Genomic DNA, 461,373 nt, shown 5'->3' with positions numbered 1-461,373 from the left:
TAGCCGTAGGCGCGTTCGAGCATGCGGCGGATGATCTGCCCGCCGGACAGGTCGCCCATATAGCGCAGGTAGTGGTGCGCCAGGAAGGCTTCCGGGGATGCGGCCGCGACCTGCTCGAGTCGTTCGACGTACGCGATGGTCGCAGGGAGTGGCGCGAGAGACTCACGCCACTGCGGTCCCAGTAGGAACGTCAGGTCGGCCTCGAGAGCCGGGGTGCGCAGCAGGTCGTCGGACAGGAACGGGCCGACGATCGGATCGGCGGCGTAGGTGCGCCCGATCCGTTCGAGTGCTTCGTATACGAACCAGGTCTGGGCGATCAGCGCGGCGTGCGCTGCGGCGTCGAGTTTCCCGTCGAGCAGTTCGGTGACGAACACCGAATTCTCGGTGTTCGTATGCGCCTGCTGTGTCTCGATGCGGATCCGCTCGGCGAATCCGGCGATCTCGGTCGCGGTCATCGACCCACCTCTCTGTGCTGCTCGGCTACCAGACCTCTTGGCAGGACAGCCTAACCTTTGCGTGGTGGACCGGCGAGGTGCGGTTCCGTCTCACGCGCTGACGTCGTCGAGTGCGGCCGAGATCGCAGGCGGCAACGCCAACTCCTCTGCGACCAGCACCCCTGTCAACTGTGCCAGATCTCGCGCCCCGACCAGGGCCGAGGCGACATGCGGACGATCACGCACCCACGCCAGCGCCACGGCGAGCGGTGAGGTGCCGAGCCCGTCCGCGGCGGTCGCGACCGCGTCGACCACCCGGATTGCGGACTTCGTCAGATACCGCTGCACTTCCTCGGTGTGCACATCATCGGCGCCCCGCGAGTCGACGGGCGTTCCGGTGCGGTATTTCCCGGTGAGGACGCCACCGGCGAGCGGGACCGCAGCGAATACACCGACACCGTGATGCGCGGCTGCGGGGATCAGTTCGTCCTCGACCCCCCGGGCGAGCAGCGAGTACTCGACCTGCGTGGACACCAGCGGAGCAGGTCGGCCGGTGTGCGCCGCCGCGGTCGCGAGCTGCCACCCGAGGTAACCGCGCACCCCCACATAGCGGACCCGACCGCTGGACACCGCGAACTCGAGCGCCGAGGCGACTTCGTCGATCGGGGTGTGCGGGTCCCACGTCGCGACCTGCCAGATATCCAGGTGGTCGGTGCCCAGTTCGCGCAGCGAGTGATCGAGCTGAGTGAGCAGACCACCGCGCGAGCAGTCGACCCGTCCGGCACCGAGCTTGGTGGTGTCGATTCCCGAACTGCCCGAGAGAACCAGTTCGTCGCGGGGGACCACATCGTCGAGAAGTTCGGCGAGGATGCGCTGGGCTACCCCGTCACCGTAGGCAGGGGAGGTGTCCACGAGGGTGCCTCCCGCATCGACGAACGCCGACAGTTGAGCGGCCGCCTCGTCGCCGTCGGTGCCGCGTCCCCATGTGAGCGTTCCGAGTCCGAGCCGCGACACGCGCAGCCCGCTCGACCCGACTGTCCTGTGTTCCATACCGCGTGTGATCCTCCCGAGCGAAGGGAACCGGTCGATCGATGCACGACCATTCCCGCTAGTGGCACCCTAATGTCGGAGACGCGACAGGTGATGGTTCGCCGCGCCGCGTACTGTTTCGCGGGTGAATCGGAATTTGCGCTCATCTGCTGCGTGCACATCGACCCACCGCCCTTCCTCATCTCGCGATCGTGCCGAGGTCGCGAGATGACCGAATCGATGACCTGGCTGCAGACGATCATCCTCGGACTCGTGCAGGGTCTGACCGAATTTCTGCCGATTTCTTCGTCCGGTCACATGCGGATCGTGTCCGAGTTGTTCTTCGGAGCAGACGCCGGTGCATCGTTCACCGCCGTGACACAGCTCGGTACCGAAGCCGCCGTTCTGTTGTTCTTCGCCGGTGACATCTGGCGGATCCTGTGCGCGTGGTTCCGTGGCGTGTTCCACAAGGAGCATCGCGAGAATCACGACTACAAGATGGGGTGGTACGTGATTCTCGGCACCATCCCCATCGGCATCCTCGGGCTGGTGTTCAAGGACGAGATCCGCACCGGCGCGCGCAACCTGTGGCTCGTCGCGACCATGCTCATCGTGTTCTCGTTCGTCATCGCCGCCGCCGAGTACTACGGACGCCAGCGCCGCACCGTCGACCAGCTCACGCTCAAGGACGGTCTGGTCATGGGCTCCGCGCAGGCACTCGCGCTGATCCCCGGTGTCTCCCGCTCGGGCGGCACCATCTCCGCAGGCCTGTTCCTCGGCCTGACCCGTGAGGCCGCGGCCCGTTACTCCTTCCTGCTGGCCATCCCCGCAGTTCTCGCCTCCGGCCTGTTCAGTCTCCCCGATGCATTCGAACCCGTCGGTGAAGGACTCGAGGCTTCGGGTGCGCAGCTGGCCGTTGCGACGATCATCGCGTTCGGTGTCGGCTACGCGGCGATCGCCTGGCTGCTCAAGTTCGTGGTGAGCCACTCGATGTACTGGTTCGTCGGATACCGCATCATCGTCGGCCTGCTCTTGTTCGGACTCCTCGGTACCGGCGTGATCTCGGCCACGTAGCATCGCGTCGTCCGTGCGTCTCCGCCGCGGCGCAGCCGGACCTCTAGGCTGGATTACATGACGGTCATCCTGCTGCGCCACGGACGGTCGACGGCCAACACCTCTCACATGCTGGCCGGTCGCGCCCCCGGAGTGGAACTCGACGAGGTCGGCCACGTCCAGGCGAAGAACCTCCTCACCCGACTGACAGGTCTCGAGATCACCGAGATCGTCCGGTCACCCCTGCTGCGTTGCCGACAGACAGTGCATCCACTGGCCACCGACCGAGGTCTGACACCCACCATCGACGAACGGCTCGCCGAGGTCGACTACGGACAGTGGACCGGCCGCAAGATCAGCGAACTCGTCAGCGAACCGCTGTGGAAGGTCGTGCAGCAGCACGCCTCCGGCGCGGTGTTTCCCGGAGGGGAAGGTCTCGCGCAAGTACAGTCCCGCGCGGTCGCCGCGATCCGCGAGCACGACCGCCGCCTCGCCGCCGCCCACGGCAAGGACGTCGTGTGGGTCGCGTGCAGCCACGGCGACGTCATCAAATCGATCCTCGCCGACGCGCTCGGGACCCACCTCGACGGATTCCAGCGCATCGTCGCGGAACCCGCGTCGATCAGCGTCGTGCGCTACACCGACACCCGGCCCTTCGTGCTGCGCGTCAACGACACCGGCGGCGATCTCTCCGGTCTCGCCGTCGCCGAGGCTCCGAAATCCGTTCCCGGGGGCGAAGTACCCGGCAGCGGGTCCGACGAATCCTCGACCGACGAGGCCGGAGAGGGACTCGGCACCCGGGGCGGATAATGACAGTGACCGACATGGCACAGTGAACGGACTCGAGGAGGTGCAATGGCCCGCGCGATACACGTCTTCCGGACTCCGGACCGGTTCGTTGCCGGCACCGTCGGTGAACCCGGCGACCGGGTGTTCTACCTGCAGGCTGTACACGACTCCCGGGTGGTGAGCGTGATCCTGGAGAAGCAGCAAGTACAGATCCTCGCCGACCGGATGGGTCTGCTGCTCGAAGAGGTGCACCGACGCTTCGGCACCACATTGCCGGAGGATGCCGACGTCGACACCAGCCCCCTCGAAACCCCCATCGACGCGGAATTCCGGGTCGGCACCATGGGGCTGGGCTGGGACGCCGATTCCGGCGCCGTCGTCGTCGAACTGCTCGCGGTCACCGAGACCGAACTCGACGAGTCCGTCGTCCTGGACGACACGGAGGAAGGCCCCGACGCAGTCCGAGTGTTCCTCACCCCGATCCAGGCCCGTGGCTTCGCGACCCGCTCCGAGATGGTCGTCTCCGCCGGTCGTGCCCCGTGCCCGCTGTGCGGCGAACCTATCGACGGTGAGGGGCACATCTGCGTGCGCACCAACGGTTACCTGCGCACCACTGGGTTCGATCCCAGCTCGTGGTTCGACGAGGAGAACTGACGTCGTGTCCGTACCCGACGTGCGCAACGTGCTGTCCGACGGGGAACTGACCGTCGTCGGACAGGTCGTGCATGCCAGCAACGCCACGCTCGTCTGCGACGCGCGCCTCGACTCGCAGACCGTGCGCTGCGTGTACAAACCCGTCCGCGGCGAGCGACCCCTGTGGGACTTCCCGGACGGCACGCTTGCCGGTCGTGAGGTCGCCTCCTACCTCGTTTCCGAAGCGCTCGGCTGGGGTGTGATCCCCCTGACCATCCTGCGTGACGGCCCGTTCGGGCCCGGCATGGTCCAACGCTGGATCGACACCCGCGAGGACTCCACCGACCGTCTCGACTTCGTCGACATCTGTCCCGTCGACGAAGTCCCCGACGGATGGCTACCCGTGCTCCGCGCCCGCGACATGGACGGAAGCGATGTCGCTCTCGTCCACGCCGACGACCCGCAACTGCAGCGCATGGCCGTCCTCGATATCGTCCTCAACAACGCCGATCGGAAGGGCGGGCACGTCCTCGAAGATCTCGACGGTCACGTCTATGGCATCGACCACGGCATCTGCCTGCACTCTCAGAACAAGCTGCGCACCGTGCTGTGGGGATGGGCCGACTCCACCGTGGATCAGGCACTGCTCACCGACCTCGACAAACTCGCCCGCCGCTTCGACGGCGACTTCGCCGACGTGCTGCGCGAACACATCACCGGCGCGGAGGTCGCCGCGCTGCACCACCGCATCACGGCACTGCTCGAGCAGCCCGTGATGCCCCGACCCATCGGGGAGCGGCGCATCCCGTGGCCGGCGTTCTGAACCTGCCCGCGAACTGATCGGGTCAGTGCGCGGCGGCGCTCTTCTTCCGCTTCGGAATCATGTGCACGACCAGGACGACGATCGCACCGAGGATGAGCCCGACGACGGCAGACGTCACGGTCCCTGCAGTCCAGGACAGCACCCCGTCGAACCCGCCGTGCACGAGCTCACCGAACCAGTGCTCGAGATCGTGGAGGCGATCGGCAGGCCAATGGAACCCGGCTTCACCGACATTGACGATCAGAATGTGTCCGCCGACCCACAACATCGCCGCGATACCGACCACGGTGAGCACTGTCATCACCTTCGGCATCGCCGACACCAGACTCCGCCCGATCCGCTGAGCGAAGGAGGACTGTCGACGCGCCATCGCCAGACCCAGGTCGTCCATCTTCACGATCAACGCCACCACCCCGTACACCAGGACGGTGATGAGGATCGCGACGACGATCAGCACCAACAGCCGGGTCACGAACGGTTCGCTCTCGACCGACGACAGTGAGATCACCATGATCTCGGCCGACAGGATCAGATCGGTACGGATCGCGCCGCTGACCATGGTTTTCTCGAACTCGGGTCCCCGCTCGGCGGCCGGCACGTCGTCGTCGGCATGATGACCGCCGAAGAGAGCTTCGTAAACCTTCTCGGCACCCTCGAAGCACAGGAACAGGCCACCGGCGATCAGCAGATACGGCAGCGCCTGCGGAAGGAACTGACTGAGCAGCATGGCCACCGGCAAGATGATCAGCAGCTTGTTGCGGATCGATCCGATCGCGATCTTGCGGATGATCGGCAGTTCGCGGTCGGGGGAGAACCCGTGCACATAGCGCGGGGTGACGGCGGTGTCGTCGACGACCACCCCCGCCGCCTTGATGCTGGCCTTACCGGCAGCAGCACCGATGTCGTCGATCGACGCCGCCGCAGCTTTCGCGAGCACCGCAACGTCGTCCAACAGGGCGACGAGACCACCAGCCACGGGAACCTCCCACAATTGTTCTTGTGCAGAGCCGAACGCACATGGTCGTGGTCGACACCGAACCGTACCGAATCCATGGTGACGCACGACGGCGGTGCCCTCGGTGGGATCCGACTGCAGCAGGGGCCCGGGCGCCACGTTTGCCGATTCCATTAGGCTCGGGTGCATGCTGTCTTGGTCCGATGTCGCGATTCCGTCCGTGCCCGGTGAAGGCCCCCCGCTGCGGTTGTTCGACACCGCCGACCGAGCGGTGCGACCCGTCACCCCGGGCGAGACCGCCACGATGTATGTCTGCGGCATCACCCCCTACGACGCCACCCACCTCGGTCACGCGGCGACCTACCTGGCCTTCGATCTCGTCAACCGCATCTGGCGCGACAACGGGCACGACGTCCACTACGTGCAGAACGTCACCGACGTCGACGACCCGCTGTTCGAACGCGCCGACCGAGATGGTGAGGACTGGGTCGTGCTCGGTATGCGCGAGACCGCGCTGTTCCGCGAAGACATGGAGGCACTGCGGGTCCTGCCGCCGCGCGACTACATCGGCGCCGTCGAATCCGTGGGTGAGGTCGTCGAGCTCGTCGAGAAGCTCGTCGCGTCGGGCGCCGCCTATGTCGTCGACGACGCCGAATACCCCGATGTGTACTTCCGCGTCGACGCGACCGAACAGTTCGGATACGAGTCCGGGTACGACCACGCCACGATGATGAAGTTCTTCGGCGAGCGTGGCGGCGACCCCGACCGCCCAGGTAAGCGCAACCCGCTCGACGCCCTGCTGTGGCGTGCGCAGCGTCCCGGTGAACCGTCCTGGCCGTCCCCGTTCGGCGATGGTCGCCCCGGCTGGCACATCGAATGCGCCGCAATCGCGCTCAACCGAATCGGCAGCGGCTTCGACGTCCAGGGCGGTGGCAGCGACCTGATCTTCCCGCACCACGAGTTCTCCGCCGCGCATGCCGAGGCCGTCACCGGCGACCGCCGCTTCGCGCGGCACTACGTGCACACCGGCATGATCGGCCTCGACGGCGAGAAGATGTCCAAGTCGCGCGGCAACCTGGTGTTCGTCTCGAAGATGCGCGGTGAAGGCGTCGACCCCGCCGCGATCCGGCTCGGCCTGATGTCCGGCCACTACCGCGTCGATCGGCCGTGGACCGCTGATGTCCTTGCGTCCGCAGAGGCGCGGCTGGAGTTGTGGCGGCAAGCGGCGGCATTGACGTCGGCGTCGTCGGTCGACGACACGATCGCGCGGTTGCGTCAGCACCTTGCCGACGACCTCGACACCCCCAAGGCCCTCGCTGCCCTCGATGCGTGGGCGCAGTTCGCGGTCGACCGCGGCGGCGACGACGCCTCGGCGCCGGGACTGTTCGCCGACGCCGTCGACGCACTGCTGGGAGTTCCGCTGCGGTAATCGCTTTTGAGTGTGCAGTTTTGGTCGCGATGCCCGGCGTGTCACGACAACAACTGCACACTCGTTCTCGTGCGTCAGTGCAGAAGCGCACTGGCCGCAATCGCCGCGACACGCTACGATTGCGCCGATGACAACCTTCTCTGATCCAAGATTGGGGGCCCAGTTCGCTCACGGTGAGTGCTGATGCACCCTCCGAACGCGAACGGGTTTGACCCCCGACTGTCCTTCTGGCCGCGCGTGCGCGAGTTCGCCGTGCCGCCGTCCGTGATCGAGGCCGCAACTGCCCGACGTCTCGCCGGCGACTGGCGCGGCGCCTGTGACGCAGCGGGATTCGATGTCGAGATCGACCTACGCGGGCTGGCCCACGCGCACGGCCGTGGCGTCGCGTCGCAAGTTCTGGACGACCTACGTCACCTGGCACCCGACCTGCTGCGCTGGCACCTACCGCGGGTGGCCCCCGACGGACTGTTGCGCCCCGGGCTGACCATCGCACTGGCCCGATACGGTCCGCAAGAGCACCGAAAACGTTGCGGTGGAACAGGTTCGGTGAATCTCGTGGTCCGCACCGCTCCGGCGTGGGCCGATGCCGGGCAGAGGATCGTGCTGGCACTGTGGGATGGCTCGGATTCCGCGAACCATCCCCATCCGCGACCCGACAGACGATTCCGACTCGACCTCCACCGGCACCTGTGGGATGCGCGGAGGTGCGGTGATCTACGAATTCGCAGTGGGACAGGGCAAGTGCCAGACGCTACCGCGCTCGACCCGGCCCTGGATGCCGTGATTACGGACGGTTGCGCCGTCGACCGCTGGGCGGCCGAATCCCGCATCCTGTTCCGCGCGGACGGCCAGCGCGACGGCCCTGTGCGGGTGCGGTGCGGGGGCCGACGCGACCTGGTGGTGGATCCGGTCGGCGGCACCGATCCCGCCGCGATACGACTCGTGGACGATTATCCGTCCGGCCGACTCGCCGCGCTGCCGGTGCTACCCGATGCCGCGACCTGGGTATTACCCGATCTGGAGTTGATCCGGTCGGGAGCGATCACCGCCGACGGGCTGCACCCGCTGGTCGCCGCTGCCCTGGACCCGGACTGGTCGCCGCCGCCGTCATCTGCGGGATCGACGCCGACGAATCGGACCAACATTGTCGATTGCCGTGGTGAACGGCACCGGATCGGGTTGGTCGACGGTGCACTGACCGCACTGGATCATGATCCTGCCGAGACTCGGCGCGAGGAACTGCTCGCCGCACTGGGCGGCACCCCACTGCCGTGTCTTCAGGTCATCGACCAGGCGCATCGCCGTCCGGACTGCCTGCCGGGCGTCCGTGAACGTCTGGATCACGGAGACACCACCGGGGCATTGGCAGTCGTCGAAGGACTGCTCGGTCCCGACGCTGTCCTCCGTGACGGACCCCTGCTGGACGCGCTCCGTGCGGCCGTCGAGCGTCGCACCACGTACGACCGGTTCCGTACTGCACCGGTTGAGACACCGCCGCCCGCATCTCGACCTCGGCGCCCCGGACGGTTGCGCCGAACCCATTCACGCTGAACCTTCTCCTCGCTTCCTGAAACCCACTGTCCCGCAGCGCGGCCGACCGGCCACGTCCTGCTGATCCTCGAGATATCACAGGTGATACACATGTCTTCCACGCTCCTTTCAGACAGTCCCGGCAACATCGAACTCGACAGTGCCGCAGAGCTGTTGGCGATGCTCGGCGCAGTCACCACCGAACCTCGCCCCGACGACCAACTCGAGGCCCTCACCCTGGCGGTGGCCGCGGACCTACCGGTACTGCTGTGGGGCGAACCGGGAATCGGTAAGACCGCCGCCCTGACCCAGCTCGCCGAAGCCCTGGACCTACCGCTGACCACCGTTATCGCGAGTGTGCACGAGCCGTCGGACTTCTCAGGTCTGCCCGTTCTCGGGGACGACCCCGCCACACAGGGTGTCCCGATGGCCCCGCCCGACTGGGCCGTCCGGCTCGTGCAGGCCGGCCGCGGGCTACTTTTTCTGGACGAACTGTCGACGGCGCCGCCTGCCGTACAGGCGGCCCTGCTCCGTCTCGTCCTGGAAAGACGAATCGGGGCACTACAACTCCCACCCGACGTCCGCATCGTGGCCGCCGCCAACCCACCGTCCTCGGCGGCGGACGGCTGGGAGCTGAGCCCACCTTTGGCGAACCGATTCGTGCACCTGCACTGGACATACGACCACGACGTGGTCGTCCGAGGCCTCGGCGGGACCTGGCCACGCGCGACGCTGCCCCGACTCGACCCGGCGACGTTCTCCGACGCGGTGGCGTTCGCCCGCCGCGCGGTCTGTGAGCTCCTCACCGCCCGACCTGCTCTCGTGCATCAACTGCCCAGCAGTCAGACCCGCCGCGGCAGCGCCTGGCCGTCGCCACGCAGCTGGGACATGACCGTGCGGCTGATCGCATTCGCGACCGCCACCTCGTCGTCGAAGGATGTGCTGTCCCTGTTGGTCCGGGGGAGTGTCGGTGACGGGCCCGGTTTCGAATTACTGGCCGCGATCGAGCGCATGGATCTCCCGGACCCCGAGGCGCTGCTCGCCGATCCCGCGTCCGCCGACCTCCCCGATCGCGGAGATCTGCGCCAGGCCGTGCTCGACGCGGTGGTCGCTGCCGTCCGCCGACGGCCGGAGAAGTCGCGCTGGGACGCGGCGTGGGCAATCCTGGTCACCGCGGTGGAGAGCGGGCCACCCGACCTCGTGGTAGTCCCGGCGACCACCCTTGCCGCCCTGCGCAGGGACGAGTGGGAGGTGCCTGCGGCAATCGACAGGCTCGCCGGCGTCGTGTCGGTCTCTCAGGCGGCAGACCTCGCCGGCGACCGTGCCGCCGCACAGGCCGGTCGATGACGGCGGCACCTGTGGTCGACTTGGACAAGATCTACGCCGCGCGGTTGTATGCCGCTCGTGCCCGGCCCTACCTCGCGACCGCCTTGTACGCGCTGCACATCGTCGCGTCGCTCCGCGTGCCGACCGTCGGCGTGGACCGGCATTGGCGCTGCTACGTCTCACCTGCCTTCCTGACTCAGCGACCGGTGGAGGAACTGGCCTCGGTCCTGGTCCACGAGGTCTCGCATCTGCTGCGCGATCATCACGGCCGCAGTGACCGCTACGCCCTTGCACACGAATTGACCTCCCGCGCCGATCGGCTCCGGATGAATCTCGCCGCCGACGCGGAGATCAACGACGACGCGTTCGGCGACGGACTGCAAACACCTCACGATGCCGTACTGCCGTCCACCCTGGGATTGCCCGGCGGCCGGCTCATGGAGGATTACCTGGGCGAGTTCGGACTCGGTCCGTGGACAGACACGGTGTCGTGGCTCGATTGCGGCAGCGGTGCCGACGGGCTGAGCCGGGAGTGGGAACTGGGTCCAGAGGGCGCCAACGCGCTCAGTGACGAGCAACGAGACGCGGTGCGCTTCAAGGTGGCGCACAGCATCATCGGGCAGCCGGGCAGTAGCCCTCGCGGATGGCGGCGGTGGGCAGAGGAGGCTCTGCACCCGCCGCAGCCGTGGCGCGCCTTGCTGGGTGCGGCGATCCGCTCGGCTACGTCCTCGTCCGGCGCCGGCGATGACTACACCTACCGCCGGCCGGCGCGGCGATCTGCAGCCGTGCCCGGCGCGGTACTGCCGAGCCTGCGTCGGACGCCGCCTCGGGTCAGTGTCATCGTCGACACGTCGGGCTCGGTGAGCGACGCAGACCTGGGCGGCGCGCTGCTCGAGGTGGCCGCCATCGCGCGGGCCGTGGGTGGGCGCCGAGACCTGGTCACGGTGCTGTCCTGCGACTCGGCGGCGCGGGTCGTACACCCGCTGTGCCAGGCCGAGGACATTCCACTGTTCGGGGGTGGTGGCACGGATCTGCGCGCTGGATTCGAGAGGGCGCTGCGCAGCCGATTCACCCCCGACGTGGTGGTCGTGCTCACCGATGGGCAAACCCCTTGGCCCCGTAGCCGTCCGGGGTGCAGAACGGTGGTCGGTCTGTTCCCTCGGATCGTTCCCCCGAACGAATCGAACCCCGACTACATTCTCACCCGGCCACCGGAATGGGCGCATGTAGTGGAGATCGGCACATCGCGCACCTGAGCGCCATCACGTGCATGCATCGTACGTCGCGCGTAGGGCGGCTCTATGACCACAACCGCGCACTCGAACTCGGGGAATGCGCTGCAGCGTGCTCGGAGTCCGCTTTTCGGAAACGGTCGGTTGTGGTTCGGCAATCCGGGGAGTCCGTGGGCTGCGTCGACGAGGTCTGTCGCGTGCACGCCCGCGTATCGTGCATCTACCCTATACTCAATTCGTATATAGTGTGCATTTCGTAGGGTTTAAGCCTACGAAATGCACACTGGAAGGACTGATGTGGGCACGTTACGTGGGACGCCGCTGCCCGTCGAGCTTGCGCGGTCCGAACTGCGTACGTTCCGTCCCCAGGACGCTGCCCGCGTGTATGCGCACCCGCGTCCCGAGCTGTCGAGGCTCGTTGACCGGGGAGTCTTGCACAGGGTGGCCCACGGTTACTACATCGTCGTCCCGCAAGACCAGGTGGGGCGTCCGTGGCTTCCCGGACTGGAAGCTGTTGCCGCGGGGATCGCCTCGACGATCTACGGAGCAGACCGAGCGGTGCTGATGGGTATCAGCGCAGCGCGGGTGCTCGGTGCGATTCCCCGTGCACTGGCCACCGCCGTCGTCGCCGTCCCCCGTGCGCACAGGCCAATCGAGTTGAGCGACCGTCGTGCCACCGTCCGGTTCGTGCAGCGTGATACTGACGCGCTCGACGCTGAACGCGTGGACACAGCACTCGGCTCTGCACTTGTCACGACACCCGAACAGACAGTGCTCGATCTTGCCCGTCGGCCTCTGCTCGGAAATGCAGAGCCCGAGATCGCTGCGGCGATCACTGCCCTCTATGGCCGCAGCGACCCGGACCGGCTCGCCGAACTCGCGGAGCCTCAGCGTCTTGTCGCTGCCTTGCGACGCGCTGAAATCTGGGCAGGAGTGCGGTCATGATCCTCGACGAGCGAGACGCCGTTGTCGCACAGTTCGGTGTCTCACCGGAACAGGTGGAGCGCGACCACCTCATCTCACACCTCCTCGCCGCAATCGCGGATCGCTTCGCGGACCGCGTGCATTTCATAGGAGGCACCGCGCTCGCGCGTACTCACCTCCCGAGCGGTCGTCTCAGCGAGGACATCGATCTTGTTGCTCTGGGTAATCGGAACGAGTTGGCCGTCGAACTCGACGCTGCACTCGAACGTGCTGTCGCGCGGACACACGGTCGTCTGTCCTGGGAGCCGGCGCTCACCGCCGTCCGAGATACCGAGGCGGCGAATCTCCGTACCCGCGGCGGTCTGTCGGTCAAGATCCAGTTGTTGTCCTCCCGCGACCGGACGGTGTGGCCGGCAGAACCTCGGAGGCTGGAGCAGCGCTACAGCGACGCGCCACCGGCGACACTGGCTGTGCCCACGTTGCCTGCCTTCGCGGCAGGCAAGACCGCCACGTGGCACGATCGTCGCGCGCCGCGCGACCTGTGGGACTTGTGGGCGCTCGCTGCGATCGGAGCAATCGACGTCGCGGCTGCCGATCTCTTCCGACGGCACGGACCGACCAATAACCCACCCGGACCGTATCTGTTCCGCACACCGCCGAGCGAGAGTGCCTGGTCATCGCAGCTGGCCGCTCAGACTCGATTGAACATCAGCGCCGCGTCCGCGCTCGCAACCGTCCGTAACGCATGGGCCCGCGTCACCGATCACGAGCTGGGTGACCGCGCGTGACGTTCGAGGAGTGATCGATGGCGATTCGCGCTGCGCACTGAGCTGCCCCAGGTTGGCACGACGGCCATCGGGCGGTAGCCGCGGGCGCTTATCCGGCCGGGTAAGTTGTGACGGACGTGAACGATCGGATGGGCAGGGTGGTACTCGGTGCACAGTGACCGCTGGGTCGAGGTCAGTCCTTCCCCGTTCGATCATGAACGTGAAGGACTCGAACGGATCAAGGAGATCCTCCCCGACGCCCCGCCGTACCGGGCGTGGTCGAACTTCGAGTTCCGCGACAACCGCGGCCGCTGGCACGAAGTGGACCTGCTGGTCCTCGCCCGCGACACCCTGTACCTGATCGAACTCAAGTACTACAGCGGTACCTTGCGCGGCAACGATCACGTGTGGAGCCGTGGAAACTACCGTTCCGAGGATTCGCCGCTGTTGCTTGCTCGGAAGAAGGCGCAGTACTTCTCGTCGCTGCTCAAAGACCGCTTGGCAGAGAAGACCGGGCAGAAGAAGCTCAAAGGCGTCATCCCGTACGTCCAGGAACTGGTGTATCTGCACCACCCGGACCTGAAGTGCATGCTTCCCTCCAACTCCGCGATCAACCTGTACGGCATCGACGGCAACGAGCACCGCAGCTACCTGCCCGGCATCAGCGAGCGGCTCCTCGCGCCGTCGAAACACGAACCGGTCTCCGAAGAGAAGTCGCTGCTGATCCGCGACCTGATGGCCGCGATCGGACTCGCACCGCGCCGCCAGCGTGAGGTCGGCTCGTGGGTGATCGACGAGCAACCACTCGGCGACGGGGAAGGTTGGCAGGACTGGCCGGCCTTTCATCACGTCGACATGGAGCGCGCGGCTCGCATCCGTTTCTACCTGCCCAAACCCGGCGCCACCTCCGCCGAGGAACACGCGCGGGCGCGCGGCGTCGAACACGAATACAAGCTGCTGTCCCGGCTCAAGCCGGCGACGACCGCGGCTGGCACTTGCTCGCCGTCCTCGAACGACTGGCCCGCGTCGCAGGCCGCGACATCCAGCGCATCGGTCTGTCAGCGACCGTCGGCAATCCCGACGGGTTGCTGGCGTGGCTGCAGGGGAGCACAACCGATCGGCCGCGCCGTGTCGTCGCGCCGGACGTCGGAGCACCCGCTACTGAACCCGACATCACCGTCGACTATGTCGGTTCCGTCTCCAACGCCGCCACCGTCATCGCGTCTCTGCATCAGGGCGAGAAGCGGTTGGTGTTCGTCGACTCGCGCCGCCGCGCCGAGGAGCTCGGTGCGGCACTGCGTGATCGCGGCATCACCACATTTCTGTCTCCTTCATCGTTGTCTGCCGCCGAACGACGTCAATCGGAAGAGGCGTTTGCCGAGTCCCGCGACACCGTGATCGTCGCGACGTCCACGCTCGAACTCGGTATCGATGTCGGAGACCTCGACCGCGTCATCCAGATCGGCGCACCCCGCACCGTCGCGTCGTTCCTCCAACGGCTCGGACGGACCGGACGCCGCGCCGGCACCTCCCGCAACTGCCTGTTCCTGTGTCTGGACGACGAAAAGGAATTGCTTGCCCTCGGCATGCTGGATGGCTGGGCGCGCGGATGGGTTGAGCCGATCACGCCGCCACCATCTCCGCGACACATCGCAGCACAACAGATGATGGCGCTGTGCCTGCAGGAACACCGCATCGGTGTGGCGAGTTGGCGGCAGTGGTGGGGGAGTCTGCCGATCTTCGACGACGCCGCGGACAACATCATGAAGTTTCTGTGCGAACAGGGGTTCTTCGACCGCGACGGCGAATTCCTGCACATCGGACCGGAAGCCGAACGGCGGTTCGGCCGCCGCTACTTCTCCGACCTGACTGCAGTGTTCAGTGCCCCACCGGAATTCACAGTGCTCGCCGGGCGCAATGAAATCGGCACGATCGGCACCGACCTACTCACCGAAGAGGTCGAGGGACCGCGGATCCTGCTCCTCGCCGGCCGCTCGTGGAAGGTCACCCACATCGACTGGCCGCGTCGACGCTGCTTCGTCGAACCCGTCGACTCGGGTGGACGAGCAAAATGGTCCGGACTCGGTGGCGGCGTCTCGTACGAGATCGCGCAAGGTATGCGATCGGTGCTGCTCGGTGCGACGCCACCGGGTGTCACGCTGACTCGACGAGCCGAATCAACCCTTGTCGACCTGCGAGCGAGCTATCTGCCTGCGGTCGATGTTGATGCGGCGGTCATCGCTCTTCCATCCGAAGGCAGCGGACGATGGTGGACGTGGGCGGGTACTGCAGCCAACCGCACCCTGCAGGCCTCGTTGCCATCTCTGGTCGACCCTCGGCAACGAATCGACGAGAAATCGTTGCGCCTGCTGCCCGATGTCACCGCACGCGATGTGTCCGCCGCTCTCGCACAGATTGCGTGGCGCGCGCCGACGGTCGCGGCCAATGCGGTCTCGGGACTGAAGTTTTCCGCCGCGTTACCGCCGGGCCTCGCGGAACGGACCTTGGCCGAGCGACTCGGTGATGACCAAGGCGCACACGCGGCACTCGAGGTACCGCGCACCATTCATCGCAGGTTCGAGTAGCGAGCGCGTTGTGCGAGCCCGCTCTTCGGGAACGCTCGATCGCAGTGGCGGGCGCCCAAAGGAGAATGGCAGATTCACAGCTCACGCACTTGAGGTCGTGCGGGGGCCTTCGAGAAGGGATTGTCGATGGGGATGCGCGGCATCAATCATGTCGTCCTGTATGTGTCGAACCTGCAACGAAGTCTGCATTTCTACGAGCACGTGCTCGGGTTCGAGCGATTGGCGGGGGAGTTCCCTGGTGGCGCCTTCCTTCGGCACGCGGGATCGGCCAACGACCATGATCTGGGACTGTTCCAGGCGCGCGGCGGGGACACTGTCGTGCCGGGCAGAGTCGGGCTCTATCACGTCGCGTGGGAGGTCGAAACGCTGACAGACCTCGACGATATGCGTCAGCGCCTCGCCGCCGCGGGAGCGTTGACCGGTGCTGCGGACCATGCCGCCACCAAGGCGCTGTACGCCCGTGACCCCGACGGAATCGAATTCGAAATCTGCTGGCTGGTGCCCGACGAGCGGATCGAAGAAGCACTGTATCCGGGTGTTCCGATGGTCGGCCCCCTGGATATCCCCGGCGAAACCGCTCGATACGGCGCCGAGACGCCAGGGGGACCGCGCACCGACGTCGAGGTATGGAAGCGACTCGCGGCGAGGTCGTCGGCCACGCCGTGATCTCCTCGCCGTGCGGCGGTGTAGAGCGACGAGGCGCGGTGATCAGGCCGGACCAGCACGCAGGGTTGCTTCCACAGCGGTGTCGATCCCGTCGCGCCAAGGAGGCCGTGCCCGGGCAGTACGGTCGCGGCGCCGACGACCCGGCGGGTCGAAGTTCTCGAATGGAAGATGGACCTCATGGCACACGTGCAGCGTTTCGACCATGTCGGCATTACCGTCGCGGACCTCGCCTCCGCAACGGCGTTCTTCGTGACACTCGGAATGGAGGTGGAAGGCACCGGATCTGTGCAAGGCGAATTCGTTGAGACCGTCTGCGGTATCCCCGGTGCTCACTGCGAGATCGTGATGCTGCGGCCGCCCGGCGGAGGCTGCGGACTGGAACTCTCGAGCTTCATCACGCCCGACCACGTGCCCGGATCGCCAGCGGCGATGGCCAACGAGCTCGGGTTGCGCAATGTGTCTTTCGAAGTCGTCGACCTTCAAGCTGCAATCGACGAGGTGGCTGCGGACGGATACGGCCTCATCGGTGGCATCGGTGAGTACGAGAACAGCGTGCGGATGGCTTATGTGCGTGGGCCCGAAGGGATCATTGTGTCGTTGTTCGAGCGTGTCGGTTGACCAGACCGGGACCGCAGACGCAAGTCCCTCGGTCATCGCTGGGCACTGCACTCGACAATGTGACTGGATCGGCCTGCGTCGTCATCGACCCTCCGCTGGTCCGATCCACTCAGGGAATTGCGGAGCGAGGGGGGTTCCGGGCACGACGCCGGCCGCGCGGAACGTGGTGTTGCCGTCAACTTTCAGCGTGTCTGGGTGGTTTGCCAGCCACCAGGCGGTGCAGGCGGGTTCGGCAACGTGTTTCTCCATGTTGAGGCTTTGTGGGATCAGATGAGTGATTCTCCAGGTGCCGAAAACGTTCCAGTCGGGGGTGCGTCGGGCGCGAGGATCATGGTTTGCACGGTCGGTGTCGGCGATGCCGGGGAGGCCCGGGGTGTCGGCTGTGTTGTGCAGGGAGGCGGTCCATGAGAGCCCGTGACGGGTGATGTGGTCGTTGGTTGTGGTTTCGGTGTACACGATATCGTCGCAGATGCTTGCGGTGATGTCGGTGGGAGTTTCGATGAGTTCGGTGATGTGGTACCGGATAGTGTGTTTGCTGACTTGGTCCCAGTCGGTATTCCCAGCGTCGGCCCCCCGGACGATGTTCTGGATGGAGGGGTGGGGATAGCCGATGGCTTCTCGGTATCCGGGGAAGGAGTTGGTGATCGAGTACATCTCTGTTTGCCAACTGGATTCGAATGTGGCTCGGATGAGTTCTGCTTCACGGCTGAGCAGGTCGATGCCGGGTTCTGCGGACCATGAGCTTGTGTAGATCGGTTCGAAATCCGGTGGTGTGTCCCGGTCGCCAGGGGCGTGTGAATTCGGTTGGGTGGTGCAGCTACTGACGAGTGCGGCGAGGGTGACGGTGATCGCGATGCGACTGAGGTGGACCATGGAGACTCGATTCGGCTATCTGTTGTGGTGCGTGGATGCGCGTGGACCTGTGGTGGTCAACTAGGTGGCTTGACTTCGTCATACGCGAGACGAAGACCGTACTGGTTACCCGATTCGCTCAACAGATTGGCGAGCAGATAGTCAGTAGCTGACCAACTCGCGGTGTTGCCAGATACTGAAAAGAGCTCATCGTAAGGACGGATATTTCCGTTTTCCTCGAATACATCGCGATATCTGGTTCGAAGATCTTCTGGGAAGTCTTGAAATGCCGCCAGAGAAAAGTAGCTGAGGCGCTGGAAATTTGGACGATTCACGTAAGCTTCGGCTGCGGGGTCCGGTTTGGGGCCGATCACCGATTCCTTCATTGGCTCTCCGCCAGCGGAAATAGTGTCGAAGAGCAAATCAGTGCCGGGGAGAACATGACCTCCGAGCCACGTTACAGCGTTGTAGGCGTTTGCCTTTTGTTCGTACACAGCCAGGTCGCGGGCGGCATCGTCGTCGTAGCGGTCCTGCATCGACATTTCGATGCCCTTGTCGGTCAACGCCAAGAGTTGCCCGGCGTTGGCGAGATGCTGGTTCGAATTCGGAGCATCCGGGTTCTCTCCGAATCGGATCTGGGCCGAGACGGACTCTTGCAGGGCGTGGGATTGGAAGTGTGTCCCAGCTTCCTCATCCGTACTCAACGCGGCGAAGACGTTGGCGGATCCACGGTAGCTTCGGGAACCCTCGGGGTCCGTCCACCCCTCAATGTCGAAGCCGGGCCGATCAGGTACTTCGACGTTCACGAGGCTCGGGATGTACGGGGTCATACTGTGGGAAATGGTGCGCACCAGTTCGGGGTTCACCTCGCCGATGGATTGATGGTCCGTACCGGGGATGCTCGACATCTGCTGCCACGCAGCATCTGTGCTCATCGCCGCCGCGACCGCCGACATGATCTGTCCAGTCCGGGTCGCCTCTGCAACATCGACGGGATCGTTCGGATCCCCTACAGCGCCTTCGAGTTCGTCGAAGTGGAACATCGGCTGCACCGTGGATTCGTCCGACCACGAGTGGGTCAGGACATCTCGTATGAATTCAGATCCGTTTGGATCCGTGACTGCCTGCTCGATGGCAACTCGATCGTCGGAGACGGCTGCGAATATCGGGTCGAGGTACGGATCGCTCGGGGTGTGGCCGTCGACCTCGAAGATGGTCATGTTGGCTTGGGGATCCTGATCGTGTGTGACTTGTGCATCGAGATACTCGCGACCGGCAGCGAGGAGCTGCTTGTCGAGTTCGCTGCCGTTGCGGTACTCGCCGTCCCCTGCGGAGACGATCGATGCGATTGCATGCGCATCCGGAACACCGTGGAGCGTGGTCTGACGCAGGGCAGTTCCTCCCATCGACTCGACACCGTGGACCACGCGGTCTTCACGCGACAACGAGTCGCGGATGCCCTCGGGGAGGAGGTCGAAGCCGCCCTGCGCGGGGACGTCGGGGTCTCCGCTGGTCGCGACGGTGACGGTGTCGGTCGAGATGATCTGCAGCGAGTTGGCTAGACCTGCCCGTGCTTCTTCCGGGAGGGACGACATCAATTGTTCCAGCTCGCGTGGGCTGAGTGTGTCGAGTGAGCGGGCGACGGTGCTGAGATATTCCATCTGTGAGGCCGGAATCGAGGCAGGTTCGCCGGCGCGTAGGTCGGCGAGTTGCTCAGGCGTGAGAGTTCCCGATTCGACGATGCGGTGCAGGGTCTCGGCGTCAGCGGTTCCGGCCGCAAGGGAGGCGGCATCGGCCGTGGCCTGAGTGTCGCCGAGCGCGGCTGCGGAAGTGAAGGCGATCCGCAGGCTGGTGCGGGCCTCTTCCAGGCTGCGCGTCAAATCGAGGTCTGCCTGTTCGGCGAGCGTGGCATAGCGCTGCAGGGTGGTTTGCAGCCCTACCCGGAACGTCTCGCGGTCTGCGTCGTCCTCGGCGTGGGGGTGGATCACCTCGAGGTTCTCGGTGATGGTGAAGCAGTTCTCCTGGGCGGTGGCGAGAGCGTCGCGTGCAACGTCGAGGTTGCCTTTGATCGCGTGGTACCCCGTGGTGATGGTTCCGGCTACGCGCTCGAGCGTGTCGACGATGGTGCGTGCGGTGGCGCGGTCGTTCTGGGCGCGCTCGAAGGCCGCTTCGGCGGCCACACCTTCCCAGTACTGGCCGTCGACCTTCTCGACGGAGGCGGCGTACGTGTCGAAGAGTGCTTCGATACTCGTCCCGAAGCTCAACCACCCGTCACGCCAGGTGAGCAGTGATCCGGGCGTCCAGTTCTCGACCTGGGTTCGGGTCGGCGTCATGTGTCGCTGCCCGTGGTCCAGGCACCGGTGGCCGACAGATAAGTTGCGGCAAGCTGTTCGGCCAGGCTGTCGTCGGCCTTCCTGTACTGGACCACGACTTGACGCATCACGTCGGCGGTTTCCTCGAACCGTTCGGTGACGGCAGCAACCAACGCTGTGTCGAGTAGGTCGGTGGAGATACTGATGACGGCCCGAAGCGACGACAGGCTCGTTGCGGGAGCGTCGATCCAGGGCTCGTGCGGTACGACTTTCAATGTTTCGGCGCTTCGCGCGAGTTGGTCGAGCCGGCCCGACAGGTGCGAGAGTCGATCAAGATCAACTCTCAAGGCATCATTCGGCATGTGTCCCCCCCCCTTGACAGCGATGGAGACTAGCAGAGCCGACCGTCGCGTCGGTTCGGCGCCAGGGCGGACGGCAGCCAACCGGAACGTGCAGTGACTACTCTCGAAGGATGGCGGCGATTCCGGATTCACCAGTAGACACGAACACGGCGGTACGCGGGCTCGAGAGCACCTTCGTCGACGAGCTCGGCGTCCTCACTGTGGTGTGGCAGGGCGCCGAGGTCCCGGACCCGACACTGCTCGTGCTCAACGAGCAGCTCGCGATGTCGCTGGGTTCGGATGCCGCCACGCTGCGCAGCGACGACGGGATCGCGGTCCTGTCCGGGGCGGCGGCGCCTGCCGAATCGCAGCCGGTCGCGATGGCGTATGCGGGCCACCAGTTCGGCGGGTACGCCCCGCTCCTCGGGGACGGCAGAGCGCTGCTGCTCGGCGAACTCGTGGACACCGACGGTCGACGGGTCGACCTGCATCTCAAGGGCTCGGGGCCCACTCCGTTCTCCCGGGGCGGCGACGGATTCGCGGTGGTCGGCCCGATGCTGCGCGAATACCTGGTGAGCGAGGCTATGAATGCCCTCGACATCCCCACCACCCGCGCGCTGTCGGTGGTGGCGACGGGCCGTCCCGTGCACCGTAACGGCGTCGAGCCCGGTGCCGTGCTCGCGCGCGTCGCAGCGAGTCACCTCCGGGTAGGGACCTTCGAACTCGCGGTCCGTCAGGGTGAGATCCTGCGTACGCTCGCCGACTACGCGATCGCCCGCCACTACCCGGAGCTCGCCGAACTACCTGCGGAAGGTGAAGGGAACCGCTACCCGGCGTTCCTCGGGGCGGTGGTCGAAGTGCAGGCTTCCTTGGTCGCGCGATGGATGCTCACCGGTTTCGTGCACGGGGTGATGAACACCGACAACACGACGATCTCGGGGGAGACCATCGACTACGGTCCGTGCGCCTTCCTGGACTCCTACGACCCGGCCGCGGTATTCAGCTCCATCGACCAGAACGGCCGCTACGCGTTCGGCAACCAGCCCACCGTCCTGAAATGGAATCTGGCGCGTTTCGCCGAAGCGCTTCTACCACTGATCGATTCCGATCCGAACGCTGCGATCCCTGCAGCGACCGCGGTCCTCGGCACCTTCGATGAACACTACGAGAACCACTACTCACGCGGAATCGCGGCCAAGCTGGGCCTGAACGTCGAGGACGTCGATCGAGCGTTGGTCGACGATCTGCTGACGCTGATGACCGAACACTCAGCCGATTGGACAGGCACCTTCCGGGCCCTGGCGGACGAACTCCGTGGAAACACGACGCCACTCGACCGACTCGTCCCGCGCGAGCACATCGGTCCGTGGCTGACACGGTGGCGCGGTGCACTCGAGGGGCACGAGCACGACACGGCGGACTCGATGGACCGCGTCAACCCGCTCTACATCCCGCGCAATCACCGGGTCGACGAGGCTTTACGCGCCGCGACGGCCGGTGATCTCGCTCCGTTCGAGAAGCTGTTGGAGGTCGTGACGCATCCGTTCGAGCGTCGCGATGAGTGGACCGAGTACACCACCCCTGCACCGCGGGAGTTCAGCGACACCTTCCGGACATTCTGCGGCACATGACAGGTCAGCCCTGAACGAGTCGTGTGCGACCCGCGGCGTGTCCTTGCCAGTACTCCTCACGAATGTGCCGCTTGTACAGCTTGCCGTTCGGGTCGCGGGGGAGTGCGTCCACAAAATCAATGCTGCGTGGGCACTTGTAGGTGGCGAGTTCGCGGTGGCAGTAGGTCTGAAGTTCTTCCGCGAGCGCGGCGGTCGCGGCATCGGGGTCGACCAATTGCACGACCGCCTTCACCGCTTCGCCCATCTCCTCGTCGGGAACGCCGATGACAGCGACGTCGAGCACTGCGGGATGACCGATGAGAACGTCCTCGGTCTCCTGCGGGTAGATGTTCACCCCACCGGAGATGATCATCAGGGCTTGCCGGTCGGTGAGATAGAGATATCCTTCGTCGTCGACGTATCCCATGTCGCCGAGCGTGCGCCACCCATTCGGATGAGTGACGCCAGCGGTCTTCTCGGGGTCGTTGTGGTATTCGAAAGGGCGGCCGCCGTCGAAGTACACGACACCGACGTCACCGGCGGGCAATTCCTCCCCGTTCTCGCCGACGATGTGGCATGCCTGCATGGGTTTGCCGACGGAGCCGGGGTGTGCGAGCCACTCCGGGGACGAGATCTGCGTGGCTCCGACATCCTCGGTGCCCGAATAGTATTCGTGGATGATCGGGCCCATCCATTCGATCATCCGGTACTTCACCGACACTGGACACGGCGCTGCACCGTGTGTGACTTCCTCGAGCGACGACAGATCGTATACCGCTCGTTCCTCGTCGGACAGTTTGAGCATCCGCACGAACATCGTCGGCACGAACTGCGCATAGGTGACGCGGTGCCGTTCGATGAGTTCGAGACACCGGACCGGATCGAAACGTTCCATCACGACGACGGCGGCGCCGAGACGCTGCGCCGACATGCAGAACACCAGCGGGGAACCGTGGTACAGCGGTGCCGGTGAAAGGTACACGCTTCCCGCGGTGATTCCTCGCGCTGCGATGCCCTTGGCGACCTGTACGGGCGGCGAGGTGGGATCACCGAACGGCGTGGCCGGTAGTGGTTTGCGAACGCCCTTGGGGCGTCCGGTGGTTCCGGACGAATACAACATCTCGCGGCCTTCGATGCACTCGTCGAGCGGCATCGGATCGTTGCTGTCGAGGATCGATACGTAGTCGTCGAAGCCGGGCAGTGCGCCGTCGCTACACACGCGGACGCCGATGTTCGCCAGATCGAGACCGCCGATGACGTCGGACATCGACGCGGTCGTGATCAGGGCAGCCGAGCCGGAATCATCGAGGATGTACTGCACCTCGGCGGGTCGCAGGTGTCGATTGATCGCTGTGTAGTACAGGCCCGAGCGTTGGGCTGCCCACGCGACTTCGAGAAAGGCCCGAGAATTCTCCATGAGGATGGCGATGTGGTCGCCGGTGGTGAGGCCTTGCGCGCGCAGGTACGTCGCGAACCGTGCGGATCGATCGTCCAGTTCTCGGTAGGTGATCACGCCTCCATCGCCCATGATGATCGCGGGCGCATCGGGTGTGCGCAGTGCGTGGGAGGTGGGAGTCAGTGCGAGCTCCATCGGTTCGGCAGCGGCTGCTGTCATGGGGGCCTCTCCTGGTTCGACATGCGCTAGAGAATGATATTCTTGTATATGAGAGTATCGTTTCGGCAATGCCCGGGCCACCCCGAGTTTTCTGTTCGAGCCGAACCCATGCTCCCGCAAGCACTCCAATGAAGGAGTCCAGATGTTGAACCTTTCGTGTCGCCGATCGCGAATTCGACGACCAATGCTGCTGGTAGTGCTTGTCGCGTCGATGGTCATGGTGGGAGCCTGCGGGAACGGCGGTGCAGTGCGCACCGATGAGGCAGAGGTCGGCGACCCGATCCAGGGTGGGACGGTCAGCGTCGTGCAGGGCGGTGAGCCGCGTTCGCTCGATCCGGCGACTCTCGTCAACGCCTGGGTATCGAACAGTCTCATCGGCAACGCGCTGTACGGAACGCTACTGGTCAACGACCCCGAGACACTCGAGATCACGCCCGTCCTCGCAGAATCATTCGACACCGCAGACGGGGGTGCGACCTTCGAGCTGAAGTTGCGCGAGGGGCTCCTCTTCACCGACGGAACCGCGTACGACGCCGAAGCCGTCCGGTACAACTGGGAACGCATGCGTGATCAGAACTCCGGATCACCGTCGTTGATCCAGGCATCGCAGATCGCAGCTCTCGAAGTGACCGATCCACTGACGCTGCGGGTGACACTCGCATCACCCAACCCGCACTATGCGCAGGCCGTGGTGTGGGGCGGCTTGAACTGGGTCGCTTCTCCCACCGCGCTCGGGGCGGGACGTCAGGCATTCGACGAACATCCCGTCGGGGCCGGCCCGTACACGATGACGCAATGGCGGCGACAGGACCGCATCGTCCTCGAACGCAACCCCGGATACGAGCCGGCGCCCTACCTGGACGGAATCGAACTCGTTCACAACGGCGACACGAATCAACGTGTCAATGCCGTGATCTCGGGCGATGCGGGTCTTGCTATCGAAGCGAGCTGGGCTTCTCTCGGGCGCGCAGAAGATGCCGGTCTCCGCGTCATCGTCGAACCCACGGGCGGCGGGCAGTTTCTGGCGTTGAACACCCGCCGGGCGCCGTTCGACGACGAACGCGCTCGGCGAGCACTCGCGCTCGCTATCGACATCGACGCACTGAACGAGGTGGTCTTTGCAGGCCGCGCCGAACTTCCGCGCACCTTGTTCGACGAGAACTCACCGTTCTATGCGGACATCCCGATCTCGACGCACGATCCGGACGCGGCGCGAAAGTTGTTCGACGAACTCGCAGCCGAGGGCAAGCCCGTGTCGTTCACCTTCCTGGCCTACACCTCGGTCGAGAACAAGGCCGTCGCGGAAGCGGTCCAAGCGCAGTTGAGCGCATTCGACGGGGTCGAGGTTCAGGTCGAAGTCCTGGACTTCACCTCCGCGCTGCCGCGGCTCAACACCTACGATTTCGATGTGGCAATCACGTCGGCAACGATCCTCGACCCCGATACGGCACTGTGGGGCAATTTCCATGGCGACTCGACCGGGAACTTCAGCGGCATCAACGACCCCGAGCTCAACGCCGCCATCGACGAAGGCCGGACGGCGGCCGAACTCGAGGATCGTGCCGCAGCCTACGAAACAGCCCAGCAGCGAATCGTCGACCTCAACCCTGCCGTGTGGTACATCCGTACAGCGCCGGCCGCTGTCCTCGGCGAGGGAGTCCACGGCGTGCAGATGTATGGGATGGGATCGATCCGACCTGAGCTGTTGTGGACGACAGGATAGAGTCCGGAGCCGCTGAGCAGACGTGCACACAGCTCGTCGACCTCGTGTCGCCGTACAACTGACCGGTGGTGCCCGATCTCAGTCCCGCGAGTAATCGTGCGTGGCCGTGGGCTCCTCGGGCGACGACGACACCGCGAGACCCTGGGCGGCCGCGGCGGTGCGGACCGCGTCGATCACCAACTGCAGCGGCCGTCGTTGTGCGTCGGCGCCGCGATGGGCGATGGAGATCGTGCGCATCAGCGGGTCGGTCAGCGCGACCACTTCTATCCCCGGTGGAGGCAAGGTCAGCCCGAGGTCGGAGACGAGGGTGACGCCCAGGCCCGCAGCGACCATCGCGAGTGCCGTCGCCTGCTCGCCGACCTCGTGGTTGATCCTGGGCTCGAACCCGGAGCGTTGACACGCCATGCGCACCGCTCGGCCGAAATGGGAGGTGGGTCCGGCCAGCACCCACGGGTACTCGGCGAGATCCGCCAACGTCATGGTCTCGGCCGGTGCCGTCCCGGGAGGCATGACCGCGTGTAGTCGCTCTACCGCGATGACCACCCTGGTCAATGCGGGATCCCACGGCATCGGATAGTTGGAGTAGTCGATCACGAACGAGAAATCCAACGTGCCGACCTGGACGGCACCCGCGGTGTCCTCCGGCGCGAGCTCCTTCGTGCGGACCTCGATGCCAGGATGCTCGATCGCGAGCAAGGTCAGTGCCTTCGGGAGCAGACTCGACGCGACCGACGCCCACACGCCACCGACCAATCGTGCGGTGACTCCGTCCTGGGTGCGTTCGAGAGCGGTCGTGGCGCGTTCCACCGAGCGGAGGATCTCCTCGGCGTGTTCGGCGAGGACGAGACCGGCCTCGGTGAGCTGCACCCGGCGGCCATGTCGCACGAAAAGAGTTGCGCCGACGTCTCGTTCGAGTAACGCGAGCTGTTGGGAGACGGCCGAGGTGGTGTAATGCAATGCCGCGGCAGCAGCGGTCACGGTGCCTCGGCGATGTAACTCCCGAAGCATCCGTAACCGACGCAGGGACAGCTCCATACCGCCAGGGTAAGGGCTGTGTAGGAACCGTGAACGCAATCATTCATGTTTCGTAACTGGACGCGGGGTCGTGGATGAATGCACGCTGGCGTTGTCAGCCGATTACTCGTGGCGACGAAAATTTACTGCGGATGATTGGGGTGGCTCACTATGACCTCGACGATGGAGCGTGCGTTCGGGCAAGGACCGGACAACAGGGAGCAAGGTCCCCGTGAGCCCCTCTTGCGTATGACCTGGACAGACCCGATCACCGGAGCACACGGCTATCTCGTCGTGCACACATCCGTGTCCGGGCTTTCCACCGGCGGCACCCGGATGAGGGCGGGTTGCACGGTGTCGGAGGTCGAGGATCTGGCCCGCGGGATGGCGGCGAAGACCGCAGTGTTCGACCTGCCGGTCGGCGGTGCGAAGGGTGGCATCGACTTCGACCCGAAGGATCCCCGTGCGGTCGGTGTCCTGGAGCGGTTCTGCCACGCGATGCGTCCGTGGCTGGACACACATTGGGTCACCGCGGAGGACCTGGGAGTGCCTCAGCATCTGATCGACGATGTCTTCGCGCGGCTCGGACTTCAGCAGTCCTACCACGCGGCGATCGGGCGCTCCCAGGATCCGGAACGGACGCTGCAGCGCGTCCGGACAGCGCTGAACGCGCCGGTGACCGGCGGTTTCCTGCTCGGAGATGTGGTCGGTGGGTACGGAGTCGCGCAGGCCTGCATCGGCACCATGCACGCGCACGAATGGGCGCTTGCCGACACGACCGTCGCGATCCAGGGCATCGGCACCATGGGAGGTGGTGCCGCGTGGTATCTGCATGAGGCCGGCGTTCGCGTGATCGCTGTCGCCGATGCCGCAGGCACGCTGTACTGTGCCGCCGGACTCGACATTCCGGCTCTGCTCGAACTGCGTGACGCCTACGGGGAGATCGATCGCACGCGGGTCCCGGCGCACGTTCAACAGTTGCCGCGCGCGGCCGTGGTCGGTGTCGCGGCCGACATCTTCGTCCCCGCCGCGATCTCGTATGCGATCACGACGGACAACGTCGACCAGGTCGCCGCGAAGGTCGTGGTCGAGGCCGCGAATGCTGCGACGACCCCGGAGGCCGAGGCGGCTCTGATCGGGCGAGGTATTCCGGTGGTACCGGATTTCGTTGCCAATGCCGGGGCTGTCGCCTGGGCGTGGTGGGTGCTGCTCGGTCAGGTCGGCGACGACCCTGAGGATTCGTTCCTGCGGTTGCGTACCGAGATGTTGGCCAAGGTCGCGCTGCTGGTCGAGCGTTGGTTGCTCGATCGGGTGCCGCCGCGACAGACCGCGGACGAGTTGGTCGCTGCTCACCACGGTGCGTCGGCGGTGGTGGATCCCGGTGTGGTGCCTGTGCTGGTGATCCCGTAAACGTTCCACCCGGCGTGCGGGTTTCGTCACGAACACGACCCACGGAAACCCGCACGACAGGTGGAAAGTTACTGTCACACTCGAGTGACTGTCATTTCTGATCAGGAGCTCCGAGTGCACACGAGCATCGCGTTGGCACCAGCTTGGAACTCGTAATCGACGCTGAGAATGTCAGTGGTGATGCCGTCGTCGGCGAGACACTGTCGCAGGGCGTCGAGATGCGGATACTCGGTCGTATCCATAGTGACGAGCGGGAAGATGCGTACCTCGGTCGCTGCGACCCTCATGAGTTCACGCACAGCGTTGTGATGGAACGACCGATCGAACCGATCCGCGTAGCTGATCAGCAGGTGAGAGCTGAGCACCAAATCGAAAGCGTCGTCGCCGAAAGGCAATTTGGGGAGCGCGCCTGCGATGTAGCGCTCGGGATGGAAGAGGTGGTGGTCTGAGAACCGACGGCCGGCTTCGTTACGTGAGAAGGCATGATCGTCCGGATCCGAAAAGAATGTCCACACATAATCGTCCGCGTGGCTGCGGCAGTACCGGTTGCCCCGATCGGATTCCCGCTGAGCCATGGCTGCCAGCTCTATGGTCGTGCACCGCCCATAGACCGGATCACAGGCGGTGACGTCGCCGCCGGCTGCGCACACTTCGGCTGTGAAACTTGCAGTACCGCCCGGACAGTCGAGGATCCGGCGACGCAGGTCGTCGTCGGTGAGGGCGAACATCGCTCGGTACTCCGCCAGTGACCGTGAACTGACGAGGATGTCGCCGATAGCGGTGGGTGGATCGGATTCTGTCGGCATCGAAAGCTCCATAGATTCGGGAGCCGCCTCCACTGACGTCGCTTGTCTCTCAGGGCCGAGCCGCCAGCGGAAGGCGACTCGGGACACGCGCAATGGTCACGACCGCCGGAGCGGCCGCCACCATGCACGTGTAGTGGACAACATGCGGACACCGTAGCCGACGCGGCTTTCGATTGCCGAGCCGGAACTGAGAAGGGGCATGTCCGTCACCACGACGACGTGGCTGCGCGGCGTTGTTGGCGGCGACCGCCCTTTCCGTCGTGGTGACGGCGTCCGGGGATTCGATTCGCCCGCCGGCGCAATGCCAGTTCGTGTTGAAGGCGTTCGGCCGACAACTTCCCCGGTCCGTGAATGCGAGTACCGTCCTCTCGCTCGATAACTCCAGCCATGGATCTGCCCTCTTTCGTCGATTGCAGGCGAACGACACAGTATTGCGGATCCGGCACCGCTGCGTCATGCCGATTTCGGTGCTCGGACACTGTCAGGTGAGATTTTTGCTGAGTGCCGCCGGGGGAGTCCGAGTGTGGTGTTGGAGATCGACACGCCGCGCTCCGCACGCTTCGCAGAGGACGTAGAGCACTCGACCCATCGAAGTCGCGTGGCTCGACTCGACCGCCCACCCGTGTTCGTGGGTGGTGCCCTGCGTGCCGGCGGGTGTGGGGTTTTCGTAGGTTTCCCGTGTGATCATGCCACCCACCATGATGTAATGCCGTTATGCACCTCAACCCTTACGGCGAGTATGCAGTCGTCCTCGCCGCGTCACTGGCCAATGACTGGCCCGCCACACGAACCGAGATCGAGACGCGAACCCGGGACGTCGGGATGACGATGGAATTCGACGAGGCGTCGGACGACCATGCACTCACCCGGACGGTCATCGACGAGTGGTTGACGGTTGTCGACGCGTCCGACCCGCAGGAACGCGCACGCCTGCTCAACGCACAGATGGCCACCGCGTCGGCATATCCACGGCTGACCGATCACGACGGCGAGGGCTGGCATCTGCACTACCGCGCCGAAGAGAAATCGCTACCCGACGTGCTCCGGTCCATCATCAGCGTCGGCACGGCGCTGCACCTCACCACCCGCGGAATGCACCGTCTCGGACGTTGCGCCGCAGGGCAGGTCCCAGGGGATCCGTGCTCGGCCGTCGTCGTCGACATCACCCGCAACGGTCGTCAGCGGTACTGCTCTGTGCGTTGCGCGAACCGCGATGCCGTCCGTCGACACCGGGCGAAGACCAAACACGGTCGCTGAGCGGAGGCGGGGTCATGGGCGAGTCGACTCGGCGAGTGCGGCGAGCCGGTCCACCGAAGCTGCAAGCTTGTCCGATGTGGTGGCACGTGCGCGCTCGAGCCGCGACTCGTCGGTCAATTCGGTCCAGTCGTAGGTGTGCGTGACGCGGACGTGGTCCGCGTCGACCGGGTCGAGCTCCCAGCGCCACAGATGTCCGGGCGGGCGCCCGCCCTGCGGCGACGGCCGCCAGGCGATGAGACGACCTTCCTCGTATTCCACGATGTGATTGTCCCGGAACTTGCCGTTGCTGAGGACCATGGTGAACACGTCGCCGACCGCCTGCACCCGTTGGCCGGGTGCTGCCTCGGCGAGGTTGTCGTTGCCGTCCCAGCGTGGTTGCTGGGTCGGGTCGGCGATCAGTTCGAATACAACTTCGAGCCGGGCCGCGATGACTCGGCCGGCGCTGACGACGGTGGCGATGTCGTTCTCCTCGGTCATGGCCCGATCCAACCACAGTCGCCTCACCCCGTTCTTACTTTGGAGTAAGGTAGTGGCATGGAATCTGCCCTGACATCGACGTATCGAAGCTGGTTGAAGCTGCCGCGCAACGCGTTGGGATCCGCGCTCTTCTCGGTGGGCATGTGCGTGCGCGTACCTTTCTTCGCGACGGTGCTGCCCCGCGTCACCGAGCTCGAACCGGGCCGCTGTGAGGTGCGAGCCCCGAAATGGTGGGGCGTCCACAACCATCTCGGCACCTTCCATGCAATCGCTGCGTGCAACCTTGCCGAAGCAGCCATGGGGATGCTCGCCGAGGCGACAGTGCCCTCGACGCATCGATGGATCCCGAAAGCCATGTCCACCCAGTACCTTGCCAAGGCAGAATCCGGTCTTCGCGCGGTGGCCGAACTCGGCTCGCTCCCGGACTTCGCATCAGTTCCCGAAGGTCTGGAACTGGTTGTCCCGGTGCGTGTCTACGACATTGCCGGAGCCGAGGTCGTGCACGCGGACATCACGATCTGGGTGACGCCGCGCTAGCGCACCCGGTACGACGCCTACTTCCCCATCATGGTGAATCAGTTGGAGTCCTTGACCTCGAGTGGGCTCGAGGTTGCACCGTGGAGTTGTGGTCCAATACCGACAACGAGGAGCAACAACGATGCGCCAAGTACTGCCCGACCTGTGGGAAACACAACAAGACAATCCGTTTCCCGGCCTGACCACCCATGCCTACCTGTGGACCGGAACCACCAACGTGCTGTTCTACTCGGTCGCCGGCGAGTCGGACTTCGCCGAATTGGAACGACGAGGCGGATTCACTGATCAGTATTTGTCCCATCAGGATGAAGCGGGCCCGATGCTCGGAAGGATCGCCGAGCGGTTCGGTGCGAAGTTGCACGCACCCGCTGCCGAATCCGACGCGATCGGCAGACACGCACCCATCGCCGTCCCGCTGGGGAACCGGCCCACCGATCACAATGGAGTGGAGGTGATTCCGACACCCGGGCACACCATCGGCAGTGTCTGCTATCTGGTTCCGGGCGCGGGCGGATCCCGCTACCTGTTCACCGGCGACACATTGTTCGTCGGCGCGTCAGGAGAGTGGACGGCAGGCTACATCGAAAGCTTCAGCGACTCCCGTACTCTCGCCGACAGTCTGCGGCTGCTGGGCACGCTGACGCCGGATGTGGTGATCTCCAGTGCCTTCCCCAGTGAGTCGGCGGTACACAGGATCGATCCACAGGAATGGCGATCTCATATCGAGCAGGCCCTGGCCGGACTGTCTGGTGCCGTGAGGCGCTGAGGTCGTCAAACCGGGTTGAGCATCGTAGCTGCTGTGGCGAGGTCGGTTTCTGTCCGGGTGGTCAGGGCGTAGAGGGCATATCCGATGGGGGAGGCGCCCCACAGATGTTTGGCCTGGGCCGCGAGCCCGGGGTAGATGTGCCCTCCGGCAGCAGCGTAGGCGGTGATGGTGGCGTGCAACATCTCTTCGCCGGCGGCACCGTATTGGGCGGACAGGTCGCGCGCCGGGTCGTCTACGCGGGCGGTGGTCCAGTCCAGGACCCCGGTGATCGCACCGTTCTCGTCGAGCAGGACATGCGCGGGGTAGATCTCACCGTGTGTCATGACAGTTTCTTCGGGCCAGCAGCTGTCGTCCTCGAGCCAGGTCTGCCACGCCCGGTTCAGGGCAGGTGCGACGGTGAAAGCCTCACTCACCCGCTCGATGTCGTCGCGCCATGACCGGCGTACCTGGGCGGGGCTGCGTACCTCGACGCCCGCGGCCTCGGCCTGCTGCGCGCCGAGGGAGTGCAGGCGGGCCAATAGGCGTCCCAGACGCTGGGCGTAGTCCGGGCTGGCAGGGTCGATGTGCCAGACGGGTTCTCCGGCGTCGGTGAGGGTCAATCCGGGCGCGCCGGGTAGGGCATGATAAGCGATCAGCTCAGGGGCGCGGATCTGCCAGTGTGGGACGGCGATACCGTCCTCGGCCAGGATGGGGGAGACCAGGTCGAGGATGCGCATTTCGGTGGCCATGCCCGCAGAGACGTCGTCGCGGCGTGGTACGCGAAGTACCCAGCGTTGCCCCGTCTCGTCGGAGGCCATGACGACGCGGTAGTCCAGTCCGGCTTCGTTCACGGTGGCATCCTCCGCGGACAGGTGCACGCCGCGCGCGGCGGCGAGCGAGATGGCGTCGAAGGCGTCGAAGGAGGTCATGACACCCACGATTTCACCTGGGTGCAGGCCGGGTCCAACGAGTTTCACCCGAATGCGGCAGCGACCGCTTCTTCTGCTCGTGCCCGCTCTCTCGGTACCAACCCGATTCGAGTGCGACGATCGAGTACGTCGTCGACGTCGAGTGCGCCTTCGTGACTCACCGCGAACTCCACTTCCGCTCGGGTGATGTCGATTCCGGGTGCAACCCGCTCCAAACGCGAAGGATCGGCGGCCAGCAGGGACGCTTCGGCCCCGTAGCGCTGCACCAAAGCTTGCGGCGCCGTCAGCATGCCGAGCACAGCGGAGTTCGCAGCGCCGACCACCGGCAGGTGCCGGGTGCGGCATGGCCGCGCACTCAGCCCGGCCACTTCGATTGCCGCGTCGACGGCGTCCTCGGCCATCTTCCGGTAGGTGGTGAGTTTGCCGCCGACGATGCCGATCGGCCCGCCCTCCGTCCTGATCACCGCGTGTTTGCGCGACAGGTCGGCTGTCGAACCTTCGGCGTCGGATGCGGTGGTGTCGAGCAGTGGGCGTAATCCGGCGAAGGAACCCAGGACGTCGTCGCGGGTCAGTGGTGTCGCGAGTGCCGTGTTGACGGTGTCGAGCAGGAAATCGATCTCACCGTCGGTGGTCTGGGGCACGTCCGGCAGCTCACCCGGCGCTTCCTCGTCGGTCAACCCGAGGTAGACGCGGCCGAGTTGGGCCGGTAGGGCGAACACGAACCGGTTGCGCTCGCCCGGGATCGGCACTGTGAGTGCGGCGGTCGGGTTCCCGAGTGCTGCGGCATCGAGCACGAGGTGGGTACCGCGGCTGGGTCGCAGCCTGATGGTGGGGTCGACACGACCGGCCCACACCCCGGCGGCATTCACGACGGCGCGGGCCCGGATATGCAGGTCCGTGCCGGTGAGGGTGTCGTGGAGGGTGGCGCCGTCGCCGGTGACGTGGCGGGCTTCGGCACGGGTGAGGATCCGCGCCCCGTACGCGGCGGCAGTGCGGGCGAGAGCGACGACAAACCGGGCGTCGTCGACGAGCTGACCGTCGTAGGCGAGGAGGCCACCGCGTAGCCCGGCCCTTCGAACGGCCGGGGCGAGCGCTGCGGTCTGCGTCGCGTCGAGGCGCCGGGATCGCGGAAGAACGGTGGCCGGTGTTCCTGCGGTGGCGCGCAGCGCGTCTCCGGCGAGGAAGCCGGTGCGGACCAGCGCGGCTTCGGCGGCACCCACGGACGGCAGGAGCGGCACGAGTTGAGGAAGAGGTCGGACGAGATGAGGCGCGGTACGCATCATGATGATGTTGCGCTCGACGGCGCTCTCTCGGGCAATGCCGACGTTGCCCGAGGCGAGGTAACGCAATCCGCCGTGTACGAGTTTCGAGCTCCAGCGGCTGGTGCCGAACGCGAGGTCGTGGCGTTCGGCGAGCACGACGCTCAATCCTCGGCTGGCGGCATCGAGAGCGACACCCGCGCCGGTGACGCCACCGCCGATGACGAGGACGTCGACGGTGGCATGCTCGCCGAGTTCCTCGACCTCGCGGGTGCGGCGGGTGGCGTTCAGGGCGCTCGACCCGGCGGGGGTCATCATCGGTGCCTTTCGGTTGGGGCGAGGTAGGAGTCGATGGCATGGCCGAGCTCGTCGAGTAGTGCTCGGTGGTCGACGATTTCGCTGATCATGCGGACGGATTGCACTGTCGATTGTGCGGTGAGCAGGATGAACGCTGCGAGCGTGTGTGGGTCACCGGCACGGATGGAGCCATCGCACTGGCCCTGTTCGATCGCAGTGACGAGGACATCGAGGATGACGCGTTGACTGGTGCCGAGCCGGTCGACGATGTACGTGATGAACACTTCCGGGTCGGTGCGCAGCACCTTTTCGAAGATCGGGTGAGTGCCGATGTCGTAGGCGGCGGCAATGACCGCCGACACCAGAAGTGGGCGGGTGGGCCCGATACCGCGTGTGTCGGGAAGCGCGGCACGGATCTCCCTGGTGAGCAGGTCGGCGAGGACCGAGTCCGTATCCGGCCATCGACGGTAGACGGTGGGTCGGCTGACGCCGGCACGCCGAGCGATCTCGGCGAGGGTGGTGCGTCGTAATCCGAAGTCGAGCAGGCAGGAGCGGGCAGCGTCGAGAATCTTGTCTTCGATGCTGTCGCTGGGGCGTTCCGAATCGGGCGACAGCGGGTGCTGCGGGGAGATCGCCTCACCGAATGTGTCGTTACGAACTGGCGTCATGTGTAACACTGTAACGCATGACTGAGAGCTTCACGCCCCATCGACCCGATCAGCTTGCTCCGGACATGGAGTGGGATGCGTGGGGGACAGCCGAACATCGAACCGAACTGGCCCCCGAAGTGCACACCCTGCTCGAGCAGGCACTCGGAGTCCACCGCAAGCGGGTCCCGCTCGCCGAATCCGCCGTCCGACTCACCCCGACCAGGCTCGCCCCGGAGTGTCGAGCCGACCTCGTTCGCCTCCTCGGTGCCGAGCACGTCCTCGACGACGACGCCACGCGCCTCCGTCACGCCGGTGGCAAGAGCACTCTGGACCTGCTGCATCGGCAGGAATCCGATCCGCAGACGGCACCTGACGCGGTGGTTCTCCCTGCCGATCACGGTGAGGTCCTGAGCCTCCTCGAATACTGTGCGGGACAGTCGATCGCGGTTGTCCCATTCGGCGGAGGTACCAGTGTCGTCGGGGGAGTCGATCCCGATTCCGGCCGCTTGTCCGCAGTGATCGTTGTGGATCTGCGCCGATTGAACGCCCTCACCGATCTCGACCCCGTCTCACGCATCGCGACCGTGCAGGCCGGTGCCACCGGGCCTCAGGCCGAAGAGCTGCTCGGTACCCACGGTTTCTCACTCGGTCACTACCCTCAGAGTTTCCGCCACGCAACCATCGGCGGGTTCGCGGCCACCCGGTCCTCCGGCCAGGCCTCTGCTGGATACGGGAGATTCGACGACATGGTCGAACACATGACGGTTGCCACGCCACGCGGCACCATTCGGGTCGGCCACCCGCCGGCCTCCGCAGCCGGCCCGGATCTGCGACAACTCTTCCTCGGTTCAGAGGGGACCTTCGGAATCATCACGGAGGTCGGTGTGCGCGTCCATCCCATCCCCGCCGTGGTCGAGCACCGGGCATGGAGCTTCCCTGATTTCACCACCGGCGCGGACGCACTTCGCACTCTCGTCCAGAGCGGCCTGCCGCCGACCGTGCTCCGGCTCTCGGACGAAGCCGAGACCGGCCTCAACCTCGCCCTGCACAAGGATATCGGGCGTACATCTCCCGGCGGATGTCTTGCGGTGACCACTATCGAGGGCGACGAGCGTTACGTGCGCGACCGTGCGGCAGCAGTGCAGGAGATCCTCAGTGCAGCAGGAGGCATCGACCTCGGAGCGGAACCCGCCCGCCAATGGGAGCACGGACGATTCGGCGCACCACATCTGCGGGATGCGCTGCTACAAGCGGGCGCCCTCGCGGAGACCCTCGAAACCGCGACCACCTGGTCGAATCTGTCGCGGCTCCGTGCTGCGGTCACCGAGTCGCTCACCGACACGCTCCGCGAGGGTGGCACTCCACCGCTGGTGATGTGCCACATCTCGCACACATATCCGGCCGGCGCGTCTCTGTATTTCACAATTGTGTGCGCGCAGACCGATGACACGGTGGGGCAATGGACCGCGGCGAAGCAAGCGGCCTCGGCGGCGATGGTCGCTGCCGGCGGAACTATCACCCATCATCACGCCGTCGGACGAGACCACCTGCCGTGGATGACGGACGAGATAGGGGACTGCGGCGTGGAAGTACTCCGTGCCATCAAGAACGCGCTCGATCCGCACCACATCCTCAATCCCGGAAAGCTCATCCCTTGACGTCTCTTCGGCCCTCTTGACAGGAGATAGACCGCACCCGAACCACCCCCCGAAGGAGGCGGATCCCAGTGACCCACGTCGTCGACACCGGTGGCCACGCTCCGCCACAGCCAGAATCACTCTGGCAGCGTTCCGATCCCGACATGCGGTATGCCCGCACGCCCAGCATAGGAAGACTCGTTCCCCGAGTTCGAGGGGTTGGCTCTCGCGAAACACCTCGAACACGTCATCGTCGTATACGCGGGCCGCACCAACACCACCTTCCGGCCGGCCCGCCTGCCGCGTTCGACAAGTTCCCGTTTCATGGTCGCGATCGCTGCATCCGCGGCCTGTTTTCGGGCCTGCCGGTAGCCCTTCGACGGCGCCTGCCCCTTCCCACGCGGGCGCCGCGCCATCCGTTTCTGGGATTTCGCCAGCTCCGCCGCGCAGCGTGTGCGGTGCTGCGCATGCGGCAGATCGAACTCCTCGTCGGTGATCGGTACCGGTTGCCGCTCGCGGGTGACCACGAACGACGCGTACCAACGGCCGAGCGAATCACGGGTGATGCGCACACTCGACGGCTCCGACGGCAGGTCCCGCGACAACGTCTTCTTCCGGGATTTGTAGCGGGGACGACCATGGCCCTTGACCGTGAACGAGGCGTCCAGAGCCTGCGCGAACGTCCGGATCATCTGCTGCTGCGCGACCGGGGAGCCGCCCCGCAACCACGACGACTGTGTCCGGGCTTCGGCCAACAGCTTTCCGAGCTTCGCGAAGTTCGGTTTCCGACCGGTTTCGAGTTGGTGGACGGCTTCGTTCCACAGGAATCGGCAGCGATGCCATTCCCGGATCAGGATAACCGGACCCACCGACACGTTCCCCGCCGCCACCACACTCCTCGAAAGGAGGACGGCGCGGATACTCCCTCGTGAACGAGGAAGTATCCGCGCCGAACACCAGATGACCACTGGCTCGATTGTCGTGCTGAGCAACCCGGCCGCCGACGACACTGCCCTCCACACACTCGCGGATGCCAGCACACGACTGCGGGCGCACGGACTGCGCATCGCTCACATCGCCGCCGATTCCGTCGATGAATCGATCGCACTCACCCGCCACGCAGTCGAGGACGGCATCGACGCGGTCGTCGCTGTCGGCGGCGACGGCATCGTCTGGCAGGCATGGCAGGCAACCGCCACCACCGGCACGCCCGTCGGGATCGTCCCTGCCGGAACGGGAAACGATCTCGCCCGCGTCCTCGGCATTCCCGACGACCCGGCAGCAGCAGCCGATGTGGTCGCCACCGGCCGGCGACGAACCATCGATCTGGGCCGAGTTTCCTCGACCCAGGGCCCCGCCCAGTGGTTCGGCACTGTGCTCGCGGGAGGATTCGACGCTCTCGTCACCGATCGCGCCAACCGCATGAAGTGGCCGCGCGGCCGACTGCGGTACAACGCCGCCACGGTCGTCGAACTGGTGAACCTGCGACTGCTCCCGTACCGGATCACCTTCGACGACGAACCGGCCATCGAACTCGACGCAACACTGGTGGCCGTCGGCAACGCTTCCACTTACGGGGGTGGCATGCGAATCGCGCCGGGTGCGCTGCTCGACGACGGTCTGCTCGACGTGGTGGTCGCCACGTCGGCGAACCGTTCTCGTCTCCTGCGCCTGTTCCCGACCGTGTATCGGGGCACCCACGTCGACCTGCCCGAGGTGATGGTGCGCCGCGCTCGGCGGGTGCGGCTCGAGTGCCCGGGCATCACTGTCTACGCCGACGGAGAACCCCTCAAATCCCTGCCGGTCGACGTCGAGGCAGTGCGCGGCGCCGGAACGGTGCTGGTGCCGGAACACTGACACAGGCCGACCTGCCATCGTCACCGGCTGCGTGCCACGTGTCGAGGCCCTCGGCGTAGAGGTCGTCGTGCCTGCGGACTCTCGGCATTCTGGTCTCGAAGTGTGTGCTCACCAGTGATGCACGGCTTCACGACGCGCGGCGTCCACGTTCGATGCTTCTCCTGGCCGTCGACGGTTCATACTGGGTCCATGCGAGCATCCACCGTCGCCCACAGAACCCGTCCGACCCAAGAATCTCGAGCGCTGTCCCCAGCAGTCCGGAGGTACGCCGCGCACGCTCAACACACCTCGGTGACCGGTGATCTCGTGACCGCAGACGGATTTCGACTCGGACGGTGGGTGGATCGGCAACGGATTGCGCGCGCGACCCGGACGCTTCCTCCTCACCGTGAGCGAGAGCTCGATGCGGTCGGTTTCGATTGGCGGGTCGAGCCGGTTCCTCGAGTCGATGCCAAGCGACTTCGTATGCTCACCGAACTTGCGGCGTACCGCGAACTGCACGGCACCGCGGAGGTTCCTGTCCACTACACCACCGATGACGGTGAGCGACTCGGCGAGTGGCTGTATCGGCAGATCAAACGGTGGCGCACCGGCTCACTCGCCGACGGCGAACAGGCCGTGCTCGAGTTGTTCGGGGTGACGCCGAACGCTCGTCGGCGTGGCCCCAGGGCAGGGGTAACTGGAGTGCCGGAACGGCACTCGGATGAAGGTCGCTGATACCAGGAGATCGTTGGGCGTATTCGATCCGCGATGCCGGCCGGCCGGCCGGTCAGTGGACGTCCCGGGGAGGTGGCGTGAAGGCGTTGGCGGCGGCCATGGCTGCGTCACTGTCGAGACTTCGGGCCCCGAACATCGAGTCGGCTGTGCTGCGATCGAGGGTGTGTCCTCGGGAGAGCAGGGAGGCGACTGTGTGAGAGGTAGCGTGGTCGTGGGGATTCCAAGAATTCAGCAGGTCGGCGATGCGCGCGCTGCAGGTCGCGTCACTCGCGAAGGGAAGCCCCAGTGCGTCGAACCCGTCGGGTTCGGTGTAGTCGGCTCGACTCCAGCAGGAGCCGTCGAAGCCGTAGACGAAGCCGATCCACTCACCGTTTCGACGCTGGCGGTCGATATAGCCGGACACCGCGTGTTTCCACCATGAGGGAACACCAGCGAACAGATCTGTTTCGCGGCGACCGAAATAGTCGGCTGCGGCGTCGAAGTAGGTTTCGGAGTATTCGTGGTCGTAACCGATCAAGACAGCTTCCGACCTGCTGTGCCAACGAAGATCGGCCCAATTCCCGCCACCGTCATCGAAATGCCACGTTGCTCCACGTGCATAGCAGCCTTCGGCCCACCGGATCCCTCGGGCGGCCGACACGGCAGCATAAGACGCCCAGCGAGGACGCATCTCCTCGGGAGAAGGAATCGCCACAGTATGCACGAGTCGTGATGGTACCGCCGTCGTCGGTCCGACCGAGCAGTCCGAGCGCGTCACGTCATCGGCGTGGTCAGACGACCCCGTAGACGACGTAGTCGTCGAACAGTTGCCAGGCGGTCCCTGACTCGGCGAACCCGTCCTGTCGCAATGCGGCGAGGTCGACTGCGATGAACTCGCCTCCTGCGGTGAGTTCGAGCGTGTCGAGCATCGCCGTGAAACGCCCTTCCCGGTCGGCGACAGAGGCGGCCTGCTGACCGTTCCAGCGCTCGACCAATTCGTCGGGAGTCACTGCACCACACCCAGTTCGCGCAGGCCGGTGGCGAGCTGCTCGATTCCTCCGATGTTACGGATGGACGGGTCCATGGTTGTGCCTTCGAGGATGATGTACCGCTTGTTCTGCACCGCGGTGAGGCGACTGGCCACCGGGTCCGATTCGAGGAACCGGATCTTCTCCTCGGCACTGTCACCGTCACTGCCACGTGTGAGATCGGCCAGCACGAGAACGGTGGGGTCACGATCGAGGATGCTCTCCCAGCCCGCCTCGGGCCACAATTGTCGACTGTCGCCGAACGCGTTCTGTGCCCCGACTTCACGCGTCATGATTCCTGGGGCACCACAGCATCCGGCAATGTACGGACTGGCAGTTCCCGCATACCACCATGCGAGCGTCACCTGTGAGGCATCGATACTTCCTGCAGCCGCCTCGGCCCGGCCACGCAGATCGCCGACGAGGTCGTCACCGCGTTCGCGGACACCGAAGAGCGTGGATATGTCCAGGATTTCGGAGTACAGGTCGTCGAGTGTGAGCTCGGAATCCTGCACGGCGTCCTGCCCGGTGCATTCGCTCGGAGACTGATACGTGGAGATTCCCATTCCGGTGAACCGGTCGCGATCAGCGATGCCCTCATCGGTGAATGTGTAGTCGAAAGTCGTGTACACAAAATCCGGCTCACGGTCCAGCACCGATTCGAACGACGGGAACTCCGTGTCGAATGCGTACACCTCGGAAGCCGCAGGTTCGAGTTCCGGGAGAAGCCGATCGTCACCGAGCGCAACACCGGAGAGTCGATCTGCCAGTCCGAGACTGAGCAGCAGTTCCACGGCGGGCTGGTTGACGGCCACCGCCCGTTGGATGGCGTCGTTGGGCGAAACCGTGATGCCGCAGTTGATCACACCGCGCGCGTCTACGGTATCGACCGGATCGTCGCTACCGGTAGAAGCGCCACACCCGGCCGCACCCAACACCACCACGGTCGCTGCGGCGACCGCTGTATTCCGAATTCGTCGGCGCATTACCCATCGAGCTTCCTGTAGCCACTGCACGCGAGCGGACCACACGTCATTACCCGGGTACGGCGAGCCGCCACCGGTCCAGCAGGGTATCGGGCTCGGGGGTGTTCGCCCCTCACCGTTGCGCGTCAGCTCCGGATTCCCACCGGATTCCACCTGGCCCCATCGTCGGGGCTACCTGGCGTGACGAATCTAGCAAACAGGGCCTCACATCCGAATTGCCCCTGCCTGACCCGTCCGATTCGATCACCGACAGCGAACTCTCCGACGGCGGGCCCACCGGCTTCCGACGGCATCGGAGGTGTTGCCAGGTACGCCATGGCATCGTGGATCCATGACCATCTCAGTTCGCCCGGCTTCCGTGTTCGAGGATGTCCGGACCCTGGTCGGTCCGAAGTCGCCCGGGGCCAACGTGTGCTGGTGCGTGAGCTACCGGATCTCGTCCAAGCTCAACAACGAGCTTCGCGGACCGGCCCGCGGCGAGTATGTCGCCGAACTGTGCCGTGCGGAACCCCCGCCGGGAGTACTCGCCTACTACGGTGACGAGCCGGTCGGCTGGGCCGCTGTGGCACCGCGCTCGGCCACGTCCTTCGCGCGCAGCCGTAGGATCCCGCATGTCGACGACCTGTCGGTCTGGTCGCTGTGGTGTATCCGTGTGCGTCCCGGTCATCGCAAACAGGGGATCTCACACGCTCTGATCGCCGGCGCGGTCGAGTTCGCTCGTGCCCACGGCGCACCGGCGATCGAGGCGTACCCGCTCGACAACGGCGAGGACAAGGTCGACATCACGATGGCCTATGCCGGGATCCGAAAGAACTTCGAGCGCGCCGGGTTCACTCACGCCGCCGATACCACTTCTGTTCTGGCCGGGCATCCCCGAGTTCTGATGCGGCTCGACTTGCGCTGACTGTGTTGACCACACCACTGCGAGCAACATTTCGGCCGCCTTGCCCCGACATACCTGTGAGAAGCGGGATAGGGGAGAGCTAGCGGGCCCGTCGCCGCTTCTTGCGCGTCTTCCGCTTCTTTCGGCTCTTGGTGTTCTTGGTGCTCTTGGAAGACGGGGAGGGGGTCGGCTCGTCGACGGACTCGTCCTCGGACACAGGCGACGCGACAATCTGTTCCTGAACCGACCGTTCCATCTCTCTACGCAGACTTGCCATCAATTCAGGGGAGCGCAGGAGGAAGGAGGCTTCTTGAAGAGCGAGGTATCGTGCCTTCGAGATCAACACCGCGGTGTCGTGTTTACCGTCGATTTCGACCGCGACCGTATCGTTGTTGACCTTCCGAACCAGATCCCTCAATTGCGTGCGGGCAGCCTTCACCGAGATTGATGGCACCCGTGTGAACTCCCTTCCTCTGCTCGACCGACCCGGGCATCATCCCATCGTCGCGCCGATTTCGGGCAGGAACACGACCCGTGTGTCAGCGTGGGCATGGCAGGAGGCCTCGGAAGGGGACTTCGACGAGCCACTCTTAGCGTCCGGTCATGCCGACATTCGTAGTTGAGCCTATGACCATCGACGTCGCCGGCGTTGTCGAACTCCTCGAGCGTGCGGTCGGTGGGGACGACCGCGAGCGACTCGACCGCGCCTGTGCGCGCTACTGTGCAGGACCAGCCGGACTCGCGGGCGTGTTCGCTCAGAGTGCTCCCATCGGCGTCGTCGGCTACCTCCATCACGCCGACGGTCGGGGGACGATTCGCCAGGCATTGGCGCTGGATGGGCGCCTCGACAAGACGCAACACGACTGCATGACCCGCCCGCCATCCGAGCGGTAGAACAACAGCCGGCCCACCGCGAAGCTGAGGCCGCCTCGAAGTGCGTGTCCTTCATGTCGGGCTTGCTCTCGGCCAGGGTTCATTGTTCAACGAGACCCGCAAGATACGTCTGGTCGCCCCCGCCGTTCTGTATCTCGCCGCGATCATTTCGGGCAGCGGGCCCGATTGTGTACCCGAAGTGAGGGTTCTGCCATGTCTTTCGAGTGATCGACCCGAGTGCTCGGCGACAGCCGAGGGTTGCGGCTCCGCGCGAGCCCCAGGTCGATGAGACGGCTCAGCAGATCCGGGTACGAAAGCCCGCTGGCCTCCCAACCTCTGGCATAGACCGAGCGAGCGGTGAAGCCGGGCATGGTGTTGATCTCCAGCACGTACAGGCGGCGCGTGTGCTCCTCGTAGAGGAAATCGACCCTGGCCAGACCGTAGCCGCCGATCGCACGGTAGGCGCGCAGCGACATCTCGCGTACCTCCTCGGCGATCGGCTCGGGCAGCGCGGCGGGAACCGTGGCGATCTCGTGGTCGCTGAGGTATTTCCCTTCGTAGTCGAGCCAGTCGCCACGGATGTTGAGTTCGACGGCGACCGAGGCATCGGGGGTGTCGTGGTCGCCGAGCACGCCGCAGGTCAGCTCGCGAGCCACGACACCCTGCTCTACGACGAGGACCCGGTCGTAGCCGAAGGCCAGCTCGACGGCAGTGTGCAGTTCCGCCATGGAGGTGACGCGGGAGATGCCGATGGAGGAGCCCATGTTGGCCGGTTTGACGTACATCGGCCAGTCGAGCGTTTTCACCAGACCACCCCGGTCGGTCGTGGTGATCCAGTCGTGCTCGGTGAACCAGACGTGCGGAGTCATCGGGATGCCCTCCGCCAGAAACACCCGTCGCATTGCGGTCTTGTCCATCGCCACGGCCGACGCCAGGACGCCGCAGCCCACGTACGGCAGGCCGAGCGTCTCCAGGTGCCCCTGAACCACACCGTCCTCGCCGAACGGGCCGTGCAGCACAGGGAAGACGATGTCGATCATGCTCCGGCGCAGTTCGAGCGACCAATTGCCCTTCCGGTCGATGACGACGAGGACGGGGTCGTATCGCTCTTTCGGCAGCGCATCGAGCACCGCCCGCGCTGACTGGAGCGAAACCTCGTGCTCGGCAGATGGTCCCCCTGTCAGCACAGCCACGCGCAGGCGTTCAATCATGTTCACCCCGGCAGTGTCCGATGTCCGGCCGACTGATCACCAGAGCATTCACTGCTCAATTTCTGGTCATTCCCGTTCTGGTCATTTCAGGAGCAATACTCGGGCAGTTTTTGGTCTGCGAAATGAACAACGCCTCGGTCTAACCTGCTGACCTATGCGGACAATTGGGCTGATCGGCGGTCTGAGCTGGGAATCGACGGTCATCTACTACCAGACCATCAATCAGCGGGCGCGCGAATGCCTCGGCGGCAGCCATTCGGCCGACAGCCTGATCTGGTCGGTCGACTACACGACCGTCGAAGACCTCATCTTCGCCGGCCGGTGGGACGAGGTCGGCGAGCTACTCGCCGACGCGGGCGTCCGGCTGGAGGCAATGGGGGCCGAACTACTGCTCATCTGCAGCAACACCTTCAGCCGGGTGAATGACGAGGTGGAGCGGGCGGCGAGCGTGCCCGTGCTGCACATCGCCGACGCCGTGGGCGCCGAGGTCAGTGCCAGGGGGATGCGCAAGGTCGGCCTGCTGGGCACCCGCTTCACCATGGAGGAGCCCTTCTACCGGGATCGGTTGGCTGGGCACGGCTTCGACGTGGTCGTCCCCGAGCGCGACGAGCGTGAGCTGGTCCATCGGGTGATCTTCGAAGAGTTGGTACGAGGGGTGCTGAGCCCCTCGTCCAGGGACGCCTACGTGCGGGCGATCGCCGGTCTGGCCGACCAGGGCGCCGAGGCCGTCATACTCGGCTGCACCGAGATCGAGCTGCTGATCACCGAGAAGGACACCGCCATCCCGCTGCTACCGAGCGCCCGCCTGCACGCAGAGGCGGCGGCGGCCTTCGCCGTCGCCAGGTGATCGGTGTCAAGGAGAACGGTGTAGCTCGCGGTTCCAGAGGTCTTCGCTGATGCGTTCGATGCCGGCGATCAGGTGACGACGATAGGTACTGAAGGACAGGCCGAGGCGCTCGGCAGCGGCCTCCTGGGTGGGAGCACCACGCAGGTACGTGATGTCGAGGGCACGGTGCGGCTTGCCCGCCCGCGGATCCCGGCCCAGGTCTCGGATGCTCTCTTCGAGCAGCTCGCGCAGGGCGCGGGCGGGGTCGGGCCGACCGGCGAGCAGTCTGCTGCGGGTGAGGGGGTTGGCGGCCAGCTCTCCGTGTTTCGAGAGGTGACGCAGCGCCTTGCGGATGGCGTCGGTGAACTCTTCCTGGGACAGCACCGCCCGATCCGGCCCGTGCTCGGCCGGGGTCTGCTGGGCGCCGGCCGACAGCAGCCGGTCGAGCCAGACCCGCGCCGGCACGGCCCGCCAGTCGTGGGCCGGTAGGAGATACTCGACGTCTCCCTCCCCTGCGTGATGCCCGAGGTCGCGCATGTCGTAGTACTCGAGCGAGCGGTCGTCACTGCGGACGGCCACGAACGACCAGGCCAGACGTTCCGAGCGAAGAAACCAGCCCACGGCCCGCCACTGGATCAGATTCATCACCGGCGACATGCGGAAGTTGTGTTCGCGCACCCAGCTCCGGTAGACGGCCAGGTGCTCGCCCGGCCGCAGCGGGGCTTTGGCGTGGGCGTGGGCCCAGGCCGTGGCGACGATCGGGTCCGTCTGTGCCTGCGCCTCCGAGTCGAAGCGGAGCCAGGCGCAGGCGCCTGCCAGCTCGCCGTCGGTCGTGCGGCGGTAGAGACGGAACGCCTGCGGCTGCCGGGCCATCCAGTGGGAGACGGCGGGCACGGTCTCCGCGTCCCACTCCGTGGCCAGGCGCAGCAGGTCCTCGGCGTCCTCGGGGCGGAAGGCGTCCTCGTAGATCTCGCCCGCACCGCGCCAGACGTGCGGCCCTGGTGTACGGCCTTCGTCGCGGTGCAGGTAGAACAGCGAGCCGACGGCCCTGAGCACATCCGCGTCGTCCGCGTCGCGAATCTGTTGCGTCAGGTGGGCTTTGATTTGCCGGTGCAGGTCGGCGTAGCCCTTCGGATCGCGCCAGCGCAGATCGGATTCGAGGATCTTGCGTACGACGTCATGTGGATACAACCCGAGCGGGCTCGACTCGACGAACGGCAGCCGCCGCAGCCAGGAGAACAGCGCCGCCACGTTCTGGTCGGGCTGCACCGCACGCAGCACGTCCTGCGTGCACATGTACGTGTGCGCACAGACCTCCAGGGCATGGCGATGCGCTGGGCTGGGCGCTTCACCGACGATCTGGTCGAGCAGGGCAGCGACTACGTCAGGGGTGGGCGTCCGGCGCGAATTGGCGGCGGTGTCTTTGTTTGCCGCCGCGGCCCCGAGCGACAGGGCGAGTGGGTGCCCGCCGGCGAAGACGAGCAGCGGATCGCGCAGCTCACCGGCCACGTCGCGGGAGTCCAGCAGTGCGGCGGCGTCCATGGGTTCCAGGTCGCCCAGCTCGATGACCTGCAACATGTCGGCCCAGCCGGGGTCGGCCTGCCACGCCGCATCCGGGGGTATGCGCCCAGCCACCACGACCAGCGCGCCGACCGGCAGCGCCGGCAGGAACTGTTCGCACAGCCAGTGTTCCAGGCTGTGGATGTGTTCGAAGTTGTCGATCAGCAGCACCGCGCGCTCGTCGGCGAGTATCGAGCCGGCCTCGGTTGCGAAGGCTGCGGGGGATGTCTCGAGCATCCTCCCGTCCAGCATCAGTACGGTGCGAGCAGCTTCTGCGGTTCGCTGGGCGAAGCGCCCCAGCAGCGCCGACTTGCCGATGCCGCCGGGGCCGTGCACGAACATCACTCTGCCGCCGCTGCACAGCGCCTCGTCGAAGGCGGCGAGTTCCTCCTTCCGTCCGACGAAGGCGCGGTGCCTCGCGGCCTGGAGATGCGCCATCCAGGTGCGCGGCATCATGGCGCCCCTCGTCAACGAGATTGCCGAGCATTGCGGAATTCCCGGGTCGTTGGTGGCATACCGACGTCCGGGTGGTGTTCGAAGTGCCACCACTCGTTGTCGTAGATGCGGTAGAGGCCGTAGCGGGCACCGTGTTCTTCCAGCCAGCGCGCGCCTTCGAGCGGGCGCACATCCAGTGCACTGCCCTGGACATGTCTGGATTCCGCAGGTGGCAATACGTGTATCCGGGCAGCGGCCGGCGAGCCGGCGCGGCGCACCTCCTCGTCGAACAACCGCTGTTGCAGACGGGGATCGCGGTATCCCGAGGTGAGGCCGATGAGCTGCCCGTGGCGCCAGAGTGCCTCGGTGCGCGCAGCGGTGAATGCCGCCTTGGCATCGTCGGTGAGCCCGGTGAGTTCTTCGGCAGGAAATCGCATTCCCAATGCCCAGCAGCAGGCCAGTTCGCGGGCGCGGCAGGGATTGCAGATGAATGCAGCGGGTAGCAGGAACACGGCGAGCGCCACCGTGACTACGGCGAACAGTCGGTCACGGGGACGAGGTGGGATGGTGCGTGGTTCGTTCATGCCTCCAGTGAAGGAGGTCTGGTGTTGCCGGCCTGTATCCAGTTTTCGATACATCCACGATATGCGCCGGCATGCCGATTCTCATGCTCGCCGCAGTCCGGCTCGACGGCAAGGTTACCGGGTTCGAGCTCGGCGCCGATGACTACCTCACCAAGCTGTTCGAACTTCGCGAGCTCGTGCTCCAGCTTCGTGCCCTCGACCGCAGGCGTGTTCACAACGAGTCTCCTCTGCGCGAGATCGCTTGCGTATGTGTGGTTCTGTCCTGCCGCGAGGTCTACCACGACGGCCGCTACATTGCGCTCACCGGGAAGGAGCTTGCTGTGCTCGAAGTACTGGCCGCCGCGGAAGGCAGTGCCATCAGCGCCGAAGAGTTGTTCGAGCGAGCGTGGGATGAGAACGCAGACCCCTTCATCAACGCCGTGTGCATCGCCGTCTCGGCACTGTGCCAATGCCTCGGCGAGCCCCGGCTGATCGCCACCGTGGCCGGCATCGGCTCTGGCGTCGCCAGAATTAGTACATGGGTTTCTGAATACAGCAATATCTGTATTGTAGCTCGTATGGACACCCTGCTACACAGTGACGCGCTGTCCCGTTTCGGATACGCGTTGTCGGACTCGACCCGCACCCAGATCCTGCTGCATCTGCGCCGTGGGCCGGGTTATCCGTCGGACCTGGCCGAGCGGATCGGGGTGTCGCGGCAGATCCTGTCCAACCATCTGGCCTGCCTGCGCGGCTGCGGACTGGTCGTCGCGATTCAGGAAGGGCGGCGCAGCCGCTACGAACTGGCTGATGCGCGCATCGGGCGGGCCCTGGACGACCTGGTCGGACTGGTGCTCGCGGTCGACCCGGCCTGCTGCCCGGCCGCCGCAACCGAGGAGTGCTGCTGATGTCGGATCCGGGGATGCCGCTGGCGATGCTGGGGCCGAGCCCGCCCCGCAAGGCGGTGCTGTCGCGGCGGATCCGCTGGTTCGTGACGGCGACGATCAGCTACAACGTGATCGAGGCGATCATCGCGTTGACCGAGGGCACCCGGGTGTCGTCGACGGCGTTGATCGGCTTCGGTCTGGATTCGGTGATCGAGGTGGCTTCGGCAGCGGCGGTGGCCTGGCAGTTCTCCGGCCGCGATCCCGCGGCACGGGAGAAGATCGCGCTGCGAATTATCGCGCTCTCGTTCTTCGCGCTGGCCGCCTACGTCACCATCGACGCCGTCCGCGGTCTGCTCGGCATCGGCGAGGCACAGCACTCGCCGATCGGGATCGGTGTGGCCGCCGCCAGTCTCGCGATCATGCCGGTCCTGTCCTACGTGCAACGGCGCGCCGGCCGCGAACTCGGCTCGCGGTCGGCGGTCGCCGACTCCAAACAGACCCTGCTATGCACTTACCTGTCGGCGGTCCTGCTGGTCGGGCTGCTCCTCAATAGCGTGTTCGGGTGGTCGTGGGCCGACCCGATCGCCGCTCTCGTCATCGCTGTGATCGCGGTGAAGGAGGGTAGGAACGCGTGGAAGGGCGATACCTGCTGCGCACCGCCACCGCTGAATACCACACAGGTGGCGGACATAGGTCACGACTGTTCCTGCTGCGACGACTGACCCCTACTCGACATCCACGGAAATGAAGGGTTGCCCCTCATGACGACCGCCGGTATCGGCATCACGCAGCTCTACCAGCTGAGATGGCGGCAGCGAAGCGCACCGCCGACCCGCGGCAGCGGTGGACGCATCCGGAACGCGCGCACATCGTGTCGCGGCCTTATCCGTGGCTGCACACCGACAACCTCGTCGAGCCGCACTCGCCGGCCTTGCACGGTATTCGTCACGGGAGTGCGTCGACCACTGTCGGTGGGGCAAAGAGGAGGGTGATCGAGTAGTCGATGGTGTCGAGTAATTCGTTGGCCGCACCTAGTTCGAAGGTGCGCCAGTCGATGTTCTTCTGCTGGTACCCCCACTGCCGCATCACTTCTGTTCTGAGCGGGCGGTGTGGTGGCCGTCGAGTTCATCGCCGGTAGGCCGGTGCTCGTGGGGGAGCGATGCTCAGGTCCTCACCGGGTCACGCAGGTCAGACTCACCTGCGCGTATTCGCCCGGGTGAGTCGTGTGGGATAAATGCTCGGCCCGGAGTGCAGGTGCCGTTCGGCCTGCGGCAATACCGCCGCGATCCGGTCGAGGATCGGGGCGAACAGCGGCGGGCTCTGGGTTCCTGCCGCACTCAAGCCGGGTCAAGCTCCGCGGACTCGTCCCGGTGTGGCACCGATGCACCGTGCCGGGTGCCGCTGTCCTGGTTCCACAGGACCACTTCGGTGCCGCTCGCAGCCGCGGCCTCCCCGGCAGGTTCCTGGGCGACGATCACCCCGCTGGACGGCGCGGCGGCCCCGTCGGGTCCGACCGGCAGCAGTCCCGTTCCGCGCACGATCGCGCAGGCATCGTCGGCGTTCAGGCCGACCACGTCGGGGACGTCGAGTTTCGCGTCGTTCTGGGCCATGGCCGTTTCTCCTTCGGACACTCGCTCGAGCGGGTCGCGGTGGCGTCTGAGCACGAGCTGAGTATTTCCAGGATGACACGGAGCCGCCGCTGGTCGCACTTGAGCGGTGGGCTCCGTGTGGAGCCGCAGGGCACGACGGCCACGGCCTGCGCAGCCGCGGCGTGAATCGCCCCGTATCCGTTTCGACAGCACCGGACCATCCCGCGGCAGTGCCACGCTGCGGTGGACCTTGTTCACCGACGACCCGATCCCGGACGACGACACGGTCGTTCACATGCGCACGCGGATCAATGAACTGATCAACGTCGAGTTGCGCTTCCCATTCGGGCAACAAGACGATGCGACCCATCAACATTCCAGTAGTGCCTCCGGTCGCGCGCCGAGGTGGAACGAACCCCGCAGCGACCCGCGCGGTGATCCATCCGACCGTCGAATGGTTCTCCCTGCTGTATGCCGGGATCAGTCGTTGCGTCGGGGACGGTGAGGGCGCAGTCTGGGACGACGCGCCCGAGACCGGGGACATGCCCGAAGAGCAGTTCACGGTGCTGGCGGCGGTGCTTGCCGAGCACACGGCACCCCGGAGGACTGCTGGTTCGGATTCGGGGACGGTCGTAGTGGACCTACATCGGCTCCTCCGCCGACTGCGTCCGTGCACTACGTGCCTGCCCGTCCCCGGAGACCATCGACACTTCCGACACGAACTTGGTGACCTGGGACAGCGACGACGTCAACCCGCTCCCGCCGAACCCGTACAAGCGATCGCAACAGCCGTCGACAGGAGACACGCCATGATGAGGCACACGCTCGACTTCGGTAGCCCGCTGCCTCCGGGCTGGACCACACTCGACGACAAAAATCCGTACTGGGATCGGTTCACCGACCGGTTCGGGTTCCGGCCTGGGCTCACCGAGCCGGATTGGCCGGCGATCGCCGAACCGACACCGTCGATCACGTTCGACCTCACTGCGCCCGCCGACGTCCCGGGCGCGTGGGCGAGTCGGTTCGATCCGGGTCGGTTCGAGCGGATGAAACTGTGGTGGTCGCGTTTCTAGACAGAGTGCCTGCGAGCGAGAGCCACCATGTACTCAGCTGCCCCGCCAACCTCGTCGGCGAGGCCCGACCAGTCGTCAGGTATCTCACCGAGGTAGCTCGCACGGGCATGCCCGAGTATCAGCGCGTGCGGCTCAGGTAGATGGACTGCGACGTGGTCGACAGCCTCGTCCTTCGGGACGATCCGCCCGGTCTCGAGGGTCACGAGGATGCGGGCGAGCACCAGCAGCGTGTGTCTCTCCTCGCCCTCGTCTGCGGACAACCCCTCGAGGATGCCGGGTAACAGATCGAACATCGACTGACGCAGAACCGCATCCGGCACCGGAGCGATCAGATCGCCGAGGCCTGGACCGCGAAGTGGAAGGTGGCTCTCGATCGCGGTTGCCAACAGGATCGGAACATCCGGGTCCTCCGAAGGCTCCGGCAGCACACCATCGGCGAAATCGATACGTAACCATTCCCCATACTGAAAGTCTCGCCAGGCAGGTGGAGACCAGGGATGGTCGTTCGCGAGCACCAGTGACGTCAACTCGACGGGGCGTCGATCCGCTGACTCAGGGAACCGTACGGAATGCCCGGGCCAACCCGACAGTGACAGCAGTAATTTCACGAGCCCGCGCCTCTCCGACCTCGCCAACGTGCGTCGAGTCAGGAGGAGAAGATCCAGGTCGCTGTGCGGACGGAGTCCGCCTGCGGTGGCCGAGCCGTACAGGTAGAAGCCGACGACACCGCCCGGGTCGACGTGATCGAGGTGCGCCAGCAAGGGAGTGATCGCAGTATCCATCGGTGCCAAACGTACGCGAACTGCATACTCACCGGCCGGGCACAGGAATCGGCCGCGTGGCTCGGCTGGATCTGCGTAATGCCAACCGCTGAGCGACCACGACTACGACCAGCTCGCAGGGTCGGACTTCCCTGATGAAGATGATCTGCGGTATCCGTAACCTCGCACATATGACTACGCGTCCCCTGATTCGTGTGTTGGAGCCGCAGACTGCTCGTTCGTTCACTCAAATGACGGCGTACATCGTTTGGCCGCTGGTGGTGATGGTGGTCCTACAACGAATCTGGTGGTCGCTCGCCGATCCGACCCCCGGCCGGTTCCTCGACCTCTACGACGCATCGTTCCGTTTCCTCAACCCGCACACCGTATCTGCTGTCAGCGAATCGCTCAGCTCCGGCGCCGTCATTCTGACCGCTCCATGGGCAATCCTCGATCCAGACCAGGCGCGGTGGGTGCAACTCGGCCTGAGCGTGCTGGCGCTACTGGGCGCGTGGGTGTTGTTGCTACGTCTGCTGCAGATCCCGATGCGGTCGGTCTTGGCGCCGGTGTTTCTGCTCGCAGGGTTCTATTGCGGTCCGGTGACAGACACTCTGCTCATGGGCGATCTCGGTGCATTCGTGCTGCTCGCGTTGGTGGCATGGTTGTACCTGACGGTGCACGGGCATCGGGTCGCTGCTGGCGTCGCGCTCGGGATCGTCGTGGCGTTGATGCCGGTCTTCGCGGCGCTGCTGGTGGTTCCGCTGCTTCAGCGCCGGTGGCGCGAGGTGGTTCTCGCGGCCGTGATCGCGAGCACGGCCATCGCGCTGGTGTGGGTGCGCCTCGACGGTGTTGACGGCGTGGGTATTTCGGCGCTCGGCGGCGTCGACGCCGCCGAGCGTTCGTTCTTTGCTCTGGCCGAGTACCTGCACTTTCCTGCATGGTTGACCGTGGGGTTGGCGCTGGTGATCGCGGTCGCTGCCATTGCCGCAGTGACGCTGGCCTATTCCCGGCAGCACGGTAGCGAGGTGCTGTTCCTGCTCACGGCCAGTGGTGTCCTCGTTCTCGCGTGTTGTCTGCTCGCCCCTGGCAGCCACGAGAACCATTCGATCGCGCTGCTACCGCTGGTCGGTAGCGTCGTACTCGTGGGTTCTGCTGTGCGGGTGTGGCCGGCGTGGCTGGCCATCTATGCCCTCGCCGCGGACGAGAACTGGTACTCGACATATGTCGGTGGGCTCGGGGCGCACACCGAGGTACTCAGGGTGCCGGCGGGGTGGTCGCTGCTGTTGGCCACGATCTGCGTGGTGCTCACTGCGGCGGGTCCTCGTGCGCGTGCCGGTGTCGAGGAGGGGCAGAGTCGAAGTGAGGCCCCGGGGGACCGTCTTCTGTCACCGTTCATCGTCGCCCCTCCTGGCGCCCTGGCCTGATGGTGTTGCAGCTCTCGATGACGGCCGCTGCGACGAAGCCAACCGCTCTGCGACGTGCACACGATTCGTCTGATCGCGATGGGAGACACCGATGACCTTCCCTGACGTCGAGGTACCGCTGTTCCGGCTCGACTACAGCAATGAGCAGGCGTGGAACGACGTTGTGCACGCAGCCCTCGGCGATATGTCCGAACGTACAGATCCACTGACTATTGTCGACGACATCGAGTTCGACGGCAGGGACATCGACGAGCTCCTCGCTCGCCTCAACGAGGACGATCCTGGATACCAGTTCTTCGTCGTGGCCGATACGCGAACCCTCACCGAGACGGACCACCCGTTCACCATCGTCACCGCCACCAATCCTCCGCACAGGCTGCAGATCGCAGCGCACACGGTCTCAGATGTGGTGGCAAACCTGTGGATCCGCAACCTCGAGATCGAGGACTATCTCACCGCGGCCGACCCGATGAGGTCTACTGAGCAGCTTCTCCGCAGTACACCGAAAAACAGGAACGCACGGTCCGGGTCGACGAAATCTTCGAAGCGATGGGCGACGGTTCGTGGCCGGGATCGCTCGAGGAGTTCCGCCTGGGTCTGTTCGATTACCGCGCACGGGCGGGATTTCGGGTGTTCGCCACCCTCATCGATGCCCAACTCGCCTACAAGGACAGGTCCCGGCGTCCTCTCCCGGCGTACTTGAAATACTGGGATGTGTACGGGCACGAGGATTACCTCGCCGCGCTCAGCAAAGGGGGCCAAGTCCTGTCGTGTCAGTTCTCATTGATGAGCGGCGATCCGGATGATCACTGGCGGGCGATCCTCGATCCGGCCACCCTGCGGGTGCTCGCAGCGATGCGGTGGATCAAACGCTCAACCTGAGCGGCGAGGTTTGTCAGGGTCTCCGAAGTCGGCAGGCGCCGATCGGGAGCTGCATCTAGGAGAGTGGCTACCGGTCCCACCCCACTCTCCACCGCTGGCGAGCTGTCACGGCTCCTGGAGGACTGCGGAAGCAGTTCGGAGCCAGAAGAACAGACCCACCGCGACGAGGACCTGACCACCGATCAGCGCCATCGGTAGGGCGAGTAGTTCCCATCCGGTCGTGCCGAAGTTCAACGACCACAAGACTATTGCTGCACCCAAAACGAGGGTGGTCAGCTGACCGGCAGTCATGAGGACCGATGCCACTGTGCGCGTGCGACGCTGTAAGACACACGCAGTGCCGACGATAGAGGCGGTGAATGCGCACGGCAAGCCGATCAGCGTCGGCCACATCACCATCAAGCCGAACCCGTTGGAGACCTCCACGACACCGGACAGAAGAAGCGGCGGCACGACGAACAACAGGATCGTCACCGTACACAGCGCCGAGATGATCGACGCGACCCGCAGCATCTTCATCCCGTCAAGGTAGCGGGGGAAATGATCTACGGGATGCGACGACGGCACGGGAAACTCCGGCGAATCTCACCGAGACACTGCTGGCAGGTCCGCGCGATCGTCGACTTCTCCTCGAAACACGCGAAGGTCGTCGACGATACTGTGCTATCCCGATGATTCGGCCGATAAAGACCACAGCGGTGATTGGAGCGAGTTCACTCAGCTGCTAACACGGTGTCCGATAAGTGGTTCGAGTTGCGGGTAGCGCATATGTGGTGGGGTGTGCCCCGACCATCGCCAGCAGACAGAGCCCCGAACTCCACTGCTTCGTTCTTCCACTGTGGTGTGAGCCGGGTGATCGAGGAAGCCGGCAGGCCGGCGCCGGTACCGAGGAACTGCTCCGAAGCCGGGCCGAAGTCGCTGTTTGAGAGGCCGTGCAGGTACAGCAGTGGCGGCATCTCGGATGCCTGCTCCGACTTGCGTGCCCACGTGGGCAGGATCGCCGACGAGAAGCGTCTGCACTCACTGGTGTCGGGGGTCGGCGTGCTTGTCGTTCACGGGGGGCCTTCACGGTCATCGCCCGGCGGCAGTCACGACCTCGCGTTCGTCGTGGTAGCTGTTGTGGACCACCAGTCGGTGCCCGTTCTCGTCGACCTCGGCGTGCAACGCCGACTGGTATGGCGGTGTGGAAGCACTGGTACGCGATGTCATCCGCTCCCGAAGCGGCGTGGTCAGCAACTCACGGGCGAACAGCGCGCCTGTTCCGGACACGGTCGGCGGTTGCATAAATGTAACGTGTTCTAGTGTTGTGGGATGGACGTGACTTACGAGGGGACGAAGAGGGCGATCGCCACCGATAAGGGGGTGCTGCGATACCACGAGGCGGGACAGGGACCGCCATTGCTCTTGCTACACGGTTCCGGCATCGGAGTCAGCGGGTGGCGTAACTACCGAGGAAATCTGGACGTGTTCGCGGAGCACTTCCGTTGCTACGTCCTCGAGTTCCCCGGATTCGGTCTGAGTGATCCCGTCGATGGTCATCCGGTGCTGACGGCGGGGTCGTCGGTGATCCGTTTCATGGACGTCCTCGGCATCGAATCCGCCGCGATGATCGGCAATTCGATGGGCGGAGTCGTCGGTGTCAACGTGGCGATGAAGAGCCCCGAGCGGGTGAACAAGCTCGTCACGATCGGCGGGGTGGGTCCGAATATCTTCAGCCAGAACCCGAGTGAGGGAACGCGTCTGCTGCAGGACTTTGCCGACGGACCGAGCCGCGAGAAGCTGGTCCGCTGGCTCGAGTGCATGGTTTACGACCGGTCCGTGGTCACCGAGGAGCGGATCGAGGAACGTTGGGAGTCGGCAAACGATCCGGAGTCGCACAAGACGTTGGCCGCAATGTACGGCTCCGAGGCTTTCGAGGCGCAGCAGCAGGCGATGGCCAGCCCCGGCCGACCGCCCTATTGGTCGATGATGGGCAAGGTGCAGTGCCCGACTCTGTTGACCTGGGGTCGCGACGACCGGCAGTGCCCGCCGGACATGCCGATGATCCCGATGCGCTTGATCCCGAACGCCGAGTTGCACGTCTTCCCGAACTGCGGGCACTGGGTGATGGTCGAAGCCAAGGATGCGTTCGAGCGGATCACCCTCGAGTTCCTGCTGCGATGAGTTGACGACGAACTGCCGGCAGATGCGAGGCGGTGGAGGTAGCCGTCCCTCGGTCTCCGGGTCGGCCGATTCCCACAGCATCGACAATCCCGGTGGCAGCATCGTTCGACTGTAACCAGACGCGTCGGCGCCGTCCGTGCGGGGAACGATCTACTCGAAGTCCGCGCCGCAGGCCCATCAACAAGAGACTGCGATCCGCTCCACGTTTGCGACCGCATCCGGTGCAGTCGGAAATCGGCGGCAGCCAGGACGGGTCATCAGCGCAGATCAACACCCCTAAACTCTCGCCGGCTCTCCTGATCCGTCGGTGGCCACGGCTATCGTTCGTGGTGTACCTGCGACGACGGAGGTCCGATTGTGTGTGGCCGCTATGCAAGCACCAGTACCCGAGCTGATCTGCTCGCCGCCTACGACGCCGTCGAGGCGGTGGGGGAGGAGTTGCCGCCGTCCTACAACATCGCCCCGACGCAGCAGGTGAACGTGGTGCTCGAACGCGCGCCGCGCACCGAACCGGACGCTGATCCGGTGCGGATGGTGTCATCACAGGTCAAATGGGGTTTGGTGCCGTCGTGGGCAAAGGATCCGAAGATCGGATCGCGGTTGATCAACGCGCGCTCGGAGACGATCACGAGCAAGCCGGCGTTCAAAGCGGCCGCGGGGCGCCGCCGCTGCGTGTTGCCGGCGGACGGCTACTTCGAGTGGATGAAGGACGAGGGCGGCAAGAAGATCCCCTTCTTCCTTCACGCCGAGGGGCCGGTGTCGATGGCCGGCCTCTACGAATTGTGGCCGAATCCGAGTCTGCCCGACGATGATCCGGACCGATGGCTATGGACGTGCACCGTGCTCACGCGGCCGGCGACCGACGCGGCCGGACAGATCCACGACCGGTCACCGGTGATCCTTCCGGATGCGTTCATCGATCCGTGGCTCGATCCTGCACTGACCGACCGCGACGACGTGGACGCACTGCTGAACTCTGTACCGGAACCGCATCTGGATCTGTATGAGGTGAGTACGGCGGTGAACTCGCCGCGCAACAACACCCCGGATCTGCTGCGCCCTATCGAGGGGTGAGCGCGAAGGGACGTGTCCTCTGACCCGCTCACATCCATGTTCCGTGAACGCGCCGCTGCTACCGTTCGCCGGGATCGATCCGTCGTACCAGGCCGGTACGGTGCCGAGGAATGGAACACGCCGAGATCGACCCGACCGAGCACCCCGACTATCTGACGTTGTCGGAGGCCGGGACGGAATGCGGCGTGAGCTCGAATGCGGCGTGAGGGCCGCCGGGTCGATGACGAGGTACTGGCCCTCGTGTCCCCCGCGCACAGCGTGAACATCAACTTCTTCGGCGCGTTCGAGGTCGACATCGATGCCGAGCTGGCCCATCTCGGCCCGACCGGGCACCGGCCCTGCGTATGCGCGACACACTGTTCTGATATCTGACGTCACCGGTCCTGCTTGGCATCCGGCGAGTAACTGTCAATGCCTGTGGATCGGTTGACGCTGTTCGGGCCGCTGCCGGAGAAGTTCGGAGAATCGGTCCAGGGCGCGGTCGGTGCGGTGGCGGTCGCCGGTGGCAGTGAGATCGAGCATCAGGCCCCGGATGACGGCCATGACGAGCGTGGGAGTAACGGTGTCATCAGGGCCGGTGGCGATGTCGCAGAACGTGGCGCCGAGCGTGTGGAACCAGTCCGTGATCGCTTCGGCCTGGTCTGGATAGTTCTCGGGGTTCGCGAGAGCGGCGGCGTGCACTTCGAAGATCAGCCGGACGTACGGGGCGCGCTCCGGTGCGCTGAACCAGGCCCAGATTCCGCGCAGTCGCTCCTCGGGAGAGGCTGCCTCCGGCGGGAGGTGCTCGGCCAGCCGTGCCGCACCCCGACGGCGGGCCTCGGCGAGGACGGCGACCACCAGCTCTTGCTTGCTGCCGAAGTCGTAGAGAAGCATCCGCGGGCTGGTATCGAGTGCCGCAGCCAGCGGCCGCAAGCTCAACCCTGCCAGGCCGTGGGCCAGCACGTAGTCGGTCGCCCGTGCCAGCGTGTGCTCCCGCCTAGCCAGGTCAGGGGGTCTCCCCACTGTCGATCATCCTCTCACCAGCACCAATCTGATCCTCCGGCAGTATATGGTACGACTGTTTCAACAATGACAGGAGGCAGCCATGTACTCACTCGACCGGGCACTCGTACTGGGCGCCGGAGGCCTCGTCGGCACGGCCTGGATGGCCGGGCTGGCCTGCGGACTGAGCCGCGGCGGGGTGGATCTCGAAGGGGCCGACCTGATCGTCGGCACCTCAGCCGGCGCGATCACCGCCGCACTTCTGGCTACCGGCCAAGACCTCGACCGGCTCGCCACCCCCATGCATCCTGCCGACTCCAACAGCACCCCTCCTCGGGTGGACAGGCGTCGGCTGGGCGAGGCGTTCGCCGTGCTCGGCGATGCCGGCTCGAACCCGGCCGAGGCCTGGCGCCGAGTGGGTCAGATCGCGCTCGCCGCCGACACCGGTCCCGAGCAGGCGCATGTCGCCCGGATGGCCGCCATGGTCGGCACAGACCAATGGCCAGACCGGAAGCTGCTCATCCCCACGATGCACGCCGAGACCGGTGAGCCGGTGGTTTTCGACCGTTCCAGTGGTGCACCGCTACCGAACGCCGTGGCGGCAAGCACCGCCTTCCCGGGCATCTACCCACCGATCACCATCAACGGCCGCCGGTACATGGACGGTTCCCTGCGGTCAGCAACCAACGCCGGACTTGCTGCTGGAGCCCGCACACTCGTCGTGGTCGACCCGCAGGCACACCTGTTTCCGCGCGACCTGCACAAGGAGTTGATGGCCGCGGGGGCGCACACAGCCGTGACGATCGAGCCCGATGCGGCATCAATTCGAGCATTCGGCCCAGACCTGAACGACCGGACGACCTGGGAGCCGGCTTATCAGGCGGGCCTTTGCCAAGCTGCCGAGGCCGCCGAGCGGCTCTGCTTCGTGTGGAAGACCAGCTCCGACATCACGGACTGACCGCGGCCCACGCCCCGGAGTGATGCTGCGCCTCATCGGCGGCCTATTCGATGACCATCACGGGATCCAACTGTGGCCGTTTCGAACCGCGCGCTATGCGGTGCGGGAGTGCGTTCGCTAGATACATCCAGGGACTTGACCTCCAGGCGCGCCGGACCCGCTCGCTGATGCGTCCGACTTCACCGATGGCTGACGTCAAGATCAACCAGTGTAGCCAGGGCCGCGGCACCCGTTCTCACAAATGATCGGATGCGAGAGTTCTGCGAGCGCCTCCGCAGCGCTCACGAAACCGCAGGCCGCCATTCGCAAAAGTCCCCTCGAAACCGCCGCGTTGTGCGAGAGGCTTTCCTCTATGGAACTGACGTCGGATCAGGCCGCCGCCGCGGTAGAACGCCACCGCTGCCCCAACTGCGACGCACCCGCCGGCAGCGCGTGCCGCACCTGAAGCGGCACGACACCCCGCGGAACTTCTGAGGATTCCGACAATATCGCGGGAATCCCTGACTGACATGCATTTGGAAAACCACAGGTCAGTGCGCCGCCCTACTGACACGTCCGGCCGGAACCTACACCCAGGACAGAAGAATGCCCTAAATGTCCGAAATACACGTTCCACGATTCGGTGTCGGTTTCCGGATTCCGTGTCCTGAAGTGGGACATGGACGTATCCGAGCCTGTCGAGTCCTACGCGATGGACCTTTGGCCTGCACCGTTCGGGGAGTTCGAGCAGATCAGGAAGCAGGACCAGGCATGGAGCGAGGAACCAGAGTCTGACGACACCGGCCTGGCGGCAGAAACCACGCCCTCGATAAGCGACTTGGTGGATTCGGGGGGTGAGCGGCATCTGGGGCACGCCCCGGCTGGACGTGTCGTTGGATCCGCGGTTCTGGGACGGCCGACCGCCCTCCGGTGCACTCCTCGACACCGTCACCGAACTCGCCGAGTCGAAAGCGAACCATCAGATGCACCGGACGACGCTCCCACGAATATTGTCGGTGCGTGTTACGCCGTGGGGCGAGATCTGCAGTGCCGCTGGCACGGCCCCGACACCTACATGCACAACTGCCTGTGGACGGTGTCGCTGCTCGACACTGGCTACTGCCACCTCACGCTCGAAGCCGGGCCGCGGCCACGGCACAAAACCACGGGAACGGTGGCGCTGAAGAGTCTCGGGTTCGGGGGTCCCCACGTCGAGCAATCGGTGCAGGAGCTGACCGTGCTCATCGCCGGCGAGGTGCAAGATCAGCTGGCCAGCGGGATGCCGTTCGTGCAGTGGCCCATCGACGAGCAACGAATGCTGATGCCGACGTGCCGCGACGGACACGCCGTGTGGGTGGCGCGCAGTTCTGATCACGTGATCGCCGAAATCGGTGCGCTGTGCTCGCGATGAGTTCCACGAACGGCCCAGTGCCGGAAACGCTTGCCACCGAATGCGCGAGGTACTGAAACCGCTCACTGCCGGTAGCGTTCCCGGAATGTATCGTGCGCTCCTGAAGAAGACCGGAATTGTTGGGCTGCTGCTGGTTTTGACAGCATGCGGGAAAAGCGGTGAGGAGCCGAAAGAGTCCGTATCCCGCGACAGCCTTCTTCTCACGTCCGAGGACCTTCCCGCCGGAACGCAGACCGCTCGGTTCACCGAGCCAGAACAGTTGGTGCTGAACCTACTGCTGGACACGCCCAGTGACGTCGGGCTGCCGATCGAGGTCGCTTACGAACCTGCGGAGTGTGGTGAACAGTCGAGCTACGCCGACGAGGCCCGACTGACCTTGAGCGACGTCGATACGACGTCGATGATGGCCGCATACCTCGACAACGAGCGTTCCTATCTCGCGCTGGTAAGTGAGGTTCCACTCGATATCGCGCGGGTCGCAGAGGCGCACACAGGGTCGTGTTCGACCTACAGGATGAACTCGCGAACCATCACAACCTCGCGACTGGACCTTCCTCCAGCGATCGCAACCGAGAACGCAGTCATCCTCTACGAGGTCTCTGATCCAGATAATCCGGACTGGTCAAACGGCGAGGTCGTGTACGGCTACGCATCTGTCGACGAGTACACGGTTGCTGCTTTGGGCATGAACGGCAAGGAATTCGAACAGGAGTTCACCGAGTTCTTCACGAAAGCCGTCCTGAAGGTACGAGACCGCTAGAGCATGTCCGGCACATGCTTTGTCCAGGCGACCACAGCGTTCAGCATCACCGCAGCACCGTAGGTGATCGCACGTTTGCTCCCTCGGCGTCATCGCATCCGGTGGGATCCAGACGGTAACTTCGTCGGGAGGGACACCGATTGCACTCCCCGGTCTCTACTGGGGATTGAGGCCGGACGTATCCGCAACCCTCGAAACGGACAACGAACCCGGAGTCGGTCGATCGTTCACACCCCTGAAGTCGGCGCCCATGGCGTGTCCTGTGTGCGGCACCATTCGACAGACCCACCGTCGGCTCGGACCAGACGCGGATCGAGCCAGAAGGTGGCATCGGGATCCCATCCGGCCAGGACACTCGCACCGGAGCGAGCGATCAACGGGATCGCCAGACCGGGTGTGGTGAGGTAGCCGAGCACAGTCAAATGCACCGCGTCGTAGTCGGCGGCTACTGCCGCCCAGTCCGGCAGATACCACTGCAGATGCTTGCCGGTGGTGTCGTACCAGTCGGAGCGACGCGAGGCGGGCACCGCCAGCGGATACGCATCGACGAGTCGGGCCCAGGCATCGGGGCCGGTGATTTCGTACACCCGCGCCGAGGCGTCGACATGCACCGGCCACACCCGAGCGTGCAGACCGTCGGAGATGTCGTCCTCGGCGAGCAGCAACTCCACCGCACCCAGCTTCTCCCGTGCGCGGCTGGTGACCCGCACTCTGCTCGGGACCGGGGTCGACCACCACTCGCCGCTGATCTGTCGCTCGGGTTCGGCGTCCAGAAAGCGGCGGAACCGACCCTCGTCATCGAGGACATGCCGTCGCCAGGCAGATAGATCGGCGTCCTCGTCCTGGTTCGCCCAGAACGAATCGGACCATTCTTCGGTGAAGTTGTAGCGCTTCTGCACTGCCCGTTGGCACAGCGGATCCATCGGCGCGGACCACCACCGCGCATGCTCTGAGGCCAGCACCGCATCGACGATCGGGGTCAGGGCGGCGACGAGGGCCGGATCGGCGAACCAGAGGTCCTCCTCGTCCGGGGGCTGCCAGTAGCGCGCGAAATCCGTTGCTCGGCCCAGCGCTTCGAGCATGTCGAGCTCCGATAGCTGCGTGACGGCCTTCGCGTCGACAGCGGCCAGGACGTCGAGTGCATCTGCGCGTGTAAATGGCTCGCGGTAGTTGCTCGCGCGCTCGTCGAGGCTGCATGTGTAGCCCAGGTAGGCGGCGAACCGCCGGCCCCGCGGTGACGACAGCACTCGCTCGACGGTATCCATGCGACGAATTTACCGTGATGACCACCGGGCGGACCTGGCCTCGAGGGGTGGAAACGCTAGGGTGCGCTATGCCGGAAATCGCGCGTCGGCGGCGCACTCAGCCACCGCCGCCTCACATTGTCTACCAGGCCCTAACCGACCCCGACCGTGATCCGAGGCGTCCGTGGCTGATCCTGCGCGAGGATGAACAACGCCCGGTGATCGTCGAGACGGTCGAGCCGGATCTGGTGGTGTGGACCTCGATCTGGCCGTGGCGCCGCGATGCCCGGATCCGTTTCGAGCTCTCCGGATCACGGCGCAGCAGCACCACCTTGTGCTGGATATTGACGGTCGACGACCCGATACCCGACGACGAGATGATCATCCGGATGCGCAAGCGCGTGAACGAGCTCATCAACGCAAATCTGCGCTTTACGTTCGGCCAGTAGCTGTCGCTCCTACCTCGATGTTCCGAGCGTAGGCCCGCGGCACCGCGACATGCGGGACGAGATTCGCGCGGTCTCGGTGCGATCGTGGCAGGCTTCGGTTCGTGTGGACTGCGGACAGTTTCCAACGGGGCGCATCAGCCGGTGAATGGGTGCACGAAGGTCTGTCGCGATTCGCAGATGGTCATTGCGGCACCTTGGTCGGCGATGTGGTGCCGCCGGTGTTCGAGGCCTACGCACGTGTCTTCCACCCGGCTCATCGGCGGATCGGTCCTGCAGCAGGTGAGGTCGAACCGGTCACCTGGCATGCGGTGGCGGAGGCGAACGAACGCATCGCGCACCCGTTGATGGAGTGGGACTTCATCGCTGCTGCGCCACGCCGGGGCCACGGGCAACCGGGATTGTGGGACGAAGGCCCGGCGACCGGAGACCTGGACGGCCCTACGGCTCGTGCCCTGATCGCCGTGCTCACCTCCTTCACCGCCACTGCGGACCAGTGCTGGTTCGCGATATGGGAAGGCAACACCATCCTCGACGATGTCCGCGAACACGCCGGACGCATGCTGGCCGGGTGGATGGGAATGTTCCTGATCGCCGATGCGATCACCGCGGCCGACAACCGATTCCGCAACTTACTCTCCCCGAACTTCTGGTGGCCGCAGGACCATGCATGGTGCGTGGCCACGAATATCGACCTGATGGCCAGCTTGTGGGTGGGTCCAGGCAGTGTGTCGAGGCGATCCTCGCATCCCCCGAGCTGGAAGCATTCGAGGTTTCGACGGAGATGAGTGTGCAGTGGGACAGCGACACCATCAACCCTCGACCGGAACGCTTCTGAGCCCGGACGGGCACTCAGTTTCGCGGAGCGACGCCACAGGGGTTACGCCAGACCCGTTGTTTTCGGCGACTACTACCGGAACCCCGATCCATGCGGTCGATCTGTGCGCGCAATGCGCGGGCAGCGTTCGAGCATCCGTTGTCGGCGGATGGTTATTTCGAGTGGGTGCAGGATGAGGACGGCAAGAAAATTCCGTCATTCCCCGGTTCGTGAGGACATGGAACTCTCGATCCTGTTCCACCGCGCTCGGACGCGCCGCGGTGATCACCTACGATTCCTTGGTGACCGATTATGACGATGTCGACATGTTCGGCGGCCTCGACGCCTCCACATTGCCGCTCCGCCAGCAGCAGATTCTGGCAACGATCCGGGATTGGGTGGCGTCACACGGATGCGCACCCAGCACCCGTCAGATCGGGGACACGGTGGGCCTACGGTCGACATCGTCGGTGTCCAAACATCTGAAGAGCCTCGAGGACAAGGGCTTTCTCCGGCGAGGTACCTCCATGGCTCGGCAACTGGATGTGCGCCCGTTCCTCGCCGGCACCGAGCACGGCCGTTCGAACGACAACAATGTGGCAGTGCCGGTGGTCGGCGACATCGCGGCCGGTGCACCGATCCTCGCCGAGGAGTATGTCGACGAGACGCTGACGCTTCCGCGCGAGCTCGTCGGGTCCGGCACGGTGTTCGCGCTGCGGGTACGCGGTGAGTCGATGATCGACGCCGCGATCTGCGATGGCGATGTTGTCGTGGTGCGCCGCCAGGACGAAGCTCATTCGGGCGAGATTGTCGCCGCGATGATCGACGGCGAGGCCACGGTGAAGGTGCTGCGCCGCCGCAACGGTCACGTCGTCCTCGAGCCACGCAACCCCGCCTACGCCGAGATCAACGGCGACGACGCGGTCGTCCTGGGCAAAGTGGTTTCGGTCATGCGCCGGATCTGACGACGTATCGAGTCCACGAGAATGTCGACCTCGACTATCGACGGAGATGCTCCAACAGTACCGGGATCAAGCGCTCCTCCATCACGGCCCTTCCCGACGTCTCCAGTGCTTGCGCGAGTTCGGGATCCCACGGCGACTCGGCTCGCGTATCGGTCGACTTCAACATCTCGGAGTCGCCTCGGTCGAGCGCCTCACGATACCTAGCCGCATCCATCAGCCAGGGCAGTGCGCCGAACTCGGTACATGCGCGACCGGTGGTGCGTAGTCCGGTCCAATCGAAATCACCGCGCCAATGCACGGCGCCGCGGGCTGTACGGAGCAACTGACGGACTGCCTCGGACGGCACTCCCTCTGTGCACAGCAACGGCCTGCACCGGGCTCCGAGCTCACGTTCGGCCGCCTCGACGACAGTCGGGTTCTCGCACACGTATACCTCGCCCGCAGCCAACGTCGCTGTCCATGCGCGCAACTGAGCGAGCGTCCACACCTGATGAACGCCGGCGTCCGCCGCCGCTCCGGAAATCGTGGCGGCCGCGGGATGTCCCTCGAGGCGCACGCCGAGTGTCAGCACGCGGCTGGCCAGCCCACTGTCGATCACCCCGAATTGCTCCCACACCGCGGCGCGCTCGGCACCGGTGGACGGTTCGTCGACACCCACCGCTGCCGCGAGGAGGCGTAGAACCCATCGACGCACCGGCGTGTCGGTCAGCGCCTTGGTGTCGCCGAGGACACGCTCGGAGAGCTCGACCGGCGATTCTCCCTCGGCGGGGAGGACGGCGAGTATGCGAACGGCATCGAACACCGTTCCCGACAGCAGATCGGGTGCCGTGACCCGCGCGGCGTCGATGAGCTCGAGCCACTGCCGATGCTCAGGCGCAGCGAGGACCGTGTGGACCTGTTCCCGCGCCCTGTCCACGGCGTCGTTCTTGGCAGACCTCTCGGCGGGTCGGTCGACGAGTGGTGACTCTGCGTCGAGCACTTCGAGCAGCGAGCGACCGCCGTTGAGGGGGCGTTGCAGCCAGGAGTCGAGGGATTGCACGTAGATGGGCACCTTGGTCGAGGTGCTGTCTACCTTGACTCTGCGCATCGCGAGAGCCAACCGATACAGATCGGGGGTTTCCGCGGTGACCGGCACCGTGATCTTCCCGGTCACCTGCAGTCCGTTGCTTACGACATGCCGACGGGCCCTGTCGAGCACCGCACGCAGTTCGTTGCTACCGGACCAGCTCATCAACTCTCCTAGAATCCCGCGCCGGTCAGGCGAACTCGAACGTGCCATCGACCGGCTCCACCACCCGCCGCGTACCCGGTGACCCCAACGCCGTCGCCAGATCCGACCCGTCATGCTCGGCCAGCAGTTCACCGCCGGACCACACCAGCAGCGTCGCCGCGACCGTGTGCTCGGCTACCGAATGCGACAGGTCGTAGTGCGCACACCCCGGCACTCCGCCGTAGGTGATCCACAGATCGAAACCGGTCATGAACAGGTCCAGATCGAATTGCACACACAGGCCCAGCAATTCGCTGCGCCCGGTGTCGTCGACACCGGCGAACGCCTCGTCGAGCGCCAGCAACCGCGGCGCGTGCGGATCGGCCGAATCGAGCATCACGTGCGCCGCGGCGAACAACGGCAGATGCAATGACACCGACTGCTCACCACCGGACAACGCAGAATGCCGCGCCGGCGTCAATCGGTCCTCACTGCCGTCCGCACCGATGAGACTGAACGAGAACACCCGCCACCGCCGGTAATCGAGCGTCGACGCGAGGATCTCCGGGTACGACCGCTCCGGGTGCGCCGCCCGCTCCGCGCGGATCCGCGACGCGAAATGCGCCCGGATCCCCGCCAGATCCTCCGGCGACAACGCCGACGCATCCCGATCGAGCAGCTTGCACACCGCCCGCGCCCGCTCGTCGAGATGATCGGCGAGCACCCAGTGCACCCCGATCGTGGTGCCCGACGACATGTGCCGCTGCCGCATCTCGGTACCCATGCGCCCGATCAGATCGCGGGCGTCGACGGTGCGTTCGTGGATCTGCTGCGACAACCCCGTCAACAGTGCGTCCTCGAGGATGCGACGCTCGGAGTCGGTGAGCAACGCCTCCTGCTCCTGCCGGGCCTGCGCGATGCGCGCCGCGAACCGCCCGACCGAGCTGTAGCCCTGCTCGTCCTGCACCTGCACCACCGTCACTCCGTCGGGAGCATCCCAGGTCAGGCGATAGTCGCGTCCCCGCGCGAGCTCGGCATCGAAATCCTGCAGCGCCGATGTCAATGCCGATCCCGTCGACTTGCGAGCCGATTCCCCCGCCGACACCGACTCCGTCGCCGCCTCCAGCGAGCGGAACAGCCCGGTCACCTCGACGGGCAGCACCTCGACGGCACCCTCGGTGTCCGCCGCGTGCCGGATCCGGTAGACCACCTGATCGGCATCGAGCCACGCTGCCTCACTCGCCGGCCACACGTGCTCGCTGTGCACTTCGAGCAACGTCATCAGGTCGCGGTGCGCGAACGGCGCCAGCTTGCGGGCATCGACGTGACATTCCACCAGCGCCGACCGCAACGTCTGCTCCGCCGCAGTGTGCGCCGCCTCGGCCTTGCCGATCTGCTCGAGCGCCGACTGGAACGCATTCCGGGCTGCGCGCTCGGCCGCCTTCGCCGACTCGATTCGAGCCCGAGCCTCCTCGAGTTGCGCATCGATGCGCTCGGCGCTCGCGCCGATCGACTCCCGCAACGTCTCGAGCAGCTGCTGCTGATGTGTCAGTGACTCCGCGGCCTCGAGAGACCGTTCGGCGGCCTCGTCCGCCGCGACCCGCGCTTCGTCGTGCCGGGACTGCGCCTCCCGCAGACGTTCGGCTGCGTTCGCCTGATCACGCAGCGCCCGCAGCAGCGCCTGACCCTGCGTCCGGAAATACCGAATCGCGGCGTCGAGGCTGTCCAGCTCGGCGGCGGTGATCGGGGTGCGGTGCCGCGCCGCGGCCGCACGCAATTGCTGTTCCTTGACCGAGGCATCGGCGATCGCCTGATCGAGATCCCGATCGGCCGCGGCCGCCGATTCCTGTGCGGTACGCAACGCACCCGCACACTCGGTGACCTTCCGTAGCGCCGCGAGCACCGTGCCGGCACGGGGGAGTGCCTTCACCGCACGGTCGAGGGCGGAGAGCCGATCGCCGAGCGAGTGCTCCTCCTCGCGCAGGGTCTGCACCTCGGCGCGAGAGCCGGCGATGGTCGCCTCGAGTTCGGCGATGCGTCGCTGCCGTCGCCGCGCCCGCGCCGTCGCCCCGATGAACTCCGCATGATCCTTCACATGCCGGCCGAGCTGCACACCCTGCCGGTATCCGCCGCGCACATCCACCGCGACACGGGTGCCCGGCTCCGGTTCGGTCGTCAACGCGATCGACGCCAGCACCTCCGCGACCCGCGACTCGGGCACCGACGTATCCGATTCGGGCACAAGAACATCGGACAAGGTCCGGCCGGCAGGGCGCTGCTCGGGCGGCAACGCCACCAGCACCTGCTCCGACACGAGCTCCGGCACCTCACCGGTGCCTCCGACGAGCCACCCGTCGAGCAGATTCGCCGCCTGCAACGCAGCCTCGACACCCGCAGCCTCGTCCGCGGACACATCGTCCCGGAAACGCACGAGCTGCCACAACGGTGCACCGTCCCAGCCGTCCCGCGACCCGCAGCGCGCGGGGAACGGTGGGGGAGCGTCGTCCCGCTCTGCCGCCACCGCGGCACGTTCCTGCTCGAGCTCACCGATCCGCACCCCGAGCGCGTCGATCTCCGAACCCATGGCTCGCCGCCGGAACCGGATCTCCTCGATGACGGGGCCGGTGTGCTCGGCCAGCGCCCCAGCCGGCGCCGTCGCGTCGTCCTCACCGACCGCACCGAACGCCGCATCGAGCGCCTCGAACACCGGCGTCGACAACCCGACGGCAGCAAAAGCGTTCGTGTGTTCGGCCCACCAGTGACGCAATTCGTTCGCTGCCTCGTTGCGCGCCAGTTCGACGACGGTCTCCGCGGCCTCCACTGCCGCCAGCGCCGTGTCGCGCTGACTGCGGCTGCGCGTCGCCGCCGACTCCGCTCGCGCGCGCGCCGCGGCCGCCCCCTCGACCTTCGACAATGCGCTGCGCACGGCCCGCACATCGGCGTCGCGCTCCTCGGCATTCGCCTCGATCGCCGCGACCAGCTGCTCGGTCCGGTCGATGTGCTCCACACCCGACCACGCGATCGACGCATCCTCGGCCCCGGCCCGCATTGCATCTTCGGTGCGTCGCCGAGTCGACGTCGCGGCCGTCAAGGTTTCCTCGGCCCGGGTCTGCTCGCTGATCCGGTCGGCCACCGTAGCCTGCGCCCGTGCCGCGTTGTCGGTCTGCGCGGAGGTGGTGCGTTCCAGATTCGCCACCACCGACGCGAGATCGTCGAGCTGCTGCTTACCCTCGTACGCGCTCGACCGCTGCAACGCATCGAGCGTGGTGCGGGCCTGTTCGTGCTCCCGCTCGGCCCCGGCGAGGCGCTCCTCCGACTCGGTGCGCGCGGCCGTGGAGACCCGCTGGGTGGTGGCGGCCTGCCGCAACGCGAGCACCGCGGCGTCGACGGCCTCGAGCCGCCCGGACACTTGCTCCACTGCCACCCGGGCCTGCTGCCGCACATATTTCGAATACACGGTGACGAACCGCTGCGCCGCATCATCGGCGGCCGCGAGAGACTCCAGCGTGCGGGCCACCTCCTCCATGTCGGAGAACGACCGAGCCGCCTCGACGACCAGCTCGTCGTCGAGTGGCCGCAACCCGTCGGTCAGGGCCTGCGACAGGCCCTTCGGATCGAGATTCTTCGCGAGCTGGGGGCGCCGCAGCGTCAGGATCAGATTGATCAACTGGTCGTACCGTTGCGCACCGAGACCGAACATCCGCGCATCGATCGCCGCCCGGTATTCGATCGGACGCTCGGTGATCGCCTCGGCACCGACCTGTTCGATCAGCTGCTTCTTCGTCAGCGGACGATCCTCGTCGTCCAGCAGAGAGAAGTCGACACCGACCCGGCCGTCCACCACGAAATGCCAGCGGGTGACCTTGTCGTTGCCCTTGGTCGCGCGCATCCCGATCCCGACGGTGACCGCTTCCGGATCGTCGCGCTGCCCGCGGCTGAACTCCATCCACACATATGAATGCGCGCTCTCCTGCCCCTGGTACAGCAGATTCGAGCGCATGGTGCGCTCCTCACCGGCGAACGGGTTGAGCCGACGCGGCTCGATGCGCCCGTCCAACACGAACGGGAACAACACCTCCAGAGCTTTCGTCTTCCCGGAGCCGTTCGGTCCGCGCAACACCAGACGACCATCCGCGAACGAGAACTCCTGATCGCGGTAATCCCACAGATTGATGATCCCGGCACGCGTCGGGCGGAAACGGGCGCTGCTCATGAGATCTCCGTGTCGATCGAGTCGGGAACAGTGGACGCTGAGTTACTGGAAGGACCGAGATCGCTGAACTCGGTTTCACCGGCCGGTGGACCGTCCGGCGGAGACGAATCGGCAAACAGATCGATCTCCGGATCGCGCTTGCGCACACTGACCGTCACACCGCGGAACCGCGCCAGCGCAGGCAACGCCAGAAGCCCGCCGGGCGCCCGCACCACCAACCGCATCTGCTCGAGCCGCTCCGACGCCGCTTGCGCAAGCCCCGCCGGATCCGCCTGCCACTGCGCGGCGAACGTCCGCCCATAGGTGTCGACGAGCCGCCCGATCGTGCCCGCAACCCAGGAATCCTCGATCAGCGGATGCGTTGCCACCGGACGCTCGGACGCGCCCTCGAATCGATCGACGAGCTCACCCGGCATCGCCGACGCCAACGGCGTGAACAACCCCGACCGCGGAATCGCACCATCGATCGCCGCCGCCAGCGCATCATGTCCGTCCGCGGGCAGCGGCATCCGCTCCGGAGGCGGAGCATCCGGATCCGACACCCGATCGCAGATCTCCCCGGCCAGCAGCAACGCCACCTGCGCGACCGTCCCCGTGTTCGGGAACCGCACATCCGACAACCGGCCCGACGTGTCGACCAGCGCCACCCCTTCGGCGCGCCGCTCACACACCAGACCTGTCAACAACTCCACCTCATCGGTGGTGCGCGGCAACGCCAACTGCAACGCCTCGTCGTCCGACAAATCCTCGGCGTAGACCACCGGCTTCTGCACCAGCGCGCGGCGCACCCGCCGCCGCACCTCACCCGTATCACTGTGCGGCACCGACGAACCGAGCAGTGCCCGCACCGACGTCAGATGCTGCAACGCTCGCGGGGGACGGAACACCGCGGCCACCACCGCACGATCGATGTCGTAGAGCGCTTCCCCATGCCCCGGATCGCTCGCCCAACCACCCGCATCACCATCGGCGAGCGTCAGCGCACCCCGCGTCGTCAACCACGCCACCGCATCGACGAACGCATCCCGGTCCGCGGCGCGCGCGGTGTCGAGATCGACGCCCTCCACCCGGCTCGCGTCCGACGCCACATGATCGGCCAACTCCGACAACGTGATCTGACCGCCACCGCGCCCCAACGCCGCGATCGCCAACGCCAGATACGCATACCGACGACGATCGAACGGCCGATCCGTCGCCGTACTCGTCCCCGCCCCCGGATCCAGCCGATCGGCGACCGTGAACAACCGTGCCGTGGTCTCCGTGACCTCGAGCCGATACCCGAACGTGGCGAGCAGATCCTCACGCAACTCCGTCGCCCACCGGCGCAGCGACGACAACGCCGACCGATCCGGGAACGTCGTCGTCACCAGATGATGCGTCAGGATCAATCGTGCCGCACGTTGATACGAATCGAGATCGACCGACGCAATCGAGCGCGCCTTCACTGCACCTCCACCGACAGATGATCCAAATACAGACTGCCCCGCGCGGTGCGCACCACCATCGACTCCTCACTCGGCCGCAACGTGAGTTTCACCCCGTTCTGCGTCCCGGAAGACCCCTCATCCGGTCGCACACGCCCACTGACCGGCACCCGCGCCGACAACGCCGCATCCAGCAGACTCAACAACACCTCGGCCTCCGGCTCCGAGAGTTCCCTCTGCCGCACCCCACCGGCCGCGAGCGATTTCGCGGCCTGCGAGCGGCGCCGTTGCGTCTCGAGTTGCTTTTCGCGCAGCCTGCGCACCCCGGCATCGTTGCGCTGGATCCGCCCGGGAGCACCCGCGGCGGGGCGGCGCCCGGTCTCGGCGAGCGTGCGGGAGATCTCCACCGGCGGCGCCTCCCACCACGACCGGGTGACGGGAATGACGTCCGCGTCGGGATGCGGTATCGAGAAGTGCCGGGGCCGGCCGAGGTCGAACACGGCCCCGAACAGGGCGTGCGCGGCGTCTTCGGTGGGCGCGTTCGCGAACCACCCGGCCAGGTGCCGCAGTTGCGATTCGCGGCTGACTCCGCCGCGCCGTTGCTCGGTCAGACGTCGCAGCAGCGACAGCACCGCCGAGATGGCATTGATCGTGGCGCCGCGCAGGCGTTCCGATTCACTCGGCGCCGACCCCACACCGACGAACCAGTGCTCGACGCCGCGCCAGCGCATCCGCCAGTCGGCCTCACGTTCCTCGAACGAGAGCAGCACCCGCTCGTCGTGCTGCGCTGCGAGCGCGGGCAAGGTGTCGGCGCCGGTGGCATGCACACGGTCGAGCGCCGCGGTGAGCTTCGGAGCGTAGCGGGCAAGATCGGAACTGAACTCGCGCATGTGGGTGAGCAGCGCGTCCTTCTGATCGAGGAACACCTCCGGAGTGATCTCGGTGGTGCGCACCAGTTCGCCGAGCACCAGGTAGAACCGGGCAGCCCGTTCGGCCATGTCCGACAGCGTGGCGTCGAGCCGGCGCAGTTTGCGGTAGACGAGTTCACCATCCCCGGCGGCGTTCGCGTCGGCGAGTTCGGTGAGATCAGCGAGCAGATCGGCCAGGGCCAACCGCGACAGGGACACATCCTCCCCGCGCGCCGAGAGCACATCCTCGACCGCGCGGAACGCCCGGTAGCCTGCCTGCCCGAACTGGTAGACGTAGTGGCGGTTGCGGTACTCGGCGAGGGTCGCGGCGCGGGTGCCGTCGTAGCTGCGTTCGAGCACACCCCACGCGTGGAGTTGCTCGAGCAACGCCGGAAGGTCGGATGCCTCGGGCACGTCGCCGGAACCGTCAGCGGCGATGCGGTTCAAAACGGTCTCGACGTCCCCGGCGTGCAGCAGCACCGTGTAGTTGCCGCGGGCGTGGTCGAACGCGCGCAGAACCCACAGGTAGTGAGTGCGTTTCTCGGCGGTCGCGAACGAGAACAACCGCAGCCGGTCGTCCCGCACCAGCGGGTCCTCGACCGCTCCGACGTGGGATCGACCTGTTTCGTTCACTGTGACAGGGTAGGCGGACCACGGCCTCGCGCCTGCATCACCCACGGTCCGTGTCGGCGACCGGCGCACGCGTTCGGCCCCTGTGCAGGTTGCGCGGGCGGTAACGTCGGAGGCCATGAGACGACCCATGCGTGGTGTGCTTGCGGCGATCGTGATCGCCGGGTCCGTTGCGGTGCCCGGGTGGGCCCATGCCACCCCCAGCGAGGGAATCTCGGGCGTGACGTGGGTGGACATCGAGGTTCCACCGAACCTTCTACCGTTCGTGCCCGACGGGGTGCACGCGGTGGCTCGGGAGATCACCATCGATCCGGGCGGAACGACAGGTTGGCACTACCACGACGGGCCCGTGCTCGGCATCGTCCGGGCGGGCACGCTCACCCATCCCGGAGCGGATTGCGTGCCGGTGATCTACGACGCGGGCGATGTGATCGACGAACCCGCGGGGGCCGACCACGTGCATGTCGGCCGCAATGTCGGGACGGTGCCGGTGATACTCGACGTCGTGTATCTCACGCCGATCGGGGCGCCGCTGTTCGAGGATGTGCCTGCGCCCGCGTGCGCCACGATCTGAACCGGCCGTCGACGGCGTCCGCGGCCTGCCCCATGGATCTAGAGTGGGCATCGACGCCGGGAAGGGATCCGATCGCGCCGCCCGGCTCCACCCTCGACTACAGGAGGACACGTTGCCGAGCGTGCCGAGCCGTCTACTGCCCACGGTCATCAAAGCGATGCGCCGAAACCGCAACTACCTCGACCCGGCCACCGCGCGCGACCATCTGAAGGACGTCTCGCTCCGACCGCGACCCTACGGGCCGCCTGCCCGTTTGCGCCGCGACGTGACAGTGACCATCGACCGGAGCGGGCAGTGGCCGATCTACACGATCGTCCCCGCCGCGAGAGAACCCCACGGCAACACCGTCTACGTCCACGGCGGCGGATGGGTCAACGAAATCGTCTCGCAGCACTGGCATCTCGCGGCGCAGATCGCCTCGGAGGCACAGACGACCGTCACGGTGCCGATCTACCCACTGGTGCCGTTCGGTACCGCAGGGCAGGTCGTCCCGGCGATCGCCGAACTCGTCCGGGCCAACCACGACAGGTACGGCACAGTATGCCTGGCCGGTGACTCCGCCGGCGGGCAGATCGCGCTCTCGGCCGCAATCGCCCTGCGCGACGAGCACGCGCTGACACTGCCACGCACGGTGCTCATCTCGGCGGCGCTCGACCTGTCTCTGTCCAACCCGGAGATCGACCTCGTCCAACCCACCGATCCGTGGCTCGCCCGCGAGGGCACCCGCGTGTTCATCGACCACTGGCGCCGCGACCTCGCCCTCGACCACCCGTGGGTCAGCCCCCTCGCCGCCGACCTGCACGGCCTCGGACCGCTCACCGTGTTCATCGGCACCCGCGACATCATCTACCCCGACACGCGCCTGGTCGTCGAGAAGGCGACGACCGCAGGCGTCGACGTCGACTATCACCCCGGCGACGGGCTTCTGCACGTCTACCCGCTCACCCCCACCCCCGAGGGGAGAGCCGCCCGCAGCATCATCGTCGACCAACTTCGGGCACGACGACCCGCGCAGCGGTGATCTCATTGTTCAGATCGGCCGGGCCCGGCCGGCCAGGGTGGTCGCGATGAACTCGATGTCGACCGCGCCGGTCGATGCTGTGATCACCAAGTCGTACGCAGGATCTTCTGGTGCGGCGAGCCGATGGTCGTTCATGTCGTAGAAGACGTACGTGGCCACCCAGCACAAACGCTTGTTGCCGTCGATGAATGCATGATTGCGAACCAATGATTGGAGCTTACAGCCCGTCCAGTTCCTGGCAGAGGGCGAGTAGATCTTCGACGGTGAGGTATCGCGTCACTGGGCGAGACGGTCGAGCAACGACCCGTACCGCGCGATTGCCTCGCGCGCGGACTGCCGCACCTCGTGGCCCTTCTCGAGGCGCGCTGCCTTCTCCGTGACTGCTCGAATAACGGCTTCCTGCTTGCTGATCCCCTCGGCGTTCGCCAAAGCGGTTGGTGCCGGAAGTGACGGTTGGTGTATCGAAATGTCGGACGCATACCGTCAGATCGGGCAGCTACGGCGCTCAGTGATGAGGACTGTCCGGATCGAGCCGACCGCCCGTGACTTCCATGTCCCCCTTTCACGTTATACACGATCGGTGCCGCTCATGAGACCCCGAAAATTGGTCCATACTCGCCACTCACATGCCGACCCACAGGTGAGGAGCAGCGAATGGGTTACGTCCTGGGCTTCGACGAGATCGACCGCACAGATATCGCACGGGTCGGAGGTAAAGGCGCAAACCTCGGCGAACTGTCGCGTATCGCCGGCACACAGGTGCCGGAGGGCTTCTGCGTGACGACGGAGGCCTTCCGTCGGGTCCTCGCCGACGCCCCCCGGATCGACGCGCTGATCGACCGGCTCGCAGGACTGGACGACAACGACTGCGAGCAGATCAGCAGCGCGAGCGCCGAGATCCGACGCGCGATCGAAGAGTGCACGGTCCCCGACGAGGTGGCGGCGGCGATCGTCGGCGCACACGCCGGCCTCGGCGGTCGCGGCGCGTACGCAGTCCGCTCGAGCGCAACCGCAGAGGACCTCCCGAACGCCTCCTTCGCCGGTCAGCAGGACACCTACCTCAACGTCCTCGGAGCAGACGAGATCCTCCGGCACGTCAGCCGGTGTTGGGCGTCGTTGTTCACCGACCGTGCTGTCACCTACCGGCTGCGGAACGGATTCGACAACCGCACGATCCGCATAGCGGTCATCGTGCAGCGCATGGCGTTTCCGCAGGTCTCCGGGATCCTGTTCACTGCCGACCCCGTCACCGCAAATCGCACTGTGGTCTCCATCGACGCCGGATTCGGATTCGGCGAAGCGCTCGTATCGGGCCTGGTCAACGCGGACATCTACAAGGTGCGCGACAGTGACGTCGTAGACAGGGTGGTGGCAAGAAAGGAACTCGTCGTCGAGGCGGAACCGACAGGGGGAACGAGAATCCGAACCCTCGGACCGCAGCAGCAGACCCTGCCTGCGCTGACCGATGAGCAGGCAGTGCGTCTCGCGCAGCTCGGCCGCGCCATCGAAGCCCACTTCGGAAGTCCCCAGGACATCGAATGGTGTCTCGTCGACGACGAGTTCCGGATCGTCCAGAGCCGGCCCATCACCACAGTGTTCCCGATCCCCGAAGCCGCCGACGACGCCAACCGCGTGTACGTGTCGGTCGGTCATCAGCAGATGATGACCGACGCCATGAAACCGCTGGGGTTGTCCGTATGGCAGATGACGAGCACGGCACCCATGCGTGACGCAGGAGGCCGGCTGTTCGTCGACGTCACCGAGAGATTGGCATCGCCCACGGCGAGCGCAGGCCTGGTGGCGGCGCTCGGCAGCTCCGAACCGCTCATCGGCGACGCACTACGCACCATCGTCGAACGCGGCTTCGTTCGGACCCTCCCGGATGCACACTCCGACCGAACACCTGCTGCCGGTGCCCCGCCCGCCCCCATCGCGACCGACGATGCACTCGTCACCGAACTGATCGCAGACAGCGAGGCCTCCACCGCAGAGTTGGCCCGCGAGATCCAAACCCGAACAGGGCTTGCGCTCCTCGACTTCGTCGATGCAGACATCCACGAACTACGCCGGATCCTGTTCGCACCGAAAAGTTATCAGGCGATCATGGCTTCGTTGGATGGCGCAACCTGGCTCCGCGACCACCTCGACGAGTGGTTGGGGGAGAAGAACGCCATCGACGCCCTGACGCAATCCGTTCCCCACAACATCACCTCTGAGATGGGTCTCAAGCTGCTCGACGTCGCCGACGTGATCAGACCTCATCCCGAGGTCGTCGCATTCCTCCACCGTGTCGAGGACACCGGGATCGACGATGCGCACTTCCTCGAGGCGCTGGCCACGGTGCCCGGCGGAGGAGAAGCCCGCGACGCCATCGCCTCGTACCTCGACAAGTACGGGATGCGCTGTGTCGGCGAGATCGACATCACCAGGCCTCGATGGCGCGAACACCCCACCGCGCTCGTCCCGACCCTCCTCAGCAACATCGCGAACTTCGAACCGGGCGCCGCCCGCCGACGTTTCGATGACGGCCTGCGCGCGGCGCAGCAAAAGGAAGACGAGGTACTCGAGCGGCTTCGCGCTCTGCCGGACGGGGTCCGTAAGGCGGGCGAGATCAAAGCGATGATCGACCGCGTCCGCACCTTCGCGGGGTATCGCGAATATCCGAAGTACGGAATGGTCTCCCGCTACTTCGTCTACAAACAGGCACTCCTCGGCGAAGCCGAACGCCTCGTCCGGGCAGGGGTGCTTCGACGAGCAGACGACATCTTCTACCTGCGGTTCGACGAACTCCGCGAGGTCGTGCGCACGCAACATGTCTCCGCCGAACTCCTCCGCGCACGCGAGGAGGAGTTCCGATCGTTCCAAGCGCTCACACCACCTCGCGTGCTCACCTCGGACGGCGAGATCGTCACCGGCGTGTATCGCCGAGAAGACCTTCCGACCGGCGCGCTACCCGGCCTGGCAGTATCCACGGGGATCGTCGAAGGCCGCGCCCGCGTGGTCGCCGACATCGCGCAGGCCGACCTGGAAACGGGCGACATCCTGGTGACCGCCTACACCGATCCGAGCTGGACGCCGCTGTTCGTCGCGATCGCCGGCCTGGTCACAGAGGTGGGCGGACTGATGACCCACGGTGCGGTGATTGCGAGGGAGTACGGTCTGCCTGCCGTCGTCGCGGTACCGGATGCCACCCGGGTGATCCGAGACGGGCAACGAATCCGGGTGAACGGAACGGACGGGTACGTCGAGATCCTGTCGGACGAGACATGACACGTATGAGATGGCATGACACGGCAAGGGCGCAGATGCTCGTGTCCGGCAGGGAGGTTCAGTCGACGGTGTGAACCTTCTGCCAGTCGTAGTCCATCTGTCGTGATTGGGCGGACACGAGGACGGCTCCGGCGACGTCGGCGGGGCTCAGGCGTGAGGCGACGGAGAACACCTCGAACGGGCCGAACGCATCGAGAACCTCGACGTCGTCGAACAGGAGGATGCCGTAACGGATCGATGCCACCCCCAGACCATAACGGCGTGGGGGAGATTCGCGGTCGGCCGAGGTGTGAACGCTCAGTGGGTGCGATCGTGCTCGATCTGCGCCGCGATGATCTCGGGCACGCTGTCCTCCACGAGGAACAGGAGTGTGAGCAGCGGAGTCACGATCCGGTGTCCCAGTTCGGTGAGCGAGTACTCGACATGCGGGGGGATGGTCGTGAGGACCTCTCGATGCACGAGGCCGTCGCGCTCGAGGGTCTGCAGGGTCTGAGAGAGCATCCGTTCGCTGATGCCGTCGACATGGCGGCGCAGTTCGGAGAAGCGATGGGTCTTTTCGGACAGTGCTGCGAGCACCAGGGCACCCCAGCGTCCGGTGATGTTCTGAAGCACGGGCCGGGACGCACAGTTGCGCGCGAAGACATTGGCTTCGGGAAGGTCGGCGGTGCTCATGGCTGTCCATTTTACCTCGCGAACCGTGAAGAAGCGCTGAGGAAAATATTGCACTATCAAAAAGTAAGCGTATAACTGGTGGGGAAGTTGAAGCTCGAGAGTTCGCGCGCCTCGGCAAGCGGGCCCAACACCAGGAGACACACACATGACCATCGCCGTCACCGGAGCTACCGGACACCTCGGTCGTCTGACCATTGCCGCACTGCAGGAACGCGGTGTCGACCCCGGCACCATCGTCGCGGTCGTCCGTGACACCGCCAAGGCCGCTGACCTCGCCGCCGCCGGTGTCCAGGTTCGCGCCGCCGACTACGCCGATCCCGATGCACTCCGCGAGGCCCTCGCCGGTGTCGACAAGCTGCTCCTCATCTCCGGTAGCGAGGTCGGCCAGCGCCTGCAGCAGCACACCAACATCATCGAGGCAGCCAAGGCCGCCGGAGTCGGATCCATCGCCTACACCTCCGTCCTCGCCGCCGACACCACCCCGTTGGCGCTCGCCGCCGAGCACAAGGCCACCGAAGAACTGCTCGCTGAGTCCGGAATCGCCCACACGCTGCTGCGCAACGGCTGGTACTGGGAGAATTACGAGTCGGCCGTCGACACCGCCAAGGCCACCGGCGCACTGTTCGGAGCGGCCGGCACCGGGCGCGTCGCCGGAGCCGCACGCAAGGACTTCGCCGATGCAGCTGCCGTCGTCCTGACCACCGACGGCCACGACGGCGCCACCTACGAACTCGGCGGCGACCAGCACCTCACCTACGCCGACATCGCCGACGTCCTCTCCCGCATCGTCGGCACCGAGGTCACCTACAAGGACCTGCCGCAGGCGGAATACGCCACCATGCTCGAGGGTGCAGGAGTACCGGCGCCGTTCGCTCGGATCCTCGCCGACTCCGATGCAGGAATCGCTGCAGGCGTACTCGATACCGATCGCGACGATCTGCGCCGACTCACCGGCCACCCTTCCACCCCGCCGGCCGACGTCCTCGGCGCCTGACACACAGCGCATCTGGACGAGCACACCTGAATACTGGGTCGATGTCCACACCCCGGAGACGCGTCGCCGCCTATGTGATCCGCCACCGCATCGGCCCCGAACTGCTCGTGTTCGACCACGTCGGTATTCCCGACGCGGGCACTCAGATCCCGGCCGGGGGCCTCGAACCGGGGGAGGACCCACACGAAGCCGCGCTCCGTGAGGTCACCGAAGAAACCGGACTCGACACCTGCTCTGTGGTCGGTGCGGTCGGCATCGATCACCGACCGCACCCGATCACCGGGCAACCACGCCACACGTACGTCCTCCACCTCCGCGTACCCGCGGACACCGCAGACGCCTGGCTTCACACCGTCCGTGGTGACGGAACCGACACCGGACTGCAGTTCGCATGCCGATTCGTGCCACTACCGCTGCGCGAACCACTCGCCGACCATCAGGATCGGCTTCTCGGCCACATCGATCCCGGGTGGGCCACGCCCGCGCGCTGACACACGATCCGATCCCCCGGAATTCGCACCGACACACGCACGCCCACCGGAGCGGACCAGAAACCGTCGCAGCAATGGCAGGATCGAAGCCGTGAGTTCCGCGAACCTGTCCCGAGCCGAAACTACCGCGCGCGCCCGCGCTCTCGACGTGCACTCCTACCACGTCGAACTCGACCTACGAGGCGCCGTAGACCAGGACCGCACCGGCTTCCCCACCGTGACCACCATCGAGTTCACCGCCTCCACACCGGAGACCTGGCTCGATTTCCTCGGCGACTCGGTCGAATCCGTGACCGTCAACGGCGACCTGACCCCCGTCATCTACGACGGCGCACGGATCGCAATCCGCGGACTCCGCGAAATCAACGTCGTCACCATCGTCGCCACCGGTCGCTACAGCAGATCAGGGGAGGGCCTGCATCGCTTCCTCGACCCTGTCGACGGCGAAACCTATCTCTACACCCAGTACGAACCGGCCGACGCCCGCCGCGTGTTCGCCTGCTTCGAACAACCCGACCTCAAAGGCGCCTACACGTTCGTCGTCACCGCACCAGCGCATTGGCAGGTGATCTCCAACCAAGCTGTCGATCACCGCCGGCGCGGCGGCGACAACCAGACCGTGACGTTCGCCCCGACCCTGCCGATCTCCACCTACATCACCGCCATCGTCGCCGGGCCCTACCATCGCGTCGACTCATCGTGGAGCAGGGGAGAGCTCACCGTGCCGCTGCGGGTGCTGTGCCGTGCCTCGCTCGCCGAACACCTCGACGCCGACGAGATCCTCCAGGTCACCACGGAGGGCCTCGACTTCTACGCCGAACACTTCGACTATCCGTACCCGTTCGGCAAATACGATCAGGTCTTCGTCCCCGAATACAACCTCGGCGCGATGGAGAATCCCGGCTGCGTCACCTTCACCGAGGCATACGTCTTCCGCGGCGCCGCCACCGAAGCCCAATACCAGGGCCGCGCCAACACGATCCTGCACGAGATGGCGCACATGTGGTTCGGCGACCTCGTCACCATGAAATGGTGGGACGACCTGTGGCTCAAGGAATCCTTCGCCGACTACATGGGGTCGCTCGTCAGTGCCGAAGCCACGCAATACACCGACGCCTGGGTCGCGTTCGCCAACCGCCGCAAAGCCTGGGCGTACCTGCAGGACCAACTTCCCACCACCCACCCGATCGTCGCCGACATCGTCGATCTCGAAGCCGCCAAACTCAACTTCGACGGCATCACCTACGCCAAGGGCGCCAGCGTCCTCAAACAACTCGTCGCCTACGTCGGCCGCGATGCCTTCTTCGAAGGATCCCGCCGCTACTTCCAGGCCCACGCCTACGGCAACACCACCCTCGACGACCTGCTCACCGAACTGTCCGCCACCTCCGGCCGCGACCTCACCGGCTGGGCGCGCGCGTGGCTGCAGACCTCCGGTGTCTCCACCTTGATCCTCGAACCCACCGGGCACGGCCGCTACGACATCGTGCAGACCGACCCGCGACCCCACCGTCTCGCCGTCGGTTGCTACGACCACGACCCCACCGGCGACCTCGTCCGCACCTACCACGTCGAGATCGACATCGCCGACGCCCACACCGGCATCGAACTACCCGATGCGCCCCTGATCCTGCTCAACGACAACGACCTCACCTACGCCAAGATCCGCCTCGACGAACGCTCGCTGACCACCGTCGAATCCTCACTCGACCGCGTCCGTGACCCCCTCGCACGCGGCCTGATCTGGTCGGCACTGTGGAACGCCACCCGCGACGGCGAACTCGCCGCCACCCGCTACATCGCAATGGCGAGGCGCTTCTCGACCAACGAATCGAACCTCGCGCTGCTCACCGCGGTACTCGGCAACGCACCCGCCGCCATCGAGCACTACCTTCCCGCAGCGGCCCGCCCCAACGCGCGCGCGATGTGGCTCGACGCAGTGTGGCACGGACTCGACAGCGCCGAACCCGGAAGCGGCGCCCAACTGGCCTTCGCCCGCGCCGTCGGCGCCGCCGCGGCCATGGACGCCCATCGCGCCACCGACCTTCGCGCACTCCTCGACGGCACCGCACCTGCACCATCCGGACTCGCACTCGACGCAGACCTGCGCTGGACCTGGTGGACGGCACTGACCGCGACCGGATACGCCGACAAACCCGACCTCGACGACGAACTGCACCGCGACGACACCGCCACCGGCCGCACCGCACACCTGCGCGCCATGACCGCCCGCCCGCGCGCCGAGGTCAAAGCCCACGCATGGGCGACCATCTGCGCCGATCACACCCTCACCAACGACCACCTCGATGCCACCATCGGCGGATTCCGCGCCGGTGCGCGCCGTGACCTGACAACCCCGTACGACAGCGACTACTTCGCCGTCCTGCGCGACACCTGGTCCGACCGCAGCATCGAGATCGCCCGCCGCATCGTCCTCGGACTGTTCCCCCCGACCGACACCCTCGACCAGGTCGACGCGTGGCTCGCGGCGAACACGGACGCCCCTGGTGCACTGCGGCGCCTCGTCGTCGAACAACGCGATCACCTCGCCCGTGACCTGCGCGTCCAACATGTCAACGAGGCCTGACCGATCCCATGAGCACCGAACACGTTCCCGACATCGTCACCTCAGCCGGCCTCGTCCCTCACGGTCCGCAGCCCCCCGACACCATCACCGACGCCATGCGCAGGTTGCGGGAGAAAGCCGCCTCCGACAACACCCGCGCGGCGCAACTGAACGACTGGGACACCTATACCCGCTGGTGTCAGAGCACCGGGCACGGCCCACTCCCCGCGACACCCGACCAGATCTCCTGGTTCGTCACCGAGAAGTCGGTCGAGGTCCGCGCCGACGGCCGCTACGCGTATGCACCATCGACGCTGTCCCGCTGGGTCTCGACGATCAACAAGATGCACTCCCTGGCCGGATACCCGAAACCCGGGCACCACGAGTCGGTCCGCGAACTCCTCCGCGGAATCCGCCGCGACCGCGCCACTCCGCCCGCCCGCCGCACCCCGCTGCTCACCGACGACATCCGCACGATCCTCACCCACATGCGCGCCGACGCCGCGACCGCCGGCTGGGCCGACCGCGCCGCCGAGCGCCGCGACGCCGCCCTGCTGCTCATGGGACTCGCCGGGGCGCTGCGCCGCTCCGAACTGACCGCCCTGACCGTCGCCGACGTCGTTCCTCACCGTGCCGACGGCCTCTACGTCACGGTGCGCCAGTCCAAGACCGACCGCGATGCGCGCGGCCGCACCGTCACCCTCCCGCACGGACACGACCCGCACACCTGCCCGGTGTGCGCGTATCGGCGCTGGCGTGAGGTCCTCGACACCTGGGACGCCGGAGGCAGACCTGCCGTAGCGGACCTGCTCGACGACGAAGACGAAGGGCCGATGCAACACTGCTGCAGGGGACTCGGCCCCGGAGTGAAGGGTGGAGCGAACCGCGCACTGTTCCGGCCGGTGCACCGCACCGGGTCGCTCGGCGCGGGAGCACTGTCCGGGCAATCCGTGCACTCGATGATCCAACGCCGCGCCCGCCGCGCCGGATTCAGCGACGAACTCGTCGCGACCCTCGGCGGGCACAGCCTGCGCGCCGGTTTCGTCACCCAGGCCGTCCGCGGCGGCGCCACCACCCAGACGATCATGACCCAGACCGGGCACGCCGACGAACGCATGGTCGCGCTCTACAGCCGCCAGCACGCGGGCCTCGTCGCGAACGCCGTCACCCGCCTCGGACTTTGAGGCGGCGCCACCGAACCCGGAGATCAGCCCACCCGCAAAGTCTGTACCTGCGGCCAGATCTCGTGCCACGGCACGGTGCGGCCCGACAACAACCACACGGCGGTGTCGATCTCGTCGCTCACCGGTCCGCGTAGCTGCGTGACCTCGGTGAAGAAGGGAGCGAGCGTCGACGGGTCGGTCCCGGCGAACAGCACATCGATCCGTGACTCGTCGGGTAGCGGGAAGTATCCGTACGCACGATTCGGGCTGTAGGCCGGCGGCAGATCGACTGTCGTCGAATATCCGTCGAGGTAGGCGGCCACGATATACGACTCGCCGATCACCGCCGTGCGATCCCGTTCGTCCGGCGACAAGTCCTGATAGGCCTCGGAGGTGCGCTGCGCGATCTGTTCACCTCCATCGTCGTTGGAGAATCCGACCGATGCCACCAGCATTACCCCGGCAACCAGCGCACCGATCGCGAACGCCGGCCACACCGTCCAGGTCCACCGGTGCAGACCCCGTTCACGTCGCCGCTGCAATCCCACCGCACAGACCGCGATCAGCGCTCCATGGAACCCGGCCAGATAGTACGGCCGCCCCGCAGTGACAGTGAAGACGATCAACAAGGCCAGGAAGGTCACCGCGAGAAACCGGTAGCGCCGGAATTGCGGATCGCGGAGCAGCCACCACAACCCGGCCAGAACCAGCACCGTGCCCACCACCCCGGCCCACAGCAGCATCTGGACCGTCACCGAGACCCGCCCGCCATACAGCGTCTCGGCTTCCTCGGCAACGATCTCCGACATCAACAGTTGCGGCCACCCGTGAGCGGCCTGCCAGATCAATGTCGGCGCCGCGAGTACCGCCCCGATACCCACACCGGCCCAGAACATCGGTCGACGCAACACTTCACGCGGCCCGCACACCAGCACGGCAAGCACCAGCGCCGCGCACAACAACATGACCTGGAACTTCGTCTCCGCGGCGATCCCCGCCACGACGCCGAGGGCCAGGAGCAACCGGTCGTCGCGGACTCGCACCCACTGCACAAGCAACCACAACAGAAGCAGCCACTGCACCGGCTCGAGGGTGTACGGCGTGAGCCAATGCCCGAACAACGCCGCCGAAATCGACGTTGCCTGTGCCGCAGCCGTAATGCCCTGTGCTCGCAGATCTCCGCCGAGTTCGCGTGCGATCAGTGCCGCCACGACCACCGCCGCGACCGTCGCCACGATGGGCACAAGTCTCAGAATCAGGATCGAACCCGGCGCAACGACATCCGACACCCACGCCGGCAACGGCGCGACCGGCGGCTGATCGGCAGATCCCCAGTCCAGGTGATCGCGGCCGATCGCGAGCATGTACACCTCGTCGAACCAGTAGCCGTCACTTCCCGCGACAGCTGCCGCCAGATGCGCGACCGCGACAACCGCCGCGATCGGCCACACGACGCGACCTGCGAACTGATGGGCCTTTCCATTATGGAGGGGCGTAGCGGCGGCCATCTCCTGTTGTGATGTTCGGGCCCACGCCATGGGCACTCAACTCCCGAAACCGGTCGATCCGTGCGATTCGTCTGCGGCCGCACCGCCCCGCGCGGCCGACCTACCACGGTCGCCCACCATCGAATTCGAATTCGAGATCGACGCGTGAGACGCCTGCGAGGTGGGTACCGTTCTTCCAGAGGGTACGCGCACAGCCGATCGTGCAGCACGACGTCACGTTCGGGTTGCCGACGACGAGGAGTCCGATGCAGACCCCTGACACCGCTGAATCCAGCGCCCAGACCGGCGAGGGCCTACACGAACTCGATGCCTGGTGGCGGGCCGCCAACTACCTGTCGGTCGGGCAGATCTACCTCATGGGAAACCCTCTCCTGAGGGAACCACTACGTCCCGACCACATCAAACCGCGCCTACTCGGTCACTGGGGCACCACGCCGGGCCTCAACTTCATCTATGCGCACCTCAACCGCGCGATCCTCGCCCGAAACCTCGACATGATCTACGTCATGGGACCCGGCCACGGCGGGCCCGGACCGGTCGCCGCGGCGTGGCTCGAGGGCACCTACAGCGAAATCTATCCCGACGTCTCCCAAGATGAATCGGGCATGCGCCGCCTGTTCACTCAATTCTCCTTCCCCGGCGGAGTACCCAGCCACGTTGCTCCGGAGACCCCCGGATCCATCCACGAAGGAGGCGAACTCGGGTACTCGCTGTCCCACGCGTACGGCGCTGCATTCGACAACCCCGACCTCGTGGTCGCAGCGGTCATCGGAGACGGCGAAGCCGAAACCGGACCACTCGCCGCGAGCTGGCATTCCAACAAATTCGTCGATCCGCGCCGCGACGGGGCCGTACTTCCGATCCTGCACCTCAACGGATACAAGATCGCCAATCCCACACTTCTCGACCGCATCGGCGACGACGAACTCGAATCACTGCTTCGTGGATACGGACACGAACCGATCATCGTCTCCGGTCACGAACCCGACCACATGCACCGGCGCTTCGCCGACGCGCTCGATCGCAGTCTCGATCGGATCACCGAGATCCAGCAAGAGGCACGGCAATCCGGCCGCAGTGACCGACCCGTGTGGCCGATGATCGTGCTGCGTTCCCCGAAAGGCTGGACCGGACCGGTGGAGGTCGACGGACTTCCCATGGAGGGGACCTGGCGGGCACATCAAGTGCCCTTTGCGAACGTCCGCGACAACGACGAGCACCGACGCATCCTCGAACACTGGATGCGCAGTTACCGGCCCGAAGAACTGTTCGACGGCTGTGGAGCACCGGTTCCGGCCGTTCGTGACCTGCACCCCACCGGACCTCGACGCATGAGCGCCAATCCGCACACCAACCCCACCCTCCGTGATCTCGCCCTTCCCCCCTTCCGCGACCACGCGGTCGCGGTCGACAGACCCGGGCACGAATTCGCCGAATCCACACGGATTCTGGGCACGTTCCTTCGCGACGTCGTGCGGCGCAACCCGACAACCTTCCGCATGTTCGCACCCGACGAGCACAACTCCAACCGCCTCGGCGACGTCCTCGACGCCACCGATCGCACCTGGAACGCCGAAACCCTGCCGACCGACGAACACCTCGCACCCGACGGCCGGGTCATGGAGATCCTGTCCGAGCACACCTGCCAGGGCTGGCTCGAGGGATACCTGCTGACCGGACGACACGGCCTGTTCTCCTGCTACGAGGCGTTCGTACACATCGTCGACTCGATGGTCAACCAACATGCCAAATGGCTGCGCACCACCAACCGGATCGAGTGGCGTCGACCGATCCCGTCGCTCAACTACCTCCTCACCTCGCACGTGTGGCGGCAAGATCACAACGGGTTCTCCCATCAGGACCCCGGATTCATCGATCACGTCGTCAACAAGAAGTCCGACGTGATCCGCGTCTACCTACCACCGGACGCCAACACCCTGCTCTCGGTCGCCGACCACTGTCTACGCACCCGTCAGTACATCAATGTCATCGTCGCCGGGAAACAACCACAGCCGCAGTACCTGTCCATCGAGGACGCCATCGTCCACTGCACCAAAGGCATCGGGATCTGGGACTGGGCCGGCACCGACCGCGCCGCAGAACCCGACGTGGTACTCGCCTGCGCAGGCGACGTTCCCACCATGGAAACCCTCGCCGCAGTGGAGATCCTCCACGAATGGTTCCCCGACCTGCTGATCCGGGTGGTGAACGTTGTCGACCTCATGCGTCTCCAGGACGACCGAGAACACCCGCACGGATTACCCGACGCCGATTTCGACGCCCTCTTCACCACCGACACACCCGTCGTGTTCGCCTACCACGGGTACCCGTGGCTCATCCACCGACTCACCTACCGCCGCCGCAACCACGACAACATCCACGTGCGCGGATACATCGAAGAGGGCACCACCACAACCCCGTTCGACATGTGCGTCCTCAACGGGATCGACCGCTTCGATCTGGCACTGGACGTCATCGACCGCGTCGAACGCATCCGCCCGGCCGCCGCCTACGCCCGCGAACACCTGAAGAACACGTTGATCAGGCACCGGCAGTACATCCGGGAGTACGGCGAGGACATCCCGGAGATCGCCGACTGGCGCTGGCACGGCCTCAACTCGTGAACAGACTCGGAGTCAATGTGCACGCCGCTCCAACCGTCCGGCGGCGAACGCCTCACGGTCCACATCATCGAGCGAGGTCACGACGAGATCTGCACCCGCCTGCAGCAACTCGTGCTCGTCGCGGGCACGCGCCACACCGAGCGTGACCATCGCGCCGGCCTTAGCGGCCTGAACGCCGCTGACTGCGTCCTCGACCACCACGCACCGTTCCGGAGCCACACCGAGTTCGGCGGCCGCGGTGAGAAAAATTTCCGGATCCGGCTTGCCCCTGGTGAAATCGCGACCCGACAGGTCTGCGTCGAACACGTCGAGCAACGATGTGTCGCCACCGCCGAACTCTCCGAGCCGGATCGCCCGTAGGAAGCGGTGCGCATTCTTCGAGGACGACGCCGCCGCGACGGGAATGCCTGCGGCTCGCACCGCCATCACCAACCGCACCCCGTCGGCATACGCGTCGAACCGGGCCTCTTCGATCAACCGGAGCAGCATCGCCTGCTTACGCTCCGCGTACTCGCTCTCACGCTGCTGCGCGTCGGGTACCCCGAAGTACTCGAGGCAGGCCAGTGCTCCCTCGTGCCGAGGCTTCCCGGACAGCACCTCGCGGTAGACGCGCGAGGTGAATGAGTCCGGCGACCATGTGGAACGCTCGGCTGCCTCCTGCCACGGGCCCGTCATGAGCTCGGCCAGCGACTCCCGCCAGGCCACTTCGTGTGGTGAATCGACGAGAACACCGTCGACGTCGAATATCACACCTGCGAAACCCATTGCGGGCGAACTCTCATCGCGTGTCATGGCGATCCCCCTCGTTCAGGCAGGTAGGGGAGTGGTCGGGACCTGGAACTCGTGCGATTGCCCCGCCTCGAGTTGTACTGTCTCTCCGTTCACTCCCACCCGCACCGGCACCCGGAACCCCTCGACCTCCGCGAGCACCGACAATGTCTCACCGGAGATCTGCACTCGCAGCGGGGTACCCCGATACCTCATGGAGAACGACACCCCGTCGAGGTGGGGGAGCAGCCGCGGCCGGAACATCAGCACACCGTCGTAGATCCGGGCCCCGACGTAGTAGCGCTGCACCAGATCGAGAGTCCCGGCCATGACACCCATGTGGATCCCCTCCTTGGTGGTGCCGCCCTGCAGATCGCTCACATCGCTCTCGAGGGCCACCTTGAACCGCTCCCACGACGAGTCGGGATCGAATCCCGACAGCACACCCGCGTACGCGACGAAACTGAGCGTGGAGCCGTGCGAGGTACGCTCGTCGTAGTAGTCGACCGTGCGCCGCACGAGATCTCGGTCGTACTCGTAACCGAGACGGTCGAAGATCGGCCGCAACTCGTTGTCGTCGAACAGGAAGAACAGCATCACCGCATCCGCCTGTTTCGACACCTTGAATCGGTTGGGATCGTGCCCCTCGGCGCGGAGGATCCGATCCATCCGCTGAATGTTCGGATACGCCGCGCGATAGTGATCCCAATCGACCTCGTCGAGCTTCTCGTAGCCCTCGAACTGGCTGATCACCCCGTCGTGGAACGGGACGAACATCTTCCGGCTCATCTCCGACCAACGCTGCAGTTCCTCGTTGGTCACGCGCAGCGCTGCCCTCAGCGCCGTCTGCCTGCTCGTCGACATCAGTTCGAGTACCTCGATCGCCTTCGCGGCGATCCACGACACCATCACGTTCGTGTACGCGTTGTTGTGCAGCCCGGCCTCGTCCGAACCGGGGTAGCGCTCGTGGAACTCGTCGGGCCCCATCACCCCGTGGATCTCGTAGCGGTCCCGCTCGGGGTTGTACTCGGCTATCGACGCCCAGAATCGGGTGATCTCGAGCATCATCTCCGCGCCCTGGTCGGCGAGGAACTCGAAGTCGTCGGTCGCCTGGTAATACCGCCACACGTTGTAGAAGATCGCCGCACTCACGTGTCGCTGATGCCGGCTCAGATCCGGATCCCACAGACCCGACAGCGGATTGAGATGGACGAGCTGGGTCTCCTCCGTCCCGTCCGATCCGCTCTGCCACGGGTACATCGCACCCCGGTACCCTGCTTCGGCCGCCGAGGCCTGAGCCTCGGCCAACCGCCGGTACCGATACATGATCAGCCCCTTGGTGACCTCCGGAATCCTCAGATCCAGGAAGGGATACACGTACAACTCGTCCCAGAAGACATGTCCGCGATAAGCCTCGCCGTTGAGTCCGCGAGCCGGAACCCCCGCATCCAGGCGCGACGTGTGACGCGAACACACCTGGAGAACATGCGCGACGTGCAGGCGCAGCAGCAACTGCGTCCGGGGCTCCCGGGGAAGGCGGATATCGCAGATGTCCCACAGCTCTTCCCACGCCGCGGCGTGCTCGAGATATGCCGCGGCGAAATCCGAGTAACGCAACACATGTCGGCCGGCGGACGCGAGCGGCTCGGTGATCGCATCATCACGTGAGGTGAACATCGACACGATCTTCTCGACCCGGACCGTGCTGCCTTCGGTGACGTCGAATGCCAGGACCTGCTGGATGTAGTCTTCCATCTGATACAGGTCGCGCTCGACATCGGTGGGCTCGGTATCGCTGCCGAAGAAGACCCGGGTGCGCGCGGCCTGCGCGATGTAGATGTCCGACTGCCGGATCTGAACCTTCAATGCGATGGTGTCGGGAGCGAAGGTGCGGGGTGTCACCGGATCGAGATGACGACCTTCGAGATCACGGTAACGGGCGACCGCACGGTTCGACACACGACCGTCGATCGCCGAGACGATCTCGATGCGGCCGGACCAGTTCTCGGGCGTGAGCGCCCACTCGAGTGCGCCCTGGTGCGAGTGCGCCATGCTGACGAATCGCCGGCTCACCAGCGATGTCTCGCGGCTGTTCCGGTCACGAAAGCGCATTTCGCGGATGACTGTCGCGGTGCGAATGTCGTACACGTGCCGGTAGGACAGCACCTCGACGTTCGACAACCGGATTGCATCCTCACCGTCGATGCGCAGTTTGAGGACGAGCCAGTTCGGGAGGTTGACCAGATCTTCGTTGTGGACGGGGCTTCCGCCCATGATCGTCGTCTCGCGGTTGTAGCAGCGGTGCGCATACGTGCCGGGGTAGTGGATCTCGCTCGTGTCCTCCCACTCGGCCGTACCGCGAGTGCAGAAGTATCCGTTGCCGGTCGAGGTCATCGATTCCCGCAGGCCTTCTGCCTCGGGATCGAACCCGTCGTACGCGAGGCTGAACTCGGGGTCGTGCACGGATTACCTCCTGGCGGTCGAGCCGTTCGGCTACATGCTCGTCAAGAACTCAACTCGGAGAGGAAGCGTGCCACGTCGTCCACCGATGCGAGCCCGAATTCGGCTGCGGTGACGCGATTGTTCATCTCGGGATCATCGGGGCTGCCCACGAGAATCGCGATTCCGGTGTCGCGGATGGCGGCGAACGCGTCCTCGTCGGTGATGTCGTCGCCGAGGTACATCGGGACGATGTCGTCGGAGTCGAGGCCGAGCACGTCGATCAGGTGCAGGACGGCCTTGCCCTTGTTCCAGTCGACCGCCGGCCGCAGTTCGTAGACCATCTTCCCGGGAATCATCTCGAGTCGATCGGGCAGCTCGTCGAGCAACGCGTGGACGACGTCGTGTGTGTGTCGACGTGCCTGCGGTGCGGCGTTTCGGTAGTGCACAGCCACCGAGGCCCTCTTCGGTTCGAGAGTGACCCCGTCGGTGTCGGCGAGTCGTTCGCGCAGCGTGGCAGTGGTGTCGGCGACGAGTTCGGTGAAGTCGCCGAGGGAATCGGGGGAGATCACGCCCTGACCGGGCTTCCAGATGTCGAAGCCGTGACTTCCGGCGACGGTGAGGTCGTCGATGCCCATCAATCGCTGGACGACTGCGCGGTCGCGGCCGGTGACGATGCATACGGGGCAGCGGTCGGCCAATGCACGGACAGTGCTCCGCATGGTGTCGGACAGGACGGCCGCTTCGGGCCTGTCGACGATGGGGGTGAGCACGCCGTCGTAGTCGAGGAAGACCGCCGGCCTGCGTCCGCTCAATCGACTTGCCAGAACCGCCGAGTCGAGCGCCGAGGGAAGGTCCCCGACCGCCGACGTGGAATCCATCTCGGCCGAACCTCCTGTTGTGCGTGAACTGCCACCTCGAACCGTACAGGCACTCGGCGGGTGGGTCAGTGGATGGGGCTCAGTGGATGGGGCGGCGCCAGCGCGCTTCGTCGGCGGTCAGTTGTGCGCGCACGTGTTCGGCGGCCTCCTGGTTTCGGAACGGCCCCGACAACAGGTCTGCATAGACGTGCGACGGCGCCACGCTTCGCAGAGACCGGGAGCGATCCATCCGATCGAACACCACCGGCGACCACGGAATCGCGACCACCACGTCGCCACCACGGTCCACGGGGCGCAGCCCCAAGGCCCCGGCGAAATCGTCCGGGTCGTCGGCGTACAGCTCGAGGACGTCGGATTCTGCGTAATCGGTGGCACCGACACCGCTGAGCGCGTAGGAAATGTCGATCCGCTCGGCGAGTTGGTTGCGCACGATCTCGAGGCCGTCCGGCGCCGCGAAGCGACGGGTCGCGCACATCTTCCGATCGGCTGCCCACGCACGGAGCATCTGTTCCCACCGCACCTCGGTGATGCTCCCGCGGGGGATACGACGGATGAACTCGCGCTCCACGAGCACCTCCACCACACGGTAGGTGGCGCCCGTTGATGCGCCGGAGAGCGTGATCAGTTCGGGCACTGTCATCTCGCCGGAGTGATCGGCGAGGGCGCGGACCACCCGATCGGAAGGTTCCCCGGTCAGCACACCGGAAGGGCGACCCGGGCCGCGCCACGGATCCGCGTCGGCTCCGCGATTGCGCACCCACACAGCCGGCCGGGACGCGACCAGCGTGAGGTTGCCGGTGGCGTCCGCATACGAGATGCCATGCTGGTCGAGCTGGCGGCGCACGGGATCGGACAGGTAGTGGGCGCACACGAAACCGCGGTCGGAGTCGGAGAGTTCGGCGGCGATGCGCGCGATGTCGCCGCTGAGGACGCCGCGGGACGCGACGATCGCGAACGACACCGACTCACCCTCGGGGGAGGTGACGACCAATCGTTGAGGGGCCTCGGGGGAGCGAGGTCTGTCGCTGGACATCGTCCATCCGAGGGGCAGGCACGCTTCGAGGCACATCGATGCTCGGCGATAGATGTCGATCGGCCGTTCCGGCTTGGGGCCGGCGGCGGCGGTATCCGGTGTGTCCTGTTGCGTCACATCCGTCACACTATCAGTCTGTGCGGGACGGAATACCTGGTTAAACGAAAATAGTGGTCCTGTAGTGCGCATCACATCGGTACAAGCCGCAAAGTGGGGTAGGTCGATGCGCTAACTTCATCGACATGAGTGACACCGCGCGTCGTATCGCGTTCATCCAGGCCACATGGCATCGCACTATCGTCGACCAGGCGAGGGAAGGCTTCACCGACGAGATCGTCGGCCGAGGGTATGCGAAGGACACGCTCGATTTCTTCGAGGTTCCGGGGGCATTCGAGATCCCGCTGCACGTCCAGCGCCTCGCTCGCTCGGGCCGATACGACGCGATCGTCGCCGCCGGCCTGGTCGTGGACGGCGGCATCTATCGGCACGACTTCGTGGCCACGGCCGTGATCGACGGTCTGATGCGCGTGCAGCTCGACACGGATGTTCCGGTGTTCTCGGTTGTGCTGACCCCGCATCACTTCCATGAGCACGACGAGCACATCGGTTACTACACGCGCCACTTCGTCACCAAGGGAGCGGAAGCTGCGCGTGCTGTCGATGCGACGGTGAAGTCTCTTCGCGCACTTCCGGTAGGGGAGTAGTGGGGGCCTGGTGGCTCTCGGCCCCGGCGGGGGAGTCACACTTCCCGGAGGCGTAGAAGCCGTCGGGAAGCGGAGGACCGCCTCGAAGGTCCCGATGTCGGGGTGACCCGACGTGTAACGAGCGATCCGCTGTCTACGAGAGTCGCACGGGCGCTTACCTCGAACTATTCTGAACCATACGGAATAGCGATAAAAGCAGAATAAACCATCACCACAATCACGGATCTCACGTAACACCACGACAGCAAGAGGCATTCAAAGATCCGTGTCCGGCACCGGATCTTTCGGCATCATCAGCGGCGCCATCACGGCGAGCAGCACCGCCGGTACAACGAACGACGCGGTCGGATGGGTGGAATACAGGGGAGTCAATGCAACGGGTGCGAGAGCCGCCCCACCGAAGCGGAATGCCAGGACCACCGACACCGCACCCCCGCGATTGCCGCCGGAGTCGCCGAGAACCGCAGCGTTCGCCGCCACCAGGACGCACTGGGAGGCAATTCCGGCCACGAACCACACCACCGCGATGACGGCGATGCTGCCCAGCGTCCCAGCTGCGACGACGAGGACACCGCCGGCAACTGCACCGATCAGAACTGCGCGGTGTGCGCCGATCCGGTCGATGAGCGTTCCTACACGGCGGGCCGTGAGGATCCCCGCCAACCCGAACACCGTGAGCAGCGCACCTCGACCTGTGGGAGAGAGGCCGAAATCGTCCTCCACGCGGAATGCGAGGAGGAATCCCAAGCCCCCGAGTGCTCCGAAGCCGAGGAGTGCGACAACCCCGACCCTGAGCACCCGCGGCCGCAGCGCGTCGCGGAGTCGGGCCGGACCGTCCTCGACCTCGTCCATCCGGCCCGGCAAACCGATCACGGCGAGTACAACGGCCGCGGCGGCAAGTACGACGAATGCCCATCTCCAGTTCACCTCCGCGGCGAGACCGCCGACAAGCGGTGCTGTGGTCTGCCCGGCCGCCTGCATCGCGCCGAACAGGCCGAGTGCACGACCCAGAGACTCACGTGGCGTGATCGCCGCCAACGCCGCGAGCAGCAGGGGAGTGGTGAACGCGTTTCCTGCGCCCTGCAGCATGCGAGCGCCGATCAGCAGCGAGAACGTCGGCGCGAGCGCCGCAGCGACCGAGACCACCGCGTACACGACGTAGGCGGTACGCACAGTCCGCAACCGGCCCCAGCGTGCGCCGAGGGTTCCGGAGAACAACATGAACACGGCGAACACGCCCAGGTACGCGGTGACCGTGGTCGCGGCGACCCCGGCAGACACTCCTGTGTCTTCCCCGATTTCGGGCAGCATCGACACCACGACGCCGCCACCGAACGGGCCGAGGAATCCCCCGACGTACAGTGCCGCGCGCTGGAGCGATTCTCGATGACCGCTCACTGAGCGAACCCGCCGGGGCCTCTCCGTCGCAGATAGCGTTCGAATTCGGCGGCCAGGGCGTCGCCGTCGATCTTGGAGATCACCTCGGAGATGTCGGTTTCGGCGTCGCCGCGCTCCTCGAGACCTCGGACGTAGTCGGTGATGTCCTCATCGTCCTCGGTCATCGAGGTGACGGTCTCTTCCCATTCCTCTGCCAGGGCGGGGAGTTCACCGAGCGGGACCTCGACATCGAGTACGTCTTCGAGGCGGCGTAGCAGCGCGACCGTAGCTTTGGGGTTCGGTGGGTGTGACACGTAGTGGGGGACGGCCGCCCAGAAGGACACCGCGGGGATGCCGGCGCGCACGCAGGCGTCCTGCAGGACCCCGTTTATGCCTGTCGGGCCTTCGTACCGCGATTTCTCGAGGTTGAATCGCTTGGCCGCGTCGGCGCTGTAGGCGGTGCCGGTGACCGGTACCGGTCGAGTGTGCGGTGTGTCGGCGAGCAGGGCGCCGAGCACCACGACGGTGTGGATACCCAGGTCGTCGACGAGTTCGAGGATGGCATCGCAGAAGTCGCGCCAGCGCATGTTGGGTTCGATGCCGCGCATCAGTACGACGTCGCGGTCGCTGCCCGGCGGGGAACACGCGGACAGACGGGTCGCGGGCCACTCGATCTGTCGGGTCACGCCGTCGACAAGGCGGACTTGGGGGCGGTTGACCTGGTAGTCGTAGTACTCCTCGGAGTCCAGTTCGGCGAAGGGTTCGGCGTCCCAGATCAGTTCGAGGTGCTCGACAGCCCCGGTTGCGGCGTCGCCGGCGTCGTTCCATCCTTCGAACGCGGCGACGAGCACCGGGTTGCGGAGTTCGGGAACTGCCTGCTCCGGGGTCTCGGGATACTCACTTGCACTCACCCGTCCAGCCTACGGCGGGGTGTGGTTTGTGCGCCCACTACTCTGGTTGCCATGTCCACCCCACTGAACTCTGCCTTGTTCGATGCGCTGAAGCAGCGTGTTGTCATCGGAGACGGGGCGATGGGCACCATGTTGCAGGCTGCGGATCTGTCACTCGACGACTTCCGTGGCCTCGAGGGGTGCAACGAGATCTTGAACGAGACTCGTCCCGATGTGATCAAGGGGATCCACCGGGCGTACTTCGAAGCCGGAGCCGACATCGTGTCGACCAACACCTTCGGCTGCAACCTGCCCAACCTCGCCGATTACGACATTTCCGACCGCATTCGTGACCTCTCCGAGCGCGGTACCCGCCTTGCTCGGGAGGTGGCGGACGAGATGGGTCCGTCCGCCGACGGTGTACCTCGGATGGTCCTGGGGTCGATGGGCCCGGGAACCAAGTTGCCCACCCTCGGCCATGCCCCGTTCGATGTACTGCGCGACGCCTACGGCGAAGCTGCGCTGGGCATGCTTGACGGTGGTGCCGATGCGATCCTCGTGGAGACCTGCCAGGACCTGTTGCAGGCGAAGGCGGCGATCATCGGTAGTCGCCGCGCGATGGAGCAGGCAGGGCTGCGGATCCCGATCATCGCGCACGTCACGGTCGAGACCACCGGCACGATGCTGCTCGGTTCGGAGATCGGGGCCGCGCTCACCGCGTTGGAGCCGCTCGGTATCGATCTGATCGGGCTGAACTGTGCGACAGGTCCCGCCGAGATGAGCGAGCACCTGCGGTACCTGTCGCAGCACGCCCGCATCCCGGTGTCGGTGATGCCGAACGCCGGTCTGCCGGTGCTCGGCAAGAACGGCGCCGAGTACCCACTGCAACCGGACGAGCTGGCCGCGGCGCTGGCCGGGTTCGTCTCCGAGTTCGGGCTCTCGCTGGTCGGTGGGTGCTGCGGCACGACTCCGGAGCACATCCGTCAGGTTGCCGAAGCGGTACGTGCAGCGCAGCCGGCGAAGCGGAACCCGGTGCGCGAGCCGGGTGTGGCGTCGCTGTACACGGCGGTGCCGTTCGAGCAGGATGCGTCGATCCTGATGATCGGTGAGCGCACCAACACCAACGGGTCGAAGGCGTTCCGTGAGGCGATGCTCGCCGGCGACTGGGAGAAGTGCGTCGACGCCGCCAAGGACCAGGTGCGCGACGGTGCGCACATGCTCGACCTCAATGTCGACTACGTGGGTCGTGACGGCGCACTCGACATGGCCGAGCTCGCATCGCGGTTCGCCACCGCATCGACACTGCCCATCATGATCGACTCGACCGAGCCGGAGGTGATCCGGGCGGGTCTCGAGCATCTCGGTGGTCGGTGCGCCGTGAACTCGGTGAACTACGAGGACGGTGTGGGGCCGGGGTCGCGGTTCCAGCGGATCATGGAGCAGGTCGTCGAGCACGGCGCCGCCGTGGTGGCACTGACGATCGACGAGGAAGGTCAGGCGCGTACCGCTGAGCACAAGGTGCGGATCGCCGAGCGTCTGATCACCGATCTGACGCAGAACTGGGGCCTCGCACCCGACGACATCATCGTGGACGCATTGACGTTTCCCATTTCGACCGGGCAGGAGGAGGTGCGGCGCGACGCGATCGAGACGATCGAGGCGATCCGCGAGCTCCACCGCCTGCACCCGCGGGTGCATTTCACACTCGGTGTGTCGAATGTGTCGTTCGGTCTGAACCCGGCGGCGCGGCAGGTGCTCAACTCGGTGTTCTTGAACGAGTGCACAGACGCCGGCCTCGACACCGCGATCGTGCACGCGTCGAAGATCCTGCCGATGGCGCGGATCCCGGACGAGCAGCGACAGGTCGCGTTGGATCTGGTGTACGACCGGCGCCGCGAGGGTTACGACCCGTTGCAGAAGCTGATGGAGTTGTTCGAGGGCGTGTCAGCGGCGTCGGCGCGCGAATCCCGCGCGCAGGAGCTCGCTGCGTTGCCGCTGTTCGAGCGGCTGGAGCGGCGGATCGTGGACGGTGAGCGGAACGGTCTCGAAGCGGATCTCGACGAGGCGATGAAGACGGTGCCTCCACTGGCGATCATCAACGAGACCTTGCTGTCGGGAATGAAGACCGTCGGTGAGCTGTTCGGGTCCGGGCAGATGCAGTTGCCGTTCGTGTTGCAGTCCGCTGAGGTGATGAAGGCGGCGGTGGCACATCTCGAACCGCACATGGAGTCGACGGGTGACGACGGCAAGGGCCGGATCGTGCTGGCGACCGTCAAGGGCGATGTGCACGACATCGGTAAGAACCTCGTGGACATCATCCTGTCGAACAACGGGTATGAGGTGGTCAACCTCGGTATCAAGCAGCCGATCTCGACGATCCTCGAAGCAGCGGTCGACAAGCGCGCCGATGTGATCGGTATGTCCGGTCTGCTGGTGAAGTCGACCGTGGTGATGAAGGAGAACCTCGAGGAGCTGAACTCGCGGGGTGTCTCGGAGCAGTTCCCGGTGCTTCTCGGTGGTGCGGCGCTCACTCGGAGTTACGTCGAGAACGATCTCGCCGAGGTGTACGCGGGTGAGGTGTCGTACGCGCGCGATGCGTTCGAGGGCCTGACGTTGATGGACCGTGTGATGGCGATCAAGCGTGGTGAAGGTCCGGATCCGAACAGCCCGGAGGCGCTCGAAGCCGCGCGCAAGGTGGCCGAACGCAAGGAGCGGCACGAGCGCAGCAAGCGGATCGCGGAGAAGCGGAAAGCGGAGGAGACTCCGGCGGTGATCCCCGAGCGCAGTGATGTGGGGGCGGATCTGCCGGTGCCGACGCCTCCGTTCTGGGGTACGCGGGTGGTCAAGGGCGTCGCGTTGGCCGAATATTCGTCGTTGGTGGACGAGCGGGCGTTGTTCCTCGGGCAGTGGGGTCTGCGGGGGCAGCGTGCCGGTGACGGTCCGACGTACGAGGAGTTGGTGGAGTCCGAGGGCCGGCCGCGGTTGCGGTATTGGCTGGATCGACTGTCGACCGAGGGCATCCTGCAGCACGCTGCGGTGGTGTATGGGTATTTCCCGGCGGTGTCCGAGGGCGATGATGTGGTGATTCTGACGGAGCCGCGTCCGGATGCTCCGGAGCGGTACCGGTTCACTTTCCCGCGGCAGCAGCGGTCGCGGTTCTTGTGCATCGCCGATTTCGTGCGGTCGCGTAAGGATGCGATCGCGTCGGGTGAGGTCGATGTGTGGCCGTTCCAGTTGGTGACGATGGGGCAGCCGATCGCGGATTTCGCGAACGAGTTGTTTGCGTCGAACTCGTACCGCGACTATCTGGAGGTGCACGGCATCGGTGTGCAGTTGACCGAGGCCTTGGCCGAGTACTGGCATCGGCGGATCCGGCAGGAGCTGGCCTTCTCCGGTGGCGGTACAGCTGCGGACGAGGATCCGGACGAGGTGGCCGAGTACTTCAAGCTCGCGTACCGGGGTGCTCGTTTCGCGTTCGGGTACGGTGCGTGTCCGGATCTCGAGGATCGGATCAAGCTCGTCGAGTTGCTCGAGCCCGAGCGCATCGGGGTGGAGTTGTCGGAGGAGTTGCAGTTGCATCCTGAGCAGTCGACCGATGCATTCGTGTTGCACCACCCGGAGGCCAAGTACTTCAATGTCTGAGTTGATCAGCGACGTACGCGCTGAGGCGCGCCCGGCGGGTGCGTTGCAGGCGGTGTTGTGGGACATGGACGGCACGCTGCTCGAATCGGAGCAGTTGTGGGATATCGGGATGCGCGAGTTGTCGTTGAATCTCGGTGGGCCGATGTCGGAGGAGACTCGGATCTCGACGATCGGGGGTCCGCTCGATCTGTCGGTGTGGCGCGCGTTCGACGGTCTGGGGCTCGATCCGACGCCGGACGAGCAGACGGCCGCGGAGGACTGGCTCAATGCGTTCATGGCGGAGTTGTTCGCTCGAGGGTTGCCGTGGCGGCCGGGTGCGCGGGAGGCGCTGGGTTCGGTGCGCGCGTCGGGGCTCGGTCAGGCGTTGGTGACGAACACGGGTCGGGCGTTGTGTGATGTCGCGCTCGAGACTCTCGGCCGTGAGCATTTCGATCACACGGTGTGTGGCGACGAGGTGCCGGCGGGCAAGCCGGATCCGGCGCCGTATCTTCGGGCGGCGGAGTTGCTGGGGCTCGATCCGGCGTCGTGTCTGGCGGTGGAGGATTCGCCGACCGGGGCGGCGGCTGCGGATGCAGCGGGGTGCACGGTGCTGGTGGTGCCGTCGTTGACGTCGGTGCCGACCTCGCCGCGGCGGGTGTTCCGTTCGACGCTGGAAGGTCTGTCTGTGGCTGAGCTGCACGGACTGCATGCATCCGGACGGCTGTGATCGTGGCTGTTCCGAAGATCGTTCTGTTCTACAAGTTCACGGTGTTGCCTGACCCGGAGGCCATCCGGTTGTGGCAGCACACTCTGGCGGCGGCGAATGGGTTGACCGGCCGGATCCTGATCTCCGAGCACGGCATCAACGGCACTGTCGGTGGGGATATCGCTGCGGTGAAGAAGTATGTGCGCGGGTTGCGGGGCTATCCGGCGTTCCATGATGTGGACGTCAAGTGGTCCGATGGCGCGGGCGACGATTTCCCGCGGTTGTCGGTGAGGGTGCGTCCGGAGATCGTCACGTTCGGTGTGCCGGACGAGGTCGAGGTCGATGAGAGCGGTGTGGTCGGCGGCGGGACGCATCTGTCGCCCCACGCCGTCCATGCGTTGATGGCCGAGCGGGACGATGTGGTGTTCTTCGACGGCCGCAACAAGCTCGAGGCGCAGATCGGGCGGTTCCGGGATGCGGTGGTGCCCGATGTGGACACCACCAGAGAGTTCATCGCGGAGCTGGACAGCGGCCGGTACGACCATCTCAAGTCGAAGCCGGTGGTCACGTACTGCACGGGTGGGGTGCGGTGCGAGGTGTTGTCGGTGTTGATGCGCAATCGTGGTTTCGAAGAGGTGTACCAGTTGGACGGCGGGATCGTCCGGTACGGCGAGACGTTCGGTGATGCCGGTTTGTGGGAGGGCTCGCTGTACGTGTTCGACGGTCGGATGAACGTGGAGTTCTCCGCGGACGCGGTCACGTTGGGTCGCTGCGCGCTGTGTGGGACGCCGACGTCGCGGTACCGCAATCATCCCGATGTCGATGGTCGTGAGTTGACGTTGGTGTGCGAGGGGTGCGTTCCGGACACGGCCGAAGCCGGGCTCTGACGTGGCGGGTGCGCCGTTGCCGGTGCGCGACGGGTTGGGTCCCGATCGGCTCCGCATGCCGGTCGAAGGTACCGCGCGCACCGTGCTCGGGTTCTTGCTCGTCGAGCATCCTGAGGAGGATTGGCACACCCGGATGGCGGCGCGGGAGCTCGTCGACGAGCACGGGCGGCCGGTGGATGAGGTGACCCGGTTCCAGCCGGGCCGGTTCGTGTATTTCTATCGGGAGCCGCCGCCGGAGACGCCGGTGCCGTTCCCGGTGGAGGTGCTGTATGACGGTGACGGGCTGGTGGTGGTCGACAAGCCGCATTTCCTGTCGACGATCCCGCGGGGTGCACATATCCGGGAGACAGTGACGGTGCGGTTGCGGCGGGACCTGGAGCTGCCGGATCTGGTGCCGGTGCATCGGCTCGATCGGATGACGGCCGGAGTGTTGTTGTGCACGACGGATCGGTCGTTGCGGCGCCCGTATCAGGCTTTGTTCGAGCAGCAACGGGTGAGGAAGGTGTACGAAGCGATCGCCGGGTATCGACCGGAGTTGGAGTTTCCGCGCACGGTGCGGACGCGGATCGTCAAGCGGCACGGTGAGTTGACGGCGACGCAGGTGGCGGGGGAGCCGAATTCGGAGACTTTGATCGAACTCGTGGAGCAGCGTGGTGGGCGGGCTCGCTATCGGCTGTACCCGCGGACGGGTCGTACGCATCAGTTGCGGCTGCACCTGTTGTCGTTGGGTGTGCCGATCGAGGGGGACAATTTCTACCCGGCGTTCGTGCGCCGCGCGCCGGGGCAGTTCACCGATCCGCTGCAGTTGCTGGCGCGCACGTTGGAGTTCACGGATCCGGTGAGTGGACGGGTGCGGCGGTTCGACAGTATGCGGGACTTGTCGTGGTGAGCGACGGGCGTCCTGATTGTGGGTGCGGGGGCGCGGCATGAAACAATCGGTTTCCGTGAAGACCTTCGAATCCCTGTTCGCCGAGCTGACCGAGCGTGCTGCGACCCGTCCTGAGGGTTCCGGCACCGTTGCTGCGTTGGATGCCGGTGTCCATGCGCAGGGCAAGAAGGTACTCGAGGAAGCCGGCGAAGTGTGGATCGCCGCCGAGTACCAGTCCGATGAGGAGCTCGCCGAGGAGATCTCGCAGCTGCTGTACTGGACGCAGGTGTTGATGGTGGGGCGTGGACTGAAGCTCGAGGACGTCTACAAGCATCTGTGACGGCCGGTGACCGCTGTCTTCGTGGCGGGTGCGCCGTCCGTGCCTCGGATGTGTCCTGATCGATCTTCTTGTCCCCTTACCGTCCGAAAGGATTTCTTCGATGCTGCGCGTTGCAGTTCCCAACAAGGGTTCGTTGTCCGAGTCTGCCGCCGAGATTCTGCGGGAGGCCGGTTATCGCTGGCGTTCCGATTCTCGGGATCTGACCGTGATCGACCCGGTCAACGAAGTCGAGTTCTTCTTCTTGCGTCCGAAGGACATCGCGATCTACGTCGGGTCGGGTGAGCTCGATCTGGGCATCACCGGCCGGGATCTGGCGTTGGATTCGGGTGCGCCCGTCGCCGAGCGGTTGTCGTTGGGCTTCGGGTCGTCGCGGTTCCGGTATGCAGGACCGAAGGATCGTGCGTGGAGGATCGAGGATCTGCAGGGTCTGCGGATCGCGACGTCGTACGCGAATCTGGTGCGTAGGGATCTGGCCGAGCGTGGTATCGAGGCGACGGTGATCCGGCTCGATGGTGCGGTGGAGATCTCGATCCAGCTCGGTGTCGCGGATGCGATCGCCGATGTGGTGGGCTCGGGTCGTACGTTGCGCCAGCATGATCTGGTGGCGTTCGGGGAGTCGTTGTGCGACTCGGAGGGTGTGTTGATCGAGCGGGAGGGCGCGGACCGGACCGATCGGGCCCGCAACCAGCTGATCGCCCGGCTCGAGGGTGTGGTGTTCGCGCAGCAGTACGTGATGATCGATTACGACTGCCCGAAGCACCTTCTCGACGCTGCGGTGAAGGTGACTCCCGGTTTGGAGTCGCCGACGATCTCGCCGTTGGCGAACGACTATTCGGTGGCGGTGCGGGCGATGGTGCCGCGTAAGGGACACAATGCGGTGATGGATCAGCTTGCGGAGATCGGTGCCCGCGCGATCCTGGCGTCGGATATCCGGTCGTGCCGCGCGATGCGGGGCGTCACCGCGGAGTAGTGGGGCGTCGCCCCCGCTGCGGGGTGAAGTGACAGGTGCGGTCTCGTGTCAGCGAGGCCGCACCTGCACGTTTTGGGTGATGCGTCCGAGTGGGCCGTGTTCGTCGTGGAGGACTCCGGTGGTCATGCCGATGCCGTCGGGGCCGACGGAGGTTTCGGCGGAGATTCCGGTCCAGTGGCTTGCGGGTTGGCGGAACAGGTGCACGGTCAGGTCGGTGTTGAGGAACAGCCAGTGTGCGGGGTCGAGTTTGGATCCGATGCCGTTGGCGACGTCGGCGACGGTGAAGAGTCGTTCGAGGGGGGTGAGGGTTTCTCCTTCGACGAGGTCGAGGCGGGCATGGACCCATGCGGCGGACGGTCCGGGTACTCCGAACGGGGTCACGATGTGCCAGTCGAGGGTGTCGATGTAGCCGCTGAGCCCGAACAGGGTCATGTCGGAGGGCTCGGCGGCGGGGTCGGGGGGTGTCAGTGCCGGTTCGGAGGTGCGGGCGACGTCCGGGAGGTCGCGGGTCTGCAGGCGCCAGCCGGTGCCACGTGCGACGGCGCGGGTGGTGCCGTCGGGGGCGGTGGCCCACAGTTCGGCGACGACGAGTTCGATCTGGCGGCCGGGTCGGTCGATGCGGGTGCGGACTTCGATGTCGGTGAGCGGTACGGGGCCGAGCAGGTCGATGCAGATGCGGGAGAGCCGGGTGTCGGGGCGTGGCCGGTGTCGTTCGAGGGCGCGGACGAGCAGTGCGGAGGGGGGTGCGCCGTGTTGCAGGTCGGGGCCCCAGGTGCTGATGGTGTGGCGGGTGGGTCGGAAGCGTTCGATGTGAGTGTCGGTCGGGGTGCTGTCGAGTGCGGGGATGGGCACGAAGTAGGCGGTGTCGCTCACGCGGTCGGTCTCCGAGATCGTCTCGTGGGTGTGGTGACCGATGATGGCATGTGGGGTGTGTGGCGGGTCTCGAGTGGTCACCTGGCAGGCTGGTGTGCGGCCTGGCACCGTGTCGGGTCCGGGCGTCACGGGTGTGGCGGTTGGATGTAGGCGAAGGTGGCACGGCGATGGCAGTAGGCGGACTCGGGCGCAGCGGACCGTTCGGGGTGGGGGATCGGGTGCAGTTGACCGACGCCAAGGGCCGCAAGTACACGGTGGTGCTCGAGTCCGGTAAGGAGTTCCACACTCATCGCGGCGGCATTGTGCATGACGATCTGATCGGCGCGGACGAGGGCACGGTGGTGACGTCGACGAACGGCACTCCGTATCTGGCCTTGCGTCCGTTGCTGGTGGATTATGTGCTGTCGATGCCGCGCGGAGCGCAGGTGATCTATCCGAAGGACGCGGCGCAGATCGTGCACGAGGGGGACGTGTTCCCGGGTGCACGGGTGCTCGAGGCGGGTGCCGGCTCGGGGGCGTTGACGTGTTCGTTGCTGCGGGCGGTGGGCCCGGAGGGCAAGGTGGTCTCGTACGAGGTCCGCGACGATCATGCGGTGCATGCGGTGCGCAATGTGGAGACGTTCTTCGGGGAGCGTCCGGCGAACTGGGATCTGACGGTCGCCGATGTCGCGTCGTACGACGTCGAGGAGCACGGGCCGGTGGATCGGGTGGTGCTGGACATGTTGGCGCCGTGGGATGCGTTGCCGGCGGTGGCGAATGCGGTGGTGCCCGGTGGTGTGTTGCTCGTGTATGTGGCGACGGTGACGCAGTTGTCGAAGGTCGTCGAGGCGATGCGTGAGCAGACGTGCTGGACCGAGCCGCGGTCGTGGGAGTCGATGGTGCGGGACTGGCATGTGGTGGGGTTGGCTGTGCGGCCGGAGCATCGTATGCAGGGGCACACCGCGTTCCTGGTGTCGGCCCGCAAGTTGGCGGAGGGCACCGTCACCCCGAAGCCGCAGCGGCGCCCCAGCAAGGGCTGAGACGCCGCCGGGTGGCTGGGTGCCGGGTCACTCGCAGGTCAGGCGGCCCATTTCGAGGATGGAGCAGGTGCTGTCGTCGGCGAGCAGCCACGCGTCGTCGACCTCGGTGAAGGTGAGGGTCAGGGGTGCGCCGCCGTGCGGTCCGGAAATGTCGGTGACCGCGGTGACGGTGGTGTCGTCGACGCCGGTGACCTCTCCGATAGTGGCGGTGAGCGGGTAGCCGGTGAGCACCTCGTTGAATTGGGTGATCACGGCAGTGCGGGCCTCTCCGTTCTCGATGACGGCGATCTTGGCGTCGACGGGGGCGGCGGGGTCGAAGAACACGTCCATCGGGGCCTGCAGTTCGGCGGCGTCGACGGGAGCGGCGGCGGTGCCGGTGGTCTCTGCTGCACTGGTCGTCTCGGCCGTGGTGGTCGACGCGTCGGTGGTGGGGTCACTGTCCGAGGAGCAGGCGGGCAGTACGGTGACGGCGAGGACGGTGGCCGCAGCGGCCCAGAGGGTACGGGTGTTCACAGGAGCAGTCCTTTCGGGAACAAACGAAACGGCACGAAGTTCGAGATTAGGCAAGGCTAACAGCGTGGTGGTGGGGTGGGTCGCTGCGTACCCGTGACTGACGCGACACGCGTTCGCAACACGAGGATTTCGTGTCGCCTCCCACTTTGGGCGAACTGCCGGTAGCGTGGAATGACCAAGTGGAGGGAGTCGCACATGAGCTCGTCAGAGAATCCGGATACGGGTGCTGCCGCACGGGAACTCGAAGAACTGCGCGTCGAGGTGGTCGCCCTCCGGACCAGGCTCACCGAACCATCCGACCGGGTCCGCGACCTCGAGTCGCGACTCGAGTCGGTCACGGTACGTAACGGGAAGCTGCTCGAGACTCTCAAGGAGGCCCGTCAGCAGTTGCTCACTCTCCGTGAGGAGGTCGATCGTCTCGGTCAACCGCCCAGCGGGTACGGGGTGCTGCTCGAGGCGTTCGACGACGGCTCCGTCGACGTGTTCACCTCGGGCCGCAAGATGCGGGTGGGAGTGTCCCCGAATCTCGAGATCGACTCGTTCCGGACCGGGCAGACCGTACGTCTGAACGAGGCGTTGACAGTGGTCGAGATGGGTGGGTTCGAACGCGTCGGTGAGATCACCACCCTGCGCGAACTGCTCGACGACGGGCGCCGCGCGCTGGTGGTCGGACATGCCGACGAGGAGCGGGTGGTGTGGCTGTCGGAGCCGCTTGCGCAGATCGCGGCCCGCACCCTCGATTCGTCGGTCGAGGAGGTCACCGACGAGAACGGTGATCGGTTCACGTTGCGGCCTGGTGATTCGTTGCTGGTCGACAGTAAGGCCGGGTACGCGTTCGAGCGGATCCCGAAGGCCGAGGTCGAGGATCTGGTGCTCGAAGAGGTGCCGGACGTCGACTACGGCGATATCGGTGGTCTGGGTCGGCAGATCGAGCAGATCCGTGACGCGGTCGAGTTGCCGTTCCTGCACAAGGACCTGTTCCACGAGTATGCGTTGCGGCCACCGAAGGGTGTGTTGTTGTACGGGCCTCCCGGGTGCGGCAAGACTCTCATCGCGAAGGCGGTCGCGAATTCGCTGGCGAAGAAGATCGCTGAGGCCCGCGGTGAGGATTCGAAGGAGGCCAAGTCCTTCTTCTTGAACATCAAAGGTCCGGAACTGCTGAACAAGTTCGTCGGGGAAACCGAGCGGCACATCCGGATGATCTTCCAGCGGGCGCGGGAGAAGGCGTCCGAGGGTACCCCGGTGATCGTGTTCTTCGACGAGATGGATTCGATCTTCCGTACCCGTGGTTCGGGTGTGTCGTCTGATGTGGAGACGACGGTCGTGCCGCAGTTGCTCAGTGAGATCGACGGCGTCGAGGGCCTCGAGAACGTCATTGTCATCGGCGCCTCGAACCGTGAGGACATGATCGACCCGGCGATCCTGCGTCCGGGCCGGTTGGATGTGAAGATCAAGATCGAGCGTCCGGATGCGGAGGCTGCGCTGGACATCTTCTCGAAGTATCTGACCGAGCAGTTGCCGGTGCATGCCGATGACATCGCCGAGTTCGGGGGTGATCGGGCGGCGTGTGTGCGGGCGATGATCGAGCGGGTCGTCGATCGGATGTACGCGGAGTCGGAGGAGAACCGGTTCCTGGAGGTCACCTACGCGAACGGCGACAAGGAGGTCCTGTACTTCAAGGACTTCAACTCGGGCGCGATGATCCAGAACATTGTCGACCGCGCGAAGAAGTATGCGATCAAGGCGGTGCTGGAGACAGGCACGAACGGTCTGCGGGTGCAGCATCTGCTCGACTCGATCGTCGACGAGTTCGCCGAGAACGAGGATCTGCCCAACACCACCAATCCCGACGACTGGGCGCGGATCTCCGGGAAGAAGGGCGAGCGGATCGTGTACATCCGGACGCTGGTCACGGGCAAGAACGCGAGTGCGAGCCGCGCGATCGACACCGAGTCGAACACCGGCCAGTACCTGTAGCGAACCGGATCGCGTCACCGGTGCCCGGGTATCTGCCGGGCACCGGTGACGTGGTGCACCGACGGGGTGCCCTGTTGCGGGTGGGCGCGGGGGCCGGTCGCGGCGGTGTGGCGGCTGATCGATGCGTCGAGCTATCCGGATTGCACGGCCCGCCGCGCTGGCGCCGGTTCGTCGATCACCTACTCTCGACGGTATGCAGCGGATCATCGGTATCGAGGTCGAATACGGGATTTCGTCGCCCAGTGACCCCACAGCAAACCCCATCCTCACGTCCACCCAGGCGGTCCTCGCGTACGCGGCGGCGGCGGGGGTGCCGCGCGCGAAGCGGACCCGCTGGGATTACGAGGTGGAGTCACCGCTGCGGGACGCCCGCGGGTTCGATCTCGGTCGTTTCAACGGCCCGGCTCCGGTGATCGACGCCGACGAGGTCGGTGCAGCCAACATGATCCTCACCAACGGGGCGCGGCTGTATGTCGATCATGCGCATCCCGAATTCTCGGCGCCGGAAGTCACCGACCCACTCGACGCGGTGATCTGGGACAAGGCCGGCGAGCGGGTGATGGAGGCCGCGGCCAGGCATGCGTCGAGTGTGCCCGGGGCGCCGCGTCTGCAGTTGTACAAGAACAATGTCGACGGCAAGGGTGCCTCCTACGGCACGCACGAGAACTATCTGATGGCGCGGGACACCCCGTTCTCGGCGGTGGTGGCGGGTCTGACCCCGTTCTTCGCGTCGCGGCAGGTGATCTGCGGGTCCGGGCGGGTGGGGATCGGGCAGTCCGGTGACGAACCCGGCTTCCAGTTGTCGCAGCGTGCCGACTACATCGAGGTCGAGGTCGGGTTGGAGACCACCCTCAAACGCGGCATCATCAACACCCGCGACGAGCCGCACGCCGACCCCGACAAGTATCGGCGGCTGCATGTGATCATCGGTGATGCGAATCTGGCGGAGATGTCGACGTACCTGAAGGTCGGCACGACAGCGTTGGTGCTCGATCTGATCGAGGCGGGGATCGATCTGTCGGATCTGCAATTGGCGCGGCCGGTCACTGCGGTGCACCACATCAGTCATGATCCGACGCTGCGGAAGACGGTGGCGTTGTCCGACGGTCGGGAGGTCACGGGTCTGGCGTTGCAGCGTCTGTACCACGAGCGGGCCGCGAAGTTCCACGACGGCACCGACGATGCGCGGGTCGTCGACGTCCTCGACAAGTGGGCGATGGTGCTCGATCTGCTCGAGCGGGATCCGATGGACTGCGCGGACCTGCTGGACTGGCCCGCGAAACTGCGGCTGCTCGAGGGGTTCCGGCAGCGGGAGTCGCTGGCGTGGTCGGCGCCGCGGCTGCACCTGGTGGATCTGCAGTATTCGGATGTGCGTCTCGACAAGGGCCTCTACAACCGGCTGGTGGCCCGCGGGTCGATGCAGCGTCTGGTCACCGAACAGCAGGTGCTCGACGCGGTGCACACCCCGCCGACGGACACGCGTGCGTATTTCCGCGGTGAATGCTTGCGCCGCTTCGGTGCCGACATCGCGGCGGCGTCGTGGGATTCGGTGATCTTCGATCTCGGTGGTGAGTCGCTGGTGCGGATCCCCACCCTCGAGCCGTTGCGGGGCAGCCGCGCGCATGTCGGGGCGCTACTCGAGTCGGCGCAGTCGGCGGCGGAGCTGGTCGATCAGCTCACGCACTGACCGTCCGAGCACGACACGGCGGTCCGGTGGTGGGACGGCGACACGCGCCGGGACGCCGCGCGCAGGGGCCTCTGCTCGGTAGTGTGGAGATCAATGTCGTGGTGTGCGGCACGGTCGCCGACCGGGGTCGTGTGCCACTCGAGTACAGGAGGAGGTCACGGCTATGGCGCAGGAGCAGACCACACGCGGTGGCGGCGGAGACGACGACGAGGTGACCGGTGACGGCGGTGCAGGTCAGGAACGCCGCGAGAAGGTGGCCTCGGAGACCGATGATCTCCTCGACGAGATCGACGATGTGCTCGAGGAGAATGCGGAGGACTTCGTCCGGGCGTATGTGCAGAAGGGTGGCCAGTGACAGCGGACAGATCCTCGCTTCCTTACCGCGAGGTGCAGGGGCGCCTGCACCTCGCGTCGCCCCTGTCGTCGTTCACCGATCATCTGCGGGCCTATGCGCCGGAGTTGTTGCCGGAGAATCGGTTCGCGCGTGAGCTGGGTAATTTCGGTGAGCTCGCACCGCACGGCACCACGATCGTGGCGGTCACGTTCGCCGGTGGGGTGATCCTCGCCGGTGATCGTCGGGCCACGATGGGCAACATGATTGCGTCACGTGACGTGGAGAAAGTGTTCGTCACCGACGCGTATTCCGCGGCGGGTATCGCCGGTACCGCGGGGCTGGCCGTCGAGATGGTGCGGTTGTTCGCGGTCGAACTCGAGCACTACGAGAAGATCGAGGGTGTGTCGCTGACCTTCGACGGCAAGGCGAACCGGCTGGCGTCGATGGTGCGCGGCAATCTCGGTGCGGCCATGCAGGGTCTGGCGGTGGTGCCGTTGCTCGTCGGGTTCGATGTCGATGCGCCGGATGTGCGTCGAGCGGGGCGGATCGTGTCGTACGACGTGGTCGGTGGCCGTTACGAGGAACGAGCCGGGTATCACGCGGTGGGTTCCGGGTCGGTGTTCGCGAAGTCGGCGCTCAAGAAGCTCTACCGCGCCGATGCGGACGAGGCGGCGGCGCTGCGCACCGCCGTCGAGGCGTTGTACGACGCGGCCGACGACGATTCGGCGACGGGTGGCCCGGACACGACCCGCGGGATCTATCCGACCGCGGTGGCGGTGACCGAGGCCGGGGCGGTGGCGGTCCCGGAGGCGGATCTGGCCGAGTTGGCGCAGGCGATCGTGGTCGACCGTACTGCAGGAGGTGCCCGATGACGTTGCCCTATTACGCGTCCGCCGAACAGATCATGCGTGATCGTTCGGAGTTGGCCCGCAAGGGCATCGCCCGGGGCCGCAGTGTGATCGCGTTGATCTACGCGGACGGTGTGGTGTTCGTGGCGGAGAACCCGTCGAAGGCGCTGCACAAGATCAGTGAACTGTACGACCGGCTCGGGTTCGCGGCGGTCGGCAAGTACAACGAGTTCGAGGCGTTGCGGCGCTCCGGGATCATGCGCGCCGACATGCTCGGTTACTCGTACGATCGGCGTGATGTGACGGGCCGATCGCTTGCGAATGCGTACGCGCAGACTCTCGGGACGATCTTCACCGATCAACCGAAACCGTACGAGGTGGAGATCTGTGTCGCGGAGGTCGGTCAGGCCGGCGACAACGCGTCGGCGCAGCTGTATCGCATTACCTACGACGGGTCGATCGTCGACGAACCGCAGTTCGTGGTGATGGGCGGCAACACCGAACCGATCCTGACGGCGGTACGCGACTCGTACCGTCCGGGTCTGGGGTTGGCGGATGCGGTGCAGGTGGCGGTGTCCGCCCTGCAGAAGGGCACCTCCACCGGGGCGGATTCGGCGGGCCGGGTCCTCGGTCGCGGGGAGCTCGAAGTGGCGGTGCTCGAGCGGTCGAGGCCGCGGCGTGCGTTCCGTCGTATCTCCGGTGCGGCACTCGATGCGCTGTTGCCTGCCGCGCCGACCTCGGACGCTGCGCCGACCGACGGCGACACCGATCAGGGTGCGAGCTGAGCGTCCGGTAGCCGATACACGGTCACGGCCGACGGCACCGCCTTCACGTCGAAGGCGGTGCCGTCGGCTGTGACCTCCCCATCGGTCGCCAAGGTGACAGGCGGGCCGTCGAGCTGCACCGACACCGAGGTCGCATCGCGCTGCCGGTACACGCTGCTGGTGCCGAGGGTGCCGGTCGCCGCGGCGAACAACAGTCGGGTGCGTGACCAGCGTCGATCCGCGCGGAGGTAGCGCACGTCGAGGGTGCCGGCGTCGAGCGCGGTCCGCGACATCGGCACCTGGTCGGTGGGCCGGTAGTGGCCGTTGCCGACGAACAGCAACCACAGTGCCATCTCGGTGCCGTCGACCCGCGCACGGATCGGTTCGGCGGTGGCGAGCACCGCGATCATCGCGGCGGCGGCCGCGGGCCATTTCCCGATCCGCGGCTGCCATTTGTCTCGTAGCCGCACCGAATCCGGGTAGCCGCCGAGGCTGGCGGTGTTGACGAAGACCTGGTCGCTGCGCCCGTCTGGTCCGTGGACGGTGACCGCTCCCATGTCGACACGTGCCGCCTGCCCGCCGGTGACGGCCTGCACCGTGTCGTCGAGGGCTCCCGCGCCGGCGTCGAGCGCGAAATGGTTGAGGGTGCCGCCGGGGAACACCGCAAGCGGCAGATCGTGACGGTGGGCGACCGCGGCAACGGTCTGCACGGTGCCGTCCCCGCCGCACACGCCCAGCGCCTGCGGTCGTTCGGTGGCGACGAGCTGCTCGAGCCATCTGTCGAGGTCGGTGTCGGGTTCGAATTCGGCGATGCGGGCGTGCGGCAGCCGGTCGGCGAGATCGTCGGCGGTGCCGGAACCGGTGCCGGATTGCGGATTGACCACCACGAGCAGCCCCGCACCGGCGGGCAGTGCCGGGGCGTCGGCGGCGGTGGCGGCGCGGGCCGGTTCGTCGGTGCGGACCGCCCACCAGCGTCGCGTCGCCAGGGCCACCGCGGCACCGGTCGCGGCACCGACGAGCACATCGCTGGGCCAATGCACCCCGGTGTGGACGCGCGAATAGGCGACGGCCGCGGCGAGCGGAGCCAACACCGCCGCCGTCACCGGCGACTCGAGTGCCACCCCGGTGACGAATGCCGCCGCGGACGCGGAATGCCCGGACGGAAACGAGGAGGACGTCGGGATCGGCACGATGCGCCGTGCGAGGCGCGGATCGGTGCGGGCCGGGGGCCGCCGGCGCGGCAACAGTGGTTTGAGGATGCCGTTGGCCAGGGCGCTGGCCCCGGCCACCGACGCCAGTCCGCGGACCGCGCCGCGGCGGGCACGGCCTCCGCACAGCACGCACACGGCGGCGCAGCCCATCCACAGGACACTGTGGTCGGCGCTGCGGGTCAGGCGCCGGAGAACAGGGTCGACGGCGGTGGGGACACGGTCGGTGAGCGCGAAGAGCGCATGGTCGGTCTCGCGGGTGTGTCGACGAAAGGTCACAGCTCGAACTGTAGATGCGTTGCGCCCTCTCGGTGTTACGTGCGCGCGGTACTGTCGAGGTGTGCAGCGACGAATCATGGGTATCGAGACGGAGTTCGGCGTCACGTGCACCTTCCACGGGCATCGCAGGTTGAGCCCGGACGAGGTGGCCCGCTATCTGTTCCGGCGGGTGGTGTCGTGGGGCCGAAGCTCGAATGTGTTCCTGCGGAACGGGGCGCGCCTGTATCTCGATGTGGGTTCCCACCCGGAATACGCGACCGCGGAGTGCGACGATCTGCTTCAGCTGGTCGAGCACGATCATGCGGGGGAGCGGGTGCTCGAGGATCTGCTCGTCGATGCGGAGGAACGCCTCGCCGAGGAAGGCATCGGCGGCGACATCTATCTGTTCAAGAACAACACTGATTCGGCCGGGAATTCGTACGGCTGCCACGAGAATTTCCTGGTGGCGCGGGTCGGGGAGTTCTCCCGCATCTCCGATGTGTTGTTGCCGTTCCTGGTGACTCGGCAGCTGATCTGCGGGGCCGGGAAGATTCTGCAGACCCCGAAGGCGGCCACGTTCTGCCTGTCGCAGCGTGCCGAGCACATCTGGGAGGGTGTCTCGTCGGCCACGACCCGGTCGCGACCGATCATCAATACTCGTGACGAACCGCACGCCGACGCCGAGAAGTATCGGCGGCTGCATGTGATCGTGGGTGATTCGAACATGTCGGAAACCACGACGATGCTCAAGGTCGGGTCGGCGTCGCTGGTGCTCGAGATGATCGAGGCCGGAATCTCGTTCCGCGATTTCGCGTTGGACAACCCGATTCGCGCGATCCGGGAGGTCAGTCACGATATGACCGGTCGGCGCCCGGTGCGTCTGGCGGGAGGGCGGCAGGCCAGTGCCCTCGACATCCAACGTGAATATCATGCGCGGGCGGTGGAGTATCTGCGGCACCGCGAGCCGGATGCGCATGTGGCGCAGGTGGTGGATCTGTGGGGTCGGGTGCTCGACGCTGTCGAATCGCAGGATTTCGCGAAGGTCGACACCGAGGTCGACTGGGTGATCAAGCGCAAACTGTTCCAGCGGTACCAGGATCGTTACAACATGGAACTGTCGGATCCGAAGATCGCGCAGCTCGATCTGGCGTATCACGACATCAAACGCGGTCGAGGTGTATTCGATCTGTTGCAGCGAAAAGGGTTGGCGACACGGTTGACCACCGACGAGTCGGTGGATCGGGCGGTGGACACGCCGCCGCAGACGACCCGCGCGAAGTTGCGCGGTGATTTCATCGCCGCGGCGCAGGAAGCGGGCCGCGACTTCACGGTCGACTGGGTGCATCTCAAGCTCAACGATCAGGCGCAGCGCACCGTGTTGTGCAAGGACCCCTTCCGGTCGGTCGACGAGCGCGTCGATCGGCTCATCGCCTCGATGTAGCGGCGACCGCGACGTCACGCACGACAGGGCCGCTGCCCCGCCCGCACCGGTGCGGGCGGGGCAGCGCACGTCGGGGGCATTAGGGTTGGCCCGTGGCGATTTCGAAAGTCGAACGGTTGGTCAACCTGGTCATCGCGTTGCTGTCCACCCGCCAGTTCCTCACCGCGGAGAAGATCCGCGCCTCGGTGGCGGGCTACGCGGAGTGCGCGAGCGACGAGGCGTTCAGCCGCATGTTCGAACGCGACAAGAACGAACTGCGTGACCTCGGGATTCCCCTCGAGACGGGGTTGGCGTCGCGGTATTCGACCGTCGAGGGGTATCGGATCAACCGGGACGCCTATGCGTTGCCGGAGATCGATCTGAGCCGGGAGGAGACCGCCGCGGTGGCGGTCGCCGCCGCGTTGTGGGAGTCACCGGAGTTGACGTCGGCGGCGCAGGGAGCGTTGCTCAAGTTGCGGGCCGCTGGAGTGCAGGTCGACGCCGACCCGGCGGGCACGGTCGCGGCGATCCCGGCGCGGGCCCGCGGTTCCGAACCGGCCTTGCAGAAGCTGCTCACCGCGGTCGACGAGAGACAGGCGGTGCAGTTCGAGCATCGCAGTGCCCCCACCGATCCGTGGACGCTGCGCACCGTCGAACCGTGGGGTGTGGTGACGGTGCACGGCCGCTGGTATCTGGTCGGGCACGACCGGGACCGCGACGCGACCCGCACCTTCCGTCTGTCACGGATCTCCGATGAGGTCCTCGCGGTCGGTGATCCCGGTACAGTGCAGATCCCCGCGGGGGTGGATCTGCGGGCCCGGGTGCTCGCCGCGACCCGCCCCGGTGATGTGACCGGGTCGGCGCGGGTGTGGGTGGCCGCGGGCCGCGCGTACGAGGTGCGCCGACTCGGCCGTGATCTGGGGCCCCGGCAGGTCGGTGGCCGCGACGGCAGTGTGTTCGAGGTGCCGCTGCGTGCCGGGGAGTGGATCGCCCGCACCCTCGCCGGTCAGGGCCCCGACGCGCTGGTGCTCGACCCACCCGAGTTACGCGACGAGGTGCGGCAGATCCTGACCTCGGTCGCTGCCGGTGGCGCCACCGCACACGACGGGGCAGCGGACGAGAGCGCGGGGGACGACACGGTGGGGGAGGAACGACGATGAGCAGTACCCGACTGGCCGGGCGGTTGACCCGGCTGCTGAATCTGGTGCCGTATTTCACGGCGCGTCCGGGGATCAGCGCAGCCGACGCCGCCCGCGATCTGGGGGTCACCCCGAAACAGATCATGGACGATCTCAATCAGCTGTGGGTGTGTGGGCTGCCGGGCTATGGGCCCGGTGATCTGATCGACCTGTCGTTCTCCGAGGAGAGCATCGTGGTGACGTTCACCGCGGGCATCGACCGGCCGCTGCGATTGACCTCCACGGAGGCGACGGTGCTGCTCGTCGCGCTGCGGTCGTTGCTCGAGATGCCCGGCGTGGTCGATCCGACGGCGGCACAGAGCGCTATCGCCAAGATCGAGGCGGCCGCCGGGAGCGCCGCGGCGGGGCCCGCGGCCGCGACCGATCCGGTTCCCGACGATCCCGTTGCTGCGAGGGTCCGGGATGCGGTCCGCGACGGGCGTGCGGTGCACCTGACCTACTATTCGGCGTCCCGCGACACCGTCTCCGAACGCGACGTCGACCCGATCCGCATCGTGCTGATCGACGAGCACACGTATCTGCAGGCGTGGTGTCGCACTGCCGAGGGCGTGCGGTTGTTCCGGTTCGACCGGATCGATGCGGCCCGTGTCCTCGACGAACCGGCGCGGCCCCCGCAGCGTGCGCTCGACGACGACGAGCACCTCGAACTGTTCGCCGGTGACCCGTCATTGCCGGCCGCTCGGTTGTGGATCGCCCCGACGTTCACGTGGCTGCTCGACTACTATCCGTTCACCGACGTGACGCTGCTCACCGACGGCAGTTGCGAGGCGGTGCTGCGGTTCGCGTCGCCGGAGTGGCTGGTGCGGCTGGTGGTGGGCCTCGGCGCCGGGGTCGGTGTGCTCGGTCCGCCACCGTTGCGCGAGGCGGTGCGGGAGCGGGCGGTTGCCGCGCTCGACGCGTATGACGCACTCGGAGGGGACACCGCCGACGGCGGATGACCCGACGGGCGCCACAGTCGTGTGAACTCTGCGCGAACTCTGTGTGGAACGTCTTTCGGACGGCCGTGGGTGTGCTCCGGTCCGGTAGCATCGTGCAGAGCCAATCAGTGGAGGTTGTAAATGGGTGCAATGAGCCCGTGGCACTGGGCCATCGTCGCGTTGGTCGTCATCATCTTGTTCGGCTCGAAGAAGCTGCCGGATGCCGCGCGCGGTCTGGGCCGTTCGCTCCGGATCTTCAAGAGCGAGGTCAAGGAGATGCAGAACGACGACGCTCCGACGACGGCTGCGCAGTCCGTGCCGAACCCGTTGCCGGCGGCGGAGCCGACGCAGCAGATCCCGACGCAGCAGGCTGTGCAGCCCGACCAGCGGCCGGCCTGACCGTATTCTCCCCACCGGGGCACCCGCCGGGTGTCCCGGTTTCCGCTGACCCAGTGCCCCACCGTGGTGGTGGCCCTGACAGGAGCTGAGACCCGCACCGTGCGCATCCCGTTCGATCCCCGCCGCAGTCGGCGCAAGACGAATCCCGACGGCAACATGTCGCTGGTCGAGCATCTCTACGAGCTGCGCACACGGCTGCTCATTGCCGTCGCCGCGGTGATCGTCACCACCATCGCCGGGTTCTTCTGGTACAGCCACGGCCCGTTCGGCACATCGAGTCTCGGCGAGATTCTCCTCGAACCGTATTGTTCGCTGCCGGCGTCCTCCCGCGCCGACTTCAGCAACGACGGCGGCTGCTATCTGCTGGCCACCGGCCCGTTCGAACAGTTCATGTTGCGGTTGAAGGTCGCGGCGACCGCCGGGGTGGTGCTCGCCTGCCCGGTGTGGCTGTATCAACTGTGGGCGTTCATCACCCCCGGCCTGTATTCGAAGGAACGCCGCTACGCGGTCGGGTTCGTCGCTTCGGGCGCGGCATTGTTCGTCACCGGCGCGGTCCTGGCATACCTCGTGGTCACCCACGCGTTGTCGTTCCTGTTGACCGTCGGCAACGACGTGCAGGTCACCGCACTGTCCGGCACCGAATACTTCGGTTTCATGATCAACCTGCTGGTGATCTTCGGGGTGTCGTTCGAGATCCCGCTGGTGATCGTCGCGCTCAACGCAGTGGGGATGCTCTCCTACGAGAAACTCAAGTCCTGGCGCCGCGGCCTGATCATGGCGGTGTTCGTCTTCGCTGCGATCGCGACCCCCGGGCAGGATCCGTTCTCGATGTTGGCGTTGGCGTTGGCACTGACGCTTCTGGTGGAGATCTCCATCCAGATCGCGCGGCTCAACGACAAGCGCCGTGCCCGTAACGCCCGAGCAGAGGGCTGGGGTGATCTCGACGACGAGGAGGGTTCGACGATCCCGGCGCCGACTCCGGTCGACAAGCCCTCCCAGGCTCCGGCACCCACCGACTATTCCGACACGCTGTGACGGGCCCCTCCGATACACCTCAGGCCGCTGCGGCAGCGCCGCAGCTGGACGGGTTCGCTGCCGGTCTGGCATTTCCGCTGGATCCGTTCCAGCAGCAGGCCTGCCGCGCGCTGGAGGGTGGGCATTCGGTGCTCGTGTGCGCCCCCACCGGCGCCGGGAAGACCGTGGTCGGGGAGTTCGCGGTGCATCTGGCCGTCGAGGCCGGCACCAAATGCTTCTACACCACCCCGATCAAGGCGCTGAGCAACCAGAAGTACGCGGATCTGTGTGCCCGGCACGGCAAGGATCTGGTGGGGTTGCTCACCGGCGATCAGTCGATCAACCCGAATGCGCCGGTGGTGGTGATGACCACCGAGGTGCTGCGCAACATGCTGTACGCATCGTCGCCGACGCTGATCGGGCTGAGCCATGTGGTGATGGACGAGGTGCATTTCCTCGCCGACCGGTTCCGCGGTGCGGTGTGGGAAGAGGTGATCCTGCATCTGCCGGAGGACGTGCGGCTGGTGAGCCTGTCCGCGACGGTGTCCAACGCCGAAGAGTTCGGTGAGTGGATGACCACGGTGCGCGGCGACACCAGCGTCGTCGTCGACGAGGTGCGCCCGATCCCGCTGCATCAGCACATGATGGTCGGACCGCGCCTCTACGACCTGTTCGATGCCCGCGCCGAACCCGCCGACACTCCTGCAAACGAGCGTCGACGCGGGGTGGTGGTGGATCCGGAACTGGCGGCGCAGGTGCGGCGCCGCGCGAGCATCGACGGCGACCGCTGGCAGTCCCGCGGGCGGGGCACGTTCCGGCCGATTCCCCGTCCCGATGTCATCGCCCGGCTCGACGCGGAGGGGCTGTTGCCGGCGATCACGTTCGTGTTCTCCCGCGCCGGTTGCGACGCGGCGGTCTCACAGTGCCTGCGGTCCGGGTTGCATCTGACGACCGAGGAGGAAGCCACCGAGATCCGGCGGATCGTCACCGAGCACACCCGCGAGTTGCCGCGCGCCGACCTCGAGGTGTTGGGGTTCGCGTCGTGGCGCACCGCCCTCGAACGCGGTATCGCGGCACATCACGCGGGAATGTTGCCGGCGTTCCGGCACACCGTCGAGGACCTGTTCGTGCGAGGTCTGGTGCGGGCGGTGTTCGCCACCGAAACCCTGGCATTGGGCATCAATATGCCGGCGCGCTCGGTGGTGCTCGAACGACTGGTCAAATACAACGGGGAAACCCACGCCGAGCTCACTCCCGGCGAATACACGCAGCTCACCGGGCGGGCCGGGCGTCGCGGTATCGACGTCGAGGGGCACGCGGTGGTGTTGTGGCAGCCGGGTGTGGAACCGGCCGCTGTGGCGGGCTTGGCCTCGACGCGGACGTTCCCGCTGCGCAGTTCGTTCCGCCCGTCGTACAACATGGCGGTCAACCTCATCGACGCGGTCGGGGTGGAGCGGTCCCGTGCGCTGTTGGAGATGTCGTTTGCGCAGTTTCAGGCCGACAAGTCGGTCGTCGGCGCCACCCGCGGCATCGAACGCAACGAGGCGCAGCTGGCGAAGATGCGGGAGCAACTCGGCGGTGCCGACAGTGAGATCTTCGACTATGTGCGGTTGCGGGCAGATCTGACCGACGCCGAGCGGCAGCACGAGCGCACGAAACGCCAGAATCGTCGGCACGAAGCAGTCGAGTCGCTGGTGGCGTTGCAGCCCGGCGAGATCGTCGCGGTCCCGGCGGGCCGCCGCACCGGGCTGGCGGTGATCATCGACCCGGATCGGGATACGAGCGATCCGCGGCCGTATGTGGTGACCGCCGACGGTTGGGGAGGTCGACTGTCGGCGGGGGATTTCCCCACGCCCGCGGTGGTGCTGGGTCGGTTGAAGTTGCCGCGGCACGCCGATCCGCGCAGCGGCCGCGGACGGCGGGACATCTCGTCGGCTTTGCGGTCGAAGGGGCTGGTTCCGCCGCGTCGCGCCAAGCGGTCCCGCACGGGTGGCGGCGATACCCGCGAAATCGATTCGCTGCGCCGCGCGCTGCGCAGGCATCCGGCGCGGGAGAACCCGGATGTGGAGGCGTTGGCGCGGATCGGGGAACGCTACAACCGGTTGCTGCGCGACACCGAGCACCAGCGGCGTAAGGCTGCGGCGACCACCGATTCGTTGGCGCGCACGTTCGAGCGGATCGTGTCGTTGCTGTCGGAGCGGGGTTATCTGACCGGGGGGGATGATCCGGCGACGACGGCGGCGGGGGAACGGCTCGCGCGGATCTACACCGAATCGGATCTGCTGGTGGCCGAGTGTCTGCGCACCGGGGTGTGGGTGGGGTTGTCGCCGGCGGAGTTGGCGGCGGTCGTCTCGACGGTGATCTTCGAGTCGCGTGGCGACGAGGTACCGGAGGTGCGGGGTCCGACCGGTCCGATCCGGCGGGCGTTGGCCGATACGGTGCGGTTGTGCGACGAGTTGCGCGCCGATGAACTGCGGCACCGGTTGCCGACGACCCGCGCACCGGATTTCGGGTTCGTGTCTGCGGCGTACACGTGGGCGGGTACCGCGTCGTTGACGGAGTCGCTGCTGGCGGCTGTTGCGACGGGCAGTGAACTCTCGCCCGGGGATTTCGTGCGGTGGTGCCGGCAGTTGATCGATCTGCTCGATCAGATCCGCACGACCGCACAGGATCCGGCGTTGGCGAAGTCGGCGGGGCGGGCGGTCGCAGCGATCCGCCGCGGGGTCGTGGCCGTCGATGCGACCGCGGCATGAGTGGCGGTGCGACCGAGTCCGGGACGTGGGCGGTCTCCCACCGGTCCGGTATGTGTGATTTGATACGCGCGCTGCCACACGGGGGACCGATCGCTGGTGAGCATTACGCTGAACCTATGAACGATGGCGAGTGGAGGCGACGATGACCGGGCCGAACGACCCGCAGGACCCGAACGGTAACGAGCAGGGACGTGACCCGTGGGCTCCGCCACCGGTGTCGGGCGCCGACAACGCATCGCCGCAGTGGGGCGCGCCCCCGGGCGAGTCCTCGTCCGCTCCGACCCAGCAGTGGGGCAGCGCGCCGGCCGGTGATGCGGCGCCCACCCAACAGTGGGGTGCCGCTTCGGGCGGCGACTCTGCGGCGCCCACTCAGCAGTGGGGGCAGCAATCGCAGCAGCAGTGGGGACAACAGCAGCCGGGTCAGGCCGGCGCACCCGCGTGGGGTGCGCCGCAGGGTGGGCCGCCGCCGCAGGCGAATGACCAGTGGGGTCAGCAGCAGACTCCGCAGTGGGGTGCCCAGCCTGCTCAGGGGGCCGGTGCACAGCCCTGGGGCACGCCTGCCGCACCTGGTGCACAGCCCGGATGGGGGCAGCCCGGCCAGCAGCCGGGGCAGGCGGGCGGTCAGCAGTGGCCTCCGCAAGGGCAGCCCGGGCAGGCCTGGCAGCAACCCGCCGCCGGGCAGGGTGGCCAGCCCTCCTGGGGGCAGCAACAGCAACCCGGTGGCGGACCGTGGCAGCCGTCGCAGCAGCCCGGGGGAACATCCGGCGGAAACAACAGTGCGAAGCTGCCGTGGATTCTCGGTGGTGTGGGCCTGCTCGTCGTGGTGGTGATCGCCGCGGTGATCGGGTTCATGACCCTCGGGGGCGGCACCACCCTCGATTCCGAGGCCGCGCAGGCGGGGGTCGCGCAGGTCCTCACCGAGTCGTACGGCGCCGAGGAAGTCGGTGACGTGTCGTGCCCGGGCGATCAGAAGGTCGCGGCCGGGGCGAGCTTCGAGTGCACCCTCACCGTCGATGGGCAGCACCGGTCGGTGACGCTGACGTTCACCGACGACAACGGCACCTACGAGGTCAGCCGGCCGAACTGATCGTCTCCACCGGAGACACGTGTCATCCGAAATCCCCGCTCACTGCACGTGGGCGGGGATTTCTGCGCGGGGTGGCCTGCGTCTGAACACACGTCGAAGTAGTTCGAAAACCACATTGCAACTTTGTGTTTTCCTAACATGTAGTTCATGCCTCGAAATAGGACGAAACGCCGAATCGGCAATGTCGTTCGAGAACTACGGAGCCACCGCGGACTGTCCCGCCGCCAGTTGGCGACCCTGACCGGGACGCATGCGCAGACGATCGGCTCGCTCGAACGCGAAGACCAGCAACCGAGCTTGGAGGTGGCGATGCGCATCAGCGCCGTATTCGACCGACCCGTACAGCACGTGTTCTTCTGGGTCGAAGCGGGGCCGCCTGATACGCCGTAGTCCGTTCTCGAGTCATTCGGAGAACCATCACTGCAACAGCACTCGCCCGGCGACCTACACGCCTCGGATGCTGACGGACTCACACCGCGGCGAGCTCGAGACGACCGAGCAGGCAGGCCAAAGCACCGCGTCCCTCACCGAACCGTTGCCACAGTGGGTGTCGGTGCGTTGCTCCGGCTACGCTCGCTGCGTGCACTCGACGAGCGAGCTGATCGGCCAGGTCCTGCGTGAGGCGATCGAGGGCGGCGGACTCGCGGGATGGGCAACGGTCGACCTCTGGGACGGTGTCGCGACCGCACGCATCACCGAAACCGGTGACACGGTCCACATCGTCGACGAGAGCGTCGCGCAACGAGGGATCTGCGCGATCCTGCTCGACGACGATGTCCACCACGCTCACACTCGGGAAGCGTTGCGCGCCGACAACCCCCGCCTGATCGACGGTGAGGTCGCCGACACGATTGTGCAGTTCGGGCTCTTCGGGTGGATCGTGTATCGATGAGCTTGCCCTACGACAACACCCGAGCAGCGGCGGCGGTCGATCACCAGTCCGTCGTCGACGCTGCGCGCCGCATCACCTCGATCGTGCGGCGCACCCCGATCCTCACCGCTGCGGTGCCTACCCCGAACGGGCCGGTCGAAGTGGCGTTCAAACTCGAATATCTGCAGCACGGCGGGTCGTTCAAGGTGCGTGGCAGCCTCAACGCGCTCGGCCGTGCTCGTGAGAACGGCACGCTCCCCGACGCGGGCGTGCTCATCGCTTCCGGTGGCAACGCCGCGATCGGTGCCGCCTGGGCGGCCCGATACTGGGACACACCCTGCACCGTCGTCGTTCCCGAAGCCACGCCACCGGCGAAACTCGACCGGTTGCAGCGCCTCGGCGCGGCCGTGCACCGGGTGGGTGCGTCCTACGCCGACGCCGACGCGCACGCCTCGACCCTCGCCCGTGAACTCGGCGCCGTGACGTTGCACGCCTACGACCTACCGGACATCGTTGCCGGGGCCGGCACCCTCGCACTCGAATTGCGTGAACAACTCGACACGCCACTGGACTGGCTTGTCGCGGTCGGAGGCGGGGGACTGGTCGCCGGAATCACCGCCGGAACCCGCAACACCGACATGATCTACGGGGTCGAACCCGTCGGTGCTGCAACCCTGCACCGCGCGCTCGACGCGGGAACACCCATCGACATCGAGGTGGACAGCATCGCCGCCGATTCGCTCGGTGCCACCCGCATCGGGAACCTCGCGTGGGCGGCAGCGAGCACCGGCCGCATCGACAGTCTCGTCGTCGACGAGCCCAGCATCGTCGACGCGCGACGCTGGTTGTGGGACGAACTGCGCATCGTCGTCGAACACGGCACGGCCGCGGCGCTCGCGCCCGTCCTGGCGGGGACGGTCGCCCCTGCCGCGGGCGCGGCCCTGTGTGTCGTTCTCTGCGGCGCCAATACAGTGCCGGAGTTCGCCTGATCCGGCACCGCAGTCGATGAGTAGGGCGCGGACCGGCGCCAGACCCATTACCCGCCAGCCTCGGCCGGGGCCATCGAGGCGCCGACAGCCCAGATCGCACCGGCCGCGCCGGTCACCAGCAACCGGTTGCTGTCGGCGGTCACGTCGGAGCCGAATCGGAAAGCTCGAAGCGACGAGCTGAGGCACCCCGGCGCCGAATCGGCTTCAGTGGTGTCGTGAAGTCGAAACCTGGCCGCTGAGAGCACGTTCGGCGTGTACGCGGGCGTCGGCCGACCAGTGCGGGGCGTTCCACTGGTCGGCGATGACGGCAGCCCGGGCGAAGTGGGCCGCAGCCTCGTCGGCGAGGCCGCGGAGGAGAGCGAGTTCGCCGAGCGTGTGGGCGACCGGACGCAGCGCCAGCGACACGCTCTCCGCGCCCGCTGGGGGACCGTCACGGTGCGGGAGCAGATCCGCGTAGATCTCCTCGGCAGCGTCGCGGTCGTTCGAGGCGACGATCACCATAGCGCGCAGGCTGGTCAGGAAAGTGAAGAAGAAGTCGGGCCGGATCGGGGTCGGTGATGTGCGGGCCCGGTCCCCCTCGTGGCCGCGGCCAGCGGCGTGGAGGGCGAGCGTAAGCAGGTCGGCGACCATCGGGCCGAGCGCCTCATGGAAAGCGCGTACGTCGTCGAGGTGGTCGCCGAGTGTGCCGTCGTTGAGCCAAGTCGCCGCCAGCGCGAGACGGAGGAACCCCGCGGCGTGCACCGATCCGGCGCGTTCCATGCGTTCGGTGGCCTCAGCGTAGAGACGCTCGGCGTCGGCGAACCGGCCCTCGATGAGCACCAGCGTCGTCAGCGCGATCTCGGCGGCGCCGATCGCCTCGGGCATCCGGTAGGCGCGGGCGAGGTCGAGCGCCTCCTCGGTCAGGCGGCGCATGGTCGCCGGGTCGTTTGCCGCGGCGGCGTTCGCGGCAAGGTTGAGCAGCCCCGTCACGCGGTAGACGGGCAAGTCGTGTTCGACGCCGATCTCCACCAGCTCGCGGGAGTGCTCCTCCCGCCCGGAGCTGCGTGCGAGGACCAGCAACGCCGCAGCCCGCAGGTAGGGAGTGGTGGCGAGTTCGAGCGCTTCCCGTGCCGCCGCCATGACCGTCGGATCGTCCTCACCTACCAGCTCGTGGGCGTATGCGATGAGCAGATGGGACCGCACGTCGGGGGCAAGGCCGGTTCGCGCGAGCAGACGGTCGAGGCGGTCGACTATGGGACGGTCGACGGTGCCGTAGGTGCGGGCCTGCCAGGGCGTGGGCTCGGTCCAGGCGGTGAACGCGGCGATCATCAGGTCGTCGCGCCCGATCGACTCGGCGTACTCCACGGCCTGCTCGCGCGTGGCCCTCGCCGCGCCGAAAGACCCGGCCCTGACCTGCGCGCGCAACAGCCTGCCGAGCAGTGCGACGCGTTCGTCCGGGTCGCTGGAGTTGGTGACGCCGTCGGTGAGGAGCGCGACCGCCACGTCGTGGGCGTAGCGTGCCTCCGCCAGCTCGGCGGCCCGCACGCAATAGCCGACGGCCTTCGGTGATCCCGCTCGCGCGTAATGGTGGGCGAGGGCCGCGACGTCGCCGGTGTCCTCGAGGGCCGCCGCGATCCGGGTGTGCATCCTGGTGATCCGCACTCGACTGACATCGGTGATCAGTGTGTCTCTGACCAACGCGTGCACGAACCGGATGCGCCCGGGCCCCGGCTCGTCGAGCAGTCCCGCGATGACACCCGCGTCGAGCGCGTCGAGCACGCCGTCCTCGTCTGTGTCGGCGGCCCGCACGAGCACCTCCACCGAGCTTTCCCGGCCTGCCACCGCCGCCAGCCGCAGGACGGACACACCACTCTCGGGCAGTCGTGCGAACCGGCGTCGCAGCACGTCCCGTACGCCCTCGGGGACCTCGGAGAGCGCGATCAACGCGCCCTCGCCGTTGAGCAGCCGCGCGCTCTCCCGCACATAGAACGGGTTGCCGCCGGTCCGCTCAGCGATCCCGGCTGCGGTCACGTCGTCGACCGCGCACTCGGTGCGTACGAGTTCCGCGACGGCCTCGCCAGTCAACCCGGGCAGATCCAGCCGGAGCGGTGCGGTGCGGGCCAGGGACCCCAGGGTGTCGGTGAGGCGCGCGCTCTCGTCTGCGCGGTACGCCGCGACGACCAGGATCGGAGCCCGCGTGTCGACGCCGCCGCCGAGCAGTTCCAGTGTGGCGGCGTCCGCCCAGTGGAGATCGTCCAGGACGACGGCGACCGGACGGTCGGTGGCGGCCGCCGCGAGCCACGTCCACACAGCCTGCCGCAGCCGAAACCGTCCAGCAGCCGCGTCACCATGCACCGGTGCGGAGTCACGGAGCAATGGTGCCAGGTCGTCGGCGAATTCCCCGGGAGGAGCGCTCACGGCGACCGTCCGCAGTGCCTCGACCCACGCCCACGCGGGCGGCGCGCTGTCCACGTCGGGGCAGCGCCCGGCAGCCACGAGCCACCCGTCCTGCTCGAGCCGCGCACCGAGATGCTCGAGCAGCGTCGATTTGCCGAGCCCTGCCTCCCCGGTGACGAGCGCGACGCGTGCCCCATCGACGACGGCCTCCCCGGCGGCTGCGATCAGCGCCGAAAGCTCGCCCTCCCGCCCGACGAACGTCGGTGTGCCGGGCTCGATGCTCGTGGCCTGGGGCGGGGGAATATCTGCAGCGGGGGAAGGAACGGCCGCACGGAGGATGTCCGTGCGCTGGGTGAGAATCGCCTCTTCCAGCGCCACCAAGTCCGGGCCGGGGTCGAGTCCCAGCTCGTCGGCGAAGATGACGCGGGCGCGGCGGAGCGCGGTCAGAGCATCGGCCTGACGGCCGCTGCTCCACAGTGCGAGGGCGTGCAAGCGCCAGCCTTCCTCGTGCAGGGGATTGTCGCGAGTGAGGCTCTCCGTCTCGGGCACCACCGTGGCGGGATGGCCGAGCTGTAGTCCTGCCGCGATGTGCAGTTCGCGGGCGACCAGACGCAGCTCATTCAGCCGGGCGGTCTCGGCCACGGCCCATGGCTCGTCGGCGACCTCGGCGAACACGGGTCCCCGCCACAGCGCCAGTGCTTCGTCCAGCCGGACGCGAGCGGCACGGGGATCGGCGAGCGCGCGGGCCTCGCCGAGCAACTGCTCAAAGCGCCATGCGTCCACGGCTTCCGGCGGCAGCCGCAATGCGTAGCCGGGCGACGCGCTTACCAACAGGCGGGCCGGGGTCCGCGGCGGGCGGGCAGGTTCCAGCAGGCGGCGCAGGTTCGATACGTACGCCTGCAACGACGCCAGAGCGCGCGCCGGCGGTTCGCCGCGCCACAGGTCCTCAATCATCCGGTCGACCGGCACGACCTGGGCGCGCGCAGCCACCAGCAGGGCCAGCACACCGCGCTGGCGCGGTCCGCCGAGGGGAAGGGGTACACCGCCGGCCTCGGCCGCGAACGAGCCCAATACCCGGATCAATACCATGACGCGGCACATCGTACGCGCGATAGCCGCCGGTGTTCCAAGTTGGCCTCCAAGTATTTTCCAAACCCCCGCACGCAGTCTCGTACCCATCGAACGGACGAACACGAAGGGCAGGAACAAGATGAGCGTCAACACCAAGGACATGGTGATCGTCCACCGCGGCCTCCGCCGCGAGTCGCGGCTGCTGATCGAACTCGTCGCGGCGGTCGCGCCAGGCGACACCACCCGCGCCGCAGTGATCGCCGACCACTTCCGCATCTACCGGCTGGGACTGAAGAACCACCACGAGGGCGAGGACGAGCTGCTGTGGCCGCCGCTGCTGGCCAGGGTCGATCTAGGGGCGGAGATCGTGCTGCGCATGGAAGCCCAGCACGAGCGTGTCGCGGCCACGCTGACCAGGTTGGAGGTCGCGGTCCCGGCGTGGGAGGCCACCGCCGGAGCCGACGAGCGCGACACCCTGGTGGCGGTTCTGTTGGAACACCGGGCGATTCTGCTGGAACACCTCGACGACGAGGAGGCCACACTACTTCCACTGGCGGCCGAATACATCACGGCGTCCGAATGGGCTTCCCTGGGGGAGCATCTGGTGGCGAACACACCCAAGCTCACTTTGCTCACGCTCTTCGGTGTCGTGCTGGAGGACGCGAACCCGGCCGAGCGTGCGTTGCTGCTGTCGGGTCTCCCCGCGCCGGTCCGCGCCGTCTGGCGCGTCATCGGTCGCCCCCGCTACTCCCGCCACATCCGCCGCGTCCGCGCGGCCTGACCATGCCCATCCCGTCACGCACGTCGACCCGGTGTGCAACGCGAAATTTCAGGACAGAAGCCGAAAATGCTCATTGTCACCGGCCAGACCATTGCCGCCGGCGCCGTTCTCGCCAATGCCGTCGTCTATGACACCGATGTCACCGGGGCCGTGATCACCCGGTCCGTGAACCGCAAGCTCGATGATGTGGCCATGACCATGAGCGCGGGATGGGGTCACTACTACGCCGATAAGCGCATGCCGATCGTCGGTGCGGTCGGTGTGGTCACCGCCGTGCTCACGCTGCTGATCGCGCTGTCGGCCGGGCAGATCGGCGTCGCGGTGGCCGCGGCGATCACGGTGGCCGCGCTGCTGACCTGGTTCGCCTTCTACGTCCGCATCGCCAAGCCGATCAATTCCCAGCAGACCGCCGCTGCGCAGAGCGGCATCATTCCGCCCGATGCGCGTGCACTGCAAGAGAAATGGGACAGCATTCTGAAGTATCGGGTCACCCTGCAGTTCATTGCCCTTGCCGGACTGTGTGCCGCGCTGATCCTGTTCTGATCCCGGAGTACATCAACGGTCCCGCTGAACCACCGGGGCACACGTGATATCGACTTCACCGAGGAGTAACCGACATGACCTTCACCATCAAGGAACAGCAGTTTCTGGCCGAGGCCGGGATCGGCCGGCTGGCCACGATGTCGCCCGACGGCGTTGTGCAGAACAACCCGACCAACTACCGGGTGAACGCCGACGGCACGATCGACATCGGAGGCATGCGGATGCGTGCCAGCCGAAAGTACCGCAATGTCGAGGCGGGGAGCCGGGTGTCGTTCGTCATCGACCAACAGGTTTCCCTGGAGCCATACGTGATTCGCGGCCTCGAGGTACGCGGCACCGCCGAAGCGCTCGATGACGAGGAGCCACCGTTCCCACCCCAGGAACGCGCGGTCATCCGAATTCACCCCGAACGCATCATCTCCTGGGGCATCGACGGCGCATCCTTCGACTTCACCAGTCGCGGCGCCGAGTAGTCAGGCATCGTGCTCGATCATGCGGACAGCTTCTCGAAGTCGAACCTGCCGGGCGTTCGCCCTCGATGTCACGGGGTGGATCGGAACCACCGGGTCGAGCCCTCCTGTCAGCACTCAGTTCTCTGTAGGCCAACGTAGGTCGAACCGATCCAGGCTCATCACCTTGTCCCACGCCGCCACGAAATCTCGGACGAACGTGGGCTGGGCGTCATCGCAGGCATACACCTCGGCGATACCGCGCAACTGCGAGTGCGAACCGAAGACGAGATCGACGGCGGTCGCGGTGCCCCGGGAGTCACCGGACACCCGGTCACGTCCCTCGTAGACGTGCTCCTCGGTGGTCGAAGGCGACCATTCGATACCCATGTCCGTGATGGCCGCGAAGAAATCGGTGGTCAACGTTCCGGGCCGATCGGTCAGAACACCGTGGGAGCCTCCACCGTGGTTGGTGTTCAGCACGCGCATCCCACCGAGCAGCACCGTCATCTCGGGTGCCGTCAAGGTCAGCAGATTCGCCCGGTCGAGAAGGAGCTGTTCCGGTGGCTGCTTCTCGACCGCCCGCAGATAGTTGCGGAATCCGTCGGCTTTCGGCTCGAGCACCGCGAACGACTCCGCGTCGGTCTGCTCCTGTGTGGCGTCGGTGCGTCCCGGTGTGAACGGGACCGTGACGTCGTGCCCCGCCACCGTCGCGGCCTGTTCGACGGCGGCGCATCCGCCGAGGACGATGAGGTCGGCGAGCGAGACCTTCGTATCGCCGGTCTGCCCGTCGTCGAATTCCTGCCGGATCCGGTCGAGCACCGCGAGGACCTCCGCCACCGCGGCGGGTTCGTTGACCTCCCAATCCTTCTGCGGTGCCAGCCGCAGGCGGGCCCCGTTGGCGCCGCCGCGTTTGTCGGTGCCACGGAAGCTCGCCGCGGCCGCCCACGCGGTGGTCACCAGCTGCCGGATCGACAGTCCTGAGTCGAGGATCGCCTGTTTCAGCGCGGTGACGTCGCCGTCTCCGACGAGCGGGTGATCGACCGCGGGCACCGGGTCCTGCCACAGTTGCGCTTCGGGAACCCACGGGCCGAGGTAACGGGTGATCGGCCCCATGTCGCGGTGCAGCAGTTTGTACCAGGCCTTACCGAACTCCACCTCGAGTTCCTCGGGATGATCGAGCCAGCGGCGGGTGATCGGACCGTAGATCTCATCGAAGCGCAACGACAGGTCGGTGGTGAGCATCACCGGCGGATGCCGCTTCGACGGGTCGTGCGCGTCGGGCACCGCATCGGCCGCGGCACCATCCTTCGGGATCCACTGGAACGCGCCGGCAGGGCTTGTCGTTTGTTCCCACTCGTAGCCGTAGAGGGTTTCGAGGAACGAGTTGTCCCAGGTCGTGGGGGTCGGAGTCCAGGTGCCTTCCAAACCGCTGGTGATCGCGTCGCCGCCTACCCCGGTGCCGTATGCGCTCTTCCATCCGAGGCCCTGCTGTTCGACCGGGGCGGCTTCGGGTTCGGGACCGACCAGGTCGGCGGGGCCGGCGCCATGGGTCTTGCCGACGGTGTGGCCACCGACGATCAACGCGGCGGTCTCGACATCGTTCATCGCCATCCGCCCGAATGTCTCGCGGATGTCGACGGCCGCGGCGATCGGATCCGGGGTGCCGTTGGGGCCTTCGGGATTGACGTAGATCAAACCCATCTGCACCGCGCCGAGCGGACCGGCGAGATCCCGTTCGCCGCTGTAGCGTTCGTCGCCGAGCCACGTGTCCTCCGGACCCCAGTACACCTCGTCCGGCTCCCAGATGTCTTCGCGGCCGAACGCGAAGCCGAAGGTCGTGAAACCCATCGATTCGTAGGCGCAGTTGCCGGCGAAGATGATCAGATCGGCCCAGGAGATCTTCCGGCCGTACTTCTTCTTGATCGGCCACAGCAACCGTCGGGCCTTGTCGAGGCTCGCATTGTCCGGCCAGCTGTTGAGCGGTGCGAGCCGCTGCGCACCCTGCCCTCCACCGCCGCGGCCATCGGCCATCCGATAGGTGCCTGCCGCATGCCAGCTCATCCGGATGAACAGCGGACCGTAGTGGCCGTGGTCGGCGGGCCACCACGGCTGTGACGTCGTCATCACCTCGACCACGTCACGTTTGAGTGCGTCGACGTCGAGCGACGCGAACTCGGTCGGATAGTCGAAGTCCACACCCATCGGGTCGGTCGCAGGAGACTGCGGACGGAGAACACTCAGATCGAGTTGATCGGGCCACCAGTCGCGGACCGTGCGGGGTCGGTGTGCTTTCGGCGTGGGGGAGGCGATCGCCGGGCTTTCGCTTTCGCTCTTGGACACGGTGCCATTCCTTCCGGTATTCGGTGAATGGGACGGTGCTCACGGAGATGGTCGATGAATGCGGGATTTCCCGTGACGAGCTTGCCCCCGCGGCGATGAAGTTCGCCGCGGAGTCGATGGTCCCCGTGAGCGGGTCACCTCTCCATGATGACCCTGTCGCGGGGACGGGTCCAGGAAGGTACGCGTGGCCTCTCCGACCGGCACGTCCGACAGATCGATCGAGTGCCTACCGTTGTGGCCTGCGGCGACTCGATCGTCCAGGCATTGGGAGTATGGCCGCTGATCGTTCTGGGACTGCTGCTCGTGCTTCCCTCTGTGATGGCTGCGTCAGCGATGCGATCCGGGGTTCCGGTGGTCAGCGCGCAAGATCAACGACAATGGCTTGACCAGCGACGATGATGGCCTTCCGGTTCCTGATCGGTCCAGACGGACAAGGCGTAGTGGCTGGTCACGGCGATGGACAGCAGTAGATCTCGAATGCAGACTGCCCAGATGCAGCGGGCAGTCGCTTGCGCTCCCATGGCCGGCGGTGTGGTGTTCGTCGGATTACAGCTGGGTATGCCCGTCTCGAGTATCGCCCTAGCCGTGCGATGACCCAGGTGCGTCGGCGCGCACGTGCGCACGCATCCCTTGCACGCCGAACAGGATCAGTAGTTCGACCGCTCCGCCGTCGGCGCTGCCGAGCCAGTGCGGCAAGGAAGTGTCGAACTCGGCGGCCTCACCGGGCGCCAATGTCAGTTCGCGCTCGCCGAGCACCAGTCGCAAGCGACCGTTGAGCACATACAACCATTCGACACCGTCACGAGTCTGCGGGGTCGGTTCGAGCGGTTCGGGCACCGCGGGAATGATCATTTTGAACGCTTGCACCCTACCCGGCCGCCGCGACAGCGGCACGAAGATCAGCCCGGACCGCCGGATCGGCTTGAGGTGGATTCGCGGATCGCCGGCGCGCGGGGCACCGACGAGATCGTCCAGCTGAACGTCATAGGTGCGAGCGAGGGGCAGCAGCAACTCCAAGGTAGCCCGGCGCTGCCCACTCTTCAGTCAAGACAGGGTGCTCTCGGATATCCCCGTCCGCGCCGCCAGCCCGGCGAGAGTGATGCCGCGGTCGCGACGCAGCGCACGCAGCCGCGGGCCGACCACGTCGAGCACGTCTTCCGCTTCGCGATCCATGAGTCCATCTTGCCGGAACGGCAAGATTGCGTGCCAGATCATGCTGGGTCCGGAAACACTGAGGGTGCCCCGAACAAAGGAGTCCTGATGAGCGCCACCGATGCGGCCACCTTCTGGAACGGCGTCTACGCAGCCCCTTCGGCAGCAACCGACCCTCAGCCGAACGCCCTTCTCACCGACACGCGCTGCGCCCGGGCGGGCGACTGCTGGTCGTCGACCACGGCTCGACCGCGCCATGGTCGTGGAATCAGGACCCCGACCTCCGCTATCCGAGCCCGCGGGAAGTCGCGGCGGGCATCGCTCTGGATCCGGTGACGTGGTTGGTCGAGCGGGCCGACGCACCCCGCCGGATCGCGACGGGACCGGATGGGCCCACCGCCGAGGTCACCGACCACGTCCTCATGATCCGCCGCACTGTCTGATCCGCCACCGACGAAGGAGACCACCGTGCCCACCACCAACCGGCGCCGCGATACCCCGCCGCCCAGGACAGGGAGCAGCGAAACCGCGACTCTGCGCGCATTCCTCGACTACCTCCGGGCCTCGATTGCCGCGAAGGTCGACGGCGCCCCCGAACCGCAGGCGCGAACAGCGGCGGTGTCGTCGGGCACGAACCTGCTCGGACTGCTGAATCACCTGACCTTCGTCGAACGCTCGATGTTCCTCAGGGCCGATGTGACCGACTGGAAGGCGACGTTCCAAGCCTCACCGGCTGACAGCGTGGCCGATGTCGTCACCCGCTACCGCGAGACGGTCGAGCGCGCGAACGAAGTTCTCGATGGGTGCACCGATCTCGACGGACCCGTGCCCCGGTCGAAACGTCCCGCTCCCAGCGTCCGCTGGGCACTCGTGCACATGATCGAGGAGACCGGCCGGCACGCAGGCCACGCCGACATCCTCCGCGAACTGATCGACGGCGCCTCCGGGCGCTGACTTCCCAGGACAGGACCACATGATCACCGCAACCCGGCCATCGCCGCGCCGCTTCCGCCGATCCGTACGAACCTACAGCCGACCTGAATCACTGGCAGGCAGTGGACGTGCCGAACGCAGGACGATGGCTCGTCGAGGAGAACCCGCAGTTCGTCACCTCGGAACTGCTGCGTTTCTCGACGGATGAGCTCGAGAGCGGGCCTTGGCCGTAACAAGACTGCTGGAACTCGTCGACAACCACCAGAACAGGACCACGGTCACCCGCACAGCCGGTGGCTGTTCCCCGGACCGCCCCGTTGGGCAGCCAGTGCAATTCAGCACGCTACTCGGTCGGCCGGAGAACCGCAGATTGCGGTGTGGAGGTCACGTCATCGGGTACGAAACCCAGCGACGGCAGCGTGCATACGGCAGGCACCCCCAGATGAACGGCCCTCAGGGGGCGGTGTGCAGGTGAGGGGAGTCGGTCGGGCAGACTGACCGGTATGGGTGCCGAGGGGAACATATCGCGGCGGCGACGCCTGATGTGCGGATGAGTGCAAACGCAACGATGCCACGACCCGGGTGGCGGATGCCCGTAATCGGCGACGCATTGCGGCTCGATCCGAAACGGCCGGTTCAGCGCGAGATGGAGTTCGTGCGGGAACTGGGCGACGTGTTCGAGATCAACATCGTGGGCAGCAAGCTGATTGTGGTCGGCGGCGGCGCCGCTGCGGCGGAGGTGTTCGACGAGTCCCGATTCGCCAAGGCCGTCGTGCCTCCCGTGAGCAATCTGCGCGAACTTGCCGGTGACGGCTTGTTCACGGCGTTCAACCGCGAACCGGCGTGGGCACAAGCCCACAATGTGTTGATGCCGGCATTCAGCCAGTTGTCGATGCGCAGCTACCACGACGCGATGACGCAGTGTGTCGATGAACTGTGCGACTACTGGACGGATCAGGCCGGGCGCGGCCCGGCGGATATCTCGTCGGACATGAACCGTCTGACCTTGGAAGTGATCGGACGGACCGGCTTCGGATACAGTTTCGATTCCTTCGACAGTGAACGACACGAGTTCGTCGAGGCAATGACGCGGGTGCTGTCGTTCGCGTCGAAGGCTGCGAACGACGTCCCCATCCTCCGAGAGATTTTCGGCTGGAAGGCGCTGCGGCAGAACCCGAAGGACATAGCCCTGTTGAAGCGTTCAGTGGACGATGTCATCGCCGCTCGCCGTGACGGGACGACACCGAGGCAGGACGATCTGCTCCAGCGCATGCTCGAGCATCCTGATCCCGACACAGGCGGATTGCTGTCGGACGCGAGCATTCGTAACCAGGTGCTGACATTCCTGATCGCGGGCCACGAGACGACCGCGGGGACATTGTCTTTCGCCCTGCACTACCTGTCGCTGAACCCGGAGATGGTGGACAAGGCGCGCGCCGAAATCGAGGCAGTGATCGGGCGCGACGGTGCGCCGATACAGTTCGAGCAGGTCGCGAAGCTGCGCTACGTGAGGCGGATCGTCGACGAGACATTGCGGCTGTGGCCGTCGGGTCCCGCCTTCTTCCGTAAGGCACGTGCGGACACGACACTGTCCGGGTATCAGCTCGGGAAGGGCGCCACGATTTTGGTGGTACTGCTTGCGTTGCACCGCGACCGTCGGCTGTGGGGTGAGAACGCGGAGGAGTTCGACCCGGACCGGTTCCTTCCCGCTGCCGTGCGTGCCCGCCCCGCACATGCCTACAAGCCGTTCGGGGTGGGTGCGCGTGCATGCATTGGCAGACAGTTCGCGCTGCACGAAGCGGTGCTCGCCCTGTCCCGCATCCTCATGCGGTTCGACGTGGTGCCCACCCCGGGGTACGAGTTGTCGGTCTCCGAGTTGCTGACGATCAGACCGGAGAAGCTTCGGCTGCACCTGCGTACTCGGTGAAAGAGGAGTTCGGTCGCAAGAGTGGGTGAGCTTCTGAGATCGACGGGTTGGCCCCGCAGATGTCCGACCAATCCCAGTCGGCAAGTCCCGGGCTGATCAGCAGCAGCCGATCGACCCGATCCGGGTAGGCGAGTGCGAAGTCGATGGCGACTCGCCCACCCATGGACGCACCGGTCAGTGCAGTAGGTTCGATGCCCAATCCGTCGAGCAGCGCAGCCAAGTCGTCGGCATGACGAAACCCTGCGGTAGTCCGATCCTCGGAGGCGCCACACCCGCGTAGGTCGGTCCCCGGGGAGCATCGGAACGGACATTAGCGGTAGCGGGACGATCTTGATTCCGGTTCGGTGACGTGCCCGTTTTGCCTGTTCAGTGGGCTAGCTGGGATCGTTCCCTCCGGATATGAAGCCGGTGTGCGTGCGGATCCACGTGCAGGGCTACTCCGATCGGTATCCCGACCGCCGAGCAGCCAAATCCGACCTGTCCACACCATTCCCGGAGTCGAAGCCGAAGCCTGGGTGCGTGCCCTGCTCTGCCGGCAGTGGTCGGACTATGAGTACGAGGTGATCCGCCGTACCGATGTGGACCGACGTATGCGTACCAATACGGCCTACACCCAGCCGATCTTCGTGGTGTTCCTCGCATCGGACGGGATCCCGGTGCCGGCCCCGGACAACATCGCCTGGAACCGGCTGTGGCCGCACGTCATCGACGCCCGCAAACTCGATCCGGATCCGACCTCGAACGCACTGCTCGCACACATCGCCCAGTTCGGCCCCTACGCGCCACCCGGAGACCGAACCCGACGGTGGTTGGCGACTCGACGTCACCGGCATGCCTCTGGAGGAACTCACCGATACTGCGGCGGAGACCGTCCGTGCACTGCGCGAAGGGATTCGGGTCCGGGGTGCGATCGACAGCCGGTTCCGCCCGGTCCGGCTACATGTCGAGCATGACCGCGCGGTGGTGTACTTCCGGTGGCGCGCAACCCGAACACCTTTGCCCTGACCCTGCGACCACCACTGACGGTCGACGACCTTGCTGGGCCGCCCTGGCACACCCCTGCCGCTGTCGCCGGCACCGTGACGGGGGGATGGCAGGAGGAGTTGTGCACAGGTTTGCTGGTTCGCGGCACCCGCCGCCGTGATGGCGAGACCATCCACATCTCGGGTCCGGGCACCCGCCGCCACCAGCTCGACATTGTCAATCACAAGAGTTGTCATCGCGTCGAAGTACGCGCGAAGAGGCTCCGCCGCCGGCGCCCCGTCCCGAGGGGTGGATCACCGGAAGTGACGGCCCACCGCAGGGTTTGGGCACGCTCCGATTGCGTTCAGCATCAGCACGTATGGGTGCCTGCCTCGTCGCTCAATGGGACTCATTCGTTGACATCTTGACCGCTGGTCCATAACGTCTGAGCCCGTAGCTGGACTGGCGGTCGCATTAGGAGACTGGCAATTGAAAGCAATCGTAGTCGCGTCAGTGGGGACCCCGGAGGTTCTCACCGTGGCTGAGGTCCCTCGGCCCGTACCGGGACACGGCGAACTTCTCATACAAACGCAAGCAGTGCCGGTCCTGTACGCGGAAACGATGATTCGCGCTGGACGAACACCATTGCCGGTCGAGACTCCGGCCGTCTTCGGCATGCAGGCCGCCGGAGTAGTCGTGGAGGTTGGCCCGGGTGTGGATACAACGATGGTGGGTCGTCGCGTCATTGTCGCTGGACATGGCATCGGAACCTACGCGGAGTTCGTTTGCGCACCCGCTCTGGCGGCGACCCCGATCCCCGATGCGCTCTCGGCTACCGCCGCCGCGGCCGTTGTCATGGGTGGGTCCGTCGCTTTGGCGCTAGCTGACCGTGTGACCGTATCGCCAGGTGGGACCGTGCTGATCGAGGCGGCCGGCACCGGGGTGGGCGGCTACCTGACGCAGCTCGTGAGCAATCGCGGGGTCCGTGTCGTCGCAACGGCCGGCAGTGACGCCAACCGGGCACGCGCCCGGGAGTTGGGCGCAGATGCAGTGATCGATCACCGGAACTCCGGTTGGGCTGAACAATTGAAGACGTTGTTGGGCCACACCACAATCGACGTGCTGTTCGAATCGATCGGCGGGGATGCCGACCATCGGCTGCTCGACGCGATGACACCCGGGAGCGGGCACATACTTCTCTACGGCCTGCTCAGCGGTGCTGAGTCGAAGATCTCAACCTCCGATCTCCTGGGCCGCGGTCTGACCGTGACCGGATGCGGCGGACCTGCGTGGCTCACGCAGGTCGCCCAACGTCGGGCCGCAGCGCTGGACATGGCGGCCCGCGGTGAGCTCACCCCACTCATCGACTCGGTACTGCCACTCGAGGCCGCCGAGCAGGCGCATCGACGCATCGAAAGCCGCGAAACCACCGGGACCATCGTCCTGGAACCCCGTGAGGGACATCTCCGCACCAGTGGCGGCAGGGAATGAGCTCCGAGTGTGTTAGCACGGTAATCGATTTCACGTCGTCGTGACCGATGAGGGCGGCTACGGCCAGTTCGGCCCTACTCGCGGGTGGAGCTTGAACGGTTCTTCCACCTCGACGACGAGGACCATCGCCTGATCGCGGCGCGACGCCGCGACTACTACCGGTTGGTCTTCGCCCTGCAGGTTGTCACGGTCCGCCATCTGGGACTATTCCTGACCGACCCGCTCGATGGTCCACCGGAACTGGTGGCTCACCTGGCGGAGCAGCTGGGCATCGACGATCCGACGTGCGTCAAGCGATATACCGAACGCCGCGAGACCCGGTTCGAGCACGCTCGCGAGATCCAATCGTTCGCCGACGTCGAGCCGGAGCTGACGGCGTGGATGACCGGTGACGGACCGAAATCCATTTCCGCCTGCGCGGTGGCGTGCTGCGGACCCGCCCTGACCCTCGGTGAGGTCCGCGGCCACGACTCGATCCGCATGCTCTCCCGCGACGGCAAGCCGACCGGGCTGGGCGACGCGTTTGCCCACTACGGGCGGATCTTCAAGACCCTGCACCTACTCCAGTTCGTCTCGGACGAGGGATACCGGCGGATGATCGGCGCCCAGCTCAACGTCACCGAGGCTCGCCACCGCCTCGCCCGGAAGATCTTCTTCGGGCAGCGCGGCGAACTGCGCCAGCACTACCGCGAAGTCATGAGGACCAGCTCCGCGCGCTCGGCCTGGCGCTGAACTTCGTGGTGCTGTTCAACAGCCTCTACATCGACGCCGCCGTCGAGCAGCTGGCCGCCGACGGCTTCCCGGTCACCGACCAGCTGCTCGCCCGGCTGTCCCCGCTCCAGTTCGATCACATCAACTTCCTGGGCCGGTACGCCTTCACCCGACCGCGGGCTCCTCGCCCGCTGCCAGCCGCTCGATGGCACCCAGGGCGTCCCGGCGGTCCCGGCCCAGCACAAGGGCCCGCCGCGAGTAGGAGAAGCGCGTCAGCACGCTCGCGCCGATCGGACCATGATTGTTCTCGGAGCCAACCGCTGTACTGAAGTTCCCCGATGCCTGGAAGGGCCTCGTTCAGCGCGGAGCGATTCCCGTGTCCGTGGAACGGAGCGACTCATCGAGGAGGCCCGCACCAGGGCCCGCCAGCCAGCGGTCGAAGTACAGCAGGAACGGGAACTCCGTGCGCAAGGCGTCGAGGTTCGCGTTTCCCACCAGCCTGCCGTCGTCTACGAGTGCTTCCAACTTGCTGAGGAGCTCGTCCTGTGCCTGCAGGGTCGTCGGCAGGCGGCTGTAGCTGATCGGTCGTCCGGCGGCCTGGGTCAGATGCCCGGCCAGGGCGTTGCCGGTGAGAGCGTCACCGGCGATCTCCATGGTGCGGCCGGCATAGCTTTCGGGTGAGCCGAAGACCGCGGCGACGATGCGGCCGATGTCGCGTACCGCGATGAACTGCATGGCCTGGTCGGGGCGCATCAGGAAGGACAGGTGTCCCCGGTCGAGGCCGATTTCGGGGGTCACCAGGAGCTCCATGAACGTGGCTGGCCGAACGATGGTGCTGGCGATGTCCAGATTCCGGACATGGGCCTCGATACGGCGCTTGGTGTCGAGATGGTCGACGCCCGTTGTCGAGCCCGCGGTGACCGCCGAGCTGTAAACAAGGTGGGCGACGCCGCAGCTCTCGGCGATGTCGGCCACCGTCGTGCCGAAGCGGACCTCGTCCTCGTTGGTCACGCCGGCGCCGGCCTGGCCGGAGTTCGGCTGGACACTGAAGACACCGTGGGCGTCAGCGAACGCCGCGCGGAGCGACTCCGGATCCCCAAGGTCACCGCGGACGGTTTCGACGCCGGAGGCGGAGAGGGACCGGGCTCGGTAGCCGGACGGATCGCGCACGACCGAGCGCACCACCCAGCCGTCGGCCCGCAGCGCAGCGACGACCGATCCGCCCTGCTGTCCCGTGGCGCCCAGGACGACGACGGTTTTGTCGATGTTGGTCATGCCGACCACGCTGCGCTTTCGGCGATCACGGACGTGTTCCTGATAAACATTGCTGATTCTTCCTGGGATCCTGAGGAGTGAGTCGGAGATGTGCTTGTCACAGGCCTGCTCCAGAGTTCGTAAGGGGTGGCTCGCGCCGTGTCCGCTACGCTAAAACCTGACGCCAACGTCAGGTGCAAGCGAGACGTGGAGTCGAGTCAGGAGGCCGGGGTGCGGATCGGAGAGGTCGCCGCGAAGGCGGGCGTCAGCGTCAGGGCGCTGCGCTACTACGAGCAGCAGGACTTGCTGCACTCCACCCGGAATCCGGGTGGCCAGCGCCAGTATCCGGCCGGTGCCGTCGAACGGGTCAGGCTTATCCAACATCTCTACTCCGTGGGCTTGCCCAGCAGAACCCTCCGCGAGGTGCTGCCGTTCGCCGACTCCGGTGAGGCGTCACCGGAACTGCTGGATCTGCTCGCGGCCGAACTCGACCGCCTCGACCGGCAGATGACGGACCTGCGGGACGTGCGCAACCGGCTGCACGACTGCATAACCGAGGCGCGGAATCGTGACGGAACAGGAAGTCCATCCTGAAGCAGGCCGGAGTGCCGCTTCGCTGTCGCTTCCGCCACCGAGTTCGACCTCGGTGATGCATCCCTGGGGGTGTGCTCGGGTGGTGGTCACTGTTCAACTTCCCCGGGACGTCCTTCCCCAGGTCCTCGCCCTGTTTACGCGGGCATTGAAGCCAGTCGGACACTTCATCACCGCAACACACGTCGGCGACTGGTTACATCGGCGAACCGTGACGTGGTTCATCGGTGAATTCTGACGGCGGTCTGAACGAGCAGGATGCTATATCGGCGAAAACTGACGTCGCGATTTGTCTTGCCAATCGTCGGGGCAGTAACGAACCGCGCTGTCCGGCTATTCGTGTCACGATGGGCGCTCCTGCCGAATTCGTTGTGCTGCCACTATGTTGCCGGTGTCATGCACAGGACGCAGGGTGCAACGGGTTGCTCTTCGCGGGTCGCCGTCGAGGCGGGCACGGAAACAGTGCCGGCCGTAGCTCGGTTCGCGGAAGGCGTGGAGCGCGAGCGGATCTGGGCCGAAGAGATAGCGCTCGTCCCGAAGTTCGCGGAGTCGAAGCAGGTCGTACCGCGCACAGCGGAATGTCGCCGTGAGCTGCCGGCCACAGCGGACCCCAAGTGGAATGATCACCGCCTACGCGGGGTACGAGGATATGTGGTCAACCTTCCCCGGTGGCCTCGGCCCACATTTTCGACGCCTGCTGCTGTGTGATCCCGTGCGCGTTCGGCGCATCATCTCCTTGAACGTAGCGAGTTCACATCGACTGGTCGGAGCTGTCGGGTTCGGCGGCGGTGGGTGGGAGTGCCGCGCGGACCCTGGCAAGTTCCGCGCGGGCCGCGTCGGCGTCGGACCGCAGTGCGGACAGTTCGGTGCGGAGCGCGGTGATCTCGTCTCGCAGTTCGTCGCCGCGGTCGCGGGCGGCGGTTTCCGCGGCGCGTGCGGTGGCGGAGGTGACCCGCGCGTCTTCGAGTGCGTCTCGGAGTTCGGCGACACGGCTCCGTTCGGTACCGAGATCGGATTCGAGCCGGCTGATGGTCGCGGTGTGCCGCTCGGTGTCGGCGCGGGCACGTTCGACCGCCGTGTCGGCGCGGGCGAGCCGGTCGCGGGTCTCACCGAGTTCGGTGCCGAGCCGCTCGCGTTCACCAGCCGCAGTGTCGAGGTGTTCGCGCTGTGTGGCGATCGTCGCGTGCAGGTCGTTCACGGTCTGTTCGTACTCGGCGACTGCGGCTGCGTGTTCGTCGCGATGTCGGCGTAGGGCGTCGGCATGTTCTTCGTTGACGCGGGCCAACTCGTCGTGGTGCTCGGATTCGAGAATTCGGAACTTCTCGCTGTGCGCGGCGCGGGCGTCGGACAGTTCGCGGTCGACGGCCTCGACGGCGGCGTCGGCGTTGTCGCGGTCGTCGGTGGCCTGCGTGAGCCTCTCTTTGAGGCCGGCGATCACGGCGTCGGCATCGGCCTTGACCTTCGCGAGTTCGGTGGCGGTCCGGTGCAGTTGCGCGTCGAGCGCTCCGGGGTCGGTGAGTTTGTCGAGGGCTGCGCTGATCTGCGTGGCGACGGCGGTGTGCTGTTCGATGCTCGCGGCGGTGAGAGCGCGCAGTGCGGTGACCGCGGCGGTGAGGTTCGCGGCCGCGTCGATCGGTGTGGCGGGGTCGGTGAGTTCGGCGAGTTGTTCGGCTTCTTTGCGGCGCCGCGCGCGTTCACGGTGGGCGCGGACCCGGTCTGCGGGGGAGTCGTATTTACGGGGTCGGCCGACGCGTGGCTTTTCGGCTTCTGCGCCTGCTGTGGGGTCCGCATTCGTCGTATTGCTCATTCGAGTCCCTTTCGACCGTCTCCAACCATGCCATAAGCGTACAGTATATGTTACGTAACATGAAATGAAACGTAATGAAATCAGGAAATCGCAGTTGGATAGCCTACCGAATTCGATCGGAAGGAATTGTTTAGTAGTTCCGTTACAAGTTGAGCATTCATATGCACAATCACGCATGAAATTGGTTTGATCGTCATAATTCCCTATTATGACGATCAGGTCCTCGAGGCCGATCCGAAAACTGTGCACCCCTCGGGGAGGGCCTCCGACGGAGTCACGACCGATGTCGAGTTGCACCAAACGCGGGCCGAAGCGGCCCCGCGCGAGCGGCAACGACTCGGGGCGGAGCGGGGCGCGAGCTGGGACTGCAGCGCATTCGCCGGAGGTGACCCGTTGGGTGGTTCTTGTCCAGCCGGGGAGCGATTCACCGAAGGCATCCCTCATCCCGCGTTGGATCGGGTCGCTTGCTTCGAGCGTTGTAACGGTGCTCGGCGCGATGGAGGGAGAAACTGCACGGCGCCGTAACCCTTGCCGGCGGGGAGACAGCCCCATCCAACCGGGCGGCCGAGCTGACCCGCCCTGCAGGGCGAGGCCTCATCGGGTAGGGCGTCGGGCAAAACGGTGGGCCATTGATCGCCCCCTTGCAGAGCGGTACCGAACCGGTGTCGCGACGACCGCTGGAATCCGGCCGAGCATGACATACGAGAGGCACCGGAACGAATGTCCCTCGCTCCGGTGCCTCTCGTATGTCAGACCGCGGCGCCCTCAGGCAATAGGGCCAACAGCTGCCGGGTGTGGTTGGGGATTTCGATGTCCGCCAGACCCTCGAACAGTCCGCGCAGCGGCACGACCGCGTCGGTGAGCAGGGCGCCCGCGGAGAGCCCGAGGAACAGGACGGGGCTATCGAGTTCGGAATCGGACAGGGCGGGTCCGCCGAAGCCGCAGAGGATCTCGGCCTGACGGCGCAGGCGCTCACGCAGTCCGGAGAACCCGCCAGCACGTTCGGCCGCACGGTCGATGGTCCAGGTGTCGAGGGCGTGGCGATTGTCGTAGGTGGTGTGTTCGCCCGCTGCGACTGCCGCGGCCGCGGCGATGGTGCCCGCGGTGACGAGACAGACGTGGGCCAGGATCCGATCGGCATTCCATTCACCCGGCGGGGGCGTCCGGAGGTGGGCTGTACCGGCTACGGTGACAGAGGCTTCCAGGATCGCATCGTAGGCCTCGCGCATTGCGGTGGTGTCCAACATCAGGAGTGCACCTCCGAGTCCATTTCCCACGGGGCCTGTGGGAGGACCTTGCCCGTTTCCAACAGAGACTTGAGGTTGGCGATCACCGAGGGCCACCCGCTCGAAATGCCGTGCAGCATTTGCTCGTTCGGCAGATTCTCGTGGGTGACGGTGAGCCGGACAATGTCGCGATAGGGTTCGACCAGGAAGGTGACCACGGACGGCGGGCGGTCCTCCTCGGGGGAATCCTCGAAGGTGAGAACCAGCTTCGTCGGCGGTTCGGACTCGAGCACCTTGCCGACGACGTCGATCGTGCCGGAGCCGTCGGCGCGGCGGTGCTCCCAGGGCGAACCGGGCTGCCAGTCGGACACGTTCTCGTGGAACCAGTACTGGGCGGTCAGGTCGGCGTCGGTCAGTGCCTGCCACACCTGCTCGGCGCTGGCGTGGATGTAGGTGACGTAGACATAGTTCGGCACGGCGGCGGTCATAGCGTACTCCTCTGCCTGGTTCTTGATGGCGCGCAGAACATCCAACCGGGGGCGGTCGAAAGCGGAGATCCAGCGCTGTTCGATGTCGTAAATCGGTGTCGGATCGATGTAGTGCACCCGCTCGCGCCCGCGCCGCAGAATGGTCACCAGCCCGGCCCGCTCGAGAATGTCGAGATGCTGGGTCAACGACTGCCGGGCCATATCTACCCGCTCGCAGAGCTCCCGCAGCGTCTGACCGTTGTGCTCCCGCAGCCGGTCCAGCAGCAGTCGGCGGGTGCCGTCTGCCAGCGCCTTGAAAACCGCGTCCATCTCGGGTTCGGATTGCACGCCGAAAGTATGCAGGCATATACCTGCATATGTCAACGCACAGCGCCACCGACCTGGCGTATCAGCCCATGACACCCTCCGCCCGCACCGGATGACCGACAAGGGGGGTGCGCGTGTCGAGATAACCGGCCCGTTCGAAGTCGGTGTCCGCGCCGTGCGTGTGCCGGAAGAGTGTGATCGCCTTGTCCACGTCCGACGCGGTGGACGAAACGAGGTGGGCCGAGGTTCCCCGTCCTACAGCTCCGCAATCCCATTGCCGATCAGGGCTACACCCAGCACCAACAGGACCGCCGCCATGATCGTGGTGTTGTGCCGCATCATCCATCGATCGATCGTGGTGAGAGTATGTTCGGCGCGGGTCGCCAGTACGCCTCGGATCACCGCCGGAGCTGCCACACCCAGACTCGCTACGATCGCGAAGATCACCAGGGCCACCAGCTGCTCGAGCACCTGCGCAGTCGCGTACGCGATGACCGCTGCACCGGCCGCGACCAGCGCGATGTTCTTCGGATTCGCTGCCGCAAGTAGAAGACCCAGACCTACCGCCCGTCGAGCGGTCATGGATTCCGCGGTTGCCATCCACCCGGGCACGGTGGATCCCTCGCCGGACCGCGGCCGAGTCAACCACTTACGGACGGCAATCAGGACCAGCACGATCCCGAGTACGAGCTTCACGCCGCCGGCCCACCAGGTGGGTTCGTCGGACACAGCGACGACATCCGCCAGCGCGATCACCACTGCGCCCACGACGAAGAGCCCCGCAGCCCAGCCACCGATGAAGGCGTACGACACAGGTGCCGGCCGCTTGGTGATCAGCACCAGCGACAGCATCAACGTCGGCAACGTTGCCAGCAGCAGGCCGGCCGCGATGGGCAGTGACTGGCCGATCGCGCTTGTCACGAGTTGTTTCTCGGAGAACTGAGCATCGACGAATGCTATCCGGGTGCTGCGCCGCGGGCCGGCGGGCGGACATGGCACCGCGCTCTCCGTTGTGGTCAAGATCGACGTAAACCGGGCAGAACGCAGTGGGTTAGGTATCGTTCACAATAACCTTCAGGTCGGTCGGTTTATTTCAGAGGAGATCATGACCACCCCAGCATCTGCTCGACCCGATGCGCCCGTCGAAGCCTCGATACGGCCGGGGTCATATGTGGCAGAAGGACGTTACCGGTTGCTCGAGCGTCATCTCGCCTCCGGTGGCCTGCAATTCTGGCGGGGACGCGACACGGTGATCAACCGCGATGTGGCGTTGATCGTCGTTCCCGTTCCGGCCGGGTGGCAGGCCGGGCGCGATCGGTTCTTCGAGTTGCTGTGTATGCGGACCGCGTCGGCAGGATTCGGGCACGCCGGGGTCGTGGCCAGGGTCTTCGATATCGTCGATGCACGGCGGTTTCACCTGGTGGTGGCCGAGTGGACGCCGGGGTCGAGTCTCGTCGATGTCGCCGTACGCCGCCCAGCGCCGGCTGTGATCGTAGCGATGATGACCGACTTCGTCGAGATGGTCCGCACGACACATCATCTTTCGGCAATTCCGTGTCTGGACAACCCAGGTCGCATCCGAGTGAACGTTGACGGCAAGGCCGTACTGGCATTCCCCGCAACGCTTCCCGAGTGGGACAAAGCGGACGATGTTGCGGGATTGGGCGCGCTTCTCCAGGACCTGCTCGGCGACGACGAAGGGCGACTCGGCGAGTATGCCCTCCGGAACGTGGCCGACGACGCACTGTCCGGACGCATAACCACGGCAGCGGCCTTCGCGGACCGCTTCACGGCCTCGTTGCCGCAGCCCCGTTCCGGCTCCCACGGAACTGTTTCGGGCACTGGGCAGGCGAGGACCCCTTCACCAGTAGGAGCCGATGAGGCCACCTGGCTCGCGGCCGGTGACCTCCCCGGCTCGGCCCCGTCGCCGCATCGCACCGACGTCAGACCGCGCGCAGTCCTGGCCGGAGCTGCAGTATTTCTGCTGTTCCTCGGCTCCTTCGTGGGGTTGGGATGGACCGCCGGAAACGCACTCTGGGGCGTGAACTCCGGATTGATGCCCACGAAGTCGATTCCATTGCTCCCGTCGAGCGACGACCGGGCAGACGCTGCCGCACCGCAGAGCGCGCCGATCTTTCGTTCCTCGGACCTACTGGCGGTTGGCGCGGGTGTCGATGTACGGCAGTGGGTCCTCGACGATATGCAGCTCGTCGCCGTCGACGATCTACTGGATCGATCGCGGCAACTGACCGGACGTCTCGTGCGGCTGCAGTCGGCTATCCCCATGATCGCGGCCTCACCATCTCTCGCTCACGATGTCCACGACGAAACGCACGCCATGGACCCGCGCACGGAGTCGGATCTCGATGTGCTGAGTCCTCGGGTGCAGCAATGGAACTCGCCTTCCGAAAGGTGATGCTCCCGGGCCGCCGAGGTCACCGCCTACGAGCGCTCGACACCTCCGATGTCACACCGCTCACGTCAGGTGCCGGGCAAAGAACCGGTTCGCCTCGTCACCTGCGTGCTGTGGGACGCCGGCGTGCCCGCCCATGTTGGCGTGCAACGCCTTCTCCGTGGAGCCGAAGGCGTCGAACAGGTTCAACGCCGATTGCCGGTCGTTTCCTTCGTCGTCCCATTGCAGTAGGACATGCAGCGGAATGGTGACGTGCCGGGCCTCCTCGGCGATGGTGCGGGGCACGAAACTTCCCGCGAACAGGACTGCCGCCGAGATGCGCGGCTCGACCACCGCCAGCCGGACGCCGATGGCGATCACCCCTCCCGAATACCCCACCGGGCCGCCGATCTCGGGCAGTGAAAGCAGGGCATCCAGGGTCGTCCGCCATTCCGGGACCGCCTCGTCGACCAGCGGGAGGATGAGCCGGTCGACGATCTCGTCGCCGACCGGCCCACCGGCGTCCAGCGCCCGACGCAAGTCTGCGCGGGCCTGATCCGCGGCGGCCGATCGAGGCCGGTCACCGCTCCAGGGGTTCTCGATGGTGGCCGCAGCGTATCCCTCCGCCACGGCGGCGCGCGCCCGGGCCACCAGTCGTGGGTACATCGTGCGCAGTCCGAGTGGTGGGTGGCCGAGCAGGATCAGCGGGACAGGAGTGGAAGCGGGTGCGGGCGTCCACAGGATGCCGGGAATCTCGCCGAGAGTGAATGCGCGTTCGAGGACGCTGTCGTCGAGACGCTGTTCGGAAGTGAATTCCATGGTCGTGCCTTTCGGGAGTGCTCGTAATTGGCGCTCCCGGACGACCTACCGTCCGACCGTGACCCCGGAAGGGAGCACCCCTGTCGATACTGCGTTCACGGGTACCACCTCCTCGTTCTGTTGCACGGCCCCCGGACGGTAGCAGTGGCCGCGGCGGTCGGGCAACAGCTTTTTGCGTAGGCCGGGGACTTCCACGAACCGGCCGGCCCGGGCGGCATGATCCGACGGATTCATTGCCGCTTCCGTTTAGGACCGTCGCTGTCCGCGTTGATTCGTAGCGTGGTGTTCCCACCACAAAGAGAGAGAACAGCAATGGCTTCCGTGCAGAAAGAGATCATCATCGACACCGACCCAGTGGACGTCTGGGCGGTGGTCGGCGACTTCACCGACGGGCCCGTGCGGATGGCGCCGGGTTTCGTCACCGACAGCGTCCTCGCCGAGCCGGGCATCAGGATCGCCACGTTCGCCGACGGAACCATCGTGCGAGAACGGCTCATCGGGATCGACGACCGGACTCGCCGCCTCGCGTACTCCGTCATCGGGGACACGATGCAGCCGACGCACGACAACGCCTCGATGCAGGTCTTCGCGCACGGAGACGGTCGCAGCCGGTTCGTGTGGATCCATGACGTGCAACCGGACGACCTCGCGGATGCGATGGGCGCAGCGATGGAGCACGGCCTCGGCGTCTTCAAACAGACGCTGGAGTCACGCCGGTGATCTGTTATGCCTGAGACGGAGACCTGCCGCCGTTATGCTCGGGGCGTGGCCCTTCTGTATGCAGCCCAATTGTCGCCGTCCAAGCGGGAAGTGATCGCCGCCTGGCTGCCGTCCACCGACTACTACGCGGGTACGACTCCTGTGCTCGAACAGGTCGGTGCGTACCGCTTCGACGACCCGGCCGGTGAGGTCGGGATCGAAATCCATCTGGTGCGCGACGCGGACGGGTCCGTCTACCAGGTGCCGCTGACCTATCGCGGGGCACCGCTGCCGACGGCGCGCCTGGTGGGAGAGATGGAGCATTCGGTGCTCGGACACCGCTACATCTACGACGCGACGACCGACCCCGTCTACGTCCGGCAGTTGCTCGCCACCATCGACGGTGCCGGACGCGAAGCCGAGCAGTTCGTGCACGTCGACGGCACGGAACCGCGGAAGATCGAGAACACCGTGCGCATCCGGGGCACCGGGTCCGGGCCGGGGACTGTTCGGACGGTCACCGAACTACGGACAACCGCTGCCGGAACGGACACTGTGATCGAAGCGGGAGGCACGACGGTGGTGGTGCACCACCGCCCGGTCGATACCGAACCGACCGGTTCCGCGCTGGTCGGTGAATGGGACACCGGCCGAGCGCTTCTCGCAGCCATTCGATAGACGAGCCGCCGGGGCCACGAGCGGTTGGAGCCGCGCCGTGGCTCCAACCGCTCGTGGGGACTACGGGTCAGCCCGCGATCTCGTGCGGGCCCGTCCGGTCGGCGTCCTTGTCACCGCTCAGGATGCCCTTCTGCAGCGCCCCGAACACGGCAAGTCCCTGACCGACCATGCCGGAGATCGTGTCGTTGACACCTTCCTGACCGTTGAGGATGGTCAGATTGGAGTTCGCGAGGCCCTTCGCGGCAGCTTCGACGATGAGCGGCAGCTGCTCGATCAGCGTCTGATCCAGCGCGACACGATCGTTGGAGGCGGCGGCCTCGGCCAGGATCCGGATCTCCTCGGCCTTCGCCTTGGCCAGGATCTCGGTTTCGCGGGCCTTCGCCTCGGCCGGTTTGATGACCTCGCTCTGCAGCTGCTTCTCCCGCAGTTCCGCCTGCTTGACGGCCAACTCCGCCTGCGCATCGAGGACTTCACGCTGGGCGGTGGCCTGCGCGAGCGGTCCGGCCTGGGCGGATTCCGCCATGGCGCGGTCGGTTTCGGCCTGGATCTCGGCTTCCTTGATGGCGGTCTCGCGCGTGTATTCGGCCTGCCGACGCCGCGATTCCTGCTGCGCTTCTGCGGACGCCCGATCAGCTTCTGCTTGAGCGATTTTCGCTTCTCGCTCCACCTGCGCGATGTGCGGTGCACGCAACGAATCGATGTAGCCGGAGCCGCAGTCGTCGATGGACCGGATCTGCATCGAATCGACGATCAGACCCATGCGGCCCATCTCCACGTTGGAGCTGTCGAGCACCTGAGAGGCGAGGACTTCACGCTGACGGATGATCTGTTCGACCGTCATCGAACCGATGATGGATCGCAGGTGACCGGCGAAGATTTCCCCGACGGTGCCGGCCATCGCGCCCGTCTGCGAGGACAGGAAACGCTGCGCAGCGTTGACGATCGATTCGTTGTCGTTGCCCACCTTGAACGCGACCACCGCGCTGACGGACAGTTCCACGCCCTGGGTGGTCACGCACGTTTCCTTGATGAGGGCTTCGTGCAGGTCCAGCGACAGGAGGTCTGCTTTACGCAGGACCGGGATCACGAACGCGCCCTGCCCGGTGACCACACGGAACGGTGCCCCGTCGCCTCCTCGATTCCCACCGGAGATGAGCAGGGCCTGGTTGGGGGCGGGCACTCGATAACCGAACATTCGAACTCCTCTGTGTTGGGTACTGCTGTGTCAGGTGTTCAGGTACTGCCTCGGTGGGTATGGCCTGTCGCACTGCCGAAATCCAGGTCGAGCCACGGCTCGACGTCCAGGGCGCGGCCACCGCGGTTCGCGACCACCAGGACGGTGGACATCGCGGGCAGCGGCTCGGTGGACCACGCGGTGTAGGTTTCACGGCCGCCACGGATCGTCAATTCCACTTGTCCGGGCCCGTCGGCACCGCGGGTGGCCAACGTGAGTCGTCCGATCGTCCCGATCGGATTCTGGTCGGTCATGCGCGGGTTACTGTCCGGCGAGGGCCGCGGTGAGCGACCCCACGGCCCGTTCCACACCCCACCGCTGCGCGAGCGCGGTCAACGCGTCCGGATCCGCAGGCGACGACGGCAACTCGTCGGACTTCGAGCATCGCACCGGCGCGTCGGTGGCCACCCGCACCACCGGCGTCGCCACCTCGAGATAGTCGGACGCGGCGACGAGCTTGCTGCGCATGCCTTTCGCGAGCGACGTCGACTCGTCGAGTGCCGCTGCGCGCACCGCCGCGAGCGACCCGTACTGCATCAGCAGCCCGGACGCGGTCTTGTCCCCGATGCCTTTGACACCGGGTAGCCCGTCCGACGGGTCGCCGCGCAGCACCGCGAGTTCGGCGTAGGCGGCGCCGGCCCGCTCCAGGGGCACCCCGTATTTGTCCGCGACCAGCGCCGGGTCGTACAACTCGGCTTTCGACAGCCCTCGACCCACATACAGCACCCGCACGGGTACCGGGCTGTCGGTGACGACCTGCAGCAGATCGCGGTCACCGCTGACCACCACCACCGGATCGGTGCGTTCGGTGGCAGCGAGGGTGCCCATCACGTCGTCGGCTTCGAACCCGTCGGCGCCGCCGGTGGCGATCCCTGCGGCAGCGAGGATGTCGAGGATCACGGGGATCTGCGGGATCAGCGCGGGCGGGACGTCTTCGACGGTGCCGTCGGTAGATCCGGCGGCGACGCGGTGCGCCTTGTAGCTGGGCACCGCCGCGACCCGGAATGCGGGCCGCCAATCCAGATCCAGGCAGGCGACCATTCGGGTGGGCCGCCTGCGTTTGATCAGCGTCGCGACCATGTCGACGAACCCGCGGATCGCGTTGACGGGGGTGCCGTCGGGGCCGGTGAGGGAATCGGGCACGCCGTAGAACGCGCGGAACCACAGGCCTGCGCTGTCGAGCAGCATCAGCGACGGCGCCCCGGTGGGAAGTGCGGAAGTGTCGGGTTCGGTCACGGACCTCATCCTGCCATCTGTCGGTGGGCACTAGGCTCGACGGCATGAGCACCGCTGAGTCCCGCTTCCCCGCCGTCCGCTACGGAGCCCGACTGCGCCGCGCCGCCGAACTCGGCGCCGCCGCCGGACTCGATGCGCTCCTGATCACCCCCGGCCCGGACCTGCGCTATCTGATCGGGTCCCGCGCCGAATCGTTCGAACGCCTCACCTGCCTGGTGATACCCACCGACGGGTCGCCGACCGCGGTCGTCGTGCCGCGCTTGGAGCTGGCGTCGCTGAACGAGTCCGCTGTCACCGAGCTCGCACTGCCGGTGCGCGACTGGGTGGACGGGCAGAACCCGTACGCGATCGTCGCGGAATTCGTCCCCGCCGGGGGGAAGGTCGCGGTGGCCGACGCGATGCCGGCGCTGCATCTGGTGCCGCTTGCCGCAACATTCGATCACGTCCCGGTGCTCGCGACGCCGGTGATCCGGGATCTGCGCATGATCAAGGACAGTGACGAGATCGAGGCATTGCGCCGCGCCGGCGCCGCCATCGACCGCGTGCACGCCCGGATGGGGGAATGGCTGCGCCCGGGCCGCACCGAAGCGCAGGTCGCGGCGGACATCTCCGCCGCGATCATCGCCGAAGGTCACACCGAGGCGGCATTCGTGATCGTCGGGTCGGGTCCGCACGGCGCCGACCCGCACCACGAGGTGTCCGACCGGGTCATCACCACCGGGGACATCGTGGTCATCGACATCGGGGGCCCGGTGGAGCCGGGCTACAACTCCGATTCGACCCGCACCTACAGCATCGGCGATCCGGATCCCGCGGCCGCCGAGAAGATCGCGTTGCTCGAGGCCGCGCAGCAGGCCGCGGTCGACGCCGTGAAGCCGGGCGCGCGCGCCGAGGACATCGACGCCGCAGCTCGTGATCTGCTCGCTGCCGAGGGCCTCGCGGAGGTGTTCGTGCACCGCACCGGGCACGGCATCGGATTGTCGGTACACGAGGAGCCGTACATCGTCGGCGGGAACACCGAACCGCTGCGGGCCGGCATGGCGTTCAGCATCGAACCGGGCATCTACTTCCGCGGCGAATGGGGTGCCCGCATCGAGGACATCGTCATCGTCACCGACGACGGCTGCGAATCGGTCAATCGGCGTCCGCACGGGCTGACGGTACTACCGGGCTGAGCGGCAACCGCCGACCGTCGGGGATGCGTTCGACGATCCCGCCGTCGAACACCTCGTAGAGCGGCAGTGTCTCGAGGTGCACGTATCCGATGTGGCAGTCGCACACCGCATTCGGGCACGGTCGCGGCCGTAGTGCACGCAGATACGTGCCGTCGTAGAGGTTGCCGAGCGGCGCCGCGACGAAATGACAGCGCCGCACCAGCCCGTCACCGTCGACACTGATCACGCTCTCCCCGGTGCGGCACGGAAGACCCGCCGCCGGGTGCGGGTGCGCCGAGTACCCGAACAGCGGATCGAGCACGGTCCACACTGCCTCCTCGGCCCGGTCGTAACGGCGGCCCTCTTCGGCGTTGACCCACAGGTAGGTGCGCTGAGGCAGCGCCGCGCGCAACGCGTGTGCGGCGTCGAGGTTGTCGGCGAGCCCGACGATCCCCACCGAATGCCGGATCCCGATCGCGTCGAGTTCGGCGGTACGCGCCACGAATTTCTCGAGGGTGGTCTCACCGGGATGGTAGGTGCACCACAGGGCGAGCCGGGTGGGGTCGGCGGCGGCGAGCCAGCCGGTGCGGCACGACAGGTTGGTCTGCACCGCGACGGTCCCGACGTGCGGGAGGTGCGACAGCGTCACCAGCGCGTCGCGGTACCACGAGCGGGTCAGCGCTTCGCCCCACGGGGTGAACAGGATCGAGAACTGCCGATGCCCGTGCGGATTGCGGGTGACCCAGTCGACGAACCGCGCGAGTGCGGCCCGGTCGGCGCGCAACGTGGCGGGACTGTCGCGACGTTTCGCGAACGGGCAGTACGGGCAGTCGTAGTTGCAACTCGCCAGCGGACCACGATAGAGAATCGTCAGCTCGGGTGCGGGCGCGCCGGTCATCGGGTTACAGCCGCGGCCATCGCCGCGCGGATCGAGGTCGACACCAGCCACGGCCCGATGACGTCGGAGTGGGCGAGCCCAGCGTCGGTCAACCGGATCCCGGTGCCACCGGCGGGATCGGGACGGTGAGTGGCCCAGCCGCGGGCGGACAGCTCGCCGAGTTCGGGGATGTCGACGGTCGGGTCGGTGCCGAAGCGGGCGGTGTAGTCGGCGGTGCGCATCCCGTCGGTGCGCAGCAGGGTTTTGATCAGCCAGCGTCGGCGCTGTTCCTGCTCGTCGAGATGCACGCCGACAGTGGCGCCGGTGAAATCGGTGGTGGCACTGTACTCGTCGAGGATGGTGCGGACCGCGGGGATCCCGACGGCATAGTCGAAGGAGTAGTGCAGGGTGTCGGTGTAGGAGCGGGCACCGCAGCCGAGCCCGATCATGCCGTCGTCCTGGCAGCAGTAGTCGGTGTCGTCGCCAGGCACATCGACGCAGCGGAACTGCCGCATCGACTGCTGTCGATATCCGGCGGCGGTGAGCGCCGCGACGCCCTGCCGATACAGGTCGAGGCGGTGGACGTCCCACTGTGGATCGCGTCGGTGCTCGTCGCCGGCGCGGCGACCGAGCCCGGTCAGTGGCCGTACATACAGCGGATACAGGTAGATCTCCTCGGGGCGCCGCGCGAGGGCCGTGTCGAGGGAGTACTGCCAGGTGTCGGGGGTCTGCCCGTCGATGCCGTAGATCAGGTCGAGGTTGACGACGGGGAACCGGCCGTCCTGCAACCGGTCGAGGGCGGCGTCGACGTCGGCGCGGTGTTGGGGACGGCCCGCCGCGTGCGCTTCGCGGTCGAGGAAGCTCTGGACACCCATGCTGACGCGATGCACCCCGCGGTCGGCGAGCACCGTGAGCCGGTCTGCGGTGGCGGTGGCCGGGGAGGTTTCCACCCCGATCGGCAGGTGCGGCAGTTCGGGGGCGAATCCGGTGAGGATGTCGAAGAGGTCGTCGAGTTCGGCCGGTTCGAGATAGGTGGGGGTGCCACCTCCGATCGCGGCGGTGGCGAAGTGCGCGTCGCGGCCCGTCGCGTCGAGTTCGGCGCGGACCTGCTGAGCCTGGCGGCGCAGCGTGCGCAGGTAGTCGGCGACCCGGTCGGCGGGTGGGCGGGCGGTGGTGAACAGATTGCAGAAGCCGCAGCGCATCTCGCAGAACGGGATGTGCGCGTAGAGGAACAGCGACGACAGTTCCTGCTCGGCCCACACGTCCCGCAGCCGCGGCGGCGGGTCGAGTGGCCGGTAGGCGCTCTTGTGCGGATACGCATACAGATATCCCTGGTACGGGGATGCGTCCAGATCGATGCCGATCTCGCTCATGCCGGTACCTCCGTCGGGTGCGGCAGGACGGTGTGCGCGTACGGCACCGTCCACACGCAGTCGTGCGCGAGCCGATGCCCGCGCCGGTCGTCGTCGCCGTAGGCGGTGCCGTGATCGGAGCACACGATCAGGAACACCGGCCGGGGACCGGCGGTGAGCAGCGCGGTCAGCTTCGGGATCCGTGAATCGACGTATCGCAGGGCCGCGGCGTGGCTGGCCGGCGTGTCGGGGCGCCGTGTGTCGGGGGTGCTGGCGATGCCGTCGAGATAGAAGTGGTTGGGCTGATGTAACGCTGCGACGTTGAGGAACACGAACCGTGGGCGCGGATCGTCCACGGCGAGGCGCGCGTCGAGCACCTCGAGTTGGTGATCGAAGCTGGCGGGATCGGTCACGCCGGTGGCCTCGCTCCAGTGGCTTTCCTCGAACAGGTCGGGCAGCACCGACCCGAGCGCGGTCTGCCGGTTGAAGAATCCGACGCCGCCGATGCACACGGTGCGGTATCCGGCGGCGGTGAGCGCACCGACGACGGTGGCCTCGTCGAACAGCCAGGTGCCGGACCCGAGGAGATCTTCGGTGTGACCGGGGAACTGTGCAGTGAACAACCGGTCGTGGTCGCCGCCGTCGGCCGGGGTGGGCAGGAAACCGGCGAAGAACGCCTGATGCGCGGGGAAGGTGAAGGTCGCGGGGGTGTGGCGGCGTTCCCACCGTCCACCGGGGAGCAGCTTGGCGAGGTTCGGGGTGCGGCCGGCGGCCAGCTCGGTGTCGGCGACATCGAAGCGCAAGGTGTCGAGGGTGACGAACACGATGTCGTGGGTGCCGACGGCATCGCGGAACGCGGGGATCTGAGTCATGCGGTGAAAGCTCCGGTCAGGCTGTGAATTTGGGCGTCGTATGTGTCGTGCTCGCGGTGGTGCAGGCCGGGTAGGTTCGGCAGCAGATCACCGAATGCGTTCACTTCGGCGACCGCCACCGGGATGGGCTGCGGCCCGCACGATGCGGCTCTCGCCCCGACGAGCACGTCGACCCCGACGGCGTGCATACCGGGGAAGCATCGGGCGACAGCTTCCGCGACGTCGAGCACCCGCCGCCACCCCGCGTCGCCGAGCGCCGCGCGCAGTGTCGCGAGGTGTCCGCGGGTGTTGCCGAGGTGCAGGTTCGTCACCGGCCCGTGGGAGGTGCGCACCACCGCGTGGGTCGCGGTACCGGCGACGACGAGGACCCGCACATCCACGGCCTTGCGATGCAGGACCAGTTTCGGAAACCACTGTTCGATGTGCAGTCGCTGCGGGGCGAGCGCATCGACGAGGGCGCCGACTTCTGTTTCGCCGCGGAACGTGCCGGGCCGGAGGCTGTTGACCGGCTGTCCGTGGTGCCACCGCACCGGCCCGTGCGCGAGCACGTCCGCACCGACGCCACGCCCGCGCAGCTGCAGCGCGAGCACTCCGGACGCGGACGAACCGTGGGCGGGTTTGACGAACACCCTGGTCCAGCCGCGGGTGTGCACCCTGCCGCGCAGGTCGGCCCAGCCGCGGACCGCGGTGGAACCGGGGGCGTCGAGCGCGGCCGGCACCGGAACACCGGCGCCGTCCAGACGTGCATGGCAGGCGGCCTTGTCGAAGAGCACCCCGAGGTCGCCGGGATCGGCGGTCAGGTATGCACCGGCCGCGGTGACAGCCGCACCGAGCGCGGCGGTGGCGGTGGTGAACCCCCGATGCCAGGCCGGGCCGGCGGTGATCGCGCCGCGCGGCGCGCAGTGGGGTGCGCCGCGCAGCAACCGGTCGACGATCGGGTCGTCGCCGGGGGAGTCGATCCGCACCAGCGTCGGCGCGCCCGGCGCGGCGAGGGCCTCGGTGAGGACCGCTCCCGCGCAGGCAGGTCCGTCGGCGAGGACGGCCTGCCAGTTCAACACCTGCGGCGTCGGGTGCCCCGCCCGGTGTAGCGCCGCGGTGAGCAGGGTGGTGCGGCGACTGCCCGGGTTTCCGACGACCAGCAGTTCGGCAGTGGAGGTCATTCGGAGACAGCGGTGTACAGGTAGACCTCGTCGCTGTATGTCTCGGGTTCCTGTCGGTCTGTGGCGGAGATCTCGATCTGCGGGTGCGCCGCGCGCAGTCGCGTCAACGCCTCGTCGGACACGAAATGATGGTCGAGGATCAGGGTGCGCACCGCTCCGAGATCAGCGGCGGCGAGGGCATCGGCTCCGGTGTCGGTCAGAGTGCCGTTCGACAGGTCGAGCACGGTGATGCGCTGCAGGACAGGCGCCTGTGCCAGGGCCGCGGCGATGCGGTCGGCCAGCTCGCTGTTGCGCAACCCCAGTCTGGTCATCGCCGGGAACAGGGTTCCGGCGAGCAGGTCGGTGAGCGGCTCGAGGTCGGTGATGGCACCGTAATTGTCGACGCCGAGCCAGATCTCGAGGTCGGTGAGTGCGGGGGCGTCGATGGCGAGCAATGGCTCGAGGTAGCTCTGTTGCAGACCACCGGATTCGACGGTCAGCGAGCGCAGGTGGGGTAGGGCCGGTGTGGTGAAGGGGACCGGCTCGTTGATGGTCGTGGAGCTGCCTCCCCGCAGCTGGAGAATTTCGAGGTGGGGGAACGCGGCGAGGACCGCGCCGAGGTCGCCCCAGTCGATCCACGAGATCTCGGATTCCTCGAAGGTCATATCGCCGAGGAACAGGTGCCGCACCGCAGGGAACGCCGCGAGCAGCGGCACCACCTTGTCGGCGGGCAGCGGATCGCTGGCTTCCGACCATTGGCCGAACACCAGCGCGGTGATCTGCCCGGCCCAGGGCTGACCGGCGAGGGAGAGCAGGTCGTCGACGAATCCGTCGTCGCCACGCTCCCAGTCGGTGGCGAGCTTCCACGCGACTGCAGTCGGATCGGCGGGGGTGGTGGTGTCGGCGCTGTACTGCTGGATGGGGAGTCCAGCGAAGGTGCTGGTGGGGGTGTCGATCGTCACCGGTGATGCTCCGTTTCCGAGGGAGTGGGTCGGTCGAACTGTGCCGTCGGCACTTTATGACACGGCCCCGACTCGTTTCGGAGGGAGCCGCGCGGCACACTGGCATCATGAGCAACACCACAGCCGGTTCGTCGGCGCCGGGCATCATCGTCGTGTTCGGGGGACGCAGCGAGATCGGTGTCGAGATCGCCGCGCGGTTGGCGCAGGGTCGCACCGTGGTGCTGGCCGCGCGCCGCGCCGATCACCTCGACGAACCGGTCTCGCAGGTGCGGGCTGCAGGTGCGGCGGCGGTGCACACCGTCGAATTCGATGCCGACGCCCTCGACACCCACCCCGCGGTCCTCGACTCCATCATTGCTGCGCACGGCCCCATCGATGTAGCAGTTCTCGCTTTCGGGATTCTCGGGGACCAGGTCCGCGCCGAAACCGATCCCGCGCACGCGGTCGCGGTGGTGCACACCGACTACGTCGCCCAGGTCGGGCTGCTCACCGTGCTGGCGCAGCGCCTGCGGTCGCAGGGCAGCGGCCGCATCGTGGTGTTCTCCTCGGTCGCCGGGTGGCGCGTACGCCGCGCGAACTACGTGTACGGGTCGGCGAAGGCCGGTCTGGACGGGTTCGCGTCCGGTCTGGCCGACGCCTTGCACGGCAGCGGTGTGTCGCTGCTGGTGGTGCGGCCCGGGTTCGTGATCGGCCGGATGACCGAGGGGATGAGCCCGGCTCCGTTGTCGAGTACCCCGCCGCAGGTGGCGGATGCGACGGTGCGGGCGTTGCAGCGTGGTCGCGGTGAGGTGTGGGTGCCGTCGTTGCTGCGGCCGGTGTTCTTCGGGATGCGGTTGCTGCCGCGCGCGGTGTGGCGGCGGTTGCCGCGGTAGGGCCGGGTTGCGGGCACCGTCTCGGGGCGGCTGTCCTCAGAGTGCGCGGTGTGTCCGGAGTCGTTCCATGGCGAGCCCGGTGATTGCGTGCGGCAGCGCAGCGGTGGCCACGTTCCCGTCATGCCGGTGCCAGATTGCCGAGAGTGCGCTCCAGCAGGTGATCCAGCGCAAGAGTTCGATGGTGTCGATTCCGGAAGTGTCGGTGACGACCCGCAGTCGTGTGTCGAAATAGTTGAGCGCGGACTTCGGTGTCGGATTGGTGAAGAGGTTGCAGTAGTCGAATTCTCGCGGCCCGACGATTCCCTTCGGATCGATGGCCAGCCAGCCTCTCCTTGTGCTGTACAGCACGTTGTCATGATGCAGATCGCCGTGGAGCAGTACCTGCTGAGCGGGCGCCGAGAGCAGCCGATCGGCGATGTCCCTGACAACGTCCAACTCGGGGTCGGTGTCGGCGAACAGGGCGGAGAACCAGCGTCGCAGGCCCGGGAAGGATTCGACGTGCTCGACATGGTGCGAATGCAATCGGTCAGCAACGAGGCACAACACCGTGGCAGCCTCGGTGTCGTCCGCGAGCATCGACCGCAGGGTCTGCCCTGCGTGTTCGAGCACCACGGCGTTGCGGAACCGGGCGAGTACCTGGACTGCGCCAGTGCCCGCCCATCGGTCCAGCGCCTCTGTTCCCAGGAGCTCTTCCGGATCGTTGGTGATCTTCACGAAAACGGATTGCCCGTCGTGAATGGCCGGGCAGAGCAGCGACGTCTGCGAGTGGAAGGGCGTTCCGGTCGGTTCGAGGCGCAGTTCAGCAACGGTGTGGTGCAGGTCGGTGTGGGTTGGTAACGGCGCGTGCGGCACGAGCCGATCTTCGCAGACCCGCGGTGGGGAGTCCCGTCGGTACTGCTGCGCCCGAATTGCGCGCATGCTGAGCCGACGCAGTCATCGTTCGCCCTTTGCAACTCTGACCGCTCAGGAGATTGCGTGACCGATGAACTCGCCGCCTACCGTCGCACCGTGGGCGGCCAAGATAGGCCGATCTTCGCCGAATACGGTAGTTGTCGTGGCGAGGCAGGGTAGCTCCTGCAGTCGGTGCGACGTGGATCATCGCGCGCTGAGCTGGTCGACGGGTAGGTGGTGCACCGGCTGCGACGATCGCGGGGCGACGACCCACACCCCACCGGCGACGATCCAGATCTGTCCGTCGCCGTCGTAGGAGACTTCCGGGTAGGGCGAGTGAATGGCCAGGCGGCACTGCAGGGCAAAGGTGACCGGATCGAGTATCGACAGCAGGCAGTGCCAATCGCTGTAGGGATTCGGCTCGATACTCCGATCATCGCGCGCATGATGCACGACCCACACCCACGGACCGGCGGTCCCACCCGAAGATCCCCTGATCGGAATGTCTTCGACGTCGCCGACCGTCAGATCCGGACGGAACAGCACCTGCTGTCCACGTGGATCGACCAACCGCACGGGATTGCCTTCGACGAGGAACGTGCCGGTCAGCGAGGACAGAGATGGGCCGAGGCGCAAGCGCCCGTTGGTGTCGAGGACGAACAGTCGGGAGTGCCCGTCGTCCGTGCCGGTTCCGGTGTGCAGTACCCCCACGAACGCGTCGTGTCCGCTGTGCACGACGTGGATGCGGCCGTCGACGGGGTCGAGTTCCTGGTGTCGTCCGTCCGGCCACCGCAGGCTGATCATGCTCTGCTCGTCGGTGCGGTGCCAGGACAGCAGTGCGCCCTGAATTGCGGCAGCACCGGTAACCAGGTGCTCGTCGACGCGGACTGCCGAGCCGTCGAGATCGCAGCGGAAGATCCCGTCCCGCCCGAGAACCCAGCATCCCTCGGCGTCGGCCTCCACCCAGCGGGGACGGTGCGCGAATTCGGTGAGGATCGCACCCGGAAGCCGGTATTCGCCCACCACGCGTTGCTCGCGCAGCCGAATCACCACCGGGAGCTCCCGATCGACGATCCAGACATCACGACCGTGGGCGGACACCGCGGCCGGGATAAGAGCCGGCCGCACCGGTATCGGTGGCACGTCGTCGAGATCGAGATCGACCAACACCCCGCACTCGCGGATCACGTCCTCGCCAGGAGACAGATGGGTCGGGCGGGTGTCGTCGCGGAACACCCCTGTCGCCGCCTGCACTTCCCGGAATTGGCGGGTGCCGGGGATGGGAATCCATCGTGGGGGACGTGTCGGCTCGGTCGGAGGCTGCTCGCGGAGCTGGTAATTGTCGGAAACGACCTGTGCTCGCAGGATCCGGCCCGTGGCCGAGCCGGTGGTGGCGTAGCCGAGGTCTCCGATCACCCGGCCGGTGAGCTGTTGCCGCCCGACGGTGGGGCGTCGGCTGTACCAGGTGGCTGTCCACCCGTCGCTGCGGAGGAACAGTCGCCATTCCCACCACCGGTCCTGTTCGGGGAGGGCAGGCGACGGTGCGGGTTGTCGCAGCGGGACACCGTCGTCGAGTGGTTCGACGTCGACCTCGACGGTGACGATGCTCGGATCCGCTACGTCCGGCGGAGTTTCCACAAATTGCAACGGGTATCGTCCGATGTCGCCGACCTGCGGTGGGGCGACCTCGCCGTCGCCGATGGCCAGCTCGGTCACCAGCACGGAAAGTCTCCGATGTGGTCGGACAGGGTGTGTGGTCAAGGGACGATTCTCCTGGAAGCGTGAGTCGAGCAAAGCCTCCGATAACCCATCGTGACGTTTCACGGTGAGACACCGGTGGTCGCGCCGTCTGGCAGTTCACGAGGCGTGTGGATATTCGGTCCCGCGCAACGCCAGTGATGCGGCTGTCTTTCGAACAGCACGATCACCAATCGGGCGCCGAACGGGTCTGAGGTCACTGCGGATCGCTCCTTCCTGTGCTCTCATCTCACTGGATGCCGTCAGATCCCTTCATCGGCCAGGGACGCCAGTGCCCGTCCTTCGGCGGCTGAACCGGGCTGGCACGCAGTTCGCTTGCGCGTTTCGGGGATAGAGCCAGGGTCCCGCTGCGACTCCAGCAGTCACCGTCCCAGCTGTGCTCGAGTACCCGCCGGAAAATGTTGATGCGTTCGGTCAGTTTCCCTTCTGCCAGTGCCGTGCAGTACTTGACCAGATCGTCGACGGCGCTGTCGATCTGCTCGTCGCACGCGTCGCAGCCGCACGCAGGAAGCGCGATGTGTTGCCAGGCACCCACATTCAGGTACAGCCCAGGAAACGACGTCGTGGTGATCGTCAACGGAGCCTGATCCGAATCTGGCGGAGCGATCCGTATCGACTCGATCGGCTGAACACCCGACGCGGGCCACGGCACGGCCGGTCCACGAGTGACGGTCACGTCGAACCGTCGTACGAGGTCCGCGACCAGCTTGTCGGCCGCCGGAATGAGCGGCGCGAACCGCTGCGGGTTGGTCACCCGTCCGTAGGCCTCCTCCGGCGGATCTTTCATTGCCATCCCTGTTTCGACTGCCCGAAAACGCCGTCCGGATGGAAGGCGCATCGCAAGTGTCGCCTGAGCGGCCACAACCGGCCAACGCGACCCGCCAACGAACGTCCGATATCGACGTTCGGGCAATGTCCGCCGCCGCATGGCCGAAGCAGCCGAACTCGAACGAATCACCCCAGTCGTACCACGCGTCCACCGAACCGACGCGATGGTCGACACGGGATCGACCACCTCGATGCACGCGCAGTGGGCCCGCATCGATGACTGGATTCACGCCCACGTTCCCGGTATGACGATCACCGGCGCCGACCCCGCCGCGATCGATGCCGCCATGGCCACGACCGGACAGATGCACTGGCCGACCGAGCTCTCGACGAGGAGACGCTGCACCGCGAGGCGCTCCTGCTGGTCACGCCCAGCAAACGTTGGTGCGGGCATCGCATGTCACCGCGCAGCGCCTGTGTTCGAGCGTCTACGTAAACCTGATACTTCCTGCCACCTACATGCCAGGCGGTCCAGATCCACGTCCCTCACGGCTACCCGAGACATCCTGCGATACCGCGGGCTCGACCGTGTCCCACACCGGCGCTTCAGATGCAGGACAAGACTTCACCTCGTTCACCCTGCTTGCCCCGATTCGCCCGGCTCTCAGTGCCTGCGAGGTGCCGACCACTATCGTGTGAGGCACCGGCGACTTCTTCTTCCGCCGTCCCCGGGCGGACTGGCTCGTCGATCTGATCCCGGGAGCGACGGGGGTCATCGAAGTTCCTGGTGCCCGGTTGTTCTTCCCGGACGAACGCGCGCGGGAACTCGTCGATGCGCTCAAAACCCACTGGACGTAAACCTCTGCGCCCTACGAGCAGCGGTAATGGCGCTGACGACTGCGATGTGTGCCGGAGGAAAGCGCATACTGGGCCGATGCAATCGTCGTTCTTCGATGCCCTCGACGCGCTTGCCCGCTCGGCTCAGATCCGGATCGACCGGCCCGAAGGCTCTGCGCACCCGCGATTTCCGAACGTGATCTATCCGCTGGACTACGGTTTCCTCGACGGCACCATCGCTGCCGATGGTGAGGGTGTGGACGTGTTCGTCGGTAGCAGCGCGGGTGCAGGTGTCACCGCGGTTGCGCTCACAGTGGACGCCGGCAAACGTGATGTGGAGGTCAAGGTTCTGCTGGACTGCATACCCGGAGAGATCGATGAGGTCTTCGCGTTCCTGTCCGGGACGCTCCGTCTCGGGACGACGATCGTTCACCGCTGAGCATTCACCGCCGGCACCGACCGTATCCGGGGGAGGGCACACCATGACCTGGTCGAGGCGCCAGGTTGTATCCGCGGTGTCGGTGCTGTCGGTCGCTGCGGTGACGACGGCATGCGTCACGGTCGATGTCACCGGCTCCCGCTCCGACGCTGGAGCAACGCACGGGTCTTGTGATCGCTTCGATTCGTTGTCCGGGCAACTGCGGGTGGGGGATCCGGCGTCGGCGCGACCCACCGTCGTGCCGGGTGACCGGCCACTCGAACTAGGCGAGAGCGTCCCTCCGGTGATCCACCCGCTGCTGGAGTCGGTCGAATTCGGCGAGAACGACACTGTTGTCTTCGCGCTCAGCGGGGATGGGGCCGTCGGCTGGTCTGCCCGGTTCGTGCAGGAGCCCCGATTACGGGCCACCGATGCCGCCGTCCCGATCGCAGGTTCGTGCATTCTGCAGATCGACCTGAGTGGAGTGGACACCGACGCCGCCTGGCGCGACACCGCGCTGCCCGCGCGGCTCTCGCCCGAAGGCGATGCCTCCGCGGTGGTCGAGGTCCTGAGCTATCCCAGCAGCGCCACCATCGCGCAGTCCTACCTCGGCACCCGCGCGGGTACACCGACCGTGACCGTCGACTCTTCCCCCGAGACAGGAACACTCACCATCGTTGTCGCGGCGGAAGACGGATGAGGCACATACACACCCACCGGCCGAAGCGGATCGCTCACTGATGCATCCGCGGATCACGCGACGCGTCGGCATACATGGCCGGGCAGCCGTCGACTCGCGCATCCGGTCGCAGTTCGTAATGCCACGGCTCGTTCATGTAGATCTGGCACAACCCGTACTCGGCACCCCGCTCGGACAACCACGTCGAGGCATCCGAGTGACCGACATCGATCGCGTCCCCGTGCACATGGGCGGAGGTCTCCGCGGTGGCGACCCACCGCGAGGCTTCCTCCACCGAGCCGTACTCGGCCACCGCCTCACGAAGCAGTTGATCCTGATAGGAGGCGGAACGCCAGCCGCTGTTGACATGGAACACGATCCCCTCGGCTGCCGCATCCGTCGCGGCACTGCGCAGCGCGTCGAGCAGATCGGGATCGAGGCCGGCGACCGCAGGGACGTCGTCGTCGAACACCGTGACGTCGCCGCGCGCCGCGTCGCCTGGTCGCACTTCACCTCCACGCTGGTCGAGCATCGCGGCAGACGTCGTCGTGTCGTCGTCGAAGATTCCTGGTCTTGTGGTGATGAGCAGGACCCCGGCGGCCGCCAGTGCGACGAACACTGCCGATCGGCGACCGCGCGGTCCCGTTCGTGTCGAGTGGCTCGAATACATGACCCCAACCAACGCCACCTCGTGTTGCCGGCACGTATGCAGATTTCGATACATCCACGATATGAGTCGGCTCGTAGCATCGAGGACGTGCGCGTGTTGATCGTCGAGGACGAGCCCTACATGGCCGATGCCATCCGCGACGGCCTGCGCCTCGAGGCCATCGCTGCCGATGTGGCCGGGGACGGTGACACCGCACTCGAACTGCTGAGCATCAACGCCTACGACATCGCCGTCCTCGACCGCGACATCCCCGGACCGTCCGGTGACGTCGTCGCCGAGCGCATCGTCGCCTCGGGAAGCGGCATGCCGATCCTCATGCTCACCGCCGCCGACCGGCTCGACGACAAGGCCTCCGGATTCGAGCTCGGCGCCGACGACTACCTCACCAAACCGTTCGCGCTCCGCGAGCTCGTACTCCGGCTTCGCGCCCTCGACCGGCGGCGTGCTCATCACCGGCCGCCCGTGCGCGAGATCGCTGGGTTGCGACTGGACCCGTTCCGCCGCGAGGTCTACCGCGACGGCCGCTACATCGCGCTCACCCGCAAGCAGTTCGCCGTGCTCGAGGTCCTCATGGGCGCCGACGGTGGTGTTGTCAGCGCCGAGGAGCTCCTCGAACGAGCGTGGGATGAGAACGCAGACCCCTTCACGAACGCGGTGCGCATCACCGTCTCGGCGCTCCGCAAACGCCTCGGCGAACCCTGGCTCATCGCCACGGTGCCCGGCGTCGGATATCGCATCGACACGGGACCGGACGCCGATGACGGGGGAGCGGAGCGTGGATAGGGGCCAAGGATTGAGCGTCCGCCTCAAACTCACGCTCAGCTACGCCGGATTCTTGGTGATCGCGGGTGCCTTGCTGCTCGCTGCGGTCTGGGTGTTCCTTCTGCGAGGGTCGAACAGCCTGTACGTCCCCGACCTGTCCGACTTCCTACGCGTCCTCGACCCGAGAAGTTTCGGCCCAGCCGTCTTCGTCCCGGCAGCAATACTGGTGCTGGCGTTCTTGCTGGTGTTCGGTCTCGTGGGCGGGTGGATTCTGGCCGGTCGGATGCTCGCCCCGCTCACTCGCATCGCCGACGCCACCCGCATGGCCGCAGACGGGTCGCTCTCCCACCGGATCCGGCTACCCGGCCGCCGAGATGAGTTCCGCGAACTCGCCGACTCCTTCGACACGATGCTCGCGCAGCTCGAAGCGCACGTCGCCGAACAGCAGCGATTCGCAGCCAACGCCTCCCACGAGCTGCGCACCCCGCTGGCGATCACCCGCACACTCCTCGACGTCGCGCACGACGACCCGAACCGCGACACCGGCGAACTCCTCGACCGGCTACGCGTGGTCAACGGCCGCGCGATCGAGCTCACCGAAGCGTTGCTGCTGCTCAGCCGCGCCGACCAGCGTTCCTTCACCCGCGAACACGTCGATCTGTCCCTGCTCGCGGAGGACGCCGCCGAGACACTCCTTCCCCTCGCCGAGAAGCGCGGCATCACCCTCGACGTCTCCGGAAGCATCACCCCGCTCGTCGGATCACAGGCGCTGCTGCTGCAGATGACCACGAACCTCGTGCACAACGCGATCGTCCACAATCTCCCCGACGGCGGCGCCGTGTGGGTGGCGACGACGACGTCGCGCGGGTCGGTGGTGCTCGCCGTCGAGAACACCGGCGACCGACTTGCGCCGGAGCTGGTCTCGACATTGACCGAACCATTCCAACGTGGCAGCGAACGCATCCACGGCGACCAGCCCGGTGTCGGACTCGGGCTGGCAATCGTCAAGAGCATCGTGCGAGCCCACGACGGGCACCTCACCCTCACATCACGGCCCACCGGGGGCCTCACCATTGCGGTGCATCTGCCAGGCCCGGTGCCACATGGAGCCGTGTGACGATGCCTTCCGTGGCGATCAGCAAGGCCGACCCGCCGCTCAGTCCCCCCGTACCGGAAGCCGCCGTGGGCCCGGGCCCTCCTTCGCGAGCACGTCGCCGGGGTTCGCCAACGGACAACTCTTCAGACTCAGACATCCACACCCGATGCACCCCGAGAAATCATCACGCAGCTCGGTCAACGCCTCGATCCGGCGGGTCAACTCGTCGTGCCACATCAGCGACAGACGCGACCAATCCTCCGCAGTAGGAACCCGACTGTCGGGAAGCGAATCGAGGGCCTTCTTGATGTCCTCCAAGGACACACCGACCCCCTGCGCGATCCGGATGAACGCCACCCGACGCAACGTGTCGCGCCGATAGCGCCGCTGATTGCCGGAAGTGCGACGACTGTCGATCAGCCCGCGGGACTCGTAGTAATGCAGCGTCGACACCGCGACACCGGAACGCTCCGACAACTGCCCGGGTGTCAGCCACACTCCAGCAGTCATCAGAGCCTTCCTGCATAGGGCAACGCACGTGCCGATCCGGTGTGCTGCACAGTACCGAAACCTCGCACTCGCAGCACGGAACGGGTGGCACTCCGACGCCACCCGCCCGCCCGATCGTTCAGCGACGGCCGCGGTAGAACCTCCGAATGTCCTCGGCGAGCAGCCCCGTCTCCAGATGTGCCGCGTAATGACCACCTGGCGCGTCGTACAGATTCCACGACACGATGTTCCGGTGATCACGCTCGGCGAACTTGCGCACCCCAGTGAAATCGCCCGCAAACCCCGCGACACCGAGCGGCACCTCCGTGGGCCCCGACTCACCTGCGGTCTTCGCATCCTCGAAATACATGCGGATCGCCGAGCCCGCCGTATTCGTCAACCAGTAGAGCGCGACATTGGTCAGGATGAAATCCTCGTCCAGCCGTCGCCCACCCATCGCACCGTCATCCATCAACTGCAGGTGCCAGCCCAGCAACCCCGCAGGCGAATCCGCCAACGCGTGCGCGAGAGTCTGCGGCTGCTGCGAATGCAGCTGATTGAACGAGAACTTGTTCTCCATGAACCACTGCAACTGCTGCATCTGCGCCATGTCCTGCTCCGACATCTCCGCAAACTCGGCCGGGTCACCACTCGGGAACGAGAACACCTGCATCACATGCACTCCCGTGACACGCTCCGGTGCGATCGCACCGAGACGCGGGGAGATCATCGACCCCGCATCGTTGCCGTGTGCACCGAACCGGTCGTAGCCGAGTCGCGCCATCAACTCCGCCCACGCCCGTGCCGTCCGCTCGGCGTTCCACCCGGCCTCCTGCGTCGGACCCGAGAAACCGAACCCCGGCAGCGACGGGATCACCACATCGAACGCATCCGCGGCATTGCCGCCGTGCGCCACCGGGTCGGTCAGCGGCCCGATCAGATCGAGAAGTTCGACGACGCTGCCCGGCCACCCGTGCGTGAGGACCAGCGGAAACGCGTCGGGTTCCACTGACCGGACGTGCAGGAAATGAATGAGCTGCCCGTCGATGATCGTGGTGAACTGCGGAAACTCATTGAGGCGGGCCTCCTGTGCGCGCCAATCGAACTCGGTCTGCCAGTAATCGACGAGTCGGCGCACCGAAGCGACGCTCACGCCGTACCCGTCTGCCGGGGCGTCACCGGTCCACCGGGTGCGGCGCAGTCTCTCAGCGAGATCGTCGAGAGCCTCCTGCGGAACATCGATCCGGAACGGAACAACCTTCGTATCGCGTGCAGTAGGGGCAGGGAAATCGGTGTGTGTGGTCATGTCTTCGAGCCTCGTCGCTACCGCCTCCGTGCGGCAGTGCCCCCGCGCATCGATGCGCTGGCACAATGCACGAGCAGGACATGCATTCTGCACGCCGCCGACACCCGACACGCGACGTCCACACCAGGGGAGGGGAGCGGTGCGTCAGCTACACCTTGCCAAAGCCCTGCTCGTGCTGATCCTCATGTCATGGTGCGTGTCCCGAATCGGATTCCTGTTCTCCCACGAATACGGCGACGACCGTGCCGAGGGTGTGCGCGCTGCGCTCGGCGTCGTCGCACTGGCCGCACTTGCCGGCACTGCCCTGCTCGCGGCATTGCGCGTGATCCCGCGACACCTGACAGTCCTGACGGTCGTGTTCGTCGCGGCATGCGCACTCGCGCCCTACCCGATGGTCGGCGACCCGTGGGGCCCGGTCGCCGGGCTCGCCTCGGCGATCGCATTGTTCCTCCTACCGAAACACCACTCCTGGCTGGTGTTCGTGCTGCTCGTCGCCGCAGACCTCACCTCCGCACTTGTCTTCCAGACCGGGGCGTCACCCCAAGCTCTCCTCGGGCGATTCGTGATCGACGTGATGGTCGGAGTCTGGGTCTTCGGCGTCATGCTGCTCGTCGACCTGGCCGCCCGAGCGCAATCCGAGCAGAACACACTCGCCGCCATGGCACTCGGCGAGGAACGGATACGGTCCGCCGCGCGACTGCACTCGTCGGTCGGCGCGGACCTCGCCGCGTCACGTCGACTCACGGCCTCCGGCACCGACCGGGACACCGAAGCCCGAATGACACAGGTCGCCGACCGCGCACGCCGGGCGGCCGCTGCCGTGCGCGCGCTCGCCGACACCCGGAACGAGATCGACACGCCGCGCCGACCGGACGGGACCGCCCCGGATGTCTCGCCGAGGCTCGCTCGCCTTTTCGCAGCCGCGCTGGTGCTCGGGAGCGCCGTGCTGACGTTCGTCAATCTCACCAACTTCGGCGTCGAGTCCGTCCACGGATGGGTAGCCGCGACCGGCGCGGTACTCGCGGTCACCGCACTGCAGCTCTATCACGGAACTCCCGACCGAGGCGGTCGGCCACCGCAGTGGTGGCAGTGGACACTGCCCGCCCACATCACGCTCCTGACGGTCATGCTGGGGCTCGGCGGGATCCGGTTCGCCGCACTGGTGCCTCTGGTCATCGGGTCCGCGATCTATCGGTGTCGCCCCGTGTGGGCAGGAGCAACAGCAACGGCGATCCTACTGATCCAGCAGGCGACGCTGCCTGCCGGCTCGAGTTGGGGTGATCGGCTGTACTTCCTGTCGTCGGGTGCCATTTGCGTCGCCGTCTACGCGTACTGCCGAGTGCCGAGCCTGATCCGATCCATCCAGGAAGCGGGTGACGGGATCGTCTGGCTCACAGTGCTCCAGGAACGACTCCGGCTCGAACGCGACGTGCATGATTTCCTCGGCAGGCATCTGTCGGCGATCGGGATGAAAGCCGAACTGGCCGCCCGACTCTCCTCACTCGACCCTGGCCGGGCAGCATCGGAGATCGACCAACTCACCAGCACGGTCGACCGCGCCCTGGTGGAATTGCGCACCCTCACCGACCGCACGCCTACCCTCCGGTTCGACCATGAAGTGCACGCGGCACGCGAGCTTCTCCACGCCGCGGGCATCGACTTCCGAACAGAGACGAGCGACGTCATCGTCAACCCCCGCATCGACGCGATTCTCGCCACCGTGCTGCGCGAATCGGCCACGAACGCGGTCCGCCACGGCACCGGTAGCTGCCTTCTGACCCTCACCGAAGTCGACGGTCACATCAGACTGACGCTCAGCAACGACGTCGCCGACACACCCGCCCATGACACAGGAAACGGCCTGATGAACCTCGCGGCGCGCGTCACCGAAGCCGGTGGGAGATTCGAGGTGCTGCGCGGCAACGTTTTCACCGTCACGGCAGAGTTGCCCTCGGTCAAATCCAGCCTGCCTCCGCCGCGATCCGGATGGCATCGACCCGGTTTCGTGCGTTGAGCTTCGTCACGGACGAGGCGAGATAGTTGCGCACGGTGCCGTAACTGAGATGCAGCGACGTCGCGACTTCGCGTGGCGTCGCACCACCGGCGGTCAGTCGCAGCACATCCGCTTCCCGCTCGGTGAGGAGATTGGGGGCGGTATCGAGCGTCGAATACGCCAACTGCGGGTCGACGACACGACCACCCGCGGCGACCGTGCGGATCGCATCGGCGACATCGCGGGGGTGCGTGTCCTTGAGAATGAACCCGTCGACGTGGGTGCGCGTGCCGCGCGGCGCAGATTCGCGGGGTTGCCGAGTCCGGTGAGGATCAAGGTGCGGCAGGTGGGAAGTTGCCGGTGTACTCGGGCAGCGGCGTCGAGACCGTCGAGGCCGGGCATGTCGATATCCATGACGGCGACGTCTACGGTGTGCGTGACTGCTGCATCGAGGACCTTGTCGCCGCGGGCTACCGCCGCGACAACATCGATGTCGGGTTCGAGGTTCAACAGTGCCGTGAGGGCATCACGCAGGACTCGAACATCCTCGGCGAGTAGCACCCGAATCATGGAGCCTCTTCCCTCTCGGCTGCGCGTGGTGGTGATATGACTATCCCATCACCATCGGATGGGCCCGCACTCGCGGCGCCTCTCCGGGTGGCTCACAGATGTTCACCGAGTGCCTGTAGTCGGGTCTCTTCGATGTCGAGGCGGTGCTGTGCCGCGTTGAGGGTCTTGGAACTGTAGGTTCCTCGACTCCGTGCCTCGAGGAGAGCAGCCCGCTCGGCCGCGATCGTGAGCAGCCTCAGTCGGACGTACTCTTCACGGCGAGTGTCGTGTTCCGGGTCGGGGGTGGTGCCGCGGGCCTCACGCTTTCCGATCAAGCTGTCGCTCCGGACCTGTTCGACCACATCCGGTTCGGCTCCGTCGGCGCCGGCCACGAGTGCCTCCTCGCCCGCATCTGCCAGCTCGGACAGCAGGTCACCGTACTCGGTGCGGAGCCGGTCCGAGTCGTCGCCGGGGATCTTCACCCAGCGGATCACCATCGGCAGGGTGAGTCCTTGGAGGAGCAGCGTGGTCACGGCGACGACGAAAGCGATCAAGATCAGTTCGGCGCGATACGGTGTGTCGCTCGGCAGGGATTGTGCAGCGGCGAGGGTGATGGCCCCGCGCATGCCCGACCATGCGAGCACCACGCCGCTGCGCCAACCGAGAGTTTCGGTGACCAGAAAGTCCATGTCGGCGCTGGCACGGTCGAAGCGGCGTTTGACCAGTGCCCGGCGGCGCGGGTGCAGGCCGGTTTCATCGAGCCGTTCTCGCTGTCGTTCGAGGAGGGGACGGAATTCGGCGGCCTTCCGTTCGTCTCGTTTGAGGAGGGCGACGAGCGGGACGACGAACAGCATGCGTACCGCGATGACGAATGCGGTCGCGGCGAGCCCGATCAGCAATCCCTGGCCGGTGGGCAGGCCGGCATGTTGAACCTCATCGAGGAGGTGCTTGAGACTCAACCCCATGATGAGGAAGACCGCGGACTCGAGGAGGAAGGCGACGGTGTGCCAGTTCGTTTCCTCGGTGATGCGATCCTCGGCGCGCAGATACCGGGGACCGAGATGACCGGTGACCACACCTGCCACGACCACCGCGAGCACCCCGGACGCATCGAAATGCTCGGTCGGGACGAACGCGACGAACGGGATCACGAACGAAACGGCGGTGTTGAGCACAGGGTCCTTGAACCAGGCCCGCACACGGACGTTGACGATACCGACGACGATGCCGATCACGGTTGCGACCACTACCGAGAAGAGGAAGTCGCCGGCGACCTGCCAGAGCGACACGGCGCCTGCCATCGCAGCGATCGCGGACCGCAACAGAACCAGGGCGGAGGCATCGTTGACGAGGCCTTCGCCTTCGAGCACGGTCAGCAGGCGTGACGGCAGACCGAGCTTCCGTCCGACGGCGGTGGCGGCGACCGCGTCGGGTGGGCTGACGATGGCTCCGAGCGCGAAGCATGCAGCCCACCCGAGGTCGGGAATCAGAAGGTGGAACAGCACGCCCGCGCCTGCGGTCGTGACGATCACCAGCAGGACGGCGAGTCCGCTGATGGCCTTGAAGTTTCGGCGGAAGTCCTGCGCGGGCATGGTGACCGCCGCCGAGTACAGCAGTGGAGGCAGGATCCCGGCCAAGATCAGTTCGGGTTCGATGTCGACGTCGGGTACACCCGGCACGAAGCTCAATATCGTTCCGAAGACCACCAGCATCAGGGGAGCGGCCAACCCGAGTCGTTTCGAGAAGGCCGCGACCGAGACGATGCTGGCGACACCGATGATCGCGATCAAGGTCAAGTCCATCCGACTATTTTCCTACGGCCACGATCAGGTGTCGTCACGGCCCTGACTCAGAGGGCACGCAGGGGAGTGGTGGTACGGACTCGGACGGCATGCGGGGCGGAGGATGCGGCCCTTGTTCTCACCTGTCGGGTCGGGTGGGACACGGCCGAAATCGGGCGCGGTATATGACGGGTCGCTGTCGGCGAGCCGGACACGGTGCATCGTCGTCGTCGTGTGCAATGCCGCCGGCCCGGAGGCCAGATCATTCCGGATATCTTGTCGCACAGTCTATTTGATGGATAATGGTGATTATCCATCAAGATCAACTCGAGTGGGGTATGGGCGGCGCAGTGGGGGCGGGCCCACCGATTCTGCACACCGCGACGCTCGACGACACACACAATCGCCGCATCGGCACGCGCAACGACCGAGAAGTCGGCGTGTGACGCCGTGCAACCGGCGCACACGCCGACAGGCCACGCGTCGGATACCACCCGGACGGCACCGGGTCGACGTGGAGCGCGGAGTGCATGAGGCCATTGGGAGTCCATGACGGCCGGAGTCATGAAGGCGGGTTCGGCGGCCGACCCTCACCGAAGGGGCCGGGATGCCATCTCGGGGCGGCATCCCATCCGCGGCCCCAACCTATCCTGAGCAGCGATCGGGTAGGCCCAGATTCCGACTACTTGACATAATGTAGATTATCGGCACTTTCGCCATGCCGGTTCACCTGGGGTTTTGCGGGCGTTCGGCGGCCACGCCGCGCATCGACTTCAACGCACATCATGTCGGTTCACTACGTCGGCGACATCACCGCCGACGGCGTCGATATCCGTCACGCGCTCATCATGCGATTCGCCGACATCGCACCGGAACGGGTTCTGGCGGGCCGGGCCGGTCGCCGGCGGCGCCGGACATCCGACTTGCCGTCCCGCCGACCGCCCGCATCCGCTTTGGTTTGATCAACCTTGATCGATATCCCACCCCCCTCATGCACGGCCAATCCCGTTAAAACGTCACTGTGACGTTTCGTCAACCGTGTACTCCGCTCGGCCATCCTGGCCATCACGACCAACCCGCCGCCGTCGGTGACCTGACGGTCGGCGGCGCGCACCTCCGGTGAGCGCATCTGCTCAGCGACCTCCGCCGTCGCTGTTTCTGCGCTGAGCGGGCTCGGCGCTCGCTCCCCCGGCAACCCGCCGCGCACCCTAGAAACGTCACAGTGACGTAATTCGACTCAGGCCCGTGCCTCCAGGACCAAGTTGAACGGCGTTTCCGTCGCGCGCCGGAAGCGGCCGAATCCGGCTTCGGCCGCGACGGCAGCGAGTCGCGCCTCGCCGGCCTGAGCACCGAGACCGAGCGCAACAGGTTGAGCGAGCGACGACGGCGTGCACAGTACCGTCGAGGCCGCGTAGTACATCCGCCCGACCGGATTGAGATTCTCGGCGAGATCGTCGTGCGCATACGGCTCGACGAGCATCACGGAACCGTCGCCCGAGAGTGTGTTGCGCGCATGCGTCAGCGCACCGACCGGGTCGCCCATGTCGTGCAGACAGTCGAAGTAGCACACCAGGGCGTAATCACGACCCGGATAATCCGCTGCCGAAGCGACAGCGAAATCCACGTTCTCGACGCCCTGCTCGGCAGCCAGTTCCCTTGCGCGAGTGATCGATTCGTCGTGATAGTCGAACCCGTGCACCATCGAGTTCGGAAAGGCCTGAGCGATGAGCGTCGTGGATACACCGTGACCGCATCCGATGTCGGCCACCTCGGCGCCCGCTGTGAGCTTGTCGACGACGCCATCGAGTGCGGGTAGCCACGCGTCGACCAGATTCGCGCGGTAGCCCGGCCGGAAGAATTGTTCGGTTCCGGTGAACAACTCGGTGTCGTGTTCGTGCCAGCCGAATCCTTCGCCCTGACGAATTCGTTCGGTGATCTTCTCCCTGTCCTTGAAGACTGCACTGATGAGGTGGTAGCCACCTGCCAGATAGACCGGGCTGTCGATGCGGGCGAATGCCATCGCCTGCTCCGGTCCAAGCGTGAAGGTGTCGGTGCTCGCATCGTGCATGAGATACCCACTTGCGGCCTGCGCCGACAACCATTCCCGCGCATAGCGTTCACGCACGCCGGTGCGTTCTGCCAGCACATCGGAAGTTGTCGGACCGTTGCCGTCGAGTGCTTCCCAGAACCCCAGGTCGAGGCCGATCATGACCAGTGCACTGTTCAGTGCGGCGCCCATGTCGGTGACCAGTTGCCCAAGGGTCTGTTCGAGCTTGCCTTGATCGATTTCCTCCATGTCGGGTGTGGTCATCGCACACCTCCTCGAAATAGTGATGTGCATCACAGTCTAGGCGTTCGGAAGCCCCGTGCGATCGACCACGCGGATGCACTCGTGCACTCTCGGACGCGGCATCGCTACCCTCGAGTTCGTGCACCGCGACGACACCCCCGCCGACGACCTACTCGTGGCCGACCTGCGCGACCGACTCGATCGCGCATCCGTGAACAGCCCTCTCCTCGGCACCGTCGAACTGGCCCTCATCGGCCAGTCCGGTCCGCTCGCCGACACCATCGGCAGTATCCTGCGCAAAGGTTGAGGTCACTGCCCCCGCAACTGAGCTGCGAGGTAGCGCTCGGTGCCCCGTCTCCGATGGTGAGGCTCGACCGGGAGGCAGCATTCGTCCGTTACACTCCGCTACAATTGGTAGCAGACTGCAACACGAGGAGGTCGTGATGGCTCCGTCCACCGACAAGGTCACCCGATTCGACGCCGAACTCGTCGACAGCGCCATCGCCGAGGGCGGCCGACAGAACCGCACCGGCCGTCAGCAACTCGAATACTGGGCGCGGATCGGGCGTGCCATGACCGCACACGAGAGCGCGTCGCTGCGCCGTGTGCATGACGCGTTGTCCGGGTCGCGCCCGGTCTCCGATCTCACCGATGCCGAGGGGCGCCTGTTCAACGCGGAGACCGACGCTCGGCTCGCTGACCATCTGGCGGATATCGACTATGTCGGTGTGCTCGCCGGGCGCGGTGTCACGTCGGTTGTGCTCGACGACGAGGGCCGTCTGGTCGAGCGGCATCCGGATGGAACGACGCGCGTGCTCGACGACGCATGAGGCGTCTGGATCTGGTGGTCGGCCCGAACGGTGCCGGCAAGTCGACGTTCGTGGAGTTGTCGCTCGCTCCCCTGCTGCCGCTCAGCGTGTTCGTCAATGCGGATGTGATCGCGCGGCAACGGTGGCCGGATCGGGCCGAGGAGATGTCGTATGAGGCGGCGCAGGTCGCGGCGACGGTGCGGGACCGGTTCATCGCCGAGGGGCGCTCGTTCATCGCGGAGACGGTGTTCTCGCACGAGTCGAAGCTCGAACTGATCGATCGGGCGCAGCGCGCCGGATTCGTGGTGGTGTTGCACGTGATGGTGGTGCCCGAGGCCATGTCGGTCGCGCGTGTGGCGCACCGGGTGTCGGCGGGTGGGCATTCGGTGCCGGACGACAAGATCCGGGCGCGGTATCGACGATTGTGGCCGTTGGTGGTCGAGGCGATCCGTCGTGCGGATCAGGCGACGGTGTACGACACAGCTTCGGGGACTCCGGGGCCGGTGGCGCGGTTCGCTGCGGGTGCGCCGGTCGGGGCGGTGCGGTGGCCGGTGTGGGCACCGGCGGCGCTCGCCGAACTGGGATGACACGGGCCGGTGACGCCAGCGCCACCGGCCCGATCCATGGTCTACTCCCCTGGTTCACCAATACTGAACGGCAGCACCAGCCGCGACGGATGCGCGGCGTCGCGGTAGATCTTGTGGGTCACCGGACGGCCGACCGGGACGTGGAAGGCGTCCGGCGGCAGCAGCGCGTTGTGGTCGTCGAACAGCGGTTCGTCGCAGGACAATTCGGCGACGATCTTGTGTCCGGGCAGGATCGTGGCGGCGAACGGGTAGACCCGCAGCACGTATTCCTCGATGACACCGGGTTCGACCGGCACCTTGCGGGTCAGCGGGTGGACGGGGCTGCCCGATCTCGAACGTTCGAGATCGAGTTCACGCATCGACGCTTTCAGGTAGGCGGTGGTCAGGAGCTGGCGAGTACCGCCGGGACGCTCGTCCCACAGTCGCATGATCCAGTTGGTGTCGTCCTGGTCGATCGCGGCGAACAGGTGGAACGCCCCGGTACCCATGAGCTCGGTCGGCTCCTCGAACACCGAAGTCGACCAGCGGAGGATTTCGACCTTGTCGGTCACCGTCAGCGGCGCCTGGAAGAAACCGTCGGGGGCGGCGTGTTCGACGCCCATGGCTTCGGGCTCGAAGGACAGCTTGCCTCGCGGCCGCAGGAACAGCTCTCGATGTTCCACCGGCTTCGGCGGGAAGGAGTCGCCTTCGGCGTACTCGCGGGTGCCTTCGACGAAGACGGAGACGGCGGGTTCGGTGTCGATGCCGTTGTCGATGCCTTTGAGCCACCTGTCGTACCAGCGGAACATCTTGTCGTGTTCCTCGATGAAGGGGCGCGACTGCATGGGCGGGTAGGGTCCGATGGTGAGCTTCTTGTTCGCCGCGGGTATGCGGTCGAAGCATTCGATGGTGCCGTCCATCGTCCATCCGCGGCCCTGGTCGATCTGCAGCCAGACGGGGATGTCGATGTTCTCGGCGAGGTTGACCGGGTTGCGTTCCTCGTACCAGTCGCCGTCGACGTCGTTCATGACGATGTCGAACCAGGCCTCGTGGTTCGTCGGGTAGTGCAGGGTGTGGACGAGGTTCGGCCAGGCCTGGACGTCCGGGTCCTGCAGTCGTTCCGCGACGAGCCTCTCGATCTCCTCGGCCGAGTGGGTTTCGAGCATGCGGGATTTGACGCGGTCGGTGAACGCCCAACCGGAGTCGCCGCCGCGGCCTTCGCGGGCGGCGCGGGGCATGAGCCACATGATGCCGCCGTGGTAGGTGGTCTCGTAGAAGTCGTAGTGGCCGCCGGAGACGAAGATGGCCTTGAGTGACGGCGGGCGTTCCGCGGCGGCGAGGACCTGCATCGACCCGAAGTAGGAGATGCCGATCATGCCGACGTTGCCGTCGCACCAGGGCTGTGCCGAGACCCATTCGATGAAGTCGTAGGCGTCCTGTCCGAGGGGTACTCCCCCGGCGTTGTAGTTGCCGATGTGCTCGCCTTCGGATCCTCCGGAGCCGCGCAGGTCGCCGATGACGTGGACGTAGTCGTTCGCGACGACGCGCGCGATGTCGCCGGCCTCGATGCAGCCGTCCCACATCGGCGACGGGCGACGCTGCGGGGGCATAGTGAGCGCGAGTGCCTGCAGTTCCTTGCCGTAGGGGCTCAACGCGACGAGAGCCGGGCGCGGCTTGACCGTGTCGGGTTCATCGACGGCGCGGTAGGCATCGGCGACCAGGGCGATGCCGTCGCGCATCGGGATCCGCAGGTTCTTGGTGACGGCGATCTGTTGTTCGCCGGCCTGGATGGTCTGCCAGGTGCTCTCTGTCATCGCTGCTCCTCGGGCTGGTACTGGCTGTCTCGGTACTCGAGGGAGTAGCCGTGCATCGAGGTGAAGAACGGCGACGGTTCGAGGGTCGGATCGTTCGTGTAGCCGACCGCGTCGGCGACCGGTGTGAACGGCGAATAGGGGGAATCGGTGTCGTGAAGACCGGCACACAGGCAGTGGTGGGCGGCCGTGCCCACGCGGCCTTCGATGTCGAGGCTTTCGCGGAGGGCTTCGGCGGCCTGGTCGGCGTCGAGTCGGACACCGTACGGGGTGCCGTCGGTCCGTTGGTAGGGATGGCCCAGGTAGAGGTGGCGTGGCCGGATCTCGTCGCGGAGGTACGCGAGGCTGCGCCGGTAGGCTGCCGGGTCCGTGAATCCGGGGAACCCGTTCGCGGCGCCGTGGACCTGCACGGCGTCACCGACGAAGGCGTCGTTCTGCCCGTCGAGGACGTAGGCGACCGAGCCGGGTGTGTGTCCGGGGATCGCATGGACGGAGACGGTCACCTCACGTCCGTCGACCGAGCCGAGGCGGAGCTGCTCGCCGCCGTGGACCACCATGGTGGGCTCCATCTCGCCGGAGATCACCGCGTTGCCCGCGGCGGCGACCTTCGCGACGCCTTCGGGGTCGTGCAGATATCTGCCGCGGCCGGCGAGGTATTCGTCGATGTGGGTCTGGCGTGAGCGCAGAAACGGTGCGTCGGCGGCACCGATGACGACCTGGGCTCGGCGGCCGGTCATCTCCCACAGGGCGTGTGCGCCACCCATGTGGTCGATGTGGCCGTGTGTGAGCAGGATCCACTTCACGTCTTCGATGCGTCGGCCGAGCTTCTCGAGTGCCGGTTTCATTCCGTCGGCTGGGGAGGACGCGATGCCGGTGTCGACGATCGCCATCTCGGGGGCGTCGATGAGGAAGGTGTAGAGGTGGAACCGGCCCCAGGGCGACTGCAACGGGTGGACGGGTACGGCCGGACCGTTCATTTCCCGCCTCCCTGTACGAACGCTGCGGTCTCCTCGAAGGCTGTGTGGTAGTCCGGGATCCAACCGAAGTGCTGGACGAAGCCGTGGCCTGCGCCTGCGTAGCGGGTGACGGTGGCGTCGACGCCCGCCTCGCGGAGGCGTAGGCCGTACAGTTCGCCCTCGTCGCGCAGCGGGTCGTGTTCGGCGGTCAGGATCAGTGCCGGTGGCAGGCCGGTGAGGTCCCCTCGCTTGATCGGTGAGACGCGGGGGTCGGCCGGGTCGGCACCGCTGTCGAAGTAGAAGGCGTTGAACGGTGCGAGCCCGGCGGTTTCCATGCCGTATCCGACGGCGTTCTCCTTCAGTGACGGGTAGCGGTCCTCGTCGAAGTCCAGGTCGAGCGAGGGGTAGTAGAGGACCTGGTGGGTGATGTGGTCGAAGCCGTCGTCGTGTGCCTGCGCCGCGACGGCAGCGACGAAGGTGCCGCCGGAGCTGTCGCCGGCGATCGCGAGCGTCTTCTCGTCCCAGGCAAGTTCGTCGCCGTGCTCGGCGACCCATCGGACCGCCGCGTAACAGTCGTCGAGTCCGGCCGGGAAGGCATTCTCCGGGGCGAGCCGGTAGCCGACGGCGATGACCTTCAGGCCGGTCTCGTGGGCCAGGGACCGCGCCACGTGGTCGTGGGTGTCGAGGCTGCCGAGGAAGAAGGCGCCGCCGTGGAAGTAGACGAGCACGCCGTAGGTGTCGGCTTCGGTCGGCGTGTAGATCCGTACAGGAACGCTTCCTGACGGGGTGTGGGCGACAGAATCCTCGACCGCGTGCAGCGGGAGGCGTTCGGCGAGGGTGGCCACCTGGGCTTCGTCGCCGGCGCGCATCGCGACCGGGTCGAGGGGCCCCTCCGGGTGGGGCAGGTTCGCGACGATCTCGGCGATCTTCGGGTGCAGTGCCATGGCTCAGGCCTCGATCGTCGATGCGATCTCGCCGGGCTTCTGGCCCGGGAAGACGGTGTTGACCTCGTCTTCGGACCAGCCCAGCCGGGAGAGCCGCTGCAGTTCGTCGGTGATGGGCTTGCGCTTGGCCTGGTAGGCGGCGAGCGCAGCGGGGACGGTGGCGGCGGCGGCGAGGGCATCGGCGAGCGCGCCGGAGTCCAGGATCGCCGAGTTGGCGCCCTGCCCCTGGTGGTGGCACATCGCGTGAGCGGCATCGCCGACGAGGACGACGGCGTCGGAGTGCCAGCGCTCGATGGGGTCGATGTCGTAGACGGCGCGGATGTTGACCTGGTCCCAGTCGAGGTCGCGGGCGATCGCGACGAGTCGCTCGTCGAAGCCGTCGAGCGTGGCGAGCAGGTCGTCACGGGTCATCCGCGGCGCCGGGGTGGGGTCGGCGTCGAGTGCGGTGACGTCGTAGGAGACCTGGCCGCGATGCTGCAGCGGAAGCACGTACACCTTGGTGCCGTGACCGAGGTACATGCGCAGCTTGCTGTCCAGCGGTATTCCGTGTGTCTTGTCGTTGTCGACGATGACGCGGTATGCGTGTTCACCGGCGAACACGGGTTCTGCGGTGCTGAACAGTTCGGTGCGCACGCGGGAGCGGATGCCGTCGGCGCCGATGACGAGGTCGGCGGTGACCGTCTCGCCGTTGGTGAAGGTGAGGGTGGCATGGGTGCCGTTGTCGACGACGGTTTCGAGGCGGTGGCCGAGCTTGACCACACCGTGGGGCAGGACTCCAGTGAGGACGTCGATGAAGTCGGCGCGGTGCACGAACCGGGTGGTGGTGCTGTATTCGTCGGTTTCGGGCCACGTCTCGTCGGCGATGAGGTTGCCGGTGGCGGTGAGAATCTCGAAGGACTCGCTGGGTGAGGTCACCTTCTCGACGTCGCCGAGGATGCCGAGCTTGCGGAACTGGGCGAGCGACGAGGGTCGCAGGCCGATGCCGGCACCGACCTCGCCGACGGCGGAGGCCTGCTCGTAGACGGTGACATTCGCGCCGAGGTTGATCAGGGCCCTGGCGGTGGCGGCACCGGCGTAGCCCGCTCCGACGACGGCGATGTTGAGGTTCTGGACGTCCATGGGGTGCTCTTTCTCAGCTCGTGGTCGCGAAGGTCTTGACGGAGAGGAAGTCCGCGGGGAGTTCGACGAAGATCCGGTGGATCGTGGCCTCGTCGAGATCGGCCTCGCGCAGGGCGGGGATGAGGGTGTCGAAGAGGTAGTTGACGGTGTGGCCCTTCACCCCCGGCCAGCCCAGTGGGCTGCAGTTGGCGTCGGCCGAGGCGAGTACCTGGTCGACCAGGCCGTCGCGCAGGTAGCCGAGGAAGTGGTCGAGGCGTTCTCGGCGTGGACGGCCCCAGAACGGGGGGTCGGGCAGTTCGAGGTCGTAGCCGAAGGTGTCGAAGCCGATGCGTCCGCCCTGCTCGGCGATCCAGCGGTCGCGGACCTTACCCTGGCTGACGCCGTCGTCGGCGTGGCCGAACAGGACCCGGTCGAGCGGGAGCCCCTCTTCTCGGAAGATGTCGATGGCCGGTTCGACGTCGACGGCGAGGTGCGTGAAGATCGGTACGCCGGTGGCCAGCGCGGCGCGGGCGGCGGCCCGGTAGATGCGCAGGTCGAGGTCTTTCATCCTGAAGCCGCGGCTCACGCCGACCTTGATGATGCCGGCCTTGCCGCCGGTGTTGCCGATGCCGACGGTGATCTCGTGGATGAACTGGTCGGTGAGGTAGTCGACGCCGGCTCGTTCGAAGAACGGCAGGGCGGTGTCGCCGCCGACGAATCCGGTGGAGGCGACGATGTGGACGCCGGTCTTCTCCGAGAGCGATTGGTAGTAGTTCACGTCGCGGCCGTTGCAGATGCCGGTGGCGTCGACGTAGGTGGCTGCGCCGTACGACAGCGAGTTCTCGTGGAACGTCCGCAGCTTGGGAACGGTCTCCTCGTAGCGTTGCTCCGGGGTCTTCCACCACTGCGTGTCGAGTTCGGAGCCGGGCATGCCGTAGCCGATGTGTTCGTGGACGGCGACGAAGCCGAGTTCGGCGGCCGGCACGGCGCCGAGGACGGTGTTGACGTGGGACATGGGGTTCACCTCAGTGTTCGAGAGAGTCGGGTCCGCGGGGTGCTCAGCGCACCGCGAGCAGCGCCGCCGGGTTGGTGACGACGATCTGCCGGACGGTGTCGTCGTCGACCCCCGCGGCCGTCAGCGCCGGCACGAAGCTGCTCAGAACATGAGCGAAGGCGACATCGGTGGCGGGGTGTCCGAAGGCGGCGCCGGTGGCGCTGCTCGAGAGGAGGACCTTGTCGGCGTGGCCGGTTGTCGCGAGCTCGGCGACGAGCGCGACACGCTCTGCGTCGGTCAGGTATTCGGCGTCGCCGAGGTTGCCCTCGTGGTGGCCTTCGGTGCCGATGTGGTCGATCGCGATGTATGCGCCGCGCTCGGCGAGTTTCTGCGCGAGTCCGTCGGTGCCGGTGCGGTCGACGCCGCCGACCACGATGCGGTCGGCGGCCAGGCCTTCGGCCAGGACGACCTCGAGTTCGCCGAGCGCATCGGAGCCGAAGAGGAACGAGACCGCGACACCGGTCTGCTGCGCGGCGCGGGCGGCGCCGCGCAGGAGTTCGGTGTCGGTGGCGGTCGCGCCGTCGCGGGTCACTGCGGTCGCGATGAGACCGGCGGCGCCGCGGCGTTCGAGGCGTGGCACGACCATGCCTTCGCTGACCTCGGCGGCGAAGAGTGCGGCCCACTTCTCCGCCGGCCACGGGGTCGGTGGGTTGGTCTGCGGGGTGAGGAAGTAGCCACCGAGCATGGACTCGGGGCCCTGGCCCGTGGACGCGACGATGTGGACGCCGGTAGTGCGGGAGAGCGCTTCGAGCAGGCGGAGGTCGCGGCCGTGGAATTGGCCGGTTGCGTCGACGAGGGTGCCGCCGCCCGCCGCCTTGAATGCGTTCAGTTTCACTTCGAGCGTGTCGAAGATCTCGGCTCGGTCGAGGGTGATGTCGAACGCGTACTGGGCGCCGGGCAGGACCGACAGGATCGCTTCGTGGATCGCGGTGGCGCCGAGCTGATCGGCGGGTACGGGACCGAGGACCGTGTGGACGGTGGCGGTGGGGGTGTCGATGGGGGTGGGGGCGCCACTCATCGGCATTTCCTTTCGATCGACGGCATGCCGGTTCGGCGTGGTAGCAGTCACAGTAACCATTAGGATTACATGACGTCAAGTGAGTTTTCGTAGTGAACTTTCACTTTACGTTTGGATATGTAACTGGCCTCGACGCTTGTTCTCGGTGGGTGCGCGCCATTCCGGGCCGCTAAGATCAGGGCCCATGTCCCTCCGTGCCGCCCAGAAGCAGATGACCTACGAACTGTTCCTCACGACGGCGCTCGATCTGTTCGGGTCGAAGGGCTACGCGGCGACCACGATCGACGACATCGCCACCGCTGCCGGATCGACACGCACTACCTTCTACCTGCACTTTTCATCCAAGTCTGAAGTGATCAGTGCGCTCTTGACGAAGGCCGACGCGATCTTGACCGCGCCCGACGACCCCCCCTTGACCGAGGTCGTCGCCTCCGGTTCACGCCCGGATATCCGGACCTATCTCGATCGCAAGTTCACCCAGTGGGACGAGATCAAGCCCTATCTCACGGCGTCGTATCAGGCCGCCCACGAACCGGATGTCGCTGCGAGAACCGAACAGTGGTTCGAGGATGCGGTCGGTGAGATGACCGAAGGATTGAACCGAACGAACCGTTTCGCGGAGGATCGTCGCCGGATCCGCTGTGTGCTGGCATTCGGCCAGCTCGAACATCTGTCCCGCCGCTACTTCTCCGTCGGCTGGAACACCCCCCGCGAGATCTGCCTCGACGAACTGACCGACTCCTGGTGTCATCTGCTCGCCTCGGGCGCCTGACGGTCAGCCGCCCGACCCGAATGCGGACGCCTCGACGAGGATCGTGCGCAACCAGTCGATGAACTCCATGTCCGCCAGATGCGGGTTCCACACCATGTCCACGCCCAACGGCGACACCGGCAGGGGAAACTCCTCGACCCGCAGGGCGATCCGCTCCCCCATCGCGGCGGCGACCCGGAAGGTGTGCACCGCGACGCCCCCGGCGGTCGCCACCAGGTGCGGCACGAGAAGGAAGTCGGAGATCAACCGTCCGATGCGGTACTGCACACCCTGCGCGTCCAACGTGGCGTACGGGGGCACCCGATGTTGCGAGTCGTACGCGACATGCGGCAGCGAAGTGAGCAGATCCAGCGCGGAGGCGTCGGGATCGGTGTCGGGGTGGGCGATGACCACCCACCGGTTCTCGTGGAGCCGCTCTCGGGGGTAGGGCGAGGTGAAGGCCTCGGACAGCAGGACGACGTCCACGCCGTCGTCGGTGAAGTCGCCGGCCTGCGGCTCGACGAAGTTGCGGATCCGCAGTGTCGCATGCGGGGCGCGCTCGGCGATCAGCCGCGCCAACGCGGGGCCGAGCACGAACGCGGTGCTGCTGGTCATCGCCACCGTGATGGTGCGGCCGTCACGTGCGGGATCGAAGCCGGGGAAATTCACCACTCTCGCGGTGTGCCGCAGTACCTCCCGCAGCGGAGCGATCAGTTCCAGCGCGCGGGGGGTGAGCGCGAGGCCGCTCCCCTGCCGGGTCACCAGATCGTCTCCGATCAGGCGCCGCATCCGGCTCAGTGCGTGACTCATCGCGGGTTGGGTCATACCCACCCGGGCGGCCGCGCGGGTGACCGACCCTTCCTCGAGCAACGCCAGCAGCGGAACCAGCAGATTGAGGTTGACCGCGGCAAGGCGCGCGAGGTCGGGGTCGGCGCGGTGATCCGTAGGTGGAGTCATCCACGCGGACTCTACGCGGCGGTATTCCCGGGGGCGGCCACCTGTCCGGTCGCCGCGGCACGCCGAAGTTTCGGAATGGAGATGCGGTGATCGACGGCGACCGCGACCCCGTGCCCGTCGGGGTGGCGCCAGTGCATCAGTGCCGATCCGTGCGGATCGTCACCGACCAGGAAGTCGGGGGCACCGGTGACCGGCAGGTGCCCGACCGCCTTGAGGTGGAGCCCGAACTGCTCGGTCCAGAAGTACGGTGCAGCGTCGAATTCGGGTGCGGAGTCGCCGGTGAGCAATGCGACCGCAGCGACCTTGGCCTGGTCGACAGCGCTGCTCCACAGAGGGATCCGGCGGATACTCCCGCGGGTCGGGAGGGCTGCGACGTCCCCGGCCGCGACGATCCCCGGCGCGACCCGGCCCCGCGAGTCCGCGACCAGGCGGCCGTCGGTGAGCAGGCCCGAGCCGGTGAGCCACTCGAGGTTGGGCACATCGCCGATCGCCGCGACGACGAGGTCGGCGTCGATGCGGGTCCCGTCGCCGCAGGTGACACCGGTGGCGTCGATCCCGGTCGCAGTGCCGTGGACGATCGTGGTACCCGTGGCGAGGGTCGCGGTGGTGAACACCCTCGACAGGTACGGGCCGAGTTGGGGGCGCATCGGGGCGGTGTCGGCGACGAGGGTGACGGTGCATCCGGCCTGCATCGCGGCTGAGGCGACCTCCATGCCCAGCGGGCCGGCACCGACGACGACCACCGACGGGCGAGAGGCGAGTCGCTCGCGCAGCAGCAGCGCGTCGTCGAGCGTGCGCAAGGTCAGCGCGCCGCCGTCCGGCCGGCGGGCGCGGGCACCGCTGGCGATGACGAACCCGTCGTAGGGCAGTTCGGTGCCGTCGCCGAGACGGACCCGGCGGGCGGCGACGTCGAGGCCGACGGCGCGCACTCCGAGCAGTTCGGTGGCCCCGTGTGTGGGGGCCGCGAGTGCGTGCGAGCCACCGTCGACGAGCAGCGCCTTCGACAGCGCGGGCCGCGAGTATGCGCCGTGTCTCTCGTCGCCGACGATGGTCAGTTCTCCGTCGAACCCGGTGGTGCGCAAGCGGTCGCAGACGGTCTGTCCGGCGATGCCGTTACCGACCACCACGATGCGGTGCATGTCGCGCCGCATCGACGCGCCTCTGCTCATGACGACAGTGCCAGGGCTGCGACAGGGCACACGCGTACGGCGGCGCCGGCGGCGGCCGCGCGGGGATCGTCGGCGGGGAGTTCGGCGATGTCGAGGACGAGTTCACCGTCGTCGTCGAGGTGCATCAACTGAGGTGCGGCCTCTTCGCACAGTCCGTGGCCTTCACAGCGGGGACGGTCGAGTGTGATCTTCATGCCGGGAGGACCTCCAGGATCTCGAGTCGGTCGATCGAACGGGTGGTGTTGCTGGGTGTGCGGATCGGGTCGTCGGCGACCAGGTGGGACGCGTGGGTGGCCAGGGCGGCGATGACGGCGTGGCCTTCGAGGCGGGCCAGTCCCTGCCCCGCGCATCCGTGCGGGCCGTACCCGAAGGACAGGTGATCGACCGGGTTGCGTTCGATGCGGAAGGTGTCCGGGTCGTCGAAGTGGCGCGGATCGCGGTTGCCGGCACCCAACAGGATCGCTGCCTGTGCCCCGGCGGGGATCACGGTGCCGTCGATGTCCACGTCGCGGGTGACGGCGCGACCCCAGGCGTGGAGCGGAACCCAGTAGCGCAGGACCTCATTGAACGCGGCAGGCACCAGCGTGGGGTCGGCGCGGACGAGGTCGAACTGGTCGGGGTGCGCCGCGAACAGCGCGACGATGTTGCCGATCGACGCGATCGTGGTGTCCACTCCTGCGCCGAGGTACTGGTGGATGATGTGGCCGGCGGCGCCCGGCGGGACGGCGCCGCGTGCCTCGGCGTCGAAGAGTGCGCGGCCGACCGATCCGGGGGTCAGATCGTCGGCCGTGACCTGGGAGCACCATGCGTAGAGTTCCCCTGCGATGGGAAAGTCCTCGACGGTGCGCTGGTTCATCGGGCCGAGGACCTCCATGGCGGCCTGGCCCCAGCGGAGCATGTTCTCGCGGACGGTGCCGGTGAATCCGATCAGGTCGGCGACGATCTCGAGGGGGAAGGCGCGGGCGAGCGCGTCGACGGCCTCGAAGGATCCTTTCTCCACCAGGTCGGCGACGAGTACGTCGGCCTTGGCCACGATGGAGCCTTTCAGTCCACGCAGGGCGCGGGGGGACAGGTTCTCGGTGAGGGTGGCGCGGAGCTCGGTGTGCACGGGCGGGTCCGAGGCGAGGGAGGTGCCCTGCAGTGCGTCGTTCGCCATGGGGTTGAAGCCGACGGTGCGGGAGGAGAAGGTGTCGGTGTCGGCGAGGGCGGCGCGGATGACGTCGTAGCGGGTCAGGGCGTAGACGTTGTTGGTGGGCAGGTATACGACCGGGCCGAGGTCGCGTAGTGCCGCGAACGTCGGGTAGGGGTCGGGCAGGATGTCGTCGGCGAAGAGGTCGAGGTCCGACATCACGGGAGGGCTGCTGGGCATGCCGTCCATTGAAGGGAGTCCCACGTCATAAATCCAACGCATATTCGGTATGTATGAGTATGCGTTGGATTCATGACCTGGGTCATGTCACACCCACTGCACGAGTTGCCACACGATGCCGTTGGGGTCGGAGAACTGGCAGTAGCGCTCCCCCCACGGCTCGGTTTCCGGCGCGGTGATCACCGTGGCGCCCGCGGCGGCGATGCGGGCGTATTCGGCGTCGAGGTCGTCGACGACGAAGGCGATCAACATGCCTTGACCGGCGGGGCCTGCGATGGAGGCGGGTTTGAAGGTGCTCAACCCGGTGCGCAGGAAGACGATGTTCAGTCCTGCGCCGGGGTGCGCGAGGGAGATGAAGCCGTCGTCGGACATGGCTTCGGTGAACCCGAAGTGCGCCTTCGCGAAATCGGCGGAGGCGGTGGTGTCGGCGACGTTGAGGGACAGGGCGGTACCGGTGATGTGGATGGTGACCTCCGGGGAGTAGATAAACCTTATGCAGTGTATACATTATTCAGTGTATAGATTTATTGCGGAGGATGCACCCCGACTCCCAGGAGAGACCCGATGGCCCGCGACCTGATCGACCTGTTGTGGCGTGATCACCCCGATGCGCCGCGTGGCGGCACCCGTGGACCACAAGCGAAAGTCACTACTACACAGGCAGTTTCGGCCGCCATCACCCTCGCCGACACCGAAGGTCTCGCCGCCGTGACGGTGCGGCGACTCGCCGCCGACCTCGGCATCTCCGGGATGGCCCTGTACACCCACGTCGGCTCCCGCGACGACCTACTGGTACTCATGGCCGACACTGCCCGCGCGGGCCTGCCGCGGAGCCCGTACGCGAGCGAACACTGGCGCGCACGTGTCCGACAGGTCGCCGAAGCCGACCTTGCGCTGTACACCGCACACTGGTGGCTGCTCGATGTCACCGACCAGCGCACCGCCCTGGGGCCCGGAACGATCGCGACCTACGACCACGACCTGCATGCCTTCGACGACACCGCGCTGACCGACATCGACCGCGACGCGGCGCTGACCTTCGTCGCCGACTTCACCCGTGCGTCGGCGCAGGCGCGCCGCCCCGATCCCGGCGCGGCCGACATGGCCGAGGTCTGGTCCTCCTGGCACCGGCGTCTCGCCGCGTATATCGGCGACGACTTCCCGCTCGGCCGGCGGGTGGGCGCCGCCGCCGGGGAGTCGATGAACACCTCCTACAGCCCGCAGGCCGCGTGGGCGTTCGGGCTCGAGCGGGTCCTCGATGCGTTGGGGTCGCTCATCGACCACACCTAGCTCCGACGCCCGCCCCGCTCAGCGCGACACCTCCGTACCGATCCCCCACCGTCCGTGCCCACGTCGCACACTCACATCGCTGTCCCCGAGACGCGCGATGAGCACCGCGGCGATGTCCTGCGCCGCAGGCGGAGCCACCATCTCGTGGTGCTCACAGTCGATCCGGAACTGATGGATCTCGCCGTCGACGACGTCGTGCCACGCGGCGACCGCGGGCACCGACCCGGCGGAGCGGGTGGCGGTGAAGAACAACACGTCACCGTGGAAGGTCACCGGTGAATGCCGCCGCGCCGCGCGGGCCGCGGCCGCCGACCCGGCGTGCAACCGTTCGAGGTGCTGCGCGGTGAGCCCCGACAACTCCCCGAAAGTGACCTCGAGGAGTTCGAGCGCGTCGTCGTAGCTGGGGTCGGGGCCCCCGTTGACGGCGACACCGAGATCGCGGAGCATGTCCTTGACCGCCGGGGCGGCACCGCCGGGCACGTTGAGGTGCGCATCGAGCAACGCGAGGGTGTCGACGACCTCCCCGTCGCGTTGCAGTTCGACGGCGACCGCGTGGGCGACGATCCCGCCCAGCGACCAGCCCAGCAGATGGTACGGACCGTGTGGCTGCACCCGGCGGATCTCCTCGGCGTAACGCACCGCCAGCGACCGGATGCTGTCGACGGTGCCGGAACCACTCAAAGTGGGCAGCTGCAGCCCGTACACGGCGCGCTCCCCGTCGAGATGCTGGGTGAGCCCGGCGTACCCCCAGGCCAGACCCGCCGCGGGATGCACACAGAACAACGCCGGTGTGGTGCCTTCCCGGAGTGGCACGAGCACCCGCAGGGCGTCGTCGACGGTGCCGCTGTCCGCGTCCCCACTCAGATGTTGCGCCAGGTCGGCGACCGTGGGATGGGTGAACAACGCCGGCAATCCGATCCTCCGGTTGAGGCGTTGCGACAGATCCGGGACGAGGCGGGTCGCGAGCAGCGACGTACCACCGAGTTCGAAGAAGTTGCTGTCCGCGGAGACCGCCGTCAGACCCAGATGGGTGGCGAACACGTCCGCGACGAGACGTTCGAGGTCGGTGTCGGGGGCGCGGCCCTCCGCGGTGCGGGCCGTGAAATCCGGTGCGGGCAGCGCGCGCCGATCCAGTTTCCCGGCCGGGGTCAGCGGGATGGCGTCGAGGACGACGATCGCCGTCGGCACCATGTGCCCGGGCAGGTGCGCGGCGACATGCCGACGCAACACGACCGGGTCGGGGGCGGCGCCCTCGGCGGCGCGCACGTACGACACGAGCACCGTTTCCCCGGAGGGGGCGAGGTGGCCGAGGGTGTGCGCGAACACCACCTGATCGTGGCCGGTGAGCGTGGTGTCGATCTCGCCGAGTTCGACACGGAACCCGCGGATCTTGACCTGGAAGTCGGCGCGGCCCACATATTCGAGTTCGAGCCGGCCCGCCGTGTCACCGATCCACCGCACCACATCCCCGGTCCGGTACATGCGCTCCCCCGCCCGGCCGTACGGATCGGCGACGAACCGGCCGGCTGTCAGATCGGGCCGGGCGTGATAGCCGCGCGCCAGTCCGGGCCCGGCCACATACAGTTCGCCGGGCACCCCGACCGGGACGGGGCGCATCCGCGCGTCGAGCACCAGGGACCGGAATCCGCGCGACGGGCGACCGATGGTCACCGGCTGCCCCGCGCGCAGCGGGTCGGTCAGCGAGGTCATGATGGTCGCCTCGGTGGGGCCGTAGGCGTCGATCATGCGGTGTCCGTCGGCCCAGCGGTCGACGAGCTCCGGTGGGCATGCCTCACCGGCGACGAGCAGCACGTGCAGGTCGGGGACCTGCGCCGGGTCGAGGGAGGCGAGCGCGGTGGGGGTGATGAAGGCGTGGTCGACGCGGTGGGCGCGCAATGCGGCGGCGAGGTCGTCGCCGCCGTACACGCCGGGCGGCACGATCACCAGGCTCGCCCCCGCGGACAGCGCCATCATCATCTCGAAGATCGACGCGTCGAAACTCGGGGACGCCAGGTGTGAGACGCGGCTGCCGGGTTCGACGAGCAGATGGTCGTGTTCCTCGGCGGCGAGGTCGGCGAGTCCGCGATGGGTGACGGTCACACCCTTGGGGCGGCCGGTGGAACCGGAGGTGTAGATCAGATAGGCGCCGTGGTCGGAGCGCAGCGGCGTCGGACGATCCGCGTCGGTGATCGCGGTGGTGCCGCGGGCGGTGAGGTCGGCGCGGATCTCGTCCGAATCGAGCACGATCCAATCCACGGTGTCCGGGAGGGCGCCGCGGTGCGCGGTGTCGGTGATCCCGACGGTCGCGGCGCTGTCGGTGAGCATGAACTCGATCCGCTCGGGTGGATAGGTGGGGTCGACGGGCACGAACGCCGCGCCGCTGCGGGTGGTCGCCCACACCGCGGTCACCGAATCGATCGACCGGGGCAACGCGAGCGCCACCACGGTGTCGGGGCCGGCGCCGCGATCGAGGAGCAGCCACGCCAGTGCGGTCGAGGCACGGTCGAGTTCGCGGTAGGCGATGGTGCGGTCCCCGTCGACGACCGCGACGGCGGTGGGATCGACGGCGACGGCGTCGTCGAGCAGCTCCGGCCACAATCGGGCACCGACACTGTCCGGACCCCACGCGGGCACCAGGGTGTCGTGTTCGAGGTCGGTGAGCAGGTCGATGTCACCGACCGGGACATCCGGATCTGCGGTGACGGCGGTGAGCAGCCGGGTCAGGCGCGCCGCGAATCCGGTGACGGTACCGGCGTCGAACAGGTCGGTGGCGTACACGAACGCGGCGTCGAGACCGTTCCCGGACGCTCCGGCGTCGAGGACCCCAGCGGCGTCGGCGACGAGCAGTTCGAGGTCGAAGTTGCACACTGTCGGGTCCAGTGACACACCCTGCACCGTCAGATGCGGCAGCTCCAGCGCGGCACGTTCGGTGTTCTGGAATTCGAGGGAGACCTGGAACAGCGGTGAATGCGCGGTCGAGCGGATCGGGTCGGCGGTCTCGACCACGGTCTCGAACGGAATGTCGGTGTGCGCGAAGGCGTCGAGGTCGCGGTCGGTGACGTCGGTGAGCAGTTCGGTGAAGGTCGCCGCTGCCGACACCGGGGTGCGCAGGACCACGGTGTTGACGAACATGCCGACCACCTCGTCGAGGTCGCGGTGCCCGCGGCCGGCGACGGGGCTGCCGACGGCGATGTCGTCGGTGCCCGACAACCGCGCGAGGAGCACCGCGAGGGCGGCGTGCATCACCATGAACACCGTGGTGCCGTGCGCCGCGGCGAGCTGCGTGAGCCGCTGATGCAGCGCCGCGTCGATCGGGAAGCGGACCACGTCACCGCGGAACGATTGTTGCGGAGGCCGGGGCCGGTCGGTGGGCAGCGGCAACACCTCGGGCAGTTCGGCGAGGGTGTCGCGCCAGAACCGGATCTGGGTGTCGGCGAGGGACCGTGGGTCGGCCGGGTCGCCGAGCCGGTCGTGCTGCCACAGGGCGTAGTCGGCGTACTGGACGGGCAGCGGTGTCCAGGCGGGGGTGTCACCGCGGGTGCGGCTCTGGTAGGCGATCATCAGGTCGCGGGCCAGCGGTGCCAACGACGAGCCGTCTGCGGCGATGTGATGGACCACGAGCACCGCGATGTGTTCGTCGCGTCCGAGCGCGAACACCCGGGCCCGCAGCGGCACATCGACGGTGACGTCGAACCCGGCCGATGCGAACTCGGTGACCGCGGCGAGGGCCGCGTCGGCGCCGGCGGGCACCACATCGAGGGTCAGTGGCACGTCGTCGGCGGCGAGGATGCGCTGGTACGGTCCGTCGGCGGTGGCCGGGTACACGGTGCGCAGCGCTTCGTGCCGGGCCAGCACATCGTGGAGGGCAGCACCGAGCGCTGCGCGGGAGAGGTGCCCGCTCAGTCGGATCGCGAGCGGGATGTTGTACGCGGCGGAGGTGGTATCGAACTGGTTGACGAACCACAGGCGCTGCTGGGCCGGGGACAACGGAATGCGGTCGGGGCGCTGCCCCGCGGTGGGCCCGGTACGGGGACCGCCGTGGTCGGGGGTGCCCTCGACAGCGTCCAGATGCGCCGCGAGGTCCCGCACGGTGGGATGCTCGAACAGGGCGCGCACGGGGATGTCGCGGCCCAGGTGTTCGCCGAGGCGGGCGACGGCGCGCGTCGCGATCAGTGAGTTGCCGCCGATGTCGAAGAAACTGTCGGTGGCCGAAAGGGTGTCGAGTCCGAGCAGTTCGCTCAGGTGCTCGGCCAGAACGGTTTCGAGTCCCTCGGTGGGCGGCTGGTGGTCGGTGCCGGTGCGGGTCAGATCCGGTACGGGTAGGGCATTGCGGTCGAGTTTCCCGACGGGCGTCAGGGGGATCTCGTCGAGTACGGTGATGAAGGTCGGCACCATGTGCGCAGGAAGTCGCTGCGCCACATGGTTTTTGAGGGATTCCCGGTCGAGGGTTCCGGGAGCGGTCGGGTGGCAGTGCGCGACGAGTACGGTCTCGCCCGACGGGGCGATGTGCGCGACGGTCACAGCGAACCCGACGTCGGGATGGGTGGACAGGGCGGCGTCGATCTCGCCGAGTTCGACACGGAACCCGCGGATCTTGACCTGGAAATCGGACCGGCCCACATATTCGAGCTCGAGCCGGCCCGCCGGGTCACCGACCCACCGCACCACATCCCCGGTGCGATACATCCGCTCCCCCGCCCGGCCGTACGGATCGGCGACGAACCGGCCTGCTGTCAGGTCCGGCCGCGCGTGATAACCACGCGCCAGTCCGGTACCGGCGAGGTAGAGCTCACCGGCCACCCCGACGGGGACGGGCCGCAGCAACTCGTCGAGGATCACGGCGTGCACCCCACGCAGCGGCGGCCCGAGGGTCAGGGTGCTGTCGTGGTGCAGCGGGTCGCTGATCGCGGCCATGATCGTGGTTTCGGTGGGCCCGTAGGCGTCGACGAGGCGCCGGCCCGGTACCCAGGCGTCGAGCAGATCCACCGGCCAGGCTTCGCCGCCGACGGCGAGTTCGACGAGCGCGGTCAGGTCGGCGGGATCGAGGGAGGCGAGGGCGGCGGGGGTGATGAAACCGTGGGTGACGGCGTGCTCGGCGAGGAACCGGCCGAGTTCGGCGCCCCCGTACAACTCCGGGGGCACCACGACGAGGGTGGCGCCGGATCCGAAGGCCAGCAGGTATTCGAATATCGACGCGTCGAAGCTCGGTGACGAGAAGTGCATGACCTTCGAGCCCGGCCCCGCACCGAAACGCTCGCGCTGGTCGAGCGCGAAATTGTGCAGGCTGCGGTGTGTGGTCACCACCCCCTTGGGGCGGCCGGTGGAACCGGAGGTGTAGATCAGGTAGGCGGTGTGGTCGAGGCGCAGCGGCATCCGCCGGTCGGCGTCGGTGATCGGTGCGGTGACGCCGGTGCGCGTGTCGGTGTGGAGGTCGCTGCTGTGGAGGTCGAGCCATCGCACCGTGTCGGGCAACCCGCCGCGGTGCGCGCCGGTGGTGACCCCGATGGTCGCGCCGCAGTCCGCGAGCATGAACGCGACCCGCTCGGCCGGATAACGCGGATCGACCGGCACGAACGCCGCCCCGGTCTTGGTGATCGCCCACATCGCGAGCACCGACTCGACGGAGCGGGCGATACCCAGCGCGACGACGGTGTCCGGCCCGGCGCCGTCGGCGATCAGGTGGCGGGCCAGCACATCCGACCGGGCATCGAGATCCCGGTAGGTCATCGCGACGTCGCCGTCGGTCACCCCGATCGCGTCGGGATACGCGGCCGCGGTGGCGGTGAACAACTCCGGCAGGGTCAGTGTCGAACCCCCGTCCGGGCCGTGCACCGGGGTCAGCACGCCGCGTTCGGTGGCGGTGAGCACCGAACGCTGTGCGAGCAGCGCGGCGGGGTCGCCGGTCAAGGTGGTCAGGGCCGCGACGATGCGGTCGGCGACGACCGCAACCTCGCTGCGGTCGAACACCTCGGGCAGGTACTTCATCCGCAGATGCATCGCGGTGTCGGTGTGCGCGACGACGCTCAGCGGATAGTGCGCCGAGTCGCGGCCGGTGATCCCGGTGATCCGCATGCCGGCGATGTCGGTGTCGGCGCTCATGCCGGCCGCGTCGACCGGATAGGACTCGAACACGGTCAACGTGTCGAACCGGACGGCGGCACCGACATGCCGATCGAGGGTGTTCAGATCCAGATGATGATGATCGAGCAGCGCTGCCTGTTCGGCCTGCACCCGGTCGACGAGCCCCCCCACGGTGTCGCCGGGGTGCACCGTGATGCGTACCGGGACGGTGTTGATGAACAATCCGACCATCGTTTCGATCCCCGCCACCTGCGGAGGCCGGCCGGAGACGGTCGCCCCGAACACCACGTCGTTGCGGCCGGTGAGTGCACCGAGCACCAACCCCCACGCGACCTGCACCACCGTGTTGACGGTGACCCCACGCGCGGCGGCGACCGTGTCGATCCGCGCCGACAATTCGGCGCTCACATCGATATCGAGGTCCTCGGAGACGCCGCCGGTGGCGCCGGTACGGTGCTGCGGGGCGAGCAGCGTCGGCTCGTCGACCCCGGCGAGCGCGCGGCGGTAGGCGTCGAGCGAGACGTCGGGGTCGCGGTCGGCGAGCCACGCGAGATACGTGCCGAAACTCTGGGGCCGTTCGAGGATCGAGGTGTCGTTGTCGGTGGCGTACAGCACGAGCAGTTCCCGGATCAGGACCGGGGTGGACCAGCCGTCGAGCAGCAGGTGATGGTTCGTCAAGGCGATCCGGTGCCGGTCGGGGCCGATGTGCACGACCGTGACCCGCAGCAGTGGCGCGGCGGCCGTGTCGAATCGGGTGGTGCGGTCGGTGTCGAGCAGCCGGGTGGCGGCAGCGTCCGGATCCGGATCGTCGCTGGTGTCCGCCACCGTGAACGGCACCTCCGTGTGGGTCGGCACCACCTGCACGTAGCCGTCGGCGCCGTCGCCGGTGAACGCGACCCGCAGGTTCGGGTGCCGCACCAGCAGCAGCTGCACCGCGCGCCGCAGCCGCGGCGGGTCGAGCCGGCCGGTGACGTCGAGCACGAGCTGCACGACATACGCGTCCGGGTCGTCCCCGGCGAGCAACGCGTGGAACAGCAGACCGGTCTGCAGCGGCGCGGGCGGCCACACCGTCTCGAGCGGACCGTACCGGTCCTCGAGAAGTTCGAGGGTCGGCTGATCGAGCTGCACCAGCGGCAGATCCGACGGGGTCAGTCCCCCGGCGTGCGGGCTACGCGCATGCCGCGCCAGCGCCGTCGCGGCGGCGGTGAACCGCGCGGCGAGGGCGGTGACGTCGGTGTCGTCGAGCAGACCGGCCGGGAACGACCAGAACGTGCGCAGCACCGGCCCGTCGGGGCCGTCGACCGTCACCGCATTGAGATCGACCACGGCGGCGGCGGGCATGTCGAGGCTCTGCGTGCCGCCACGCCCGAACGCGCCGATCGGCAGCCACGGCACATCGGCGGAGGTGTCGGTGCCGACGGTGGGGCGACCGAGATAGTTGAAACTCAGTTGTGGGGTCGCCAGCGCCGCCAGTTCGGTGGCGGTGTCGTCGGCGAGATACCGCAGCAGACCGAAGCCGACACCGTGATCGGGGACCGCGGCGAGGTGTTCCTTGACGGCCTTGATGGCGCGGCCCGCGGCGGGACCCCCGGCGAGCGCGTCGTCGAGGTCGAGTCCGGCCAGGTCGAGGCGCAGCGGATGGATGGTGGTGAACCACCCGACGGTGCCGGACAGGTCGGCGCCGTCGGCGGCGGCGGTCTCCCGGCCGTGCCCTTCGACGTTGAGGAGCACCACGTCCCGGCGTTGTCCGCGGTCGCGGCGCCACGCCGTGACCGCGAGCGCGAAGGCGGTGAGCAGCCCGTGCTCGACCGACCCGTGGAACCGGTCGGGCACCGTCGTGAGCAGCGCCTCGGTCACCGATGTGGGCAGCACCGCCTCCACCGTCGCGACGGTGTCGTTGACATCGATGACCGGATCGAACGGTCGATCACCCACCGGAGGTTCGACGACATCGACGGTGCGGCGCCAGAACCCGAGTTCGGCGCGGCGCGCCGGATCGTGCGCAGAGTCGGTGAGGGCGTGCGCCCAGCGGCGTACCGACGTCCCCGTCACGGGCGGCAGCGCCGCCGCCGGGGCGTCCGGGCCGAGGCCGGCCGCCCACGCCGCCGCAAGGTCGGGCACCAGGATGCGCCACGACACCCCATCGACCGCGAGATGGTGGATCACCAGCAGCAGCCGCCCTGCGCCGGTCGCCGAGTCGAACCACACCACCTGCATCAGCACCCCGGCGGACGGATCGAGCCGGTCCGCAGCCGCGTCCAGTTCGTGCGAAGCCAGCGTGAAGAACTCGTCGGTGTCGGCGGCGCTGGTGACCGGCACCCGATGGATCACGGTGTCGGCGTGCACCGCACCGGGCGGGTCGACGTGGAGCGCGGCGCTGTGCGGCCGGTCGATACTCGAGTACAGGCGACCGCGGAGCATGTCGTGCCGATCGAGCAGTGTCTGGATCAGGGCGGTGAGCACGGGCCCGGTCAGATCGGTCGGCAGCCGCAGCAGCACCGCCTGCGTGTACCGGTCGTAGCTGCCACCACGCTCGAGCATCCAGTGCACGATCGGGGGCAGCGGCATCTCACCGACACCCCCACCGGGCAGTTCCGGCAGCACGGTCGGCGCGGCGGTGGTGGCGGCGACCGCGGCGAGCCCAGCGGGCGTCTTGTGCTCGAACACGTCCCGCGGGGTCAGTTCGAGCCCGGCGGCCTTGGCGCGCGACACCAACTGGATCGACATGATCGAGTCGCCGCCGAGGGAGAAGAACGAGTCGTCGACCCCGACGGTGTCGAGACCGAGAACCTGCGCGAACAACTCGACGAGCCGCGTCTCGCGGTCCCCGGCCGGGGCGCGGGTCACCGCGGAGCGCGCCGCGAAATCGGGGGCGGGCAGCGCACGGCGGTCCAGTTTGCCGGTGGCCCCCACCGGGAGGGTATCGAGCACCACCAAAGTGGCGGGCACCATGTACGCGGCGAGGTCGGAGGCGACCCGCGCCAGCACGGTGTCGACGTCGAGATCCACCCCGGTTTCCGGCACGAGATAACCGACGAGCCGGTCGGTGGCGGTGCGCTCGTCATGATGCACGACCACCACAGCGCGGGCGACACCGGCAGTCCGCACCAGAGCCGCTTCGATCTCGCCGAGTTCGATGCGGAAACCACGCATCTGGACCTGGAAGTCGCTGCGCCCGACGTATTCGACGTCGCCGCCGCGGGTGCGGCGGGCGAGGTCACCGGTGCGGTAGAGCCGCGCGCCGGAACTGCTGTGCGGGTCCGCGACGAAGCGGGCGGCGGTCAGATCGGGACGGTGCAGATAACCGCGGGTCAATTGCCCACCGGAGACGTACAGTTCGCCGATCGTGCCGGTGGGGACGGGATGCAACCGCGTATCGAGGATGTGCAGCTGCAGCGAGGGCAGCGGTGCACCGATGAGGCTGGCGTTCGCCTCCGCGGCCATCGCGCGATCGAGCGGCAACGCGGTGACGTGCACGGTGGTTTCGGTGATGCCGTACATGTTCACCAACGTGGGCGTGGTGTCGTCGTGCCGGCGGTACCAGCGGTCGAGTTGCGCCAGATCGAGGGCTTCGCCACCGAAGATGATCCAGCGCAACGGCAGCGGTGGCCCCCCGGCTGCGCGGTCGGCTTCGACGAGTTGCTGGAATGCGGTCGGGGTCTGGTTCAGGACGGTGACCTGTTCGCGGCGCAGCAAGGCGAGGAACTCGTCGGGGGTGCGGGCGGTGTGGTAGTCGACGACGACGAGGCGGCCGCCGTGCGCGAGGGCACCCCACAGTTCCCACACCGAGAAGTCGAAGGCGTAGGAGTGGAACAGCGTCCACACGTCGTGCTGGTCGAAACCGAACTGCGGGTGCGTGTCGGTCATCAGGGTCACGACGGTGCGGTGCGGCACCACCACACCTTTGGGGCGGCCGGTGGACCCGGACGTGTAGATCACGTACGCGGTCTGATCCGGATGCACCGGGCGCCGCTCCCCGTCGGTCAGGGGCGCGGTGGGCAGCGCGGCGAGCCGGTCGTGCACGGCCTGCTCGTCGAGCAGCACCGTCTCGGGGGCGGTCTCGGGCATGAACGCGGCGTGCTCGGCGGTGGTGAGCACACACACCGGGTGGGCGTCGGCGAACATGAACGCGAGGCGCTCCGGCGGGTAGGCCACGTCGATCGGTAGGTAACCGGCGCCGGCGTCGAGGATCGCGAGCAACGCGGCGACGAGTTCGCAGGTGCGGGGCAGGGCCACCGCGACGAGGGTGTCGGGGCCCGCCCCGTGATCGAGCAGCAGCCGCGCGAGGCGGTGGACACGCTCCTCGAGTTGCCGGTAGGTCAGCTGTCCGTCGTCGGCAGTCACCGCGACCGCGTCGGGGTCCAGAGCGGCGCCGCGGCGGAACAGATCGAGCAGTGTGTCGCTGCTCACGGCGGAATGGCCGTCCGTGCGCGCGGCGGAGTGGGTGGCGGATTCGAGGTCGGTGAGCAGATCGAGATCGCCGATCGCGCGTTGCGGGTCGGTGGTGACCGCGGTGAGCACCCGCACGAACCGGTCGGTGATCGCCACGGCGGTGTCGGCGTCGAACAGATCGGTGGCGTAGGTGAACGCGCAGTTCAGGCCACCGTCCGGGTTTTCCTGCACCGTGAGCTGCAGATCGAACTTGGCGACGCTCATGTCGGCGTCGAGGGCCTCGACGGTCAACTCCGGCAACTCGAGGTGGGCGCGCTCGGTGTTGCCGAACTCGAGCACCACCTGGAACAGCGGGGAATGATCGGTGGCGCGGGTCGGGGCAAGCGCGTCGACGAGTTTCTCGAATGGCAGTTCGGTGTGCCCGAACGCCGCGACATCGACCTCGCGGGTGCGGTGCAGATGATCGCTGAACGAGAGCGCCCCGGTGATGGGGGTGCGCAACACCACGGTGTTGACGAACATGCCGACCAGGTCGTCGAGAGCACGGTGCCCACGGCCGGCGACGGGGCTGCCGATTGCGATGTCGTCGGTGCCCGACAATCGGGCGAGGAGCACCGCCAGCGCGGTGTGCACCGTCATGAACAGCGTCGCGTTGTGCGCGGCGGCGAGATCGACCAGACCAGCGTGCACCGCGCGGTCGACGTCGAAGCGGTGCACCGCGCCGCGGAACGACTGCTGTGGCGGCCGCGGACGATCGGTGGGCAGCGGCAGCACCTCCGGCAGATCGGCGAGGGTGTCGCGCCAGAAGTCGAGTCGGGTCGCGGCGATCGACTCCGGGTCGGTGGGATCACCGAGCAGATCCTGTTGCCACAGGGCGTAATCGACGTACTGCACGGCCAGCGGCGGCAGATCCGGGGTGGTGCCACGGGTGCGGGCCAGATAGGCGGTCATCAGGTCCCGGGCCAGCGGCGCCATCGACGCGCCGTCCGCGGCGATGTGATGCACCACCACAACCAGAACATGCTCGGTGTCGGACAGTGCGAGCAGTGCCGCGCGGACCGGCACCGCGGTGGCCACATCGAAACCGGCGCCGATCAGGTCGGCGACGCGGTCGGGCAGGTCGGTCTCCGCGACAGGTTCCGGGCGCAGCGCGGTCAGGACCTTCTCGGCGGTCGAGATGAGCTGCCGGGGTCCGTTCTCGTCGCCGGGATACCAAGTGCGCAGCGTCTCGTGCCGAGCCAGCAGATCCGACACGGCACCGTCGAGAGCCGCCGGGTCGAGGTGGCCGGTGAGGCGGATCGCGAGGGGGATGTTGTAGGCGGCGGAGGTGGTGTCGAACTGGTTGACGAACCACATCCGTTGCTGGGCGGGGGCGAGTGGGAGCCGTTCGGGGCGCACCGCGGGCACCAACGGGGTGTGTGCGTGCCCGCCGTGATCGTCGAGGACCCGCGCGGCGAGGCTCCGCACGGTGGGGGCCTCGAACAGGACTCGCACCCCGGCGTCGGTGCCGAGTGCGGCGTTCACGCGGGCCACGACGCGGGTGGCGATCAGGGAGTTGCCGCCGATGTCGAAGAAGTTGTCCTCCACCGACACCCGCTCGTGGCCGAGGATGTCGGCGAGGATGTCGGCGAGGACACGTTCGAGGTCCGTGGCCGGTGGCCGGTAGTCACCGCCGGTGGCGGTCAGGTCCGGGACGGGCAGTGCCCGGTGATCGAGTTTCCCGACGGGGGTCAGGGGGATCTCGTCGAGCACCACCACGGTCGCCGGCACCATGTGGGCGGGCAGGCGCGCGGCGACATGCGCGCGGACCGCGGCGGGGTCGATGTCGGTGCCGGTCTCGGGGAGCACGTAGGCGATCAGCACGGTGTCGCCGGAGGGAGCGGTGTGTCCGGCGGTGTGCGCGAACACCACGTGGTCGTGGCCGGTGAGGGCGGCGTCGATCTCGCCGAGTTCGATGCGGAAGCCGCGGACCTTGACCTGGAAATCGGAGCGGCCGAGGTATTCGACGGTGTGGTCGGCGCGCCAACGCACGACGTCGCCGGTGCGGTACATCCGTTCACCGCCGCGGCCGTAGGGGTCGGCGAGGAACCGGGCCGCGGTCAGGTCGGGGCGACGGTGGTAGCCGCGGGCGACGCCGGGCCCGCCGATGTACAGTTCGCCGGCCACCCCGACGGGCACGGGCCGCAGCCGGTCGTCGAGGACGACCTGATGGAAGCCGACGGCGGGACCACCGACGGTGACGACCTCGTCGGGGTGCAGCGCCGGGCTGACGCTGGTTTCGATGGTGGCCTCGGACGGGCCGTAGCCGTTGAACATCCGGCGGCCCGGGGCCCATCGGGCGACGAGTTCCGGTGGGCATGCCTCCCCGGCGACGACGAGGACGCGGAGGGTGTCGAGGTCGTGCGGGTCGAGGGAGGCCAGCGCGGTGGGGGTGATGAATGCATGGGTGACCTGTTGGTCGCGCAGGAGCCGGGCGAGTTCGTCGCCGCCGTACACGTCGGGCGGCACGATCACCAGGGTCGCGCCGGCGCAGAACGCCTTGGTGTATTCGAAGATCGACGCGTCGAAGCTCGGGGACGCCAGGTGCGAGACGCGGGCGTGGTGGGTGATCGCGAAGTGGTCGCGGACCTCGGCGTTGAGGTTGGTCAGGCCCCGGTGGGTGACGACGACCCCCTTGGGTCGGCCGGTCGAGCCGGAGGTGTAGATCAGGTAGGCGGGATGGTCGAACAGCAGCGGGGTGGTGCGGTCGGTGTCGGTGATCGGGTCGGTGGACGCCGTGGCGATGCGCTCGCGCTGGTCGGGGTCGTCGAGGACGAGCCACGGCACGGTTCCCGGTAACCGGTCGCGGTGGTCTGCGGTGGTCAATCCGAGGGCTGCGGCGCAGTCGGTGAGCATGTACGCGATGCGTTCGGGTGGGTAGGTGGGGTCGACGGGCACGAACGCCGCGCCGGCCTTGGTGACCGCCCACACCGCCGCCACCGATTCAATGGACCTCGAAATACCCAGTGCCACCACACTTTCCGGTCCCACTCCGGTGTCGATGAGCAGGTGGGCGACGCGAGTGGACCAGTTGTCGAGTTCCCGGTAGGTCACCTCGCGGCCACGGAACGACAAGGCCACCGAGTCGGGCACGATCGCGGCGATGGCGGTGAGCATCTCCGGCCACTGCTGCGGCGAGACCGGGGGGAGGCCACGGGCCGGGGCGAGGGCAGCCAGTTCGACACCGGTGACGATGCCGATGTCACCGACCGGGATCTCGGCGCCCACGGCCGCGGGCGATTCGGCGCTGATCGCGTCGACGATGCGGGTGAACCGGTCCGCGAACGACACCACGGTGTCGGTGTCGAACAGATCGGTGGCATAGGTGAAGTACGCCGCGATCCCGGCCGGCCCGTCGTCGTCGACGGTTTCGGCGACCGACAACTGCAGATCGAACAGCGACAACGGCGCCGCGAGATCGAGGACCCCGACGGTCAGGTCCGGCAACACCACCTCGGGGCGTTCGGTGTCCTGGAATTCGAGCATCACCTGGAACAGCGGTGAATACGCCGTCGACCGGGGCGGATCGAGGACCTCCACGAGACGCTCGAACGGGATGTCCGCGTGATCGAACGCCGCGAGGTCGTCCCCGCGGACCCGCCGCAGCAACGCCGCGAACGATTCGGTGTCGTCGACGCGGGTGCGCAACACGACGGTGTTGACGAACATGCCGATCAACTCGTCGAGGTTGCGGTGCCCGCGCCCCGCGACCGGCGTGCCGATCGCGATGTCGCAGGTCGACGACAACCGGGCGAGCAGCACCGCCAGCGCGGCATGCACCACCATGAACACCGACGTGTCGTGCCGGCGCGCCAACGCCACCAACCGGCGGTGGGTGGCGGCGTCGAGCGTGAACGGCACCCGGGCGCCGCGACGGCTCTGCTGCACCGGACGGGCCCGATCCAGGGGCAGTTCGAGCAGTTCCGGGACCCCGTCGAGCCGCTCACGCCAGAACGACAATTGCCGCGCGGCGAGGGATTCTCGGTCGGTCTCGTCACCGAGCACCGCGCGCTGCCACATCGTGTAGTCGGCGTACTGGATCGGCAGCGGCGCCCAGCCGGGGCCGTGCCCGGCGGCGCGGGCGGTGTAGGCGGTGATGACATCGCGGGCCAGCGGCCCGAGGGAGAATCCGTCGCCGGTGATGTGATGCAGCACCATCACGAGCACGTGCTCGGTGTCGGAGAGCGCGAGCAGCCGGATGCGGGCGGGAATTTCGGTGGCGACGTCGAATCCGGTGGTGGCGATCTTGTCGAGGTGCGCTGTCAGAGTGTCGGCGTCGAGCGCGGTGACGGTGAAGTCGGGTAGCGACGCCGCCGCGGCCGGGACGATCACCTGCACGGGGCCGGTGTCGGCGAACGGGTAGCGGGTGCGCAGCGATTCGTGGCGGGCGACCACGTCGGTGACCGCGGCGCGCAGGGTGTCCAGTTCCAGGTGTCCGGTCAGGCGCAGCGCCACGGCGATGTTGTAGGCCGGGGAGGTGGTGTCGAACTGGTTGATGAACCACATCCGCTGCTGCGCCGGGGACAGCGGCAGCGGATCGGGGCGCTGCCCGGCGGTCAGCGCGGGACGTGCCGTGGACGGCACGTCGACGGAGGTGCGGTGCACGTGATCGAGCACCGCCGCGGCGGTCGGATTGTCGAACAGGTCGCGGATGCCGAGGTCGGTGCCGAGCGTCGTCGACAGGCGCGCGGCGAGCCGCATCGCGAGCAGGGAGCCGCCGCCGAGGTCGAGGAAACTGTCGTGCAATCCCACGCGGGGCACGTCGAGCAGTTCGGCGAAGGTGTCGGCCACGAGTTGTTCGACGGGGGTGCGCGGCGGGCTGTACGCACGGTCGGGTGCGGACTTCTCGGGGGCCGGGAGCGCGTCGCGGTCGAGTTTGCCGTTGACCCCGACCGGGAACCGGTCGAGCACGAGCAGCGTGGTGGGCACCATGTAGTCGGGAAGCCGCTGCGCGAGCGCGTCGGTGACCGCGGCGGTGTCGATGCTGCGGTCGGGGTGCGGCACCACATAACCGGTGAGCACGTCGTCGGCGAGGTGGTGCACGAGCACCGCGGCCTGCGCGACGTCGGGATGGCTGCGCAGGGCGTGTTCGATTTCGCCGAGTTCGATGCGCAGGCCGCGGACCTTGACCTGGAAGTCGGTGCGGCCCAGGTACAGCAGGGCGCCGTCGCGGCGGCGGGTGGCGAGGTCGCCGGTGCGGTACATCCGCTCCCCCGGATGTCCGTGCGGGTCGGCGACGAACCGGTCGGCGGTCAGGGCGCCGCGGGCGAGGTAGCCGCGGGCGAGTTGCACCCCGGCGAGATACAGTTCGCCGACCGCCCCGACGGGCACCGGGTGCAGACGGGCGTCGAGGACGTAGGCGCGGGTGTTCCATACCGGGCTGCCGAGGGGAACGCTGCCGGTGTCGTCGTCGCCGGTGGTCCAGGCGGTGACGTCGACGGCGGCTTCGGTGGGCCCGTACAGGTTGTGCACTCCGCTCTGCGGGAAGGCGCGGCGGGTCGCGGCGGCGGTTTCCGGGGGTAGGGCCTCACCCGAGGCGAACAGGTGCCGCAGCGAGGTGCCGGCCTCCGGCCGGGTCTCGGCGTTCGCGGTGAACACGGCGAGCATGGACGGCACGAAATGTGCGACGGTGATCTGCTGCGTGTCGATGAGCTCGAGCAGATAGTCGGGGTCGCGGTGACCGCCGGGCGCGGCGAGCACGAGCCGCGCTCCGGTGTGCAGGGGCCAGAAGAACTCCCACACCGACACGTCGAACGTCGCGGGAGTCTTCTGCAGCACGCTGTCGGTGGCGGTCAGCGGATAGGTGTGCTGCATCCAGCGCAGCCGGTTGACGATGGCGCGGTGGGGCACCGCGACGCCCTTGGGGCGGCCGGTGGAGCCGGAGGTGTAGATGACGTAGGCGAGGTCGTCGCCGACAGCGGGGCGACGGTCGGTGTCGGTCAGGGGGGCGTCGGATTCGTCGGCGGTGTCGAGGGTGTCGAGATGCAGGACCTCGACGGCGGTGCCCGCGAGGCAGGCGGCGTCGGCGGTGACGGTCAGGACGAGCGCGGGGCGGGCACTGCCGAGCACGTAGCCGGTGCGTTCGGCGGGATGCTCGGGGTCGAGCGGCAGATAGGCGGCGCCGGTCTTGACGATGGCGTACATGCCCACGAGCAGGTCGAGCGAACGGGACACGGCCAGGCCGACGACCCGCCCGGGCCCGGCGCCGTGGCGCAGCAGGACCCGGGCGAGACGGTTGGTGGCGGCATCGAATTCGGCGTAGCCGAGGGTGTGGTTCCCGGCGACGACAGCCGGGGCGTCCGGGGTGGCGGCGACCTGCGCGGCGAACGGGTCGAGGAGGGTGTCGCCGGCGGGCAGCGCGGCGGTGGTGCCGTTCCATTCGTCGAGCACCCGGCTGCGTTCGTCGGCGGTGAGGAGGTCGAGGTCGCCGACGGCGCGGCCGGGTGCGGTCACCGCCGCGGTGATCAGCCGCACGAGGCGGTCGGTGAATCCGGCGGCAGTGTCGGCGTCGAACAGGTCGGTGGCGTACGACAGGGCGCCGTGCAGCGAGTCGATGCTCCCGTCGGAGCCCGGGATCTCCGTGACCGTCAAGTGCAGATCGAATTTGGTGGTGGCGGTGTCGATTTCCGCGATGTCGATGGTCAGGTCCGGCAGTTCCAGGTGGGCGGTGTCGTTGTTCTGGAACGCGAGCATCACCTGGAACAGCGGCGAATGCGCCGCCGACCGGTACCCGGCGAGGAGGTCGACGAGCGCATCGAACGGCAGGTCGGCGTGCGCGAACGCTTCGAGGTCGCCGTCGCGGACCGCTTGCAGATAGGTGCCGAAGGGCATCGCCGACGGCACCGCGGTGCGCAGCGCGACGGTGTTGACGAACATGCCGACCAGGTCGTCGAGCTCGGGTTCCCCGCGCCCCGAGACGGGGGTGCCGATGGTGACGTCGTCGCTGCCGGACAGGCGCGCGATCAGCAGACTCAGCGCGGCGTGCACCACCATGAATTCGGTGGCGCCGTGCGAGTGCGCGACCGCGGTGATCTTCCGGTACAGGGCGGGTTCGATGTCGAATTCGACGGTGGCGCCGCGGAACGACTGGGCGGGGGGCCGCGGCCGGTCGGTGGGCAACGCACCGATCTCCGGGGCGCCGGCGAGCCGGGTGTGCCAGAAGTCGAGTTGCTCGGTGGCGCGGGAGGTGGGGTCGCCGACGGTGCCGAGGCTCTCGTCGAACCACAGGGTGTAGTCGGCGTACTGCACGGGCAGCGCGTCCCACTGCGGGTTCTGCCCGTCGCGGCGGGCGAGATAGGCGGTCATCAAGTCGCGGGCCAGCGAGGCCAGCGAGGCACCGTCCGCGGCGATGTGGTGCACGACCACGGCGACGACATGCTGCTCGTCGTGCACGCGTAGCAGCCGCAACCGCACCGGCGGGTCGACGGTGACGTCGAATCCGGCGGTGACGACCTCGGCGACCACCCGGTCGAGGTCGGTCTCGGCGACGGTGGTCGGGATCGGGTCGAGGTCGATCGCCGTCGCCGGCAGGATCTGTTGGATCGGGCCGTCGGCGGTCGCGGGGAACAGGGTGCGCAGCGCCTCGTGCCGGTCGAGTAGATCGTGCACCGCGGTGGTGAGCGCGGCGACGTCCAATCTGCCGGTCAAGGTGATGGCGACGGGAATGTTGTAGGCGGCGGAGGTGGTGTCGAGCTGGTTGACGAACCACAGTCGCCGTTGGGCGGCGGACACCGGTACCCGCTCGGGTCGGGGGCGTGCCGTGAGCGGCACCCGTGCGACGCGGTGCGCGGCGGCGCCGCTCGCGTCGAGGTACGCGGCGAGGGCCCGCGCGGTGGGGGCCTCGAACAGGGTCCGCACCCCCACTTCGGTGCCGAACGTGTCGCCCAGGCGGGCCACCACGCGAGTGGCGATCAGGGAGTTGCCACCGAGGTCGAAGAAGCTGTCGTCGAGTCCGACCCGATCGACCCCGAGCTGGTCGGTCAGGATCTGCGCGACCGCGGTTTCGGTGGGTGAGACCGGTTCGGTGCCGTCCGAGGCGGTGGTGAACACCGGTTCGGGCAGGGCGCGGCGGTCGAGTTTGCCTACGGGGGTCAGCGGGATGTGGTCGAGCACCACGAGCGCGGCGGGAACCATGTGTGCGGGCAGCCGCTGCCGCAGGTGCTCGACCACGGTGTCGGTGTCGATGACCTCACCGGTGTCGGGCAGCACGTATGCCACGAGCATCGGATCGCCGGAGGGGGCGGTGCGGCCGAGGGTGATGGCGAACGCGACGGTGTCGTGGTCGGTCAGGGCGGCGTCGATCTCGCCGAGTTCGATGCGGAACCCGCGGATCTTGACCTGGAAATCGGAGCGTCCGAGATATTCGATGGTGTCGTGGTGATACCAGCGCACCACGTCACCGGTGCGGTAGGTGCGGGATCCGGGTGTGCCGTAGGGATCGGCGACGAATCGGGTCGCGGTCAGGCCGGGGCGGTCGAAATAGCCGCGGGTGACGCCGGCGCCCCCGATGTACAGTTCGCCCGCCACCCCGCGTGGTACCGGATGCAGCCGGGTGTCGAGGACGACCTCGGTGACCCCGCACACCGGCGCCCCGAGGGTGACGGTCTCCCCTGCGACGAGTGGTTCGGTGATGTTGACGACGATGGTGGTTTCGGTGGGTCCGTAGGCGTTGAACATCCGCCGCCCGGGTGCCCACCGCGCGGCGAGTTCCGGGGGGCAGGCCTCCCCGGCGACGGTGATCGATGCGGCCTGCAGGCGGGCCGGATCGAGGGACGCCAACGCTGCGGGGGTCGAGAACATGTGGGTGACGCGTTCGTGGTTGAGCAGGTCGGTCAGTTCGTCGCCGCCGTACACGGTGGCCGGGACGACCACGAGGGTCGCGCCGACCCCGAACGCGGTCATGTACTCGAAGATCGACGCATCGAAACTCGGCGACGAGAAGTGCGAGACCCGCGCGGTGGGGGGCGGCGCGAGCCGGGTGTGCAGGGTCGCCGACAGGTTCGCCAGGCCGCGGTGCGGCACGAGCACCCCTTTGGGGCGGCCGGTGGATCCGGAGGTGTAGATCAGGTAGGCGGCGTGATCGAAGTGCAGATCGCAGGGCCGGTCGGCGTCGGTGACGGGAGCACCGGAGGTGTGCTCGATGCGGTCGCGCAAGTCCGGGGCGTCGAGTTCGAGCCAGGGCACGAGGTCGGGTAGGTGTGGCCGGTGTGTGCCGGTGGTCAGGCCGAGCACGGCACCGGAATCGGTGAGCATGTATTCGATGCGGTCGAGCGGATAGGCCGGGTCGATCGGCACGAACGCCGCACCGGCCTTGGCGACCGCCCACAGCGCGGCGACCGATTCGATGGACCGCGCGATTCCCAGTGCGACGATGCGTTCCGGTCCGGCACCCTCCTCGAGGAGGACGCGGGCGAATCGGTTGGACCACAGGTCGAGTTCGCCGTAGGTCACCGATCGGTCACCGTAGACGAGGGCGGGGCTGTCGGGGACGATCGCGGCGACCGCGGAGAGCAGTTCGGGCCACAGCTGCGGGGACATCGCCGGGCGTCCGCGGGCGGGCAGCAGCCCGTGCGGTTCACCGTCGGCGACGACGGGCAGGTCACCGACCGGGCGGTGCGGATCTGCGCAGGCGGCCGTCAGGACACGGCCGAGCCGCGTCACGAAGTCCTCGGCGGTGTGGGCGTCGATGTCGGCGCGGCGGAACACGGCGTGCACGGCCAACTCGTCGGCAGTGACCGTGAGGTGCAGGGTCAGGGCTGCGGTCGTGTCCGGTGCAGTCGTGTCCCCGGTGACCGCCAGCACCACCGGCGGGATCGGGGCGGTCCCGGCCGCAGCCAGGTCGTCGGCGGTGATCTCGGCGTAGCCTGCGGCCTCGGTGTCGAGGGCCGTCAGCCGGTCGACCAGGGTGCTGAACGGTTCCGCGCCGTCGACCCGTGCGCACAACGGCAGCAGGATCGCGGGGCCGGGCCGTCCGACGACGGTGTTCTCCTCGGCAGTCAGGCGGGCCGCGACGATCGCGGTGGCGGCGTGCAGTACCGGATACCAGGGGTCGTCGGGGTCGCTCGACACCGCGGCCAGGGCATCCAGATCCGTGGCTGTGACGGCGATCGTGGTGTCGACGGTGCCGCGTGTGTCGTCGTCGGGGGCTGCGGTGGCCTCGCCCGGGGTGGTACGTGGCAACCGGAGCTGTTCGGGGGCGCCCGCGAGGGCGCGGCGCCAGAACGCCGCGGACTGCACCTCGTGCCGGCGACGGCGGCCGATTTCGGCGGTGGCCGTGTCGATCCGGTCCAGCGGAGTGTCCGCGGGAGCACGCAGAAACTCGTCGAGCAGCGCGACGAACGCGGCGTGGTGCCCGGCCAGTTCGTCGCGGTGATAGCGATGCGGGTTGCCGCGGAAATCGATGAAGGTCTTCGCGGGGGTCCCGCTCTGATAGATGTTGACCAGCAGGTCCTCGACGGGACCGGAGGTCATGATGTGGAATTCCCCGCGGATGTCGCCGAGTGTGAGCTCCTGGTGGAAGAGCATGACGTTGACCATCGGCCCGGCGTAGCGGGTCGGATCCCCGGCGGCGCCCCCTTCGCGGCGGATGTCCTCGAGGCTGAAACGCTGGTGCCGCAACGCACCGGTGAGCTCCAGCTGCACCCGTTGCACCAGGTCGTGACGGGTGTCGTCGGCGGTGAGCCCGATGTGCAGCGGCGCGGTATTGACGAGCATGCCGCCGCTGCGCCGGACGACGGCGGTGGTGCGCGCCGAGACGGGCAGGTTGATCACCACATCGTCGTGGCCGGTCATCCGCGCCAGATAGGTCGCGAAGGCGGCGATGACCGTCGCGGTGGCCGATGAGCTTGCGGTCTCGTCGCTCAGGGCCAGGGCCCGCACCAGATCGTCCGATAAGGCGGTGCCGGTGAGCAGGCTCTGCGCAGCCGTCGGAGCGTCGCGTTGCGCGAGGGTCGATCCGTCCTCGAGTCCGGCGACCCGTTCGAGCCAGTAGTCGCGGTCGGACACGTAGCGGGTCGATCCGTGGTAGTCACGGTCCCAGTCGTAGAGGGTGCGCAGGTCCGCAGCGCGCGCGGAGTCCGGTTCACGCTGTTCGTGTGCCGCGGTGTAGAGCGCCGCGGCCCGGTTGAGCATGGTCATCGCGGCATAGCCGTCGAGCGCGACGTGGTGGATGCGGGTGTACCAGAGGTACCGGTCGTCGGCGATCTGCAGGATCGCCATGTTCACCAGCAGATCGGTGGTCAGGTCGACCGGGCGGGCGTAGTCGGCGTCCATCCAGTCCCGGGCGGCGCGCAGCGGGTCGGGTTCGTCACGGAAGTCGAACTGCGGGATGGTTTCGGTGGCGATGGAGCTGTCCACGACCTGGTAAGGCTCGCCGTCGACCTCGAGGATCCGCAGGTAGGCAGATTGGAATTCGCCGCCGGCGCGGTACGAGACCCGGCACAGCAGATCGATGTCGAGGTCGCCGCGCAGGTCGATGTACTGTGCGATGCAGATCGGCACGTGCGGCGCGAGTTGCTGCGCGAACCAGATCGACCGTTGCGCGGACGACAGCGGGAAGGCGCCTTCGGGCAGCGCCGACTCATGAGATCGCAACGACATTACCCCTCCGAGAAGCGATGTGGCCGAAACCGGCGCGCCCCGACATCGCGTCATGGTGGCTCCAGCGGTGCCCCATATTTCCGGTCGTGCGTTGTTCCGTGTGAGCGGAAGCACTCCCCAAGCTAGACCACATGTGTTGCGCCCCGGTGCGGTTTCGAGGCGGAGAAATCCGTCGGGCGGCGAATGCGATACCGATCGGTAATTCGGACCCACCGGGAATGACGACTCGACACGTTTGTCCGCGAGACAAATTGCTTTTTCATCGCGATTCGATCACTGTTCCATATACCGATCCGAAATGTCTGATTCGCGATGACAAATGCCGAAACCACACGAAACCCACGGCCGATGCCTATTCTCGAAACTCGAATCACACCTGCCCCACCACTTGCGGTATCCGATCGACCGTTCCCCGCCTGGCGCACAAATTCTCACACCCACGAAGGAGCATCAGATGTCGCGTCGCCGGTACGCCCGCTCACTCGGTGTCCTGTTCGCTGCGGCGATTGCCGTCGCGGTCCCCACCCACGCCGCCGCCGATCCCGCACCCGCCGGAGTGCCCGTCGACCAGTTGCGCGCCGACCTCGCCGGCTCTCCGGACCTCGCCGACGCCCTCGACCGACTCGTCGACGCCGCCCGCACCCCTACGATCCTCGAACCGCCGCCCCGCAACATCCCGCAGCCGTTCATGTCGCCCGCCCCCTCGGTCGGCCCGGGCTGCGGCGGCGGGTTCACCCCGTTCGCGATGACCTCCGGATGGGCGCACCCCGGTCCGCACACCGATCCGGATATCGGGTTCGGGGAGATGAAGGTGTATGTGCAACCGACCATCCCCGTCCAACCCGCCGCCGCCGATCTGAAGTTCGTGTGGATGAACATGGAGAACTTCCGGGCCGGTGTCGCCACGCTCGACGACCGGATCGGTGGGGTCCCGCAACTGTCCACCACCATCGCACCCGGACCCGGACCCGTCATGGCGGCGCTGTTCGGGTCGGTCCAGTACGTCAACGGTGCATTCTGCCAGGTCGTGTACACCATGGGCGGATTCTTCGTCTGACCCCACCGCGGTGACCGGACGATGCTCAGCGCAGTCGTTCGGCCGCCCGCGCCAACTCCACCAATTCGGCACACAACCGGCGCAGTTCCCTCGGATCGGCACCTTCGTCGACGGCGGTCGCCACATCTTCCGCGGCGCACCGCACCTCGAATGCCCGATCGGTCAGGGCCTCGGCCTCCACCGCCGACAGCACCACCGCATCGGCCGCGAGCCCCGAGCTCGTCGCGGTGGCACGCTGCTCGTAGGCGCGCTGTCGGCACGACTGGCGGCAGTAACGGCGCCGACGTCCCGTCCCGACCTCCGGCACCGGTCGCCCACACCACAGACAACTCGCTGGTCTGCGCTCCCGTCCGGCCATAGGGTGACACGTTACCGAGCGCGGAACCCGTGCCGGTAAACTGGCAGATCGGCCGTGCCCCCGGTTCGGGAACGGATTCGGCCCCGCCGACGTTGACATGGTGTGGACGTGGGCATCGCCGGCACACGCCGCATCGGTGCCGGGACCCACCGGGCGGAGCATTACGAGAGAGGACACCACCATGGCAGATCGTGTACTGCGAGGCAGCCGACTCGGAGCGGTGAGCTACGAAACCGACCGTGACCACGACCTCGCGCCGCGTCGGATGGCACGCTACCGCTGCGACAACGGCGAAGAGTTCGACGTGCCGTTCGCCGACGAAGCCGAGATCCCCGGGACCTGGATGTGCAAGAACGGTCTCGAGGGCACCCTCATCGAGGGGGCCGCACCCGAGCCGAAGAAGACCAAGCCGCCGCGCACCCACTGGGACATGCTGCTCGAACGCCGCTCGGTGGAGGACCTCGAGGATCTGCTCAAGGAACGCCTCGACCTGATCAAGAGCAAGCGGCGCGGCTGAACGACCCACCGGGTGCAACCACCCCGGGCCTGCGCAACCGGCGATGCCGTTGCGGGAATTGTTTCCCGCAACGGCATTTCCTTTTCCCGCCGATGCCGGACCCGGTCGGATCGCGGACACGCCACAAAAAATCGAATGGCGGGCACCCGTGACGATCGGCGTGTAATTATGGGCGAACCCGCCGGACGAGAACCGTCGGCAGCTCCACCGTCACATCACACACCGATCAACCGGCGATCATCCGGTCGGGCAGCACCCCGGGGGTGAATACACGTGAACGACAACGACACCGTCACCGGCAGTGAAATCAACACCGTCACCGACCCCGAGGCCGCGCTCGAGGCGTTGCGCGTCGAACTCGATCGCGTCGACCGGGCGCTGCTCGACGGCGTCCGCGACCGGCTGGCACTGTGCACGCGCGTCGCCGAACTCAAACAACGACACGACATTGCGGTGCTGCAACCCGGCCGTATGCAACTCGTGCAGCGCCGCGCCCGCGACTACGCCGACCACCACGGACTGTCCACCGAGTTCGTGCGCGAACTCTACGACCTGCTGATCGGGGAGGCGTGCCGGGTCGAGGACCTCATCGTCGGCGACCGCGAGAACACCTCGTCGGACCACCTGGACGCCACCGCGTCCGTCGAGCGCCGGAGCTGACCGCGTCATGTCAGCGGCTGCCCCCTCCGGCCCCGGGTCGTCGTCACACCTCGACCCGTCCACCCCGCCGGTCCGCACACTGCTCGTGGACAACTACGACTCGTTCACCTACAACCTCTACAGCCTCCTTACCCGTGTCAACGGCACACCCCCGATCGTGGTCACCAACGACACCTCCTGGGACCGGGTCCGCACCCTCGACTTCGACAACGTCGTCATCTCCCCCGGTCCCGGCCGCCCGGACCGCGAACGCGACTTCGGGATCAGTGCCCGTGCCCTCACCGAACTGCCTGTCCCCATCCTCGGAGTGTGCCTCGGCCATCAGGGGCTGTGTCATCTGTTCGGCAGCGCCGTGGTCCGCGCCCCCGAGCCGGTGCACGGCCGCACCAGCGACATCCTGCACGACGGGACCGGTCTGTTCGCCGGGATCCCGTCCCCGTTCACCGCCGTGCGCTACCACTCGTTGATCGTCGAGCAGGTCCCCGACGAGTTCGAGGTCCTCGCCCGTACCGGCGACGGGTTGCTCATGGCCGTCGCGCATCGCCACCGCCCCCTGTTCGGGGTGCAGTTCCACCCCGAATCCATCGGCACCGACTACGGATTCGAACTGCTCGACAATTTCCGCGCCACCACCACTACCCGTGCGCACACCCGCAACGGCGCCGCCGCCCCGGCCCCGGCAGCGACCCCCGCGCGGTTCGTGCTCGAGAGCCGCACCCTCGACTGCCACCCCGACCCGCACACGGTCTACGAGGCGTTGTTCGCGGCGGGCCCGCACAGTTACCTGCTCGACGGCAGTGACGCACTCGAACCGGACTCCCGCTTCACCGTCATGGGCGACGCCTCCGGGCCCCGCGCCGAATTCGTCACCTACAGCGTCGCGGAAACCCTGGTGCGCGAACACCATTCGGACGGCACCAGCACCTCCTATCACCGCACGTTCTTCGACCACCTCGACCGGCGCCTCACCGAACGTCGCGTCGCACCCCGACACGATCTACCGTGCACGTTCGGGCTCGGCTACGTCGGCTATCTCGGCTACGAACTCAAAGCCGACGCCGGGGGTCAACTGGTGCACACCTCCCCCGTCGCCGACGCCTCCATGGTGTTCGCCGACCGCGCCGTCGTCCTCGACCACGAGGCCGGACGCTGCCACCTGCTCGCGCTCAGCGAGCAGACGGGCGAGGCGGCGACCGCGGCATGGTTCGACGAAACCGCCGCGGTGCTCACCACCCTGTCCGACTCGGTGCCGCCCGCCCCGCCGCCACTGCTCGTGCGCGCCGACCACGACGAGAAGATCCAGGTGCGGCACGACCCGCAGCGCTACCTCGAACTGATCGGCCAGTGCCTCGCCGAGATCCGCAGCGGCGAAACCTACGAGGTGTGCCTGACCAACACCGCAACCGTCGATCGGCACATCGATCCGCTACGCACCTACCGGGTCCTGCGCAGCATCAGCCCCACCCCGTACAGTGCGCTGCTGCGGTTCCCCGGACTGTCGGTGCTCAGCGCCTCCCCGGAACGGTTCCTGCGGATCGGGACCGATCGCGTCGTCGAATCCAAACCGATCAAGGGCACCCGCCCGCGCGGTACCACCACCGCGCAGGACGACACCCTGCGTGAACATCTGCGCACCTGCGAAAAGGACCGCTCCGAGAACCTGATGATCGTCGATCTGGTGCGCAACGACCTCTCCCGGGTGTGCACCCCCGGATCGGTGCACGTCCCCAAACTCTTCGACGTCGAAACATATTCCGCAGTACACCAATTGGTGTCCACCGTCCGCGGAACCCTCCGACCCGACAAGACCGCGGTGGACTGTGTGCGGGCCGCGTTCCCGGGCGGCTCGATGACCGGCGCACCGAAACTGCGCACGATGGAGATCATCGACAAACTCGAGGACGGGCCACGGGGCGTCTACTCCGGGGCGCTCGGATACCTGTCCCTGACCGGCACGATGGATCTGTCCATCGTCATCCGCACCATGGTCGCCACCGACCACCAGGTCGGTTTCGGAATCGGCGGCGCCATCGTCGCGCTCTCCGACCCCGACGACGAACTCGAAGAAACCCTGGTCAAAGCCCTTGCGATGCGTCGCTGCCTCGCCGACCCCGACGCGGGCGGCACCGGCGGCACCGATCCCGGCGACATCACATCGCTGGCAGACGGAACCCGCCGGTGACGGCGGCACCCACCGGGCCCATCGTCGTCGCCGGCGGGTGCGGGGCCGTCGGCGCGATGCTCGTCGCGGCGCTGCGCGGCGACGGCCACCACGTCCACATCCTCGACCCGAACATGTCCGACATTATTGCCCCACAGGACAATTCGCTCGACACAGCACTCTGCTCGGACATCACCGCACCGAACATCGCCGCCGAATCCGCACTACGGTCCGCCGCGACCGTGGTGCTTGCCGTCCCCGAACCGGTCGCTCTCGCCGCGCTTCCCACCCTCGCGGCGCTGATGCGACCCGACGCGCTGCTCGTCGACACCCTGTCGGTCAAGACCGTGATGGCAGACGCCGTGCACCACACCCTGCCGGACCGCGCTGCCCTGGGCATCAACCCGATGTTCGCCCCGTCCCTGGCAATGGCGGGCCGCCCCGTCGCGGCCGTCGTCTACCGCGACGGACCACCCGTGGATCCGTTCCTCACGATGCTGCGCCGCTGGGACGCGTGCGTCGTACCGGTCGGCGCCGACGAACACGACCGGGCCACCGCCACCACCCAGGCCCTGACCCACGCGACGATCCTCGCATTCGGAGTGGCACTCGGCACCCTCGATCCACCGGCCGCCGTGGACACCACCGCCCCTCCCCCACACATGCTGCTACGTGCCCTCCTCGCGCGGGTCGCGTCGGGGGTCCCCGAGGTGTACCACGACATCCAGGCGGCCAACCCGTACGCCGCGCAGGCCCGCCGGGCACTGCGCGGAGCCCTCGACGAACTCGACGCGGCCGCCGGCGACGACCGGACCGACGCGTTCGAGGCGGTGATGACCCGGGCGAGTACCGCACTCGAACCCGACCTCGACCGGTACCGTGAGATCTGTGAGCAGCTGCTGACGATGCTGCCGTCCGCACCACCCGGACCCGACCTCGAACACGGGGGGCCGAGATGATCGATCCCGATTCGGGAAACCCACTCGCACACACCGGCGCCGCCACCGCCGAGCCGGTGCGAGCCCGGCTACGTCCCCCCGAACTCCCCGGCCACGACCCGGCCGACCCCGTGGAGAGCGCCGTGATCCGCGGACTGTCCCGCTCGTGGGGTCGCCGCGCCGCGGTCAAGAAGGACGAACCCGACCTCGACGCGATGTTCGAGCCGGCGCTGCGCGACTTCCCCGACACGATGATCCCGTTCCACACCCACCCGCGTTATCTCGCACTCGACGAGCACCACCGTGCCCGAATCGGGGCGTGGGCATGGATCGCATACAACAAGAACGTCATCGATATCGAACAGCACGTCGTCAACCCCGGATTCGGGTTGATCACCTCCGATGTGTTCGGCCTCGGCCCCCACGACTCCGTCACGGTCGGGGTACTACAGGCAATGGTCGACGAGCAGTACCACACGCTGATGCATCAGAACGTCAACGCCTTGACCCGCCGTCGCCGCGGCTGGGCGATGCCCGATGCGGTGTTGCCACCGTGCCGCACCGTCCGCGCCCACGACGCCGCGGTCGCCCACGCCCTCGACCCACGGCACGCAGCGTTGATCCGGTTGGCGTTCACCACAGTCGCCGAAACGTCGATCAGCGCATATCTGGGTTTGTTCACCGGCGATGAGACGGTGCAGCCGGTCAACCGCAGCACCGTGGCGGTGCATCGCCGCGACGAACTGTGCCACAGCTCCCTGGCCGGGGAACTGCTCACGATGGTCTTCGACGAGCTCGACGCCACCGAATGCGAACTGCTGCTCGACGCGCTGGCCTCCGGAGTCGAGGCGTTCACCGGCACTGACATGGACAGCTGGGCCGCGATCGTGGCGCACGAGCAGATCCCCGGAGGGCAGGCGATGCTCGACGACACCGCCGAGGCCGCCGCCGCCCACCCGGTGGTGCAGGACTGCACCGCGATCCGCCGGCTGTGCGGACATCTCGGGGTCGAAGACGACCTCGTGGCGCGCGGCCCGTTCGATCATCCGGCGTGAGACAGGCCCCGCCGAACGAGAAGGTCCGGGCGACACTCTGCGTCAGCGACCGATCGACCGGGCCAGCAGTGCCCGCCCCTTCGACCACCGCGACTCGAGCCCCCACAGCGTGACCTTGAGCAACGCTTCCTGCACGATGTTGCCGCTCATCTTCGATTCACCGATCTCTCGTTCGGTGAACGTGATCGGGACCTCGCCGACGGTGAATCCGGCCTGCAGCGTCCGCCATGCGAGATCCACCTGGAAGCAGTAGCCGTGCGAGGCGATCGCATCGAGATCGAGGGCCTCGAGCACGTGCCGCCGGTACGCGCGGTAGCCGCCGGTGATGTCCTGGACCTTCACCCCGAGCGCGAGACGCGAATAGATGTTGCCACCGCGGGAGAGCACCTCCCGATGCCACGGCCAGTTCACCACGGTGCCGCCCGGCACATACCGCGATCCGAGCACCAGATCCGCACCGGCATCGACCCGGTCGAGCAGCAGAGGCAACTGTTCGGGGGCGTGACTGCCGTCGGCGTCCATTTCCACCAGCACCGTGTAACCGCGGTCCAGACCCCACCGGAATCCGGCGATGTAGGCGGCACCGAGACCGTTCTTCTCGGTACGGTGCATCACCTCGATGCGCCCACCCGCCCCGTCCGGGCCACGGTCGGCGGCCGCGAGCTCATCGGCGAACGCGCCGGTGCCGTCCGGACTGCCATCATCGACGATCAACACATGCGTCTGCGGAAGCGCAGCGTGCAACCGCGCGACGATCCGTCCGATGTTCTCGCGTTCGTTGTACGTCGGAATGATCACCAGGGTGCGGGCGCTCGGTGCGCTCGCGTCCCCGGCCGGCGTCGCCGCTGCCATCAAAGGTCCTCCCTGTCGAACCGGCCGTCGGCCGGGTTTGGTGCTGCGCCGGAGTCGGGCTGTGACCCCGACGCATCGCGTCGCCGGCGGTCGCGCACGAGGGCGACACCGGCGGCGGCCACGGCCCCGACACAGAGCGCGAGCTCCGGGAAAGGTCCGAACCGACTAGCCAGCGTAGCGTCCTGCCGCAACTGCACGCGCGCGACCAACGCTGCCGGCTCGAACAACGCGGTGCGTTGCTGCACACGACCGTCCGGGTCGACGACCGCGCTGACCCCACTGGTCGCTGCGACAACCACGGTGCGACCGTGCTCGACGGCGCGCACCCGCGACATCGCCAACTGCTGATAGGTCATCTCGGTGTCCCCGAAAGTGGCGTTGTTCGTCGGCACCGCCAACAGCTGCGCGCCGGCGTCGATCGAATCACGGAACGCCCGGTCGAACGCCACCTCGTAGCAGGTGGCCACCCCGATCGTGATGCCCGCGGCGGTGACCGTGCCGTCCCCGGCACCCGGCACGAAGAACCCGGCACGGTCCGCGTATTCGGAGAACAACCGGAAGAACGACCGATACGGCAGATACTCGCCGAACGGTTGGATGATCCGCTTGTCGTGTTGCTCCCCGGGCCCGGACTGCGCGTCCCACACGATCACCGAGTTGGTGGTGGTGCCGTCACCGTTGATCAACACCGCACCGACGAGAATCGGTGCACCGATCGCGGCGGACGCGGCAGAGATGTCAGCGGCGGCGTCCGCGTTGCGCAGCGGATCGATGTCGGAGGCGTTCTCCGGCCAGATCACCACGTCCGGGGCGTCGACCTGACCGCCACGGACCTGCGCGGCGAGTTCGAGGGTCTGCGCAACGTGATTGTCGAGGACCGCCTTGCGTTGCGCATTGAAGTCGAGGCCCAGGCGCGGCACGCTGCCCTGGATCGCCGCGACCGTCACCTCCCGCCCACCCGAATCCGGGGTGTCGGCAGTGACGAGCAACGGCCACGCCGCCACCGCCGCGAGCGGCGCCAGCGCCGTCCACGCGACCGCGGTCCACACGCCACCACGATGCGACGGACCGCGGTTCCGGTGGCCCAGCACCGCGAGTACGAGCGCGGCCGCGCCGCTACCGATCAACGCCACCGCGAACGACACCAGCGGGGCACCCCCGACCGCGGCGAGCCACACCAGGAACCCGTCGGGCTGCCCGAACGCCAACCTGCCCCACGGAAACCCGCCGAACGGTACCGACGAGCGCAGATATTCGGTCAACGACCATGCAGCCGCAATCCACAACGGCGCCGCCGGCATCGACCGCAGATGCACCACCAACGCCCCGAACAGACCGACGAACAACGCTTCGACCGCAGCCAACGCCAACCAGGGCAGCGGCCCGACATACACCCCGATCCACGGCAGCAACGGCACCAGGAACCCCAGGCCCGTCAGATAGCCGTATCCGAACCCCGCCTTCCGCCGCATCGGCCGGGCCGTCAACACGACGACCAGGACCGCGATGCCGACCGGCGCCAGAAACCACAACGGCCGCGGCGGGAAACTCGCGAACAGCAGCAGTCCCGCCCCGACCGCGGCCAACGACCGTGCCGACACAGGGGCGAGCCGCCGCGTCAGCGAGGCTCCCCCTGTCGTCCGGAACCACCCGGACTGCACGGCACCCTGCGGGTCGACGTTCACCGCTCGTACACCACGCGGCCGCGATGCACGCTGCGCACCAGCACCGGATCCTCGGTGCCGTCACTCAGATCCGGCAGCGGCGCGACCCGCGACCGCGGATCCGTCGACCAGCGCTGCACCCCGTCCTTGGGGGCACTGATCACCAGATCCCCCGCCTCCCACAACGCATAGGATGCCGGAGCTCCCGGATCCAAGGTGCCCGCCAGACCGTCCCGGACCCCACCGGCCCGCCACGCCCCGCGCGTCGCCGCGGCGAACGCGGCGCGCGGCGAAATACCGCTGCCGTCGGTGCGGTGCAGCACCGCCGCCCGCAGCATCGCCCACGGGCGCGGCGCGGTCACCGGCGCATCGGACCCGAACGCCAGCGAGGTGCCGGTCGCGGCGATCGCCGCGAAATCGTTGAGCGCCGCGGCGCGTTCGGTGCCGAGCCGCTGCGCGTACATCCCGGACGGGCCACCCCACGCCGCATCGAACCCCGGCTGCATACTCGCGAGGATCCCGTACCGCGAGAGCACCTGCGCCTGCGCGGCGGTGACCGACTCGGCGTGCTCGAGACGATGCCCGCACGACGCCACGGCGGGCCCACCGAGATCCGCGGCGACCCGCTCGATCGCCGTGACCACCGCGGCGGTCGCCGCGTCCCCGATCACATGGAATCCGGCCTGGATGCCGGCGACGGTGCAGGCCCGCAGATGCGCGGCGATCGCATCGACGTCGAGATAGGTGCGGCCGCAGCATCCGGGCGCATCGAGATACGGCTCCGACAGCCACGCGGTGCGCGACCCGAACGCGCCGTCGACGAACAGGTCGCCGCCGAGCGCGTGCGCCCCGGTGTCCGCGAGCAGCGCGTGCGCCTGCTCCGCGGTGGTGACGGCCTGCCCCCAGTAGCCGCGCACCTGCACCGGATGATCGAGGGCGAGCAGTTCGGTGAAGTCGTCGACACCGAAGATGTCGGGGCCACCGCACTCGTGCACCGCGACGATCCCGTGCGCGGCCGCATCGTCGAGCGCCGCGGTGCGCGCGGCGGTGCGTTGCTGCGGGGTCAGCGCCGCATGTGCGGCGGTGCGCACTGCATGATGCGCGGCGGCCGTCAGTGGCCGTTCCGGGTGGTAACCGTCGAGCCCCGCAACGCCCGCGGCTGCCCGCAAGATGCTCGACGCCGCCGCCGAATGCGCGTCGACCCGCGCCAGATACACCGCACGGCCGGGGGCCGCGGCATCGAGATCCGCGGTGGTGGGGGCAGCATCGGGCCACGCGGTCTCGTCCCAGCCCTGCCCCCAGATGACGGCGTCGTCGTGGGCCGCCGCGAACTCCGCGACCCGGCGCAACAACTCGGCGCAGCTCCCGGTGCCGGACAGGTCCACCGCGAGTGGGTTCCGCTCGGTGACCGTCAGACCATAGGCGGTGACGTGCATGTGGGTATCGACGAACCCCGGAGCGACGAACAGTCCATCGAGATCGACGACCTCCGCGTCCGGGTGCAACGCCTTCCCCGGGCGGTCCTGACCGACCCAGACGACACGTCCGTCCGTGACCGCCATCGCGGTCGCGTCCGGGGCTGAGGAACTGTAGATGCGGCCGCCGACGAGAAGCCGGGTATGCGGTGCTGAACTCACGAGAGTCCAGTCTGCCCCCTCGTCACGGGTGTCGGCGGGGCGGGGTGTCGACGATCTCGCCCTCGAGCACCCCGTCGCTGCGGATCACCGGGTCGCCCGGGTCGGGCGTGGTCAGGCGCGGATCGGCACCGACCACGGTGTGCTCGACGACCTGCCCGTCCACCACCACGGTGCGGGCGCCCCGCACCGTGGCGCCGTGCCGGGCGACCTGCCGCGCCGCGACCATGCGCACCAGCGGCCGCAACACCGCGCGGGTGGGCAGCAACAACACCATCCCGAGAACACTGGTGATCAGCCCGGGCACCAGCACCAGGGCGGCGCCGACACCGATGAGCGCACCGTCGGTGAGCATCCGTTCCGGCGTCACATCCAGGTTCGGTGCCGTGCCGCCGCGCAGCGAGGTCACGTCGCGCAGCGCGCGGCGCCCGCGGGAGGCGAGGACCGCGTAGCCGAGCACACTCACACCCAGGAACAGCAGCACGGTGACGAGCGCGCCGAGTGTGGAGCCGAGCCAGGCGAGCACGGCGATCTCCGCGACCACGTAGACGAGGAACAACAACAGGTACATGGCGGTCCTTCCAGGTGCCGGCCGCGCCGTCTGCTCCGTTGGGGAGCGGCCGTTACCCGATCAACGAACGGGAGCGCGGATTTTCTCCCGGCCCGCCGGAGCTCGTGCGCGCCGCATCCGCCCACCGCGCCCCGCCGTGATCGAATGGCGTGATGAGCGCCGCGGACTGGGCCGTACTGCTGGTGGCGGCCACGGCCGCCGGGTGGGTCGACGCCGTGGTCGGCGGCGGCGGGCTGATCCTGCTACCTGCATTGTTCCTCGTGGCACCGCACCTCACCCCGCAGGCGGCGTTGGCGACGAACAAACTCTCCGCGATCTTCGGCACCGGCGCGGCGGTGATCACCTTCGCGCGGCGCATCCCGTTGCAGTGGAAGATCCTGGCTCCTGCCGCGCTCGTCGCGGCGGTGTGCGCGGCCGCAGGCGCGGCGGCGGTGTCGCTGATCGACCCGGACGCGTTCATTCCCCTGGTGATGGTGGTGCTGGTGTCGGTGGCGGTGTTCGTCACCGCGCGCCCCACCCTCGGGACTGCCCCGGCCCACAAACCGAGCGTGCAGCGCGTGGTGCTGGTGATCGTGGGGGCGGCCGCGGTCATCGGGTTCTACGACGGCATCCTCGGTCCCGGCACCGGCACCTTCTTCATCATCGTGTTCGCGGCGATGCTCGGTAGCGAATTCGTCACCTCGGCGGCGATGGCGAAGGTCCTCAACTTCGGGTCGAACCTGGGGGCGCTGGTGTTGTTCGCACTCGGCGGGCACGTGTGGTGGACGCTCGGGTTGGCGATGGCGGTGTGCAATGTCGCCGGGTCGGTGCTCGGGTCACGCACCGCGTTGCGACGCGGCGCCGGGTTCGTGCGGGTGGTGCTGCTGGTGGTGGTCACCGCGATGGTGATCCGGCTCGGAATTCAGCAGTTCGGGTGAGTGGGCCGATACGCTGCTGCAGGTGAACGTCGTCGATCCCGATTTCCTGGCGCTGCCGTTGCCACGCATCGCCGATGCAGCGCTGTCGGTGGCCCGCGCGGCGGGTGCGCAGCACGCCGATGTGCGGGTGCATCGGGTGCGCACCCAGTCGTTGATGCTGCGCGACGGTGCGGTCCAGTCCGCGGTGGACGCATCGGATCTCGGGGTGTCGGTGCGGGTGCTGATCGACGGGACCTGGGGTTTTGCGTCGAATCCTGAACCGGATCCCGACGGTGCCGCGCATGCGGCGACTCGTGCGGTGGCGGTAGCGCGGACGTTGCGCCCGATCAACCGCGACCCCGTCGAGTGGGCACCCGAACCGGTGTACCGGGATGCGACGTGGTGCTCGGACTACCGGAGCGATCCGTTCGCCGTGCCCACCGACGAGAAGGTCGCGGTGTTGACGGACTATTCGCGCCGGCTGCAGCGCGCGGACGGTGTGCATCACGTGGCGGCAGGCTGCGAGCTGGTCAAGGAGCAGAGTTTCTACGCGGATCTGGCGGGGTCGTCGATCACGCAGCAGCGGGTGCGGGTGCATCCGCATCTGGAGGCGACCACGGTGGACCGGGACGCGGGGACGTTCGAGTCGATGCGCACCTTGGCCGCACCGACCGGGCGGGGCTGGGAGTACGTGGCCTCGGATGCGGTGTGGGACTGGTCGGGTGAGCTCGCTGTCCTGCCCGAGTTGCTGATCGAGAAGGCGCACGCGCCGACGGTGACGGCGGGCCCGACGGATCTGGTGATCGACCCGACGAATCTGTGGTTGACCATCCACGAGTCGGTCGGGCACGCCACCGAATACGATCGGGCGATCGGCTACGAGGCTGCCTATGCGGGCACCTCGTTCGCGACCCCGGACCGGCTCGGATCGCTGCGCTACGGCAGCACCGCGATGCAGGTGACCGCCGATCGCACCGACCCGCACGGGCTGGCCACCGTCGGATTCGACGACGACGCGGTGGCCGCCCAATCGTGGGATCTGGTGCGCGACGGCGTGCTGGTGGGCTATCAGCTGGACCGGGCGTTCGCCGCCAAGGCCGGTGTGGGGCGCTCGAACGGCTGCGCCTACGCCGATTCGGCGCATCATGTGCCGTTGCAGCGGATGGCGAACGTGTCGCTGCAACCGGATCCGCAGGTCGATCGATCCACGGCCGATCTGATCGGCGGGGTCGAGGACGGACTGTATGTGGTCGGTGATCGCAGCTGGTCGATCGACATGCAGCGCTACAACTTCCAGTTCACCGGGCAACGTTTCTACCGGATCCGCGGCGGGCGTCTGGCCGGTCAGGTGCGGGATGTGGCGTATCAGGCGACGACCACCGACTTCTGGGGTGCGCTCGAGTCCGTCGGCGGGCGCTCGACATACCAGCTCGGGGGCGCGATGAACTGCGGTAAAGCGCAACCCGGACAGATCGCGGCGGTGAGTCATGGTTGCCCGTCGGTGCTGCTGCGGCAGATCAACGTGCTCAACACCCGGCAGGAGGGCGGTCGATGATCGACGCACCCCGGCTCGTCGATGCCGCGTTGGCTGCGTCCCGCGCCGACGAGACGATCGTGCTGGTCACCGACAGCGACGACGCGAACGTGCGGTGGGCGGGCAGTTCGATGACCACCAACGGGGTGACGCGCTCGCGCAGGTGGACGGTGATTGCGATCCGCCGCGACCCGCAGCCGCGCTGCGGCATCGTGACCGCCCCGAGTGTGTCCGCCGACGAGATCCCGGCGGTGGTGGCGGCGGCGGTCGCGGCCGCGGACACTGCCGCCGAGGCCACCGACGCGATGCCGCTGCTGCCCGGCGATGGGGCACCCGAGAATTGGGCGGACGCGGTGACCGGCCCCGGCATCGAGGTGTTCGGTGACGTGATCGAGGCGTTGGCGGGCGGTTTCGGCGACATCGGCCGAGATCCGCTGTACGGGTTCGCGCATCATCAGGTGCACACCACCTGGCTGGGTACCTCGACCGGGCTGCGACGCCGCTGGACGCAGCGGGACGGGTCGCTCGAGATCACCGCGAAACGCGGCGGGCTGTCCGGTGCTGGCGCCTGGGTGGGGGCCGGCACTGCCGACTTCACCGACATCGACACCACTGCGCTGCTCACCGAGCTGGACCGGCGGCTCGGGTGGGCCGGCAACACGGTGGCGTTGCCGCCGGGCCGGTACGAGACGCTGCTGCCACCATCCGCGGTGGCCGATCTGATGATCTACCTGATGTGGTCGATGGGCGGGCGCGCCGCCGAGGAGGGGCACACCGCCTGGTCGCGGCCCGGCGGTACCCGTGTCGGCGAGACCGTGGCGGCGTTGCCGTTGACGTTGACCTCGGATCCGGCCGCGCCGGGTCTGGCCTGCCCACCGTTCCTCACCGCAGCCGCCTCGACCGACACGGTGTCGGTGTTCGACAACGGTCTCGATGTCGAACGTGTCGATTGGATCCGCGACGGCACCGTGCAGGCATTGACCTATCCGCGCGCGGCGGCGGCCGAGTTCTCCGCGCCGGTGACCCTGCCCGGGGAGAACCTGCTGCTCACCGGCGGCTCGAACGCCACCCTCGACGAGATGATCGCCGGCACCGAACGGGGCCTGTTGCTCACCACCCTGTGGTATCTGCGGGATGTGGATCCCTCGGGCCTGCTGTTGACCGGCCTGACCCGCGACGGGGTGTATCTGATCGAGGACGGGCAGGTGCGCGGCGCGGTGAACAACTTCCGGTTCAACGAATCCCCGCTCGATCTGTTGCGCCGCACCGTCGAGGTCGGGGCTACCGAGCGGACGCTGCCGCGGGAATGGAACGACTGGTTCACCCGCACCGCGATGCCACCGATGCGTATCCCCGATTTCCACATGTCGTCGGTCAGTGCCGCCCAGTGAGAGCAGTCCCGGCCAGCAAGTACAGTACCGGCCGGGTGATCAGGGTAGGTCGCGCCGATGCCGAGCGGGACTTCCGACGTACAACGCATTCGGGGCACAGTCAGCGGTGACCAGAGAATTCGCGCCGACCACCGCGCCCGCCCCGATCGTCACGCCCGGGAGGATCGCGGCCCCGGACCCGATCCAGGCACCGTTCCCGATGTGCACCGGTTCACCGGTGAGCGGCCCGGCGCGCTGGTCGCGTCCTCCCGTGCGGTGACTGCTGGTGAGCACCCGCACATGATCGGCGAGGAACACCCGGTCGCCGATGGTGATGTCGGCGACCGTGTCGAAGAAACACCCGTAGTTGACGAACACCCCGGAGCCGAGTCTCAACCGGCTCAGCCCCTGCACCACCACACCGCGGTGGATCAGACTCGGCGCCGACACCTGCACTCCGGCGCCGCGCAGCAACCGATGCCGCAGGGCGCCGGGTATCACCGGAAGCCCTGCGGCAGCGACGAACACGGATTGGGACAGATAGGTATGACGCACCCCGGTACTGCCTCCCACAGTTGCCTTGTCCCGCCGACGATCCCTAGAGCAGGTCGGCGAGTTCCTTCGCGATCTCCTCGGGGGTGACGGTCGGTTCGAAGCGGCGCACCACCGCGCCGTCGGGGTCGACGAGGAATTTGGTGAAGTTCCACTTCACCTCGTCGGTGCCGATCGCCTCGGGACGCGACTTGCTCACGTGCTCGAACAGGAACCCGTTGTCGGGACCGAAGTCGCCGGGGGCCTGCTCACGCAGGTACGTGTACAGCGGCACCGCGTCGGCGCCGTTGACGTCGATCTTGCCGTAGACGGGGAACGTCACGTCGTAGTTCACCGAGCAGAACTCCTGGATCTCGCTGTCGGTGCCCGGTTCCTGCCCGCCGAACTGGTTGCACGGGAACCCGACGATCTGCAGCCCGGCGTCCTTCTTCTCACGGTGCAGCGCCTCGAGGCCCTCGTACTGCGGGGTCAGACCGCACTTGCTCGCGACGTTGACGATCAGCAGGTGCTTACCGCCGTGCACCCCGAGGGATTCGGTGCCGCCGTCGGCGGTGGTGACGGTGAAATCGTGGACGCTCACAGCTCTCCTAGGGTGTTCTGGTTCGTGTATGTCGAGGTTCGAATATTCGGGTCAGTCGAGGGTGCAGGCCAACCCGATCGTGCCGGACCGGCCGCGCCGCAGCAGACTGCCCTTGACGGTCAGCCACCCGAACAGTCGGTACTTTCCGATGATCGCGGACCGGGTGCGTTCGGTGCCCGCCTCGTCGAGGATCTCTGCAGTGCCGGGTACCGCGGCGCTGCGCGGGCGACCCCGCGCATCACACACCGCGAGCGTGATCCGCGGATCGCGGCGCACTCGCCCCACCTTGTGGGAACCGGTCGCCGTCCACACCAGCAACCGGTCACCGTCGGCCACCGCCCACACGGCGGTGGCGACTGCGGTGCCGTCCTTCCGGAACGTGCTCAGCAGCACGTACTGGGCGGCGGCGAGGTCGGCGAACGACGGTGTGGTGACTCCCGCATCAGGCATGCGCCCACCTTACGGAACAACCACCGGTGTGCGCGCGGCGGCGGTTCACCCTCCGGTCGGCGCGCCACGTGGCACGTCGCGGAACGCGAGGTTCGGGTCGTGGCTGCGCTCTCGCGGCATCCCCAGCACCCGCTCGCTGATGGTGTTGCGGGCCATTTCGGTGGTGCCACCGGCGATCGTGTACGACTGCTGCATCAGGAAATCGGTGCCGCATTCGGCGACGGCGCCGTCCTCGGCGTCCCACGCCGCGCCGTCGGCGCCGGTCATCTCGTAGATGATCGTGGTGAGTCGGGTGGCGACCTCCCCGGACATCAACCGCAGGATGCTCGCTGCCTGGTCGGTCATCGCGCCGGTCGTCATGGCCTGCCCGACCCGCTGCTGCAGCGCGTTCTTGACCAGTTCGAGGGTGTCGGCCTCGCCGATCAGATCTCGGGCGAGTGGGTCGTCGAGGCGTCCCGCGTCGCGAGCCACCTCGAGGAGTTCCTCGGTGCGGGAGCCTCCGCGGCTGCTGCCGGCCGGCAACGTCGCGTACGGAGACCGCAACAGCAGCCGTTCGTGGAACATCCAGCGGGTGCCGACAGTCCAACCGGCGTCGATCTCCCCGATCCGGTCACTGTCCGGGATCCGCACGTCGGTCATGTATTCCTGGCAGAACTCCTTCGAGCCGCTGAGCATCTCGATGCGGTGCACCTCGATGCCCTCGGCCTCGAGCGGCACCATGAACACCGTCAACCCGCGATGCTTGGGCACATCCCAGTTGGTGCGGGCCAGGCACAACGCCCAGTCGGACCACCAGGCGCCGGTGGTCCAGATCTTCGAGCCGTTGAGGATCCAGTCGTCGCCGTCGCGCACCGCGGTGGTCACCGCACCCGCGACATCGGATCCGCCGCTGGGCTCGGAGAGCATCTGCATCCACAGTTCCTCGCCGCGCAGGATCGCCGGGATGTGCCGCTTCTTCTGTTCCTCGGTGCCGAAATCGAGCAGCACCGCCGCACAGGGCACGAACGTGGGTGCCTGCAGTCGCGCCGGATACTCGAAACCGGCGAGTTCGTCGTTGAGGACCCGCTGGTGTGCCGGGGTCAGTCCCTGCCCGCCGTACTCGCGGGGAATGCTGACCCCGGCAAGCCCGGCGTCGAACATCGCCCGCTGCAGTGCGCGGTCGTGCGCGACGGCGGCGAGTTCGTCCGCGTCGGAGGTTTCCTTCCGCAACACACCGATGTGGGCGGCGGGATCGGCGGGCGCGAGGTTCGCGCGGATCCAGGTGCGGGCGCGGGTGCGGAACTCGTCGAGGGTTTCGATCTCGACCTCGGTCTGGGTCACTGTGCGCTCTCCTTCGACGTGGCGGCAGCTGAGATGACGGCGGCGGCGAGTGCCCGACGGTGTTCGGCGGGGGTGCCGTAGTTGGACCGGTTCGCGGCGACGCGCCGGGTGTACAGGTGCAGGTCGTGTTCGAAGGTCAGGCCGATGCCGCCGTGGAACTGCACGCATTCCTGCATCAGGTCGGCGGCATGATCGCCGATGTACGCCTTGGCCGCGCTCGACAGGAGCGCCGCGTCGGGGGTGCCCGCGGCGACAGCGGCAGCGGCGGTGTCGCTGATCGCGTGACACGCCTCGAGCCACATCTTCATATCGGCGAAGCGGTGCTTGATCGCCTGGTACGAGGCCAGGGCCCGACCGAACGAGTACCGATCGAACGCCCACGCCACCGTGGTGTCGAACGCGGTCTGCAGCGCCCCGACGGTTTCGGCGGAGCCGAGCACGATCGCCAGATGCCGGGCGTACTCGTCGTCGGCGCCGCCGCCCGCGGTGCCGAGCAGCGCGCTCGCGGGTAGCCGCACTCGGTCGAACTCGACCTTTGCGTAGCGGCGGGTCAGATCCACCGAGCGCATCGCGGTGACGGTCACGCCGGGCGTGTCGCGGGGAACGAGGACGTGGCTGACTCCGTCGCCGGTGCGACCGGTCACCAGCAGCACCTCGGCAGTGCCGGCGGCTTCGACGGGGCGTTTGGTGCCGTGCACGATCACGTCGTCGCCGTCGACGGTGATCGTCAGGGGTGAGGTGGCGGCACGGGCCTCCGGACGTGGTTCGGCGGAGCACCACGCGGCGGTGACCGAGCCGTCGAGCAACCCGGCGAGGACCTGGGGGTGGTTGCCGTGTCGGCCCAGCAGGGCCGCGACCACGTTGGTCGGGACGAGCGGTCCGGGTGCGGCGTGCCGGCCGAACTCGTACGCGATCAAGGTCAGGTCGATCAGCCCCGAGTCGCTGATGGAGCCGCCGCCGTGCGCTTCGTCGACGAGCAGGCTGGTCCAGCCCAGCTCGGCGCCGGCACGCCAGAAACCCGGGTCGAATCCGGCGGCGTCGTCGCGCAGGCCTCGCAGGACCGCGACCGGGGTGCGTTCCTGCAGGAACCGGGCGGTGGTATCGCGGAAGAAGTCCTGGTCGGGCGTGGGTTCGAGCAGCATGCAGTGCCTCTCGTCTCGGTGGCACCCACAAGTGGAGTACCTCAATCTCAATAATGAGAATATAGTTATCCCATCCTGTAAAGGAAAGTCTCTTCGAGGGGTTTCGGCAGACCGCCCCCGCGCCCGGATACTGGAGGACGTGACCGCGACGAACCCGAGCGACGCCCCCGCACCCGCACCAGACGACACCGCAGCAGTGGACGTGCATCTGCCTGCCGGAACCCTGACCGCCGCGCAACTGCAGATCCTCGCCGACCTCGCCCACACCCACGCCGGCGGCGTCCTGCACCTGACCCCGCACGCCCACCTGCGCCTGCACGGCGACCCCGCACCCCTGACCCCCGCCGTCACCGGCGCCGGATTCACCGTGGGCCACCCCACGCAGCCGAACCTGCTCGCATCCCCCCTCAGTGGACGCATCGGCGGACTCCGCGATATCCGGCCCCTCACCGACACCGCACTCCCCCGCCTGTCCACCATGCGCCCCGGCGTGACACTCGGACTCGACGACGGCACCGGCGACATCGTCGCGCTGACCCCCGATCGCGCACTGCTCGCCCTACCCGGCGACGAATGGGCCTTGATCCTCGTCGGCGAGGACACCGGGATCCGCCGATCCGACCCTGCCGGTGCCGTCGACCTCCTGTTCGACGACACCGCACGCACCGACACCACTGCCACCCCTATTGCCCTCCCCACGCCCCCGACCCCACCGATCGGATGGCTCGACCAACCGGACGGCACCGTCACCCTGGCCGGAGGCCTCCCCGGCGGTGTGCTCCCGGCCCGCCTCGCCGAATTCCTCGCCGCCGTCGAACACCCGCTCGTCGTCACCCCCTGGCGCTCGGTGCTGCTGTGCGACCTCCCCGAACACATCGCCGAACAGGTCGTGCGCGTCCTCGCCCCCATGGGATTGATCTTCGACGCACAGTCACCGCATTTGCGGTAACCCACCGAACCGCCCCCGCCTCACACCGGACCGGCCTACCGTGGGACAGGTGAGTTCCGAACCGGCCGACTCCACCTCCCCCACAGACCCCGACACCTTCGACGTGATCGTGCTCGGCGCGGGCCCTGCCGGCGAGAACGCCGCGCAGTACGCCATCACCGGATCCGATCGCACCGCCGCCCTCGTCGAACACGAACTGGTCGGCGGTGAATGCTCCTATTGGGCATGCATGCCCAGTAAGGCCCTGCTGCGCCCCACCCAGGTCCTCGCCACCGCCGCGCACATGCCCGGCGTGCAGCAGCACGTCACCGCCGACCACGTCGACACCCCCTCCGTCCTGACCCGTCGTGACCGGTTCACCTCCGGCCACGACGACTCCTCCCAAGTGTTGTGGGCCGACGCCGCCGGCATCGACGTCATCCGCGGCCATGCGCACCTCACCGGACCCCGCACCATCACCGTCGACGGCGATCATCCCCGCGCCCTGCACGCCCGCCACGCCGTCGTCCTCGCCACCGGCACCGTCGCCACCGTCCCCGACCTGCCCGGGCTGCGCGCGGCGCTGCCCTGGACCTCCCGCGACGCAACGAACCTGCAGCAGATCCCGCGCCGGGTCCTCGTGATCGGCGGCGGCGTCGTCGCCTGCGAAACCGCCACGTGGCTACGGCAACTCGGCGCCGACGAGGTCACCGTCGTGGTCCGCGGACCGCGCCTGCTCGCGCGGGTCGAACCGTTCGCCTCCGATGCCGTCGCCGACCGGATGCAGACCCGCGACGTCCGGCTGCGGTTCGGAACCGAAGTCACCTCGGTGACGCGCCCCGACGTCCGCGACACCGGCGTCGGCATGATCCACGGCGGCCCCGTCACCGCGGAGCTGACGGACGGCACCACCATCGAGGTCGACGAACTCGTCGTCGCGACCGGCCGCCGCGCCGCCGTCGACCACCTCGGCCTCGACACCGTCGGCCTCGACGCCGGCAACGTGACCGTCGACGACCACCTGACCGTCACCGGTGTCGACGGCACCTGGCTGTATGCGGTCGGCGACGTCAACGGCCGCGCCGCCCTGACCCACATGGGCAAATACCAGGCCCGGGTGTGCGGCGACGTCATCGCCGCCCGCGCCGAGAACCGGCCACTGGACGACCCGCGGTACCGGGCGAGCGCCGACCACGGGCAGATCCCCCAGGTGATCTTCACCGTCCCCGAGATCTCCTCCGTCGGGCACACCGCCGACTCGGCCCGCGACGCCGGACTCGACGTCGAGGTGCTCGAGGCCGACATCGACGTCGCCGGCGCTGCCCTGCACCGCGACGACTTCACCGGGCACGCGGCGCTGGTCGTCGACCGCGCCACCGACATCCTCGTCGGCGCCACCTTCGTCGGATCCGAGGTCGCCGAACTCGTCCACGCCGCTACCATCGCGATCGTCGGGAAGGTGCCCCTCGATCTCCTGTGGCATGCCGTCCCGGCCTACCCTACGATCAGCGAAGTGTGGCTGCGTCTCCTCGAAACTCGCCGCCACTGAGGTGCTTTCGCACAGCGCAGGTCGATCGACCGTTTGGCGATCACAGATCGAGACCACTTTCGCTGTTGGAATCCTCCGCCACGCCGGCATTCGTAGTTGTACCAACGACCGTCGAAATCGAAGGAGTCGTCGATCTTCTGGATCTTACCGTTGGAGGGACCGATCCGGAGCGACTCGGCGGCGCCTACGCGCGCTACCGTGCTGGATCAGCCGAGTTCGCGGCAGTGTTCACGGAGGATTCTCCTATCGGCGTAGATCGAATCGCTCGGCGAGTTGCATCCGGTGTCGAACGGTTCCGAACGGTTCCGAGCGGTCTCGACGTCCCGCTGCGCTTCGGAGGACATCCGGTCTGTTGAGGGCGTCCTGCATGTGGATCGTGGAGACAGCCGGCCGACGGCCGCGTGCACGCCTCGTCTCGGGTGACGTGTCGGCCCTGATAGCCTCCGGGACAGTGAACATCATTTCTTGTGCGTGACCTTCGAGCCTCGCATCGACAGTGAACGACGCCGCGCGTCTGCGGCGGTGATTTCGCATGCCGTGCGTGGGAACCCGATGCCGGGTTCCCTGCGACCGCATCCCACCGGAATCGCCCCTCGGAGTTCACATGTCCCTCACCTCCTCCACCGACCCTTCTCTGTCCCATGCCGACCTGCGCGGCGACTGCAGGCGCTGTCATGCACTGTGCTGCACCGTCTTCGGTTTCTCCCGCTCCGCGGATTTCGCCACCGACAAACCCGCCGGGTCGCCGTGCGCACACCTCGGGTCGGAGTTCTCCTGCACCATCCACGACGCATTGCATGCGCGCGGCTACCGCGGCTGCACCGTGTTCGACTGCTTCGGTGCGGGACAGGCGGTCTCCGCTCGGATCCCCGCCGAACACGTCGCCGCCGTGTTCCCGAGAATGAAGCAGCTGCACGAGATGCTGTGGTATCTCGCCGAAGTGCAGCGCCGAGCATTCGCTCCCGATGCCGCCGCCGCTGCCCGCACGCTCGGCTCCTCGATCACCCGCTTCGCTCATAGCGACGCCTCCGAATTGCTCACCCTCGACCTGGGCCTACTGCATGAGCAGGTGCGCGCGCTGCTCATCGAGGTCAGTGCCGAACTGCGCGCGTCGTATCTCGCGTCCACCGCACCGGATCCGCGACTGGGCCCCGGCGTAGACCTGGCGGGCCGATCCCTGCGTGGCCGTCGACTGTGCGGCGCCGACCTGCGCGGCGCGTGCCTGATCGGCACGGATCTGCGGGGCTGCGATCTGACCGCGGTGGATCTACTCGGCGCCGACCTACGCGATGCCCGCCTCGACGGCGCCGATCTGTCGTCGGCGTTGTACCTGACCGGCCCGCAGGTCGCCGCAGCGCGCGGTGATCGCAACACGACACTGCCCCCGTGGGTGCCGGCGCCCTCGTGGGGCCGGCAGTCCTGATCTGCCCGATACCACCGGCCACACCGAACCCGTCGGTCCCTCCTGGCACACTGGATTCGCACATGCGTACGACGACCACGGGAAGGTGGGTGCTCCGATGGCGAGCCGGGACGAATCGGGTCTACTCGAGTGGGCCGCGTCGTACCTGGAGACACTGCAGACCGCGAAACGCTCGACGCACACCGTCAAGGCCTACCGACTGGACCTGCACGGGGTGTGCGCTGCGCTCGCGGCAGCGCGCGGCGTCGCTCCGGCGGCGCTGACCGTCGCGGACCTCACTATCCGCGGGTTGCGCACCGCGTTCGCCGCGTTCGCACGGGAGCGTCAACCGGCATCGGTGCGGCGGGCGTGGTCGGTGTGGAACAACTTCTGCAACTTTCTCGTCACCGAGGGGCTTTCCGAGGGCAATCCGATGGCCTCGATCACCCAGCCGAAGCGCCCCGAGCACACCCCGAAGGCCTTCAAACCGGCCGCCGTCGGGCAACTCGTCGACACCTTGACCCACGACGCACAGCACCCGAGCGGGTCACCGCGGGACTGGCCGCAGCGGGACCTGGCGTTGGTCGCGACACTGCTGCTCACCGGGATCCGCTCGGAGGAGTTGATCTCGCTGGATCTGGGACACATCCTCGGTGGGTTCGACGCCCCGGTGCTGCGGGTACACGGCAAAGGCGCGATCGAACGGGAAATCCCCCTCGAAGACAGCTGGACGGCGATCACGTCCGCTTACCTGCAGGAACGCTATGTCCGGTTTCCGTCGCTGCGGCGTTCGGTGCTCGCCGACCGCACGGATCTGCCGGTGTGGGAGCGGCACACACCGGCAGATCCGTTGTTCGTCGGGGCCGATGGGCAGCGCATCACCCGCGGAACCCTGCAATACCGGGTGCGGCGCATGTATCGGCGTGCGGGCATCGAATCCGAACGCAAACGGGGAGCGCTCGCGCACGCGCTGCGGCACACCTTCGCGACGTCGCTGGCCGACAACGGCGCCACGATGGTCGAGTTGCAGCAGTTGCTCGGGCATCGGTCGTTGCAGACCGTGCAGATCTACACCTCGGCGACGAACGACGCGGTACGGCATGCAGCCCGCCACAACCCGGTATACGGGTTGCTCGGCGGAACCGATCGCACTGTGAGCGACGACGCGAGCTGACAGACTGGGATCCGAACCGCAGTGTCGAGGTGCGCTCCGCAGGTGAGGACGCACCGAGAACAACGAAGGAGCTTGCATGAGCGTCGAATCGGTGGAAGCTGCGCGTCATCGCGTCGTGGTGATCGGATCGGGATTCGGTGGATTGTTCGCCGCGCAGGCCCTCGCCCGCGCCGATGCCGACGTCACGCTGGTAGCGCGCACCACCCATCATCTGTTCCAGCCACTGCTCTATCAGGTGGCCACAGGCATCCTCTCGGTCGGCGACATCGCCCCGGCCACGCGCATGGTGCTGCGCAAACAGGACAACACCCGGGTGCTGCTCGGGGAAGTCGACGACATCGATCTCGAGAACGGCACGGTCACTTCCCAGTTCCTGGAGCGACGCACCGTCAGCGACTTCGACTCGCTGATCGTCGCAGCCGGCGCCGGCCAGTCCTATTTCGGCAACGATCATTTCGCCGAGTTCGCGCCCGGCATGAAGACGATCGACGACGCACTCGAGTTGCGCGGCCGCATCCTGGGGGCATTCGAGCAGGCCGAACTGTCGAACGACCCCGAGGAACAGACCCGACTGCTCACCTTCGTCGTGGTGGGCGCGGGCCCGACCGGTGTGGAGCTGGCCGGGCAGATCGCGGAACTGGCGCATCGCACCCTCAAGGGCACCTTCCGTCATATCGACACGACGCGGGCGCGGGTGGTGCTGCTCGACGGCGCATCGGACGTGCTGCCGGTGTACGGCGGAAAGCTGTCGAAGAAGGCCCGCCGAACCCTCGAGGGTCTCGGTGTGGAGATCCAGCTGGGCGCAATGGTCACCGGCGTCGACGCAGACGGCCTGACGGTCAAGGAGAAGGACGGCACCGAGCGACGTCTCGAATCACAGTGCAAGGTGTGGTCGGCGGGTGTGGCGGCGAGTCCCCTCGGCAAGCAACTGGCGGAGCAGTCCGGCGCCGGCATCGACCGGGCCGGCCGGGTCGAGGTACTGCCGGACTTGTCGCTGCCGGGGTATCCGAACGTCTTCGTGATCGGCGACATGATGTCGCTCGACAAGCTTCCGGGACTCGCGCAGGTCGCGATGCAGGGCGGTAAGTACGCGGCGAAGCAGGTCATCGCCTCGCTCGAGGGTCAGGGCCCGTCGCAGCGGCCCCCGTTCAAGTATTTCGACAAAGGGTCGATGGCCACCATCTCGCGGTTCAGCGCGGTCGCGAAGGTCGGCAAGCTCGAGATCAGTGGCTTCCTCGGCTGGATCGCCTGGCTGTTCATCCACCTGCTGTATCTGGTGGGGTTCTCGTCGAAGATGTCGACGTTGTTGTCCTGGGCACAGGCGTTCTTCTCGGCGGGACGCAACGAGATGGCGGCGACGGAGCAACAGGTGTTCGCGCGGATCGCGATCGAGCGGCTACGCGACCACGAGAACGGCATCGGCACGGGCACGGGCACGGGCACCGACGCTGCCGCCGAGAAGAACACGGACTCGGTGCCGGCGGATCGCAAGGCCGCCGGCTGACAGGTCGCCGCGTGGTCAGTTCCCGATGCGGGAGCTGTCCTCGATGTTCGCGAGCCGCACCTGGCCCTGGGAGACGAGGCGGTCCTGCCCGTCGGTGATCAGCACGCGCCACAATTGCTGGGTACGGCCCCGGTGGATGGGGGTACCCACGGCGGTGAGGACACCTTCGCGGGTGGCCCGCAGGAAGTCCGTGTTGTTGTTGACACCGACGACGTTGCCCCGGTCACCGAACCAGGTGGCGCCGCCGATGCTCGCGATCGTCTCGATGACCGCGCAGTACACCCCGCCGTGCACGATGCCGTAGGGCTGATGCTGAGTGGGGCTCACCGTCCACTGCGCCCGGACTACGTCGGCGGTCAGTTCCAAGAATTCGAGCCCGAGCGCCGTCCCGAAGCCGGTGCGATTGAAGGCGGTCATCTCATCGAGCGTGGCGGTGGGATCCGGGATGGACTGATCGGTCATGTCTGGGCATTCTCCTGCTCGATCGGGGCCGGCCGAGCGCCGGTGGCCGTCGAACTATGGTAGGACATGGCCGTTTTCGCCGGTGGCGCCGCGAGCACCCATGGCGGGTTCCGAACAGAGCGGCGGGCCTCGCGTGGTGATCGCGAGGCCCGCCGTCGGGATGGACCGGGAGTCACTGCAGCCCTCAGGACTCCGGCGCGGTCCGGTGTTGCGCGCCTCCTACTATAGGCAAGCCTGACCTAATCCCACAAGGCCTCGGACCGGGCGGCCCGACGCCACGAAGGCGTCGAGCAACTGCTGACCCCGGCGCGTCGCGTCGCGTCGGGACGCGCCACCGAGGACGGGCAGCTGCGATGCGCCGGTGACGACCGTACGTCCGACCATCGCCCAGAAGCGGGGGCCGTCGAGCGGTGCGCACCGCTGCACGGCCTCATGCACCGCGACCAGGGCGGTCACGGCGCGATGCGCAGTCCACACCGCCATGGCCTCCTCGCACGGCAGCACCACGACCCCGCGATCGGCGGCGGCCCGGTCCCCCGGGAGTACGCGCAGGGTGTCGTCGGCGACGCCGGCCCAGTCGATGCACCCGTCGCTGTCCTGGTGCAGCCAGAGATTGTCGAGGCCGGGATCCCACACGCGGCCCTCGAGGGCAAGTGGGGCCAGCACCCGGCCGACAACAGCGTGGATGAGTGCAGCGGCGACCTGTTCGGCGGCGACCCTCGGTTCCTCGACATCTTCGAGCGAGCGCCGATACAGCAAGTCGATGCGCTCGGAGCGCTCGGCGCTACCGAGACTCCACCAGCGGCGCTTGGGTTCTTCATCGATACAGGCCACGGCGTAGACGCGGGGCGATCCCGCGGCGAGGGCCCGCAGGCGGGTGCGAGTGTCCTCGAATGCGCGGGCGGTCCGGTCGTCGAACATGGGGACCGGAGCAGTGGTGGTCGGCGGCAGCAGCAGAGTCGTCATCCGACACCTCTCTTGTCGACAGGAACCCAGCGGTTTGCTTAGGTAAGGCTAACCATTACATCCGAGGTGGGGGTAGCGCAACCCGCCGCACCGGAACTCCGACCGTCGACCGCTACCGACCTGCCCCACCCGGTGACAGACCGAAATAGGATTCCGTAACCTAACCTCCAGACCTACCCGAGAACGCCGTCACGAGGAGCGCCCCACGCACGTGGCCACCATTCGACCCCCTTCCCCAGACCTCACGGCCACCGAACCGACGACCACCGAGTTGACCGGACCGCCCACCACGGCCCGGCGCGTCGTCGCGGAGCTGCTGGACCTCGCGCTCCTCGCGGTCCCCCTCGTCATCGGCGCGTTGCTCGTCGACACCCTCGCCGACGCCAATGGAGGCGGACAGACCGACCGCGTCGTCTTCGGCACCGCCGCACTCGCCGCCACCGCCGGGTTACTGCTGTGGAACCGCGGCCGCCGGGAAGGGCGCACCGGCGCGAGTCTCGGCAAGACCTGGACCGACCTGATCACCCGCGACCCCGACACCGGCGCCCCCGTCGGCCCCCGCCGCGCACTGTTGCGTCACCGCACCGAAGTCGTCCTGGCACGCACCGCCGCCGACGACGGCTTCACGCCACTGCCCACGGACACCAGTGTTGCCGGGATCCGCCGCAGACGACTCCTCGGACTACTCGCCCTCGCTGTGATGCTCGTGCTGGTTCTGCTCGCCAGCATCGCGATCGGGGCCCGCCCGATGACCTTCACCGAAGTGTTCCACGCACTGTTCGTCAACGACGGCGCCGAAACCGACGTGATCATCCACTCCCTACGCATCCCCCGCACCCTGCTCGGACTGCTCGTCGGCATCGCCCTCGGGGTCGCCGGCGCCCTCATCCAAGGCCACACCCGCAACCCCCTCGCCGACGCCGGCCTGCTCGGCATCAACGCCGGCGCCGCCCTGTTCGTGGTGCTCTCGATCTACCTGCTGGGCACCAGCACCCCCGCCGAATACCTGTGGTTCGCGTTCGCCGGATCCCTGTTCTCCAGCGTCGTCGTATTCGGATTCTCCTCCATCGGCAACGGCGGCTCGAGCCCCCTGAGCCTGGCCCTCGCCGGCGCCGCCGTCGCCTTCTTCCTCCAAGCGATGATCCAAACCGTCGTACTGCTCGACCAGACCAGCCTCGACGGCTACCGCTTCTGGGTGGTCGGTTCCGTCGCCGGACGCGGCATGGACGTCCTCTGGCAGGTCCTACCGTTCATCGTCGTCGGCCTCGTCATCGCTCTCGCCAGCACCCCCGGCCTCAACGTGCTCAGCCTCGGTGAAGACGTCGCCCGCTCCCTGGGCACCAACATCGCGCTCACCCGCGTCGTCGGCATCGCCGTGATCACCATCCTCACCGGCGCCGCCACCGCCGCATGTGGCCCCATCGCATTCGTCGGCCTGATCGTCCCGCACATCGCCCGCGCCGTCACCGGCCCCGACTACCGCTGGCTCGTCCCCTATGCAGGCCTACTCGGCGGTGTGCTGCTCGTCCTCGCCGACGTCATCGGCCGCATCGTGGTGCGCCCCGGTGAACTCCAGGTCGGCATCGTGCTCGCCCTCGTCGGCGCCCCGTTCTTCATCGCCCTCGTCCGCCGCCGGAAGCTGGTGTCGCTGTGACCGACCTGACGAAAATCGACCCCGCGACCCCGCCCACCCCAGGCGAGGAACCACGCCGTCGCCGTACCCCCGTACAGCTCTCCACCGCAGTGCCCGCCCGCCCCGGTTTCCGCGTCGGCCGCTTCTCCGTCGTGTGGCGCGGCCGCCAGGTTCTCGTGTGCACCCTGCTCGCCGTCGCCGCGTTCCTGCTCCTGTGCGTCGGGCTCGGTCGCGGCGACTACCCGATGTCCGTCCCTCAGGTCATCGAGGTACTCCTCGGTGGCGGCGAACGCCTCGACCGGTTCATCGTGTTCGACCTGCGGCTCCCCCGCGGCATCGGCGCGCTGGTCGTCGGCGCTTCCCTCGCTGTTTCCGGTGCCATCACCCAGTCCCTGTCGCGCAACGCTCTGGCCAGCCCCGACATCCTCGGCATCACCGCCGGCGCCAGCGCCGCCGCCGTCGCCCTGATCGTCGTCACCAGCGGCGGCACCGTCGTCGGGCTCCTCGCCGCACTCGGTCTGCCCTTGGCAGCCCTCGTCGGCGGACTGCTCACCGCCGCCGCGATCTACCTGCTCGCCTGGAAGAACGGCGTCGACGGATTCCGCCTGGTACTCATCGGCATCGGCGCCAACGCCATGCTGATCGCCCTGACCAACTGGATGCTCGTCTCCGCCGACATCAACGACGTCTCCCGCGCCCAGGTCTGGCTGACCGGCTCCCTCAACGGCATCAGCTGGAGCCAGGTCATCCCCGCCGGCATCGCCCTCGCCGTCATCGGTACCTGGACGATCATCGCCTCCTTCACCATCGGCGCCCTGCGCCTCGGCGACGACACCGCCCGCTCGCTCGGCATCCGCCTGCAATCACAACAGGGCATGCTCCTCATCGCCGCCTGCGCCCTCGCCGCCATCGCGACCGCCGCCGCCGGACCCATCGGCTTCGTCGCGCTCGCCGCACCCCAGGTCGCGCTGCGACTCGTCCGCTCCGCCGGCCCCCCGATCATCGCCTCCGCACTGACCGGCGCGGCGCTCGTCGTCGGCGCCGACATCATCGCCCGCACCATCCTGCCGGTCTCACTGCCGGTCGGTCTCGTAACCTCCGCGCTCGGCGGCCCGTTCCTGCTGTATCTGCTCGTGCGCTCCAACCGGAAGGTGTCAGTGTGACCCACGCCCAGCCCCTCGACACGCACCCCGCCGGCGCGGCCCACGCCGCCGACGCCGCCGTCTCGCGGCTCATCGCCGAGCATCTCGCACTCGGCTACGGAGACCGCCTCATCGTCGACGACCTCGACCTCGAGATCCCCACCGGCGTGATCACCACCATCATCGGACCCAACGGCTGCGGCAAATCCACCCTGCTGCGCGCACTGAGCCGCCTGCTCAAACCCCGCGGTGGACACGTCGTCCTCGACGGCCGCAAGATCACCACGATGCGCACCCGCGACGTCGCCCGCGTCCTCGGCATGCTTCCCCAGGCACCCACCGCCCCCGAAGGACTGACCGTCGCCGACCTCGTCGCCCGCGGCCGCCACCCCCACCAGTCGTGGGTCCGGCAATGGTCCGGCGACGACGAAGACGTCGTCTCCACCGCGCTGACCCGCACCGGCATCGCCGACCTCGCAGACCGACCCGTCGACGAACTCTCCGGTGGCCAACGCCAACGCGCCTGGATCTCGATGGCCCTCGCGCAGGGCACCGACATCCTGCTGCTCGACGAACCCACCACCTACCTCGACCTCGCGCACTCCATCGAAGTGCTCGACCTCGTCGACCAGCTGCACAGCGAACTCGGCCGCACCGTGGTGATGGTCCTGCACGACCTCAACCTCGCCGTCCGCTACAGCGACCACCTCGTCGTCATGCGCGACGGCAAGGTCATCGCCTCCGGCCCCCCGACCGAGATCATCTCCGTCGAACTGCTCCGCGACGTGTTCGGACTCGACGCCTCCGTCATCAGCGACCCGGTCTCCGGCCGACCCCTGATCGTCCCCATCGGCACCCGCCACGTCTACGGCACCGTCGGCGGCGACACCCCACCCGAAAAACTACGACCCTAGGTAGTACGCACAAATGTCGGAGACTCCGTAGAATCACCGTATGGCAGCACTAGGCGAACTCGAGCGAGCAGTGATGGACCACCTGTGGTCCTCCACCGAACCCCAAACCGTGCGACAGGTACACGAAGGCCTCTCCGCCCGACGCTCCCTCGCATACACCACCATCATGACCGTCCTTCAACGCCTCGCGAAGAAGAACCTCGTCATCCAACAACGTGACGACCGCGCCCACCGCTACCTCCCCGTCCACGGCCGCGACGAACTCGTCGCCAGCCTCATGGTCGACGCCCTCGACCAGGCCGACGAGACCGCCGGACGCACCGCCGCACTCGTCCACTTCGTCGGCCGGGTCGGCGCCGACGAAGCAGCCGCACTGCGCGCCGCACTGGCCGAACTCGAAGCCCAGCACAGCACCGACCGACCCGCAGGAAAGGCGAGCTGACACACTCGACACCATGGATGCGACCACCGCGCTCGTATTCGGCATACTTGCGCTCCTTCTCGCAGGCCCGGTCCCCGGGCTCCTCGCCCGCGCCACCTGGCCGCACCGCAACCCTCGCGCGGCGCTCGTGCTGTGGCAGGCCGTCGCCTTGGCCGCCGTCCTCTCGGCGTTCAGCTCCGGCCTGGCCATCGCCAGCCGCCTACTGGTCCCCGGCCACGACGGCCGTCCCACCACCGGCCCCCTCGAAGAAATCGACGCGCTCGGACTACCCCTGTGGCTGACGTACGTCGTCGTCTTCATGCTCACCCTGCTCATCGGCGGACGCCTGATCTACTCGACCGTGCACGTCGGTGTACGCACCCGCCGCCGACGCGCCCGCCACCGCATGCTCGTCGACCTCCTCGACCGGCGCGACAACATCTCCGCCGTCCGCACCCTCCCCCACGTGCGGATCCTCGACAGCACCGACCCCATCGCCTACTGCCTGCCCGGCATCCGGCACCGCGTCGTTCTGTCCGAAGGCACCCTCGACAACCTCACCGACCACGAACTGAGCGCCGTCCTGCGCCACGAACACTCCCACCTGCGCGCCCGCCACGACCTCATCCTCGAAGCATTCACCGCCGTCTACGAAGCGTTCCCCCGCTGGGTCCGCTCCGGATCGGCACTCGGCTCCGTGCAGCTCCTCGTCGAGATGCTCGCCGACGACTCCGCCGTCCGGCTCACCGGACCCACCCCACTCGCCCGGGCCCTCGTGGCCTGCGCCGACGCCCACACCCCCACCGGTGCCCTCGCCGTCGGCGGACCCTCCACCCTGCTACGAGTACAGCGACTCGCCCAGCCCGGCCCCGACCTGACCATCTCCACGTGCGCCTACATCGCCGCCGCCGCGATCCTCGTCGTCCCCACCGTCGCCGTCGCCGTCCCCTGGCTGACCGAACTGACCCGCCTGTTCCACCACTGACACACCTCGCATCCCCGTTCGATTTCGATCACGCCCCATTTCGGGGGAAGCTGTACCCATGACCGTCGAACGCACCGATACCCCCCTCGCCCAGATCGGCGTCACCGGCCTGGCCGTCATGGGGTCCAACATCGCCCGGAACTTCGCCCGCCACGGCTACACCGTCGCCCTGCACAACCGCAGCATCGCCAAGACCGACGCCCTGCTCGCCGACCACAGCAGCGACGGCACCTTCGTGCGCACCGAAACGATCGACCAGTTCGTCGCCGCGCTCGAGAAGCCCCGCCGCGTCCTGATCATGGTCAAGGCCGGCGACGCCACCGACGCTGTCATCGAAGAACTCGCCGACGCCATGGAACCCGGCGACATCATCATCGACGGCGGCAACGCCCTCTACACCGACACCATCCGCCGCGAAGCCGCCCTGCGCGAACGCGGCCTGCACTTCGTCGGCGCCGGCATCTCCGGCGGCGAAGAGGGCGCCCTCAACGGACCGTCCATCATGCCCGGCGGCCCCGCCGAGTCCTACGCCGCCCTCGGCCCCCTCCTCGAAGCCGTCTCCGCCAAGGTCGACGGAACCCCCTGCTGCACCCACGTCGGCCCCGACGGCGCCGGACACTTCGTCAAAATGGTGCACAACGGCATCGAATACGCCGACATGCAGCTCATCGGCGAGGCCTACCACCTGCTGCGCGACGCCCTCGGCTACGACGCCGCGAAGATCGCCGACGTGTTCGCCGACTGGAACACCGGCACTCTCGAGTCGTACCTCATCGAAATCACCGCCGAAGTGCTGCGTCAGACCGACGCCGCCACCGGCCGACCCCTCGTCGACGTCATCGTCGACGCCGCCGAACAGAAGGGCACCGGACGCTGGACCGTCAAGGCCGCCCTCGACCTCGGCATCCCCGTCACCGGCATCGCCGAAGCCGTCTTCGCCCGCGCCCTGTCAGGTTCCCGCACCCAACGCGCCGCCGCCCGCGACCTGACCTCCGGCACCCTCGGCGCCGCCCCCACCGACGCCGCCCAGTTCACCGAGGACATCCGCGCCGCCCTCTACGCATCGAAAATCGTCGCCTACGCCCAAGGATTCGACCAGATCGCCGCCGGCAGCGCCGAATACGGCTGGAACGTCGACCGCGCCGCGATGGCCACCATCTGGCGCGGCGGCTGCATCATCCGCGCCCAGTTCCTCAATCGCATCAAAGAGGCCTACGACGCGGACCCCGAACTGCCCAGCCTGATCCTCGCCCCGTACTTCCGTGACGCCATCGAAGCAGGCATCGACAGCTGGCGACGCGTCGTCGTCACCGCCACCACCCTCGGCATCCCCATCCCCGCCTTCGGCTCGTCCCTGTCGTACTACGACGGACTACGCGCCGAACGCCTCCCCGCCGCACTCACCCAGGGCCAGCGCGACTACTTCGGAGCACACACCTACGAGCGCACCGACAAGCCCGGCAAGTTCCACACCCTGTGGAGCGGCGACCACAGCGAAGTCCAAGCCTGACCGACCGCGATCGACCATGACCGGCCCCGCGGCAGCATCCGTGGCGTGCGCGCTCGCCGCCGCGGTACTGATCGCCGTCAGCATGGTCGCCCAGCAACGCTCCGCCGCCGCCGTCCCCACCTCCGCCCCACTCGTGGGCAACCTCGTCCGCAGCCCCCGCTGGTGGGCGGCGCTGGCCGTGGACGGCGGCGGCTACACCCTGCAAGTACTGGCGCTTGCGCTCGGCGCTGTCCTGATCGTGCAGCCTCTCCTCGTCTCATCGTTGCTGTTCGCCATCCCCATCTCCGCCTACTACACCGGGCGACGACCCGACCGCCGCACCCTGCTGCTCGCCGGCGCACTGTGCATCGCCTTGGCGGTGTTCCTGATCGCCGGCAACCCCACCGCGGGAGCCGTCGATGCCGCCGCCACCCGATGGGCACTGCCCCTCACGATCACCCTGGCCGTCACCGCCTGCGCCACCACACTCGGCCTCGCACCCGGGCCGCCGGGACGCCGCGCCATGCTGCTCGGCACCGCCGCCGGCATCCTCTACGGCATCGCCGCCGCCTTCACCAAACACGTCACCGATCTCATCGAACACGGCCTGCCCACCGTCCTCGGTTCGTGGCAGACCTGGGCCGTGATCGCCGCGGGACTCACCGGCATGTACCTGCAGCAACGCGCCTTCCAAGCCGGACCGCTCACCGCCTCCCTGCCGACGCTCACGATCACCGAACCGCTCGCCGCGGTGTTCCTCGGCATGACAGTGCTCGGCGAACACCTCGACACCGACGGCCTCGGCCTCACTGCCACCGTCTCCGCGGTGGCAGTGATCGCCGTGACCACCCTCGCGCTCGCCCGCACCGTCGCGCCCAACTCCTCCGCCGCCGCATCGGAGACGGAAAGGACAGCGACAAAGAGGCCTACACAGCCCTGATCAGCTCGCCGACCGCGACAACACCGCGACCAGGAATTCCGAGTCCTCCGCGAACGGGCGCAGATCCCACGTCGACAACAACAACTCCGGCGTGAGCCCCCCGGCCGCCGCATCCGAAAGAAACTCGGTGAAGTCGTAGTCACGGCCCGCGCCGAACCCCACCACCGCACGCCCCGACGACGTCAGATGCCGCGCGAACGCAGCCAACGTCGCCCGCCGCGTCGACGGCGCCAAGAACGTCATCACATTGCCCGCACACACGATCGCGTCGAACTCCGCAGCCACACCGCGACTCGGCAGATCCAACTCGGCGAGATCCCCGACCAACCACGTCGGTCCCGGATGATCTTCCTCCGCCGCCGCAATCAACACCGGATCGACATCGACCCCCACCACGACATGCCCCACCCCGTGCAGATAACCACCCAACCGACCCGGCCCACACCCCGCATCGAGCACCCGCGCACCCCGCCCCAGCATCGCGTCGACGAACCGGGCCTCACCGACGATGTCCTGCCCTTGCGCGGCCATCGTCCGGAAACGCTCGACATACCAACTCGAATGCGACGGATCCGCCTCGGTGATGTCCTCCCACTGGCTTCGGATGCGCTCGGCCAACGTCCCACCTCCTCGATCGGGCCCGCCGGCGCGAGCCACATACGACCCACCCTAAGCACCTCATCCCACCGCACCACACGACAGCCCACGACCCGCCGAATTAGAATGGACACTTTCACCGCATCGTCCGGGAGAAACCACCATCGTCCCGGACCCGACGAGAGGAACACGGTGCCTGCGGCACCCACTACCGGCACGGTGCCTGCGGCACCCACAACGAGCACACCCCCGGCCGACTCCGGCGCAACCACCGCGGAGACCGACTCCGCCGGGCAGGAGGGCTCCCCTAGCGAGCCGGGCGACAAACCCGGCGCCACCACCACACAGGAGCGGCCATGATGTCCGTCGCCCTGTCCATCCTCAGTCTCCTCGGCTTCGTCGCACTCACCGCAGGAACCGCCCTGTTCGTCGCCGCCGAATTCTCTCTGACCGCCCTCGAACGCAGCACGGTCGAAGCGCACGCGCGAGGCGGCGACCGCCGCGCCCGCCAGGTACAGCACGCACACAGCACCCTGTCGTTCCAGCTGTCCGGCGCCCAACTCGGCATCACCATCACCACCTTGATCACCGGCTATCTCGCCGAACCGGTCCTCGCCCGCTTCCTCGACCCCGTGTTCGATGCCATCGGGCTGGCCGAGAACACCGCGAGCACCGTGTCCCTGGTCGTCGCGCTCGTCCTCGCCACCTCGTTCTCCATGGTCTTCGGTGAACTCGTCCCGAAGAACATCGCGATCTCCCGACCTCTGGCCACCGCGCGCGCCACCGCCGGCCTCCAAGCCGGCTTCTCACTGATCTTCCGTTGGGCCATCAACGGCCTCAACGGCACCGCCAACAGCATCGTGCGGCGCCTCGGAATCGAACCGGCCGAAGAACTACGCTCCGCGCGGTCCCCACAAGAACTCGGCTCCCTCGTGCGCACCTCCGCCGAAAGCGGCGTCCTCGACGAATCCACCGCCCGACTCGTCGACCGTTCCCTGCGCTTCGGTGAACGCACCGCTGAGGACCTCATGACCCCGCGCATGACCATCGAATGCCTCGATCGCCGAGACACCGTCCTCGACCTGATCGAACTGTCCTCCCGCACCGGATACTCCAGATTCCCGGTCATCGACTCCGACCTCGACTCCACACTCGGTGTCGTCCACATCAAACACGCATTCACCGTCGCCGCGGACCGGCGCGGCACCACCGCGGTCCAGGACCTCGCCCGGAAGGTCCCGATCGTGCCCTCGACACTCGACGGTGACACCGTCATGGAGCGGGTCCGCGCCGACGGAATGCAGGTCGCCCTCGTTGCCGACGAATACGGCGGTACCGCCGGAATCGTCACCATGGAAGACCTCATCGAGGAAATCATCGGCGACGTCCGCGACGAACACGACGAACCACAACCCGACGCGCACCCGCTCGGCGACGGATGGTCGTGCTCCGGGCTTCTGCGCATCGACGAGGTCGAACGCCTCACCGGCTACCGCGCGCCCGACGGCGACTACGAGACTATCGGCGGGCTCATCCTCACCGAACTCGGTCGCATCCCCGAGATCCACGACGAAATCCCGCTCCCTGCGCGCGACCACGACGACCCCCCGTGGCTCGCCCGGGTCCTCGAGATGGACGGTCACCGCATCGACCGGCTCCTCCTGACCCCCACCGACCCCGGACGGAACAGTACCGACCACGACGAGCACACCGACGAGGAGCAGCCATGAACGACCTGCTCGGGGCCGCTCTGACCATATTGCTCCTCGCCGGCAACGCCTTCTTCGTCTGCGCCGAATTCTCACTCATCACCGCACGCCGCGACCGACTCGAAGCACTCGACGCCCAGGGCAAGAAACGGGCCCGCACGGTCATCGCCGCCGGCGAACACCTCTCCTTGATGCTCGCCGGCTCCCAACTCGGCATCACGATCTGCTCGATCCTCCTCGGCCGCGTCGGCGAACCCGCCATCGCACATCTCATCGAGGCGCCGCTCCACCTCATCGGCCTCCCCGACCAGCTCCTGCACCCCATCGCGTTCACCATCTCGATCGCGCTCGTGGTGACCCTGCACATCCTGCTCGGCGAGATGGTGCCCAAGAACGTCGCCATCGCCGGACCCGAACGCACCGCCATGCTCTTCGTCCCGGTCCACCTGCTGTTCATGCGACCGGCCCGCCCCCTGATCGCCTTCTACAACTGGTGCGCCAACATCACGTTGCGTCTGATGCGCGTCGAACCCAAAGACGAACTCGACGCGACCGTCACCGCCGTCGAACTGACCGAGATGATCGGCGAATCCCGCTCCGAAGGCCTGATCGACGAAGAAGAACACCGCCGACTCATCCAGGCACTGAACACCGGGGGACGCACCGTCGCCGACGTTCTGATCCCCCTCAGCGAAGTCCGCACCGTGCCCGCCGCCACCGCTGGTGTCGCACTCGGCGCCATCGAACACGCCGTCACCTCGACCGGGTTCTCCCGGTATCCCACCCGCACCCCCGCCGGCGACTACACCGGGTACCTCCACGTCAAGGACATCCTCGACCTCGTCCACGACCAGGCTGCGGGACCCGACACCGTGATCCCCCCCGACACCATCCGCCCACTCCCGTCGCTGCCCCTCGGCACCGCACTCGACGAGGCCCTGTCCCAACTGCGACGCACCCGCTCCCACCTCGGCGGCGTCGTCGACAACACCGGAGCGATGCTCGGCATCGTCGCGCTCGAAGACCTTGTCGAAGAGTTCGTCGGCACCGTCCGCGACGCCACCCACCGCATCACCGATCCCACGCCCGGCCGCCGCACAGGAGGCGCACCCCAGTGACCGAGGCCCCCACCGACCACCGCGAGGTGATCCTCACCGAGCACCAGTGGACCGCGCGCCGCGACCGACACCGGTACCAGGTCGACGAACTGCTCGCCGCACACCTGCGCCGGCGCGCGGCGCACGAGAAGCACCCGGTCCACGACTTCCTGTTCACGTACTACCGGCACCGGCCCGCGCAATTACGGCAGTGGCATCCCGGGTTCGGCACCGTCCTGCTCGGCGCTGGTCGCGAATATCGCGACCAGCGCGCCTACGAACGGGTTGTCGTCGACGGCACGCCGGGGGTTCGTGTGAGCTCCGACACCCTCGACAATCGGCTCTCGACGCTCGGTTTCATAGCCGAACTGCTGACGCGAACCGGTTCGCGGACCGCCCAGCTCGGATGTTTCGGACTGCACGAATGGGCGATGGTGTACCGCACGAGCAGTGACGATGTGCGGCATTCGACGGTGCCACTGCGGCTCGGTCACGCCGGAACCGATGCGGTAGTGGAATCAATGCAGTTGCGCTGCAGTCATTATGACGCCTATCGGTTCTTCACCCCGGACGCGGCACCTCGTAACATCGAACCCCTGACCCGAGACGACCAACTCGACCGCGAGCAGCCCGGGTGCCTGCACGCCGGCATGGACCTCTACAAGTGGTGCTACAAGCTCTCTCCGCTGATCGATTCGGACCTACTGCTGCGCTGTTTCCGGCATGCGGCCGCAACACGCGAACTCGACATGCGCGCGAGCCCGTATGATCTGAGCGACTACGGCTACTCGCCCATCACGATCGAGACTGCCGCCGGACGCGCACAGTACGTCCGCGAGCAGACGGCGCTCACCTCCCGCGCCGCGGACCTGCGACAGGACCTGCTCGAACGATGCTCCGCCCTGCGCGCGCGCCGAACCGACGTACGCTCCTAGCTACCGGCGGGTAACATAATTGGTGAATTTTCGTGCGGCTCCCGGATCGCAACATCACCGGGCGCACAGCAACCGGAAAGAGTGAGGGTAATGACCGAACGCGTGACCATCGGCGGACTTCAGATCGCCAAGGTGCTCTACGACTTCGTCAACAATGAGGCACTCCCCGGCACCGGAGTGGACGCGGACGCGTTCTGGGCCGGCGCCGACAAGATCGTCGACGAGCTCGCACCCAAGAACCGTGCTCTGCTCGCCAAGCGCGACGACCTGCAGGCACAGATCGACACCTGGCACCGCGACCGGGCCGGAGCGCCCCACGACGCGGCTGCCTACAAGGCATTCCTCGAGGAGATCGGCTACCTCGTTCCGGTCCCCGCGCCCTTCCAGGTCGATACCGCCGGCGTCGATACCGAGATCACCTCCACCCCGGGCCCGCAGCTCGTCGTGCCGATCCTCAACGCCCGCTTCGCCCTCAACGCCTCCAACGCCCGCTGGGGTTCGCTCTACGATGCGCTGTACGGCACCGACGCCATCTCCGAAGAAGGCGGCGCCGAGAAGACCGGCGGCTACAACAAGGTCCGCGGCGACAAGGTCATCGCCTGGGCCCGCGACTTCCTCGACAAAGCCGCACCCCTGCAGTCCGGCAGCCACGCCGACTCGACGAACTACTCCATCGACGGCACCGAACTGAAGGTCACGCTCTCCGACGGCACCGTCACCGGACTCGCCGACGCCGACGAGCTCGTCGGCTACCTCGGCGACAAGAACGCCCCCACCTCGGTGCTGCTGCGCAACAACGGCCTGCACATCGAGATCCAGATCGACGCCGCCTCCCCCATCGGAAGCACCGACGCCGCCGGAGTCAAGGACGTCGTCCTCGAATCCGCCGTCACCACGATCATGGACTTCGAGGACTCCGTCGCCGCAGTCGACGCCGACGACAAGACCGTCGGATACCGCAACTGGCTCGGCCTGAACCGCGGCGACCTGACCGAGTCGTTCGACAAGGGCGGCAAGACCCTGACCCGCACGCTCAACGACAACCGGGTCTACACCGCTCTCGACGGCAGCGAACTCGAACTGCACGGCCGGTCCCTGTTGTTCGTCCGCAACGTCGGTCACCTCATGACCACCCCCGCCATCCTCGACGCCGAGGGCAACGAGATCCCCGAGGGCATCCTCGACGCGCTGATCACCAGTCTGTGCGCCGTCCACGGTCTGCACACCGACGAGGCCCATGGGCCCCTGGCCAACAGCCGCACCGGCTCGATCTACATCGTCAAGCCCAAGCAGCACGGCCCCGAGGAATCCGCCTTCACCACCGAACTGTTCGGCCGCGTCGAAGAGGTCCTCGGTCTTCCGGCCAACACACTCAAGGTCGGCATCATGGACGAGGAGCGACGCACCACTGTCAACCTCGCCGCCTGTATCGAAGCCGCCTCCGAACGCGTGGTGTTCATCAACACCGGCTTCCTCGACCGCACCGGCGACGAGATCCACACCTCTATGGAAGCCGGAGCCGTCGTTCGCAAGGCCGCCATGAAACAGCAGAAGTGGATCAGCGCCTACGAAGACTGGAACGTCGACACCGGCCTCGCTGCCGGCCTGCAGGGCAAAGCGCAGATCGGCAAGGGCATGTGGGCCATGACCGAACTCATGGCAGACATGCTCGTGCAGAAGATCGGCCAGCCCAAGGCCGGCGCCAACACCGCATGGGTGCCGTCCCCCACCGGCGCGACCCTGCACGCCACCCACTACCACGAGGTCGACGTCTTCGCGGTCCAGGACGAGCTGAAGGGCAAGACCCGCGCCACCGTCGACGACATCCTCACCATCCCGCTCGCCGAGAACACCGACTGGTCCGACGCCGAGAAGCGCGAAGAACTCGACAACAACTGCCAGTCCATCCTCGGCTACGTGGTCCGCTGGATCGACGCCGGTGTCGGGTGCTCCAAGGTTCCCGACATCCACGACGTCGCACTGATGGAAGACCGCGCGACCCTTCGCATCTCGAGCCAGCTCCTCGCGAACTGGATCCGCCACGGCGTCGTCACCGACGACGACGTCGTCGCTTCCCTCGAGCGGATGGCTCCGGTCGTCGACCGTCAGAACGAAGGCGACGCTTCCTACCGGAACATGGCGCCGAACTTCGAGGACAACATTGCGTTCCAGGCTGCGAAGGAACTGATCCTCGAAGGCACCACGCAGCCCAGCGGCTACACCGAGCCGATCCTGCACCGCCGCCGCCGCGAGTACAAGGCCGCCAACGCCTGACCTCCGGCACCGCCCGACCCGAACCGATGGGCCCCGATCCGCGTGGATCGGGGCCCATCGTCACACCATCCGGCCTGCAACGGACCACCGACATCGCGCGTCATTAGACTGCTGGGGCCCGACCACAAACGAAACGAGGCGAGAAATCAAGTGGCTCGACATCGCGGATCCGGTGGAACACGTGGCGTCAGCGCAGGCATCATCGTGTCGTTGGTCGCCGTCGCCCTCCTGGTTCTCGGCGTCGTCGGCTGGCTCCAACTCCGCGACCGAATCGACGACCAGGCCACCGAAGCGGCCGGGACCTGCGTCGAAGGTGACGCCGAACTCCACATCGCCGCCGACCCACTCATCGCCCGCACCCTCACCGACCTCGCCGCCACATGGAACACCGACGTCGCACCCGTGATCCGCGACTACTGCATCACCGCCCACGTCACCGCCACGGAATCCCCCACCGCAGCCACAGCCCTCGCCACCGACACCTGGAACCCCGAACTCGGTCCAGAGCCTGCGCTCTGGGTACCCGTCGACACCCGCGCAGCCGACCGCGCGGGCACGAGTGCGAGCGGGCAACGTCGATCCCTCGCCATCTCCCCTATCGTTCTCGCCGCACCCACCGCCCTCCAGAACGGACTCACGACCGCTGGGGTCGCATGGCACGACCTACCGTCGCTGCAGGCCACCCCCGGATCCCTCAGCACACTCGGCCTCGGATCCTGGGAATCGCTGAGGATGGCCCTGCCCACCGGAACCAGCAGTGCCGCTACCGAGCCCGCACTCGAAGCTGTCGCCGCCACCGGCACGGGACCGCTGACCCAGGATGAAGCAGAGTCCCCGGAAACCGTGACCGCAATGACGGAACTCGCGCTCGGCGCCAACGCTCTCGATATTGCCGCAGGACCCACCACCGCAGACGCACTCACGGCGCTCGCCGCGAACACCACCCCAGACTCCCCGATCCATGCTGTGCCCGTGACGGAAAAGCAACTGTACGACGCAGTCACCGACGGCACCGCCCGCGACCTCTCAAGCTTCCTTCCCGCAGGCGCCTCCCCCGTCGCCGATTTCCCCGCGGTGGTGCCCAGCGCCGCCTGGGTCGACGAAACACTGTCCCGGGCCGCTGGGCAGTTCATCGACTACGTGCGTAGCCCCGACCGAGCACAGAGCTTCCTCGACGACGGATTCCGCAACGAAGGCGGTGACTCCCCCGATCGCTCCGCCGCAGAACACACAGGCTCCGATACGTCCGACTTCACATACCCTCCTGTCACGAGTGTTCTCGCCGCGGCAGATTCCTCCGTCGGAGACACACTGCTCGACATCAGGGTCAATCCACAGCCACCGACCAAGACCACCCTGCTCGTGGACACCAGCACCTCCATGGCCGCAGCAGACGAAGACAGCACCCGACTCGACGACACCGCAGCCGCCATCGACCGCGTCCTCCGCCGTGCCCCGAATTCCGCGATCGTCGGGATGTACGTCTTCGGCGACACATCGTCCTACCGAACCGCCGTCGCCCGCGACGCACTTACGCTCGAGCAGCGCGCGGCGCTGTCCTCGGCACTAGGCGCGGTCACCCCCACCGAGACCGCGCCGGTGTACGAATCGATCCTCGCCGCGTATGCCGACGCCGTCGAGAACTACGATCCGTCCAGACCGAACTCGATGCTCGTGATCCTCGACAGTGACGACAAGAGCATGGACGACCGGAACACCCGCACGAGCGCCGATTCCGACACAAGCACAAGCACAGCCGAAGAGTTTCTCGACGGAATCGACGACCTCACCGACAGCGCCGCGCCGGTCCGGGTAGACCTCGTCGTCCTCGGCGACGACGTCACCGATTCCCAGACACTGCAAGCCCTCACCGACCGCACCGGCGGGTCGTACTCCACGCTCGCGACCACCGCGAACGACGACCTGACCGACCTACTCCGAAAGCTCATTTCCTGACCGTGATCCGACTGCTCGTCGCGGGGACGCTCCTCGCCCTCATCACCTACTGGCTCCACCGCCGCCTCGTACGGGCCCCCGGCCTCACCGGAAAGAGCGCCTTCGTCGCCGATCTCGCCCTCGTGGTGTTACTCGTCGTAGCGTTGGCCGCGTCGGTCACCGGCACCGTCCTCGACCCCGCATGGGCACGCCCACTGGGATTCGTCGGCTACAGCTGGTTCGCCGCCGGGCTCTACCTGATCCTCGGAATCCTCGTCATCGGAGTATTCTGCCTCGGAGCGAGACTCGTACGTCGGTTCCGCACCGACGACTCCTCCGACCTCGACACCTCCGAACGACCACCACGCCGTGCCCTGCGTATCGCAACGGGCACGCTCGTCACCGCCACAGTCGCCACGATCGGCTATGGCAGCCTGATCGAAGCGGCCAACCCCAGACTCGTCCACTCCACCATCGCTCTGCCCGGACTCCCGGACGGGTTCGACGGACTCCGCGTCGCCCTGATCACGGATCTGCACGTCGGCCCTGCGAGGGGCGCCGGATTCGTGCAGGGAGTCGTCGATCAGGTCAACGAACAGCAACCCGACCTCATCGTTCTCGGCGGAGATCTCGCCGACGGCACCATCGAGTTCGTAGGCGACGACCTCGCACCCCTCTCCGAGCTTCGTGCCCCGCTCGGCGTCTACGGGGTCAGCGGCAACCACGAGTACTACTCCGACGATGCGTTGTCCTGGCTGGACCACTGGGAAACCCTCGGTGTACAGACCCTGCGAAACGAAAACGTCACCGTGACCCGAGGCAGCGACGAGATCGTCATCGCTGGTGTCTACGACTACACCGCGCCGGCACCGGATGCGGCGGATCTCCCCCGCGCGGTCGACGGGCTGTCACCGGAGACTTTCGTCCTCCTCGCCGCACACCAGCCGAAGCACGTCCTCGAAGCCCAGAACCTCGGTGTGGACCTACAGCTGTCCGGGCACACTCACGGCGGCCAGATGTGGCCTCTCGGATACCTCGTGTCCGCGGCGAACCCCACCGTCACCGGGTTGGATCACTTCGGCGACACTGCCATCTACACCTCCCAGGGAGCCGGCGCTTGGGGTCCACCGGTGCGCGTCGCAACACCTCCCGAGATCTCCGTACTCGAGCTCGTCACGCAAAAATAGACTTGCCCCGCCCTGACGTATAGGGGGGTTGAAGGTGAGAGTGTTGCAGAGCGTGGGACAATATTCTGTATTTCTAGGAGTTCCGTATCGTTCAGAATATTTCATGCGGAACGCTCGGGGCTGCGGACGACAGTCCGCAGCCCCGGCACTCTCAGCTGCTGTAGGCCTCCAGCGGAGGGCACGAGCACACCAGATTGCGGTCGCCGTGTGCGCCGTCGATTCGACGTACCGCGGGCCACACCTTCGCACGCCCCTTCCCCAGCGGGTACACCGCGATCTCACGAGAATATGGATGGTCCCACTCCCCCACCAGGCACTCCGCGGTGTGCGGTGCTCCTCTCAGCGGGTTGTCGTCGACCGCCCACTCCCCTGCCCCGACCCTGTCGATCTCCCCCCGGATCGAGACCATCGCATCGATGAACTCGTCGATCTCGCTCAGATCTTCACTCTCGGTGGGTTCGACCATGAGAGTTCCGGCCACGGGGAAACTCATCGTCGGCGCATGGAATCCGTAGTCGGCGAGACGCTTGGCCACGTCGTCGACGGTGACACCGGTGTCCTTGGTCAACTGACGCAGGTCGAGGATGCACTCGTGCGCAACCATCCCGTTCGCACCCGTGTACAGCACCGGGAAGTACTCGTCGAGGCGTCGTGCAATGTAGTTCGCCGACGCGATCGCAGTCAGCGACGCCTGCCGAAGCCCGCGCGCACCCATGAGCTTGATGTATGCCCACGTGATCGGCAGGATCGACGCCGACCCGTAGGGTGCAGCCGATACCGGTCCCCCACCGCCGAGCTCGGGTACGGCCGGATGACCCGGCAGGAACGGCGTGAGGTGCGAACGTACCCCGATCGGGCCGACACCCGGCCCGCCGCCACCGTGCGGGATACAGAACGTCTTGTGCAGATTCAGGTGGCTGACGTCGCCGCCGAACTTGCCGGGTCGCGCCAGACCCACGAGTGCATTGAGATTCGCACCGTCGATGTACACCTGCCCGCCGGCGTCGTGCACGGCACCGCAGATGTCCTCGATCTCGTGTTCGTACACGCCATGGGTCGACGGGTAGGTGATCATGATCGCGGCGAGCCGTTCGGCGTGGTCGGCGATCTTCGCCCGCAGATCGTCGAGGTCCACGTCACCGTTCGGGCGGCACGCAACGACCTCGACACGCATACCGGCCATGACAGCCGATGCGGCGTTGGTCCCATGCGCGCTCGAGGGGATCAGGCACGTGTCGCGGTGGTCGTCACCGCGGCTCAGATGATAGTGCCGAATGGCCAGCAGACCTGCATATTCACCCTGGCTACCGGCATTCGGCTGCAGGGTGACGGCGTCGTATCCGGTGACTGCGCAGAGCCAGCGTTCGAGATCCGAGATGAGTGCCCGGATTCCCTCGGTCTGATCTGCAGGAGCGAACGGGTGCAGGCCCGCGAACTCCGGCCACGTGATGGCTTCCATCTCCGCCGCAGCGTTTAGCTTCATCGTGCAGGATCCGAGCGGGATCATCGTGCGGTCGAGCGCGAGATCCTTGTCGGACAACCGTCGCAGGTACCTCATCATCGCGGTTTCCGTCCGGTACTTCGTGAACGCCTCGTGCTGCAGAAACTCGCTGGTACGGCCCAACTCCTTCGGGATGGACAGGGGCCCGTCGCCGGGCGACCCTTCAGCAGCGATACCGAATGCAGCCAACACACTTGCGACGTGCGCGTCCGTCGTCGCTTCGTCGCAGGAGATCGACACGTGATCCGTATCGACGAGATGCAGATTGACGGAGCGCTCGTGTGCTGCTGCCACCACCTCGGCAGCGCGATCCGGAACACGGGCGAGGACGGTATCGAAGAACTCGTCGTGAACGACTTCGACACCACCGCCGCGCAGCTGGGCCGCGAGGCCGGATGCATGCGAAGCCACGCGCCGCGCGATCCCGGTCAGGCCCTCCGCACCGTGGTATGACGCGTACATCGCGGCGAGCACGGCCAGAAGCACCTGTGCGGTACAGATGTTGCTGGTCGCCTTCTCCCGGCGGATGTGCTGCTCACGGGTCTGCAGCGCAAGCCGGTAGGCCGGGGCACCGTCGGCGTCCACCGAGACACCCACCAGCCGACCCGGGAGATTCCGCGTGTGCGCACCGTTCACTGCCAGGTATCCCGCGTGCGGGCCACCGAAGCCCATCGGCACACCGAAGCGCTGAGTGGTGCCGAAGCATGCATCGGCACCCTTCTCTCCCGGCGGAGTCATCAACGTCAACGCCAAGAGGTCCGCGCCCACCGCAACCAGCGCGCCGCGCTCGTGCGCAGCCTCGATCACGGGAGCGACGTCGAACACCCGGCCCGACGCGCCCGGCGCCTGCAGGACCACACCGAAGAATTCACCGTCCGGCAGTCCATCGTCGACGATGTTCGCGGCGACGAGCTCTATGCCGAGCGGCTCGGCACGCGTCGCGAGCACCGCGGCGGTCTGGGTGAACAGGTCGGCGTCGACTACGAATCGGGGGCTCTTCGACTTGCGATTCGCGCGACGCAGCAACGTCATGGCCTCGGCCGCTGCGGTGGCCTCGTCGAGCATCGACGAGTTCGCCACCTCCATCCCGGTCAGGTCGGCGACCATGGTCTGGAAGTTGAGCAGCGCTTCGAGACGGCCCTGACTGATCTCCGGCTGGTACGGCGTGTACGCCGTGTACCAGGCGGGATTCTCAATGATGTTGCGGAGCAGAACCGGCGGAGTGAGCGTGTCGTAGTAGCCGTGTCCGATCATGGACGTGGCGACGGTGTTGCGGGCCGCCAGTGCTTTCAGGCCGGCCAAGACCTCGTGTTCACTCAGCGGTGCGTCCAGAACATCGAGTCCGTCGGCAACTTCGCCGTCACGGTCGTCGAGGATTCCGGCGGGAAGTGCCTTCGCGGCGAGATCCTCGAGGGTATCGACTCCGACGACGTCGAGGATCCGGCGCATTCCCTGCGCATCGGGTCCGATGTGACGATCGGCGAAATTCCAGGTGACGGCATCTGTCATCGCAGCTCCCAGGCTGGTCGGCGAGGTTCACTCGTGCTCGGTCGGCACGGGTGCTTCCTCCCCCTCTGTCCTGAGCTCGCGGGGCGAGCGCCTGAGAGATTCGGTCCCGGTAGGCGGACCTTTCCCCGTGGGCGGGTGGGTGCTCCCACCGCTTTCCAGAGACGTCGTAGCTCACGCGGTCCTGGGTGCCTGAGAGATTGACGGGGAGGTGCTGCTCCTTCGGCGCCCGGACGTGTTGGTCCGGGGCTCTCCCGCGGGACGGCGACGCACAACGATTCTAGAGCACAACTGCACCGATCGAGGCCGCGCTCCCCGGGGCGTGACCTATGCCCTATCCGATGCGTCGATTGATACGGTTGCGGCGGCGGGAAGCCAGTTCGTCCTCGGGCTTCTCCTCGACAGCGTATCCGTCGGCACGTTCGGCCGGGAAATCCGCGATACTGCCGGTCAGTTCCCGGACTGCGCCGCTGACCGCGATACCGAACACACCCTGTCCGCCTTGAAGCAGGTCTACGACCTCTTCCGGGGACGTACATTCGTACACGGTGGTGCCGTCGGAGAACAGTGTGATCTTGGCCAGATCCCGCACGCCACGGCTCCGGAGATGGTCGACGGCCACACGGATGTTCTGCAGAGAGACACCGGTGTCGAGGAGCCGCTTGACGATCTTCAGAACCAGGATGTCCTTGAACGAGTACAACCGCTGACTTCCGGACCCCGCCGCGCTCCTGATGGACGGCACCACGAGGTTGGTGCGTGCCCAGTAGTCGAGTTGGCGGTAGCTGATGCCCGCAATCTGACATGCGATCGGCACTCGATAGCCGACAAGCTCATCGGGCACCGAGTTGTCGGGAAACAGCCCCGGCTGCAGATCCTCGGAGGTGTCCGATACCGGTACCGAAGCCACGCGATCGCCGGTGTCGGCACCGAGTTGCTGTCCTTGCGGCCGATCTCGCACTTTGTGACTTCCTCTCGCGCGCCCCGTTGTCCCTCGCCACCACCGACCAGGCGGATCTCCCCACCGCATCCGATCCCGTGCATCCTCCGGTTCACCCGACTTGAACCCGTAGCGGATCAACCAAGCGTACGCCCTGTGTGATTCACGACGGGCAGCAACACGCCGACACGGAAAGCAACGTTCGACGTTACACGGGTTCGCTGCCGGGCGTCGTCGAACAACGTTCGACTCGATCCACCAGCGGAGAAGGTCAAGTCAGCCGTCGGTTGCCTTGAAGTCGTCGGGTGAGACCGATTCGAGGAACTCCTTGAACTTCTCGACCTCGTCCTCCTTCTCGTCGGGCATCGCGAGACCTGCTTCGGCCAGCACCGATTCCTCGGCGAACACCGGTGCACCGGTGCGCAGAGCGACTGCAACCGCGTCCGAGGGGCGGCACGAGACCCGCATCTCGCCGTCGAAGACGAGGTCGGCGTAGAAGGTGCCCTCCTGGAGATCCACGATCCGAACTTCCAGAAGGGCATGGCCGAATGCATCGAGAAGATTCTTGATCAGGTCGTGCGTGAGTGGCCGCGCCGGCTCCACACCCTGCTGTTCCAGCGCGATGGCGGTTGCTTCCATCTGACCGATCCAGATCGGTAGGTACCGCTCACCGTCCGCTTCGCGCAACAGAAGGACCGGCTGGTTCTGCGGTTGCTCGACTCGGATACCGACTATCCTCATCTCGCTCATTGCGGCGCCTCCGTCCCGCTGCCTGTCAGTCGTCGTACCCGCTGACCGTACTGCCTGAATTCTAATGCGCTCCTCCGTGTACGTCAGGTGCCCGAATCCGGAAGAGGGCCACGCTCGTGGGTGATGCCGCTGCGGGCTACGTCAACGATCGAGTGATCCCTGTACTGCTGCCTTGACGAGGCACGTGTGCAACGTCAGAGACAACGCAGCCAACTCACGCACCATCTCTTCTGCACGTTCACGTGCCCCTGCATCGCGTCCCTTGGCGATCGGTCCTGCGATCTGGGCGACAAGGCCCGCCTCACGGTCTGCCGCCAATTTGAACGCGCGGAGGTGCCGGACTTCGAGTCCGAACTGGGACATCGCCTTCGCGGTCCGTGCCAGCAGCACCGCGTCGTCGTCGAAGAACCCTGCAGCACCCGGCGTGAGGAGTCCCGCGCCCACCAACTCTGTGAGGAACACCGTGTCGATCCCGGCCCGTTCGCAGAGATCGTCACGACCGACCCGAATCTGACGGTCCGTCCGAAGGTCCTCGGGAGAAACCTCGCCCCGCGCAACCGCGAGCTGACGCGGTCGTTTGGGACGAGTGTCGACGGCTCCCACCGTTGCTGCGCCGCGATCTATCGCCTCGAGCTGTTCCTTGATCACCTTCAGCGGGAGGTACTGATCACGCTGCGCGGTGAGGACGTACCGGAGCCGCTCACAGTCCGCAATGGAGAACCGGCGGTAACCCGACGGCGTGCGCTCCGGACTGATCAGCCCTTCGGCCTCGAGAAATCGGATCTTCGAGATCGTCACGTCCGGGAAGTCCGGGCGGAGTCGATCGAGCACGGACCCGATCGACATACCTGCCGGCGCCGGCTGGTGGGCAGCGGTCATCAGCTACCTGCGCCCTGAGTGCCCCGCGGACCTGTCAGAAACACCAGGCGGAACTTGCCGATCTGGACCTCGTCGCCGTTCGCGAGCACTGCCGAGTCGACGGGTTCGCGGTTGACGTAGGTGCCGTTGAGGCTTCCCACATCGACGACCTGGAACTCGCCGTCGTCCTGACGGAACTCTGCGTGGCGACGGCTGACGGTGACATCGTCGAGGAAGATGTCACTGTCGGGGTGCCGCCCGGCGGACGTGGTGGGCTGGTCGAGCAAGAAGCGCGACCCCGCGTTGGGCCCGCGCTTGACGAGGAGCAGGGCCGCCCCGGCCGGAAGGCCTTCTACACCCGAGACCGGTCCTTCGGTCGTCGCAGCGGCGCCGGTGTTCTCCAATTCGTTCAGGAAGTCGGCACGAAACACCGAAGTTGTTTCCGCTGGGGTCTCTTCGTAGCCCGCGTTGCCGTTCTCGCTCACCGTTTCTCCTTATCCGTTCGATCGTCCGAGTACTCCCGGATGATCGTCATTCGTTCGCCACCACCACGATCGGACACGGCACACGCCATACCCGACCGTACCCTGCGCACGCCCCTGGTGCAGGTAGTCGCGGTTACGTCACCCAGGGGATCTCATCCTTCTGTGATCTCTCTGTATCCCGCCGCATCGAGGGTCTGCTCGAGGGCAGCGTCGAGCCCTGCCTCGCTGTTCGACTCGACTTCGATGAGCCACCCTTCCGTGTACGGCGCACTGTTGACCAACTCCGGGCGCGCCTCCAGTTCGCCGTTCACCGCCGCGACCGCTGCAGCGAAGGGCGCGTAGACATCCGACACACTCTTCGTGGATTCGACCTCGCCGAACGAATCACCCGCGCCGAGGGCGGAGCCGGCGTCCGGCAACTGCACGAACACCACGTCACCGAGCTGAGATTGAGCGTAGTCGGTGATACCGATCCGGGCGGTGGTCGACCCAGTCCGCTGTACCCACTCGTGCTCCGCCGTGTATCGCAGATCAGCGGGCGTCTCGAACTCACTCACGGCAGTTCCCTTCGGAGGCGACGATTCGGCACGAACGTCTGTTTCAGTTTCCTGGCTGAGCGTATTGGCGCGGTTCGATCTCCCGCAAGGCGAGCACGTCGACCTGCGGAAATTGCTCGACGGTCAATGTTCCGCCGCGGCGAGCGACCGTGTCCACCACCCCGCCAGGGATGTTCAGTGCTGCTGCGAGCGTCGGACCGTCTCCGATGGCTGTAACCGTATAGGGCGCCGAGAATTTTCGATCGTCGACCGTCAGATCCCCTCCCTGCCCCGTGACCCACGAGTCGACACCGATGCGCACGGATGTTCCGTCGGCACCTGTGATCTGCATCGTGTCCGTGCCCGCCGCTCGTAGTTCCTGGATCGTGTCGAGGACCACCTCCGATCCGATCCCACCGAGCGGGTCGTCGATCGTGAGGACGACCCCCGGCCCGGTCGCAGGAACTGTACCTAGCTGGACCGACAGGTTCTGCAGACGAGCACGAGCCTCCGCGAGAGCGGCATCCGAACCGTTCTGCTCGAAACCTTCGAGAGTGCGCTCGAGGCCCGTGATCTCTTGCCTCAGCGCCGCCTCGCGTCGATTGAGGTTGTCGAGGAGTACGAGCAGGTCTGCGGGACGGGCCGACTCGAGGGTGTCGCCCGCATCGGTGTTCTTCACCTGAGTAGCGATGGCCGTACCGAGCAGAACCACCAGCAGTGCCGCGAGTACCGCGTACACCCGGCGCTCGCGCCGCGGGCCGGATGTGTCGGACCGAATGTCTTCGGGGAGATCCTCGGTCATCGCTCACGCACCGAAGAGTCTGCGGCGCAGGGCCGACGCGTTGCCGAAGATCCGGATTCCGAGGACGACGATGACAGCTGTGGAGAGCTGGGTGCCTACGCCGAGTTGGTCTCCGAGCCACACGATCAGCGCGGCGACGAGGACGTTGAACACGAATGAGACGACGAACACCTTCGCGTCGAAGATGTCGTCGAGATAGGCACGCAATCCGCCGAACACGGTGTCGAGGGCGGCGACCACCGCGATCGGAAGGTAGGGCTGAACCACGTCGGGCACCTGCGGGCTGAACACGATCCCGGCAGCAATGCCGATCGCGAGTGCCAGCACCGCATAGAGCGCCTGACCGTGCCTGAGGTGCTTCACCGATTCCCCGATTCCCGAGCCGATTCGACAGTACGTACCGTGGCCGCCGGCAGTTCGAGCTCGTCGGCCTCGGCGATCGTGAAACCTACCCCGTAGAGCTGTTTGACGCCCGAGAGCCTCAGGTATGCGTCGCTCACCACGAAATCCGTCTGCATCTGCGCCTGGGGGCCGACGGCGGAGACGACGTACGGCGAGAACACCGGTTGATTGTCGACGAGCATCGCTCCCCCGGCCTGCCGGATGGTCACACCGGGGCCGATGCGCACATCGCCGACCGATACCGCTTCAGCACCGCCCGCCCACAGTGCATTGACCACCGATTGCAGGTCGCGGTCGAGGACGGTCGCGGTGCTGCCGGTGGCGTCGAGTACCGACGGGTCCGACAGGTTCGGTCGACCCGACGGATCCGACAGGGTGACAGTGATTCCGGGGCCGCCGACGGGCACAGCGGCGGCAGCTGTCTGCGCCACGCGCAGCTCGTCGAGAGTTGCCGCACCCTGCGCATCATGGGCCACCAGTTCGGCACTGCGTTGCTCGACGATGTCCGTCAGCTCGTCGCGTCGGGTGACGAGTGCGGCGTTGCGTTCGTCGCTGGTTCGGAGGGAATCGAGGATCTCGGTGCGCGCCTGATCTGCGCCCGGTTCACGATCGGTGTTCTCGGCGTAGGCGACGCCGAGAACAAGACCGGCGAGGATGCTTCCGATGACGAGCCAGATCCTGGTGCGTGTCGGCGACGAGAACGCGCGACCCGCTGCCCGGTCCGCGGCTGCCGCGGCGTAGCCGGGGTCGAGGTGATCTTCGAGCAGCGACTTGAGCAGTGACGGAACCGGGTTTCGGGTGATCTGTTCCCAGCGGCGGCTCACTCGGCGGGCTGCCCCTCGTTCGGGGATACGGCACGGGCGATCCATACGGCCTGACCCAGGTAGAGCAATCCGGTCCAGACGTAGAGTGCCGACCCCCAGATCAGTGCCGCCCAACCGAGTGGGTGCGCGACGGCGGACGTTGTGGGGACCGCCAGGTCCAGCAGCAGCAACGGCAGTGCGCACATGAGGAGGAACGTCGCGCCCTTGCCCAGGTAGAGCACAGCGGGTGGGGGCATGCCGCGACGCCGGTACACGGCGAGGGTAGGGGCGAGAACGAGTTCTCGTCCGATGAGGATCGCGGCGATCCACCACGGGATCACGTCCCGCGCCACCAACGCGATGAGGGTGGTGACGATGTAGAGACGGTCGACCATGGGGTCGAGCAGCGCGCCCAGTCGGGACGCCTGGTCCAGTAGGCGGGCGAGCTTGCCGTCAGCCCAGTCGGTGAACCCGCTGAGGAAGAGGATCGCGAGCGCCCACCCATCCGCGTGGACGACGAGAATCAGGTAGAGGAAGACAGGGATTCCGAGCAGCCGCACGAAGCTGAGCAGGTTCGGGATGGTGAGGATGCGATCGGCGCCGGGACGGGTGTCGTCCGGTGTCGTCACGTCACCCATCGTGCTCCTGTCTGATCTACGCGGTCCAGCCGGTCAAGCTTTTCATATCGGCTGCGGGCACCGTCACGAGGTGGTCAGCGCCATGCGAACACCGGTTGTTCGAGGCCGTCGATACGGGTGTGCCGACGATGGAGGGCGACCTCACGGAACTGGTAGACCACGGCGGCGGTGGGCGCGTGGATGAGGTGCCCACGGAACGGCCACTGGATTACCGGCTTGTCGGATTCGGGGATGCCGACGAACCGAGGCTCGCTGTCCAGCTCGGCCTCGGTGACGGCGAACAGGACATCGACTTCATCGGGGCTCGGCTTCAGATCAGCGATCGCTGTCTCGGACCACACCACGAACGGTGACATCACATATCCGGATCGGGTGACATAGTCGTCGAGCCGTCCGACGATAGCGGCGGGCGCAGCGTCGAGTCCGAGTTCTTCGTGCAGTTCCCGCAACGCCGCCTCTTCGGGTGTCTCCCCCGGGTCGAGGCGTCCACCCGGAAGCGCGAACTGGCCGGGGTGTGCGCGCAACTTCGTCGGTCGGCGCGTGAGGGGCATGACCGGGCTCCCCGCCCCGTCGTCGAGCACGGCTATGACGACAGCGGCGTGGCGGCGCCCTTCGAGCGGAATCCGACGCGATTCGAAGCGTCCGATGGAATCCCGAAGTGTCGTGTGCGTCAGTGCGCTCGATATGGGCATGGTGTGACATTATCCCAACCATAATTCTGTTTATAAAGGTATTCCGTCTCTCCCGAAATCTTCAAGACGGAACTGCAGACAGCTGTATCCAGTCCGACTACGCTCCCTCACACGCGATTCCGTCGTCCCTACCGAACTGGGAAAGGACACCATGAGCACCGACCCCGCGGGCCTGGATACCACGCTCCTCCGCAGTCACCTCCGGACCGCTGCCCCCCACCTCTTCGACGGGCCTCTGACCGCCCGCCTGATCAGCGGTGGACGATCGAACCTCACCTACGGCGTGAGCGACGGCAGGCGGGAACTCGTCCTGCGGCGACCACCGCTCGGACACGTGTTGAAAACCGCGCACGACATGACCCGCGAGCACCGCGTGATCACTGCGCTCGCCGGAACCGAGGTACCTGTGCCGCGCACCTTCCTGCTGTGTGCCGATACCAAGATCATCGGGGCGCCTTTCTACATCATGGAACTGGTCGAGGGCACACCATTTCGCACGGCCGAGGAACTCGCGCCTCTCGGGCGGGATCGGGTGCGTGCGATCTCCGAGCGGATGGTCGACACCCTGGCAAGGCTGCACTCGGTGCAGCCGGCAGCGGTGGGGCTCGAGGACTTCGGCCGGGCCGAAGGTTTCCTCGAACGCCAGGTGCGCCGGTGGCAGACGCAACTCGACGCGTCCCGGAGCCGCACACTCGAAGGCGCCGATGAGCTGCACCGGTTGCTGGTCGAGCAGCTACCCGCGACGAGCGGTTCGACGATCGTGCACGGCGACTACCGCCTCGACAACGTGCTGATAGACGAGAACGATCAGGTTGCGGCGGTGCTGGATTGGGAGATGGCAACTCTCGGTGATCCGCTCACCGACGTCGCGCTGCTCATGGTCTACCAGCAGCTTGCGCGCAGGGACGGGCCGGTCCCGGTGTCGACGGTGTCGCGCGCCCCCGGTTTCCTCGACGACGAGAAAGTGCTGTCCCGTTATGCGGGCGCGAGCGGCAGGGACCTGTCGGGGATGGCATTCCATCTGGGGCTGGCCTATTTCAAGCTCGCGGTGATCCTCGAGGGAATCCATTTCCGCTTCCTGCAAGGCCAGACCGTGGGCGAAGGTTTCAGCGCATTCGGAGACGCTGTGGAACCCCTCCTCCACGAGGGGGTTTCGGCCCTCCGGAGGTAAGGTTTCTCCATGCCACATCCGATCATGTTCGACGAGACGGATCCGTTGCTGGCTCGGGTGCGCGCCCTCGTCCTGGCGTATCCCGGCGCCCAGGAGAAGATCTCGCACGGCCGTCCGTTCTTCTTCACCAAGACGTCGTTCGCGGTCTACGGCGGATCCGACAAGGACACCCGCGCGTCGTTTCCCCGATCGTTGATCATCAAGCCCGACGCCGACGAACGCCTCGCCCTCCTCGGTGAGGATCACACGTATCTGCCCATGTACCTGGGTCCGTCGGGGTGGGTCGGCTACGACCTCGACCGCGACGCGGTGGACTGGGCCGAGGTCGCAGAACTGGTCGACATGTCGTTCCGTGAGACGGCTCCCGTGAAACTGGTGCGCGAACTGGATGCGCGCCTCGGTTGAGTCCCCGGCCCAGCAGCTTCTCGGATGCCGGATGGGTCAGCCGGCGCTGATATTGACCATCCACGGAACACCGAACTTGTCGGTGCAGGCCCCGAAGCTGTCACCCCAGGGTGCCTTCTCGAGCGGCATGGTTATGGCGCCCCCGTCGACGAGTCCGTCCCAGTAGCCGCGGAGTTCGGCATCATCGTCGCCGCTCAGCGAGATAGTGAAGTTGGTTCCAGGGGTGTTGTCCATGCCGGGAGGCGTATCCGAGGCCATGAGTACGAATCCGCTGTCGGTGGTGAGCATCGCATGCATGACCTTGCTGTCCACCACGTCGTCGCCGGTGGGTTGCCCCTCGCCGAACGTGCTGATTTCGAGTTCACCACCGAAGACGGTCCTGTAGAACTCCATCGCGTCACGCGCGTTGTCGCGGAAGCTGATGTACGGATTGAGTCGAGTGGTCATCGCGGGCTCCTGATCTGTCGGAGGAAAGATGAGTCGGCATTACGCAGATGGACTCTGCGCAGTGCCGTTTCTCATCGTGTCCCGTCATGCTCACTCGCGGAGCTTTTCGACGGATCCCGGCTCAGGACACCGACACAGTTCGCCTCACGTTCGCCTCGTCGTCGACGGCGGACGCAAGGACCCGACCGACCTTGCTGCGCGCGACCTGCCACCCTGTGAGCTCGCCGCTGGTCGAGGTGAACGCGTCTCCGGCGTCGGTCGAGTCGGTCAGGTTGACCGGTTGCACGAGGGTCCAGTCGAGGCCGCTCTCGTGCACGAAGCGGTCCTGGATCACGGTGTCGGCGACCTGCGGCCCGAGAAGCAGCGAGAACATGAGCTTGTAACGCAACGGCAGTCGGCCGTCGGTGTCACCTACTCCGTATGTGGTCTGGACGATCAGGCGACGCACGCCGTGACGTTGCATCGCGTCGATGATGTTGCGGGTCCCGGTGGACCGCACGTCGAGTGCGGTACGAGCCGGTCCGCGCAGCCGCACACGGACGGGGTTCTCGGTGATGCCGAGGGTGACGATGACGGCGTCCTGGCCGCGGACTGCGCGGTCGACGTCGTCGGGTCGGGTGGCATCGCCGATCACGCCGATGGGTCCGTCGCCGAACGTCTGCTGGGCTTCGACGGTGCGCACCATGACGGTGACGTCGTGGCCGCGGTCGAGGAGTGCAGTGACGGCAGCACGGCCGGAGCCACCCGTTGCGCCGATGACGAGTACTTTCATGAGGTTCTCCTGAGGTTGTTCGGATGATGTGTCCACCGTATGAACGTTCTTCAGGACGTTCTATGACTCTCCGTCCGACCCTCATGTTCATTCGTCCTGCGGGGCTGGACGGATGAACACCAAGCGGTGAGGGTGAACACATGACGATCGAGAGGGTTCGGGAGACCGACAACGTGCTCTATCCGTGGACACCGGTCGATCCACTCGCGGAGGCGCTTCACCTGCTGCGCATGCGTGGCGGCTTCTACTGCCGGTCGGAATTGACCGCGCCGTGGGCGCTGGAGATGCCGCCGGTGGCCGACAGCGTGAGCTTCCACCTGGTCGTCTCAGGCGAAATGTGGCTCGAGGTCCCCGATTCGGCGTCGGCGCGGCTCCTCCCCGGAGAATTCGTCATCGTGCCGCACGGGGCGGGACACCTGATGCGGAGCGACCCGAGCGTCCCCAGCACCGGATGCGCGGGACGCGTGGATCTACTCCCCCAGACCATGATCGGCGACCACTATTCGGTTCTGCGCTGCGGCGGAGGTGGTGAACGCTCCACTCTGGTGTGCGGGGTCGTCGAGTTCGATCATCCGACTGCACGGCGTCTGGTGGCGTTGCTGCCTCCCATCCTGCGGATGGACACGACCGCGTCGGCGAGGCGCAGCACGACGACGCAGGTGTTGTCGTTGATGGCCGACGAAGCGCAACACGTGCTGCCGGGTGGCGAGGCGGTGCTCACGCGATTGGCCGACATCCTTGTGATCATGGCAATCCGGAGTTGGATCGATTCCGCGCCGGCGGCCCGGCGCGGATGGATCGGCGCTCTGCAGGACCCACAGGTCGGCCGTGCGCTCGCTGCCGTTCACCGCGCCCCCGAACGGCCGTGGACGGTCGAGTCCCTCGCACGGGAAGCGGCGATGTCGCGGTCGGCGTTCGCGGCGCGGTTCACCGAGTTGGTCGGCGAATCCGCGATGCGGTACGTCGGTCGATGGCGGATGGAGTCGGCGACCGTCGCGTTGCAGGACGGCGCGACGGTCGCCGAACTCGCGTCGCGGTCGGGCTACGAGTCCGAAGCCGCGTTCTCGAGGGCGTTCAAGAGGATCACGGGCGTGTCCCCGGGATCGGTCCGCCACCGCACCGACGGCACATTCGCCACTCGTCGATAGCGCACGGGCATCCGTGTCAGGGCAGTCACTTGTGCGTTCTATAGGCCGGTGGACACGGTGACATGCCTTCGACGTTCGGCCTTGATCACCTCGAACAGACTTGTCCAGTTGTCCCTGCCGTGTCCGGCGGCGGTCGCGGCGTCGTACAGGTTCTTGACCGCGTCCGGCAACCCTCGCCCAACCCCGGATTCGACACTGGCCTGGACGATGTGGTCGGCGGTGGCGCCCATCATCGTCACAGTACTCAGCTCCCCCGGGTGACTGCCCCCGACGAGATCGGCGGCCAACTCTGCGCTCGGCCCGATGATCGACGGGATCAATTGCACATGTTCGTACAGGTCCGCGAGAGCATTCTCGACCGGGCCGCCGACCGACTGGATCAGTGCGGCCGCATGGAGCATGCTCGCCAGCGTGGTCAGGAAGACGTCGAGGTTTGCCAGATAGAAGAGCTGGGCCAGTCGTACGTCGGCGCCGAGGAATCGGGTCGATCCCAGAAGCCGCAAGACGGGTTCCCAGCGGCGAAAGGCGTCCGGATCCCCGCTGTAATAGGCATAGGCAGCGTCGGTGCCGAGCATGGGTGCGGGCACCATGACCCCGCCCGCGACGAAGTGGCCGCCCCGACCGGCCACCCAGTAGGCCGCCGACGCGGTGCGTTCAGGGGTATCGGAGCTGAGGTTGACGATGGTCCGGCCGGTCAGATCCTCGATCGGGTCGAGAATGTCGTACATCGCCTGATAGTCGGTCAGGCTGAGGATGATCAGCTCCGATGCCGCGACCGCTGCGGCCGGCTCGGATGCTCTCGTCGCTCCTGTTTCGACCAGAGCATCGGCGCGCGCCGGTGTCCGGTTCCAGACGGTGACGGGGTGGCCGGCAGCCAGCAGTATGCGAGTCATCGCCTGCCCCATCGGCCCGAGGCCGATGACGGTGAGCGCAGTGGTGGTCACAGGCATGAGAAGGTCCCTTCAGGAGTGGGATGTGCGATGGATTCGACGATGCGCGCGAAACTGTCGGTGCCGTGGCCGGAGTCCCGTTCTGCGGCGATCAATCTCTGCACCATCGCAATGGGTTGGACGCCGGCCTCCGCCAACTCGATTCCCTTACCGGGGGTGCGATTCCAGACGACGACGGAACGGTCGGCCCTCAGCAGCGCGGACGCGAGGGCGCGCCCCATTTCGCCGAGGCCGAGGATGCTGACGGTGACGGGTGTGTTCATGACCTGATGTGTTCCTCACGAAAGTGGGATGTTGACAACTGTCGGTGCCGATCGACAGTTGTCATGCTGCCCACTAGCTGTGTGTGTAACAAGTACCCACTAAATTGTTCGATACCCACCAATTGGTAAGTATCAAGGAGAGTGCGTGATGCCTCGATCGCCCAGAACCGGCCCGTACATCTGCGGGATCGATGCCGCAATGGATGTGGTGTCCGGAAAATGGAAGTCGTTGATCCTGTGGGAGCTGGACAACGGCACCCGGCGATTCGGCGAACTCAGGCGCGGGCTACCGGGAGTCAGCGAGAAGATGTTGGTTCAGCATCTGCGGGAGATGGAAGCAGACGAGCTCGTTCAACGCGAGGTCTACCGAGAGGTTCCCCCTCGGGTCGAATACTCACTCACCGAGCACGGCCGCAGCTTGAACGCGGCGCTCGGCCCGCTGGGCGCATGGGGGCAACGGCGGATCGAACGGATCGGTGCCGAGCGCGTCTCCATCGAACTCTCGGACTGACTCGACACCACGCGAAACACGAAAAGGCCCCGGTGAGATCTGATCTCACCGGGGCCTTTCGGTCGGGCTGACAGGATTTGAACCTGCGACCACTTGACCCCCAGTCAAGTGCGCTACCAAGCTGCGCCACAGCCCGTCCGCGCTCTCCTCGAGCGCTCGTTGAGATTACAACAGGTACGGACCGAAACGCGAATCGACTGGTCAGCGCGATTTCCGGGGATTTGCGACTACTTGCGGCGGTCGCGCTTCTCCCGCACTCGCACGGAGATGCGGACGGGGCTGCCGTCGAAGTTGAACTCCTCTCGCAGCTTCCGTTCGAGGAAGCGGCGGTAGCCGGCCTCGAGGAAGCCGGTGGTGAACAACACGAACGTCGGCGGACGCGTCGCCGCCTGGGTCGCGAACATCACACGGGGCAGACGTCCACCCCGCATCGGCGGTGGGGTCGCAGCCACCACTTCCTTGAGCCAGGTGTTGAGCCGACCCGTGGAGATGCGCTTGTCCCACGACTCGAGTGCGGTCTCCATCGCCGGCACGAGCTTTTGTACGGCACGGCCGGTCTTGGCAGAGATGTTGACCCGGGCCGCCCACGGCACCCGCAGCAGATCGCGATCGACCTCGCGGCCCAACTCGTGGCGGCGGTCCTCGTCGACGAGGTCCCACTTGTTGAACGCGATCACCAGTGCGCGACCCGATTCGACGATCATCGAGATCACCCTCTGGTCCTGCTCGGTGATCGGCACCGACCCATCGATGAGCAGCACTGCTACCTCGGCGGCGTCGATCGCGGCCCGGGTGCGCAACGATGCGTAGAACTCAGCGCCCGACGCGTGGCTGACCCGCTTACGCAGGCCGGCGGTGTCGACGAAGCGCCACGGCTTGCCGCCGAGTTCGACGACCGAGTCCACAGGGTCGACGGTGGTGCCCGCAACGTCGTGCACCACCGAACGCTCGTCGCCAGAGAGCTTGTTGATCAGGCTGGACTTGCCGACGTTCGGTTTGCCGACCAGCGCGACACGGCGGGGTCCTCCCCCACCCGTGCCTTCGCGCGGTGTGGGCGGCATCTTCTCGAGCAGGTCGTCGAGCAGATCACCGGTACCGCGACCGTGCGTGGCGGACACCGAATAGGGCTGGCCGAGTCCGAGAGACCACAGCGCGGCCGCTTCGGCTTCGACGCGGTCGTCGTCGACCTTGTTCGCGACCAGCAGCACCGGTGTCTTCGACCGGCGCAGGACCTTCGCGACGGCCTCGTCGACGGAGGTCGCGCCGACAGTGGCATCGACTACGACGAGGATCGCGTCGGCGGTGCGCATGGCGACTTCGGCCTGACGTGCAACCGACTGCTGCATACCCTTGGCATCGGGTTCCCAGCCGCCGGTGTCCTGCACCATGAATCGGCGACCGTTCCAGTTCCCCTCGTACGACACACGGTCGCGGGTGACGCCGGGAACGTCTTCCACGACCGCTTCACGTCGACCGATGATGCGGTTGACGAGAGTGGACTTCCCGACATTGGGGCGGCCGACGACCGCAACGGTCGGGATGGGAACGAATTCTTCGAGGTCGACTCCGGTTTCGAAGTCGAGGTCCCAGTCCGATTCCTCCGACCACGTGCCGTCGGAACCCTCGTTGGTGTACTCCGTTGTGACGTCGTCGCTCACAGCGCCGCTCCCGTCTGCTCGGTGACCACTGCGGTCAGCGCCGCGGTCACCTCATCGATGTTCATGTCGCTGGTGTCCACGACGACGGCGTCGTCCGCGGCGCGCAAAGGCGACACTGCGCGCGTGGAATCGAGATGGTCGCGGCGCTGCACCGACGCGAGCACCGCATCGTAGTCGTCACCGCGACCTTCCGCGATGTTCTGTGCATTGCGTCGCTGTGCGCGTGCTTCCGCAGATGCGGTGAGGAAGATCTTCACATCCGCCTCAGGGAAGACCGCGGTGCCGATGTCACGGCCTTCGACGACGACGCGGTGTGCCGCGAGGCCGAGTCGCTGCTGTGCCGCGACGAGCAGTTCGCGCACCTCGGGGACCGCCGAGACGGCGGAGACCGCCGCCGTGACCTCGGCGCCGCGGATCTCATCGCGCACGTCCTGGCCGTCGAGCCGGATGTCTTCGATCCCTGGGTCGGTGCCGATCGACCAGGGCAGGTCGGCGACGGTCGCGGCGATCGCGGCGGGGTCGGCCGGGTCGACGCCTCGGCGCAGCGCATACAGCGTCGCGATCCGGTACATGGCGCCGGTATCGAGGTATGCGGCACCGAGGTGCCGTGCGAGCCGCCTGGAGACGCTGGATTTGCCGGTGCCCGACGGACCGTCCATCGCGACGATCAGTGCCCCTGATTCGGTGCCGGTCACAGTCCCACCGCCTGGTAGAGACCTCCGACCTCGTTGCGCCCGAGGACGCGGAGGGTACCGGGGCGCTGGTCACCCAGTGCGACGGGACCGATGTTGGTGCGCACCAGCCGGATCACCGGATGGCCGACGTAGTCGAGCATCCGGCGCACGATGTGCTTGCGGCCCTCGTGCAGATCCAGGCGCACGAGGGACTGGCCTTCGTTCACTTCCAGAAGCGCGAACTTGTCGACCTTGGCGGGGCCGTCCTCGAGTTCGACGCCGTCCTTGAGTTGCTTACCGATACCACGTGGGAGTACGCCCTTGACCGTGGCGAGGTAGGTCTTGTTGACCTCGAATGACGGGTGCATGAGCCGGTGCGCGAGTTCACCGTCGTTGGTGAGCAGCAACAGACCTTCAGTGGCGGCGTCGAGTCGACCGACATGGAACAAGCGCTGTCCCGCAGCGACACGCTCGGAGACGATGTCACCGACGCATGGGCGGCCCAAATCGTCGGACATGGTGGACTGCCATCCGCGGGGCTTGTTGAGCACGAGGTGGACGAGATCCTTCTTGACGACCACGCGGACACCGTCCACACGGATCACGGCGTTCTCGGGGTCGACGCGCAATCCTTGCTCCCGAACGATGACCCCGTCGACCTCGATGCGGCCGCGGTCGATCATCTCTTCGGCGGCACGTCGCGAGGCCACGCCTGCCTGGGCAAGGACCTTCTGCAGTCGCACGCCTTCACCGGCCGGCAGCTTCGTCGGTTCGACGGTGCTGTGCTGGTGCCGGGCGGGCTTGGCATTGCTGATGGTCGGCGTCGAGGAGGTCCGGCGGGCCTGCGGCTTCGGCGCGGCAGGCCTCCCTCGCTTGTTCAGGGGGGCTCCTCCTTGACCCCGATGAGACTTCTTTCCTGCAGCTGCATTCCCTGCAGTGGGCTTCCCGGCATCCTGTGCGCGGGGTTCCGACCGGCGGGCGGAGGAGGATCTGCCGGTTCCCTGCCCCTTGACGGGGCGGGCGGTTCGTTTACGGTCCGGTGTGCCATCACGGCGAGCGGGCTTTTTCACTTTTTTCCTGTCAGTTCTCTGGATCGAACTCCGCGTGTGAGAGTCTCTCGGCGCGCGCGTTCTTTCCTATTCTCTCAAACCTCGGGTCCGCTTCGAGGCTGTCGCTGATGTCATCGATCACATCTACGTCGGGCAGCAGGGGTCCGACGGGTGGTAGATCACTCAGCGACGCGAGTCCGAGACGTTCGAGGAACAGCTCGGTGGTGATGTAGAGGGTGCCGCCGGTCTCGGGATCGGTGCCTGCTTCCGCGATGAGATCGCGGGCGAGCAACGTGCGCATCACCCCATCGACGTTGACGCCTCGGACGGCGCTGACGCGGCTGCGGGTCACCGGTTGCCGGTACGCGACGACGGCGAGGGTTTCCAACGCCGCACGGGTGAGTTTGGTTCGAGCCCCACCTTGGAGGAGTTTCTCGACGTAGGGGGCGTAGTCGCGACGGGTGTAGAACCGCCAGCCATCGCCCGCAAAACGCAGATCGATGCCTGAGCTGCGCGCATCCAGATCGGCCGCGAGTGCGCGGAGGGCCCGCTCGGCACGGTCGGCGGTGACGCCGATCGCGGAGGCGAGCTGGTCGGCGGAGGCGGGTGTGTCGACCATCAGGAGCAATGCTTCGAGTGCCGCAGTGAGCTCGTCGTCGGCCATGTCGAGCAGTTCACCGTCCCAGGCCCGCTCGTCGTCGGACCGATCGGGCTGCTCCTGCTCGGGCAGTGCGGGGCCGGGGATATCGGCGCTCACCCGTAGTCCTCCTCGAAATCGATGGCGTTCTCGTCGTTCTCACCGGTCCAGGCCACCTGGAGTGGCCCGAGTGGGTCGGGCTGTTCGAACGTGACTGCGCGTTCACGGTAGAGCTCGAGCAGTGCGAGAAACCGCGCGACGATCAGTAGTCCGTGCTCGCAGTCTGCAGTGAGGACGTCGAAGCCGACCCACTCTCCGGCGCCGCTGTCCTTCAACAGGGCGAGGATGTGTGCGGCCTGTTCGGGCACGGACACCGTCGGGACGTGCAGGTGGTCGAGCCCGACGGTAGGGGTCGGTTTGGGTCGGAACGCCGCGGCGGCTATCTCGGCGAAGCGCTGTGCGTCGACGCCGAGAACAACCTCCGGCACCAGATTCTCGAAGCATTCTTCCAGGGACACCGCGCGCGGGTAGCGGCGGAGCGCAGCGCTTTCGAGTTCGGCGAAGTGTTCGGCGATCTGCTTGTACGCCCGGTACTGCAACAGCCGCGCGAACAGCAGATCGCGGGCTTCGAGCAATGCGAGGTCCTCCGGATCATCGACGTCCCCGGAGGGCAGCAGACGAGCCGCTTTGAGGTCGAGCAGAGTCGCGGCGACGACGAGGAACTCGGTGGTCTGGTCGAGGCCGAGTTCGGGTCCGAGTAGCCGCGTGTAGGTGATGAATTCGTCGGTGACCTCGTGCAACGCGACTTCGGTGACGTCGAGGCGGCGCTGCGAGATCAGGGTGAGGAGCAGATCGAACGGGCCCTCGAAGTTGCGGAGCCGGACCCGGAATCCGCCGGCACCGGCGACCTCGGGTTCCGGTGACCTGTCAGTGACCCCATCGGTGACGGCAGCAGCGGAGTCCGCCTCTGCGGAATCCTGGGTGGGAGCAGACACGGATCAGCGGCCGGCCCGGTGAATCACTTCGCGGGCGAGTGTTCGATACGACTCGGCACCACCGGATTTCGGCGCCCAGGTGATGATCGGTTCGCCGGCGACGCTCGTCTCCGGGAACTTGACGGTGCGGGAGATGACACTGTCGTAGACGAGGTCGCCGAAGACCTCGACCACCCGGGACATCACTTCGCGACCGTGCAACGTCCGCGAGTCGAACATGGTCACGAGGATCCCGGCGACCGCGAGACGCGGATTGAGCCGATCCCGGACCTTCGCAACCGTGTCGTTGAGCAGAGCCAGACCACGAAGGCTGAAGAATTCGCACTCCATCGGAATGAGCACCGAGTCGGCGCAGGCCAGGGCGTTGACGGTGAGCAGGCCGAGCGACGGCTGGCAGTCGACCAGAATGTAGTCGTACCGCTCGAGAACCGGATACAGGGCACGGCCGAGCGCCTGCTCGCGTCCGACCTCGGAGACGAGCTGGATCTCGGCGGCGGACAGATCGATGTTGCTGGGCAGCAGATCGAGGTTCTCGATGTGCGTGTTGATCAACACGTCGTCGGTGTCCGCCCGCGGCTCGACCAGCAGATTGTGGACGGTCAGCTCGAGATCGTGATGGGCGACGCCGAGTCCGGCCGAGAGTGCGCCCTGAGGGTCGAGATCGACGAGCAGCACGCGCCGTCCGCATTCGGCGAGAGCAGCACCCAGGTTGATGGTGGAGGTGGTCTTACCCACTCCGCCCTTCTGGTTGCACATCGCGATGATCTTGGCGGGACCGTGCGACGGCAGTGCCGATGGTTCTGGAATGCGCCGGCGCGGACGGCCGGTGGGACCGAGGTCCGTGTTGTCGATCGGCGCCGTCTCGGTGGTGTCCGTTGGAGAGTCGTCGGTGGGCTCGTCGTCGCCCGGTGATCGTGGTTCGGTGGGCGGGCGATAGTCGGTCACGGAACGGACCGAGACCGGAGTCGGCCAGTCCTGAGTGGCCGCATGTGCAATGTTCAGGTGTGCGCTGTCTGTGGCAGATGGCCGAGGTGTGCCCACGAGCGGTGCTCCCCCTGTTCTGCGTCCTACGTGCGTCGAGCAAGCGAAATCGTTGCCGTCGAGTTGTCGAACGGATGCCGTTCCGTAGCCGGAACGCTACCGCTTCTCTGCCCCATGAACGCTACCGCCTGGATGCCGTGTTGCGGGGACGGACACGCATTTCCGGGGTGCTTCGATCACCGCGCGCGGGGATGCGCACCGGCCCAGACCTCCCGCAACGCACCCACGGTCACCAGCGTGTAGATCTGTGTGGTCGTCACGGAGGCATGCCCGAGTAACTCCTGCACCACTCGAACGTCGGCCCCTCCGTCGAGCAGGTGGGTCGCGAACGAGTGCCGGAGTGTGTGCGGGGACACCCCGGTGGTGACGTCGGCTCGCTCGGCGGCGGTCTGCAACACCTGCCACGCGCTCTGCCGTGACAATCGTCCGCCGCGTGCGTTGAGGAACAACGCCGCGGTGTGTCCGGCGGCGAGGACGGGCCGTCCTCGCACGAAGTAGGCGTCGAGCGCCGCGAGCGCGGGACGCCCGACGGGCACGAGTCGTTGTTTGCCGCCCTTGCCCCGCAGGAGCACCGCGCGGGTGTCGGTGTCCACGTCGTCGACATCGAGCCCCACCGCCTCGGAGATGCGAGCACCGGTCGAGTAGAGCAGTTCCAACAGGGCTCGGTCCCGGAGGCCACGGGGCCCGTCCGCCTCACCACCGACCGCGTCGAGAATTGCCGTCACCTGGTCGACGGTGAGCGACTTCGGGAGACGTCGCCCCGCGGTGGGGGGTTTGACAGCACGCGCCACGTCGCTCGGCGTCCGTCCCTCGGCCGCGGTGAAGCGGTGTAGTCCGCGCACCGCGATCAGGGCACGCGCGACCGAACTGGCGGCGAGCGCCGGACGCTCCCGGTCCGGATCGCCGCGACGCAACACCGCTACGAACTCGGCGACGTGCTCCTCACGGACCTGGGCGAGATCGCTGATCCCGCAGTCCGTGAGGTAGTCGCGGTAACGGACCAGATCGCGCCGGTAGGAGGACAAGGTGTTCGCGGCGGCACCGCGTTCGACGGTGAGATGGTCGAGATATGTGTCGAGTTGTGCCGCCAGCACCGAGCTCACTCCGCCGCACGGGTGCGGGAGAACGCGCTGGGCCGGTCGGGCCACGGCGCATCGGAGGGGCGCAGTTCGGCCCCGGAGGAATACGCGGCGGCCGATGCGAGTATGCCCGACACCGCAGTGGCGTTCACGATCTCACCGCGCAACGCCATCGACACGGCCTCGGCGAGCGGGACCCGGTGGACCTCGAGGTCCGCTTCTTCGTGTTCGGGCTCCGGCCGGCCCACCTCGGACAGGCCGCGGGCCACGAACACGCGGACCGCTTCATCTGTGAATCCAGGCGAGAGCGCGACGTCGACAAGCGTCTCCCAGTGCTGTGCTGCGAGCCCGGTCTCCTCCGCAAGCTCACGTTTCGCAGCGTCGAGCGGCGACTCGCCGACCTCGTCGAGGAGTCCGGCGGGCAATTCCCACAATCGCCGGCCGAGCGGGTGGCGGTACTGATCGATCAGCACCAGCCTGTCCCGCTCGTCGATGGCGACGACCGCTACCGCACCGAAGTGTTCGACGACCTCGCGATGGGCGGTGTGTCCGTCCGGCATTTCCACCTCGTCGACGCGCAGCGACACGATGGCACCGGTATAGATGCGCTGCGTGGACAGGGTCCGGAATTCGTGTCGCTGCGCCATGCGCTAGTCCGCGTCGATACTGCCGGACGCGGACGCCACGGCCTCGGCCTCGGCCTCGGCGGAATCGTCGGCGTTGGGCTTGCCGTCATCTCCGTGTACATCGACCGGGAGTCGTTCGGCCGCCTTGTACTTCAGTGCCGCAGAGACCAACCCGGCGAACAGCGGGTGCGGGCGGGTCGGGCGGCTCTTGAGTTCCGGATGGGCCTGAGTCGCAACGAAGAACGGATGGATGTCCGCCGGGTACTCGACGAATTCGACGAGTCGCCCGTCCGGTGAGGTGCCGGAGAACACGAGCCCGGACTTCGCAATCCGATCGCGGTAGGCGTTGTTGACCTCGAAGCGGTGACGATGTCGCTCGGACACCTCGTCGCTGCCGTACGCCTTCGCGACGACCGATCCCTTGGCCAGAACAGCGGGGTACGCGCCGAGACGCATAGTGCCGCCGAGATCGGCTTCACCTGCGACGGCCTGTTCCTGATCCGCCATGGTGGAGATCACCGGCGCGTTGGTGTCCGGGTCGAACTCGGTGGAGGACGCGTCGTCGATACCGACCGAGCGGGCCGCTTCGATGACGACGCACTGCAGACCGAGGCACAGTCCGAGCAGCGGGATCTTGCGGGACCGGGCGAAGCTGATCGCGCCGAGCTTGCCCTCGATACCGCGGATGCCGAAGCCGCCCGGGATCAAGACCGCGTCGACGTCGCCGAGGTGTGCCTGCGCACCGGCCTCGGTTTCGCATTCATCGGAGGCGACCCAGCGGATCTCCACCTTCGCGCGGTGCGCGAATCCACCCGCACGCAGCGCTTCTGTCACCGACAGGTAGGCGTCGGGCAGGTCGATGTACTTGCCGACGAGGGCCACCTCGACGGTTTCCCTCGGCTTGTGGACGCGGTCGAGGAGGTCGCCCCACACCGTCCAGTCGACGTCACGGAACGGGAGCCCGAGCTGACGCACGACGTAGGCGTCGAGGCCTTCGCTGTGCAGCACCTTCGGGATGTCGTAGATGCTCGGCGCGTCGGGGCACGAGATGCAACCTGCGAGGTCGACGTCGCACATCAGCGAGATCTTCGCCTTGAGGGAGGCGGGTACGTCGCGATCGCAGCGCAGCACGAGCGCGTCGGGCTGGATGCCGATGTTGCGCAACGCGGCCACGGAGTGCTGAGTGGGCTTGGTCTTCAGCTCGCCGGACGGGCCGAGGTACGGAACCAGCGACACATGCAGGAAGAAACAGTTGTCGCGGCCCACTTCGTGGCGGACCTGCCGGGCGGCCTCGAGGAACGGCTGGGATTCGATGTCACCGACCGTGCCACCGATCTCGGTGATCACGACATCGGGCGTGTGGCCTTCGGTGTCGGGTGCGGACATCGCCAGGATGCGACGCTTGATCTCGTCGGTGATGTGCGGGATCACCTGGACGGTGTCGCCGAGGTACTCGCCGCGGCGTTCCTTCGCGATCACTGTCGAGTAGACCTGGCCGGTGGTGACGTTCGCATCGGCGTTGAGGTTGCGATCGAGGAAGCGCTCGTAGTGCCCCACGTCGAGGTCGGTTTCGGCGCCGTCCTCGGTGACGAACACCTCACCGTGTTGGAACGGATTCATGGTGCCTGGATCGACATTGAGATACGGGTCGAGTTTCTGCATGGTCACGCGCATTCCGCGTGCGGTGAGCAGTGTGCCGAGACTCGACGCGGTGAGTCCCTTGCCCAGCGAGGACGCAACGCCCCCACTGACGAAGATGTGCTTGGTAGGGGTACGCGATTGGCGTGACTGTGGCAACGAAGCTCCCGTGACGTCAGGTGCAGGACTTTTGGACTTCAGACGATACAGCTGGGGCCTGCCGACCCACGGAACTCCACGGTAACACCTGCGGCGGCTGCCGCGTACCCGGCTCGCGATTGTGAGGCCCCGATGCTGTGGACGTCACACTGCGAGAAGACACCGCGTCCGGTCACCGCGCAGCGGAACCCACCGTGACCGCGGCTGTACCGGGCCCCGTTCCGTAACGGCCGGCGCCACCGTCCAACTGTTCACGCAGGGCCAGCACGGTGGTGCTGCGTCCCGCTTCGCGATCGAGATTGTCGACGGTCGACAGCCCCGCGGACAGTGCTGCGTCGGCGCGGACCACAGCGAGCGGACCATTGCCGACGGCCGATTCGGGGCGCCCGGCGAGCACGGCGCCCGCGCCACGAGCGTCGACGGCTGCCGCGAAACGGGCGATCAGTGCTCCGCGGTTGCCCCCGTCGACGTCCTCGACGCCGCTGCCGGTCAACATCAGGGCGGATTGGGCAGGCTCGACGGCTCCGTCGTAGGAGATGAACCCACCGCTGCGCAGGGCAGACAACGCGAGTTCGCGTTCCTCAGGGGTGCTGCGTGGCGCATCGGTCGCTGGATCGACGAGCATTACCGCACCGAGCAGATCGCCAGCAAGACTGCCCGGGTCGACGGCGCCGGTCTGGAGTTGCACGCCGGCAGGGATGATGTTGGTGACCGTGGTGCGGAGCATGTCTGCGCCGGCAGCATCGAGGAACGATTCCGTCAAGGACAGCCGCCCGGTGACGGTGCCGCCCGCGGAAGCCACCGTGCGCATCACTGCGTCGAGATCGGCAGGATCGGTATCGGGAGTCGTCACCACGAGGACCGTCCGATCGACGAGCTCGTCGCGGACCACCCGCGGCGCGACAGCGGTGTCGAAGTCGTCGGCGGCACGCAGCTCCGAGTCGAGTCGGTTGGCTCGATCGTGTTCGGCCTGCAGTTCGCGACCCATGTCCGCTTTGTCATCGCGCAGGCCGGCCACGAGACTGTTCGACAACAGCCCCGAGCCGAGAACGACGCCCAGGCCGAGTGCCAAGAACACCGCGATCAGAGAGACCGCGTGCTGGCGCATGGAAATCACTCGAACTGACCCCGGACCCACTCGACGGAGTCGGCCGACCAGGTCGTGACCCAGTCGACGACGTCGCTACCCAGATTGGACACGACCAACGCGGCGATCACAGCGATCAGCGCTGCGAAGACGAGCAGCGCGATCACGCCACCGGAGACCCTGCTGCGATACAGGGTGGCGACGGCCTTCGAATCGACCAGTTTCGGACCGACCTTCAGGCGCGTCATCACCGCCGACGGGTTGGTGTCGCGGCGGCCTTGATCGAAGAACTCGTCGAGGGAGACCGTGCTGCCCACCGTGACGACGAGCGCCGCACCGTGATGGTCGACGAGAAGCAGCGCGAGGTCGGTGGGGGTACCCGCCGCGGGAAACGTCATCGCACCGATCCCGAGATCCTGGATGCGCTCGAGTCCGGGGGCGTGTCCGTCCGGGTCGGCGGGCAGGACCACCTCGGCACCGGACTGAAGGGTTGCGGTACCGATGCCATCCGGGTCGCCGATGATCAGGTCCGGTCGATAGCCGGCCTTGGTCAGGGCATCCGCACCGGAGTCGACGCCCACCAGGATGGGTGAGTATTCCTTGATGAAGGGCCGCAGGTTCTTCAGATCCTGTACATGGTCGGGTCCTCCCGTGACCACCACGACGTGCCGATCCTGCAGGTCGAGATCGATCTCGGGGATGCCCACCCCGTCGATGAGCAGCGGACTCTCCGACCGGATGAATTCGATGGTGTTGCCCGAGAACGCCTCGAGGTGATCCACCAGGCCGGTCTTCGCCTCGATCATGCGATCGGAGATCTCGGCTTCGGTCTGTTCCTCGCCTTCTACGAGCAGACGTTCCCCGGCATAGATCCCGCCCTCGTGCAGCCGGATCTTGGCGCCGTCCTTGACCTTCTTGAACAGGTCCGAGCCGACACTGTCGATCAGGACGATGTCGTTGGCGACGAGGACTTCCGGGCCGAGGTTCGGGTATCGACCGGAAATCGACGCCGAGGCGTTGACGACAGCGGAGACCCCCGCTTCGACGAGGGCGTCGGCGGTGACCCGATCGAGGTCGACTGCGTCGAGGATGACGATGTCGCCGGGGCCGACCCGGCGTACCAGTTTCGCGGTGTTCTTGTCGACCCGGGCGATACCGCTCACTCCGGGCAGCGTTTCAGTGTTGCGGGACAGCAGCGCCGGCATCTTCATGGTGAGAATGATGCTCCTGAGGTGCGATGCGATTGTGGAGGCGCGCCGGACGACGCGGGGTTTCACCCAGCTTCACCCCGCGACGACAGCGGCCCTGGTCAGCACTCCCGCTCGGCGTGCGCCATGGCAAGCAATTCCTCCGCGTGCGCTCGGCCGGTTTCCGTGTCGTCCAGCCCGGCAAGCATCCGTGCCAGTTCGGTGACCCGTTCGGTATCGGTCAAGGTGCGCACACCACTGCTCACGACACCCGCCGCATCGTCGACCTTGTCGACCACCAGATGGGTGTCTGCGAAGGCGGCGACCTGTGGTAGGTGCGTGACCACGATGACCTGGTGTGTGCGCGAAAGCCTCGCCAGACGGCGGCCGATCTCCACCGCGGCACGGCCACCGACACCGGCATCCACTTCGTCGAACACCATGGTGGCGCCACGCTCGGAGGCGGCGAGAACCACTTCGAGTGCCAGCATGACCCGCGACATCTCACCACCCGACGCACTGCGTGCGATGGGCAGGGCCGGCGCACCGGCATGAGCGGCGAGCCGGAACTCGACGTCATCGACGCCCGACTCCCCCGCGTGCAACGTACGGTCGCCCACGGGAAGAGGAGCGGAATCTCCCGTACCGGCCTCGCGGTCGCGTACGTGCACATCGAGCACTGCACGACCCATCGCGAGCCCGGCGAGTTCTTTGCTCACCGCCTTCGCGAGCTTGGTGGCCGCCTTACGTCGCGCCGTCGTCAGCGCACCGGCCGCGTCGGCGGTCGCCGTGGCTTCACTGTCCACTTCGCCTGCGAGTTTCTCGAGCGCCTCGGACGACACGTCGAGTCGCGACAGTCGTTCGCGCGCATCGTCCGCCCAGTCGAGCACCCCGTCGATGTCGGCTGCGTACTTGCGGGTGAGAGTCTTCAGTTCGGCCTGACGAGTCAGCAGCGATTCGAGTGCACCTTGGTCGGACGGAAGATCGCCCAGATAGCCGGAGAGGTCCGCGGTCACATCGGTGATGACCGTGATGGCCTCAGCCAACCGCGGCCCGAGTTCGCGCAACGCCGGATCGTCGCAGCCCTCGACGCGGGACCGGGCTTCACCGAGCAAGTCCAAAGCGGACGCGGCCTCTCCGGCGTCGGCACTGTCGTATCCGGCCAGCACGCCGTGTGCAGCCGCAGCCGCCTCACGCAGTGAGTCGAGATCCGACAGGCGTAGGACGTCGGCGACGATCTGTGCGTCCTCGCCTCGCTCAGGAGCGACCGAGTCGATCTCGTCCAGCCCGAACTGCAATCGGTCCGCTTCCTGGGCCAATTCGCGTGCCCGGTTCGTGCGGTCGAGGAGTTCGGCGCGGGCATCGAGCCACCGCCGCCGATGCGTGCGGTATCGCTCTCGCAGCGCCGTGATCGTCTTGCCGCCGAATCGGTCGAGGGCAGCACGCTGCTGGTCGGGACGCAGCAGCCGAAGCTGATCGTTCTGGCCGTGCACCGTCAGGAGCGGATCGGTGAACTCGGCAAGCAACCCGACCGGGATGCTGCGGCCCCCGAGGTGCGCTCGGGACCCCCCGTCGCTGTTGACGGTGCGCACCGCGATGATGCTGCCGTCGTCGTCGCGTTGTGCCCCTGCCGATTCGAGCAGTCGCGCCACTTCCTTCTCGACGTGACTGTTACCCCCGTCGACGCTGAAACGGCCTTCGACGACGGCGCGCGACGCTCCGACCCGCACCCGTGCCGAGTCGGCGCGCACGCCGGACAGCAGGTGCAGGCTGGTCACAACCATGGTCTTGCCGGCACCGGTCTCGCCGGTCAGTACCGTCAAGCCTCCGTCGAACCGGGCACTTGCCTCGGTGATCACACCGAGGTTGTCGATCCGGATCTCTGCGAGCACCTAGAGTTTCCTTCCCCGCCAGCCCTTCACCGGAAGTTCGAACTTGCGCACCATCCGATCCGCGAACGGTGCCGAATCCAGCCGTACCCATCGCACGGGATGTTTCCCTCGGACAACCTCGAGGCGGCCTCCGGCCGGGAGCTCGAGCGTGCGGCGACCATCGCAGAACACCAGCCCGGCGTGGCTTCCCGCGAGGGTCTCCACCGCGATGATCGATTTCGGGCTGGTCACGAGCGGACGTGCGAACAACGCGTGGGCGTTGCTCGGGATCACAAGTAGGGCCTCGAGTTCCGGCCACACAATCGGCCCACCCGCGGAGAACGCGTAGGCCGTCGACCCTGTCGGGGTGGCGATGAGCACGCCGTCACCGCCGAAGGACGACACCGGACGTCCGTCCACTTCGAGGACCACTTCGAGGACACCTAGGCGCGATTGGTTCTCGAGGCTGGCCTCGTTGAGTGCCCACCCGCGGTCGACGATCACGTCGTCGACGCGAATCGTCACGTCGAGTGTCATCCGGTTCTCGACCGAGTACTGCCGTCGCACCACCTGGTGCAGGGCTTCTTCGAGATGGTCGGCCTCAGCCTCGGCGAGGAAGCCGATCCGGCCCAGATTGATGCCGAGAACCGGCACAGACGCGTGTTGTGCGAGCTCGGCTGCACGCAGGAAGCTACCGTCGCCGCCGAGAACGATGACCATCTCGCATCCGGCAGCCGCATCTGGACCCGATTCGACGATCCGGATCATGCCGCCGGGAACTTCCACTGCTCCGGTGCTGATCGCTTCGTCCTCGAGGATGCGCAGGACGATCCCGGCATCGCCGAAGAGTTTCGCGACCCGCTGCGCGGTTGCGGCGATCTCCTCCCTGCCCGAGTGCGACACGAGCAGAACCTCGCGGCCCTGCGTCCCGGGCGTCGATTCGCCCGACCCTGTTGTCACTGAGGTCCTTCCTGCACCGCTTGCTCGATGAGTTCGACCACGCTCGGGTCGAGGTCTCCCGCTTCCGGCTCGCCCGCCCGAAGCCACAGGAAGTACTCGACATTCCCCGATGGGCCGGGCAGGGGGCTGGCGACCGCCCCCAGCGTGCGGAGCCCGAGTTTACGGGCGTCGCGTGCCACGTCCAGCACTGCTTCGGTCCGCAGTGCCGGGTCGCGTACGACACCGCCGCTGCCGACGCGCTCCTTCCCCACTTCGAACTGTGGTTTGACCATCGGGAGCAGGTCGGCGCCCGGGACAGCGCACCGGACGAACGCCGGAAGAACCAAGCGCAGCGAGATGAACGAGAGGTCTGCCACGACGACGTCGACCTGTCCCCCGATCGTCTCTGCGTCGATACTACGTACATTCGTTCGATCGATCACGTGGACGCGTTCATCGGACTGCAGTCGCCACACGAGCTGCCCGTATCCGACGTCCACCGCGGCGACCGCGGATGCGCCCTCATGGAGCAGCACGTCGGTGAATCCACCGGTCGACGCGCCGGCGTCGAGGCAGCGGCGGCCAGCGACCTGCAGGCCCGAGGGAGTGAACGCCTCGAGTGCACCGAGCAGCTTGTGCGCACCTCGCGACGCCCACGACACCTCATCGGCAACGTCGTTGACGATCAGTGGGGTGTTTGCCTCCACCGCCGTCGCCGGTTTCGTCGCCACGGTTCCGGCGATGAGCACCCGGCCCGCCGCGATCAGTTCGCTTGCGTGCTCGCGGGAGCGCGCCAAACCACGGCGCACCAACTCTGCATCGACCCGTGCTCTGCGCGCCATGTCAGATCTTGTCCACGGTCGACAATGCCTGGACGAGCACCTCGTGTGCCTGCTCGAGCAGCTGTGTCTGTCGGCCGATCGCAGCGGCAGGATCGCCGACGGAATCTTCCTCCCGGACGCGCGCAAGCAGGCGGTCGACCTCGATGTGCACAGCATCGGGGTCGACGCCAGGGCCGGCGCTGGGAAGGTGTTCTCCTGGACGTGGAATCGGCATGCTCATCGCCGACCACGCTAGCCCATGATCGATGCGACGGACACATCGCACAGCCGGTGTCAGGCGGTCGGAACCCACTGGGCCACGATACGGCGGGCGACTGCGTCCAGACCCACGATGGTACCGAAACCCGGGTGGGCCCACGCAATGTCGAGGACGCCCCGCAGCGCCGCCATGGATTCGTCTCCGGTGCCCACCGTGCAGTCTCCGTGTGGCGTGGATGTCAGGTGCAGATCGCCACCGTCGACGGCGACCGTCCACCCCTTCCCTGGCTCCACACGCAACTCCGATGCCGCCGCGTCCAGGCATTCCAGGGACGAGGCGACATAGGTGGGCCGCTGATGGGAGGGTGCACGCAGCAGATCCTCGATGGTGCTCACTCCGGTCAGTACCAGCAGCGAATCGACGCCGACTGCGTTCGCACCCTCGATATCGGTGTCGAGCCGATCACCGATGACGAGAGGGCGATTCGCAGAAGAGCGGCGGATCGCATCCTCGAGCAGGGGTGCCGCGGGCTTCCCGGCGACGATCGGTGTGCAGCCGGTGGCAGATTCCAGTGACGCGACCATCGAGCCGTTACCGAGGACGAGACCTCGCTCGGTCGGGAGCGTGGAATCGACGTTGGTCGCCACCCACAAGGCTCCCGCCCGGATGGCGAGCGTCGCCTCGGCGAGGATGCGCCACCCGGTGTCGGGAGAATGACCCTGCACGACCGCGACCGGCTGCACGTCCGCCGTCCGGACCGGTTCGAGCGACACCGCGGCGATTTCCTCCGCAAGCGCATCCGTACCGACCACCAGAACTTTCGATCCGGTGGGGATACGTTCGGACAGGAGGCGAGCGGCAGACTGCGAGCTCGTCACCACCGAATCGATGTCGGCGACGAATCCGAGCTCGTGCAGATGCTCCGCGACCTCGAGCGGACGCCGGCTGGCGTTGTTCGTCACATACAGCATGCGATCGGCGCCGCTGAGTGCGTCACGAGCTCCCGGGATTGCCTCCGCTCCCCGGTAGACGGTGCCGTCGAGATCGAGCAGCAGCACGTCGTACTGGGAGCGCAGGGTCTGCGAGCTCACAGGTTGTCTCCGGTGAGCTCGTCCACCCGGTCCTCTGCGTCGGTGACGCCCTCGAGATCGGCTGCCGCCGAATGCAGGAACCATTGCAGGCCTTCATCAGTACGACCGGCCGCCACCAGCGCATCTGCATAGGCGTAGAACAGGCGTGCCGCCGGGGTACCCGTCCGATCCGGATCGAGATCGGGCGTCTGCAAGGTCACTACCGCTTGATCGATCTGACCGAGATCCATACGCGCACCTGCGACGACGATGCGCAACTCCGACGCCTCGTCACCGCTCAGCTTGCGCGCATCCTCACTGCGGCCCAGTTCGACAGCCTTTTCGGGACGGCCGAGCCCGCGTTCACAATCGGCCATCACGGCCAGTAGGCCGGTTCCACCCGACATCCGGCGTGCGGCGCGCAGCTCGGACAGAGCTTCGGCCCACTCCCCGGCGTGGTAGGCCGTGATCCCCGCCGCTTCACGCACCACCGCGATACGGCCGGCACGCTGTCGAGCGGCACGCGCGTGGGACAGCGCGGCCCGCGGGTCGTCGTCGATCAGACGTCCGGCCATGACCAGGTGGCGCGCAACGGCGTTCGCGTTCGCCTTGTCCAGGCTCAGCAGATCGCGGCGGATGGTCGGATCGAGTTCCGACGCTTCGACGTCGTCGGGCAGGTCGGGTTCGTCCGGACGTGCCTCGCGGCGCGGCGGCCGAACTCCTTCGCGACCCTTGGGATCGAATCCGCCTTCGCCACCTCGCCGCCGGGGTGCTCCCCCACCGCTGTGGCGATCCGGGCCACTTCCACGGCGATCGCCCCCGCCGCCGTTGCGACGGTCGTCCCCACCACTGCGGCGATCCGCACCATAGCCGCCGCGGTTGTCATCACGGGGAGGTCGGTCGTCGGACGAGCGACGGTCGTCAGAAGATCGGTTCGGGCGTCCGGAGTACCCGGGACGGTCACCGCGCCGATCGTCACTGCCACGCCGATCGTCACTGCCACGCCGATCGTCACTGCCACGCCGATCGTCACTGCCGCGCCGGTCATCGTTGCGGCCGAAGCCGGAACCCTGACGCCCACGATCTTCACGGCGGCGGTCTACACCACCGCGTTCGGTACCGGACCGGTCCTGGCGCGGACGGTCACCGACCGGACGATCACTACGGGAGTCGCCCCCCTGGCGTTCCCCGCCTCGGCGATCACCTTCGCGGCGGTCGACACGACCACGATTGTCGTCCCGGCCACGAGCGGGCCGTCCCTCTCCGCCGTAGGACGGTCGGCGGTCGTCTTTCCGTTCTTCACCGCGGTCGTTGTCTCGCCGGCGGTCGTCGCCACTCCGGCCCGACCACGGAGTAGATCCTCCGCTTCGGAAGGACCTACGTTCACCGTTGCTGTCGGACACAGCAGAATCCTTTCATGAAAAACACGAAAGGGGACCCATACAAGTGGGTCCCCTTTCGGAACGGGTGTTCGGCGGCGACCTACTCTCCCACACCCTGACGAGTGCAGTACCATCGGCGCAGACAGGCTTAGCTTCCGGGTTCGAAATGGGACCGGGCGTTTCCCTATCGCTATAACCACCGTAACTCTATGAAACTATCCCGACGAAACGGGTGCTGTTTCAGAAACCGCACAGTGGACGCGTAGCACCTTCATGGTAAGTCCTCGGCCTATTAGTACCAGTCACCTCCACACATTACTGTGCTTCCAGATCCGGCCTATCAACCCGGTGGTCTGCCGGGGGCCTTACCCCCACAAAGGGGGTGAGAAACCTCATCTTGGAACAGGCTTCCCGCTTAGATGCTTTCAGCGGTTATCCCTTCCGAACGTAGCCAACCAGCCATGCCCCTGGCGGGACAACTGGCACACCAGAGGTTCGTCCGTCCCGGTCCTCTCGTACTAGGGACAGCCTTCCTCAAGTTTCTTACGCGCGCGGCGGATAGAGACCGAACTGTCTCACGACGTTCTAAACCCAGCTCGCGTGCCGCTTTAATGGGCGAACAGCCCAACCCTTGGGACCTACTCCAGCCCCAGGATGCGACGAGCCGACATCGAGGTGCCAAACCATCCCGTCGATATGGACTCTTGGGGAAGATCAGCCTGTTATCCCCGGGGTACCTTTTATCCGTTGAGCGACACCGCTTCCACATGCCGGTGCCGGATCACTAGTCCCGACTTTCGTCCCTGCTCGACCTGTCAGTCTCACAGTCAAGCTCCCTTGTGCACTTACACTCAACACCTGATTGCCAACCAGGCTGAGGGAACCTTTGGGCGCCTCCGTTACATTTTAGGAGGCAACCGCCCCAGTTAAACTACCCACCAGGCACTGTCCCTGAACCCGATCAGGGTCCGAGGTTAGACATCCAATACGATCAGAGTGGTATTTCAACAACGACTCCACAAACACTGGCGTGCCCGCTTCACAGTCTCCCACCTATCCTACACAAACCGAACCGAACACCAATACCAAGCTATAGTGAAGGTCCCGGGGTCTTTTCGTCCTGCCGCGCGTAACGAGCATCTTTACTCGTAATGCAATTTCGCCGAGTCTGTGGTCGAGACAGCAGAGAAGTCGTTACGCCATTCGTGCAGGTCGGAACTTACCCGACAAGGAATTTCGCTACCTTAGGATGGTTATAGTTACCACCGCCGTTTACTGGGGCTTAAATTCTCAGCTTCGCCACACAAGTGCAGCTAACCGGTCCTCTTAACCTTCCAGCACCGGGCAGGCGTCAGTCCGTATACATCGTCTTACGACTTCGCACGGACCTGTGTTTTTAGTAAACAGTCGCTTCTCTCTGGTCTCTGCGACCCCACCCAGCTCAGAGTGCAAGACTCATCACCAGACAAGGTCCCCCTTCTCCCGAAGTTACGGGGGCATTTTGCCGAGTTCCTTAACCACAGTTATCTCGATCGCCTTAGTATTCTCTACCTGACCACCTGTGTCGGTTTGGGGTACGGGCCATGTGAAAGCTCGCTAGAGGCTTTTCTCGGCAGCATAGGATCACTGAATTCACCACAACGGCTACGCATCACCTCTCAGGCTTCACAAGTGGCGGATTTGCCTACCACTCGCCCTACAGGCTTACACCGGCTACTCCACCAGCCGGCCCAGCTACCTTCCTGCGTCACCCCATCGCTTGACTACTACCACCGAAGGTCCCATGCATCCACAACCCCATCCCCCGAAGGGAACAGACCTGCTTCAGGACAGTTAGTACCGGTGATTCATCATGGGCGCGTTCACACGGGTACGGGAATATCAACCCGTTGTCCATCGACTACGCCTGTCGGCCTCGCCTTAGGTCCCGACTCACCCTGGGCGGATTAACCTGGCCCAGGAACCCTTGGTCATTCGGCGGACGAGTTTCTCACTCGTCTTTCGCTACTCATGCCTGCATTCTCACTCGCGTGGCCTCCACAACTAGTTCACACTGCTGCTTCCACGGCCACACGACGCTCCCCTACCCATCCACACCACTGCACACCATCCCGCAGGACAATGCGTGTGTTATGCGAATGCCGCGGCTTCGGCGGTGTACTTGAGCCCCGCTACATTGTCGGCGCAGGACCACTTGACCAGTGAGCTATTACGCACTCTTTCAAGGGTGGCTGCTTCTAAGCCAACCTCCTGGTTGTCTCAGCGATCCCACATCCTTTTCCACTTAGTACACGCTTAGGGGCCTTAGCCGGCGATCTGGGCTGTTTCCCTCTCGACTACGAAGCTTATCCCCCGCAGTCTCACTGCCGCGCTCTCACACCCTGGCATTCGGAGTTTGGCTGACGTCAGTAACCTTGTAGGGCCCATCGGCCATCCAGTAGCTCTACCTCCAGAGTGAAACACGCGACGCTGCACCTAAATGCATTTCGGGGAGAACCAGCTATCACGGAGTTTGATTGGCCTTTCACCCCTACCCACAACTCATCCCCTCAGTTTTCAACCTAAGTGGGTTCGGGCCTCCACGACGTCTTACCGTCGCTTCACCCTGGCCATGGGTAGATCACTCCGCTTCGGGTCTAGAACATGCCACTGCAACGCCCTATTCGGACTCGCTTTCGCTACGGCTACCCCACACGGGTTAACCTCGCGACATGCCGCTAACTCGCAGGCTCATTCTTCAAAAGGCACGCCATCACCACCAGCAGACCAAACTGCTCGACGGCTTTGACGGATTGTAAGCGCACGGTTTCAGGTACTATTTCACTCCCCTCCCGGGGTACTTTTCATCTTTCCCTCACGGTACTTGTCCGCTATCGGTCACCAGGGAGTATTCAGGCTTATCGGGTGGTCCCGACAGATTCACACCGGATTTCACGGGCCCGGTGCTACTTGGGTATTCACATCAACAGTCACCATGTTTTCGTCTACGGGACTCTCACCCTCTACGACAGGCCGTTCCAGACCACTTCGACTAACACGATGATTTCTTACTGTTGGCCGGCTCAGCAGCGCCGACACAATGAACCCCACAACCCCACAAGTGCAACCCCTGCCAGGTATCACACACCCATGGTTTAGCCTCTTCCGCGTTCGCTCGCCACTACTGACGGAATCACATGTTGTTTTCTCTTCCTGTGGGTACTGAGATGTTTCACTTCCCCACGTTCCCTCCACACCGGCTATATATTCACCGGCGGGTAACACGACATCACTCGTGCTGGGTTTCCCCATTCGGAAATCCTCGGATCACAGCTCGGTTGACAGCTCCCCGAGGCATATCGCAGCCTCCCACGTCCTTCATCGGCTCCTGGTGCCAAGACATCCACCGTACGCTCATAAACACTTACAACAAAGATGCTCGCGTCCACTGTGCAGTTCTCAAACAACACACAACAACCCCTACCGGAACCCGCCCACAAGCGAAGAACTTTCGTAGATCATCGTCGCTGATCAAACACGAACAACGTGTTCTCTCAGGACCCAACAGCGCACCGATATAACCACCACGAAACAAGACTGAGCCCGCTTCTACTGCAGTGATACTTGTCAGCGTTCCACCCATGAGCACCACCGGATTACATATGAATCCGAAATGGCTCTGCCTGCTCCCCCGACACCAACGTGTCGATCCGAGACAGGAAGTTGCTCCTTAGAAAGGAGGTGATCCAGCCGCACCTTCCGGTACGGCTACCTTGTTACGACTTCGTCCCAATCGCCGATCCCACCTTCGACGGCTCCCTCCACAAGGGTTAGGCCACCGGCTTCGGGTGTTACCGACTTTCATGACGTGACGGGCGGTGTGTACAAGGCCCGGGAACGTATTCACCGCAGCGTTGCTGATCTGCGATTACTAGCGACTCCGACTTCACGGGGTCGAGTTGCAGACCCCGATCCGAACTGAGACCGGCTTTAAGGGATTCGCTCCACCTCACGGTATCGCAGCCCTCTGTACCGACCATTGTAGCATGTGTGAAGCCCTGGACATAAGGGGCATGATGACTTGACGTCGTCCCCACCTTCCTCCGAGTTGACCCCGGCAGTCTCTTACGAGTCCCCACCATTACGTGCTGGCAACATAAGACAAGGGTTGCGCTCGTTGCGGGACTTAACCCAACATCTCACGACACGAGCTGACGACAGCCATGCACCACCTGTATACCGACCACAAGGGAAACCACATCTCTGCAGTCGTCCGGTATATGTCAAACCCAGGTAAGGTTCTTCGCGTTGCATCGAATTAATCCACATGCTCCGCCGCTTGTGCGGGCCCCCGTCAATTCCTTTGAGTTTTAGCCTTGCGGCCGTACTCCCCAGGCGGGGCGCTTAATGCGTTAGCTACGGCACGGATCCCGTGGAAGGAAACCCACACCTAGCGCCCACCGTTTACGGCGTGGACTACCAGGGTATCTAATCCTGTTCGCTACCCACGCTTTCGTTCCTCAGCGTCAGTTACTGCCCAGAGACCCGCCTTCGCCACCGGTGTTCCTCCTGATATCTGCGCATTTCACCGCTACACCAGGAATTCCAGTCTCCCCTGCAGTACTCAAGTTTGCCCGTATCGCCTGCAAGCCCGCAGTTGAGCTGCGGGATTTCACACACGACGCGACAAACCGCCTACGAACTCTTTACGCCCAGTAATTCCGGACAACGCTCGCACCCTACGTATTACCGCGGCTGCTGGCACGTAGTTAGCCGGTGCTTCTTCTGCAGGTACAGTCACTTGCGCTTCGTCCCTGCTGAAAGAGGTTTACAACCCGAAGGCCTTCATCCCTCACGCGGCGTCGCTGCATCAGGCTTTCGCCCATTGTGCAATATTCCCCACTGCTGCCTCCCGTAGGAGTCTGGGCCGTGTCTCAGTCCCAGTGTGGCCGGTCGCCCTCTCAGGCCGGCTACCCGTCGTCGCCTTGGTAGGCCATTACCCCACCAACAAGCTGATAGGCCGCGGGCTCATCCTGCACCAGTAAACCTTTCCACCACAGGACATGCATCCCGTGGTCGTATCCGGTATTAGACCCAGTTTCCCGGGCTTATCCCGAAGTGCAGGGCAGATCACCCACGTGTTACTCACCCGTTCGCCACTAATCCACCCAGCAAGCTGGGCATCATCGTTCGACTTGCATGTGTTAAGCACGCCGCCAGCGTTCGTCCTGAGCCAGGATCAAACTCTCCGTAAAAGACTCTTGATTTCACTCCGAAGAGCTAATCGGTCATAGACAAAAGAGCCAAATCACTAGCATTCAAACTCAAACTAGCAAAACACTGACCACCACAGACGGAAGAATGTGATGATCAGCAATCGACCACCGACAAAATCGGTTGGTCGCACCAAATAATATTGGCACTGACATTCATCGGCACACTGTTGAGTTCTCAAAGAACACGCGCTCACCATCGCCGCTCGAAATCACTTCCGACCAGCTCCGGGGCAACCGTTCCAACCTATCACAGAAGTTCTTGAAGGCCCAAACCCTCTTCGAACTTTTCCTGCAATTGCCCTTGCGAACGTGAACACTACCATAACCCCGACCCTCTCGGTTCGGGTTGGTGTCCCTGTCGCTCGAACGACGATAAAGTTACGCCACCGCTAACAGGGCGTCAAATCGCCTGGTCAGCGTCCTGATAGCGGTGGCGTAGCTTCGCGTCAGTCCCGGACGACGCGCACTCCGGCGAAGTTCCGCTTTCCGCGACGCACGACCATCCATTGGCCGTGGAGCAGATCGTTCTCCGACGGTGTCCAATCGTCGCTCGAGACTCTGACGTTGTTGACCGACGCGCCGCCTTCCTTCACCGTCCGCCGTGCCGCCCCCTTGCTCTCACACAGTCCCGTCGTGACGAGGAGATCGACGATGGTGCTCGGCTCGCCGGCCCGCACCTCCGAGACCGAGGCCTCGGTCAGCGCGGCGGCGAGCGTTCCCTCGTCGAGCTCCGCGAGGTCGCCACGTCCGAACAACGCAAGGCTGGCGTGCTCGACCGCACGGGTATTCGCTTCACCGTGGACAAGATTCGTCATCTCCGCTGCAAGACGCTTCTGCGCCTCGCGTGCGTGCGGACGCTCGGCGGTCGCGGTCTCGAGTTCCGCCAGTTCCTCACGCGACAGGAACGTGAACCACCGCAGGTACTTCATGACGTCGGCGTCTGCCGCGTTGACGAAGTATTGGTACCAGGCATAAGGGCTCGTCATCTCCGGATCGAGCCACAGGCTTCCACCACCGGTCGATTTCCCGAACTTCTTGCCGTCCGACGAGGTCACGAGCGGAACGGTCAGGGCATGCACCGAGGCTCCGTCGGTGCGTCGATTCAGTTCCACGCCTGCGATGATGTTGCCCCACTGATCGGACCCACCGACCTGGAGCGCGCACCCGTACTTGCGACGAAGTTCCACGTAGTCGTTGGCCTGGAGCAGCATGTAGCTGAACTCGGTGTACGAGATACCGTCGCCCTCCAGGCGGCGCTTGACGGTGTCGCGCGCGAGCATGACGTTGACGGAGAAGTGCTTACCGATGTCGCGTAGGAAGTCGACGACACTGAGCTGACCCGTCCAGTCGAGATTGTTCACCACCACCGCGCCGGTGTCGGGGTCGCCGAAGTCGACGAACCGTTCGAGTTGACCGCGGATGCGATCAGACCAGTCGGCGACGGTGTCGGCGGACTGCATGGTGCGCTCCCCCACATCACGCGGATCGCCGATCAGTCCGGTTGCGCCGCCGGCGAGCACTATCGGCCGATGACCGGCGCGCTGGAATCTCTTGAGCGCGAGCAGCGGCACGAGGTGACCTGCGTGCAGGCTCGGCCCGGTGGGATCGAATCCGGCATAGAGCGTGATCGGACCTGCATCGAGGTCCCGTCGGAGTGCGTCGAGATCAGTCGATTGGGCAATGAGCCCGCGCCAGGTCAGTTCGTCCAGAATTTGCTCAGTCACCCGTCGATCATCCCATTCCTGTTCAGGGCATCGGAGCGCGTGGGCTTCTTCGGTATGCAGAGACACCGATTCCGCCGGGGATCCACAACCGCCACGTTCGGTCGGCAGCGACACTGATCCCCACTCGCGGACCGGCCTCCACCGGCGTCTTCCCATCGGGGAAGGTGACCGACACCCGTGCGTTCGACGCGAAGACGTCGAGACCGTTGTCGTCGAGGGTCAACCCCAACGCTTCCGCGAGATTCCCGGGGCCGCGCGCGAGATTCTCCGCCGAGGTGCCGGGTGTCCGCCGCGTCCGGACGTCCGCTTCACCGGCAATCACTTCGGCACCGCGCAACAGCACTGCGGCGGCCACACCGTGGGGACCGACCGAGATGTTCGCGCAGTGGTGGATGCCGTAGCTGCGATAGACGTACAGGTGGCCGGCCGGTCCGAACATGACCCGATTGCGGCCGGTCGGCCCTCGGTACGAGTGCGCGGCCGGATCCGGCCACGGGCCGCTTTCGGGTCCACCGTAGGCCTCGACCTCGGTGATTCGGAGCGTCACCTCACCGACCCTGATGTGGGCAGCCAGCAGGGCGCGCGCTGCAGAAACCGGATCGAGCTCCGAAAGACGATCCGAGGTCAGCTTGCGACCCATCCGGCAACACCGCGCGCGACGAAATCTTCGTGCTCGGCGTCGGAGACGTCACGCGCGTCGTCGACGAGCAGAACCGGTATTCCGTTCTCGATGGGGTACGCGCGTCGCAGCCTGGGGTTGTACAACACCGTGTCGTCGACGAGCAGAAGCGGCCCCTTGTCCTGCGGGCAGGCCAGGATGCTCAACAGTGTGGGATCGACGGCCACGGATATCCTCTCGACGAGCTGATGGTCAACGCGCTCAGGTTACCGCGCGACCGGACCGGTCCGATGCGTGCCCGACGTCCACTTCGTCGATACCGCCTTGGTGAACCGCCGGTAGGTCCCCGTCGCCGGATCTGCACACCAGGACCTGACGCTGGGGGCAGGTAATCCTCGCGCGCGCAGGACCTCGGCGATCGGCCGGTACGACGGTCCGAGAGGTATCTCGCCGACCACGTGAACCAGATCCGGACGCTCCCCGACCGGTAGAGCGTCGAGTGCGACGGTGATCTCGGCAGCCGTCGGCGCCCGATTCTCACGGAGAGTGATTGCCGCCACCGCGATATCGCGGTGACCGACGGTCACTCCGTACGACACCACGAGGTCGACGCGCGGGAGGCTGCCGAGGACGTCGACGACCGGTTGTGCATAGACGGGGCCGTGCGGTGTCACGATGACCGATCGCTTGTTGTCGAGGAGCCAGAAGTCGCCGTCCGCGTCGCACCTGAACAGGTTCTCTGTGAGGATCCAGCTGTCGCCGGGTTCGAAGACACCGCGCATCACTCCGGTGAGGCTTTCCGCAGAATGTCCTCGTCGGCCGAGCAACAGCCCGACTTCGTCGGGATCGCACTCACGCACGAATCCGCGCTCGTCTTCGACGAGTCGCCCGGCCACCGCGTCGTAGGCAGCCAACCGGACCTCGGCGCTGCCCGGCAACGGTCGCCCCTTCGCGCCGATCTTCGCTCCGGACACGTTCGCGAGCACTATGTCGCCCTCGGTCGAGGCGTAGAACTCGAGGACACGGGCCGGCGCAAACCTCTCCAGAGTGCGGCGCCACAGTCCCGGTGTCATGCCGGACCCGAGGAACAGCCGGATGGGATGGATGTCGTCGGAGTGCCAGGATGAGCTGTCGAGGACGGTGTGGAGCATCGACCAGGTGTAGGTCACCACCGTCACCCCGTAGCGGTGGATCTCCTCGCGGAACCGCGCCGGGTCCAATTCCCGCGACAATGCGATACGTGCTCCACCCGCAAGCGCTCCCCCGAGCCCCACCAGAAGACCCGACGAATGATGCAGCGGTGCAAGGCAATACATGGTATCCCCGCGGTCGAGTGACGCCGCGGTCGCGGTTCCGAACGCCGACAGCGCCCACCGATGGTTCGTGATCCGTTTCATCTCGAGCGCGTCGCCGCTACCGGTGAACAGCACGAACGCCAGTTCACGGGCGAGTCCGGGATTGGGGACGTACCACCCCGGCAACTCGACGGTCGACACGTCGAGACGTTCGAGGTCGACCACGTCGGCGTCCGACGGAACGTCCAGGTCGCGCACATTGCCGCCGCCGAGGACCAGCGCGGGAAGACCGGTGTCAGCGGCACGGTCGAGGTTCTCCGGATCGGTGATGATCTTCTCGACGACACCGAGCCTGATGGCCTCGGCAAGGTCGGGACCCGGGGCCAACATCACCGACACGCCACCGAGTCGCGACACCGCCGCAACAGCAGCCATCGCGCTGGGACGAGTTCCCATCAGGACGCCGACGTGCATGGCCGGACGAATCCCACAACTCACGAGGCCGAGGACGATGGAATCGATTCGAGCGTTGACGACCTCGTACGTGTACACCCGGTCGTCGTAGATGAAACACTCTCGCTGCGCCGCCTTGCTGCCCTGCTCCGCGAGCAGGCCTCCCACGGAGATGCGAGTGTGGGATTGGAGTTGACCCAACCGAGCAAGCCGCGGCAGGGCGCGCACCGCCTCGCTCGACAGTTCGCGGGCGCCCCGCACAGCGCCGGCAGCGAGGTCGGCGACCCCTTCGACGAGTTCGGTACCCACCTCGACGATCGTCGTGGCGGTGTGGGTGATGCGGTTACCGAACGTCACGCCGGTCTCGTCCTCACCGTGCGGATCCGGCGTCTCCATCGGGACCACACCGACGGGACGGTCACCGTGGCCGTCACGCCACTGCACCCATTCACTCACAGCAGGCCAAGTCTGTTGTGCAGCAACCGATCCCACGACAAGTCCGAAATGCCCCGCGCGCAGGGAATACTCGTATACCTCGGCGCGGGGTGCGGCCTTGCGGATACCTCGGACCGCGAGCGGCTGGCCGATGTCGTCGACCTCTCCGACGAAGGCGAGGATCGGACAGGTGATCTCCGCGAGGCTGACGGCTCGGTCGTTGATCACGAACCCGCCGCTCATCATCCGATTGTGGGCGATGAACTGGCGCAGCAACTCGGCGACGGCCGGCCCCGACCAGGCAACCCAGCCTTCCGTATCGAGGAACCTGCGCTGTGGCTCACGCGGCAACAGTGCCTCACGGTCGTGCAACTGCAGGAGGAAATCGATGCGGGAGCGTACGGTCTTGACGGGATCGAGGAACTGGAAGCCCGTGCGCGCCATCCAGCCCGAGATCGCGAGCCGGTTGAACACGTGGTCGGCCAAGAAATCCGCGGACCTGACCGCAACCGCATCAGGGATACCGAATGGAAGCGCTGCGAGCGTGTCGACGGGGCTGCCGTACGTTACGAGACTCGCGATGTTCCGGCTCCGCCGATATGCCGCGGCCTGATAACAGAACATTCCGCCCTGTGAGTACCCCGACAGGTGGATGTCGCGCCCCGTGTACTCGTGGACCCGATCGATGATCTCGTCGAGGGCCACGATGTGGTCGGTGAGCGTGCGGCCCCACCCGCCCTCTTCCTGGTCGGGAGAGCCGAAATCGACAACCCACGGGTCGAGCCCCAGCGAATGCAGCAACCCGACAGCACCCGTGCCCGGCGTGACGTCGTACACGTCGGCAGACATCATCATCGGCGGTACCAGCACGATCGGAATTCCCGAGGTGGCGGTGTCGGATTCGGGGAAGTACCGACGGAGCCGGTACATCGGTGTGCGCACGACGACCTGGAACGGGGATGGTGCCGCCCCTGATTCCAGGCCGCCGAATCGCACTACCTCGAGACCGTTCTGCGCCGTCGCAATGATCCGCCGCAGGGACCCGATCACCGCCTCACCACTGAGTTCCACCTACCGCCCCCTCCACCCGGCGTCCGGCACCCCGGTTTACGGCTCTCAGACTGCCACACGGCCGACACCTGTCGGTGCCGACCTGCGGAGTGTCTTCCGACAGGGCAACCGGCGTGCCCGAGCTCTACTCGGTCGGGCGCACCCACGAGCGCAGGGACTTCGCTTCCGAGCGCACTCCACCGAGCTGTTCGACGACGCGGACCCCGGCCGTGCCGCCGCGCGCGTTCCGAGACGCTACCGATCCCTCGACCGTGAGCACCTCACGGACCTCTGGAGTGAGCGCGGAATCAACCGCGGCGAGTTCGTCGTCGGTGAGGTCGGCGAGCCCGACACCGCGTCCTTCCGCGACACGAACACATGCTCCGGCCGCTTCGTGTGCAACCCGGAACGGCACGCCCTGGCGGACCATCCACTCGGCAATGTCTGTTGCGAGGGTGAAACCGGCCGGTGCAAGTTCTGCCATCCGGTCGGTGTGGAACGTCAATGTCGCGACGAGCCCAGCGATCGCGGGCAGCAACAACTCGAGCTGCGCAACCGAATCGAAGACCGGTTCCTTGTCTTCCTGGAGATCCCGATTGTAGGCGAGCGGTTGCGCCTTGAGTGTGGCCAGCAGCCCGGTGAGGTTGCCGATCAGACGTCCGGCCTTACCTCGAGTGAGCTCGGAGACGTCGGGGTTCTTCTTCTGCGGCATGATCGACGATCCGGTGGACCACGCATCGGCGAGTGTGACGTAACCGAATTCGGGTGTGCTCCAGAGGATCACCTCTTCCGCCATCCGCGACAGGTCGACCGCGATCTGCGCGAACACGAACGCGGCCTCGGCCGCGAAGTCGCGCGAGCTGGTGGCGTCGATCGAGTTGCTCGCAGCGGAGTCGAATCCGAGATCCGCCGCGATCGCATCAGGGTCCAGTCCGAGGGACGACCCCGCCAGCGCACCCGACCCGTACGGCGACACGGCAGCGCGCTTGTCGAAATCGCGCAGACGGTCGACGTCTCGCAACAACGGATGCGCGTGCGCGAGCAGATGATGTGCGAGGAGCACGGGCTGAGCGGCCTGCAGGTGCGTCTTGCCGGGCATGATCGCGTCCGGGTGCGCCGCCGCCTGACCGGCGATCGCCTCGACGACGTCGAGTACCCCGTCACCGATGCGTCGGGCCGCGTCGCGAAGCCACATCCGGAACAGCGTGGCGACCTGGTCGTTTCGCGACCGGCCCGCGCGCAACCGCCCACCGACCTCGGGACCGACCCGCTCGATGAGCCCGCGTTCGAGCGCACCGTGGACGTCCTCGTCGGATTCGGCCGGGGTGAACGCACCGGACGCGACGTCCGCGGCGAGCCGTTCGAGACCGCCGAGCATCGTCGCGAGATCGGACTCGGTCAGCAGACCCGCACGGTGCAGTACCTTCGCGTGGGCCTGCGACGCGCGCACGTCGTACGGGGCGAGCACCCAGTCGAAGTGCGTGGACTTGCTCAGGGCCGCCATGGCGGCGGCAGGTCCGGATTCGAACCTGCCGCCCCACAGGGCACCTTCGTTGGTGCCGTGAGCCTGGGTCATCGCCTACAGTCCCAGATCCCGCTTGGCCGCAACCTTCGAGGAGAGTCCGTGGATCTGCACGAAGCCCTTGGCGTTCGACTGGTCGAAGGTGTCGCCCTCGTCGTAGGTGGCGAGGTTGAAGTCGTACAGCGACTCGGGGCTGCGACGTCCGTTGACCGAGATGTGCCCGCCGTGCATGACCATGCGGATGTCGCCGGTGACGCGCTCCTGGGTCTTCTCGACGAAGGCGTCGAGCGCGTACTTGAGGGGGGAGAACCACAGGCCGTCGTAGACCAGCTCGCTCCAGCGCTCTTCGACGCGCCGCTTGTAGCGGCCGAGCTCACGCTCGAGTGTGACGTGCTCGAGTTCCTGGTGGGCGTTGATCAACGCGATGGCTCCGGGTGCCTCGTAGATCTCGCGGCTCTTGATGCCCACGAGACGGTCTTCGACCATGTCGAGGCGTCCCACACCCTGAGCACCGGCACGCTTGTTGAGCTGCTGGATCGCCTCGAGCATCGTGACGTGCTTGCCGTCGATGGCGACGGGACGGCCGGCCTCGAAGCTGATGATGACCTCGTCCGGGGTCTGCCAATTGAGGGTCGGGTCCTCGGTGTAGTCGTAGACGTCCTTGGTCGGGGCGTTCCACAGGTCCTCGAGGAAGCCGGTCTCGACGGCGCGGCCCCAGACGTTCTGGTCGATCGAGAACGGGGACTTCTTGGTGACGTTGATCGGCAGACCGTGCTCACCGGCGAATGCGATGGCCTTCTCGCGGGTCCAGGCATAGTCACGGACGGGCGCGATGACCTGCAGGTCGGGAGCGAGGGCACCGAAACCGACCTCGAAACGAACCTGGTCGTTGCCCTTGCCGGTGCAGCCGTGCGAGACGATGGTCCCGCCGTGCTCACGAGCGGCCTGCACGATGTGCTTGACGATCAGCGGGCGGCTGATGGCGGACACCAGCGGGTAGCGGTCCATGTACAGAGCGTTGGCCTGCACGGTCGGCAGGCAGTACTCGGTTGCGAACTCGTCCTTGGCATCGATGACGACGGCTTCGACAGCGCCGCAGTCGAGGGCGCGTTGACGGACGACCTCCATGTCCTCGCCGCCCTGGCCGAGATCGATGGCGACGGCGACGACCTCCTTGCCGGTCTCCTTGCCGATCCAACTGATGGCAACGGAGGTGTCCAGCCCGCCCGAGTAGGCGAGTACGACGCGATCGGCCATGGTGATTGTGCTCCTTCTTATTTTTGACGTACGTCGATCAGTGGTAGGTCAGGCGAGTGATTCGATTTTCGCAGCCAGGTCGGCTCCCGTGTTCGGTTCCCTGGCGATCACCGCGATCGTGTCGTCACCCGCGATCGTGCCGACCACTTCCGGTAATGATGCACGATCGAGTGCACTGGCCAGATAGTGCGCTGCCCCTGGCGGGGTTCGCAGCACCGCGATATTGCCGCTCGAGTCGGTCGACACGAGCAGTTCGCCGAGTAGTTTCGACAGTCGGTCGGTGCCACCGGTGACCCCGCGGACCGGGCTTCCGTCCTCCGGGACGACATACACGCCCGCTCCCCCGTCGGCCGCCCGGAGCTTGACGGCTCCGAGTTCCTCGAGGTCGCGGGAGAGCGTGGCGGTCGATACTTCGATGCGTTCGTCGGCGAGCAGAGCAGCGAGTTCGGTGTGACTGCGCACCGCGCGGGTGGCGAGCAGCGCGATGATGCGTGCCTGCCGAGCAGCTCGGGTCGGGGCGCTCACCACTATCTCGTCTCGGCCGGACGCGGTGCTCATCTTCAGCTCCGGACCTGTTCGAGCAGCCACACCAGCAGGGCCTTCTGCGCGTGCAGGCGGTTCTCTGCCTCGTCCCACACGACCGCGCGGGGTCCGTCGATGACCTCGGCGGTGATCTCTTTGCCGCGATAGGCGGGGAGGCAGTGCAGCACGATCGAATCGGCTTTCGCCAATGCGACGATCTCGGCGTTCAGCTGGAACGGCAGGAACACTGCCTCGCGGTCGAGGCCGTCGTTCTCCTGCCCCATGGACACCCACGTGTCGGTGACGAGCACGTCGGCGTCCTCTGCCGCGGCCCGGGGGTCTGCGGTGATCGTGATGCTTCCGCCGGTCTGCTCGGCGCGAGTCCGGGTGGCTTCCACGACCTCGGGATCGGGTGCGAACCCTGTCGGGGTGGCGATGGTGACGTGCATACCTGCGGTGACGCCGCCGAGCATCAGCGAGTGCGCCATGTTGTTGGCACCGTCACCGAAGTACGTCATCTTCAGGCCGGCCGTGCTGCCCTTGTTCTCGCGGATGGTCTGCAGGTCCGCGAGGACCTGGCAGGGGTGGAACGTGTCGGTGAGCGCGTTGACCACGGGCACGTCGGAGTGCGCCGCGAGCGTCTCGACGCGGTCCTGCCCGTACGTGCGCCACACCACCGCCTTCGTGAAGCGGGAGAACATGCGGGCGGTGTCGTCGAGGGTTTCGCCTTTGCCGATCTGGGTGGCTCCTGCGTCGACGACGATCGCGTGTCCGCCGAGTTGTGCGATGCCCGCGTCGAACGAGAAGCGGGTCCGCGTGGACGTCTTGTCGAACAGGACGGCGACGCTGTACGGACCTTCGAGGGGGCGACGCGAGAGCGGGTTCTTCTTCAGCTCTGCGGCCAGTTCGAGGACTTCGTTCTGCTCAGCCGGGGTGAGGTCGTCGTCGCGCAGGAAATGCCTGACCATGGTCACCGGTCTCCTTCCTGGGATGCGGTGTCGAGGATGCCCGGGAACGCGCTGACGAATCCGTTCGCCTGCTCCTCGGTGAGGATGAGCGGCGGCGCGAGGCGGATCACGTCGGGGGCTGCCGCGTTGACGAGGAATCCTGCGTCGCGCGCGGCGGTTTCGACGGCACCGGCTTTGCTGTCGGTGAGCACGACACCGAGCAGCAGACCCGAGCCACGCACGTGTGAGACGAGTGGGTGGCCGAGTTCTTCGATGCCGACGGCGAGGGTCTTGCCCACCGAATCGACGTGGTCGAGCAGGTTCTGCTCGGCGATGGTGCGCAGCACGGCGAGCGCGGCCGCGGCGCACACCGGGTTGCCTCCGAAGGTGGTGCCGTGCTTGCCGGGGGTGAGCAGGTCGGCGGCAGGTCCGGTCGCGAGAACCGCACCGATGGGCAGGCCACCACCGAGGCCCTTGGCGAGGGTCATCACGTCGGGGACGATGCCGGTCGCCTGGTGCGCGAAGAAGGTACCGGTGCGGGCGATGCCGGTCTGCACCTCGTCGAGGACGAGCAGCGCGCCGTGTTCGGAGGTGAGGCGACGAGCGCCGGCGAGGTACCCCTCGGGCGGTACGACGACACCGGACTCGCCCATGATCGGTTCGAGGAACACGGCAGCGGTGGTGTCGTCGATCGCGGCGGCGAGCGCATCGAGGTCGCCGTAGGGGACGAATTCGACGCCGGCGGGCATCGGTTCGAACGGTGCGCGCTTGTCCGGTTGGCCGGTGAGCGCAAGGGCACCCATCGTGCGGCCGTGGAACGCCTTCTCCGCGGCGATGATCTTGGGGCGGCCGGTGAGCCGTGCGATCTTGAACGCGGCCTCGTTGGCTTCGGTGCCGGAGTTGCAGAAGAACGCGCGACCCGGGTGTCCCCAGAGTCCGAGAAGTTGTTCGGCGAGGTCGAGGACGGGCTGCGACGCGTACAGGTTCGACACGTGCCCGAGCTGGTCGAGCTGCGCGGTGACGGCTTCGATGACGGCCGGGTGGCGGTGGCCGAGGCTGTTGACGGCGATGCCGCCGAGCAGATCGAGGTACTGCTTGCCGTCGGCGTCGGTGAGGACCGCACCGTCCCCGGCGACGAGCGCGACCTTGGGCACCCCGTAGTTGTTCATGAGTGAGCCGGCCCAGCGCTGCTGGAGTTCGGACGTGCCGGTCATGCGGTGCCTTCCTGGTCGGGGTCCGGCACCACCATGGTGCCGATGCCTTCTTCGGTGAACAATTCGAGCAGTACGGAGTGCGGCAGGCGTCCGTCGATGACGTGCGCGGTGGGTACTCCGCCCTGCACCGCGCGCAGGCACGCCTCCATCTTGGGGACCATCCCGGAGTCGAGTGACGGCAGGAGCGCCTCGAGCGCGGCGGTGTCGATCAGCGAGGTGAGCGAGCTCCGGTCGGGCCAGTCGGTGTAGAGGCCTTCGACGTCGGTGAGGACGACGAGTTTCTCCGCGCCGAGTGCTTCGGCGAGGGCTGCGGCGGCGGTGTCGGCGTTGATGTTGTGCACGACGCCGACCGCGTCGGGCGCGATCGTCGACACGACGGGGATGCGGCCGGCCGCGATGAGGTCGAGCACCGCTGCGGGGTCGACGGTGGTGACGTCGCCTACGAGCCCGATGTCGGTGTCGGTTCCTTCGACGACGACGGTGCGTCGGGTCGCGGTGAACAGTTGTGCGTCCTCGCCGGAGATCCCGACCGCGTACGGTCCGTGACTGTTGATCAGTCCGACGAGTTCGCGGCCGACCTGTCCGAACAACACCATGCGTACGACGTCCATGACGTCGGGTGTGGTCACCCGGAAGCCGCCGCGGAACTCGCCTTCCATGCCGAGTCGCTTCAGCATGGCGTTGATCTGCGGGCCGCCACCGTGCACCACCACGGGGTGGATTCCGACGGTGCGCAGGAACGCCATGTCGGCGGCGAACGCGGCTTTGAGGGTGTCGTCGGTCATGGCATTGCCGCCGTATTTGACGACGACGATCTTGCCGCGGAACTTCTGCAACCACGGCAGGGCTTCGGCGAGTACGAACGCCTTCTGGTGCGAGGTCAGGCTCGCGATGAGGTCGTCGGTCATGGGGTCTCCTGTGTCGGCCGGGTGAGGTGGGGCTGCCCGGTCAGGACGAGTAGGCCGAGTTCTCTTCGACATAGGCGTGCGAGAGGTCCGTGGTGCGGATGGATACTTCGGCGTCGCCCACACCGAGGTCGATTTCCAATGCGATGTCGATGCCGGTCAGGTCCACCTCGCGGGCGCCGGGTGCGCCCACACCGTCGATGCACACCGGGCTTCCGTTGAACGTCACCGAGATCTTGTCGGGGTCAAGTTCGATGGGGGCGATGCCGATGGCAGCGAGGACGCGACCCCAGTTGGGGTCGGAGCCGAACAGTGCCGTCTTGACGAGGCTGTCGCGCGCGACTGTGCGGGCACCGATCAGAGCGTGGGATTCGGAGGCGGCGCCCCGCACCGTGACGGTGACCCGCTTGGTGACGCCTTCGGCGTCGGCCATCATCTGCGCGGCGAGGTCATCGCACACGGCGAGGACGGCGGCGTCGAGTTCGTCCTGTGTCGGGGTGACGCCGCTGGCGCCGGATGCGAGGAGCAGGACGGTGTCGTTGGTACTGGTGGCGCCGTCGATGTCGAGTCGATCGAACGTCATGCGGGTCGCGCCGCGCAGGGCTTCGTCGAGTTGTTCGGCGGTCGCGACGGCGTCGGTGGTCACGATGCACAGCATGGTGGCGAGCGCAGGGGCGAGCATGCCGGCGCCTTTGGCCATGCCGCCGACGTTCCACTTGTCGGCGTGGTGCAGGGCGGCCTGCTTGGGCACGGTGTCGGTGGTCATGATGGCGTAGGCGGCGTCGGTTCCGCCGGAGATGCCGCCGGCGAGTTCGTGCACGATCTCCTGGACGCCGGAGAGCACCTTGTCCATCGGCAGCCGGTCGCCGATGAGTCCGGTCGAGCACACCGCGACCTCACCGGCGCCGGTGTCGGTGCCCCAGTTGCTCAGCGCGTCGGCGACGGCTTCGGCAGTGGCGTGGCTGTCCTGGAATCCGCCGGGGCCGGTGCAGGCGTTGGCGCCGCCGGAGTTGAGCACCACGGCACGTAGGGCGTGCGAGGCCAGCACCTGCTGCGACCACAGGACGGGTGCGGCCTTGACCTTGTTGGTGGTGAACACACCGGCGGCGGTGAGGTCGGGACCCTCGTTGACCACGAGCGCGAGATCGGGTCTGCCGGAGGCCTTGATGCCGGCGGGGATGCCGGCGGCACGGAATCCGGCGGGGCTGGTGACGCCCTGGAGACGGATGAGACGTCCTCCGGCGACGTCGACTGCGTCGCTGTAGACGTGATCGGCGTGCTTGTCGGTGTGTTCGGTCACGGTGCGACTCCCACTGTGGGCAGGCCTGCGGTCTCGGGCAGACCGACGGCGAGGTTCATGGATTGGACGGCGCCGCCTGCGGTGCCCTTGGTGAGGTTGTCGATCGCGGCGATGGCGATCAACAGTCCGGCGTCGGTGTCGACGGTGACGGCGATCTGCACGGCATTGGATCCGACGACGGCGCCGGTGGCGGGCAGCGCACCTTCCGGAAGCAGGTGCACGAACGGTTCGTCGGCGTAGGCCTTCTCGTAGACGGCGCGCACCTCTGCAGCCGATGCGGTGGTCGGTGCCGTGCACGTCGCGAGGATTCCGCGCGGCATGGGTGCCAGCACGGGTGTGAACGAGACAGTCACGGGTGTGCCTGCGAGCGCGGACAGATTCTGCTTGATCTCGGGTGTGTGCCGGTGTGCGCCGGCGACGCCGTAGGCGCGGGCCGAGCCCATCACTTCGGAACCGAGGAGGTCGACCCGCGGGGACTTGCCGGCGCCGGAGGTGCCGGAGACCGCGACGATCTGGACTGTCGGCTCGACGATGCCCGCCGCGACGGCCGGTGCCAGCGCGAGTGTCGCGGACGTCGGGTAGCAGCCGGGTACCGCAATGCGGGTGGCACCGGTGAGCTGCTCCCGCTTTCCTGCGAGTTCCGGAAGGCCGTAGGGCCACGTGCCGGCGTGGTCGGTTCCGTACCAGCGCTGCCAATCGTCGGCGTTCTCGAGCCGGAAGTCTGCTCCGCAGTCGATCACGACGGTGGTATCCGGGAGCTGTTCGGCGAGTGCGGCGGAATGGCCGTGCGGCAGGCCGAGGAACACGACGTCGTGACCGGCGAGGGAATCGAGGTCGGTCGACGCGAGCACTCGCTCTGAGAGGGGGTGTAGATGCGGATGGAACTCACGCACGGTCGCGCCGGCGTTGCCTCCCGCGGTGAGCGCGCCGATGACCAGGGAGCCGTCCAGGTAGGCGGGGTGTGCGAGGAGCAGGCGCAGGACCTCGCCGCCCGCGTAGCCGCTGGCCCCCGCGACCGCGACCCGGAGAGGCGACTGCGGTGTCGCTGTGAATGCCGGTGAGTTACCCATGCGGTTGATTATGCACTGCTGTGCAAATTATTTCATCACCGGGGCGGACCCCGGATCAGCTGTTCTTCATCGACCGCCGGATCTCGTCCAGTTTGTCGGCCGCGGCCTTCCTACGATCCTCGTACTGCTCGTCGAGTGTCCTGCCGGCCGCGCTCTCATGGGCCAACTCCTCCATGCCGGTCGCCATCCCGGCTCGCCGCTCGATCTTGTCGCGCACCGAAGCGAAGGTCGGCACTCCACCTTCGGTGTATCCGGTGATCTCCTCGATCGTCGGCGCCCGAGTCCCGGTCGGTGTGATGTCCGGATCGGGCACCGGCTCCGGATCGATCGGAGGGACGTCGGGTATCGACGGGCCGGGCGGCACGTCGGGCACCGACGGCGTGTCCGGTCCCGCGGGGGTCACGTCCGGTACCGGCTCCTCCGGGTCGTCGGGATCCGGTACCCGCCCTCGAGACGATTCATGCGTGCTCATCTTCCCAGGCTACGTCGCGCCGGCCGCGGCCGCGTCAGGCCCGGAGTTCCGCTCCCACGGCGGCCGAGGCCGCAGCGACCGCGGCGTCGCGAGCAGCGCTCGCCTCGTCCTCGGTGAGAGTGCGGTCGTACGCACGGAAGCGCAGCGCGAACGCGAGTGACTTGTGCCCTTCACCGACCTGGGAACCCGTGTAGACATCGAACAGCCGGATGTCCTCGAGCAACTCGCCGCTACCGCTACGCAGGGCCGCTTCCACCTGTGCGGCAGGCACCTCGTCGGCTACCACGACCGCGACGTCCTGCAGGACCGCCGGGAACGGCGACACGACCGGCGCGGGCAACAACTCCACGATCGGCAGCGCATCGAGGTCCAATTCGAAGGCGCATGTCCGCGCGGGCAGTCCGGCACGTTCGACGACGGCCGGGTGGAGCTCGCCTGCATGTCCGACGACAACTCCGTCGACGAGCAGCTCGGCGCAGCGACCCGGGTGCCACGGCAGGTACTGCGCCGCGCGACGCTCGAGTCGGACACCCGCGGCCCGGGCGACAGTGTCGGCTGCGGCGAACGCGTCGGTCGCGTCCGCTGCACGACCGGACCCCCAGGGACCGGCGGGTTCCCGCAGCCCCGACAGGACACCGCCGATGTGCACGGGTTGCGCGGGCAGCGACCGTTCGAGGAGAGCGATCTCGTCGTCGGTCGGGCGCCGGTCGACAGGCAGCGCCGCGACCGATGTGGTCTCGGGACCGGGATGGACGACCTGCGCGATCGAGAAGAGCGCGACGTCGCGCTGTCCGCGGGACACGTTGCGGGAGAGCACTTCGAGCAGCCCCGGCAGAAGGGTCGTCGCGAGCTCGGGCCGGTCTGACTCGAGCGGGTTGAGGACCTTGGTGGTGGTGCGTCGCGGGTCGTCGGCGTCGAGCGCCCACGTCTCGAATACACCGGCAGGCAGGAACACCGGGGCGAGAACCTCGATGTAGCCGTCGGAGGCGAGCGCGCGTCCCACCGCGCGACGGCGACGCTGGCTCGGGGTCACTCCGCGTCCGGCAGGCGCAGCCGGGACGACCGAGGGAATCTGTTCGAGACCCTCGAGCCGGAGAACCTCTTCGACGAGGTCCGCGGGCTGGCGCAGATCCGGGCGCCACGACGGTGGCGTGACGACGAGCTGACCCTTCCCGTCGTCGCCGACACCGACCTCGACGGCGCATCCGATCTGGGTGAGACGTCGCGCGGCGGTGCCGTTCGCGTAGCTGACACCCGCGATGCGATCGGGCAGGTCGATGTCCATGTGGATCGAGACGGTCTCGGTGGGCACCGAGATATCGGTCAACGTCGGTTCGACGCGACCGCCGGCGATCGAGGTGAGCAGCGACGCCGCCCGATCGAGCGCCGCGAGCCCGACCTCGGGATCGACTGTGCGCTCGAAACGCTTCCCTGCCTCGCTGCTGAGCTTGTGCCGGCGGTTGCTGCGGAACACGGCGAGCGGATCCCAGGTGGCGGCCTCGAGGAGGATGTCGGTGGTGGCCTCTCCGACCTCGGTGGTGGCGCCGCCCATGATTCCGGCGAGGGAGATGACACCACTGTCGTCGGTGATGACGACGTCCTCGGGATCGAGGGCGCGTTCCACACCGTCGAGCGTGATGAGCTTCTCCCCTGCTGCGGCACGGCGGATCACGATCTCACCCTGCAGGGTGGCAGCGTCGAACGCATGGAGGGGCTGGCCCAGTTCGAGCATCACGAAATTGGTGACGTCGACGGCCGGTGAGATCGGGCGAACTCCGGCGGTGTGCAGGCGACGCTGCATCCACCACGGCGTGACCGCCGCCGGATCGATGCCCGTGACCTTCCTTGCCGCGAATCGCGTCGCGCCGGCCTCCGGTTCGAGGCGGATCGGGTAGCTCTCCCCACCGTCGGACGGCAACGACGGGACCTGTGCCGGATCGATGAACTCGAGATCGAAACCACAGGCGAGTTCACGGGTCAGGCCGCGCAGCGAGAAGCAGTAGCCGCGGTCGGGGGTGATGTTGAGTTCGATGACGGTGTCGCCGAGCCCGAGCAGGTCGTTCGCGTCCTCGCCGGGTTCACCGGAGCCGGGTTCGAGGACGAGGATCCCGGAATGGTCCTTACCGATGCCGAGTTCGGACACCGAGCAGATCATGCCGTCGGAGACCTGCCCGTATGTCTTGCGCGCCGCGATGGCGAAGCCCCCGGGCAGCACTGCACCGGGCAACGCCGCCACGATGAGGTCGCCTTCGGCGAAGTTGCGGGCGCCGCACACGATGCCGCGGGGTGCGTCCTCACCGACGTCGACCTGACAGAACCGGATGGGTTTTTTGAAGCCCTCGAGTTCCGTGATCTCCGCAACTCGGCCGACGACGAGGTTGTCGACGCGCTCGAGGGTCTCGACGTCCTCGACCTCGAGACCGACCCTGACGAAGCCCGCGTCGAGTTCCTCCGGGGTGACGTTCCACTCGGGGGTGGCGCGCTGCAGGATTTCCGCCAGCCAGGATTGCGCTACTCGCACTTGAGCTCAGCTTTCTCGTTCGATGTCGGTCTCGGGTCGGGGTGTCGGCCCCGAATCCCGTCGGTCACGGGGTCAGGGCGTCAGCCCTGCACTCCGAAGGGCACGGGTCAGGGCGTCAGCCCTGTACCCCGAAGGGCAGGGTGAAGCGGATGTCGCCTTCGACGATGTCGCGCATGTCGGAGATGCCGTTGCGGAACTGCAGGGTGCGTTCGAGGCCCATACCGAATGCGAATCCTCCGTACACGTCGGGGTCGATGCCGCTCGCGCGGAGCACGTGAGGGTTCACCATGCCGCAGCCGCCCCACTCGACCCAGCCTGCTCCGCCCTTCTTGTTCGGGAACCACACGTCGACCTCGGCGGACGGTTCGGTGAACGGGAAGTAGTTCGGCCGCATCCGGGTGGTCGTCTCGGGGCCGAACAATGCGCGGGCGAACGCGTCGAGCGTGCCTTTCAGGTGCGCCATGGTCAGGCCCTTGTCGACCGCGAGTCCCTCGATCTGCGAGAACACCGGAGTGTGCGTGGCATCGAGTTCGTCGGTGCGGAAGGTACGCCCGGGGCACACCACATAGATCGGGATGTCGCGGCTGAGCATCGTGCGGACCTGCACCGGGGAGGTGTGGGTGCGCAGCACCTGCCGGGAGCCCTCGGGCGCGATGTGGAAAGTGTCCTGCATCGTGCGCGCGGGGTGATCGGGCAGGAAGTTCAGGGCGTCGAAGTTGAAGTGCTCGGTCTCGACCTCGGGTCCCTCGGCGATCTCCCAGCCCATCGCGACGAACACGTCGGAGACCTGCTCCGAGATGATGGTGATGGGGTGGCGCGCGCCGAGCGCGCGGCGGGTTGCGGGGAGGGTCACGTCGATCGACTCGGCGACGAGGACCGCGGCGTCGCGTTCCGCCTGCAGTTCTTCGCGGCGGAAGTCGAAGGCTTCCTGCACGGCGGTGCGGTGCGCGTTGACGCGCTTTCCGGCGGCGGCGCGTTCGGGCCCGGGCAACGAACCGAGGGCACGCTTCGCGAGCGAGATGGGCGCCTTGTCCCCGAGGTGCGCGATCTTCGCCTGGGCGAGCTCGTCGAGGTCGCGGGCCGCGCCGAATCCCTCGAGGGCTGCCTTCTCTGCCGCCGCGAGGGCGTCCTCGGTCAGCGCTTGGGGATCGACTGCCGGCGGGGTGCCGCCCTCTTTCTTGGCCACGACCGGTGCAACTCCTTCTTCGGCGAACGGTTCTTCGTCAATGAGTGAAACCGGTGCGGGGGTGGCCGCACCGTAGAAATCCTAGGTTAGGCGCGTAACCGACCGATGCTGCACCCGGGCACTCGCGTACATGCAGATCGCGGCTGCGGTCGCCAGGTTGAGTGATTCGGCACGACCGCGGATCGGGATGCGTACCCGGTGGTCGGCCCGGGCGGCCACCTCGGGGGGAAGTCCGTGGGCCTCACTGCCGAACAGCCAGGCGGTGGGTCCGGCGAGCAGTTCGTCGGCATCGTCGAGGTCGACCTCGCCGTCGGCGGCGGTCGCCAGGATGGTGACGCCGGCGGCGGTGACGGAGTCGAGCACTCGGGTGGTGTCTCGTTCCCGCACGAGTGGCAGGTGGAACACGCTGCCGGCGGAGGAGCGCACGCATTTGCCGTTGTGGGGGTCGACGCTGTCGCCCGCGAGGATCACCGCATCTGCGCCGACGGCGTCGGCGACGCGGATGAGAGTTCCTGCATTGCCGGGCTCCCCCATCTCGACCGGGATCGCGAGCAGCCGTGACCCGGAGTCGAGTGCCGAGTCGAGCGGCACATCGAGGGTGTCGCATACCGCGACGAGACCGGGCGGGGACACGGTGTCGGACAGTCGTTCTGCGGCGCGATCGGTGACGATGCAGACACGGACGCCACGGCCCTCCGCGATGGAGACGAGGTCTCGGTAGCGCTCGGCGGCGTCTTCGGTGACGAACACGTCGTGGACGGCACCGGTCGCGAGTGCCTCGGTGACCGAGTTCTCACCTTCGGCGAGAAAGCGTCCGGTCTTGCGCCGCTCGGCGGCGCGGAGCAGTTTGACAGCAGAAACGACCCGTGGGGTGCGCTCGGTGAGCGGGTCCACGGGCCGTTCCTGTGCTGGATTCTCGTTCAGCGTCGCGCTCAGGCAGCCGGAGCGTTGACGTCGGCCGGCAACGCAGCCTTCGCGACGGCCACCAGGCCGGCGAATGCCTCGGCGTCGGAGACAGCGATTTCCGCGAGGATCTTGCGGTCGACCTCGACACCGGCAGCCTTGAGGCCCTGGATGAACCGGTTGTAGGTGATGTCGTTCGCACGAGCCGCAGCGTTGATACGGGTGATCCACAGCTTGCGGAAGTCGCCCTTGCGTGCGCGACGGTCGCGGTAGGCGTAGGTCAGCGAGTGAAGCTGCTGTTCCTTGGCCTTGCGGTACAGACGCGAGCGCTGCCCGCGGTAGCCCTTGGAGGCCTCGAGAATCGAACGGCGCTTCTTCTGGGCGTTGACGGCCCTCTTCACGCGTGCCACTGATATGTCCTGTCAGTTTCGGGGGGCTGGTGCTCGCCCCCGGGATGATCGGTCGGGAAGGCTCAGATGTCGAGCAGGCGCTTGATGCGCGGTGCGTCCGCGGGCGCGACGACGGCGGTGCCGTCGAGGCGACGCGTCACGCGCGAGGACTTGTGCTCGAGCAAGTGGCGGCGACCAGCCTTCTGGCGCAGGATCTTTCCGCTACCGGACACCTTGAATCGCTTCGCGGTGCCGCTGTGGGTCTTCGACTTGGGCATGGAGTCCTCAGTTCTTGTCGTGGATACATCGGTGCTCGCGCGCAGCACCGGATGTGCTGCCGGAGCGGCTAGCTGGTCTGCGCCTCTCCCGACTGCTCCTGCTGCTCCGGCGGCGCAGTCGCGGCGGGTTCTGCAGGGGCAGGGGCGGAGGCAGGGCGGGAAGACTTGGCCGGGGCGGCGTGGGCGGCTTCCTGAGCCTTGGCGCGGGTTTTCGCACCCTTGTGCGGGGCCAGGACCATCGTCATGTTTCGGCCGTCCTGCTTCGCGGACGTCTCGATGAATCCCAGGTCGGCGACATCGGCGCCGAGACGCTGCAACAGACGGAATCCGAGTTCGGGCCGCGACTGCTCACGACCACGGAACATGATGGTCACTTTGACCTTCGAGCCTGCCTCGAGGAAGCGAACAACGTTCTTCTTCTTGGTCTCGTAGTCGTGGTCGTCGATCTTGGGGCGGAGTTTCTGCTCCTTGATCACGGTCAGCTGCTGGTTCTTGCGCGATTCGCGCGCCTTCTGCGCGGCTTCGTACTTGAACTTGCCGTAGTCCATGATCTTGCAGACCGGCGGGCGGGCGTCGGGCGCCACCTCGACGAGGTCGAGGTCGGCTTCGATGGCCAGGCGGAGTGCATCTTCGACACGCACGATTCCGACCTGTTCACCACCCGGTCCGACGAGTCGGACCTCGGGAACACGGATGCGTTCGTTGATGCGGGTCTCAGCGCTGATGGGGCCTCCTAGGTAGAAATGCGGTGTGGTCTCTCTGACCGCACCGCAGCAAGCGGGGCCCGGCGATTCCTCGACGAAAAAACCCCGCTGCGGCGCCGATGCACCTCGCGGGGTCCGTACCGACCGGTCCACGCGCCGCGGTATCACCGCGACCACGTGCCACGCCCTCCACAGACGTGAGCTCTCCGAGCGCCGTAGCGTTCGAAGGACCGGACCACTGCACCGTAGAATTGCGCGGCCAGAGGTGGGAGTCGGACTCCACTTGCTGCCCACGCGAGTACGCGCGGGCGGTCGTGACAGTCAGTCTAGCAAGAGATGCACGTCGGCGCCGAATCGGGCACCGGAGCCCACCCGGGAAGCGAGCACCGTGCCGCTGGTGGGATCCTCGAGGACATGACCGACACCCCCGATGCCCCCGACCACGCCGATCAGCCCACGGATGTCCGCGACCTCGCCGACATCCCCGCGGTCGAGGTGATCAGCCGCGCTGCGGTGATGCTGATGAGTTCCGCTGCGGAGAAACTCGGCCTCGCCGACGACAACCCCGATGCGAGCGACCGCCTCGACCTCGACGAGGCACGTCGCGTGATCACCGCCCTCGCGGGGCTGGTCACCGCTTCGGTGGAGTACCTCGGCCCGCACGCCGGGCCGATCCGTGAGGGTCTGCAGGCTCTGCAGAAGGCATTCCGCGAAGCATCCTCGGTGCCCGATTCACCCGGCCAGGGCCCCGGCGAGAAGTACACCGGTCCTGTCTACTGACGTTCGGCGACTGCTCGTCCCCGCCTGCTCAGCCGGCGGCGGCCTTCTTCCGAGGCGCACGTTTGCGGGCGGGACGAGCGGTCTTCTTCTCCGGGACCGGGGCGGACTCGGCGAGGGATTCCGCGAGGAATCGGCCGGTGTAGCTGCGTTCGGCCGCCGCGACATCCTCGGGAACGCCCTCCGCCACGACAGTGCCGCCGCCCGATCCGCCTTCCGGCCCCATGTCGATGATCCAGTCCGACGTCTTGATCACATCGAGATTGTGCTCGATGACAATGACCGTGTTGCCCTTGTCGACGAGCCCGTTGATGACGCCGAGCAACTTCCGGATGTCGTCGAAGTGCAGGCCGGTAGTCGGTTCGTCGAGGATGTAGGCGGTACGCCCGTTGGAGCGTTTCTGCAGTTCGGCGGCGAGCTTGACACGCTGCGCCTCGCCACCGGACAACGTCGTCGCGGGCTGGCCCAGCCGGACGTAACCGAGACCCACCTCGACGAGGGTGGCGAGGTACCGATGGATCGAGGTGACCGGTTTGAAGAACTCTGAGGCCTCCTCGATCGACATGTCGAGAACCTCCGCGATCGTCTTGCCCTTGTAATGCACCTCGAGTGTCTCCCGGTTGTACCGGGCACCGTGACACACTTCGCACGGCACATACACGTCGGGCAGGAAGTTCATCTCGATCTTGAGGGTGCCGTCGCCCGAACACGCTTCGCAGCGGCCGCCCTTGACGTTGAACGAGAAACGTCCCGGCTGGTAGCCGCGTACCTTCGCCTCGGTGGTCGCGGCGAAGAGGGTGCGGATCTTGTCGAATACACCGGTGTAGGTCGCGGGGTTCGACCGTGGTGTCCGTCCGATCGGTGACTGATCGACCTGCACGAGCTTGTCGAGCTGGTCGAGACCGTTGATCCGGGTGTGCCGACCGGGCACCTGCCGCGCGCGGTTGAGCTTGTTGGCCATCACGGTCGCGAGGATCTCGTTGACGAGGGTCGATTTACCGGAGCCCGACACACCGGTCACGCAGGTGAGCACCCCGAGCGGGAATGCGACATCGATGTCTCGGAGGTTGTTCTCCCTGGCACCGATCACGGTGACCTGACGTTTCGGATCCATGGGTCGGCGCACGAGTGGAACCGGAATCGTCTCGCGACCCGACAGGAACGCGCCGGTGATCGATTCGGAATTGTCGAGCAGCCCTTTGTAGGTTCCGCTGTGGACTACGCGCCCGCCGTGTTCCCCGGCGCGGGGGCCGATGTCGACCACCCAATCCGATGCGCGGATGGTGTCCTCGTCGTGTTCGACGACGATCAGCGTGTTCCCGAGATCGCGCAGCCGGGTGAGAGTGTCGATCAGCCTGCGGTTGTCGCGCTGGTGCAGACCGATCGACGGCTCGTCGAGCACGTAGAGGACACCGACGAGACCGGAGCCGATCTGGGTGGCGAGCCGGATTCGTTGGGCTTCACCACCGGACAGGGTGGCGGCGGCGCGAGCGAGAGTGAGGTAGTCGAGGCCCACGTCGAGCAGGAAGCCGAGCCGTGCCTGCACTTCCTTGAGGACCTGACCGGCGATCGCCGCTTCGCGGGGGCCGAGAGTGAGGCTGTTCAGGAAGTCGGCGCACGCGGCGATCGACAGCTCGCACACCTCGGCGATCGACTTCGCACCTCGGTCTCCCGCGGTGATCGTGACCGCCAGGATCTCGGGACGCAGCCGGGTGCCATTACACGTCGGGCACGGAATGTCGCGCATGTACCCGTCGTAGCGTTCCTTCATCTGCTCCGACTCGGTCTGTTCCATGCGGCGATGCAGGAACGGCATCACGCCCTCGAACTCCGCGTAGTAGGAGCGGACCCGACCGTAGCGGTTCTTGTAGCGGACATGCACCTGCTCGGTGCTGCCCTCGAGCACGGCCTTACGGACTTTCGCGGGCAGCTTCTTCCACGGGGTGTCGATGTCGAAGCCCATGACGTCGGCCAGTCCGGTGAGCAGCCGGGTGAAATATTCGGCACTCTGCCCCATCGACCACGGCGCGATCGCGCCGTCGGCGAGGCTGCGATCGGGGTCGGGTACCACCAATTCGGTGTCGACTTCTTTGCGTACGCCGAGTCCTGCGCAGTCGGGGCACGCGCCGTACGGCGAGTTGAAGGAGAACGAGCGCGGCTCGAGGTCGTCGATCGCGAGGGGGTGCGCGTTCGGGCAGGCCAGGGTTTCGGAGAATCGGCGTTCCCGATCGGGTGCGTCCTCGTCGCGGTCGACGAAGTCGAGGACGACGATGCCCTCGGCGAGGCGCAACGCGGTCTCGACGGAATCGGTGAGTCGCTGCTTGGCGGAGGACTTCACCGCGAGGCGGTCGACGACGACCTCGATATCGTGTTTCTCCTGCTTCTTGAGCTTCGGCGGCTCGGAGAGCGGGTAGACCACCCCGTCCACCCGGACGCGGGAATACCCCTGCACGGTGAGGTGCTCGAACAGGTCGACGAACTCGCCTTTCCTCGTCCGCACTACGGGCGCAAGGATCTGGAATCGGACGCCCTCGTCCATCTCGAGGACCTGGTCGACGATCTGCTGCGGCGACTGACGTGCGATCTTCTCGCCGCATACAGGGCAGTGCGGAGCACCGGCACGCGCGTACAGGAGTCGGAGATAGTCGTAGACCTCGGTGATCGTGCCGACTGTCGAGCGGGGGTTCCGGTTCGTCGATTTCTGATCGATCGACACCGCAGGCGAGAGGCCCTCGATGAAGTCGACATCGGGCTTGTCCATCTGGCCGAGGAACTGCCGCGCGTAGGCGGACAACGACTCGACGTAACGACGCTGACCTTCCGCGAAGATCGTGTCGAACGCCAGGCTCGACTTGCCGGACCCGGAGAGGCCGGTGAACACGATCAGACTGTCGCGTGGCAAATCCAGGTCGACACCACGCAGGTTGTGCTCGCGCGCCCCTCGTACGATCAGGCGATCCGCCACACCAGTTCCTTCCTCGTCGACAAGGCCGCATTCGGGCCCTTGCCCATCGTAGGCGCGGGCACCGACACGGTTCCGTCTACGACGGCTCGACCTCGAACAACGTGCGCCGACGGTAACCTGCAGCACATGACGCAGCAGCCCCTCATCATCGACGACCACTACACCGGCGAGGTCTCCCCCGGCGGCCCCGCGCAGCGCCGCACCGTCCCCGGCGCGACCATCGTCAAACTCTCGGTCGGACAGATGGACAACAACACCTATCTCATCACCGACGAAGCCACCGGAAAGTCGCTGTTCATCGACGCGGCCAACGAACCGGACCTGCTCGTGTCCTACCTCTCCGAGCACGCGCCGAAGCTCGAACTCATCCTCACCACGCATCAGCATTGGGACCACTGGCAGGGACTCGAGAAGGTCGCTGCCGCGACCAAGGTCCCCACCGCCGCACACCCGCTCGACGCCGAGCCGCTGCCCGTCACACCGGAGCGCCTCCTCGAGGAAGGCGACACCATCAGGATCGGAGAGTTGAGCCTCGAAGTGCTCCACCTGTCCGGGCATACCCCCGGCTCGATCGCATTGGTTCTCGAGGAGACCGGTACCGGGCGTCATCATGTCTTCACCGGCGACTGCCTGTTCCCCGGCGGGATCGGAAAGACCGCGGACAACGAGACATTCACGTCGCTGCTCCACGACGTCGACACGAAGCTCTTCGGACGGTTCGGTGACGACACGGTGGTCTACCCCGGTCACGGGAAGGACACCACGCTCGGAGCGGAGCGCCCGCATCTCCAGGAGTGGCGCGAACGCGGCTGGTGACGACGAACGGCCCCTCCGGTCCGAGGTGAAGCGTGGATCACACCGAGAATGCCGTACTGTCTGGGAATCAGGACCGTTCAGGTCCTCAATTGAGGGTGGCAGCATGGCCGACAAATCTCCTCGCAGTTCCATGTCGAAGAAGTCCGGCAAGTCGCTGAAAGAAAAACGCGCCGACAAGAAGTCCCGGTCGGACGGCGGGACCGAGCCCGAGATCGTCGCTCACGTGAAGAAGCGCTGACACCTCCACTCAATCCAATCCTGTAGGAGCACAACTACATATGCTTGATCTCGGTGTCATGGCGCATTCTCGGAAAGAGAACGAGCGCCGCTTGCCGATCCACCCGCGTCATCTCCATCGGATCGACGCCGATCTACGTGCGCACATCTATCTCGAGACCGGGTACGGCGAGCCCTTCGGTACGTCCGACGCCGAGCTGGCGCCGCTGATTGCCGGCTTCCGATCCCGAGAGCGACTGATCGCCGAGTGCGACGTGATCGCCCTCCCCAAGCTCCAGGCAAGCGATCTCGCCGAGTTTCGTGTGGGGCAGACGGTGTGGGGCTGGCCGCACTGTGTCCAGGACACAGAAGTGACGCAGCTCTCCATCGATCGTCGACTGACGCTCATTGCGTTCGAAGCGATGAACCACTGGCGCAGCGACGGCAGTTTCGGCCTGCACGTGTTCCACAAGAACAACGAGCTCGCGGGTTACAGCTCGGTGATACACGGTCTGCAGACGATCGGCGCTACCGGCGACTACGGACGTCGGCTACGCGCCGTGGTGATCGGGTTCGGTGCGACGGCACGCGGCGCGGTCACCGCACTGAACGCGCACGGCATCGACGACGTCCGCGTGCTCACCAACCGTGATGTCGCCGCGGTCGGATCTCCGATCCACTCGGCGCGAATCGTCCGATTCGAGCACGACGCCGCCGATCCTCATCGAAGTTACGCGCTCACCGACGACGGTCGGGTGCCCTTGGCCCCCTATCTTGCGGAGAACGACATCGTCGTGAACTGCGTGTTACAGGACACCGCCGACCCGTTGATGTTCCTGGTCGAGGACGATCTGTCGGCCTTCGGACCGGGCAGCTTGATCGTCGATGTCTCGTGTGATGCCGGCATGGGTTTCAGCTGGGCACGACCCACGACTTTCACCGACCCGACATTCGTGGTCGGCGACCACGTTCACTACTACGCCGTCGACCACAGTCCGTCGTATCTGTGGAATTCCGCGACCTGGGAAATCAGTGAAGCATTGCTCCCTCACTTACGGACAGTCCTTTCGGGTCCGAAAGCATGGGCCGACGACCAGGTCATCGCGCGAGCGATAGAGATCCACGACGGAGTGATCCGCAATCCGAGCATCACCGCGTTCCAGCACCGCTCTGCCGACTTTCCCCACGAGGTAGTACAGACGTTGTGAGTTCGCCGAGAACACGCCCGCCCCGACCTTCCGGTTCAGGAAGACCGGGCGGGCATCGGTGTTGCACTTCGCGGTAGCGTCTCGACACCCGAGTAGGTGAACCGCACATATCGGACCCCGCACACCGAGAACGCGAGACCGTACCGTTCTCTTTCTGTCAGCTCGAACTCTTTCTGTCAGCTCGAAGTCCTCGGCAGACCTGACTCCACGAGCGGGACCGAACAGTCGAAACTTCTGTATATCAATCTGTTCTGTCCGGTTCGAATTCTGCGCGCATCTCGCGAAGGATTTCCGCATACTCCGGTTGGATTCGGGTACACGTGACAGGGTCTGAACACACAGCGACCGCGGAGAAAGAGGCAGCACATGATCGTCCGAAGGATTGCTCGTCCGATGCTGGCGTCCATTTTCATCGCAGGGGGAATCGACGCCCTGCGCAATCCCACTCCCAAGGCCGCCGCGGCCCGAACCGGGTTGGATCAGATGATCGGCGTCGCACCCGATTCGGTCACCGACCGCCTACCCAGCAATCCGGAGACCCTGGTGCAGATCAATGCCGCGGTGCAGGTAGGCGCAGGCGCGCTTCTCGCCATCGGCAAATGGCCGCGGATCTCGGCCCTCGCATTGGCCGGAACAGTGGTACCGACCACCTTGGCGGGCCACGACTTCTGGAACTACGACGATCCCGCCGCACGTGCCCAGCACCGCACACAGTTCCTCAAGAATGTCGGGCTGCTCGGTGGATTGCTCCTCGCATCCGTCGACACCGAAGGCAAGCCGTCCCTCGGATGGCGAGGCCGCCGCGCCGCGCGCCATGCACAGGAAGCCGTAGTGGCGGCCTTGCCCGGATCGACTTCGGATCACACGGCCGGCGATGCCCTGCACACCGTCTCCGGACGAGTGAAATCGCTCACCGGCGAAGCGAGCCAGCAGGGAAGCTCCCTTCTCGAGAAGGCCAAGGAACGTGCACCCGAGTACGCCGAGGTCGCGCGCGAACGCGGCACGGAGATCCTCGAGGTCGCCCGGGAGCGCGGACCCGAAATCGCCGAGGTCGCGCGCGAACGCGGCACCGAACTGCTCGACGCAGCCAAGGAGCACGTTCCTGAACTCACTGACACTGCAAAGGAACGCAGCAACGAATTCCTCGAACGTGCACGGAACCGAGCTCCCGAGTATGCCGAGGTCGCGCGCCGGCGCGGTTCGAAGTGGTGGGAGACGACCCGCGATCGAGGGACGGAGCTGGCACACCTGGCCGAGGAACGGACCTCGGAACTGAACGCGAAGGCGCTCGAGAACGCGCAGCAAGCGCGGACACGCGCCGAGAAGGCACGGAGGAATGCGGAGAAGGCGCGGGCGAAAGCCGAGAAGGCACTCGAGAAGAAGCTCGGGTAGCGGCCCGAGTCTCATCGGAGACCTCGGCGGGCGCGCCATGATTTCTGCACACCGGCCCCGGTCGAACTAGACTCCTTGGACACTTTCCTCGACGTGCCTGCGCGTTCGAATCGTCCCAACCCGAGGAGTTCATGTGCCGGATGATGGCGCGCCCCATCCTGATCTCGAGCACGAGCAGCGCTACCTGTCGACGTTGTACACGCACCTCGACGACCTGCGCGCGTACACCCAGACGCGCTTGAAGCGGGTGCTGCTGGAAACGGGCGGTACACCCCAGGCCCGCAGCGAACGCGAATCGTTCACCCAGATGTACACCGAGGACCTCGCCAAATACGACGCGGCCGAACACGGACTGTGCTTCGGCCGCGTCGATGTCCGTGAAGTCGATGTCCGTGAAACGGAACACAACGAGGCCCCGGAGACCGAGGGCAACGACACCGAGGCCCGGTACATCGGCCGCATCGGCATCCTCGACGAGGACAACGACTACGAATCGCTGTTGCTCGACTGGCGCGCTCCCCTCGCCCGACCGTTCTATCTGGCGACGCCGGCAACACCCGACGGGGTAGTGCTGCGCCGGCATATCCGCAGCCGCAACCGCACCGTGACGGCCCTCAACGACGAGTACCTCGACCTCGACACCGCACGCAAGCATGCGAACGTCGGTTCCGCGGGAGGCGTGGCCGGCGAGTCCGCGCTCCTGGACGCCCTCAATGCAGCCCGCACCGGGCAGATGCACGACATCGTCGCGACCATCCAGTCGGAGCAGGACGCGATCATCCGCTCCGAGCACAAGAGCGTGCTCGTGGTGCAGGGCGGCCCCGGCACCGGCAAGACCGCGGTCGCACTGCACCGTGCCGCCTACCTTCTCTACACCTATCGCAAACAGCTGGCGAAGAGCGGCGTGCTCATCGTCGGACCCAACTCGACGTTCCTCGACTACATCGGCCAAGTGCTTCCGTCGCTGGGGGAAACGGGTGTGCTGTTGTCCACTGTCGGCGATCTCTACCCCGGAGTGACGGCCACTCTCGACGACAACTTCGAGGCAGGCGAGATCAAGGGGTCCCTCGACATGTTGGACATCCTGAAGAAGGCGGTGCGTGACCGGCAGGACGTGCCCTCGAAGCCGGTGCCCGTCACCTTCGACACCTACCGGCTCACGCTCGACCGCACCATGGTCACCCGCGCCCGCGGCCGCGCGCGGTCCTCACGTCGCCCGCACAACCTCGCACGGCCGGTCTTCGTCTCCGGCGTCATCGAAGCGCTCGCCGATCAGATGGCGGAGCTCATCGGAGCGGACCTCGTCAACGGGGGAAACCTACTGAGCCGCGACGATATCGACGACATCCGCTCCGAGATGCGGTCGGATTCCGACATACTGGCCGCGATCGACTCGCTGTGGCCCACGCTGTCACCGCAGCGGGTGTTGTCGGATCTACTGGCGTCGAAGAAACGTCTGGCCACGGCTGCCCCGAATCTCACCGACAGCCAGATCGACGCCCTGCTACGACCCGGGCCGCATGTCGGCTTCAGTGCTGCGGACGCACCACTGCTCGACGAACTCGCCGAGCTGCTGGGCATCGACGATGCGGCAGAACGCGAAGGCGCCGCAAAGCGGTGGCGCAGGCAGATCGCCGACGCCCAGGGCGCGCTGGACATCCTCACCGGTTCGGCGCCACAGGATCTGGAGGACGAACTCGATCCCGAGTTGTTGATGGCCTACGACCTGATCGATGCGTCACAACTCGCCGAGCGCCAGGACATGAAACTGCACCGGACTACGGCCGAACGCGCGGCAGGTGACCGCACCTGGACGTACGGGCATATGATCGTCGACGAGGCGCAGGAGCTGTCGGACATGGCGTGGCGCATGCTGATGCGCCGGATCCCGAACCGGTGGATGACCCTGGTGGGAGATACCGCTCAGACCGGTGACCCTGCGGGAACCTCGTCGTGGCAGACGATCCTCGAGCCGTATGTGAAGAACCGGTGGCGCAAGGCCGAACTGACGGTCAACTATCGGACGCCCGCCGAGATCATGAGGATCGCACACGACGTGCTCGCCGAGATCGATCCCGAGCAGGTGCCGCCCCGTTCGGTGCGCGACTCCGGGTTCGAGCCGTGGGCGCGACAGGTCGATCAGGATCAGCTCGTCGCCGCGGTCCGCGACGTCGTCGATGCCGAGATCGGCCCTGGGACCACCGCGGTGATCGTTCCGCCTCGTCTGGTACACGAGTGGGCGCACTTGGCCTCGGAGTCGGTGCGTGTGGCGACCGTCAAGGACGTGAAGGGACTCGAGTTCGATTCGGTGGTGCTCGTCGAGCCGGAGGAGATCCAGGAAGGATCGCCTCGCGGACTCAACGACCTGTATGTGGCGTTGACGCGCGCGACCCAGCGCCTCGGCGTCGTCCACACCACACCGCTGCCCCAGGTGCTCGAGGGACTTGCGACCCCACTCGGGGCGAGCGAAGCGACGGGGAATCCGGCGCCGTGCTGACCCTCGGGTCGTGGTCGCACCCGCGGGCAGGCAGTCGGGCGGCACGAACGATGGTGCTGGTCGGCGCTGTCGCCGCGGCGGTGTCGTGTGCCACCACCACCGCCACCGTGGAACAGACGATGGCCGCCGCCACGACCTCGACAACGACTACTCGGCCGGAGCCGAAGGCGTTGCTCGATGCACACGCGTTGCGGTTCAAGAACGCACTCGCCGACTCGGGGTTGGCGGCGGGGGTGCCCGACGAGACACTGCTCGCGGTAGGCCGGGGTCTGTGCAGCCGACTGGCGGCCGGCGCTCCGGAGGACGAGGTGATCGAGGTGGTCCGGCCGATCGCGGCGTATGCCGCGATGGTCTCGGACACGACGATGCCGGGCGACGATGCCGCCCGACGTTACATCGTGATCGCGCGAGAGGAGTTCTGCTGACTCAGCGCACCGTGTGCACGATCAGCACGTCGGAGGTGGACTTGCGTGCCACATCCGACGGCACCGACCCGAGGAGCCGGCCGGTCAGGGTGTTGAGTCCGCGATTGCCGATGACGACGAGGTCTGCCTCGACCTCGTCGATGAGGGTCAGCAGGGAATCGACGGGAGCACCCACGATCGGGCGTTCGACGATCTCCTTCGCACCGGCCACGGTCGCCTTCTCTCGGGCGGTGCGAAGGATGTCGTAGGTCGGTGCAGACCCGGTGATCTGGTACGCCTCGTCCCGGAGGACGTCGGCCGCCTGCGCGGTGTCACGGGCGTCCGCCGGGTAGTACGCGCATGCGATCACCAGTTTGGCGCCGGCGTCCGCGGCGAGAGCAGCAGCCTTCTCCACGGCCCGGTACGACGACTCCGAGCCGTCGGTGCCGACGACAATGGTCCGGTAAGCGGTCATTCAATCCTCCAACGATGATGTGCCGGCGCGGTGGCCGGTCGGTGGAGACGGATCGAACAGGCGATCCCCCCACACCTGATGCTGGCAAAGACACTAGCGGTCGCGGCGGTACGGGTGGGACGTTTGGGATAGACACCTCATCGGCCGCCACTGTGTGTGTTACCTCGCGTCACCGAAACGTGGTCCGAACATCCCGCCGGGGAGCAATCCACCGCCGACAATCGCGTCACGCCACGGCACCGCGAGATCGAGAAGCCTCTCGACGGCCTCCTCCCCCACGACAACCCACGGCTCCACTGCCAGGTCGTCGGTGAGATCCTCGACGAGTTCACGCACTTCGAAACCGTCACCCGTCAGTTCACCGGCGCGGTTGATCAATCCCCCCGCACGCAATGCGGTCTCGGCCTCATCCCATTCGTCGGCGGTCCAGCCCCTGCTCGCCTTGACGAACTCTGCACTGAATCCGATCCCGCTTGCGGTGTGCGTGATGAGCGCGTCGAGTCCCGTGAGGCCGGCACCCTGCAGCGCTGCTACGTGCCCGTCCCCGCGGTATTCGCGGAGCAGGGTCAGCGCGTGCCAGAAGATCAGGTGTGGCGCCGCCGGCCACGATTGATCGGAGTGTCCCGCAAAGAGGGCTCGACCGTCGACGCCGGGAATCGATCGTGCGACCGTCGCAGCCAGCTCCGCGGCCTCGGTCATGTCCGGTGAAGCGATGACGTCCGCTCCGAGCCACCTGGTCATCGCCGCATCGACCCCACGAATTCGAGCCGCATACACCTCGGACGGTGCGGCAATCTCCCATGCCGCGGGCAGCGCGGACTCGATCAGACGTGGGGCAAAGTTGTAGAACGTCGCAGTCGCGACGCCCGGCCCGACCGTGCCCATCGGCGCGACCCGCGACGCCACGTACTTCATCGCAGTGCCCTTCAGACCGAGCTCCCCCAGCTCCGAATGTACTTCCGGAGCAAAATACGTGAAGGAATGAAGGAGCTCGAGCGCGCGGGCGGCGCGACCGGCAGCAGCAGAATCCATGTACCGGGACATTACGGCAACCGCCGGCGACACCACGGCAACCGCCGTCGAACCGGAACCGGACTACTGGAGCCCGGCAGCGTCCATACCGCGCAGCTCCTTCTTGAGATCAGAGATCTCGTCGCGCAGGCGCGCAGCGAGTTCGAACTGCAGGTCGCGGGCGGCCTGCATCATCTGGTCGGTCAGTTGCTGCACGAGATCGGCGAGTTCCGCGCGGGGCATCGATTTCGTGTCGCGACCCTCGACGACACCGGCACTGCCGACCCGCCCCGACTCTCCCTGTGCCCGGCGCCCGCGGCTCGCGTTGCGGCCCGAACCGCCCACCTCGACCCGCTCCGAGTCCTCGGCCTCCTCGTAGACCTGGTCGAGGATGTCGGCGATCTTCTTGCGCAGCGGCTGCGGGTCGATTCCGCGCTCGACGTTGTACGCGATCTGCTTCTCACGGCGGCGATCGGTTTCCTCGATGGCGCGCGCCATCGAGTCGGTGATCCTGTCGGCATACATGTGGACTTCACCGGAGACGTTGCGAGCCGCACGACCGATCGTCTGGATCAGCGACCGGGTCGAGCGCAGGAACCCTTCCTTGTCGGCGTCGAGGATCGCCACGAGCGACACCTCGGGAAGGTCGAGGCCCTCACGGAGGAGATTGATGCCGATGAGGACGTCGTATTCCCCGAGACGGAGTTGACGAAGCAGTTCGACGCGGCGCAGAGTGTCGATGTCCGAATGCAGGTACCGCACACGGACTCCGAGTTCTAGAAGGTAGTCGGTGAGGTCTTCGGCCATCTTCTTCGTCAGGGTGGTTACGAGCACGCGTTCGTTACGCTCGACACGCCCACGGATCTCGTGCAGGAGATCGTCGATCTGCCCCTTCGTGGGTTTGACGACGACTTTCGGGTCGACGAGCCCGGTGGGCCGGATGACCTGTTCGACGAACTCGCCGCCCGCCTGCCCGAGTTCGTAGTCGCCGGGGGTCGCCGACAGATATACGGTCTGGCCGATCCGTTGGGAGAATTCTTCCCAGGTCAGGGGACGGTTGTCGACGGCCGACGGGAGCCGGAAGCCGAATTCGACAAGGTTCCGCTTGCGCGACATGTCGCCTTCGTACATCGCGCCGATCTGCGGCACCGTGACGTGGGACTCGTCGATGACGAGGAGGAAGTCTTCCGGGAAGTAGTCGATGAGGGTGGCGGGCGCCGATCCGGCCTCACGCCCGTCGATGTGTCGCGAGTAGTTCTCGATGCCCGAGCAGAAACCGACCTGACGGATCATCTCGAGGTCGTATTGGGTGCGCATCCGTAGCCGTTGCGCCTCGAGAAGCTTGCCGCGATTCTCGAGATCGGCAAGGCGTTCCTCGAGTTCCGATTCGATCGAGTTCACGGCGCGCTCCATGCGTTCGGGACCGGCAACATAGTGCGTTGCCGGGAAGATGCGCAGCGAGTCGACCTTGCGAATCACATCGCCGGTGAGCGGATGCAGGTAGTAGAGGGCGTCGATCTCGTCGCCGAAGAATTCGATGCGGACGGCGAGTTCCTCATACGCAGGGATGATGTCGACGGTGTCGCCCTTCACGCGGAACGAGCCACGTGTGAAGGCCATGTCGTTGCGGGTGTACTGCACGTCGACCAGAAGGCGCAGAAGAGCGTCGCGTGGCACTTCGACACCGACCTCGAGCTGTACCGATCGGTCGAGATAGGACTGTGGAGTGCCGAGACCGTAGATGCACGAGACCGATGCGACGACCACGACGTCGCGACGCGAGAGCAACGCCGAAGTGGCGGAGTGCCGCAGCCGTTCGACATCGTCGTTGATGGACGAATCCTTCTCGATGTAGGTGTCGGTCTGCGCGATGTACGCCTCGGGTTGGTAATAGTCGTAGTAGGACACGAAGTACTCGACCGCGTTGTGGGGAAGCATCTCGCGGAGCTCGTTGGCGAGCTGCGCGGCGAGGGTCTTGTTCGGTGCCATCACCAACGTGGGCCGCTGAACCCGCTCGATCAGCCACGCGGTGGTCGCGGACTTACCGGTACCGGTGGCACCGAGCAGGACGACGTCCCTGTCCCCCGACTTCAGGCGGCGCTCGAGTTCGTCGATGGCGGCGGGCTGGTCGCCTGCGGGCTCGAACTCGCTGACGACTTCGAAGCGTGTGTCGGTGCGCTCGATCTCACCGACCGGCCGGAACTCTGAGTGGGCAACAACCGGATGCTCGCTTGCGAACGCCATGGGATCCAGGGTAGGCCGTGCCACCGACAAACTCCCCCGCACCCACAACGACAGGTCGCGGTAGCGTGCCCTTCATGCCGCACCGTCTTCATCCGATCAAGGTGGAACGATTCGACGTGACCGCCGGAACCAACACCGACCCGAAGGGCGTCGTGCGGCCGGTCGAGACATTCCGGGCGTGCCCGTGGGGCCTGTACATGGGCCGCTCTGCGGACCACCCCCAGTTCCACTATCTCGAATCGTGGCTGCTGCCCTCGCTGAATCTGCGCGCGTCGATCTTCCACTTCCGGCCGGGGCACGAACGCGATCAGGACCGGTATGTCGACGTCGGGATCTTCTGGCGCGACGGCGACGTATGGCATTCGCGCGACCACTATCTCGACCTGGTGGTCTCCACAGGCCGCGATACCCGCGTCGAGGACATCGACGAGTTGTTCGCCGCCGTGGCCGCCGGGGTGCTCGACACCGACGATGCCGAACGGGCCGTCGCCACCGCGCTCGCGGCCGTCGACGGAATCGCCTCGCACGGTCACGATCTCGACGCGTGGCTCGCATCCGAGGGTTTTCCCGTGAAATGGCGTTGAGATTCTCCGGTTGAGCCCGACGAGAGGCACCCGAATTCCGCTCGCCGATATCGGTGTGAATCACAGCGGATAACTGCTGGCTATCGCGGATTTCGGGACCGATGGACACTACCCATGAAATACCCGTACGCCCGGTATGTTACTGTTTCGCGGTCGACGAGAATTTGTATTACACATGCAAATAGCTCCGGACGAGCGGCGGCCGGGATATTGCGAATCGGCACGGCGAGGAAATCCCTCGCCTCCGACACGCCCGGTGCCCGAATATTTTCGTGAGCGCGCAGCAGCGCCTCCGCTGCCGCGTCGACGTGTACCCAGAATTGGGCATTGACCAGCAGGATACGTACACCGACGTGCCCTGACCGACCCGCTGCCGTATCGCAGTCTCGGGTCACCCGGGCATGCCCGCCCCCGGTGGATACAGCCGAAACCTAATTCGAGTCGCGCTGTGCCCGTCCCCGGGCACCACGCGAATACGAAGGAGGTTGCATTGGACAGCACCGAGCTCGTTCAACTCAGTGCCGTGACAGTTGTTCTGCTGCTGATTTTATTCTATGGTGGGACATTTCTCATTTCGGCCCGGATCGGCAAGAAGAACGAAAATGCCGACGGTTACATGACCGCCGGAAACAAAATCGGATTCGGTGTCTCGGCAGCAAGCATGACTGCGACATGGATCTGGGCGTCCTCGCTTTATGCGTCCGCAACCTCGGGATATACCTACGGAATCTCCGGCCCCATCCACTACGGACTCTGGGGCGCGTTGATGATTCTGTTCATCTACCCGTTCGGTAAGAGGATCCGCGCAGTCGCCCCCAAGGCGCACACACTCGCCGAGGTGATGCACGCACGGCACGGCGCATCGAGCCAACTGATGCTCGCCGGGTCGAATGTGGTCGGCAGCCTCATCAGCCTGATGTCGAACTTCATCGCGGGCGGTGTACTCATCTCGATGCTCTCACCCTTCTCGTTCGTCCAGGGCGTGGTGTTCATCGCCGCCGGCGTGCTGCTGTACACACTGTGGTCGGGTTTCCGGGCATCGGTGCTCACCGACTTCGTCCAAGTGGTGGCCATGCTCGGGGCGGTCGTGGTGATCATCCCCGCGGCCTTCTTCATCACCGGGTTCCCTGACGCCTTCGAGACCGGCGCGAGCAACCTCACCGAGCAGCAGAGCAATTTCTTCTCGAGCGACGCGTTCCTCAACCAGGGCGCGCCCTACATCGCGGCGGTGCTCGCCTATGCGATCGGCAACCAGACCATCGCACAGCGGCTCTTCGCAGTGCGTGAAGACCTGATCAAGCCCACCTTCATCACCGCTACCGTGGGGTACGGCGCGACGGTCATCGGTGTCGGAATGTTCGGTGTACTCGCGCTCTACCTCGGGATCGACCCGATGGACGGGGACGTCAACAACATCATCCCGCAAATGGTCGCGTCATATCTGCCGACGATCCTGGTAGTGCTGTTCTTCATCATGATCATCGGGGCACTGTCGTCGACGGCGGACTCCGATCTCGCCGCCCTGTCGTCGATCATGATGGCCGACGTCTACGGCCAGAACATCGCCGGCGGGAAGAAACATGCCGATCCCCGGCGCATGCTGTTCGTGGGCCGAACCACCATGGTGCTCGCCACCGCGGCAGCAGTCGGATTTGCGAGCATGCGCTTGAACATCCTCGATCTACTGGTATTCGTCGGTGCGCTGTGGGGTGCTCTCGTCTTCCCGGTGATCGCCAGCTTCTACTGGAACAAGGTCACCAACAAGGCCTTCACCACCTCGGTACTGCTCGCGCTCGCACTGTTCCTGCCGGTGCGATTCGAGTGGCTCTCGATGGACGGCGCGGTCGGTTACCTGGTCGATGTCGTCTCGGTTGTCGGCGTCGGCGTGATCGCCGGGCTCATGGCATTCGGTTTCTTCGGACTGCGGGTCGCGCGGGTCGTCGCGGTCGTGGCCGCACTGATCGCGGCTCCGTTCTCGATCGGCTTCCTGCACGACTACGCGGTCTTGAGCGCGTCCCTGGTGGCGTATGCGGTGAGCACGGTGGTGTGCTGGGCGATGTCGGTGAACAGCAAGGAAGACTTCGACTTCGATGTGATCTCCCACCGCGTCGGCGATTTCGACCCGGTCGAGGACCACTCGGACGGCGATCCCGACAACGACCAGACTCTGACGAAGGACCGCGCATGAGCACCATTGCCCTGACCATCTATGTTCTGATCTGGCCTGTTCTGGTGGCACTCGTGCTGTTCGTCCTCGGTCGCGGCTTCATCAAGGAGTGGCTCGAAGCCCGCCGAAACGGTGAAGACCTGATCTGATCTGATCCGCCTTCTCGGTATACGACTCGGCCCGCAGGAGCAACATCTTCGTCGCTCTGCGGGCCGAGTCGCGCTGGGTTTCAGGGCCGTCACTGCAGGTGGGACCGGAGCAACACCTCGAACGCGGAGCCGCCGGGTCCCGCCGACACACCGGCCACGGTGTTACCGGAGGTCCGCGGCCGGGTCGCAGTCGTGGTCACGTATCCGTCGACACCGACCGTGTCGGCCACCATGAGCGCCGCGAGTTCGTCGGCGGCGCGACGGATACGCCCGGAGAGCCCTTCTTCGCCCGAACCTTCACCGCCCCCGAAATCCTCTGTGGCTGCGAAGATCCCCGTGGGCACCACGACCGCGTTCAGAAACCCGAACAGCGGGCGCATCGCGTGGTCGAGCACCAGTGAGTGCCGTGCCGTGCCCGCGGTGGCGGCGACGATCGTCGGCATGCCGCGGAGGGAATCGGTGTCGAGTGCGTCGAAGAACATCTTGAACAGCCCGCTGTAGCTCGCCGTGAACACGGGCGTCACTGCGATCAGCCCGTCCGCCCGCGATACCCGATCACGAACATCTGCCAGCGGGGGCGTCGGCACATGCGTGGTCATCATGGTCGCGAGATCACCGGCGAGATCGCGGAGTTCGACGACATCGACGTCGACCGACTCACCGCGCGCCCCGATCGCAGCGATCACCGCATCGGCGATCCGATCGGACAACAGTCGCGTGGACGACGGTTGCGACAGTCCTCCGGTCACGACGATCAGCCGGCGGCTCATTTCGACGCTCCCACAACCTCCGCGTCGATCGACGCCGGCGCGACGAGTCGATGCGGCGAGTCCGGTCCCGCCGCCACCAGCGAGGTGTGGGTCGGCGGATCCGACGGCACATGCGCGGGACGACGACGCTCGAACTCGGTTCGTAGCACAGGAACGACCTCGCGACCGAGGATCTCGATCTGTTCGAGGACGACGTCGAGCGGCAGGCCCGCATGGTCCATGAGGAAGAGCTGACGCTGGTAGTCCCCGGCGTAGTCGGCGAACCCGAGGGTGCGCTCGATGACCTGCTCCGGGGTGCCGACCGTCAACGGGGTCATCGCCCCGAACTCCTCGAGCGACGGTCCGTGGCCGTACACGGGAGCATTGTCGAAGTAGGGCCGGAACCGGCGCTTCGCCTCGGCTTCCGTGCCGGCCATGAAGACCTGCCCACCGAGACCGACGATGGCCTGATCTGCGGCGCCGTGCCCGTACTGCTCGAATCGGTTGCGGTAGAGCGTAATCATCTGCTGGATGTGTTCCTTGTTCCAGAAGATGTTGTTGTGGAAGAACCCATCACCGTAGAAGGCAGCCTGTTCGGCGATCTCGGGCGAGCGGATCGACCCGTGCCAGACGAACGGTGGGGTGTCGTCCAAGGGCATCGGAGTGGAAGTGTAGCCGTGCAGAGGGGTGCGGAACTTGCCTTCCCAGTCGACGACCTTCTCTCGCCACAGCCGGCGCAGCAGGTGGTAGTTCTCGATGGCCAGCGGGATTCCCTGACGGATATCCTTGCCGAACCACGGGTACACCGGTCCTGTGTTGCCCCGTCCCATCATCAGATCGACGCGCCCCCTCGAGAGGTGCTGCAGCATCGCGAAATCTTCGGCGATCTTGACCGGATCGTTGGTTGTGATCAGTGTCGTCGCTGTCGAGAGGATGAGGTTCTCGGTCTTGCCGGCGATCCAGCCGAGCATCGTCGTCGGCGAGGACGGCACGAACGGCGGGTTGTGGTGCTCTCCGGTGGCGAAGACGTCGAGTCCGACCTCTTCGGCCGCCAGGGCAATCTTCGTCATAGCGACGATCCGGTCGTGCTCTGTGGGGACATCGCCCGTGATGGGATCGCGTGTTACGTCTCCGATGGTGAAAATGCCGAATTGCACGTCCGAACCTCCGTAACGTAATTGAACTGTCAACTACATGAACGGAATGTCGGACCGCGGTATTCCTCGTCTTCCTTCAGCACCGCCTACCAGGGCGGACGTGCAGTCAGAGTGACCAACCGCTGGACTCTGCCCACGACCAAGCCCGGCGATAGGCCCGGTCGAACCACGGCGCCTTGACCTCGCGGTACACCGACGCAGCGCGCAGCGGATCGGTCTCGTCGGCCGCCGCCCGAGCAGCTGCACGCTTGACTTCTGTGTACTCCTGAACTGCCTCCGCATCGGCCCGCAGCCAGTCGCGCAGGAGCAGGGCGAACTGCTGCCCGGGCCACCCATCGACTCGCACAGCCACACGGGCAGGGCGCCCCGGGTCGGCACTACCGTGCAGCCTCATCGACCACACCGCAGGGTCGGTCTCGCCGCCCGCACCGTAGGACGGCTTCGGCAGGTCGTGGTCGATCTGTTCGATCCGCGGGAACCCCGCCGCCGCGAGCGGCTCGGCAAGCGCATCGGCAGCCGAGAGATCAGCGACGGTGACTTGGAGATCCAGCATGTCCACCGCGTCGAGTCCGGCCACTGCTGTCGATCCCACATGATCGATGCGCATCGCATGTCCGCCGGACGCGAGCGCGAGCCGCGCAACGAGACGCTTGGCCTGCTGATCCCACCCGGACTGCGCCGGCACGAGAACCGGGTCGGCGTGCACTGCCGTGCGAGTACGAAGATTCCGCTCGAACGGCTCGAGCCGCTGTTCCCACAACTGCCGGACCGTCTCGACGACGGCGTCGGGTGCACCGGTGTTGTCGAGCCACACGTCGGCGACTTCACGACGCTGCTCCTCGGTGGCCTGCGCGCGGATCCTGGCCATTGCATCGGACTCAGGCATTCCCCGTAGCTCCACGAGCCGGCGCAGTCGTTCCTCTTCACCGGCGTGCACGACCGCCACGAGATGGAACGCCGGGGCCATGGATCCTTCGACGAGCAGCGGAATGTCCTGCACCAGAATCGCATCGCTGGCGGCAGCCTCGACGAGTTCGGCGGTGCGACGACCGACCCGAGGATGAGTGATCGCATTGAGCACGCCGCGCGCCTCGTCGGTCGCGAATGCCTTCTCGGCGAGCGCAGGGCGGTCCAGTGAGCCGTCGGGTAGCAAGATGTCGTCGCCGAATGCGTCGACCAGTTCCGCGAGCCCCTCCGATCCCGGCGCCACGATCTCCCGGGCGATCACGTCGGCGTCGACGAGAACCGCTCCGAGTTCGACAAGCTCTTTCGCCACGGTCGACTTCCCCGCGCCGATACCTCCGGTCAACCCCATTCGCAACACGTGGCCCAGTCTTGCATCATCGATCCCGGTATCGACACTCGGGCTGCCGCAGTCACATCGCGGTCACGAGCGGGTCACAGGCCGATCGCAAGTTTCTGATCAGAAGTGAAACACGCCTCTCACCTGCGTCAAATGCAGCATTCGAGTCTCTCGGTCGGATATCGTCGATCAGAAGCGTCCGACCACGGAGTCCAGTCCACTCGAGAAGGCATGAATGCGATCCTCCCAGTCATCACCCGGTCGGCATCGCCTCGGTATGGAAAACGGTGTTCACTGCATCCTCATCCCCGAGGTGGCCGCCGCACTCACAGAGCATCGGCGCAATTGGCTCACGATGCTCCTGAGCAACGCACGCCACAGTCAGGCCGCCATGCGTAAGCGCGCAGCTGCGCTGCCGACGCAGTGGGCGACACCCGCTGTGGGCTGACAACCCCGGGACGCATCGCGTCCACCGCAGATTCCGCACGCGACACGATCGACGGCCTCTCCCCCACGGGAGGGGCCGTCGGCGTTCGACCATCACTTCCCACAGCACCGTCGCACCACAACAACCACCCGGTCGGCAGCGCAGCTGCGCGCTTACGCAATGATCCTCGAAACGCGGAAGACCCCGCACCGGACGGTGCGGGGTCTTCCGTGAAAACGGTTCTATCAGGCGTTGCCCGACAGCTTCTCGCGCAGTGCAGCGAGCTGAGCATCGCTGGCGAGCGAGCCGCCACCGGTGGTCTCGACCTCGCCCGACTCCGGAGCCGAATCCGAGGAGTAGTTGCTGCTGGACACGCCCGCAGCAGCTTCGGCAGCCTCGTCGGCCGCCATCTTCTCGATCTGGGCGGTGTGCATCTTGTGACGACGCTCGGCCTCCGCGTAGCGGGACTCCCACTCCTCACGCTGCTTCTCGAAGCCCTCGAGCCATTCGTTGGTCTCGGGATCGAAGCCCTCGGGGAAGATGTAGTTGCCCTGCTCGTCGTAGCTGTCGGCCATGCCGTACTTCGACGGATCGAACTCTGCGGTGTAGTCCTCGTTCGCCTGCTTCAGCGACAGCGAGATACGACGACGCTCGAGGTCGATGTCGATGACCTTGACCATTGCGTCGTCGCCGACTGCGACAACCTGGTCCGGGACCTCGACGTGGCGCTCGGCCAGCTCGGAGATGTGCACGAGGCCCTCGATTCCCTCTTCGACGCGCACGAACGCACCGAACGGAACCAGCTTGGTGACCTTGCCCGGAACGATCTGCCCGATCGCGTGGGTGCGAGCGAACTGACGCCACGGGTCTTCCTGCGTCGCCTTGAGCGAGAGGGACACGCGCTCGCGATCGAGATCGACGTCGAGAACCTCGACGGTGACCTCGGTGCCGACCTCGACAACCTCGGACGGGTGGTCGATGTGCTTCCAGGACAGCTCGGAGACGTGCACGAGGCCGTCGACACCGCCGAGATCGACGAACGCGCCGAAGTTGACGATGGAGGACACGACGCCCTTGCGGACCTGGCCCTTCTGGAGCTGGTGCAGGAACTCGCTGCGGACCTCGGACTGGGTCTGCTCGAGCCATGCGCGGCGCGACAGGACCACGTTGTTGCGGTTCTTGTCGAGCTCGATGATCTTGGCCTCGATCTCCTTGCCGACGTACGGCTGGAGGTCGCGGACGCGACGCATCTCGACGAGCGACGCGGGCAGGAAGCCACGCAGGCCGATGTCGAGGATCAGGCCGCCCTTGACGACCTCGATGACGGTGCCCTTGACGGCCTCGTCCTTCTCCTTGAGCTCCTCGATCGTGCCCCAGGCGCGCTCGTACTGCGCGCGCTTCTTGGACAGGATCAGGCGGCCTTCCTTGTCCTCCTTGGTGAGGACCAGGGCCTCGACCTCGTCGCCCACCGACACGACCTCATTGGGGTCGACATCGTGCTTGATCGAGAGCTCGCGGGACGGGATGACGCCTTCGGTCTTGTAACCGATGTCGAGCAGCACCTCATCGCGGTCGACCTTGACGATGGTGCCTTCGACGATGTCGCCATCGTTGAAGTACTTGATCGTGGCGTCGATGGCGGCGAGGAAATCCTCGGCGGAGCCGATGTCGTTGACGGCTACCTGCGGCGAGGTGACGGTGGTGGAGGCCATGTGTTTGAGTTGCTCCGGACGGGTTGATAGTCGGTTGGTTAACACTTTCGGACAGGTGGACCGGCGCTGACGTGCACATCGCGCGCGTTCCACCACGAACACCCTCGTGCAGACCGGTGAAGGGCAGAACTCGGGACACTCGCGTGGACTAGGCTACGCGGTCCGGTATCGCCCCGGCAAACTCACCCGGCGGGAACCGCCGCACGTTCGGCGAGCATCATCGTCAGGAGACCCGATTCCTTGCTCTGCTCCTGCATCATCGCGCGTGCCAGCCGCTTCACCGCACCGTCGTCGAGCAGTAGATCTGCCGCCCGCGCCATGGCCACGCCACCGTCGTGATGTCGCTTCATCATCTGCAGGAACAGCACTTCGCCTTCCCTGCCACGCGCTGCCGACAGAGCATCGAGTTCCGCGAGTGTGGCCATTCCCGGCATGCTCGCGCCGGCACCGTGACGGACGGCGCCGCCATCCGCGTGCGCGTGTGCGGGGCCGTGCCACCACCACATCGGGTCGGGATTGATCGGAGCCGCCTCCGTCAGCGTCAGCCAGCCGACCAGTGTTCCGAGTTCGATCCGCTGCGCGGAATCGATCCGATCGGCAAATGTGATGACGGCGGGATCGACGTCCGGCGCCAGGCGCGCCGTCATCTGCAACGCCTGCTGATGATGGGCCGCCATGTCCTGCACGAACCCGACTTCGACGTCGCTCAGCACCGGGCCACTCGCGTTGGGCGCATCCACCAGCGGCCGCAACACTGCACCGACCACCAGCAGCAGCACCGCCAGCGACACCAAGGCCAGCGACCGGATCATGATGTTCGGCGCCCCGGTGATGCCGGTCGCTCCGCTCATGATCCGATCGTCGACCGCTGATCGGCCGGCGGGGTGTAGACATCCTCGCTCAGACGCAGAGTCACGAACCCGTTGTCCGAACAACTCACCCACAGGTCGTTGCCGCGCCATTCCGGCGGTGAGAAGCACCAGTCGGTGGACAGGTCACCGGCGACCACCATGCCGCTGCGGGACGAACCCGCCTCGCCGAGGTCGAACCGCCCGCCGATCGCGGCCTGCAGCACCGCCGGCACACTGAGAATCGGAACGCCGATCACGGACGCCAGTGCGTGCGGCGAGTTCGAGCGCTCGAGGTTGCGCGAAGTCATGGCCGGTGGGTTGTAGTAAGCGATCTCCTTCACGTCGAACGGATCACTGACGTCGAACACCCGGATACCGGAGGACACCCACCCGCAGGCCAGCGCCGTAGGATTCACCGGACGGTCTGCCGAGCAATAGTGCGATTCGTAGGCGAACGCCGATCCACCCATCCCCGACGCGACCTGGCTGTCGATGTTCTCCGGCAGATTGATCTCCAGCTTGATCGAATTCACGATCGCCGGATTCGTCTCGTCTGCGAGGTCGATGAGCTTGACCCCACCAGAACCGCCCTCGTCGACCGTGAACAGGTAGGGATTCCCGTCGTAGGTGACGGGGATGCTGTGCTGGGTGGCCCAGCCGTCGGTCCACGACATCGAGGCGACCTGCTGCACCTGTGCACCTGCGTCACGCCGTTGCACGGCGCTGATGTCGAGAACCGCGAGTCCGCCGAAGTTGTTGGACAGGTACAGCCGGTTGCCGTCGGGCGAGATCCCGAACCCGTGGCCGGACATCCCCATCCAGCCTTGCCAGATGACCGTCGGTGCCGCCGGGTCGGTCAGGTCGACGGCGCTGAGCACCCCTTCGGTGCCGGACGACCAGTACGTGCGGCCGTCCGGTGAGAAACCGCCTTCGTGGGCGGTGATCGGGAGCGGCATCCGCGGGTCGGTGCCCGCACCCGGGTTGAGCAATCGCGGGTGAGCGCAGTCGGAGACGTCGTACACCGAGAGCAGGCCGGCGCCGAGCAGTGCGGGAACACCCGTACCCACCAACAGTTTTCGACCCGAGTGCACTTTGAGACTTTCCCAGGTTCCGGCGAGCATCGCAGGTTCGGCAAGGGTCACGGTCGGTCGCGGGTTTTCGGGGTTCGACGCATCGACCACCTGCACACCGGTTTCCGGTCCGACGAGACTGCCGGGAAAGATGCTCCCCATGTAAGCGCAGTGGTCGTGGCTCGCCGAGACGATGCCCGCGCCATCGCCTGCGAACCCTCCGAGCCTGGTGATGTTGCAGTCGTAGCCCTCGGCACTGCGCCCGCTGTTGCGGTCTGCCGCCGGCACGTCGCCCTGTAGCCCGGACTCGGGCCGCGACCCGGGCCCGCATTCGGCGCGCGCCGCCGCATGCCGCCCGACCTCACCGGCTTCGTGGACCACGCCGGACGAGTCCTGCGGCGGCGGACCCGCCGTCGCGATCCCCGTCGTCACCAGAATTGCCACCGCCGCGACAACCACCGCGTAGCCACCGCGAGTCGACACAGTCCCCCACATGACATTCCCCCTCTGCCACCGGACATCGATGCCCAGCCCCCGCGGTGAGTATGTTCGAGATCACACATTCGCGTCAACGCCTTCCGTCTGCGTGTCCCGGCCGAGAACCGCTTGTACCGCACGTCCTACGCTGATTCCATGTCCGACGCGTCGCTGCCGCCCGATCCTCGTCACGCCACCGCAAATGCCCTGCTCGGCACGTCGAAGGCCGGCCGGGCCCGAGTGGGCAGCCGCGACAGTGAACATGCCAGCCGCACGTGGTGGGACGCCGACGCCGGCGACTACCACCGCACCCACGGTGAATTCCTCGGAGTTGATTCGGTCGCGGGCGAATTCGTCTGGTGTCCGGAGGGCCTGCACGAAGACGACGTCCGTCTCCTCGGTGACGTCCGCGGAAAGGACATCCTCGAGCTCGGTTGCGGATCGGCACCGTGCGCACGCTGGCTCGCCGGTGAGGGTGCCCGCGCCGTGGGGCTCGACCTGTCCATGGGCATGCTTGCGCGGGGCGTCGAGGCGATGGGCCGCGGTGGACCGCGCGCGCCGCTCGTCCAGGCCGGCGCCGAGAATCTACCGTTCGCCGACAACAGTTTCGACGTCGTGTGTTCGGCGTTCGGTGGTGTCCCGTTCGTCGCCGATTCGGCGCAGGTGATGCGTGAGGTCGCGCGGGTGCTGCGCCCAGGCGGACGATGGGTCTTCTCGGTCAACCACCCGATGCGGTGGATCTTCCCCGACGATCCCGGCGAACGCGGGATGGTCGCGATGTTCCCCTATTTCGACCGCACACCCTATGTCGAGGTCGACGACGATGGAGTGGCGACCTACGTCGAGCATCACCGCACCATCGGCGACCGCGTCCGCGAGCTCGTCGCTGCCGGCTTCGAGATCTACGACATCGTCGAACCCGAGTGGCCCGAGCATCTGGACCGGGAGTGGGGCCAATGGAGCCCTCTGCGCGGCGAGATCTTCCCCGGAACCGCGATCTTCTGCAGCCGCGCGCCCGGCGCCGGGAAGAACAACTAGCCCGGACCTGAGCAAAGCGGGCTCAGAGCAGGCGAGCGAGGAACTCGCGGGTGCGGTCCTGCTGCGGATTGCCGAGCACGTCCTCGGGCGCACCCGCTTCGACGACGACCCCGCCGTCCATGAACACCAGCTGATCGCCGACTTCCCGCGCAAACCCCATCTCATGGGTGACCACGACCATGGTCATGCCGCCGTCGGCGAGGTCGCGCATCACGGAGAGCACCTCCCCCACCAGTTCCGGGTCGAGCGCCGAGGTGGGCTCGTCGAACAGCATGAGCTTCGGTTCCATCGCCAGTGCCCGTGCGATGGCCACGCGCTGCTGTTGTCCGCCCGACAGCTGGGCCGGATACGCATCGGCCTTGTTGCCCAACCCCACTTTCTCCAACAGATCACGGGCCATCTCGGTGGCGTCGCTCCGACGCAGCTTCTTCACCAGGATCGGTGCTTCGATGATGTTGGCGACCACCGTCCGGTGTGGGAACAGGTTGAAGTGCTGGAAGACCATTCCGATCTCGCGGCGCTGTTTCGCGGCCGTGCGCGGATGCAGTTCGTGGAGTTTGCCACCGCGTTCGGCGTATCCGACGAGTGTGCCGTCGACGTAGAGCCGCCCCGCATCGACGCGTTCGAGATGGTTGATGCACCGCAGGAACGTCGATTTGCCGGAACCCGACGGGCCGATCAGGCATGCGACCTGTCCTCGCTCCACCTCGAGCGAGATGCCTTTGAGTACTTTCACGGCACCGTAGTTCTTGCACACCCGATCGGCCCGCACCATGGGCGTGTGGTCCGGCTCGGTCGTCTGGCCTGGCGCGGTCACTTGCGCTCCCCTCCGGGGATGGTCGGGTCTGTCGGCGGTGTCGGTTGGATGACGACGGCCTTGCCTTCGGCGTCGGCGAGGGCCTGCAACTGGCGTGCCGTCAAGTGTCGGGTCATGCCCTTCGAATAGTGTTTCTCGACGAAATACTGGCCCACCATCAGGATGCTCGTGATCGCCAGGTACCAGGTCGCGGCGACGAGGAACAGCGGGATCGGCTGGAAGTTCGAGCCGGCGATATCGCGCGCCCGGGCGTACAGCTCAGCGGTGTACGGCACGGCCGCAACCAGGGAGGTGGTCTTGAGCATGCTGATGAGTTCGTTCCCGGTCGGCGGGATGATCACGCGCATGGCCTGAGGAAGCACGGTCCGCCGGATCGTCTGCGCCCACGACATTCCCAGCGCGGTGGAGGCTTCGAGCTGACCTTCGGGAACCGAGCCGATTCCGGCGCGGACGATCTCGGCCATGTACGCGGCCTCGTTGAGCGCCAGGCCGATCACCGCGAACAGGAACGCAGCATTGAGCGATTGCAGATCGATGTGGAAGAACTGGTGCACGAACGGGATTCCGATGTCGAGCTGCTTGTAGATCGACGGGAACAGTCCCCACAGCACGAGCTGGACGTACACGGGGGTGCCGCGGAAGACCCACAGGTACACCCACGCCACGGATTTGAGGACCGGATTCGGCGACAGGCGCATCACCGCGAGGACCACTCCGAGTACGACAGCGATGAGCATGGCGAGCACGGTCAACTGCACCGTGTTCCATGCCGCCTCACTGATGCGACGATCGAACAGGTACTGGCCGTAGATGTCCCAGCGGAAGGCCTCATTGGTGGCGGCGCCCCACACGATCAGCACCAACGCGATCACCACGAGGGCCCCCGCGATCCACCGGCCGGGTCGACGCAGCGGGACGGCTCGGATCGGTTCCGGTTCTGTCTCGGCTGCGCCGGAGTGCGTGTGCTGACTCATCGGGGCCTTCCTCAGCTCGTCGCCGCATTGATCTGCGACTCGGTGATCGTTCCCTCTGTCACACCCCATCTGTCGGCGATCTGCTGGTATGTCCCCGAGTCGATCAGGTGCTGCATCGCCTGCTCCAGGACAGGACCGATGGGAGCGCCCTTTCCTACGACGAATCCGTACGGCGCGGCGTCGAACAGCGGGCCGGCCGATTCGAGACGACCTTCGCTGCGTTCGATCCCGTAGGCGGTGACCGGCGAGTCGGCGGACAACGCATCGACGCGGCCGAGGATCAACGCGTTGGCGGCTTCGTCCTGGCTGTCGTACTTGATCTTCTCGATCGGGGGAAGTCCCGCATCCACGCAGGCCTGGCTTTTCGCCGGGACCTCGTCGATGTCCTCGATCGTGGTCGTCTGCACGGCCACTCGCAGCCCGCATGCATAACCGGGGTCGACGGGTTCGCCGACACGCTGGGCCCATTGGATTCCCGCGTTGAAGTAAGTGACGAAGTCGACCGACTGTTCGCGCTCGAGAGTATCGGTGAACGACGACGAGCCGAGGTCGAAAGTGCCGGACTGCACGGCGGGGATGATCCGGTCGAAGTCCGACTCGTAGAACACTGCGTCGATGCCGAGCACGTCGCCGAGTGCCTGCACGAGTTCGACGGCGAATCCGACGATGGTGCCGTCGTCGTCCTTGAATTCGTTGGGGGCGTAGGGCACGTTCGTCCCCACTTTCAGCTGACCTCCCGTCGCGGTCGCGGGAGGAAGTTGAGCAGCAAGCGCATCGACGCGGTCGGCGTGCACCCGGTCGCCAGGGGGCACGGTGGATTCGGTGTTGACCACGCAACCTGCCACGGTCGCGAGGACGAGCAGCACTGCGGCTAGAGCACCAACGAGCCGAGGCTGCAGCGCACGGGAGTGAGCTGGTCCATCCACAGTCGAACCTTAGACCGGAGGGCTCTCTGTGTCTGCAGATCTGTCTGTGTCTGCAAATCTGTGCGGTGCGATGTTCTGGGGGGTATCGCAGGCATGTCGCGAACGCCGCTGTTGCTCCGTCACGCGGCGGAGATGCGCTCGACCACCGCGACGGTGAACTCGGTCGTCGACGCACTCCCGCCGAGATCTGCTGTGGCGATTCCGTCCCCTATGGTGTCGGCGACTGCCCGCTCGAGAGCTCGCGCGGCACCACCGAGGAACGGGTCTCCTTTGACGGCGAGGCGGTCGAGGAGCATGGCCGAGGACAAGAACAGGGCGGTCGGGTTGGCACGGCCGAGTCCGGCGATGTCGGGTGCGGCGCCGTGGACTGCCTGCGCCATCGTCTTCCGCGCGGACGCATTGATCGAGGGGGCGCTGCCCAGCGAGCCGGAGAGCTCACCGGCAAGATCGGACAGGATGTCGCCGAACAGGTTCTCCGTGACGATGACGTCGAAATCGCCGCCTCGGCGGACGAGCAGGGCAGCCATCGCGTCGACGTGCTCGTCGTCGACCTCCACACTCGGATACATGGTTCCGATCTCCCGGCACACGTCTCGGAACAAGCCGGTCGTCTTCGACAGCACATTCGCCTTGTGCACGATGGTGACGCGTTTGCGGCGACGTGAGGCGAGGTCGAAGGCGGTGTGTGCGATGCGTTCGCACGCGGCCCGGGTGATGACCCCGACAGCGAGGGCAACGTCGGGAGTCGGCATGAATTCACCGCTGCCGACCGCCATGTTGCGATCGGCGTAGAAGCCTTCGGTGTTCTCACGGACGACGACCAGATCCATGTCGGGAACCATCGCGCGGGTGCCCGGCAGTGCCCGGGCAGGGCGGATATTGGCGTACATGTCGAAATGTTTGCGGATGTGTCCGCCCGGTGTCAGCGCCGCACGAAACTGCTCCGGGTACGACGCGCTGTCATGTGGCCCGAGAATCCAGCCGTCCAGATCCGTGAGCGCGTCGAGTGTCGACTCCGGTACGGGCGTGCCGTGGGTACCGATGGCGTCGGCCCCGAGCGGTAGGGACACCCACTCGATACCCGGACCGCCCGCAGCCGCGATCGCCGCGTCGACGACGCGGCGGGTTTCGGGAACGATCTCGTGGCCGATGCCGTCACCTTCGATCAAGCCGATACGCTGGGGCTGCGAGCGTGCAGTCTCATGGGTCGCCGTTGCAGTCTCGTGGGTCACCGCGCCATCATTGCGCATCATGGTGCAGTCGGTGGAGCTACTTCTCGATGACCGCCTCGACGGTTACGTCCGCGCGCAGTGGGAGAGCCTGCGCGCAGCCGGTATCGACAGTCAGGGGCGAATCCGGGCCGAATCGAATCGGCCACACATCACGCTGTTCGTGGCGGAATCGATCCCACCGGATGTGGAGGAGGCTGCGCGTGAAGCCGTCTCAGGAGTCGAGGTGCCTGTGCACCTCGGTGGTGTGGTCCTCTTCGGAGGTCGTCACGCGACGGTGGCACGACTCGTCGTACCCTCTGCGCCACTGCTGGATCTGCAGTCCCGGATATTCGCCGCGTTCGCGCAGTGTCCCGGGATTCCGGCGCACATCCGCCCGGGTAAATGGACTCCGCACGTGACGCTGGCGCGGCGGGTCCCCGCCGACCGGATCGGCGCCGCGGCGATCGCCGCTCACCACACGCCCGGTGATCTGGCAGGTACCGCGCATCACATTCGGCGGTGGGACAGTACCGCGAAACAGGAATGGCTGCTCATCTGACACAGCGAACAGCGTCTACGTAAACCTGATACTTCCTGCCACCTACATGGCAGGCGGTCCAGATCCACGTCCCTCACGGCTACCCGAAACATCCTGCGACACCGCGGGCTCGACCGTGACCCGGGACTGCGCCGCGGTGCGTGAGAATCTGCACTATGCAGGATGTCGAGGTATTCCACGGTCTCCTCGCGTGGCGGATGAGGTGGAAGGAAGTGTCAGTGAGTGTGAGGGAGTATCAGATTTCTCGTCGACTGTTGTGAGCCTCGGTGGCAGAATCACCGCGATTTCTCGATTTTCTGCCACTCGGCGAGGAGACTGAGTTGCATGCTTCGCAACGTGGTCGTCCCCCTCCTCCCGCGCATCGTGATGTTCGAACTCGGCGTCGCCTGCGAGGTCTTCGGAGGCGACCTCGCGGACGACGGCCTTCCCGAATACGAGTTCGCGCTCGTCGCGGGCAGCACCGAACCCGTCACCACCAAGTACGGCTACTCCATCGATGTGCCGTACGACCTCGACCGCCTCGACGACGCGGACCTGATCATCGTGCCTCCTGGCGGCACCGGGGCAGGGGAACTGACCGATCCCGAGTTCGTGCGCAGGGGCAGCCCCGATCTCGCCGTCCTCGAGCCGCTGTTCGAGAAACTGCGGAGCGCGGTCGATCGGGGAACTCCGGTTGCGAGTCTGTGCACGGGCGCTTTCGTCCTCGCCGCCGCCGGTCTTCTCGACGACCGCCGCTGCACCACCCATTGGCGGTACGCAGACCGGCTCACCGCGATGTATCCCTCGGCCCGAGTCGATCGCGATGTGCTGTATGTCGACGAGCACCCGGTGCTGACGAGCGCAGGCACTGCCGCCAGCATCGATCTGGTCCTGCACATCGTGCGGAACGCGCAGGGTTCGCACGTCGCCAACACGATCGCGCGAGGCATGGTCGTCCCCCCGCACCGAGACGGCGGGCAAGCGCAATACGTGGCCACGCCGCTTCCCGAATGCACCGACGACTCGATCGCCCCGCTACTCGACTGGATCACCGAGAACCTGCACCGCGACCTGTCGGTGACCGTCCTCGCGGAACAGGCACACATGTCGTCGCGGACCTTCGCGCGACGGTTCACGGACGAAACCGGCACGACACCGGCGCGGTGGATCCGCGACCAACGGGTGCTCGCGGCGCAGCATCTGCTCGAGAACACCGATCTGCCGATCGACGTGGTCGCGGACCGTGTCGGATTCGGGACCGCGCCGGTGCTCAGGCAGCATTTCCTGCGCCTGCGGCGCACCACGCCCCAGGCATACCGCCGGACCTTCCGGTCCGCTGAGTTGGCCCCGGTCGACTGACACGGCAGCACAAGCGGCCCCTCGACAGCGCTGTCCTCGCGTAGCGTGGCGGAAGAAATGGGGGCGGCTCGCTGTTGCACCCGTCGACACGACCGAACCGAAAGGACCACCGTGGCAACCCAAGCTCTCACCCAGCAGACCTTCGACGAGGTCGTCACCAACAACGACATCGTGCTCGTGGACTTCTGGGCCGATTGGTGCGGCCCCTGCAAGCAGTTCGCACCGACCTTCGAATCATCGTCCGAACAGCATCCCGACGTCGTGCATGCGAAGGTCGACACCGAGGCCGAGCAGTCTATCGCGGCAGCCGCGAACATTCGCTCGATCCCGACGATCATGGCGTTCCGCGAAGGCATCCTGGTCTACAACCAGGCAGGCGCACTGCCGCCGGCCGCGCTCGAAGACCTCGTCTCGCAGGTCAAGGCTCTCGACATGGACGACGTGCGCAAGCAGATCGACGAAGCGTCGAACGCCCAGGGCTGAACCGACCGACCACAGCGCGGCTCGATTCCTTCCCGGGATCGAGCCGCGTCGGCTGTCAGTGGGCGGCGGCGTCCCAGCTGCGGCCGTAGCCGACAGACACCTCGAGCGGCACCGACAGATCGATCACCGAATCCATCTTGTCGCGGACGAGCTCCTCGACACGCTCACGTTCATCGGTGGTGACTTCCAGTACGAGTTCGTCGTGGACCTGCAACAGCATCCGCGACTGCAGGCCGGCCTCGCCGAGCGCCTTCTGCACGTCGATCATCGCGACCTTGATGATGTCGGCGGCGGTGCCCTGGATCGGCGCGTTGAGCGCGGCCCGCTCGGCGACCTCTCTGCGCTGCCGGTTGTCGCTGGTCAGGTCCGGCAGGTAGCGGCGACGCCCGTAGAGCGTGGAGGTGTAGCCGACCTTGCGGGCCTCCTCGACGACGTTGTGCAGGTAGTCGCGCACACCACCGAAGCGGGTGAAATATGCCTCCATCTGTTCGCGTGCCTCGTCCGTGGAGATCTTCAGCTGCTGCGCAAGTCCGTAGGCGCTCAGACCGTACGCCAGACCGTACGACATCGCCTTGACCCGTCGACGCAGCTCGGGGGTGACCTCTTCGATCGGTACGCCGAACGCGCGGGCACCGACGAAACTGTGCAGGTCTTCACCCGTGTTGAACGCCTCGATCAGACCTTCGTCGCCGGACAGGTGCGCCATGATGCGCATCTCGATCTGGCTGTAGTCGGCGGTCAGAAGCAGGTCGTATCCGCTACCCACCACAAAGCCGTTGCGGATCTGCCGTCCGGCGTCGGTGCGTACCGGGATGTTCTGCAGGTTCGGTTCGGTGGAGGACAGACGCCCCGTTGCCGCGACCGTCTGGTTGAACGTGGTGTGAATGCGGCCGTCGTCGGCGACCGATTTGATGAGGCCGTCGACGGTGGTTTTCATCCTGGTGGACTCGCGGTGCGCGAGCAGATGCTCGAGGAACGGATGTCCGGTCTTCTCGAACAAGTTCTGTAGGGCGTCGGCGTCGGTGGTGTAGCCGGTCTTGGTCTTCTTGGTCTTCGGCATCTCGAGTTCATCGAACAGCACGACCTGCAGCTGCTTCGGTGAGCCGAGGTTGATCTGCTTACCGATCACCTCGTACGCGGCGTTCGCTGCGGCGGTGACATCGGCGGCAAAGCCCGCCTGCAGGTCGTGCAGGTGCGTGGAATCGACCGCGATACCGGTGGCCTCGAGGTCGGCGAGCACCTCGAGCAACGGCAGTTCCATCTCGGTAAGTAGCCTCGCCGACTCGATGTCGGCGAGTTCGGAATCGAGCGCCGCAGCGAGGTCGACGACGGCGCGGGCCCGCAGGATCTCACCTTCGGCAGCCTGTTTGTCGGTGGCGTCCTCGTCGTCGAGCAACGACAGTTGCTGGACGCCGGTGTCTTCGACGCGCAGTTCGCGCTTGAGATAACGCAGTGAGAGGTCGTCGAGTTTGAAGCTGCGTTGCCCGGGGCGTACGAGATAGGCCGCCAGCGCGGTGTCGCTGGTGACGCCGACGAGGCTCCAGCCACGACCGCGTAGCGCGTGCATAGCCGACTTCGCTTCGTGCAGAGCCTTTTCCACGGTGGGGTCGGCGAGCCACGCGGCAAGTGCCGTGTCGTCCTCCGGGGTCAGCGACACCGTCGTCACATACGCGCCCTCGCCGTCGGCCGCCGCGATCGCCACGGCCGACGCGTCGCCCCCATAGGGGCTGCCGGAGCCGGCGACGGACAGTCCGTGCCGCTGCCCAGCAGGTGCGTGCTCGGCCAGCCAGGCGGCGAGCTCACCCGGTTCGACGACGCCGCCGCGCACCTCGAATCCCTCGTCGGCTTCCGGCTCGGCCGACGTCAGTGTCTCGAAGAGTCGATCGCGCAGAACCTTGAATTCGAGGTCGTCGAACAAGAGGTGGATCCGGTCGCGGTCCCACGGCGCGAGGGCGAGGGCCTCCGGCGCATACGGCAGCGGTACTTCACGCACCATCTCGGTGAGCTGACGGTTCATCAGCACGTTCGACAGATTCTCGCGCAGCGCGTCACCGACCTTGCCCCGAACCTCGTCGACGCGATCGACCAGATCCGTGAGGCTGCCGAATTCGCGGATCCACTTGGTGGCGGTCTTCTCACCGACGCCCGGGATGCCGGGAAGGTTGTCGCTCGGGTCTCCGCGGAGTGCCGCGAAGTCCGGGTACTGCGCCGGGGTGAGCCCGTACTTCTCCTCCACGGCCTCGGGGGTGAAGCGCGTCAGTTCGGAAACGCCACGCTTCGGGTAGAGCACGGTGACGTCGTCGGTGACCAACTGCAGTGCGTCGCGATCTCCGGTGACGACGAGCACCTTGTAACCGAGTGCCGTGGCCTGGGTGGTGAGGGTCGCGATGATGTCGTCGGCCTCGTACCCCTCCTCCGCCATGACGGGGATACCCATGGCACCTAGCACCTCTTTGGTGACATCGATCTGGCCCTTGAATTCGTCGGGCGCAGCGCTGCGCTGAGCCTTGTAGGGCGCATACATCTCGGCGCGGAATGTCTTGCGGCTCACGTCGAATGCGGCCGCGACGTGGGATGGCTTCTCATCGCGCAGAAGATTGATGAGCATCGAGGTGAACCCGTACACCGCGTTGGTGGTTTGCCCGCTGGTAGTTCTGAAGTTCTCGGCCGGTAACGCGTAGAACGCGCGGAACGCCAGCGAATGTCCGTCGAGCAGCAGAAGGGTCGGGCGGTCGTCGGCGGCCGGGGTGGTCGAGGGCGAAGCTGATGCACGGGTCACGGGTGTCAGTCTAGGGACCGGGTACGACGTCCACGACCACCCGGACGAACTGGGCGGTGCGACCCGCGCCGACGCTCAGCCGGCGGTCTCCCCCAGGCTCTCGATGATCACCTCGGCGACCTGCTTCATCGTGGTGCGCCGGTCCATCGCCGCGCGCTGGATCCAGCGGAAGGCCTCCGGTTCGGTCATTGCATGCTTGTCCATCAACGTCCCCTTGGCCCGGTCGACGAGCTTGCGGGTCTCGAACCGCTCGGACAACCCCTGGACCTCGCGTTCGAGTTCGCGAACTTCGGCGAACCGGCTCACCGCCACCTCGATGGTCGGAACCAGGTCGCTCTTCGAGAACGGCTTCACCAGGTACGCCATGGCTCCCGCGTCACGCGCCCGTTCGACGAGTTCACGCTGACTGAACGCTGTGAGAATAACCACAGGAGCGATGCGCTTCTGCGCGATCTCCGACGCGGCGTCGATTCCATCGCGGCGCGGCATCTTCACATCCATGATCACGAGGTCGGGTCTCAGCTCCTCGGCGAGCTCCACGGCGCGTTGCCCGTCGCCCGCTTCGCCGACCACGTCGTATCCCTCTTCGCGCAGCATTTCGACCAGATCGAGCCTGATCAACGCCTCGTCTTCGGCGACGACGACTCTCTTCGTCGCGGCGTTGTCGTTGTGCGGCACGGCTGTCATGGCGGGCCCTTCCCATCTCGCTGCGGATGCCCCCGTGAGGGAATCGAACGTTTGAAGGGTACCGGTGTTCACGCTCCGTCCATCCATCCCTTACAGTGGTCTCCGCACCACGCCCCCGTATCCCAATTGGCAGAGGAAACGGATTCAAAACCCGTCCAGTGTGAGTTCGAGTCTCACCGGGGGCACCACCGCCGAACAGTCGCAGTGTCGGATCTCGTCCTGACTGTGACTCCGTCACTTCGTCCGGCGCACCCCGGTCGGTCTGCGGTACTGAATCCATGCCATCGCAGCCCCGAGTGCCAGCAACGCCGTCACCGACACCATCGACGACACCGATGCCCACGAGTTCGGCGACCACCCGTCGGGATCATGCGTGAGCGGTGTGTAGTCGGTCCACCCGAAGTGCGCGACCAGCGGCAACACCATCACCGCGGGCAGTGCCAGCGCCGTTGTCGTCACCGTCGTGGTCGACGGCAGGGTCGCGACGATCGTGTAGGCAGCCGCGACCGGCACCACGAAGAGGGTCGCCGCGATGTGCACGGTGTCCCACGGCGAGCTCCCGACGATCGACGAAGCAACCACGACCGCGAGGACACCGATACCGACCAATGGTCGCGGCGTGCGGCGACCGAGCCACGCACCCACTCCCGCAAGCAGGATCGGCACCAACAACAGGGGCCATACCTCGGGAGACCACGAGACCGCCTCGCGTCCCACCACGGCCAGCGCCATCGCCGCCAGGAGGACCATTCCCGACCGTTCCCGAAGCAACAACGCCGCAGCGATCACAACCGCCACCGCCACAATGCCCAGCACCCACCTACCGGCCTCCGGCCGTTCCGCACTCAACGACGCCACGGCGTTCTCCAGCGACCAGTGCAGGCCCACACCGATCAGTGGAAGACCGATGCCGATCAGCAATTCCCGTCCACTCCCCCGACGTTCATCGACCGGAACATCATCACCACGGCCGACCACCCACGTCGACACTCCTGCAACGAGAGTGATGGCCGCCAAGACCAGCCACACCGTATTGACGAGTTGGGTACCGACCGGCACGTAGTCCGCGTACCGCCTCGGCATCGAGGTGAAGTCGCGAAACTCCGTTATCGGTTCGGCAGTCACCAGTCCTGCTACGACTGCACCGACCAACACCACCTGCAGCCGTGCTCGGCGCATTCCGAAGCACGTCACCACGAGGCCACCGAGCAGGGCTCCCGCACCGATCGTCGCGATGTACATGTCGAAGCGCCACGCGCCGGGCAATGCGACCACTCCCACTGCCAGCGCCCCTGCCACAACCGCCACGATCGTTGGAGTTCGGTGCCGAGTACCTGCGGCGACGAGTGCCGCCACGATCGCTCCGAGCGCGGACGCGGCAGTCGCGGACGTCAGCACCGACCCCGGCCCGAACCCGGCCACCATCGGGTGGGTATCGGCATCCGGAGCTGCGAGGACCACTCCCGCCACATAGCCGCCGGCGGCGAAGAGAACAATTCTGAGCCACGTTGTCACACCTCACCTTCGCCGCGCAGCTCACTCACGCACTGACGACACGCCGAGCAGGGGGAATCGGCCAGGTCATAACAGACCGGTGAGCCGCCGAGACCCCTCGTAGAGGAACCCCAACTGCTCGAAATCCGACGGCGACACACGAAGCGGCGAGCCCTGCAGGCACAGGCCCCCGACCACCTCGGCACCGTGGTTCCGGATCGGGACGGCCAACGCCGACCGGCCTATCCGACATTCCTGATTCTCGAACGCATGCCCGTCGAGTTGTACACGGGACAGTTCGTCGCCGAGCACTTCCAGGTCGCACAGGGTCGCCTCGGTCAGTCGCCGCAGCTCGATTCCTGCTCGCAGCGCGGGATAGTGCGCGAGCATCACCTTTCCGAGTGCGTTCGCGTGCAGGTTCTTGGAGAGCAGTGCGATACCGACGATCTCATGGTCGGGGTCCTGATCGACGAACCGCAGCCTGCCACCTGCGAACGACGCGACATGCAGCCCGAACCTCGTGTGCGATCGGAGGTCCTCGACTGTCTCGTGCAGTGTCGGCGAGGTGTCGGTGGCCGCTGCGGCGCGGGACAGTTCGGCTGTTCGACGTCCGAGCGCGAAACCCGACAGGTCGGGAACCCGCACCAGGAATCCCTCTGCGACAAGTAGGTTGAGCATCCGATAGGCGGTGGTGGGTGCGACACCCGTGAATCGGGCGATCTCCTTGGCTGTAGCACCGGGCCCGAGATGCGCGACCGCCTCGAGCATGCCGAGGGCCTTTTGCACCGCTCTCGGTTGCTGTCCACTGAACCCGGGCTCCGCGGCCACGTGAGCGGTCATTCCCCGTACTCCGGCCGCGGATGCGCCGACACCAACTGTGGTCTCCCCACGTCGTCGAGAACGAGAACACCGGAGCCCGGAAGCAGATCGGACGTCTCGACGCTGTCGAAGGCGCCCATTGTCGTCAGCGATCCGGGCCTGAGCCGCTCGAGCACGGCCACCCACACCGCACCGGATGCCGCAACCACGAGCACCGCGATGGGGATTCCCCACTGGCCGTGTACCGCGCCGTCGACCACCAGGTAGCCCAGCAGACCTGCACCGGTACTCGCGACCGCGAGCGCGACGACCGTGGTCCACGGTGCGTCCTCCCCGATTCTGCGGAGGAACCTCAGGCATGACACCGCAAGCAAGGTGTAGGCGATGACGATCGCGACCTCGACGAAGCCGTCGTACAAGCCGGACTCGGCGACGAACAACTGCAGATAGACCGCTGCTCCCACGAAGCTCAGCACAGTGAACCACGCGATCGCCACGTAGGGAGTGCGCCGGCGCGGATGGACACGTGACAACGCCCTCGGCGCGGTTCCTTCGATGCCCATCGCCAACAACAACCGCGACCCGGCTTGCGCACAGCCGAGGGTAGAGGCGAACCATGAGAAGGTCACACCGACCTTCACCGCGACCACCATCGCCGGACTCGCGCCGGAGGCGGTGCCGTCGAAGTACGCGGCGACGACGACGTCTGCACGCCCGGTCAGTGCGGCCCACCCGGCGAAGACGAAGAGCGAGCCGCACACCACCGGGGTGACGAGCACCGCGCGCGACACGGTGGTCAGGGGCCGCCGCGCTTCGGCGCCGAAGAACGCCGCGCTCTCGAAACCCGCCATCCCGAATACGACGACCAATGCCAGGAACGGCAGGGAAGCCGACATGCTCGTGGTTCCCGATACGACGGTCGCGCCGGAACCGGTGACCATCAAGACGCAGATCAGCACGAGCGAGCAGATTTCGACGACGAGAATCGCGCGGGTCGCGACACGTACGCCACTCACCGCGATCAGTGCGACCACCACGGTGACGATCGCGGCGGTGATCGGCAGGAGGCGGTTCCCGGACCACGGCACACCCAGTGCGGTCGCTGTTCCCAGCACACTCTCGGCGGAGTTGGCCAGCACCGAGATCGAGATGCCCAGATAGCCGAGGAACAACGCCGCCCCCACCGTCAACGTCGCACGGCGCGGCAGCCCGTGGAACGCGAAGCTGTACAACGATCCTGCTGCGGCGAGCCGCCGTGTGAACTGAGTGACGCAGTAGGCTACTGCGACAACACATGCAGTCGTACCGAGGATCGCCACCAGAGCACCGATACCGGGTTCGGACCCGATGATCCACGACGCGATGAAGATCATCCCTGTCGCCGGTGCGACGGTCGACAGGGATTGTCCGACCAGGTCCACTTGCGAGAGTCTGCGACGACCCAGCCCCCTCAGCGGCGAGTACACCGGTGCGGTCACCGGCTCGCTGTTACGGGACGTCGAGATTGCGGCACCGAGCGCTCCACCGATCCATGAACCTCTGCCACCACGCCTGTCGCTATTCACTCGGCGCCTCCCTTTCCCTGCGGGCCCGCCATCCGAGCCGGGCCACCGTTGGAGAACCTTAGGGTTTTCGTGTTTCCGATCGGTGTTCCGAATCCCGCCGGACCGCCCGTGGTGTAACAGGAATGTTTCCGACGTGTCAGCGGCATGATCCCGAGTGGAAATCGTGTCGGACTGTGCACTGCGCAGACCGTGCCGGGCGTCACATCCGCAGAGCCGCACGCGCCGGGCTCGGCCGCGTCACCTGTGAGGACGTGGATCCCTCCGGCACAGGCACATTCCCACTCGCCGACACAACGGTTGTTTCACCGACGACGCATCGGCGCCCCAGAGCGCAAGCACGATTGGCCCGACGACAGAGAGGGCGTGATCCATGTTCTGGGTGATGGTCGCATCGATCATCGGGGGGACGCTCCTGATCGCGGGCATTCCGAAGCTCCGCGACCGGGACGGACTGCTGACGGTGGTCAAGGGGTACCGGCTCCTGCCGGACCGAGCGGAACGTACGGTCTCAGCGACACTGCCGATCGCCGAGACGCTGGTGGGCGTCGCGTTGATCGGCGGGGTCGGTGGCCGGTGGCCGGCTGTGGCCGCCGCGCTGCTGTTCGTGGCGTTCACGATCGGGCTCACCGTCAATCTGGCCCGTGGGCGGCGCGACCTCGACTGCGGCTGCTTCGCCTTCGGCGCGCACGAGATCCCCCGGATCGGCTGGTTCCACGCCGTCCGCGCTGCGACGTTCGCCGCGACGGCGGCAGCACTCGCCGTGACCGGTTCGCCGGACGTCACCGTGCCGGAACGTCTGGCCGGTGTCGCAGGCGGCGCGCTGATCGCGCTGGCCGTCGTCGCGATCGCCTCGATCCGATCGGTCGTGCATCTCGGCCGGCGACCGGTCGACGACTATCTGACCACCGCCTCGATCGAACTCCGGGCCGCGAGCACCACCTCTCGATACGGCTCGTGAGCACTTCTTCGTCAACAACTTTCGTACAGACAGGACGGATTCGATGACAACATTCCTGGTAGTGACCGTTGCGGTTCTGACGGTCGCGGTCGCGCTGCTGTTCCTCATGACGCTTGCGCTCGCCCGGGAGATCGGACGCGTCCAGGTGCGCCTGGGTCCGCTCGGCGCGCGGATGATGGACACGGGTCCGAAGGTCGAGCAGGCCGGTCCCTCGTTCGCTGGGCTCGTCGACCACGTCGGACGCTCCGTTCGCGTCGGTGGGCATCGTGAGAAGGCACAGCTGCTCATGTTCACGGCGCCGAGCTGCAGTACATGCAAGAGCCTGCTGCCCGGATTGCGTGCGATGGCACGCGCGGAGACGGACCTCGAGGTCGTGATCGTGTCCGACGGCACCCCCGAGGAGCACAAGGAGTTCCTGTCGGGCAGCAACATCGGAGCCGAACTGAGCTACATCGACGCCCGCGACGTCGGCATCGCTTACCAGGTCGGCACCACGCCGTACGGGGTGATTCTCGACGAGCACGGCAAGATCCGCGGCAAGGGCCTGTGCAACCACATGGCGCAGGTCGAGAGCCTGCTCAATGCCCTCGAATCCGGCACTCCGTCCCTTCAGCACCTGCACGCGCGGGCGAAATCCGCCTGATCCATCTACCCGAGACAAAGGAGGCGTATGCCGTGGAAGAACACCAAACGACCGAGAATCGGTATCCGGTCGATGAAGACACCGTCCGCGAGCAAGCAGAGTGGATGGCCGGCAAGGGTGGTTCCCTCGCGAGCCGCGCGGGGCGCACACTGTCCGAGCGCACGTCGCGCCGGTCGATGCTCGGCAGGATCGGCCGCTGGACGATGGGCGTATCGGGTGTCGCGCTGATCAGTTCGCTCCCGGTCACCCGCAGCGCGATGGCGCAGGATCTGCCGCCGGAGCCTCCGGCCCCCGAGGCACCGGATCCGCAGTTCATCTCGTTCGACGGCAAGGATCCTGCGGAATGCGAGTACTGGCGCTGGTGCAACATGGACGGCACCTCGTGTGCGGCCTGTAACGGCGGCGGCGTCACCACCTGTGCCCCCGGTAGCAAGCCGGGCGCCGAGTTCTGGGTCGGCTGCTGCACCAACCCCGACACCGGAAAGACCTATCTGATCGCCTATTACGACTGCTGTGGTGCACCGTCGTGCTCCAATGCGTTCTGCGGGGAACCCGACATGCAGGCGATCATGTACAACCCGGTCTCCGGCAGCTACGACCAGGAAATCATCTGGTGTGTCTCCGACGAGTCGCAGTCGTACACCTGCACCATGGCCCCGATCATCGGCGAGGATTGCCAGACCCGACCGGCTGCACGCCCGAGAGTCGGTGCGGGAGCATGAATTCTGCACGCACCAAGCGTCTTTCGCGCTCAGCCGCGGTAGCGATCCCGCTTGCCGCCGCACTCGTCCTCACCGGATGCAGTTCGAACGACGACGCCGCCGTCGACGGCGAGGTCACCTACCCCACCGTTCCCGTCATTCCGCCGGGTGAGGGTATCTCGCTCGGCCACGACGATCAGGAGATCGGCGACACGATCCCCGAACCGGTACATGTCGGCGACATCGAGCCGATCAAGGCGACCGACCTTCTTGCTGTCGTCAACACAGGTCTCGAGGTCGAGCTCAATGCACTCGACCCGGCGACCGGCGTGGCGGGTGACAGATTCGTCGTCGGGCCGGGCATCTGGTCGCCCGTGATCCACGGATTCGTCGGCGAGACATCCAGCGATCCCGCAGTGCTCGCGGCCGAGGTGTGGCGACCGCGAGGCTCTCGCGGCACCGCTGAATTCACAGTCAGCACCTACTCGGGCAACCTGCTCGAACCATCCGAGATTCTGCTCCCCGATTACGCCCGCGCCCATTCGCGGGAGGGCTCGAGTGCGGTGACCTCGGACGGTAGGTTCTTCGTGACCTGGGACGACGGGCTGTACGGCGTCCGCATCGTCGACCTCGAGGCGAAGAAGGAGAGCGGCTCCCTCCAGATCATCGGCTGCGGGCCGTTCACGTGGCTCGACGGGCACGAGCTCTACAGCGTGTGTGAAGATACGCGCGAGCTGATCCAGATCTCGATCGACGACACCGGCGTCCCGACCGAGACGAGCCGCTCGAAGGTCCTCCCCGAGAACTTCGTCAGCACCCGCACCGTGACGTGGGCGGCGGAGGCGAAGAAGTCCCTGCTGGTAAGTGCGAACGGCGACGTCTATGTCTTCGACTTCTCGGAGGGTCTGCCGGACGCCGAGGTCGCACCGATCGGCAATGCCGGACAGGACGGCGGCCGGTTCGCCGGCAACGAGATCGACAACACCGGTTCCCGGATCGCAGTCGAGTACACGGATTCGGTGGTCCACCCGCACTCCGCCCGCGGCGGTGACGTGGTGAAGGTCGAACTCTTCGACGCGGCGACCTTCGCCCCGGTCAAGACGCTCGATCTGCCGACTCTCGGTCTCACCGGGATCTCGAGCAGCGCATTCTCGGTCGACGGCAGCATCCTGTACGTGGTCGGAGCCGGTCCCGAGGTCGACGGCGAGACCACTCGGATGATCGTCGGAATCGATGCCGCCACAGGCGATCAGGTCAGCTCCGTCGAGGTCACCGGTACCGTCGACGACATCGGGTCGCTCATCACCCCCCAGGTGTTGGAATGACCCGGTTCGGACCGACCCTCGACCGTCGTCGGTTCCTCCGCATCGGCTCCCTCGGAGCCGGTGCGGTGGGGCTCGGTGCACTCGGTCTCGGTGCGGCGTCGTGCAGTTCGGCCGATGCGACGGGCGGCACCCCGCTCGAGTACATTTCGCCTACCGATCCGGAGATCCTGGCGGCGGAGGCCGCGCGCGGATGGAACGGGCGGGAAGTGCCCGCCGCGCTGACCGCCGCGGTGGCCACCGTCGACCTCGGTGGCCGGCTCGTCGACACGTGGTCGTACGGCGGCCGCGCGGTGGCTCCGGAACTGCGAGCGAGCGTCCGCGACAAACTACTCGTGTCGGTGCGCAACAACCTGGCGGTCGATACGACGCTGCACTGGCACGGGATCCGCATCCGCAACGACATGGACGGTGCGGCGCCGGTCACGCAGGATCCGATCGGCCCGGGTGGTGATTTCCTGTACGACTTCGTCGTCCCGGACCCGGGCACGCACTGGTACCACTCGCACAGCGGCCTGCAGGCCGACCGGGGACTGTTCGGCGCCCTCATCGTCGAGGATCCGCACGATACCTCCGGCGCCGACGTCGACGCCGTGCTGGTCCTCGACGATTGGGTCGACGGTCTCGGTACCACCCCCGAGGCAGTGCTGACGGCGCTCAACCCGGCGATGTCCGGCGGTCACGCAGGGCATGACGGAGGCGGCGCACCGGCCGAACACACCACCGACGAAACCTCTGCCGCGCAGTCGCTCGTGTCGGGAGGCCACGGTTCGTCGGGGTCTCTCGGTGGGATGACCCAGCACATCGGCTACCCGTTGCACCTGATCAACGGGCGTCCGCCCCACGACCCCGAGACAGTGACCGCGGCGCCCGGGAGCCGGGTGCGGCTACGGATCGTCAACGCAGCCGCCGAGACGCCGTACCGCTTCGCCGTCGCGGGTCACGAACTGACGGTGATCGCTGCGGACGGCTTCGACTGTGTGCCGACCACCACCGACACCCTGATCGTCGGCATGGCCCAGCGGTACGACGTGCTGCTCACCATGAAGTCGGGTGCGTGGCCGATCGTGGCGAAGGTGGAGGGCCGGGACGGATACGCGTCGACGGTGCTCCGCTCGAACGACGCGGCGCCCCTGCCGAATCCGGATGTCGGCGGACTCGTCCCGGAATTGTCGGGTCGTCTGCTCACAGAGAGCGAATTGCGACCGGCCGACGCCGTCCGGCTGGATTCTCGCGCCGCAGACCGGGACTACCGGGTGGAGCTGATCCAGGCCGGCGATCGGTACGTGTGGGGTATGGCAGGGCGCGATGCCGGAAAACTGGTGATGCGGCAGGGAGAGCGGATCCGCATCACGATGGCGAACAACACGACGATGTGGCATCCGATGCACACCCACGGGCACACGTTCGCGGTCCCCGACTACGGCGGGCTCCGACGCGACACCGTCAACGTGCTACCCGGAACCGAACTCGCCATCGAGTTCGACGCCGACAACCCTGGGGAGTGGATGTTTCACTGCCACAATGCCTATCACTTCGAAGCCGGGATGACCGCGAACCTGCGATACATCCGATGAGAGGACACCCGTGAAGAAACTGCTCCCACTCGCTGCCGCGCTGATCGCCACCGTGGGACTGACCGCGTGCGGTTCGTCGTCGGCGGCCACCGAACCCGCCGTGGTGATCGACGTGACGAACATGTCGTATTCACCCGCCTCGGTCACGATCGAGCAGGGCCAAACGGTCCAATGGAGGTTCGACGACAACGGACTTCCCCATGACGTCGCCGGCGACGGCCCCCTCGAAGGCCTCTTACAGAGCGAACTGCTCACCGAGGGCACCTACGAGTTCACCTTCGACGACCCCGGCACGTACACCTATCACTGCACGCCGCACGCGTCGATGGTCGGCACCGTGATCGTCCAGTAGTGCGGCCGTCCATGATGCAGGGTCCCGGGCGGGCATGGAGCTGGTGGACACTCACAATCGGCGTCGCGGCACTCGCATCGACCGGATGTTCCGCCGCCGAGCGGCCCGAGACGGTGATCGAGATCAGCAATGTGCAGTACCACCCGATGGATGCCACGGTGTCCGTCGGCGACACCGTCGAATGGCGATTCGACGACGGCGGCGTCCTCCACCGCGTGGAGTCACCCGGTGAGTTCGACAGCGGTATCACCGGCGAGGGCATCTATTCGCACACGTTCGACAGTCCGGGCGTCTACAGCTACATCTGCTCGATCCACCCGTACATGACCGGAACGGTCACCGTCCGCTGATACCCGAGCGGGAATTACTACACAGCAACGATTCTGGAGGTTACCGATGACGACTGTCCTCACTCATGAACCGATCGACACCGATCTACCCGATATCCGTCCGACTCTCGCCGGTTCCGTGTCGGCGCAGACCCGCATCGGCCTCGCGGCAGGTGCCGCAGTGGCCGGGGCGGGGTCCGCCGCCCTGGCCTCCCCGACGACGGCAACGGCCCTGACGGTCGCTGTCGTCGGAGCCGGGCTCGTCACGTCCCTCGCTGCCAATTGGTCCACCTGCGGCATGTCCGTGGCGGGTGTCGTCGCCGCTCCGAAGCAGCCGGGCCGGAAAGGATCGTCCACGCCGGTGCGGCGCCTGGCCTGGCATGCGCTCGGCTCTGTCGGTACGGGTGCCGTGACCGGCGCGCTGCTCGGCGCGATCGGCTCGGTGACCGCCGCAGCTCTGTCGCCCTTGTGGCTGCTCGCCGGATGGGCAGTGTTCGCTCTCGCCTACGGACTGCACGAGATCGGTGTCCTGACGATGCCGGCACCGATGCGGCGGCAGCAGCTACCCCGGCACCTTCGCCGGACGATGGCTCCATGGAAGGTGTCGCTACTGTTCGGCGCGATCATCGGCCCCGGTTTCCTGATTTTCATCCGCTCCAGCGCGTATTACCTACTGGTGCTCGGGGTGCTCGCTGTCGGGTCGCCGACCCTCGGTGCCGCCATGTTCACCGTCGTGTCGTTCGGCCGGTGCATGCCGAGCGTCGCGGCCATCGCACACACCCGCCGCGGTGGATCGATGCCCGGCTTCCTGTCGGTGATGTGCGTCGTCGATCGCCCGGTGCAGGCCGTGACCGGCGCTGCCCTGGTGGGCCTCGCCGTATTCGCGGGCGTTGCGCTGATCTGATCGAGACCGATCGACGCGGACGTCGAAACTCGTGTGCCCCGGGCTTCATGAGCCCGGGGCACACCTGTCTGTCGGCGGCACCATCGGTCGACGTTGCATCACGAGGCATTCGCCGGAGTTGCGCCTGCTCGCCTATGCTGTTGCTGCACGACTGGCGAAGGTGGGCAACCACCGGGGAGTGCACGCGGGAGCCGACATCGACCGCCTGGGTGTCCCTCGATCTCGATCGAGAGGACTGAACGTGAGCGCACACATCATCGACGGCCGGGCGGTTGCGGCGAAACTCCTGCACAATATCGGCCGCAAGACGGCGCAATTCACCGAGGTGCACGGTCGCCGCCCCTGCCTCGCGGCTGTGCTGGTCGGTGACGATCCCGCCTCGCAGACCTACGTCCGAATGAAGCGCAACAGGTGCGCCGAGGTCGGGATGGAGTCCCGCTACATCGAGCTCCCGTCGGAGACCACCACAGCCGAACTCGTCGCGGAGATCAACGCATTGTCTGCGGACCCGACCGTGGACGGCATTCTGTTGCAGCACCCGGTACCCGGACACATCGACGAGCGTGCTGCGTTCGAAGCGATCGCACCGTGGAAGGACGTCGACGGCGTCACCATGCACAGCTTCGCCGCAATGGCTTTCGGCGAAAACGGGTTCCACTCTTGCACGCCCGGTGGGATCCTCCGGCTCCTGGACGCCTACAACGTCCCGCTCGCCGGCAAGAACGTCGTGGTTGTCGGGCGGAGCCCGATCCTGGGAAAACCGGTAGGGATGCTGCTGCTGGCCAGGGACGCAACGGTCACCTACTGCCATTCCCGCAGTCGCAACCTAGCCGGTCACGTCCGTAACGCCGACATCGTCGTCGCTGCAGTCGGGAGGCCCGCACTCATCCGCGGAGAGTGGATCAAGCAGGGCGCAGTGGTCATGGACGCCGGCTACAACCCCGGTAACGTCGGCGACGTCGACTATTCCGGCGCCGCCGAGCGGGCCCGTCTGATCACACCTGTGCCCGGCGGGGTAGGGCCGATGACCATCGCAGTCCTGCTCGAGCAGACACTGTCCGCGGCCGAGGCGACGGTCTCGCGTTGACTGCAACATTCGGGGTCGGGCCGCCTCCGAATCCCTGCGCGGGAATGTCGGAGAGATTGCCCTGCCTGGTCTGTCGGTGGGTGCCGTTAACCTGACTGCGGTATCGAACACAGATTCGGACATCGCCGACATGGAACGGACCACGACATGGCGCATCCCGTCATCCCGCCCACGCATCGAAGCTGTTCAAACGCGGTTCGGTCGCATTCCGGCCGACCCCGGGCCGACAACGCCCGAATCAACACGGTGTGCCGCTCACAGGATCGGGCAGCCAGTCTCGTCATCCCGTTCGGGCGCGACGGCGAGGGCAACACCGTGGCGTGGACAGTGACTGCCGGACGCAACCTCCTCGTGCACCAACGCGACACGGAGAACTTCCCCAACTTGCCGCTCACCCTCATGGCAACGGGCGTCCTGTCCAGACGCACCCACGAGTTGTTCGTCGCCGATCCGCATCATCGCCACCACTGGCTCTCCGGGTATCGCGACGCGGGAGATGGGGTCTCATCCTGGGCAGCTACCCCGGATGAGATCGGTCGTATGCTCGCCGAGTTGGACTCAACAGGCGCCGGGCCACGACGGCTACTGCTCCTCGCAGGACTCTCCACGACGATCGCGAAGTTGGATCTCCCCGCCCGTGAGCGTCTGACCAGCCTGGTGACCACGGCACGAACCCGCAACCTCACCGTCGTCGCGACCAGCAGCGATCATGGTGCGCGGTGGTTCCCGGACGGACTGATCGCTGCATTCGACGATGTCCTCGTACGCGAGAACGGCTGCTCCACCGTGTATCGGAATCCGCTCGGTCGCGAAAAATGACGCCTGCATCGTGACCGGGTGCGCGACACATGCCCACAAGGCCCGGTGTCGAGCGGCCGACGCAGGCCCGGCGAGGAGTCCTCGAACCGGTCTGTCGCACGGCGCGACCCCCCTCAGGACAAGAAGTGGGCCGCCTGCCCGGCCAGATCGAGCAACGGTTGCGGCACGATACCGAGCAGTAGCGTGATCACGGCGGTCACCGCAATGGTGGCCGTCGTGAGCGCGCTCGGCATCACTATCGCGGGCGCATCGGATGGTGGGTCGCGGAAGAACATGAGCACGATCACCCGCACGTAGAAGTAGGCGGCAATCGCGCTCGCGACCACGCCGACGATCACCAGCGGCACCGCACCGCCCGAGATCGCAGCGCTGAACACGCTCAGCTTTGCGATGAAACCGCCGGTGAGTGGGATCCCCGCCATCGACAACAGGAACAGTGCGAACACGCCGCCGAGCACCGGTGAACGACGTCCCACTCCCTCCCAGCGCGACAGGTCCCAGGCTTCGCCGTCGGGGTCGCGGATCAGGGTGACCACCGCGAACACGCCGACGGTTCCGATCCCGTAGACGACCAGATAGAACAACGTCGACGAGATGCCCTGCTCATTGGCGGCAACGACACCGGTGAGCACGAAACCGGTGTGGCTGATCGCCGAATACGCCAGCATCCGTTTGACGTCCGTCTGTGTCACCGCGAGAACGGCCCCGACCAGCATGGTGGCGATGGCCACGGCCCACAGGATCGGGCGCCACTCGTCACTCAGGCCCGGCACTGCGACGTAGAGCACTCGGAGCAGTGCTCCGAACGCAGCGATCTTCGTCGCCGCGGCCATGAACGCGGTCACCGCGGTGGGTGCGCCTTGATAGACATCGGGTGTCCACGAATGGAACGGCACCGCACCGATTTTGAACAGCAGGCCCACCGACAGGAGACCCACCCCGATGAGAGCCGTGGTGTCGCTGCCCGTGCCCGACTCGACGGTGTCGGCGATACCCGCGAGTGTGATGGTTCCCGAGTACCCGTACAACAACGCAACACCGTAGAGAAAAAATGCCGAAGAGAATGCGCCGAGCAGAAAATACTTGAGCGCTGCTTCCTGCGACAACAATCGACGTCGCCGCGACAGCCCACACAGCAGATACAGCGGCAGGGAGAGCACTTCGAGTGCGATGAACATCGTCAACAGGTCATCAGAGGCGGGGAAGAGCATCATGCCCCCGACTGCGAACAACGCCAGCGGGAACACTTCGGTGCGTGTGATTCCCGCATCGGTGGCTTCACGTTCGGCGGCGCTGCCGGGTACCGCCGCGGCCTGCGGAGCGAACGCGTCGGTTCTGGTCCGGGTCGATCCGGTGACGGCCGCAGCATCCGAAACGACTGCGGCGGCCGAAGCGACTGCGGCATCCACCGTCGTGCGCGCACCCTCGACACCGCGTTCGGCAATGAGCGCGACCGCGAGGATCGATACGACCAATATCGCGCCCTGCAGGTACAGGGCCGGGCCGTCGATCACGACCGCGCCGGCGGCAGTGGTGGTCTCGGTTCCCGCAAGCAGGACGACCGCAACGAGCGCCGCGAGCAAGCCCGCGAAGGCCAACACGAGGTGGCTCGCATAGCGTCCGCGGGCGGGTGCGAACGCCTCGACTATCACACCTACCACCGCGACCCCGAACACGATGAGCATCGGGCTGAGCACGCCGTAGTCGATGTCGGGTGCGGGAAGCGCCTGCGCGAGAACGACACTACTGTCCAGATTCTTCACCTGTGAGCACCTCCTCCGGAGCCGACGGCGGTGTCACCGTCGGCAACCGGGGTCTCGGGTCGGACGAGCGGTACGGGATCCTGCTCACCGACGGTCACGAGGGTGTGGTCCACCGCGGGAGTGATCACGTCCAGCACCGGCTTCGGATAGACCCCGAGGACGACCAGCAGAGCGATCAACGGTGCGACCACGAGGATTTCGCGGGGTACGAGATCGGTGATCGAGGTTCCGTGCGCCTCGCCCGAATCCTCGTCCGGAGGAGTGTCCGGTACCGGTCCGGGGTCTGGGCGCACCGGTCCGCCCATCATGCGCTGGTAGAGCCACAGCACGTAGAGCGCGGACAGGACAAGCGCGATGGTCGCGATGATCGCTGCGACCTGATACCGCGGATAGGTACCGACGAAGACGAGGAATTCGCTGACGAACGGCGCGAGGCCCGGCAGCGACAGCGTGGCGAGCCCCGCGATGAGGAACGTGCCTGCGAGGATCGGGGCGATCTTCTGGACTCCGCCGTACGCGGAGATCGCGCGGGATCCCCTCCGCGACACCAGGAACCCGGCGATCAGGAACAGCGCGGCGGTGGAAATTCCGTGATTGACCATGTACAGCGTCGACCCCGCCTGGCCCTGACTGGTCATCGCGAAGATCCCCAGAATGATGAACCCGAAGTGCGAGATGGAGGTGTACGCGATCAGTCGCATCACGTCGGTCTGCCCGATCGCGAGCATCGCGCCGTAGACGATGCCGATCACCGACAGCGTCACGACAAGCGGTGCGAAGTAGACCGAGGCATCGGGGAACAGTTGCAGGCAGTACCGCAGCATCCCGAATGTGCCGACCTTGTCGACCACCGCCATCATCAGCACCGCGGACACGGGAGTGGTCTGCACCGCCGCGTCGGGAAGCCAGCTGTGCAGCGGCCACAGCGGGGCCTTGACGGCGAACGCGAACATGAAACCGAGGAAGAGCGCGTTCAGGACGGCGGGGGTCGCGCCGAGCTCACCCGACGATGCGGCTTCGACGATGCGTCGGAAGTCGAACGTGCCGACGGTGCCCGACTCCCCCAGCCCGGCCTGCGCGGCGACCACATACAGCCCTATGACCGCGGCGAGCATGATCAGACCGCCGAACAGGTTGTAGATCAGAAACTTCACCGCGGCGCGGGAACGTTGGGCTCGTTCGCTGCCGCGACCACCGAACCCGCCGATGAGGAAGTACATCGGGATGAGCATCGCCTCGAAGAAGACGTAGAACAGCAGGATGTCGAGCGAGACGAAGGAGATGAGCACCATCGCCTCGACGAGCAGGATCAACGCTGTGTAGGTGTGGGCAGCGCGGGGCCGGGACGCGGGGGCGGCCTCAACGACGGCATGGCGGTCGTCGTGCCATCCCGCGACGAGGAGCAGCGGTACCAGCACCGCGGTCAGCAGCACGAGTACCAGCGCGATGCCGTCGACACCGAGCGTGTAGCCGGCGCCGAACGCGGGGATCCACGAGTGCGATTCGACGAACTGGAATTGCTCGCCACCGGGTTCGAACATCACCGCGAGCACCACCGCGACCGCGAGGGTCAGCACCCCGGCGACGACGGCGACACCCTTGGCGACGGTCCGCATCCGCGCAGGCAATGCCAGAACGACGACGGCACCGACGACCGGGAGCACCCACAGGATCGTCAACCACGGAAATTCGTTCATGCTCGGCTCACCCCCTCACAACCGCGCCAGCATCAGCGCTGCAACCACGACGGCCGCACCGGTGAACATGTACAGGGCATACGACCGGACGAAGCCGGTCTGAAGTCGCCGCAACCGACTCGACAGTGCCCCGACGGCAGCCGAGATTCCGGAGACTGTGCCGCCCACTCCGGTGTTCTCGACTGCGACAAGGGTGCGCACCATCCCTTGACCGGGTCGCATGAGCACGGCTTCGTCGAACGCGTCGCCGTAGAGATCGTTGCGCGCGGCGACGGTCAGCGCCGACACGTCGTCGGGCGCCGTGTCGGGAATCTCCCGTGTCGCGTACTCGCGGTAGGCGAACCCGACACCGACCAGGACCACCGCGAGGGTCATGAGGGTGATCAGCCACACCGGGAGACCACCCTCGTGATGGACGGATCCGACGACCGGTTCGAGCCAATGCTGCAGCGACCCCCCGAGAACGAGCAGGCCACCGGCGACGACGGAGCCCACCGCGAGCAGGATCATCGGCCACACCATGATGCCCGGGGATTCGTGGGGATCGGCGTCGTCCTTCCAGCGGCGTTCCCCGAAGAACGTCATGATCATCACGCGGCTCATGTAGAAAGCGGTCAGGCCGGCGCCGAGCAGTGTGGCGACACCGAGCACCACACCCTTGGCACCGGGCTCGGCGAACGCCACTTCGATGATCTTGTCCTTGGAGAAGAATCCGGCGAACGGCGGGATACCGATGATCGCGAGGTATCCGAGTCCGAACGTGATGAAGGTGAGGGGCATGAGTGTGCGCAGACCGCCGTAGCGTCGCATGTCGGTTTCGTCGTTCATCCCGTGCATCACCGACCCGGCTCCGAGGAAGAGCCCGGCCTTGAAGAATCCGTGGGTGAGCAGGTGCAGGATCGCGAAGGCGTAGCCCGCCGGACCGAGACCGGCCGCGAGCACCATGTATCCGATCTGGCTCATCGTCGACGCGGCGAGTGCTTTCTTGATGTCGTCCTTCGCGCAGCCGATGATCGCACCGAACAGGAGGGTCGCGGTGCCCACGATGACGACGGCGAGCTGCGCCACGGGCGCCGAGTCGAAGATCGCGTGGGCCCGGGTGATGAGGTAGACCCCCGCGGTGACCATCGTCGCGGCGTGGATGAGCGCCGACACCGGTGTGGGGCCTTCCATCGCGTCGCCGAGCCACGACTGCAGCGGCAGCTGCGCGGATTTCGCGCATGCGGCGAGCAGCAACGCCAAGCCCAGTGCGGTGATCGTGCCTTCGCTCGCGGCGGGAACTGCAGCGAACACCTCGTCGTACGACAGCGTGCCGAAAGTGGTGAACATGACCATGAGGGCGACGAGCAGACCGATGTCGCCCACTCGGTTGACGACGAACGCCTTCTTCGCGGCGGTCGCCGCGGTCGGTTTGTGCTGCCAGAACCCGATCAGCAGGTACGACGCCAATCCGACACCCTCCCAACCGAGATAGAGGCCGAGGAAGTTGTCCGCGAGCACGAGCATCAGCATCGCGGCGAGGAAGAGGTTCAGATAGGCGAAGAAGCGGCGACGGGCGGCGTCGTGCGCCATGTAGCCGATCGAGTAGAGGTGGATCAGCGACCCGACACCCGTGATCAGCAGGACGAAGCACATCGACAGCTGATCGAGTTGCAGCCCGAAGTCGACCTGCAGGCTCTCGACGGGTACCCACACGAACAGGGTCTCCTGCACCGTTCTTTCGGTGGTGGCGGCGCCGAGCATATCGGCGAAGGCGACGAGTCCGAGCACGAACGACGCGATCGCTGTGGCGCATCCGAGCAGATGCCCCCACTGGTCACTGCGGCGACCGGCCAGCAGCAGTACGACTGCGCCGACGAGCGGCAGAGCCGGAATCAGCCAGATGATCGTGGCGATCGACGAGCTCATGACGCACGTCCTCTCGTCGCTTCATGTGCAGTCACACTCACCGTCCTGACGGTCAGTACTTGAGGAGATTGGCATTGTCGACGGAAGCCGAACGGCGGCTCCGGAAGATCGTGACGATGATCGCGAGTCCCACCACCACTTCTGCGGCGGCGACGACCATCGTGAAGAACGCGAACACCTGGCCGTGCAGGTTGCCGTGCATCCGGGCGAACGTGACGAAGGCCAGGTTGGCGGCGTTGAGCATCAACTCGATGCTCATGAACACCACGATCGCGTTGCGGCGCAGCAATACTCCGGATGCACCGATCGTGAACAGCAGCGCCGACAGATACAGGTAGTTCTCCGGGTTCACCCCCGACCCCCCTTCTCCGTGCCCGTGTCTGCCGGGCCGGGGACTCCCAGATCCGAAGGCTCCCAGTTGCGGCCGATCCGTTGTAGTAGTGGGCCGACGGACTCGCCGGAGAAGGAACCGTCGGGCAACAGTGCCGGAACGTCGGCCGCGTTGTGCCGTGCATACACACCGGGCGAGGGCAACGGGGTCGCCCGCCCGCCCTCCCGGAACCTACGTTCGGCAAGTTCCCGTTGCGTTGCCCGAGGTCGGACACGTTCGCGGTGCGCAAGCACCATCGCGCCGACCGTTGCGGTGATCAGGAGCGCACCGGTGAGTTCGAAGGCCCACACGTAGTCGAGGAAGAGCAGTTCGGCGAGCGCTTCGACGTTGCCCACCGCATTCGCGTCGTCGAGACCGACGAACGCGGTGGTCGCGGCGTTACCGAGTCCGCCGATGAGCAGGATCCCGAATCCGAGCCCCACCACGATGGCGAGCACGCGCTGCGCGCGGAGAGTTTCCACGAGTGAGTCGGACGAGTCGATGCCGACCAACATGAGCACGAACAGGAAGAGCATCATGACGGCGCCGGTGTAGACGACCACCTGGACGACTCCGAGGAACAGTGCGCCCTGCGCGATGTAGAAGATGGCGAGCACGATCATGGTCATGGCGAGGAAGATCGCAGAGTAGACCGCTTTCGCTGCGCCGACGACACCGAGCGCCCCGATCACCGCGACTGCACCGAGAATCCAGAACTGCACCGCCTCACCGGTCGACGTCGCGTCGGCCGCGAGCAGAGCGGCGGTCACGACGCCTGCTCCTCGTCACCGTCGACTCCGCTTCGGGGACCGTCGGGCGGCGGCACGGTACCGCGGTAGTAGTCGTCGTCGGTAGCTCCCGGTGCCATCGGATGCGGTGGGGCCTGCATTCCGGGTTCGAGCGGCGCGAGCAGCCGGTCCTTCGTATAGATGAGGTCGGTGCGGTTGTCGTCGACCATCTCGTAGTCGTTGGTCATGGTCAGCGCACGGGTGGGACAGGCTTCGATGCACAGGCCGCACCCGATGCAGCGAAGATAGTTGATCTGGTAGTCCACGCCGTACCTTTCGCCCGGCGAATAGCGTTCGGTCTCGGTGTTGTCGGCGCCCTCGACGAAAATCGCGTCGGCGGGGCACGCCCACGCACACAACTCGCAGCCGATGCATTTTTCGAGTCCGTCGGCATAGCGGTTGAGTTGGTGCCGGCCGTGATAGCGCGGCGCGGTGGGTGTTTTCACTTCGGGGTAGAACTCGGTGTTCGGCTTCTTGAACATCGTGGACAGCGTCACGCCGAAACCAGCCAGCGGACCCAGCAGTTCAGACATCGATTTTTCGGGCATCGCTCGCCTCCTTGGATGTGGCTTGCGCGGATGGGACCGGTATCGGCGGAACCGGGAATCCTCCGGCCATCGGATCGAAGTCGGTCGCGGCCGATGGAGGCGGCGCGAGTCGATCTCGATCACGACGGCGGGAGCGGATCATCAGGTAGGCGAACACCGCTGCGGTGAGGACCACGCCCGCGACGACGAGGGTCGCCGATTGCGGAAGTACATCATCGCCGGCGAGTTGCCTCACGACGGCAACAACCATCACCCAGACCACGGCGATCGGGATGAGCAGTTTCCATCCCAACGCCATGAACTGGTCGTATCGGAGGCGGGGAAGCGTGCTGCGCAGCCACACGAAGACGAACAGCACACCCCACACCTTGAGGACGAACCACAGCACCGGCCACCATCCGGAATTCGCCCAGCTGCCCATGTTGAACGGCCACGGTGCGTGCCAGCCGCCCAGGAACATCGTGGTCGACAGTGCAGAGACGGTGATCATGTTCACGTACTCGGCGAGCATGAACATCGCGAAGCGCAGCGACGAGTACTCGGTGTGGAATCCGCCGACGAGTTCGCCTTCGGCTTCGGGCAGATCGAAGGGTGCACGATTGGTTTCACCGACCATCGACACCGAGTAGATCAGGAACGACGGGACGAGCAGAACCACGTACCACAGTCCGTCCTGAGCAGCGACGATGCCCGAGGTCGACATCGTGCCGGACAACAGGAACACTGCCGCGAAGGTCAGACCCATCGCGATCTCGTAGGAGATCACCTGCGCCGTCGAACGTAGGCCACCGAGGAGCGGGTAGGTGGACCCGGACGCCCAGCCGGCGAGGACGATGCCGTAGACCCCCACCGAGGTGACCGCGAGGATGTAGAGCACGGCCACGGGAAGATCGGTCAGCTGCAGTGGGGTGGATTCCCCGAACACCGACACCACGGGTCCGAACGGGATCACGGCGAAGGCCATGAAGGCGGGTGCGGTCGCGATCACGGGTGCAAGGAGGTAGATCGGCTTGTCGACTCCGGTGGGTGTGATGCCTTCCTTGAGACCGAGTTTGATGCCGTCGGCGACGGTTTGGAGCAAGCCTTTCGGACCGACCCGATCGGGTCCGACGCGCATCTGCATCCATGCCATGACCTTGCGTTCCGCGAGGATCAGCACAAGTGTGGTGAGAACGAGGAACGCGAAGATCACGATGGCCTTCGCGATCACGAGCCACCACGGATCGGTGCCGAACATCGACAGGTCGACGTCGCGCGCGCTGACGGCGGTGGGTGCTCCGACGGTGGGTGCTCCAAAGGTCATTGCCGTGCCTCCTCACCGACGGTCGTGGCGGAGCGGATCCGTACGAGGGCTCCCGCGTCGACGGCGAGGTGTTCGTGTACTTCCGACCCCGCCGAGTCGAGGGGAATCCACACGACGCGATCCGGGAGTGCGTCGATCACCAAGGGGAGGGTGATCTCGCCGCGCCCGGTCGATACCGTCAGCGGGTCGCCCTCACACATACCGATCTCGTGAGCGGTCACGGCGGACAGGCGCGCGACGGGTGCCCGTGCGGTCCCGGCGAGGTGCGGTTCTCCGTCCTGCATGCGTCCGGCATCGAGCAGCATGCGCCAGGTCGACAGAACAGCCTCACCCAGAACAGGTTTCGGAGTCTCGCCCGGCGGCGCCGCAGGATGCTCGAGGATGGTACTGCGCCGTTGCCCCAGCGCGACGAGTTCGGCTCGGGCCGCGGCGATATCGGGGAGACCGAGCCGGAGGCCCATGGTCTCCGCGAGCGCGTCGAGAATGCGAAGATCCGACAACGCCCCGGTGTCCGGTAACGCGGTGGGGAACGGCCGCTCGCGCCCCTCCCAATCGATGAATGTCCCCGATTTCTCGACCACGGGTGCGACCGGGAATACGACGTCGGCCCGGTCGCTGATCTCACTGCGGCGGATCTCGAGGCTCACCACGAACCCTGCGGCATCGATCGCGGCGCGAGCGGCGTGCGGATCGGGAAGGTCGGTGACGTCGACCCCGGCGACCACCAGCGCGGAGAGGTCCCCGGAGGCCGCAGCGGCGAGGATTCCCGTGGTGTCGCGACCGGGCGCCGCCGGCATCGGTCGCGCATCGGTCTCGGTGCCGCCCCACACGGATTCGAGCTCGCGTCGCGCCTCGGGATCAGCGACCGCCCGCCCCCCGGGGAGCAGCGTCGGGAATACACCCGCTTCGAGCGCCCCTCGGTCTCCTGCACGTCGCGGCACCCACGCGAGGCGCGCACCGGTCTCGTCGGCGAGACGCACGGCCGCGGTCAGGGCGCCCGGTGCTGTGGCGAGCCGCTCCCCCACCATGATGATCGTGCCGTCGCGTCGCAGTTGCGTACCGAGTTCAGGATGTGCGCCGGTGCGCAGGTCGTCGAGCACCCCGGTTTCGCCGCCGGGGACACAGTCGAGAAGGGTTCCTGACATCTTCTGCAGTCCTCGGCTCGCATGCGATGCCACAGAGAGCACCGTGGTGCCTCGTGTGCGGACGGCCTTACGCAGCCGCAGGAAGATCAGGGGCGATTCCTCTTCCGGTTCGAAGCCGGCGAGGAGCACGACCGGGGCCTTCTCCAGATCGGAATAGGTGACGGACATCCGATTACCGGCGATGCGGGCGCCGAGGAAACGGGTCTCCTCCGCGCTGTGCGCACGGACTCGGAAATCGATGTCGTTGGTGCCGAGAGCAGTTCGTGCGAACTTCGCGTAGGCGTAGGACTCTTCCCAGGTGAGTCGCCCGCCGGTAAGCACACCGGCGTTGCCTCGAGCGGCAGAAAGCCCCCTGGCCGCGACGGTGAGCGCCGCCGGCCACGACGCCGGGACCAGTGTTCCCGCGGAGTCGCGGATCATCGGTCCGGTGAGACGGTCGGGTTCTGTGGCATAGGTGAACGCCCATCTGCCCTTGTCGCAATTCCATTCCTCGTTGACCTCGGGGTCGTCGCCCGCGAGGCGGCGCAGCACGGACCCGCGGCGGTGGTCGGTGCGTTGCGCGCAACCCCCAGCGCAGTGTTCGCATACGCCAGGGGTCGAGACGAGATCGAACGGCCGGGCCCGGAATCGGTACGAACTGCCGGTGAGCGCTCCGACGGGGCACACCTGCACGGTGTTACCGGAGAAATACGACTCGAACGGTTCCTCGGTGTAGATGCCGACCTGCTGCAGAGCGCCACGGTCGAGCATATCGATGAAGCGGTCGCCGGCGATCTGGTCGGAGAAGCGAGTACAGCGGGCGCAGAGCACGCATCGTTCCCGGTCGAGGAGAACCTGCGACGAGATGGCGATCGGTTTCGGGTAGGTGCGTTTCACGTCGTCGAAGCGGGTCTGGGGTCGGCCGTTGGACATCGCCTGGTTCTGCAGCGGACATTCACCTCCCTTGTCGCACACAGGGCAATCGAGGGGGTGGTTGATCAGCAGAAGCTCCATCACGCCCTGCTGCGCCTTGTCGGCGACGGGCGACGTGGCCTGGGTACGCACGACCATCCCGTCGGTGACGACCGTGGTGCACGAGGCGAGCGGCTTGCGTTGCCCTTCGACGTCGACGAGGCACTGGCGGCATGCCCCGACCGGATCGAGGAGCGGGTGGTCGCAGAATCGGGGGATCTGGACGCCGATCAGTTCGGCAGCCCTGATCACCAGTGTTCCCTTGGGGACGGACAGTTCGGTGCCGTCGATGGTGACGGAGACGAGTTCGACGGGGGTCGTGTCGCCGGAACCGGTCTGCGCTGCGGCGGTCATGATTACTGTCCTCCGGTCTCGCGCACATCGGACAGGGCTGCCAGGCTCGGGTCGAACGGGCACCCCCCGTGTTCGAAATGCGCGACGTATTCGTCGCGGAAGTAGGCGAGCGACGACGTGATCGGGCTCGTGGCGCCGTCCCCGAGTGCACAGAAAGCTCGGCCGAGGATGTTGTCGGCAATGTCGAGGAGCTTCTCGAGGTCCGCCTCGGTTCCGCGTCCGTGCTCGAGTCGGTGCAGGATCTGTTCGAGCCAGAACGTGCCCTCGCGGCACGGGGTGCATTTGCCGCACGACTCGTGCGCGTAGAACTCCGTCCACCGCAGCACGGTGCGGACGACGCACGTGGTGTCGTCGAAGATCTGCAGTGCGCGGGTGCCGAGCATCGACCCGGCGGCCCCGACGTGCTCGTAATCGAGCGGAACATCGAGGTGTTCGTCGGTGAAGATCGGGGTGGAAGAGCCCCCGGGAGTCCAGAATTTGAGGCGGTGCCCCGGACGCACACCGCCCGCGAGGTCGAGCAGTTCGCGCAGGGTGATGCCGAGCGGGGCCTCGTACTGGCCGGGGTTGTTCACGTGACCCGACAGCGAGAACATGGCGAAGCCCGGGGACTTCTCGGTGCCCATCGAGCGATACCACTCGACGCCGTTGCGGATGATGGGCGGCACGTTCGCGATGGATTCGACGTTGTTCACCACGGTCGGGCACGCATACAGGCCGGCGACGGCGGGGAACGGCGGCCTCAGACGTGGCTGTCCGCGGCGGCCTTCGAGGGAATCGAGTAGGGCCGTCTCCTCCCCGCAGATATACGCACCGGCTCCCGCATGCACGACGAGTTCGAGGTCGAATCCGGATCCGAGGATGTCGTGGCCGAGATATCCCGCGTCGTAGGCTTCTGCGACGGCGGCCTGGAGTCGGCGCAGCACCGGCACTGCCTCACCGCGCAGGTAGATGAAGGCGTGCTGTGCGCGGATCGCGTACGCCGAGATGACGACCCCTTCGACGAGCGCGTGAGGGGTCGCGAGCATCAGGGGCATGTCCTTGCAGGTGCCCGGTTCCGATTCGTCGGCATTGACGACGAGGTAGTGCGGCTTTCCGTCGCCCTGGGGAATGAACGACCATTTGGTGCCGGTGGAGAATCCGGCCCCGCCTCGTCCACGCAGGCCGGATTGTTTGACGTCGTCGATGATCTCGTCGGGGTCCTTGCCTAGCGCGATCTGCAGTGCGTCGTATCCGCGGTGGCGGAGGTACGTCTCGAGAGTCCAGGACCGATCGTCGTCCCAGTATTCGGTGAGCACCGGTGTCAAGGTGGAGTCGAGCGGCTCGTCGTGCACCACGGGTTCGTCCGACACGGGAGGTGCCTGCATGTGCTTGTCGCGAGCGATGCGCAGACCGACGAGCGACGCCGGACCGGCGCTGCCCCCGGCCTCGAGCGCTCCGGGCCGGTTGTCCGGGAATCCCGCCAGAAGGCGGGCGGTGTCGCGGAAGGTGCGCAGCGGCGCGCCGCGCGTGGGTTCCGGTGGTGACCCGGCCCGCAGATCGTCGACGAGGGCCGCCGCGGAGTCGACGGTGCGGTTGTCGAACAGTTCCCAGTTGACCGTCATCACCGGCGCGTAGTCACACGCGGCATTGCACTCGATGTGTTCGATCGTGACTGCGCCGTCGGGTGTGGTGCCGCCGTTGTCCACTCCGAGTCGGTCGCAGAGCGTGGCGTAGATGTCGTCGCCGCCCATGGTCGCGCACAGCGCGTTGGTGCACACGCCGACGTGGTAGGTCCCCGTCGGGGAGCGGCGGTACATGGTATAGAACGTGGAGACGGCGGCGACCTCCGCGCCGGTCAACCCTAGGTGGCCGGCGCAGAATTCGATTCCGGCCGGGGTGATGTAGCTGTCCTCGGCCTGGACGAGATGCAGCAGCGGCAACAGCGCCGACCTGCTCTGCGGATACCGGGCGATGATCTGGGCGGCATCGGCGTCGAGGCGGGCGCGGACATCGTCGGGGTAGCTTCGGCGATCGCCGGGCCGCACGAGCCGGGTGTCTTCCTCCGGCCGCGGTCCGAGCGGAACGAACACCGGCTCGGCCGGCGCCGAACCGGGTACCACCGGCACGATGTGTTCAGTGCTGCTCATCTGTCCACTCCTCCCATCACCGGGTCGATGCTGGCGACCGCGGCGATCACGTCGGAGATCATGCCGCCCTCGCACATCGCAGCGACTGCCTGCAGATTCGTGAACGACGGGTCGCGGTAGTGCACGCGATAGGGGCGGGTACCTCCGTCGCTGACCATGTGCACTCCGAGTTCGCCACGGGGCGACTCGACCGCGACGTACACCTGGCCGGCGGGCACCCGGATGCCTTCGGTGACGAGTTTGAAATGATGGATGAGATCTTCCATCGAGGTGCCCATGATGGTGCGGATGTGCTCGAGCGAGTTACCGAGACCGTCGGAGCCGAGCGCCAGTTGCGCCGGCCACGCGATCTTCCGGTCCTGCACCATCACCGGGCCGGGTTGCAGGCGGTCGAGGCATTGTTCGACGATTTTCAGCGACTCCCACATCTCGTTCACCCGGATCAGGTAGCGGCCGTAGCAGTCGTTTCCGGTGTGGGTGACGACGTCGAATTCGTAGTTCTCGTATCCGCAGTACGGTTGTGCCCGGCGCAGATCGTGCGGCAGCCCGGTGGCGCGCAGAATCGGGCCGGTGACGCCGAGCGCCATGCACCCGGTGAGGTCGAGGTATCCGATCCCCTCGGTCCGCGCCTTCCAGATCGGGTTGTCGTTGAGCAGCAGCTCCATGTCGCGCAGGCGGCTGGGCATGAGCTTCAGCAGGTCGCGGATCTTGGGCACGGCTTCGGGTGGGAGATCCTGCACGAGGCCGCCTGGCCTGATGTAGGCGTGGTTCATGCGTAGACCCGTGATGATCTCGAACACCTCGAGCACGAGTTCGCGTTCGCGGAACCCGAAGAGCATCGGTGTGGTGGCACCGAGTTCCATGCCGCCGGTTGCGAGAGCCACCAGGTGAGACGAGATGCGGTTGAGTTCCATGAGCATCACGCGGATGATCGACGCGCGTTCGGGGATCAGGTCGGTGATGCCGAGGAGCTTCTCGACGCCCAGGCAGTACGCGGTCTCGTTGAAGAACGGCGCCAGGTAGTCCATTCGGGTCACGAACGTGACGCCCTGCGTCCAGTTGCGGTATTCGAGATTCTTCTCGATCCCGGTGTGCAGGTAGCCGATTCCGCACCGGGCTTCGGTCACCATCTCGCCGTCGATCTCGAGTATCAGGCGCAGCACGCCGTGGGTGGAGGGGTGCTGCGGGCCCATGTTGACCACGATGTGGTCTTCGCCGGCGGCCCGTGTTGCAGCGCTGATCTCGTCCCAGTCCTGGCCCACCGCGTCGTAGACGGTCGGGCCTGTATCCGACTCCATCGCAGCGTCGTTCGTCAATTGTAGGCCCTCCGCTCGTCCGGTGGCGGGATCTGTGCGCCCTTGTACTCGACGGGGATTCCGCCGAGCGGGTAGTCCTTGCGTTGCGGGTGGCCGTTCCAGTCGTCGGGCATCTGGATCCTGGTCAGGGCCGGATGCTCGTCGAAGACGAGGCCGAAGAAGTCGTAGGTCTCGCGTTCGTGCCAGTCCGTTGTGGGGTAGACCGCGTGGAGCGACGGAAGGTGAGGATCGGCGTCGGGTGCGGTGACCTCGATGAGAATGCGCCGGTTGTGGGTGATCGACATCAGCGGATACACCGCATGCAGTTCGCGGCCGGTGTCCTCCGGGTAGTGCACGCCACTGACGCCGAGGCACAGTTCGAATCGCAGTGCGGGATGGTCGCGCAGCGTGCAGGCGACCGAGCGAAGATGCTCGCGGCGTACGTGCACCGACATCTCTCCCCGAAACACGACGATCTTCTCCACGGCGGCCTCGAATCCGCCGGGCCCGGCGTCGTTCACGGCATCCTCGAGGGTATCCGCGAGGTCATCGAGGTAACCACCGAACGGTCGCGGACTGCTGTCGGGCAGGGCAATCCGGCGCACGAGCCGGCCATAGCCGCTGGTGTCCCCGGTGCCGCGGATGCCGAACATTCCGCGGCGCTGGGCGATGGCTTCCGCGGGGACCGAATCAGGTGTGGGGTCGTCGGTCATCGGCGCGGCACCTTCAGCTCGATGAGCGGGCGCTGCGCGAGGGCGGCCTGCTCGGCGGCGCGCACCGCTTCCTCACGGTTGACCCCGAGCGGCATGTGCTGGATCTTGTCGTGCAGCGCGAGGATCGCATTGATCAGCATCTCGGGGCGTGGTGGGCATCCCGGCAGGTAGATGTCGACGGGTACCACGTGGTCGACGCCCTGCACGATCGCGTAGTTGTTGAACATCCCCCCGGACGATGCGCACACCCCCATCGACAGGACCCATTTCGGTTCGACCATCTGGTCGTACACCTGGCGGAGGGCCGGTGCCATCTTCTGGCTGACACGCCCGGCGACGATCATCACGTCGGCCTGACGCGGCGACGCTCGGAACGCTTCCATTCCGAATCGAGCAATGTCGAAGCGTCCACCCGCGGTCGACATCATCTCGATCGCGCAGCACGCGAGACCGAACGAGGCGGGCCAGAGCGACCCTTTACGTGCGAACCCGGCGAGCACTTCGACCGTGCTGAGCAGAAATCCGCTCGGGACCTTCTCTTCGAGACCCATATCCGACTCTTACCACCTTCGACAAGATTGTGGATCTTATTCGGGCGCAATCGATTTACGGAGCATTGAGTGTTGGGTTCATCCGGTCAATCCCATGTCAGGCCGCCCCGTCTCCACTCGTAGGCGTAGGCGACGAACACGTTGAACATGAACAGGCCCATGGCGACCAGACCGAACACCCCGAGTGCATCGAAATGGACCGCCCACGGGTACAGGAAGACGATTTCGATGTCGAAGATGATGAACAGCATGGCCGTCAGGTAGTACTTGACCGGAAATCTGCCGCCGCCGGTAGGCTGCGGCGTCGGGTCGATGCCGCATTCGTAGGCGTCGAGTTTCGCCCGGTTGTAGCGACTCGGACCGGCGATGCTCGCCACGACCACAGAGAAGAGGGCGAACGCGAGCGCGACTGCGCCGAGCACCAGAATCGGCACGTAGACGTTCATCGGCACCTCCGGTTCCGAACGGCGATCCCCGGTCGTGCGGCTGACGGACACCCGATGTCCTGTGAGCCACGGCACACACACTAGTGCTGATGACGCCGGACTTGTCCAGGATTCGACACGCATTCTTCGGAGCGGCGTGTCCGCCTGTTCGGCCTCCTCGCGAGGAGTAGGGTTCGCGCCTTCACCGGGCGGCTCGAATCAGTGTCCGGGTGCCTGATCGGTGTCGGGAAGTAGGAGCCTGACGACCTCGCGACCGAGTTTCATCGGGTCGATCGGGTGCGACACGACGGCCTCGGCCCGCGACCATGATGCGAGCCAGGTGTCGTCGGGGCGGCCGATGATGACGACGACCGGTGGGCACGGGTCGATTTCGTCCTTGAGCTGCTTCGCAATTCCCAGCCCTCCGGCCGGCGCGGTCTCTCCGTCCAGGATCACCAGATCGATCTCCCCGGCGTCGAGGTGCTCGAGGACGACTGGTGCGGTGGCCACCTCGACGTACTCGATCGTCGGAAGGTCGGGGTGCAGCGTCGTTCCCAGTGCGGCCTGCACTCGGTCGCGCACGGTGGCGTCGTCGCTGTACACGAGGACCTTCAGAGTTGCGGGACGGCTCGCGGCATCACTCACGCGCCCGATGCTAGATCCTCGCGGAGGCCACTGGACCGTTCGGTCGCGCTTGCACGGCGTGTCGCACGGAACCGGGCGCTCCGCTCAGTTGTACGCCGACCAGAATTCGAGCATGGGTTCTCGCGCGAGTTCGACACCACTCTCGGTGATGAGCAGGGCCCTGTCATCGAACCGGTAGGTGACTCCGTCGTTGGTGACCTGGAACCCGTCCGCCGTCGCGATCGGATCGTCGATCTCGATCTCGGATCCGTCGTCGACGCGGATGCCCTTGTAGTAGAGGCGGTCGACACCGGTCCGGCACACCACGATGTGTGAGTCCTCGGTGCGCGCGATACCGACGGCCTCGTTGTCCGCGTTGCATCGCGGACCTGCGCCGCCGACGAATCCCCGCGTGTCCGCGTTCGCTACGGTGACGACGCTCCGAGGCGGTGTCGCGCTGGTTCGCGTGGTCGTGGGCTTGGTGGGCTTGGTGGTCGCCGGAGTCGTCGTGGGCGCGGGCGTGGTCGTGACCTCCTCGGTGACCGTCATGGTGGTCACCGTGGTGATACCGGTCGATGCACCGGCGAGTACCCGAGGGTCGACCGAATCGTCCCTCGTGCTGTTCCACGCGACGACGACACCGACGGCGACGAGTGCGGTCACCGCCCCCGCAATGACGCCCAGGCGGGTACCCCTCGATGTGCTGCGGGTCGGGGACGCCGGAACGTTCGGGCCCGTCGCAGGGTTCGGAGACCCAACATGATTCCGGGCCGCAACGCGATTCTGGTCGGGGCGCAACATCTGCCGCGCAGCGATCAACGCGCCCTGCGCCACGACGGTCTTGGGATCGTCGAGGGTCGCGACCCGCGCCACCCGCGACAATTGCTGGTGCACGAGTGGAATCCGCGACGATCCACCGGTCAGATAGAGGGAGTGCAGGGACCCGGGCGTCACACCCGCATCGGCGAGCGCGCCGCGGACCAGGTCTACCGCCGATTCGACCTGCGGGGTGATCAGCGAGTCGAATTCCGGTCGGGTCATCGACAAGGTCGTCCGGGATGCCGCTCCCGCGACTACGACCGTCGCCGACGGAGTCTCCGACAACACTTCCTTGGCGGCACGAGCAGTGTCGTCGAGCACCCCGACGGCTTCGATGCTTCCAGGTGCCCCGTCGGCAAATTCGGCGCGCAGGGCGGGGTCGCGGTCTGCCACGTGGTCGAGTGCCCAGCGCCGGACGAGTGCGTCGAAGTTCTTTCCTCCGAGCGCGTTGTCGCCACGTGCCGCTACGACGTCGAACGCTCCGGAGTCCGCGACCCGTAGTACCGCGACGTCGGCGGTCCCGCCGCCGAAGTCGAACACCGCAAGAGCAGTGCCGGACAGCAGCGGAGCCGTGCGGGAATAGTAGTACGCCGCCGCCCGAGGTTCCGACACGGTGGTGATCGCAGACGGGTCGATTCCCGCGCGCGAGGCCGCGTCCACCAGTACCGCGACGGTGGCGTGCGACCACGCCTCGGGGTGGGTGAGCACGACGCGTTCGGGTGGCACGTCGTTGTGCAGCGCCATCGACCGGCGGACGACACCGCGCAGCACCGCCGCGATCATCTGCGACGGCGTCATATCTATGCCGCCGGTCCGGATGAACGGCTGGGAGATCAGACGTTTGGGCGCCGAAACGAATCTGTCCGGGTGATGGTCCGCCGCGTTCCGGGCGGCGTCGCCGGTGAGAATCTCCCCGTCTGCGCGTACGAACACCGCTGAAGGCATCAGGTTCGACCGATGGGTGAGCGACACCGGATGGATCGAACCATCGCCTGCCCGGGTGTGTGCGGCTGCTGTGTTCGACGTCCCGAAATCGATCGCGAGCCACCATCGGTCATCACTCATGAATCAGGAGACTAGTACTCCGACCGTAAGTTGATCTTGTCGGCGTGTGCACGCAGACGGTCCCGAATCCCGCACGACACTTTCCTCGCGTTGCCCGGGTTGCCGTGGGTCGTGAGGCAACGGAAACCCGTACGACGGGGGGAAACTTCCGCAGTGGCGGCGTGGTCAGACGGGGACCCGCACCGGTACCGCGCTCGCCGTCGTCGATTCGTTGCCCAGTTCGCCGTTTCCGTTCTCGCCCCAGCAGAACACCTGGTCGTCCACGGTGGTCGCGCAGGTATGAACGGCGCCGGTCGTGATGGTCGTCGCCGCCGACGGCAGTGTCACCCGCGCCGGCGCTGTCGAGATGGCGCCGGGGGCGCTCGTGTTCTGCCCCCAGTCCGCCGTACCCCAGCAGGAGACGGCGCCGTCCTCGGTCAGCGCGCAGGTGTGCCGCAGCGAGGCGGACAGGGCGACGGCCCGACCCGGCAGCGAGGTCTGCACGGGTTCGGAGTGCGAGTCGTTCGTGCCGTCCCCGATCTGGCCCCAGCCGTTCTCACCCCAGCAGTATGTCCGGGCATCTTCGAGGGCGGCGCAGGTGTGTCCGCGCCCCGCCGCGACGAACGCGGCGGGGCCGGGGAGTTCCACCTGCAGCGGGTCGGCGATCGCGACGTCCGAGTCGTTGGTGTACCCGCGGCCTAGTTGACCGGACGTATTCGCGCCCCAGCAGAAGACATCGCCGACGACGGTGGACGCGCACGTGTGATTGCCACCCGCTGTCAGCGACGTCAGGGTGGGGAGGTCGATGCGGTAGGGCGAGGCGATCAGGTCGGCCCCTTCCTCACCGATCTGGCCGTTGGTGTTGCGGCCCCAGCAGTAGCCTTCGCCGCTCTCGGTCAGGGCGCACGTGTGGTCCTCACCTGCGCTCAGCGCCGAGACAGAGGCGGGCATCTCGAGCCGCACGGGTTCTGTGCTCGGGTCGGTGGTGCCGGTGCCGAGCTGACCGAAAGTGTTGTAGCCCCAGCAGTGGGTCTCGCCGTTGTCGAGGGCGGCGCAGGTGTGCTCACGACCCGTCCCGAGCGCGGACGCGGGTGCGGGGAGCTCGACCGAGACGGGTGAGTATCGAGAATCGGCGGTTCCGTCGCCGAGTTGACCGGAAGCGTTGAGCCCCCAGCAGCTGACATCACCGAGCGAATCTGCGCAGGTGAACCACCCGCCGGCGGAGACCGTGAACACGTCGTTCTCCGTCGGCGACGGTGCGGGCCCTCCGCTCGCCGCGGTGCCCTCACCGGCGCCGGGATCAGGCCAGTACACCGCGACACCGATGGCGGCAGCGATCACCGCCACCACCGCACCCAGAACCGTGAGAACTCGGCCGGATGCGCGGACACGGTTGGGTGCATCCGGCGGCCGAGGTGCGTGCACCGGCACCGTGGGTGCTGCCGCAGGGCGGCCGGAGCGGCCGGTGGCGACGAGTGCACCGCGGACGACGACGGTCTTCGGGTCGTCGAGGGTCGCGACGGGGCCGATCTGCCCGAGCGCACTGTGCACCAGCGGGATCCGTGAGGATCCGCCCGTGAGATAAATCGCCTGCAGCCGATCGTGTGGAACGCCACCCTGGGTCAGTGCAGTGCGGACGAGCGCTGCCGCGTGCTCGATCTGCGGAGCGATGAGGTCTTCGAACTCGTCGCGTGTCAGGAGCAGGTTCTCACGCCACGGTCCTCCGGCGGCCGATACTGTCGCGGACGGCGCATCGGACAGCACTTCCTTGGCGCGACGTGCGGATTCCTCGAGTGCGCGCCGCGCCTGCAACTGATCAGGGGCGGATCCGCGCAGGTAATCGGCGAGTTCGGGGTTGAGATCGGCAAGCTGGGATTCTGCCCAGCCGCGGACGAGTGCGTCGAAGTTCTTACCGCCGAGGCCGTTGTCGCCGACGGCGGTGACCACCTCGAATTCGTCGTCGGGAGTACTGCGCAGGATCGCCACGTCGACGGTGCCGCCGCCGAAGTCGAACACTGCGATCGCCGATCCGGCGGGGATCGGGGTGCTGCGGGTGTAGAAGTACGCGGCGGCACGGGGCTCGGACACCGTCACGACGGTGGACGGATCTATACCGACCTGCACCGCCGCGTCGGTCAGGACGGAGATCAGGTCCGCCGACCACGCTTCGGGGTGGGTGAGCACGACGTGGGACGGCGGGACGCTGTTGTTGTGACGCAATGCGCGGTGGTAGACGTTGCCGATCACGGCTGCGAACAGCGCTGCACGCGGTACGGGTGTGCCGTGGACCGACACTGCGGGCATACCCACGAGCCGTTTCGGTGACGGAACGAAGGCACCCGGGTCCGAATCGGCAGCATTGACCGCAGCATCGCCGACGAGGATATCGTCGAGCGACCGAACCGGGACCGACCGGACGAACACCGACGACGACATGAGATTGCCGTGATGCGTCAACGAGAGCGTGTGGATGCCCGTGCGCGGATCGGTCACGGCCGCAGCGGTGTTCGACGTGCCGAAATCGATTGCCAGCGACCGGTCCCCCATGCTCATGACTCAAGAGAGTAAGCGAGGGCACGCAAGTACACCGATCCAGCAGAGATCCGACGTGGATCACCCACCGGGTGTTGCTGTGTCGCGGTGGCTTTCCTGAGCGACCGCTGTTCTCCTAGGCGACGGAGTGCTTGCCGCCGCCCCGAACGCCGGCTACTCCCCGAGGATGCGGTCGGCGCATGCTCCGGACACGTTCGCCGGCGGTGTGTAGCCGACCGGCTGCGGGCCCCGGCGTGATCATCAGGTGCGCAACGATGACGCACACGCCTGTGAGCGCTCCGTAGAGCACACCCGACACGACAGAACCGGTGACCATCACCACTGTGGTTCCGACAATGAGTGCTGCTGACAGAACGAGAATTGCCAACGCCCTGCCCTGTGACGACCGGTCCCCCGACTCGGCGCGATGTTCGCCCATGATTCCCTCCCGTTCCCTCCCCGGAGCGGACTCGACCGCGCTTCGTCGAAGATCGAAGTCATCGAGATGCACGATCGCGGTATCCGAATGGACCGAAAGTTCCGCTCTTCTCCCACCACGCCCGGGCCGGCAGCGTAGCGGATAACGAAACACTACCAAATGTGATGAATATCTCGCAACTGGCCTGTGGCGTGTCACCAAGCTGTTGCATCTCGAGGCCCGCCGGCCTTATTCAGCGCCCTCCTCGGCCTCGCCCCCGGGAACAGTGTTCCCGACCGCACTGTCCCCCGACCAGGTCGCCCACAGCCGCGCATACTGCCCTCCCGCAGCAACCAACTCCTCATGGGTCCCCGACTCGCAGACCAGACCGTGCTCGAGCACGACGATCCTGTCCGCGGTTGCCGCTTGGGTGAGACGGTGCGCCACCACCAGCGAGGTCCGGCCGTCCACGGTGGCGGCCGCCGCATTCTCGAGATCCCTGGCGCCGGCACTTCCGGCCTCCGCGGTCGCCTCGTCGAGAACCACGACCGCGGGATCGGCGAGCAGCACGCGGGCGAGCGCGAGTTGCTGCGCCTGCGCGGCGGTGAGCCGATGACCTCCCTCGCCCACCACGGTGTCGACGGCGGCAGGCAACGCGCGGACCCAGCCGATCGCGCCCACCGACGTGAGTGCGGCCTCGAACGCCTGGTCGTCGGCCTGCGGGGCGGCGAGCTGCAGATCCTCGCGGAGTGGGCCCGCGAAGGTGTGTACCTCCTGGGTGACGATCGCGATGTGGTCGCGGATCGTGCCCGTCACTTCGACCAGCGGAACCCCGCCCAGTACCACCTCGCCGGAATCGGGGGTGATGCTGCCTGCCGCGATCGACGCGAGGGTGCTCTTACCCGACCCGGTCGGACCGACGAGCGCGATCCGCTCACCGGGGGCGATGGTCAGGTCGATGCCATGCAGTACCTCATGCCCGTCGTAACCGTGGCGGATACCGCTCAGCCGCAGACCGGAATCGGTGGGCGGGCGTGGGTCGACCGGCGGTGCAGTATCGGGGAGCGAGACGACGCCGACGAGCCTGGCCAAGCTCGCTCCGGCCGATTGCACCTCGTCGAAGGTGAACAAGATCGCGGCAATGGGATTGAACAACTGGTGAAACAGGAGTGCCGCCGCGGTGACCTGGCCGACTGTGACCGACCCGTCGTCGACCAGGATGAATCCTGCGGTGAGGATGCAGGCCAGACTCACGTACTCGGCGCGGTTCCCGCGACTCGCGAACCGCGCGAAGATCCCGAACACGTCGATGCCCAGCACCCGGGCGCGATCGGACGCCTGGTCCACGAGATCTCGGTGCACGGCTTCGGTTCCGTACGCGCGCACGGTGCGCTGCCCCTGGATGCTGCTGATCAAGGCCTGGGATCGCGCCCCCATCGCGACACGCTGCGCGGCGTATCGAGGCGCCGACCGCGGCAGGTACCACCGCAGCGCCAGGGTGTACATGGGGACGGCGATCATGCCGGCCAGCCCCAGGCGCCAGTCGATTCCGACCATCGTGGTCAGGCTCACCACAACGAGGAACAGCGCGGAGATCACCGGTGGGACAGCGTCGGAGACAGCCTTGTCGATCACGGCGACGTCGTCGCCGACGCGGGCGAGGACGTCGCCCTTGCCTGCCTGCTCGACCGTGCGCATCGGCAAACGCAGGGTACGCACGACTACTACTTCGCGGAGCCGGGCGAGCACCGTGGACCCCAGCACCGCGACGAAGTACCGGGAAAGACCGGTGAACACACCCGCGGCAACCGCCGCGACAGCAATGATCGCGACGATCCCACCGAGGGAGGCGATCGGAGCCGACTCACGCACGCGGTCGACGAGGACTCCGAACATGTAGACGGGGAGCACGGTCGCCGCCGCTCCCAGCGCTGCCGTGACGATTCCCGCTGCCGCGATGGCCGACTTCGTCCGGACCGCCCGCCCGAGCCACGCCCACGATTCGCGGGCTGTGGCGACGGGCAGTAGTGGACGTTCGGCATCCGGAATCATCTGCGTCATCGAACGACCGCCTCCTGGTACACCACGTCGATCTCTGCGAGCCGATGGTGGGTCGCGGCTGCGACCACGCGACCTTGATCGATTACCACGACACGGTCGGCGGCGGCGAGAAGCGCAGGACTCGAGGTGAGGACGATCGTGGTGCGCGGATCGGTTCCGTGCCGGAGCGCGACGAGCCCCTCTGCGATGTTCAGCTCGGTGACCGAGTCGACCGCGGTCGTCGGATCGTGCAGGACGAGCACCGGCGGATCCGCCACGAGCGCCCGCGCCAACGCGATGCGTTGCCGCTGGCCGCCGGAAAGTGTGGTGCCGTCGTCTCCGACGGGATGGTCGAGACCGGACGGGTGCAGATCCACGACTTCGCGGGCGGCGGACGCGTCGAGTGCGCGCTCGAGGTCGATCGATGCGGCGGAGCCACGCCCCGCAGTGATGTTGGAGTGCAGTGTGCCCGAGAACAGGAAGGTGTCGTGTGGTTCGGCGAGGACCAGTGTGCGGGCCAGCTCGATCGGAAGGTCGCGGGCGGGCACCGATCCGACGCTGAACGACCCGGTGTAGTCGTCCGCGGGGACCTGCGACGACAACAGCGCGAACACTGCATCGGCGTCTTCAGGTCGGTACGCGACGATTCCGACGAACTCTCCGCGGGCGACGGTGAGGTCGAGCCCGTCGAGCGTCCGATACGTGAGGTCGGCCATCTCGAGGACCGGCCCTTGCGCGCGGTGGCTCACGTCGTCGCTTCCGGGGTGCAGTAGCGGTGCGCTGTCGAGGACCCGCGCAACGCGGTCGGCCGATCCCCGCGATGCCGCAACGACGGCGGGAACCTGGGCGAGCGTGGTCAGTGGCTCGATGAGGAATTGAGCCAGACCCACCACCGTGATGACCTCGGCGAGGCCGATCCGGCCACTGAGCGCCAGCCAACCCGCCCCGGCGGCGACTGCCACCGCAAGTAACGCGCTCGCGCTGGTCGAGACACCCGCGAACACCGATCGGACCTTCGCCGCGCCGAGCGTGGCAGTCAGTGCGTCGGCACTGACGGCGCGGAAGCGTTGCCCGGCTTCGGCTTCTCCCCCGAATCCACGCAGCGGCCGCAGCCCGGTGACGAGGTCTGTCGCGACGGCCGAAGCGGTCCCGATGCGGGCCTGCTGCTCGGCGGTGCGGTGTGCGATGACGGGTGCGGCGAAGTGCAGTGCTGCGAGCAGTGCGACCGTTCCGACGAGAACGCCGAGGCCGAGCGGAACATCGATGACGAACAGGATCACCGCCGTCGCGATCACCGCGACCACGCTCGCGACGGCCCGCGCGACGAGGTCGAGGATCCAGGTGGTGCGATCGGCGTCCGAGGTGGCGACGGAGAGCAGTTCCCCCGCGCGCATGTCGGTACGGACGCCGCGTGGACGCAGGAGTGTGTCGGTGACCTCGACGCGGAGCCGGTGTCCTTCCCCTTCCATCGCTGCGACGACGAGGCGTGCGCCGAAACGCCAGGAATAGGTTAGGGCCGTGAACAACAGCGCAAGGGCGACAAGCCAGGCAGCCATCGCAGTCCGATCACCCGGCGCGATGGCGTTCGCGACGATCGCGCCGATCGCGACCGGGACGAGCGCCTCGAACAACTGGTGCAGACCGCACAGCACGACTGCGACGGTCATGCTTCCGCGGTGTCGCCGCAGCGTCCGCCACATCAGCGCGTTTCCGCGCGACGCCTGGTTCTGCGTGTCCACCGCACCTCCCGTTTCCGCCGCGTTCACCCTAGGCGACGACACCGCCGAGGACTCTTCCACCGTCTGAAGTTTCAGAACTTTTGAAACCATAGGCTAGGTAAGGCTAGGCTGACCCGACAGTTCGGTGGGGACATCCCCTCGCCCCGCCTCGTCGAAAGGCATCCATGCACCACAGACTCGGCCGTGCCCTCCGCCGGCCCCAGCTCATCGCGATGGTCGCGGCCGGCGCTCTCCTGCTCGGGGCATGTTCGAGCAACGACAGTGGATCCGACACCGCGTCCGGCGACTTCGAACCGGTGACCATCGAGCATGCCCTCGGCACCGCCGAGATCACCGAGCAGCCCGAACGCATCGTCACTCTCGGCATGGGATCCGCGGAAACCGTGATCGCCCTCGGCTCCGTCCCGGTCGGCATCGAGGAGTACCCGTGGGGCAGCGACGAGACCGGCTACCTGCCGTGGATCCATGAAGAGCTCACCGAGCGCGGCGAGGAACTGCCGACCCAGTTCACCGGCGGAGCCGAGGTCGACATCGAGGCGATCGCCGCGCTGGAACCCGATCTGATCCTCGCGCCGTGGTCCGGTGTCACCCAGGAGCAGTACGACCTGCTGGACGGCATCGCACCGACCGTTGCGTACCCGGAACTGCCGTGGACGATCACGTGGCAGGACCAGATCGAGACGATCGGCACCGCGATGGGCAAGCACGACGAGGCCCTCGACCTCATCACCGAGATCGACGACACGTTCACGAAGGCAGCCGCCGAGCATCCTGACTACCAGGACGTGAGCTTCTCGTACATCTACAACACCGGCCCCGCCACACTCGGCGTGTTCCTCGCGAACGAGCAGCGTGTCGCGATGGTCCGCGGACTCGGGCTCACCGTCGACCCGGTCGTCGACACGCTCGAGGAGACCGAGGGCACCGACTCGTCGGTCATCGGTCTCGAGAACGCGAACCTGCTCGCCGACTCGGACCTGATCTTCACGTTCTACAGCGACCCGGCGAACCGCACCGAGATCGAGGCACAGCCGGTCTACCAGCAGATCCCGGCGATCTCGCGGGGTTCGATCGTGGCGCCCGAAGAACAGCCCTTCGTCACCGGGTCGTCGATCATCAACCCGCTCACCGTGCCGTGGGCTCTCGACCGCTATGTCCCGATGATCGACGAAGCGATCTCGAAGCTCGACCGGTAACAGACGGATACATGAGAGAAGGGTGAAGGCGGATACCTACCGCCTTCACCCTTTCTCGTTGTCACGTTCGGCTTTGTACCGCTTCCATTCGGCACTCAATTTCCGGTTGTCGAGCAGCCACCCCATGTAGTCGCGCATGTTCTCGACCCGGACGTGCGCCGCCGACTTCGGGGCCACCCGCGCGAGCGCCTCCTCCGCGAGGAACCGTTGGCTGCGCAGATACTCCTCCTCGATGTCGAGGAAGCCGCCCCACACGTCGTCGGCCATCACGAAATAGTGGGCCCGCTCCCCCGCACGCCGGACCCGCTGCACGAAACCGCGGGCGACGAGGCGGCGGGTGTAGGTCGATACCGAACCGCGGCTCGCCCCCAGTACACGAGCGAGTTCGTCAGCGCTCACTCCTCCTGATTCGTCGACGAGCAGATAACCCGCGATGCGCCCTTCGATCCTCGATGCGCCACCTGTCTGCCAGTAGTCGGCAAATCGTTCGACGAACCACGACCGGACGTCGTCTGCGTCCTCCACCCCGCGGGAACTGCTCATGGCAGACATTGTCGCAATCCGCCTATCGTCCGCTGCGCGGGTGGTGCGTCCGTGGACCTCGACACGGTTGCGCGATAACGTGCGCGCATGGCCGGCAACGCGAGCATCCGAATCGTGCGTCTGCGAGCACTGATCGACCACCCTCGCACCGGCGACGGTGAACGCGCCGCAGCGCAACGCATGCTCGATCGGATCCTGAGCTCGTCGCGTCTCCCACATGCCTCCGGCGACCGGACCTACGGTGCGAGGCACCACCGTGTCGGCCGGCACTCGAATCTGCCACGCATCGCGGAGATGATCCGTGAGGACATCGCACTCGCCCGCGTGGCCTTCGCCCCGGCGACGCACCGAGGACAACCCGCCGTGTCCGATCCGATCGCCGATGCCCCTGCCGGAATCTCCTACACCGTCTCGACGCCCCATGATTCCGAAGTCGTCATCGCCCTCGAGAACGTCCCCCAAGAATGGGGATGGGTGTCGGAATACGGAATCGAGACCACGAGTGCGGCGCTTCGAGCACTCGTCGACGCGCTCGCCGACCTCATGAACGGATACAACCGCGATGGCCTGGATATCGGCACACGGTTCTTCGGCCGGATTCGCGTGCGCGGTGAAACCCTGGCGTGGTGAGTTCGAGGCCAGCATCCATCACGACAATCAGCGGACGGTCACGATACCGTCATCGAAGGTGATCGAACCGTTCTCGAAGGTACTCACCTTCACCCCATCGATATCGATCTCATCGCTGGTCGGGTAACCCAACGAACCTTGACTGCCACCGAGCACATTCCACTTGTTGCGTATCTCACCCCACACGATATACGGAGGTTGTCCAGCCTTCTGAATGATGACACCGCCGACGAACCACTGGTACTTGCCGTCAGGATTGGTCTTCTCGGGACCCAACGGCTGTCCGAGGTCCGCCTTCTGAGGCACGGTCGCTTGGGAGTACTTCTCCAGAAGACTCCCCGACACGGTGTACTCGACTCCGTCGGCGCCCAGCATCGTTGTGGAATTGGTGGCCGACGCGGACGACTCATTCGAGTCGAACGGCGAGAACTGACTTGCCACGAGAACAGTCGCGACCAACACGACGAGAACTCCCATGGCCGCCAACAACTTCCAGCTCCGGGCGAACCGACCACGTCGCTGGTCGACCACTCCGGCGACCGGCGGTGCCGCGGATACGATCGCGGGCTGACTTACGGGCTCCGGCACGCTCGCAGGCGCGGGCTCCTGAGAATACGTGGGTGCGAGTAGCTTGGTGGGCTCGAGCCGTCTGCGGGATGTTGCAATGGCCGCAGCTGCTGCGTCAGCGAACGCGACACAATCCGGGTAACGATCTTCGCGGTTCTTGGCCATCGCCTGCGCGACTACCCGATCGAGTTCGACGGGTACATCCGCCGCAATCCAGCTCGGTGCCGGTATCCGCCCACCCAGATGCGCGTGCATCAACTGGGGCAGGGAATCACCCGGATACGGGGGCTCACCGGTCAACAGGTGGAAGAGGCTGCACCCCAGCGAATAGACGTCCGCACGACCATCGAGCGTGGTTCCCTCGAATTGCTCGGGTGACGCGTACTGCAAACTCGCGACCAGGGTTCCCGATTTGGTGCGGTATGCCGTCTCGGCGAGAGCCTTGGCAATTCCGAAGTCCGCGAGCAGGACACGTCCGGACCGACCCGGACCGGTCTCCTCCAGAAGCATGTTCGCCGGCTTCACATCGCGGTGCAAGACACCGTTCGCATGCGCATAGTCGAGAGCCTTCGCAATCTCTCCGACGATATGCACGGCCCGGGACGGCTCGAATGCCGCCCGTGCCACTGCCTCGGAGGCGTTCGTTCCGGCGACGTATTGCATCGCAATCCACAACTGATCACCTTCACGTCCACGATCCAGAATCGAAACGATGTTCGGATGATCGAGTCGCGCAGCATGGTCCGACTCACGCTCGAACAGCACGCTCGCATGCTGATCATGGGTCAGAGACGTGTGCAACAGCTTCAGCGCGATCTTCCTGGGGATTCGAGGATGAGCCGCAAGATGGACCGAACCCATACCACCGGCACCCAAGAGCCGTTCGATCGTGAATCCTGCAAAGACCGTGCCGGGGGTCAGTTCAGCCACCATCATCTCCCCACAGTCGGTTGTCGCTGAGCGTCTGCGGTAGAGAGCTTAACCGGAGCGTCCGAAAGAGATTCGATCGAGCCGTTGCCGCGCGGTCACTGCGCCGCACTCAGCGTTCTGCTGACACCGGTGGGTGTGCAGTCGTCCGCCACCGAGTCCGCGCCCTAGCGCTACCGCGTGTCACCGACATGAACCGACCGTTGCCTTCTGGTGAGCAAACATGAGCACACTCTGTTTGCTTGCCCATCAGGCAGCCTCACCTTCCGATGAGACAGTCCCGGTCCCACCCAGCGACTGCTGGTGCCGGGTTGACGCTTCATCGCCTGCGGCGTCGACCACTTCCGTAGTCGCGGACTCCCGCGTGGCTCCACGCCCGTCTCCACCCGAAACGGTGGCGGCCGGGCTACTCCCGGTACCGATCCCCGTTGCACCCGTGCGCTGGGTCTCGCCGAGGCCGGCGAGGTTGATCGCGGCATGACGATCACGATCGATCGTCACTCCGCAGTGCTCACACACATACGTCCGGTCCGCGAGAGTCAGGTTCGGTTTTCGCCTGCCACACCCCGAACACAATTTAGTGGACGGAAAGTACCGGCCGGCCTCCACCAACGTGGAGCCGTACCAGCGGGTCTTGTACGACAGCATCCGGCGCACCGCAGCCGCATGCGCGTGGGTGCGGCCGATCCGGCGTTGCTGCCGCACCCAACGTTTCGACGGCCGCCGTTTCGTCTTGGTCGACGGGTCGTACGGGCCTACCTGGCGGGCGTGGCGACAACGATCAGCGGGTCCGCCTTCACCCCGACGTCGACACCGACCACCGACTCACCCGCCCCGACATGTCCCGGTACCTCGACCGCGCGGTGCACGAGAACCTGAAAGGCGACGTGCCACCGACCGGCCGAATCCTCACTCAGGGTGGCGGAAAGGATCCGGGCGGTGCCCGCCTCGATCCGTCGGGCCAGTTTCCGGGTGGACTCGCAGGTGTGGATCCGCCCCAGCCTCGGGAGGGTGACGTGATGCCGGTCCGTCTCGACACGGATGGTGCCGGTGGTGAACCGCACCGACCGGCGGGACCGGGCGGTCTTGAATTTCGGGAACCCGATGGTTTTCCCGGCCCGTTTACCTTTGCGGGATGTCGACCACGCGTCGAGGCCGCGGGCGAGAGCATCCGACCCGGAGTTGTATGCCTCTTTGGAGTTCTCGGCCCACCACGGCGCCACCAGGTCCTTGCGGGCGTTCCACTGCTTGCGCAGCCCCGCGAGCGACCATCCCAATGTGGGTGTCAACTCGTCCTCGGCGATGCCGTAGGTGCGTTCGGCCTGCCGCTGGTTCATCACCGCCTTCGCCAGCGCGAGCATCGTGTTGTGCGCCTTACGGGCCCCGCCGGCGTGCGAGCGGAACGCCCGCACCTGCGCCGGGGTGGGGTCGAGTGCGAACTTGTAGGCCTGCGCGGTCCAGCCGTCCGGGATCTCGAACCGAGCCATCACACGACCTGCGGCTCGGGAATGTCCTGCGTGGTGGCAGTGACCGGCCGCATCGCACGAGTGCGCGCATGGCTGTGGCGGTAGAACCGGCGACACCTCGAGGTCGGATCCTCGATGAGGTCCCGCACCGGATCGTGTTGCTGGCCATGGTCGCCCGCCACGATCCGGCAGCCCCGCGCTGATAAGGCCACCGTCGGAGGTAGGGCTCCGAGCCGGGCCGGACGGTTGCGATACGTCACGAGGATCATCCTCGCAGAGGGGTCCGACATGTAGCCTGTGGGTGCGCCCACTCGGCCGGCTTCACACGCATTGTGAACACATTCGATCATGTTTGTTCACATTTGCTCACAGGATGTCGAGCAGTTCGAAACCCTCCATCTCGCGGAATGGTGCGTCTCACGAAGGTGCTCAATGACCACTCCGCGCGGTGTCCCACTGATCTTCACGATCGGCGTCGGACTCGCCGGGGAAGGTCTGATCACACTCGTCAGGACCGCGAGACGCGGCATCGAGATGCCGTGAGAACGCTTGGACACGAGGTCCGCGATCGACTCTTCGACCGGCACTGACTCAGCTGGGCGAGACTTTCCATCGAGTACGCCCGATGCTCGTGGCATCGACGAACCGATCATCGAGAACTATCGGAACGCAATTGCTGCCTCGCACCTCCGACGCGATCGCAACATCGTCGGCGAATCCGATCAGCGCAAGTTCACGTCCCGACGCACAGTCGTGCAGCGCCTCGGAGAACCGGTCGGCGGCCGCATCCCACGCACGGTGGGCGTGCTCGGCCTCCGGCGACAACGTCCCGAAGCCGTGGGTATCAACCAACTCCGCGATCACAGCACCCGCACCCCACAGGTCTTCGACGGCCGGACGCAACGACCCGTCCGGCCACTTCTCCCCCGCCGCGACGACGGCGACCACAGCGGTCGGATGATGTCGGGCGATCCATGCCGCGACGGCGTGGAAGTTTCGCAGCGACGCACCGAGGCACGTCGATGTCGTCGACTGCAATGCGTACGCGATCGACGACCCGTTCGGTGATGGCAACACCAGCCGCGCAATTCCGCGGGACGCGCGAATCGTGCCGGGCGACAGGCTCACCGCCCCCTCGGAGACCTCGCTGCGCCGCACCGCGAGCACAGCGTCGTGTGCGACCGCGTAGTCCGCTGCGGTCTCGTCCCGCCACCGATAGGGCAGGACGTCGATGCCGGCGTCGAGCGCGACAGAAAGTGTGGTGGTGAACGACAGGACATCCACCACGACCGCGACATCCGCGCCCTCCGCGATGGCCGCGGCGCCCCCCAATCCCCAGTCGAATCGGATCTGGAAATCGAGTTGCCGGTGCGCAACGTTCATCCGAGTGCCGGTCATCCGAGGGTCAACGCCGGTGCGCCATCCGCTTGATGATCGTGTCGCCGATCGACTGCATGATCTGCACCATCACGATCAGCACGACCACGGCGACGAGCAGAACCGGCGTGTTGAAACGCTGGTAGCCGTAGACGAGCGCGAAGTCACCGAGGCCGCCGGCACCGATCACACCGGCCATCGCCGAGTATCCGACGAGAAGTACCAGGGTGAGTGTCGCTCCGGACACGAGCGCGGTCGTCGCCTCCGGAAGCAGCACCTTGCGCACGATCTGCGTGTTCGTCGCACCCATCACCTCCGCCGCCTCCACGCGCCCGCGGGGCACTTCGCGCAACGCGGATTCGACGATGCGCGCGAAGAACGGGATCGCGCCGATCGTCAGCGGCACGATCGCGGCGGTGGGTCCGATCGCGGTGCCGACGATGAACCGGGTCACGCCGATCAGTGCGATGAGCAGGATCAGGAACGGCAGCGAGCGGAACAGGTTGACGACCACCCCGAGCACACCGTTGATCAGCGGCTGGGGCCACAGCCCTGTCGGACCGGTGATCTGAAGGATGATCCCGACGAGTATTCCGCCGATCACGGTGAGCACAAACGAGACCCCCACCATGTAGAGCGTCTCGAGTGTCGCGACCCAGACTTCGGGAAACACCTCGTACCAGGCGGTCTTGTTCATTCGGACAACCCCTCGAGGTCGGTGTCGGTCCCCCACGACAGCGTCAGCTGCTCACGTTCGTCGACGAATCGGGCGATCCGAGCGCGATCGACGCCGACGTCGAAACGCAGGCGCAGCCTGCCGACGGTGCTGTCGCCGACCTTCTCGACGCGACCGCCGACCACGGCGATGCCGGTGTCGAGTTCGCGGATCATCTCCGAGAGCCACGGTCCGTGTGCGTAGTCGCCGATCGCGGTCACGAGCGCGGTGTCGCTGATCGCCCCGGCCGACGGGTCGTCGCCCACCGGCACGATCGCGGCGCCGAGCGCCGAATCGGGGTCTGCAACGAGATCCGAGATGCGGCCGGTTTCGACGATACGGCCGGCCTCGAGCCGGGCCGCAGAGGTGCAGACTCGCCGCAGCACCCCGAGTTCATGGGTGATGATCACGACGGTGACGCCCAGGCGGCGGTTGATCTCCGCGACGAGATCGAGGATCTGATCGGTGGTATCGGGATCGAGCGCGCTGGTCGCTTCATCGCACAACAGCACATCGGGTTCGGCTGCAAGCGCGCGGGCGATGCCGACGCGTTGCTGCTGTCCACCGGACAGTTGCGATGGATACGACTTCTCCTTGCCCGTGAGCCCGACCAGATCGATCAGCGCCTTCGCTCGCGCCCGTCGCTCATCCTTGCCGACTCCGGCGACTTCGAGGGGGAACTCGATGTTGCCGAGGACCGTGCGCGAATGCAGCAGGTTGAACTGCTGGAAGACGGTCCCGATGCGGCGCCGCGCAGACCGCTGCTCGCTTCCCGACAACTCCGACAGATCGTCGCCGCGGAGCAGGATCCGTCCCGAGGTGGGACTCTCCAGCAGGTTGAGGCAGCGCAGCAGAGTGGACTTGCCCGACCCGGACGGCCCGACGATCCCGAAGATCTCGCCGTCGCCGATCTCGAGGTCGATGCCGCGCAGCGCCGCGACCTCCCCGGCACCACCGGCACCGGGGAAGGTCTTGACTAGAGCGTCGACGACGATCATCAGTTCGCCGGGTGCACCGGAACCACGGAACCCGAATAGGTCTCGTCGATCCAGGCGGCTGTCTCAGGGGATTCGAGTGCATCCGCGAGCGCGACCACGATCGGGTCGTTCTCGTTCTCCGCGCGAACCACGAGGAGATTGGAGAACGGGTTGCCCTCGACCTCTTCGGTGTAGATGGAATCGTCGGCCGGGGTGAGGCCCGCTTCGAGCGCGTAGTTGGAGTTGATCACTGCGGCGGTGACCTGGGGGTCGTCGAGCTGACGCGCGAGCTGCGGACGTTCGATCGGGATGAACTTCAGATTCTTCGGGTTGTCGGTGATGTTCGCTTCGGTGACTACGGACAGGTCGGCCTCGGTGAACGGCACGTCCATCTTGATCAGCCCCGCGGATTCGAGCAGGTACAGCGCACGCGCGTAGTTCGTCGTGTCGCGCGGAATGGCGATCGAGTCGCCGTCGGCGATCTCGTCGAGCGAGGTGACCTTGTTCGAGTAGAGGCTGATCGGCTCGAGGTGCACGTCGGCGACGGCGACGAGGTTGTCGACTCCGTTCTGCTTCTGCCAGTCCACGAGGTACGGCTCGTGCTGGAAGAAGTTGGCGTCGACATCGCCGGCGGCGAGCAGCTCGTTGGGGTCGATCTCTCCGGTGACCTCACGAATGTCGAGCGAGTAGTCGCCGAGCGCACCGCTGTTCACGACCTGCTCGAGGATCTCGACGTGCGGTGTGGAGGACGCGGAGATCACCAGGGTGTTCTCGTCACCGCCCGAGGAGCCACAGGCCGCCAGGCCCAGACCGAGGACAACAGCTGCCGATGCGGCGGCGGTGCGGCGCAGGAACATCGTTTCTACCTTCCATAGGTGGAGACCGGTCCGCGGCGCGGCACCGGGTCGAGCCGGCTATGAATCACCGGACGAACGAACTGGCCAGTTCTGCGTGGTAGCGCTCGGTGACGTTGGGGTGCGCCCGCAGTCTCGACTTCAAGGCGTTGAGTCCGTACACAGAATGCAAGGTACCGCCGTGGACGTCGGTGCCCACGCCTTTTGCGGCAGCGGCCAGGTCTGCGGACAGCGGGACGGTGGGCAAAGCCTTGTCGAGTCCGGGGTTGAGGAAGAACGGCAACGACACGCGGTCCGAGCCTGCAGGCGGCGGCAGCACGCGGTGCACGGTGGCCTTGAGGTAACCACCGGTCGCCACTTCGAGGAGTTCACCGATGTTGACGATGAAGTGTCCCGGAATCGGATCGATATCGAGCCACTCGCCGTCACGTTCGACCTGGAATCCGCCGCTGCCGGGTTCGGGGTACAGCAGGGTGAGCGCACCGACGTCCTTGTGGCTGCCGACGCCCTGGCCCGTGACGGTCCGGTCGTGCCCTGGGTACCGGGCGATCTTGAGGAGCGGATCGGGATCGGCGAACGCGTCGTCGAAGAATCCGGCTGGGGCGCCCAGTGATTCGGCCCATGCGCGGAGCAGGATCAGACCGACGTCGCTGGAGCGTGCGATCCATTCCAGCGCCAGGTCGCGCAGCTGTGGCACTTGCGACGGCCACAGGTTCGGCCCGTGCAGCACCTCCCAGGGTCGCTCCGGGTCGACATTCGCTACTGCAGCGCGCTCGGGACCGATGTCGAGTTGCTCTCGCCAGTCGATGTAACCCTGAGTACGCTCACCGCCGACGCGGGTGTACCCACGGAAGTGGGGTGAGTACGAGTTCTCGATCTCGAGTTTGTCGGCATCGGGGAGAGCGAAGAACTGGCGTGATGCCGCGATGAGGCTATGCGCAAGCGCCTCGTCGATACCGTGTCCGGCGAGGTGGAAGAATCCGATCTCGTGGGTGACGACCCTCAGCCGCTCGAGGAGCGCAGCGCGCGTGTCCTCACCGCGGTCGAGTTCAGCGAGGTCGATAATGGGTAATGTTGCCGAGCCGGGCATGGTGGATCCTTTCGAGCCGAGTCGCACCGTCGCGGAACAGAACGGGTGCAATCACGGGATTATTCCGGCGCCGATATCGAACCCGGTATCCGGAACAGGCAGAACTTACGGGAGGTCGCTCGTTGCAGGCCTGTCAGAAGCAGCGGCAACAACGACACGCGGGAGCGACGACGCCCACCATGCGTGTGCTCACGAACTGCGCGCGATCTTTCCCGAACATGGTGCTCAACGCTAGCCGCGCGAGCCTCCGGAGGGCAAATTGCCCTAATCGCCGAGTCGGATCCGCGCGTCACGCGCGGATCACGGCACCGACAGGTGCGTTCACTCGTCTCGTGACGACGACGATACGCAGTACGAATCCGAGCCCGACCGTGGCGACTGCCGCGACAAGGGCGGGACGAGTGCCTGCACGTAAACCTCTTTCAGCCCGGCACTGCGCGACCCATTCGAGGGTCATGGCACCGGGACGTGATCGTCGAGGAACATCTGTGTCATCTCGGCGATCGTGGACGCCTGCGCATGGAACAGATAGTGGTGACCATCCAGCACTGTGACCCGCTGGATGGACGGGTTGCTGATCGCAGCGTCGTGCGAGGACTCCCATTCCGGGTCCGCCGTGAGCGACGACGAGGCCAAGAAAGACATGACCGGCATCGTCGGCGGGAATACGATCCCTTCGATTGCGCGCACGTTCTCGGCTTCGCTTGCGGTTTCCGTGAGCATGGTCGAGTTCGACACCCACGAGTACGCCCGCAGATACAGTTCTTGCTGCTCGGGGGTGTATTCGTCGGCGTCGCCGAGACTTTCCCGGTAGTCGGCCGCCAGTACCGGGTAATCGGTGCGTGTGTCCAGGGCGATCAGGTCACGGACACCGCCCGAAGCCGTGACGGTGGACATCCACCCCGGCCACTCCGGGGCGCCCTCGGCAAGCTCGGTCGTGTAACGCTCGTCATCGAGTCCCACCACGGCGGCGACTCGTCGGGAAGATTCGTGGCCCACCACATCGCATACAGGCCGGAGATCGAATGGGGCATCAGGACGTAGGGTCCATCCAATCCTGGAGTCTTTAGCGCAGAACGGATCTCGTTGACCATGCCCTCACTGGTTCGAGGTGCATCGGTACCGTCGCTCAGGCCCAACCCGAAATTCTCGATGGTGACCACTGTGTTCTGCTCAGCGAGTCGCTGCGCAAGTGGTGCGAAGTCGAGTATCGGCTCGGGTGTGCCCAAGCCAGGCATGAGAACAAGAGTTCGCGGACCGGATCCCTGGACCGCGACGCTCATCCGGTGTCCGTCCACGTCGACGTAGCGGTGCACGGGTCCGATAGCCTGTTCGATGCGGCCCGGTCGGTATCCGCAGGGCCGGCAAACGCCGGCTCACCACCCTTGCGACCACACGCGCACCGCGGGTGAGAGTCCGACTGGTCGAGGAGATCCTGGCCTCTCTCGATGCCCAAGCGGTGGCGGTGCCGGGCAGCAACGCCGCCGAGATCGCCCTGCCGAAACTGGCAGATTCGTTGAAAGAAGTTCTGCAACAGCGTAAGTGCATCGCCGACGATGTCGAGAGGATGCTCGAGGTCGGCGGCGGTTCGGCGTTCGCCTCGGCGGCGCACCTGGCCGCCTACGCCGGCATTGCACCGGTGACCCACAGTTCCGGGTCCTCGATCCGTGCGTTCGGGTAACCGCGAGCTCAAACGAGCGTTGTTCCTGTCCGCGTGCGCGGCATTGCACGACCCGACCAGTCGTGTCTATTACGACCGCACACGCGCCGAAGGCAAGAATCAACGCTGCCCTGATCTGTCTCGCTCGCCGCCGCTGCGACGTGCTCTACGCCATGCTCAAAAACAAGACTTTCCATCGCACCCCGTCGCTGCCGCCGCTTGACGGAACCATAGCGACACCCCCAATACTCCTGAGGCAATGAAGCAAGCAGCTGGGCGGCGGCGCGACTTCGGCGATCGTTCCGACAGGTCGTCGCCCATGAGTTGCTTTCTCAGCCGCCCCGTGCCCGGGGCAGATCACGCACTCCCGAACAGCCGGTCCAGATGCACGTCGATCGCGGCGAGCGCATCCCTGGGCTCGATCACCTCCAGTTCGATCAGGGAGGTGAAGCCGCTGAGGGCGAGAAGCAGGTTGGTCTCGGTCGCCGGATCGCGACCGGAGTCGATGTGCCCGTCGTCGATCGCCTGGCGGACCAACTGCTCGACGAGGGCCCGCCCTTGGACGAGGCCTCGGCGCGCCTGCTCGCGCACGGCCTCGTCGTGCAGCGCCTCCAGGACGTAGGCGGCGCTCATCCGGCTGGTCGCGCGGGCGTCGGCATGCAGGGGAAGCATTTCCGCGAGCGTCAGTCGCAGCACGTCGCGAGGGTGCGGACCGTCACCGAGCTTTTCGAGCCCCTGCTGTATGCGCACCGAGGTCTGCTCGGACGCGAAGTCCATGGCGAAGGAGAGCATCGCGGTCCGGGAAGCGAAGTAGTGCTGCAGCTGTCCGAGTGACATGCCCGCCTCCTGCGCCACCACGCGCATCGTCAGCTGTGTGACGCCGCGCTGCTCCACCACCCGCCACAGTGCGCGGGCGATCGTTTCGCGGCGTCCGCGGTGGTCCACCTGTTTCGGCATCGCCGGCCCCCCTCGTATCCCAGGAACTTTCCAATACGATTGACATAATACACCCGACCCATAATCCTGGGGTTCACGCGAGGGAAGGAAGCGTCATGTCCGAACAGCCAAAGGTACGGACCAGCGAAGGCATGGTGCAGGGGCGGCGGCTGCAGAGGCACGCGGTGTTCCGTGGTATCCCCTACGCCCAACCCCCGGTCGGAGCGCTCCGCTTCGCCGCGCCCGCGCCGCCGCACCGCTGGGAGGGGACCAGGCAGGCGGTCGAGTTCGGCCCCGTGGTGCCGCTGTCCCTGCCGATCGACGTGCCCTCGCAGGGCACCGACTGGCTGACACTCAACGTCGGCACTCCGGATCCCGGCGCGGCGGGACTGCCGGTGCTGGTGTGGATCCCCGTGGGCGGCTACCTCTCGGCGGCGTCGAGCGACCCGATGTACGACCCGGCTGCGCTGGCCGAGGCGGGAGTCGTCGTGGTGACCATCAACTGCCGCGTGGGCGCGGAGGGATTCGCGTTCCTCGACGACGTGCCGCCCAACCGCGGATTCCTCGACCAGATCGCGGCGCTGGAGTGGGTGCAGCGCAACATCGCCGCCTTCGGAGGCGACCCCGGCCAGGTCACCGTGGCCGGGGTATCCGCCGGGGCGGGGTCGGTCGCCGCCCTCCTGACGATGAAGTCCGCGCGCGGACTGTTCCGGCGGGCCATCGCCCACTCGGTGCCGGGGCTGCACAGCACCCCGGCGCTGGCACGGCAGGTCACCGCTGCATTCGCGGACCGGCTCGGCGCGGCAGCCCCAACCGCCGAGGCCCTGCGCGACATCGACCCCTGGCGCCTCGCCGCCGAGCTGACTTCCTTCAACGCCGGCCTCCACGCGCACCGGGCGAGCTGGGGACGCCTCACGGAGACCGGCACCGCGCTGTGCCCCGTTGTCGACGGCGAGGTGCTCCCGGAAACGCCGTGGTCCGCACTGACCGGCGGGCACGCGAGCGGGACCGAACTGCTCGTCGGCCACACCCGGGACGAATTCCGGTACTTCAGCGTCATGAGCGGACGGTACGGCACCTTCACCGAGGAGGACGCACACGCAGCCCTGGAACTGCTTGCCCCGCAGCCGGACGGTGCGCGGGCCTACCGTGCCGCGTTCCCACAGGCGGGCCCGGAGGAGCTGGTGGAGACGGTGTACTCCGACGCCCTCTTCCGCATGCCGTCACAGAAGCTGGCCGAGGCGAATGCCGCAGCCGGCGGCATCTCCTACCTGTTCGAACTGTGCTGGGTCGCCCCGGCCCTCGGCGGCATCCTGGGCGCCTGCCACAGCCTCGACGTGCCCCTGGCGTTCGGCACGCTGGACAGCCCCGTCGGCATCCAGCTCATCGGCGAGGAGCCCACTCCTGAGGCCTCCGCACTCTCCCGCGAACTCCAAGAGACATGGGTCCGCTTCGTCACCACCGGCGACGCGGGCTGGTCCGCCCACCGGCCCGGCGGGCTCCTCACCCGTGTCCTGGACATCGAGTCGAAGACGCTGCCCTACCCCGAACAGGCATCCCGCCAGATCTGGGAAGGCCACGCCCCCACCCCCTTCGATCTCTCGTAATTACCCCGGCGACGTACCACCAACGCCGCGGTGGACAGGGCGGCCGACCCTCCGGCCTACAGCCCACACTCACCTCGCTACGCTCCAGCGCATGACTGAGCCGACCCCGACCTACACCAATGTCACGCTGGACCCGCGTGCCAACGTCTACTTCGACGGCGCGTGCGTGAGCCACACGTTCCACCTTGCCGACGGAACCCGCAAAACGGCCGGGGTGATCCTGCCCTCCACACTGAACTTCGGCACCGATGCTCCCGAAGTCATGGAACTGCACAGCGGCACCTGCCGAATCCGGCTCGCCGGCAGCGAAGACTGGACCTCCTACGGCGCCGGCGACACCTTCTCCGTGCCCGGCAACTCCTCATTCGACATCGTCGTCACCGACACCGTCAGCTACATCTGCCACTACGGCTGACCACGCGCCCCTTCCGAACCGAGCGTTCCCGCCGAGCACGCCGCCCTTGCGGGAACGCTCTGTTCGAGCCACCACAATTGACAACATGCTGCCTTACTGACAGGCTGCTGTCATGACTCGGACTGTTCACCTCGCCCTGTACAGCACACTCGCCGACTGGGAATACGGATACGCCGTCGCGGGAATCAACAATCCCGAATTCCAGAAGAACCCCGGAAGCCTCGCCGTGGCCACGGTCGGCGCGACCCGCGACCCGATCACGACAAGAGGCGGGTTGCGGATCACTCCGGACCTGACCCTCGACGAACTCCGGCCGCACGACAGCGCCATGCTGATCCTCCCAGGCAACGACATCTGGAACACCGACGCATACACACCGTTCACCGACAAGGCCCGCGACTTCCTCGAGGCAGCCGTCCCGGTCGCGGCCATCTGCGGCGCCACAGGCGCCCTTGCCTCCGCCGGGCTCCTCGACGATCGCACCCATACCAGTAACGCGGCCGAATTCCTCGACGAAGTCGGCTACGCAGGCAGCGCCCTGTACCGCGACGAGCCGGCAGTGACGGACGGGGCCCTGATCACCGCCACCGGCATTGCACCTGTCCACTTCGCGCGCGCCATCTTCGAACGACTCGACCTCTACGAACCGGAGGTCCTCGACGCCTGGTTCGCGCTGTATTCAGACCGTGACCCGTCGGGCTTCTTCCGACTCATGGAACAGCAGCAATGACCGACCGCCCCCGAACCGATCAGGATCTGCTCAGCGGCGTCGCTCTCACCTCGTTCCGGCTCAACGGCCAGTTCCTTGCGCTCGCCGAGACACTGGCTCGGCCCGTCGCCCTGACCGCCGCGTGGTGGCAGGTGCTCGGAGCCGTGCTGCGCGAACCCTTACCCGTCGCCGCGATAGCCCGCGACATGGGGATCACCCGGCAGAGCGTGCAGCGCATCGCCGATCTGCTCGTCGAGCGCGGCATGGCCGAGTACCGGCCGAACCCGGCGCATCGACGCGCAAAACTCGTCGCGCCGACGCAGGCGGGCCTCGACGCCGTCTCGGCGCTGGACCCCCACCATGCGGCTGCTGCCGCACGACTCGCCGAAGTGATGGGCAGGGACGAACTCGATGCGGCGCTCGACTCGATGCGCCGACTCACCGCAGCCCTCGACACACTCGCCGAGGGCTGAGCCGCATCAGCGACCGCAATCAGGAACGACGCGGGAAGTGCCGCACGAGACCTTCCTGCACGACCGTCGCCACCAGTTCACCTTCGAGCGTGAAATAGCGGCCCGTCGCCATCCCCCGCGAACCCGCAGCCACCGGAGACTCCGTGGCGTACAGGTGCCATTCATCGAACCGTAGTGGACGGTGGAACCAGATCGAATGGTTGACCGTCGCGGCGACGATGCGGTCCAGACCCCACGACAGACCATGCGTCGTCAGAATCGAATCGAGCACCGTGGTGTCGGACCCGTAGGCGAGCGTCGCGACATGGAGCATCGGATCGTCGGGGAGGTCGCCGTCGGAGCGCATCCACACCCGGTTGTGGTTCAAGCGTTCGCCGGTGCCCTTGAGCACCCACGCCGGGTCGTTCGCGTAGCGCATGTCGATGGGCTTGAGCGCACCGACGAAGTGCGGCAGCTGCTCTTCGAACCCGCGAAGTCGGTCGCCGATCGGTGGAAGTGCCTCCGGCATAGGAACTTCGGGAACCTCGACCGAATGCTCGAGGCCCTTACCCCAGCGCTGGAACGCCACGAGCATCACGCACAGTTCGCGGCCGTCCTGCATAGCGGTGACCATGCGGTTGGCAAAATCGCGGCCGTCACGATGCGAAGTGACGTGGTATTCGATCGGCTCCTTGACGTCACCGCCCCGGATGAAATGGGCGTTGACGGCATGCGCCGGCCGGTCCCCCACGGTCCGCCCGGCAGCGACGAGCCCCTGCGAGACGAGTTGGCCGCCGAACGTACGGGACCCGGTCTGCTGCGGATGTTGCCCCACGAAGACGTGCTCCTCGGTCTGCTCGAGATCGAGCAGACCGAGGAGCACATCGAGATCGCGGGAAGCATTCCCCGCGGACACGCAGTCCGTCACCGAGTGTCCTTCTCCCCCAGTCGATGCACGTGGATGAGGTTCGTCGACCCGGAACGTCCCGGAGGCGCCCCGGCGACGATGACGACGAGGTCGCCGCGCTGGTACCGGCCGAGCGACAGCAACGCGAGGTCGACCTGTTCGACCATCTGATCCGTGGTGTCCACCGGTTCGACCGAGAATGTCTCGGTGCCCCATGTCAGCGCGAGCTGGTTGCGGATGTGCGGCACCGGCGTGAACGCCAGCAACGGCAGTCGGGTGTGCAGTCGCGCGAGGCGGCGCACGGTGTCGCCCGATTGGGTGAACGCCACCAGAGCCTTCGCGTCGAGGCGCTCGCCGATGTCGCGCGCAGCGTAGGAGATCACCCCGCGCTTGGTGCGCGGCACGTGCGTCAGGGCCGGCACGTCGGTCGAGTCCGACTCGACGGCGGAGACGATCCGTGCCATGGTCTTGACCGTCTCGATCGGGAACTTGCCGACGGATGTCTCACCGGAGAGCATCACCGCATCGGCGCCGTCGAGCACCGCGTTGGCGACATCCGACGCTTCTGCGCGGGTCGGCCGCGAATTCTCGATCATCGACTCGAGCATCTGCGTCGCGACGATGACCGGCTTGGCGTTCTCGCGCGCGATCTGGATCGCGCGCTTCTGCACCAGCGGCACCTCCTCGAGGGGAAGTTCCACACCGAGGTCTCCGCGCGCCACCATCACCGCGTCGAAGGCCAGGACGACCGCCTCCAGGTTCTCGATCGCCTCTGGCTTCTCGAGCTTGGCGATGACCGGAAGGCGAAGCCCGACCCGGTCCATGACCTCGTGGACGAGTTCGATGTCGGCCGGGGACCGGACGAACGACAGGGCGATGAAGTCGACTCCGAGACGCAGTGCGAATTCGAGGTCGGCAATGTCCTTCGCCGACAGAGCCGGAACGGACACGTTCATGCCCGGCAGCGACACGCCTTTGTTGTTGCTGACCGGTCCGCCTTCGGTGACACGGCAGATCACGTCGTTGCCCTCGACCGATTCGACGACGAGGCCGACCTTGCCGTCGTCGACGAGTAGGCGGTCGCCCGCGGCAGCGTCCGCCGCGAGTTGCTTGTAGGTGGTCGATACCCGATCGTGCGTGCCCTCGACATCGTCGACGGTGATACGCACGATCTCGCCGTTCTCCCACACGGTGCGCCCCTCGGCGAAGCGACCGAGCCGGATCTTCGGGCCTTGCAGGTCGGCGAGGACGCCCACTGCGTTTCCGGTGGCCTCTGCAGCCGCGCGGACGCGGTTGAAGTGGCCTTCGTGTTCTGAATGTTCTCCGTGGCTGAAGTTGAGTCGGGCCACGTTCATGCCGGCATCGACGAGTTCTCGAAGAACATCGGGATCGGCGGTCGCGGGGCCCATGGTGCAAACAATCTTGGTGCGTCGGGTCACGAGACGAGCCTAGTCCCCTCCACCTTGCGCCACCATTTCGCGTCGATTACCGGCGGGTAGCCGCTTCACTAAGGTTGCAGTGGACGCCCATGGTTGTCGCGAACCTTGCCGGTGAGCATCATGATGCCGTCTATCAGCGGCCAGATTCCGCCGATTCCGCAGGTCAGCCACGTGACAGCGATCTGAGCGATCGCGATTCCGGGCTGGTCGAGATAGAAGCGACCGGCACCGAACGCACCGAGCAGAATCTCGAGGAGACCCGCCGTGACCTTGGATTTGTCGGAGAACGGCTCGCCCGTATAGGGATCGCGGCCGTAGGGCGCAGACGGGTCGGCGTATCCGACCGGACCCCCGGGGTAGCCGGGCGGCGGTCCGTACGCGCCGTACGGCTGCGGGTTGCCGTACGGGTCCTGCGGCGGGTACCCGGGGGCGCCGCCGATCGGGTACTGCGGATCGGGCGTGCCGTAGACCGGACCCGGCGCGCCGTATTGCGGCGGCGTGAACCCCTGGTGCGGACCACCCGGATACGAGTGCGGTGCAGCCGTGCCGAACTCTGCACTTCCGGGTGCCGGGTAGTCGGACTGGAGGTTTTCCGACGGCGGCGGGTAACTCGGGGTGGTGCCCCAGCCCGGTCCGTTGCCCACACCCGAGTAGGTGTCCCAGCCCGGCCCCGGTGTACCGGCGGATCCCCCGAGCGATTCCGCGGTGGGCGGCTGCTCGGACAGCGACGCCTGTGCGGTCGCGTCGTAGTCGAAGGTCCGGCCGAATTCGTGGGTGGCCCCGGGAGTGCTCTCCGTGGACGACTGTGCTGCAGGAGACTGTGCTGAAGACTCGTCCTTCTTACGAAGATCGGGCTTGTCGACGGGATCGCGCCCCGACGAGTCGTCGCGCTTGTCCGAGTTATCGGAATCGGGTGTGGTCACTACTACTCCCCCTTGCTGGTGCCGGGTGTGCCGTTTTCGACCTTACCGGCGGAATCGGACTCGTCCGGATCCGGTGTCTCGTCGTTCTTCTTCGACTCCGTCTGCCCGCCCGTGGCACCTCCGGTGCCGGTGCCATTGTCTCTGGCGTCCTCGTCACCGGTTGCCGCGCCGCCCGCTGCAGCAACCTCGGCCTTCACCGCACCGGGGTTGAGTGTCTCGGGCGCTTCCCTGCCCTTGCGCGCGAAGATCACGTAGGCGACGGCGAGCACGAACACGATGCCGGAGGTGAAGGTGTTGACGCGGATACCGGCGATCTCGGTCGCGGTGTCGGCGCGCATCAGTTCGATCCAGAATCGGCCCGCGCAATACCCGGCCACGTAGAGCGCGAAGAGACGGCCGTGACCGATCGCGAACTTGCGATCGACGAGCACCAGCAGAACGACGATCGCCACGTTCCACAACAGTTCGTAGAGAAACGTCGGGTGGACGACGAACGCGACCTCACCGGTCGAGACGCCGTCGATCAGCCCCGGTGCGCTCCGACCGGCGTCGTCGGTGCGCTCGTAGATCTCGAGGCCCCATGGCACCGTGGTCTCACGGCCGTAGAGTTCCTGGTTGAACCAGTTCCCGAGCCGGCCGATGGCCTGCGCGAGCAGAATCGCGGGTGCGAGGGCGTCACCGAACGCAGGCAACGGGATCCCCCGCCGGCGGCAGCCGATCCAGGCACCGACCGCGCCGAACGCCACCGCGCCCCAGATCCCGAGGCCACCCTCCCAGATCTTGAGGGCGTCGATGGGGTCGGCGCCCTCACCGAAGTACTTCTGCCAGTCGGTCGCGACGTGGTAGAGGCGGCCGCCGACAAGACCGAACGGCACGGCCCACACAGCGATGTCGAGGACCGTGCCTGCCTGCCCGCCTCGGGCGACCCAACGGCGATCACCCCACCAGATCGCGACGATGATGCCGACGATGATGCAGAGCGCGTATGCACGGAGGGCCAACGGACCCACGTACCAGACGCCTTGCGGTGGACTGGGCAGGTAGGCCAGGACTGCTGCGGTCGAAGTCACGACGCCACGGTAGCGGAGCGCACGCCCTTCGCGAGATCCTGTGTCAGGGCCAGCAGCGCGTCCAGCCCCTGAGCGACGGCGGTGACGAGCGCCGAACCGACGATGACACCGTCCGCGTAGCCGGCGATCTCCGCGGCCTGAGCGCCGTTGCGGACGCCCAGTCCGACACCGACCGGGATGTCCGAGTGCGAGCGCACCCGGGCGACGAGTTCGGGTGCACGATTGTCGACGGCGTCGCGCGCACCGGTCACCCCCATCGTGGAGGTGGCGTAGACGAATCCGCGGCACTGCTCGAGGGTGTTCACCAGACGCTCGTTCGTCGACGACGGCGCCACGAGGAAGGTGCGTCCGAGTCCGTATTTGTCGGACGCGGCGATCCAGTCGGCGGCCTCGTCCGGGATCAGGTCCGGGGTGATGATGCCGAGTCCACCGGCGGCCGCGAGGTCGCGGGCGAAGTCCTCGACGCCGTACTTCATCACGAGGTTCCAGTAGGTCATGACGACGGCCGCACCGCCGGCCGCGGTGATGGCCTCGACGGCCGTGAACACGTCGCGCACTCGCACGCCGTTCGCGATCGCCTCGAACGCCGCGTCCTGGATGGTGGTGCCGTCCATGACCGGGTCGCTGTAGGGGATGCCGACCTCGATGAGGTCACAGCCACCCTCGACGAGAGTGGTCATCGCCTCGATCGACTTGTCGACGGTCGGGTAGCCGACAGGCAGATATCCGACAAGTGCAGCACGCTTCTCGGCGCGGCAGGTGGCGAAGATCTCGGTGAGGCGTTCGTGCGGGGCGCTCACTGCGCTGCTCCTTCGGTGCTGGTGTCGTTGTCGGCCGGGAGGTACCCGAACCATTTGGCCGCGGTGTCGACGTCCTTGTCGCCGCGTCCCGACAGGTTCACGAGGATGATCGCGCCGGCTCCGAGTTCGGGTCCGAGCTTCAGTGCGCCCGCGACCGCGTGTGCGGACTCGATCGCGGGAATGATCCCTTCGCTGCGGCACAGCAGTTCGAACGCGTTCATCGCTTCGGTGTCGGTGATCGAGCGGTACTCGGCGCGACCGATGTCGTTGAGCCACGAATGCTCGGGGCCGACACCGGGATAGTCGAGGCCTGCCGAGATCGAGTGCGATTCGATGGTCTGGCCGTCCTCGTCCTGCAACAGGTACGAGTACGCGCCGTGCAGCGCCCCGTAGGTACCGCCCCCGATGGTCGCGGCGTGACGGCCGGTCTCGACGCCGTCGCCGCCGGCTTCGAAGCCGACGAGCTTGACCGACGCGTCGTCGATGAAGGGATGGAAGATTCCGATCGCGTTGGAGCCGCCCCCGACGCATGCGACGACAGCGTCGGGCAGACGGCCGGTCAGCTCGCGTACCTGCGCGCGCGCCTCGAGCCCGATGATGCGCTGGAAGTCGCGGACCATCGCGGGGAACGGGTGCGGCCCGGCAGCGGTGCCGAAGCAGTAGTAGGTGTTGTCGGCGTTGGTGACCCAGTCACGCATCGCCTCGTTGATCGCATCCTTGAGGGTGCGCGAGCCGGTCTTCGCGGGAATCACCTCGGCTCCGAGCAGGCGCATACGGGCGACGTTGAGTGCCTGGCGTTCGGTATCGACCTCGCCCATGTACACGCGGCATTCGAGCCCGAGCAGGGCGCACGCGGTGGCAGTCGCGACGCCGTGCTGGCCCGCTCCGGTCTCGGCGATGACGCGGGTCTTGCCCATACGCTTGGCGAGCAATGCCTGACCCAGCACGTTGTTGATCTTGTGCGAACCGGTGTGGTTGAGATCTTCGCGCTTGAGCAGGATGCGGGCTCCCCCGGCATGCTCGCTCAGGCGGGCGGCCTCGTAGACGGGCGACGGACGCCCGGTGTAATCGCGCTGAAGCCGGTCGAGTTCGGCAAGGAAGCCCGGATCGGTGCGCTCCTTCTCGAACGCCGCGGTGACCTCCTCGATGACCGCCATGAGCGCTTCGGGAACGTAGCGCCCGCCGAATACGCCGAAATGCCCTCCGGAATCGGGTTCATGCGTGGTCGAAGTCGAGACGGCTTCGCTCATGAGGGGAAGTCCGCGACCTTTGGCGGACAGTGCGGGATCGTCTGCAGTCACCCGACCAGTCTGCCCCACCGGCGGCGTATGTTCACCGCCGGGTTGCGCGGATCCGACGCCGGTGTGGAGCGCGCGCGGAGTCGACGCTCAGCGCGCAGGCTTCGGGCACGACGGGTGCGTACCCACCGTGACGAGCTCCGCGACGGCCTGACGTGGATCACCACTGGTCACCAGACCTTCACCCACGAGCACGGCATCAGCTCCGGCCCCGGCGTACGCGAGTAGATCGGCCGGTCCCCGAACGCCGGACTCGGCGATCTTGAGGACATCGGAGGGCAGCCCCGGCGCGATGCGGCCGAAGGTGTTCTTGTCGACCTCGAGAGTCTTCAGATTCCGCGCGTTGATTCCGATGACGCTGGCACCGGCTTCGAGGGCGCGGTCGGCCTCCTCCTCGGTGTGCGCCTCCACGAGGGCGGTCATCCCGAGCGATTCGACGCGTTCGATGAGCGAGTGCAGCACCGTCTGCTCGAGGGCAGCGACGATCAGGAGCACGAGGTCGGCGCCGTGCGCCCGAGCCTCGTGGATCTGATACGGCCCGACCACGAAATCCTTGCGCAGCACCGGAATACGCACCGCTCGACGCACCGCGTCGAGGTCGGCGAGGCTACCGTGGAATCGACGTTCCTCCGTCAGCACGCTGATCGCGCGGGCACCGCCTGCCTCGTACGCCTTGGCGAGCTCCGCCGGGTCGCCGATATCGGCGAGCGCACCCTTCGACGGGCTCGCGCGCTTCACCTCGGCGATGACCGCGATGCCCGGTTCGAGCAACGCCGCCCTGGCGTCGATCGGCGAGGGCGCGGCAGCCGCGGCAGCCTTGACGGAAGCGAAGTCGACGGCCGCCTCCCGAGCGGCGACGTCTGCGCGCACTCCTTCGAGAATCGAGTCGAGAACTGTCATCGTGGCTCGAGTCCTTTCGCCCCATGTCAATCCCGATGTGATCAACTTCATCGGAAGTAGTGCCCAGCCTAGTCCGCCTCGCGACACCGCTCAGCGGCGGGTCCCCGATTCGCCCGAATCAGTATCGGGGTCGTTATCGACATCGTCGTCCTCGTCGTCGACGGTCGGATCGTGCCCCGCATCGATGCTGTCCCACAGGGTCCGCTCGGTCGTCGGTTCGTCCGTTTCGGCGCCGCGCGCAGCGGCCTCACGGCGCGCGGCCGGAGCGTCGTACTTCGAGGACAGACCGGCCTGCGCGGTGGGTGTGCGCCACAACGCAACAGCCGCAGCGAGTGCCACACACGCACCGACACCGGCGAGGACAGCGGGCAGCGGGTAGACCTCGGTGCCCACCACCGAGGCGCGGTCGGGCAGCCCTGCAATCTGCTTCGCTGCATCCGGATCCACCCCGGAGGTGAACAACTGCACCACCGGGATCGCCGCCGCTACCGCCACGAGCGCCACCGCGCCGGCCACGATCCGCACCGCACGACCGCGCACCGCGAACGCCGCGGCCACAGCGGCGAGCAGCGCCAGGGCGAGCGGGGTGGTCGCGGCAGCCCAGGTGCCGCCGTTCAGGTCGATGCTCCGGTCTGCGCCGAGACCGTCGGCAGAGGCCACCCGCACCCAGGTCATACGGCTCGATGCCCACAGCGCTGCAGCCGCGACGACAAGGAGCACCGCGGCGAGCGCGGTCGATCGGCGTCGCACCGGCCGGGTGACGCTGTCGCCGATGGGCACCGACTGCCTGGCCTCCGGCTGGACAGGTTCCGGGTCCGTCATTCGGCCTCGCCTCCGAACGGAGTCAGGGTGGCTGCCGCGGCGACCGCCGCGAGCGCGGACATCGCCTTGTTCCGTGCCTCGGTGTCCTCGGCCTCCGGTACCGAATCGGCCACCACGCCCGCACCGGCCTGCACGTAGGCCACCCCGTCCTTGACGAGGGCCGAGCGGATCGCGATCGCAGTGTCGGCGTCGCCGGTGAAATCGAGGTATCCGACGATCCCACCGTAGACCCCGCGGCGGGTCGGTTCGAGTTCCTCGATCAGTTCCATCGCCCGCACCTTGGGTGCACCCGACAGGGTTCCCGCCGGGAAGCACGCGGTCACGGCATCGAGAGCCTGCTTACCGTCGGCAAGGCGCCCGGTGACGGTCGACACGAGATGCATGACGTGGCTGTAGCGCTCGATGTGCCGGTAGTCGTGCACCTTGACGGTGCCGGGTTCACAGACACGTCCCAGATCGTTGCGGCCGAGATCGACGAGCATGAGATGCTCGGCGTTCTCCTTCTCGTCGGCGATGAGGTCCTTCTCGAGGAGGATGTCTTCCTCTTCATCCTTACCTCGCCAGCGGGTGCCTGCGATGGGGTGTGTGGTGGCCACGCCGTCCGCGACCGTCACGAGCGCTTCAGGGCTGGACCCGACGATCGAGAACGCCGTGCCGCCATCGGCATCGGGAATGTGCACCAGGAACATGTACGGGCTCGGGTTCGAGGCACGCAGCATCCGGTACACGTCGAACGGTTCTGCTTCACAATCGATTTCGAATCGCTGCGAGAGCACCACCTGGAACGCCTCACCCGCTTCGATGTCGCCGATGAGCTTGCGCACGTCGGTGCAGAACGACTCGGTGGTGCGCTGACGCCGGTAGTCGGGCTCCGGTTTCGAGAAGGTGGTGACGGTCGACGTCGCGGGAGCGGCCAGGTCGGCGGTCATACGGTCGAGCCGTGCGACGGCGTCGTCGTACGCCTCGTCCACGCGCTCGTCGGAGCCGTCCCAGTTGACGGCGTTCGCAATCAGCCAGATCGTGCCCTCGTGGTGGTCGACGGCGGCGAGATCGGTCGCGAGCAGCATGACCATCTCGGGGATCTGCAGGTCGTCGACAGCGAGCGAGGGCAGCTTCTCGAGATGACGGACGATGTCGTAGCCGAGGTACCCGACCATGCCGCCGGTGAGCGGCGGCAGACCGTGGATGCGGTCGGTGTGCAGCAACGAGAGGGTCTCGTGGAGCACCTCGATCGGATTTCCACCCGACGGCGCGCCGCTGGGTACGTGACCGAACCATGCGGCCTCACCGTCGACGACGGTCAGTGCCGCGGGGCTCCCCGCGCCGATGAACGACCAGCGCGACCACGACCGGCCGTTCTCTGCGGACTCGAGCAGGAATGTGCCGGGCCGGTCGGACGCGAGCTTCCGGTATGCCGACAGTGGGGTCTCTGCGTCGGCGAGCACCTTGCGGGTCACCGGGACCACGCGATGCTCGGCCGCGAGAAGCCTGAACTGCTCGCGGGAGGTCGTCGTATCGGACCACCCCCCGGCGGACGCGGTCGTGGTGGCTGCGGGAATGGTGGTGGGCTCGCCGGACATGCGTCCATCATCCCAGGCACCGTGATGACGGGCTGCGCCGCGGGTGCCCGCGGCGCGTCGACTGTCCTATACGACCTGGAACGAGCGCTTGGCCAGACCCAGCCAGAATCCGTCGATTACCTGGTCGGGTCGCTGCCCGGGGTCGCTGGATGCGCCGAGCGTCACGAACAGTGGCGCGAAGTGCTCGGTGGACGGGTGGGCATACGGCATCCCCGGTGCGCGACGCCGGAAGTCGACCAGCGCGTCGATGTCGCCGGCGGCGAGACTTTCGTCGGCCCAGTGGTCGAACTCCGCGGACCAGCCCGGCGCGGGAGCGTCCGGGCGCATGTCCCGCAGGAACGGCAGGCCGTGGGTGGTGAAGCCGGATCCGATGATCAGCACCCCCTCGTCGCGTAACGGGCGGAGCCGCTCTCCCAGTGTCAGCAGTCGCTGCGGGTCGAGGCTGGGCAGCGAGATCTGCAGCACGGGAATATCGGCGTCCGGGTACATCACGGTGAGCGGGACGTAGGCCCCGTGGTCGAGACCGCGGCGAGGTTGCTGCACGACCGGTTCATCGTCGGGCATGAGCGCCGCGACCTTGCGGGCCAGTTCGGGTGCGCCCGGCGACTCGTAGGTGACTTCGTAGAAGCGGCGCGGGAAACCGCCGAAGTCGTACACCAGAGGGGTTCCGGTGGTGGTCGCGCCGATGGTGAGCGGCGCCGATTCCCAGTGTGCGGACACGATCAGGATCGCGGTGGGGCGCGGCAGGTTCGACGACCATTTCTCCAACTGGGACACCCACAGTTCACTGTCGACGAGCGGTGGGGCGCCATGACTGACGAACAGGGCGGGCATCGCGTTCACAACGTCTCCTTATATTGAAGCTTCAAGTAGCATACCGGAGAACACTCCCTTGAACGGATTTCATTCCCCACCGCAGGACACAGCGTTCCGGTTTGGCAGTCTGGACAGATCACGACGACTCGAAAAGAGGCTTGTTCGACCATGAGCAGCGACGAACCCCGGTGGCTCGACGACCGACAGCAGAAGGCCTGGCGTTCGCTCGTGGCAGTGGTCACGCGGTTACCGGCGGCGCTCGACACCCAGATGCAGCGCGACGCCGACCTCACCCACTTCGAGTATTTCGTCCTCGCCGTCCTGTCGGAGGCTCCGGGCCGTCGCCTGCAACTGTCTGCACTCGCCGAGGACGCCAACGCCTCCCTGTCCAGGCTCTCCCACGTCGTCACCCGGCTCGCCAAACGCGGCTGGGTCTGCCGTGAAGCAATCCCACACAGCCGAGGGTCGTATGCCGTCCTCACCGACGACGGCTACGCCAAGGTCGTCGAAACCGCTCCCGCACATGTCGACACGGTACGGCGACTCGTGTTCGACGGTCTCGACGACGAACAGGTGAGCACCCTCGAGACCATCGGAACCGCTCTGCTGACCCAACTCGACAAGGGCATCGCCGAAGGCACCGGCAAAGCGTGAACGCTGTAGTAGCTTGACCGAATGCGGATTCGGACATTCCACGAGAACGATCGACACGAACTTCGCGCCTTGTTCGCACGCGCAGGTCAAGGATCCCCCACCGAATCATTGTGGGGACACATCGATTCCGAAGCAGCGGTCTATCTCGATCCGTACATGGACCTCGAACCGGCATCCCTGTTCGTGGCCGAGCACGACGGGACACTCGTCGGCTACCTCACCGGATGCATCGACACCGAGGCGTTCCCGAGCGAGGACACACTCATCACCGACGCCCTCCGGCTATACCGGCCGTTTCGCAGCAGGCAGGCCATCACATTCTTCGGCCGCAGCATGTTCGACGCGGCGGTAGCAGCGATCCGCCGGGCACCGACGGCAGGCGAGATCCACGATCCACGGTGGCCTGCGCACCTGCACATCAACGTCGCCCCGGAAGCGCGCGGCACCGGAGCCGCCGCCGGATTGACGAACGCCTGGTTCGAACGCCTACGCGCCGAGCAGGTACCGGGTTGCCACCTGCAAACACTGATCGAAAACACCAGGGCGGCAAGTTTCTTCGAGCGAATGGGGTTCACACCACACGGCAGCACCCCACCGGTTCCCGGACTTCGCTACGCGGGCAGCCGGGTACACCAACTCACCATGGTCCGATCATTCTGACCACCGGCCCCGTTCACCCCAGCGGTGCGCCTCCGACACCCCAATTCTCGCGCGGCACCTCGGTGATGGTCACCCACACCGACGACTCGTTCTTGCCGGCAGCCTCGGCGTAGGCGCGGGTCACCGCGGCGATCACCTCGGCCTTCTGCTCACTCGTGAGTCCGGGGGTCTGGCTGATCTGGATCAGGGGCATGGACGCACAGTACCCACAGCGCGGACGACGCTGTCACATCGCGCCGTGACGATGACCGTGCGTCGATCCGGACGCCTCCGATCTCGACTACGGCGCGAGCAGTACGTTCAAGCCCCGCTCGAAGTCGGCGATCCGCCGGGTGAGCGCATGGTGACCACCATTGACGAGTTCCGACACCCGCACGATCCCCGCAGTGTCTGCAACGTTGTTGAGGTCGCGCGACGTCCAGTACCACGCGGCGGTGGTGAAGGCGTTCTCCGGCGCGGCGAGCAACTCGGGGTGCGCGACGAAGTCCACCCCCGTGTGCTGACTCAAATCCTCGTAGTTGTGACGCCCGGTGACCTGGATCGCGCCGCGCCCCTTGTAACGCTCGCCGTCTCCGGGCTGGGTGTTACCGAGATCGGACCTACCCTCGTAAGCACGACCGGACGCGTACTCCTCGAAGGTCCGGAAGGAGTCGGACTCGACAGCGAGCTGCGCGATGAACGCCGCCTGACGGACCGGGGTGTCTATGCCGTTGTGCGTCATCGCCTCGTTCAGCGGAGCAATGTACTGATCGATCCTCTCGCTCGGGATCCCCGGCACGATCCGCCTCAGATCATCGGCGGTGACAGCTGGGGGCGCAGGCGCGGGATCCGGAGCGTCGACCGAGTCGGGCTCCGGTTCGCCGGGGGAAGTATCCGAAGGCTCGACCGGAACGGACGTCGGGGATTCGGCGGCACCGGCCCATTTCCCCTCCACGAGTTCCGGGAATTCCAGCGCCTTGAGCAGGTTGCCCGGTTCCTCGTACCGAGTGGGCGCCGAGGTCGCCGTATGAGCGTTGGCATCGGTCGCACCGAGCCCGAGGACACCGGTGGTCGCCGTGCCGATCAAGGCCGCGGCTGCGATCGCGACACGAAAATGCCGCGAATGTGAAAGAGACATGGGTCGTGCTCCAAATTTGGACCGAATTCGGATCGGCCTCCGGAAATGGGGGCCGCGCACGTTCACCGAAAGGAGGTCGTCCATTCCGGACGGATCACAATTCAGCGGCCTTGAGGTCACAACCAGGTAACGCCGCTGGTAGCGAGACCTTCAAGCGATCGTGCCCGACACCACTTCCCACTATCTGTTGTGAGACACGCCTCTCCATCGGTCGATTCGTCACTTCCGGACATTCGGCCACACCAACCGAAGGCCGCTCCTCGCAGAACCTCGGCGCACCCGCTCCGGGCACATTTTCAACCGAAGGACGCAGAATCATCACCTGCGCCACAACATGATTCGGCTGCGGTCGAGCCACTGCCGACAACTCGACCGGACCCGCCCACCGAAAGGGGCGCCGATGCGTTCCGCCCCGGGCCCGTGGCCTCAGAAATCAGAAGTCGTGGGGACCGTAGAAAGCGAATCGACAGCCGTCTGTGTCACATCACACAGATCAGAGTGGCGACTCCATGACACGTCACGACGGCGGGAATGACATGTCCGGCCCGACCGAGCCGGCAGTGCACCACGAACAAGAATTCTTCTACGGCTGGAGCAGCACATCGGTGTCGAAACACGTGTGCGTACCCGTGTGACAGGCCGCGCCCACCTGGTCGACGACGAGCAACACGGTGTCACCGTCACAATCGAGTCGCACCTCGTGCACGAACTGGGTGTGCCCCGACGTCTCGCCCTTGACCCAGTACTCGTTGCGGGACCGAGAGAAGTAGGTGGCCTTGCGGGTGGCGAGAGTGCGCGCGAGTGCCTCGTCGTCCATCCACGCCATCATCAGGACCGCACCGGTGGACTTCTCCTGCACGACCGCAGCGAACAACCCGGCCTCGTTGCGCTTGATCCTGGCCGCGATCTCCGGGTTCAGGATGTTACTCATCGGACCACAATTCCTTCCGCGCGCATCGCGTCCTTGACCTGCCCGATCGTGAGTTCACGGAAGTGGAACACGCTCGCCGCGAGCACCGCGTCCGCACCCGCCTGCACGGCCGGCGCGAAGTGCTCCACAGCGCCGGCACCGCCCGAAGCGATGACGGGGACGTGCACCGCGGCACGCACGGATTCGATCATCTTCAGATCGAACCCGGCCTTGGTTCCGTCGGCGTCCATCGAATTGAGCAGAATCTCCCCCACCCCGAGTTCCTCGCCGCGCCGAGCCCACTCGACCGCGTCGATCCCCGTGCCCTGCCGACCACCGTGGGTGGTGACCTCCCAGCCCGACGGAGTGGGATCCTGGCCTTCAGGAACGGTCCGAGCATCGACGGACAGCACGATGCACTGAGAGCCGAATCGCTCGGACATCTCACGCAGCACTTCCGGCCGCGCGATGGCGGCGGTGTTCACCGAGACCTTGTCGGCGCCTGCGCGCAGCAGCCGGTCGACGTCGTCGACGGTGCGTACTCCACCGCCGACCGTGAGCGGGATGAAGACCTGCTCCGCGGTACGGGTAACGACGTCGAGCATTGTGCCTCGATCGCCGCTGGAGGCCGTCACGTCGAGGAAGGTCAGTTCGTCGGCGCCCTGAGCGTCGTAGAGGGCAGCGAGTTCCACAGGGTCACCGGCGTCGCGGAGGTTCTCGAAGTTGACTCCCTTGACGACCCGTCCGGCGTCGACATCGAGGCAGGGGATCACTCGCACGGCGAGCGTCATTGGGATTCTCCTTCTGAACGAGACTCCGTCCTCACGGATCTCAGGATGTCGATAATTTCGTCGTGGATACCGGGCGCTGCGGCCAATACGGATCCGCATCCGATGCGCCAGGGCTCGCCCTCGAAGTCGGTGGCGATTCCGCCTGCCGCACGGACGAGGGCCACCCCGGCTGCATTGTCCCACGGGTGGTGACCGAACACGACCGCTCCACCGAGCGCACCCGACGCCGTGTAGGCGAGATCGATACCCGTCGAGCCGTGCATGCGCAGCCGCGCGACCCGCCGGCTCAGTTCCGTGATGACGGACAGCCGGGTGCGTCCGGGAACGTGACCGCGACTGTCGACGTCGAAACTGCCGACGGCGATCATGTGGTCTTCGAGCCGTTGAGGCCCGAGCTTCTTGCGGGGCTCACCGTTGAACAGCAGCGGACCATCGACCACCGCGGAGAACCTGTGGCCTATCAGCGGCATCCACGTCAAACCCACCACCGGCTCGCCGTCCTCGACGAGCGAGAGCAGGATGCCCGCCGTGGGGAGTCCGGCCGAGTAGTTGACGGTGCCGTCGATGGGGTCGAGCAGCCACACGGTCCCGCTGCTCGCCGACGGCCCCCCGAACTCCTCGCCGTGCACAGCGATACCTGTGCGGTCGGCGAGCTCACCGCTGATGCGGCGTTCGAGCTCGAGATCGAGGTCGGTGGCGAAGTCGTTGCGCCCCTTGTCCACCGACCGCGGTGCCCCGTGGCCGGTGACGAACCGTTCGGACACACCGTCGAGCACCTCAGTCGCCACAGCGAGGAGGTGTTCGCGGTCCGTGTTCGCGGCCATCGACGTCAGCGGGAGACCGCGTCGAGTGCTTCGGGCAGGGTGAAGCGGCCTGCGTAGAGCGCTTTGCCGATGATCGCACCCTCGATGCCTTCGTCGACGAGCGTGGCGATCGCGCGCAGATCGTCGACGGTCGAGACTCCGCCGGAAGCGACGACAGGGGCGTCGGTGGCATTGCACACCGATCCGAGCAGATCGAGATTGGGGCCGCTGAGAGTGCCGTCCTTGGTCACGTCCGTGACGACATACCGGGAACAACCCTCACCGTTGAGCCGCTCGAGTGTCTCCCACAGGTCGCCGCCGTCGGACACCCAGCCGCGCCCGCGCAGACGCCATTCGCCATCGATGAGCTTCACGTCGAGACCGACGGCGATACGGTCGCCGTGCTCGCCGATGACCCGTGCACACCACTCGGGGTTCTCGATGGCGGCGGTGCCGAGGTTCACCCGCGCGCAGCCGGTCGCGAGGGCAGCAGCGAGAGTCGCATCGTCGCGGATACCACCGGAGAGTTCGACCGACACGTCGAGTTCGCCGACGACCTGCGCAATGAGTTCACGGTTGTCTCCGCGACCGAATGCCGCATCGAGATCGACCATGTGCACCCATTCGGCACCGGCGTTCTGCCATTCGAAGGCGGCGTCGCGCGGAGAACCGTAGCCGGTTTCACTGCCCGCCTCTCCCTGAACGAGGCGAACTGCTTCACCGTTGGCAACGTCGACTGCAGGCAAAAGGACCAGGCTCACTGCGCCTACAGTAGTGCCTGTCGTATCGAACCTCGAAAGCGACTCGGCGGGATCGAGCCACGGGGGACCGCCACTGGGCCCGGCCTCATCGATGCGGGCACGCCGGTGCTCACTCAGGGGCGTCCGCCAGTGCACGACACGTGGGTGTGTCGTATCCGGTGTAGTCGGCCACGTGTCCCTCGAACAGGATCGTCCCACCGTCTCGGCCGGGTCCGGGGCCGAGGTCGATCAGCCAGTCGGCGCGGCGGATGACGTCGAGGTTGTGCTCGATGACCACCACATCGTTCCCCAACTCGACGAGCCTGTCGAGAACGTGCAGCAAGGCGTCGATGTCGCTCATATGCAGCCCGGTGGTCGGTTCGTCGAGGACATAGGTGGTGGTCTGTTCCACCTCCCGCAGTTCCTTGGCGATCTTGACTCGTTGACATTCTCCTCCCGAGAGCGTGCTCAACGACTGCCCCAGGCGCAGATAGCCGAGGCCGACCGCCGCGAGTTGTTCCAGTGCGCGGGCGATGCCCTTGTCGGGCAACCGGGCAACGGCCTGCTCGACGGTCAGATCGTCCACGTCCGCGATGGACATCCCGTCGACGGTGTGCGCGAGGACCTCGGGTGTGAATCGACGTCCGTGGCATGTCTCGCACACGACTTCCTGGCCCTCCATGAACGCGAGATCGGTGTAGATCACGCCGGTGCCCTTGCAGTCCGGGCACCCACCGTCGGAATTGGCACTGAACAGACTCGCGGGCACGTCGTTTCGGCGCGCGAACAGTCTCCGGATCGCGGGTGCGATGCCGGTATAGGTGATCGGGGTGGAACGCCGGTTGGTGCTCACCGGCTTCTGGTCGATCACGATTGCCTCGTGTTGGTCGACGAGTTCCGTAGCAAGACTGGACTTCCCGGATCCCGCAACGCCGGTGAGCACGGTCATCACGCCTCTGGGGATCTGCACGGTGAAATGCTGCAGATTGTTGCGTCGTGCGTCGGCGATGGTGAGGGACCCGGTCGCGGGCCGTGGTGCACGCTCGGGCAGTGCTCGTCGACGCAAGGCACGTCCGGTCGGAGTGTCGGCGCGGCGCAGGTCGTCGAATGTCCCTTGGAACACGAGTCGGCCACCGGCCGCGCCGGCGCCCGGACCGATCTCGATCACCTCGTCCGCCCGGGCCATCACCGCGGGATCGTGTTCGACGACCAGCACGCTGTTACCACTGCTGCAGAGGTGTTCGAGCAGTTCGACCATCGACTCGACATCGCTCGGGTGCAGCCCCACCGTCGGTTCGTCGACCACGTAGGTCATCTCGGTCAGGCTCGATCCGAGGTGTCGGACCGTCTTGATGCGCTGAGATTCGCCGCCGGACAGGCTCGTGGTCGGTCGGGCGAGCGTCAGGTACCCGAGTCCGATCTTCACCATGGCCTCGAGCCGTTCAGTCAGCGCGGTGACCACCGGCGCGACGTGGGCGGAATCGATGGTGTGCACGAGGTCGAGGAGTTCTGCGACCTCGAGACGGGACATCTCGCCGGGGGTGCGACCGAGCAAGACCGCGGTGCGGGCGGCTTTGTTCAGCCGGTCGCCGTCGCATTCGGGACAGGTCTGCGACCTCGTGAAACGGCGGATGGTGTCCTGTTTGCGTTCGGACAGATTGTCGGAGGTGTGCAGGTAGATGCGTTCGAATCGCGGGACGACGCCCTCGTACTCCTTCGGTGTCTTGCGGCCCAGCTTCGCCGCGGACTCACCGCCGTACAAGAGTGCGTCGCGTTCGGCCTCGCTCCACTGCCGGAGCGGGGTTCGAGCGTCGAACGTGCCGATATCGGCGTACAACGAGTACCAGTACCCGCCGTGGCCGAAGCCCGGGAGCACGATGCCGCCGTCGGCGAGCGACTTGTCGAGGTCCAGGAAGCGTTCGACCGCACTGGCGACGACTTCACCCAGGCCCGAGCAGGTGGCGCACATTCCAGCGGGGTCGTTGAACGAGAAGCAATTCGATTCGCCCACGTACGGTGTCCCGGTGCGCGAGTACAGCAATCGCAGGTAGGTCCAGGTATCGGTGATGGTGCCGACGGTCGAACGGGCATTGCCGCCGATCCTGCGCTGATCGATGACGATGACGGGGGTCAGACCCGCGATGTGTTCGACGTCGGGCCGGGTCCATTTCGGCAGCCGGTTCCTGGTGAACGGCGGGAACGTCTCGCTCAGCTGGTGCCCCGCCTCGGCGGCGATCGTGTCGAACACCAGTGACGATTTGCCCGAGCCGGACACACCGACGACAACGACGAGCCGGTGGCGTGGAATGTCGAGGTCGAGGTCGGCCAAGTTGTTGGTGTGTGCCCTGCGAACGGTGATGTGTCGCGTTGCTGCCATGCCTCGACGGTACGACCGGATACGGCCGGATCCTGACCGCATTTTCGGGGATGATCGGGGCATGGCCGACGTGACGAAACGGATGCTCGGACTGCTGTCGCTTCTGCAGACCGGCCGCGCGATCGGCGGCGACGAACTCGCACGCCGGCTCGAAGTCAGTCCGCGGACGGTGCGCCGTGACGTCGACCGTCTTCGCGGGTACGGGTACCCGGTCGAGACACAGCCCGGTCCCGGCGGTTTCTACCGACTCGCCGCCGGACGAACGATGCCACCGCTGGTTCTCGACGACGACGAAGCCGTCGCCACACTGCTGGCGCTCGCCTCACTCGCCTCTGTGGGGCTCGCGGAAGGTGGCATCGACGATGGGGCGACAGACGGCATCGACGATGCGGCGTCCCGCGCGTACGGCAAACTCGACCAGTTCCTTCCCACGCGGCTCCGCCCGCTGCTCACCGCGATCCGCGCCGGGCTCGAGACGAGCCCCCAACAGGCACCCACGGTGACCGCACAGCATCTGAGCATCGTCGCCGAGGCCATCGCGCACCGGGAGACGATCACTTTCCGCTATGTCGATGCAGCGGGGAACGCCACCGAGCGACGCGTCGACCCGTACCGCCAGATCCACCATCTCCTGCGCTGGTACCTGATGGGCTGGGACACCCGACGCAAGGACTGGCGCGTCTTCCGGGTCGACCGCCTGCACGAACCGGTCCGTACCGGACACCGCTACCCGGTACGGGATCTGCCGGCCGACTCGGCGTCGGATTACCTTCGCCGGAACCTCCGCCGCGGCAAGGAACCGGTGGATCTACTGGTCGACGCGCCGGTCGAGCACGTCGTCGACGCACTGAAGTTCCAGGAATCCCGGATCCGCTCGGCGAGCGACGATCGCACCACTGTCGGTCTCGATGTGGACTCGTGGCAATGGCTCGTCCTCATCCTCGCCTTCGTCGATGCCGACTTCAGGATCGATGGCAGCGAGACGCTTCTACGCTCCTGCCGGCTGTTCGCGCAGCGATTGTCGGCCGCAACGGACGATTCCGGCGCCGACCCGACCTCACGGCCCGATAAGCTCGGCGGATGGCACCACTGAACCCTGATCTCGCGGGTCGGGTCTTTCCACCGACGAACTATCTCGTCGGCCGCGAGAAGATCCGTGAATTCGCTCGCGCCGTGCGCTCGACGAACCCGGTCCATCACGACGTCGAGGCGTCCCGCGCAGCCGGCTTCGCCGATGTGGTTGCACCACCGACCTTCAGCACCGTGGTGCTGGGTCCCGCCGTGACCCAGCTGATGGAGTCCCCCGGCACCGGCATCGAGCTGCACCGGGTCGTCCACGGTTCGGAGAAGATCGAATACCGTCGGCCCATCGTTGCCGGTGACGACCTGTCGACCACGTTGACCATCGTCGACGTGTCCGAGCGCGCGGGCAATTCGTTCATCGCGACGATCTGCGAGGTATGCGACGAGACCGGCGCGCTGGTCGCGACGGTCACCTCGAGCTTTCTGCATCGAGGTGACGCATGAGTTTCCCCACCCGCTGCGCGTTCGGCGACCTCGAGATCGGCGCGGTCGTCGCGAAGGCCGAACCGAAGATCACCCGCGACGACCTGGTGCGCTATGCGGGGGCGTCGGTCGATTTGAATCCGATCCACTACAACGACGTCACCGCTGCCGAGGTCGGCCTCCCAGGGGTGCTCGCGCACGGGATGCTCACTGCGGCCCTGGCGTTGCAGGTAGTGATGGACTGGATCGGCGATCCCACGGCAGTGATCTCGTACGAGACGCGGTTCACGCGACCCGTCGTCGTCGATCCGGTCGACGGCGCGACCCTGTCGATCTCCGCCAAGGTCGCCCGACTCGACCCCGACGAACGCACGGCGCGAATCGACATCACGGTGAGCTACGAGGGCCGCACCGTGCTCGGTAAGACACAGGCCCTGGTCCGGTTTTCGTCCTGACCCGAGCGTCGGTCGTGGTCACCGCGTCAGCGGGGTTCTGTCCGTTAGCCCGGACAGGATCTCCGGCAACGGTGCGCGGTGCAGGACACCGAGACGCTGGGTGGCACGGGTCAGCGCAACATACAGCTCCGCTGCCCCGCGCGGCCCGTCGGCGAGGATCCGTTCGGGTTCGACGACGAGGACCGCGTCGTATTCGAGGCCCTTCGTCTCCGCAGGCAGTACCGCGCCGGGGACGTCCGGCGGCCCGATCACGATGCTCGTCCCTTCCCTGAGAGCTTCGTCGCGTACGAATTCTTCTACAGCGAGGCCCAATTCGTCCCCACTCACGCACCTGGACCAGGGCGCCGAACCCGAGGCACGGACCGATTCCGGCGGCGTGACATCGGGCGCGAACGCGGCGAGCACACCGGCGGCGACGGTCATGATCTCGGCGGGTGTCCGATAATTCACGGTCAACGATCGGTACATCCACCGTCCGGGGACGTACGGCTCGAGCATCTCACCCCAGGACGTCGCCCCCGCCGCCGATCGACGCTGAGCGAGATCACCGACGATCGTGAAGGATCGTCCCGGACAGCGGCGCATCAGCACTCTCCAGTCCATCTCGGACAGTTCCTGAGCTTCGTCGACGACGACGTGCCGATAGGTCCAGTCCCGATCCGCTGCAGCGCGTTCGGCGAGGTCGCGGGTGTCGCGCTCGGTGAAGCGCCCCGCCAGGTCGGAGCCGTAGAGCATGTCCTGCGCGAACAGGTGGTCCTCGTCGTCCATGTGGTCTTCACGATTCACCAGGACGTCCAGCACCCCCGCGGCATACTCGGCCTCGGCCGCGAGTGCGCGTTCCGCGGTGTCGTCGACGGGGCCGGTGCGTCCGAGGAGGTCGACGAGTTCGTCGAGCAGCGGCACGTCGGAGACCGTCCACGCGTGGCCGTCCGCGCGCCACAGCGCCGGATCGGCACCGGCCGCGCGGAGCCGTGCCTTCGACGCGTAGAGCTGCGCCAACAACTCTTCCGGCGTCATGATCGGCCAGAGTTCGTCCAGCGCCACCCGGAACCGCTCGTGCTCTTCCAGTTCCGCGCTCAGGTCCGAGCGCATGTCCTCCCATGCCTGCTTGTCGGATCGATCCAGCCATCCGCGACCGATCCGTGCGATGGCGCGCTCGGTGAGTACCCACGTGACGATCTCGGTGAAGACCGCGCGTGCCTCGTTGTGCGGCAGGCCGCTCGCCCGCGCTTCGTCGATCGCCCACTCGGCGGTCTCGGCGTCGATCCGCACCGTCACATCGGTCAACCCGATCATGATCGGGTCGTGTGGCTTCCGCTGCCTGTCGGCGATCGCTGCGGCGAGCACGCCGAGGATCGTCGACGATCCCTTGAGTCGTGCCACGTCCGGCGCGTCCTCTGCCGTGGCGCGCAGTCCGGGAACCAGGTCGCCCGTGGTGGTGAACACCACGTCGGTCTCGCCGAGCGACGGCAGCACGCGCCCGATGTGCCGCAGGAACTCCGGGTTGGGTCCGACCACCAGTACGCCGTGACGTTCCATCTGTTCGCGCTGGGTGTAGAGCAGGTATGCGACGCGGTGCAGCGCGACCACAGTCTTGCCGGTACCGGGCCCTCCCTCGATCACGAGCACTCCCGGGTGGTCGAGTCGGATGATCTCGTCCTGTTCGGCCTGGATCGTCGCCACGATGTCGCGCATGCCGTCGCCGCGCGGCGCGGTGACCGCGGCGAGCAGGGCCGAGTCTCCGGAGTCGGCGTCCGACGGACGGCCGAGTGATTCATCGGTGAAGTCGACGATCTCCCGTCCACGGGTGTGGAACTGGCGGCGGCGGCGCATGCCCTCGGGATTCGCCGCGGTCGCGACGTAGAACGGTCGCGCAGCCGGTGCCCGCCAGTCGAGCAGCAACGACTCGTAGTCGTTCGCCTCGTCGAGGAGCCCGATCCTGCCGATGTACGACCTCTCGCCCGACTCTGCGTCCAGCCGTCCGAAGCACAGTCCGGCGTCTGCCACGTCCAATCGCGCGATCGCGCGTGCCTGCGAGCGCACCTCGACGTCGCGTTCCATGGGTGAGTGCCCGCTGTCGCGCAGCGCCGCCTCGTATCGTGCCTTTGCGGCGGCCCGGTCCGAATCCAGCTGTGCGTGGAGCCGTGCCACGTACCGCCGTTCGGACTGCAGTTCGTTCTCGTGGTCCCGCTGTTCCTGCGCGCCCTGTCGGTCCTGTCGTGTCGTGCGTGTGTCGTCGAATGCCATGAAACTACCGCCAATCTCCCGGCCGGACGCAGCCGTGACGTGCACGGATTCGGCCGGGAGAATGATTCTGGGGTATACCCGGGGTCTTGCCGCAAGCCCCCGGGTCGGCTATATCTTGAAGAGGGAAGGACATAGCAGTGGGAATCACCGAGTGCTACGTCCTATTTCTTTTCCGGACCGAACGCCTTCCGCGTCATCCTCTTCGACACGATCCCCATCGCGACGATCGCGCCCACGACCCCGGCCAACGCGACGATCAGGCCGATCACCGGTGCCGGTCGCAGCACCACGATGACGAGGGTCGCGACGAGCAGCACCGCCGCGGCGGAGCCGAGCGACGCCATCGCGAGCTTGCCGATCGAGAGGTCCCCGGTCGGCTCGTCGCTCTCCTCGGGCCTGCTCACAAAGAATCCACCCAGTTCCGCAACAGAACGGCGCCGGCGTCACCGGACTTCTCGGGGTGGAACTGGGTCGCCGAGAGCGGCCCGTTCTCGACCGCGGCGAGGAACCTGCTGCCGTGCTCGGCCCAGGTCAGTCGAGGTGGGGCGATCCGTTCGGGTTCGGGCAGTTCCCAGGTCTGCGCCGCGTAGGTGTGGACGAAGTAGAAACGCGTATCGTCGTCCATTCCGGCGAACAGCACCGAGTCCTTCGGCGCTTCGACGGTGTTCCAACCCATGTGGGGCAGGACGGGCGCGTCGAGGCGGTCGACGGTGCCAGGCCACTCGCCGCAGCCTTCGGTCTCGATTCCGTGTTCGACACCCTTCTCGAACAGGATCTGCATGCCGACGCAGATGCCGAGCACCGGGCGCCCCCCGGCGAGTCGGGTACCGATGATCTTCTCGCCGCCGACACCGCGCAGGCCTCGCATACACGCGTCGAATGCGCCCACACCGGGGACGACGAGACCGTCCGCGGCGAGCGCGACCTCGGGGTCGGAGGTGACCTCGACGTGCGCGCCGGTGCGGGCCAGTGCCCGGGTCGCGGAGTGGAGATTGCCCGAGCCGTAATCGAGGACGGCCACCGTGGTTGCGCTCATGATTGTCGATTCTATGTGGAGGAACGGGGACGCTCGGACGGACCGGCAAGCCGCGCGAGCAACGGGAGTGTGGGGACGAGCAGTGCGGCAACGGCGAAGGCCGCCGGGTATCCGGCTGCGGCGGCCACCGCACCGAGTGCGAAGGATCCGGCGCCGGTGCCTGCGTCGAAGCCGATGTTCCATGCGGCGCTTGCGGACCCGATGTGTTCGGAACCGGCGCGCCGGAACGCGATGAGCAGTGCCTCGTTCTGCACGATGCCGAAGCCGAGTCCGAAGCACACCGAGGCTCCGATCAGAGCGCCGGTGCCGGCCCTGCCGTCAGCGATGAGGGCGAAGGGCACCATCGCCACCGCGGCGAGGGCGAGGCCGACGGGCAGCATCTTGCCCGCTCCGAAGCGGTCGGCGAGGGCACCCGCTCCGAAACGCCCGACGAGCGTGGACGCGCTGAGCACGGCCAGTGCGGTCGGGACAGGGAGATCAGCGACCGCGATCCGCAGGAGTGAGGTCAGTCCGCCATAAGCGATGGCTCCCGCTCCGACCGCCACCATGGGGAACAACAGCACCCGCAGCGGGATTCGACTGCTCGGCGCGGCAGCGCGTTTCGGAGTCCGTGGCAGCCGAACTGCAGCGACGAGAGCAGCCGAAGTGACGATCGCACCGAGGATGAACACCGGTGTGGTGGAGAAGCGTTCGGAGATCGCGAGCCCGGCGGGTAGGCCGATCATCTGCGACGCGGCGATCCCGACGCCGAGCGCCCCCGTCGCCCGCCCGAGCAGGCGGGGAGGTGCGAGTTCACCCACGAGTGCGGACGCGGCGACGGTGATCATGCCGAATCCGATCCCTCGCACTGCGGAGATCCCGAGGACGGCGGCCGGCGCCACCGACAGAAGGAACAGCAGCGACGGCGGACCGAGCAGCAAGCAGCCCGCCATCAGCATGGCGCGGTGACCGTAGGCACGCATCAGTCGCGGCATGGCGATCTGGGCGAGAACCGTGGTGAGCATGAATACGGCAGTCACCGATCCGGCGAGTGTGTCGGATCCCCCGGCTTCGGCGATGGCCCAGGGCACGACGGGCAGCAGCAGTGAGAATCCGCCGAATGCCGCGGCGGCCAATACCCAGGCCGCGGGGAGCCCGCGCACGCGCAGCAGTGCCGGACTGTCCTGCGTCACGTCAGGTCAACCTGAGCACACCCGCGATCACGGCGAGCACCGTGATCGCAAGGAGAACTCCCGCGAACAGCAGATTCCGGGATTTCCACATCGACCAGGTGCCGCCGGCCGTGATCCCCGCAGCGATGAAACAAACGTAGGTGAGGAGAACATCCATCGATTTACAGGCTGCCCTTGGTCGACGGCACACCGGTTACGCGCGGATCCGGTTCGACCGCCTCACGCAATGCGCGTGCGACAGCCTTGAACTCGGCCTCGGTGATGTGATGCGGATCGCGGCCGTAGAGCACGCGCACGTGCAGCGCGATGCGCGCGTGGAATGCGAAGGATTCGAATACGTGCCGGTTGATGACGGTCGAGTAGGGCACACCCGGGTAGCCGCCGATCACCGAATGCACCATGTAGTCGGGTTCGCCGGTGAACACGCAGTACGGGCGGCCGGAGACGTCGACGGACGCGTGCGCGAGGGTTTCGTCCATCGGGATGAAGCAGTCGCCGAACCGACGAATACCGCGCTTGTCGCCGAGCGCCTCGTTGAACGCGTCACCGAGGACGATCGCGGTGTCCTCGACGGTGTGGTGTGCCTCGATCTCGACGTCGCCCTGGGCGTGCACGGTCAGGTCGAACGAGCCGTGCTGACCGAGGGCGGTGAGCATGTGGTCGTAGAACGGGATCCCCGTGGCGATGTCGGTGCGTCCACTGCCGTCGAGATTCACCTCGACGGTGATGCTCGATTCCTTCGTGGTGCGTTCGACCTTGGCGATGCGGTCGCTCATCGGGTTGCCTCGATTTCGGTTGCGGCGAGTATTTCGCTGACCCGCAGAAGTTCGTCGTTCTCGTGCGCGAGTCCGATTGTGGTGCGCAGGTGGCCTTGGATGCCGACGTCCCGGATCAGGACACCGCGGTCGAGGTACCGCTGCCATGTGGCGGCGGCATCGGCGAAGCGTCCGAACAGGATGAAGTTGGAGTCCGACGGGATCACTCGGTATCCGAACCGGGTGAGTTCGGCTGCGACGCGGTCGCGTTGGGCGGCCAGTTCGGCAACAGAGCCGAGCGTGGCGTCGGCGTGCCGCAGCGCGGCCCGCGCGGCGGCTTGCGTGATCACCGACAGGTGGTACGGCAGACGAACCAACAGCAGCGCGTCGATCACCGCGGGGGCGGCGGCGAGGTAGCCGAGCCGACCACCGGCGAAAGCGAATGCCTTGCTCATGGTGCGCGAGACGATGATCTTCGCCGGGTACTCGTCGATCAGCGCCAGCGCGCTCGGCACTGCAGAGAACTCGGCGTATGCCTCGTCGACGATCACGATGCCCGGAGCGGCGTCGAGGATCGGACGCAGCTCGTCGAGCGGGATGCTGTGGCCTGTCGGATTGTTCGGACTCGTGACGAACACGACGTCGGGCTGCCGGTCGCGGATCGCGGCGACGGAAGCCTCGATGTCGAGGGTGAAGTCGTCTCGCCGGTAGGTGGGCCACCACTCGGTCTGTGTTCCGTCGGCAATGATCGGGTGCATCGAATACGAGGGCACGAAACCCATTGCGCTGCGGCCCGGCCCGCCGAACGCCTGCAGAATCTGCTGCAGCACCTCGTTGGATCCGTTTGCCGCCCACACATTCTCGAGCCCGACCGCGACACCGGTCTGCCGAGTGAGGTACGCGGCGAGATCGGTGCGCAGGGCGACGGCGTCGCGGTCGGGATAGCGGTGCAGTCGAGTCGCTGCCTCGCGGACCGATTCCGCGACGTCGTCGACAAGGGCCTGCGTCGGCGGGTGCGGGTTCTCGTTCGTGTTGAGCTGGACGGGCACCGTCAGTTGCGGAGCACCGTACGGCGATTTGCCGCGCAGGTTCTCGCGCAGGGGCAGGTCGTCGAGTGTGACGAAACCACCCGGAATCGCCGCGTTCACTTCAGTGCCTCGAAGCGCAGTCGCACGGCCTCGCCGTGTGCGGGCAGATCCTCGGCGTTCGCGAGAGTGATCACGTGGCCGGACACGTCCTTCAGGGCTGCCTCGGTGTAGTCGACGACATGGATTCCACGCAGGAAGGTCTGCACGCTGAGGCCGGATTGGTGCCGCGCGCAGCCCGCGGTGGGGAGCACGTGGTTCGAGCCGGCGCAGTAGTCGCCGAGTGAGACCGGGGCCCACGGGCCGACGAAGATCGCGCCGGCCGCCCGAACCTGTGCGGCAACGTCGGATGCGTTCTCCGTCTGGATTTCGAGGTGCTCGGCCGCGTAGGCGTTGACCACGTTCAGGCCTTGCGCGATGTCGTCGACCAGCACGATGCCGGACTGGCTTCCGGACAGCGCGGTCGCGACGCGTTCGCGGTGCTTGGTGAGTTCGAGCTGTGCGGCGAGCGCGGTGTCGACAGCGTCGGCGAGTTCGGGGCTCGTGGTCACGAGGACGGACGCGGCCATGACGTCGTGTTCGGCCTGGCTGATCATGTCGGCCGCGACGTGCACGGCGTCGGCCGTGTGGTCGGCGAGGATCGCGATCTCGGTGGGGCCCGCCTCGGCGTCGATGCCGACCACCGAGCGGCACAGCCGCTTGGCGGCGGTGACGTAGATGTTGCCGGGGCCGGTGATCATATCGACGGGCGCGAGTTCGGCGCCGTCGGTGTCGGTGCCGCCGTAGGACAGCAGCGCGATGCCCTGGCCGCCGCCGACCGCCCACACTTCGTCGACGTCGAGTAGCGCGGCCGCCGCGAGGATGGTCGGGTGCGGCAGGCCGCCGAAGTCCTTCTGCGGGGGCGAGGCGATCACGAGCGATTCGACGCCCGCGGCCTGTGCGGGAACGACGTTCATGACGACGGACGACGGGTAGACGGCGTTTCCGCCCGGGACGTACAGTCCGACCCGGTCGACCGGCACCCAGCGTTCGGTCACGGTGCCGCCGGGTACCACCTCGGTGACGGTGTCGGTGCGGCGCTGGTCGGCGTGCACCTTGCGGGTGCGCTCGATGGCGACTTCGAGGGCCGCGCGCACGGCCGGGTCGATCTCGGCGAGGGCTCGTTCGAGTTCGGCGGCCGGCACGCGAACACTGTCGGGACGGACGCCGTCGAACTTCTCGCAGTAGTCGAGAGCGGCCTCGGCACCGCGGTCGCGAATGTCGTCGACGACGGGACGAACATGATGCAGCACCGCGTCCACGTCCACTCCGCCGCGGGGCAGTGCGCCCCTCAGCTCCGCAGTGGTGGGAGTACGACCGCGCAGGTCGGTGCGGGCAAGCATGAGTTGTCCTCTCTCGCTGATCAGGGAACGTCTCCCATTATCCGCGATAGTGGATGGTTGACCACACGCGGGTGCGCCCCGGGCCGCGTTGCTGTCACTCCCCTCTCATCCCGCGGGGTCGGTGCCGGTCGGCACCGACCTTATGCTGGCCACATGAAGCAGGACGACGAGCGCCCGACGACTCTGGGCGAACTCATCCGACGTCAGCGTGAACTCGCGGAACTCCCGATGCGCCAGCTGGCGTCGATGGTGGGTATCTCGAATCCGTACCTGTCGCAGATCGAACGGAATCTGCGGGCACCGAGCGATCGGGTCCTCCATGCGATTGCAGAGCAGCTGCACGTGTCGGCGGACGCATTGGTGTCGCAGGTGACGCCGGAGACCGACGGGGAGACGGCGGTGTCCAGGGCACTTCGCGAGGATCCGGATCTGACAAATGCCCAGCGGCGGTCTCTGGAGGAGATGTACGAGGCGTTCCGGGAGGTCACGGTCGCAAAGCGACGACGGGGCGGCGGATCCCCGAACTCCGACACCGAGTGAGCAGACTCACATCTGAGCAGGTCAGGGGTTTTACTCACGGTTGGGTGGCAGGTCAGGAAGGTATAGGTCGCGCACAACTCAACGTGCACTCGGCATGTACCTTGCGGTAAGGTGCGCGCCCGCAGCGGAGCTGTCAGCCTCGAGGTGACCAACCGACCCAGTTCTGGAGTTGCCCCGGTGCTCAACAATCTGCAGAAGAAGATCTCGTCGTCGCTCGACCCCATCGGGTGGGGGCCGGCCGCTGCCTCCGTCGCGGGGCGTGCGGTGAAGAACCCGCGTGCGGTGGCCGAGGCGACCACAGAGTATGCACATCGTCTTGCGCACATCCCGGCCGCAGCAGCCCGCGTGTGGAATGCGAACGACCCCCAGGCTCCGGTTACGCCGGATCCCAAGGACCGACGCTTCTCCGACGCCGCATGGAAAGAGAATCCTGCCTACTTCTCGCTGCTGCAGAGCTACCTCGCCACCCGCGAGTACGTCGATGATCTCGTCGACGCAGGCGAGGGCGATGCCATGGCCGACGCCAAGACCCGCCAGTTCGCGAACCTGATGTTCGATGCGCTCGCACCGTCGAATTTCCTGATCAATCCGGGCGTCCTGGTGCGCGCGCTCGACACCGGTGGCGCGAGCCTGTTCCGCGGCGCGAAGTTCGCGGTGGATGATCTGGTGCATCGCAAGGGAATTCCACTCAAGGTGGATCGCGACGCGTTCACCCTCGGCGAGAACATGGCCGCGACCGACGGCAAGGTCGTGTTCCGCAACGATCTGATCGAGATCATCCAGTACGCACCGCAGACCGAGAAGGTTCATGAGGTCCCGATCCTGGCGGCGCCGCCGTGGATCAACAAGTACTACATCCTCGATCTGGCCCCGGGACGGAGCCTGGCCGAATGGGCGATCCAGCGCAATCGCACGGTGTTCATGATCTCGTACCGCAACCCGGACGAGACGATGCAGGACATCACGATGGACGACTACTACCGGCAGGGCATCGCGACCGCGCTGGACGTGGTCGAGGAGATCACCGGCGCCCCACGGATCGAGATCCTCTCGATCTGCCTCGGCGGCGCGATGGCCGCGATGGCGGCGGCACGACTGGGCGCGATCGACGACAAGCGGATCAGCGCATTCACGATGCTCAATACCCTCCTCGACTACAGCGAGGTCGGCGAGCTGGCGCTGCTGACGGACCCCGCGACGCTCGACAAGGTCGAGTACCGCATGAGCCGACAGGGCTTCCTGTCCGGATCGGAGATGGGCGGCACATTCGACATGATCCGCGCGAAGGACCTGATCTTCAACTACTGGGTGTCGCGCTGGATGAAGGGTGAGAAGCCTGCCGCGTTCGACATCCTGGCGTGGAACGAGGACAGCACCCGGATGCCTGCCGTGATGCACTCGCACTACCTGCGAACCCTGTACGGACGCAACGAACTCGCCGAGAAGAAGTACCTGCTCGACGGATCGATTCTCGACCTGTCGGACATCACCTGCGACACCTACGTGGTGGGTGCGATCAACGATCACATCGTGCCGTGGACGTCGTCGTACAAGTCTGTCGGCCTGCTCGGTGGCAACGTTCGCTACGTGCTCACGAGCGGTGGGCACGTAGCCGGCGCCGTCAATCCACCGAGCCCGAAGGCGTGGTTCGAGGCTGTCGGCGCTGCCGACGACGACAAGGTCGAGCTCCCCACGGACCCGAAGGCATGGCACGACAAGGCAACCCGCCATTCTGGCGCCTCGTGGTGGGAGGACTGGACCGTGTGGTCGACGACGCGCGCGGGCGCTCTCGTCGCACCGCCGTCGATGGGCAGCAAGGAGAATCCGGTCCTCGGTGATGCCCCCGGAACCTACGTCTTCAGCTGATCCGTTGCGTGTTAGCACTCAATCTGCTAACTTGCTAACAGCGTCGTTCGCGGCGTACCGACCCGATACAGCGCTACACCCCCGCGCTCAACGAAGGGAAACACCATGACTGCTCCCACCAAGACCACCGCGCCCAAGGCCACCGAGGCCGCAGCCAAGGCTTCCGACGCAGCCGTCAAGGCCACCGACGCTGCCACCAAGGCCGCCGCCGACGCCACCGCGAACGCACAGAAGACCGCCGAGAAGCTCACGGCGAGCGCCGCCGCCGCTGCCGACAAGGCCGCCGCCGACCTGACCAAGGCCGTCGACGAGACCACCGAGCGCGTCAACGAATTCAACGCCAAGTTCGTCGACGCTGCGAAGCAGAGCGGCAACCTCGGTGTCGACACCTACGAGAAGGCGGTCAGCAGCCTCCTCGACCTGCAGGAGAAGTTCGCCGAGGCCACCCCGGTCGAATGGGTCGCCGACATCGCCAAGGCGCAGGTCTCGTTCGCCCGCGAGCTCACCAGCACGGTCACCACCACGGCACGCGACCTTCTCAAGTAGGACACGATCCCACTTGCGAACCGCATTCGCGCCCGCGCGCCCGAACGGCGCTCTACGGTGCGGTACATGGCTCCGGTGACGCATACTCGGATCGCCGCGACTCCGATTCGACTCGGGGTCGCGGCGATCGCCGGTTGGAGCTCATATCTCCTCGGCCTGGCGCGACGAGGCCCCACACCGTGGACCGTCGCATCGGATATCGGCCGCTACTACGAGGTCCTGACCGACACCACACCGCCGACCTGGGCGCACGCGTGGCCGGTCCCCCGCCGATGGCCACTCGCGAACCTTCGCGACTGCAGCGCACCCGACGCCGCAGACCGGGAAACCGTGCCCACCCTGCTGCTCCCCCCGCAGTCCGGAACCCACTCGTGCATCGTCGACCACTCCCCGGGCCGCAGTCAGGTCGAGGCACTGCGCAACGGTGGCCTGACCCGGGTCCACTGCCTCGAATGGACACCCGCGAACGACGGCACCGACTCGGCATCCATCGACGAGCATCTCGCCGTGGTCGCCGAGACCGTCGAGCACCTCGGTGGCCGCGTGAACATCGTGGGCGACAGCCAAGGAGGGTGGCTCGGCACGATCTACGCGGCGCTGCACCCCGACGCGGTGCACACACTCACCGTGGCCGGCTCCCCCATCGATTTCCACGCCGAGCAACCCGCCCTCGCCACTCTCGCCCACGCACCGGCGAGTGCAGCGACCTCGGTGGTCGATCTCTTCTACGGCACTGCACGCGCCGCCGGTGTGCAGTCCACCGACCCGGTGGGCGAGATCGAGCGAGCAATGGCGCTTCTCGGCGCCCTCGACAACCCCGACGAGGTCATCCGTATGGAGACCGAGCGGCGCTGGTTCGCGTGGCGTCAGGAAGTTCCTGCCACCTTTCGCGAATGGATCATGCGCCACCTGTTCGTCGGGAACCAACTGATCGCCGGCACGCTCGTAGCCGAGGGTCGCACCGTGGATCTCTCGGCCATCGACTGCCCGCTGCGGCTGATAGCCGGCAACTCGGATCCGATGGCAACTCCGACACAGGTGGCTGCGCTCGCCGAGTACGTATCCACCCCGCCGTCGCGGATCGTGTCCACGATCGTCGATACCGGCCACATCGGGCTGTTCATCGGGCGGCAGACCCTGACAGACGTGTGGACACCACTCGCTCGAGCACTCGCCGCAGTCTCGTGAGGCAGCGGTGAGAGCGATCCTCGCGGTACTCGCTCTCATCGCTGCGGTCGGTATCCCGAGCATCTCACCGGCACATGCGCAGCCTGACGAATTTCTCTGGGGTGTAGCAAGTTCGGGATTCCAATCGGAAGGCTCGTCACCCGACAGCAACTGGCGGCGCTACTCGGCCACTGCCCGACACGAGCCCATCGGCACCTCCGTCGACTTTCGGCACCGCTACCGTGAGGACATCGCTCGCGCTGCCGACCTCGGAATCGGCGTCTACCGAATCTCTGTGGAGTGGGCCCGGATCCAGCCCACTCCGTATGGATGGGACGAGGCCGAACTCGCCTACTACGACGATGTCGTGCGAGAGATCCGAGGCCACGGCATGACACCGATGCTCACACTCGATCACTGGGTGTATCCCGGTTGGATCGCCGACCGTGGCGGCTGGTCCGACCCCGACACAGTGCGGTCCTGGCTCGCCCATGCCGAGACGGTCGCCGCGCGCTACGCCGAGGCAGACGTCCTGTGGGTGACGTTCAACGAGCCCAGCCAGTATGTGTGGCAAGAGGTGACGAACGGCGGTCTCGCACCCGCCGAGGTGCCGGTGATGTTCGATCGGCTGGTCGAAGCGCATCGCGGCGCGTACGAGACGATCCACCGGCTCGATCCTGATGCGCGGGTGACGTCGAACGCCGCCTACATTCCCGGCGCGCAACAGTATCTCGACACCTGGTTCCTCGATCGGGTCCGCACCAGCCTCGATTACGTCGGCGTCGACTACTACTACGGCGTGACGCCGCAGAATCCGACGGCGATCCACGCCGCCGTCGGCGACTACGCGTCGGTCGTGCCGCACCCGCAGGGCATGTACGACGCCCTGATGGACTACACCCGCCGCTACCCGGGTATTCCGCTCTACGTGGTCGAGAACGGGATGGCCACCGCCGACGGCGCTCCACGCGCCGACGGCTGGACCCGCTCACGACACCTGCGGGAACACATCGACGCGATGGGTCGCGCGATCGCCGAAGGTGCTCCCGTATTCGGATACAACTACTGGTCGCTCACCGACAACTACGAGTGGGGCTCCTACACGCCGCGATTCGGCCTGTACACCGTCGATGTGAACACAGACCCGACCCTCACTCGGCGTCCGACCGATGCGGTCGAGACCTACCGGACGATCATCGCCGAGACCCGGTTCTCGTAACTCCGACGGTTCCGAGTACCGCACCTGCCCCCAGGGTCAGCACGACCCCGCGACGCGAGCGCATTCCTCCCTGCCGAACATTGTGGCCTCTTACTTCACGAACAAGCAACTCACTTGACGCACTGTAATGCGAGTGCAATATTTGTCGCGCGGATCACAGCAGATCCCGCCTCGCATGCTCAAGGAGTCCCGCCCATGCACCCCGATATCAACGCCGCATCACCCACGTACCCACCGAGTCGAACTCCACCGACACGCAGCAGTGTTCGCGGCACGCTGGTCGCAGCCTCGCTGGCCGTGATGGTTGCGCAGATTGCGAATGCACTTCCCGGCGCGCTCAACGGCGTATTCCAGGAGACGTTCGGCACCGTCGGGTCGCAACTGACGTGGATCACCGCGGCGTTCATGATTCCCGTGGTCGTGTTCGAACTGACATTCGGCGTTCTCGGCGACAAGTACGGGCACCGCTCGTTGGTGGTCGGCGGTGCGGGGGTCGTCATGATCGGCTCGCTCGTATGCGCGGTGTCGCCGACGGTGGAGTGGATGTGGGTCGGCTCTGCGATCAATGGCCTCGGCGCGGGCGCAGTCTTCCCCGCATCACTCGCCCTCGTCGCGTCGGTCGCCGAAACGAGCCGGGAACGCATCCGCGGCATCGCGATGTGGGCGGGCTTCCTCTCCGCCGGTTCCGCGGCCTCACCGCTACTCGGGGGCATCCTCGCGGGCTTCGGCTGGTGGCGTGCCGCGTACGTCGTGGTGGCCGCGTCCGGACTGACCGCGTTGGCCGTGGCCCTGTGGAAATCCCGGGACTCCGAGCGCCAGCAGGGGCGCCGCCCGGACCTGTGGGGACAGATCACCTTCGCACTCGGCCTGATTCTCGTACTGTTCGGACTTGTCCAAGGCCCCGAAGAGGGATGGAGTTCCACCCGCGTGATGGGGGCGCTGATCGTCGGTGTCGCGTTCCTCGTCACGTTCGTGGTCATCGAAATACGAGTTCCCTCACCGCTACTGGATCTCAGGCTCTTCCGTATCCGGGAGTTCACCGTCTCCTCTGCGGTGGCGGTCATCGGAATGTTCGCCTTCCTCGGCGCATGCTTCGCCACGAGCATGTGGCTCGGCCCGGTCCAGCATCAGAATCCCCTCTACACCGGCCTGCTGTTCCTCCTGCTCCAGGGACCGGCCTTCGCGATGATCCCGCTGATCTCGCGCCTGCAGAACCGGTTCGCCGCGAGAGGGCTACTCACAGCCGGATTCCTCACCATTGCCGCGGGTGGATTGCTGGCATCGAACAACGACGTGACGAACCGATCCGTTACCGGGTTCATTCTTCCGTCGCTGCTCGTCGGTATCGGTTTCGCCTTGACGTTGTCGCCGATGACATCGAGCGCGGTCAACTCCGTACCACGGCACCTGACGGGAACTGCCAGCGCGGCGACGAATCTGCTCCGTGATCTCGGCTTCGCACTCGGCCCGGTACTCGTGGGTGCCGTCGCGCTCAGCACCGCCGGCAACGCCCTCGGATCAGCACTGACAGGTTCGACCTTGCCCTCCGGCGAACTCGAAGCGGCCCGCGCGACAGCCCAGGCGGGTGGCCCGATCGCTGTGAACAGCCTCCCGACGGGTGCTCCCGGATCGGCCGCTCAACCGCTCGCACTCGAGGCGCTCGGACAAGGGTTCGCCCAGGCCTTCGTCGTGATCTCCGTGGCGGCACTGGTTGCCGCACTTCTGAGTTGGTTCGGTCTGCGTGGTGTCGGCGCACACGCGGGTCACGACGACCACGACACATCGACCACCACGGCATACCCGGTGACCCGCACCTTGCGTTAGCAGGTCAGACCCCGACCTCGGCCACATCCACCTCGAACGAGATCCCGACGGCATGTTCGAGCGCGACGAGTTCGGCATCCAGGTGGTCGAGCAGCGTTCCAAGATCCGGAACAGTACGCCGACATGCGGTGAGTCCAAAGGCAATCCGATCGTCGGTACTGGTGCACGTGATGTTCAGAGCCTGCCCGTCGAGCGGAACCGAGAGGGGATACACCGCGTCGACGCGAGCACCGTTCCAATGGAGTGGGGTGTCGGGGCCGGGCACGTTGGAGATGATGACGTTGAACCCAGGACGCGACAGCACACGGTTCCCGGTCAGCACACCCAATGCCAACGGCGCCACTCCGACTGCGCTGGCGGCCAGCCGGGACACAGTCGACATCCCACTCATCGACTTCTTCCCGTCCGACATCGAGGCACGCACCCCGGCGAGTCGCTGCGCCGCCTCGGGCCGATCGGTGCCGAGCGAACACATCAGGACGCCGAGATCGTTCCCGCTGTCCTTGCCGTTCCGCAAGGCGACGGGCACCATCGCGACCAGCGACTCGTCGGGAAGTGAATCCCGTTCGGCCAGGAACGCGCGCAGCGCTCCTGAGCACATCGCGAGCACCACGTCGTTGAGAGTCGAATCGGATTCCTTGGCGACCATCCGGAGGCGTTCGAGCCGCCAGGCGCGCGCGGCGAACCGCCGTGAACCCGCGATGGGCACGTTGAGAATCGTCTGCGGCGCCGCGAGCGACAACGATCCGCCTCGATCGTGCACGGCACGGTTGACGGTCCCGATGACCGTGGGTACCAGACCGAACGCCTCCGAGATCACTCCGCGGGCAGCGCGCATCGCGGTGCTCGGCATCTCGATGGCGGTACCGACGACCGAGCGCTGCGGGTCCGAGGTGTCCGGGGCCGCCCACGGCGCCGGCATTCCCGTCTCGTCGGGGTCCGAACTCAATGCGCGGCGAAGCAGCCGCATCGCACCCACACCGTCGGCGAGAGCGTGATGCATCTTCATGTAGAGCCCGTACCTGCCGTCGGCGAGTCCCTCGATCAGATACATCTCCCACAGGGCACGAGTGCGGTCGAGTAGCGGCGCATGCAGGCGTGAGACCAGTTCACGCAATTCGGTAGTGGATCCTGGGCTCGGCAGCGCAGTGAATCGCACGTGATACTCGAGATCGAACGACGGATCGTCCTCCCACGCCCACTGACCGAAAGTGGCCAGTGAACGCACGGCCCGCTTGCGCCACAACGGAGCAGCGTCCTCACCGTCGCTCCGGGCGATCGCGTCGACGAACATCTGCCGCAGATCGCTCGCTGTGCGCCCCTCCGGAGGTTCGAATACGACAAGACCGCCGACATGCATCGGATGCTCCCGGGTCTCACCGAGCAAGAACATCGAATCCGTCGGTGACATCGGCAGCCGCATGTGTCGTCCTTCTGTTCCCTACGCGGCGAGCCCCCTGACTCACCGAAACCGCCGGTGACCGAGGTCACGCGAGGGCTACTCGTAGTTCTACGTCATGATCTCCCGCTTCGCCACCGGAAGCTACACGTCCGGGCCCTCACAAGTCTGTGCTTCTACTGCCCGAGACTTCTACATGTCCAAGCCGAGGTCCAGCACGGCGACCGAATGGGTCAGGGCTCCGACAGCGAGGTAGTCGACGCCGGTGCGGGCGTAGTCTCCGGCGACCTCGAGCGTGAGTCCACCCGACGATTCGAGCCGGGTGTTCGGCGCGTGAGTGTTGCGGCGCTGCACGGCAATCTGGGTCTGCCACAGCGGGAAATTGTCGAGCAGGATCAGGTCGACGTTCTCGGCCAGGACCTCGTCGAACTGCTCGAGGCTGTCGACCTCTACCTCGCACGCGACGTCCGGGGCGTGCGTGCGCACCGCACGCAGCGCAGCGACCACCGACCCCGCGGCCGCAACGTGGTTGTCCTTGATGAGCGCTTCGTCGCCGAGCCCCATGCGATGGTTGACGCCGCCGCCGACCCGCACGGCGTATTTCTGCAGTGCCCGCATGCCGGGGAGGGTCTTGCGGCTGTCGCGGATCTTCGTCTCCGTGCCCGCGACCGCGTCGACCCAGTGCGACGTGGTGGTGGCGATCCCCGACAGGTGGCACACGAGGTTGAGCATCGTCCGTTCTGCGGTGAGCAGCCCGCGGGTGGGCGCCTCGAGGGTGAGCACAGCGTCGCCGGACACCACTCGGTTCCCGTCCTCGACGCGGCCGAGCACCGTGTAATGGTCGGCTCCGACGACCTCGTCGAGCACGAGCAGTGCAACGTCCAGACCCGCGACGGTGCCTGCCTGTCGCGGCGACATCGTCGCCGTGGCGACCGCATCGGCGGGCACCGTCGCGTCGGTGGTGACGTCGGGACCGTACCGCAGGTCCTCGTCGAGGGCCTGTCGCACGAGTGCGCGGGTCTCGTCGACATCGAGTCCGGCGGGCAGCACGGTGGCCATGTCAGTTCGCTCCTGTGAGTTGTGGTGTGGTCACGACGAATTCCCCGTCGTGAAGACTCTGATCGATCGAGTACGCCTGCCCTGGATCGGTGGTCGGATGATCCGTTCGGGTGTGGCATCCGCGGGATTCGGTGCGCCGCAACGCCGCACCCGCCAGAGCGCGCGCGGTGAGGGTCAGGGCCGCGTCCTCGAGGTCGGTCACGTCGCGGCACGGGTGCGCGGTCGCACCGGTCAGGACGGTGTAGGCGGCATCGAGACCGTCCTCGTCGCGCACGACGAGCGCGGCGCGGGTCATCTCGCGCTGCAGAGCGGTGCGATCCAGTCGCGGCAGGGCAGGGAGCGTCGCGTCGCGTACCTCGACGTGCAGGCCGCCTCGCTCGGACGCTGCGGCCGCTCCGGCGCGCTCCCCCACCACAAGACCTTCGAGGAGGCTGTTCGACGCGAGCCGGTTCGCGCCGTGCAGACCCGTCCGCGCGACCTCGCCCGCCGCATACAGACCGGGTACGCCGGTGCGTCCGTGCACATCGGTGACGACACCGCCGCACGAATAGTGCGCGGCCGGCGCGACCGGAAGCAGATCCTGTGCGGGGTCGAGTCCTACCTCGGCGCACGACGCGGTGATCGTCGGGAATCGCTCCGCGAAGCGCTCGAGGTGGCGGGCATCGAGGAACACGTGGTCGTCACCGAGAGTGGCGAGCCGCTCGGCGATCGCCCTGGACACGACGTCGCGCGGAGCGAGATCCCCGAGCGGGTGCACGCCGGCGGTGACCGACCTGCCGTGTGAATCCACCAGGATCGCGCCCTCTCCGCGGACCGCCTCGCTCACGAGCGGGCGGCGCCCGACGCCGCCCGCGGCGAACAGCACCGTCGGATGGAATTGCACGAATTCGATATCGCTGATCACAGCCCCGGCATGCACTGCGAGTGCGATGCCGTCGGCGGTCGCACCGGCAGGGTTCGTGCTGCACGCGTAGAGCTGCCCGAGTCCGCCGGTCGCGAGCAGCACCGCGGGAGCGTGGATGACACCGAAGCCGCGCGCATCGAGGACGAGTACCCCGGTGACACCTCGTTCGTCGGTGAGAACGCGCGCGACGGCCGCGCCGAAAAGGACAGGAAGACGAGCCGCGCCCAGAGCGCGCTGCACCTCGGCCCCGGTGGCGTCGCCACCGGCGTGGATGATCCTGCGGGTGCTGTGCCCGCCTTCCCGGGTGCGGGCGACATCACCGTCCCGCCCACGATCGAACACCGCGCCGAGATCGGTCAGGGCCGCGATCGCGGCCGGGCCTGCCGCCACGATCGATCGGACCGCATTCTCGTCGCAGAGCCCCCCACCCGCGGCGAGGGTGTCGGCGACATGGGATTCGACGCTGTCGCCCGTCGGGGCAACCACGGCGATGCCGCCCTGTGCGTACTGCGTCGCAGTATCGGTGGGTCCCCCCTTGCTCACCGTGAGCACCTGTAGGCCCCGCAGCGACGCGGCGCGCGCTGCGGTGAGCCCGGCAACGCCGCCACCGACCACGACGAGGTCGGTGTGCGCTTCCCAGCTCACCCCGGCGCTCACGGTGGGTGTCACTCTCCGCTGCCCGGATTGCCGATCGAGATCATCCGTTGCACCGACAGGCGGGCGCGTTCGGCGACCGCGGGGTCGACGTGGACCTCGTCCCTGCGTTCACGAAGGCAGCGCAGCAGGGCGGCCGGGGTGATCATCTTCATGTACGGGCACGATGCGCGTTCGTTGACCGGCTGGAAATCGATGCCGGGCGCAGCTTTCCGCAGTTGGTGCAGCATTCCGACTTCGGTGGCCACAAGCACCTGCTTGGCGCTCGTCGCGCGGGCGGCGTCGATCATGCCGCCGGTCGAGAGGATCTTGACCTTGTCGTCGGGCACGAAACCCTCGCCCGCGAGGTAGAGCGCGGAGGTCGCACACCCGCATTCGGGATGGACGAACAGGTCGGCGTCGGGGTGCGAACGGGCCTGGGCGGCGAGTTCGTCACCGTTGATTCCCGCGTGCACGTGGCATTCGCCTGCCCAGATGTGGATGTTCTCTCTGCCGGTCACGCGTTTGACGTGTGCGCCGAGGAACTGGTCCGGCAGGAACAGCACCTCGCGGGCGGGGTCGATGGATGCGACGACGTCGACGGCGTTCGACGATGTGCAGCAGATGTCGGTCAGTCCTTTGACCTCTGCCGTGGTGTTGACGTACGAGACGACGACGGCGTCGGGATGATCGGCCTTCCACTCCCGCAGCTGATCCGCGGTGATCGAATCGGCGAGCGAGCACCCCGCACGCTCGTCGGGGATCAGCACCGTCTTGTCGGGGCTGAGGATCTTGGCCGTCTCCGCCATGAAATGCACACCGCAGAACACGATGGTGCCCTCTTCCGCCTCCGCGGCGATCCGCGAGAGTGCCAGGGAGTCGCCGACGTGATCGGCGATGTCCTGGATGGCCGGCAACTGGTAGTTGTGCGCCAGCAGGGTCGCGTTCTGCTCACGGGCGAGTCGACGAACTTCGTCGGCCCACTCCGGCGTCGCCTCGATGCCGGAGTAGCCACCCGGCCCGTCGACGATTGCGGCGGCTCCCGCCCACTCGGTCGTGGTCATGGCGTTGCTCCTTCGTGCGGTGCAATCCGGGCGGGCTGTGCTCGGATTTCCGTTCTCGTGGTTTTCGACTTAGGGTCGAAAACATGTCATATAGTAACACCGGTCACGAAGTGCTCATCGTGGTGTTCCAGGTTCGCCACTTCCCGGCCGCCTCGGACACACCCCGATCCGGCCCCGAACTCGGTGTTCTGCTATGGCAACGCGCACTCGATCCACAATCCGGCACCTGGTCGCTGCCCGGCGGCCGACTCCGCGACGACGAAGACCTCACGTCATCGGCCAGGCGGCAGCTCGCCGAGAAGGTCGACGTGCGCGAAGTCGCACATCTCGAGCAGCTTTCGGTGTTCTCGGCCCCGGATCGGGTACCCGACGCCCGCACCATCGCGTCGACCTACCTCGGCCTGGTGCCGATCACCTCCGATCCGCAACTGCCCGAGGACACGGCATGGCACCCGGTGGCCGACCTGCCGGAGATGTCGTTCGATCACGGGGTGATGGTCGCCAACGCGCACGCCCGTCTCGCCGCCAAACTTTCGTACACCAACATCGCCTACGGGCTCACCCCGGCCGAATTCTCGATGTCGACGTTGCGCGACATCTATGGCGCCGCGCTCGGGTACCAGGTCGATGCGACCAACCTCCAACGGGTGCTCGCCCGCCGGCACGTCCTCACCCGGACCGGCACCACCGCACCCTCGGGCAAGAGCGGCGGACGACCACCCGCGCTGTATCGATTCACCGACTCGCGCCTGCGGATTACCGACGAGTTCGCGGCATTGCGTCCACCGGGATGATCGGACACATGTCCGGCCGGCCTCCGGATAGGGTGCGCGAGGACACCACATCACCTACGACGGGAGCGCAGTGGCAACAATCGGTAATTCTGAACTCGACATCTTCCCCCTCGCGCTGGGCGGCAACACGCTCGGCTGGACAGCAGACGAAGCCACGTCGTTCGCGATCCTCGACGCATTCATGGCCGCAGGCGGCAACTTTGTGGATTCTGCCGACTCGTACTCCGCATTCGCCCCCGGCAACTCCGGTGGAGAATCCGAGACCGTGCTCGGAAACTGGAAAGCATCTCGCGGTATCGGCGACGAGATGCTGGTGGCAACCAAGGTGGGCCATCATCCCGAGTTCACGGGACTGTCCCCGCAGAACGTAGCGGCCGCCGCCGATGCGTCTCTCAAGCGGCTGCAGTCCGACCACATCGACCTGTACTTCGCACACTCCGACGACCCGGAGACTCCGCTCGACGAGACCGCCGCAGCCTTCGACGCGCTCGTCCGCAGCGGGAAGGTCCGCTACATCGGCCTGTCGAACTACTCCCCCGGACGCGTTGCCGAGTGGCTGGCGATCGCGGACGAGAACGGCTTCGCCCGGCCCGTGTCGCTGCAGCCGCACTACAACCTCGTGCACCGCGCGGAATACGAGCGGGGATATGCACCTCTTGTCGCCGAGCACAACCTGGGAGTCCTGCCCTATTACGGACTCGCCGCGGGATTCCTGACCGGTAAGTACCGCACGTCCGCGGATTTCGAGGCCGGTATACGCGGGCGGATGGCATCGCAGTACTTCTCCGATTCCGGACTTGCCGTGGTCGACGCGCTCGCCGAACTCGCAACCATCCACGCCGTGGAAATCCCGACGGTTGCACTCGGGTGGCTGCTGCACCGGCCCGGCGTGGTCGCACCCATCGCAAGCGTGAGCCGCATCGAGCAGCTTCCCGCTCTACTCGATTCCACACGTCTGGTGCTCAGCGATCTCGAAACCGATCGCCTGACATCGTTGTCGAACACCATCGACGCGTAACGACCCGGCAGCCCCCACGGCGCCTCGCTTCGAGCGCCGAGGGGACTGCCGTCTCGTACGTGAACCAGGTCAGACGGCGCCGAGGATCAGGCCACTCGTGGGCACCGCGGTTCCCGCCGTGACCATCACATTCTCGACGTGTTCGGGCTGATTGGTGGACGACCCCCGCAGCAACCGGACCGCCTCGGCGATGCCGTTGACGCCGTGCAGATACGCCTCACCGACCTGACCACCGTGAGTGTTGCTCGGCAGCCGTCCACCGATCTCCAGATTGCCCTCTCTGATGAAGTCCTTGGCCTCGCCGACTCCGCAGAAGCCGAGTTCCTCGAGCTGGGGAAGCACCAGCGGCGTGAAGTGGTCGTAGAGGACCGCGGCATCGATTTCGTCCGGCGTCAGACCGGCCTGTGCGTACAGTTGACGGCCGACCAGACCCATCTCCGGGATACCCGAGATGTCGGGACGGTAGTAGCTCGTCATCATGTGCTGGTCCTTACCGCTGCCCTGCGCGGCGCCCTTGATGATCGCGGGTTTGTTGCGCAGATCCTTCGCACGCTCGGCGGAGACGATGACCAGCGCCTGCCCACCGTCGGTCTCCTGGCAGCAGTCCAGCAGATGCAGCGGCTCCGAGATCCACCGAGAGTTCTGGTGGTCCTCCAGCGTGATCGGCTTGCCGTAGAACCACGCGGCCGGGTTGTTCGCGGCGTGCTTGCGGGCCACCACCGCAACACGGCCGAAGTCCTCACTGGTGGCGCCGTACTGGTGCATGTAGCGGCGGGCGAACATCGCGACCCACTGTGCGGGTGTAGCCAGCCCCTGCGGAGTCAGCCACGCATACGCGGCCCGGTCCGCGGTCGAGTCCATCGGACGGTCGTGCTGGCCCAGGCCGAAGCGCATACCCGAACGTTCGTTGAAGGCGCGGTAGACCACCACTACATCGGCGACACCGGTCGCCACGGCCATCGCGGCCTGTTGCACCGACCCACACGCGGCACCGCCGCCGTACCCGATCCGGGAGAAGAACTTCAGCTCCCCCAGCCCGCAATTGCGGGCAACGAGGATCTCACCGTTGGTCTCCATCGTGAAGGTGGACAGACCGTCGACCTCGGACGGGTCGATACCGGCGTCGGCGAGCGCGGCAACAACCGCCTCGCACGCGAGCTGCAGCTCGGAACGACCGGACTTCTTGGAGAACTCGGTGGCGCCGATACCGACGATCGCGGCGGCACCCGAGAGCGGACTCGGAGACATCAGGCGTCCTTCCCTTCACCGGCCGGATACGCGACCGTGACCGTGCCCGAGAGGTGGTTGCCCAGGCTGTTCGCGCCGACGACCCTCACTTCGACGACACCGTCCCTCTTCGACAGCACCTCGCCGGTCATCGTCATGGTGTCGCCCGCATAGTTGGGGGCGCCGAGCCGGATCTTCACGCGACGCACCGTCACGTAGGGGCCGGCCCAGTCGGTGACGAATCGTCCGGCCAGACCGTTGCTGGTGAGGATGTTCATGAACACGTCCTTCGAGCCGCGTTCGCGCGCCAGCTCGGGGTCGTGGTGCACGTCCTGGAAGTCACGCGTGGCCATCGCGGTGGCCACGATCAGCGTGCGGGTGAGCGGGATCGCCAGCTCGGGCAGTACCTCGCCGACCGTGACCTCGTCGTAGCTGCGCCCGGCCGGCGCGGGTGCGAGGCCGGTCATGCGACCACCTCGACACCGGCCGCGAGCTGCGCGCCCAGACGGGCGAGGTCGGAGGCGGAACCACCGAGGGTGGCGCCGATCTGCTTGCCCCACAGCAGGTGCCGGTGTACCGGGTAGTCGGTGTCGACGCCCATTCCGCCATGCACGTGCGTGGTGCGGTGCACGATTCGCTGGCCACCGTCGGTGGCCCACCACTTGGCGACCAGCACGGAGGTGCCAGGCTCCTGGCCTTCGGCGAGCAGCCACGCGGCCTGCCACAGGGTCACGCGCATCGCCTGGAGGTCGATGTAGCAGTCGGCCAGCTGATGGTTGACGGCCTGGAACGTCGCGAGCGGGCGCCCGAACTGGTGCCGGCCGTTGAGGTACGTCACTGCCTGCGCCACGGCACCGGAACCGACGCCGAGCGCGAGCGCCGAGAGCGCGAGCTCTACCCGGCTCTGCAGCCACTGCGCGGTACTGCCGCCGGCGGGCCCGAGCGGCTCTGCGGGAGCGGACTCGAATGTCACGTTGCCGCAGATCTCCCAGTCGGTGGACTGCGTCTGCTCCACCGAGACGCCGTCTGCGGCCAGGTCGACGACGAACAGCGCCGGCCCGGACGGCGTGGTCGCCGAGACGATCGCACGGTCCGCGATGTGGGTGATCGGGACGACGGCCTTGGCGCCGGTCAGCGTCCACCGGCCGTCGATCTCAGCGGCCTCGGTCTGCGGGTCACCGTCGACGTACGGGCCGAATTCCTCGAGTCCGATGGTCAGGAAAGCGCTGCCGTCGGCGACACCGGGGACGAGCGCAGCGCGCTGGGTATCGGTGCCGAACTCGACGACTGCGAGGGCTGCAAGGGCCGTCTGCCAGATCGGCACCGGTGCAACGTGCCGGCCCTGCTGCTCGAGGAGCACATACAGTTCGGCCAGGCCGAGTCCTCCACCGCCGTATTCCTCGGGCAGGGCGATGCCGAGCAGACCCGTGGTCACGAGTTCGCGCCACAGGTCCCGGTCGATGCGCTCGTCGCTCAGTTCGACCTGCTTGACGCGGTCGATACCGGCCTTGCTGGTGAAAACCTCATCGGCGAGGGTGCGAATTGCCTCTTGCTCTTCGCTGAAGTTGAAGTCCATCAGTGCTCCTCCAGTGTGGCCGGCCGGAACGCGGGCAGCGTCAGATCCGGGTCGGCGTCGATCCAGTCCAGTTCCACTGCCATGCCGACCTCGACATCCTCCGGTGCGATACCCGTCATGTTCGCGATGAGGCGGGTGCCCTCGTCGAGCTCGACGGTCGCCACGACGAGCGGATACTCGAAGCCGGGGATCTGCGGATGGTGGTTGACGACAAAGCTGTACACGTGGCCACGACCCGACGCGTCGACCGTGTCCCACTCGAGCGACCTGCACTGACCGCACATCGGTCCGGTGGGGTGCCGCAGGGTGCCGCAGGCTGTGCAGCGCTGGATCACCAGGCGGTGCGCCTTCGCAGCCTCGAACCAGAAGGCGTTGTCGGCGTTGAGCGCCGGGCGCGGGCGCAATCCCGTGGGCTTCTCGGCGGCCTTCGGCCGGAAACGGAGCGTGCGCCACCGCTGGGTCGCGACGACCTCGTCATCACCGTTGCGATAGGTCTTGAGGGTGGTCACGAAATGTCCGACACCGAGTCCGGTGGACTTCTCTCCGGAGATGTCCTCGATCACCTCGGTGAACGACACCCGGTCGCCGGGACGCAGCTCGGCGAAGAACTCGAAGTCGGAGTCGGTGGCGACGACAGAGCTGAATCCTGCACCGTCGAGCGTGGCGATCAGATCCGTCCACACCTGGGACGGATCGTTGTTCGCCATCTTGTCGACGAAGGTACGCATGATCCACACCTGCGTCATGAGTGCCGGCGCCACGGCGCCGTCCCGTCCGGTGGCACGTGCGGCATCGTCGTCGAGGTGGATGGGGTTGGTGTCGCCCATGGTCTCGACCCAGTGCCGGATCATCGGAGTGTTGACCGCGTCCGGTCCCCACGTCGTGGGGACGAGGGTCTTGCCCTCGAATGCCTCGAGCTCGGTGAGGAATTCGCTCACTTGACCCTCTTCTCACGCACGAGACCGAGGCCCATCGTGCCGACCATGTCGCGCAGCACCTCGTTGACGCCGCCGCCGAACGTGTTGACCATGCCCTGTCGCGAGATCTGCTCGATCTGACCGGCCAGCAGCGCACCCGGCGACTCCGGGCGGATACGACCCGCAGCACCGAGAATGCCGAGCAGAGTGCGATAGACGTCGATGTGTGTCTCGGTACCGTAGGCCTTGGTGGCGCCGGCGTCGGCACCGGACAGGGTGTCCGCCGAGACGGCCGCGGTCATCTTCCAGTTCAGCAGGCGCATCGCCTCGAGTTTGGCGTGTGTGCGCGCAAACTCCTGCTGCACCCAGGGGATCTCGATGGCACCGTTCTCCCTGGCCCAATCGAGGGTCTGCTGCCACAGGCCGTAGGTGCGTCCGCCGATCGCGGCGAGACCGACGCGCTCGTGGTTGAGCTGCGCGGCGATCAGCTGCCAACCGCCGTTGACCTCACCGATGACGTCCTTGCGCGGCACCCTGATGCCGCTGTAGTACGTCGAGGTGACCATCAGGCCACCGACCGTGTTGATCGGCGACCAGGAGAACCCCTCATCGTCGGTGGGCACGACCAGGATCGAGATGCCCTTGTGTTTGGGCGCCTCAGGATCGGTGCGGCATGCGAGCCACACGTAGTCGGCGGTGTTGGCACCGGAGGTGAAGATCTTGTTGCCGTCGACCACGAACTCTTCGCCGTCGAGGACGGCGCGGGTCTTGAGCGAGGCGAGGTCGGTGCCGGCCTCGGGCTCGGTGTAGCCGATCGCGAAGACGATGTCGCCGGCGAGAATGCCCGGCAGGAAGCGTTCCTTCTGTTCCTCGGTGCCGTACTTCATCAGCGTCGGCCCGACGGTGTTCACCGTGACGAACGGGAACGGCAGACCGGCGCGCTGCACCTCGTCGAAGAAGACGAACTGTTCCTCGATCGAGCGGCCCTGTCCGCCGTACTCCACAGGCCAACCGATACCCAGCCAACCGTCCTGTCCCAGCAGTTTGACGACCTCGCGGAAGTACTCCCCACCCACGCCCTGCTCTCCGGCCTTGCGCCGCTTCTCCTCCGGCATCAGGCCCGCGAAATACGCGCGTAGTTCCCGCCGTAGCTCCTGCTGCGCCGCCGACTCCCTCAACTCCATCGATGCTCTCCCGTTCCTCGCTATCGCACAAAGCTCGGACGCTACGGAGATTTCCGCACTCGATCGGTTGCGGTCTCATTGAGCGGTAGATTCTCGTGCCCGAGCATGAACGGGCGGTGCGGCCGGGACGCGCCCCGTCGGCATCGCCCCGGCCGCGCTGCTCGGGTTTCCCGCAGTGCAGGTTCCACTGAGCGGGTTCTGTGGTCGACAGCACCGTCCGCAGTTGCATACTCGTCGCCATGAACAACCCGTCGGATCTGGCCGGCCGATACGCGCTCGCAGTGGATGAGCGAGACCGTGTCGCTCTGACGTCCCTGTTCACGGCAGACGCCGAATTCGTGCAGCCTCCCGCGGTCACCCGCGGAGCCGAGCATGTGGTCACGGTCGGTGGAGACGCGATCGTCGCGGTCGTACTCGACGGCACGGCACACCTGCACGGCACACGTCACGAGGTGCACCAACAGGTGATCGATGTCGACGGTGACACCGCTACCGGGTGGGTGTACTGCCTGGCGCATCACCTGTATCGCGGTCGTGACGGCATGCGCGACAACGCGATCGCCATCCGTTATCGCGACGACTATCTGAGGGCGCACGGAAGCTGGAAGATCGCGCGTCGCGAACTCGTCGTCGACTACACCGAGGACAACGCGGTCACCGTGCCCGGCCTCTGACGTTCCGGCGCTCTCCGAGTACGACCCGAGCCGGTTCGGGCAAACAGGAACGGGCAGTGCTCTCAGCGCTGCTCGTCACGCCATGAATCGATCGTCCCGTGCCGTGAGCATCTGGCCCACCATCCGTCCGGCGCAATCTGCACGATCATCCGGCGTCCGCACTGCGTGCAATAGCGGGGCGGCTCGAGGCCCAGCCGTGCGGCAACAGGCCGCGTCGTTGCGTCGACAGCCGCGATCGCGGCGCCAGTGAAGGGATCGAACATCCTCAGATGCTCTCGCCGAGCGCCTTGATCGGCATCTTCAGTTCGTCGAGAAGGTCGAGGTCGGTTTCGGCGCGTCGCCCCAGCGTTGTCAGATAGTTGCCGACGATCACCGCGTTGATGCCACCGAGAATGCCCTGCTTCGCCCCGAGATCGCCGAGGGTGATCTCACGCCCACCGGCGAACCGGAGGATCGTGCGCGGCAGTGCGAGACGAAACGCCGCGACAGCCTTGAGTGCCTCCGACGCGGGCAGAACATCGAGGTCACCGAACGGGGTACCGGGCCGCGGGTTGAGGAAGTTCAGCGGAACCTCGTCGGGTTCGAGAGCGGCAAGGTCGGCAGCGAATTCGGCGCGCTGTTCGAGGCTCTCACCCATCCCGAGGATCCCGCCGCAGCACACCTCCATCCCGGCCTCGCGGACCATGCGCAGCGTCTCCCACCGTTCTTCCCACGTGTGCGTGGTGACAACGTTGGGGAAGAAGGATTTCGCGGTCTCCAGGTTGTGGTTGTAGCGGTGCACGCCAAGCGCGGCGAGTTGGTCCACCTGGTCCTGGGTGAGCATGCCGAGCGAACACGCGACCTGGATGTCGACCTCACCGCGGATCGCCTCGACTCCCGCCGCGACCTGCGCCATCAGCCGAGCATCGGGCCCTCGGACCGCCGCGACGATGCAGAACTCGGTCGCTCCGGTCTTCGCGGTCTGTTTGGCGGCCTCGACGAGGGCCGGTATGTCGAGCCACGCCGAGCGGACGGGCGAGGCGAACAGTCCGGACTGGGAACAGAAGTGGCAGTCCTCGGGACACCCGCCGGTCTTGAGGCTGATGATGCCCTCGACCTCCACTTCGGGCCCGCACCACGTCATCCGTACGTCGTGTGCCAGTGAGAGCAGGTCCTCGAGCCGATCGTCGGGCAGGCGCAGGATCTCGAGTGTCTGCGCGCGGTCGAGGCCTCGACCACGCCGGAGTACTCGGTCACGTGCGAGTTCGAGGATGTCGACTCGGGCAGGGGCGTGGGTCACTGCGAACTCCTGAGGATCGGAACTTGAACACCGTTCACTTGAACAGCGTTCAGGTTAGGGTCGAGGTCCGATAGTGTCAACGCAGAGCAACCACGAGACAGGGAGCAGACACCCGTGCAGCTGCGACGCGGCGACGTCCTCGACGGCGCCATGGCGATACTCGACGAGTACGGCCTGGGCGACCTGACCATGCGCAAACTCGCGACCTCACTCGGCGTGCAGCCGGGCGCTCTGTACTGGCACTTCCCCAACAAACAGACCCTGCTCGGCGCGATGGCCGATCGCATCCTCGACGGCCTCGACGCACCGCCCACCGCCGACACATGGGACGGTGCGCTCACCGAGCTCGCCTACCGGTTCCGCGGCGCACTGCTCGCCCACCGCGACGGCGCCGAACTGGTCGCCGCGACCTACGCCTCGCGCTTGACCACCTCCCGCGCCCGCGACAGCTTCGTCACGGCCGCACTACTCGCGGGACTGTCCCGCGCGCACTCCGAACTCACCGGCTACGCGCTACTGCACTATGTCCTCGGCCACACCGTCGACGAGCAGTCACGTCTCCAACTCGCCGAACTCGGCGCGCTCACCCGCGCGCCGATCGCCCCCGATACCGCAACGGAGAACGTCGCGACGTCGGACGACGACCTGCTCGACGGCGACCCCGCCACCCGATTCGACTTCGGGTTGACCTTGTTCGTCGATGGGATCCGTGGCCGCCTCACCGAACACGCATCGTCCTGATCGTTTACGAATCTGTCGGAGTGCTGCCGTACGTTTCTTCACCGTGACACCCCCCTGGACCCTCGAACAGATCACCGCAGCAGCGCCGGATCAGGCGTCGATGTCGGCTGCCCGTCGACTCTCGTCCGCATGGTCCGACACCGGATACTCCGAGCGATCGATCTGGGGACTGTGCCGCGGTAGCGGGTCGAAGCCCTACGCCACCACAGTGGACCTCACCGGTCCCGCATTCCGCTGTTCGTGCCCGAGCCGCAAGTTCCCCTGCAAGCACGCACTGAGCCTGCTGACGCTGTGGGCGTCGGGCACTGTTCCCGCGGGTTCCGAACCCGAGTTCGCCTCAGAGTGGCTCCACACCCGGGCAGAGAAAGCCGCCACAACCGCCGACGCGACCGACGACACCCCCGCCCACGCCGGCTCATCGACGAAGACGCCCGATCCCACGACGGCACAACGGCGCGCCGAACGCGTCGCGGCGGGGCTCGACGATCTCGAACGCTGGCTCACCGACCGGGTCCGCAGCGGACTCGGGTCGATCTCCCACGACTACCGCACCTACGACGAGGTGGCCTCACGCATGATCGACGCGCAGGCACCCGGCGTCGCCTCGATGCTGCGCGCACTCCCGGGGATGGCGACCTCCGGAACCGACTGGCCCACACGGCTTCTGTCCGAGTACGGCCGCATCTACCTGCTCATCCGCGCGTACCGCGACGTAGCCTCCCTTCCCGATCCGCTCGCCCGATCCGTGCACACCCACCTCGGCTTCCCGACGAAGGCCGACGACGTCCGGCGTGAACCCGCCGTCCGCGATCACTGGCACGTGCTCGCCACCCGCGTCACCGAGGACAACCGCGTGTACACCCGGAAGGTATGGCTGCGCGGACGCACCAGCGAGCGCTGGGCGATCCTGCTCGATTTCGCCCATGGCACGCAGCGGTTCCCCAGCGCAGCACCGACGGTCGGCACCGCCGTCGACGCCGACCTGCACTTCTATCCGGCCGCCGCACCCCTGCGCGCCCAACTCGGCACACAGCACGGCCTTCCGGCACAGATCTCGTCACTGCCGGGGACCGACCTCGACGGGGCACTGGCCGACTACGCCGATGCGCTCGCCGCCGACCCGTGGACACGGTCGTGGCCCATGGTTCTCGACGCTGTGACCCCCACCTGCGCCGCCGACGGCTGGCATCTCGTCGACGGACACGGCCGGGCACTACCCCTCGGCGGCGGCGACAACGACCGGTGGCGACTGCTTGCGGTCGCCGGCGGACGCCCACTGACGGTATGCGGCGACTGGGATGGCCGCAGCGTCACCCCTGTCGCGATGTTCACCACCACCGAACTGTCCTCCAGCGCCGAAGGGGCATCCCTGTGAGCAGTACCGGTATCGAAACACTCACCACTGCGGCGCTTCTCGGCACCGCTCGCGCGACACCGGCCTTCGATTCCCTGCACACCGCCGACGCTGCCGACGCGACGATCGGCACCGCCGAGCATCGACTGCTCGCGGCGGCAGCACTCGAATCGGTGTTCCTCACGGGCGGAACCCTCCCGACCCCGCACCCCCGCCCCGGCGTCGCCCCCGACGACACACGCCCCGAACTCCCTCCCGCCGCGACGGAGAGACTACTCGGGCTGCTCACCGTCGGTTCCGACCTTCTGGACGAATGGTTCTATGCTGCAAAACGATTCAAAGCTCCGGGCGAGCTCATCGTGGACCTGCTGGACAAGGCGGCCACCAACAGCGCACACCGGATGGCCCTGACTGCGCTTGCCGGCCGACGCGGCCAGTGGGTCGCGGCGCAGAATCCGCGATGGGCACCGCTGGTCGATCCCGACCTCGGCGACGACGACGTGTGGCTGCACGGCACACCGGCCAGGCGACGCTCATGGTTCCAGAACCTGCGAGGAGCCGATCCGGCAGCCGCGTCCGCACGGCTGGCAGAGGTGTGGACATCGGAGAACGCGGCGACTCGACTCGCCCTGATCGAGGCGCTCTCACCCGGGCTCGGCTCCCACGACGAACAACTGCTCGAACGAGCCCTGGACGATCGAAGCGGCAGAGTCCGCGAGGTCGCCATCCGGTTCCTGCGCCGACTCCCCGACTCCGCATTCGGGCGCCGTATGTCTCAGCGGGTGCACGAGTGGGTCCGGGTGGACGGATCCATCCTGTGCATTTCACTGCCCGACACGTTGGACGCTGCTGCAGTGCGCGACGGCCTCGATGCCCGGGGCCCGAGCAGGCTGGGCACGGTCGAGACGCACCGCACGTGGTCTCTCGCGGCTTCCGCGCCGCTCACCGCATGGTGCGGGCCCGACCGATCCCCCGACGATGTCCTCGCATTGCAGGTCGCCGACCACCTCGGCGATGCCGTACGCGCCGGTTGGGCGACCGCCACCGCCGACCACCTCGACGAACAGTGGGCGAGCGCGATGCTCCGCCGCGACGGGAAGGTCGACGAGCTCGTCGCCGGGGCACTCCCACGCGCCGTCCTCGTCGAGCACCTGCGGGGAGCCTCGGGAACCCAGTTGCTCGACACGATCCTTCTCGACGCACTTTCGGCGCCGTGGCCGATCGACGTCGCAGAGGCGGTGCTCGCGGCGCTCTACACCGCCGCAGCTCCGAAGTCGAACACGTTCCGGTCGCTGACCACCCTGCTCGCGCACCGCGCACCTTACGAGGTGGGCGACCTGTTCGCGGATGCCGCGACCCGCACCGACGATCTCGACCGGCTCGGCCGCTTCGCCACCGCCGCAGACATCTTGAACCAACGTCGTACCCTTCACGAGGAGTTGAGTTGACCGACAACGTCATCGACGAGCCGACACTGCTGCGCCCCCACGCGGAACAGCAGTACGCAGACGAGCTCGCCGCGCTCGCCCGACTCGACGACCGCGCTCGTCCACCGTCGTGGCAGCTCTCACCGTGGGCGGTCGTGACATACCTGCTCGGCGGCGCACTGTCCGACGGCACCGTGATCTCGCCGAAGTACGTGGGACCTCGCCGCCTCATGGAGGTCGCCGTGGCGACCCTCGCGACCGATCGTGCGTTGCTGCTGCTCGGAGTTCCGGGCACCGCGAAGACGTGGGTGTCGGAACACCTCGCGGCTGCCGTGTCCGGATCGTCGACCCGCCTCGTGCAGGGCACCGCGGGCACCGCGGAGGAGGCGATCCGGTACGGCTGGAACTATGCGCGTCTGCTCGCCGAGGGACCGTCACCCGCAGCTCTCGTACCGTCACCGATCATGACCGCGATGCGCGACGGGGCGATTGCGCGTGTCGAGGAGCTCACCCGCATCCCGGCCGATGTACAGGACGCGCTGATCACAGTGCTGTCCGAGAAGACGTTGCCCGTGCCCGAGCTGAACATGGAAGTACAGGCCGCAAAGGGTTTCAACGTCATCGCCACTGCCAACGACCGCGATCGTGGGGTCAACGATCTGTCGTCCGCGTTGCGCCGCCGCTTCAACACGGTTGTGCTGCCACTGCCCGCCAGCGAGGAAGACGAAGTCGCGATCGTCGCGCGCCGCGTGGAGCAGCTCGGGGCCTCGCTCGAGCTACCGCACGTGCCTGCCGCCGCGGAGGAGATCCGCCGCGTCGTGACGGTGTTCCGGGAGCTGCGGTCGGGAGTGACCACCGACGGGCGGACCAAACTCAAGTCGCCGTCGGGAACTCTCTCCACCGCCGAGGCGATCTCGGTGGTCACCAACGGTTTAGCGCTGTCGGCGCATTTCGGCGACGGTGTGCTGCGCTCGTCCGATGTCGCGGCCGGAATTCTCGGCGCGGTCGTGAAGGACCCGACCGCCGACCGGCAGGTGTGGATCGAATACCTCGAGGCAGTGGTGCGTGAGCGCACCGACTGGGCCGACTTCTACCGTTCCTGCCGCGAGGTCACCGGGTGACAGTGTCCGCTGAGGTGCGGGTGTTCGGAATCCGGCATCACGGCCCCGGTTCCGCCCGCGCAGTGTTGCGCGCCCTCGCCGAGTTCGAACCCGATACCGTCCTCATCGAGGGTCCGTCGGACGCCGACCAGCTCACCGCGCTGGCGGCCTCCGACGATCTCCACCCCCCCGTGGCGCTGCTCGCCTATGCCACCGGCGAACCCGCGACCTCGGCGTTCTGGCCGTTCGCCGAATTCTCGCCGGAGTGGCAGGCGCTGCGCTGGGCGATCCTGCACGACGCCGACGTGCGGTTCTGCGACCTGCCTGCGGCGCAGCAACTCGCCGCCGACAGGGCAACCGAGCGGGATCGACCGGATCCGCTCGTCGCGCTCGCTGCCGCCGGTGGGTACGACGACTTCGAGCAGTGGTGGGACACGGTCGTCGAGTCGGGGACACCGGGCGACGGCCACGATCACATGGCCGATTTCGACGCGATCACCGAGGCGATGGCCGCGCTCCGGGAGGACACCGCACTCGACGACCACACCGCACAGCGCGAGGCACACATGCGTCAGGTGCTGCGCGGCACCATCAAGGCCGGCGCGTTGAAGATCGCGGTGGTGTGCGGCGCGATGCACGCTCCCGCACTGACAGGCAAGCTCGGTCCGGCGGCGCCGGATGCGCGGCTGCTCAAGGGCCTTCCCAAGGTAAAGACATCGCTGACGTGGGTGCCCTGGACACATTCGCGGTTGGCCTCCGCCTCGGGGTACGGCGCGGGAATCACCTCCCCCGGCTGGTATCACCACCTGTTCACCCAGCAGCAGGACACGATCACGCGGTGGCTCACCCGGGTCGCACGCACGCTGCGAGAACGCGACCTTCCGGTGTCGAGCGCTCACGTGATCGAAGCGACCCGGCTCGCCGACACCCTGGCGGCGTTACGCACTCGACCGCTGGCCGGGCTCGCCGAAGTCACCGAGGCCACCCGCGCGGTGCTCTGCGACGGCGACGATGTGCTCCTCGAATACGTCACCCGCACCCTCGTCGTCGGCGAGGCCCTCGGCAGTGTCCCCGACGACACACCCACCGTTCCGCTCGACGCCGATCTGCAGGCCTCGTCGAAGACACTGCGACTCAAGCGTTCTGCACAGAGCAAAGCCCTCGATCTCGACCTGCGCAAGCAGATCGACGTGGGTCGCTCGCAGCTGCTGCACCGCCTGCGGGTGCTCGGGATCTCCTGGGGCGTCCCACGTACCAGCGACGTGCGGTCGACGGGTACGTTCCGGGAGACCTGGGCTCTGCAGTGGGAGCCCGAGTTGTCGGTGTCGATCGTCGAGGCATCCCGCTGGGGCACCACCGTCGAATCGGCTGCCCACGAACTGGTACTCGACCGTGCCCGCGATCCCGACGCCACCCTGGCGCAGGTGGTCGCTCTACTCGAAGAGACACTGCTCGCCGATCTGCGCGACGCGATCCCCGAACTGCTCCGATCGATCGACACCGCCGCCGCGCTCGATCACGACGTAGCACATCTGATGGCGGCGCTGCCTCCGTTGATCCGCACCCTGCGGTACGGCGATGTTCGTGGCACCGACCTGTCGTCGCTCGCGCATGTGGCCGATGCCCTCCTGGTGCGGATCTGCGCGGGCCTGCCCGCTGCCATGACCGGTCTCGATACCGACGCGGCCGACGCACTCCGCCGCGGGGTCGATGCCGTCCACGCAGCACTCGCGCTGCGCGACGACGCCGCGTCCACGAGACGGTGGCTCGATACCCTCACCGTCATCGCCGACCGCGACGAGATCGACGGCATTCTCACCGGCCGGACGGTGCGGCTACTCCGCGACATGGGTCGCATCGACGAACAGGACACAGCAGTGCGTGTGTCCCGGGCGTTGTCGATCGGCAGCGAACCCGCCGCAAAAGCACGCTGGATCGACGGATTCGTCGGCGACGGCGCGCTGTTGCTCATCCACGATCGGGCACTGCTGACGCTGATCGATCGCTGGGTATCAGGGCTGCACAGGCAGGACTTCGTCGACGTCCTACCGGTGTTGCGCCGCACGTTCGGCGGCTTCGAGGCGACCGAACGGGCAACACTCGGCGCCGCCATCCGTGGTGGTGCGATGGTGCGCACCGCAACCCCCGTCGATGTCGAACGGGGCCGACGTGCCACCGCCGCAACGGCTCTGATCCTGGGAGTGTGAGCATGACGACACCGTCGAACGTCACCGAACAATCCGACACGACGACACCGAGAGATTCAGTGCCGACGGAAGACACAGTGCCGACGGAAGACACGGGGACGGCAGATCAGGAGCGGATGCGCCGCTGGCGCCTGCTCCTCGGCGAAGCCGCACAGGAATCGACCTGTGCCCTCGGGTCCTCGAGCGATGCCGCGATGGACGGCGCACTCGCCGCGCTCTACGACCGTCCCGACTCCGCCGACGGAAGTGGTCCGCGAAGTGCGGGTCTCGGTTCGTCGGCACCGCGTGTGGCGCGGTGGCTCGGCGATATCCGCACGTACTTCCCGACCTCTGTGGTGCAGGTGATGCAGCGCGACGCGATGGATCGGCTCGGGTTGACCCAGCTGCTCCTCGAACCCGAAATGCTCGATGCCGTCGAACCGGATGTCCATCTCGTGGGAACGCTACTGAGCCTCAATCGGGTGATGCCCGAGACCACGAAGGCCACGGCTCGGATGGTCGTCGAGAAGGTCGTCCGCGTGGTCGAGGAGCGCATCGCCCAGCACACGCGCGCCGCGGTGACCGGAGCCTTGAACCGCTCGGCACGCACGTCGAATCCGAAGCTGCGCGACATCGACTGGAACCGAACGATCCGCGCGAACCTTGCTCACTATCTGCCGGAGCACAGGACGGTGGTGCCGCAGCGTCTCATCGGCTACGGACGACGGTCGCAGGCCGTGCAACGCGACGTGGTGCTGGCGATCGACCAGTCGGGGTCGATGGCGTCGAGTGTGGTGTACGCGTCGGTGTTCGGCGCGGTGCTCGCGTCGATGCGGGCGCTGCGGACATCACTGGTCGTGTTCGACACGGCCGTGGTGGATCTGACCGACAAGCTGGCCGATCCGGTCGATGTCCTGTTCGGGACCCAGCTCGGCGGCGGTACCGACATCAATCGGGCGATCGCGTACAGCCAGTCGCTGATCACGCGCCCCACCGAGTCGATGTTCGTTCTCATCTCCGACCTGTACGAGGGCGGTATCCGCGCGGAGATGCTCACGCGGATGGCGGCGATGAAGGACGCGGGTGTTCAGGTGGTGGTGCTGCTCGCGTTGTCCGACGACGGTGCACCATCGTTCGACCGTGACAACGCGGCAGCGCTGGCCGGCCTCGGTATCCCGGCGTTCGCCTGCACACCCGACAAGTTCCCGGAGTTGCTGGCGCTGTCGCTCGAGCGCCGCGACATCGGCAGGTGGGCGCAGTCTCTCTGACCACACCCGACGACACCGGTCGCAGAGTTAGGATGTCCTGACCTAGCTGACTCCGGCTTCGGTCGACGGAACGAGGACACCTGTGAAACTTCGAAGTGCGGCCTTCATCGCCGCCGCGGCTCTGGTCGTGGCCGGCTGCAGTTCTGGCGGCGACGAACCCTCCGGCGACACCGGAGCGACCGGGGACGGCGCCTTCCCCGCC

Annotated in this window: 412 protein-coding genes, 2 tRNA genes, 3 rRNA genes, 11 pseudogenes and 3 riboswitches (2 of these 431 running past the window's edge); of the genes and pseudogenes, 185 read left to right on the top strand and 243 right to left on the bottom strand. The window is 66.7% G+C overall.

Features of this window, described 5'->3' with window-relative positions:
• Positions 1 to 455, bottom strand: the 5' portion of a protein-coding gene (locus ACZ46K_RS19295; protein WP_054810972.1) for a biliverdin-producing heme oxygenase. Its footprint begins 211 nt before the window's first position; 455 of the gene's 666 nt are visible here — the first part of the coding sequence; the start codon lies at positions 453 to 455; its stop codon lies beyond the left edge, outside the window.
• Positions 456 to 545: 90 nt separating this feature from the next.
• On the bottom strand, positions 546 to 1,484 hold the full coding sequence (locus ACZ46K_RS19290) for an aldo/keto reductase (RefSeq protein WP_464744195.1): 939 nt from the start codon (positions 1,482 to 1,484) through the stop codon (positions 546 to 548).
• A 207-nt stretch (positions 1,485 to 1,691) separates the two neighbouring features.
• On the opposite strand from ACZ46K_RS19290, the gene ACZ46K_RS19285 reads away from it, so the two are divergent.
• From ACZ46K_RS19285 to ACZ46K_RS19270, 4 genes are read left to right on the top strand one after another with little or no spacing between them, the layout of a single operon-like run.
• Positions 1,692 to 2,537 (top strand): undecaprenyl-diphosphate phosphatase, encoded by an 846-nt coding sequence (locus ACZ46K_RS19285; RefSeq protein ID WP_054807415.1) that lies wholly within the window; start codon positions 1,692 to 1,694, stop codon positions 2,535 to 2,537.
• A gap of 57 nt (positions 2,538 to 2,594) precedes the next feature.
• On the top strand, positions 2,595 to 3,326 hold the full coding sequence (locus ACZ46K_RS19280; protein ID WP_464744193.1) for a histidine phosphatase family protein: 732 nt from the start codon (positions 2,595 to 2,597) through the stop codon (positions 3,324 to 3,326).
• Between the two features lie 45 nt (positions 3,327 to 3,371).
• The gene (locus ACZ46K_RS19275; protein WP_054810771.1) at positions 3,372 to 3,959 is read left to right on the top strand and encodes a DUF3090 domain-containing protein; all 588 of its coding nucleotides are present in this window, start codon (positions 3,372 to 3,374) and stop codon (positions 3,957 to 3,959) included.
• 4 nt (positions 3,960 to 3,963) lie between these two features.
• Complete coding sequence (locus ACZ46K_RS19270; RefSeq protein ID WP_464744191.1) at positions 3,964 to 4,761, top strand: SCO1664 family protein; 798 nt, start codon at positions 3,964 to 3,966, stop codon at positions 4,759 to 4,761.
• Positions 4,762 to 4,783: 22 nt separating this feature from the next.
• Here ACZ46K_RS19270 and ACZ46K_RS19265 read toward each other — a convergent pair whose 3' ends face one another.
• Entirely contained in the window at positions 4,784 to 5,737 is a 954-nt protein-coding gene (locus ACZ46K_RS19265; RefSeq protein ID WP_054810772.1) for a DUF808 domain-containing protein, read from the bottom strand.
• Between the two features lie 166 nt (positions 5,738 to 5,903).
• Between ACZ46K_RS19265 and mshC the strand changes: the two genes are divergently transcribed.
• From mshC to ACZ46K_RS19215, 10 genes and pseudogenes are all read left to right on the top strand, one after another.
• Positions 5,904 to 7,145, top strand: coding sequence for a cysteine--1-D-myo-inosityl 2-amino-2-deoxy-alpha-D-glucopyranoside ligase (gene mshC / locus ACZ46K_RS19260; RefSeq protein WP_464744188.1), 1,242 nt, complete (start codon positions 5,904 to 5,906; stop codon positions 7,143 to 7,145).
• Between the two features lie 177 nt (positions 7,146 to 7,322).
• Positions 7,323 to 8,696 carry a hypothetical protein gene (locus tag ACZ46K_RS19255; protein WP_464744186.1) on the top strand — a complete coding sequence of 458 codons (1,374 nt, stop codon included), beginning with the start codon at positions 7,323 to 7,325 and terminating at the stop codon, positions 8,694 to 8,696.
• 90 nt (positions 8,697 to 8,786) lie between these two features.
• Positions 8,787 to 10,022, top strand: coding sequence for an AAA family ATPase (locus ACZ46K_RS19250; protein ID WP_464744184.1), 1,236 nt, complete (start codon positions 8,787 to 8,789; stop codon positions 10,020 to 10,022).
• Positions 10,019 to 11,257, top strand: a complete 1,239-nt coding sequence (locus tag ACZ46K_RS19245) for a vWA domain-containing protein (protein WP_464744182.1) — start codon at positions 10,019 to 10,021, stop codon at positions 11,255 to 11,257. Before ACZ46K_RS19250 ends, ACZ46K_RS19245 begins: the two co-directional genes overlap by 4 nt.
• 273 nt (positions 11,258 to 11,530) lie before the next feature.
• Positions 11,531 to 12,178 carry a type IV toxin-antitoxin system AbiEi family antitoxin domain-containing protein gene (locus ACZ46K_RS19240; protein ID WP_464744180.1) on the top strand — a complete coding sequence of 216 codons (648 nt, stop codon included), beginning with the start codon at positions 11,531 to 11,533 and terminating at the stop codon, positions 12,176 to 12,178.
• A complete protein-coding gene (locus ACZ46K_RS19235) occupies positions 12,175 to 12,945 on the top strand; it encodes a nucleotidyl transferase AbiEii/AbiGii toxin family protein (RefSeq protein WP_054810340.1) in 771 nt (256 codons plus the stop codon). Before ACZ46K_RS19240 ends, ACZ46K_RS19235 begins: the two co-directional genes overlap by 4 nt.
• Before the next feature lie 147 nt (positions 12,946 to 13,092).
• A pseudogene (locus ACZ46K_RS19230) lies at positions 13,093 to 13,476 on the top strand (NERD domain-containing protein); the annotation flags it as partial.
• Between the two features lie 407 nt (positions 13,477 to 13,883).
• A pseudogene (locus ACZ46K_RS19225) lies at positions 13,884 to 15,509 on the top strand (helicase-related protein); the annotation flags it as partial.
• A gap of 126 nt (positions 15,510 to 15,635) precedes the next feature.
• A complete protein-coding gene (locus ACZ46K_RS19220; protein WP_054810341.1) occupies positions 15,636 to 16,175 on the top strand; it encodes a VOC family protein in 540 nt (179 codons plus the stop codon).
• Between the two features lie 177 nt (positions 16,176 to 16,352).
• A complete protein-coding gene (locus ACZ46K_RS19215) occupies positions 16,353 to 16,793 on the top strand; it encodes a VOC family protein (RefSeq protein ID WP_054810342.1) in 441 nt (146 codons plus the stop codon).
• A gap of 81 nt (positions 16,794 to 16,874) precedes the next feature.
• On the opposite strand, the gene ACZ46K_RS19210 is transcribed toward ACZ46K_RS19215, so the two are convergent.
• Genes ACZ46K_RS19210 through ACZ46K_RS19200 form a run of 3 tightly spaced genes read right to left on the bottom strand, consistent with a single transcriptional unit; the run spans position 16,875 to position 20,304 of the window.
• Positions 16,875 to 17,666, bottom strand: a complete 792-nt coding sequence (locus ACZ46K_RS19210; RefSeq protein WP_054805716.1) for a hypothetical protein — start codon at positions 17,664 to 17,666, stop codon at positions 16,875 to 16,877.
• Positions 17,667 to 17,722: 56 nt separating this feature from the next.
• Positions 17,723 to 19,978 (bottom strand): TPR repeat domain-containing protein, encoded by a 2,256-nt coding sequence (locus ACZ46K_RS19205; protein WP_054805717.1) that lies wholly within the window; start codon positions 19,976 to 19,978, stop codon positions 17,723 to 17,725.
• Positions 19,975 to 20,304 (bottom strand): hypothetical protein, encoded by a 330-nt coding sequence (locus tag ACZ46K_RS19200; RefSeq protein WP_464744178.1) that lies wholly within the window; start codon positions 20,302 to 20,304, stop codon positions 19,975 to 19,977. The genes ACZ46K_RS19205 and ACZ46K_RS19200 overlap by 4 nt, the downstream gene beginning before the upstream one ends.
• Before the next feature lie 125 nt (positions 20,305 to 20,429).
• Between ACZ46K_RS19200 and ACZ46K_RS19195 the strand changes: the two genes are divergently transcribed.
• Complete coding sequence (locus ACZ46K_RS19195) at positions 20,430 to 21,929, top strand: protein adenylyltransferase SelO (RefSeq protein ID WP_464744176.1); 1,500 nt, start codon at positions 20,430 to 20,432, stop codon at positions 21,927 to 21,929.
• Between the two features lie 4 nt (positions 21,930 to 21,933).
• Here ACZ46K_RS19195 and ACZ46K_RS19190 read toward each other — a convergent pair whose 3' ends face one another.
• The gene (locus tag ACZ46K_RS19190; RefSeq protein WP_464744174.1) at positions 21,934 to 23,523 is read right to left on the bottom strand and encodes an acyl-CoA synthetase; all 1,590 of its coding nucleotides are present in this window, start codon (positions 23,521 to 23,523) and stop codon (positions 21,934 to 21,936) included.
• Between the two features lie 196 nt (positions 23,524 to 23,719).
• On the opposite strand from ACZ46K_RS19190, the gene ACZ46K_RS19185 reads away from it, so the two are divergent.
• Positions 23,720 to 25,246 carry an ABC transporter substrate-binding protein gene (locus ACZ46K_RS19185; protein WP_464744172.1) on the top strand — a complete coding sequence of 509 codons (1,527 nt, stop codon included), beginning with the start codon at positions 23,720 to 23,722 and terminating at the stop codon, positions 25,244 to 25,246.
• 78 nt (positions 25,247 to 25,324) lie between these two features.
• Here ACZ46K_RS19185 and ACZ46K_RS19180 read toward each other — a convergent pair whose 3' ends face one another.
• Positions 25,325 to 26,281, bottom strand: a complete 957-nt coding sequence (locus tag ACZ46K_RS19180; RefSeq protein ID WP_054805718.1) for a LysR substrate-binding domain-containing protein — start codon at positions 26,279 to 26,281, stop codon at positions 25,325 to 25,327.
• A gap of 150 nt (positions 26,282 to 26,431) precedes the next feature.
• Between ACZ46K_RS19180 and ACZ46K_RS19175 the strand changes: the two genes are divergently transcribed.
• A complete protein-coding gene (locus tag ACZ46K_RS19175; RefSeq protein WP_464744170.1) occupies positions 26,432 to 27,670 on the top strand; it encodes a Glu/Leu/Phe/Val dehydrogenase dimerization domain-containing protein in 1,239 nt (412 codons plus the stop codon).
• 101 nt (positions 27,671 to 27,771) lie between these two features.
• Here ACZ46K_RS19175 and ACZ46K_RS19170 read toward each other — a convergent pair whose 3' ends face one another.
• Positions 27,772 to 28,476, bottom strand: a complete 705-nt coding sequence (locus ACZ46K_RS19170; RefSeq protein WP_464744168.1) for a class I SAM-dependent methyltransferase — start codon at positions 28,474 to 28,476, stop codon at positions 27,772 to 27,774.
• Positions 28,477 to 28,957: 481 nt separating this feature from the next.
• The gene (locus ACZ46K_RS19165) at positions 28,958 to 29,164 is read right to left on the bottom strand and encodes a hypothetical protein (RefSeq protein WP_464744166.1); all 207 of its coding nucleotides are present in this window, start codon (positions 29,162 to 29,164) and stop codon (positions 28,958 to 28,960) included.
• 26 nt (positions 29,165 to 29,190) lie between these two features.
• Between ACZ46K_RS19165 and ACZ46K_RS19160 the strand changes: the two genes are divergently transcribed.
• A complete protein-coding gene (locus ACZ46K_RS19160) occupies positions 29,191 to 29,733 on the top strand; it encodes a CGNR zinc finger domain-containing protein (RefSeq protein ID WP_054810241.1) in 543 nt (180 codons plus the stop codon).
• A gap of 12 nt (positions 29,734 to 29,745) precedes the next feature.
• On the opposite strand, the gene ACZ46K_RS19155 is transcribed toward ACZ46K_RS19160, so the two are convergent.
• Positions 29,746 to 30,210, bottom strand: a complete 465-nt coding sequence (locus ACZ46K_RS19155; RefSeq protein WP_054805719.1) for an SRPBCC family protein — start codon at positions 30,208 to 30,210, stop codon at positions 29,746 to 29,748.
• A gap of 57 nt (positions 30,211 to 30,267) precedes the next feature.
• Between ACZ46K_RS19155 and ACZ46K_RS19150 the strand changes: the two genes are divergently transcribed.
• Positions 30,268 to 30,747, top strand: a complete 480-nt coding sequence (locus ACZ46K_RS19150) for a hotdog fold domain-containing protein (RefSeq protein WP_054805720.1) — start codon at positions 30,268 to 30,270, stop codon at positions 30,745 to 30,747.
• Positions 30,748 to 30,868: 121 nt separating this feature from the next.
• Positions 30,869 to 31,513 carry an MBL fold metallo-hydrolase gene (locus ACZ46K_RS19145; RefSeq protein ID WP_054805721.1) on the top strand — a complete coding sequence of 215 codons (645 nt, stop codon included), beginning with the start codon at positions 30,869 to 30,871 and terminating at the stop codon, positions 31,511 to 31,513.
• A 5-nt stretch (positions 31,514 to 31,518) separates the two neighbouring features.
• Here the strand turns inward: ACZ46K_RS19145 and ACZ46K_RS19140 are convergent, their stop codons facing one another.
• From ACZ46K_RS19140 to ACZ46K_RS19130, 3 genes are read right to left on the bottom strand one after another with little or no spacing between them, the layout of a single operon-like run.
• Complete coding sequence (locus ACZ46K_RS19140) at positions 31,519 to 32,421, bottom strand: macrolide 2'-phosphotransferase (protein ID WP_464744164.1); 903 nt, start codon at positions 32,419 to 32,421, stop codon at positions 31,519 to 31,521.
• Positions 32,422 to 32,465: 44 nt separating this feature from the next.
• Complete coding sequence (locus tag ACZ46K_RS19135) at positions 32,466 to 33,995, bottom strand: glycerol-3-phosphate dehydrogenase/oxidase (protein WP_464749400.1); 1,530 nt, start codon at positions 33,993 to 33,995, stop codon at positions 32,466 to 32,468.
• Positions 33,995 to 34,645: a TetR/AcrR family transcriptional regulator gene (locus tag ACZ46K_RS19130; RefSeq protein WP_464744162.1), complete on the bottom strand. Its 651-nt coding sequence runs from the start codon at positions 34,643 to 34,645 to the stop codon at positions 33,995 to 33,997. The genes ACZ46K_RS19135 and ACZ46K_RS19130 overlap by 1 nt, the downstream gene beginning before the upstream one ends.
• 17 nt (positions 34,646 to 34,662) lie before the next feature.
• Between ACZ46K_RS19130 and ACZ46K_RS19125 the strand changes: the two genes are divergently transcribed.
• Entirely contained in the window at positions 34,663 to 36,285 is a 1,623-nt protein-coding gene (locus ACZ46K_RS19125) for an FAD-binding oxidoreductase (RefSeq protein ID WP_464744160.1), read from the top strand.
• A gap of 116 nt (positions 36,286 to 36,401) precedes the next feature.
• On the opposite strand, the gene ACZ46K_RS19120 is transcribed toward ACZ46K_RS19125, so the two are convergent.
• The gene (locus ACZ46K_RS19120) at positions 36,402 to 37,133 is read right to left on the bottom strand and encodes a nuclease/transposase family protein (RefSeq protein WP_464744158.1); all 732 of its coding nucleotides are present in this window, start codon (positions 37,131 to 37,133) and stop codon (positions 36,402 to 36,404) included.
• Positions 37,134 to 37,224: 91 nt separating this feature from the next.
• Here ACZ46K_RS19120 and ACZ46K_RS19115 point away from each other — a divergent pair, with 91 nt between their 5' ends.
• Both ACZ46K_RS19115 and ACZ46K_RS19110 read left to right on the top strand, forming a co-directional pair.
• Positions 37,225 to 38,121 carry a diacylglycerol kinase gene (locus tag ACZ46K_RS19115; RefSeq protein ID WP_054806688.1) on the top strand — a complete coding sequence of 299 codons (897 nt, stop codon included), beginning with the start codon at positions 37,225 to 37,227 and terminating at the stop codon, positions 38,119 to 38,121.
• A 189-nt stretch (positions 38,122 to 38,310) separates the two neighbouring features.
• Complete coding sequence (locus ACZ46K_RS19110; RefSeq protein WP_054806687.1) at positions 38,311 to 38,838, top strand: Helicase associated domain protein; 528 nt, start codon at positions 38,311 to 38,313, stop codon at positions 38,836 to 38,838.
• 52 nt (positions 38,839 to 38,890) lie between these two features.
• Here the strand turns inward: ACZ46K_RS19110 and ACZ46K_RS19105 are convergent, their stop codons facing one another.
• The 3 genes from ACZ46K_RS19105 to ACZ46K_RS19095 all read right to left on the bottom strand — a co-directional run bounded on the left by ACZ46K_RS19105 (position 38,891) and on the right by ACZ46K_RS19095 (position 40,831).
• Positions 38,891 to 39,355, bottom strand: coding sequence for a hypothetical protein (locus ACZ46K_RS19105; protein WP_464744156.1), 465 nt, complete (start codon positions 39,353 to 39,355; stop codon positions 38,891 to 38,893).
• Positions 39,356 to 39,608: 253 nt separating this feature from the next.
• Entirely contained in the window at positions 39,609 to 39,827 is a 219-nt protein-coding gene (locus ACZ46K_RS19100) for a hypothetical protein (protein ID WP_054806686.1), read from the bottom strand.
• Positions 39,824 to 40,831 carry an ABC transporter substrate-binding protein gene (locus tag ACZ46K_RS19095; protein ID WP_464744154.1) on the bottom strand — a complete coding sequence of 336 codons (1,008 nt, stop codon included), beginning with the start codon at positions 40,829 to 40,831 and terminating at the stop codon, positions 39,824 to 39,826. The genes ACZ46K_RS19100 and ACZ46K_RS19095 overlap by 4 nt, the downstream gene beginning before the upstream one ends.
• Before the next feature lie 64 nt (positions 40,832 to 40,895).
• A riboswitch (cobalamin riboswitch) is annotated at positions 40,896 to 41,025 on the bottom strand.
• A 137-nt stretch (positions 41,026 to 41,162) separates the two neighbouring features.
• Here ACZ46K_RS19095 and ACZ46K_RS19090 point away from each other — a divergent pair.
• On the top strand, positions 41,163 to 41,735 hold the full coding sequence (locus tag ACZ46K_RS19090; protein WP_054806685.1) for a GNAT family N-acetyltransferase: 573 nt from the start codon (positions 41,163 to 41,165) through the stop codon (positions 41,733 to 41,735).
• Positions 41,736 to 41,814: 79 nt separating this feature from the next.
• Here ACZ46K_RS19090 and ACZ46K_RS19085 read toward each other — a convergent pair whose 3' ends face one another.
• Positions 41,815 to 42,168, bottom strand: a complete 354-nt coding sequence (locus ACZ46K_RS19085) for a type II toxin-antitoxin system Phd/YefM family antitoxin (protein ID WP_464744152.1) — start codon at positions 42,166 to 42,168, stop codon at positions 41,815 to 41,817.
• A 149-nt stretch (positions 42,169 to 42,317) separates the two neighbouring features.
• On the opposite strand from ACZ46K_RS19085, the gene ACZ46K_RS19080 reads away from it, so the two are divergent.
• Positions 42,318 to 42,608, top strand: a complete 291-nt coding sequence (locus ACZ46K_RS19080; protein WP_464744150.1) for a hypothetical protein — start codon at positions 42,318 to 42,320, stop codon at positions 42,606 to 42,608.
• A gap of 143 nt (positions 42,609 to 42,751) precedes the next feature.
• Here ACZ46K_RS19080 and ACZ46K_RS19075 read toward each other — a convergent pair whose 3' ends face one another.
• Positions 42,752 to 43,798 (bottom strand): D-alanine--D-alanine ligase family protein, encoded by a 1,047-nt coding sequence (locus ACZ46K_RS19075; RefSeq protein WP_464749399.1) that lies wholly within the window; start codon positions 43,796 to 43,798, stop codon positions 42,752 to 42,754.
• A 154-nt stretch (positions 43,799 to 43,952) separates the two neighbouring features.
• Between ACZ46K_RS19075 and ACZ46K_RS19070 the strand changes: the two genes are divergently transcribed.
• The gene (locus ACZ46K_RS19070; protein WP_054806683.1) at positions 43,953 to 44,645 is read left to right on the top strand and encodes an aspartate/glutamate racemase family protein; all 693 of its coding nucleotides are present in this window, start codon (positions 43,953 to 43,955) and stop codon (positions 44,643 to 44,645) included.
• A gap of 6 nt (positions 44,646 to 44,651) precedes the next feature.
• On the opposite strand, the gene ACZ46K_RS19065 is transcribed toward ACZ46K_RS19070, so the two are convergent.
• Positions 44,652 to 46,640, bottom strand: coding sequence for an ATP-binding protein (locus tag ACZ46K_RS19065; RefSeq protein ID WP_464744148.1), 1,989 nt, complete (start codon positions 46,638 to 46,640; stop codon positions 44,652 to 44,654).
• A gap of 11 nt (positions 46,641 to 46,651) precedes the next feature.
• Complete coding sequence (vanY-N, locus tag ACZ46K_RS19060) at positions 46,652 to 47,203, bottom strand: D,D-peptidase/D,D-carboxypeptidase VanY-N (RefSeq protein ID WP_054807862.1); 552 nt, start codon at positions 47,201 to 47,203, stop codon at positions 46,652 to 46,654.
• Positions 47,204 to 47,271: 68 nt separating this feature from the next.
• On the opposite strand from vanY-N, the pseudogene ACZ46K_RS19055 reads away from it, so the two are divergent.
• The 4 genes and pseudogenes from ACZ46K_RS19055 to ACZ46K_RS19040 all read left to right on the top strand — a co-directional run.
• Positions 47,272 to 47,697, top strand: a pseudogene (locus ACZ46K_RS19055) (response regulator transcription factor); the annotation flags it as partial.
• Positions 47,698 to 47,760: 63 nt separating this feature from the next.
• Positions 47,761 to 48,090 (top strand): ArsR/SmtB family transcription factor, encoded by a 330-nt coding sequence (locus ACZ46K_RS19050; protein WP_464749398.1) that lies wholly within the window; start codon positions 47,761 to 47,763, stop codon positions 48,088 to 48,090.
• Positions 48,090 to 48,791, top strand: coding sequence for a cation diffusion facilitator family transporter (locus ACZ46K_RS19045; RefSeq protein ID WP_464744146.1), 702 nt, complete (start codon positions 48,090 to 48,092; stop codon positions 48,789 to 48,791). Before ACZ46K_RS19050 ends, ACZ46K_RS19045 begins: the two co-directional genes overlap by 1 nt.
• An 83-nt stretch (positions 48,792 to 48,874) precedes the next feature.
• Positions 48,875 to 49,069, top strand: a complete 195-nt coding sequence (locus ACZ46K_RS19040; RefSeq protein WP_464744144.1) for a DUF3703 domain-containing protein — start codon at positions 48,875 to 48,877, stop codon at positions 49,067 to 49,069.
• Here ACZ46K_RS19040 and ACZ46K_RS19035 read toward each other — a convergent pair.
• From ACZ46K_RS19035 to ACZ46K_RS19025, 3 genes are all read right to left on the bottom strand, one after another.
• The gene (locus tag ACZ46K_RS19035; protein ID WP_464749519.1) at positions 49,015 to 49,155 is read right to left on the bottom strand and encodes a hypothetical protein; all 141 of its coding nucleotides are present in this window, start codon (positions 49,153 to 49,155) and stop codon (positions 49,015 to 49,017) included. The two genes, ACZ46K_RS19040 and ACZ46K_RS19035, sit on opposite strands and share 55 nt — an antisense overlap.
• Positions 49,156 to 49,263: 108 nt before the next feature.
• Positions 49,264 to 49,410 carry a hypothetical protein gene (locus ACZ46K_RS19030; RefSeq protein ID WP_464744142.1) on the bottom strand — a complete coding sequence of 49 codons (147 nt, stop codon included), beginning with the start codon at positions 49,408 to 49,410 and terminating at the stop codon, positions 49,264 to 49,266.
• Positions 49,407 to 49,679, bottom strand: a complete 273-nt coding sequence (locus ACZ46K_RS19025; RefSeq protein WP_464744140.1) for a PASTA domain-containing protein — start codon at positions 49,677 to 49,679, stop codon at positions 49,407 to 49,409. The genes ACZ46K_RS19030 and ACZ46K_RS19025 overlap by 4 nt, the downstream gene beginning before the upstream one ends.
• A gap of 362 nt (positions 49,680 to 50,041) precedes the next feature.
• Here ACZ46K_RS19025 and ACZ46K_RS19020 point away from each other — a divergent pair, with 362 nt between their 5' ends.
• Complete coding sequence (locus tag ACZ46K_RS19020; RefSeq protein WP_464744138.1) at positions 50,042 to 50,731, top strand: DUF2716 domain-containing protein; 690 nt, start codon at positions 50,042 to 50,044, stop codon at positions 50,729 to 50,731.
• Here the strand turns inward: ACZ46K_RS19020 and ACZ46K_RS19015 are convergent.
• Positions 50,728 to 51,513, bottom strand: coding sequence for an aminoglycoside adenylyltransferase domain-containing protein (locus ACZ46K_RS19015; protein ID WP_054806836.1), 786 nt, complete (start codon positions 51,511 to 51,513; stop codon positions 50,728 to 50,730). The genes ACZ46K_RS19020 and ACZ46K_RS19015 overlap by 4 nt on opposite strands.
• Before the next feature lie 230 nt (positions 51,514 to 51,743).
• Between ACZ46K_RS19015 and ACZ46K_RS19010 the strand changes: the two genes are divergently transcribed.
• From ACZ46K_RS19010 to ACZ46K_RS19000, 3 genes and pseudogenes are all read left to right on the top strand, one after another.
• A complete protein-coding gene (locus ACZ46K_RS19010) occupies positions 51,744 to 52,916 on the top strand; it encodes a glycosyltransferase family 87 protein (RefSeq protein ID WP_464744136.1) in 1,173 nt (390 codons plus the stop codon).
• Between the two features lie 91 nt (positions 52,917 to 53,007).
• Positions 53,008 to 53,373: pseudogene (locus ACZ46K_RS19005) on the top strand (DUF6924 domain-containing protein); the annotation flags it as partial.
• 92 nt (positions 53,374 to 53,465) lie between these two features.
• A complete protein-coding gene (locus ACZ46K_RS19000) occupies positions 53,466 to 53,798 on the top strand; it encodes a hypothetical protein (protein WP_464749518.1) in 333 nt (110 codons plus the stop codon).
• A 105-nt stretch (positions 53,799 to 53,903) separates the two neighbouring features.
• Here ACZ46K_RS19000 and ACZ46K_RS18995 read toward each other — a convergent pair whose 3' ends face one another.
• Positions 53,904 to 54,317, bottom strand: coding sequence for a hypothetical protein (locus ACZ46K_RS18995; protein WP_464744134.1), 414 nt, complete (start codon positions 54,315 to 54,317; stop codon positions 53,904 to 53,906).
• A 293-nt stretch (positions 54,318 to 54,610) separates the two neighbouring features.
• A pseudogene (locus tag ACZ46K_RS18990) lies at positions 54,611 to 54,953 on the bottom strand (IS256 family transposase); the annotation flags it as partial.
• Between the two features lie 156 nt (positions 54,954 to 55,109).
• On the opposite strand from ACZ46K_RS18990, the gene ACZ46K_RS18985 reads away from it, so the two are divergent.
• Positions 55,110 to 55,961 carry an alpha/beta fold hydrolase gene (locus ACZ46K_RS18985; protein WP_054806841.1) on the top strand — a complete coding sequence of 284 codons (852 nt, stop codon included), beginning with the start codon at positions 55,110 to 55,112 and terminating at the stop codon, positions 55,959 to 55,961.
• 357 nt (positions 55,962 to 56,318) lie between these two features.
• Entirely contained in the window at positions 56,319 to 57,035 is a 717-nt protein-coding gene (locus ACZ46K_RS18980) for an SOS response-associated peptidase (RefSeq protein WP_054806842.1), read from the top strand.
• 408 nt (positions 57,036 to 57,443) lie between these two features.
• Here ACZ46K_RS18980 and ACZ46K_RS18975 read toward each other — a convergent pair whose 3' ends face one another.
• The gene (locus tag ACZ46K_RS18975) at positions 57,444 to 58,037 is read right to left on the bottom strand and encodes a TetR/AcrR family transcriptional regulator (RefSeq protein WP_464744132.1); all 594 of its coding nucleotides are present in this window, start codon (positions 58,035 to 58,037) and stop codon (positions 57,444 to 57,446) included.
• 82 nt (positions 58,038 to 58,119) lie between these two features.
• On the opposite strand from ACZ46K_RS18975, the gene ACZ46K_RS18970 reads away from it, so the two are divergent.
• The 4 genes from ACZ46K_RS18970 to ACZ46K_RS18955 all read left to right on the top strand — a co-directional run bounded on the left by ACZ46K_RS18970 (position 58,120) and on the right by ACZ46K_RS18955 (position 61,124).
• Positions 58,120 to 58,974 (top strand): patatin-like phospholipase family protein, encoded by an 855-nt coding sequence (locus ACZ46K_RS18970; RefSeq protein ID WP_464744130.1) that lies wholly within the window; start codon positions 58,120 to 58,122, stop codon positions 58,972 to 58,974.
• Positions 58,975 to 59,215: 241 nt separating this feature from the next.
• Complete coding sequence (locus ACZ46K_RS18965; RefSeq protein ID WP_464744128.1) at positions 59,216 to 59,419, top strand: zinc finger domain-containing protein; 204 nt, start codon at positions 59,216 to 59,218, stop codon at positions 59,417 to 59,419.
• A 564-nt stretch (positions 59,420 to 59,983) separates the two neighbouring features.
• Complete coding sequence (locus ACZ46K_RS18960; RefSeq protein WP_464744126.1) at positions 59,984 to 60,364, top strand: hypothetical protein; 381 nt, start codon at positions 59,984 to 59,986, stop codon at positions 60,362 to 60,364.
• Between the two features lie 85 nt (positions 60,365 to 60,449).
• Positions 60,450 to 61,124 carry a hypothetical protein gene (locus tag ACZ46K_RS18955; RefSeq protein WP_054806901.1) on the top strand — a complete coding sequence of 225 codons (675 nt, stop codon included), beginning with the start codon at positions 60,450 to 60,452 and terminating at the stop codon, positions 61,122 to 61,124.
• 227 nt (positions 61,125 to 61,351) lie between these two features.
• Here ACZ46K_RS18955 and ACZ46K_RS18950 read toward each other — a convergent pair whose 3' ends face one another.
• Complete coding sequence (locus ACZ46K_RS18950) at positions 61,352 to 62,389, bottom strand: hypothetical protein (RefSeq protein WP_054806898.1); 1,038 nt, start codon at positions 62,387 to 62,389, stop codon at positions 61,352 to 61,354.
• A gap of 68 nt (positions 62,390 to 62,457) precedes the next feature.
• Between ACZ46K_RS18950 and ACZ46K_RS18945 the strand changes: the two genes are divergently transcribed.
• The 3 genes from ACZ46K_RS18945 to lexA all read left to right on the top strand — a co-directional run bounded on the left by ACZ46K_RS18945 (position 62,458) and on the right by lexA (position 64,596).
• A complete protein-coding gene (locus tag ACZ46K_RS18945; protein ID WP_464744124.1) occupies positions 62,458 to 62,817 on the top strand; it encodes a hypothetical protein in 360 nt (119 codons plus the stop codon).
• A 101-nt stretch (positions 62,818 to 62,918) separates the two neighbouring features.
• Entirely contained in the window at positions 62,919 to 63,602 is a 684-nt protein-coding gene (locus tag ACZ46K_RS18940) for a hypothetical protein (protein WP_464744122.1), read from the top strand.
• Between the two features lie 355 nt (positions 63,603 to 63,957).
• Entirely contained in the window at positions 63,958 to 64,596 is a 639-nt protein-coding gene (gene lexA / locus ACZ46K_RS18935; RefSeq protein WP_464749397.1) for a transcriptional repressor LexA, read from the top strand.
• A 34-nt stretch (positions 64,597 to 64,630) separates the two neighbouring features.
• On the opposite strand, the gene ACZ46K_RS18930 is transcribed toward lexA, so the two are convergent.
• The 4 genes from ACZ46K_RS18930 to ACZ46K_RS18915 are packed head-to-tail and all read right to left on the bottom strand — an operon-like array spanning position 64,631 to position 72,921.
• Positions 64,631 to 65,827: a DUF2399 domain-containing protein gene (locus tag ACZ46K_RS18930; protein WP_464744120.1), complete on the bottom strand. Its 1,197-nt coding sequence runs from the start codon at positions 65,825 to 65,827 to the stop codon at positions 64,631 to 64,633.
• 25 nt (positions 65,828 to 65,852) lie between these two features.
• On the bottom strand, positions 65,853 to 70,019 hold the full coding sequence (locus ACZ46K_RS18925) for a TIGR02680 family protein (RefSeq protein WP_464744118.1): 4,167 nt from the start codon (positions 70,017 to 70,019) through the stop codon (positions 65,853 to 65,855).
• The gene (locus ACZ46K_RS18920) at positions 70,016 to 71,464 is read right to left on the bottom strand and encodes a TIGR02678 family protein (RefSeq protein ID WP_464744116.1); all 1,449 of its coding nucleotides are present in this window, start codon (positions 71,462 to 71,464) and stop codon (positions 70,016 to 70,018) included. Before ACZ46K_RS18920 ends, ACZ46K_RS18925 begins: the two co-directional genes overlap by 4 nt.
• The gene (locus ACZ46K_RS18915) at positions 71,461 to 72,921 is read right to left on the bottom strand and encodes a TIGR02677 family protein (protein ID WP_464749395.1); all 1,461 of its coding nucleotides are present in this window, start codon (positions 72,919 to 72,921) and stop codon (positions 71,461 to 71,463) included. Before ACZ46K_RS18915 ends, ACZ46K_RS18920 begins: the two co-directional genes overlap by 4 nt.
• A gap of 178 nt (positions 72,922 to 73,099) precedes the next feature.
• Between ACZ46K_RS18915 and ACZ46K_RS18910 the strand changes: the two genes are divergently transcribed.
• Both ACZ46K_RS18910 and ACZ46K_RS18905 read left to right on the top strand, forming a co-directional pair.
• Positions 73,100 to 73,555 carry a cupin domain-containing protein gene (locus ACZ46K_RS18910; RefSeq protein WP_464744114.1) on the top strand — a complete coding sequence of 152 codons (456 nt, stop codon included), beginning with the start codon at positions 73,100 to 73,102 and terminating at the stop codon, positions 73,553 to 73,555.
• Positions 73,556 to 73,598: 43 nt separating this feature from the next.
• Entirely contained in the window at positions 73,599 to 74,576 is a 978-nt protein-coding gene (locus ACZ46K_RS18905; protein WP_464744112.1) for an alpha/beta hydrolase fold domain-containing protein, read from the top strand.
• 9 nt (positions 74,577 to 74,585) lie between these two features.
• Here ACZ46K_RS18905 and ACZ46K_RS18900 read toward each other — a convergent pair whose 3' ends face one another.
• Together ACZ46K_RS18900 and ACZ46K_RS18895 are read right to left on the bottom strand one after the other, a co-directional pair.
• A complete protein-coding gene (locus ACZ46K_RS18900) occupies positions 74,586 to 74,783 on the bottom strand; it encodes a hypothetical protein (RefSeq protein WP_464744110.1) in 198 nt (65 codons plus the stop codon).
• A 69-nt stretch (positions 74,784 to 74,852) separates the two neighbouring features.
• The gene (locus ACZ46K_RS18895; RefSeq protein ID WP_464744108.1) at positions 74,853 to 75,005 is read right to left on the bottom strand and encodes a CopG family transcriptional regulator; all 153 of its coding nucleotides are present in this window, start codon (positions 75,003 to 75,005) and stop codon (positions 74,853 to 74,855) included.
• A 225-nt stretch (positions 75,006 to 75,230) separates the two neighbouring features.
• Between ACZ46K_RS18895 and rph the strand changes: the two genes are divergently transcribed.
• Positions 75,231 to 77,846, top strand: a complete 2,616-nt coding sequence (rph, locus tag ACZ46K_RS18890) for a rifamycin-inactivating phosphotransferase (RefSeq protein ID WP_464744106.1) — start codon at positions 75,231 to 75,233, stop codon at positions 77,844 to 77,846.
• A gap of 58 nt (positions 77,847 to 77,904) precedes the next feature.
• Here the strand turns inward: rph and ACZ46K_RS18885 are convergent, their stop codons facing one another.
• Together ACZ46K_RS18885 and ACZ46K_RS18880 are read right to left on the bottom strand one after the other, a co-directional pair.
• Positions 77,905 to 78,090: a type 1 glutamine amidotransferase family protein gene (locus ACZ46K_RS18885; RefSeq protein WP_054806827.1), complete on the bottom strand. Its 186-nt coding sequence runs from the start codon at positions 78,088 to 78,090 to the stop codon at positions 77,905 to 77,907.
• Between the two features lie 53 nt (positions 78,091 to 78,143).
• Positions 78,144 to 78,518, bottom strand: coding sequence for a winged helix-turn-helix transcriptional regulator (locus ACZ46K_RS18880; protein ID WP_464744104.1), 375 nt, complete (start codon positions 78,516 to 78,518; stop codon positions 78,144 to 78,146).
• Between the two features lie 145 nt (positions 78,519 to 78,663).
• On the opposite strand from ACZ46K_RS18880, the gene ACZ46K_RS18875 reads away from it, so the two are divergent.
• The 4 genes from ACZ46K_RS18875 to ACZ46K_RS18860 all read left to right on the top strand — a co-directional run bounded on the left by ACZ46K_RS18875 (position 78,664) and on the right by ACZ46K_RS18860 (position 83,753).
• Positions 78,664 to 79,512, top strand: coding sequence for an SDR family oxidoreductase (locus tag ACZ46K_RS18875; protein ID WP_464744103.1), 849 nt, complete (start codon positions 78,664 to 78,666; stop codon positions 79,510 to 79,512).
• A 41-nt stretch (positions 79,513 to 79,553) separates the two neighbouring features.
• Entirely contained in the window at positions 79,554 to 80,003 is a 450-nt protein-coding gene (locus tag ACZ46K_RS18870; protein WP_054806828.1) for an NUDIX hydrolase, read from the top strand.
• A 91-nt stretch (positions 80,004 to 80,094) separates the two neighbouring features.
• Positions 80,095 to 82,590 carry an aminopeptidase N gene (gene pepN, locus ACZ46K_RS18865; RefSeq protein ID WP_464744101.1) on the top strand — a complete coding sequence of 832 codons (2,496 nt, stop codon included), beginning with the start codon at positions 80,095 to 80,097 and terminating at the stop codon, positions 82,588 to 82,590.
• 8 nt (positions 82,591 to 82,598) lie between these two features.
• Entirely contained in the window at positions 82,599 to 83,753 is a 1,155-nt protein-coding gene (locus ACZ46K_RS18860; protein WP_464744099.1) for a site-specific integrase, read from the top strand.
• A 23-nt stretch (positions 83,754 to 83,776) separates the two neighbouring features.
• On the opposite strand, the gene ACZ46K_RS18855 is transcribed toward ACZ46K_RS18860, so the two are convergent.
• A complete protein-coding gene (locus ACZ46K_RS18855; RefSeq protein WP_464744097.1) occupies positions 83,777 to 85,270 on the bottom strand; it encodes a glycosyltransferase family 39 protein in 1,494 nt (497 codons plus the stop codon).
• A 215-nt stretch (positions 85,271 to 85,485) separates the two neighbouring features.
• On the opposite strand from ACZ46K_RS18855, the gene ACZ46K_RS18850 reads away from it, so the two are divergent.
• On the top strand, positions 85,486 to 87,864 hold the full coding sequence (locus tag ACZ46K_RS18850) for a phosphoketolase family protein (RefSeq protein WP_464744095.1): 2,379 nt from the start codon (positions 85,486 to 85,488) through the stop codon (positions 87,862 to 87,864).
• 12 nt (positions 87,865 to 87,876) lie between these two features.
• Here ACZ46K_RS18850 and ACZ46K_RS18845 read toward each other — a convergent pair whose 3' ends face one another.
• From ACZ46K_RS18845 to ACZ46K_RS18830, 4 genes are all read right to left on the bottom strand, one after another.
• On the bottom strand, positions 87,877 to 88,656 hold the full coding sequence (locus tag ACZ46K_RS18845; RefSeq protein WP_464744093.1) for an HAD family hydrolase: 780 nt from the start codon (positions 88,654 to 88,656) through the stop codon (positions 87,877 to 87,879).
• 15 nt (positions 88,657 to 88,671) lie between these two features.
• Positions 88,672 to 91,095: a glycoside hydrolase family 65 protein gene (locus ACZ46K_RS18840; protein ID WP_054810357.1), complete on the bottom strand. Its 2,424-nt coding sequence runs from the start codon at positions 91,093 to 91,095 to the stop codon at positions 88,672 to 88,674.
• Between the two features lie 41 nt (positions 91,096 to 91,136).
• Complete coding sequence (gene otsB, locus ACZ46K_RS18835) at positions 91,137 to 91,952, bottom strand: trehalose-phosphatase (RefSeq protein WP_464744091.1); 816 nt, start codon at positions 91,950 to 91,952, stop codon at positions 91,137 to 91,139.
• 79 nt (positions 91,953 to 92,031) lie between these two features.
• On the bottom strand, positions 92,032 to 93,021 hold the full coding sequence (locus tag ACZ46K_RS18830) for a helix-turn-helix domain-containing protein (protein WP_464749393.1): 990 nt from the start codon (positions 93,019 to 93,021) through the stop codon (positions 92,032 to 92,034).
• 206 nt (positions 93,022 to 93,227) lie between these two features.
• Between ACZ46K_RS18830 and ACZ46K_RS18825 the strand changes: the two genes are divergently transcribed.
• Positions 93,228 to 93,689, top strand: a complete 462-nt coding sequence (locus ACZ46K_RS18825) for a 6,7-dimethyl-8-ribityllumazine synthase (protein WP_054806157.1) — start codon at positions 93,228 to 93,230, stop codon at positions 93,687 to 93,689.
• A 255-nt stretch (positions 93,690 to 93,944) separates the two neighbouring features.
• On the opposite strand, the gene ACZ46K_RS18820 is transcribed toward ACZ46K_RS18825, so the two are convergent.
• Together ACZ46K_RS18820 and ACZ46K_RS18815 are read right to left on the bottom strand one after the other, a co-directional pair.
• The gene (locus ACZ46K_RS18820) at positions 93,945 to 95,087 is read right to left on the bottom strand and encodes an MFS transporter (protein WP_054806156.1); all 1,143 of its coding nucleotides are present in this window, start codon (positions 95,085 to 95,087) and stop codon (positions 93,945 to 93,947) included.
• Positions 95,084 to 95,977 (bottom strand): PAC2 family protein, encoded by an 894-nt coding sequence (locus tag ACZ46K_RS18815; protein WP_054806155.1) that lies wholly within the window; start codon positions 95,975 to 95,977, stop codon positions 95,084 to 95,086. The genes ACZ46K_RS18820 and ACZ46K_RS18815 overlap by 4 nt, the downstream gene beginning before the upstream one ends.
• 51 nt (positions 95,978 to 96,028) lie before the next feature.
• Between ACZ46K_RS18815 and metH the strand changes: the two genes are divergently transcribed.
• From metH to hisG, 6 genes are all read left to right on the top strand, one after another.
• A complete protein-coding gene (metH, locus tag ACZ46K_RS18810) occupies positions 96,029 to 99,598 on the top strand; it encodes a methionine synthase (protein ID WP_464744089.1) in 3,570 nt (1,189 codons plus the stop codon).
• The gene (locus ACZ46K_RS18805; RefSeq protein WP_464744087.1) at positions 99,591 to 100,304 is read left to right on the top strand and encodes an HAD family hydrolase; all 714 of its coding nucleotides are present in this window, start codon (positions 99,591 to 99,593) and stop codon (positions 100,302 to 100,304) included. Before metH ends, ACZ46K_RS18805 begins: the two co-directional genes overlap by 8 nt.
• 2 nt (positions 100,305 to 100,306) lie before the next feature.
• A complete protein-coding gene (gene trhO, locus ACZ46K_RS18800) occupies positions 100,307 to 101,170 on the top strand; it encodes an oxygen-dependent tRNA uridine(34) hydroxylase TrhO (protein WP_054807651.1) in 864 nt (287 codons plus the stop codon).
• A 1-nt stretch (position 101,171) separates the two neighbouring features.
• Positions 101,172 to 102,059 (top strand): pseudouridine synthase, encoded by an 888-nt coding sequence (locus tag ACZ46K_RS18795; RefSeq protein WP_054807649.1) that lies wholly within the window; start codon positions 101,172 to 101,174, stop codon positions 102,057 to 102,059.
• A 37-nt stretch (positions 102,060 to 102,096) separates the two neighbouring features.
• Positions 102,097 to 102,378, top strand: coding sequence for a phosphoribosyl-ATP diphosphatase (locus tag ACZ46K_RS18790; RefSeq protein WP_199233311.1), 282 nt, complete (start codon positions 102,097 to 102,099; stop codon positions 102,376 to 102,378).
• A 100-nt stretch (positions 102,379 to 102,478) separates the two neighbouring features.
• Complete coding sequence (hisG, locus tag ACZ46K_RS18785) at positions 102,479 to 103,348, top strand: ATP phosphoribosyltransferase (RefSeq protein ID WP_464744085.1); 870 nt, start codon at positions 102,479 to 102,481, stop codon at positions 103,346 to 103,348.
• 48 nt (positions 103,349 to 103,396) lie between these two features.
• Here hisG and ACZ46K_RS18780 read toward each other — a convergent pair whose 3' ends face one another.
• Entirely contained in the window at positions 103,397 to 104,221 is an 825-nt protein-coding gene (locus ACZ46K_RS18780; protein ID WP_464749391.1) for a thioesterase family protein, read from the bottom strand.
• A gap of 167 nt (positions 104,222 to 104,388) precedes the next feature.
• On the opposite strand from ACZ46K_RS18780, the gene ACZ46K_RS18775 reads away from it, so the two are divergent.
• On the top strand, positions 104,389 to 105,240 hold the full coding sequence (locus tag ACZ46K_RS18775) for a tRNA (adenine-N1)-methyltransferase (protein WP_054810544.1): 852 nt from the start codon (positions 104,389 to 104,391) through the stop codon (positions 105,238 to 105,240).
• Between the two features lie 27 nt (positions 105,241 to 105,267).
• Here ACZ46K_RS18775 and ACZ46K_RS18770 read toward each other — a convergent pair whose 3' ends face one another.
• Positions 105,268 to 105,753 (bottom strand): MTB12 C-terminal domain-containing protein, encoded by a 486-nt coding sequence (locus ACZ46K_RS18770; protein WP_054807618.1) that lies wholly within the window; start codon positions 105,751 to 105,753, stop codon positions 105,268 to 105,270.
• 195 nt (positions 105,754 to 105,948) lie between these two features.
• On the opposite strand from ACZ46K_RS18770, the gene arc reads away from it, so the two are divergent.
• The 5 genes from arc (at position 105,949) to prcA (ending at position 111,384) form a co-directional block, all read left to right on the top strand.
• Entirely contained in the window at positions 105,949 to 107,730 is a 1,782-nt protein-coding gene (arc, locus tag ACZ46K_RS18765; RefSeq protein ID WP_464744083.1) for a proteasome ATPase, read from the top strand.
• A gap of 193 nt (positions 107,731 to 107,923) precedes the next feature.
• Positions 107,924 to 109,417 carry a depupylase/deamidase Dop gene (gene dop / locus ACZ46K_RS18760; protein WP_464744081.1) on the top strand — a complete coding sequence of 498 codons (1,494 nt, stop codon included), beginning with the start codon at positions 107,924 to 107,926 and terminating at the stop codon, positions 109,415 to 109,417.
• A gap of 163 nt (positions 109,418 to 109,580) precedes the next feature.
• The gene (locus tag ACZ46K_RS18755) at positions 109,581 to 109,772 is read left to right on the top strand and encodes a ubiquitin-like protein Pup (protein WP_054807962.1); all 192 of its coding nucleotides are present in this window, start codon (positions 109,581 to 109,583) and stop codon (positions 109,770 to 109,772) included.
• Positions 109,769 to 110,623, top strand: coding sequence for a proteasome subunit beta (prcB, locus tag ACZ46K_RS18750; RefSeq protein WP_464744079.1), 855 nt, complete (start codon positions 109,769 to 109,771; stop codon positions 110,621 to 110,623). The genes ACZ46K_RS18755 and prcB overlap by 4 nt, the downstream gene beginning before the upstream one ends.
• A complete protein-coding gene (gene prcA / locus ACZ46K_RS18745) occupies positions 110,620 to 111,384 on the top strand; it encodes a proteasome subunit alpha (protein WP_464744077.1) in 765 nt (254 codons plus the stop codon). Before prcB ends, prcA begins: the two co-directional genes overlap by 4 nt.
• Here prcA and ACZ46K_RS18740 read toward each other — a convergent pair.
• The gene (locus ACZ46K_RS18740; RefSeq protein WP_464749390.1) at positions 111,369 to 112,928 is read right to left on the bottom strand and encodes a bifunctional phosphatase PAP2/diacylglycerol kinase family protein; all 1,560 of its coding nucleotides are present in this window, start codon (positions 112,926 to 112,928) and stop codon (positions 111,369 to 111,371) included. The genes prcA and ACZ46K_RS18740 overlap by 16 nt on opposite strands.
• Here ACZ46K_RS18740 and pafA point away from each other — a divergent pair.
• From pafA to ACZ46K_RS18690, 10 genes are all read left to right on the top strand, one after another.
• Positions 112,912 to 114,270, top strand: a complete 1,359-nt coding sequence (gene pafA / locus ACZ46K_RS18735) for a Pup--protein ligase (RefSeq protein ID WP_464744075.1) — start codon at positions 112,912 to 112,914, stop codon at positions 114,268 to 114,270. The genes ACZ46K_RS18740 and pafA overlap by 17 nt on opposite strands.
• 92 nt (positions 114,271 to 114,362) lie before the next feature.
• A complete protein-coding gene (locus tag ACZ46K_RS18730) occupies positions 114,363 to 115,409 on the top strand; it encodes a helix-turn-helix transcriptional regulator (RefSeq protein ID WP_464744073.1) in 1,047 nt (348 codons plus the stop codon).
• Entirely contained in the window at positions 115,406 to 116,386 is a 981-nt protein-coding gene (locus tag ACZ46K_RS18725) for a helix-turn-helix transcriptional regulator (RefSeq protein ID WP_464744071.1), read from the top strand. The genes ACZ46K_RS18730 and ACZ46K_RS18725 overlap by 4 nt, the downstream gene beginning before the upstream one ends.
• Before the next feature lie 120 nt (positions 116,387 to 116,506).
• A complete protein-coding gene (tatA, locus tag ACZ46K_RS18720) occupies positions 116,507 to 116,764 on the top strand; it encodes a Sec-independent protein translocase subunit TatA (RefSeq protein WP_054810957.1) in 258 nt (85 codons plus the stop codon).
• A 99-nt stretch (positions 116,765 to 116,863) separates the two neighbouring features.
• Entirely contained in the window at positions 116,864 to 117,799 is a 936-nt protein-coding gene (gene tatC / locus ACZ46K_RS18715; RefSeq protein WP_464744069.1) for a twin-arginine translocase subunit TatC, read from the top strand.
• Positions 117,796 to 120,531 carry a DEAD/DEAH box helicase gene (locus ACZ46K_RS18710; RefSeq protein ID WP_464744067.1) on the top strand — a complete coding sequence of 912 codons (2,736 nt, stop codon included), beginning with the start codon at positions 117,796 to 117,798 and terminating at the stop codon, positions 120,529 to 120,531. Before tatC ends, ACZ46K_RS18710 begins: the two co-directional genes overlap by 4 nt.
• A gap of 142 nt (positions 120,532 to 120,673) precedes the next feature.
• Entirely contained in the window at positions 120,674 to 121,618 is a 945-nt protein-coding gene (locus ACZ46K_RS18705) for a DUF4333 domain-containing protein (protein ID WP_464744065.1), read from the top strand.
• A 147-nt stretch (positions 121,619 to 121,765) separates the two neighbouring features.
• The gene (locus ACZ46K_RS18700; RefSeq protein ID WP_464744063.1) at positions 121,766 to 122,008 is read left to right on the top strand and encodes a helix-turn-helix transcriptional regulator; all 243 of its coding nucleotides are present in this window, start codon (positions 121,766 to 121,768) and stop codon (positions 122,006 to 122,008) included.
• 67 nt (positions 122,009 to 122,075) lie between these two features.
• Positions 122,076 to 122,510 (top strand): hypothetical protein, encoded by a 435-nt coding sequence (locus ACZ46K_RS18695; RefSeq protein WP_054807937.1) that lies wholly within the window; start codon positions 122,076 to 122,078, stop codon positions 122,508 to 122,510.
• Positions 122,507 to 123,478 carry a serine/threonine dehydratase gene (locus ACZ46K_RS18690; protein WP_464744061.1) on the top strand — a complete coding sequence of 324 codons (972 nt, stop codon included), beginning with the start codon at positions 122,507 to 122,509 and terminating at the stop codon, positions 123,476 to 123,478. Before ACZ46K_RS18695 ends, ACZ46K_RS18690 begins: the two co-directional genes overlap by 4 nt.
• A gap of 204 nt (positions 123,479 to 123,682) precedes the next feature.
• Here ACZ46K_RS18690 and ACZ46K_RS18685 read toward each other — a convergent pair whose 3' ends face one another.
• Positions 123,683 to 126,943, bottom strand: a complete 3,261-nt coding sequence (locus ACZ46K_RS18685) for a BTAD domain-containing putative transcriptional regulator (protein WP_464744059.1) — start codon at positions 126,941 to 126,943, stop codon at positions 123,683 to 123,685.
• 121 nt (positions 126,944 to 127,064) lie between these two features.
• Between ACZ46K_RS18685 and ACZ46K_RS18680 the strand changes: the two genes are divergently transcribed.
• The 3 genes from ACZ46K_RS18680 (at position 127,065) to ACZ46K_RS18670 (ending at position 128,722) form a co-directional block, all read left to right on the top strand.
• The gene (locus ACZ46K_RS18680; protein ID WP_054807841.1) at positions 127,065 to 127,706 is read left to right on the top strand and encodes a hemerythrin domain-containing protein; all 642 of its coding nucleotides are present in this window, start codon (positions 127,065 to 127,067) and stop codon (positions 127,704 to 127,706) included.
• A 66-nt stretch (positions 127,707 to 127,772) separates the two neighbouring features.
• On the top strand, positions 127,773 to 128,249 hold the full coding sequence (locus tag ACZ46K_RS18675) for a DUF1772 domain-containing protein (protein WP_054807842.1): 477 nt from the start codon (positions 127,773 to 127,775) through the stop codon (positions 128,247 to 128,249).
• A 74-nt stretch (positions 128,250 to 128,323) separates the two neighbouring features.
• Positions 128,324 to 128,722 (top strand): PPOX class F420-dependent oxidoreductase, encoded by a 399-nt coding sequence (locus ACZ46K_RS18670; RefSeq protein WP_054807843.1) that lies wholly within the window; start codon positions 128,324 to 128,326, stop codon positions 128,720 to 128,722.
• A gap of 114 nt (positions 128,723 to 128,836) precedes the next feature.
• On the opposite strand, the gene katG is transcribed toward ACZ46K_RS18670, so the two are convergent.
• Together katG and ACZ46K_RS18660 are read right to left on the bottom strand one after the other, a co-directional pair.
• A complete protein-coding gene (katG, locus tag ACZ46K_RS18665; RefSeq protein ID WP_464744057.1) occupies positions 128,837 to 131,041 on the bottom strand; it encodes a catalase/peroxidase HPI in 2,205 nt (734 codons plus the stop codon).
• A 579-nt stretch (positions 131,042 to 131,620) separates the two neighbouring features.
• Positions 131,621 to 132,214, bottom strand: a pseudogene (locus ACZ46K_RS18660) (helix-turn-helix domain-containing protein).
• Positions 132,215 to 132,301: 87 nt separating this feature from the next.
• On the opposite strand from ACZ46K_RS18660, the gene ACZ46K_RS18655 reads away from it, so the two are divergent.
• The 3 genes from ACZ46K_RS18655 to ACZ46K_RS18645 all read left to right on the top strand — a co-directional run bounded on the left by ACZ46K_RS18655 (position 132,302) and on the right by ACZ46K_RS18645 (position 135,053).
• On the top strand, positions 132,302 to 132,529 hold the full coding sequence (locus tag ACZ46K_RS18655; RefSeq protein WP_464744055.1) for a hypothetical protein: 228 nt from the start codon (positions 132,302 to 132,304) through the stop codon (positions 132,527 to 132,529).
• 132 nt (positions 132,530 to 132,661) lie between these two features.
• On the top strand, positions 132,662 to 133,147 hold the full coding sequence (locus tag ACZ46K_RS18650; RefSeq protein WP_054806676.1) for a DinB family protein: 486 nt from the start codon (positions 132,662 to 132,664) through the stop codon (positions 133,145 to 133,147).
• Positions 133,148 to 133,694: 547 nt separating this feature from the next.
• Positions 133,695 to 135,053 (top strand): cytochrome P450, encoded by a 1,359-nt coding sequence (locus tag ACZ46K_RS18645; RefSeq protein WP_054806678.1) that lies wholly within the window; start codon positions 133,695 to 133,697, stop codon positions 135,051 to 135,053.
• On the opposite strand, the pseudogene ACZ46K_RS18640 reads toward ACZ46K_RS18645, so the two are convergent.
• Positions 135,013 to 135,327, bottom strand: a pseudogene (locus ACZ46K_RS18640) (alpha/beta fold hydrolase); the annotation flags it as partial. The gene ACZ46K_RS18645 and the pseudogene ACZ46K_RS18640 sit on opposite strands and share 41 nt — an antisense overlap.
• A gap of 1,202 nt (positions 135,328 to 136,529) precedes the next feature.
• Between ACZ46K_RS18640 and ACZ46K_RS18635 the strand changes: the two are divergent.
• From ACZ46K_RS18635 to ACZ46K_RS18625, 3 genes and pseudogenes are all read left to right on the top strand, one after another.
• Positions 136,530 to 136,826 (top strand): annotated as a pseudogene (locus ACZ46K_RS18635) (alcohol dehydrogenase catalytic domain-containing protein); the annotation flags it as partial.
• Between the two features lie 105 nt (positions 136,827 to 136,931).
• Positions 136,932 to 137,507 carry a quinone oxidoreductase family protein gene (locus ACZ46K_RS18630; RefSeq protein WP_464749389.1) on the top strand — a complete coding sequence of 192 codons (576 nt, stop codon included), beginning with the start codon at positions 136,932 to 136,934 and terminating at the stop codon, positions 137,505 to 137,507.
• Between the two features lie 84 nt (positions 137,508 to 137,591).
• A pseudogene (locus ACZ46K_RS18625) lies at positions 137,592 to 138,547 on the top strand (Tn3 family transposase).
• A 28-nt stretch (positions 138,548 to 138,575) separates the two neighbouring features.
• On the opposite strand, the gene ACZ46K_RS18620 reads toward ACZ46K_RS18625, so the two are convergent.
• Positions 138,576 to 139,493, bottom strand: coding sequence for an NmrA family NAD(P)-binding protein (locus tag ACZ46K_RS18620; protein ID WP_054810927.1), 918 nt, complete (start codon positions 139,491 to 139,493; stop codon positions 138,576 to 138,578).
• A 186-nt stretch (positions 139,494 to 139,679) separates the two neighbouring features.
• Between ACZ46K_RS18620 and ACZ46K_RS18615 the strand changes: the two genes are divergently transcribed.
• Complete coding sequence (locus tag ACZ46K_RS18615; protein ID WP_464744053.1) at positions 139,680 to 140,066, top strand: MerR family transcriptional regulator; 387 nt, start codon at positions 139,680 to 139,682, stop codon at positions 140,064 to 140,066.
• Between the two features lie 748 nt (positions 140,067 to 140,814).
• Here the strand turns inward: ACZ46K_RS18615 and ACZ46K_RS18610 are convergent.
• From ACZ46K_RS18610 to ACZ46K_RS18590, 5 genes are all read right to left on the bottom strand, one after another.
• Entirely contained in the window at positions 140,815 to 141,870 is a 1,056-nt protein-coding gene (locus ACZ46K_RS18610) for a hypothetical protein (protein ID WP_464744051.1), read from the bottom strand.
• 749 nt (positions 141,871 to 142,619) lie between these two features.
• Positions 142,620 to 143,117, bottom strand: coding sequence for a hypothetical protein (locus tag ACZ46K_RS18605; protein WP_054810618.1), 498 nt, complete (start codon positions 143,115 to 143,117; stop codon positions 142,620 to 142,622).
• Positions 143,117 to 143,893 (bottom strand): ArsR/SmtB family transcription factor, encoded by a 777-nt coding sequence (locus ACZ46K_RS18600; protein ID WP_054807382.1) that lies wholly within the window; start codon positions 143,891 to 143,893, stop codon positions 143,117 to 143,119. The genes ACZ46K_RS18605 and ACZ46K_RS18600 overlap by 1 nt, the downstream gene beginning before the upstream one ends.
• 79 nt (positions 143,894 to 143,972) lie before the next feature.
• Positions 143,973 to 144,101, bottom strand: a complete 129-nt coding sequence (locus ACZ46K_RS18595; RefSeq protein ID WP_464744049.1) for a hypothetical protein — start codon at positions 144,099 to 144,101, stop codon at positions 143,973 to 143,975.
• Between the two features lie 44 nt (positions 144,102 to 144,145).
• Positions 144,146 to 144,910: a GAP family protein gene (locus ACZ46K_RS18590; protein WP_464744047.1), complete on the bottom strand. Its 765-nt coding sequence runs from the start codon at positions 144,908 to 144,910 to the stop codon at positions 144,146 to 144,148.
• Positions 144,911 to 144,995: 85 nt separating this feature from the next.
• Here ACZ46K_RS18590 and ACZ46K_RS18585 point away from each other — a divergent pair, with 85 nt between their 5' ends.
• The gene (locus tag ACZ46K_RS18585) at positions 144,996 to 146,306 is read left to right on the top strand and encodes a hypothetical protein (RefSeq protein WP_464744046.1); all 1,311 of its coding nucleotides are present in this window, start codon (positions 144,996 to 144,998) and stop codon (positions 146,304 to 146,306) included.
• 60 nt (positions 146,307 to 146,366) lie between these two features.
• On the opposite strand, the gene ACZ46K_RS18580 is transcribed toward ACZ46K_RS18585, so the two are convergent.
• The gene (locus ACZ46K_RS18580; RefSeq protein WP_464744044.1) at positions 146,367 to 147,101 is read right to left on the bottom strand and encodes a dienelactone hydrolase family protein; all 735 of its coding nucleotides are present in this window, start codon (positions 147,099 to 147,101) and stop codon (positions 146,367 to 146,369) included.
• A gap of 312 nt (positions 147,102 to 147,413) precedes the next feature.
• Between ACZ46K_RS18580 and ACZ46K_RS18575 the strand changes: the two genes are divergently transcribed.
• Positions 147,414 to 147,821, top strand: coding sequence for an SRPBCC family protein (locus ACZ46K_RS18575; RefSeq protein WP_054807732.1), 408 nt, complete (start codon positions 147,414 to 147,416; stop codon positions 147,819 to 147,821).
• A gap of 45 nt (positions 147,822 to 147,866) precedes the next feature.
• Positions 147,867 to 148,478 carry a CG0192-related protein gene (locus tag ACZ46K_RS18570; protein ID WP_464744043.1) on the top strand — a complete coding sequence of 204 codons (612 nt, stop codon included), beginning with the start codon at positions 147,867 to 147,869 and terminating at the stop codon, positions 148,476 to 148,478.
• 67 nt (positions 148,479 to 148,545) lie between these two features.
• On the opposite strand, the gene ACZ46K_RS18565 is transcribed toward ACZ46K_RS18570, so the two are convergent.
• The 3 genes from ACZ46K_RS18565 to ACZ46K_RS18555 are packed head-to-tail and all read right to left on the bottom strand — an operon-like array spanning position 148,546 to position 150,957.
• Positions 148,546 to 149,673, bottom strand: coding sequence for a flotillin family protein (locus ACZ46K_RS18565; protein WP_054807733.1), 1,128 nt, complete (start codon positions 149,671 to 149,673; stop codon positions 148,546 to 148,548).
• Positions 149,674 to 149,711: 38 nt separating this feature from the next.
• Positions 149,712 to 149,966, bottom strand: a complete 255-nt coding sequence (locus tag ACZ46K_RS18560; protein WP_054807734.1) for a hypothetical protein — start codon at positions 149,964 to 149,966, stop codon at positions 149,712 to 149,714.
• Between the two features lie 7 nt (positions 149,967 to 149,973).
• Entirely contained in the window at positions 149,974 to 150,957 is a 984-nt protein-coding gene (locus tag ACZ46K_RS18555; RefSeq protein WP_464744041.1) for a 5'-3' exonuclease, read from the bottom strand.
• 35 nt (positions 150,958 to 150,992) lie between these two features.
• Here ACZ46K_RS18555 and ACZ46K_RS18550 point away from each other — a divergent pair, with 35 nt between their 5' ends.
• Positions 150,993 to 152,123 carry a M24 family metallopeptidase gene (locus ACZ46K_RS18550; protein WP_464744039.1) on the top strand — a complete coding sequence of 377 codons (1,131 nt, stop codon included), beginning with the start codon at positions 150,993 to 150,995 and terminating at the stop codon, positions 152,121 to 152,123.
• On the opposite strand, the gene ACZ46K_RS18545 is transcribed toward ACZ46K_RS18550, so the two are convergent.
• From ACZ46K_RS18545 to ACZ46K_RS18525, 5 genes are read right to left on the bottom strand one after another with little or no spacing between them, the layout of a single operon-like run.
• Positions 152,083 to 153,000, bottom strand: coding sequence for an STM4011 family radical SAM protein (locus ACZ46K_RS18545; protein ID WP_054807909.1), 918 nt, complete (start codon positions 152,998 to 153,000; stop codon positions 152,083 to 152,085). The genes ACZ46K_RS18550 and ACZ46K_RS18545 overlap by 41 nt on opposite strands.
• Positions 152,997 to 154,352 (bottom strand): STM4012 family radical SAM protein, encoded by a 1,356-nt coding sequence (locus tag ACZ46K_RS18540; protein ID WP_464744037.1) that lies wholly within the window; start codon positions 154,350 to 154,352, stop codon positions 152,997 to 152,999. Before ACZ46K_RS18540 ends, ACZ46K_RS18545 begins: the two co-directional genes overlap by 4 nt.
• On the bottom strand, positions 154,349 to 155,203 hold the full coding sequence (locus ACZ46K_RS18535; protein ID WP_464744035.1) for an STM4013/SEN3800 family hydrolase: 855 nt from the start codon (positions 155,201 to 155,203) through the stop codon (positions 154,349 to 154,351). The genes ACZ46K_RS18540 and ACZ46K_RS18535 overlap by 4 nt, the downstream gene beginning before the upstream one ends.
• Complete coding sequence (locus ACZ46K_RS18530; protein WP_464744033.1) at positions 155,200 to 156,363, bottom strand: STM4014 family protein; 1,164 nt, start codon at positions 156,361 to 156,363, stop codon at positions 155,200 to 155,202. The genes ACZ46K_RS18535 and ACZ46K_RS18530 overlap by 4 nt, the downstream gene beginning before the upstream one ends.
• On the bottom strand, positions 156,360 to 157,304 hold the full coding sequence (locus tag ACZ46K_RS18525) for a hypothetical protein (RefSeq protein ID WP_054808005.1): 945 nt from the start codon (positions 157,302 to 157,304) through the stop codon (positions 156,360 to 156,362). Before ACZ46K_RS18525 ends, ACZ46K_RS18530 begins: the two co-directional genes overlap by 4 nt.
• Positions 157,305 to 157,411: 107 nt before the next feature.
• Between ACZ46K_RS18525 and ACZ46K_RS18520 the strand changes: the two genes are divergently transcribed.
• Positions 157,412 to 158,176 carry an SDR family NAD(P)-dependent oxidoreductase gene (locus ACZ46K_RS18520; RefSeq protein WP_464744032.1) on the top strand — a complete coding sequence of 255 codons (765 nt, stop codon included), beginning with the start codon at positions 157,412 to 157,414 and terminating at the stop codon, positions 158,174 to 158,176.
• A gap of 36 nt (positions 158,177 to 158,212) precedes the next feature.
• Here the strand turns inward: ACZ46K_RS18520 and ACZ46K_RS18515 are convergent, their stop codons facing one another.
• From ACZ46K_RS18515 to ACZ46K_RS18500, 4 genes are all read right to left on the bottom strand, one after another.
• On the bottom strand, positions 158,213 to 159,028 hold the full coding sequence (locus ACZ46K_RS18515; protein ID WP_054806758.1) for an aminoglycoside phosphotransferase family protein: 816 nt from the start codon (positions 159,026 to 159,028) through the stop codon (positions 158,213 to 158,215).
• Between the two features lie 243 nt (positions 159,029 to 159,271).
• A complete protein-coding gene (locus tag ACZ46K_RS18510; RefSeq protein ID WP_464744031.1) occupies positions 159,272 to 160,789 on the bottom strand; it encodes a hypothetical protein in 1,518 nt (505 codons plus the stop codon).
• A 265-nt stretch (positions 160,790 to 161,054) separates the two neighbouring features.
• A complete protein-coding gene (locus tag ACZ46K_RS18505) occupies positions 161,055 to 161,612 on the bottom strand; it encodes a DUF6226 family protein (protein WP_054810303.1) in 558 nt (185 codons plus the stop codon).
• Positions 161,613 to 161,879: 267 nt separating this feature from the next.
• On the bottom strand, positions 161,880 to 162,047 hold the full coding sequence (locus ACZ46K_RS18500) for a hypothetical protein (protein WP_464744030.1): 168 nt from the start codon (positions 162,045 to 162,047) through the stop codon (positions 161,880 to 161,882).
• Between the two features lie 480 nt (positions 162,048 to 162,527).
• On the opposite strand from ACZ46K_RS18500, the gene ACZ46K_RS18495 reads away from it, so the two are divergent.
• Together ACZ46K_RS18495 and ACZ46K_RS18490 are read left to right on the top strand one after the other, a co-directional pair.
• Positions 162,528 to 162,869, top strand: coding sequence for an inorganic pyrophosphatase (locus ACZ46K_RS18495; protein ID WP_054806755.1), 342 nt, complete (start codon positions 162,528 to 162,530; stop codon positions 162,867 to 162,869).
• Between the two features lie 43 nt (positions 162,870 to 162,912).
• Positions 162,913 to 163,548: an AMIN-like domain-containing (lipo)protein gene (locus tag ACZ46K_RS18490; protein WP_464744029.1), complete on the top strand. Its 636-nt coding sequence runs from the start codon at positions 162,913 to 162,915 to the stop codon at positions 163,546 to 163,548.
• A gap of 34 nt (positions 163,549 to 163,582) precedes the next feature.
• On the opposite strand, the gene ACZ46K_RS18485 is transcribed toward ACZ46K_RS18490, so the two are convergent.
• A complete protein-coding gene (locus tag ACZ46K_RS18485) occupies positions 163,583 to 164,146 on the bottom strand; it encodes a M15 family metallopeptidase (RefSeq protein ID WP_464744028.1) in 564 nt (187 codons plus the stop codon).
• 138 nt (positions 164,147 to 164,284) lie between these two features.
• On the opposite strand from ACZ46K_RS18485, the gene ACZ46K_RS18480 reads away from it, so the two are divergent.
• Positions 164,285 to 164,980: a response regulator transcription factor gene (locus ACZ46K_RS18480; protein WP_464744027.1), complete on the top strand. Its 696-nt coding sequence runs from the start codon at positions 164,285 to 164,287 to the stop codon at positions 164,978 to 164,980.
• Positions 164,973 to 166,076 carry an ATP-binding protein gene (locus ACZ46K_RS18475; RefSeq protein ID WP_054810308.1) on the top strand — a complete coding sequence of 368 codons (1,104 nt, stop codon included), beginning with the start codon at positions 164,973 to 164,975 and terminating at the stop codon, positions 166,074 to 166,076. Before ACZ46K_RS18480 ends, ACZ46K_RS18475 begins: the two co-directional genes overlap by 8 nt.
• Before the next feature lie 39 nt (positions 166,077 to 166,115).
• Here the strand turns inward: ACZ46K_RS18475 and soxR are convergent, their stop codons facing one another.
• Entirely contained in the window at positions 166,116 to 166,565 is a 450-nt protein-coding gene (gene soxR, locus ACZ46K_RS18470; protein WP_054810306.1) for a redox-sensitive transcriptional activator SoxR, read from the bottom strand.
• Between the two features lie 118 nt (positions 166,566 to 166,683).
• The gene (locus ACZ46K_RS18465) at positions 166,684 to 167,850 is read right to left on the bottom strand and encodes an epoxide hydrolase family protein (RefSeq protein ID WP_054806752.1); all 1,167 of its coding nucleotides are present in this window, start codon (positions 167,848 to 167,850) and stop codon (positions 166,684 to 166,686) included.
• Positions 167,851 to 167,989: 139 nt separating this feature from the next.
• Between ACZ46K_RS18465 and ACZ46K_RS18460 the strand changes: the two genes are divergently transcribed.
• On the top strand, positions 167,990 to 169,864 hold the full coding sequence (locus ACZ46K_RS18460; RefSeq protein WP_464744026.1) for a sensor histidine kinase: 1,875 nt from the start codon (positions 167,990 to 167,992) through the stop codon (positions 169,862 to 169,864).
• Here ACZ46K_RS18460 and ACZ46K_RS18455 read toward each other — a convergent pair.
• From ACZ46K_RS18455 to ACZ46K_RS18445, 3 genes are all read right to left on the bottom strand, one after another.
• Positions 169,806 to 170,027 (bottom strand): response regulator transcription factor, encoded by a 222-nt coding sequence (locus ACZ46K_RS18455; protein WP_464744025.1) that lies wholly within the window; start codon positions 170,025 to 170,027, stop codon positions 169,806 to 169,808. The two genes, ACZ46K_RS18460 and ACZ46K_RS18455, sit on opposite strands and share 59 nt — an antisense overlap.
• A complete protein-coding gene (locus tag ACZ46K_RS18450) occupies positions 169,958 to 170,413 on the bottom strand; it encodes a response regulator (RefSeq protein ID WP_464744024.1) in 456 nt (151 codons plus the stop codon). Before ACZ46K_RS18450 ends, ACZ46K_RS18455 begins: the two co-directional genes overlap by 70 nt.
• Positions 170,414 to 170,505: 92 nt before the next feature.
• Positions 170,506 to 172,194, bottom strand: a complete 1,689-nt coding sequence (locus tag ACZ46K_RS18445) for a cation:proton antiporter (RefSeq protein ID WP_464744023.1) — start codon at positions 172,192 to 172,194, stop codon at positions 170,506 to 170,508.
• A 764-nt stretch (positions 172,195 to 172,958) separates the two neighbouring features.
• Here ACZ46K_RS18445 and ACZ46K_RS18440 point away from each other — a divergent pair.
• Positions 172,959 to 173,135 carry a hypothetical protein gene (locus ACZ46K_RS18440; protein ID WP_464744022.1) on the top strand — a complete coding sequence of 59 codons (177 nt, stop codon included), beginning with the start codon at positions 172,959 to 172,961 and terminating at the stop codon, positions 173,133 to 173,135.
• A 275-nt stretch (positions 173,136 to 173,410) separates the two neighbouring features.
• Here ACZ46K_RS18440 and ACZ46K_RS18435 read toward each other — a convergent pair whose 3' ends face one another.
• Positions 173,411 to 174,484 carry a class I SAM-dependent methyltransferase gene (locus ACZ46K_RS18435; RefSeq protein ID WP_464744021.1) on the bottom strand — a complete coding sequence of 358 codons (1,074 nt, stop codon included), beginning with the start codon at positions 174,482 to 174,484 and terminating at the stop codon, positions 173,411 to 173,413.
• Positions 174,485 to 174,539: 55 nt separating this feature from the next.
• Here ACZ46K_RS18435 and ACZ46K_RS18430 point away from each other — a divergent pair, with 55 nt between their 5' ends.
• From ACZ46K_RS18430 to ACZ46K_RS18420, 3 genes are all read left to right on the top strand, one after another.
• The gene (locus ACZ46K_RS18430) at positions 174,540 to 174,770 is read left to right on the top strand and encodes a hypothetical protein (RefSeq protein ID WP_464744020.1); all 231 of its coding nucleotides are present in this window, start codon (positions 174,540 to 174,542) and stop codon (positions 174,768 to 174,770) included.
• A 136-nt stretch (positions 174,771 to 174,906) separates the two neighbouring features.
• Positions 174,907 to 175,293 (top strand): TA system antitoxin ParD family protein, encoded by a 387-nt coding sequence (locus tag ACZ46K_RS18425; RefSeq protein WP_054807167.1) that lies wholly within the window; start codon positions 174,907 to 174,909, stop codon positions 175,291 to 175,293.
• The gene (locus ACZ46K_RS18420) at positions 175,290 to 175,859 is read left to right on the top strand and encodes an AAA family ATPase (RefSeq protein ID WP_132473807.1); all 570 of its coding nucleotides are present in this window, start codon (positions 175,290 to 175,292) and stop codon (positions 175,857 to 175,859) included. The genes ACZ46K_RS18425 and ACZ46K_RS18420 overlap by 4 nt, the downstream gene beginning before the upstream one ends.
• Positions 175,860 to 175,900: 41 nt before the next feature.
• Here ACZ46K_RS18420 and ACZ46K_RS18415 read toward each other — a convergent pair whose 3' ends face one another.
• Genes ACZ46K_RS18415 through ACZ46K_RS18390 form a run of 6 tightly spaced genes read right to left on the bottom strand, consistent with a single transcriptional unit; the run spans position 175,901 to position 182,719 of the window.
• Positions 175,901 to 177,652: a CocE/NonD family hydrolase gene (locus ACZ46K_RS18415; RefSeq protein WP_054810783.1), complete on the bottom strand. Its 1,752-nt coding sequence runs from the start codon at positions 177,650 to 177,652 to the stop codon at positions 175,901 to 175,903.
• A complete protein-coding gene (locus ACZ46K_RS18410; protein ID WP_132473809.1) occupies positions 177,649 to 178,626 on the bottom strand; it encodes an MBL fold metallo-hydrolase in 978 nt (325 codons plus the stop codon). The genes ACZ46K_RS18415 and ACZ46K_RS18410 overlap by 4 nt, the downstream gene beginning before the upstream one ends.
• On the bottom strand, positions 178,623 to 179,549 hold the full coding sequence (locus ACZ46K_RS18405; RefSeq protein ID WP_464744019.1) for an alpha/beta hydrolase: 927 nt from the start codon (positions 179,547 to 179,549) through the stop codon (positions 178,623 to 178,625). Before ACZ46K_RS18405 ends, ACZ46K_RS18410 begins: the two co-directional genes overlap by 4 nt.
• Before the next feature lie 3 nt (positions 179,550 to 179,552).
• Entirely contained in the window at positions 179,553 to 180,668 is a 1,116-nt protein-coding gene (locus ACZ46K_RS18400; RefSeq protein WP_464744018.1) for an FAD-dependent monooxygenase, read from the bottom strand.
• 13 nt (positions 180,669 to 180,681) lie between these two features.
• Entirely contained in the window at positions 180,682 to 181,662 is a 981-nt protein-coding gene (locus ACZ46K_RS18395) for a phosphotriesterase family protein (RefSeq protein WP_054807905.1), read from the bottom strand.
• 43 nt (positions 181,663 to 181,705) lie between these two features.
• Entirely contained in the window at positions 181,706 to 182,719 is a 1,014-nt protein-coding gene (locus ACZ46K_RS18390) for a phosphotriesterase family protein (RefSeq protein ID WP_464744017.1), read from the bottom strand.
• A gap of 184 nt (positions 182,720 to 182,903) precedes the next feature.
• Between ACZ46K_RS18390 and ACZ46K_RS18385 the strand changes: the two genes are divergently transcribed.
• Positions 182,904 to 183,491: a TetR/AcrR family transcriptional regulator gene (locus ACZ46K_RS18385; protein ID WP_054720729.1), complete on the top strand. Its 588-nt coding sequence runs from the start codon at positions 182,904 to 182,906 to the stop codon at positions 183,489 to 183,491.
• Positions 183,492 to 183,494: 3 nt separating this feature from the next.
• Here the strand turns inward: ACZ46K_RS18385 and ACZ46K_RS18380 are convergent, their stop codons facing one another.
• The 5 genes from ACZ46K_RS18380 to ACZ46K_RS18360 form a co-directional block, all read right to left on the bottom strand.
• Positions 183,495 to 184,427, bottom strand: a complete 933-nt coding sequence (locus ACZ46K_RS18380) for a LysR family transcriptional regulator (protein WP_054810940.1) — start codon at positions 184,425 to 184,427, stop codon at positions 183,495 to 183,497.
• An 11-nt stretch (positions 184,428 to 184,438) separates the two neighbouring features.
• The gene (locus tag ACZ46K_RS18375; RefSeq protein ID WP_199233315.1) at positions 184,439 to 185,596 is read right to left on the bottom strand and encodes an NAD(P)/FAD-dependent oxidoreductase; all 1,158 of its coding nucleotides are present in this window, start codon (positions 185,594 to 185,596) and stop codon (positions 184,439 to 184,441) included.
• Positions 185,593 to 185,790, bottom strand: coding sequence for a ferredoxin (locus ACZ46K_RS18370; protein WP_054807860.1), 198 nt, complete (start codon positions 185,788 to 185,790; stop codon positions 185,593 to 185,595). Before ACZ46K_RS18370 ends, ACZ46K_RS18375 begins: the two co-directional genes overlap by 4 nt.
• Complete coding sequence (locus ACZ46K_RS18365; protein WP_464744016.1) at positions 185,787 to 186,965, bottom strand: cytochrome P450; 1,179 nt, start codon at positions 186,963 to 186,965, stop codon at positions 185,787 to 185,789. Before ACZ46K_RS18365 ends, ACZ46K_RS18370 begins: the two co-directional genes overlap by 4 nt.
• Positions 186,966 to 187,052: 87 nt before the next feature.
• Positions 187,053 to 187,430 carry a VOC family protein gene (locus tag ACZ46K_RS18360; RefSeq protein WP_054720588.1) on the bottom strand — a complete coding sequence of 126 codons (378 nt, stop codon included), beginning with the start codon at positions 187,428 to 187,430 and terminating at the stop codon, positions 187,053 to 187,055.
• Between the two features lie 99 nt (positions 187,431 to 187,529).
• Here ACZ46K_RS18360 and ACZ46K_RS18355 point away from each other — a divergent pair, with 99 nt between their 5' ends.
• Positions 187,530 to 188,255, top strand: a complete 726-nt coding sequence (locus ACZ46K_RS18355) for a TetR/AcrR family transcriptional regulator (RefSeq protein WP_464744015.1) — start codon at positions 187,530 to 187,532, stop codon at positions 188,253 to 188,255.
• Positions 188,256 to 188,273: 18 nt separating this feature from the next.
• On the opposite strand, the gene ACZ46K_RS18350 is transcribed toward ACZ46K_RS18355, so the two are convergent.
• The gene (locus ACZ46K_RS18350) at positions 188,274 to 210,365 is read right to left on the bottom strand and encodes a non-ribosomal peptide synthase/polyketide synthase (RefSeq protein WP_464744014.1); all 22,092 of its coding nucleotides are present in this window, start codon (positions 210,363 to 210,365) and stop codon (positions 188,274 to 188,276) included.
• 454 nt (positions 210,366 to 210,819) lie between these two features.
• Between ACZ46K_RS18350 and ACZ46K_RS18345 the strand changes: the two genes are divergently transcribed.
• Positions 210,820 to 211,422, top strand: a complete 603-nt coding sequence (locus ACZ46K_RS18345; RefSeq protein WP_464744013.1) for a hypothetical protein — start codon at positions 210,820 to 210,822, stop codon at positions 211,420 to 211,422.
• A 25-nt stretch (positions 211,423 to 211,447) separates the two neighbouring features.
• Here the strand turns inward: ACZ46K_RS18345 and ACZ46K_RS18340 are convergent, their stop codons facing one another.
• The gene (locus ACZ46K_RS18340; protein WP_054810921.1) at positions 211,448 to 211,780 is read right to left on the bottom strand and encodes a hypothetical protein; all 333 of its coding nucleotides are present in this window, start codon (positions 211,778 to 211,780) and stop codon (positions 211,448 to 211,450) included.
• 181 nt (positions 211,781 to 211,961) lie between these two features.
• On the opposite strand from ACZ46K_RS18340, the gene ACZ46K_RS18335 reads away from it, so the two are divergent.
• The 5 genes from ACZ46K_RS18335 to ACZ46K_RS18315 all read left to right on the top strand — a co-directional run bounded on the left by ACZ46K_RS18335 (position 211,962) and on the right by ACZ46K_RS18315 (position 217,111).
• A complete protein-coding gene (locus tag ACZ46K_RS18335) occupies positions 211,962 to 212,297 on the top strand; it encodes an RNA polymerase-binding protein RbpA (RefSeq protein ID WP_464744012.1) in 336 nt (111 codons plus the stop codon).
• A gap of 273 nt (positions 212,298 to 212,570) precedes the next feature.
• Positions 212,571 to 212,957, top strand: coding sequence for a chorismate mutase family protein (locus tag ACZ46K_RS18330; RefSeq protein ID WP_464744011.1), 387 nt, complete (start codon positions 212,571 to 212,573; stop codon positions 212,955 to 212,957).
• A 7-nt stretch (positions 212,958 to 212,964) separates the two neighbouring features.
• Positions 212,965 to 215,139, top strand: coding sequence for an aminodeoxychorismate synthase component I (gene pabB, locus ACZ46K_RS18325; RefSeq protein ID WP_464744010.1), 2,175 nt, complete (start codon positions 212,965 to 212,967; stop codon positions 215,137 to 215,139).
• The gene (locus ACZ46K_RS18320) at positions 215,136 to 216,077 is read left to right on the top strand and encodes a prephenate dehydrogenase/arogenate dehydrogenase family protein (RefSeq protein WP_464744009.1); all 942 of its coding nucleotides are present in this window, start codon (positions 215,136 to 215,138) and stop codon (positions 216,075 to 216,077) included. The genes pabB and ACZ46K_RS18320 overlap by 4 nt, the downstream gene beginning before the upstream one ends.
• Positions 216,074 to 217,111, top strand: a complete 1,038-nt coding sequence (locus ACZ46K_RS18315; protein ID WP_464744008.1) for an AurF N-oxygenase family protein — start codon at positions 216,074 to 216,076, stop codon at positions 217,109 to 217,111. Before ACZ46K_RS18320 ends, ACZ46K_RS18315 begins: the two co-directional genes overlap by 4 nt.
• 42 nt (positions 217,112 to 217,153) lie before the next feature.
• Here ACZ46K_RS18315 and ACZ46K_RS18310 read toward each other — a convergent pair whose 3' ends face one another.
• From ACZ46K_RS18310 to ACZ46K_RS18295, 4 genes are read right to left on the bottom strand one after another with little or no spacing between them, the layout of a single operon-like run.
• Positions 217,154 to 217,963: a polyprenol monophosphomannose synthase gene (locus tag ACZ46K_RS18310; protein WP_464744007.1), complete on the bottom strand. Its 810-nt coding sequence runs from the start codon at positions 217,961 to 217,963 to the stop codon at positions 217,154 to 217,156.
• Complete coding sequence (lnt, locus tag ACZ46K_RS18305; protein WP_464749388.1) at positions 217,963 to 219,585, bottom strand: apolipoprotein N-acyltransferase; 1,623 nt, start codon at positions 219,583 to 219,585, stop codon at positions 217,963 to 217,965. The genes ACZ46K_RS18310 and lnt overlap by 1 nt, the downstream gene beginning before the upstream one ends.
• 59 nt (positions 219,586 to 219,644) lie before the next feature.
• A complete protein-coding gene (locus ACZ46K_RS18300; RefSeq protein WP_464744006.1) occupies positions 219,645 to 221,264 on the bottom strand; it encodes an amidohydrolase in 1,620 nt (539 codons plus the stop codon).
• A gap of 22 nt (positions 221,265 to 221,286) precedes the next feature.
• Positions 221,287 to 221,832 (bottom strand): FxsA family protein, encoded by a 546-nt coding sequence (locus tag ACZ46K_RS18295; protein ID WP_464744005.1) that lies wholly within the window; start codon positions 221,830 to 221,832, stop codon positions 221,287 to 221,289.
• 152 nt (positions 221,833 to 221,984) lie between these two features.
• On the opposite strand from ACZ46K_RS18295, the gene ACZ46K_RS18290 reads away from it, so the two are divergent.
• The 3 genes from ACZ46K_RS18290 to ACZ46K_RS18280 are packed head-to-tail and all read left to right on the top strand — an operon-like array spanning position 221,985 to position 225,653.
• Positions 221,985 to 222,749: a TSUP family transporter gene (locus ACZ46K_RS18290; protein ID WP_464744004.1), complete on the top strand. Its 765-nt coding sequence runs from the start codon at positions 221,985 to 221,987 to the stop codon at positions 222,747 to 222,749.
• Between the two features lie 22 nt (positions 222,750 to 222,771).
• Positions 222,772 to 224,283 carry a TldD/PmbA family protein gene (locus ACZ46K_RS18285; protein WP_464744003.1) on the top strand — a complete coding sequence of 504 codons (1,512 nt, stop codon included), beginning with the start codon at positions 222,772 to 222,774 and terminating at the stop codon, positions 224,281 to 224,283.
• Positions 224,280 to 225,653 (top strand): metallopeptidase TldD-related protein, encoded by a 1,374-nt coding sequence (locus ACZ46K_RS18280; RefSeq protein ID WP_464744002.1) that lies wholly within the window; start codon positions 224,280 to 224,282, stop codon positions 225,651 to 225,653. The genes ACZ46K_RS18285 and ACZ46K_RS18280 overlap by 4 nt, the downstream gene beginning before the upstream one ends.
• 39 nt (positions 225,654 to 225,692) lie before the next feature.
• On the opposite strand, the gene ACZ46K_RS18275 is transcribed toward ACZ46K_RS18280, so the two are convergent.
• From ACZ46K_RS18275 to ACZ46K_RS18255, 5 genes are read right to left on the bottom strand one after another with little or no spacing between them, the layout of a single operon-like run.
• Positions 225,693 to 226,205: an acyltransferase gene (locus ACZ46K_RS18275; protein WP_464744001.1), complete on the bottom strand. Its 513-nt coding sequence runs from the start codon at positions 226,203 to 226,205 to the stop codon at positions 225,693 to 225,695.
• Positions 226,206 to 226,230: 25 nt separating this feature from the next.
• Positions 226,231 to 226,764 carry a glutathione peroxidase gene (locus tag ACZ46K_RS18270; protein ID WP_054807620.1) on the bottom strand — a complete coding sequence of 178 codons (534 nt, stop codon included), beginning with the start codon at positions 226,762 to 226,764 and terminating at the stop codon, positions 226,231 to 226,233.
• A 51-nt stretch (positions 226,765 to 226,815) separates the two neighbouring features.
• Positions 226,816 to 227,214, bottom strand: coding sequence for a PPOX class F420-dependent oxidoreductase (locus ACZ46K_RS18265; protein ID WP_464744000.1), 399 nt, complete (start codon positions 227,212 to 227,214; stop codon positions 226,816 to 226,818).
• Between the two features lie 45 nt (positions 227,215 to 227,259).
• Positions 227,260 to 228,534, bottom strand: a complete 1,275-nt coding sequence (locus tag ACZ46K_RS18260) for an acyl-CoA dehydrogenase family protein (RefSeq protein WP_464743999.1) — start codon at positions 228,532 to 228,534, stop codon at positions 227,260 to 227,262.
• Positions 228,531 to 229,676 (bottom strand): acyl-CoA dehydrogenase family protein, encoded by a 1,146-nt coding sequence (locus ACZ46K_RS18255; protein ID WP_464743998.1) that lies wholly within the window; start codon positions 229,674 to 229,676, stop codon positions 228,531 to 228,533. The genes ACZ46K_RS18260 and ACZ46K_RS18255 overlap by 4 nt, the downstream gene beginning before the upstream one ends.
• A 139-nt stretch (positions 229,677 to 229,815) precedes the next feature.
• Here ACZ46K_RS18255 and ACZ46K_RS18250 point away from each other — a divergent pair, with 139 nt between their 5' ends.
• The 5 genes from ACZ46K_RS18250 (at position 229,816) to ACZ46K_RS18230 (ending at position 236,233) form a co-directional block, all read left to right on the top strand.
• Positions 229,816 to 230,625 (top strand): precorrin-3B synthase, encoded by an 810-nt coding sequence (locus ACZ46K_RS18250; RefSeq protein WP_464743997.1) that lies wholly within the window; start codon positions 229,816 to 229,818, stop codon positions 230,623 to 230,625.
• A gap of 49 nt (positions 230,626 to 230,674) precedes the next feature.
• Positions 230,675 to 232,153 (top strand): dihydrolipoyl dehydrogenase family protein, encoded by a 1,479-nt coding sequence (locus ACZ46K_RS18245; RefSeq protein ID WP_464743996.1) that lies wholly within the window; start codon positions 230,675 to 230,677, stop codon positions 232,151 to 232,153.
• 604 nt (positions 232,154 to 232,757) lie between these two features.
• The gene (locus ACZ46K_RS18240; RefSeq protein ID WP_464743995.1) at positions 232,758 to 233,576 is read left to right on the top strand and encodes a pentapeptide repeat-containing protein; all 819 of its coding nucleotides are present in this window, start codon (positions 232,758 to 232,760) and stop codon (positions 233,574 to 233,576) included.
• Between the two features lie 97 nt (positions 233,577 to 233,673).
• Positions 233,674 to 234,729: a tyrosine-type recombinase/integrase gene (locus ACZ46K_RS18235; RefSeq protein ID WP_464743994.1), complete on the top strand. Its 1,056-nt coding sequence runs from the start codon at positions 233,674 to 233,676 to the stop codon at positions 234,727 to 234,729.
• Positions 234,730 to 234,805: 76 nt separating this feature from the next.
• Entirely contained in the window at positions 234,806 to 236,233 is a 1,428-nt protein-coding gene (locus ACZ46K_RS18230) for an NAD(P)/FAD-dependent oxidoreductase (protein WP_464743993.1), read from the top strand.
• 15 nt (positions 236,234 to 236,248) lie between these two features.
• Here ACZ46K_RS18230 and ACZ46K_RS18225 read toward each other — a convergent pair whose 3' ends face one another.
• On the bottom strand, positions 236,249 to 236,695 hold the full coding sequence (locus tag ACZ46K_RS18225) for a PaaI family thioesterase (protein WP_054807742.1): 447 nt from the start codon (positions 236,693 to 236,695) through the stop codon (positions 236,249 to 236,251).
• Between the two features lie 222 nt (positions 236,696 to 236,917).
• The gene (locus ACZ46K_RS18220; RefSeq protein WP_464743992.1) at positions 236,918 to 237,661 is read right to left on the bottom strand and encodes a hypothetical protein; all 744 of its coding nucleotides are present in this window, start codon (positions 237,659 to 237,661) and stop codon (positions 236,918 to 236,920) included.
• A 271-nt stretch (positions 237,662 to 237,932) separates the two neighbouring features.
• Here ACZ46K_RS18220 and ACZ46K_RS18215 point away from each other — a divergent pair, with 271 nt between their 5' ends.
• The 7 genes from ACZ46K_RS18215 (at position 237,933) to ACZ46K_RS18185 (ending at position 245,185) form a co-directional block, all read left to right on the top strand.
• On the top strand, positions 237,933 to 239,315 hold the full coding sequence (locus ACZ46K_RS18215) for a FecCD family ABC transporter permease (protein WP_464749386.1): 1,383 nt from the start codon (positions 237,933 to 237,935) through the stop codon (positions 239,313 to 239,315).
• 89 nt (positions 239,316 to 239,404) lie between these two features.
• Complete coding sequence (locus ACZ46K_RS18210; RefSeq protein ID WP_464749385.1) at positions 239,405 to 240,457, top strand: FecCD family ABC transporter permease; 1,053 nt, start codon at positions 239,405 to 239,407, stop codon at positions 240,455 to 240,457.
• A gap of 71 nt (positions 240,458 to 240,528) precedes the next feature.
• The gene (locus tag ACZ46K_RS18205) at positions 240,529 to 241,350 is read left to right on the top strand and encodes an ABC transporter ATP-binding protein (RefSeq protein WP_464749383.1); all 822 of its coding nucleotides are present in this window, start codon (positions 240,529 to 240,531) and stop codon (positions 241,348 to 241,350) included.
• A gap of 40 nt (positions 241,351 to 241,390) precedes the next feature.
• Positions 241,391 to 241,792 carry a BlaI/MecI/CopY family transcriptional regulator gene (locus ACZ46K_RS18200; protein ID WP_464743991.1) on the top strand — a complete coding sequence of 134 codons (402 nt, stop codon included), beginning with the start codon at positions 241,391 to 241,393 and terminating at the stop codon, positions 241,790 to 241,792.
• 13 nt (positions 241,793 to 241,805) lie between these two features.
• Positions 241,806 to 242,756 (top strand): M56 family metallopeptidase, encoded by a 951-nt coding sequence (locus ACZ46K_RS18195; protein WP_464743990.1) that lies wholly within the window; start codon positions 241,806 to 241,808, stop codon positions 242,754 to 242,756.
• A 58-nt stretch (positions 242,757 to 242,814) separates the two neighbouring features.
• On the top strand, positions 242,815 to 244,266 hold the full coding sequence (gene gndA / locus ACZ46K_RS18190; protein WP_464743989.1) for an NADP-dependent phosphogluconate dehydrogenase: 1,452 nt from the start codon (positions 242,815 to 242,817) through the stop codon (positions 244,264 to 244,266).
• 16 nt (positions 244,267 to 244,282) lie between these two features.
• Entirely contained in the window at positions 244,283 to 245,185 is a 903-nt protein-coding gene (locus tag ACZ46K_RS18185) for a DMT family transporter (RefSeq protein WP_464743988.1), read from the top strand.
• Here the strand turns inward: ACZ46K_RS18185 and ACZ46K_RS18180 are convergent, their stop codons facing one another.
• Positions 245,186 to 245,842 carry a class I SAM-dependent methyltransferase gene (locus ACZ46K_RS18180; RefSeq protein WP_464743987.1) on the bottom strand — a complete coding sequence of 219 codons (657 nt, stop codon included), beginning with the start codon at positions 245,840 to 245,842 and terminating at the stop codon, positions 245,186 to 245,188.
• A gap of 299 nt (positions 245,843 to 246,141) precedes the next feature.
• Here ACZ46K_RS18180 and ACZ46K_RS18175 point away from each other — a divergent pair, with 299 nt between their 5' ends.
• From ACZ46K_RS18175 to ACZ46K_RS18150, 6 genes are all read left to right on the top strand, one after another.
• Positions 246,142 to 247,512 (top strand): CNNM domain-containing protein, encoded by a 1,371-nt coding sequence (locus ACZ46K_RS18175; protein ID WP_054810864.1) that lies wholly within the window; start codon positions 246,142 to 246,144, stop codon positions 247,510 to 247,512.
• Positions 247,509 to 248,609, top strand: a complete 1,101-nt coding sequence (locus ACZ46K_RS18170) for a hemolysin family protein (protein WP_464743986.1) — start codon at positions 247,509 to 247,511, stop codon at positions 248,607 to 248,609. The genes ACZ46K_RS18175 and ACZ46K_RS18170 overlap by 4 nt, the downstream gene beginning before the upstream one ends.
• Positions 248,606 to 249,523, top strand: coding sequence for a 3-methyladenine DNA glycosylase (locus ACZ46K_RS18165; protein WP_464743985.1), 918 nt, complete (start codon positions 248,606 to 248,608; stop codon positions 249,521 to 249,523). Before ACZ46K_RS18170 ends, ACZ46K_RS18165 begins: the two co-directional genes overlap by 4 nt.
• 90 nt (positions 249,524 to 249,613) lie before the next feature.
• Positions 249,614 to 251,797 carry a malate synthase G gene (locus ACZ46K_RS18160; RefSeq protein WP_464743984.1) on the top strand — a complete coding sequence of 728 codons (2,184 nt, stop codon included), beginning with the start codon at positions 249,614 to 249,616 and terminating at the stop codon, positions 251,795 to 251,797.
• A 150-nt stretch (positions 251,798 to 251,947) separates the two neighbouring features.
• Positions 251,948 to 253,753 (top strand): substrate-binding domain-containing protein, encoded by a 1,806-nt coding sequence (locus ACZ46K_RS18155; RefSeq protein ID WP_054809965.1) that lies wholly within the window; start codon positions 251,948 to 251,950, stop codon positions 253,751 to 253,753.
• Positions 253,754 to 253,755: 2 nt separating this feature from the next.
• Positions 253,756 to 254,919 carry a metallophosphoesterase gene (locus ACZ46K_RS18150; RefSeq protein ID WP_054809964.1) on the top strand — a complete coding sequence of 388 codons (1,164 nt, stop codon included), beginning with the start codon at positions 253,756 to 253,758 and terminating at the stop codon, positions 254,917 to 254,919.
• A gap of 151 nt (positions 254,920 to 255,070) precedes the next feature.
• On the opposite strand, the gene gcvP is transcribed toward ACZ46K_RS18150, so the two are convergent.
• From gcvP to ACZ46K_RS18095, 11 genes are all read right to left on the bottom strand, one after another.
• Complete coding sequence (gene gcvP, locus ACZ46K_RS18145) at positions 255,071 to 257,929, bottom strand: aminomethyl-transferring glycine dehydrogenase (protein WP_464743983.1); 2,859 nt, start codon at positions 257,927 to 257,929, stop codon at positions 255,071 to 255,073.
• 166 nt (positions 257,930 to 258,095) lie between these two features.
• Positions 258,096 to 258,193: riboswitch (glycine riboswitch) on the bottom strand.
• Positions 258,194 to 258,260: 67 nt separating this feature from the next.
• Positions 258,261 to 258,887 (bottom strand): MerR family transcriptional regulator, encoded by a 627-nt coding sequence (locus ACZ46K_RS18140; protein ID WP_054805894.1) that lies wholly within the window; start codon positions 258,885 to 258,887, stop codon positions 258,261 to 258,263.
• A gap of 255 nt (positions 258,888 to 259,142) precedes the next feature.
• Positions 259,143 to 259,616, bottom strand: a complete 474-nt coding sequence (locus tag ACZ46K_RS18135; protein WP_054805893.1) for a bifunctional nuclease family protein — start codon at positions 259,614 to 259,616, stop codon at positions 259,143 to 259,145.
• A 141-nt stretch (positions 259,617 to 259,757) separates the two neighbouring features.
• Positions 259,758 to 260,495, bottom strand: coding sequence for a transcriptional regulator FtsR (gene ftsR, locus ACZ46K_RS18130; protein ID WP_464743982.1), 738 nt, complete (start codon positions 260,493 to 260,495; stop codon positions 259,758 to 259,760).
• Positions 260,495 to 260,959 (bottom strand): oxoglutarate dehydrogenase inhibitor Odhl, encoded by a 465-nt coding sequence (gene odhI, locus ACZ46K_RS18125; protein ID WP_054805891.1) that lies wholly within the window; start codon positions 260,957 to 260,959, stop codon positions 260,495 to 260,497. The genes ftsR and odhI overlap by 1 nt, the downstream gene beginning before the upstream one ends.
• 152 nt (positions 260,960 to 261,111) lie before the next feature.
• On the bottom strand, positions 261,112 to 261,516 hold the full coding sequence (gcvH, locus tag ACZ46K_RS18120) for a glycine cleavage system protein GcvH (RefSeq protein ID WP_054809963.1): 405 nt from the start codon (positions 261,514 to 261,516) through the stop codon (positions 261,112 to 261,114).
• Between the two features lie 43 nt (positions 261,517 to 261,559).
• The gene (locus ACZ46K_RS18115) at positions 261,560 to 262,297 is read right to left on the bottom strand and encodes a DUF881 domain-containing protein (RefSeq protein WP_054805890.1); all 738 of its coding nucleotides are present in this window, start codon (positions 262,295 to 262,297) and stop codon (positions 261,560 to 261,562) included.
• A gap of 3 nt (positions 262,298 to 262,300) precedes the next feature.
• The gene (locus tag ACZ46K_RS18110; protein WP_054713560.1) at positions 262,301 to 262,660 is read right to left on the bottom strand and encodes a small basic family protein; all 360 of its coding nucleotides are present in this window, start codon (positions 262,658 to 262,660) and stop codon (positions 262,301 to 262,303) included.
• Positions 262,657 to 263,523: a DUF881 domain-containing protein gene (locus tag ACZ46K_RS18105; RefSeq protein ID WP_054805889.1), complete on the bottom strand. Its 867-nt coding sequence runs from the start codon at positions 263,521 to 263,523 to the stop codon at positions 262,657 to 262,659. The genes ACZ46K_RS18110 and ACZ46K_RS18105 overlap by 4 nt, the downstream gene beginning before the upstream one ends.
• Positions 263,520 to 264,140: a CDP-alcohol phosphatidyltransferase family protein gene (locus ACZ46K_RS18100; RefSeq protein WP_054805888.1), complete on the bottom strand. Its 621-nt coding sequence runs from the start codon at positions 264,138 to 264,140 to the stop codon at positions 263,520 to 263,522. Before ACZ46K_RS18100 ends, ACZ46K_RS18105 begins: the two co-directional genes overlap by 4 nt.
• Before the next feature lie 74 nt (positions 264,141 to 264,214).
• Positions 264,215 to 264,832, bottom strand: a complete 618-nt coding sequence (locus ACZ46K_RS18095) for an NUDIX hydrolase (protein WP_464743981.1) — start codon at positions 264,830 to 264,832, stop codon at positions 264,215 to 264,217.
• Between the two features lie 151 nt (positions 264,833 to 264,983).
• Here ACZ46K_RS18095 and ACZ46K_RS18090 point away from each other — a divergent pair, with 151 nt between their 5' ends.
• Positions 264,984 to 266,003, top strand: coding sequence for a phosphotransferase family protein (locus ACZ46K_RS18090; RefSeq protein ID WP_054809962.1), 1,020 nt, complete (start codon positions 264,984 to 264,986; stop codon positions 266,001 to 266,003).
• Positions 266,004 to 266,012: 9 nt separating this feature from the next.
• Entirely contained in the window at positions 266,013 to 266,408 is a 396-nt protein-coding gene (locus tag ACZ46K_RS18085; RefSeq protein ID WP_464743980.1) for an MmcQ/YjbR family DNA-binding protein, read from the top strand.
• Positions 266,409 to 266,444: 36 nt separating this feature from the next.
• Here ACZ46K_RS18085 and ACZ46K_RS18080 read toward each other — a convergent pair whose 3' ends face one another.
• On the bottom strand, positions 266,445 to 266,855 hold the full coding sequence (locus ACZ46K_RS18080; protein WP_054805887.1) for a VOC family protein: 411 nt from the start codon (positions 266,853 to 266,855) through the stop codon (positions 266,445 to 266,447).
• 121 nt (positions 266,856 to 266,976) lie between these two features.
• Positions 266,977 to 267,627: an NAD(P)-dependent oxidoreductase gene (locus ACZ46K_RS18075; protein WP_054809966.1), complete on the bottom strand. Its 651-nt coding sequence runs from the start codon at positions 267,625 to 267,627 to the stop codon at positions 266,977 to 266,979.
• Positions 267,628 to 267,767: 140 nt separating this feature from the next.
• Between ACZ46K_RS18075 and ACZ46K_RS18070 the strand changes: the two genes are divergently transcribed.
• Entirely contained in the window at positions 267,768 to 268,775 is a 1,008-nt protein-coding gene (locus ACZ46K_RS18070) for an AraC family transcriptional regulator (RefSeq protein WP_464743979.1), read from the top strand.
• Positions 268,776 to 268,813: 38 nt separating this feature from the next.
• On the opposite strand, the gene ACZ46K_RS18065 is transcribed toward ACZ46K_RS18070, so the two are convergent.
• Positions 268,814 to 269,725 carry an NAD(P)-dependent oxidoreductase gene (locus ACZ46K_RS18065; protein WP_054810765.1) on the bottom strand — a complete coding sequence of 304 codons (912 nt, stop codon included), beginning with the start codon at positions 269,723 to 269,725 and terminating at the stop codon, positions 268,814 to 268,816.
• Entirely contained in the window at positions 269,716 to 269,988 is a 273-nt protein-coding gene (locus ACZ46K_RS18060; RefSeq protein WP_054807762.1) for an NAD(P)-binding domain-containing protein, read from the bottom strand. The genes ACZ46K_RS18065 and ACZ46K_RS18060 overlap by 10 nt, the downstream gene beginning before the upstream one ends.
• A gap of 148 nt (positions 269,989 to 270,136) precedes the next feature.
• Here ACZ46K_RS18060 and ACZ46K_RS18055 point away from each other — a divergent pair, with 148 nt between their 5' ends.
• Positions 270,137 to 270,499, top strand: coding sequence for a winged helix-turn-helix transcriptional regulator (locus tag ACZ46K_RS18055; RefSeq protein ID WP_054807763.1), 363 nt, complete (start codon positions 270,137 to 270,139; stop codon positions 270,497 to 270,499).
• Positions 270,500 to 270,561: 62 nt separating this feature from the next.
• Here the strand turns inward: ACZ46K_RS18055 and ACZ46K_RS18050 are convergent.
• From ACZ46K_RS18050 to infC, 40 genes and pseudogenes are all read right to left on the bottom strand, one after another.
• Positions 270,562 to 270,635: transfer RNA gene (locus ACZ46K_RS18050), tRNA-Pro, on the bottom strand.
• A 91-nt stretch (positions 270,636 to 270,726) separates the two neighbouring features.
• Entirely contained in the window at positions 270,727 to 272,157 is a 1,431-nt protein-coding gene (der, locus tag ACZ46K_RS18045; RefSeq protein ID WP_054810764.1) for a ribosome biogenesis GTPase Der, read from the bottom strand.
• On the bottom strand, positions 272,154 to 272,816 hold the full coding sequence (gene cmk, locus ACZ46K_RS18040; protein WP_464749382.1) for a (d)CMP kinase: 663 nt from the start codon (positions 272,814 to 272,816) through the stop codon (positions 272,154 to 272,156). The genes der and cmk overlap by 4 nt, the downstream gene beginning before the upstream one ends.
• Positions 272,817 to 272,848: 32 nt before the next feature.
• The gene (locus ACZ46K_RS18035; protein WP_464743978.1) at positions 272,849 to 273,901 is read right to left on the bottom strand and encodes a pseudouridine synthase; all 1,053 of its coding nucleotides are present in this window, start codon (positions 273,899 to 273,901) and stop codon (positions 272,849 to 272,851) included.
• 10 nt (positions 273,902 to 273,911) lie between these two features.
• Complete coding sequence (gene scpB, locus ACZ46K_RS18030; RefSeq protein WP_464749381.1) at positions 273,912 to 274,544, bottom strand: SMC-Scp complex subunit ScpB; 633 nt, start codon at positions 274,542 to 274,544, stop codon at positions 273,912 to 273,914.
• A gap of 89 nt (positions 274,545 to 274,633) precedes the next feature.
• Positions 274,634 to 275,512, bottom strand: coding sequence for a segregation and condensation protein A (locus ACZ46K_RS18025; RefSeq protein ID WP_464743977.1), 879 nt, complete (start codon positions 275,510 to 275,512; stop codon positions 274,634 to 274,636).
• A gap of 3 nt (positions 275,513 to 275,515) precedes the next feature.
• Complete coding sequence (locus ACZ46K_RS18020; protein WP_464749380.1) at positions 275,516 to 276,364, bottom strand: ParA family protein; 849 nt, start codon at positions 276,362 to 276,364, stop codon at positions 275,516 to 275,518.
• Between the two features lie 365 nt (positions 276,365 to 276,729).
• The gene (gene xerD, locus ACZ46K_RS18015) at positions 276,730 to 277,647 is read right to left on the bottom strand and encodes a site-specific tyrosine recombinase XerD (RefSeq protein ID WP_464743976.1); all 918 of its coding nucleotides are present in this window, start codon (positions 277,645 to 277,647) and stop codon (positions 276,730 to 276,732) included.
• Positions 277,648 to 277,652: 5 nt separating this feature from the next.
• Positions 277,653 to 278,279: an NUDIX domain-containing protein gene (locus ACZ46K_RS18010; RefSeq protein WP_054810866.1), complete on the bottom strand. Its 627-nt coding sequence runs from the start codon at positions 278,277 to 278,279 to the stop codon at positions 277,653 to 277,655.
• A 3-nt stretch (positions 278,280 to 278,282) separates the two neighbouring features.
• Positions 278,283 to 280,055 (bottom strand): CTP synthase, encoded by a 1,773-nt coding sequence (locus tag ACZ46K_RS18005; RefSeq protein WP_464743975.1) that lies wholly within the window; start codon positions 280,053 to 280,055, stop codon positions 278,283 to 278,285.
• A gap of 172 nt (positions 280,056 to 280,227) precedes the next feature.
• Complete coding sequence (locus ACZ46K_RS18000) at positions 280,228 to 281,172, bottom strand: copper transporter (RefSeq protein ID WP_464743974.1); 945 nt, start codon at positions 281,170 to 281,172, stop codon at positions 280,228 to 280,230.
• Complete coding sequence (gene steA, locus ACZ46K_RS17995; RefSeq protein ID WP_054810469.1) at positions 281,169 to 282,353, bottom strand: putative cytokinetic ring protein SteA; 1,185 nt, start codon at positions 282,351 to 282,353, stop codon at positions 281,169 to 281,171. The genes ACZ46K_RS18000 and steA overlap by 4 nt, the downstream gene beginning before the upstream one ends.
• A gap of 98 nt (positions 282,354 to 282,451) precedes the next feature.
• Positions 282,452 to 284,221 (bottom strand): DNA repair protein RecN, encoded by a 1,770-nt coding sequence (gene recN, locus ACZ46K_RS17990; RefSeq protein ID WP_464743973.1) that lies wholly within the window; start codon positions 284,219 to 284,221, stop codon positions 282,452 to 282,454.
• A complete protein-coding gene (locus tag ACZ46K_RS17985; RefSeq protein ID WP_054806792.1) occupies positions 284,222 to 285,160 on the bottom strand; it encodes an NAD kinase in 939 nt (312 codons plus the stop codon).
• A complete protein-coding gene (locus ACZ46K_RS17980) occupies positions 285,157 to 285,981 on the bottom strand; it encodes a TlyA family RNA methyltransferase (RefSeq protein ID WP_054806791.1) in 825 nt (274 codons plus the stop codon). Before ACZ46K_RS17980 ends, ACZ46K_RS17985 begins: the two co-directional genes overlap by 4 nt.
• A 1-nt stretch (position 285,982) precedes the next feature.
• A complete protein-coding gene (locus ACZ46K_RS17975) occupies positions 285,983 to 286,201 on the bottom strand; it encodes a hypothetical protein (RefSeq protein ID WP_464743972.1) in 219 nt (72 codons plus the stop codon).
• A gap of 53 nt (positions 286,202 to 286,254) precedes the next feature.
• Positions 286,255 to 287,271 carry an HAD-IIA family hydrolase gene (locus tag ACZ46K_RS17970; protein WP_054810468.1) on the bottom strand — a complete coding sequence of 339 codons (1,017 nt, stop codon included), beginning with the start codon at positions 287,269 to 287,271 and terminating at the stop codon, positions 286,255 to 286,257.
• A pseudogene (locus tag ACZ46K_RS17965) lies at positions 287,268 to 288,134 on the bottom strand (tetratricopeptide repeat protein); the annotation flags it as partial. The pseudogene ACZ46K_RS17965 and the gene ACZ46K_RS17970, both read right to left, overlap by 4 nt.
• A gap of 585 nt (positions 288,135 to 288,719) precedes the next feature.
• Positions 288,720 to 288,836: ribosomal RNA gene (gene rrf / locus ACZ46K_RS17960) — 5S ribosomal RNA — on the bottom strand.
• Positions 288,837 to 288,904: 68 nt separating this feature from the next.
• A 23S ribosomal RNA gene (locus ACZ46K_RS17955) occupies positions 288,905 to 292,041 on the bottom strand.
• Positions 292,042 to 292,345: 304 nt separating this feature from the next.
• Positions 292,346 to 293,866: ribosomal RNA gene (locus ACZ46K_RS17950) — 16S ribosomal RNA — on the bottom strand.
• The 16S, 23S and 5S rRNA genes sit together here, the layout of an rRNA operon.
• A 467-nt stretch (positions 293,867 to 294,333) precedes the next feature.
• On the bottom strand, positions 294,334 to 295,611 hold the full coding sequence (gene tyrS / locus ACZ46K_RS17945) for a tyrosine--tRNA ligase (protein WP_464743971.1): 1,278 nt from the start codon (positions 295,609 to 295,611) through the stop codon (positions 294,334 to 294,336).
• Positions 295,612 to 295,633: 22 nt separating this feature from the next.
• Entirely contained in the window at positions 295,634 to 296,251 is a 618-nt protein-coding gene (locus tag ACZ46K_RS17940; protein ID WP_464743970.1) for a DNA-3-methyladenine glycosylase, read from the bottom strand.
• Positions 296,236 to 296,457 (bottom strand): Trm112 family protein, encoded by a 222-nt coding sequence (locus ACZ46K_RS17935; RefSeq protein ID WP_054807378.1) that lies wholly within the window; start codon positions 296,455 to 296,457, stop codon positions 296,236 to 296,238. The genes ACZ46K_RS17940 and ACZ46K_RS17935 overlap by 16 nt, the downstream gene beginning before the upstream one ends.
• Positions 296,458 to 296,496: 39 nt before the next feature.
• A complete protein-coding gene (locus ACZ46K_RS17930; RefSeq protein WP_464743968.1) occupies positions 296,497 to 299,484 on the bottom strand; it encodes an alpha/beta fold hydrolase in 2,988 nt (995 codons plus the stop codon).
• Positions 299,485 to 299,608: 124 nt separating this feature from the next.
• On the bottom strand, positions 299,609 to 301,039 hold the full coding sequence (gene argH / locus ACZ46K_RS17925) for an argininosuccinate lyase (protein WP_464743966.1): 1,431 nt from the start codon (positions 301,037 to 301,039) through the stop codon (positions 299,609 to 299,611).
• A gap of 3 nt (positions 301,040 to 301,042) precedes the next feature.
• Complete coding sequence (locus ACZ46K_RS17920) at positions 301,043 to 302,242, bottom strand: argininosuccinate synthase (protein ID WP_054807534.1); 1,200 nt, start codon at positions 302,240 to 302,242, stop codon at positions 301,043 to 301,045.
• A 48-nt stretch (positions 302,243 to 302,290) separates the two neighbouring features.
• Positions 302,291 to 302,800 carry an arginine repressor gene (locus ACZ46K_RS17915; RefSeq protein ID WP_054807535.1) on the bottom strand — a complete coding sequence of 170 codons (510 nt, stop codon included), beginning with the start codon at positions 302,798 to 302,800 and terminating at the stop codon, positions 302,291 to 302,293.
• Between the two features lie 2 nt (positions 302,801 to 302,802).
• Positions 302,803 to 303,732, bottom strand: a complete 930-nt coding sequence (gene argF / locus ACZ46K_RS17910; protein WP_054807536.1) for an ornithine carbamoyltransferase — start codon at positions 303,730 to 303,732, stop codon at positions 302,803 to 302,805.
• Positions 303,733 to 303,734: 2 nt separating this feature from the next.
• Entirely contained in the window at positions 303,735 to 304,925 is a 1,191-nt protein-coding gene (locus ACZ46K_RS17905) for an acetylornithine transaminase (RefSeq protein ID WP_464743964.1), read from the bottom strand.
• Positions 304,922 to 305,833, bottom strand: a complete 912-nt coding sequence (gene argB, locus ACZ46K_RS17900) for an acetylglutamate kinase (RefSeq protein ID WP_054807614.1) — start codon at positions 305,831 to 305,833, stop codon at positions 304,922 to 304,924. Before argB ends, ACZ46K_RS17905 begins: the two co-directional genes overlap by 4 nt.
• A 40-nt stretch (positions 305,834 to 305,873) precedes the next feature.
• Complete coding sequence (gene argJ / locus ACZ46K_RS17895; RefSeq protein ID WP_464743962.1) at positions 305,874 to 307,130, bottom strand: bifunctional glutamate N-acetyltransferase/amino-acid acetyltransferase ArgJ; 1,257 nt, start codon at positions 307,128 to 307,130, stop codon at positions 305,874 to 305,876.
• Complete coding sequence (gene argC / locus ACZ46K_RS17890) at positions 307,127 to 308,200, bottom strand: N-acetyl-gamma-glutamyl-phosphate reductase (RefSeq protein WP_464743960.1); 1,074 nt, start codon at positions 308,198 to 308,200, stop codon at positions 307,127 to 307,129. Before argC ends, argJ begins: the two co-directional genes overlap by 4 nt.
• A 55-nt stretch (positions 308,201 to 308,255) precedes the next feature.
• Complete coding sequence (locus ACZ46K_RS17885; protein ID WP_464743958.1) at positions 308,256 to 308,672, bottom strand: PspA/IM30 family protein; 417 nt, start codon at positions 308,670 to 308,672, stop codon at positions 308,256 to 308,258.
• A gap of 34 nt (positions 308,673 to 308,706) precedes the next feature.
• A complete protein-coding gene (gene pheT, locus ACZ46K_RS17880) occupies positions 308,707 to 311,193 on the bottom strand; it encodes a phenylalanine--tRNA ligase subunit beta (protein WP_464743956.1) in 2,487 nt (828 codons plus the stop codon).
• Positions 311,194 to 311,308: 115 nt separating this feature from the next.
• Positions 311,309 to 312,379, bottom strand: coding sequence for a phenylalanine--tRNA ligase subunit alpha (pheS, locus tag ACZ46K_RS17875; protein WP_464743954.1), 1,071 nt, complete (start codon positions 312,377 to 312,379; stop codon positions 311,309 to 311,311).
• Positions 312,380 to 312,460: 81 nt separating this feature from the next.
• Positions 312,461 to 313,273, bottom strand: coding sequence for a TrmH family RNA methyltransferase (locus ACZ46K_RS17870; RefSeq protein WP_464743952.1), 813 nt, complete (start codon positions 313,271 to 313,273; stop codon positions 312,461 to 312,463).
• 38 nt (positions 313,274 to 313,311) lie between these two features.
• Positions 313,312 to 313,692, bottom strand: a complete 381-nt coding sequence (rplT, locus tag ACZ46K_RS17865) for a 50S ribosomal protein L20 (RefSeq protein ID WP_464743950.1) — start codon at positions 313,690 to 313,692, stop codon at positions 313,312 to 313,314.
• A gap of 62 nt (positions 313,693 to 313,754) precedes the next feature.
• Positions 313,755 to 313,949, bottom strand: a complete 195-nt coding sequence (gene rpmI, locus ACZ46K_RS17860; RefSeq protein WP_054807968.1) for a 50S ribosomal protein L35 — start codon at positions 313,947 to 313,949, stop codon at positions 313,755 to 313,757.
• 68 nt (positions 313,950 to 314,017) lie between these two features.
• Positions 314,018 to 314,674 (bottom strand): translation initiation factor IF-3, encoded by a 657-nt coding sequence (gene infC, locus ACZ46K_RS17855; protein WP_464749379.1) that lies wholly within the window; start codon positions 314,672 to 314,674, stop codon positions 314,018 to 314,020.
• Between the two features lie 393 nt (positions 314,675 to 315,067).
• Here infC and ACZ46K_RS17850 point away from each other — a divergent pair, with 393 nt between their 5' ends.
• Entirely contained in the window at positions 315,068 to 315,433 is a 366-nt protein-coding gene (locus ACZ46K_RS17850) for a DUF1844 domain-containing protein (protein WP_054805572.1), read from the top strand.
• Between the two features lie 28 nt (positions 315,434 to 315,461).
• On the opposite strand, the gene uvrA is transcribed toward ACZ46K_RS17850, so the two are convergent.
• Positions 315,462 to 318,395, bottom strand: a complete 2,934-nt coding sequence (gene uvrA, locus ACZ46K_RS17845) for an excinuclease ABC subunit UvrA (RefSeq protein WP_054805571.1) — start codon at positions 318,393 to 318,395, stop codon at positions 315,462 to 315,464.
• A 126-nt stretch (positions 318,396 to 318,521) separates the two neighbouring features.
• Between uvrA and ACZ46K_RS17840 the strand changes: the two genes are divergently transcribed.
• The 6 genes from ACZ46K_RS17840 to ACZ46K_RS17815 all read left to right on the top strand — a co-directional run bounded on the left by ACZ46K_RS17840 (position 318,522) and on the right by ACZ46K_RS17815 (position 324,949).
• A complete protein-coding gene (locus tag ACZ46K_RS17840; RefSeq protein WP_054805570.1) occupies positions 318,522 to 319,211 on the top strand; it encodes an MBL fold metallo-hydrolase in 690 nt (229 codons plus the stop codon).
• 103 nt (positions 319,212 to 319,314) lie between these two features.
• Entirely contained in the window at positions 319,315 to 319,449 is a 135-nt protein-coding gene (locus tag ACZ46K_RS17835; RefSeq protein ID WP_464743947.1) for a hypothetical protein, read from the top strand.
• A 40-nt stretch (positions 319,450 to 319,489) separates the two neighbouring features.
• The gene (locus ACZ46K_RS17830; protein WP_464743945.1) at positions 319,490 to 320,635 is read left to right on the top strand and encodes a N(5)-(carboxyethyl)ornithine synthase; all 1,146 of its coding nucleotides are present in this window, start codon (positions 319,490 to 319,492) and stop codon (positions 320,633 to 320,635) included.
• Positions 320,636 to 321,028: 393 nt separating this feature from the next.
• The gene (locus ACZ46K_RS17825) at positions 321,029 to 322,027 is read left to right on the top strand and encodes a DoxX family protein (RefSeq protein WP_464743943.1); all 999 of its coding nucleotides are present in this window, start codon (positions 321,029 to 321,031) and stop codon (positions 322,025 to 322,027) included.
• Positions 322,028 to 322,160: 133 nt separating this feature from the next.
• A complete protein-coding gene (locus ACZ46K_RS17820) occupies positions 322,161 to 324,524 on the top strand; it encodes a HelD family protein (RefSeq protein WP_464743941.1) in 2,364 nt (787 codons plus the stop codon).
• Positions 324,518 to 324,949, top strand: coding sequence for a DUF732 domain-containing protein (locus ACZ46K_RS17815; RefSeq protein ID WP_464743939.1), 432 nt, complete (start codon positions 324,518 to 324,520; stop codon positions 324,947 to 324,949). The genes ACZ46K_RS17820 and ACZ46K_RS17815 overlap by 7 nt, the downstream gene beginning before the upstream one ends.
• 1 nt (position 324,950) lies before the next feature.
• On the opposite strand, the gene ACZ46K_RS17810 is transcribed toward ACZ46K_RS17815, so the two are convergent.
• From ACZ46K_RS17810 to uvrB, 3 genes are all read right to left on the bottom strand, one after another.
• On the bottom strand, positions 324,951 to 325,403 hold the full coding sequence (locus ACZ46K_RS17810; RefSeq protein ID WP_054810089.1) for a universal stress protein: 453 nt from the start codon (positions 325,401 to 325,403) through the stop codon (positions 324,951 to 324,953).
• Positions 325,404 to 325,562: 159 nt separating this feature from the next.
• Complete coding sequence (locus ACZ46K_RS17805; RefSeq protein ID WP_464743937.1) at positions 325,563 to 326,435, bottom strand: SCO6745 family protein; 873 nt, start codon at positions 326,433 to 326,435, stop codon at positions 325,563 to 325,565.
• A 63-nt stretch (positions 326,436 to 326,498) separates the two neighbouring features.
• The gene (gene uvrB / locus ACZ46K_RS17800) at positions 326,499 to 328,658 is read right to left on the bottom strand and encodes an excinuclease ABC subunit UvrB (protein ID WP_464743935.1); all 2,160 of its coding nucleotides are present in this window, start codon (positions 328,656 to 328,658) and stop codon (positions 326,499 to 326,501) included.
• Positions 328,659 to 328,732: 74 nt separating this feature from the next.
• On the opposite strand from uvrB, the gene ACZ46K_RS17795 reads away from it, so the two are divergent.
• From ACZ46K_RS17795 to ACZ46K_RS17785, 3 genes are all read left to right on the top strand, one after another.
• Complete coding sequence (locus tag ACZ46K_RS17795) at positions 328,733 to 329,242, top strand: ribonuclease FAU-1 family protein (protein ID WP_464743933.1); 510 nt, start codon at positions 328,733 to 328,735, stop codon at positions 329,240 to 329,242.
• 490 nt (positions 329,243 to 329,732) lie between these two features.
• Entirely contained in the window at positions 329,733 to 331,430 is a 1,698-nt protein-coding gene (locus ACZ46K_RS17790; protein WP_464743931.1) for a sodium:solute symporter family protein, read from the top strand.
• Positions 331,427 to 331,558 carry a putative transporter small subunit gene (locus tag ACZ46K_RS17785; RefSeq protein ID WP_464743929.1) on the top strand — a complete coding sequence of 44 codons (132 nt, stop codon included), beginning with the start codon at positions 331,427 to 331,429 and terminating at the stop codon, positions 331,556 to 331,558. Before ACZ46K_RS17790 ends, ACZ46K_RS17785 begins: the two co-directional genes overlap by 4 nt.
• An 89-nt stretch (positions 331,559 to 331,647) precedes the next feature.
• Here the strand turns inward: ACZ46K_RS17785 and ACZ46K_RS17780 are convergent, their stop codons facing one another.
• From ACZ46K_RS17780 to coaE, 3 genes are all read right to left on the bottom strand, one after another.
• The gene (locus ACZ46K_RS17780; protein WP_054805568.1) at positions 331,648 to 332,328 is read right to left on the bottom strand and encodes an FMN reductase; all 681 of its coding nucleotides are present in this window, start codon (positions 332,326 to 332,328) and stop codon (positions 331,648 to 331,650) included.
• Positions 332,325 to 333,464, bottom strand: coding sequence for an LLM class flavin-dependent oxidoreductase (locus ACZ46K_RS17775; protein WP_054805567.1), 1,140 nt, complete (start codon positions 333,462 to 333,464; stop codon positions 332,325 to 332,327). The genes ACZ46K_RS17780 and ACZ46K_RS17775 overlap by 4 nt, the downstream gene beginning before the upstream one ends.
• A 106-nt stretch (positions 333,465 to 333,570) precedes the next feature.
• On the bottom strand, positions 333,571 to 334,788 hold the full coding sequence (coaE, locus tag ACZ46K_RS17770; protein WP_464743927.1) for a dephospho-CoA kinase: 1,218 nt from the start codon (positions 334,786 to 334,788) through the stop codon (positions 333,571 to 333,573).
• A gap of 214 nt (positions 334,789 to 335,002) precedes the next feature.
• Here coaE and ACZ46K_RS17765 point away from each other — a divergent pair, with 214 nt between their 5' ends.
• Positions 335,003 to 335,215: a hypothetical protein gene (locus ACZ46K_RS17765; RefSeq protein WP_054805566.1), complete on the top strand. Its 213-nt coding sequence runs from the start codon at positions 335,003 to 335,005 to the stop codon at positions 335,213 to 335,215.
• 224 nt (positions 335,216 to 335,439) lie between these two features.
• Here the strand turns inward: ACZ46K_RS17765 and rpsA are convergent, their stop codons facing one another.
• From rpsA to ACZ46K_RS17750, 3 genes are all read right to left on the bottom strand, one after another.
• Complete coding sequence (gene rpsA / locus ACZ46K_RS17760) at positions 335,440 to 336,906, bottom strand: 30S ribosomal protein S1 (protein ID WP_054805565.1); 1,467 nt, start codon at positions 336,904 to 336,906, stop codon at positions 335,440 to 335,442.
• A gap of 182 nt (positions 336,907 to 337,088) precedes the next feature.
• Positions 337,089 to 337,757, bottom strand: coding sequence for a DUF305 domain-containing protein (locus tag ACZ46K_RS17755; RefSeq protein ID WP_464743924.1), 669 nt, complete (start codon positions 337,755 to 337,757; stop codon positions 337,089 to 337,091).
• A complete protein-coding gene (locus ACZ46K_RS17750) occupies positions 337,754 to 339,322 on the bottom strand; it encodes an LVIVD repeat-containing protein (RefSeq protein WP_464743922.1) in 1,569 nt (522 codons plus the stop codon). Before ACZ46K_RS17750 ends, ACZ46K_RS17755 begins: the two co-directional genes overlap by 4 nt.
• Positions 339,323 to 339,460: 138 nt before the next feature.
• Here ACZ46K_RS17750 and ACZ46K_RS17745 point away from each other — a divergent pair, with 138 nt between their 5' ends.
• Positions 339,461 to 340,342: a class I SAM-dependent methyltransferase gene (locus ACZ46K_RS17745; RefSeq protein ID WP_464743920.1), complete on the top strand. Its 882-nt coding sequence runs from the start codon at positions 339,461 to 339,463 to the stop codon at positions 340,340 to 340,342.
• A 22-nt stretch (positions 340,343 to 340,364) separates the two neighbouring features.
• On the opposite strand, the gene ACZ46K_RS17740 is transcribed toward ACZ46K_RS17745, so the two are convergent.
• The 4 genes from ACZ46K_RS17740 to ACZ46K_RS17725 form a co-directional block, all read right to left on the bottom strand.
• Positions 340,365 to 341,117 carry an ATP-binding cassette domain-containing protein gene (locus ACZ46K_RS17740; protein WP_054806988.1) on the bottom strand — a complete coding sequence of 251 codons (753 nt, stop codon included), beginning with the start codon at positions 341,115 to 341,117 and terminating at the stop codon, positions 340,365 to 340,367.
• A gap of 38 nt (positions 341,118 to 341,155) precedes the next feature.
• The gene (locus tag ACZ46K_RS17735) at positions 341,156 to 342,133 is read right to left on the bottom strand and encodes an amino acid ABC transporter permease (RefSeq protein ID WP_464743918.1); all 978 of its coding nucleotides are present in this window, start codon (positions 342,131 to 342,133) and stop codon (positions 341,156 to 341,158) included.
• A gap of 11 nt (positions 342,134 to 342,144) precedes the next feature.
• Positions 342,145 to 342,999 carry an ABC transporter substrate-binding protein gene (locus tag ACZ46K_RS17730; protein ID WP_464749378.1) on the bottom strand — a complete coding sequence of 285 codons (855 nt, stop codon included), beginning with the start codon at positions 342,997 to 342,999 and terminating at the stop codon, positions 342,145 to 342,147.
• Between the two features lie 179 nt (positions 343,000 to 343,178).
• Positions 343,179 to 344,312: an isocitrate/isopropylmalate dehydrogenase family protein gene (locus tag ACZ46K_RS17725; protein ID WP_464743916.1), complete on the bottom strand. Its 1,134-nt coding sequence runs from the start codon at positions 344,310 to 344,312 to the stop codon at positions 343,179 to 343,181.
• Between ACZ46K_RS17725 and ACZ46K_RS17720 the strand changes: the two genes are divergently transcribed.
• The 3 genes from ACZ46K_RS17720 to trxA all read left to right on the top strand — a co-directional run bounded on the left by ACZ46K_RS17720 (position 344,311) and on the right by trxA (position 346,650).
• Positions 344,311 to 344,829, top strand: coding sequence for a 2'-5' RNA ligase family protein (locus ACZ46K_RS17720; RefSeq protein WP_054806986.1), 519 nt, complete (start codon positions 344,311 to 344,313; stop codon positions 344,827 to 344,829). The genes ACZ46K_RS17725 and ACZ46K_RS17720 overlap by 2 nt on opposite strands.
• A 324-nt stretch (positions 344,830 to 345,153) precedes the next feature.
• On the top strand, positions 345,154 to 346,167 hold the full coding sequence (locus ACZ46K_RS17715; RefSeq protein WP_054806987.1) for a GlxA family transcriptional regulator: 1,014 nt from the start codon (positions 345,154 to 345,156) through the stop codon (positions 346,165 to 346,167).
• A 111-nt stretch (positions 346,168 to 346,278) separates the two neighbouring features.
• Entirely contained in the window at positions 346,279 to 346,650 is a 372-nt protein-coding gene (gene trxA / locus ACZ46K_RS17710; RefSeq protein ID WP_054715998.1) for a thioredoxin, read from the top strand.
• A gap of 55 nt (positions 346,651 to 346,705) precedes the next feature.
• Here trxA and polA read toward each other — a convergent pair whose 3' ends face one another.
• Positions 346,706 to 349,429, bottom strand: coding sequence for a DNA polymerase I (gene polA, locus ACZ46K_RS17705; RefSeq protein WP_464743913.1), 2,724 nt, complete (start codon positions 349,427 to 349,429; stop codon positions 346,706 to 346,708).
• Positions 349,430 to 349,504: 75 nt separating this feature from the next.
• Positions 349,505 to 350,116, bottom strand: a complete 612-nt coding sequence (locus ACZ46K_RS17700) for an ANTAR domain-containing response regulator (protein WP_464743911.1) — start codon at positions 350,114 to 350,116, stop codon at positions 349,505 to 349,507.
• A 111-nt stretch (positions 350,117 to 350,227) separates the two neighbouring features.
• On the opposite strand from ACZ46K_RS17700, the gene ACZ46K_RS17695 reads away from it, so the two are divergent.
• Positions 350,228 to 350,304: transfer RNA gene (locus ACZ46K_RS17695), tRNA-Leu, on the top strand.
• Between the two features lie 46 nt (positions 350,305 to 350,350).
• Here ACZ46K_RS17695 and ACZ46K_RS17690 read toward each other — a convergent pair.
• From ACZ46K_RS17690 to ACZ46K_RS17680, 3 genes are all read right to left on the bottom strand, one after another.
• On the bottom strand, positions 350,351 to 351,631 hold the full coding sequence (locus ACZ46K_RS17690) for a hypothetical protein (RefSeq protein WP_054807509.1): 1,281 nt from the start codon (positions 351,629 to 351,631) through the stop codon (positions 350,351 to 350,353).
• 66 nt (positions 351,632 to 351,697) lie between these two features.
• Positions 351,698 to 352,450 (bottom strand): IclR family transcriptional regulator, encoded by a 753-nt coding sequence (locus ACZ46K_RS17685; protein WP_054807510.1) that lies wholly within the window; start codon positions 352,448 to 352,450, stop codon positions 351,698 to 351,700.
• Positions 352,447 to 353,994, bottom strand: coding sequence for an APC family permease (locus tag ACZ46K_RS17680; protein WP_464743909.1), 1,548 nt, complete (start codon positions 353,992 to 353,994; stop codon positions 352,447 to 352,449). The genes ACZ46K_RS17685 and ACZ46K_RS17680 overlap by 4 nt, the downstream gene beginning before the upstream one ends.
• 370 nt (positions 353,995 to 354,364) lie before the next feature.
• On the opposite strand from ACZ46K_RS17680, the gene ACZ46K_RS17675 reads away from it, so the two are divergent.
• The 10 genes from ACZ46K_RS17675 (at position 354,365) to ACZ46K_RS17630 (ending at position 362,686) form a co-directional block, all read left to right on the top strand.
• Positions 354,365 to 354,952 carry a MauE/DoxX family redox-associated membrane protein gene (locus tag ACZ46K_RS17675; protein WP_464743907.1) on the top strand — a complete coding sequence of 196 codons (588 nt, stop codon included), beginning with the start codon at positions 354,365 to 354,367 and terminating at the stop codon, positions 354,950 to 354,952.
• 43 nt (positions 354,953 to 354,995) lie between these two features.
• Complete coding sequence (locus ACZ46K_RS17670; RefSeq protein ID WP_054807774.1) at positions 354,996 to 355,595, top strand: redoxin domain-containing protein; 600 nt, start codon at positions 354,996 to 354,998, stop codon at positions 355,593 to 355,595.
• A 104-nt stretch (positions 355,596 to 355,699) separates the two neighbouring features.
• Positions 355,700 to 356,317 (top strand): methylamine dehydrogenase light chain, encoded by a 618-nt coding sequence (locus ACZ46K_RS17665; protein WP_464749377.1) that lies wholly within the window; start codon positions 355,700 to 355,702, stop codon positions 356,315 to 356,317.
• Positions 356,314 to 357,621 carry a hypothetical protein gene (locus tag ACZ46K_RS17660; protein ID WP_054807775.1) on the top strand — a complete coding sequence of 436 codons (1,308 nt, stop codon included), beginning with the start codon at positions 356,314 to 356,316 and terminating at the stop codon, positions 357,619 to 357,621. Before ACZ46K_RS17665 ends, ACZ46K_RS17660 begins: the two co-directional genes overlap by 4 nt.
• Entirely contained in the window at positions 357,618 to 359,195 is a 1,578-nt protein-coding gene (locus tag ACZ46K_RS17655; RefSeq protein WP_464743905.1) for a multicopper oxidase family protein, read from the top strand. Before ACZ46K_RS17660 ends, ACZ46K_RS17655 begins: the two co-directional genes overlap by 4 nt.
• Positions 359,196 to 359,205: 10 nt before the next feature.
• On the top strand, positions 359,206 to 359,547 hold the full coding sequence (locus ACZ46K_RS17650) for a cupredoxin domain-containing protein (protein ID WP_464743903.1): 342 nt from the start codon (positions 359,206 to 359,208) through the stop codon (positions 359,545 to 359,547).
• Between the two features lie 11 nt (positions 359,548 to 359,558).
• A complete protein-coding gene (locus tag ACZ46K_RS17645; RefSeq protein WP_054807932.1) occupies positions 359,559 to 359,897 on the top strand; it encodes a plastocyanin/azurin family copper-binding protein in 339 nt (112 codons plus the stop codon).
• A 46-nt stretch (positions 359,898 to 359,943) separates the two neighbouring features.
• Positions 359,944 to 360,780: a methylamine utilization protein gene (locus ACZ46K_RS17640; RefSeq protein ID WP_464743901.1), complete on the top strand. Its 837-nt coding sequence runs from the start codon at positions 359,944 to 359,946 to the stop codon at positions 360,778 to 360,780.
• Between the two features lie 138 nt (positions 360,781 to 360,918).
• Positions 360,919 to 360,998, top strand: a riboswitch (ZMP/ZTP riboswitch).
• Between the two features lie 23 nt (positions 360,999 to 361,021).
• Positions 361,022 to 361,867, top strand: a complete 846-nt coding sequence (locus tag ACZ46K_RS17635) for a tetrahydrofolate dehydrogenase/cyclohydrolase catalytic domain-containing protein (protein WP_054806667.1) — start codon at positions 361,022 to 361,024, stop codon at positions 361,865 to 361,867.
• A 246-nt stretch (positions 361,868 to 362,113) separates the two neighbouring features.
• Positions 362,114 to 362,686, top strand: a complete 573-nt coding sequence (locus tag ACZ46K_RS17630; protein WP_464743899.1) for a hypothetical protein — start codon at positions 362,114 to 362,116, stop codon at positions 362,684 to 362,686.
• A gap of 113 nt (positions 362,687 to 362,799) precedes the next feature.
• On the opposite strand, the gene nuoN is transcribed toward ACZ46K_RS17630, so the two are convergent.
• The 19 genes from nuoN to ACZ46K_RS17535 all read right to left on the bottom strand — a co-directional run bounded on the left by nuoN (position 362,800) and on the right by ACZ46K_RS17535 (position 387,800).
• On the bottom strand, positions 362,800 to 364,371 hold the full coding sequence (gene nuoN / locus ACZ46K_RS17625) for an NADH-quinone oxidoreductase subunit NuoN (RefSeq protein ID WP_464749376.1): 1,572 nt from the start codon (positions 364,369 to 364,371) through the stop codon (positions 362,800 to 362,802).
• A 74-nt stretch (positions 364,372 to 364,445) separates the two neighbouring features.
• Complete coding sequence (locus ACZ46K_RS17620) at positions 364,446 to 366,146, bottom strand: NADH-quinone oxidoreductase subunit M (protein WP_054806665.1); 1,701 nt, start codon at positions 366,144 to 366,146, stop codon at positions 364,446 to 364,448.
• A 15-nt stretch (positions 366,147 to 366,161) separates the two neighbouring features.
• Positions 366,162 to 368,054, bottom strand: a complete 1,893-nt coding sequence (gene nuoL, locus ACZ46K_RS17615; RefSeq protein WP_464743897.1) for an NADH-quinone oxidoreductase subunit L — start codon at positions 368,052 to 368,054, stop codon at positions 366,162 to 366,164.
• A 52-nt stretch (positions 368,055 to 368,106) separates the two neighbouring features.
• The gene (gene nuoK, locus ACZ46K_RS17610) at positions 368,107 to 368,406 is read right to left on the bottom strand and encodes an NADH-quinone oxidoreductase subunit NuoK (protein ID WP_054719375.1); all 300 of its coding nucleotides are present in this window, start codon (positions 368,404 to 368,406) and stop codon (positions 368,107 to 368,109) included.
• The gene (locus ACZ46K_RS17605; protein ID WP_464743895.1) at positions 368,403 to 369,194 is read right to left on the bottom strand and encodes an NADH-quinone oxidoreductase subunit J; all 792 of its coding nucleotides are present in this window, start codon (positions 369,192 to 369,194) and stop codon (positions 368,403 to 368,405) included. Before ACZ46K_RS17605 ends, nuoK begins: the two co-directional genes overlap by 4 nt.
• Entirely contained in the window at positions 369,191 to 369,745 is a 555-nt protein-coding gene (nuoI, locus tag ACZ46K_RS17600; RefSeq protein WP_054806664.1) for an NADH-quinone oxidoreductase subunit NuoI, read from the bottom strand. Before nuoI ends, ACZ46K_RS17605 begins: the two co-directional genes overlap by 4 nt.
• Positions 369,738 to 371,063, bottom strand: a complete 1,326-nt coding sequence (gene nuoH, locus ACZ46K_RS17595) for an NADH-quinone oxidoreductase subunit NuoH (RefSeq protein ID WP_464743894.1) — start codon at positions 371,061 to 371,063, stop codon at positions 369,738 to 369,740. The genes nuoI and nuoH overlap by 8 nt, the downstream gene beginning before the upstream one ends.
• Entirely contained in the window at positions 371,060 to 373,513 is a 2,454-nt protein-coding gene (locus ACZ46K_RS17590; RefSeq protein ID WP_464743893.1) for an NADH-quinone oxidoreductase subunit G, read from the bottom strand. The genes nuoH and ACZ46K_RS17590 overlap by 4 nt, the downstream gene beginning before the upstream one ends.
• Positions 373,514 to 373,515: 2 nt before the next feature.
• Complete coding sequence (nuoF, locus tag ACZ46K_RS17585) at positions 373,516 to 375,639, bottom strand: NADH-quinone oxidoreductase subunit NuoF (RefSeq protein WP_464743892.1); 2,124 nt, start codon at positions 375,637 to 375,639, stop codon at positions 373,516 to 373,518.
• Positions 375,636 to 376,937, bottom strand: coding sequence for an NADH dehydrogenase (quinone) subunit D (gene nuoD, locus ACZ46K_RS17580; RefSeq protein ID WP_054810599.1), 1,302 nt, complete (start codon positions 376,935 to 376,937; stop codon positions 375,636 to 375,638). Before nuoD ends, nuoF begins: the two co-directional genes overlap by 4 nt.
• A 14-nt stretch (positions 376,938 to 376,951) precedes the next feature.
• Entirely contained in the window at positions 376,952 to 377,647 is a 696-nt protein-coding gene (locus ACZ46K_RS17575; RefSeq protein ID WP_464743891.1) for an NADH-quinone oxidoreductase subunit C, read from the bottom strand.
• On the bottom strand, positions 377,644 to 378,198 hold the full coding sequence (locus ACZ46K_RS17570) for a NuoB/complex I 20 kDa subunit family protein (protein ID WP_464743890.1): 555 nt from the start codon (positions 378,196 to 378,198) through the stop codon (positions 377,644 to 377,646). Before ACZ46K_RS17570 ends, ACZ46K_RS17575 begins: the two co-directional genes overlap by 4 nt.
• Before the next feature lie 86 nt (positions 378,199 to 378,284).
• Positions 378,285 to 378,644, bottom strand: a complete 360-nt coding sequence (locus tag ACZ46K_RS17565) for an NADH-quinone oxidoreductase subunit A (protein ID WP_054807248.1) — start codon at positions 378,642 to 378,644, stop codon at positions 378,285 to 378,287.
• A 198-nt stretch (positions 378,645 to 378,842) separates the two neighbouring features.
• The gene (locus ACZ46K_RS17560; RefSeq protein ID WP_054810598.1) at positions 378,843 to 379,268 is read right to left on the bottom strand and encodes an Rv3143 family two-component system response regulator; all 426 of its coding nucleotides are present in this window, start codon (positions 379,266 to 379,268) and stop codon (positions 378,843 to 378,845) included.
• An 84-nt stretch (positions 379,269 to 379,352) separates the two neighbouring features.
• Positions 379,353 to 381,131 (bottom strand): Hsp70 family protein, encoded by a 1,779-nt coding sequence (locus ACZ46K_RS17555; RefSeq protein ID WP_464743889.1) that lies wholly within the window; start codon positions 381,129 to 381,131, stop codon positions 379,353 to 379,355.
• A 165-nt stretch (positions 381,132 to 381,296) separates the two neighbouring features.
• A complete protein-coding gene (locus ACZ46K_RS17550; RefSeq protein ID WP_464743888.1) occupies positions 381,297 to 383,663 on the bottom strand; it encodes an Hsp70 family protein in 2,367 nt (788 codons plus the stop codon).
• A 115-nt stretch (positions 383,664 to 383,778) separates the two neighbouring features.
• Positions 383,779 to 384,081 (bottom strand): hypothetical protein, encoded by a 303-nt coding sequence (locus ACZ46K_RS17545; protein ID WP_464743886.1) that lies wholly within the window; start codon positions 384,079 to 384,081, stop codon positions 383,779 to 383,781.
• Positions 384,082 to 384,309: 228 nt separating this feature from the next.
• A complete protein-coding gene (locus ACZ46K_RS17540; protein WP_464743884.1) occupies positions 384,310 to 386,121 on the bottom strand; it encodes an ABC transporter ATP-binding protein in 1,812 nt (603 codons plus the stop codon).
• Positions 386,118 to 387,800 carry an ABC transporter ATP-binding protein gene (locus ACZ46K_RS17535; protein ID WP_464749375.1) on the bottom strand — a complete coding sequence of 561 codons (1,683 nt, stop codon included), beginning with the start codon at positions 387,798 to 387,800 and terminating at the stop codon, positions 386,118 to 386,120. The genes ACZ46K_RS17540 and ACZ46K_RS17535 overlap by 4 nt, the downstream gene beginning before the upstream one ends.
• A 203-nt stretch (positions 387,801 to 388,003) precedes the next feature.
• On the opposite strand from ACZ46K_RS17535, the gene ACZ46K_RS17530 reads away from it, so the two are divergent.
• Positions 388,004 to 389,035, top strand: a complete 1,032-nt coding sequence (locus ACZ46K_RS17530) for an iron-siderophore ABC transporter substrate-binding protein (RefSeq protein ID WP_464743882.1) — start codon at positions 388,004 to 388,006, stop codon at positions 389,033 to 389,035.
• 45 nt (positions 389,036 to 389,080) lie between these two features.
• Here the strand turns inward: ACZ46K_RS17530 and ACZ46K_RS17525 are convergent, their stop codons facing one another.
• Complete coding sequence (locus ACZ46K_RS17525) at positions 389,081 to 389,578, bottom strand: GbsR/MarR family transcriptional regulator (RefSeq protein ID WP_464743880.1); 498 nt, start codon at positions 389,576 to 389,578, stop codon at positions 389,081 to 389,083.
• 87 nt (positions 389,579 to 389,665) lie between these two features.
• Here ACZ46K_RS17525 and ACZ46K_RS17520 point away from each other — a divergent pair, with 87 nt between their 5' ends.
• On the top strand, positions 389,666 to 390,208 hold the full coding sequence (locus ACZ46K_RS17520; protein WP_054806509.1) for a hypothetical protein: 543 nt from the start codon (positions 389,666 to 389,668) through the stop codon (positions 390,206 to 390,208).
• A 27-nt stretch (positions 390,209 to 390,235) separates the two neighbouring features.
• Here ACZ46K_RS17520 and ACZ46K_RS17515 read toward each other — a convergent pair whose 3' ends face one another.
• From ACZ46K_RS17515 to ACZ46K_RS17475, 9 genes are all read right to left on the bottom strand, one after another.
• Complete coding sequence (locus ACZ46K_RS17515) at positions 390,236 to 391,708, bottom strand: protein kinase domain-containing protein (protein ID WP_464749374.1); 1,473 nt, start codon at positions 391,706 to 391,708, stop codon at positions 390,236 to 390,238.
• A 243-nt stretch (positions 391,709 to 391,951) separates the two neighbouring features.
• Complete coding sequence (locus ACZ46K_RS17510; protein WP_054810415.1) at positions 391,952 to 392,407, bottom strand: zinc ribbon domain-containing protein; 456 nt, start codon at positions 392,405 to 392,407, stop codon at positions 391,952 to 391,954.
• 50 nt (positions 392,408 to 392,457) lie between these two features.
• Positions 392,458 to 393,189, bottom strand: a complete 732-nt coding sequence (locus tag ACZ46K_RS17505) for a helix-turn-helix domain-containing protein (protein ID WP_464743878.1) — start codon at positions 393,187 to 393,189, stop codon at positions 392,458 to 392,460.
• A gap of 570 nt (positions 393,190 to 393,759) precedes the next feature.
• On the bottom strand, positions 393,760 to 394,551 hold the full coding sequence (locus ACZ46K_RS17500) for a 2-phosphosulfolactate phosphatase (protein ID WP_464749373.1): 792 nt from the start codon (positions 394,549 to 394,551) through the stop codon (positions 393,760 to 393,762).
• Positions 394,552 to 394,573: 22 nt separating this feature from the next.
• Complete coding sequence (locus tag ACZ46K_RS17495; protein WP_464743876.1) at positions 394,574 to 395,242, bottom strand: methionine ABC transporter permease; 669 nt, start codon at positions 395,240 to 395,242, stop codon at positions 394,574 to 394,576.
• Positions 395,239 to 396,258 (bottom strand): methionine ABC transporter ATP-binding protein, encoded by a 1,020-nt coding sequence (locus ACZ46K_RS17490; protein WP_464743874.1) that lies wholly within the window; start codon positions 396,256 to 396,258, stop codon positions 395,239 to 395,241. Before ACZ46K_RS17490 ends, ACZ46K_RS17495 begins: the two co-directional genes overlap by 4 nt.
• Positions 396,258 to 397,094 carry a MetQ/NlpA family ABC transporter substrate-binding protein gene (locus ACZ46K_RS17485; protein WP_464743872.1) on the bottom strand — a complete coding sequence of 279 codons (837 nt, stop codon included), beginning with the start codon at positions 397,092 to 397,094 and terminating at the stop codon, positions 396,258 to 396,260. The genes ACZ46K_RS17490 and ACZ46K_RS17485 overlap by 1 nt, the downstream gene beginning before the upstream one ends.
• 64 nt (positions 397,095 to 397,158) lie before the next feature.
• Positions 397,159 to 398,181, bottom strand: coding sequence for an isopenicillin N synthase family dioxygenase (locus tag ACZ46K_RS17480; protein WP_054806517.1), 1,023 nt, complete (start codon positions 398,179 to 398,181; stop codon positions 397,159 to 397,161).
• 453 nt (positions 398,182 to 398,634) lie between these two features.
• Positions 398,635 to 399,147, bottom strand: coding sequence for a hypothetical protein (locus ACZ46K_RS17475; protein ID WP_464743870.1), 513 nt, complete (start codon positions 399,145 to 399,147; stop codon positions 398,635 to 398,637).
• Between the two features lie 367 nt (positions 399,148 to 399,514).
• Between ACZ46K_RS17475 and ACZ46K_RS17470 the strand changes: the two are divergent.
• Positions 399,515 to 400,104: pseudogene (locus ACZ46K_RS17470) on the top strand (transposase); the annotation flags it as partial.
• Between the two features lie 94 nt (positions 400,105 to 400,198).
• On the opposite strand, the gene ACZ46K_RS17465 reads toward ACZ46K_RS17470, so the two are convergent.
• The gene (locus ACZ46K_RS17465) at positions 400,199 to 400,798 is read right to left on the bottom strand and encodes a TetR/AcrR family transcriptional regulator (protein WP_464743868.1); all 600 of its coding nucleotides are present in this window, start codon (positions 400,796 to 400,798) and stop codon (positions 400,199 to 400,201) included.
• 95 nt (positions 400,799 to 400,893) lie between these two features.
• On the opposite strand from ACZ46K_RS17465, the gene ACZ46K_RS17460 reads away from it, so the two are divergent.
• From ACZ46K_RS17460 to ACZ46K_RS17445, 4 genes are all read left to right on the top strand, one after another.
• The gene (locus ACZ46K_RS17460; RefSeq protein WP_464743866.1) at positions 400,894 to 402,384 is read left to right on the top strand and encodes a carboxylesterase/lipase family protein; all 1,491 of its coding nucleotides are present in this window, start codon (positions 400,894 to 400,896) and stop codon (positions 402,382 to 402,384) included.
• Positions 402,385 to 402,475: 91 nt separating this feature from the next.
• Positions 402,476 to 402,799, top strand: coding sequence for a pyrimidine/purine nucleoside phosphorylase (ppnP, locus tag ACZ46K_RS17455; protein ID WP_464743864.1), 324 nt, complete (start codon positions 402,476 to 402,478; stop codon positions 402,797 to 402,799).
• 112 nt (positions 402,800 to 402,911) lie between these two features.
• Entirely contained in the window at positions 402,912 to 403,529 is a 618-nt protein-coding gene (locus ACZ46K_RS17450) for a DJ-1/PfpI family protein (protein WP_054810975.1), read from the top strand.
• Positions 403,526 to 403,981 (top strand): MarR family winged helix-turn-helix transcriptional regulator, encoded by a 456-nt coding sequence (locus ACZ46K_RS17445; RefSeq protein WP_464743862.1) that lies wholly within the window; start codon positions 403,526 to 403,528, stop codon positions 403,979 to 403,981. The genes ACZ46K_RS17450 and ACZ46K_RS17445 overlap by 4 nt, the downstream gene beginning before the upstream one ends.
• A gap of 19 nt (positions 403,982 to 404,000) precedes the next feature.
• Here ACZ46K_RS17445 and ACZ46K_RS17440 read toward each other — a convergent pair whose 3' ends face one another.
• From ACZ46K_RS17440 to ACZ46K_RS17395, 10 genes are all read right to left on the bottom strand, one after another.
• Positions 404,001 to 404,876, bottom strand: a complete 876-nt coding sequence (locus ACZ46K_RS17440) for an acyl-CoA thioesterase (RefSeq protein WP_464749372.1) — start codon at positions 404,874 to 404,876, stop codon at positions 404,001 to 404,003.
• 8 nt (positions 404,877 to 404,884) lie between these two features.
• The gene (pyk, locus tag ACZ46K_RS17435) at positions 404,885 to 406,306 is read right to left on the bottom strand and encodes a pyruvate kinase (RefSeq protein WP_464743860.1); all 1,422 of its coding nucleotides are present in this window, start codon (positions 406,304 to 406,306) and stop codon (positions 404,885 to 404,887) included.
• 68 nt (positions 406,307 to 406,374) lie between these two features.
• Complete coding sequence (locus tag ACZ46K_RS17430; protein WP_054810488.1) at positions 406,375 to 407,229, bottom strand: TM2 domain-containing protein; 855 nt, start codon at positions 407,227 to 407,229, stop codon at positions 406,375 to 406,377.
• 2 nt (positions 407,230 to 407,231) lie between these two features.
• Positions 407,232 to 408,299 (bottom strand): prolipoprotein diacylglyceryl transferase, encoded by a 1,068-nt coding sequence (gene lgt / locus ACZ46K_RS17425; RefSeq protein WP_464743858.1) that lies wholly within the window; start codon positions 408,297 to 408,299, stop codon positions 407,232 to 407,234.
• Complete coding sequence (trpA, locus tag ACZ46K_RS17420) at positions 408,296 to 409,099, bottom strand: tryptophan synthase subunit alpha (RefSeq protein ID WP_054807754.1); 804 nt, start codon at positions 409,097 to 409,099, stop codon at positions 408,296 to 408,298. The genes lgt and trpA overlap by 4 nt, the downstream gene beginning before the upstream one ends.
• A complete protein-coding gene (gene trpB / locus ACZ46K_RS17415) occupies positions 409,096 to 410,349 on the bottom strand; it encodes a tryptophan synthase subunit beta (protein ID WP_464749370.1) in 1,254 nt (417 codons plus the stop codon). The genes trpA and trpB overlap by 4 nt, the downstream gene beginning before the upstream one ends.
• Before the next feature lie 138 nt (positions 410,350 to 410,487).
• Entirely contained in the window at positions 410,488 to 411,297 is an 810-nt protein-coding gene (gene trpC, locus ACZ46K_RS17410) for an indole-3-glycerol phosphate synthase TrpC (protein ID WP_464743856.1), read from the bottom strand.
• A 90-nt stretch (positions 411,298 to 411,387) separates the two neighbouring features.
• On the bottom strand, positions 411,388 to 412,119 hold the full coding sequence (locus tag ACZ46K_RS17405) for a TIGR02234 family membrane protein (protein WP_464743854.1): 732 nt from the start codon (positions 412,117 to 412,119) through the stop codon (positions 411,388 to 411,390).
• On the bottom strand, positions 412,116 to 413,699 hold the full coding sequence (locus ACZ46K_RS17400; protein WP_464743852.1) for an anthranilate synthase component I: 1,584 nt from the start codon (positions 413,697 to 413,699) through the stop codon (positions 412,116 to 412,118). Before ACZ46K_RS17400 ends, ACZ46K_RS17405 begins: the two co-directional genes overlap by 4 nt.
• A 66-nt stretch (positions 413,700 to 413,765) precedes the next feature.
• Positions 413,766 to 414,533 carry a DODA-type extradiol aromatic ring-opening family dioxygenase gene (locus tag ACZ46K_RS17395; protein ID WP_054810612.1) on the bottom strand — a complete coding sequence of 256 codons (768 nt, stop codon included), beginning with the start codon at positions 414,531 to 414,533 and terminating at the stop codon, positions 413,766 to 413,768.
• A 150-nt stretch (positions 414,534 to 414,683) separates the two neighbouring features.
• On the opposite strand from ACZ46K_RS17395, the gene ACZ46K_RS17390 reads away from it, so the two are divergent.
• Positions 414,684 to 415,169, top strand: a complete 486-nt coding sequence (locus tag ACZ46K_RS17390) for a MarR family winged helix-turn-helix transcriptional regulator (RefSeq protein ID WP_464743850.1) — start codon at positions 414,684 to 414,686, stop codon at positions 415,167 to 415,169.
• Between the two features lie 21 nt (positions 415,170 to 415,190).
• Positions 415,191 to 415,829: a GNAT family N-acetyltransferase gene (locus ACZ46K_RS17385; protein ID WP_464743848.1), complete on the top strand. Its 639-nt coding sequence runs from the start codon at positions 415,191 to 415,193 to the stop codon at positions 415,827 to 415,829.
• Positions 415,830 to 415,842: 13 nt separating this feature from the next.
• Here the strand turns inward: ACZ46K_RS17385 and ACZ46K_RS17380 are convergent, their stop codons facing one another.
• From ACZ46K_RS17380 to ACZ46K_RS17350, 7 genes are all read right to left on the bottom strand, one after another.
• Positions 415,843 to 416,022, bottom strand: coding sequence for a tautomerase family protein (locus tag ACZ46K_RS17380; protein WP_054807334.1), 180 nt, complete (start codon positions 416,020 to 416,022; stop codon positions 415,843 to 415,845).
• An 87-nt stretch (positions 416,023 to 416,109) separates the two neighbouring features.
• On the bottom strand, positions 416,110 to 416,946 hold the full coding sequence (locus ACZ46K_RS17375; protein WP_054807333.1) for a glycoside hydrolase family 19 protein: 837 nt from the start codon (positions 416,944 to 416,946) through the stop codon (positions 416,110 to 416,112).
• A 583-nt stretch (positions 416,947 to 417,529) separates the two neighbouring features.
• Positions 417,530 to 417,877 (bottom strand): phosphoribosyl-AMP cyclohydrolase, encoded by a 348-nt coding sequence (hisI, locus tag ACZ46K_RS17370; RefSeq protein ID WP_054807332.1) that lies wholly within the window; start codon positions 417,875 to 417,877, stop codon positions 417,530 to 417,532.
• The gene (gene hisF / locus ACZ46K_RS17365; protein ID WP_464743846.1) at positions 417,874 to 418,647 is read right to left on the bottom strand and encodes an imidazole glycerol phosphate synthase subunit HisF; all 774 of its coding nucleotides are present in this window, start codon (positions 418,645 to 418,647) and stop codon (positions 417,874 to 417,876) included. Before hisF ends, hisI begins: the two co-directional genes overlap by 4 nt.
• Positions 418,644 to 419,471 (bottom strand): inositol monophosphatase family protein, encoded by an 828-nt coding sequence (locus tag ACZ46K_RS17360; RefSeq protein ID WP_054807101.1) that lies wholly within the window; start codon positions 419,469 to 419,471, stop codon positions 418,644 to 418,646. The genes hisF and ACZ46K_RS17360 overlap by 4 nt, the downstream gene beginning before the upstream one ends.
• A 5-nt stretch (positions 419,472 to 419,476) precedes the next feature.
• A complete protein-coding gene (priA, locus tag ACZ46K_RS17355; RefSeq protein WP_464743844.1) occupies positions 419,477 to 420,211 on the bottom strand; it encodes a bifunctional 1-(5-phosphoribosyl)-5-((5-phosphoribosylamino)methylideneamino)imidazole-4-carboxamide isomerase/phosphoribosylanthranilate isomerase PriA in 735 nt (244 codons plus the stop codon).
• 109 nt (positions 420,212 to 420,320) lie between these two features.
• The gene (locus ACZ46K_RS17350) at positions 420,321 to 422,567 is read right to left on the bottom strand and encodes an ATP-binding cassette domain-containing protein (protein WP_464743842.1); all 2,247 of its coding nucleotides are present in this window, start codon (positions 422,565 to 422,567) and stop codon (positions 420,321 to 420,323) included.
• Between the two features lie 61 nt (positions 422,568 to 422,628).
• Here ACZ46K_RS17350 and ACZ46K_RS17345 point away from each other — a divergent pair, with 61 nt between their 5' ends.
• The 3 genes from ACZ46K_RS17345 to ACZ46K_RS17335 are packed head-to-tail and all read left to right on the top strand — an operon-like array spanning position 422,629 to position 424,528.
• The gene (locus ACZ46K_RS17345) at positions 422,629 to 423,660 is read left to right on the top strand and encodes a helix-turn-helix transcriptional regulator (RefSeq protein ID WP_054807098.1); all 1,032 of its coding nucleotides are present in this window, start codon (positions 422,629 to 422,631) and stop codon (positions 423,658 to 423,660) included.
• On the top strand, positions 423,648 to 424,094 hold the full coding sequence (locus ACZ46K_RS17340) for an FAS1-like dehydratase domain-containing protein (RefSeq protein ID WP_054807099.1): 447 nt from the start codon (positions 423,648 to 423,650) through the stop codon (positions 424,092 to 424,094). The genes ACZ46K_RS17345 and ACZ46K_RS17340 overlap by 13 nt, the downstream gene beginning before the upstream one ends.
• A complete protein-coding gene (locus tag ACZ46K_RS17335; protein ID WP_054807100.1) occupies positions 424,091 to 424,528 on the top strand; it encodes a MaoC/PaaZ C-terminal domain-containing protein in 438 nt (145 codons plus the stop codon). The genes ACZ46K_RS17340 and ACZ46K_RS17335 overlap by 4 nt, the downstream gene beginning before the upstream one ends.
• A gap of 18 nt (positions 424,529 to 424,546) precedes the next feature.
• Here the strand turns inward: ACZ46K_RS17335 and helR are convergent, their stop codons facing one another.
• The 8 genes from helR to hisD form a co-directional block, all read right to left on the bottom strand.
• A complete protein-coding gene (gene helR, locus ACZ46K_RS17330) occupies positions 424,547 to 426,775 on the bottom strand; it encodes an RNA polymerase recycling motor ATPase HelR (protein WP_464743840.1) in 2,229 nt (742 codons plus the stop codon).
• Between the two features lie 161 nt (positions 426,776 to 426,936).
• Complete coding sequence (locus tag ACZ46K_RS17325) at positions 426,937 to 427,119, bottom strand: hypothetical protein (RefSeq protein WP_054811007.1); 183 nt, start codon at positions 427,117 to 427,119, stop codon at positions 426,937 to 426,939.
• Between the two features lie 56 nt (positions 427,120 to 427,175).
• Positions 427,176 to 427,811, bottom strand: coding sequence for an imidazole glycerol phosphate synthase subunit HisH (gene hisH / locus ACZ46K_RS17320; RefSeq protein ID WP_464743838.1), 636 nt, complete (start codon positions 427,809 to 427,811; stop codon positions 427,176 to 427,178).
• 11 nt (positions 427,812 to 427,822) lie between these two features.
• Positions 427,823 to 428,983 (bottom strand): MFS transporter, encoded by a 1,161-nt coding sequence (locus ACZ46K_RS17315; RefSeq protein WP_464743836.1) that lies wholly within the window; start codon positions 428,981 to 428,983, stop codon positions 427,823 to 427,825.
• 1 nt (position 428,984) lies between these two features.
• Entirely contained in the window at positions 428,985 to 429,140 is a 156-nt protein-coding gene (locus ACZ46K_RS17310) for a hypothetical protein (protein ID WP_464743834.1), read from the bottom strand.
• A gap of 4 nt (positions 429,141 to 429,144) precedes the next feature.
• Entirely contained in the window at positions 429,145 to 429,759 is a 615-nt protein-coding gene (hisB, locus tag ACZ46K_RS17305) for an imidazoleglycerol-phosphate dehydratase HisB (RefSeq protein ID WP_464743832.1), read from the bottom strand.
• Positions 429,756 to 430,886, bottom strand: coding sequence for a histidinol-phosphate transaminase (locus ACZ46K_RS17300; RefSeq protein WP_464743830.1), 1,131 nt, complete (start codon positions 430,884 to 430,886; stop codon positions 429,756 to 429,758). Before ACZ46K_RS17300 ends, hisB begins: the two co-directional genes overlap by 4 nt.
• Positions 430,883 to 432,205 (bottom strand): histidinol dehydrogenase, encoded by a 1,323-nt coding sequence (gene hisD, locus ACZ46K_RS17295; protein ID WP_464743828.1) that lies wholly within the window; start codon positions 432,203 to 432,205, stop codon positions 430,883 to 430,885. Before hisD ends, ACZ46K_RS17300 begins: the two co-directional genes overlap by 4 nt.
• A gap of 153 nt (positions 432,206 to 432,358) precedes the next feature.
• On the opposite strand from hisD, the gene ACZ46K_RS17290 reads away from it, so the two are divergent.
• The 6 genes from ACZ46K_RS17290 to ACZ46K_RS17265 all read left to right on the top strand — a co-directional run bounded on the left by ACZ46K_RS17290 (position 432,359) and on the right by ACZ46K_RS17265 (position 439,367).
• Positions 432,359 to 432,745: a helix-turn-helix domain-containing protein gene (locus ACZ46K_RS17290; protein ID WP_054806794.1), complete on the top strand. Its 387-nt coding sequence runs from the start codon at positions 432,359 to 432,361 to the stop codon at positions 432,743 to 432,745.
• A 111-nt stretch (positions 432,746 to 432,856) separates the two neighbouring features.
• Positions 432,857 to 434,611 (top strand): PHA/PHB synthase family protein, encoded by a 1,755-nt coding sequence (locus ACZ46K_RS17285; protein ID WP_464743826.1) that lies wholly within the window; start codon positions 432,857 to 432,859, stop codon positions 434,609 to 434,611.
• A 105-nt stretch (positions 434,612 to 434,716) separates the two neighbouring features.
• Entirely contained in the window at positions 434,717 to 435,157 is a 441-nt protein-coding gene (locus ACZ46K_RS17280; protein WP_464743824.1) for a hypothetical protein, read from the top strand.
• A 66-nt stretch (positions 435,158 to 435,223) separates the two neighbouring features.
• Complete coding sequence (locus ACZ46K_RS17275; RefSeq protein ID WP_464743822.1) at positions 435,224 to 436,345, top strand: alpha/beta fold hydrolase; 1,122 nt, start codon at positions 435,224 to 435,226, stop codon at positions 436,343 to 436,345.
• 16 nt (positions 436,346 to 436,361) lie between these two features.
• Positions 436,362 to 437,543: a glycoside hydrolase family 1 protein gene (locus tag ACZ46K_RS17270; RefSeq protein ID WP_464749369.1), complete on the top strand. Its 1,182-nt coding sequence runs from the start codon at positions 436,362 to 436,364 to the stop codon at positions 437,541 to 437,543.
• Between the two features lie 195 nt (positions 437,544 to 437,738).
• Complete coding sequence (locus ACZ46K_RS17265) at positions 437,739 to 439,367, top strand: MFS transporter (RefSeq protein ID WP_464743820.1); 1,629 nt, start codon at positions 437,739 to 437,741, stop codon at positions 439,365 to 439,367.
• Positions 439,368 to 439,371: 4 nt separating this feature from the next.
• Here ACZ46K_RS17265 and ACZ46K_RS17260 read toward each other — a convergent pair whose 3' ends face one another.
• The 4 genes from ACZ46K_RS17260 to nadA all read right to left on the bottom strand — a co-directional run bounded on the left by ACZ46K_RS17260 (position 439,372) and on the right by nadA (position 444,426).
• Complete coding sequence (locus ACZ46K_RS17260; RefSeq protein ID WP_464743818.1) at positions 439,372 to 440,790, bottom strand: WS/DGAT/MGAT family O-acyltransferase; 1,419 nt, start codon at positions 440,788 to 440,790, stop codon at positions 439,372 to 439,374.
• A gap of 168 nt (positions 440,791 to 440,958) precedes the next feature.
• Positions 440,959 to 441,825, bottom strand: a complete 867-nt coding sequence (gene nadC, locus ACZ46K_RS17255) for a carboxylating nicotinate-nucleotide diphosphorylase (RefSeq protein WP_464743816.1) — start codon at positions 441,823 to 441,825, stop codon at positions 440,959 to 440,961.
• 1 nt (position 441,826) lies between these two features.
• The gene (locus ACZ46K_RS17250; protein ID WP_464743814.1) at positions 441,827 to 443,398 is read right to left on the bottom strand and encodes an L-aspartate oxidase; all 1,572 of its coding nucleotides are present in this window, start codon (positions 443,396 to 443,398) and stop codon (positions 441,827 to 441,829) included.
• A complete protein-coding gene (gene nadA / locus ACZ46K_RS17245) occupies positions 443,395 to 444,426 on the bottom strand; it encodes a quinolinate synthase NadA (protein WP_464743812.1) in 1,032 nt (343 codons plus the stop codon). The genes ACZ46K_RS17250 and nadA overlap by 4 nt, the downstream gene beginning before the upstream one ends.
• Before the next feature lie 83 nt (positions 444,427 to 444,509).
• Here nadA and ACZ46K_RS17240 point away from each other — a divergent pair, with 83 nt between their 5' ends.
• Positions 444,510 to 445,220 (top strand): NUDIX domain-containing protein, encoded by a 711-nt coding sequence (locus ACZ46K_RS17240; RefSeq protein ID WP_054810683.1) that lies wholly within the window; start codon positions 444,510 to 444,512, stop codon positions 445,218 to 445,220.
• Positions 445,221 to 445,290: 70 nt separating this feature from the next.
• The gene (locus ACZ46K_RS17235) at positions 445,291 to 446,238 is read left to right on the top strand and encodes an aldo/keto reductase (protein ID WP_054807497.1); all 948 of its coding nucleotides are present in this window, start codon (positions 445,291 to 445,293) and stop codon (positions 446,236 to 446,238) included.
• A 69-nt stretch (positions 446,239 to 446,307) separates the two neighbouring features.
• Here the strand turns inward: ACZ46K_RS17235 and ACZ46K_RS17230 are convergent, their stop codons facing one another.
• The 5 genes from ACZ46K_RS17230 to ACZ46K_RS17210 are packed head-to-tail and all read right to left on the bottom strand — an operon-like array spanning position 446,308 to position 451,142.
• A complete protein-coding gene (locus ACZ46K_RS17230; RefSeq protein ID WP_464743810.1) occupies positions 446,308 to 447,486 on the bottom strand; it encodes a lipid-transfer protein in 1,179 nt (392 codons plus the stop codon).
• Positions 447,486 to 447,932 (bottom strand): MaoC family dehydratase, encoded by a 447-nt coding sequence (locus tag ACZ46K_RS17225; RefSeq protein WP_464743808.1) that lies wholly within the window; start codon positions 447,930 to 447,932, stop codon positions 447,486 to 447,488. The genes ACZ46K_RS17230 and ACZ46K_RS17225 overlap by 1 nt, the downstream gene beginning before the upstream one ends.
• Positions 447,929 to 449,041: an acyl-CoA dehydrogenase family protein gene (locus ACZ46K_RS17220; RefSeq protein ID WP_464743806.1), complete on the bottom strand. Its 1,113-nt coding sequence runs from the start codon at positions 449,039 to 449,041 to the stop codon at positions 447,929 to 447,931. Before ACZ46K_RS17220 ends, ACZ46K_RS17225 begins: the two co-directional genes overlap by 4 nt.
• Positions 449,041 to 449,979, bottom strand: a complete 939-nt coding sequence (locus tag ACZ46K_RS17215; protein ID WP_464743804.1) for a bifunctional MaoC family dehydratase N-terminal/OB-fold nucleic acid binding domain-containing protein — start codon at positions 449,977 to 449,979, stop codon at positions 449,041 to 449,043. The genes ACZ46K_RS17220 and ACZ46K_RS17215 overlap by 1 nt, the downstream gene beginning before the upstream one ends.
• Complete coding sequence (locus ACZ46K_RS17210) at positions 449,976 to 451,142, bottom strand: acyl-CoA dehydrogenase family protein (RefSeq protein ID WP_054810662.1); 1,167 nt, start codon at positions 451,140 to 451,142, stop codon at positions 449,976 to 449,978. The genes ACZ46K_RS17215 and ACZ46K_RS17210 overlap by 4 nt, the downstream gene beginning before the upstream one ends.
• A 239-nt stretch (positions 451,143 to 451,381) precedes the next feature.
• Here ACZ46K_RS17210 and ACZ46K_RS17205 point away from each other — a divergent pair, with 239 nt between their 5' ends.
• Positions 451,382 to 451,816, top strand: a complete 435-nt coding sequence (locus ACZ46K_RS17205) for a nuclear transport factor 2 family protein (RefSeq protein ID WP_464743802.1) — start codon at positions 451,382 to 451,384, stop codon at positions 451,814 to 451,816.
• Between the two features lie 62 nt (positions 451,817 to 451,878).
• On the opposite strand, the gene bsaP is transcribed toward ACZ46K_RS17205, so the two are convergent.
• Positions 451,879 to 452,079, bottom strand: coding sequence for a biotin synthase auxiliary protein BsaP (gene bsaP, locus ACZ46K_RS17200; RefSeq protein WP_464743800.1), 201 nt, complete (start codon positions 452,077 to 452,079; stop codon positions 451,879 to 451,881).
• Positions 452,080 to 452,081: 2 nt separating this feature from the next.
• A complete protein-coding gene (gene bioB, locus ACZ46K_RS17195; RefSeq protein ID WP_464743798.1) occupies positions 452,082 to 453,095 on the bottom strand; it encodes a biotin synthase BioB in 1,014 nt (337 codons plus the stop codon).
• A 114-nt stretch (positions 453,096 to 453,209) separates the two neighbouring features.
• Here bioB and ACZ46K_RS17190 point away from each other — a divergent pair, with 114 nt between their 5' ends.
• From ACZ46K_RS17190 to ACZ46K_RS17160, 7 genes are all read left to right on the top strand, one after another.
• The gene (locus ACZ46K_RS17190; protein WP_464743796.1) at positions 453,210 to 453,836 is read left to right on the top strand and encodes a TetR family transcriptional regulator; all 627 of its coding nucleotides are present in this window, start codon (positions 453,210 to 453,212) and stop codon (positions 453,834 to 453,836) included.
• 43 nt (positions 453,837 to 453,879) lie between these two features.
• A complete protein-coding gene (locus ACZ46K_RS17185; RefSeq protein WP_464743794.1) occupies positions 453,880 to 455,211 on the top strand; it encodes an SWIM zinc finger family protein in 1,332 nt (443 codons plus the stop codon).
• Positions 455,208 to 456,638, top strand: coding sequence for a DUF5691 domain-containing protein (locus tag ACZ46K_RS17180; protein WP_464743792.1), 1,431 nt, complete (start codon positions 455,208 to 455,210; stop codon positions 456,636 to 456,638). Before ACZ46K_RS17185 ends, ACZ46K_RS17180 begins: the two co-directional genes overlap by 4 nt.
• Positions 456,635 to 457,738 carry an ATP-binding protein gene (locus ACZ46K_RS17175; protein WP_054807870.1) on the top strand — a complete coding sequence of 368 codons (1,104 nt, stop codon included), beginning with the start codon at positions 456,635 to 456,637 and terminating at the stop codon, positions 457,736 to 457,738. Before ACZ46K_RS17180 ends, ACZ46K_RS17175 begins: the two co-directional genes overlap by 4 nt.
• 2 nt (positions 457,739 to 457,740) lie before the next feature.
• Entirely contained in the window at positions 457,741 to 459,924 is a 2,184-nt protein-coding gene (locus ACZ46K_RS17170) for a DUF5682 family protein (RefSeq protein WP_464749368.1), read from the top strand.
• A gap of 116 nt (positions 459,925 to 460,040) precedes the next feature.
• A complete protein-coding gene (locus tag ACZ46K_RS17165) occupies positions 460,041 to 461,171 on the top strand; it encodes a VWA domain-containing protein (protein WP_054807725.1) in 1,131 nt (376 codons plus the stop codon).
• A gap of 82 nt (positions 461,172 to 461,253) precedes the next feature.
• Positions 461,254 to 461,373 carry the 5' portion of an iron-siderophore ABC transporter substrate-binding protein gene (locus tag ACZ46K_RS17160; protein ID WP_464743790.1) on the top strand. 864 nt of this gene lie beyond the right edge of the window, so 120 of the gene's 984 nt are visible here — the first part of the coding sequence; it begins with the start codon at positions 461,254 to 461,256; its stop codon lies off the right edge, out of view.

Source organism: Rhodococcus sp. JCM 9793 (genome assembly GCF_055380405.1).
Note: the sequence above shows the minus strand (reverse complement) of the source record. Positions and strands in the feature narration are given on the sequence as shown.

Coding starts and splice junctions, on each gene's coding strand:
- ACZ46K_RS17565 (WP_054807248.1), bottom strand. CDS start 378,644: ATGAACGTCTACGTGCCGATTCTGGTGCTCGGCGCAGTCGCGCTCGCG.
- ftsR (WP_464743982.1), bottom strand. CDS start 260,495: ATGACCGCTGCCCACCAGCCGGCGCCGGCAGGTATGTCGATCGGGTCC.
- ACZ46K_RS19065 (WP_464744148.1), bottom strand. CDS start 46,640: ATGATGCCGCGCACCTGGATGGCGCATCTCCAGGCCGCGAGGCACCGC.
- ACZ46K_RS18080 (WP_054805887.1), bottom strand. CDS start 266,855: ATGACCACTCGACTCAATCCGTACATCAGCTTCCGCGACAACGCGCGT.
- trpB (WP_464749370.1), bottom strand. CDS start 410,349: ATGAGCGAAGCCGTCTCGACTTCGACCACGCATGAACCCGATTCCGGA.
- ACZ46K_RS19275 (WP_054810771.1), top strand. CDS start 3,372: ATGGCCCGCGCGATACACGTCTTCCGGACTCCGGACCGGTTCGTTGCC.
- ACZ46K_RS18115 (WP_054805890.1), bottom strand. CDS start 262,297: ATGACCGAGGATCTCCCCGAAGACATTCGGTCCGACACATCCGGCCCG.
- ACZ46K_RS18695 (WP_054807937.1), top strand. CDS start 122,076: ATGCTGACGGACTCACACCGCGGCGAGCTCGAGACGACCGAGCAGGCA.
- ACZ46K_RS19180 (WP_054805718.1), bottom strand. CDS start 26,281: ATGGAGCTGTCCCTGCGTCGGTTACGGATGCTTCGGGAGTTACATCGC.
- ACZ46K_RS19210 (WP_054805716.1), bottom strand. CDS start 17,666: ATGGTCCACCTCAGTCGCATCGCGATCACCGTCACCCTCGCCGCACTC.
- ACZ46K_RS17905 (WP_464743964.1), bottom strand. CDS start 304,925: ATGACCGGCACGTCCGAACTCCAGCAGCGCTGGGCCGGCTCACTCATG.
- ACZ46K_RS18345 (WP_464744013.1), top strand. CDS start 210,820: ATGTCGCGTCGCCGGTACGCCCGCTCACTCGGTGTCCTGTTCGCTGCG.
- ACZ46K_RS18335 (WP_464744012.1), top strand. CDS start 211,962: ATGGCAGATCGTGTACTGCGAGGCAGCCGACTCGGAGCGGTGAGCTAC.
- ACZ46K_RS18200 (WP_464743991.1), top strand. CDS start 241,391: ATGGCAGCACTAGGCGAACTCGAGCGAGCAGTGATGGACCACCTGTGG.
- ACZ46K_RS17550 (WP_464743888.1), bottom strand. CDS start 383,663: ATGAGCATGGGGGACCGGTCGCTGGCAATCGATTTCGGCACGTCGAAC.
- ACZ46K_RS17495 (WP_464743876.1), bottom strand. CDS start 395,242: ATGAACAAGACCGCCTGGTACGAGGTGTTTCCCGAAGTCTGGGTCGCG.
- ACZ46K_RS17850 (WP_054805572.1), top strand. CDS start 315,068: ATGACCGACACCCCCGATGCCCCCGACCACGCCGATCAGCCCACGGAT.
- ACZ46K_RS18490 (WP_464744029.1), top strand. CDS start 162,913: ATGACCTGGTCGAGGCGCCAGGTTGTATCCGCGGTGTCGGTGCTGTCG.
- ACZ46K_RS17275 (WP_464743822.1), top strand. CDS start 435,224: ATGGCTCCGGTGACGCATACTCGGATCGCCGCGACTCCGATTCGACTC.
- ACZ46K_RS17345 (WP_054807098.1), top strand. CDS start 422,629: ATGGCCGACGTGACGAAACGGATGCTCGGACTGCTGTCGCTTCTGCAG.
- hisD (WP_464743828.1), bottom strand. CDS start 432,205: ATGCTTGCCCGCACCGACCTGCGCGGTCGTACTCCCACCACTGCGGAG.
- ACZ46K_RS17225 (WP_464743808.1), bottom strand. CDS start 447,932: ATGACCGGCCTCGCACCCGCGCCGGCCGGGCGCAGCTACGACGAGGTC.
- ACZ46K_RS17395 (WP_054810612.1), bottom strand. CDS start 414,533: ATGCCCGCCCTGTTCGTCAGTCATGGCGCCCCACCGCTCGTCGACAGT.
- ACZ46K_RS17540 (WP_464743884.1), bottom strand. CDS start 386,121: ATGACGCAGATGATTCCGGATGCCGAACGTCCACTACTGCCCGTCGCC.
- arc (WP_464744083.1), top strand. CDS start 105,949: ATGAGCTCGTCAGAGAATCCGGATACGGGTGCTGCCGCACGGGAACTC.
- ACZ46K_RS17485 (WP_464743872.1), bottom strand. CDS start 397,094: ATGTTCCTGCGCCGCACCGCCGCCGCATCGGCAGCTGTTGTCCTCGGT.
- ACZ46K_RS17220 (WP_464743806.1), bottom strand. CDS start 449,041: ATGGACTTCAACTTCAGCGAAGAGCAAGAGGCAATTCGCACCCTCGCC.
- ACZ46K_RS17375 (WP_054807333.1), bottom strand. CDS start 416,946: ATGTCTCTTTCACATTCGCGGCATTTTCGTGTCGCGATCGCAGCCGCG.
- ACZ46K_RS18755 (WP_054807962.1), top strand. CDS start 109,581: ATGGCGCAGGAGCAGACCACACGCGGTGGCGGCGGAGACGACGACGAG.
- ACZ46K_RS17205 (WP_464743802.1), top strand. CDS start 451,382: ATGAACAACCCGTCGGATCTGGCCGGCCGATACGCGCTCGCAGTGGAT.
- ACZ46K_RS19050 (WP_464749398.1), top strand. CDS start 47,761: ATGGACACCCTGCTACACAGTGACGCGCTGTCCCGTTTCGGATACGCG.
- ACZ46K_RS17735 (WP_464743918.1), bottom strand. CDS start 342,133: ATGAGTCAGCACACGCACTCCGGCGCAGCCGAGACAGAACCGGAACCG.
- ACZ46K_RS18925 (WP_464744118.1), bottom strand. CDS start 70,019: ATGAGCAGCGCCCGTTTCCGCCCGACGCGTGCCGGGATCATCAATCTG.
- ACZ46K_RS18405 (WP_464744019.1), bottom strand. CDS start 179,549: ATGGCACTGCACCCGAAGATCGCCGAGATCGTCGCGAACCTGCCCCAC.
- ACZ46K_RS18775 (WP_054810544.1), top strand. CDS start 104,389: ATGGCAGTAGGCGGACTCGGGCGCAGCGGACCGTTCGGGGTGGGGGAT.
- ACZ46K_RS18655 (WP_464744055.1), top strand. CDS start 132,302: ATGAGCGCCACCGATGCGGCCACCTTCTGGAACGGCGTCTACGCAGCC.
- ACZ46K_RS18415 (WP_054810783.1), bottom strand. CDS start 177,652: ATGACAGAGAGCACCTGGCAGACCATCCAGGCCGGCGAACAACAGATC.
- ACZ46K_RS17830 (WP_464743945.1), top strand. CDS start 319,490: ATGCTTGATCTCGGTGTCATGGCGCATTCTCGGAAAGAGAACGAGCGC.
- ACZ46K_RS18295 (WP_464744005.1), bottom strand. CDS start 221,832: ATGTACCTGTTGTTGTTCCTCGTCTACGTGGTCGCGGAGATCGCCGTG.
- ACZ46K_RS19080 (WP_464744150.1), top strand. CDS start 42,318: ATGCCGACATTCGTAGTTGAGCCTATGACCATCGACGTCGCCGGCGTT.
- ACZ46K_RS18175 (WP_054810864.1), top strand. CDS start 246,142: ATGTCCGTCGCCCTGTCCATCCTCAGTCTCCTCGGCTTCGTCGCACTC.
- ACZ46K_RS17460 (WP_464743866.1), top strand. CDS start 400,894: ATGTCCGAACAGCCAAAGGTACGGACCAGCGAAGGCATGGTGCAGGGG.
- ACZ46K_RS18675 (WP_054807842.1), top strand. CDS start 127,773: ATGCTCATTGTCACCGGCCAGACCATTGCCGCCGGCGCCGTTCTCGCC.
- ACZ46K_RS18055 (WP_054807763.1), top strand. CDS start 270,137: ATGCCTCGATCGCCCAGAACCGGCCCGTACATCTGCGGGATCGATGCC.
- ACZ46K_RS17310 (WP_464743834.1), bottom strand. CDS start 429,140: ATGGATGTTCTCCTCACCTACGTTTGTTTCATCGCTGCGGGGATCACG.
- ACZ46K_RS18255 (WP_464743998.1), bottom strand. CDS start 229,676: ATGCTGCTCGAACCCACGCCCGACCAGGACTTCTTCCGCGATACCACC.
- ACZ46K_RS18725 (WP_464744071.1), top strand. CDS start 115,406: ATGAGCAGTACCCGACTGGCCGGGCGGTTGACCCGGCTGCTGAATCTG.
- ACZ46K_RS18355 (WP_464744015.1), top strand. CDS start 187,530: ATGGCCCGCGACCTGATCGACCTGTTGTGGCGTGATCACCCCGATGCG.
- ACZ46K_RS19045 (WP_464744146.1), top strand. CDS start 48,090: ATGTCGGATCCGGGGATGCCGCTGGCGATGCTGGGGCCGAGCCCGCCC.
- ACZ46K_RS17805 (WP_464743937.1), bottom strand. CDS start 326,435: ATGGATTCTGCTGCTGCCGGTCGCGCCGCCCGCGCGCTCGAGCTCCTT.
- ACZ46K_RS17385 (WP_464743848.1), top strand. CDS start 415,191: ATGCGGATTCGGACATTCCACGAGAACGATCGACACGAACTTCGCGCC.
- ACZ46K_RS19155 (WP_054805719.1), bottom strand. CDS start 30,210: ATGACCGAGGAGAACGACATCGCCACCGTCGTCAGCGCCGGCCGAGTC.
- ACZ46K_RS18970 (WP_464744130.1), top strand. CDS start 58,120: ATGTACTCACTCGACCGGGCACTCGTACTGGGCGCCGGAGGCCTCGTC.
- ACZ46K_RS18265 (WP_464744000.1), bottom strand. CDS start 227,214: ATGCCTGATGCGGGAGTCACCACACCGTCGTTCGCCGACCTCGCCGCC.
- ACZ46K_RS18425 (WP_054807167.1), top strand. CDS start 174,907: ATGGCTCCGTCCACCGACAAGGTCACCCGATTCGACGCCGAACTCGTC.
- ACZ46K_RS18995 (WP_464744134.1), bottom strand. CDS start 54,317: ATGAAGATGCTGCGGGTCGCGTCGATCATCTCGGCGCTGTGTACGGTG.
- ACZ46K_RS18370 (WP_054807860.1), bottom strand. CDS start 185,790: ATGAAGATCACACTCGACCGTCCCCGCTGTGAAGGCCACGGACTGTGC.
- ACZ46K_RS18225 (WP_054807742.1), bottom strand. CDS start 236,695: ATGACCGATCAGTCCATCCCGGATCCCACCGCCACGCTCGATGAGATG.
- ACZ46K_RS18870 (WP_054806828.1), top strand. CDS start 79,554: ATGTCCACACCCCGGAGACGCGTCGCCGCCTATGTGATCCGCCACCGC.
- nadC (WP_464743816.1), bottom strand. CDS start 441,825: ATGGCCACCGTGCTGCCCGCCGGACTCGATGTCGACGAGACCCGCGCA.
- ACZ46K_RS18235 (WP_464743994.1), top strand. CDS start 233,674: ATGGCGAGCCGGGACGAATCGGGTCTACTCGAGTGGGCCGCGTCGTAC.
- ACZ46K_RS18435 (WP_464744021.1), bottom strand. CDS start 174,484: ATGACCACACCCGACATGGAGGAAATCGATCAAGGCAAGCTCGAACAG.
- ACZ46K_RS17335 (WP_054807100.1), top strand. CDS start 424,091: ATGAGTTTCCCCACCCGCTGCGCGTTCGGCGACCTCGAGATCGGCGCG.
- ACZ46K_RS17715 (WP_054806987.1), top strand. CDS start 345,154: ATGCTTCGCAACGTGGTCGTCCCCCTCCTCCCGCGCATCGTGATGTTC.
- ACZ46K_RS19195 (WP_464744176.1), top strand. CDS start 20,430: ATGGCGGCGATTCCGGATTCACCAGTAGACACGAACACGGCGGTACGC.
- ACZ46K_RS17725 (WP_464743916.1), bottom strand. CDS start 344,312: ATGATGCGCAATGATGGCGCGGTGACCCACGAGACTGCAACGGCGACC.
- ACZ46K_RS18090 (WP_054809962.1), top strand. CDS start 264,984: ATGAGCACCGACCCCGCGGGCCTGGATACCACGCTCCTCCGCAGTCAC.
- ACZ46K_RS17505 (WP_464743878.1), bottom strand. CDS start 393,189: ATGGCTCGGTTCGAGATCCCGGACGGCTGGACCGCGCAGGCCTACAAG.
- scpB (WP_464749381.1), bottom strand. CDS start 274,544: ATGGCCGACGACGAGCTCACTGCGGCACTCGAAGCATTGCTCCTGATG.
- ACZ46K_RS19000 (WP_464749518.1), top strand. CDS start 53,466: ATGGGCGACGGTTCGTGGCCGGGATCGCTCGAGGAGTTCCGCCTGGGT.
- ACZ46K_RS19010 (WP_464744136.1), top strand. CDS start 51,744: ATGACGGCGTACATCGTTTGGCCGCTGGTGGTGATGGTGGTCCTACAA.
- ACZ46K_RS19095 (WP_464744154.1), bottom strand. CDS start 40,831: ATGCGCCGACGAATTCGGAATACAGCGGTCGCCGCAGCGACCGTGGTG.
- ACZ46K_RS18310 (WP_464744007.1), bottom strand. CDS start 217,963: ATGGCAGCGGCGACGCCGGCCGGGGACGCGAGCGCACCGAGCGCCCGC.
- ACZ46K_RS18135 (WP_054805893.1), bottom strand. CDS start 259,616: ATGAGCGAGATGAGGATAGTCGGTATCCGAGTCGAGCAACCGCAGAAC.
- ACZ46K_RS19290 (WP_464744195.1), bottom strand. CDS start 1,484: ATGGAACACAGGACAGTCGGGTCGAGCGGGCTGCGCGTGTCGCGGCTC.
- ACZ46K_RS19280 (WP_464744193.1), top strand. CDS start 2,595: ATGACGGTCATCCTGCTGCGCCACGGACGGTCGACGGCCAACACCTCT.
- ACZ46K_RS17500 (WP_464749373.1), bottom strand. CDS start 394,551: ATGAACGTTGCGCACCGGCAACTCGATTTCCAGATCCGATTCGACTGG.
- ACZ46K_RS17755 (WP_464743924.1), bottom strand. CDS start 337,757: ATGAGCGGAGCGACCGGCATCACCGGGGCGCCGAACATCATGATCCGG.
- ACZ46K_RS18450 (WP_464744024.1), bottom strand. CDS start 170,413: ATGATTCGGGTGCTACTCGCCGAGGATGTTCGAGTCCTGCGTGATGCC.
- ACZ46K_RS18390 (WP_464744017.1), bottom strand. CDS start 182,719: ATGAGTGGCGCCCCCACCCCCATCGACACCCCCACCGCCACCGTCCAC.
- bsaP (WP_464743800.1), bottom strand. CDS start 452,079: ATGTTCGATCCCTTCACTGGCGCCGCGATCGCGGCTGTCGACGCAACG.
- gcvP (WP_464743983.1), bottom strand. CDS start 257,929: ATGACAGATGCCGTCACCTGGAATTTCGCCGATCGTCACATCGGACCC.
- mshC (WP_464744188.1), top strand. CDS start 5,904: ATGCTGTCTTGGTCCGATGTCGCGATTCCGTCCGTGCCCGGTGAAGGC.
- ACZ46K_RS17390 (WP_464743850.1), top strand. CDS start 414,684: ATGAGCAGCGACGAACCCCGGTGGCTCGACGACCGACAGCAGAAGGCC.
- ACZ46K_RS17640 (WP_464743901.1), top strand. CDS start 359,944: ATGACGACTGTCCTCACTCATGAACCGATCGACACCGATCTACCCGAT.
- ACZ46K_RS18575 (WP_054807732.1), top strand. CDS start 147,414: ATGGCTTCCGTGCAGAAAGAGATCATCATCGACACCGACCCAGTGGAC.
- ACZ46K_RS18850 (WP_464744095.1), top strand. CDS start 85,486: ATGCAGACCCCTGACACCGCTGAATCCAGCGCCCAGACCGGCGAGGGC.
- ACZ46K_RS19170 (WP_464744168.1), bottom strand. CDS start 28,476: ATGCCGACAGAATCCGATCCACCCACCGCTATCGGCGACATCCTCGTC.
- cmk (WP_464749382.1), bottom strand. CDS start 272,816: ATGGACGGTCCGTCGGGCACCGGCAAATCCAGCGTCTCCAGGCGGCTC.
- ACZ46K_RS19130 (WP_464744162.1), bottom strand. CDS start 34,645: ATGACGCCAGTTCGTAACGACACATTCGGTGAGGCGATCTCCCCGCAG.
- ACZ46K_RS18855 (WP_464744097.1), bottom strand. CDS start 85,270: ATGGCGTGGGCCCGAACATCACAACAGGAGATGGCCGCCGCTACGCCC.
- ACZ46K_RS19235 (WP_054810340.1), top strand. CDS start 12,175: ATGATCCTCGACGAGCGAGACGCCGTTGTCGCACAGTTCGGTGTCTCA.
- ACZ46K_RS17825 (WP_464743943.1), top strand. CDS start 321,029: ATGCTGGCGTCCATTTTCATCGCAGGGGGAATCGACGCCCTGCGCAAT.
- ACZ46K_RS19140 (WP_464744164.1), bottom strand. CDS start 32,421: ATGACCTCCTTCGACGCCTTCGACGCCATCTCGCTCGCCGCCGCGCGC.
- ACZ46K_RS18290 (WP_464744004.1), top strand. CDS start 221,985: ATGAGCGCCGCGGACTGGGCCGTACTGCTGGTGGCGGCCACGGCCGCC.
- ACZ46K_RS18645 (WP_054806678.1), top strand. CDS start 133,695: ATGCCACGACCCGGGTGGCGGATGCCCGTAATCGGCGACGCATTGCGG.
- ACZ46K_RS18545 (WP_054807909.1), bottom strand. CDS start 153,000: ATGACCGGCGCGCCCGCACCCGAGCTGACGATTCTCTATCGTGGTCCG.
- ACZ46K_RS18160 (WP_464743984.1), top strand. CDS start 249,614: ATGACCGAACGCGTGACCATCGGCGGACTTCAGATCGCCAAGGTGCTC.
- ACZ46K_RS18950 (WP_054806898.1), bottom strand. CDS start 62,389: ATGGATACCGTCGAGCGAGTGCTGTCGTCACCGCGGGGCCGGCGGTTC.
- ACZ46K_RS18670 (WP_054807843.1), top strand. CDS start 128,324: ATGACCTTCACCATCAAGGAACAGCAGTTTCTGGCCGAGGCCGGGATC.
- prcA (WP_464744077.1), top strand. CDS start 110,620: ATGACGTTGCCCTATTACGCGTCCGCCGAACAGATCATGCGTGATCGT.
- ACZ46K_RS17240 (WP_054810683.1), top strand. CDS start 444,510: ATGTCATATAGTAACACCGGTCACGAAGTGCTCATCGTGGTGTTCCAG.
- ACZ46K_RS17325 (WP_054811007.1), bottom strand. CDS start 427,119: ATGGCGTCGCTCGGCTCCGCCGCGGCGGTGCTGCTCGTCGCGACCCTC.
- ACZ46K_RS18875 (WP_464744103.1), top strand. CDS start 78,664: ATGACCATCGCCGTCACCGGAGCTACCGGACACCTCGGTCGTCTGACC.
- ACZ46K_RS18580 (WP_464744044.1), bottom strand. CDS start 147,101: ATGGAATTCACTTCCGAACAGCGTCTCGACGACAGCGTCCTCGAACGC.
- ACZ46K_RS17280 (WP_464743824.1), top strand. CDS start 434,717: ATGACTGCTCCCACCAAGACCACCGCGCCCAAGGCCACCGAGGCCGCA.
- ACZ46K_RS17545 (WP_464743886.1), bottom strand. CDS start 384,081: ATGGGCGAACATCGCGCCGAGTCGGGGGACCGGTCGTCACAGGGCAGG.
- ACZ46K_RS18065 (WP_054810765.1), bottom strand. CDS start 269,725: ATGCCTGTGACCACCACTGCGCTCACCGTCATCGGCCTCGGGCCGATG.
- ACZ46K_RS18705 (WP_464744065.1), top strand. CDS start 120,674: ATGACCGGGCCGAACGACCCGCAGGACCCGAACGGTAACGAGCAGGGA.
- ACZ46K_RS19015 (WP_054806836.1), bottom strand. CDS start 51,513: ATGGATACTGCGATCACTCCCTTGCTGGCGCACCTCGATCACGTCGAC.
- ACZ46K_RS18240 (WP_464743995.1), top strand. CDS start 232,758: ATGTCCCTCACCTCCTCCACCGACCCTTCTCTGTCCCATGCCGACCTG.
- ACZ46K_RS18440 (WP_464744022.1), top strand. CDS start 172,959: ATGTCGGTTCACTACGTCGGCGACATCACCGCCGACGGCGTCGATATC.
- ACZ46K_RS18195 (WP_464743990.1), top strand. CDS start 241,806: ATGGATGCGACCACCGCGCTCGTATTCGGCATACTTGCGCTCCTTCTC.
- ACZ46K_RS18550 (WP_464744039.1), top strand. CDS start 150,993: ATGAGCACCGCTGAGTCCCGCTTCCCCGCCGTCCGCTACGGAGCCCGA.
- ACZ46K_RS17400 (WP_464743852.1), bottom strand. CDS start 413,699: ATGTCCGGCGAGCCCACCACCATTCCCGCAGCCACCACGACCGCGTCC.
- ACZ46K_RS17490 (WP_464743874.1), bottom strand. CDS start 396,258: ATGATCGTCGTCGACGCTCTAGTCAAGACCTTCCCCGGTGCCGGTGGT.
- ACZ46K_RS17885 (WP_464743958.1), bottom strand. CDS start 308,672: ATGAGCACGCATGAATCGTCTCGAGGGCGGGTACCGGATCCCGACGAC.
- ACZ46K_RS18400 (WP_464744018.1), bottom strand. CDS start 180,668: ATGGACGTCCAGAACCTCAACATCGCCGTCGTCGGAGCGGGCTACGCC.
- pabB (WP_464744010.1), top strand. CDS start 212,965: ATGTCAGCGGCTGCCCCCTCCGGCCCCGGGTCGTCGTCACACCTCGAC.
- ACZ46K_RS17670 (WP_054807774.1), top strand. CDS start 354,996: ATGACAACATTCCTGGTAGTGACCGTTGCGGTTCTGACGGTCGCGGTC.
- ACZ46K_RS17165 (WP_054807725.1), top strand. CDS start 460,041: ATGCGCCGCTGGCGCCTGCTCCTCGGCGAAGCCGCACAGGAATCGACC.
- soxR (WP_054810306.1), bottom strand. CDS start 166,565: ATGACTGCTGGAGTGTGGCTGACACCCGGGCAGTTGTCGGAGCGTTCC.
- ACZ46K_RS17515 (WP_464749374.1), bottom strand. CDS start 391,708: ATGGTGGCTGAACTGACCCCCGGCACGGTCTTTGCAGGATTCACGATC.
- ACZ46K_RS17920 (WP_054807534.1), bottom strand. CDS start 302,242: ATGGCCGATCGCGTCGTACTCGCCTACTCGGGCGGGCTGGACACCTCC.
- ACZ46K_RS18605 (WP_054810618.1), bottom strand. CDS start 143,117: ATGTTGGACACCACCGCAATGCGCGAGGCCTACGATGCGATCCTGGAA.
- ACZ46K_RS18845 (WP_464744093.1), bottom strand. CDS start 88,656: ATGACACGCGATGAGAGTTCGCCCGCAATGGGTTTCGCAGGTGTGATA.
- ACZ46K_RS18380 (WP_054810940.1), bottom strand. CDS start 184,427: ATGACTCCACCTACGGATCACCGCGCCGACCCCGACCTCGCGCGCCTT.
- argC (WP_464743960.1), bottom strand. CDS start 308,200: ATGGGTAACTCACCGGCATTCACAGCGACACCGCAGTCGCCTCTCCGG.
- ACZ46K_RS18410 (WP_132473809.1), bottom strand. CDS start 178,626: ATGAACGGTCCGGCCGTACCCGTCCACCCGTTGCAGTCGCCCTGGGGC.
- ACZ46K_RS19115 (WP_054806688.1), top strand. CDS start 37,225: ATGACCACTGGCTCGATTGTCGTGCTGAGCAACCCGGCCGCCGACGAC.
- ACZ46K_RS18085 (WP_464743980.1), top strand. CDS start 266,013: ATGCCACATCCGATCATGTTCGACGAGACGGATCCGTTGCTGGCTCGG.
- ACZ46K_RS17380 (WP_054807334.1), bottom strand. CDS start 416,022: ATGCCCCTGATCCAGATCAGCCAGACCCCCGGACTCACGAGTGAGCAG.
- hisF (WP_464743846.1), bottom strand. CDS start 418,647: ATGACGCTCGCCGTGCGAGTGATCCCCTGCCTCGATGTCGACGCCGGA.
- hisB (WP_464743832.1), bottom strand. CDS start 429,759: ATGAGCGACCGCATCGCCAAGGTCGAACGCACCACGAAGGAATCGAGC.
- ACZ46K_RS18610 (WP_464744051.1), bottom strand. CDS start 141,870: ATGAGCAATACGACGAATGCGGACCCCACAGCAGGCGCAGAAGCCGAA.
- ACZ46K_RS19035 (WP_464749519.1), bottom strand. CDS start 49,155: ATGCGGCAGTGGGGGTACCAGCAGAAGAACATCGACTGGCGCACCTTC.
- ACZ46K_RS17570 (WP_464743890.1), bottom strand. CDS start 378,198: ATGGGTCTCGAAGAGAAGGTCCCGAGCGGATTTCTGCTCAGCACGGTC.
- ACZ46K_RS19090 (WP_054806685.1), top strand. CDS start 41,163: ATGACCATCTCAGTTCGCCCGGCTTCCGTGTTCGAGGATGTCCGGACC.
- dop (WP_464744081.1), top strand. CDS start 107,924: ATGCAGCGGATCATCGGTATCGAGGTCGAATACGGGATTTCGTCGCCC.
- ACZ46K_RS19160 (WP_054810241.1), top strand. CDS start 29,191: ATGCACCTCAACCCTTACGGCGAGTATGCAGTCGTCCTCGCCGCGTCA.
- metH (WP_464744089.1), top strand. CDS start 96,029: ATGTCCACCCCACTGAACTCTGCCTTGTTCGATGCGCTGAAGCAGCGT.
- ACZ46K_RS17405 (WP_464743854.1), bottom strand. CDS start 412,119: ATGACGGACCCGGAACCTGTCCAGCCGGAGGCCAGGCAGTCGGTGCCC.
- ACZ46K_RS18930 (WP_464744120.1), bottom strand. CDS start 65,827: ATGAGCTGGTCCGGTAGCAACGAACTGCGTGCGGTGCTCGACAGGGCC.
- ACZ46K_RS18075 (WP_054809966.1), bottom strand. CDS start 267,627: ATGAAAGTACTCGTCATCGGCGCAACGGGTGGCTCCGGCCGTGCTGCC.
- ACZ46K_RS19190 (WP_464744174.1), bottom strand. CDS start 23,523: ATGACAGCAGCCGCTGCCGAACCGATGGAGCTCGCACTGACTCCCACC.
- ACZ46K_RS18445 (WP_464744023.1), bottom strand. CDS start 172,194: ATGGACTTGACCTTGATCGCGATCATCGGTGTCGCCAGCATCGTCTCG.
- ACZ46K_RS18070 (WP_464743979.1), top strand. CDS start 267,768: ATGACGATCGAGAGGGTTCGGGAGACCGACAACGTGCTCTATCCGTGG.
- ACZ46K_RS18315 (WP_464744008.1), top strand. CDS start 216,074: ATGATCGATCCCGATTCGGGAAACCCACTCGCACACACCGGCGCCGCC.
- ACZ46K_RS18680 (WP_054807841.1), top strand. CDS start 127,065: ATGAGCGTCAACACCAAGGACATGGTGATCGTCCACCGCGGCCTCCGC.
- ACZ46K_RS18530 (WP_464744033.1), bottom strand. CDS start 156,363: ATGACCTCCACTGCCGAACTGCTGGTCGTCGGAAACCCGGGCAGTCGC.
- ACZ46K_RS17520 (WP_054806509.1), top strand. CDS start 389,666: ATGGCCGGCAACGCGAGCATCCGAATCGTGCGTCTGCGAGCACTGATC.
- trpC (WP_464743856.1), bottom strand. CDS start 411,297: ATGACAGTTCTCGACTCGATTCTCGAAGGAGTGCGCGCAGACGTCGCC.
- ACZ46K_RS17480 (WP_054806517.1), bottom strand. CDS start 398,181: ATGCCCGGCTCGGCAACATTACCCATTATCGACCTCGCTGAACTCGAC.
- ACZ46K_RS18365 (WP_464744016.1), bottom strand. CDS start 186,965: ATGCCCAGCAGCCCTCCCGTGATGTCGGACCTCGACCTCTTCGCCGAC.
- ACZ46K_RS17795 (WP_464743933.1), top strand. CDS start 328,733: ATGCCGCACCGTCTTCATCCGATCAAGGTGGAACGATTCGACGTGACC.
- ACZ46K_RS17525 (WP_464743880.1), bottom strand. CDS start 389,578: ATGAGCAGTTCCCGCGGGGTGGAGGACGCAGACGACGTCCGGTCGTGG.
- ACZ46K_RS18825 (WP_054806157.1), top strand. CDS start 93,228: ATGAGTGACACCGCGCGTCGTATCGCGTTCATCCAGGCCACATGGCAT.
- ACZ46K_RS17745 (WP_464743920.1), top strand. CDS start 339,461: ATGTCCGACGCGTCGCTGCCGCCCGATCCTCGTCACGCCACCGCAAAT.
- ACZ46K_RS19205 (WP_054805717.1), bottom strand. CDS start 19,978: ATGACGCCGACCCGAACCCAGGTCGAGAACTGGACGCCCGGATCACTG.
- nuoL (WP_464743897.1), bottom strand. CDS start 368,054: ATGAGCTCGTCGATCGCCACGATCATCTGGCTGATTCCGGCTCTGCCG.
- ACZ46K_RS17360 (WP_054807101.1), bottom strand. CDS start 419,471: ATGGCCGCGAACACGGACCGCGAACACCTCCTCGCTGTGGCGACTGAG.
- ACZ46K_RS18805 (WP_464744087.1), top strand. CDS start 99,591: ATGTCTGAGTTGATCAGCGACGTACGCGCTGAGGCGCGCCCGGCGGGT.
- ACZ46K_RS17740 (WP_054806988.1), bottom strand. CDS start 341,117: ATGGTGCGGGCCGATCGGGTGTGCAAGAACTACGGTGCCGTGAAAGTA.
- ACZ46K_RS18395 (WP_054807905.1), bottom strand. CDS start 181,662: ATGTCCCACGTCAACACCGTCCTCGGCGCCGTGCCGGCCGCCGAACTC.
- ACZ46K_RS17750 (WP_464743922.1), bottom strand. CDS start 339,322: ATGTGGGGGACTGTGTCGACTCGCGGTGGCTACGCGGTGGTTGTCGCG.
- hisI (WP_054807332.1), bottom strand. CDS start 417,877: ATGAGTAACATCCTGAACCCGGAGATCGCGGCCAGGATCAAGCGCAAC.
- ACZ46K_RS18700 (WP_464744063.1), top strand. CDS start 121,766: ATGCCTCGAAATAGGACGAAACGCCGAATCGGCAATGTCGTTCGAGAA.
- ACZ46K_RS18010 (WP_054810866.1), bottom strand. CDS start 278,279: ATGGCGCAGCGACACGAATTCCGGACCCTGTCCACGCAGCGCATCTAT.
- ACZ46K_RS18910 (WP_464744114.1), top strand. CDS start 73,100: ATGAGACGACCCATGCGTGGTGTGCTTGCGGCGATCGTGATCGCCGGG.
- lexA (WP_464749397.1), top strand. CDS start 63,958: ATGTTCGGCGGCCTCGACGCCTCCACATTGCCGCTCCGCCAGCAGCAG.
- ACZ46K_RS17675 (WP_464743907.1), top strand. CDS start 354,365: ATGTTCTGGGTGATGGTCGCATCGATCATCGGGGGGACGCTCCTGATC.
- ACZ46K_RS18350 (WP_464744014.1), bottom strand. CDS start 210,365: ATGTCGTTGCGATCTCATGAGTCGGCGCTGCCCGAAGGCGCCTTCCCG.
- ACZ46K_RS18095 (WP_464743981.1), bottom strand. CDS start 264,832: ATGCCCATATCGAGCGCACTGACGCACACGACACTTCGGGATTCCATC.
- otsB (WP_464744091.1), bottom strand. CDS start 91,952: ATGGATTCCACGTCGGCGGTCGGGGACCTTCCCTCGGCGCTCGACTCG.
- ACZ46K_RS18060 (WP_054807762.1), bottom strand. CDS start 269,988: ATGAACACACCCGTCACCGTCAGCATCCTCGGCCTCGGCGAAATGGGG.
- ACZ46K_RS18690 (WP_464744061.1), top strand. CDS start 122,507: ATGAGCTTGCCCTACGACAACACCCGAGCAGCGGCGGCGGTCGATCAC.
- hisG (WP_464744085.1), top strand. CDS start 102,479: ATGCTGCGCGTTGCAGTTCCCAACAAGGGTTCGTTGTCCGAGTCTGCC.
- steA (WP_054810469.1), bottom strand. CDS start 282,353: ATGAAGATGCCGGCGCTGCTGTCCCGCAACACTGAAACGCTGCCCGGA.
- ACZ46K_RS17940 (WP_464743970.1), bottom strand. CDS start 296,251: ATGGGTCGCAAGCTGACCTCGGATCGTCTTTCGGAGCTCGATCCGGTT.
- ACZ46K_RS17665 (WP_464749377.1), top strand. CDS start 355,700: ATGGCCGGCAAGGGTGGTTCCCTCGCGAGCCGCGCGGGGCGCACACTG.
- ACZ46K_RS18790 (WP_199233311.1), top strand. CDS start 102,097: ATGAAACAATCGGTTTCCGTGAAGACCTTCGAATCCCTGTTCGCCGAG.
- ACZ46K_RS18495 (WP_054806755.1), top strand. CDS start 162,528: ATGCAATCGTCGTTCTTCGATGCCCTCGACGCGCTTGCCCGCTCGGCT.
- ACZ46K_RS17915 (WP_054807535.1), bottom strand. CDS start 302,800: ATGAGCACCGCGTCCGGCCGAGACGAGATAGTGGTGAGCGCCCCGACC.
- ACZ46K_RS18585 (WP_464744046.1), top strand. CDS start 144,996: ATGACCACCCCAGCATCTGCTCGACCCGATGCGCCCGTCGAAGCCTCG.
- ACZ46K_RS19125 (WP_464744160.1), top strand. CDS start 34,663: ATGACTGAGAGCTTCACGCCCCATCGACCCGATCAGCTTGCTCCGGAC.
- gndA (WP_464743989.1), top strand. CDS start 242,815: ATGACCGTCGAACGCACCGATACCCCCCTCGCCCAGATCGGCGTCACC.
- ACZ46K_RS18560 (WP_054807734.1), bottom strand. CDS start 149,966: ATGACCGACCAGAATCCGATCGGGACGATCGGACGACTCACGTTGGCC.
- ACZ46K_RS17840 (WP_054805570.1), top strand. CDS start 318,522: ATGACGCAGCAGCCCCTCATCATCGACGACCACTACACCGGCGAGGTC.
- helR (WP_464743840.1), bottom strand. CDS start 426,775: ATGGCATTCGACGACACACGCACGACACGACAGGACCGACAGGGCGCG.
- ACZ46K_RS18100 (WP_054805888.1), bottom strand. CDS start 264,140: ATGGGTGACGTGACGACACCGGACGACACCCGTCCCGGCGCCGATCGC.
- ACZ46K_RS17535 (WP_464749375.1), bottom strand. CDS start 387,800: ATGTGGCGGACGCTGCGGCGACACCGCGGAAGCATGACCGTCGCAGTC.
- ACZ46K_RS18985 (WP_054806841.1), top strand. CDS start 55,110: ATGGACGTGACTTACGAGGGGACGAAGAGGGCGATCGCCACCGATAAG.
- ACZ46K_RS19165 (WP_464744166.1), bottom strand. CDS start 29,164: ATGATCACACGGGAAACCTACGAAAACCCCACACCCGCCGGCACGCAG.
- argB (WP_054807614.1), bottom strand. CDS start 305,833: ATGACCGACGACCTCATCGCGAGCCTGACCTCGCACCAGAAGGCGTTC.
- ACZ46K_RS18860 (WP_464744099.1), top strand. CDS start 82,599: ATGAGCACCGAACACGTTCCCGACATCGTCACCTCAGCCGGCCTCGTC.
- ACZ46K_RS17765 (WP_054805566.1), top strand. CDS start 335,003: ATGCGATCCTCCCAGTCATCACCCGGTCGGCATCGCCTCGGTATGGAA.
- ACZ46K_RS19250 (WP_464744184.1), top strand. CDS start 8,787: ATGTCTTCCACGCTCCTTTCAGACAGTCCCGGCAACATCGAACTCGAC.
- ACZ46K_RS18685 (WP_464744059.1), bottom strand. CDS start 126,943: ATGGTATTGATCCGGGTATTGGGCTCGTTCGCGGCCGAGGCCGGCGGT.
- argH (WP_464743966.1), bottom strand. CDS start 301,039: ATGACCCAGGCTCACGGCACCAACGAAGGTGCCCTGTGGGGCGGCAGG.
- ACZ46K_RS18535 (WP_464744035.1), bottom strand. CDS start 155,203: ATGACTCAGATCCCCGCGTTCCGCGATGCCGTCGGCACCCACGACATC.
- ACZ46K_RS17350 (WP_464743842.1), bottom strand. CDS start 422,567: ATGGCAGCAACGCGACACATCACCGTTCGCAGGGCACACACCAACAAC.
- ACZ46K_RS18170 (WP_464743986.1), top strand. CDS start 247,509: ATGAACGACCTGCTCGGGGCCGCTCTGACCATATTGCTCCTCGCCGGC.
- ACZ46K_RS17260 (WP_464743818.1), bottom strand. CDS start 440,790: ATGCGGCTGCCGATGTCACCGACGGATTCGATGTTCTTGCTCGGTGAG.
- ACZ46K_RS19040 (WP_464744144.1), top strand. CDS start 48,875: ATGGCGGCAGCGAAGCGCACCGCCGACCCGCGGCAGCGGTGGACGCAT.
- ACZ46K_RS17785 (WP_464743929.1), top strand. CDS start 331,427: ATGAGCACCATTGCCCTGACCATCTATGTTCTGATCTGGCCTGTTCTG.
- ACZ46K_RS17655 (WP_464743905.1), top strand. CDS start 357,618: ATGACCCGGTTCGGACCGACCCTCGACCGTCGTCGGTTCCTCCGCATC.
- ACZ46K_RS19145 (WP_054805721.1), top strand. CDS start 30,869: ATGCGCCAAGTACTGCCCGACCTGTGGGAAACACAACAAGACAATCCG.
- ACZ46K_RS17620 (WP_054806665.1), bottom strand. CDS start 366,146: ATGAACGAATTTCCGTGGTTGACGATCCTGTGGGTGCTCCCGGTCGTC.
- ACZ46K_RS17975 (WP_464743972.1), bottom strand. CDS start 286,201: ATGAGCATGCCGATTCCACGTCCAGGAGAACACCTTCCCAGCGCCGGC.
- ACZ46K_RS19150 (WP_054805720.1), top strand. CDS start 30,268: ATGGAATCTGCCCTGACATCGACGTATCGAAGCTGGTTGAAGCTGCCG.
- ACZ46K_RS17530 (WP_464743882.1), top strand. CDS start 388,004: ATGCACCACAGACTCGGCCGTGCCCTCCGCCGGCCCCAGCTCATCGCG.
- ACZ46K_RS19025 (WP_464744140.1), bottom strand. CDS start 49,679: ATGGCCCAGAACGACGCGAAACTCGACGTCCCCGACGTGGTCGGCCTG.
- ACZ46K_RS18500 (WP_464744030.1), bottom strand. CDS start 162,047: ATGCCCGCACCAACGTTTGCTGGGCGTGACCAGCAGGAGCGCCTCGCG.
- ACZ46K_RS19215 (WP_054810342.1), top strand. CDS start 16,353: ATGGCACACGTGCAGCGTTTCGACCATGTCGGCATTACCGTCGCGGAC.
- ACZ46K_RS17780 (WP_054805568.1), bottom strand. CDS start 332,328: ATGAGCCGCCGGCTGATCGTCGTGACCGGAGGACTGTCGCAACCGTCG.
- ACZ46K_RS17810 (WP_054810089.1), bottom strand. CDS start 325,403: ATGACCGCTTACCGGACCATTGTCGTCGGCACCGACGGCTCGGAGTCG.
- ACZ46K_RS17645 (WP_054807932.1), top strand. CDS start 359,559: ATGATGCAGGGTCCCGGGCGGGCATGGAGCTGGTGGACACTCACAATC.
- ACZ46K_RS19075 (WP_464749399.1), bottom strand. CDS start 43,798: ATGATTGAACGCCTGCGCGTGGCTGTGCTGACAGGGGGACCATCTGCC.
- ACZ46K_RS19110 (WP_054806687.1), top strand. CDS start 38,311: ATGCGAGCATCCACCGTCGCCCACAGAACCCGTCCGACCCAAGAATCT.
- argF (WP_054807536.1), bottom strand. CDS start 303,732: ATGGTCAGGCATTTCCTGCGCGACGACGACCTCACCCCGGCTGAGCAG.
- nuoN (WP_464749376.1), bottom strand. CDS start 364,371: ATGCTCATCGTGTTCGGGGTCGCGGTGGTAGGTGTGATAGTCGAGGCG.
- nuoH (WP_464743894.1), bottom strand. CDS start 371,063: ATGACCTTTGGAGCACCCACCGTCGGAGCACCCACCGCCGTCAGCGCG.
- ACZ46K_RS18555 (WP_464744041.1), bottom strand. CDS start 150,957: ATGAGGTCCGTGACCGAACCCGACACTTCCGCACTTCCCACCGGGGCG.
- ACZ46K_RS17685 (WP_054807510.1), bottom strand. CDS start 352,450: ATGACCGCTCACGTGGCCGCGGAGCCCGGGTTCAGTGGACAGCAACCG.
- ACZ46K_RS17290 (WP_054806794.1), top strand. CDS start 432,359: ATGAAGCAGGACGACGAGCGCCCGACGACTCTGGGCGAACTCATCCGA.
- ACZ46K_RS17465 (WP_464743868.1), bottom strand. CDS start 400,798: ATGCCGAAACAGGTGGACCACCGCGGACGCCGCGAAACGATCGCCCGC.
- nadA (WP_464743812.1), bottom strand. CDS start 444,426: ATGACCACGACCGAGTGGGCGGGAGCCGCCGCAATCGTCGACGGGCCG.
- ACZ46K_RS18340 (WP_054810921.1), bottom strand. CDS start 211,780: ATGGCCGGACGGGAGCGCAGACCAGCGAGTTGTCTGTGGTGTGGGCGA.
- ACZ46K_RS18830 (WP_464749393.1), bottom strand. CDS start 93,021: ATGTGCCTCGAAGCGTGCCTGCCCCTCGGATGGACGATGTCCAGCGAC.
- ACZ46K_RS17660 (WP_054807775.1), top strand. CDS start 356,314: ATGAATTCTGCACGCACCAAGCGTCTTTCGCGCTCAGCCGCGGTAGCG.
- ACZ46K_RS18955 (WP_054806901.1), top strand. CDS start 60,450: ATGTATCGTGCGCTCCTGAAGAAGACCGGAATTGTTGGGCTGCTGCTG.
- ACZ46K_RS18230 (WP_464743993.1), top strand. CDS start 234,806: ATGAGCGTCGAATCGGTGGAAGCTGCGCGTCATCGCGTCGTGGTGATC.
- ACZ46K_RS17445 (WP_464743862.1), top strand. CDS start 403,526: ATGACCGACCGCCCCCGAACCGATCAGGATCTGCTCAGCGGCGTCGCT.
- vanY-N (WP_054807862.1), bottom strand. CDS start 47,203: ATGAACGAACCACGCACCATCCCACCTCGTCCCCGTGACCGACTGTTC.
- ACZ46K_RS18620 (WP_054810927.1), bottom strand. CDS start 139,493: ATGACCAACATCGACAAAACCGTCGTCGTCCTGGGCGCCACGGGACAG.
- tatA (WP_054810957.1), top strand. CDS start 116,507: ATGGGTGCAATGAGCCCGTGGCACTGGGCCATCGTCGCGTTGGTCGTC.
- ACZ46K_RS18185 (WP_464743988.1), top strand. CDS start 244,283: ATGACCGGCCCCGCGGCAGCATCCGTGGCGTGCGCGCTCGCCGCCGCG.
- ACZ46K_RS18465 (WP_054806752.1), bottom strand. CDS start 167,850: ATGACCACACACACCGATTTCCCTGCCCCTACTGCACGCGATACGAAG.
- ACZ46K_RS18280 (WP_464744002.1), top strand. CDS start 224,280: ATGATCGACGCACCCCGGCTCGTCGATGCCGCGTTGGCTGCGTCCCGC.
- ACZ46K_RS17340 (WP_054807099.1), top strand. CDS start 423,648: ATGGCACCACTGAACCCTGATCTCGCGGGTCGGGTCTTTCCACCGACG.
- ACZ46K_RS19175 (WP_464744170.1), top strand. CDS start 26,432: ATGACCTCGACGATGGAGCGTGCGTTCGGGCAAGGACCGGACAACAGG.
- nuoI (WP_054806664.1), bottom strand. CDS start 369,745: ATGTCTGAACTGCTGGGTCCGCTGGCTGGTTTCGGCGTGACGCTGTCC.
- ppnP (WP_464743864.1), top strand. CDS start 402,476: ATGACTGAGCCGACCCCGACCTACACCAATGTCACGCTGGACCCGCGT.
- ACZ46K_RS18540 (WP_464744037.1), bottom strand. CDS start 154,352: ATGAGCGAGATCGGCATCGATCTGGACGCATCCCCGTACCAGGGATAT.
- ACZ46K_RS17700 (WP_464743911.1), bottom strand. CDS start 350,116: ATGACAGCCGTGCCGCACAACGACAACGCCGCGACGAAGAGAGTCGTC.
- ACZ46K_RS19285 (WP_054807415.1), top strand. CDS start 1,692: ATGACCGAATCGATGACCTGGCTGCAGACGATCATCCTCGGACTCGTG.
- ACZ46K_RS17590 (WP_464743893.1), bottom strand. CDS start 373,513: ATGACCGCCGCAGCGCAGACCGGTTCCGGCGACACGACCCCCGTCGAA.
- ACZ46K_RS19245 (WP_464744182.1), top strand. CDS start 10,019: ATGACGGCGGCACCTGTGGTCGACTTGGACAAGATCTACGCCGCGCGG.
- ACZ46K_RS17835 (WP_464743947.1), top strand. CDS start 319,315: ATGGCCGACAAATCTCCTCGCAGTTCCATGTCGAAGAAGTCCGGCAAG.
- ACZ46K_RS18740 (WP_464749390.1), bottom strand. CDS start 112,928: ATGATTCGTCGCTGCACACCTCGACAGTACCGCGCGCACGTAACACCG.
- ACZ46K_RS18375 (WP_199233315.1), bottom strand. CDS start 185,596: ATGAGCAGAGGCGCGTCGATGCGGCGCGACATGCACCGCATCGTGGTG.
- ACZ46K_RS18505 (WP_054810303.1), bottom strand. CDS start 161,612: ATGAAAGATCCGCCGGAGGAGGCCTACGGACGGGTGACCAACCCGCAG.
- ACZ46K_RS19135 (WP_464749400.1), bottom strand. CDS start 33,995: ATGACCCCCGCCGGGTCGAGCGCCCTGAACGCCACCCGCCGCACCCGC.
- nuoD (WP_054810599.1), bottom strand. CDS start 376,937: ATGGAGTCGGATACAGGCCCGACCGTCTACGACGCGGTGGGCCAGGAC.
- rpsA (WP_054805565.1), bottom strand. CDS start 336,906: ATGGCCTCCACCACCGTCACCTCGCCGCAGGTAGCCGTCAACGACATC.
- ACZ46K_RS18520 (WP_464744032.1), top strand. CDS start 157,412: ATGAGCAACACCACAGCCGGTTCGTCGGCGCCGGGCATCATCGTCGTG.
- ACZ46K_RS17230 (WP_464743810.1), bottom strand. CDS start 447,486: ATGTCTCCGAGTCCGCTCTCGGGTGCCGCCGCGATCGTCGGTATCGGC.
- ACZ46K_RS17265 (WP_464743820.1), top strand. CDS start 437,739: ATGCACCCCGATATCAACGCCGCATCACCCACGTACCCACCGAGTCGA.
- rph (WP_464744106.1), top strand. CDS start 75,231: ATGGGTTACGTCCTGGGCTTCGACGAGATCGACCGCACAGATATCGCA.
- ACZ46K_RS17720 (WP_054806986.1), top strand. CDS start 344,311: ATGGTGCAGTCGGTGGAGCTACTTCTCGATGACCGCCTCGACGGTTAC.
- ACZ46K_RS18220 (WP_464743992.1), bottom strand. CDS start 237,661: ATGACGACTCTGCTGCTGCCGCCGACCACCACTGCTCCGGTCCCCATG.
- hisH (WP_464743838.1), bottom strand. CDS start 427,811: ATGAGCGCAACCACGGTGGCCGTCCTCGATTACGGCTCGGGCAATCTC.
- ACZ46K_RS19070 (WP_054806683.1), top strand. CDS start 43,953: ATGCGGACAATTGGGCTGATCGGCGGTCTGAGCTGGGAATCGACGGTC.
- ACZ46K_RS19220 (WP_054810341.1), top strand. CDS start 15,636: ATGGGGATGCGCGGCATCAATCATGTCGTCCTGTATGTGTCGAACCTG.
- ACZ46K_RS17555 (WP_464743889.1), bottom strand. CDS start 381,131: ATGAGTGATGACCGATGGTGGCTCGCGATCGATTTCGGGACGTCGAAC.
- ACZ46K_RS17450 (WP_054810975.1), top strand. CDS start 402,912: ATGACTCGGACTGTTCACCTCGCCCTGTACAGCACACTCGCCGACTGG.
- rpmI (WP_054807968.1), bottom strand. CDS start 313,949: ATGCCCAAGTCGAAGACCCACAGCGGCACCGCGAAGCGATTCAAGGTG.
- ACZ46K_RS18965 (WP_464744128.1), top strand. CDS start 59,216: ATGATCGGATGCGAGAGTTCTGCGAGCGCCTCCGCAGCGCTCACGAAA.
- ACZ46K_RS17210 (WP_054810662.1), bottom strand. CDS start 451,142: ATGGAGTTGAGGGAGTCGGCGGCGCAGCAGGAGCTACGGCGGGAACTA.
- ACZ46K_RS18880 (WP_464744104.1), bottom strand. CDS start 78,518: ATGAGCACCGCCGACCTTCCCGAAGCCAATGTCTTCGCGCGCAACTGT.
- uvrB (WP_464743935.1), bottom strand. CDS start 328,658: ATGGCGTTCGCAAGCGAGCATCCGGTTGTTGCCCACTCAGAGTTCCGG.
- nuoF (WP_464743892.1), bottom strand. CDS start 375,639: ATGAGCAGCACTGAACACATCGTGCCGGTGGTACCCGGTTCGGCGCCG.
- ACZ46K_RS18565 (WP_054807733.1), bottom strand. CDS start 149,673: ATGTTCGGTTATCGAGTGCCCGCCCCCAACCAGGCCCTGCTCATCTCC.
- ACZ46K_RS18420 (WP_132473807.1), top strand. CDS start 175,290: ATGAGGCGTCTGGATCTGGTGGTCGGCCCGAACGGTGCCGGCAAGTCG.
- ACZ46K_RS18385 (WP_054720729.1), top strand. CDS start 182,904: ATGTCCCTCCGTGCCGCCCAGAAGCAGATGACCTACGAACTGTTCCTC.
- ACZ46K_RS17575 (WP_464743891.1), bottom strand. CDS start 377,647: ATGACCGACGACCCCACACCTGATTCGGTCCCCGCGGAAGCCATCGCC.
- ACZ46K_RS18945 (WP_464744124.1), top strand. CDS start 62,458: ATGCCGGAAATCGCGCGTCGGCGGCGCACTCAGCCACCGCCGCCTCAC.
- ACZ46K_RS17980 (WP_054806791.1), bottom strand. CDS start 285,981: ATGGCGCGCAGAGCACGGGTCGATGCAGAGTTGGTGCGCCGTGGTTTG.
- ACZ46K_RS18600 (WP_054807382.1), bottom strand. CDS start 143,893: ATGGACGCGGTTTTCAAGGCGCTGGCAGACGGCACCCGCCGACTGCTG.